Source organism: Pseudomonas sp. G.S.17 (genome assembly GCF_038096165.1).
Lineage (GTDB): Bacteria > Pseudomonadota > Gammaproteobacteria > Pseudomonadales > Pseudomonadaceae > Aquipseudomonas.
The window spans coordinates 2564964-3024125 of record NZ_CP151076.1 but is presented as its reverse complement, the minus strand read 5'-3'; the positions used below and the strand labels follow the sequence as shown (position 1 = coordinate 3024125).

Below are 459162 nucleotides of genomic sequence, written 5' to 3'. Positions count from 1 at the left end.
CACTCGGCCGGTTTGCCCAGCACATCCTCTGGCACGGTGAACAAACCGACTGGCTGCCACATCAACTCGACAGGCTGGTACCCGAACAGCGGCGCATCGAGCAGCTCGCGAATGATCCGGTCCAGATCCAGGTCGGTGAGCCAGTCACGGATGAAACGGTCGACCTTGGTCGGCGCATTGGCACGTTTCAGGTCGCGCTCCAAGGCCAGCACAGCAGACTTACGTCGACGGACGTTACCGCCGACCAGGGCGGCGCTACGCAGGTCGCGATACACGGTGATGTCTTTGCCCTGGGCCTTGAGGATCGGGTCAGGGTTCGGCAGGTTGACGCCGCCCATGCTGCCCGCATCGATGCGACCGCGTGTGGCGATGTGATTGGTGAGACTGGACGACCGCTTCGCTTCGGAGAAGCGTACAAACTCGGTGGGGCTGACCCACACACCTTGGTTTTTCATGCGTACCCCTGGGTAATTTTCCGGCCCTGACGGGGGCTGCGAGATTTGACGCTCACCGGCCCGGAGGTCACTTCAAGCGTGGCGAAGTTGGCGAGCGAACCAGCACCTGCAAAGTCGCCGTGGCGGTACAAGTCAGGGTCTTTAAGGTCTTGCGAGCGGGCTTTGACGATCATAGGAATGCCGTCCACGGTTTCGATGGAGCGTATGTCCTGGTGCAGTGAGTCGTCCTTGGGCATCGTTATCGTGGCGTCTTCGAACAGCTGCACGAATTTCGGCATCCATGCGCCGTACCAGGCCCGACTGATCTTCACCTGGTGAATTCGGTTACGGCCAAATTCATCAGCGGTATCTTCGGCGAGGGTTTCGCCACTGCCGGTGGCATCCAGTGCGGCACCCACGAACTGGGGAAGACGCCGCAAAATGTAGAACAGGATCTGCTGCTGCTGGCGGGTCGGCACCTTGTGCATCTCGACTACGAAAGGCACGTCGCGGTGGCGTGCGTGATCTACCGACATTGGGCAGATGATCGAAAAGTCACGGTGGCGGGCATAGTCCATGCCCAGAAAATGGCGCAGCGAGCCATTCAGCGTTGTGATCAAAGGAGCCAGATAGCGCTCAATCCAGTCGTCAACGTAGGCTTCGCGACGATAAACAGGCTGCAGCGTGAAGTCGTCATCGAGCGCCAGCCGCAGCACGGTGCGGTCAGGACGCATGGCTTCCTCGATCCAGACACCAGGGATACAGACGCCATTGCCATCACGCGGGATCGCGTCAAGCTCCTCACGCATTTGCGCCTTGCGCGGCCCATAGGCATTGCGGATCTTCTTGTACCAGGCCTCTTTGCCTTCCGGCGTTGGCGCTTCACCCGTCATGAAGCACACGCGCTCATACAACCCATTGGCGACCGCATCGTCGAACGTTGCTCGATAGACCTTGGCGGTGTCGCCATAGCGGTTGTCGCGGATGTCGCTGGCCATCTGGTTGAAGGGGTTTGATTTGCCGTTGTGGGTGCTGATGATGACGATGCAGCCGCCCCAGATCAGCAAGGCGGTTGCGGCATCGAGCACGGCGGAAACGTCCCGGTGAAAGGCCGCTTCGTCGATGATCACCTTGCCTTGTAAGCCACGCAGGCTGGCTGGGTTACTGGACAAAGCGACGATCTTGAAGCCAGAGGCGAAGCGAATCCGGTAGGCGTTGATCTGCCGCGTGCTGCCGCTGATGTCCTGATCTTCGAAGAGAAACTCCTCGATCGCACTGACCCCGGACGCCTGAGCCTCGGCCATCACCCGGCTGAACTTGGCGCAATAGCCAATGAACTCAAGCCCCTTTTCCTTGGTGTCGCCGATGTAAAAGCCATCCATGCCCCCGGCGCTTTTCTGCGACGCGGCGGTGATGACCGTGTCGAGGGCTTCGGCGAAGGTGATGCCGGTGCGGCGGCCTTTCTCGCACAGCTTGATCTGCGCCCGGATACCCAGCCACTCGGCTTGGTGAGCCATCAGAACACCGTCACCCAGCGGGTCGTACCCTTCGGGAATGAGCCGAACGCTTTCTGGCAGCTCGTCCCATTCGATGACGCGCAAAGTGCTGGAGGACGGCTTGATTACTGAGGCGCTCATCGAACCCCCAGAAACTTCTGACGCCAGAACAGTGCCTGCTCTTCGGTCATGCCCTTGGCCTTGACCGTGTTGTCCAGCTCGGCGGCTTGCTCCTGGAGGATCCGCTCACGAGTTGCTTTCTCGATGGTCTGGCGCTCCTTGACGCTCATAGTCCGCGCTTCCATGGTGGCCTTGGCGGCACGCGCCAGGGCCGTCACTTCGGCGATGGTCACGTCATCCTTCTCATGCGCGCCCATGGCCGCCTGATAGGTCAGCGTCGAGATCGCCTCGACCAGCAGCACGCCGGTCTTGTCCGAAGCGTCCTCACCAAAGGCGCCCACAAACGCCTCCGCCATTTCGCGCTGCTGGCGCGCCTTCTGCGTCAGCTCCTCGAACCCCTGCCTGAAACGTCCCAGGGCGCTCCGGCTCGGGGCTTTTTCATTGGGAAAGCGGGCCCGAATATCATCGAGCATGTCATCCAGGGTGAGGCGGTCTTCGCGCAGCAGCTTCTGGATGTAGCTCTTGACCATTGGCTGCAGGCGATCGATTGAGGACTTGCCAGCCATGGGTCAGGCCCCCGGCCGTTTGATGCCTGGAACGCGGGCACGCCCTGCAGCAATGTCCTGGCCGCGCTCAGTCAGGGTTGCCACGACCACCGGACCCACATCGGAAAGCGTCAGTGCTCCCTGTTCGGCCAACCAGTGCAGCTCGGTCTTGACCTGGTCACGACTGAGCGTGTGACCGTAGTCGTCCAGGGCCATGGTCAAGACGGAGCTGTTAGCCCGATAGGCCGTCATTTCGACCAGCAGGCGCAGTACTACCAGACGGATGTCATGGCGAAGAAACTCGGAATAGGCTGTCATTTTTTATCTCGCAGCAGGTAATCGTTAATCCGGTCCAGCGATCGGGACAAAGGGGCCAGAGCATCCTTGACCCCCGTCAGTTCGGATCGCATGGCTTTCATGTCGCCGAGTAGATCGGTCACTGCCGAATGGTCTGGCAAGTGCCGAACGTGCTCCTCAAGAGCGATGATGCGGGTGCGCAAGACCATCATTTCCTGAGCACTGGCGGCCTGGCGGTTGGTGAACCAGGTGTAAACCCCCAGCACGGCCATAACGACCCACTGAACGGTCTTGAGGCTGAAGCTGGCTTCGTCAAAGTTCATCACATGCCTCACTCAACAGTTGCAGGGTGCAAACGCATTCAGCGCAATGCTCGGTGCCAGGCTCTGCCTGACGCCGATCCTCCGGGATCGCATCGCCGCATTCCTCGCAACGATACCCGGAGCTGCCCGATCGGTGCTGCAGCGCATTGCGCCGGACGTGCTGTATCGCCTCAGCTTCGTCGGTGTCATCCGTGACAGGTTCTACAAAATCCATGCAGGGTCAGTCCTTTTGCAGGTCGAGCAGCGAGTTGAGTTGAGCCAGGTTGTCTCGGGCCCAGCGCCCGTAGTCCTGGGCATGAGCAAGAATGTCTGCAGGGGTAACGCCACTTTCCAATAGTTCGGCGTCAGTGCTGGGGGCGGCGCTGGCCGCTTTTGCAGAAGCACTGGTAGCGGTAGTCGAACTGGCGGCGGGCACACCAAGGGCGGCGTTGTAGTCGCGCAGCCAGCCAGCAGTGAAAACGCAATGAGGGATAGGCTGAGGAGCCGCCGCCACTGATGTTTTGTATTGAGTGGTGACATGGGGAATTCGCTCCTGCAGCTGCTTAACGTCGTCGGCGTGCATGCCGAATTGCTGGAATAGTGATTCCTCGGCAGCCTGGGCGCGGGTGACCTGGCGCAGCAGATCGCTCTGGGTTTGAGTTGCGGCCTGCAAGGCGGCTTCCGCATGCTTGGCTTCCAGCTGACTGAACCTGGCAGCGCCTTCGGCTTCCGCTTTCTTGTAGCCGTCCGTCCATTTCGATTGGCCGTACAGGTACACGAGCACCACGACGGCAATGACCAGGACAATCTGCCAACGCGTCAGTAACCATTTCAAAGCGGCTTCAAGGGCGACCATGGCCGTCTCCCTGCCAGAACCGAGCCTTTCGTGCGCGGCGCTTGGCACTCGCTGTGCCGGTTTTGGCGAGACGGTATTGAGGGAGCGGTGAGTGGTGTCCCCAAGGCCCCGGCGCGGCAATACCAGGTGAGGCAAATGGCCTTCCGGCACTGGCAAGCGGGCAGACCTCTCGGCAAGGGGCAGGAATGACGAGCGCGACGCATGACCGTGCCAGCTCGACACACGACCGCGCCAGTACCCCTAAAGCGACTCCCATCAAGAGTATGCGCATTAAGCGAACTCCTGATCTGGGCCTTGCTTGACCAGGCGCACGACGAAAAGCAGCAAAGCCAGGAGGCTGTTGGCAGTCGCGTATGCATCGGGCGAAAGCTGGGCCTGCCACATGGGCAACAGCGTTACCTGGGCGAAGCCGAAGAAGGCGATCAGCACCCCCAGCTGGACGCTGTACAGGCGATAGCAGCGCTTCCACTCAGGGATGAGTTTCATGCTGGAGCACCCGCCTGCCGACCGTGCTGCGCGCCCCGAACAATCCCCGCTAGCTGCAGGCCATCGGAGATGATTGGGTAGCCATACCACAGCCCCTCAGGTAACGGACCTGGGCCATTTTCATGACGGATGATCGCCACAACCAGGTCGCGCATCGTTTCGAAGTTGTACACATCGACGACGGCATCGTCGGGGCCGATCCCCAGCACGCGGGAAACGGTGGCCACATAGGCCTTGGTATCGTTTTCGTTAGGCGGAGCCCAGCGTTCGATGATCTCGCGAACAGTGTCGATCTGACTGCCGTCACCAGCGCGCCGCTTGTCCTGGTACGTGATAAGAACGCGGGCGAGCGCCCGAATACCCCAGCGCGGGCCATTAAATTGGACGAATGCGGTGTCAGTTTGAACTTCGGCTTGACCCTGCCAGCGGACGCCACGGGCGTGGCGGATGTTGCCGGGATTGAAGTTGCGGATACCACGGGGGTTTTCGGGTCGCATACACGTCTCCTGCCGGGCACCCGTCGTGATTGCGGATGCCAGAAATACACACGCCGCCATAATCGGCGGCGTGGGTCAGGAGTGCTTTTAATCGCGTTTAAAGAGATGACTGCAGGCGGAAGCTCGACTTGATTACTTAACAATGCCCGTGGCGCGGTAAAGTCCCCGAGCGCCAGCTACCGCATCCGAATGGGTGCTCCCAGCGATACGATTCACAGCATACAAAGACATCAACTCAGTGCAATCCTGCTTGTCCTTTACCCCCAAAAGCGCTGCGTTAACCCCTTCGATGATATCCGTCGCCTCCGCGTATTGATCCTTCTCGCGAATCTTTTTGGTGATGAACCATGCGACATTGGCAAGCTTCTCCTCATTCTCGAAATCGCATACGGTCAGCCCTCTTATGAGTGCGGCCTGCGTACGCCTTACCTCTGGCGAGCTGTCCTTTAGGGATCTATCTAGGCTCAATTCCGTTAGTTTTTCCGCGATGTTTGGCTGCGCATTCGCTGCCATCGACACAAAAGAAGCCAAAACCAAAACTAATACTTTCACAGGAGCTCCCACGGGTTATGAAAACCAGAATCTGCTTACGATGATGCCAGACATGAACAGCCAGAAGGCATTTGCTTTATAGGTGATAAGGAACTCACGAAGCGGGAGCCGAGATGTAATTGCCGAGTCTGGTTGGATTACGCTTTTGTCCGCAGGGAGCGGGCGCAACTGAAAACCCTGGATAAATTCCAGAACCCGCTGGAGGTCGGCTCGCTGGAAGTTGTTGAGATGGGTGCGCCCGAAGGCCAGATCACAAAAGTTGTTCAGTTCGGCTTTGGCGTCCTTCTCGGTTGCCGCACGAAGAATTTTGCCGACCAGCCTACGTTTGTTCTCCTCATCCACCAACATATCCAGGCGCGCCTGTAGCACGGCGCGAGCGTCCTGAAATTGGCTGGCGGTAATCTCGTCGATTTGCTTCACGCTCAGCTCTGCAAAAACGCGACGCCAGATATCCTTCGAGTCAGCTCCCAACTCAACGCATTTCAACCCAAGCTCGTAAAGACCTTGCTTCTGGGCTGGCACCAATCCACGCGACTCCAACTTACCGGCAACACTGATCTGGATGCCGTAGTTGTTTATATCGCCCTCGGTGTACTGGCCGATACCTTCATGGAACTCCCTCCTCACAGCTACTTCTTCCTTCTGCTGCTGCCGCCCACATTCAAGGTCAGTCCGGTCTGATCAACAGAGCCTTCGATGTACTGGCCCACTTCTTTGAACTTGCGCCCCGGCGCCTGCGGGGATGTCCCACCAAGTAAAACGCGCAGTGCTGCGTCCCTGAGCGCTGACGGGCTCTCACGGTAACGGGCTAACAGCAATGCCTCTTCAGCCGTCAATGGGGAAGCCCAGGGTTCCGGACTGATATCACCCAGGAGCACCCAGCTTGGCGATGTTCCGAATTGCGTGTGAAGCGTCATGAGCGATGACCCGTCAGGCAAGGCGTCGTTTGCCTCCCATCTAGTAATTGTCTTTCGATTCACTCCTAAGCGGTCAGCAAAAGCTCCAATTTTCATCTCGCCGCGTACGTGAGCGATGCGGCTGCCAACGCTATCAGACATAAAAGTCCCTTGACTCTGAGACGTTAATGTCTCAATAATCGCCACACACCAATCAGTGTCGCACTAACGACTAACTGATTAGCAATCTAAGCGCCCATAGGAACCCGCCCATGAACGTCCCTTATCCGCCGCCTAAAAAGAAACCCTACACCGCCGATCGGGTCCGAGAGCTTTTCAGTGCAGCAGGCGTATCCATTTCAAGCTGGGCCGAGGCAAACGGCTATACCCGGCACCAGGTGTACTGCGTAATCGGTGGCCAATACAAAGGCAATCGCGGCAAATGTCACGAAGTCGCCTTGAAGCTGGGCATGAAGCTTTCTGTCGAACAACTCGCGGCAATTGCAGCATGAACGGCACCTTACCCTACGAGTTCGGTTTCGACATGCACCGGTCCGTCACTGGTCGCGGTTACGTTTTCCCGTCTTCACGTACCGAAAGTCAGCAAGCAATTGATCAGCCACTTCCTCAAGCGTCTGCACAACCGTTGCTCGATTCGGCACCTCAAGACGAAGCCGCTCACCAGCAATCCGAAGATCTGCCTGTAGCTTTTGCTCATCAAGCAAGCCGTTACGTTGAAGCGTTCCGGCCAGAATCATCACGCTGCGGGCAATGCCCTCAATGCGGCCAGCCAATTCATCAAATTCCTGCGTGGTCATTGTCATGACTCCGTTTGTCAATTTACCCCTAAACATTGCATCCAGTGCAAGCACTTTGCATAGGCGCAAACACGGACTTTGTTTGGAAGAGCTGTTTTTGGAGGCGTTCCAATGAGCAAGCGTCGCTGGAAATTGATTCGTCCGACCTCTTTGCGCAACGCCATGGAGCTATGCAAGGAGTACGCAAGGGAAGTGCACAACAAGGGCATGCAACGTATCTCCGACGAGATGGGCGTTACTGATCACTGGACGGTTTACAAGTGGCTGCAAACGGCGCGCATGCCAGCCTGCATGATCCGCCCCTATGAACAGGCTTGCGGCTGCGACTACATCACCCGCTGGATCGCTGCCAGCGCTGGTCGCCTCACTATCGAAATCCCGTCGGGCCGCAAATGCGCAGCCGAAGACATGCAGGCTCTGCAAGAGCTGCTGAACACTGCAGCCGGAAAGCTGATGGCGTTCTACGCCAAAAACAGCGAAGCCGACGAGACCCTCTCGGCTATTCAGTCGGCAATGGAATCGCTTGCTTGGCACCGGGGCAACGTAAGCCAGAGCAGCAACCCACAGCTCGACTTTGGAGAGCAGCCATGAGCGCAACCATCTCAGCGTCAGCGCGTGTCTTGCGCGTACTGAAAGCCTTGAAAGGCCATACCGTCACAGGGCTTAGCAATACGGAGCTCGCAAAGCTGACTGGCGACAGCCCGAGCAATATTACTCGCGCCATGCAAACCCTTATTGAAGAAGGGCTCGCGATGAAGCTTGACAACGGACGGTTTGCACACTCGGTTGGAATGCTGCAGATCGCCCAGGCCCACGCCGAGCACATGGTGCGACTGCAAGGCCGGATGCAAGAAATTAACCAGCGCATTGCTGCTGGCTCGACAAACTAAGGGGAACACCATGGCGCGTACAAAACTGGAAGTCACACCCGAAATCGAACTTCCCGCACTGGACGGCGAAACGCTAACCGCGAATCAGAATTTGATGTCGACCCTACTGTCCTCGCACAGCGATGAGCGTGACTTGGTAAATCAGATGCTAGGCCAAATTCAGATGAGCCGGGCAATCTCGAAATTTACCGACGTCGTGAGTTTGCAAAAGCTCAAGAGCATCAAGGAAAGCAAGATGTACCGGGCTCTTTCGGGCCAAAAGGGTTACGACAGCGAAGGCAACGAAATTGCCGACGTCGGCACTTTCGATGGTTTTTGTCGAGCGCTGGGAACCAGCGCCAGCAAGGTGGATGAGGACCTGAGAAACCTGGGCGTTTTTGGTGAAGAAGCCCTCCAACAACTGACTCAAATTGGAGCTGGGTACAGAGAGCTGCGCCAATACCGCCGCCTGCCGGAAGACCAGCAGGCCGCCCTGATCGAGGTCGCGAAAACCGGTGACAAGGACGCGTTTATTGATCTTGCCGAAGAAATCATCGCCAAGCACGCCAGGGAAAAAGAAGCACTGACCCTGCGCCTCGACGAAGTGAACGCGGACTACGACGCCCAGGGCGAAGTTATGGCGGCGAAAACCATGGAACTGGATAAAACCAAGATCGAGCTGGAGAAAGTCCGGGGCCACATTCAGAAGCTGGCCCCGAACGAAGTCACCGAGATGATTCGGCAGGAAGCGGGCAGACAAGCCTTTGCCGTCGAATCCAGCATCCTTGGCGAGCTACGTGAAGCCCTCACAGAGCTTTCGAAGCATGCCGAAGAAACCGGCGAAGACCAGCGCACATTCCAGGCTGGCTTAATACAGAACCTTGAGCTGACCCTTGCCGCCGTCCGTAGCGAGTTTTATTTGACCGACGCCCTGGTTAGTACGCCCGTCTGGCTAAACACGGCCGAGGCTTAATCCATGACGCCGGTACAAACCCAGCTCTTGGCTCGGATTGCCCAACAGGCAGCCAACGCCCCGCATGGCCAGCGCACTGCCATCTACAAGGCAGGCGCAGTCGAGCTGGGCGTATCGATCCAGACCTTACAGCGCAAGTTGAAGGACACCTCCATGACCAAGCCACGTAAACGCCGAAGCGATTCAGGCTGCAGCGCGCTGCCTCTGAACGAAGCGCAACTGATCTCGGCGGTTCTTCTGGAGTCGATCCGGGCCAACAACAAGCAGTTGTCGACGGTTGAGCGTGCGGTTGAACGCCTGCGCAGCAACAACATGATCATCGCAGGGCGTCTGGACGAAAAAACAGGTGTATTCACAGCCCTTTCAACCGGAGCAATCACTCGCGCTTTGCGGGCTTACACTTTGCACCCGGAACAGCTGCTGCATGACGCGCCCTCGGTATCGCTCGCGAGCAAGCATCCCAACCATGTCTGGCAGGTTGATGCGTCCATCTCTACCCAATATTACTTGGCAGATGACGGCGCACGAGCGATGAACCCTGCCGAGTTCTACGATGGCAAACCCGCCAACCTGAAGAAGATTGAGCGCCAGCGCCTTTGGCGCTATGTCATCACCGACCACACCAGCGGCACGCTTTACCTGGAATATGTGCTGGGTGCCGAATCCTCGGAAAACCTTTGCAACGTCCTGATCAACGCCATGCAAAAGCGGCATGAGTCAGATCCGTTCCATGGTGTGCCGTGGATGCTGATGACCGACCCAGGTGCAGCGATGACGAGTGGCATTTTTCGCAACCTGTGCCGCGCCATGTCTATCGAGCTGATCATCAACCAGGTAGGCAATGCCCGCGCCAAAGGCCAGGTTGAACAGGCACACAACTTGGTGGAGCGGGAATTCGAAAGCGCCTTGAAATTCCAAGCGGCCACCAGCCTGGAACAGATCAACGATTGGGCTGGGCAGTGGATGCGCTTTTACAACGCAACCTCAATCCACACCCGAACCAAACGCACTCGCTACGGCGTTTGGCAGCTGATCAAAGCTGACCACCTGCGCCTGGCGCCGAGTGTTGCGGTCTGCCGTGAGCTGGCGGTCAGCACGCCTGAAGAGCGCAAGGTCACGACCCTGATGCGCATCTCCTTCCGAGGTGCTCAGTTCGATGTGAGCAAAGTTCCAGGCGTCATGGTCGGCGAGAAATTGCTGGTGACCCGTAACTGCTGGAGAGACAAGGACGCGGCGTTGGTATTGCAGATCGGCGAAGACGGGCGCGAGCACTACCACGTGGTCGAGCGTCTCGACGTGGATCAGTTCGGCTTCTCCGAAGGATCTGCAACTATCGGCGAAAGCTTCAAAAGCCATGCCCAGACGCCAGCCCAGCTCTCTCGCAAAGTATTGGAGCAGCTCGCCACAGGCACAACCAACGAGGAGGACGCCAAGGCAGCACGCAAGGCCAAGACCCTACCGTTTGGCGGCATGATCGACCCGCACAAGCACATCACCGACACCGTTCTTCCTGCCTACATGCCGCGCCGTGGCACTTCGTTGAGCGTTAACGTGCCCACGGTTGACCATGCGCCACTCACGCACGTGGAGGCAGCCAAGCTTCTTCGCGTCCGATTGGGTTCTACGTGGTCAGGGGAAACCTTCTCCTGGCTGCAGAAACGATTCCCTGAAGGCGTGCCGCCTGAACAGCTCGATGCCATTGAGGCTGAGCTGAACCGTCCAGCAGAGGTGATACGCCAGCCGCTCAGCCTGGTGCGCTCTGCAGCTGGAGGCGAATGATGTTGAAGCTAAAGCAAGTGCTGAAAGGGCTGGGGCGACCTCAGTCCGCTCTGGCCGAGTCGCTGAAGCTCAGTGCGGCCACCATCGCCCAACTGATTAACCATGGTCAATGGCCTCGCAGCTTGGACAGTGCCGACTTACAGGGACGCATTCGAGCGTTCCTGGTCGAGTCAGGGGCCAACGATTCCGACATCGCCGATGCGTTTGAAAAAGTGGACCTGCCGTGCGTCAACACGGCAGGTCCGGCCCTAAATGAAGAGCCGTCCGGGGAGGACGAACCCATGCTACTACCAAAACAAACACTCAAGGCATCGACCCGCAAGGTATTTGGACTGTTTCGCGACCCCTTTGACGAGCTGCAGAGCGCCAAAGACATGTGGGTCAGCCCTGATATTCGCTACGTCCGCGAGGCCATGTACCAGGTCGCTCGGCACGGCGGCTTCCTGGCCATTGAGGGCGAATCAGGCGCAGGCAAAAGCACGTTGCGCCGTGATCTGATTAACCGCATTCAGGAAAACAACGACCTGGTAATCATCATCGAACCGTATGTGCTCGCGTCCGAAGACAATGACACCAAGGGTAAATCGCTAAAGAGCACTCACATCGCTGAGTCAATGATGGCTGCGGTCGCGCCACTGGAAAGAGCGAAAAGCAGCCCTGAGGCACGCTTTGCCCAGCTACACCGCGTCCTGAAAGAATCCCACGCCGCTGGTTATCGGCACTGCTTGGTCATCGAGGAGGCGCACAGCCTGCCGATCCCGACGCTCAAGCATCTCAAGCGCATCCTGGAGCTGGAGATCGGTTTTACCAAACTGGTCAGCATCATCATGATCGGCCAGCCGGAACTGGGGGTAAAACTGAGCGAGCGCAACGCTGACGTGCGTGAAGTTGTGCAGCGCTGCGAGCGTGTGACGCTACCCCCGATAGAAGGCAGCCGTCTCGACGAGTTCTTGTGGTTTCGTTTCGAGCGTGCAGGTAAAGACTTGCGCGAAATCATCGACGAAAGCGGCATCCAGGCCGTTGCTGCTCGACTGTCACAGACAGGGCGACGCGGTGGCCGTGATGAGTCTGTCTCGCTCCTGTACCCGCTGGCCATCGGCAACTTGGTAATTGCCGCGATGAACCTTGCGGCCGAGCTGGGCGTGCCCGTGGTTAACGCCGACATCGTGAAGGGGGTCTGACATGACTCATCTTTCCTTGGTGCCAGCCCGGCCTAAGCCACGACTGAGCCTGTTGGCTCCCGAGTTTCAGCCACTGCTTTCGACATTCAATGACCTGACCCGCGATATCCGCAACGCTGGTGTCGCGATCCAGGCGCTTCGATTTCTCGACAACCGCATCGTGGTATCGAGTGACGATATCGACGTCATTGCACGTCGCTTTGCGCACGAAATTCGCAGCCAAAGCAGCAAGACGCAGGGTGGCGAAACGCGCCACTCGGTCAAGATTCGCGGAATCTGCGTCACATGGTTTTCCCTGGTGAAGGAGCAAGACCAGTGAGTGCTAACTATCAAACGTTCGTGGTGAAAAACCCGAAATCTGTCGAACTGCAAACCCCGATCCATGGTGGTCAAGTTGTTGCCTGGGCTGATGGGCACGCATTGACCGCCCTGGGCGCGCTCGAAGACTTCGTTCGCAGCCTGTCCTATGGCGACATCGAAAACCCCGAACAGGCCGCTATTGAGCTGATGGAGCGCATGAAATGGGCGTAAGCACTCGGCAAGTCACCGACCAATATCTCCTGCTGCAGGGGCGTCAGTTCGCGCTCGACCTTGTTGAGTCTTTTGGACAGCAACTTTATAGCGCCAAGGGCATTGCAGACGCGGTTAAGCGGCTTTCTGCCGCAACGGAAAACAAACCAGAGAGCTACGCCCTGGGCATCAACAACATCGTCGACGTGCTCAAAAACGCGAGCAACGACTTGCCCGAATCGTCAGCTGGAGAAGCCCGTGAAGAGTGAATCCTTGGGAAACGCCATTACCGCGATGCGCGCGGCGGTTCAGTCCGACACCCCGACTATGTTCTGGCGTGAGGCGATGGATCATGTCGTCGTGCTTCTCGAAAATATTCAAAAATCGCCGAGCATCTCGGCGCACTTAGATCCGGCAAACGGTTGCGAGAACTGCGCTATGGATCTGGCTACATGCGATTGCGTAGAACCCAAGCCCGTACGATGGACGATTAGCCCAAGCCGCGACTGCGCCACCAACAGTAAGGATGAAGATAATGAATGACTCCCCAAACCTTTCAGTGCCTGCGGGCTTTTGGCAGGACGCCCAAGGCCGTATGGTTCCCGAAAGTCTGATCAAGCCTATCGATATAGAGCGTGATCGCCTGGTTCGTCAGTTGGTGGGCTCCGCCAATAAACTCAGCGGCGAGCTGGCCAACCTCAAAGCCGCCGCGTTCGGAGATATCGAGGCTTTTATCGAACTGAGCGCCGAGCAGTACGGCATTACACTTGGTGGAAAGAAGGGCAATGTCACCCTTTATAGCTTCGATGGCCGCTTCAAAATTCAACGGTCGGTGCAGGAATCGATCGCTTTTGACGAAAGACTGCAGGCGGCACGCGCCCTGATCGACGAATGTCTGCGTGACTGGACGCAGGGAGCGCGCCCAGAGGTGGCCACACTCGCCAACGACGCATTCCGCACCGACTCCCAGGGCGAAATCCGCACCGCCCGCGTGCTTGCGCTGCGCCGCTTGGATATCAAGGACGAACGCTGGCAGCGAGCAATGCAGGCGATCGGCGAAGCGTGCCAGGTGGTCGGCTCCAAGTCCTATATCCGCGTGTATGAGCGGATCGGCGAGTCCGACCAGTATCGTGCCATCAGCCTTGATATTGCGGGGGTGTGACATGGAAGAGAACCGCATTCTCGACAAGATCAAAAAGTGTTTGGAGATGGCCAAGTCCAAAACCAGCAACCCTCATGAGGCTGAGACTGCCCTGCGCCAAGCACGCCTGCTGATGGAGAAATACAACCTGGAGCAAGGTGATGTCCTTGCCAGCATGGCGTGCGAGGTTTCAATACTCGCAGGCTCTGAAGGTCCACCGCCTGCATGGCGAGTTCGACTTGTGCAGGTCGCCACGCTGGCCTTCGGCACCAAGGTGATCGTTACCACCGGCAGGTTCAGAGCCGCACGTTTTCTCCTGATCGGCTGCTCAGCAGCACCAGAATTGACCGGTTACGCCTATCAAGTGCTGGCCCGCCAGCTGCAAAAGGCGCGACGTGAGTACCTAGATACTCAGAAGCGCTGCAAACGATCCACGAAAGTGGCTCGCGGCGATGCATTTGCGAACGCCTGGATCGATGCGGTACTGATAAAAATCGATGCTTTTGCCGGTGTTGAGGACAATATCGCTGAGGCAATCGAGGCGTTTGTGAAGAAAAACCACCCAGGGCTGGAGAGCTTCGAAGTCAAGCGTCGAAAACTCAAGTCACGCGATGAGGTTGCCGCAGATGCTGGCTATCAAGCCGGTCAGTCTGCCCAGTTGCACCAGGCGGTGAATCACCAGCCTCGTGCCCGCTTGACTGCAGGAGTCTGAGATGCGCGTTCAATGCCCTTGCTGCGGCGAACAGTTTCCACTGGAAGCCGGGTTTCTCGATGACGAGGGTAAGCGTCTGGCTGCTCAGTTTGCCGATATCGAGCCGCGCCTGGGTCGAGCGATACTTGGCTACTTGCGTTTGTTCAGTCCGGCCAAGCGTGGGCTGCGCACCACTCGGGCCATCAAGCTGGTTGAGGAGCTGATGACCGCCATCAACGCTGGGACGGTTACTCGCGATGCCAGGACCGCCGAGGCGAAACCGGCCAGTCCGGCTATGTGGACGGCTGGGATTGATCAAATGCTTGCCCAGCGGGAGCGGCTTAGCTTGCCGCTGGACAATCACCATTACTTGCGGGCCGTGGTGTTCGGCATTGCCAATGATCCTGCGCTTGCCGCCAAGGTGCATCAGTCGGAACCCAAGAAGGTCAGATCCCGCATGACCGCGCAGCAGCTACACCAGGAGCAAATTGGCAGGATCAACAGTGACGTGTTGCTGGGGATCCTGAGTAAAGAGGACGGTGAGGGCCGCATCGCAGCATTACTGGGAGCAGAAGCATGAAGACGGACGAACGCTTGAAGCTGATCAAGCTTATCCACGTGGCGCGACGTGAGCTGGGCATGGATCGCGACACATACGGCCTCATGCTCAAAAGCATGAAGGGATTGGGCGGTGCGACATCCACGGCCGATCTGAGCGTTCCAAACCTTAGGTTGGTTTTGGAACAGCTCAAATTGAAAGGCTTCAAGGTTCGTCCAAACAAAAAACCAGCGCGCACCTTGGCAGCTGACCCGCAAGCACAAAAGATCCGGTCGCTTTGGCTGGAGCTACACGAGATGGGTGTTGTTCGAGACCCGTCTGAAGCCGCATTGGCAAAGTATGTGATGACCATGGCCAAGGTGCAGGCGCTGCAATGGCTGACAGTCCCGCAGGCGAGCCATGTAATTGAAACCTTGAAACAGTGGATGGGGAGAGTCCAGCAATGAGCACGATCCGAGGTAGTGACCTTTTGAGCGAGACAGTCGCGCCGATTGCGAAGGTAATCCAGCAGACGCTGGGGGTTAACGCGGAATTGGCAGAAGCAACGAGCATTGAGATTACGATGCTCTTCGCTCACCTTTGGGGCGGCCAGGTGGTCTATGTCCCCAAAGGCGTTTGCATCCAGGCGTCGAAGCTGCATCAGAAGATCTTCGATGACTGGACTGGTCGAAATCACCATGAAGTGGCAACAAAGCACGGTGTGTCGGTCCAGCATGTTTACGCAGTAGTGAAACGGATGCGCCTGGCAATTATTGCCCGAGACCAGCACGATCTATTCGCGCCGCCAGAAGAGGAAGAGCTGCCCTAGATAGTAGGATTTACACCCCGGCCAGCACCATCTGGCCGGGCTCCCCAGAATTGCACCTCGCGCAACGTTATTGCAGTACCCATCCCACTCGCAACCACTATCCCTCGCTTTATCCCGCAATTATCTTAGTTTCCCCTGTGGATTTATCTCAGTCCTAAACAGCGTGGGTGCTGATCAAGGTGCCGGACTACCCTGGCCAATCCTCCTCACAGCGCATGGCGTTGCGTCAGGTCTTTTTCGCACCCGGCGTGCGCTCGGTGCTGGGGGTCGTCTTCACCTGGATGCTGGCTCACAACATTCTTTATACCTACGTCGCTCCCTTTGTTTCCCAAGCTGGGTTGGCGAATGACGTTGATTTGGTATTGCTGGCATTTGGTGTTGCGGCGCTGGTGGGCATCTGGATAACGGGGCGGCTGGTTGATTGTCATCTGCGCAAGACAGTGTTAGCCAGTCTCGCAACCTTCGCAGCGGTTTCGGTTTTCTTTGGCTTGTTTTCAGGTTCCGCCTCGGCCATTTACGTCGGGGTTTTTATCTGGGGACTGACTTTCGGTGGTGCCGCGACGCTTTTGCAAACCGCGCTCGCCGACTCAGCCGGGGAGGGCGCTGACGTAGCGCTTTCGATGAATGTCGTTGTCTGGAACAGCGCTATCGCAGGCGGTGGCCTACTGGGTGGTGTTTTGCTCGGCCTGTGGGGGGTAGGTTCTTTTCCTTGGGTCTTATTATTGCTGCTACTGCTAAGTCTGATCATTGCGTCGCGAGCGCGAGTCCATGGCTTCGCAAAAGGTGATAGGCAGTCCAGTCAAATGGTCGCCGGTCATTGTTAATGCCCTCGCTGCAACGTGATTTCCGTGCGCGATTATTACGCACACGCATCGATCAAACATTGCAAAATCAAATAAACCAAGAGATGCAGAAGATCGTTTCAAGTACGCTGCCTCAAGCGCTTGTAAAGTCGACCCTGGAGCTTTGGAACGCACAGCAGCGGGATGGGTTAAACCCGTCAGTCGAGGCCAGTGCCAAAGAACGGGAAGCGGTAACTGAAAATATAGGCCTCAGGCAACAGTCGCTCAGTTCTTGAGCTTTGAAGGACGATCTTCATTCATTATTCGAGCCACTGCCCCTGAGGCTTCAAGCTGCTCGAATGAGCGCCGGACCTGGTCGACCATTTCGTCCGATGTGCCTCGACTGAACGCCATGTATATCCTGGCGGGCTGCTCGTCGATCGAATAGATTGCCTCCAGCGAGTCAAATTCTACCTGCGCGGCTTCACTGACCAGACGTGCTGCGGGCTCTGACATCGGGAGTAGCTGGACTTGCTGATTGAGCAGTTTTTGAAAGTTATCGCGATTATCGTTTGACACAACCAGGCGAGTGAACCCTTGCAGCTCCAGGAAAGTCTGCTTGGTATCGTTACGCACCACGCCGACAGTGTAGCGTTTGGCATCTTCAAGGCTGTTCAACGTAATACCGGTGCGCCCACGTAATTTGTAAAATTTGATCGTAACCCTGTGGATCTCGCCCACCCACTTGAACAACTCTTCGCGGATCGCGGTACGCGTCAAGGGATAGATCAGGACGTTAGGCTCATGCAAAGCCTTTTCGTAGGCCCGTGCCCATGGGTATAGCGTGAGGCTATAGTCAGTCAGCGCGGCGCCTCGCAAGGTTTCTTCGACAATGCGAGTACCCGGACCGACGATCTTGCCGTCACGAGGGTACGCGTACATAGAGTCTTCGGTCACCACTTCAATCCCCTCAGCGTGGGACTGCAGGCTGACTAGAGCGAGGAACACGCATGAGCAGAACGTCAGACGAGAATGCATACAGACCTCATGGCCACACTGGTTTATAAGACGACGCGATTGCGTCCTTGAGATTTGGCCCGGTACAGCGCTTGATCGGCGCGTTGCAGCAATTGGTCGAAATGGTCCATGGTCTGGGGTTCCAGCTCGGCGACTCCGATACTCAACGTCACAAAGGGAGACACTGCCGAGCCGCTATGTGGCAATTCTCGCGCAGCCAGGCTCGTGCGCAGTAGTTGCGCAGCGTTGTAGGCCTGTTTGGCATCAATGTTAGGCAAAACCACGACGAATTCCTCGCCGCCTATTCGGGCGGCCAGTTCGCCAGAGCGTCCGAAGACGCTCCTCAGGGTCGCAGCGACCTGTTTCAAGCACTCGTCACCCAGCATATGGCCGTAGGTGTCGTTGTAAGACTTGAAGAAATCGACGTCGCACATGAGCACCGCCAGCGGTGTTTTGTGACGCATGGCGCGGCGAAACTCCACTTCCTTCAGTTCGTCGAAATAGCGACGGTTGGCCAGCCCCGTCAGCGGGTCGTGACGTGACAGGGCTTCGAGAGACTGATTGGCGGCCTTCAATTGCGCGGTACGCGCTTCAACCAGTTCGGCCAAATGATCGCGGCTGGCGGCAATGGCCAGTTCATCTGAATGTTGGCGCTCCAGGTGGGCGCGAAGATTGTCCTGAAGCTCATTCACTTGGGATTCGAGCAGGCCCAGCTCGTCCTGGCGCCCCACCGAGCGTTGCAACTTGAGGTGATTCCCGAGCGTTTGTGGCACGAGCCCACCCAGATGCCGCGCGATGTGTACGACGTGTACGGTCACCAATCGATTGAACATGGTCATGACTAATCCAGCCAGCAACAACGACTGGATCACTTGCGTAATAACGATGCTCCGCGCTTCGCCCCAAAGACGCGCCCAAAGCAAATCAGCATCGCCTTCGATAGTCAGTTCGCCGACAATTTCGTGTGCTCCCGCATAGGGCTGGGCAACGAGCTGGCGATGCAGCATTGGCGCCTTGTCCGACGTGGCGTCGGTATAGCGATTGAGTTCGATGACTTCAGGCAATTGCCCGGGGCGCAGGATGCTCAGCACCACGCGCCCGACCGGCGCGGCGCTGGCGACGCTGGCGAGTTGCTTGTTCAGCGATTCGCGGTCCATTTCCCAAATGGCATGGGACAGGGTGTTTTGGAACACTTGATCGATCAGGACGAGTTCCGAATTCATCTCCTTGAGATTACTTTTCCACGCCATCCAGGTGCGCAAGGAGACCATGGCCACGGTAAAGATCAGACAAAATAAAAGCGTCGCCAGTACCAGGCGACGTCCTAGCGAGCTGAACCTGTTGCCCTGAGGTTCTTGAGCTGGACGCTCGAGATTACCCTCCATGTCATAACCACTTGCGCATGATGGCGTCGTAAACGCCATTGCGACGGATGGTCTCCAGGCCTGAACGAAATTTTTCAACCGTCTGGGCTGGCGTGCCCCGGCTGAACGCCATGCTCAAGCCTTCCTGACTGGTGAGCTCTGGAAGCGGCAGGGAGCGGATCAACACCTTTTCAGGGTCTTCACCATTCTGGCGGGTCAGGTACAGCGCGTTGAGTTCGTTGGAAATCCAAAGTTCGACGTGATCGACCTTGAGCTTGCGGTAGTTGTGTTCGTACTTGTTACTCGACTGCAGTTGCGCACCGATACGAAAACCTTTTGAAATCAGATATTGCTCCCCCACATCCTGATTGACCGTGGCGATTTGATGACCGCGGGCATCGTCTAGCGAGTTAAGTTTTATCGGCCGCTCGGCCAATGAGAATATGTACCACTGAGTCGGCGCAATCGCCCCTACCCATTGAAAAAGCTCTTCTCGCTCAGGCGTGCGGGCAATTGAATAAATCAAGACATTGCTTTCATTAAGCGCCAGCTCGTATGCACGCGCCCAGGGCATAGGTTGGATCGAAGCTTCGATGCCAATTTCCTTGAGTACAGCCTGAACCACTTCGGTGCTCATGCCAGTCAACTGGCCATTCTGCGTCATGTTGTAGGGTGGCAACTCTTCCGTGATGATCCGCAAAGCGGGCTCTGCGACGGCGCTCGGCGCAAACTCGCTGGCTGCCAGAAGCATCAGGGCGCTAAACATCAGTAGGCGGTTGAGCGGCGAAGCCATAGACGTTTACCCTGGTTTACTCATAGAGGCGGACGAGGCCTGGAGCCGCCGACTTACTATTTATCGGCTGAGCTAGCGCGCGCTTGAGTCGCCTATGGAAACCGGAATCACATCGCTCTGGTTAGCTGGGTTGGGGCGCCGGGTTATTACTGACATTACGCCCCAGCACAAGCACCGTCACAAAACCGCAGCTCACCAGGGCCGTGGCTAAACTCAACAGCACCGAGCTTCCCAGTTGATCGACGATCTGCCCACCGAAGAACGAGCCCAACGCAATAATCACCTGGAACAAGGCGACGAACAGTGGCATGCCGCGTTCGACATCCTTGGGCGCGACGACAAACATCCAGATGCTGGCGCAGGCCGGGAAGGCACCGAAGGCGAAGCCCCAGAGCGCGATCAGCATCGCTGCGCCGGTCATGCCGGTGGCGAAATAGGGGAACAGGGCGGTGCTGGTGCCGATCATCAGTGCGACCAGCAACAGGGTGTGACGCACGCTGCGGTTGGCAGCGAAACCGGCGAAAATATTACCCATCACCCCGGCCAAGCCATACAACAGCAACAGTGAGCCAATAGTCGGCCCATCGAAGCCGGCACTTTGTTTGAAGAAGGGGGCTACATAGGTGTACGCGGCAAAGTGCGCCAGGCCAATCAGCAATACAGCGATCAATCCAACCCGAGATTGTGGATTGATAAACAAAGCCGGCAGGTCACTGATGCGAATGGCCTTGTCCGGGTTGAGGCGCGGTAGCAGGAAAATCTGCGCCAGTAGCACTGGTACACCCACCAGCGCGGTTACCAGAAAGGTCATGCGCCAGCCCATCAGACCACTCAGCCAGGTGCCGACGGGCACGCCCAGGACGGTGGCCAAGGTCACTCCGACCATGATGATCGAGGTGGCCTGCGCTACGCCCACTCCCTTGGGCGCCAGGCGACCGCTGAGGGCAATGGCCGTAGCCCAGAAACCGCCGATGCTGATGCCCAGTAGTACGCGGCCGAACAGCAGCAGGCTGAAGTCGGCGGCGTAGGCTACGACCGAATTGGCGATGATCATGATCAGCGTCAGGCCGATCAGCAGATAGCGACGGTCCATGGCGCCAATGCCCACAGACAGTAAGGGGGCGGCGAGGGCGGCTGCTATGCCGGGCAGGGTTACCATCAAACCGGCATGGCCTGCACTGATGCCGAGGTCGCTGGCGACGTCGTTGAGCACGCCCACCGGGAGAAACTCACTGGTAACCAAGGCGAAGGCTCCCACGGCGACCGAGAGAATCGCCAGCCATTGCTGTTTGACACTCTGCTGATTATGTTCGGGTAGACCTCGAGGGGCCTGGCTGGCGCTTGGCATAGTGCTGGGTTCCAGAGGGAAATGTCGCCTGAAGACAGGCGTGGGGGCGGGGAGCAACGGGAGGCGAGTATATGAGTCAGTGCTGGCAACCAGACAGGCAGGCAATTCGATAGTAAACATCAGCGCAATCGATGAGACGCCCTTAGGGCAGCCCCCGCTTTTGACCGGAAGCGGCCATCGGCCCCAAGGTAATCGACGCCGACAGAGAGAAATCAATAAGACGGTAGTGATCGCCTTGACGGGCAAGTCAGAAGTAGAAATTTACTTGCGACAAGCAAGCGATGGTAAGCTCCGGCCATGAAAACGACATGTAAAGCAGACATCCGGTCCCATTGCGCAGTGAACTACGGCGTGGAGATCTTCGGCGACCGGTGGTCGCTGCTGATCATTCGCGACATCATTTTTGTGGGTAAAAAGACGTATGGCGAGTTCCGGAAGTCGGAAGAGGGCATCGCGACCAATGTCCTGGCCTCCCGCCTTGTCTTTCTTGAGCAGCAAGGAATTCTCTCGAGGGCGCCCAGCCCCGACGACGGGCGCAAGGATTTCTATACGCTGACCGCGAAGGGTCTGGATCTCATTCCCATCGTGCTTACCATCGTCCTCTGGAGCGCGAAGCACGATTCGGAGTCGTACGTGCGGCGCCGCGAGGCGTTTGTTGCCCGATTAAGTCAAAACCCCATGCAGGTCAGCGAAGAAGTGAAGGCGCTGGTTCGCAATGGCGGATGTATCTTTCCTGAGATCCGGGAATGAGCAGGACGGCAAACGCGACCGAATGATGCACACATCACGTTTTGGTCCGTCAACGGCTGTTCGGACCCCAGACGAAGCGATAGACGGAAGCAGGGCTGGCCGGCCGACATTGGCCGTTGTCGGCGTCGACGCCAACAATGAACCAGTCAGCCCGGGAAGTCTGGCCCAGCGGGTAGGCCTTGTCCTGGATAAAGCATTTGCTCAGTTGCGCACCAGGTACCAGCGCATAGGCGCTTGGGTGCGCTTGCAACCAGCCGGCGGCCTGTTCAATCGATAGCGTGTGGGCGAAACCGAAATGCACCAGAGGCTGGCGTGCATAAAGCCAGTGACCTTCGCGCCAGTTGACCAGCACCAGGTCGGCGCCATGGGTCAGTTCGGCGGCTTGTTCCATCAGGCGCTGATGAGGATTGTCGCCCTCCATGATGGGCTCGATGAACCCGCGAGCGAACCAGAGGCTGAACCAGGCCGCAGTTACGCCGAGAAAAACTCGCCGGGCCCAGGCGCGGTCGGCGAACCAGTGCCGCAATAGCCAGGGCACCAACGGCGCTGCGACCAGTACCAGACCGGGCAGCGCCGGGTAGATGTAAATCTTGCGCTTACCGCTGGAGAGACTGAAGAACAGCAGCACCAGCAATACCCAGCCAAGCAGAACCAGCACCCGGCCGTCGCGCTTGGACAGCTGTCGGCGCCAGGCCGGGATCAGCCAGGGCAGCGCCAGCACCAGCGGTAACCAATATTGCGGGATGACCTTGACGACGAAGTACCAGAATGGCTCGCGGTGGTCCCAGGCGCTGGCATAGCGATTGGCGGTCTGATGCAGGAGTATCTCGCGAAGATAGGCAAAACCTTCCGGCCCGCCGTCGCGCAACACCGAGATGACCATCGGCGCCAGCCAGAGGCAACAGGCCAGCAGCACGACCAGCAGGCCAAGCGCCCAGCGAGCAGCCTGTCCGGGCATTGCCACCACGCCATGCCAGCCCTTGCGCACGGCATAAGCATAGGGGATCAGCATCAGCGCCGGCACGAAACCCACACCTTTGCTGATAATGCCCAGGCCCATGGCTGCGCAACCCAGGTAGAACCAGCGCCAGGCCGGCCCTAGCAACAAGTGGCGAACCAGTCCATAGAAACCCAGCGCGATCCACAGGCACAGGAAACTGTCGATCTGGCCGGTGCGCAGAATGCTGTAGGTCTGATAAGTGGCCAGGAACAGCAAGGCCGCGTAGCGTCCGGTGCGTCGGTTCCATAGACGATTGCCCAGGTCGTAGAGCACCGCGGTGGTGGTAGCGGCCGACAGCAAGCCCGGCAGGTACAGAGCGATTTCCGGTCGGCCGGTCAACCACGTAAAGAACGCTACGGTCCACATGAACAGTGGCGGTTTGTCGGCGTAAATTTCTGCCGCCCGGTGTGGCACGAACCAGGAACCGCTCTGCAGCATTTCCAGTGCGACGCCCAGAAAGCGTTCCTCATCCACATTCTGTGCCTGGCGCAGACCGAGTCCGGCACCGATCAGCAGCACGGCAAACACGACCAGCAGCCATCCTTCGAGGCGCAGCGAAAGGGTAGGTCGCACCGTCATGATTCCTTGAGTGACTTGGCTTGTCGGTTGATTAGCTGAAGGTTGCGCAGGTACACCACCAGGCCGAAGGATTGGCCCGCGATGAATACCGGGTCCTGGCGATAGATGGCGTAGACCAGTAACAGGGAACTGCCCAGCATGCTCAGATACCAAAAGCCTACCGGGATGACGCTGCGCTTTTTGAATTCGCTGTACAGCCATTGCAGGACGAAGCGGCCGGTGAACACTGCCTGCCCGACAAAACCGAGGATCAGCCAGAGGGTTGCGCTATCGAGTCTCATGGGTTCAGCTCCTGAGGCTGGCTGTTCAGCCGGGTGCGGCGGATTAGCCACCAGACGCCGAACAGGTCGAGAATGCCGACCAGCGCACGGTCCAGATTGCCGTAATTGGACACCCCGGCCTGGCGATGACGATGATTGACCGGATGGATCAGCATGCGGCCGTTGTGGCGCTGGATCAGTGCCGGAATAAACCGGTGCATATGATCGAAATACGGCAGGCGCAGGAAAGCCTCACGCTCGATCAGTTTGAGGCCGCAACCTGTATCGGGCGTGGAATCCTTGAGCAGGCGGCTGCGCAGACCGTTGGCGAATCGCGAGGCCCAGCGTTTGCTGGCGGTGTCGCGACGGTTCACCCGGTGCCCGGCCACCAACTGGATGGCATCGGCGCGTCCTTCCCGAGCACGCACCAGCTGCAACATGCCGGGAATGTCTGCGGGATCGTTTTGCCCGTCGCCATCGAGGGTCGCCAGCCAAGTGCCCCGGGCAACCTGAGCAGCGCTGTAGATCGAGGTGCTTTGCCCCAGCGAGCGCTCGTTTCGCAGAACCCGCAGTTCCGGAAAGCCGCTGTCCATCAGCGCACGCAGCACCCGCAAGGTGTCGTCGGTGCTGCCGTCGTCAATCACCAGCACTTCATAGCGTTCCCCGGACAACGCGCTGCGGACCTCCGCCAACAAAGTCGGCAGGTTGTCGGCTTCGTTCTTGGCGGGAATCACTACGGAAAGATAAATCGGCACAGTCATTGGTGTCCCTGTTGTGAAGATGGCAGGCAGACCTGGACCTGATAGTGCTCGCAGTACCAGGTGACAAAGGCACGGACGCCGGCGTCGAGCGACACCTGCGGTTGAAAGTCGATCCATCGCGCCAGGGCGGAGACATCGGCCCAGGTTTTCAGCGCATCGCCAGCCTGCATCGGCAGCTTGCGACGTTCTGCGCGCACACCCAGCGCCGTTTCCAGGCTATCGACGAACTCCAGCAACGTGACCGGCTGACCCCGGCCGATGTTGAAAAGTTGATGAGGCGGGATGCTGTCGACAGCGACGGGAGGGCGCAGACGCAGGCGCAGAATGCTTTCGACGATGTCATCGATGTAGGTGAAATCCCGCGCCATCTGCCCATGGTTGTAGAGCTCGATAGGCTCCCCAGTGAGCATCGCTTGGGTAAATTTGAACAGGGCCATGTCCGGGCGACCCCACGGGCCGTACACCGTAAAAAAGCGCAAGCCGCTGGTCGGCAGGCCGAACAGGTGCGAGTAGCTGTACGCGGTCAGTTCGTTGGAACGTTTACTGGCGGCATACAGTGACAGCGGGCGGTCGACGGCATCCTCGATCTGAAAGGGCATGCGCTGGTTGGCGCCGTAGACCGAGCTGCTCGAGGCGTAGATCAGATGCGCCGGGCGATGCTGCCGACAGGCTTCGAGCACATTGACGAAGCCGACCAGATTCGACTGGACGTAGGCGCCTGGATCCTCCAGCGAATACCGCACACCGGCCTGGGCCGCCAGGTGTATGACCTGTTGGAAGCCGTGACGCTCGAACAGCGCCGACAGACCGGCAAAGTCGGTGATGTCCAGACGTTGAAAAGTAAATCCCGGCAGGCACTGCAGCCTGGCCAGACGGGCTTGCTTGAGCTCCACGCTGTAGTAGGCGTTGAGGTTGTCGATGCCGACCACTTCAACGCCTTGCTCGCACAGTTGCCGGGCGACGTGGAATCCGATAAAACCGGCGGCGCCGGTCACCAGTACCGTCACGGCCGGGCCGCCTGCCCACGACCAATGCCGTAGTACGTCAGTCCGGCGTCACGCACCTGTGTCGGGTCGAAAAGGTTGCGGCCGTCGAATACCACTCGGTCACGCAGCTGTTTACCGAGTCGATCCAGATCCAGCACCCGGTAATCCTGCCATTCGGTAATCACCACCAGCGCATCCGCACCCTCCAGTGCGTCTTCCTTGCATGGCGCCAGATTCAGGTCGTTGCGCGAGCCATATTGCCGCTGGATGGCCTGCATGGCTTGAGGGTCATGGGCCTGGACCTGCGCGTCGGCGGCCCACAGCGCTTCGAGCAAGGCAAGGCTGGAAGCCTCGCGGATATCGTCGGTATTGGGCTTGAAGGCGAGCCCCCAGACAGCGAAGACCTTGCCCTTTAACGCGCCTTGATAATGCGCGTGGATTTTCTCGAATAGACGGTGTTTCTGGCGGCGGTTGACCTGCTCCACGGCGCCGAGCAGAGGAGCTTCCATGCCATGCTCCTCGGCGGTCCTGAGCAGGGCGTGCAGATCCTTGGGGAAACACGAGCCGCCGAAGCCGCATCCAGGGTAGATAAAGTCATAACCAATGCGCGGGTCGGCGCCGATGCCCAGCCGCACCTGTTCGATATCGGCGTCCAGTCGTTCCGCCAGGTTGGCCATCTCATTGATGAAGGAGATCTTGGTCGCCAGCAGGCAGTTGGCCGCGTATTTGGTCAACTCGGCGCTCCGGGCATCCATGACCACGAACTTCTCGCGGTTACGGCTGAAGGGCTGGTAAAGCTCGCGCAAGCGTTCCAGCGCCGCCGGGCTGGCACCGCCGACGATGATGCGGTCCGGGCGCAGGCAGTCGTTGACGGCCGAACCTTCCTTGAGGAATTCCGGGTTGCTGATCACTTCGAAGCCTTCATCGCGTCGCGGGCTCGCAGCGATTTCGAGACGCAGGCGGTCGACGGTGCCCACCGGCGAAGTGGATTTATTGACGATGATTCGCGCACCTTCGGCATGCCTGAGCAGCGAACGCAGCACGGTGAGCACCTGACTCAGGTCAGCGTGGCCGTCGGCTTGCAGGGGCGTGCCGACCGCGATGAATACCAGTTCAGCAAAGCGACTGCCTTCGGCTTCGTCGGTGGTGAAGTACAGCCGTTTGCTGTCCAGTCCGTTGCGCAGCAATTGCGCCAGGCCAGGCTCGAAAATAGGACAGATACCATGGCGCAGGGCGTCAATACGCTCCCGATTGACATCCACGCAGCAAACCGTGTGGCCCACTTCGGCCAGGCAGGCGGCTTGGGTGAGGCCTACATAACCGGTTCCGAACACTGTCACTTTCATCTGTCCGCTTTCCTCTGATCCACAGAACTTTCGGCGTGCCTGGCGGGTGTATGACCAAGCGCTGCAAGATGAATGTCACAAAGGTGTGAAGGAACGATGACGCCTTGAGCTCATTGAGCGCTGTTCGATATGCGGGGGGATAAATCGATGCCGATTGCGGGGGCTTCAGGGACGCGGACAGCTATCTAATCGCGCAGCAGGATAAAGCGCGCACTGTAATATCACTTTAATATCAGTGTGTCAGGATACGAGCTTTAGTCAGCCACGATGACGTAAGCATGCAGGCAGAACAGTTCACATTCATGCGACCAACGCTGCCCAGGGATCATCGCTGTGCAGATGATTTGTGCAACGAGGTGCCCGGCATCGACTCGGACAGCACTAACATCAAGGTCATGGATCTCTTCACCGCGCATCGCGAGATGGTGTGCCTGGCCGTGGTCGAGGGCGAGCGACCCATCGGGCTGATCAATCGAAATATCTTCATGTCGCAGATGAGCAAGCCATTTCATCGCGAGCTGTATGACCGCAAGAGCTGCATTGCGTTTATGGACAAAGAGCCCCTGGTGGTCGATTCCAGGATGAGTATCGAAGAGCTGACCTTCAAGACGGTCGAGTTTGGCGAAAAAGCCCTCGCCGACGGTTTCATCGTGACGCGTGAAGGCCGGTTCGCAGGTCTGGGCAATGGTTTGCAATTGATGGCGGTGGTGGCCGCCATGCAAGCGGAAAAGAATCGTCAGATGATGCAGAGCATCGAGTACGCAAGCGTCATTCAACGCGCGATGCTCAGAGCTTCCCGCGATGCATTGGCCTCGACGCTGGATGACGCTGCGCTGTTGTGGGAACCACGCGATGTAGTGGGCGGCGACTTCTATCATTTTTGTGCGTATCCCGAGGGTTGGTTCGGGGCAATAGCCGATTGCACGGGGCATGGCGTGCCGGGCGCCTTCATGACCTTGATTGCGTCTTCATCGCTTACCCAGGCGTTGGGGCAACTCGGGCCTCGCAACCCCGCGGCGCTTTTGTCGGCCGTGAACCGTGGCGTGAAGGGACTTCTAGGGCAGGTCGATGGACTGGACGGCACACCAGAATCAGATGATGGACTGGATGCGGCGTTTTTCTGGTTCGATAACGCCACGCAGGTGCTGAGTTTCGCAGGGGCGCGAATGTCGCTGCACGTATTGCATCCGGACTCGGAACAGCTTCAGACCCTGGTCGGCCAGCGGATGGGGGTCGGCTACGTCGATAGCGATTACGACTTCGAGTGGGTTCCCGCTGCCATGGCTATGTTGCCTGGCAGCATGATCTTCATCGCCACCGACGGGCTTACCGATCAAATCGGCGGCCCTAAAGGCATTGCATTCGGCAAGCGCAAGGCGTTCGACACCATTCTTGAACATCGTGCCCAACCTTCGGCAGCCATCTGTGATGCTATAAAAAATACGCTGCTTAACTGGCAGGGCGAGCAAACCCGTCGGGATGACTTGACCCTATTCTGTGCCCGCCTCAGGAATAACAATGCTTAATTCATCTACCGCTCAGCAGGACGGCTCATTCTTCGAATTGGCCAGCCGGCAAAACGTGATTTTCTATCACAAGGGCTACTTTTCACACCACGTCATTTCCGCAATGGCTGAGGTTGTGAAACTTCAGTTGGAGATTTCTGGTGTCAGCGGGCCAACGAGACGCAAGTTGTTTTCGTCGTTCGTCGAGCTCTCGCAGAATATTATTCATTATTCCTCCGACGCTCTTGGCGCAACTCATTCCGAGAACTCAGTGCTTCGCCAGGGTGCCGTTTGCATCAGTACCGACGGCGAGCGGCATCTGATGCTTTGCGCCAACCCCATTGCGACGACAGATGTCGAGCGCCTGCGAGAAAAGCTGGAGCCGCTGCGCAGCATGTCACTTGAAGAAATCAAGGCCGCTTACAAGGTAACGTTGCGTTCCGAGACGCCGGCAGACAGCAAGGGCGCCGGGCTGGGCTTCCTGACCATGGCCCGCGACGCAAGCGCACCTTTGGAGTTTGGCTTTCACCCGAGGGAGGACGATCCCGACACCACGTTGTTCTGCCTCAAAGCGATTATTTGAAATGAGTGGCCTATCTAGCATGGATAATTTCTACATCGAAGCAACCGCAACTTCGCCGGAAATCGATTTTCGCTTTGATCAGGATCTTCTTTCGATGAAGGGCGAGTCATATCCGGAAAATGCCGCTGCTTTTTATGCGCCTGTTGTGCAGCAACTACGTGCTTTTCTGCTGGAGCGAGCCAGCGCAACCATCACCGTGAATATCGCACTGGCCTATTTCAATAGTTCCAGCACCAAAATCCTCTTCAATATTTTCGATGCTCTGGATCAATCTGCCCAGGCTGGAAACCGCATCGAGGTGAACTGGTATCACGACGAAGAAGACGAAACGATTTTTGAATTCGGCGAGGAATTGAAGGCTGACTTCACGGCGGTCACGTTCAACGACCATCCAATCACCACTTGATGAGGATGACGGTCATGTCAGCTTCAGTCACACCCATTTGCGCTTCGATTGACGCGGTTCCGGACCTTTTTAAAAACGAGACGGACGCCCTCGAACATGCCCGCTCGGTCCTGGCCGTGACGGATGCCGAGGCATCAACCTACAAGCGATCGCTGGCTGATCTGGCTTCTCATTACGAACGACTGATGCGCGAAATGCGCCGGTTGATCGGCAGAAGCGACCGCGCCGAGCGAGAAATGAATTTGCTCAATACGCAGTTGCAGACGCTGGCGGGCCAACTTGAATACCGGGCCACTCACGACGCCCTGACCGGAATACTGAATCGCGGGGCGATCATCGATCTGGCTGTCCAGGCGCTGCAGAAAAACGGCGCTGTGCTGGTGGTGCTGGACATCGATCACTTCAAGCAAGTGAATGACGAGTTTGGTCATCCGGCCGGCGATGCGGTCATCCAGGGGATTGTCGGCTGCCTGCGCGAGGTGGTCGCAGACATTGGAAAGATAGGTCGCGTGGGGGGCGAGGAGTTCACCGTCTTGATTACCGGCGAAGACCTGGAGCGTGGACTGGAACTGGCAGAAGCCATGCGTGACGCGATTGCCAACCATGTATTTGCCGATCCGGTAAACCGCCAGATCACCGCGAGTTTTGGCGTCAGCGCGAGCACCTCCGGGACGACCTTTGATACCGCTTACGGCGCGGCTGACGCTGCGCTTTATCGCGCCAAGCGTGGGGGGCGAAATCGGGTGGAGCAAGCTGAAAAGTTGTGATGTTGAGGTAAGCGAATCACGCTGGCTTCTACCAAGTCGTCTGGCGAAGCTGTGTCTGCCGGCCTATTCAATCAAGCGCTCAGCTTTTTCCCTGGCACCGCAGCCAGCAGTTCTTGGGTATAGGCCGCTTGAGGGTTTTTGAACACATCGTCGGTCGTCCCTTGTTCAACCACCTGACCGTTACGCAGCACCAACACGTGATGCGCGACGTTGGCCACCACCGCCAGATCATGCGATACGAGCAGGTAGGCCAATCCCTGTTCGGCCTGCAATTCGGCCAGCAGGTCGAGAATATGTGCTTGAACCGAGACGTCCAAAGCCGACACTGGCTCATCCAGAGGCGTAACGGCAGAAACGCAAGCCAGGGAACGTGTGCTCATGGGCAATCATCAGTCAGGAGTGAGGGCTGACGCGGGAATGTCCCGGCAGGTTTACTAAGACCGTAATCTTATGACCAAGAGCTGTAAAAGGCTTTTTTGATCTAAGCTACTTAGGTGTTTGTTGAATGAAGAGATTGGATAAATATGCGCCACGATGAATTTGTTGCTGCTTTGCAGGGCAGCTGAGGGCCAGATTCTCGTCCAACCCTCCATACCTGGCGATCCGGTCAGGTTTTAGTTTGGCCTACCTGGCTCAGTCACTGAGCGTAATCGTTTGCGGCGGCTTCACGGTGGTCCTGCGTCCCAGTATCACGGTGCCTACCACGCCAGCAGCAAATAGCCAGGTGATAGGTTCTATGTGCTCGCCGAACCACAGCGCCGAGAAGGCAATGGTGAAGAAAATCTGCAGCAGTTGCACCTGACCGACCCTGGCGATCCCGCCCATGGCCAACCCGGCGTACCAGGCGAAGAAACCGATGAATTGCGAGAACAGGGTGACGTATCCGAACGCCCACAATGTTGGTGCACTGATTGGCCCCTGATGCTGGAAAGCCAAGTACAACACAGGGCCCAGCAGCACCGGGAATGCCAGCACCAATGCCCAGCAGATTACTTGCCAGCCACCCATCTCCCGCGCCAGTCTTCCTCCTTCGGCATAACCCAGGCCACCGAGGGCAATGGCTGCCAGCATCAGCAAGTCGCCGCTGCTGATGCTGCCGGCACCCTGAATCAACGCGTAGGTCAGCACCAGCGCGCTACCCAGCGCGGCGCAGGCCCAGAATGCTTTGGACGGACGCTCATGGGACAACCAGGCGGCGTACATGGCCACGATCAGCGGCTGCAGGCCGTTAACCAGTGCGCCGTGGGATGAGGGCAGCGTTTGCATCGCCCATGCCGAGAGAACAGGGAAACCGACGATGACCCCAAGGATGACAAAGAGCAGACCTTTGAACTGCTTCAAGGTCGGCCATTGTTCACGCCTCAACAGCAACAGCGCTGCCGCCGGAATCGCGGCCACCAGCGCGCGGCCGAGGCCGTTAAGCAGAGGGTGAATTTCCTCGACCACGATGCGGGTCATGGGCAGGGTCAGGCTGAAAATTATAACGCCAAGCAGGCCGAGGGCCATGCCAGTGTTATCACGGGAGGTCATAAAGGGCTCGTTGGTCAGGTAATTCGGACGCCCATTTAGCCACAGCGCGCGAGGCGCGCAGCGTTACAGAGACAGGCAGAGTGAGCCGTACACTTTGAGATAGGTCAGGTTGGCGGCGAATGGCTTGTTTGAGATTACGGCTGTTCTTGCCAGCTCGATCAGCGGCTCAATGACGATCGGCAATTTGCACAGCAATGTCATGTGTCCAGGAACAATGTCGAGGAAGCGCCTTGGAAAGGTGTTTGATCATATCCCCCCCGGGGGGATAGAGTGCCAGCCTGAATCATTCAGACCTGAGGCTCAAACCATGAGTGAGCACGACCACCCCCATGGCCACACGCATTTGTCTCATGAGGCCGTTATAAAGCGCCTGAAGCGGGCCGACGGTCATTTGCGCGGCATCATCGCCATGATTGAAGAAGGCCGCGAGTGTGTGGATATCGCCCAGCAGCTTCACGCGGTAGAGAAAGCGGTATGCCAAGCCAAACGCACGTTGATTCAGGATCACATCGATCACTGCCTTGAAGACACCGTAGGTTCACTCGCAAAAGGCGAGCGGGCACCGCTGGAAGCCTTCAAGCAAATCACTAAATACCTGTAGGTCTTGCATGCCGAACTTTGTCGAATTGTTGCAGCAAGGTGGTTCGCACGCCTGGCTGTATTTCCCCAGTGCCATCTTGCTGGGAGCGTTGCACGGGCTTGAGCCGGGGCACTCCAAAACCATGATGGCGGCATTCATTGTGGCCATCCGGGGTTCCGTCAAGCAGGCAGTGCTGCTGGGGCTCGCAGCCACGCTGTCGCATACCGCCGTCGTCTGGTTGGTGGCCATTGGTGGGATGTATCTAGGCCAGGGTCTGGATGCTGAAACCACAGAGCCTTACTTCCAGCTCGCATCTTCTGCTCTGATCATTGCCATTGCACTATGGATGCTGTGGCGCACATGGCGTGGTGAGCAGCTGTATAAGTTCGAAGAGGCAAACGGTGCTAATGATAACCACCATGGCCATGACGAAACACACCGCATTGACACGGGGCACGGGCGCGTCGAATTGTCGATTTTCGAACAGGGCGTACCTCCTCACTGGCGCTTGAAGGCTCTGTCTGGACACGGCTGGAGCGCGGACGAAGTCGTGGTCCATACCGCTCGACCGGACGGTGTGACGCAACAATTCAGGTTCGTGCAGCAGGACGGTTTTCTCCAGTCGCCAGATACGATACCGGAACCGCATGAGTTCAGCGCCCGGCTCAGCCTGAGGCACGCAAGCCACTGCCACGACTACGACCTGAACTTCAAAGAACACGATCATAACCATAACCACGGCGATCTGGACGGATTAAGCCTGACCGCTGAGGGTTACCAGGACGCCCATGAAAAGGCCCATGCCAACGATATTCGCAAGCGCTTCACCAATCGTGAGGTGAGCAACGGTCAGATCCTGATGTTTGGCCTCACCGGGGGGCTGATCCCTTGCCCGGCAGCGATCACCGTGCTGCTGCTCTGCTTGCAAGTGAAGCAGACCACACTGGGGGCTGTGATGGTGCTTTGCTTCAGCCTCGGCCTCGCGATTACCTTGGTCACCGTTGGCGCTGTCGCCGCCATCGGCGCTCGAAAAGCTTCAAATCGTTTCCCCTGGCTCAATGCCGCCGCTCGACGGGCACCTTACCTCTCCAGCGTGTTGATCATCTGCGTAGGCGTGTATGTGGGCATCAACGGCTGGATCGGCCTGCACTCGTGAGATGACTCGGTGTTCAAGGTAATCCACTATCTGGGCCTTTTTGTAGTTCCGATTGAGGAAGTCAATGAACACCCGCTACTTGGGTGCCCGATGGCCACATGAGATGGGTTAACTAACAACCCATGGTGGCTGATGTAAACCACCAATCGCTCAGCTCAGATCCAGGCGTTTAAGTCGAGACGCCAACGTCGTGGGCTTTATGCCCAGCAGCTCTGCGGCGCCTTCCTTACCAAAAAGTTTGCCCTTGGTTGCGGCCAGCGCAGCCTGCAGGTTGCTTCGTTCAAGCTCGCGAATCTGCGCGTCGGTCATGATGGTCTGGCGGTCAATAGCCTGGGAGTTGCTGTTCTGCGTGGCCGACTCATCCGGCAGGTCCAGGTTCAGGTCCGCACCAATCGAAGTGATCAACGCGCGCTCGATCACGTTTTGCAGTTCGCGGATATTCCCCGGCCATGAATAGCGTTGCAGCTGCTCGATGTCGCTGTTGCGCAGGCGGCGCCCAGGCATGTTCAGACGCTTGCCGGTCTGTTTGAGGAAATGTGCGGCCAGCGGCGCAATATCGATCGGTCGCTCGCGTAGCGCAGGCGACTGGATAGGAAAAACATTGAGCCGGAAATACAGGTCTTCGCGAAAGTTTTTCGCGACGATTTCCTGACGCAGATCCCTGTTGGTTGCGGCAATGATCCGCACATCGACTTTACGGGTACGTTCTTCACCGACCCGTTCGAACTGGCCTTCCTGCAGCACACGCAGCAGTTTGCTTTGCAGCTCCAGCGGGATTTCACCGATTTCGTCGAGAAACAATGTGCCGCCATCGGCCAGTTCGAAGCGGCCAACGCGATCCCGTACCGCGCCAGTAAACGCGCCGCGAATGTGCCCGAAGAATTCGCTTTCGAACAGTTCGGCGGGAATCGCTGCACAGTTGACTCGTATCAGCGGGCTGGCATTGCGGCGGCTGGCCTGGTGGATCGCGCGGGCAATCAGTTCCTTGCCGGTACCCGACTCGCCGTTGATCAGCACGCTGGCATCGGTGGGCGCGACCACGTCGATCTGCTTGATGATTTTCTTGATCGGCTCGCTCTGGCCGACGATCTCGCGGAAGTTGTGCTCGATGTGGATCTCTTCCTGCAAATAGGCGTTTTGTTCTTCGAGCCGATCCTTGAGCACCTTGAGTTCTTCCAGGGCGTTTTGTAGCTGGATTTCGGTGCTGCGCCGCTCGGTGATATCGCGAAACACCACCACCGCGCCGACGATTCGGCCCTCGGAAATCACTGGAGTACTGGTGAATTCCACCGGAAACGAACTGCCGTCGCGCCGCCAGAACACTTCCTGGCGTCCCTCATGCACCACACCGTCGCGCACGGCTTTATAAATCGGACATTCTTCGACCGGGTAATGGCTGCCGTCGGCGTGAGTATGATGGTGGATGCGATGGATGTTCTTGCCGATCATGTCCTGCGGTTCCCAACCCAGCATGCGCGCGCCGGCCGGGTTGACGAAGGTGGCCAGGCCTTCGCTGTCAATGCTGTAGATGCCGTCGCCCACCGAACTGAGCAGCAACTGGTTATCGCGCTCGCTTTCCTGGAACAGGTTGAGAATGTTGCGCCACTCGATCAGCCCGCCGCGCATGGTGCGCTCGGTATGGGCCTGGTCGCGCTGGTACTTCTCATGACTCAACTCGCGCAGCACCAGGATCAGTTGCTGTTCACCCTTGATTTGCAGGGTTGTAGCGGAAATTTCCAGCTCGATGCGTTCGCCGCTCTTGCAGTTGCAGCTCAGCTCTTCGGTCCAGCCGCGACCTTTATCCATCACCGCCTGGGTGAATACGATCAGGTCGGCTAGCTGATGGCCGAACAGCTTGCTCACTGGCAGTTCCAGTAATTCCTGACGCGGGTAGCCGAGCAACTTGCAGGCGGCGATGTTCAGGTCGCCCAGGCGATCGGAGAACGGGTTAAGCAGCGCGATGGCTTCGGCGCAATGTTCGAACACCATGTGCCGCGACGAATACGCCAGATCGGCCCAACCGCTGAGAGAGTCTGTTTCAGTCATGGCTACGAGATCTCGTGATTTGTCGCTACGAATATTCGTGTTTCTACGGGAATCCGTGCTTCGCCGATAGCATCAGAAGCGGGATTAAAAACCGGATCAGATGAGTAATCCAAGCAGAATCAACAGGTTACCCACGCATAAACCCCGGTTTTATTTTCTGGCACGGCGTTCGCTCTATCTCTTGCAACCCGGCAGCCAACACCGGCTGACGTTCAAGCACGCAGAAACTGGAGAGCGACACTATGCCAACCGTGGACATCCCCCATTACAAAGACGGCGACTTCCTGGTCAATTACGAAGAGAAAGTCTTCGAGGACGTCAAAGCCGAGCCCGGCGAAAAAGTCCTGATCACCTTCCACACTATTGCATTCGAGGGTTCCATCGGCCTGGTCAACATGCTTCAGGCCAAGCGCCTGCTGCGCAAAGGCTTCGAAACCAAGATTCTGCTGTACGGACCGGGTGTGCAGCTGGGCGTGCAACGCGGCTTCCCGACCCTGGGCGCCGAAGCGTTTCCCGGTCATCTGGCGGTGAACAAGCAGCTCATCCAGTTCATGGAGGAGGGCGGCGAGGTCTACGCCTGCCGCTTCGCGTTGCAGGCGCTGTACGGCCAGACCGAAAAAGCCCTGATCGAAGGGATCCGCCCTATCAACCCGCTGGACGTGATGGACCTGCGTCTGCTGATGCGCCGTGAAGGCGCGATGATCATCGATACCTGGACTGCTTGAGTCACCGACACCCTGTAGGCGCGAGCTTGCTCGCGATGGCGGCGCGCCTGAAACACCGCGTCCCCGGCATCGCAGGCAAGCCAGCTCCCACAGACCCGCATCGATCTTCCGAGCACTACTGACCTCAGGACCCATCATGGCCATCATTCGCGCAGCCGCCGTACAGATCAGCCCGGTGCTTTACAGCCGCGAAGGCACCGTGGACAAGGTCTGCCAACAGATCATCGCCCTCGGCCGACAAGGCGTGCAGTTCGCCGTGTTTCCGGAAACGGTGGTGCCTTATTACCCGTATTTTTCATTTGTGCAGCCCGCATTTGCCATGGGCGCACAACACCTCAAATTGCTTGATCAATCCGTTACCGTGCCGTCCGCCGCCACGCTGGCAATTGGTGAAGCGTGCAAGCAAGCGGCAATGGTCGTCTCCATCGGCGTCAATGAACGCGATGGCGGCACGATCTACAACGCGCAATTACTGTTCGATGCCGACGGCAGCTTGATTCAGCATCGTCGCAAAATTACCCCGACTTACCACGAGCGCATGGTCTGGGGGCGGGGCGATGGTTCGGGCCTGCGCGCCATCGATAGCGCGGTCGGACGCATCGGTTCCCTGGCGTGCTGGGAGCATTACAACCCGCTGGCCCGCTACGCCTTGATGGCGGACGGCGAGCAGATTCATGCCGCGATGTTTCCCGGCTCACTGGTGGGCGACGTCTTTGCCGAGCAGATCGAAGTTACCATCCGCCATCACGCTTTGGAGTCCGGCTGTTTTGTGGTGAATGCCACCGCGTGGCTGGATGCCGATCAACAGGGCCAGATTATGCAGGACACCGGTTGCGGTCTCGGGCCGATCTCGGGCGGTTGCTTCACCGCGATCGTGTCGCCTGAGGGCAAGTTGCTCGGCGAGCCGCTGCGTTCCGGGGAGGGCGTGGTGATCGCCGACCTCGATCTGGCGTTGATCGACAAGCGCAAACGGATGATGGATTCCGTCGGGCATTACAGCCGCCCGGAACTGCTCAGCCTGCTGATTGACCGCACGCCGACGGCTCATGTGCATGAACGCGGCGCGCACTTTACGGCGCTGGCCACCGAGGAGTTCGATCATGCAAACCAATGAATTGCTGGCCGAGTTGCAATGTCATGGCGTGCGTTGGCCCGCCGCGCAAAACGGCTTGTCCCGGCAAGGCGGCGCGGGGCCCTCGGACCACAAGGCGCTGAGTTTTGGCAGCCGGACCATGATGGTGCCGATCCTCAATCAGGCTTCGCAGGATTCACCTTATCGAGCGCAACCCAGCGCCGATGGCAGCCAGGCGCTGATCTTTCGCGAAGGCTTGCAGGTGGGGCAGGTGCAGATGCCCGGCGTGCCGAAGTTCTACGGGTTGAGCACTGCCGATGGCATTCCTTACTGGAAAATCGCCACGCTGCACAGCAGCGATGTACTCGCGACAACGGTGTTGCAGCACTGCATTCGTTTCAATGATCGCGGCAGTTCCTGCCAGTTTTGCGCCATCGGCCAATCGTTGGCGGCGGGCAAGACTATCGCCCGTAAACGTCCGCAGCAACTGGCGGAAGTAGCAAAAGCAGCAGTGGAACTTGATGGCGTCAAGCACATGGTGATGACCACCGGCACGCCGCAAACCCCGGACCGTGGCGCGGCGATCTTGTGTGAGTCCGCAGCGGCTGTGACGGCTGCGGTCGCTCTGCCAATTCAGGCGCAATGCGAGCCGCCGGACGATGACCGCTGGTTTCAGCGCCTGGCCGACAGCGGCGTGGTGTCGCTGGGCATGCACCTGGAAGCCGTCACCGAGCAAGTGCGCCAACGCATCATGCCGGGCAAGGCCGAAGTGCCCCTGAGTCGCTATTTCGAGGCCTTCAGCGCGGCGGTCGAAGTGTTCGGTCGCGGCCAGGTCAGCACCTACATTCTCGCCGGACTGGGTGACAGCGAAGCCGCCATCAGCGAGATGAGTGAGCGTTTATGCGCGTTGGGCGTGTACCCATTTGTGGTGCCCTTCGTGCCCATCGACGGCACACCATTGGCTCATCACCCAAAACCCGACAGCGCAATGATGGCCCGTTTGTATCCGCAGATCGGTGCGAGCCTGCGTCGGCACGGTTTGCACTCGGATCAGATCAACGCCGGTTGCGCCAAATGCGGCGCGTGCTCGGCCCTGAAAAGCTACGAATAAGCCGGAGAACTCCCATGCCGAATCTTGCCTTTGCCTTGGTCGACAGCACGTTCGAACCGTTCCGTGCGGGTGAATTGCTGGTCAAGCCCGCCAGCGAACACTGGGAGAAACAGGCCTATTTCGCCCTGCGGCGCGCGGTGTTCTCCGATGAGCAACAACTGCTGGTGCAAGACAAGGACAGCCATGATTTCCAAGCGATTGCTATCGTTGCCCTGGCCGGCAACTGCGGGATTGCCGATCAGGTAGTCGGCGCAGTGCGCATCTATCAACCGGAGCCGGGCCTTTGGTTCGGCGGGCGTTTGTGTGTGGCCCCGGCGTATCGGCGGCACAGCATGATTGGCCGGGCGCTGGTCAACGAAGCGGTGTCGCGGGCCAAAGACCTGGGTTGCGAAGTGTTTCGCGCCACGGTGCAGGCGCAGAACGAAAGCTATTTCCATGGCCTGCATTGGCAAACCCTCGAACACCTTGAATTACTCGGCCAACCACATTGCCTGATGCTGGCGGATCTGCCGAGCTACCCATTGATGCCGCGCCAGGTGTCGTTGCGTGCGCTGAAGGTGGCTCGCCATGAATGATCTGACTGCGCTGCTCGACACCTTGCGCAACACCCCGGCGATGCGTTCGAAACAGGCGATCCAGCAACCGGCCGCCGTTATCGGCAGCACACAACAAGCACTGACCCGCGAGCAGCTTTACGCCTTGCCCGGCGATGATACGGCGGCGATTGCCTGTGGCGATCATTTTCAGCTGCTGGCCATCGAAGGCATGTTGCCGGCGTTCGTCGAGTCGGCGCCGTGGTTTGCCGGGTGGTCAGCGGTTATGGCCAACGTCAGCGATATCACCGCCATGGGCGGTCGTGCGACGGCGGTGGTCAACGCGTATTGGCATCACGACAACTCAGCTGCACACGAACTGCTGGCAGGTATTCGTGCGGCCTGTGAAGCCTATGGCTTGTTGCTGGCCGGTGGGCACACCAGCCTCGCGACCGGTAACCCGACAGCTCTGGCGGTAGCGATTACCGGCACTGCACAAACCTTGTTGTCGACCTTGCATGTCGCGCCCGGTCAGGTGATCGCCATGGCGGTGGACCTTGAAGGCGCATGGCATGGCGACAGCGCCTATTGGAAAGCCTTTGAAGGTGTATCGGCCGAACGCCTGCGCAGCAAGCTCGACGTACTGCCGCGCCTGGCCGAAGCCCGATTGCTGCGGGCGGCCAAGGACATCAGCAACGCCGGCGTGCTTGGCAGTCTATTGATGCTGCTGGAAACCACTGGCTGCGGTGCGACCATCGACTTGGCGGCGATGCCATGTCCGCCGGATGTCGACCTCGCGCGCTGGCTCCAGGTGTTCCCCAGCTACGGCTTTTTGATGACGCTGGATAAGTGTGACTGGGCGCTCGTGCAGGCCGCATTTGCCTTCGAAGGCGTGCGTTGTGAGCGCATCGGCGAGGTGGATGCCAGCGGCGCGTTGAACGTCCAGCTCTGCGACCAGTGCGGCGAATTCTGGGACCTGCATCAGCAGGCGTTTACCGGCTTCAGCTACCCCCATCTTGATTTGACCCCTTTAAACCTTGATCAACAGGAGCACTGACATGCCCGCCGTCAATTTCAAAATTCGCTGGCCCAATGGCAAGGAAGCGACCGATTATTCACCTTCGACGGTGATTTATCAATACCTGGAGGAGGGCGCCAGCTACCCGCTGACGGACTTTCTGCAACGCGTTGAAAGCGCGTTGAACAACGCCTCGGAACGGGTCAAGGAGGTCAAGGGATTCTATTGCATCTCCGCCATGGACACCTTGAGTTCGCTCAAGGGGCAGGCCAGCTATCTGGTCGAGCCGGACGTTGCTGCCGGACAGGTAGAAATTCTCAGCATGCGAACCGAAGGCGCCGGGCAGGTGATCGGTGCGGGCTGGAGTTCATTCTGAGTGCCTGATTTTTCTTTAACGTTTTTGACCTCGATGACCGGAGCTGCGTATGACTAGCCACCTCACTTCAATCAAACCATCACACCACAGCGTGATCGTCGTCGGCGGCGGCCAGGCCGGGTTATCCGCCAGCTATTACCTGCAACAGCACGGGATTGATCATCTGGTGTTGGAGAAACACAGCGTGACCCACACCTGGCGTAATCAGCGCTGGGACGCCTTCAGTCTGGTAACCCCCAACTGGCAGTGCGCGTTGCCGGGCTACAGCTACACCGATGAATTCAAGGGCACCGACCCGCACGGCTTCATGAAGAAGGACGAGATCAACCAATACCTGGCCGGCTTCGTTCAGTCAGTCAATGCGCCAGTTCGGGAAGGCGTCGCCGTGCAACGGGTAATCCCTCGCGCAGCAGGTGGTTTCGAGGTGCACACCTCGCAAGGCGAGTTCAGCGCCGATCAGGTGATTGTCGCGTCGGGCGGTTATCACACGCCGATCATCCCGCGTCTGGCGGAACGTTTGCCAGCGGGTGTTCACCAGTTTCATTCCGAGCAATACCGCAATCCGCAGGCGTTGCCCGCGGGCAATGTACTGGTCGTCGGCTCCGGCCAATCGGGTGCGCAAATCGCTGAAGATTTGCACCTGGCCGGGCGCAAGGTCTATCTGGCCGTGGGTGATGCGCCGCGTTGTGCACGCTTCTACCGTGGCAAGGACGTGGTCGATTGGCTCGCTGAAATGGGTTACTACGAGATTGGCGTCGACACGCATCCGCTGCGTGAAGGCGTGCGCGACAACACCAATCACTACGTCACCGGGCGCGACGGTGGGCGCGACATTGATCTGCGCAATTTCGCTGGTGAAGGCATGGAGTTGGTCGGTCGCCTTGAGGGGTTGCAAGGCACGCGGCTTCAGTTCGCCAACAATCTGGCCGAGAGCCTGGACAGCGCCGATGCGGTCTACAACCGGATCAACGGCTCGATCGACAAGTACATCGAGCAGCACTCGATTGATGTTCCGCCCGGTGAGCGTTATCAGCCAACCTGGGTGCCAGAGCAGGTGCGCAGCGAACTGGACCTGATTGACGAGGGAATCACCAGCATCATCTGGTGCATCGGCTTCAGCCCGGACTTTACCTGGGTCGAGGCGCCAGTTTTCAACGGTCGCGGCCATCCCGGGCACCAACGCGGAATTACCTCGCAGGCAGGCTTGTACTTTCTTGGATTGCCATGGCTGTACACCTGGGGCTCGGGGCGTTTTTCGGGAGTGGCACAAGATGCGCGGTATCTGGTGGAGCATCTCGGTGCTTTGCATCACCAGAGTCCGGCTATCCATTCAAGGCGAGTGCTCAATTAATCCTGATCTGGCCCCGGTATATCGCGAAAAACACTAACCCCGGGCTTCTGTTGCTTCTATCGTTGAATCCAAAGCCAAGCAATGGAGATGGCGAGTGCCTGAGGAATTGAGCGTTACTGGCTCCTGAACATATCCAACTGATGACTGGTCGCTTTTGGCAAGACTGGCCGAATACGACGGTGCCTTCGGGAGCCTGTGCTTGTTCTTCAGTATTGCCGCTGACATCGGAGCTGCCCATGAAGCCTATCGCCGTTGCTGCCTCTCTGTGCCTGGTCATGGTCCTTGGGGCCTGTGCACCGTATGCGCCGTACCGAACCCAAAACACTTTGTGCGAAACAAATAAGGCAGATTGCTCGAACGCAATTCTGCAATGGCACGCCGGCACGAGCACCTCTCCAGGCGACTATTTTCTTGGCTTCGTCGAGTTCAACGATCAGGGCGATCTATGGCAGCGTCAGGGGATGGAGGCCGTAATCAATCACCTGAATACTGAGGCCGCTGCCAAGGACTTACTGATAGTGGTTTTCGTCCATGGCTGGCACCACTCGGCAGAGGAGGGCGATGGCAATATCAACACGTTCCGTACCGTGCTGGCTAGCGTAGCTATGGCAGAGGCGGCCTCTGGGCGACCTGCCCGGGAGGTCGCTGGCGTTTATGTCGGCTGGCGTGGTGATTCTCTGGCGCTAGGTCCGATTAACAACGTGACATTCTGGGATCGCAAGAATACTGCTGAGAAGGTGGGCCACGGGGAAGTCACTGAACTGCTCAGCCGAATAGAGCTAATCAAGCGTACCCAGGACAGCAAGGCCCGCGATGCTGCATTCGAAGCCAAGAGTCAGAGCAGCGCCGGGAGCACCCAGTCAACTGATGAAAACCGCTGCGGAAAAGTTATCGCCGCAGGACAGGACGTAACCAGTCAAACCAAACTGGTTGTCATCGGCCACAGCTTTGGCGGGCTGGTGGTGCAGTCATCCATTGGGCAGATCCTCGAGGATCGTGCCATACGCACCAAAGGGGGTGACTACGGCTGTCAGCTTGACGTGGAGGGCTTCGGCAACCTGGTGGTGCTGATAAATCCGGCGTTCGAAGCCCAGCGCTACTCAGGCTTGCACGATATCGCTTCCCACCGCACCTGGTTCCCCGCGCAGCAGTTGCCAGTAGAAGTGATACTCACCTCCAAGGCGGACGATGCCACCGGAGTATTGTTCCCCTTGGGCCGACGCTTTAACACGGTGTTCGAGAGAGATGGTTGGGACGAGAAGAACCTCACAACGGTCGGGCATTACCAGCCCTACATCACCCATGAGTTATACAAGGCAGCGCCTGGCAAACCCGATACACAACCACTCGTGAAAGCCTGGGCAGCTGGTGGGCAACCGAGTACACGGTTAACGATTGCCGGCCTGACTCTAGAACGCACCCAGTTGGGAGATCGAAATCCCTATATGAACGTGAGCGTGAGCGGTGACTTGATCAAGGACCACAACGATATCGGCGAGCCGCAAATCATTGAATTCCTCAAGCAGATGATTCTGCTATCGGCTCTTCCTGAAAATGACCGGCATTTCATAGAGACCAAAAGGCAATGATAGGGTCGCCAAAGGTGAAATCGGCCGGGCAATTGGGGGCAATTGCCCGGTCAAGCGGCTAATCAATCAAGCCACTTCGGCGGGGGTTTTCTGCTTCTAAAATTGCGCAAGCTTTATCATCCCGCTTTCTCTATGGTCGGTGTAGTAGGGGACTTCAATCCTGGATAAATCAAATTCGCCATCCTCCTTCATGGGGATTTTAAATTTGGATATTCCTTTGTGAGCCTGAACCTCCGCATTGTCTTTGTACGGATCGCGCAGATCAGCCTGGTACTCGATTGTCAGTATCAGATAGTGTCCGCCTTGGGTCAGGAAGCCCCCGGTGCTGTGGGAAATGGTGAATTCGGTCTCAAACTCCACGCCCAGTGTCGACCAAGTCTGGAAGATATACATTTCTCCCTCATTGGAATCCTGAAGGGGGTTCCCATTGCGATTTCGTCTTTGAGCGGTACCTTTCCAACGACCATTGATGTTAGGCAGGGAAATCCCCAATAACAGGCGAGCCTGGTCATTTTTCCAGAGATCGAGCTCAACCCTCCTGACCAGAAACAGATAAATCACAACGGCCGCCGGAGCCGATAAAGCTATCGATGCACCCCAATACTCGGTGATCCAGGCGAATATCGAAGCAATGGTGCCTACTATCACGCTCGCCCCGGCAGCCAGCTTGTAAAGCACCTGAGTACGCTCTGTGGAGTTGAGCAAATCATTAACGGAGTAGGTGTGTAGCGACATGTCTGCGTCCTCGTTGTCGTCTTGCGCCTAAGGCGCATGGGATTTGCTAGACGACAGAAGTGCTCTGAAGTAAATTTTACCCTAAAATTCCGCTGAACACTTTCCATCCAAATCAATTATCTACAACCCATAAACTAGAACCAGTCTCAGGTTTGGCGAAGCATTTAGTTCACTAGAACGTGAAGTAATTCTAATCTAAGGCATACAGTTGAAGTAATAATGCTTTAAGGCATGCAGCGGAGATGAAGTTTTATGCACGGTATTGGCGCACAACTGCCCAAGATCGAGAATCAGAGCCCTTGCTGGGCGAAGCCGCGCTATGTACGTCAGTGCACAAATCCAGCGGCGCTGACGCATCCGATAGCTACACCAACAGTGGCAGTTGGTCGGTATTTTCGGAGCCTGCTCTCAGATGCTGGGAGCGCAGACATATTCGTAAGGCAGGTTATTCGGTCAAACAAATCTCTTTTCTCGAATACCAGAAAATGCAGCTTCAAAAGTCTCGCTCTACCGCAGGCAATAAGGAATAAGTGCAGGCCAGCCCCACCCGGTATCAGTAATTGGAACCATAGAAATTTCTAGTTAATCGCTCCAGGAACAGAAGAGTAGAGGGCCGTATAGGCGGCTGCTGGTCGGAATAGGCCGACTGCCTCACATTTTGGTTTTGCTTAAGAGATAAAGTTGTTCGACACCAATGTACCTATACTGGGTGTCGCAAAATAATTACCCGGTAGTCGAGTGGGCGTAGATCCCCAAGGGGGGGGGCAGAGGGTACCGTCCGTCTGATTATTGAGAATAAGCTGCCATGCACCTCCTGTGCTAGCCGGCGAGCGTGGGCGTCAAGAAATAAGAACTTCTAAATGGGTCTAATCAGATTCTGAGGACGCCGAAGCAAGATTTATTTATCACGAGCGGTCGTACTAACGTAAGGGGCCGGGGAACACGCCTTCCGAGCCCGAGCAATAAGGGCGATTGTGTCCGCGTATTTTAAGCGGACGCAATTACCCTTAATGCCAGGATCGTCATGCGCCAACGTAAGTCATACCCGAAATCCTTCAAGACCCAAGTCGTTCAAGAGTGCGAGCAGCCCGGTGTTTCCGTGGCAGCTATTGCGATGAGTCACGGGATTAATGCCAATGTCGTTCGCCGGTGGATACCGCTTTACCGTGATCGGCAGGCAGTCGCGCTGCCAGCTTTCATTCCTTTGAAAGTCGCGCCGGTTGAACCAAAACATAAGACCGAAGCGTCAGCGATCATTGAGCTGGCGCTTGGCGAGCAATCGCTCATCGTGAAATGGCCAACTTCCGACCCTGACGGATGCGCCCGCTTTGTCCGAGGGCTTGTTCTTTGATCCGCATCGATGCCATCTGGCTCGCCACCGAGCCGATGGACATGCGCGCCGGTACCGAGACGGCATTGGCCAGGGTGATCTCGGTGTTCGGTGCGGCGAAGCCGCACTGTGCTTATCTGTTCGCCAACCGCCGCGCCAATCGCATGAAAGTGCTGGTGCATGACGGCTTCGGAATATGGCTGGCGGCGCGCCGGTTGAACCAAGGCAAGTTCCACTGGCCAGGTATTCGCCAAGGCTCTGAACTGGAGTTGGCTCCCGAGCAACTTCAGGCTTTAGTACTGGGCCTGCCATGGCAACGCGTAGGCTCCGGCGGCTCGATCACACTGCTTTAACGGCTGCCATTAGCCTATCGGTCTATCGCCGCGAACTGCTTGCTCTGGCAAAATCGGCGCCATGACTTCGCTCCCCAATCTCGACCACCTTACCCCTGAACAACTGCGCGCTTTGGCGGCGCAGTTGATACAGCGTGTCGAGACGCTCGACCATCAAGTCGACACACTGGGTAAGACGGTTGAGACGATGGGCAAGAAGATCAACCGCGATCAAACGGTTATCGAGAAGCTCACCCACGAGATCGCACAACTCAAGCGTTTGAAGTTTGCCAAGCGTAGCGAGCAGATGAATCCTGAACAGGCCAGCTTGCTCGATGACCTGATCGATACCGATATCGCGGCGATTGAAGCAGAGCTTCAAGCCTTGCAAACAGTGCTGGCTCCGACCGAGAAAAAGCAAAAGCCCAAACGCACTGCTTTGCCGGCAGAGTTTCCACGCACGCTAATCCATCACGAGCCGGACAACACTCACTGCCCATGTGGCTGCGCACTCAAGCGTATCGGTGAGGACGTCAGCGAAAAGCTGGACTACACGCCCGGCGTATTTACCGTTGAACGCCATGTCCGTGGCAAATGGGTCTGTGATAACTGCGAAACGCTGATTCAGGCACCGGTTCCTGCACAGATTATTGATAAGGGCATCCCAACCGCCGGGCTGTTGGCCCACGTCATGATCGCCAAGTTTGCCGACCACCTGCCGCTTTACCGTCAGGAATCGATCTTCGGTCGTGCCGGCTTGGCGATTCCACGTTCAACTTTGGCTCAATGGGTGGGTGTGACTGGGGTGCAGCTGCAACCTCTGGTCGATGCACTGCGCGACGTAGTGCTAGGGCAACAGGTTGTTCATGCCGATGAAACACCGGTGCAAATGCTCATGCCGGGAACGAAGAAGACTCACCGCTCCTATGTTTGGGCCTACGCCACCAGCCAGTTCTGCGAAACAGCAGCTGTTGTTTATGACTTCAGCCCCAGCCGCGCTGGTGAACATGCTCGCAACTTCCTGCAAGACTGGAAGGGTAAACTGGTCTGTGATGATTTTGGCGGCTACAAGGCCAGCTTCGCACTCGGCGTGACCGAGATCGGTTGCATGGCCCATGCGCGGCGCAAGTTCTTCGAACTGCACGCGACCAACAAGAGCACGCTCGCCGAACAGGCCCTGCGCTACATCCAGTTGCTTTACGAAATCGAGAGTGAAGTGCGCGACCTGGAGCCGGATTTACGGCGCCGAATACGGCAAGAAAAAGCCGTACCGGTGATGGATAGGCTGCATGCCTGGATGATGGCCCAGCGCGATCTCGTGCCTGAAGGCTCAGCCATCAGCAGAGCACTGGATTACAGCCTGAAACGCTGGGCAGCGTTGTCGCGCTACCTCGATGACGGGGCCGTACCCATTGACAATAATTGGTGCGAGAACCAAATCCGACCGTGGGCGTTGGGTCGCAAAAACTGGCTCTTTGCAGGTTCGCTGCGCAGCGGCAAACGGGCGGCGGCGATTATGAGTTTGATCCAGTCTGCGCGGCTCAATGGCCATGATCCGTACGCATATCTGAAGGATGTCCTTACGCGCCTACCAACGCAGCGAGCGAGTGAAATTGATCAGTTGCTGCCGCATAGGTGGCAGCCGGCCTAATCACGCAAGGCGTGATGCCCGGACGCATACGTACTAACGCTCTTTCTAGCCAAGAAGCGCCACATCCAAGGCTTTTGTCAGGATTGGTTGCAGGTAAAGCTGCGTTCTCAATATTGTGACGTATACAGCACAAAAAAAACTACGTATACATACGAAAATAAGACCGTATAAAAACATAGAAGCGTATAGATACGTCTGATCTAGCGGATAGCCCCCTCTCAAAACCCCTTGAAGTTACAGCTATCATGTGCGATAGATGAGAGAAAGCGGTATTGATATAGGTGCTTTCCATGCCATCACTTAAAGGTAAAATGAGGGGGCGATTAGCAGCTGCACACGGGCAGCGAACTAATACCACAAATAACCTTTGGCTTTGCTATAGCGTCAAACTTAATCGAGATTTATCACTGGCTAGCAATAATGAGTTGCTCTATTGGCTGGCTGATCTGGAGTCTAATAGAAATGTAAAATCGTTCAGGTTTGGCTATAATATTAAAATTCAAGTAAATGACCCTAAGGAAAATTTCAAGTCGATTGACGCCATCCAGGTTATTTTCGATACGGGGTATGAGGAAATACACCATATAACCTCGAAGGCTGGACATGTAGATGCTTTCTCTGCGAAATTTAGCCTTGAAGACGGCAGCGTCCGAAAAATAACATATCGAGCGATCACCGAAGACTACCTTGTCACTCGGGCAAAATATTCAGCAAGATTGCTCAGACTTCTGCCCTTTGTAGCCCAGATGCGCTACAAGAAATGGCCGTCCGAGGAAGAAATTGTCTTAAATACGCTCAAGATACTTAAAAGTGGTGATATTCAGGAAATAATCGCCAGTACTTCCATGAGTGATGAAATGATAGTGGTCGGAATTGTTGCTAAGTTTATTTTTCAAGGGGTCATTAAGCAAACAAACTTAAGTATGTTTGATTTTGGGCGCTCAACATGGTGGTCGCTAAGTGAAAGCTAGACGATCTCGTCGAGAAATTATCACCGCAATGGAAGCCACTCGGCCCTGGAGTGACGTCCATACGAGTCTGATGAGTGAATCAGATAGGGAAATTTTTGAAGCGAGAAAATTAGCGGTTGATATGTATGTTGATGGTGCGCCGCTGGATGATATCTTTAAAAAAACCACCATCCCATCTTCGGATCTGCGCCGCTTCACGAAGCGTTGCATGTCAGTATGTTCGAACGGAATGGTGGCGGGTTATACCGCTCTGATCCCACGTTTCAGGATAGCTACCTACGAGAGAGTAGCTCCCATGAAAAATCCTGGCGAATCGGGTCGTGGAGGCTATGCAGGTGCTCTCAGGGCACTCTTTAGGCAATACCCTAATCTAGAGCAGTATTTGATAGACAAAGTAATACCTAGGAAATCAAAGAAAGCGCCAAAAGAAATAAATATGAAAGCCAAGGCCTTATTCTCGCATTTTCATGATTTTTTAGAAGCAGAAGGACATTCTAAGAATGAGTGGCCACTGAATATGGAATATCAGGGCTATCGAACTGTGGCAAATTTTCTGAAGGCGATTAAGCTCCGATATTTTGACGCCTTCACGATGATATCAGGAAGTACCGAGGCGATTGCGCAATTGGCAGTAGGACGTGGCATTGACTCTTTTCTAAAACTAGATGGCTTTCTAGACGTTTTTGAAATTGATTCGCATAAAATTGATGCCCATTTCGTCGTGGGGATGAGAAATAGTGCGGGTTTTTTGACATATGTGCCAATTAAGAGAATCAACTTGATCGCGATTGTTGAAAAGGCAACCTCTGCCGCATGGTGGATGAAGGTGGTATACAGCCCAGAGGTTAACTCTCAAGATATTGTTGATATCGTTACAGAGTCCTTGAGGAGTGTGCTACCGAAACCACGCACTAACAATTTAAATCTAACCCTTCCCGACAGAGCCGGCTACCCCACCGAGAAATTCCAAGCTTTGGTAGGCTCTTTGCCTAGCTGTATATTTTTTGACAATGCGTTAGCGCATCAAGCGAGCGTTGTCTCATCCGAACTTAGGAAGCTGCTCGGGGTTTCATTATGCTATGGTGCGCCGGCAAAATTTGAACGCAGGCCCAATGTTGAGCGTGCGTTCAGAGAAGTGGCTGCTGCTATGACGCGGATGCCCAATCGCGCCAGTTCAAAACCTGGCGAGGGTGCGGCGGGTATCAAGGCTGCAGCTGTGTACCGGATCGAAGCAGACGAAGTTGAGGAATTGTTGTATCACCATCACGCAGTGGCGAACGGCCTACCTTCTGAAGGCAAAGGAGGGTTGAGTCCATTAGATATGATTGGCCAGTATCTGGGGCGCGATAATGGTAGCTACATCCCTCGAAGCCCTATTGCAACAGTCCTCCCATCAATAGCATTCAAAAAGACGGTTGCACGAGTGAAGGTCGTCGGCTATCCGAGCAGGGGGGTTAGGGGGTACATTCAAATCGATCGGGTTAGGTATAAAAGTGAACTCCTTTCGCATTCAGCCTGGCTCATAGGTGAAACTCTAACCGTCGAAATCGATGAGAGCGATATGAGATCTGTTGAAGCATTTCTGCAAGATGGATCACCACTTGGGACATTGACCGCCACGGGTGGGTGGGAAAAGACCAAACACACTCGTCGCACCAGAAAGGCTATCAATAAACTGGTACGAGCTCGTCTCCTTATCTTGGCACACTCAGACGATCCTGTCGTAGCATTCCTGGAGTATCAGGCGAAAAAAGCGCAGTCACTCCATGCGTCCCAAGAAGAAATTATAGAAACGCCTAAAGACCGAATGAATGCAGGGGCTGCCTCCGCCTATAAAAAGGCACTGCATGAGTCGGGTGAGCCACACCCTCCCTCGAAGCCGGCACTGGCAGGCCCTAAAAAGTCTAGCGCGCAGCCACTTCCAGATCCAACAAAGTAAGCGTCCGCCGAAGTCACCTTGCACGACTTAGGCAGATACCCACCGATGCGGCAGCAGTTGCTCAATCTCACTCGCTCGCTGCGTCGGCAACCGCGCCAGCACATCTTTAAGATAGGCATATGGATCGTGCCCATTCATGCGCGCCGATTGGATCAAGCTCATGATCGCCGCCGCCCGCTTGCCGCTGCGAAGCGACCCGGCAAACAACCAGTTGGAACGCCCAAGTGCCCACGGCCGAATCTGGTTTTCGACTGCGTTGTTGTCTATGGGTACAGACCCATCTTCCAGGTAGCGCGTCAGCGCTACCCAGCGTTTAAGGCTGTAATCCAGGGCTTTGGCTGTTGCTGAGCCGTTAGGCACAAGATCGCGCTGGGTCAACATCCAGTCGTGCAGTGCTTTCGCCAATGGTGCTGCTTTTTCTTGCCGGATTCGCCAACGATCCTCGTCACTCATGTCTCGCGCTTGGCGTTCTACCTCGTACAAGCCGCCAATCGAGTGCAGCGCCTGCTCTGCCAACTGGCTTTTATTGGCCACGTGCAGATCGAAAAACTTACGGCGGGCGTGGGCCATGCAGCCGATTTCGGTCATGCCCTTCTCGAAGCCTGCTTTGTAGCCAGCAAAGTCATCGCACACCAGCTTGCCGTTCCACGTGCCGAGGAAGTTACGCGCATGCTCACCGGCCCGGCTCGGGCTGAAGTCATAAACCACAGCTTTAATTGCCGAGAACGGTGTGGTGCAGTAAGCCCAGACATAAGCACGGTGAGTTTTCTTCTGTCCGGGCGCAAGCATTTGCACCGGCGTCTCGTCGGCATGCACGACTCGCTGTGCCAAGACAGCTTCTCGCAAGGCATCAACCAACGGTTGAAGCTGCACACCGGTCTGCCCAACCCATTGCGCCAGTGTCGAGCGCGGGATCGCTAGACCGGCGCGCCCGAAAATTTTCTCCTGCCGATACAGCGGCAAGTGGTCAGCAAACTTTGCCACCATCACGTGAGCCAGCAGGCCTGCGGTTGGGATGCCCTTGTCGATCACCTGGGCCGGTACCGGCGCCTGGATCAGTGTTTCGCACTGACGGCAGGCCCACTTTCCACGCACGTGTTGTTCGACGGTGAACACGCCTGGCGTGTAATCGAGCTTCTCGCTGACGTCCTCGCCGATGCGCTGGAGCTGGCAACCGCAGGAGCACTGAGTGTTTTCTGGCTCATGATGAATGACGGTGCGTGGAAACTGTGGCGGCAACGGCGCGCGCTTCGGCTTTTGGCGCGCCTCTGCTGGAACTGGAGCCGGAAGCAGTGCCGTCAGCTCGGCGTCGATAGCCTCAAGATCGATGTTAAGCAGATCGTCGAGCAAGCTGCCTTGCTCAGGACTGATCTGCTCGCTGCGCTTGGCAAACCGGTGCCGCTTGAGGAGTGCGATCTCGTGGGTCAACTGCTCGATGATGGTGTCATCGCGGTGGCTCTTTCTGCCCATGGTGTCGACCTTCGACAGCAACTGCGCAGCGAGAGCGCGCAGCTGGTCGGGGGTCATTTGGTCGAGGTTGGGCAAGGAAGTCATGCCGTGGATTTTACTAAAGCAGACCGCCTGCGGCAGCAGGCTCAGACGTTAATACAGCCTTTTTAAAGGATCGTTATTGCAGCGCCAGCGCCAACGCGCTGCCAAGGCAGACCAAGTACTAGGGCCTGAAGTTGCTCGGCATCCAGTTCCAGCTCGCTACCTTGTCGAATGCCTGGCCAGTGGAATTTACCTTGGTTCAACCGGCGTGCCGCCAGCCAGACACCAATCCCGTCGTGCACCAGTACTTTCATTCGGTTGGCCCGTCGATTGGCAAAGATATAAGCGCAGTGCGGCTTCGCCGCACCGAACACCGTGATAACTCTGGCCAAGGCGGTCTCGGTGCCGGCGCGCATATCCATGGGCTCGGTGGCGAGCCAGATGGCGTCGATGCGGATCATTGAGTGAGACCACGGATAAAACGGGCGCACCCGTCGGGATCGGCCAGTGGCCACTTCACGATGAGGTTTTGATGGCCGAACGGAACGTCGATACTGACGGACATTTGCAGATCGGCCTGTGGTGGGGATGGTAGTTTTATCGGAACAAAAGCGGGCAACGTTGCCGCCTCACAATCACGATAAAGAGGTATCCATTTGCGAACCAGATTGGCGTTGATGCCGTGGCGCAGCGCTACGCTGGCCATCGACATGCCAGGTTGCAGGCATTCCTGGACGATCTGAGCTTTAAAGGGCTTGGGGTAAGAAGTTCTCTGGCGCATGGCAATCCTGATGATAAGGGCGATGGTGTCCACGTATTTTTAAGTGGAGAACATCGCCCTTATTACAGGGATCGGGTAGGTGACTTCGCCGGACGGTTACCCAACAAAGTCTTACGACTCGGTTGTTCCAGAAACAGCGCTAAATATCAGGAATTTATTTAAGTAGATGGAGGGCGTCCAGTGCTTGATTTTGATCCCAAAATAACACCCATGCGCGATCAGCTACTGGAGGGTCATCCTATTGTGCTCCGAAGCTATTTTGTCTTAACTCCAACGATTGAGTGGGCTTACAAACAGGTTCGCGAGCAAGTTTGGTTGAGCATGCCTAGCGTCTATTTTCAGTCAGTACCCCGGATGGGGAAAACTCAATGCGCAACCGCGACGGTGGAAATCTTGCGTAAAGATTTCCCCAATAGATATGTCAAATTTGTCACTGCTGATATTGCCCGCGAAGACAGTATCATTCAGTCTATGGTTAAAGCAATTGGTTTGGTAGTTAAGCCTAGGACTAAATTGAGCGGCATTCGAGATGCCGTGATTGATCACATCATCTGCGAGCTTGCGAGTCTTGGAAGTACTCATTTCATACTGGTGCTTGATGAGATGCAGGCTCTAGATTACAGAGACTATCAGCATCTGCAAGTCCTACAAAATATTCTGAGTACGCGAGGCTTAAAGCTCACAACAGTTGGCTTTGCACAAACTGAAATCGAAGCTGTTCGGAACTCGCTGCATGCCGGAAAGCATATGGCGATACTGGCAAGATTTTTAGGTCGAAAAATCGACTTTGTTGGCTGCGGAAGTGTTGAGTGGCTTAGTTCTATTTTAGCGTATTTCGACGAGGGATCTGCTTATCCGTATGGCAGCAAATGCAGTTTTACTGAATTTTTTTTGCCCAATGCATTTCATGCAGGCTTCAGGCTGATGTCAGTGGCAGATGAAATCTATAAGCATTCCATGAATTGCGTGGTAGCAGCGGGTGCACAGACAATACCCACTGAGCATATCTTCCTGACAATGTCATACCTACTCGTCGGCGCAAGGCTGAAGGACGTGGACGGTTTTAAATTTGATGAAAAAGATATTAAAAGTGCAATCGCGAGTTCTGAAATGAGTCAATTCGCTGCGCTGATGGGTGCAAAGCCGCCAAGTGGCCTAGATCATGAATAATCGCCAAATTTTATCATTTATAAGACGCTTGGCACCTTTCGAATCTATTTGGCTTATATTGATTAAGGTGATGCTTATAAATAAGGTAAGCGGACGCCAGGTGATCGATTTAATTAAAAATCCTGAAATGGGAGATTCTCGTAATTTTAGTTGGTGGGCAAAAGGCGCTATAGACCAAGGAAAGCTGGAAGATACGCTTGGTTTCCAGCGTGGCGCTTTGGATGACAGTTTTCTTGGGTTGATCCCTAGAAACCATCTTCATTATACGGGGCCTCAAATATTGCATTGTCCTAGCTGTATCAAGATTGGTTACCACTCTTCTGTATTTTGCCTTATGAAAATCGAATCCTGTCCATGGCACGGAGATAAACTGGTCGGCTGTTCCAAGTGCTACGAATTATTGAGTAGCCTTCATCTTCCTTCGCAATATGCTCGAAGCTTTCCGTCAGACCCCGCTCATTTTTGTGAACACATATTACTGCTCGCTGGGCGGCTTGTTGCCCCCGATCTTTCAGCACCTATATACCAAAAGATGTGGTCTTGGCATCGTGAATTTATGAGATGGTTGGCTGCTTCGGCGGAATTGGTTGGGGACGATATATTCCGCTGGACTGAATCACGACAAGTGCAAAACAATCTTGATGACATGATATTGCAGTATCTGGAGAATAAAACTGCTATCCCAATGCCATTTAAAGCTCATCTGAGCTTCCCTGTTACGAGGCTCAGTCTTGAATACTCATATGAGCGAGAAGGAGGAGTTTTAGGTTACTGGGGTGCAGATCGGAGGAGTGACAGATTATACGACATGCAGTGCATGGGTGTCGTATCTATATCAAAAACCGATCAAATTCGCTGCGTAAAATCACTTAGGAGGTATATTTGGAAGACCTATGTGTCGAAACATAAAAAATGTTATCGTTCTTTCATCGAACTCACCCTCCATCAGCGTATGAACTTGCAGTTTGAGAGAAGTTGCTGCGCCTCGTTGGCTTATGTCTGTTGGCTGATGAATGCGCTATCAACCAGAAATATGGCGATGGCGACCGGACAAGACAGATGTACATATTGGGCGTCTGGAAGTCGTGACCATTGCCCGCTGGCAACATTCAAAAACATTCTTAACGATCAATTGGTCGGGTTTTATAGCGTTTGGGGTGCTCTTTTGATAGGTGCGGAGCGCACCTGTGAGACCGTTGTGAAATTCCACAATCTACCCTTGGATCAAACTCTTAACTCGAATTTTTCTCATACGTATAAAGATATCCCATGGACTTGTTCGGCTTTAGATTCCGGAGAGTATGGTGCTTACTTTGTATCTGCTTCTCATTTAGAAGCTTTGACGATCCGGCGATGTGAGTGCAAATCCGGCACTTCGGAATATATTCCACAAAATCTCGTGGATGACGTAGCTGAACGATTCTACCCTGAGCCCGGTTTGGTTTTGAAATTTCTTAGTCCACAAAATTTTAAAATTAACAGAAACTACATTTATTTGTGAGTTATTAAACCCCACATGCTTGGTGAATGTTTCCTCTGAGCTTGAGGCACCATTCCCGCGGGGATTATCATCGCAACCGCCACTTAAGATGTGGGTATAGTGGCTATCAGCTAGCTGGGCTGGCCGCGCCAATATCGGCTGACAGTCATCTTGTTCACACCCAGATTCTGAGACGTCTGCGCCTGACTCAAGCCCTGGACTTTGCACTCCTGAATCGAGGCCTTCAGATCGCGATCAATCACCCGGCCGGCTGGCCTGCTACGTAGCCCACCGTCATCCAATTCTGCCCGCGCTGCCGCGAGTGTGCCGGTGGCATCCAATTCGCGCATCTGTTCTGCAAATCTCTCTACGATCGCATCAACAGTTATGCCTTCCTGGATCAGGGTGGCCGCGCCGACTAGCAATAGGGTAGACGCCCCGTAGGCCTCCGACAAGTCCTGCAGCTTGTCCAATGTCGGGCTCGACTTGCCGTGCTCAAGCTGACTCAGGTACTGACGATTGCTCCCTTCGGGAATTGACTCCTGGGTCAACCCTTTGTGAGCTCGCAGCGCGCGAAGGATCGCGGCTAAAGGTACCTTCATCGACACAGGCATTCCTCAAAACCGAGGATGTAGCCATGTTGTGCCGTAACACTCTACCGTATATAGTAGTCGCACGGTTACGGCGCAAGCGCGTGGTTCGACCCACCACTGCGTGGGTTCAGGCAGGCGGGTGAGGGCAGCGACTCAGGGCGACATCTCTCTACCAGATATCAATTTAGCCCTAAACCGTCGATTGTGATTTTTATCCTCTAGCCCTAGGCGAGTTGCAGAACCCAGGTCAGCAGTGGTTACGTCCGGGTGTTGGCAATCAGCTACAGAGGCGGCCTGGGAACTGGATGAAGAGCTCAAAGGGCGAAGTCGATAGCGGTGGTTTCCGAAACCGGTGTGCAGCGAACAGAGCTGCGTCGTGTGCCGAGAAGCCTGGATCTAAGCGAGGAACCACCAGTGAGCAACACAGCATCGCCAGACCCTTCGGCATTCATGATCAAAACCTTCGGGTCGACGATAAGAGACCTCAGCTTCAACAGGCTACCTATGGTGATTCAAAAGGCGAAAGCGGCGATACCAGATCTAGACGTGGTGGGGTTTCTTTTATGCGCGCTGTATCGACCTCCGCGGATGACCGGGTTGATCTTCTGTAACCGCATAAGCCTTTTGCCTCCGGGTCTGCCAGCTCACATGCCGCCAGTTGTAAGGCGGTTTCACCGCAACGGTTACCTGGTGGTGGAAGCGGTCACGGGCGGCTTGTTCGTGGTTGCCCACCATTACTTCGAAAACGGTGCTATCAGGCCGTTTTTCGAAGTGCATTGAACACTGGACATCACGCCGTGACAGATCGAGCAAATTGCCATGCCTACAGACCATGAGCCCTTGAACAGCTTGCGGACTGCAGGGGAGGTCAAGCCAACCTCAATTCCCGCAAGCGTTGAGCGCGCCATGGGTATGCGGTTTGAATTTCCGGCCACCGCTTACATGTGCTGCGCGAGGGTAGATCACGAAATCAATTGCCTGGTAGGTGTGGTTTACCAAGAGCAACGTGGGCGTTTTCGAGATGGGGCGACCGTTCGGACGTCGTCGCTACGTGGTAGGTTCGAGAGCGACGGGTACCACGTATTCGAAACGTGCAATGGCAGCTTCTACGTTGTTTGCGAGTGGGCACCGGACGGGTTGAGCCCACGATTTTCTGGCGTACGCCACTAGGCACTCGGCATACGGATGCCCACAGGTTATGCCGTGACAGGCCCTTGGATGATCAAACTCATTCGAAAACAACAAACCTCATAACGGTGCCCGCTAGGTGGTCAAACAGGATTGCATACTCTCACCGTGCAACCTGTAAAGCACCTTGAACGCAGCCAAATTCCATAGTGATCCAACGATGAAGCTACGAATTTATTCAGACCTGCATAACGAATTTCATCGCTTCGAGCCGCCGACCCTTGATCCGGACGTCGACTTGGTCATCCTCGCAGGGGACATCGACAAGAAGGCTCGTGGAGTGAAGTGGGCAAATGACACGTTCCAGTGCAAGGTCGCTTACATAAGCGGCAACCACGAGTACTACGACGGCCATATCGATAGAACGCTGCGCAAGATGCGGGATGCTGCAGCAAGCCACGTGCATGTCTTGGAGAATGAGTCCCTTATCATCAATGGCACCCGCATCCTAGGTACCGCAGCATGGACCGATTTTTCCTCAACTGGCGACCAGATCGCCGCCGCCTCTATGGCTAGAGCATCCATGAACGACTTCAGATACATCAGAGCAGATGCCGGATATAGACGCCTGCGACCCGATGACCTGATTGCCCGCAACCACACAGCTAAAGCTTGGCTGAACCAACAGCTTGCCCAAGATTTTGAAGGCAAAACGATCGTCATCACTCACCACGCGCCATCACCTGTAGTTGTAGGAACGAAGCATGACGGGCATCTGAATGCGGCTTACACCAACGACTGGCCCAGACTCATCGAGAAAGCGGATTTGTGGGTCTTTGGCCATACCCATCAAGCTGTGGATATAGAGCTTGGCGGCTGCAGAGTGGTCTCCAATCCCCGGGGTTATCCCAACGAGCAGACGGGCTTCGACCCGTTTTTTGAGATTTCGATTTGATGATCAATTTTTCCCATAAGCGTGTCGCGGAAGAGGAAGCCGTCAAGCGTCAGAACCAGGAGGCTCCTGGTGCAGTCATCCGAGCTCAAGCCATGGATTGGGGTGTGGCCATTGATGCATACCTATACGATGCGGCAAGGGTAGGGCAGCGATATGCAGCGATCGTGTATGGGGATAAATCCGGGGCTAGTCTCGACGGCATGACAGTTGCCACCCCGCCGCTGGAGCTTGTGAAAGCCCAGTCGGGATTTCAGCTGATGCGTACTCCCAACGGGGAGCATCACTTTCTGATCGTGAGTGAGCTGGGCGCTGAAGGACATGCTGATGACATCCAGCATTGAGGTTCCTAGCGAACTTGTTCAAGCTGCATCGCTGAGTTTCAAATCCAGGATCGGTGGGTTTCTATGGCGGGCGTTCCCTCTTGGGGCGTGCCTGGCTGGTGAGATCCATGGGGATTTGAGCGAGCGTTTCTTGGAGGGTGGTCTGATCCAGACCTCAGCAATCATGCAACTGACCAGGGAGCATGGGTATTTGCTTGCCCATACGTTTACGGGCAGCTGCTATGTGCTCATCCAGCCGGCCGGCGCCGTGGAACAGAATTTTGGACACCTCTATACGCACGAGGTACCACAGGGATTGGAGGAATGATGTATCTACTACAAATAGCGGAAGCCATGGCTCTCGACGGCGAGCTGCTGTCTGGGGCGTCCGAAGCGGAAGCCGAGCTCATCCAATCACGTGTCGCAGAAACGGGTAAAGCATACTGTGCTGCGGTTGCTTGGGTCGTTATTGATGTACTCGATGTGGATGCCGAGCCATTGGCTGCCTTAGGACGTTTACCGATTGTCTTGTTTAGCCATAGCGTGCTGCTTCACAGCACCGGAGATTATGAGAACGGCGAGCGCATCAAGACCGGCTATGCGACCAGCTACGATGGCCGGGGCATCTTTGAAACCACCGACACGATCTTTGTGCTCCTGGGCCAGGGCTTTAGAAAGCGTGTCTCGATCGAGCTCCTGAACGCAGTCCCGTCAAGATCCTGGGCCCCTTAAGTCCAATGCCACACCAGCTTCCAGAGTCAATGACAGAATCGGCGCAGACCGTGCATTCAGGCTCTTGGATGAGCGCTGAGACCGGCATTACGCACACAAAATAGTCCTCGTGAGGTCGATATGAATAGGGATGTTCTGGGGGCGATAAATAAGCTTTGGGAGCTCGGGCAAGTCGGGTCTGCCGGCCTCTGGAAGGAGCATGCCTTCGTCGAACTGCGAAATGCGTGTGCGGCCGAATATCAGCAGGGAAAAGTGACGTTCGGGCTGACATTTGCCTTAGATCACGCGCTGAAGTCTTTGGGGCTGCCTTGTCTGTCGGCGTCACTTTCGCAAGTCAAGCCGCTTGATCCAACCCAAGTCGCGAACAGGCTCGAAGCCGCTTTCAGCCAGAAGACGATACGGCGTAGATACCTGTGCCCACTTGACCTGGCCGAACAAATTCCGCCGATGAAATTCGGCAATGCCAGAGTCTCGATGTTTACTGCAGTAGAGCTTAGCGTGCTCTTCGATAGGCCACGACTCGCCAGGTACTATCCCACTCTTGATCCGGAGTTCGACGGGTTCTCTCAATTCAACTGGCTCGTGGTTGAAGAGGAGGTAGTGACGGACAAGGGGGCTGGTGACCGCGCTGTTCCTGCCTTCTCGATGATGATGAATAGAGACTTGGGTGAGATTGATCCTCATAAAAGCCGCTTTCCATTGGCCGTTGAGACAGCGCTCTTCTTTCTGCTGCTTGCGCCGTGGGAGGAATGGGCGACGATGCCCGAGGTCGATTGGCGAGGTTTTCGGATCCCTTGGATTTATCAGCTAGACGATGACTTATTTGTCACGCCATCAATCCCTCGTGGCTCAGACAGCCTGTCTTGGGAACCGTATGTTTACCAGGATCAATGGGGAGAGTCTGAGGAGATTGATAGACCGGTAGAGCTGAGGCTTACTGATGCCGCCAACGAATTCCTAGCGGGCCTTGGAGTTCCCCACTGGCAAGCCTTCCAGACTGCCCTGGTCTCTGAGCTGTTCGAAACTCCGATCATGCATTTTCTGGTTCGAGGATTTCTTTCGGATGGCATCGACGAGTTCATGGCCCACTTGACTACCGTCGAAGCGGCCCTGGGTTTGCAAGATGACCATGATTTCAACAGTCGTCGCAATTTCCCGAAAATAAGTGCCACCAAGAGAGTCGCTAGGCGCTTAGCCGCGGCGCTGAATGATGCCGGTGCTGCTGACGTGTATGACGAGCTTTTCAACGTTAGGAGCGCTTTCATTCATGGCCGTGGGGGCATGAAAAAAATACCCACTGCGCAGCGCGTTCAGGCGCGAACGATTGCATCGAAAGCCTGTGCAGCCTTGGTTGATTTGGCGAGTCAGTCGAGGTTGTCCCGCGACGAAATCCTCGACAATTTATTGGAAAAAGGGGTGAGGCTCGTCGGTACTCAACAGCAGCCCAAGCGCTCCCAGTGACATCGCCCCAGCATGGTGAGAGGTTACGCAGGGTGAGAATCAAACTTGCCGGCCTCGCGTCAAACGTATGGAGCCTACGATCAGGCAATCAACTCCTGCTATGAGTGATCGCTCGGGGCTTAAAGCCGAACAACTAAACACAAGCCTTTCCAAATGAGCGAATTCTGGTTCAACAAGCTACCCGAAGCCATTGCACTTGCACTATCAGCTGTCGACCCTGAAGGAATTGCAGGGTGCCTGCTGTGTGCCCTGGAACGACGGGGTAGGGTGACGGGCTTGCTGTTTTGCGATCAAAGCGGACGCTCTCGGGATGGATCCCAGATTCAGACCGGAGTCATGGAAGACCGGGCCTGGGTTGAGGGGTACGAGCTCGTCATTGCAACTGACGGTGTCTATGTGGTTGCGCATCGTTTGCACGAGAACGGAGCGACCGATCCCGTCGCACGCCGCCACTGACCTAGGTATGGAACGCCCCGGCCTGCCGCGGCTCCTCACCTCATTCACCTTGGCGATACGGACGTTATGAGTCCTAAGCCCTGTGGCAAATCGGCTATAACAGCGGTCAGCAACGCTAGTAAACTCTACCGAACTGAATAGAGATTCCTCTGAGATATTGCATGAACACAGATCTAACTGAAGTAGAAATGCGCAGAGCGCTTTTTGGCGACGCCGAGCCCTCACCAAAAGTGGCTGCATCACCAGAACAGGAGTCGGCTCCTGAGGTCGTGTTTGTGAAGCCAGCGCCGCCTGTGGCAAAGAAGAAGATAGCGAAGGCTTTCACACCTAGGCTGCAGGTAACTCTGCGCGTTGGCAATGAGTTTGAAGGCAAGATGTTTGAGCTGATCCACGAAGCCGACACGCTCAGCAAGCTTTTGGCAGAGCAAGACGCAGTGAAGGCGGCCAGGAAGAAATACCGGTATGTCGAGGTGCTGTCGGTCAAGTCTATGTGAGGGGGCGGCCCTTCAGCGCTGGATGGAACTCAATTTGGGCCATGACAAACTATCGATAATCTGATTTCGCACCTCCGTACGAATCATCTTTTCCACGTACATTGCGGACTTAAGGCTTTCGAAGAGGGCTAGAAAGGCCTGCTCAATGGATATCCTGCACCAGGTACGTTGAGCTAACCCATGCCGCTGTGGCCGCAAATTATTAGTAGTTTGCTTCGATATTGCTCACCACAGTTACACGGCGTTTGCATGCTTACCGTCTGGAGAGGCGGTTAAACACATCCTGGTAAATCTGGCCGTCAGCAAGGGAGAAGAGCAGCATCTCAACCTCATGGATGTGATGCGGATTGCCCCAAAGCTCAATGCTTACGTTGCGCACGAGCGAGACGTAACGCGGATAAGCAGCACGCTCTGAGATGAAGTGCTTCTTTCTCAAATCCTTCGGGTCGGTGCTCTCGCCAGAAAGCAGGCGCTCACCCAGGATCAGCGTGGTCACATCAAGCATCTTCAGGCGGGTGTTCCGGCCCTCAGGCATTGGGAAAATAGGATGTTCAGCACCCATCAGATAGTTGATAGCATTGAGGGAGTATGCAACTCGTGCATCGTAGATGCAGGCCCAGTCTGGGCACACGATCGATGCCCATTTTGACCAGCTGCTTATCTGCTGGAAGCGTGGCTGGAAGCCCGCGGGTATCTCGGCGATTCCCTTCAAAGACGAAAAAAGCCCTAGCGTTTCATCGACCTTCGAGAACCGAGTGATACCACCCCATACTTTGATGAAGTAGGTGGCCACGCGCCCGTCTTCAACGTTACAGGTGCTGGAGTTGACCAAGGCGCGAAGCCCTGCTTTCAGCTCCAGGGTTCGATCAAACGCGTTTTCGCCTTCGAACGCAATTCCGAACTGGGCGCCGGCGAAGCTTTGATCAAACGTCCAGTTGTAAAGTGCCGGTAGATCATCTTTCTTGTCCTTAAGATATCGAGCAACGTAGCTGTCCATTTGCGTCCTTACACATAAAGAATCCATGATATCAAAACGAAATCACTGCAAGGCGGCTGTTTGTAAGCTGTCTACCTTAGGGCGGTCATTTGCTGTCTTCAGTCCTGGGAACTCGACATGTCACAAACGTTTGCCTGCCGCAGGCACAGGAGTAAAAACATTATTAAAGCCGATTCCCAGAGCCGCACGCCTCTCGCTGCACATCACTGCACGGCAGGTGGACGTTCTGCGAAGCATGCAGTAAATTCATTAGGAGCTCAGAGAGGCCATAATCTTGACCCAGGCACGCGAGCGACGGCATAGGCAAGAATGCAGAGATCTGTAAACCCAAAACATCGCTTGTTAACCACTGCGGTTAACAGATCAAAATTTAGGTTTACACCGACTGAGCAAGAGGGCGCTCCACCAACCTGGTCGCAGACTGGAATCCAGTTGGTCAATCGCTCTATAGAGCATCGACGATGTCAGCAAAAACCTGGGTCAGACTCGGCCAAGGTTGCTCAAATGCGACTTTATTTATACAGGTGTGACAATGTGCCCGCCGCCCTTAAAAAATTTTAAGCGGGACGCGGCTCTATATTTACAGACAAAGAAAAAGCATGGGCCATCGGCGCCCTCTGCGGCGAGCTATGCCGGGGTAAAACCCTGCCGAACCTAAAGCGCCTTCAGGCTTTTGCGTGTCTCCCAACGGGATAGCCATCGGGCCGGATAGCCATGAGAATTTTTCGTCCTCCGTCATCTGCGCTACCAGGTTGACCGCTCGCTCATGAGCCCTTTGGATATGCAACTGCTCTTTGCTACTCACGTCATTCCCCAGCAGTGGATTTAATGTTCTGAGCGGCGTCTAGCTCGCGGGTTCCCGGATATGTCCGGCCCCCGGATGAGATGTCGATGCCAAAAGCAATTCCGTCCGAGCCTGGCGCAGAGCGGCTTTAACGTCGGTTTTGGCGCATGTATGGGCTGTATTGCTCAAGCCCTAGCTGGGGATCCGGTCGTAGCTGATGTGCCGATTGCACAGACCATCGGTAAGCGATTCGTCGAGATGGCGCTACATCCTCCGTATTTCCACGCCTTCTTTGGTGCTGACCTTGAAATGCTTCGGGGCCGCATTCCTGGTGACGTTGCCCAGGTGGCTCGACTGTTGGCCATTGAGTTTTGTTGAGCCGCTGGGGCACTCCGGTAATCACTAGAAATGGGTAAGGGATATTACTAGGACGAGGTAACCCAGACCGTGAACGCGGCAATCCAGACGGTGCAGCGACTAGATTACCAGCTCGTTTCAAGCGCCTAGTCGATCACGCAGCTCAATTAATGAGTGGATGAACAGGGATGATTCGCTGTGACTGCCTTAGTGCGCAACTGTCTGGCCAAGTCATCTGCCTGCCTCAACCTTCTACCCGCGCTTGGCAGTAGTCGCCAAGCGCGGTGGTCAGGATCTGAGACGGGTGGTCTTAATCACCGCAGTGGTCACAGGTTTTGTCACAGTCGCGATGCCCAATCCATCGCCGAAGAGTTGTTGCAACGTGTCGCCGTTCATTGTCCCTGCATCAAGCTGCCGAATTGCCTCTGCCATTACCGCGCATTTAGCCAGAATTAGGTAGCCCATCGACCTATCAGCCATTCCATGCTTCGTGGAGCTGTCTTCAACGATCGCCAGCTTCAAAGCATTGACTACAGGAGTCGGTAACTCAAGCCCCTCCTCAACCACCATATTGATCCCTCGGTTCAGCAGGTTCAAAATCCGCTGCCCTTGCTCATCAACAATCGTTCGAACGTGGTGAAGACGTTCGGCGGTGTTCATTTCTTGCGCCGCCAAAAACCTCGGAAGTAGGTCTTCGACAAAGCGAGCCATGTGTATATCGCGGTGCTCACGTAAGATTTCAGATGCAGGATTGGGTCTTTCCTGGTTGATCATTTGCTGCAGGTATTTTCGGCCTTCCTCAGGTGTTGGTAGGGTCAACAGTGAGCCACCAGAGATTTCCAGCACATCTTTATTGGGCCCAGCGCTCTGCGCCAATGGATCTATCAAAACAGTAATACGCTTTTCGGCTCCTTGAGGCAGTACGCCCAGATTGACGGCAAGGCAAAGGTGTTTGAAAAGCGTGATGAGGGCAGTGGCTTGTCCGGTTGCTCCCGAGACCTCAATCACGACGGAATGAACGTGTGGGAACGAGGCATCGCCCACCACCGAGACGCGTGATGGATCTACCCACCAAACTCGCTCGCCGATCAACTCTTCGCCGAGGACAGATTTTTTGATTGAGGACAGCGCACGATGGCGCGACACATCGGGAAAGTAATGCGAGAGGAGAGTGAGAGCCACATAGGCCAGCGCACATCGGAACTCATCGGAACCGAACTCTAACCGCTGGCTGATCGCTGTCGGGAAATATTCAGTCCGAGACTCACCCGTGACGGCAGATAGGAATTCAAAACCATTCTTCTTCTGCTCCGTGATCCACCGATCTCGCTGAGAAATGGAGGCAAATGCCAGGACGGCTTCCTTCCCCAAAATCGCTGGTGTATGGCTCAAAGGAGGCGGTGGAGCGACCTCGATGTTGTCATTTAGCGCTTGGAACCGCTGCCCGTTTAGCTGAGTTATCTGATGGGGCTGAGGTGCGTCATGGTGATCGGATCGAACCCCGAGCGTGGCGTTGAAATAGCTCAGCGCTTTCATCAACTCCTTTACGTGGTGGCCGAGACCTTTATTGTGGTCGTCGCAGTAAATCCCTTTGTTCTTCCTACGCCCCCCGAATGCGGCAGGGAACACATGCTCCCGCGATCCCGCCGGGTTACCACACATGATGCAGTCCAGTGCCATACCTACCCGTCTCCCAAGTCACTTACAGCGAAACTACACGACTTCCACCGAGGAATCGATCTGCGTAATGCGGATCTGGGCCTGTGCGCGATAGCCTGTTGTTGATCATCAACATGCGATGACGCGCAAGGCGCCACGCAGCAATGTCGAAGGTTGCTTATTGCTGAAGTGATTGCGCAACATGACATTCGGCGGCAAGACGGGGCCGGTGTGATCATGCCGTTAGCAGCTGCACTACGATTGTGCCCGGGCTCGGGCTGAGCTGCTCAAGACCTATCCGGCCGCACCTAGCAAGAGTATGAGATTCGCTTCAACAGAGACGCATTGGCTGCAAGGTGTGGGAAAGCCAAAGCGCTCCTTTTCTCGGGCCACCTCGGACAACTGTCCAAAAATCGGCATATTGATACTAGTTGGCGACAATTTGCTATTCGACCCCCTTGAAAAATCGACGCTGAGACGGAGTAGTTCTTATTAGGAAGAAAAAAATTTTGAGGAGCTTATCGTTTTGTGTTCAAAGCAAAAGCGGTTAGTCCCCAGTCAGTTTCGCAGGCAAGTTGGTGGACGCTGAGTGCTTTTGAAGCTCTTGATCTGTAGTGCATCCAGGCCGAACGGTGACGGTAAGGCTGCACACTGTTAAGACCCGCAGGGGCTGAGGGGGTCGGCTTTAGGCAGCAAAGCTGCCTACTTTTTCTTTGGCTTCAAATCACACATCGTTTTTTTCAAAAATTGAGGCCCTGGTGTAATCAGCGCCGAGCAGTAGGGTGGCAGGCTCTTTATGAGCACGCTTACGCCCCGAGGGGAGAGGCATCGCGAATGGATAATGGAGCACATGCGGTTGAGACTGCGGTATGGAAAAAGGCGTTTGACCAATACACGACCGCAGCGCTTCGCTCCATCATCCGGGATGCGTGCCAGACACGTCCGAGAGAGCGGGGTGATCCCGGGCGTCTTCACGCTTCAGAGGTCACAGCGCCTGCCGTGGCTATGGTTTGGTCTGTTATGACAGATCTAGGCTTGGTGAGCCCGCTGCCCAGCAATCTGCCCATTTATATTCCAATTCGCTCTACCTTGCGGGCCCACATCACGCGAGAGCTGCAGAAGATGCTAGTGCGGGACGGAAATGCGGATGGCCCCATTGTAGATCAGTTATTCAGTAGCGATTTGGGGCTGTAGTACGGTGGGTACCGAAACACGTCGATGGCAACGTCTGCCTCTGGTGTGTGCTGAATTGTTGCTGAGCCATCGGTAGTATGCCGGCTCGTTCGTCGACTCTTAACGCGATCGCTGTCCGCAGGCGATCCTAAATGCAAGCGCCTCCCTGCGGCGGCACTGCCACGCGGCATCGTGAGCTATCAATCAACTATCGAGTCATGGAGTTAGGCATGCCAAAACACCCAGAGGTACGGAAGCCGCTCGCGGTCACAGTGTGCAACCCCTACATCCCGCCAAACGAGTACCGCGAGGAAATGGCTAAAGCTTTGGAATGCATCGGCAGGCATCTCACCAAGTCAGAGTTCGAAGCACTCGTACTGAAGAAGCTGCGTGTCGAAGACCCAGCCCCTAGCGAAAAGCAATATTTGCAAGCAGCTGTCGAGCTCACTGTTTGCGCACACTACGCACGATTCTTCCCTGAAGGGTTCGTCTACGAGGACAAGGTCGTGCCGCCTCGCGATGTAGACTGCTCGTTCAAAAGTGAAGGTTACAAATTCAACGTCGAAGTGAAGTGCGCTGATTTCACCTTGAAAGAGGATATCGACGGGGGAGGCGCATTCATCATGAGGGCAGTGGGTAGGATGCCAGGCTACAACGAGGCCGCTGCTGAGCTACAGGAAACCTTCGCTAAGGGGGGCAATGAGCTTGTGAAAGGTCTCCATATGGACAACAAGCTCAAAGCGTATCTGATAGATGCTCATGGCAAATTCCCAGACGCTACCCGGCAGGGGGAATACAACGTGCTGGTTGTCGGCTGCGACGATGCGGGTGACATCATGCAGTGGGAAGGTTACCTAACCGGAGTTCAAGGACTGTTTACTGAGCAATCCTATGCCCCAGCGGAGGAGTATTCCAATGTCGATATGGTCGTCCTGACCAACCTTTATCACCGCCATAAATCGGTAGAGCAGAAAGACAAACTCAGTAGCCATTGGTGGTTCGGCGAATCGTTTTCCCTGCTGTATCAAAACCCAAAATCTACGAAGCCCCAAGCAATGGCACATGCGTTTGCTAAAACCCTGAGGTACTTCAACGACGAGGTCGCCCAACACCGGCTGGAAGGCGACGCCCCTGACTGGATCAAGGAACGATTGGCTATCCAGCATTATGTTGGCGACGTCTTAATGGTCACCGGCCAATATCTGTTTCAGCCAGGCCAGAAAAGAAAGCTGCCTCCACAGGGCGAGGGAACCTCAACTGAAGACTAACGCCCTGGTTTCTGAAAATTAGCAGAGGGCCGACCAAGATCACGCCCATCGCAGCGCTCGTTTAGCCTCAAGCTTGTCATTAGTACTAAATGATCGAAATCTCGTGTTCGTGCAGCCACCCTGCTTTGACGATACTGGTCAGCGCGCCCTCGGGGTCAGCTGTGTAGAAGACAATTGCTAAACTTTCCTGCGCGCGACTGCAAGTCACGTATAGCAGTCTGCGCGTCCGAGTCAGCGCATTGTCCTCACCAGCCGCCTCTTTCTGGATGTCGCCAGGGGAGGGTGGCACTACACCGAGAGCTTTCTCGTAATGCCATAAAAAGCCTGCTGCTTCCTTGTCGTCAATGATGACCATAACTCTGGGAAATTCGAGACCCTTCACCCCCTGATGCGTCCCGTAAGGCGATAGCTCACTGCAATACTTGGCGTAGCCGGTGAGCTGCGAGAAAGAGGCTCCAATCAGCAGTCTATAGGCATGGACTTCAAGCGCTTCCCGATCGCCGGTGTCAGGAAAGTCTTCGTCTGTCGCCCCCATCTCGAATGCAACACGAAGGCGATCTGAGAGATCTAGAAGATGCGTATGCGCAAGTACCCGTACGACGTCGCTTATCAAGGGATCTGCATCGGCGAACAGCTCAAGTAAACCTTCGGTACCTCTACCGGCTTGCGCTATCGTCAACGCCTGGTCGGGAGCCGCTGCCAACCGCTCCCGGGCCAACAGTGGTGAGCGAAGCCTTACTGTCTCCATCAGTTTGAAGCTGTCTATCTGCGCCGCATCAAGTATTGGCATCACACCTTCAAGGAACACTCGCAATACCGGAAGTGTGCCATCGAGTAAGCCGGTTCTCAGGTGGTCGACCTGATAAAGAGGAACGAAAACGCCGTCGAATCCCATCCGTCGGCTCGCCATCTTGTGTTCCAGGATCAGCGTTTTCCTTCCCTCCATACCTGAATTCCAGACGCTATCTCCGGTGACATCGGCCATGCGCCTGGCGACCTCACTCTCGATTTGAAAGGTCGACATTGGCTGGCTTCGAACGCAATACATGCGCACTGTCCCCAAAGGCGCATCGTGACGCGGCGACTGCTGATGCGTGTCGGCCTGGGCCCTGATTGCGTTGATCAGTTCCACCACCCGTACCGGACACCGCCTGTTCAAGACCTTCTCGGGTTTGGCCCAGTCTTCAGGCACGGCGCAAGCAAGGCTTTGCATACCGTGTCCATAGATGCTCTGCATGGTGTCGCCTAGCAGGCCTAGGCAAAAACGATCGGATGCCTCAGCCTGAACCACCAAGAAAGCTTCCATCAGTCGGGCCATGGTGTCTTGGCTCTCATCGATGAGCAGAACCGGGTGTTTGTCCACCAAAACATCGAGTAGCGGGCGCCGCTGGATAAAGTCCGCGGCCAAGCCAATCACGTCTGAATGGTTGAGCGCCTGATGGCCACGGTTTTCACCCGTTGGGCTATAGGTAAAATCAAAAACGTGATCAATGTTTTCTAGCCGCTTAAGCTTTCTATCCCGGTCTGCTTTGTTAGCTCGGTAGGTCTTGTTTTCACCCCGGGCTTTAGCCAGTTTGCCCTCCAAATCGGCAATATCATTGGCCAGTTTGACCTTGATCCAGGCTCGAATGTCGTCGTTGAATCCCCTGATCATCTCCCACGCAAAGGAATGGATAGTGGATACCCAAACCAGCGGATCGTGTTCCAGTCGGCGCATCACCTCTTCAGCGGCTGCGTTGGTGTAGGTGATGACAGCGATCTGTCTACCTTCGACCCGCAAGCGCTCCGATGCCCGTTCTTTAAAGTTTCGAACCGCCTCAACAAGCGAGTAGGTTTTGCCCGAACCTGCACCCGCGTAAAGGAAAAAGCTGGTGGGATTATCAAGATCCAAGCATCGCTGGATCACCTGGTCAGCATCTGGCAGCACACTCATACAATCTCCTCCCCAGGGGAGGCCGTAACAATCACCAATTCTGACTGTTTCTTGCGCAGCTTCCATTCAAGCCATACCAAGCCTTCACGTATGTAGTTTGGTACTGTCAGCATAGGAAAGGTAGTCGCCCCCAGTACCTCCAAAGCAAACTCTGCCTTGTTGCCATCTCGAAGCGCCTCGAAAAAGCTCTCACTGAGCTCCTCAGGGGTCGTGGCCGATTGGAGTGCCCGGGCAAACTGACCGACAAGCCCACGACCGGAGCGTGATGCAAAGTAAGCTGCATTGGCCAGTACCAAGCTGTCTTCGAACGTGTTCGCCAGCACCTCAACCGGTAGAGACCCCGTCTGAGCAAGAGCGACCAAGATGGGAGTCTGGTAGGCGATTCGAATAGCAAAAAGCTCATCGAGCTCCTGGCATTTCAGCTCGTCGGCCATTTCGAGAAGGTCATCCACTTTTGCAGAAGCGGCCTTCATCCTAAGCCAGTGCTTGAGAGTTGGGTTGTTGGTCGAGAGGTCGGCGCCTCGGCGAACCGGTTTCGCCGCTTTGGCCTTGCCAGCATCCAGGTCAGTTATGACCAATGTGACGATTCCAAGTGCGTCCACGAGAGGCCGAAGTCGGTGAGCGTGACTCCCTCCAATATCCAGGATGCTGATGTAGCATTGATCGAGAAACTTGAAGTGAGTGCGCAAAAACTGTGGCAACAGCATTCGCTCAGCAGCGCCCTCAACCAAAATCACTGCGTCGGCAAAGAACAGTTCTGCATGCTGAGCCCGGAGATAACGAGTGACGAATTTTTGAGTGTAGGAACCCTCGCCAAACACTGTCGATAGGTTTGAAACGGTCGAAACAGGTACCTGTACGCCGTCCATACCCGCTGGCAGGCGACGGAAATAGCGAAGGTGATCGTACTCTACCTCATGGGTGATATGACTTGAGTGCGTGCTCACTAGCAGCTGAGTCCCCAGATTGGGATAGCGCTTGATCAGCTCATCCTCACAGAGCACTTGGTAGGCGTGTCGGACGAAAACTTGCTGGACTTGAATATGGAGATGGGCCTCGGGCTCTTCAATCAGAACAAGGTGAATTGGCTCAATCCCAGTGGTGGTCTGTTCTTCAGGATTGCGATGCTTGTTGAGCCAGTCGTCCCGGAAACTCATCAACCGAAATATCATCCAGATGAGATTCTGGTAACCCAGGCCGTTAGATGTCTCTGGAAGCCGTAGCACAGATGCCGTGGGAGTCGCGCTTTTGGAGTCAATTTCGAAAAGAACGGCGGCTTCGTGGTTCAGTCCATCTGTAGCGGCGAGTTTGGCCTGGAGGGTAATGGTGGGGTCGCTGCGCCCGGGATACCCGAGCGTTTGGACTTGTAAAAGTGCCGGCCCAAAGCTTGTACTCAGCCGGGTATTGAAGACAGACTGAGCGATTTCGATGGCTCGCAGCGCCTCCAAATCAGACACTTCTGGAGAATCACCTGGGTCGAGATGTTTTTCGTAATAACTGCGCAGCTGCTCGGACAGCTTTTTGCCTCCCGATGATTTCGAGTCGTTTTGCCCTTCATCCCCGTGATCCCCAAACCCCCGCTGAGCATTGATTTCATGGATCTTGATCAACCCATCCAAAGGGCTCTTTTCAAGGGGAATCGCGGATGTTGATAGCTTCTGAGGCGAAGCCCTACGCATCATGCCATGTGGGGTATGCAGCCTTCCTGGATCAAGGCGGTAGGAGCGTATCTTAAATACCTTGCTGAGGCGGCGACTGAGGTAGTCGGTTAAATTCTGCGGCCATAGGCTCAAGCCCATTCGCCGTTTTCTTTGGTCGTCGCTGTCATCGTCGCTTTTCTGAGCATTGCTGTCGTTTGCAGCGTTAGCCTTTGAGTCGGCTGCCAAGAAGGTCAGCAGTTCTAAAACACGCTCGCGCTGCTTCCGATAATCCGCGAACAGCTCGGCTATGTCATCAGGCTCGAGGCGGAACCTCATACCAACCAAGCCCCCATCCCAGTCAAAGTTCGGGATCAAATCTCTTACGTAATGGTACTCACCAGATTCTGCGCTGATCCATACGTCCAGGTGAGGAAGCCAATCATCCCAGTCATTCGCTGTCGGCAAGGGCTCGGCAGGGCCAGCAACCTCCCATGAACGGCCAATGTCGTCTATGCGGTCGAAGTGACAGAGCGTGAGATCCTGAAGCCGTATTCCTGAGGACTTGCCGCTCAGAAATTTGCGCAACGCGAGCATCGCAGATGATTTCCCGCTGTTATTGGCGCCCACGAGAAGGGTGGTCTCAGCTGACAAGTCTATTCGTACGGAGTGAAGCTTACGAAAATTAGCTATTTCCAGATGTTTGATCTGCATGCGTCGTCCTTGAGCCCTGGGGAGGTGAAATCTTAACGCTGGCGAATGTAACTGAAAGCCTCAACGCTGAGCAGAGGCCGTTTGCACTTAAGCGATTAAGCTTCGTTCAGTAGCGCTCCATTAGGCCTTGAGCGTTGCTCAACACGGGAAACATAGGCCCTCCGAAATGCGCGCATAACGCCAAAGGAGCGCGTGCTTCAAAAACACCGCAAAAATGCAGACATTGAGGCTGGTTCAATATAGGTGATAATGCAAGTCACTCCGTCTAACGGAACCAACGCTGTACATCGTGATGGAGCAGGATGATGAAGGATCAGGGCACACTTCGCTCCCAAGGTGATTTTGCGAACAAACGCACGGTGGAGTACGCGACCGTCCTGGTTGACCTGCCACATGGATTGCTCCCGACGAACCTGCAAAACCCTCACTATGAGGACGACGACCTCGTCGCCGGCTTGTATGTATCTCCAGCGGGTCGGCTGACCTATACCGTGCTTTACCTCAATGACCTGCGGCTGGCGCAACACTTTGCGGCCCACATCGATCATATTTTTTTGGGCCGCCAGTATGCTGGCAAGTACGCTTTGAGAGTCGAGACGGCAACAACCACTCAGACCGTCACCGCGACCAAGTTGAGGGTGAAACACTCCGCCGCAGTCCGGCTGATGCTGTCAGACAAAGGCTTTGTTGTGTAGCCGCGCATCCATCCATTACGCTTAGCCATAGTGGCAGCCCGCCAGCAATACGTTGATGAAGGAACACAACGCATGTCTGAACCCTACCAGCCGATGCCGGCAGTGCTTGATCGGCAAATTGAAAACGAAGCTCAGGATGCTTTTGGGCACAGGCATTTTGCCCAAGCGCTACAGAGCTTGGTGGAAGCCGAACACCACAAACCACCCTTTAGCATTGGCCTGCTCGGGGGCTGGGGTACGGGCAAAAGCTCTATCAAAGAGCTATATACCCGCGGACTTGCTGATGGTGCGTCTGATGGGTCAGGGAAGGTGCCGCGTCGGGATCGCATCAAAAGTATTACCTTCAACGCGTGGCGATTTGGCGGAAAAGATCAGGACATCAAGCGTGCGCTTCTGCGTCACGTATTTATGGAGCTTGGGGGAGACGAGCAGGCACTCCACGACAAGCTCTTTCGAAATGTCACGCGGGTCGAAACCCAATGGAAGGGGTGGAAGGAATACACAGTGCAACTGTGGCGAGCATGGTCACTGCCATTGCCTGCGTTCATTGGCGCAATGTTGCTGCTGTTTGGCCTGGTATGGGCCGGACTTGCCATCCTTCCGTGGAACAATCCCATTGTCCAATCGACGTTCATTTTGGCAATCAGTGGTGCCTACAGCTATCTGTTGAAGAATTTGAAACCTTCGAAAGTCGATAGCTACCGATCTGTCACCAAGGTTTCGCTGCCCAGCGCAAGCGCCGAGCAGTACGAAGAGATGCTGCTTGAGCAACTCAAAGTATTCAAGGGCCCTGCAGCGGGCATCTTCTCCAAACCCGATCCCTGTGAGCGCCTGGTGATTTTCGTAGACGACCTAGATCGACTTTCGGCCGAAGAAATGGTGCTGGGCCTCGACGCAGTTCGTGCATTCATGGAAATCCCCTCAGAGAAGCTTCCAACGGATCTTGGCCTCGTCTTCGTGATCTCGTGTGACGAAGCTAAGGTAGCCGATGCCCTGGCTCGCGGCCGCGGCAATCCTGAGCAGCCCGGTACTGTCTTCACTCACATGGACGCTCGAAGGTACCTCGACCGCATTTTCCAATTCCGCTTGGAAATTCCGCCTGCACCCAGGGGAGATATGAGGCAGTTCGCTTTGAAGCATCTGTCGTCGTTTACGGACATTGTGAAAGATCTGAACGCGCGAGGTGCAAGTCCAGAACAAGTGATTGACCGGATGATTCACGTGAACGTTATCGATCCGCGTAATGCACTTCAGGTCGTTAACGCATTTGCTCAGTCATGGTGGCTCGCAAAGCGAAGAGAATATGAAGGAAGCTCGAGTGAACGGCCTGGTGGCCTTCATGAAGGTGCGGTGACCAGTCATCCAATCTCGCTTGGCGCGCTGAGCGCTGCCCGCGTGAGTTTTCCTGATTTCTACCGCGACCTTCAGGACGATCCTTTACTGCTTGGCCGCCTGACGGAGCTTCTGGTGCATGACGGTGAACTCTCGAATCAGCCTGTTGAGACGCGGGCCCTGTTGGCCAAACGCTACGTCATCGAAGACAAGGACGGAAAGACTACGATACGAGAGGGCTGTCGAGACTTGCGTCAGTTCTTATCTAGCCTGGTAGGGTTGCGCTGGCCAGATTCACTGCAAAGCTTGCTATTGCTGTCCGAGGATCCAATCAGTCGCAAATTCGGCGCGGGCACCAGCACTCTCTACAACCTGCTTGTGTCTGGTGATACCCGAGGGCTGATTGAGCAGCTGTCTACTCGCACCGACAAAATCGCGCTAAGCGAGGATCAGGCACTGCTACTTCATGAACTGATTAGTGATCTGCACCTGGAGACGGTGTCGCGGCGGCACAACGCAATGCGCGTCATAGCGAACTTGCTTGATCATCTCCCACCACGCACGGTGCGTCTGATGCTCGGCAAACTCTGTAATGAGTTGACCGTATCCTTGGATCTTCGGTCAATGGTTGGACTCGAGAAAATCGGCAGCGTTGTGCTGCTCGCTAATGCGCAGGAGCAACGGCAGATAGCGGCTGAGTTGGTTGACGATCTCCTGACCACGCAGCATCAAATTGAATTCCGATTAGAAACCATGCAGACCCCAAGCTTGGACGAAGCAAAGGCCATGGTGCTCAAGGCTTGTAAAGTTGTCCTCAACGTTCGGGCGCTGCATGGGTTGCCCACCGCACAAGAACGCAAGCTTATTGAATGGCTGAAGGTGAGGGACATAAGCATAGGAAAAGCCTCCTTTCATTTCGATTTCAACATACTTGAACAGTGGGTAGGCAAGCATGAGGAGATGTTGCTCACGATGCTAGGGACTGACTACAGCTCGCTTGTAGCAGATGAAGCTGAAGCGGGCAGGTCGCAGGCGCTCGAGCTGCCGACCGTGGCAGGCAGGGTTGATCGATTGTTTGCGAGTCTCGCTGCGAAAGGGGAGGAAAGTCGCGCAGATCTATGGAGGCTTATCGATCGCTATCTGAAGCTTCCAGCGCTTGAATTGCAGTCCTGCGCGCTTACCGCATTGGAACAATCTCATCAATTAGCTGGCGCCCAGCCGCTGTCCGCATGCTTGGTCACCATCGTGCGAAACCTCATCGAACACCCCAACCCCGCAGTCAACTTCGAGCGTGGGTTCCGCTGGGTTCTATCGACGGCGTCTGCCCGTTTTGAAGAACTTTCGAAAGAAGCCAAGTCCAGCCTTGCTGACCTGGGTGAGAATTTATCCGGCGGAGAATCCTACCAGGGGGATGCCGTTGCTCTCTTCGAACAGATCATTCAGCGTGAACTTGGCATGTTGGCGCAGGTGAGCGCGAATTGGGTTGAAGATTTTGCTGAAGGCTTGCCTCTTGAATGCTGCGCATCGCTGCTGAAAGCTTATGCGGATTTGCCGGAAGACGTGCAGAGCAACGTTATCGCGTATTTTGACACAGGATTTACAGCCACAACGCTGCCCGAGCGCTTCGGAAAACTTTACGCCATCGCCGCAACGAACATTCCAAGCAAATCCTGGGATTCGGGCCTATTGCACGACCATCTAGATCGGTCGTTGAGCAGGCTTCCCTCAAGAGTTTCTAGGCCTGTGGAGGATCTGGACGACTTGCTGGTTGGGCTGTCAAAAGTCTATCTCCGTGGTTCCCCTGCGACGATTGCAACCTGTTTGCGAGATACCTTTTCGAGCGCCTCCAGCTATCCGGCTCAACATGAACGACTTCATCAGTATTTCGCCGGAACTTGGCCGTCTACCGATGTGGTGCAGCCCGGTTACGCGCCGGACACCATATTCTCTGACGCAATCAATGTGGGCCGACGAAGCCCGAAAGAAGCAGGGCGCGGGCTGCTTAGCTCTCTTGATTCAATGATCGAGTCAGGGATCGTCGGTCTGGAACGCGACACGGAGCTGATGGAGTTGGCATGTCTGATCTGGCAAGCGCACCCAGTGGAAGCGCAGGAGTTCCTCACTCGCGATTCCAGAAGACTCACACCCGGCCAAATCGCCCAGCTACCTGGCGCCATAGACTGGGAGTCCTTGGAAGAAATAAGTTGGCTCAGGGGCGCTTGGGGAAAAACTGTCTCAGAGCTCGATACATCGGAACGAACCGCGACGACGTTGCTAGTGCTAGCGCTGGGCCCGGTCGGTAGCGCCCAATTACCAGACCAAGCTCTATCCTTATGGATAAATTGCCTCGGTAACGGCGGTTATCAAGGGTTGGTACAAGCTTTGATGTCTACCGAAGCCAGTGATGACGGCCGTCGTCGCCTATGGCGCCAAGTGGCCTCGCTGAACCCAGCCCCAACGCCAACTGAGCTGATAGACCTGAGCATTCGGGTTTTACCAATGGCAGCAGCACCTGAGACTGCTGCAGCTGTGAATAACGACCTGGAGTCCATCTGCAATCGTTTGGGCGACCAAGAAAGTCGGCTAGGCACCGCAAAGCTCCTGCTGGCGACGATCCCCAGCTGCTCATCAGTCACGATCAAAACCAATCTCGCTCGGCTTGCCTTTGGTCTTGGCACTCATGCCGCCTTGACGGCGGTTGATGAGTCAAAGCTGAGCGATGATGATGTACAGGTCATTGCGGATGCTTTCGGTAAAGGACGGGAACTGACCAAGCTCAAATCGCGTTTTGAGAAGGTACCTCGCTAACCGCAAGATATCACCGCAGTTTGGAGGCTCTTCCGATGCAAATGACGGCAGGAATACTAGCGCAATACCTCGAAGCAACTGCCAAGGTCGCCCAGGGTCATGCCGCTTCGCCGCCACAGCTTATGCAGTTGGTGGATGAAATGGATGCTTTTTTTCATCGAGAATTTTTCACGCAGCCTTTTGAAATGGATCCTGTGGGAGCCTTGCTCGCGATGAATGCATATACGTCCCTCATCGGTGCAGTACGCGAAGCCCTATCGGGTCATGTGGCGTTGGTCTTCCCTGTCGCCCGCGCTGCACTAGAATCAGCCTGCTACGCGCTGCTAGTGAGCGAACATGAGGTCAACGCAGATGTATGGCTCAATCGTAATCGCAGCGTCAGTGACCTCAAGGCCTGTAGGAAGCTGTTCACCGTTGAAAACACGATCAGGATCCTAAAACCTATTCAGCCTGAGATGGCTGAGTACGTCAGGGGCCTGTATGAGGCCTCGATTGATTACGGAGCCCATCCGAACCCATTGGGGATAATGAGTCATTTCGGGCCAACTGGGCCGCAAGGAGATGATGAGTTCGGCTTCTCACTTACTGGAGTGCAAGGCTGTAATAGCTGGCATGTCAACCGCGAGCTACTGGTATGCGTCGAAACCGGGCAGGCCGTTGCGTTCCTGATTGCGGCCGCTATCCCTGGTCATCCTTTGCTGAACGAACGCCTACAAGATTTCGATGACTGGATGGCGTCTAAAAACCAAATGGCCGAGTCGCTCAGTGGCGCTCCATTTGAGCACACAGGGCCCGTGTATTCCTCTATACGCCCACCACGCCCTTAAGGCCGCTGCAGCGCGTCGGTCAGCTAGATTCCTTCAGCAAGGCAGGGCCTGCTCGAGCAGCCAAGCCGCCGAATGACACGCTGGCATCCACATACCGCAACGCCGACTTCATATCTTTCCAGCCCACATAGCTCATCAGCCCTTTTATATCCCACCCGTGGGCCGACGCCCAGGTCGCAAAACCCCGGCGCATCGAGTGGGTGCTATAGAGCTCTTCAGGCAGTCCAGCCTCCCTGAAAACACGCCGCAGCATCGGAATCAAACTGTGGGGTTGGATGGCCTTCTCGGCAAGATTTTCCCTGCGATCCAGACGCCGAAATACAGGCCCCTTGGAGATGCCGGCAACCGTGACCCAGTTGATATAGGCCTCGACGGGACAGAGCACTTTTAAAGCCGGGGTTTGGAAGGTCGTCCCTTCGTGCAGGCGATCGCCCTTGGTGTAGGGCAAGAAGAAGGTGATGCCTTCACCGCTAAAGGCTTTTGTATTTTCCACTGTGAGCCTAGCCAACTCATCTCCGCGGAACCCCCGCCAGAATCCGATTAGCAACATGGCAATCGAGTGGCGGTGGCGCAGCAGGGTCTTGTAGTCGCCCCGGTCGAGCGCAGCGGCCGCCTCAGATTCCAGCCATTCAACCGTCTGCTCGACATGTCTGATCAGAAGCGGGGCGGCTTGCTTCACTTGAGCGGGATGCACGACGCGGATGCCCTTGATCATCTGGCGCACGTTGGGCGTCTTGGTTGGATCTGGGAATCCCTGGGTGATATGCCACTGCGCCAGCGCGGCCAAGCGTTGCTTGAGCGTACTGATTGCGTACTTGTCAGCGTACTCGGCCAGGTAGCCGGTCGTAGGAAGGTAACCAGGGGCAACGACGTTTATTAAGTGGCCCCGGCGTTCTATCAGACCGCAGAACTCAACGAGCACTACCTATCGAAGCAGATCGCCAACAACTCGTTCGGATTCCGCCCTGGTGATGTCGGCCTCCTGCCTGATGAAGATCCGCACTGTGTCGTGTTCAACAACCGTCTTAAGGCGTACCGGTGCTCCGATGATCCATCGCCGGTCAACGCTCTGATGCTGGTGGGGGCTGTCCTGGGTGCGCCCCAGCGTCAGCGTGCCACTCGGGATCTGGATAAAAACGGAATCCGCGAACTAGGGTATACATTCGTTGATGTGCTTCGCCAGAGCAGAAGTCGACGCTCACTCGTTGGGCACAAGTCGGTGGATCCGGACGCTGTCGCACGCGCGATCGATGGACAGCCCACGCTGAGGACGCTTGCATTCATCTCACGCACCGTCTTCGACGCTGAACTTCTTGTTGTGAGGTAGCAATCGCTGATCGTCAGGGCTGCCAGTATGTCTCGGCGGTGCGGTTGAACGCGCGTTAAGACTGCCCAGCACGAGGCATTGATCAACCATACAGCCACGCTGGCTGAAACATCTAGGGTATGCTTCGGGTACCTTGACCGCTTGGGTGGCCATCTGAAGTAACGGATTAGGGCAGATGTGTTTTGATCGCATTGGGTGATGTGGCCAAGAGAGGTTTCGTTCACCTCGCTTCCACGGCCCACGCCCTCAATGCCTTGAGGTATCTCAGGAGAGCAGGATGTCCACGTCGGTCTCAGCGTGGCCCAGCGATCATGAGCTTGTGTTGCATCCCAGGCGCTCCGTGTTCGCGGCCACGCAAACAAAACGTGCCATTTTTTACTGTTTGACAAGGAAAAATTCATGAGTAAGCCGTTCAAAGACCGAATCCATGCCATGAATCAGATGTACAAGCTGCCGATCCACAGTGTTCCAACCCTGCTGGCCGATCCGGCTGACAAGCTCAAGAAGTTCAAAGCGACGCTGATGGATGAAGTGCATGAGATCGATGAGATCGTTGAAAAGATCGAGAATGGCGACACCGAAATCGATGTGAAGGTTGCTATTGCCGACCTGCTCGGCGATGTGATCGTTTATTGCAGGTCTGAGGCGCTGAAGTACGGCTTACCACTCGAGGACGTGCTGGACATCATCATGGACAGTAACGAGAGCAAGCTCGGCGCGGACGGCAAGCCCATCTACGATGAAAATGGCAAGTTTCTCAAAGGGCCTAACTACTGGAAGCCTGAGCCCAAGATCAAGAGCTTGCTCCTGGGCCTTCAGGGCAAGGCAGACGCTTGATTGGAGACGTAGGCTTGAAACCCATCACTCTTGGAAAGACGCGTACGCTCAAGGACATTGAGGCGGCCATTCGCAAGATCAGCGAGCGCTCAGGAGAGCGATTCCTGATCCAGGCCGACATGCTGAGTGCTCGTCGAGGCGCCATGCACGACGCCGCACGCCTGCAACTCATCGTCACATTGGCCAGGCAGCAGTTGCAGAACGACTACCTCGACTTTGACCCTCAAGTCGATGTTAAAGCGTTGCTGAACAATCTTGGCAATTGCTCGCCGGGCATCGCCGCCGTACGTCTTTCCAAGGGTGTTCGCCTAGGCGAGCAGACATTCAGTCGCAGAGCTGTCTTTCAAGAGTCCGTACAGCGGATGCAGGCGATGAATGCAGGGCGGTACGAGGACGTCGTCAGCGGGAGGGTAGTCGATCTGATTTGCGTCGCAGGTTCGAAAGTTCAACACCTGCGACCGCTCTTCCATGGAACAGGTCACGTAAAGCCTCCATTCGAGATGGCTGATGAGATGCGCCGTCTCATCGATTTCGTCAACAAGCAGACAGCTCGCGTCAGCGTTCCGGGATCATTGATCGATAGCTTGGGCCTCTTTTGCAGTGAGCTGATATCCAATACCCAGCAACATGCAGTCTCCGACCATCTTGGTGCCCCGTATTTTGCCCACGTAGAAGGTATTATGGTCGGGTGGAGGCGGTTGGAAGACGATATATTTGCTGAGGATTTCGACGGTAGTGAGGATTTGAGGCGCTACTGGGAGCGTGAGTCGTCGACCACTGACAACAATAAGACTAGCCTGCGGGCGTTGCACATAAGTATCTTCGACTCGGGCCCCGGCTTCGCCTCCAGGATGAGCGGCAAGGCAGTGCAAGACATGTCGCTGGGCGAAGAGAGAGAGCATTTGATCACGTGCTTACATCGACGCAAATCCAGCAAGCCACAGGATGCAGCGGGGGTGGGCCTTCCTGACATTTTGACCGAGCTTCGCAAAGTTGGTGGCCTGATTCGCATCCGCTCCGGTCGGCTTTGCATCTACAACCAATTCGAAGAAAACGATCAGCAGCGTCATCTTCTCGACTTCAGGGATTGGGATGACACTGAGCTCGCGCCCGTTGCAGGAGCGGTTGTCACCATCATGATTCCATTGAGGGGCGTGTAATGGAGCGTTTTTATCAATGGATGTCCGATATCAGCAACCCGGGTGGCAGCCACCAGGCCTTGGTCATCTGCTATAACGATTCACAGCTATCAGTGCAGCACGTGTTCTCGGACATCGAGATGGCGCTCAAGGCCCAGCGGAGCCTGCCCGATTGCGTATACATTCTGGGCACCTCTGACCAGTTATCAGTGTTCAACCAAGGTTGGGCGGATGATCAAGGTCGTCTGGCTAACCTCTTAAGCCGTGGCGTAAAGAATCCCCGTGTCTGTGTCCATGAGTACGTATTCTTGGAATGGAACGGCGAAGGCTTCAATACAAATGTTCTCGGCGGGGGCGCGCCAATCTATCCTCACGATCCGAGCTTGGTGTTGAAGCATGGGTTAAAGACGTTGATCGAAAAGAACAATGTCATCCATTCAGCACCGTCTTCGCACTCCTTCAAACATCCTTCGGGAACGCTTAACAACGTTTTCATCCAGACCAGGGAACTGGCAAGTGACGAGGCTGAAGTCTGCGTCGTGGGTTACGCGATAGCGCTGACGTACGGCGCCAGGATGCGCCGAGCGGACAAAGTGTTCATCGACACCATGGGAATCTATGCATTCGTAAAGAATGCACTAGACCGCCTTGGCAAGAAAGCAGAGGTCATGAGTTTCCATTCCTATGAGCGACTCAAGACGATGTTTCCTCCTGCACGAGACTACTTCTGTGTCGTGTCAGCCTCCACATCCGGCGGGATGGCCAAGCAAATGGGCGAGCAATCTTTTAGGGAAGATTGCGTTGCCACGCTGATTGATCGTACATCTGATGATCGGTACGGTGGCGTCCTGGTCGCGTTGGATGACATTGATTTTCCGTTGCCGCTCAAGGTAGAAGAAGGTTGCACGCTAATTGAGATCATTGGGGAAAACTTCTCCGCAAAATCAAAGCCCCCAAAATCGATCACGATCGGCCTGAAGCATGGCCCGAAGACGCTCGGCAAATTCCACAAGTATTTCGGCATGGGTGGAATTATCGGGTTCAACAGGTCGGCTCAGCCCAACAAACTGCTGACACTTGACCCTTCTGCGCTGCTAGAAGACGTCCAGTTCAGGCGCTGGTTAACCTCCGAAATTGACTGGTCTCTCTCTATGGCGACGAATCTCATCGTGCACGCCGACGATCCAGGCTCGAAGAGACTTGGTGAGATCACTCATGAGCTGCTCAGTCAGAAGTGGGGGGAAGCCAAAACCATCCATTGTGTCCCGTATACTCAGCTTGACGAGGTAGATTTCAGTGCAGTCTCCGGGGTGCTTGTTGCCACCGTCGTGGCCCGCGACGGCGGAATCCTTAGGGAGATTAGTCGCGATTTGCGGGCATACATGGACGCGACCGTTCCTAGGCGTTTTCTTGCGCCAATAGGCATTCCGCAGAGTGCGAGTGCCTGGACGCTTCTCAAGAGCTTCTTGATGAAGAACCCCACTGGGCGGGATTACGGCTTCTCAAATTGGCTGTGTTTGCCTATTGGTGACGATGGTAAGGAGAACGCCTGGAATCGCTTGGTCAAGATAGGCTCTGCCGGGCAGGTCGATGATGACGGTTTCGGAGCCAACGTCGAGGAAGATATCCGCCATGCCTCGATTGATATGGCCACTGAGCTCGTGGAACAGCACAAGCATGGCTTCCTACCGAAACATAATGGGGAAGCCCTTGCCTTGTCCGATGGATTCCTGTTCTTTGATCCTTCGAGCAACGTAGGTCAGGACTGTCCAAACGTGCCTCAGAGTACGGTGTTCTTCACGATCGCGGCGGTGCTGCAATACGCTCGCGAACATGACGAGCACGAACTAAGGCTGCAGCCGACGGGGTATGAATCCGTGGTCTTGTCGCCAGAATGCTTCCTCCGGTTCAATGACAACATCCTCCAAGCTTCATTCTTGCGGGCCTGCTTGCCATCAGAGCTTGATTATTCGGCGAGTCCCGAGCTGAGCAAGTTGATGAAGGAGTTCCTCGCCAAGGTCTTTGCCCGGTGGGAAAGAACCTATGGCGATGCTGCTCTCGAATTTGCTGCGGCGCTTGCTACAGGTACGCTGCAGCTCACGCCGGAGGACACGCGAGCTCTGCTGAGTGAAGGCCTTGAGATTCGCAGAGGGGAACCATCCAGTCTCCTGGGGCTGCTCCTTCTCACTCAACGTGCACAGTTCCCAGTATCCTGAGGTGGTCAAGAGCAATCAAGAACACGCCCACGGCTAATGGAGTAGGCGGTAAATTTTTGAATGGCGCTGCGTGCTGCAGCGTAGTTCGACATATAGACCGCCGATATCGATTCGATTAAAACCACAAGGCTTTTGTCAGCGCGCAGGGGTCTTGGAAGTATTTAAGGATAAGCCCACCCGAGTTGTTTAAGCGCCCGATTGAAATTGGAAAATAAATAGTATGAAAGATGAAATACACCGTTCCGCCAAACAGGCCTTGAAAGGCGGAGTTATGGACGCTGAAGTATATGATGGGGATATGATTGAAGCATTTGCTTCATGGAGCAAACCTAGCGTTGAGCGTATTCTTGATATTTCGATCGGAAAACTGATCGCTCTCAGCCCTCAAACAAAATTTTATCCTCCTGGTTCTAGCTGGCGTGATGCAGCACAGGGATTGCACTGTGATGGGTGGGATAAATCTCGGGATAAAATCGTAAGCTATTTCACGTCTGACTTGTTAGATACGTCGTTCCCGGCCATGGGATCGTCTTCAGAGCTAAGAATTGGGTTCGTGGGTGGCGCTGTATATTGCCGACTGGGTAACCACCGTGCAGCTGCAGCTAAGGCGTGGCTTGCAGGCAACCATGGTGAATCCGCAGTTTTTAAAAAAGCAAGATCATATTATTGCGATATAGTCCCCAAGCTGAAAGAACTGATGCAAATGTGTGTCGAGAAAGGGTATGGTTTAAAATACTCTCATGCCCCAGACAATCACTTCAAACTCCCGATCCAGTTTAGCTATAATCTCGTCATGGTCGAAAGGGGGGCTTCTAATTTTGACCTTTATGATTTAAACAGTCTGTATGATTCGCTAGAACCTATAGAGACCGGCAGCCTATTTTCCCGACTGCTTAAGTTAGACACTAGATCAAAATGCGCCCGCCGGCAATTTCAAGAAGTCCCAATCGGCCTCATCAAAATAATGCTTGATGACAGTGAGGCCATTGAGTTGTTTGGGGTGGAAAAGTAGCAAGCATGGATGAAACTGCTGCGTTGGGGCGCACACGCATGTGCGCTTGCCCGACATTGGCTCGGAACGTCTATTAATCAATAGGGAGGGAGCTTGCCAGGGTGGGTGAGTTTTCAATCGCATTACCCGGCAGTCGATATCGAACGATGCCTGGCTGATCTGCGCGTACCGTCGACAATATTCCAGTCGGATCACTGCCTCCTCTGTAGTCGCTTGTGTGCGTCAGAGCTAAACGATCTTCAAGCGGGCGACGGCATCCGTTGCAGCCAGTCCTCCGAAAGAGACTGCAGGGTCAACATACCTAAGAGCTGACTTCATATCCTTCCACCCCACGTAGCTCATCAGTCCCTTGATGTCCCAGCCGCTGGCCGACGCCCAGGTCGCAAAGCCGCGGCGCAGCGAGTGACTGCTATACAGCTCTGCCGGTAAGCCGGCGTCTTTCAAGATACGACGCAAGACTGGGATGAGGCTATGGGCCTGCAGGCCTTTGCCCGATAGATTGCCCCAGCGATCGATCCTCTGGAACACCGGCCCCGTTGCAATACCGGCTACCGTCACCCAGTTGATGTAGGCCTCCACCGGACAGAGCTTGGCCAGTGCCGGCGTATGAAAGATCGAACCTTCATGCTGGCGGTCACCCTTCGTGTAGGGCAAGAAGAATGTGATCCCTTCACCACTGGCGGCTTGGGTATTCTCAACCGTGAGCCTAGCCAGCTCATCGCCCCGAAAGCCACGCCAGAAACCTATCAACATTATCGCCACGGAGCGACGGTGGCGAACCAGTGATTTGTAGTCACCGCGCTCAAGCGCAGACGCTGCCTCGCCCTCGAGCCAGGTGACTGCCTGTTCCAGATGGGTGAGCAATAGGGGGGCGGCTTGTTTCACTTGGGCAGGGTGCACGACTCGGATGCCCTTGATCATCTGGCGGACGTCAGGCGTTTTAGTGGGGTCTGGGAAACCCTGGGTGACATGCCACTGCGCAAGGGCTGCCAGGCGCTGCTTCAGTGTATTGATCGACAGTTTGTCAGCGTATTCCGCCAAGTATCGGACGACCCCTACGCCGGTCGTGGGGAGGTACCCACCCCACACCACCTCAAAGTGTTCAATCGCCGCACGGTAGCTTTTCCGGGTGTTTTCCCGAGTGCCGGCGTTTAGATAGCGATCAGCCTTTTCCACCTTTTGCCCTCAAATCTGAAGCTTTGACGCCTGTGTAGGCCGTTGCAGCGCTGTCCAGGCGTTGGAAATCATCAAGAAGCTATAAACTTCTATTATAGCTTTTTAAAAACCGGGTTTAAAAACTTCTTATAATCATATAGTGTGATACGTAAGTACATAACACGTACCACACCACGAAATCGTAGGAGTCCTAATGGCGCGCGGCGGCATAAACAAGGCGGTAGTGCAGAAAGCGAGGCATGCCTTGCTCGCAAAGGGTATGCATCCGAGCATTGACGCCGTGCGCGTCGAGCTAGGTAACACGGGCTCGAAAACCACTATTTCCCGGTACCTGAAAGAGATCGAGTCCTTCGATCCGCGCCCACCGTCCTCCCGCGAGCGCATGGGAGAGGAGCTTTCGGCAATGGTTGGAAGTCTTCTAGATCGGCTGATGGAGGAGGGTGACGAGTCCATCGAGCAGGCTCGATCAGCTTTCGATTTGCAGCGGGTGGGGCTTGAGGCACAGATTGCCAGTCTGCAATCTGAGCTGACCTCCGCACGTCGGCAACTGGATGCTCAGCAAGCCGCCATCGAGGTTCAAACCGCTGACCTTCAGACCACGCAGTCTTCGCTTCAGGCTGAGCTGACCCGCAACGCCGGGATCAGCCAGCGCTGTACTGATCTTGAAGCGTTGGTCGGTGACAAGGATAGACAGATCCAGTCCCTCGAAGAGAAGCATGTTCATGCACGTGGCGCCCTGGAGCATTACCGGGAGTCGGTTAAGGAGCAGCGCGATCAAGATCAACGCCGACATGAAGCTCAGCTGCACGAATCTCAGGTCGAGCAACGAAAGCTTCGCGAGTCGCTGACCATCAAACAGGATGAGTCAACCAGACTCAACCGCGATAATGAACGTCTCCTCGGCGAATCTCGCCAACAGGCTAGGACGCTTCAGGCTCAGGTTGATCAGGTGCAGACCCTTACTGCACAGGTGCATGCCTTGGCGCTGGCCGAGGCCAGGACAGGGGCGATCATCGAGCACCACCAAACCAAAGCCAGTGAGCTCAATGACGAACTCAAGGCCCTGCACATATCGATGGCGCAGGGTGCCTCCCGCGAATCAGAGTTGGCTAAGCTTGTTACAGACTTGAAGGTTCAGCTTGAGTTCGCCGAAACGGCCCGTCAGGCCCTAGAGAATTCGTCACTCACAGTCGATCAGTCTGTCTCAGAAATTCGGAGTGCGCCGGTGCCGAAGGGCGCACAAACGAAGCGGAAGAGGTGATGGCGATGAGACCAGACACCAGCACTAAGCGGGAAGTTCTAGCGAAAAAATTTGACCATCAACGAGCGCACCAAAGGATCAACCAGCTAGTCGCTACCAGCCGGCTGGCCATGGTGCTGTCCCGAACAGTAAAGGATCGCCACGAAACGCTAGCATCTTCTGACTCGGGTCGTGGCTGAGTTACCCACGCCCCCAAACAAATGCGCCTGGATCATATGCGCGACGCCTGTCTTCTGAATTCCCCCAGGCTTGCCACCCACTCACGCGAGATCGCGTGAAGCGTTTCGGCAAGGTCACGACAACACTCAGGCGTGAAAAATGGCGGCAGTCCCTCCTGTCTGCTGATGTACTCAAGGATATTGCCATGGCAAAGGGTGTGTCTGATCCTCACGAGCTCGACATGGCTCTGTCGGGTAGCCAGCCTAGCTTCGAAGTCCTGCTCTCCTGGGAAGACCAAACAATCAATGTTAATCCCACAGGTTCTCGCCAGGCGGAGCAGTGAGTTGCTGAGGGTAGAAATACCTCCAAGGTTCTGGACGTTGATGGGGTCTTGCACCTGTGACAACGTGTTGCGTAGTGAGGCTTCCACTCCCGTCAGAAAACCGGTGCAAGCTGGCAGGTATAGTCCATGCCTGAGAGCGTCGTACGCCTGGATGAAGAGCCAATGACTTTCCGCGCCAAGTGAGTGTTCAATCCAATAATTTCGCTCATCGAAATCGGCCCTCCGCTCGCGCAGAAAACTATCCAGTTTTTGCGCGTCATCTGGAAATTCATGATTGTCATTCATACTACCAACCTCGCGTCCTCTAACCCCATCAGCTCTGAAACAGAGCAAATAATCCGCTGCGTGAACCACAACCCCAGTGCGTCAGAGGGTTTCAGGTTTTGAAATCCATTGCAGAACTTCGTCGACACCTGCGCGATTAGCTTGAGCACGCAGAGTCTTGCCAATCGAAAACGGCGCTTCGTCTCGACAACGCTCTGCAAACCGCACGAAATTCTTGTCCGCCGAGATGATGATGTCGGCGTCAACAAGGTGCGCGGCTAGACGCGCGTCCCCCGGCGTACCGGTGGTGACCTTATGCCAGGCTTGAAGAAACTCGAACGCGCCTCGAAGCCATTGCCGCGGAACCGCTGCCGCATCGAGCTCATGCAGCCAAAGCCTGTTCATCGAGTCGGGGGATGAAAGCATCGCCAGCACATCGATCTCGCTATCGAGCCACTCCCGAACGGCGCTTTCATAAACCTGGAGCTCGGTTATGAACATGTGCAAGCTGGGTACCCGCCAATACTGTACGGGATCTCCAGACCAGCCTGGCGTACCCGCTTCGGGGATATGTCCGACCTTCTGCAGGTGCTCTTCGCTGCCGGGTTTGATCTTCTTCATTCGCTCCCTGATTGCGTATGATTGCTCCACAGCAAGACGTTCTTCTTCGTCTCGTCGTACGCTTTCGTTAGTCGCAGGTGTCTCTATCTCTCGGCGTGCACGATCCCAGAAACCTCCTGTACGCCTTACCCAGTCATACCTGACACGATTGAATTCAGTCATATTCGGTTCGGCGATGACCCATTCGGGGCGAAGCCTTATGATCTCCGACTTGACCTCGGCGCATTCGCTGAATATTTCGGGCATCAGCCGCTTCCAGTCCTTTCTGGTCACCAGTTGGATGACCTTGCGACGAGCCTCTAGAACCGGCAGTCGCTGAACTTCATCCACTACAGCTGGGGAAATGACGATCTCAACGCCTGTGTCCCGGGCGCGCATAGCCAATTCGCTCCCGGCCCCCTCATTTGCGATGTAGCTCCAGATGTTCGTATCCAAAAAAAATCGCATCAGCTTGCCCCGATCGGAAATTGGTAATAGTACTGCGTCGTTGAAACTATAAGACTCCGGCTCTGTACACGGCGTGCAGAGCTGCTGCCGGCCCTAGTGGCCTTAAGCGTCTGACTTAATTGCTTGGAAACGCCTAAGATGATTGATGCGCGTGGTATAGCTCTTGCTGATCATCTCGCGATTCATCGCCCGGCATCCGCCTAGAATGCAAGGCATTCTTCACCGAACTTCACATTGATACGACCAAGCATGCGCATTAGCTCGTCCGATCTAGCTGGTTGCGAGGGGGTAAACAGGACTTCTGTAAACTCGCCACGCTGGCGCAGATCCATCAGCGAAATCTCTGGTTAAAACCGCTACCCGCCATATCTCGACGACGGCAGGACGTGCTGGATTCCATCCCACGTCACTTCTACAAGGGGGGGTGTACCTCCGACATATGCTGGCGATCTGGCCAAATTCGACCAGTTCTAGACCCCGCGGTGCTTCTAGGGCCAATGTTCCCGGCAAATAGGGCCGCGCATACTTTCCGACGGCCCCGGAATCTCTGCCCTGCGCTCTGGGAGTTTTAACGGGATGCTCGCCTGTCCAATCAGCCATGCGGATCGCAGACGTGCCTACACAGGCGACCAGAAAAACGGCAGGCAGGTGAGGTTGAGTGGTGAGTACATTTGTACTCCACCGCATAACCCGCTACAAGCTGAGCTGATCAAACCCGCGTATCTACGGGCATTTCAGGTTCCACAGAAGGCTTAACGCATCGCATACACCGATTGGATACGTGCTGGACAAATTGGGCTGTGATGGTACGGTCACTTGCTGGCCATAAATCAACGTTTCCGGCAGGTAAGGCCTACGACTCGAATAGGTAATGTCATGATCTCAGCCGTTGTTTTCGACGCCTTCGGTACCCTGGTCAACCTCCAAAGTAAGCGCCATCCGTTCAGGCAACTGCTCAAAGAGGGTGCTGTCAGCGGCCGCAGGGCCAGCCCGGACGATGTGCGGGTGCTGATGAGTAACCCATGGTCGCTGGAGGATGCTGCGGATCAACTGGGGATCAGCACATCGCCCGCTCGCCTGCAAGAGTTGCAGGACGACCTAGATCGCGAAGTGGCATCGATCGTACCGTTCGAGGATGGCATCGAGGCGGTGGCTTTGCTGCGCGCAGAAGGCGTGCGAGTGGGCATATGCTCCAACCTTTGCGAACCTTATGGGGCTGCGGTGCTGCAGGCATTTCCTGATCTCGATGGATACGCCTTTAGCTATGAGGTCGGCGCAATAAAGCCGCATGCGATGATTTACCAGTCCATCTGCACCTCGCTGGCGGTATCGCCCGGTGAGCTGTTCGGCGTTCAAAAGGAGCAGATTGCAATGGTGGGCGACTCTTTGAAGTGCGACAGGGATGGGCCCAGGGCGGTGGGGATGCTGGGGTTTCACTTGGATCGATCGGGCAGGGGAGCGATACGGGATCTGGTGCAGTTTGCCAAACTTGTGATTGAAGCAAGACACACCTCAATGCTACAACACGGATAAGCTCCATCCGCGTATTGTTGGAGCATCCTCCATCGATCACTTGGCGAGCCCGTACGCCACTGATTATCCGCGGCCCAGAAAGTCTGCGCTGTTGCACATTCAATCCTCGGCGTTTTGGTCTTACCCGGCAGGCTTGCTAGCCCATGCCCCGAACATCACATCTCCAATGTAGATGCCATGTGACTGAACGCGCTCATCGTCCAAACGTTGCTGCAGTGTTTCGATGCCAATCTCATCCGTGGTCGCCACACCCAGTGCGATGATACGCGGCAAGCAGGCTCGCACGATGTGGCCAAGGCTATAAGGGGAATCGGGTGTCTGTACAAGACATTCTGCACGCACACTACCAACACACAGGCCAGCCCTGGTGAAAATACCGTGGAGATTGAAGCCGATGTGTAGGTCAGCGCCTTCGCACGCGATCATCTCCTTCAACCAGCCCTGGGCCTTTCTATGCAGAGCGAACGCGTCGATGCTGGCTGGGGCCATCGTCGTATCGTGCTCTTGGAAAACCATCGACCCGCTTGGGCGAAGATGCGCCGCAAGCGAGGTAACGGTTGCAACCGTATCTGCTTGATACATCAGCACGCGTCGACCGACGATAGCGTCAAACATGCCAATTGAATTGGGAAGATCGAGCAGGTTGCTCTGAATAAAAACGGGCAACGGTAGAGAACCTTCGGCGCGACGGTTGCGTGCTGCAGTGAGAGCCTCATCATCGTGATCGACGCCTATGACCTCTCCGGACTCTCCAACAAGGCTGCGTACCAGGAAGGACACGTCTCCCGATCCGCAACCGACGTCCAAGACGCGCATCCCATCCTTTATGCCTGCATCAATGAGCAGCTGAGTTGTGAAATCACGTGCAACAATCGTCATGTAGTTTGCTCCAAAAATTCAGCCTAGGGCGCACGGTATCTATGTTGCGCACCAAATCGTCGTCTATGGCTTGGGATTGCTCTGCTAGTGGCGGCCAGGGCAGAAGGGGCAGCGTGCTGTTAAGGCATCAGGTGCTGCTGGACGTCCGTGAAGTCTTACAGAGCGCGAAGAAGTTTCTCCAATTGAGCATGCTCCCAAGTGCTGAGCAGCTCGACAGGATCAGTACCAAATTGCTGTGACGAGTCGAAGAGATACGCACGGCGGTCTGGGCAATAGCAGCTATCGCAGTAGTCGAGCGAGTCGCAATCGTTGTAGAACGTGATGACCCAGCCATCGACCTCAACGGTCATCATCCCGCAGTACATGTCAGTCCATGACTTCGTACCCAGGCGGCGCATAGTGCGAACACCTAAGGAGATGTCGCGGAGCACCTGATAGGCCTCGCGGGCGGTTAGCGACTTTGCTGACAAACGAAAAGTGCCTGTGTGAACCAATGTGCTCGTATGGTATATGAAACTTCCTACGGGGGGCGTGTCGGCCTGCCGGGGATTTGATAGCCTGAGTCTCTATTTGGAGATCTCGAATGAGAGTCAACGCACAATCAAAACTGGCTGCCCGCTATGGCGCGCCTGACGTGTCGCCGCTGAAGCCCTGGAGCGACACGATCGATCAGTTACTCGACCATCGCAGCGTTCGTGCTTTCACTGATCAGCAACTGCCCGACGGCACCATCGAGACCTTGATCGCCGCGGCGCAATCTGCGTCGACCTCGTCAAACCTGCAGGTCTGGAGCGTTGTCGCTGTTCAGAATAGCGATAGGAAAGCGCGTCTCTCAGCACTGGCGGGCAACCAAGCCTACATTCGGCAGGCGCCTCTGTTCTTTGTCTGGCTTGCCGACCTTTCGAGGGTGGCTCGAGTAGCAAAGCAGCAAGAGGTGGAGCTGGAAGCAGTGCCTTATCTTGAGAGCCTGTTGCTCGGCACCATAGATGCGGCTTTGGCGGCTCAGAACGCCGTGGTTGCTCTGGAATCTCTGGGACTTGGCAGCGTGTACATCGGCGCAATCCGAAACGACATTGAAGGCGTGGCCAAGGAGCTTGGCCTTCCGCCGCAGGTCTATCCAGTTTTCGGCCTATGCGTCGGTTATCCGTCTGCCGAACGACCAGCACAGGTCAAGCCAAGGTTACCGCAAGGAGCAGTGCTTCACCACGAGACCTACTCGACAGCAGCCGATGTGGATGCAGTGGCTGAATACGATGAGCGCCTGGGGGCGTTTTACCGGCGTGAGGGCATGAAGGCTTCCGGGTGGTCGGAGCAGGTGGTCAATCGGCTTCGCAGTGTCTCGAACCTGCACGGGCGGGAAGAGCTCGTCGAGGAGCTGAAGCGGATGGGGTTCGGGCTGCGCTGATCCGCCTAGGTCGTGCTTTCGGAAGTGCATGGCTCGCTGTAGAGAATGTGATTATTGCAGGTGCTTGAGCGCACAGGAGGCTAGGGCCGCCGCAGCCCGTTTGCGTGCGGCGGCTCCTTCGAGTTTTAGGCGGGCAAGTGGTCAGGGGCTCTCGGGTTTGAAAATCAACTGGGGCCGGGCAGGGTTGCCGACAAAAGCACATATGTTGAACTCAGCAGGATCGTCGTAGGCACCAGCGCTAGAAACCCATTGCGTGGCTTCCTCATCAAAACCCGGGCTACAGAAATCGGTGTCGGGCCAGTAGTTGTGCAGATCGCTGTAATCCAGCTGTTTAGCGATGGCTCGCTCAGCGGCCCCGATGACGCACCAGGCGTGCGAGCATACGGGTTTTCCAGTTCGGCGCCGTGAGAATGTGAACCGGGTCATAGGGGTCGAAACCCAAGGCTGCAACTTCGCCATCAAAACCAAAGATCGTGCTGATTGAGCGACCTGGATCTGATTCATCTTCCGCGAGCGCATCTACCCAACACAGTAAATAGCCGAGCGCCTGAAATCTGCTGAGCTTGCGGCTTTCTTTCCTCTCAATCGCATGATCTGCGACTTCATAGTCGGCTTTTCTGGACGATTCGGTGCGGAAGGAGAATGTTGTCTGGGCCATCGTATGCATCCCTCTTATTATTATTGTTTTGTTGCTTTTATTCTTATCAGTATAGGAATGGAGCGAGGTCTGTTACTAGTTCTAAATAAGTTAAACGTTATATCTAGGCGATGCTTTTTAGATTGGTGAGTTTGTATATCTTGAACGCTGCCATTGGCAATAGCAAACGATACGTGCTAGATATCAATCCAGTCGAATAGTATATTGGATCAATCGGTTCACCCCCTTGACCCTTCAGGTCATCTTGAGCCTGAAACTTCTGAGGTACCCTATTGAAACCCGCAACCGCAACATTCGGGGACGCATCTGCATCGTTCATCGAAAAAGGGACAGCTGAGTTTATGCGCACGGCTTTGGCGCTGTTTGCCGGCGGATTCGCAACCTTCGCACTGCTCTACTGTGTGCAACCCCTGATGCCGATCTTGTCCCACGATTTTTCACTAAACGCTGCCCAGGCGAGTCTTTCACTTTCAATCTCCACGGGGCTCATGGCGATCGGCATGCTGGTCACCGGCCCGATTTCCGATGCGGTCGGGCGCAAGCCAGTGATGGTCGCTGCGCTTTTTAGCGCGGCCTTATGCACGCTGCTCAGCGCCGTTGTGCCTACCTGGACAGAAATTTTGATTATGAGAGCGCTGGTCGGGTTGTCGCTATCGGGACTGGCGGCGGTAGGGATGACCTACCTCGGCGAGGAGATCCATCCCAAGCACACTGGTCTGGCGATGGGTTTGTACATCGCGGGGAACGCCGTAGGCGGAATGAGCGGCCGACTCATCAGTGGCGTATTGGTCGATTTCACCACTTGGCGCGTAGCCGTGCTGATCATCGGCGGCATAGCGCTAACCTCAGCCGTCCTATTCGCCAAGTTCTTACCTGCATCGCGTAATTTCCGCCCGATCCGCCTGAACCCTAAAGCATTGATCGATGGATTTTCTGTACATTTCAAGGATGCAGGGCTGCCATGGTTGTTTCTCGAAGCGTTCCTGTTGATGGGATGCTTCGTGACAATGTTCAACTACATTGGCTATCGGCTGTTGGCCGAGCCCTACCACATGAGCCAAGCGTTGGTAGGTTTGCTCTCCGCCGCTTACTTGGCCGGCATCTACAGCTCCGCCAAGGTCGGATCCCTGGCTGATAAATACGGCCGACGCTCAATGTTCATGGTATCGATTCTGGTCATGGCCGCGGGGTTAGGGCTGACCATGGCGACGCCGGTGGTCTTGATTTTACCAGGGATGGTTGTATTCACATTTGGCTTCTTCGGGGCTCATTCAGTTGCAAGCAGCTGGATCGGTCGACGCACCGTGCGCGCGAAAGGGCAGGCCTCGTCTCTGTACCTCTTTTCCTACTACGTCGGGTCGAGCGTCGTAGGTAGTCTTGGTGGCTTTGCTTACCATGCAAGCGGTTGGAATGGGGTGGGCGCGTTCATGGGGGCATTTCTTCTCGCCGCGCTGCTCGTCGCATTCAAGTTGAAGAAGCTAGCAACCACCGCGACCGACTTGGGTTGATCAGTCCTATCCTCTGACGCATCCTGATGGCTCTTATTAGAGGACACGCTTGGGTCATGCCTGGGCTCATGGAGCAATTAAAATGACGGTGTTGGCCTGGGTATCTGGTAGTCACGCCTTTGCGTAGGCCACCCTGCTGGTAAGGCGATTTGGACATTCGGCCTGCGTACGCAATACAGTATTTATTCTGTGGACTCAGTGCAGGTCACAGTCATTACCAAATGAAGCTGATAGCGGCGTCAAAAAGTGCGGTGCGGTTGTTTTGGTATGACGTGTCCGTCAACGGCTCACCGGTATGTCTTGGCTTGGACACGGTGTATCGTATCGCGACTATTCGGGCGCCCTTTAAGCTGCGCGTCGTGCTAAGCGCCGGAGGGATCAAGCAGCGCCACAGGCCCGATTGGAAGACAACTAACGAGAAGGGATGCTCATGTATCTGCGTGCTTTAGACGTTAATGGTTTCAAGTGTTTTGGCAAGCCTTTTACCATCGAGTTCCACGACGGTCTCAACGTTCTCGTTGGGGAAAACGGAGCGGGCAAAACCGGCGTGATCAGCGCAATACGCCAGCTTTTCAATGACTCCGAGTCGGGTAAGCGGATCATCAGTGAGCGCGATTTCTATAAAGGCTTTGGGGTTGGAGCCGTCCCCGCGGAATCGATCTGGATTCAAGCCACGTTTTCCGATTTGGACAAAGACGATGTCATTGCCTTCGAAGATTGGTGTGGAAATCACGACGAAGCAAAACTGACTTTCACCGCGCTTAATCAGGAGGCGCGCGGCCGGTTCAGACACCACACATACGGTGGCCATGAATACACCAAGGCCTTAGACACGGAAACGCTCGACTACATTCATTGCGTTTACCTACCGCCGCTACGTGACGCCGAGACCAAACTTCGTGAGGGGCGCCAGTCTCGCCTAGCTCGCCTGTTGAAAGCCCTATGCCGCAAAGATCTTGAAACCGCGAGAAAAGCCGGCGAGCTGCACCCGCTGGAGCAATACGTGGGCGACTTCAACCGTGAGCTCTCCGAAAGCGACAAGTTTGCTATCAAATTGGCCAATCAGAGAATCGGTGAAAATCTGAAGGCAGCTCTGGGGATGCACCTTTCCCAGGGCACAATGATCCAGTTTTCAGAGGTCAGCTTCTCCCGAATCGTGGAAGGCCTGCGGCTCTTGTATTTCCCTAATCTCTCCCAGGCTGACGCTACCCAGTTTCGGTCGTTGGAGGAAAATAGCCTGGGGTACAACAACCTTCTGTACATCGCATCGATCCTGGCAGAGCTCATCCTTGAAGCAGAGGAAGATCGAGGTGAAGAAACCTATCTGCGGTTGTTACTGATTGAGGAGCCGGAGGCTCACCTTCATCCCCAACTCCAGTTACGGCTGCTTCGCCACCTCAAGACAGTTGCCGAAGCACGCGGGATACAGGTGATCATCACCACGCATTCAACGGTGATTTCTGCTGCTGTGTCGGTCGATCACATCATTCATATCTCCAATGACGACAAGCCCGTAGCAGTACCTCTCAGGAACACGGGGCTTCCCGACCAGAGCCGGCGCTTTGTTGATCGCTGGCTGGATGTCACGAAGTCAAATCTGTTGTTTTCCAAGGGCGCAATCTTGGTCGAGGGCATCGCAGAAGCCATCGTGGTGCCGGAGCTGGCTCGGATTGTCCTGCGGCCCTACGGCAAAGGGAGAGACTGCCTGGATGATTATGGCGTGTCGGTGATAAACCTCGGAGGTATTTACTTCAAACACTTCATGCAGCTGTTCTGTGACGTCAATGGCGAGCAGCCGGGGGCTGATATGCCAGTCAGGTGCGCCGGTCTAACCGACAACGATCCACCGAAGTCTTTGAAGTCTATTGACGATGGGAAAGGCGGAACCAAAGCAATACCTTTTTTACCCCACGCTGATGAGCATCCTGTTGGTAACAACCCAGCATTATCGCTGCAAGGCCCCATTAACCGATCGCAGTTCGGTCGACTGTTCGCAGGCATGTACAAGACATTCGAATACGACATCGCGATGGAGGGCGACAATCTCAGGACGATGATGACGGTTGCGGCTGGACTCTGGCCAGTACCGGACGGTTCGGTAGTGAAGGGGCTGGAAAAGAACGCGAAACTGGATTTCGCCGCCATGACATCTGCCGAAAGAGCCGATTACGCGGGAGCCTTACTTGATCGGCTCGATTCGGATGAGATCGGCAAAGGGCTCTATGCCCAGTCGTTTGCGGACGCGCTAGAGGTCTTGGAAACTGACTTCGTGGTGCCAGAGTACATCCGGCTGGCGATTCTTTGGGCCTGCGGCCTGGAAGAAAGACCAGCATGATGGTTCGAGCCGCCGCAGAAGTCCTACGCAGGGCCGGCCCATGATGAAGTTCACCCAAGAGCAGTTGGACTACCTCGCCTCACCGCTTGACCAGCATGTTTACCTCAAGGCCTGCCCGGGCAGCGGAAAGACAGAGGTGGTTGCCGCTATGGTGGCCAGAATCGTTCAGGGATGGTCTCGCTCACCCTCAGGCATTGCAGTGCTGACCTTCTCCAACAGCGCGACGGACGAACTCAGAAACAGGATTCATAAGTACTTGGGGGAGCCGATCGGTATGCCCCATATGATCGCTACGTTCGACAGCTTCGTTCTGAACCGGCTGGTGGCGAGCATCGCCAGTGAGATCACTGGATATACGGGCAAGGAGGGTGACTTTCGCATTCGTATTCTAGACAAGACAGCGGACATCTATCGCACGCGAAAGAGTATTTGCGACCGCTGGATCTCCGCGTGCAAATACGACTATGACCTTGGAGCCGCCAGATTCGTATTTTCAACCGGCGAACGCAGCCTCGATAACCAGTTGAATGCTGCAGCCATTGATCAGGAAACCTTCAAAGATCTCATCGCCACCAAAAAACGGCTGTGGAAGGGAGGGTTCGCCACCTTTGGCGACATCGACATGCTCGCCCTGAAGGCATTCAAGGATAAGAAATTCGACGCCTACTATTCACGGATCGCGCGCCGATTTCCTTTGGTCATCGTGGACGAATGCCAGGATCTCTCGGCCGAGCAGCTGCGAATCGTCGAACATCTCACAGAGTTCGGCATCAAGTTCCACTTCATCGGCGATCTGAACCAGTCAATCTATGGCTTTCGCAGGTCGAACCCCGATAAGGTCACCGAGCTAATGGGCAAGCTCAAGTTCGAACCCTATGAGCTTAAGACGAATTGGCGGAGCGGACAGGACATAGTCGATCTATGCACCAAAATCCTCGGCGGCGAACGGATCAGCGGCAACCCAGATATTGCGTCCGAACAACCGCGGATTCTCGAATACAAGGCCTGCCCCTCTGAGCTTTTGCCTACGATCCGCGCCATGACACAGGCGTACACCAACGTGGTACTGGTGGCGCGCGGTCATACCACCCTGCAGCGCTTACGTAATGGTGAGACCTTTGAAGGCATCGAGCTGCTGGCAGTCGCGTGCATCGGCGCCAGTACAGGCAACCTCAAGGACATCAAGGATAGCCTGAGGACGTTTGCAAAGTGGCTGGCGAACAAACTTGAGCTGGAGGTCACCAAGGTCGGCCCGTATTGCCCGATTGTCATGGAGTCCAGGCTTGCCTGGCGGAAGTTCATCCATGAGAGTCTGAAGTTCATGGTCGCCAATGGTGCTGGAAACTCCGATCAGACCTGGTCGGCCTGGGTGCGCACCGCGAAGCTGGCGATCCGACAACTCCCGGATCAGCCCTTTGTACCTATGGAGCTGCGGGATGTGCTGGACGGCCTGAGAGGCTTGAATCTTGTGGCTCGCAAAGGGCAGGGTGGCAAGCCCGTAACCGTGCGAGTAGTAAGCCAAGAGATGTTGGAAGGGCTACCAGACACATTGCGCTACGAAACGATTCACCAAGTGAAGGGCGAAACTCATGATGTCACTGTGGTGGTTTCTTCCCAACAGCCCGGAGTGCATCAGTCTCATTGGCAAGACTGGCTGCGGGATCGCGGATCAGAAGCAGCGCGGTTTGCCTATGTAGCGAGTTCCAGGCCACAGCACATGTTGATTTGGGCAGTGAAAAAGCTCAAAGCCGAGGATCGACCTGTGCTGGCGCAGTTGGGGTTCGAGGTGCCGTAACCAGCTTTGGAACGCCCTGTCTGATCTAGCGCCTCTCCAAGCCAAGGTTCAGCAGGAAGAAATAGGGCTACTCGCTCACAGAGGCGCGATCCACTCCGAAAGGGTAGCCGATGGTGACTTGGCCTTGCGCCGGCGTATAGACAAGCGTCTTTTGAACAGACAAGGAGCCCGTAATGAGCCAGCTCGTGTGTACCCATTGTCTCACCGAAGCCTATTTGCGCGATCAGGCCGCGGATAATGATGTCAGTGAATGCGACTACTGTGACCGAGAGCTTCCAGTCATGGACATGGACGAACTCGTGGATATGTGTGAGACGGCAATCCACGCTTGCTTTCGTCCAATCCCGCAACCGAGCTCAGTAATACACCACGGTTATCCTCCCGTCGGTGAAAGTCTGTATTTCGTCCTGGAGCGTATGCTGGGTGCTGGTCAGAGCCTGCTGTCTGATGTTCATGATCGGTTGATTGAAGCCTGGAGCGGCCTGGACGATGACGACGATCCCTATTTTATTGAAGAGACTGAGGCGTCGTCAGAGCTGACGGTTGGCTGGCGGAAAATGGAGCACAGCCTGCAATTTGAATCTCGGCTGGCGAACCCTTTAGTGGGGTCGATCCTGTCCATGGTTTTCGATGGCATTGAAGATTTGCGTTCAAAGGACGATCGATCAGCCATTGTCATCGCCGGCGTTGACCAACCGATCTCATCATTCCAGCGGGGGCGGGTGTTCCAAGACGAAGACACAATGGCAGCAGCGCTGAAGCACCCTGAAAAGCATCTGGGGCCCCTACCCAGGGGTAAGGGCTCCCCGGGGCGAATGAATGCCAAAGGCATCTCGGTTTTTTACGGTGCAACAGACGACCATACCGCAATTGCGGAGGTTCGCCCTCCCGTAGGTAGCACGGTGGTGACCGCACGGTTCGACGTTATCAGGCCTCTGCGACTTCTCAACCTGAACGACCTGAACGCGATGCGTCCGCATCGTGACCTGAGCTACTTCAATCCCGTTCGCAGGAGCCTTGCCGAACGCTGCGCCTTCCTCAAAGCCTTACAAAGCCAACTGACCATGCCGGTCATGCCTGACTCAGCGGAAAGCGGTTATCTAATCACGCAGGCGATTGCCGATTTTCTGGCTACACACCAAGGTCTCAACCTCGACGGGATCTTGTTCCCGTCTGCACAGGTGCCGAAGGATGCCTCACCGGGCCAGAACGTGATTCTTTTTCACAAGGCAAGCGGGGTTGAAAGGTTGGAGGACACACAGGAGGCGGAGTACGTGAGCCTGTGGGAGTCGGATGAGGATCGGTGGGTGTACTACCCTGAATTCTGGGAAGCCGGGCCGAAAAGCAGAGATGAACGCTCCCAATATGTGCCACTCGTACCGCATCCCGAGCCAAGCCTGCGTCTAGCCAGAGATTGCATCGTGATTCACCAGATCCAGGGTGTTCGATTTAGCAGCGCGGTTGATCCCGTTCGCTATGTTCCTTGGTCGAACGACAGGAAATTTACAGGATTCAGGTAGACCCTCTTCCATGCAAAGGTTCTCAGCTGCCCGGCACTTCCCGCATGAGAAGCACTTAAGCTACCGTTCATCGGCAAACCCCACATCTAGGGATTTTGGCATACTGACATCACTACATATTGGGTTAATTTATGTCTGAGAGCCTAAATCTGGTGTTTTGCCATGAACGAATCCTATATCGAGAAAGCAGCGACTGATCTGCTCATGCAAATCTACCGAGATCGCCGCTACCTCTGGCCAGATCAAGATACCCAGCCAATGATGATGCGCAGCCCTCAAATCGCTGCTTTGGTCTGTGGCTATGATTACCATGTCTATCCCACGCTGGGGGATACCAAGTTCAACCGGCATAACACCGGTACCCGAATCGCGGGCTTGATTGATCGTCAGGCTAACAAGATTGCCGTTGCGACCGAGTTTGGTGACAAAGTCCAGCTCTTCACTGGCGCCCATGAAATAGGCCATCTCGTACTGCACGAAGACACCGTCATGCATCGCGACCGCGCGTTCGACGGCGGCCCATTGCAAGCGCCTCGGCCTCTCGCTGAGAGGCAAGCCGACCGCTTCGCAGCGTGCTTCCTGATGCCTCAAAAGCTGTTGAGAGAACGGTTCGAATTCATGTTCTGCTGCAAAGGACAATTGCGCTTCAGCGACGTGATCGCCTTTCACCTCGACCCTAATCACCCGGATCGCCTGCTCTATGCCTCAAAGGACTCAGATGAGCGCGAGCTAGCGCTGGCGCGGTGCACCCAATTCAACAATCGGAACCTGGTGTCATTGGCCCAGCAGTTCGGGGTTTCGGATTCAGCCATGGCTATTCGAATCAAAGAGCTAGACTTGGTGCGCTGGCCCTAAAGCGGCCTATTGCAAACACCTAAGCTCGGATGAAGCTGTGTGGGGGGTTATTTGTGAAGGTTTTTATCAGCTCCGTTGTACGTGGCTTCGAGGCATATCGAGCCTCTGCCCGAAAAGCCGTAGGGCTGCTCCAGCATCAGTCCATCATGTGCGAGGATTTCGGTGCTCGACCCGACTCGTCAGAAGTCGCATGCATGACCGAGGTCGACCAGGCTGACGTGGTCATTGTGATTCTGGGGGCCGATTTTGGCTTCAAAACTCCAAGCGGGGAGTCGGTGACCCAGCAGGAATTTCGTCGTGCGAGGGCAGGTGGGAAGAGGGTGCTTGCCTTCCTTCAGGACGTTCCGGTCGAGGGGCCGCAGGAAGCGTTCAGATGGGAGGTATCGGACTATGTCGATGGGCTGTTCCGGGCGACCTTTTGCAACGAACACGAGCTGTCAGACGCTATCGTTCAGGCGCTGCATCAGCTCAACGTGACGCGTGCCGCGATTTCAGAGCACGAGTTTGTTGAGCGCCTTCAGCAGCACCAAGGTCATGGCCAGAGGCACTGGAATAATTGGAGTCGCGATACCCGCATCGAGATAGCCTTCCTGCCTCAGCCAGAACTTTCCGGTACTCTGCGCCAGGTGCACTCCGAACACGAAACGTTCTTCCTCAAGCTCTGCCAGGCGGGCTTGAGCTCAGTGAAGGACGGGTACAAGGATTTCGATCAGGGCGATTTAACCGGCATAGATGCGGGCACTGTGGCATGGCGTCACCATGATTCCGGAATGGCCTGGTTCACGGCTGCCCTCACAGCCCCCACATCCAACCATGACCCTTTTGCCGGCCATTACATTTCTCCTAGCCGAGTGCGAAAACTGGCCGAGGCTGCATTCGGATTGATCACGCATGGCCGAGGAGGGTGGTTCCAGCTTTCCCTGACTGACATCTCCTACAAGCTTTTCCAAGAGCCGCCGACCGTCGTATCGAGCAGTCTCTCGATGCCGCATCGACAAGAGGAACACATTGTTGAACGGCAGCTGCTCATCCCAGCGTCACAAGCGGCCTATAACCGCTGGCTTGATGAAGTGTTTTTCAGGATGGGACGCAAGCTTACTGGGTAACCGCTGGGTGTACTCTTGGGCACCTGTGCCAGCTGCAACTTAATACTATTGTGCGAACTGAAGGGGATCCCTAGCGGGTTGTCCGAAAAAGCTGCCAAATTTGAATTCAATATGACCAGGCTGAAGCGTGGACAAGCTGGGAAATCTTGCTTGGACTTGGGCTTCCCAGTCGAGCTCACAGAAGCGCTTGTCGGGCCAAAAATTATGCAGATCTTCAGCGACCAGCGTCTTTGCAAGTTCTCGTTCAGTCGAGTCAATTAGACACCAGGCCACAAACAGCCTTTCATCCCAATTCGCAGAGCATAAGAGGTGCACGGGTGCAAAATACCCAAGGGAGAGCTGATCGATTTCGCGATCAAAACAAAACATCCCATTTATCTGATTCAAGATTGATCCTTTGGCCGTTAGGTCGACCGCATTGAAAAACCAACCAATCGCCTGGAACTTGCTAAGCTTTAGGGACTTCTTCTGCGTAGCGGAGAGTTTACCCCTGCCAAACCAGTGCCTGGCTCGCCTCTGAGGGGATGTGAGTTCTGTTTTAGTCACTTTGACTTCCTCGTTTTGTCTTATTTGTTACATGTTGCGTGTGGAGCGATAGCTGGCGCAAGAAACGCTAGGAACGCTTTGTCTTCGAATGCCCCTGTAGTGAAAACTGTCGTGCTTCAAGACCTGTCGACGCTGAAAGCGAAGATGACTACGGGGCGCTGGGTCATGCTGGTGACTTCAGCCTTTCTGCCCGGTTCGGACTCCGAGAGATCGTATTTGCTGCTTGGCCAATGCTGGAGGGCCACTACTTGGTTTAACCGTGGAATTTAGCGAAAGCAGAGATCGATATCGGCTCGCTCCAGCTGGACTCGATGATCAAACTTAACAAAAGCAACGCGCTGGCACTCACCCAGAAAATCCAGATGTGGTTAGGTCTAAGCTTGGAGACGATTGAACGCAAACCGGAAGCGGTGTCTCAAATCGCCCGTGTATCTACGCGGGCCAACCAAGCCGGCGAGCGGTTTGCTGATTCGCTGATGCCCGTGCTGCGACATCTGGTTCGCAACGCAAGCCTCACGCCGGAGCATCGTTCTGAATGCTGACGCAATGTCTACCCGGGATGAAGTGGCCGGACGTCTCAGCGGCGCTGGCGTTACTCGACGATGAGGACTTCAAAACCGTGAGCGCCAAGGTCAAGAAGATCAAGGTAAGAAACACCGAGGCTAACCGGAGGTTGGTCAGCGCGATGAAAGCTGAGGGCTACCTCGCAACACTGACGCCAGAGGACGACGTAATCACCGCGACTACAAGGCCCTCATCCATGGCATCTGAGGACGGATGGATCGCGTGAGCGTTTTACATCGCGCCCAATATGGGTGTTTTTGGGCCTATCCACGCTCTGATGGCCTAGACAAGTAAGCGGAGCGCGAAGGCGTGAGGATGAAAGCCCGGAGGGTCAAGACGACCGCGTCGCGGGAGGCTTGATTCACGGCAGCCGTGCTCGAAGAGCCACGCTCACCGCCGGCGTGGTCGGCCTAGGAGATGACGGGTGAGGGCGCTTGTCGTGTGCCTTGGTGGCTATGACCTGCTGATTGAGCGACGCAAAAGGATCTCTAGTATGAGGGCCCTGAAGTTAGCTACTCATGAAATATTTGATATATCCGGCGCTTGGTGCCGCATCGAATGGTCTCTCTAATCACTCGATCAATCCTACGGCTCTGGGATGATGCATACTCAGCCTTCCAGGCTAAGGGAGCAGCGCGTGAAAGACGGCAGTGATGAGTCTTCCCAAACGAAGAAGCAGCGACGAGGACGGGCGAAGAGCTTGCCAGTGCCTAGTATCCGAAAGGGGGTTGTGAATCGAGCTTTTTACGTCGAGCTATCAGTGCCGTCCTCCACGGCCGGCGAGCATCCTACGACCAGCTCATCGGGCGCTGGTTCGCATGTGCTCGCGAGGATTTTTGCAGACCGAATCGAGACTTGGCCAACAGTCATCAACCCCGGCTTCTTCTCAGAATATACGCGGCAGAGGAAGCCTTACCCTCACATTGTATATCGGCTTCCAAAACCCTTTGCTGGGCCACTGCCAACCGATCCTAGCTCGGCGGTGTCTCACATCGAACGCGTATTCGACTCCGGGATTTTCAATTCCTGTGCCCTGGGGCTGGGGTTCAAGCCATCCTTCAACGCGGTACTCCACGCGTTTCAGATCGACAAGAGTGTCGACACCATTGAAATACATTACGAGGGCGACCTGTTCAGGCGCGAGAACGTAGTGTGCGTTTCGGAAGCCACCCTCAATGATCTCAGAAAGGCGTTCAACATCGGCGATGCCTTTTGGAATCGTCAAAAAGAGGGGTCACGCGGCTCATACATTTACGAAGAAATTGTAGAAAAACTAGCTCCTGATCTAAAACATTCTGATGACCGTGGGGGTCATTATTTCAGCAGGTTTAGTGAAGCCGAGCGAGATTATCTAGCAACACTGCAGGCATACATTCGGTACTTGCCTCTGGGGATGCCTGAAGACTTCAAGGCAATGCGGGAATCGATGGATCGGGGCGAGCTATACCGCATGATCCACCATTATCAAATACTGCTCGCGCAAAACCTCAGCGCAGCCGAGTGGCAATCGTTCCTCAGCCATAACATCGATTTGGTAGTCAAATGCTTGCAGCATCCGGAGTGCAGCGTGCTGGAACCGCCGCTAGGTGCTCAACCCAAATCCGCTATAGGGAACCCAATCATTTACGGGCATGAAGCGTTGGTGCTGACTGTGAGATCGCCTTATGCGACGCTCATGATACGTGACAGCTTAGGTGGTATTGGTGGTTCTGACCTAGAAGGTTCTGGGGAGCAGCCAGGAAAGTGGATACCTCATCCCGAGTTGGCATCTGCGATAGAGGAAGGTCGAAAGCTGCGGCCTGATATTAAAGGACAGATCCAAAAACCGCGGTGCGTCGTCGTTGCTGGGCTCATGCCGGCCAACGTGGATGAAGCCGCTGCCTACATAAGTTACCGAGAAGCGGCTAGGAAATACAAAGGGATCCAATTGGTAGACTTCGGCACACTGCTGAACGGGTTTCGCTTGCTTGCCTCGGCAAAAGAGACTTGAGGGATCTTTGTCAGGAGAGCGCGTCGGGTCGAAGATCTCGCCCAATTTCCGAACGGAAGTACTAATCTGATAATCCCGAAGGGAAGAAAAGTTGATGCTAAGGCATGCGGTTTTGAAGAGAAATGAATGCTACAGCATACGATTTGAAGGAAGTTTGGCGCTACGGCATGTGATTTTGAAGGAATGCTGATGCTAAAGCATGAGTTTTTGAAGTAAAAGTCAGGTCTGGGCATACATGTACCTTGAGCCCTCAAGCGGGGATCGGAAGCATCAGCCCTGGACTTTACTTTTGCCAGTATGGTCGGCTGTATAGTTGCGTAAACGTGTAAACCAACTAGATTTTAAGCTTTCTCCCATCCAGATGGATAGGTCTGCGAGGTTTGGAAGTAAATGCAACTCAAAGCGTACAGAAAGGGAAATGCTTTCGGAGATTTGAAGGAAACGGTGTTTAAGGCGTACATCGTCCAGATTCGGCGGCCGGGAGGAAATCTAGGGTTATTGTTACTTCAGAGCACTACAGAAGTCAACGGTATCCGCGATGGCGCGTTGGCTCGTTTAGCAGCACCAAGAGCTTAGTTACCAGCGCAGGGATCGTACAGGGTCTCCAGGCAGGGTTACCAAGGAGTGAATATATGATTTAACATAATATACATTATGCGTACCCTTAGGAATATCAATGACTTACGTTTTCTATAATAACCAAATGATCTAGCTCGACTAAACGGTTATTTAGTTCAGTTATATGGGTCAGTTGCCTGTCGAAGCCGTCAGCGTTCGAGGTGTCCGGCTCGAATCAGCAACCACGGTAAATGATGCGCCCTGATGCGTGGCTCTGTTCGCCGTATCTGATGGCTGCGGAGCTTGGGAAGCAACAAAACGAGGCTGGCCAACGACGGCGGCTCGCTCTGCACCGAGCCGCTCACCGCCGCCGTTGGCAGTTGAAGAACCAGAACAAAGAACGACGCGACTACCGCCAGGAAACGTCAGCTCGGCCACACACGGGCCGCGGGAAATGATGCCATAGCCGGAGGCAATCATTTCACGGGACGTATGCATAAACGATCGATCATCTTTGCTCAGCTGGAACGCAAATAATGTGCCCTGGGATTCAGTACTGATACTGCCTTTAATAGCGATGTTGAAAGCTGCAAACGGATCAGAAGTCACGCTAGGAGGCGGCAAATTCTGCTGATCAGGTACGCTATCAGGAGCCACGTGAACAACTTTGACAGGACTTTGAGGCAAAGTATCTTGAGCAACCGGAGTACTGGTTTTAGCGCCTTGTATAGAGAGCGGATTGTGAAACGGATTACCACCATTGCGCCAGAACACAAACCCAACAATAAGAACCAGTACTCCGAGGAGCATAAAAACGCGCGGAGACGTGAGGGCGTTTTTGCCAGCCATAGTGTCTCGGTGGGCTCCGGTAGCTGTTGAGTCATAAAGTTTAAACACCTGTTCATTAATTTTGCGCAGTTGAACGATATTTGTGCCATCAGTAGGCGCTCTGTTCTCCTGAGCGCTGTGCATGGACTCTTTATAGTCCTTGCCAACAAGCTTCTTCATGTACTTGCCTAGCAGAGCCAGATTTGAATGCTGATAAGCCGCTTCGGAAGTATGACGAATATCAGTATGTAAGTACTTGATATTGGGCATCGTCAAAATGATGTCCCAGTTGAAATGCCGGTGCATGGTCCACGCAGAAAGCCAATCGGTAGGCTTGTCCAAGGCCTTCGCCTTGTCAGGACCACCGGGGAAATCGAAGCGCTCGACGTATTTATCCGACCATTTGCTGGGAAAAATAACCTGCGCTTCATCGAATATCAGAAAGGCGTTTCGCGGAGCCCATTGAAACCAAGTTCTAATGCGCTCCATTCCCTCTGTGGATTCGTGGCTAATAAACTCAACATCAAAAGAGTCAGGAAGATCATCAAACAAAGCTTCGAAACGCTCACGGGACATCCCTCGAACATTGGTAATAATCAGTCGACCTTCTTTTGCAGCAGGGACAGCATCGTCCCAAACAGCACCGGAAGTCTTATAAGACCCATTAGGGCCATGATGAATTTTAATCGCCATAATCAACTGACTCCGGGAATAAATTTCATAGCCCAACGTGTGGGGATGGCAGAAAATATAAGAGTTAAACCCTGAGGGATTTTAAAGAAAGCCAACATGGATTGAATGTTGCCGGGAATCGATGCCCATGCAGATTTAACCAATTCAGTAACACCGCTCTCCTGCAATATTTCCTGAACAACCTCGTAACCCACATCCAGCATAAGTATCTTAAATTGCAAAAAGGAGTAAATCAGCGCCTTTGTAAGAATGACAAGAAGATCTTTAACAAAGGTATAAATACCGCTGTCCATGAAGTCCCAAGCCGCTTGGAAGAAATCAGTAACACTACCCATCCACGAAATAACAAAGTCCATATCAACCTCAGGCGAACACGATCATTAAGGAGACCATCGCACAGAGTGCAAAGATGGCCGACGCAATCCAAGACAAGGAACCGGCATACTTATCAAGGCAGAAGTCAATAGAGTGACCCAGCACAGTAACAGCAGGCGGACAATACAACTGCCCTCCTCCTCCTAATGTTATGTCTCCTACAGGACTGAAGGCTTCTTTCAATTTTGCGAGTGAGTCCTTAAGTTCAGTTTTGGAGTCAGCAATTTTTTGATCCCATTCATCACCCTGGCCATCGAAGGAACCATTTTCAGGATCGGTTAAACCAGCACCGTCGCCAGAGCCGTCTTCTTCACCGTCACCCGAGCCATTACCAGAACCGGAACCGCTGCCGGGCTGAATACCAGTGCCCGAACTTCCACAGGTACCCGTACATTTGGTATCAGTAGACGTGGTTTGACCAGCGCCATTGGTTTTAGTAGTAGTTGTGGTTGAAGAAGACGTAGTTGAACACTTGTTAATACCAGTACAGGTGGTTTTGGTAGCATTGTCCGTCTTGACACTGGTTTTACTACCGTCAGTGTTAGTAGTGGTTTTAACATTGGTATCTATCTTAATGCCATTACTTGAAGGCTGAGAAAATACACAAGTCCGAACGCCATTGACCGTACCGCAACTTTGTTTTCCATCTTTCTGAGTCTCAGTTTCAGAAGTACAGGAAACAGAATCACCAGAGCCAGAGTAAACACACGGCTTATCAGTAACAGAAGTTTCTTCTTTCACCGGCGTACAAACACCGCCGTCACAAGCCGCGTCTTTAGCATCGATTACGTTCGTTTGATTGTTGACGTTACCAGTAAGCTTTCCAATCACATTGCATAAAACGTTGCCTTTGACATCGGAAACACAGTCGCTACTTGAGACAACAGAAACCTCACAACTCGTACCGCTCTGAGCAAAGCTAGGTGGGGCCGAAGGAACACCACCGTCCCAAGTGCCTGCAATTTGATAGGCCGTGCCAGAACCGCCTTGGCTAGCCATATATTTGCAAGTTGGCTCTTCGCTGGATTCGCTGAAGAGAACGCATTTTCCCTGCTTTCCATCGAAAATCATCGGGTCGCCCGGACCTTTAGAGCCGGTTTGATCGGCACATTTCTCACCGTCCTTAGCCGTACTCAAACACTGTCCGGTTGTAGGACTTAAAGCGCTACCAGCAGGACAGCTGGTGCCATAGCGAAAGATCGTAGCGCTAGAATTAGATTTAGAACCGTTCTTCTGAAGAAACGAAAAGCTACAACTTGCCCTAGTAGGCTGGGAAGTACCTACAAACGCAGCAATACTAGTAATTGAGTAATCAGAAGAGCCCGGGTAACCATCGGGGATATAACCAAGGCAAGCAGCTGTAGCGTCGGCATACTTGGTTGCCCCACTAGACGTGTAATAAAAATCGACAGCGAACGCAAAAGAGAAAAACGCTGGCAATAAAATAAGGACAGAAAGTAAAAAAGCGCGCATAAAAAACCCCCGCAGAAACCGGGGGCTGAAGTTAGAGATATTCAGCGCACCGGATACCTGAAACCAGTGCGCTGGCCATGATGATGCCAGCCAGCGCGGACCAGATCACCTGGAATCAGACTTTACGAACGAGTGCGATGATCACACCGACGACGCAGAGCGCAGCCACACAGGCGACAACAGCAGCACCGACTGTTTCACCGCTGGACTGAGCTTCAGCAATGGAAGCGGTGGCACCGTCCGCAATTCCTGCAGCAAAACTGGTGCCGGCAGCAACAAAAGAACCAATACCAGCAATGCCAGCGGCAAACGGACGAAAAGTAGGAAGGGACTGGAACTTAGCGAGTACTTGTTTCATGTCAAACACCTCTGCGCATTTTGCGCAACTGAGAAATAATAATACCGACCGTAAAACCAACGACGAATAACATTATCGTTCCCATAAAGAACTGCATAAATGTATCGCCATCAAAACCACCTGTGATAACAAGTTCCAATTGAGCTTGCTGGTCAGGCGTAACAACATAAGTTTCCGTCCAAGCCTGAGACGAACACGAAATAACACCCTCGGCTGAGGTTGAAAATTGAGTGCAAGTTAAAACAGACTGAGACGGCACTTATTCAGCCTCCTACAGCTTTTGTAGGAGCGGACTGAACTGGGCGCTGCTCAGCAACGCGAAGAGGAATACCAGCAAGCTGGTAGCTCAACTCTTTATATTTTTCGTTGTAATTTACAGTAACAGGCGCATAAACCTCAGAACCTTGAAGTTCGCGATACGAATTCTGAAGACCATTTTTAGCAGCCTCACCGAAAACGCCGAGTTCAAAAAGGGTCGTTTCGATGAAGCCGTTACGGTTGATAGATTGGGCCTGAATAGCCACAAGATGCCAAGGCTTTTCAGGTGTGCCCTTTGCAGCAACACCAATGACGTGACCTTTAAGAATAAGCATTATGAGTTCCTTCCAGTTGGGTGAAATGCCCAGCCGGGCACAATTACATCAGGACGACGCCTGAAAGTTAGTAGTTTACGTTTTGCATGTTGGTTCCTGACTTGCTCAGATGACTGAGCCTGTAGAAACAAACGCATAAGCGAATTAGCGAGAGCGTTAGGGTCAGAACGCCCAGAGTCATAATCAGCAATCTCATTCTCCACTGAGTAACGAAGCATTTGATATTGAATACGATCCATCAAACACCCCAGACATAAAAAACCAAAGACGAAGCCGAAAGACAAATAATGAAAATAACAAACAAATCAATTAACGTGGATGCGAACCGCATAAAGCCAGCCATCAGTAACCCATCCATTCAGCGACTGAAGGCGTACCAGCATCATTGGATACATGAAAATACTGCTGGTCTGGTTTAACGCCCTGCTCTTTCCTGAGCTTTACAGCAGCTAAGGTTTCTTCTACCTGAGCGCGAAGAACAGACGTATCTACAGGACGCATACGTGAACGCAGTTCGACTTGACGACGCTGAGCAGCAGAAAGGCTGAGGCCTTGAAAGCTAACTGTTTTCATGCGGCCACCAATTGCAAGTGACGAGGAACAACAGCGGAACGGTAAAACGTTGGCAACTGAGTTTCAAATGTACGGACGATTTCACGTACGTTACGAATAAATACTGCACCATGACGAGTACCGTCATAAGGAAGCTTGATATCAATACCAATAGCGCGAAGTCGAGCCCGATGGGTTTTTACAGACGACTTGTCAAAATTGAATGAATGATTATGCATCCACAGATGAACATAACCCGCTGTTGTCATGGCTGCTTTAGTATTGTCACAAATACCTTCAGCTATAAGCTGTTCAGCAACGCTGAATGTGTCAAAACTATTGACCTGTAAACGTTCGCCAGTCATGAGAAACCCCCTGTGGAGTTTTACCAATTCGTCTTCTTGAAATAGGCCCCAGAAATTAAGACCTTCACGTTTTAAAAATTCACTTCTGCATTTCATCTCTGATCGAACCATGCCAACAGAAACGCACCAGTCGCGAAGCTGGCGAACATATTTGTATTCATCTGAGTCCTCACCGTAGGTCCGCTTCATCTGCGGAAGAAGGTGAGCATTAAGTTCAGCAGCTTTGTTGTAGTTGCCCGGATAAACCAACCGACCGGCCTTCTCTCCACCTTTCGGAGTCCAAACGCAGGTGTTGCCGTCCGGATACAGGTAAGCAATGGAGTTCCGATAACGCTGGCTGGAAATACCACGCAGAAATGCGCGTTCGTTGCCCTGCCCTACGTAAAAATTCGAAGTCAGATCGAGACGAAGAAAGACAGCTCCATCAGCGACAACACCACCGTCCTGCAAGCGCTGAATATCGCGACAGCGAGTCATCGGCGGTAGGTCATACTCAGCGAGAACAGAGTTGACAACACGCATGCAATCATCGAGCGATTGCAAGCCAAAAACGTTGTCCAGCCGGTTAATTCTGGAGGGGTTGCCGTCGACAGTGATCCGACGACCTGAAACCTGAATTCGAAAGCTTGTGCAGTAGCTACCCTCAGCCAAAAAAGGAGGTGCAGTCTGGCTTAAAAGCTGTTCGGTCTCAGCGTCGTGACGGCGAATGATAATGTCCGCGACCTTGGGCAGATCGTACGGGTAATCCTGAAACGCCTTAACCCAATCGTAAAACATCAGAATTCCTGTCAAGACCCACATCCGAGACGCAAAGGTATAGGATATGGGTCGAACCAGTCAACCCTAATATGGTCTGTTTAGGTTCCAAATCCGATCTATGGTTTTTTATACAGGAAATAGCATCTGTGGACGATAACGCACCTCAGAGCAGCGAAATGATGAATATTGGCGAAAATCTCAGCAAAGCCAGAGAGGACAAGGGCTTGACTCAGGCGCAAGTGGCTGTAAGTGCAGGGATTCCGATATCAACATATAAAAAATATGAGAGCGGATCACAACCGCCACCTGGGGACCGGATCGGAGCCCTTGCGAGAGCCTTAGGGATTTCAGCAGATCAGCTGGTCATGGACGAATCGGAAAGGCATGTATCGGAAGAACTGAGGGCTCTATTTCAGCGATTCGACATGCTGCCGGATGAGATGAAATCCATGGCAAGGATAGTTTTAAGAGGGGTTTTACAGAGCTTCGAACAAGAGACTCTGAAGTAGGAAAAGTATGGGATTCCATACCAAAGTGGGGGTGTTACAGCACCCCCACCCGCTCGACTCAAAATCGCAGGAGGCGGAATGCTGGAAACATGGGTGTTTTTGATGATGATCGAGGGAAAGCCTGAAATGGCCTTCCCAGCGGCCACAGAAGCAAAGTGCAGCAGCACCATGACAAAGCTTTTGATGGTGCAGCGGCTACACGGTGTAAAGGCATCAGGGGCTTGCTACGTAAGGGCAACGGCCATTGACGACACCGAAAGACGGTTGATCGGCGTACCAATCCAAGGTGCTAGAAAATTGGACCTGCCGGGACCTGACGGGCGATAGAGCTGGACGTCACGGGACCGCATAAGGCCAATGACGGCCCGGGATTGGAAAAGCAGAGGATCAGGGCGCGAAGTGCCATCACGGCGCTTGAAGATGATTTGAACGCGACAGAAACCCTCAGTGATCAGTTGATCGCTGGGGGTTTTTTGTTGGGCGGGAGAACGGCCGGCGTTGCCGGGTATCGGCGCGGAGGTTGATTAGCCTGACTGCGGATCTGCGAAGCGCCTAATGCCCTGCGGGCAGGTCGAGGTATGGCAGCAACTGGTACCAGAACTTCGCCCTGGGCAACATTGCTGCAGGAAGAAAAGGTACCGGTTAGATCTTGAGGCGAGCTTGCGAAGTCTTCTCGACGACCAGCAACGCGGCAGCACGAGCACCTTCAAGTACAGAATTGGCGTCATCCAGTTCGTTCTGCAGAGACTCAACGTGATACTCAAGATCGACAATACGACCTCGCAACAACTGAAACTGGAAAGCCGCGTGAGCATAGGCCTTTGAAGCTGTATTCGTGCTGGTCTGGCGTTTCAGCGTTTCAACGAAATCATCATCGGCATCGAGGATTTTTACGAGCATTTGGTACCACTCCCGTTAACCAGGTGAAGTACCTGGGCGAGACAATGGTACCAAAGCTGATAGATAGAGCAAGCTTTTAGTACCATAATCGTCGCCGGAAATCGCACCAGGTCGTATGAAATGGTACCGGCACGCATAATGGACGTTATGGGTAAATCGGGCACCGGGCGCGGGGCGATTTTCCCGATGCCCGACTCTGCCCATTCGGGCGGTGAATACCATAACGTCACAGAAATTATGCGTACCCTTAGGAATATCAATGACTTACGTTTTCTATAATAACCAAATGATCTAGCTCGACTAAACGGTTATTTAGTTCAGTTATATGGGTCAGTTGCCTGTCGAAGCCGTCAGCGTTCGAGGTGTCCGGCTCGAATCAGCAACCACGGTAAATGATGCGCCCTGATGCGTGGCTCTGTTCGCCGTATCTGATGGCTGCGGAGCTTGGGAAGCAACAAAACGAGGCTGGCCAACGACGGCGGCTCGCTCTGCACCGAGCCGCTCACCGCCGCCGTTGGCAGTTGAAGAACCAGAACAAAGAACGACGCGACTACCGCCAGGAAACGTCAGCTCGGCCACACACGGGCCGCGGGAAATGATGCCATAGCCGGAGGCAATCATTTCACGGGACGTATGCATAAACGATCGATCATCTTTGCTCAGCTGGAACGCAAATAATGTGCCCTGGGATTCAGTACTGATACTGCCTTTAATAGCGATGTTGAAAGCTGCAAACGGATCAGAAGTCACGCTAGGAGGCGGCAAATTCTGCTGATCAGGTACGCTATCAGGAGCCACGTGAACAACTTTGACAGGACTTTGAGGCAAAGTATCTTGAGCAACCGGAGTACTGGTTTTAGCGCCTTGTATAGAGAGCGGATTGTGAAACGGATTACCACCATTGCGCCAGAACACAAACCCAACAATAAGAACCAGTACTCCGAGGAGCATAAAAACGCGCGGAGACGTGAGGGCGTTTTTGCCAGCCATAGTGTCTCGGTGGGCTCCGGTAGCTGTTGAGTCATAAAGTTTAAACACCTGTTCATTAATTTTGCGCAGTTGAACGATATTTGTGCCATCAGTAGGCGCTCTGTTCTCCTGAGCGCTGTGCATGGACTCTTTATAGTCCTTGCCAACAAGCTTCTTCATGTACTTGCCTAGCAGAGCCAGATTTGAATGCTGATAAGCCGCTTCGGAAGTATGACGAATATCAGTATGTAAGTACTTGATATTGGGCATCGTCAAAATGATGTCCCAGTTGAAATGCCGGTGCATGGTCCACGCAGAAAGCCAATCGGTAGGCTTGTCCAAGGCCTTCGCCTTGTCAGGACCACCGGGGAAATCGAAGCGCTCGACGTATTTATCCGACCATTTGCTGGGAAAAATAACCTGCGCTTCATCGAATATCAGAAAGGCGTTTCGCGGAGCCCATTGAAACCAAGTTCTAATGCGCTCCATTCCCTCTGTGGATTCGTGGCTAATAAACTCAACATCAAAAGAGTCAGGAAGATCATCAAACAAAGCTTCGAAACGCTCACGGGACATCCCTCGAACATTGGTAATAATCAGTCGACCTTCTTTTGCAGCAGGGACAGCATCGTCCCAAACAGCACCGGAAGTCTTATAAGACCCATTAGGGCCATGATGAATTTTAATCGCCATAATCAACTGACTCCGGGAATAAATTTCATAGCCCAACGTGTGGGGATGGCAGAAAATATAAGAGTTAAACCCTGAGGGATTTTAAAGAAAGCCAACATGGATTGAATGTTGCCGGGAATCGATGCCCATGCAGATTTAACCAATTCAGTAACACCGCTCTCCTGCAATATTTCCTGAACAACCTCGTAACCCACATCCAGCATAAGTATCTTAAATTGCAAAAAGGAGTAAATCAGCGCCTTTGTAAGAATGACAAGAAGATCTTTAACAAAGGTATAAATACCGCTGTCCATGAAGTCCCAAGCCGCTTGGAAGAAATCAGTAACACTACCCATCCACGAAATAACAAAGTCCATATCAACCTCAGGCGAACACGATCATTAAGGAGACCATCGCACAGAGTGCAAAGATGGCCGACGCAATCCAAGACAAGGAACCGGCATACTTATCAAGGCAGAAGTCAATAGAGTGACCCAGCACAGTAACAGCAGGCGGACAATACAACTGCCCTCCTCCTCCTAATGTTATGTCTCCTACAGGACTGAAGGCTTCTTTCAATTTTGCGAGTGAGTCCTTAAGTTCAGTTTTGGAGTCAGCAATTTTTTGATCCCATTCATCACCCTGGCCATCGAAGGAACCATTTTCAGGATCGGTTAAACCAGCACCGTCGCCAGAGCCGTCTTCTTCACCGTCACCCGAGCCATTACCAGAACCGGAACCGCTGCCGGGCTGAATACCAGTGCCCGAACTTCCACAGGTACCCGTACATTTGGTATCAGTAGACGTGGTTTGACCAGCGCCATTGGTTTTAGTAGTAGTTGTGGTTGAAGAAGACGTAGTTGAACACTTGTTAATACCAGTACAGGTGGTTTTGGTAGCATTGTCCGTCTTGACACTGGTTTTACTACCGTCAGTGTTAGTAGTGGTTTTAACATTGGTATCTATCTTAATGCCATTACTTGAAGGCTGAGAAAATACACAAGTCCGAACGCCATTGACCGTACCGCAACTTTGTTTTCCATCTTTCTGAGTCTCAGTTTCAGAAGTACAGGAAACAGAATCACCAGAGCCAGAGTAAACACACGGCTTATCAGTAACAGAAGTTTCTTCTTTCACCGGCGTACAAACACCGCCGTCACAAGCCGCGTCTTTAGCATCGATTACGTTCGTTTGATTGTTGACGTTACCAGTAAGCTTTCCAATCACATTGCATAAAACGTTGCCTTTGACATCGGAAACACAGTCGCTACTTGAGACAACAGAAACCTCACAACTCGTACCGCTCTGAGCAAAGCTAGGTGGGGCCGAAGGAACACCACCGTCCCAAGTGCCTGCAATTTGATAGGCCGTGCCAGAACCGCCTTGGCTAGCCATATATTTGCAAGTTGGCTCTTCGCTGGATTCGCTGAAGAGAACGCATTTTCCCTGCTTTCCATCGAAAATCATCGGGTCGCCCGGACCTTTAGAGCCGGTTTGATCGGCACATTTCTCACCGTCCTTAGCCGTACTCAAACACTGTCCGGTTGTAGGACTTAAAGCGCTACCAGCAGGACAGCTGGTGCCATAGCGAAAGATCGTAGCGCTAGAATTAGATTTAGAACCGTTCTTCTGAAGAAACGAAAAGCTACAACTTGCCCTAGTAGGCTGGGAAGTACCTACAAACGCAGCAATACTAGTAATTGAGTAATCAGAAGAGCCCGGGTAACCATCGGGGATATAACCAAGGCAAGCAGCTGTAGCGTCGGCATACTTGGTTGCCCCACTAGACGTGTAATAAAAATCGACAGCGAACGCAAAAGAGAAAAACGCTGGCAATAAAATAAGGACAGAAAGTAAAAAAGCGCGCATAAAAAACCCCCGCAGAAACCGGGGGCTGAAGTTAGAGATATTCAGCGCACCGGATACCTGAAACCAGTGCGCTGGCCATGATGATGCCAGCCAGCGCGGACCAGATCACCTGGAATCAGACTTTACGAACGAGTGCGATGATCACACCGACGACGCAGAGCGCAGCCACACAGGCGACAACAGCAGCACCGACTGTTTCACCGCTGGACTGAGCTTCAGCAATGGAAGCGGTGGCACCGTCCGCAATTCCTGCAGCAAAACTGGTGCCGGCAGCAACAAAAGAACCAATACCAGCAATGCCAGCGGCAAACGGACGAAAAGTAGGAAGGGACTGGAACTTAGCGAGTACTTGTTTCATGTCAAACACCTCTGCGCATTTTGCGCAACTGAGAAATAATAATACCGACCGTAAAACCAACGACGAATAACATTATCGTTCCCATAAAGAACTGCATAAATGTATCGCCATCAAAACCACCTGTGATAACAAGTTCCAATTGAGCTTGCTGGTCAGGCGTAACAACATAAGTTTCCGTCCAAGCCTGAGACGAACACGAAATAACACCCTCGGCTGAGGTTGAAAATTGAGTGCAAGTTAAAACAGACTGAGACGGCACTTATTCAGCCTCCTACAGCTTTTGTAGGAGCGGACTGAACTGGGCGCTGCTCAGCAACGCGAAGAGGAATACCAGCAAGCTGGTAGCTCAACTCTTTATATTTTTCGTTGTAATTTACAGTAACAGGCGCATAAACCTCAGAACCTTGAAGTTCGCGATACGAATTCTGAAGACCATTTTTAGCAGCCTCACCGAAAACGCCGAGTTCAAAAAGGGTCGTTTCGATGAAGCCGTTACGGTTGATAGATTGGGCCTGAATAGCCACAAGATGCCAAGGCTTTTCAGGTGTGCCCTTTGCAGCAACACCAATGACGTGACCTTTAAGAATAAGCATTATGAGTTCCTTCCAGTTGGGTGAAATGCCCAGCCGGGCACAATTACATCAGGACGACGCCTGAAAGTTAGTAGTTTACGTTTTGCATGTTGGTTCCTGACTTGCTCAGATGACTGAGCCTGTAGAAACAAACGCATAAGCGAATTAGCGAGAGCGTTAGGGTCAGAACGCCCAGAGTCATAATCAGCAATCTCATTCTCCACTGAGTAACGAAGCATTTGATATTGAATACGATCCATCAAACACCCCAGACATAAAAAACCAAAGACGAAGCCGAAAGACAAATAATGAAAATAACAAACAAATCAATTAACGTGGATGCGAACCGCATAAAGCCAGCCATCAGTAACCCATCCATTCAGCGACTGAAGGCGTACCAGCATCATTGGATACATGAAAATACTGCTGGTCTGGTTTAACGCCCTGCTCTTTCCTGAGCTTTACAGCAGCTAAGGTTTCTTCTACCTGAGCGCGAAGAACAGACGTATCTACAGGACGCATACGTGAACGCAGTTCGACTTGACGACGCTGAGCAGCAGAAAGGCTGAGGCCTTGAAAGCTAACTGTTTTCATGCGGCCACCAATTGCAAGTGACGAGGAACAACAGCGGAACGGTAAAACGTTGGCAACTGAGTTTCAAATGTACGGACGATTTCACGTACGTTACGAATAAATACTGCACCATGACGAGTACCGTCATAAGGAAGCTTGATATCAATACCAATAGCGCGAAGTCGAGCCCGATGGGTTTTTACAGACGACTTGTCAAAATTGAATGAATGATTATGCATCCACAGATGAACATAACCCGCTGTTGTCATGGCTGCTTTAGTATTGTCACAAATACCTTCAGCTATAAGCTGTTCAGCAACGCTGAATGTGTCAAAACTATTGACCTGTAAACGTTCGCCAGTCATGAGAAACCCCCTGTGGAGTTTTACCAATTCGTCTTCTTGAAATAGGCCCCAGAAATTAAGACCTTCACGTTTTAAAAATTCACTTCTGCATTTCATCTCTGATCGAACCATGCCAACAGAAACGCACCAGTCGCGAAGCTGGCGAACATATTTGTATTCATCTGAGTCCTCACCGTAGGTCCGCTTCATCTGCGGAAGAAGGTGAGCATTAAGTTCAGCAGCTTTGTTGTAGTTGCCCGGATAAACCAACCGACCGGCCTTCTCTCCACCTTTCGGAGTCCAAACGCAGGTGTTGCCGTCCGGATACAGGTAAGCAATGGAGTTCCGATAACGCTGGCTGGAAATACCACGCAGAAATGCGCGTTCGTTGCCCTGCCCTACGTAAAAATTCGAAGTCAGATCGAGACGAAGAAAGACAGCTCCATCAGCGACAACACCACCGTCCTGCAAGCGCTGAATATCGCGACAGCGAGTCATCGGCGGTAGGTCATACTCAGCGAGAACAGAGTTGACAACACGCATGCAATCATCGAGCGATTGCAAGCCAAAAACGTTGTCCAGCCGGTTAATTCTGGAGGGGTTGCCGTCGACAGTGATCCGACGACCTGAAACCTGAATTCGAAAGCTTGTGCAGTAGCTACCCTCAGCCAAAAAAGGAGGTGCAGTCTGGCTTAAAAGCTGTTCGGTCTCAGCGTCGTGACGGCGAATGATAATGTCCGCGACCTTGGGCAGATCGTACGGGTAATCCTGAAACGCCTTAACCCAATCGTAAAACATCAGAATTCCTGTCAAGACCCACATCCGAGACGCAAAGGTATAGGATATGGGTCGAACCAGTCAACCCTAATATGGTCTGTTTAGGTTCCAAATCCGATCTATGGTTTTTTATACAGGAAATAGCATCTGTGGACGATAACGCACCTCAGAGCAGCGAAATGATGAATATTGGCGAAAATCTCAGCAAAGCCAGAGAGGACAAGGGCTTGACTCAGGCGCAAGTGGCTGTAAGTGCAGGGATTCCGATATCAACATATAAAAAATATGAGAGCGGATCACAACCGCCACCTGGGGACCGGATCGGAGCCCTTGCGAGAGCCTTAGGGATTTCAGCAGATCAGCTGGTCATGGACGAATCGGAAAGGCATGTATCGGAAGAACTGAGGGCTCTATTTCAGCGATTCGACATGCTGCCGGATGAGATGAAATCCATGGCAAGGATAGTTTTAAGAGGGGTTTTACAGAGCTTCGAACAAGAGACTCTGAAGTAGGAAAAGTATGGGATTCCATACCAAAGTGGGGGTGTTACAGCACCCCCACCCGCTCGACTCAAAATCGCAGGAGGCGGAATGCTGGAAACATGGGTGTTTTTGATGATGATCGAGGGAAAGCCTGAAATGGCCTTCCCAGCGGCCACAGAAGCAAAGTGCAGCAGCACCATGACAAAGCTTTTGATGGTGCAGCGGCTACACGGTGTAAAGGCATCAGGGGCTTGCTACGTAAGGGCAACGGCCATTGACGACACCGAAAGACGGTTGATCGGCGTACCAATCCAAGGTGCTAGAAAATTGGACCTGCCGGGACCTGACGGGCGATAGAGCTGGACGTCACGGGACCGCATAAGGCCAATGACGGCCCGGGATTGGAAAAGCAGAGGATCAGGGCGCGAAGTGCCATCACGGCGCTTGAAGATGATTTGAACGCGACAGAAACCCTCAGTGATCAGTTGATCGCTGGGGGTTTTTTGTTGGGCGGGAGAACGGCCGGCGTTGCCGGGTATCGGCGCGGAGGTTGATTAGCCTGACTGCGGATCTGCGAAGCGCCTAATGCCCTGCGGGCAGGTCGAGGTATGGCAGCAACTGGTACCAGAACTTCGCCCTGGGCAACATTGCTGCAGGAAGAAAAGGTACCGGTTAGATCTTGAGGCGAGCTTGCGAAGTCTTCTCGACGACCAGCAACGCGGCAGCACGAGCACCTTCAAGTACAGAATTGGCGTCATCCAGTTCGTTCTGCAGAGACTCAACGTGATACTCAAGATCGACAATACGACCTCGCAACAACTGAAACTGGAAAGCCGCGTGAGCATAGGCCTTTGAAGCTGTATTCGTGCTGGTCTGGCGTTTCAGCGTTTCAACGAAATCATCATCGGCATCGAGGATTTTTACGAGCATTTGGTACCACTCCCGTTAACCAGGTGAAGTACCTGGGCGAGACAATGGTACCAAAGCTGATAGATAGAGCAAGCTTTTAGTACCATAATCGTCGCCGGAAATCGCACCAGGTCGTATGAAATGGTACCGGCACGCATAATGGACGTTATGGGTAAATCGGGCACCGGGCGCGGGGCGATTTTCCCGATGCCCGACTCTGCCCATTCGGGCGGTGAATACCATAACGTCACAGAAATTATGCGTACCCTTGGATTTACCTCGGGGGTGGTGATACGCTCCTTTTCATAACCAAATTACCTAACTCGACTAAACGGTTATTTAGTTTAGTTATATGGGTCAGTTGCCTGTCGAAGCCGTCAGCTGTGACCGCCCTCAAATTGTGAGAGCGAAATGCAGGAATCAATGAGAGCAGCAAAGTCAGGGCTTTGCGCTACTTTTACGTAATTTCCACTGTGAGCCGCACTGGTTTGGTGCTTGATCGTGGTGGAACGTCAGCCCAAGACGAGAGCCTGAGCCCGTTCAGGTGATCTAAGGAACGTAGCGTTGCGGTGCAAAATCGCTGTTCATTCGTGGATGAGAGAATCCCCGGCCAGCATCAAACGCCACCGTACGCTCATTTCTGGTTGTCAGCCCAAGAGAACCAAGCCCTCCCGCCTTTTTGTTCAACCATCGATGCGACTTTCCATACAAACCTTCAACGATCAATGACACATTCTCGAACTCTAACTCTACGAGGCGCCTACCTCATATAGCCCGACAAGCCCAAAAATCAAGGGCGATTCGAACTCAGCAATAACATGCTAAATGCACTGTCCTTAAATTGTGAGAGCTCCCGCTTTCTTCAATATCAGTAATTAACGAGAGAACCATTGACGCGCTGCTTGTAATCGCTGGCGTTGCGGCTGTTTATTCCGAATAAAACGAGAGTTCCTCATAGCAACATCGATTATAAATGAGAGTTTCGTGCAGATATTATGGTTTTCTACATACGATAAAAATCAAGCTAAGCCCCGTAGCATGGTGCCTCCAGCGATTCTACCCATGCTACCTGAGGGGTTCACAAAAAAATGATATATCCTCCGACTAGGAACTCGCTGTCAATATATTGATTAATCGTTACTTGCTACAGCCCAGTCTAAAAAAGAGTCAGAGAAACATCTGGGAAGTGCTTGACAGGTCGACCGCTTTCAATAAAGCTTCTTCGAAGCTTTAGCTATGTCAGACCCTCTCTTAAAAAAATGAAAGACTTTGACCTGACGAAGTACCCATTACTCTTTATAGAAGGGAAGCTTCGAAATGACTCCAGCACCGATGACAGCCGATGACAAATGGAAAGAGCAAAACCCAAAACCCAAAATACCAAACGCGAAGAGCCTAACGCCAGGAGAAAAACCAATGCGGCGAGCCTCAATAAAGAGAACGTCAGACATAAAGAGAACGTCAGAACGGCCCAGGCGTATAGGCCTACAGCCCCAGCACTTCCGATAATTCCCATTCTCGGAAGTCTTAAAATCATCAAATTTGGGCTGATCGAATTCATCTCCGGGTAGATCTTTCATGGCAATCCAACCGCAACCGTTGTTCGATACCTACCCTAATTTTCTCGCGCTCAATTTCAACGGGCTCAGCGCCGAGAATCCTTTGGTCGTCGAGTACCTGGCGGGTTTTCATCCTGGTCTAAATGCACTCGAAGGTTACCAGGCGGTGCGAAGCTTTCTTAAGTCGTATGCCGGCAACGAAACGACCTTCAATTCCTACCGGACAAATATCGAGCGGCTGCTGCTGTGGAGCCTGATCGTCCGTCGGCGGCCACTTTTGGAGCTACAGCGTGTTGACGCCGAAGCCTACATGGAATTTTGCCTCAATCCACCTTCGGGATGGATCGGCCCGGTTGTTCGAGGACGATTCATGGCATCGGCCCAGACTGCCGAGTCGATCTCCAGCCAAAAAGTCAATCCGAACTGGCGACCGTTCTGTACCTCAACACCTAAGCGCCAACGCAAGATCGCCGATGAAACCGGGGTTGAACCACCCGAGCCAAAATTCGCCATGTCGCAAGCTACCGTGGCCTCCACGTTTTCTGTGTGCAGCAGCTTCTTTGAATTCGCGATTGTCGAGGGAATGAATGCGCTCAATCCGTTTCGGGCTATCAGGCAAAAATCATCCTATCGCCAACGCCTGGCGACAGACTCTACCAACCGAGCCCTGACACCACTGCAATGGGATTATGTCCTAGAGACGGCTGAGGCGATGGCCGTCGAGGAGCCAGAGCGTCATGAGCGCACGCTATTCATCACAGCTACCCTGTTCTCTATGTATTTGCGGATATCCGATTTGGTCGGACGTTCAAACTGGAAGCCCTGCATGGGGGATTTTCGCCAGGATGGTCATGGAAATTGGTGGCTTCACGTTGTGGGCAAGGGCAACAAATCAGCCAAAATAGGCGTTCGGGATGATTACCTCAGCTACCTTGTTCGATACCGCGGGTACCTGAATCTGCCCCCACTCCCCTCACCTGGCGAAACCACCCCGCTCCTTGCCTCCTTTCAAGGCCGGCCGGGCCTGTCCGATCGCTATGTCCGAGCCCTGATGCAGCAGGTATTCGACCGCGCGCTGGCAAGGATGATTGACGAGCAGTGGGATGATATCGACGTAGACAACCTGCGATTGGCCTCTGCGCACTGGCTGCGCCATACCTCGGCCACTTTCGATGCACCACTGCGGGAGGCAAAGGATCTGCAAACAGACATGCGTCACAGCAGCCTCGCCACAACACAGGACGTCTACTACAACACCCACGATGAGAAGCGCGCCTATTCATTAAAGCGGCTGGGCATGAAAGACCGTGGCTGAGGTACAGCCTGGCAAACCCTTTCGGAAATTCGCAGGTGAAGCATGACTGTTCTGCCGATTCCTCTTTTTGAGGCGCATGAGCGCTTCAAGAAACTAAATCTACAAGCGCTGGACGTCGAGCTGTCCGATATCCGTGCTTTTTTGGCGACTCATAACGATGGGACGGGCGCGATCCAAAGCTATCTAGCAGTGCGCCTGTTTTTGTCGAGATACGTCAAATTAGCGTCGTATCAGGCCCAGCGAAACAACATTGAGAAGCTTTTGAGCTGGTCGATTTGTATCGCTCGCAAACCGCTCACCGCGCTATGCCCAGACGACCTTGAGGAGTTTTTCGAGTTCTGCAGCAGTCCGCCCCAAGCGTGGATCAGCTTGAGGCCAGAAAAACGTTTTATGAAGGCAAATGACCGAAAACGTCATTCTCAGACGACCTATGTCATCAACAGCCACTGGCGCCCTTTCGTCTCCAACCTCGCGGTGCAAAATCTGTCGACTGATGGCTTACCCGAGTGCGAATCCAAAGGACACCAATACGCTGCGGTCTCAGTTAGCTTGCTGGCCATGACATGCCGGTCATTCTTTTTGTTTTTAGCGACAGAGGATTTGATCCGCGAGAACCCGATGCGCGAAATCAACCGGAGCGAGCGGTATGTTAGGCCGCGTGATGATTACAAGCGCCAGACCGTGTTCTCTGCTTCTGAGTGGGGTTATCTCAACCGAGCACTCGATCGATTGGTCACTCAGGATCGCAGCCATGAGCGCACGCGGTTCATCGTCATGTCCATCTATCACTTGCACCTGCGGGCCAGTGATTTCGCCAGCTGCAGCCGCACACTTAAAATGAGCGACTTCTTCTCTGACGTCGATGGTGCAGCTTGGCTCCCTCTAGGCGCGTCACGCGATGAACGGCAAATAATCAGCGTGGACGATGAGTATCTAAGCATTCACTTACCGCGCTACCGGCGTTATCTGGGGGAGGACTCACAGCCACTCTCCCGTGACCCTACACCATTGTTCGCTAGTCATCGCGGGCGCGCAGGTCTTGCCGCCAGGTATGTAAATGTGCTGTTTCAGGAGGTTCTTGATGTGGCAGCAAGCATCATGGTGGAGGACGGGCGGCCCGAAGACCAGGTAAGTAGGCTTGTAGCCGGATCCATAAAGTGGCTCCGCCATACCTCTGCCACCCTGAAAGCCGCCTCAATGACTGCCCTGCATCTCAACAGGGATCTGCGTATTGCGGATGTCGGAGCGACCGAAGAAAGATACTACAAAGGCCGGATAATCAGCTATCTGCATCCAGCAAGCGCATCTGATCACACCGCTTCCCCTTACACCAAGCAACAAGATCGACAAGCGATCGAATCAACAAAACAAATAGGTATGAGAGTCGTGTATGACAAACTCGTCAACAGGAATCAAGGCATATGATGAACGTCTCGCCAATCCCTTTTTTTGAAACGCAGTCCAGGTTCAACAAACTGAATCTGGACACCCTTGAGAACGAACAATCACAGGTACGTGCTTTTTTGTTGGCTCAGGATGCTGCAACAGATGCTCGCAAGTCCTACAAAGTGGTGCGGCTCTTTTTGTCCAACTTTCGTAACAACGGTTCTTATAACGTTTATCGTACCCAGATTGAGAAGTTGCTCAGTTGGTCAATCTACATCGCAGCGAAGCCCATTAACCTGCTTGACGCCAATGATGTCTATGAGTTCTTTGAGTTCTGTAATGATCCACCCACACATTGGGTTAGCGCCTACTCTCATCAACGGTTCACTCGCACCAATGGCCGCAAGCGTGGCTCTATAACTGCCTATATCATCAATTCTGATTGGCGTCCGTTCGTCGCGGCCTCTGCAGATGATTGCTCATCATCGGGAGATACCGCCCCCCTAGCTGATCTGCGCGTCCACAATAAAACGTCACTCCCACAACTGGCCTCGGTTTGCCGTTCATTTTTTTTGTTCCTTGGTGGCGAAGACTTGATGTCCATCAACCCTATGCAAGAAATTGACCGAAGTGGGCAGTATGTCCAGACTCCGGCAGCTGATGGCCCCCTAGGTGTATTTTCTCCAAGTGAGTGGCTCTACATCACAAAAGCCATGGACGATTTGATCGCCAAGGACAGCTCGCATGAGCGCACGCGCTTCGTCGTGATGTCTGCCTTTCACCTGCTTCTCAAACCTGGAGACTTTGACAAGTACAGTGGGACATTAAGGATGTCAGATTTTTTCTATGATGATGATGATCGCATGTATCTCAACTTGGGCGTCGGCGGTAAAGGTTTAATTACAGTTCAGGTTCCGGAGGATTACCGAACAATTCATCTGGCGCGCTATCGCCGTCATGTTGGCACTCATTTGATTCCTCTAGCTCGCGATTCGACCCCTCTTTTTTCTACTAACGCTGGTCGGCCAGGCTTGAGTCGCAGACATGTAAATCTCCTGTTCCAGATGGTTCTCGCAGAAGCAGCTGTTGCTATGGCAGACGACGGGTGCTCTGAAGAAGATATTCAAAAGATTAAATTCGGATCCATAAAATGGGTGCGACAGACGTCAATCAATGTGGGCACAAATCATACGCCGCTCCAAATCTCTAGCAGATCGGCGTAGCAAACCCCGGGTGATTCAGGATTGTTACGACATTGGCTTACTATGATCATGCCTCCCATTTCCGAGCCCACCTTCTTGAGGAAGGCACCAATTGGGCTTCCTCTGCCCTGACAGCACGACGCGTCCCAGAGCAGATATCCGATAATAATCGCTGCCCTTCTGGCTGATGGGGCCCTTTCTCAAAAGGATACTTAGCATCCGGATAAGCCACCGTCGAAACCCCATCATCAAGGGCCACGCCGTTTCTGGGCACCGTGATCTCAGCATAGGTTTCGCATAAATTTTGCGGTTGCCATTGGCGGTTGCAAGACTACATAAAGCACGCCTCCGACCTATGGTGTGCGCCCGGCGGCGGTATGGGCCGAACAACGATTGCCGTCCGAAGGCAAGGTTAGCTGGCGTATACAGAGCCTTGCTGAGGGATTCTTCATCCGTTCACCCCTTCTTGGACGAACGTGGCCTCTCGCTCTCCGTCCGCTAGCCTTGCTCTTTCAGGTCTCGCAACGGAAAACGCCACCGCTTGGGTTACCTCAGTCCGGATTCGGATCCGAAATAGCTATAGTCCGCGAAAACTAAGGTAACCGTTAGTTTTCAGGGATGACTCCGGTCACTGGCGCCCCACACAGATACCTGTAAACCAACTTTTTGCACAGTAAACCACTGCGGTTAACAGCATCGAAAATTGGTTTACAACCTCTTTTCTATCCTTCAGAGGCAGGGAACAGCGCGCGTTGGGTGAGCAGCAGCAACCCCAATAGGCTGGAGGCCTTGTCCTTACGGTTTTCGATAGCCTCCTCGAGCAGTGCCCGGGCGTCTTCCTGCGTGAGCTTTAGCGTACCGGTAGCCAGTGCAGCGGCAAACTCCAGGGCGGCATCGCCGTAAGTCCGCTCCCAGCGGGCAAATACCTTGGCGATGAACTCCTTCATCAGCTTGCTCAGCTCCGGGCTTGCTGAGTAGTCAAGCTCTGAAGGGAGACACGCCCGGAGGAATGACGCCTGTAGGACGTTGTCGTTAAACCGAAGGAAGCACTCCGGTGATAACACCACGGACTCATACCCCGTCGGCTGCAGCCGCAGATCATGATCTTCGTGTTCCCGAGCGAACTGCAGGACTGCAGCAATCGTAAAGAACACCGTACTTTGCGGTACGTTCGGACAGTCCTGGCCCACATTGCTTGAGGCGTCGAAGAACAGAAAGCCATCGGATAAGGCGAGCGCGCTGCCGTCATGTTTTGGCAGGAAGCTGTGCTTGTGCGCCATAACCAGCTCAGCGGCCTCATCAAGAGCCTGATGACGAACCTTGTCCGCGACTGCGGGCATGAAGCCGACGTCATCGACCTGCCCGGCAGAGGCAACCTTGGTCAACCGACTCCAGGCGTTCTCTTTCCCGTCATCTCCGATAGGCAGGCACAGCCAGTTAGAGAGGCCATACTCCCGGGGCGTGGGGTTCTTCATCAAGAAAGTTTTGAGAAGTGTCCAGGCTCTCGCGCTCTGTGGAATCCCGATCGGTGCAAGGAACCTGCGCGGCACGGTCGCTTCCATGTAGGCCCGAAGATCACGACTAATCTCTCTCAGGATGCCGCCATCGCGCGCAACCACTGTCGCGACCAGCACCCCGGAGACGGTTTTGAAATCGACTTGATCAAGCTCGCTGTAAGGCACGCATCGGATTGACTTGGTCGCGCCCCATTTCTCGCTGAGCATCTCATGGGCCACCTCGCCGAGTTTCTTCGACCCGTCATCGTCGGCGTAGACGATCAGGTTTGTCGCCATGGAGACCGACCAGTCGATTTCAGCGGCAAGCCATTTTCTGAAGGCAGCGTCCGCCAGTAACAGATCAGGATTGAGCGTCAACAGCTTGCGAGGCTTGCTAGACTTGTTGAATCCATCAATTCCTCCCATACCGAAGTACTTGTGGAATTTGGCCAGCCGCTTCGGGTCATGCTTCAAGGATATCGTGATCGACTTGGGTGGCTTGGATTTCGCCGAGAAGTTCTCCCCTATGATCTCAATCAGCGTGTAGCCTTCCTCCGCCTTGACCGGCAGTGGGTAGTCAATGTCATCCAGGGCGACCAGCACACCCCCGTATCGGTCATCCGCCGTGCGATCGATCAGTGTGGCAACGCACTCCTCTGCGAAGCCCTGCTCACCCATCTGCTTGGCCATACCGCCAGATGTGGAGGCTGATACCACGCAGAAATACTCACCAGCCGGCGGGTAGATGGTCTTGAGCCGCTCGTAGGAGTGGAAGCTCATGACTTCGGCCTTGCTGTCCAAGCGAGCGAGCGCATTTTTCACGAATGCGTAGATGCCCATGGTGTCAATGTACACCTTGTCAGCCTGGCGCAGCCTGGCAACGTACTCGAGTGCAATCGCATACCCCACCACACACACCTCGGCCTCATCGCTCGCCAGTTCCCTGGTTTGGATGAACACATTGTTGAGCGTGCCGGAGGGGTGCTTGAAGGAATGCGCGGACGGCGCTGAATGAATGACGTTGTTCTTCTCGATCAGCGTGCTCAAGCCATCCCTCAAGAGAGCGCTCGGATCATGACGGTAGACAAGCTCATTGCCGCCCAGCACATGAGGGATGAAGCTCGCACCATTCCACTCCAGGAACACGTATTCATGGACACAGACACGCGAGTTTTTCTCGCCACGCTTCAGGAGGTTGGCCAGGCGGTCTTGGTCGTCAGCCCAACCGCTCTTGAACACAGATAACTGATCAGACGTCCCCAGGATGTAGACGCAGTCAGGTAGATGCCGTTGGGCCTTCAGCGCTGCCTCGATATCAGTGAAGACATGCTGAACCGATAGCTCGGAATTGTTGTAGCAGACGACCAACGCTTCATGACTGCCATAGGAGTCGCTTACAGCAGACATCCATTGATAGAAACGCTCCATTACATGCCCCTCAATGGAATCATGATGGTGACAACAGCCCCTGCAACGGGCGCCAAGTCGGTGGTGTCCCAATCTCTGAAATCGTCAGGGTGACGGTGCTGATCGTTCTCTTCGAACTGGTTGTAGATGCACAGCCGACCGGAGCGGATCCGGATCAACCCGCCCACCTTGCGAAGCTCGTTCAGGATGGCCGGTAGGCCGATGCCCGCAGCGTCCAGAGTCTTGCTGGACTGGCGTGGCTGCAGGCATTTGAGCAGGTAGTCTCGCTCTTCCTGGAGCGACATCTCATGCACCGCTCTGCCGCTAAACCTGGAGGCAAATCCGGGGCCTGAGTCGAAGAAGCTGATGTGCAATGCGCGCAGGCTGGTCTTGTTGTTTTCGGTGGTGGACGACTCTCGCTGCCAGTAACGGCGCAAGTCCTCACTACCGTCAAAATCTTCAGCAAAAATCTCGTCCTCCAGTCGCTTCCATCCGACCATGACGCCTTCAACATGGGCGACATACGCATGGCCCAAGTGGTCTGAAGTCGCGTGTTCCTGGGTGTTGGATACAAGCTCAGAGCAGAGCAGGCCTAAGCTTTCGAGGAGAGAATCCGGGACACTGGTGCGCCCGCTCTGCTTGTTGACGAAGTCAATGAGTCTGCGCATCTCAGTGGTCATTTCGGACGCAGGCTTCACCTTGTCTTCCGCGCTAAAAAGCGGTCGCAGGTGCTGAACCTTAGATCCTGCAACACAGATCAGATCGACGACTCGGCCGTTGACGACGTCCTCGTACCTGCCGGCGTCCATGGCCTGCATTCGTTCGACCGACTCCTGAAAGACCTCTCGGCGATTGAATGTCTGCTCGCCCAGCCGGACACCCTTGGAAAGGCGCAAGGCCGCAATACCTGGCGAACAGTTAGCGAGGTTGCGCAGCAACGTTTTAGCATCGGCCTGCGGATTAAAATCCAGGTAATCGCTCTGCAACTGCTGCCGGGCCAGAGTAACGATCAGTTGCAGGCGTGCGGCATCATGCATGGCGCCATGCCGCGCACTGAGCATGTCTGCCTGAATGAGAAACCTCTCACCCTGGCTGTCGCTGATCTTGCGAATGGCTGCTTCGATGTCTTTGAGCGTACGCGTCTTGCCAAGGTTGATAGGTTTCAAGCCTGTGTCTCCAATCAAACGTCCGCTTTATCCTCAGCTCTAAGAAGCAAGGTTTTAATCTTAGGCTCTGGCTTCCAGTAATTCGGGCCTTTGAGGAACTTCCCGTTCTCGTCGTAGATAGGCTTTCCATCTGCTCCCAGTTTGCTTTCGTTGCTGTCCATGATGACGTTCAGGACGTCCTCCAATGGCAACCCGTATTTCAGGGCCTCAGACCGGCAGTAAACCATCACATCGCCCAGCAGGTCGGCAATGGCAACCTTGATATCGATCTCGGCTTCACCTTTCTCGATCTTCTCGACGATTTCATCGATCTCATGAAGTTCAGCCATTAGTGTGACCTTGAACTTCCTGAGCTTGTCCGCAGGATCGGCCAGAAGCGTGGGAACGCTGTTTATCGGCAGCTTATACATCTGATTCATGGCATGAATGCGGTCTTTGAAAGGCTTACTCATGAATGTTTCCTTCTCGATAAGTCAAAAGTGGTGAGTCCGCTTTGCATGATGCAAGACGCAAAAAATCATTGGGGAAGCTTAAGCGCCGCGACGACTGGACATGGTGGGTTTGACAGGCGCGTGGCTGCCTGGCTGGCATTGAGGCCGCGAGGTAACGCTGGGGGGCTGGCGTCTGGGCAATCCATGTGCGATTGAAAAACTCATTGTCTATCACTACTCCATTAGCCCAGGACGCCAGTCAAGAAATCAAGGTACCAGAAGCATACTGGAGAGCTCGAACAGCGGCGAGCCTTAAACAAACAGCGTGCGCGTGCGTCCAAATACATCAAAATCCAGCGTTGCCAGTTAAAAAACCATCGAGCGACATTTACGGAAACCTAGCGGTTACCCTCCTCCGTAATCGAGAACGGCCGGCCTATCGATCGCGTGGCGGATCCAGTCTAACCGTTGGTCTATACCCTTGATGAGCGCCAAGCCCTGGGCCACGAAAGCATTGCGGGTAAAAGGGGCCTGCTCAAGGTTACTCAGGCGACAAACCCATGCTCTAAGCGCATGATGAGCTCAATCACCGTATCAGTCTCCAGCCTGGTTGCGACCATGCTGGCAGGAGCTTTGCCATCAAACGCTTTGTGTGGGTGAGACATCAAGCGCATCGCCGCATCAAGATCGCCGCTGTACAAGCTCTTAGCTGCTTCGAGCACTTCTAGGTAACGTTCGTGTTGATCAGGGGACAAAGTGCTCATGTGAAAGCAGGCTCCGCTTTGGCTATGCCTCACGCCGGGCATGTGGCTGCGTCGAGCCGTGATTATGGTCGATTGCTGGGCGAGCGTCTGCTGACATTTGCGACGCGCCATCGCTGATGTGCATGTAGCGAAAAAGCGCGCTAAAAGCACGAGGCCTTACACGACCAAACTCGGTGAATCTGGGATCGTTGGCCCCATCTACTCCGTCCGTTCGGTGGTAAGTCGGTACATTCGCTATCGATCTGACAACATCCTGGAGTTTCGCCGCCTCAACATCGCTGGCCAGGACGTAGCGTACGACAGCATTTTCAAATGCGTTTGGGAGCAGGATCTGAACGACCTCCCCGACCACCCCGTCATCTACTATGGCTGGGCGTACATTGACCGCACCAGAAAAGACGATGCGTACCGGATCAAGTTCAAGAAATGCTTGGTGCGCGGAACCGAAAGCCTAACAACCTCAAGCTCGTCTCGGATGCGCTCGTCGACCGCTACAGGTCAAGAACCTCATGGCAACCAGGCTTTCAAAGGCCTCTCAGGAGCCTAAACCGACCGCATTCGTGTTCCTGTACGGACAGCCCACAGTAAGTACATCGAATGGGACAAGCTAGACCAATTTCGAGCTGAAGAACTTGGACATGATTGACGTCAATTACGACTGTCCATTGCCTTCCAAATACGACAGGTAGCCTGCGACTCCTGCGCAGCCCCCAAAGCACACGACGGTTGCTAGGTCGGGGCTGCTATCTGCTAGGCCAGCCCACGCTTGGGAACGCTATTAGATCCAGCAGTGGGATGTTGAGGTCAAGGCGCCAGCGGTACCTACGATGTACTTTCAAAATCGCCCGGAGGCGGCCCGGGTGGGGGGGCGACGGGACGAGCCTGCCTACCAGACTTCGTCCAGATCGGAGTCGTCGTCTGCAAACAGGTCTTGGGAGCCAGCTGGCCGCGCGCCCGTCTCTGGCTCATCCTCATCGCCCTGGTCGGTGGAATCAAAGTACTCTTCATCCATGTCATCGAAGTCAAAGTCGTCTTCGATGGCATCGTCGGAGTCGAAATCGATGTCGTTGGGGGCGGATTGCTTAAGCTGGAAGATGGGCGGAAGCTCAGCCTTTTCGCTATAAAAGCCCAGGCCAGCCTCCAGCATCTTTGCGAAGCATTCTTCACCCTGGATGAATTCAAGAATCATTTTTTTGAGCTTTCGCCGTTGGCTTGAATACTACGCTGCACTAATTCCGAAACATGAAGCAGGCCTTCTTGACCGGCGTGACATGATGAGCCTGCTTTGGCCGACCATTTTTGCGTTCGGTGCGAGTGTTACCTTGAGAATGATCCATTGTGCTCTACCGATCGTTGCACTGGAAAAAATCTTGATGGGCGCAGCCCCGTTCGGTTGCCTCGTGAAAGCGTTGTGTACTTGGGGTGCAAAGGACTACGCAAAGATCTGCGAGTACCGTGCAGCCACGAACGACATGGATCTCGACAATTGCAGAAACCTTCCCGATGGGTGGCTGAACGGCCCAGGCGTTCCGAATCTAGATAGGGCGGACGAGATATTGCGAGCGCTGGGCCTGGGCCTGGGCTTGGAGTTCAGCCCAAAACTGTGGATTTTGGCAGCAAGGCTGCTGGGAAGGACGCCTAAGGAGTCTCGCGAGGCAATCGCGAATTTCCTGACGACGCCCCAACATGCGAAAGCGCGGAAACGTTCTGCGCGAAATTTTCGCCGCTGCGCAACGCTTCGGGTGCCCGATCACGGAGCCAGAACGACAGCTTGACATCACATAGCCGCGAGGCTGTTGATCCAATTGGCGTTTAGCCACCGGCCCGTACAACAGCTCCAGCAGACGCGCAATTTCCCGCCAGTAACGGTACTTATCGGCGGAAAACTCAATAGATACTCCCTTTCCAGCTCTGAGCTCTCGCGAGCGCCGGAAGGATTTTCACTCAGGCTGGGGACGCATTCGATTACTTCGCCGTTCCAGTAGCAATTGTACGCGCCGGAGCGGCCGCGATTGGTACTGCACTCAGAATACGTTTGAGCTCGATACCCAGTGCCTCCCCTTCTGACTCAGTCCCGATTTGCCAAGCTCCGACCCCATAGTCCGCATGATAGGTCGGGCTGACAAGCGACATTACTTTGTCTGCCCGAGGTATCAGCAGCAATGAAACGTCAGGCTTGATGCCCTTCCACCGGAGACTGTCGTGATAAATGTGCGCTGACTCCATCGCATCCAGGACGCTGGCGCGGGCGCTGCGATACTTTGCGTCGAAAACTACGAAGCGCTTCGCCGAATGCGAGTCCAACGTCACGACGATATCCGGATATCTCTCTCGCGATAAACTTTGGAAACCGCGATGCGCAGGCTGATCAATCGCTGGGCATCGGACTTGGTAACACACCTCAACTGTCACATCAGCCGCTTTTCCCCGCCATACGATTTCTCTAAAGCCCAACGATCGATATTCACGACTCCAGACGAGTTCAGGAAGCTGACGTTGCAGCTGTGAGACTACCGTCACAAAGCACCACCGCTCGTAGATCTCCCATGTTGGACTAATCCACAGCGTCTCATCAGGATCCTTTCCCAACCACCCTGAACGCAACGCGTACCAACCAAACCGATAAGCTCGCGCATATGCAGGGTGAGCAGAGATCGCATTCAATCCTGCAGCCGATAGACGTCTGGCAGTCACGATACAGAAAGGTCTCGCGCGTTGAAGCCATTCAAGCTTGCGAGCAAGCGACTCGGTGAACGCAATTCGACGTACGAGCCTTGGCGTTAACGCTGATCGGGTTTCGCTGACCATCTCAGTTGCAGCGGCATGTTGAAGTCCCCTCACCACCTGCCGGCAACGTCTAAGAACATCGAAGAGAACAAGTCCAACGGCCTGATTCGCCGGGTTGTCCTCTTCCTCGTAAGATCTGCTGACCTCAAAGCGTACAGTGTTCAGGGCCGGACGCTGAGTACTAGCAGGATGCAACAGTGCCTGCCCCGTCGGCCCTCTGAGTGCCCTATGGACGGATGCGGAGTCCAACCGCTTGACCGTGTGGGCACTCACCGAGGTGCGGTCGCTCTTCAAGGTTGTTAACGGCCGCTGAGATATCTGTTTGAGCGCGCGGTGAAGCCGATCCCCATAGCGTCTCAGCCTCGCATACTGCAGATGCGGGTTGGTTAGTGCTCCATCATGGCCAATTCCAAACTGAGCCTCTTCTGTGCCCAGAACCAGAGCCGGGTCGAAATCCAGAATCGCCTCAACCATGGCAGCGAATGCCTGGCCTCCGAGCTTATTATCAGCTGCTGAAACGTCCAGCCGGTAAATGGCGGCAGTCCGCCCCTGGTCATCCAGAAGCTCTGCCGCGACCTCTCCTGCATAAAAGCCTGGCGACCATAACCACGCACACACGCCGTTTTGGTCGACCGTCTCGATCAAGACGTCATCAATGTATAAGGAAAACCCTTCAAGCGCGGTAAAACGATAAGCCTTCTTCTCCATGAAACCTGGGTTCAACTGACCTGGGTGCACGTCAAATCGAGCATCGCCCTGCTCTACCTGCAAGATGATCGACATGGTCTACCGCCAGAATCTAGTCGAGCCGGAGTGAGCCAGGTCGTCGGCCATTTCTTTAACCTTGCGCAGCGACATACCCAACCCCGCATCTTTGAGCGTGGCATGTAGCAAAGTGAACACCTGCTGAAGTCGAGGGCTGTCTTCACCGCGCAACTTGGGGAGTATCTTCGAATAAATGGCATGGTCGAGTGCACGTGAGAACTCGATGACACCACCCGCCTGCGTTTGCTGCAGATAGCCAATCACGTCGTTGAGCGTGCGCCACCCGAAATGCAGTCGAGCTGGACGAAGCACATCCATGAGTGAGGACATGAGATTTCTGACTATTGAAATCTGTTCATCCTCAAGCGAGCTCTTCTGCCAGCCAGGAAATGCTTTGACCTCAATGTCCCAAAACTCGATCACAGACGCTCGATCAAGCACCTTGTCGCTCAACCCATGAGTGGTCTCATCCATGTTCACGGTGCCGATGATCACGAGGTTGCTCGGATACGGAATGCCTGGAGGAACACCATCGATCTCGTCGACTTGACCGTGAAAGACGATCGTTTCACCGGTTTCCATCGCTGAAAGTAGAGGCGCCAGATATTGTTCCGGATGAGAGAGGTTCATTTCATCAAGAACCAGTGTGTAGGGCTTCGTCGGGTTGGCGCTTGCCTGCAGGAGAAAATCCAGAACGCCAGTACGCACATACGCGTCTGACTCCAGCGGATTAACGTAGCCCAGCAGACTCGTGTAGTCGTGCCAGCCTGGCTGGACAGGCACGATCAGCAACCCTTCACTTGGCTCGGGATCGTCCTGCCATAGACTCAGCGCATAGTTACGGGCAAGTTGCGTCTTTCCCGCGCCGCTCAAGCCTGTCAGCACCGCGAAATGACGCCTCGGGTGCCCCCACAATCCAGCATCAAGCTGTCCGATCAACTCCTCTGGAAAGCGAAACTCTTGATCAAAGCGGTCAATCACGGCGCGTAGCTTCGGCCGCTCAATTTCGATATCGAGCTGGACTGGGGCTACTTGAGCTAAGGACGGGCTGAGACCTGGAATGCTCGCAAGACCCTTAGGCTCCCAGTGAATGCGATTAACCCACTGCTTACCCCTTTCGGTAAGGCTGAGCACTTTCTCGGAGATCGTGACCAGATCAAGGTACCTGAACCAACCAATAATCGCTGATGGGGCGAAATCAGTCGTCCATCCTGGGTTTGCCTTTCTGAGTGTGAGGATGGCGTCACGGTTAGATAACGGTGTGTCACGCAATGCCGCTAGCAAATAGTCAAACCCCAAGATGCGGGTGATCATCCAGTCAATGATCTCATCTGGATCACCCGACTCCAGGAATGCCTCCCCGCGGGGTGTCAACTGCATGTTGCTTGCGTTGGCACGCAGCACGCCCCATTCGGCAATCAGAGCGTTCAGCTGAGTGTTGCAAGTCGACGTTTTTGATTGAGGGTTGATCGATTGCAAGTGTTGGATGAAGTCTTCACGAGTGCATCCATCTGTTGCAAAGTCGATCATGCTTTGAATGGTGGCTGGGCCTCCGCCAATCGCCAGCAAACCGCGCCTCCTTCTCTCAGGGGGCAAGGGCTTGAGTACTTCGTCACCTGTCTCCAGGTCGGATATTTCGGTGGCTTCGCCTTCTGGGTTCTGAACATAGTTGACGAACAGCAGCCAAGGCAGCGTCAAGCGTGAGACCCCCTCCCTTGAATAGACGTCTACCACCTCACCCAGCACGTCATCTAACCGGTTCAATACGAGTCGGTGCAGATGACGCCTCTGACCGCTCAGTGGAATCCCCAAGGCATGAGCCAGCTCGCGCAGTTTTCGATGATGCGCTATCGACGTAAATGCACCCGGACAAAGCAATGCGAAAACTCTGTACATCTTCAGTCGAGGGTTTCTTTTGGTCAGCCCAGCAACTGCGGACGCAATCTGAGCCCAAGCGTCGGCGATGAGCATTTCACTCTCAGAAGGATCGCTCGTCTGCGCGAACTTTTGCTTCAGATGCCAGAGGCTCTCTGCGATGGCCGAATTTTCGGCGACCGCAGAAATGTTGATGCGCCCCATGCCGGTTGCCGAAACAGCCTCGGTGTCCCAGAGCGCCAGTTGGAAGTCCTTGCTTAAGAACTCTTCATGAGACACATCCCTGACACGCACCAACCACTGCTGGAATTCGGTGATCCAGCTTTGATTACCCGCCAAGGACATTACCTGCTCCTGAAGACTAATACATGCAGCCTTCAGCTGTTCGTCATCCTTAAGATCCAGCAAGTCCATTCTCCACCAACGATATTTAGATGGCGAGATAATGTCACTGCTGCGGGCTGGAAGCCAGATCCCATCTTTGCCGTAGCGGGAGGTAAGCGAGAGCATTTCACTATCCCTCACCCTGCATGCCCTAGTCGTAGGCTGACGCACCGGCTTGATGGGTTAGCCATTATCCTGAAGCTAGACAATCCACCGTCGATTTGCCGACAAATTGCCACTAGACATCATCCCTCAACCTCCGTAGCGTTCTGGCCGCATAGGGTTGCAAGACATTCATTATTCAAGGAACGTGTGATGGGCGAATGGTCAAAGAAGCTGGGCGAGCGTGGTGAACACATCACGGAGTCGCTGCTCAACCTGATTGGTTGGAAGGCAGCACTCAAGGGACACGAGTTCGACTGTGTGAAACCTGTCCTCCACAGCACGACCGGCAACCCCAGAAAAACCCATGGTGCCGATTTTGTCTTCAGCTGCCTATCCCCATTGGAGGACGGCGTCCTCAAGCACCTCGTTATTTCTTCGAAATTTACATCCGGCCCCTACCCAACTTCTCCTGGCCCATTATTCAAAGACAATTTCACCGACCTTGCAACGACAGTCGAGTGCTTCAATCGCTCACCGTTGAAAAAGTCGATCAACTCGGGCTATACAGGCGCGAGCGGTCAGTCGCTCGCTGGCATCCTTTGCTGGTTCAGTGCGGCATCGGACGCAGAGGAGGATGTGGTCAGTCAAGTAGCGGGGTCGCGAAACCTCGACAGCTTCAACTACGGCACCATCTACGTCATTGATAATTACCGAGCTAGCTTTCTGTTCGACACCATTACGTACGCGAGAAATCGATTCGGTGCAGAAAATGTTCGTTTCCTCTACCCCTCTACTGGGAAAAACGTAAGCCCCATCGAGAGGATCACAAACGGGACGATACTGCCTCCCGAATACCTCAACAGTGGCTTGATCCCCTTCTTCATCCAAGAGCATGAAAGGAAATCACTGCTAATCTGCTGTCAGGATCCTTTCAGCCTCGAAGCGGTAAAACGCATGATTGGCTTCTCGATGGAAATCGCCATGGAATTTCCTCACAAGGTGGCCCTCGCGTTCCCTGACTACAACTACGTAGATCATGAGGAAATTGCAGACATTGCGAGGCTGTCAATTGCGAACAAGGAGTTCGCTTCAATCGTCGAATTCGAATCCTACCAAGCAGATTTCAGGGGGTGATGCAGTGAGTAATCAAAATATTGACTCTATCCTTCCCCAAGGTGAAGCGCTGCGTACCTACCTTGCTCAGCCTTACATCAGTGCCGGCGACATCAAACACGTTCTGAAGAGCCGAGGCGTCTTCATCAACAGCTCAGAGAAAGAGCATTCCATCCCTGCTCTTACACTGTCTTTGGTACGTCCGAGCGAGTTTTCCAAGCTTCAGCTTGCCTACACGACCAAGGAAGACAACCCCAAGATCACCACCCAGACGATCAAGTGGCAAGGTGATGATGCCTTGTTGGACGCGATCCCTGACGTCATGGATGTCAACAAGCTGCTGGATCTTGAGTTCGTAAACTTCAAGGTCTTGGGAACGCCAGAATTCTACCCAGTCAACAGAGACCTCGACACGATCCGGATGGACTACCTGCTAGAGCGAACTGACCGCTCCAAGAGCTGGGCTGACTCGCGCAAAAATTTTAAAGGGTCCATCGAGATCAAGAAAAACAAGGCTCAGGACGAGCTCATCCTGATCTTCACGCACACTGCACCGGAAACAAAGACGACAAACAAGGCGATGTCGAAGCATCTGATTTCACATTTCAAGTCGGTCAAGCAGATCAGTGAGAGTGAGCAGGCGACCTCGATTCGTTTCTGCGATTTCACCAACCAGAACAGGTTCAATTACCTGTTAGGGCTCACGCAACACAGCAAATTGGTCGCACTGTCCTTTAAGGAGGTTGTCGATATCGGGATCTCGCCCGACCCAGACATCCTACTCCCGGCAGCCTTGGACTGGATGAAGGAAAAAATTCGAAACCTGGACTTGAAGGGCTTTAGCCTTGAGCACTCAGACTTTCTCTCAGAAGTGTCTTACCGCCCTAGCCTGTTCCTGCACAGGATCGATGCCAAATTCCGATTCAGCACCTCGGGTCTCGATGGTGATTGCGTGATCTCGCTGGGCTTCCCAGAATTTTCTGCGGGCCAGAAGAAAGACAGTGAGATTGAATTGAGGATTAAGCAGATTAGCTTCGATAACACGGGCAGGTCTATCGACAAGAATGATGCCAAGGAAACGATACTGAAGGAGTTGGAATCCGAGAAGATTGAGACTTTCAAGACCCTGTCGATTCCTGCCGGCGTTGCCGTGGCGTCTTAGTCTTGGTCTGTAAGGCTACGATGAGCTGGCTGAGGGGAGGCGCCCGCCGAGCGCTCCCTCCAACTCCAGCATTAAGGGCAAGTGTGTCCCTATTTTTTGTGGACGCGATCACCGTATCCTGAATCGGCAAAACCACGCTTCTCGGTACTCCTCTGTCGTCACCGATCAAGGTGTGGAAGTGTAGGGAGAGGCTGCGTTGCTGTCTCACATCGTCCAGCACTGTAGCTTCACGGTCGCGGAAATCCAGTCACCCTCTCTCACTTGGGAGATCTCCCTCGCCTGCGTCGGCAAGGTCAGCTCTCATTTGCGGCCAAGGCGTGGCTTGAGCTAGCGCGGAGCCTGCTGGAGGCGTCTGGCCCGATGTCGGAAAGGTGGCAGGCCTTGCGCGCGTCCAGCAGTGAAGAAGCGCGCAAGGTTCAACACTATCGCGAACCTCCACGAAGAGCAGTTCGCTGCAGCTTTCTCACCTGCTCATCGGCAACTTCAATGGCGTTACCCTGAAAGGCCAACCAATTGGAGCTATTCTGGGACGCAAAATCCAGACGCTTTCGGTTCCACTCGTCAATCTGATTTTTGACCGTAGCTACGTGCTCAACCACCAGTTGAATTTGCGCATCCCACTTGGTGGATCCCACCCGCTTATGACAGGCCACCACATCGCGGCATACAGCATCCAGTCGAGTGAACCAGTGATGGAACATGAATACTTCGTTAGGGCCATCAGTCAAGACCTTCGCGGCTTGTAGAGCATCCAATGCGGCGGTTATGAAGAATGCGATGCGTGACTCAATCGATCGCTCTCCTGGGCTGAGGTCACGCAGGGATTGCAGGGCTGCCTCGGCCCCAGAAAGAGCCTCCGACATTTCATCCAAATCAGAACGATCTAGAGGTCGACTGTTGAAGTTTATGCAGCGCAATGCATGCGCGAGCCCTGTTTTTAATGCGGGAAATCGCTCACGTCCCAGTGAAAAATCGTGCTGTGAGCCGTCGCCAGTCGTCACCTTCTCCATCTGGCAAGGCGCGCCGTAGACATACCGCTCATTTTCTTGCAAAAAACTCATAGCCAGTGAGTGGTCATTACACAGGGCGCGGGATCGCTCCCACTGATCAGTGATCCCAGGCTGCATCGCTTTGCTCATCAAAACCAAGCCATTGTATAGGTCGGCAAATTTCTCGACTGCCTCGGCGTAGACCTCATCAAAATTGACCAGCTTCGGCTTCTGCTTGATCTCGAACGGGACAGCCCCGGTATCTGCGATGTACTCAATCACGCTGGCGAAGTACCCACTCACGGACGAACCGTGAGCCTTGAGTACCTTTTCAGCTTTTTCTTTATCCTCGTCAGCAACACGAGCATTAATTTGGGCCATAAGGCCTCCTGTTACGTCGTTGGGTTTCTATCGAGCCCATCGTGACCCGACTCAAAAAGTAAAGCATACAGCTTTATGGTAAAGCAAATAACTTTACATAAGTTAACACCCTTACCGCTCCATGCTTAACTGCCTATATTCCAAGCACATGGATACCTAGGGCATGATCCAGTCACACCCGTGGCTCATTTCTAAAGTTGATTCACGCGATTAGATGTTGGGGTAACGATTACCCACCAGACGCCAGAATTCGTTCAAGCTGCGGCGCCCGCCATCGCGCTGGAATGTGGCTATCACGTACCGAGAGTTGATCGTGGTGACCACCCAAAACCTCCCCTCCTTTGCCGTAGCTAGGATGTCGGAGGTTTGGATGAAGTGGCCATCCGCGTATCGCCCGTTCGGCCCCTTCTTGGTATGCCCGAACACAACGCCAACCGCGCTGTGCCTACTGATGTGGACATTTACAAGAATCGACGTGACCTCTTCTTCGAAGCCCTGCCCGACCGCTCGAGCAATCCGAAGCAGGTCGAAATCGGAGGAGCGTTTGATGTAGAAATCGACTTCCACTTCGCTGTTCTCTGTCATTGTTAATGCCCCCCAAGCCATGCAGCTGAAGTGGAAGTCGAGGCACGACTGCGATACAGCTCTTTCAGCCCAGTCAGGGACTCGACTTTAATGCCTGGCTCATGCGTGTCGATGTAAACCTCACCTCCCTCAACCTCCAGGATCGAGACCAGCACTTCATCCATGCTGAAGCCCATGGTGAGAGACGTCAGCCTCTCCATCCGTCCCAAGCTGGGTGATAGTCCTCCTCAGCTATGCGTGCCAGTGCCTCATCCACCCAAAGCCGACGCACCTCGCTACTCTCTTGAAAGAACCGTAACTTCGCACTCAGACGCTCGACCGCAAGCATCGCTGGATGGTCAGCCTCGTCAGATCTATCCGTGCAAGCTGGGCGATATCTAACTAGCTCCAAGCTCTTTAGCACTCGCAAACTACTCAGAGACCAGACGTGATCCTCGCTTTCAATATCCCGATGATTGACGCAGAAAAGGCAACCCGCAGCGTTGATACAATCGGGATCAGGGGCATTAGTCGGAGCATCCACGACCGATTCTGGTATCGGCGCCACACAAGTACCTGGAGCAGGTGAGCAAACGACGAGATCTGCTTGCCGGTGAAATCGAGTGATTTCAATCATCGCAATTTGCGGATTGGGCTCGGCGTACACACGAATCAAAGTTTCAGCGGTATGCTGTGCGATTTCCGCCACCAGTTCGGGGCGTTGCGACTCACGTAACAGCCAATTAATACGCGCACCCCGGAGCTTACGAGGTCGAACGAATCGAACACTGGAATCGGTGCAGACGCGCGCAATAGCTGTGAACTGAGGAGCTTCTAAAACGAGACGTCCCCCAGGGCGGACGAGAGGGAAAAGAAGTCCCTCTAGATCGTCAGGAAACCACGTGTTACGCCACTCAATGTAGCGTTCGAACCACTGCTTGTAGCTTGAGAAAACGTCAAACAGCACTTCACCCTGACGGCGATTTTTGTAAGACCTCACTTGGTAACCATCAAAATGACTCGTGTAATGGTATTGGTCGATCCGAAGCTGATGCGCCTGCGACAAATTCATGCCGGTTTGTGCGATGAACATGAGCAGCTCGGCTTCGATTCGCAGATTCACTGCCGGGTATCGAGTATCGATTGAAACGTCAGCGCTCCGAAGTTCGCGGTTTCTAAGGATGGCCGCAATCTGGAATTTGGTTTGAGGTCGAATCCGTCGTGACGCTTCCTTCTCTGTATCGCGCAGGCCGCACCAGATAGGTAGCGTCGAACCCGACCGCAACTCCACGTGGATGGGAAGTGGCCCCGCCACAGCTTCATAGGTAAGGGACGTACAGACGTCGGCAATGAACTGCCCGAATGAAAAGCTCTCTTCTAAACTTTGCTTATCAGCGCGCCCATTACTGGCCTTTCCGTTGCCTCTAGGCTTGCGGATTCGGGTGCTGTACAGAAGCGTCGAGCTTCGGCCTAGAACTCGGTCGAGCATCGTCGCAGTTAAACTTGCCGCGTCGTATAACGATCCGGCAGTTAGATATCCTTCCACGCGATGACGCTTTAGAAGATGTTCAGCCCACCCCAAGTATTCCTCCGCAACCGTATCAACGCTCAACGGACGCTCGCACTGATCCACCCACTGAAAAAACTTCCTCAACGCACCAATCTTGTTATTTGCCGAAAAGCGGCTCCTCCCGCCGACAAGGTCGTCGGTCAAACAGTCATGGAGCCCCTTCACAAGCTCTACCCGCTCCAGCAAAGGATCACCCAAAGCACCTGATGTGATTTCACTGCGTACAGTCTTCACTTTTGCCTTAGCACCACCGCTGTATAAAAGTGGTGCCAGATCCCAGGGCGTCTCATTTTTCGCGTACTCAAGCATTGGAAACGTTAGGTCAGAAAACGTCAGATTATTCATTGCTTGCTCCCTGCATCGAAGCAATCCCTGTAAACGCAGTCATGAAGCTGTTCGCAATGGCTTGCTTGGCGGGTGCGGCTTGAACAAATTTGATGTATTTGAAGGTGGTGGCCTCCGAATTTCGACCGTGAAGCAATGCATTGCTGACCATCGCAATCACTATCGCCACATCAGTGCAATTTGCTAAAGCGAGCCTAGCTAGCTCAGTTCCAAAGGTGCACCGGGATTGGTGGAAGCGAAACTTCCTGAGCACTTTGATGCCAGACGCGATGCCTAATTTTCTAAGCGATGACATCTCAACGTTTACGGCCGAAGACTGATCACTGTTGCGACGTCCGAAAGGGTTTCCGAAACGTGTCAAGAACACTAGGTTTTGATGCTCGCCAGCAGCAGATGCCTCGCGAGTCAATCTGCGAAGACCCTTGGCGTACTCCAAGACTTCTGAGCACAACGCTTCGGGAATCCATACCTGGGCAGTTACTCCAAATTTGGTATGCACGGGCGGGGACGCACCTGGCCCTACCGAGATCCGAAGCAGACCTTTAGCAGACGGATCAGGCAGGGCTCGCTCCAACGTATCGATACGAAGGTCACAGATCGTTCCCAGTCGCATACCCGTAAAGAAACCTAGAGCCAACATCAGATAAAGCTCGGGGGAGGCGCTATGTTTTGCGAAATCAAGTATGACGTCTCGATCAACCGCAGACACGGGAAGTAGCCCACCTTCCAAAGTGACCCCAATGCGTTTTCGATTTGGAATACCCAGATCGGTGGTGGTGCCAGCTAGCGTTCGCTCGAAGCCGACCTGGTCAAAGTATTTGATGAAATAGCGCTTGTCTTTCCACAGCGGCAATAGCGAGTTTAGAAGGCCACGTCTCCTAACCCACCGGTAGAAACCGATGCAGTTACGCATGTACTCGGAAGCCGTGGCAGGGCTGATATGACCGGTATCACGAGCCTTGATAAGCGCCCCACGGTACTGAACAAGACAGCGATCAGCCTTTCGAGACGGGAACTCAAACCACTGAAGCCTGCGACTCTCCAAAAATTTCGCGTAGTTCAAAAGCCCGTTCAGGTTGCTAGAAACGGTCTTAAGGATTGCCTCAGCATTGGTGACTCTCTCCATAGCCCAGAGGTTCGCCTCTCTCCAGGGCAAGCCGTCCTCCCAGAAGATTTGTGGTAGCCCTTCGATTACTACGCGGGAGCTATTCGACGAGTAGGTAACCAAGCGGTCTTTGACAGAAAGGTCATGCGGACTGAAATGAATATGTTCAACGGTAGCCAAGGGATATCTCTGTAAGAGCAAGCGTAAATATCCATGGGCGCCCTATCTAGCTTTGGGCGTCCACAGTATGCAACTTATTCTTATCAATGCTGTAAATCTCGACGGCGGGCACCATGGATTCGATGACGGTCATCACCCGCTCGCTTATGTCACCGTACAGCGCGTAGTTGCTGCTGAAGGCGACGACGCCGTTCTGCCGCAGCAGGTCCTTGATCTGGAAATACGGCGCGCCCATCTTCACGAACGGTTTGGCGTCGTAGCTGCGGGCAATGACGCAGCCATCGTTATTGCTCAGTACCACGATGGGCGTCTTGGTCAGGTCCGGGCGGAAGACTCGCTCACAGCTGGCGTAGAAGCTGTTGCAATCGATCAGGGCGAAGACTGGCTCATGCTTTGTCATGATCACGCACGCTGAACTTCACCACTCCCCAGATCACCAGCTCATCGCCTTCCATTACATGCCGAGGCGGATATTTGCTGTTCTCCGACTGCAGGATGATGACCTCATCGCGCATGTGCAGACGCTTGCAGACCGGCTCGGAGTTGAGCGCGGCAATGACGATATCGCCATGCTCGGCATACAGACTGCGATCTACAATCACCAGATCACCACTGTAAATCCCCGCCCCCTGCATGCTGTCGCCTTCGATCTTGACCAGGTACACATGCGGCGCGCGGATGTCGAACAGCTCATCCAGCGAGATGTGCTTTTCGATGTGATCGGCCGCCGGCGACGGGAAGCCAACCGGTACCTGGAACGAGAACAACGGGAGCTTTTCGCCCCCTGCCGACAAAGGGCCAAGGATGGTGACACTCATGATGCGAGCCTTGTAATGGTTAGCTGTATGTATATACAGTTAACGCTGAAGACTGCTTGCGGTCAATCTCAGGTGTAGGAAATTTCGACGGGTGACAGCATGTGTGGACACCTGAGCTGGCCCGGGAGTGGATGGCCGCGACGATAAATTCCAGGCGCGCTGAGGAGATCGCCATGGAATGCGCAGGCCGGTTGGATTTTGAGTGGTTTCCGGTAGACCGGGCGGTTGGTAATGTGCGGAATCAAGGTCCACAACTGATTTTGCGGACTCAGTAGAGCCTTTTCCGGCTCATGTGAAAATAGAACGTTGCCGTGGATTATTGGCATGGTTGGCGAAATCGAAATGGGCTACATCATTTACCCTCAACCCAGTTCGATTGCCCATCACTTGGTAATGTCGACAATTATATCAATCGCCCGACCAATCAATCTAATCGTCTCAACCTCCGAAAACCTGCTAACTGATTGTTTCAATTGAAACTCTTCTTGTACGGCCTCTACCAGCGTGAGCATGTCGAGCGAATCCAAGCCCAATTCCTCGAATGTAGTTGTATCTGAAATACGGCTTATATCAACTAAAAACTCTCTGTCGAGAACATCTTTAAATCTTGTCGCGACGCTTGCCCGGTCCATGGCACACCTCATGATTGTTAATCGAACGACGCCGCAATGCTCTTACCATTAACGATTTCCCACAACTGTCAGAAGTAACAGGTTTTACGCCGAAACCGCTTCCTCCCGACGACCGGTACGTACCCAATTTTCGCCAACTATCCGGTCAATTTGCCCCGATCAGTTTCCGACAAATCCACTCCGCGACCTGCGTAACAACGGCGTTTCCGGCAGCGAAAGCCTCTGTAAGGTTGGCCGCATCCAGTCCGAGCCAAAGCCCATCATCTTCAGACGCTCGCTGCCGCTCAACCATCTGATCCCATCCGTGTGGGTGAGCGACGAAAGTTGTGCAGCCCATAGTGATCCGTGAGGGGGTGTTGTCTGCCAAGGACCACCCAGCGAGGTTGAGTTTCTTTGAGGATGCGTATGACTTCCCAGAAAAGGCCGCTGCGTTCACCGCGTAATCCGCGCTTGTCGGCGTTGCTTGGTCGGCCTCCTGCAGATTGATGCCATGCCAAGGAAGCACGCCGGTGATGAATTCAACGAGCTACAGTTTTGCATTCGACCTGACTAGTCATTTGCACCGGCATTAACCAACATGATCGTGGCACTGATCCGCAAAGGACGACCCTAGGCGATATCAGAACGCAGGCAACTTTAAAGTCTGCTTTGGTACGTAATTCAACCAGCGAATGGTTAGTCAGCAGTCCTAGGTTTATATGGGGCGGGATCTCACTTCAGATCCATACACCAGGCGTGCTCTAAAACGATTCTGCCCTCAAGATCGAAAACCGAGTCTCTGGATTGCCGGATGAAGAAGTCCTGAATGGGCTTAAGATACTTCTCGGTCCCGTAAACGACACCGACCAGGTAGCCGCCAGATTATTGATGCCCACTGGCAAGCGCTGGCTGTAGCCATTGCCGAATTGCGAGCTGAGTACGTTGGGTTGGGTGTCGCCGCTGGAGCGGACTCGGGGCGACCAAGGGAACACTTCGGTCATACGCCCCTACTCTGTTTGAAATGTCTCGTCTGAACACTTTCCGTGTTAATTACACTTAAAGTGTAAATTCCCACTTGATTACGCACACCCCTTACCTCAAAGTAAGGAAAATTCATTAAGAGGGTTAAAAAATGGCCACAGCTACTGTAACCTCCAAGGGCCAGATCACTATCCCCGCACAAGTTCGGGCATCGCTCGGTCTCGATACCGGAGACCGGATTGAGTTCGTCGATCTGGGACAAGGTAAATTTGCCATCATGGCGGCCACGCATTCGGTCAAAGATCTCAAGGGATTGATCCGCAAGCCGGCCAAGCCCGTAAGCATCGAAGACATGAATCAAGCAATCGCAGAGCAGGGATCAAGAGCTGAATGATAGGTTTAGATACCAACGTTTTAGTCCGTTACGTCGCTCAGGATGATGCGAAGCAGTCAGCCAAAGCATCCGAGTCGATTGAGTCGCTGACGGTTTCTTCTCCGGGCTTCATCACAATGGTGACGGTCGTGGAGTTGGTATGGGTACTGCAAAGCCCCCGATATGAATCCAGTAAAGCCGAGATCATCGTCGTGCTGGAAATGCTGCTGCGCACACGTGAGCTAAAGCTGGAAAATGCCGAGACAGTCTGGCAAGCATTGCGAAAGTTCACTGACTCTAATGCCGATTTCGCCGACTGCCTGATTGAACGCTCCGCTCACGCTGCGGGTTGCGACCACACGGTGACTTTCGATATCAAAGCAGCCAAGACAGCAGGCATGCAGCGTCTTATTTGAAGTTCCAGCGCTGCACGCTACACCCGCCGATTACTCGGATCCAGCAACCCGTTCTGCCCTTTTTCGCTGACGATCACCCCACGCGCGATCTTCGGCATTTCCGCGCGGACGGTGGCCAGCAGCGCCTGCCCCATCGCTTCGTAGCCTTGGGCAGAGTCAACCGTGCCACCGCTGCCATCGCCATTGACTATGATGTTGATCTGCGGCGCGGACCCGGTTTGATTGGCGGCCTCGGGGGCTTGGCTGAGGAACTGTTTGAGGTCACGGTTAGTGCGCCCATCGACGACCCTTTCACCTTTCTGCAGTAGCCAAGTGCCCTCCTTCGATACCTGCGGCAGATAATCCCCAAAAAAGCCAACCGCACGCAACGCGATAACCATGCAGAGCTACGTCAGCTGCGGGTCGTGTTCGATGAGGCGCCTATCGACTCAATCGCGCCATCAATGATTGCCCAATATCGCGACAGCCGATCAGCTAAGACCAGAGCTAATAGGGAGATCGCCCTGCTCTCCCATGTGTTCAACACGGCGCGCGAATGGGGGCTGACCAACAAGGAAAATCCGTGCCTGGGAGTGCGCAAAAACAAAGAAAAGCCACGCCACTATTACGCCAACGATGAAGTATGGGGTGCGGTCTACCAGAAAGCGCCCCAAGAGCTGAAAGACGCCATGGACTTGGCTTACCTGACCGGACAGCGTCCTGCCGACGTTTTAGCTATGCGGCGTGACGACATTGCTGGCGATTACCTATTGGTGAGTCAGGGCAAAACAGGCAAGCGGCTACGGATCCATCTGAATAATGGTGTCGAACGAGGCAGCCTGGGCCAATTGCTCGATCAGATCAGATCATGCAGCGCAATGCGAAACATCCGTCTCCCTATTTCATCGTCAATCGATACGGCTTGCGGTTGTCCTGGGAGATGTTGCGCAACCGATGGGCGGAAACACGGCAGAACGCGGCGGATGAAGCGTTGGTATCAGGAGCCCGTGAATTGGCAACGCGCATTCTGCAATTCCAGTTCAGGGATATCCGTCCAAAGGCCGCATCGGAGATCATCGATGTCGGCGACGCAAGCCGCCTGCTGGGGCACTCAAAGGAGGGTATAACCGAGCGGGTTTATCGCCGCGTTGGCGCCATCGCAAGCCCCACGAAATAGGAAAGTTTTGGTACGCATGCCCAAAAGTTTTGGTACGTTCCCTTTTCCAAACCCCAAAAAAAACCCCGAAGACGTGAGTCTTCGGGGTTTTTAATAGTGGAGGCCGAGGTCGGAATCGAACCGGCGTAAGCGGATTTGCAATCCGCGGCATAACCATTTTGCTACTCGGCCTCAAACATCAAATGCTTAACAAGCATTCAATGCATATAAACTTGTCCGGAAACCATAACCAGCTATTGGCTTCCAACCCTTTGAAATCTATAGGGTTTTTCGTATTCCCGAATCAGGAATGGACGCAATTTTGTACTTGTTCGGCGGGCATGTCAAGGAATGCCATGAAAAAAATACAAGTCAGCCGTAAATGATCAAGTTGGTCAGGAATAACCGGCAATCGACCTGCTGTATCGATTGCCGGTTTCAGGTTACTTGCTTTCTGGCAAGGCGTAAGCCATGCGCGCTGGACCCGCAGCTTACCCATCAGATCGATAAAGCCGTGGCCGGTGACTCGTTTGAAAAAACCGTGAGAATCCAGGCTCGCTCATGCTCAACCGATCGGCGATAACCGAAAGTCTGATGTCGCCAGTCAATTCGTTTTGCAGATAGTCGAACGCCTTTTGGATGCGCTCATCAAAGTGTTGAGCAACTGGAAGAACAGCACCAGGCGTTGCAAACCCTGCGCGGGCCCGATGAAGGATTTGCCCAAACCTACAACGTTGATGGGGGCAACTGGATGAGCTGACAGCGCCGAAAGCTTAACGGAGCAGATCAAAGCCTCGAATCGGCACAGTCACCGAACGAGGCTTTGAGAAGAATGGCGTGCGACTCAGCCCGCTGCAACCACGGTGATTTCCACCAGCAAATCCGGAGCCGCCAGACGCGACTCAACGGTTGCCCGAGCAGGCGCATGGCCTTGCGGTGCCCAGGCGTCCCAGACTTCGTTCATTCCGGCAAAGTTGGCCTCGATGTCCGACAGCCAGACCTGCGCGCTGAGAATACGAGTTTTATCCAGCCCTGCCTTGGCGAGAAAGTTGTCGATCTTCTCCAGCACCTGCGCGGTCTGGCCTTTGATGTCCAGGGTGCGGTCGGTGGCGGTCTGGCCGCCGAGAAAGGTGAAGCCGTTGCATTGAACGACGCGGCTCATGCGCTGATTGGTTTCGATACGTGTAATTTCCAGCATGTGAACTCCTCAATGTTGCGGGATGGTTGAAGCGGATTGCAGAGGCATCAGCGGCGTTATTGCCGCTGCTTTGTCAAAACGGTCGATGGCGAAAGCATCGAGATTGATGTCGGAGTGTTCGCCCATAATCTGCTGGGCCAGACGCCTGCCGGTGCCGGGGCCCATCTGAAAGCCACTGCCGCAGAAGCCGAAGGAATAACTCAGGTTGCTGACCCTGCGACTGGCGCCAATCACCGGCAAGTCATCGGCCGTGAACGCTTCGACACCCGCCCAGACACGATTGACGCCCAGGTGTTTGAGGTGCGGAAACAGATCGGTGACCGTGCGCGCGCTGGTGCCGAGCCGGGTCATATCGACTTCGCCGTGACGCGCCGCAAAATCCAGCCCGCCAATCAGTTTGCCGCCGATGACCACCGTGCCGTTGGCGAATTGCTTGAATGACAGCGACCTGCCCGTTGCCCCCAAGACCGGCGCGCAGAACGGCGCGACCCGGTGGGTGACCATCAACATCAGGCCTTCTGGATGCACCGGCACCGCTTCGCCCACCTGGGCCGCCAACTCCCCCGCCCAGGCACCGGCGGTGACCACCAGATGCTCGGCGCTGAATACAGCCTTCGCGGTGGTGACTTTCCACTGGCTGCCAGTCTGCTCGATACGTAGCGCGGCACAGTTTTCATGCACTTGAACGCCAAGTTTCTCTGCCGCCAGCCGAAAGGCCGTCACGGTCTTGTAAGGCACCGCATAACCGTCGTCTTTTACCCAGATGCCGCCGACGATGTGGCGGGCCACGGTGGGAATAATGTCGAACACCTGCTGCTGGTCGACCAGCACTTCATGGCTGAACCCCAAACCCTGCAAGTGCTCGACACGCTGCCTGCATTCCTCCAGCTCAGCCGGGTTTTCCGCCAGTTTCAACTGGCCGCTGGGCACGAAGCCGCCATCGTCGCCCAGCACATGCTTCAGTTCATGCCAAAGATCCCGGGACGAAAGCGCCAAAGGGATTTCAGGCGTATGTCGGCCTAACGTGCGCACGCCGCCAGCGTTAACCCCGGAAGCGTGACGGCCACAATATTCAGCCTCCAGAACCGTCACCTTGACGCCCCGTTGAGCCAGATGAAATGCGGTGCTCAGCCCGTGAATGCCGCCGCCGATGACCAATACGTCGCCCTGACGACGGCTTGACTCACTCACCGGCCAGCTCCCCCAAAGTGATGGGCTTGATCGGTGGGCGAATCCGGTAGTAACCGACTTCCGCAGCCGACACGCCGCGCGCCTTGGCAATGACTTCGGTAACGGTCAGACCGCACATCCGGCCCTGACACGGGCCCATGCCGCAGCGTCCAAAGGATTTGGCCTGATTCGGCCCGGCGCAGCCCAAAGCAACGAAGCCGCGCAGATCACCAGCGGTAACCTCTTCGCAGCGACAGACCATAACGTCGTCCGCCGGGATGCGGTTTTGTTCTTTCGGTTGATACAGAGCGTCCAGAAATGGCCGGATTCTGAGATTGCTCTCAAGCTTGGCGCGCAGCGGTGCAGCCTGTTGATCACGTTGCGCCGTGCTGATGGTGGCCAGCTGCGCAGCAATCCCGAGCGCCGCCAGTTGCCCTTGCACAGCGGCGGCTTGAGCGCCCCCGATCCCCGCGCCGTCTCCGGCGACATAAACGCCCGGCACATCCAGCTCGCCCCAGGCGTCGACCACCGGACTGAAACACAATTGGTCGCTGTCCCATCCATGCCCGGCGCGCAGCGACTGGCTGAATTGAATGTTGGGCACTACGCCTTGATGCAGCAGCACACAACGGCTGGCGATGCGTACGGATTTTCCGGCAGCGGTGAACGTCAGCGCCGTCGCGGCCTCCTCGCCCTCAACCGCCAGTTGTTCAGCACCCGTGTAATGAGCGATGCCCGCCACGCGCAGGCAGCGCATCAAATCCAGCCCTTTGCGCAGATACGGCCAGGCGCGCAACGCGGCAAACAGATGACGCCGTGCGCGCCAGTAATCATCCGGCCGGGTGGTATCAACCAGCGCCTTGATCGGCACACCGGCGCGCAGGTATTGCCAGCCGAGCAGGTACAACAGCGGCCCGCAGCCCGCCAGCACCACCGGTTCGCTGGGCGCCAGACCCGAGCTTTTCAACAGGATCTGCGCCGCGCCAGCGCTCATCACTCCCGGCAGCGTCCAGCCCGGAATCGGAAACGGCCGTTCCATGGCGCCCGTGGCGAGCAACACGGCCTTCGCGTTCAGCGTGTGCAGGCGACCGTCGCGCAAGTAACTGACCTGTTGATCCCGGGTAACCTGCCACACCGCCGCGCCCTTCTCATAGCGCACCGTCGATGATGCCAACGCCTGGGCCAGTTGATTGCCGTGGGCGTAATCCGGGCCAAGCATGTCCCGGCGCGACAACGGCGCCAGGGTGATGCCGCGATAAATTTGCCCACCCGGACTGCCCTGCTCGTCCAGCAACACCACGCCCAGCCCCAACCCTGCTAGTGCCACGGCGCCGCTCATGCCTGCCGCGCCGGCCCCAATCACTACCACATCAACGGTTTCGAGGTTCATGACTGTACCTCCATGAGGCCAACATTCGTCGCCTGGAAAATCAGGTCGCGGGCGCCTTCCTGCGAGCGAATACGCATGCCTTCAGCGACCTCGATCAGGCAACTTTGCCGATTGGGCACGCCGTCGATATCCAGCAGGCACTCAAAACACACGCCCATCATGCAATACGGCGCACGCGGTGCTTCGCTCACCGGCGTCGCACGGAAACGATTGATGCCGGACATCAGCAACGCCGCCGCGACACTGGTGCCAGCGGGTACGGTCAAGGGTTGTTCGTTGAACGTCAGGTTCACCGTGCGCGTCGCCCTGACTTCGCTTATGACGGGTTGAAACAGCGGATCAGTGCGCATGGGAAAACACCTTGTCGGTTAGAAAACGCTCGCCGGTAAACACCGCCAGCTCGTCGGGCTGCGCGCCGCCCTTGATCCACGGCGCAATGCGCAACGCGTGGGCGGCGGCCAGGGTCACGCCGCTGTGGCACGTGACCACGAACGCGCCGGGGTGCGCGGCGGATTGCTGATAGATGGGAAAACCGTCCGGGCTCATGACCCGCAACGCGCCCCAGGCGCGAATCAGGCGCACGTCACGCAGCAGTGGAAACGTCGACACCCCGCGTCTGGCGATAGCAGCCAGCACCTCAGTGGAGGTGCCGTCATCGAAACCGACCTCCTCCATCGAATCGCCTAGCTGCACCGTGCCTTCGTCGGTCTGGCGCACGTTGATGGTCGGGTAATCGAGAAATGGCCGCACGCGTTCGCTGATCAGTACCTGACCGCGATTCGGCGCAACCGGCGCGTGCAGGCCGACTTGCTTCGCCAACCCCGGATTGCCGAGGCCGGCAGCCAATACGATGCGCGGCGCGATAAAGCGCCGTTGTCCTGCCGTGACGCGGAACTCGCCAGGCGCGCAATCAATGCGCTCGACCTGCACGCCACCATGCAACCGCGCGCCTTTGGCCTGAGCCGAGGTGTGCAAGGCGCGCAGCAATTTCAACGGATTGACGTGCCCGTCCTGAGGCGTGTAGCTGGCACCAATCACCGCCGGACCAATCAACGGCAAGCGCGCCTTGAGCTCAGCGGCATCCAGCATTTGATAAGGATAATCACCCAGCGCGTCCTGCAGGGTTTGCAACCGCGACTGCCGTTCCAGCAATTCTTCGTCGCTGAAACACATGTGAAATCCACCCGGTTGCCGCAGTTGCACATCGACGCCGCTGTCTTCCAGCAGCACTTGCGCCAGGGCCGGCCAGCGCGTCGCCGATGAGCGGGTCCAGCGCGCGTAGTCCGGCAAGTCGTGGCCTTTGCCTTGCACCCAGACCAGACCGAAATTGCCGCGTGATGCGCGAAACGCGTCGTCGCCCTGGTCCAGCACGACCGTGTCCACACCACTGCGTGCCAGCCCGTAAGCCACCGCCGTACCGACCAGGCCGCCGCCGATCACGATCACGTCGGACTGCGTGACGCTATTGAGGTCCTGACTCATTTGCCCTCTCCAATCAACACCCGATCCAGACCCACCATGCGATCGAGCACCAGCATCAACAGCAGGGTGCCGACGATCAGCACCGTGGAGACGGCGGTGATCAGTGGATCAATGGTCTGGGAAATCTGGTTGTACATTGCCACCGGCAAGGTCGTGGTGCCCGGCGTGGCGACGAATACAGTCATGGTCAACTCGTCGAAACTCTGGATGAACGCCAGCATCCAGCCGCCGATCACACCGGTGCGGATACGTGGCAGCACCACCCGGTAGAACGCGGTCCAGCGACTGGCGCCCAGCGACAACGCCGCCTGTTCGATATCGCGCTCAAGGCCGATGGTCGACGCCAGCGTCAGGCGCAGTGCATACGGCAGGACCACGATCACGTGGGTCAAGGTCAACGCCCAGAACGATCCGCCAATCTGCGCCAGCGAGAAAAAGCGCAGAAACGCGATCCCCAGCACCACCGACGGAATCATCAGCGGCGACAGCAAAAAGCCGGTCAACGCGCCGCGTCCGGGAAATTCGTATCGACTGATTGCCAATGCCGCAGGAATCGCCAGCAACGCCGCAATGGTCGCCGAGGCCAGGCCCAGCTTGATCGACAGCGTGAAGGCGTCGAGCATTTCCTGGTTTTCCAGCAACGCCCGAAACCAGCGCAACGACAGACCGTCAGTGGGCAGCGACAAATAGCCCTTGCTGGTAAATGCCATCGCCATGACCACCAGCAAGGGGGCGACGATGAAGGCGACGAAACACACGTGATAAAGCTGCGAGAAAAATCCGTTCTTGTGCATGGCGGCCTACTCGAAGACTTGCTTGAAGCGGCGCTCGGCCAGCTTGCTGCAACCCAGAATGATGATCAGATTCGCCACCAGCAAAAGCATTGCGATGGCAGCGCCGAGGGGCCAGTTGAGGGTGCCGAGAAACTCGTCATAGGCCGCCGTTGCGACCACTTTCAGGCGCCGACCACCGATGATCGCCGGGGTGGCGAAGGCCGATGCGGCCAGGGCGAAGACGATGATTGAACCGGACAGAATGCCCGGCATGATCTGCGGCAGGATGATCCGCCGGAACACGGTCAACCGTGAGGCACCCAGTGACAATCCGGCCCACTCCACTTGCAGGTCCAGACGCTGCAAGGTCGCCCACACCGCGATCACCATGAACGGCACCAGTACGTGCGTCAGGGCAATGATCACGCCGACCTGGGTGAACAACATCTTTATCGGCTGATCGGTAATGCCCAGCGCCTGCAAGGCGTCGTTGATCAGGCCGTTGTTGCCCAGCAGGATTGCCCAGCCCAACGTGCGCACCACGACCGAAATCAACAGCGGGCCGAGCACCACCAGCAGAAACAACGAACGCCAGCGCGGCGCCATGCGCGCAATGATGATGGTTTCCGGCACACCGAGCAGCACGCAGAACACCGTAACCGCCAGCGCCATGCCGCCAGTGCGCAGGAATATCTCGTGGAAATAGCCGTCCTTGAACACCTCGATGTAGTTGCCCAGGCTGTAGCCCGAAACTACGCTTCCGGTGTCGCTGAACAGATTCAGCGACAGCACCGCCGTCAGCAAGAGCGGCACCAGCAAGAGTGCGATAAACACCAGCAATGCCGGACCGCTGAGCAACCACGGGGCAAAACCGACGTGTTCGGCATCATACCTGGCCATGGGCGACCTCCCGATCCAGCAGACGCAGGTCGTCATCGGACCAGTCCAGGCCGACCTCGTAGCCTTCATCGGGCGGCGGGATGCCGAGATTGGGCTGGGTCATGTGCACCAGCCCAAGATGGCTATCCACCGCGATCAGCCACAGATTGCCCAAAAACACCCTCAGGCGAACACGCCCCGTCAAACGACCGTTCCCCACTGCGGTCAGGCGGATTTTCTCCGGACGAATGTAGACATTGACGTCGTTGCCCAGCGAACGATCTTCGTGTGGCACATGCAGCAGCGTGTCCCGGACCTGTACCTCGCAGCACCGCTCGTTACGCAGCTGCACCGCACCCGCGAAGGCGTTGGTCTTGCCGAGAAACGCCGATGCGAACGGCGAATGGGGACGCTCATAGGCTTCGAACGGCGTGTCGATCTGCACAATGCGGCCTTTCTGCATGACTGCGATGCGGTCGCTCATGGTCATGGCTTCGACCTGATCGTGGGTCACCAGAATCGTGGTGATGCCCAGATCGCGCTGAATCGCCCGTAGTTCGATGTGCATCTCTTCGCGCAGCTTGGCGTCAAGGTTGGACATGGGTTCGTCGAGCAACAACAGGTTGGGACGGATCGCCAGGGCACGGGCAATCGCCACCCGTTGCCGTTGTCCGCCGGATAAGGCTTTGGGGTACCGCTCGCCGAGGCCGCCAAGGCGCACCAGATCCAGCGCCTCATTGACCCGCTTGCTGCGTTCGCTTTTGGATACGCCACGCATCTCCAGGCCAAAGCTGATGTTTTGCGCCACCGTCATGTGCGGAAACAGCGCATAGCTTTGAAAGACGATGCCCAGCCCGCGCTGCTCAGGTCGCACATGAGTGATGTCGCGGCCATCCAGAACGATGCGCCCTTCGGTGGGCTGCACGAAGCCGGCAATGGATTGCAGCGTGGTGGTCTTGCCGCAGCCGGACGGGCCGAGCAAGGCGATGAATTCGCCGTGCCGGACTTCCAGGTTCAAACCATCAATGGCCCTGAAATTGCCGTAGGTCTTGACGATACCTTCGAGTGTGAGAAATGCCATGGGGCTTGCCACGCAGGCATGAGCCTGCGTCTCCAGAAAGGTTTCGGGAAAGTCGCAACCGTGAAGGCTAGCGCTCGACGGTACGATTCCAGCGCGTCGTCCACTCGCTGCGCTGCGGGTTGATCGTGTCCCAATCGACCTTGATCAACGCATTGACCTTCTCTTGCCCATACGGCATGCGGGCGGCAATTTCGGGCGCAAGCGTGACGGTCTGATTGACCGGCGCGAAACCGTTTTCCCTGGCCTGGATCGTCTGCACTTCAGGCGACAACACGTACTGGATGAACGCCTGGGACAGTTCGGGCTGCGCATTGGGTGTCACGCCGCAGGCGGCGACCTGCAAGGCGATGCCACCTTCCTTCGGGTAAATAAACTTCAGCGGGAAACCGGTGCTCTGCAACGCCACGGCACGACCGCTGCCATACACGGCCATGACCACGTCGCCGTTCTGCATCATGCCGTCCATTTCACCCGGCGCTGAGACCCAAGCCAGGACGTTGGGGCCTATCTCGTCCTTGAGCGCCTTGAAGCCGGGGTCGATATTTTTCTCGCCACCGCCACGCAGCCGGGCCATTTCCACCAGGGTGTGCAAACCATAGGTATTGGTCACCGGTGGCATGCCGAGCAATTGCTTGTAGCGCGGGTCGGTCAGGTTTTCCCAGGAATCCGGCGGGGTCCAGCCGCGCTTCTTGAACGCATCCTCGTTGTAACCAATGCCGGTGGCGACCACGCCGATACCGGTGGCTTCCGGGCTCAGACGCGCCAGGGGATAAAGGTCTTTGTAAACCGGCGCATCGCTGAGTTTCCCGCACAGGCCCATCTGCAATGCCTGATACATCGGCCCGTCGTCCATCATCGCGACGTTGATCTGCTGCCGACCTTTCTGCGCTTGCAGCTTGGCCAGGGTTTCCGTGGAGTTGCCGGCGACGTAGATGACTTTGACGTCGTGCTGTTTTTCAAAGGCGGGAATGACTTTGGTCTTGTACATCTGCTCCGTAGAGCCGCCGACACCTGCGACGTACAGCGTCGTATCAGCGAAAGCGGCGCTGCTGCCAAACCCGATGAGGCTGACAGCGACGGCGATGGAAAGACGGTTCAAGCGAAACGGCTGTGCTGCTGGGGATGCGTTAAGGCTATTCACAGACTATCTCCGAAGTGCGTGGGGCAGATCGAACAATGCGTCAGTTGCTTCGGCCAAGACCGAAGTCATGCATGCAGGCTGCATGCTCCCGGAGATCCATCCCGGGTGGCGCATCTTCATGTGCGCTATGGGGTTGCTGGTTTTGAGTATTGCGACAGCCCATTCATATGGTCAAATACGGATATACGGGTTAGTTATTCATATTTGATATGGTAGGTCGCCATGAACCTCAGGCAGATAGAAGCGTTCCGCAGTGTGATGCGGCTGGGCTCGATGACCGCGGCAGCGGAGGTCTTGTACACCTCGCAGCCCAATGTCAGCCGGTTGATTTCCCAGCTGGAATTGAGCACCGGGCTGACGCTGTTCAAGCGTGCCGGCGTGCGTTTGATTCCGACTCAGGAGGGCCAGGCGTTCTTTCAGGAGGTGGAGCGCGCGTTCGTCGGCCTGGACAGCCTCAAGCTTTCGGCGAAGAACATTCGCAACCTCGGCACCGGCCGCTTGCGGGTCGCGGCCGTGCCGTCGAACGGCTTGAGCGTGATTCCCCGAGTACTCAAGACCTTCACTGACTCGAGGCCCGAGCTCACCGTATCCCTGCACGTCAATTCGTCACCGACTGTGGAGCAATGGGTCAAATCCCAGTATTGCGACATCGGCATCGTCGTCCATCCCGGCGATGTCAGCAGTCACCAGATCGAGTTGCTGACTGAAATCCCCGCGGTTTGCGTATTGCCCAGTGCTCATCGCCTGGCGCAACGTGCTGAAATCACCTTTACCGATCTCGAAGGCGAGGCATTTGTCTCGTTGTGCCATGGCGACGGCACACGGTCATTGGTGGACGGGTTATTCGAGCAGGCAGGTGTCGAGCGGATCATGGCGGTGGAGGCGCAATACAGCGCAATCAACTGCGAAATGGTGGCGTTGGGCATGGGCATTACACTCGCCCATCCACTGGTGGCCAGGGCTTACCTGCACCGCGATGTGGTGGTCCTACCGTTCAGACCGGACATCCTCTTCCCCACCTACGTCATCTGGCCCATTGCGCAGGCGAGAACCAGGCTGGCCGAAGAGTTTGTCGAAACGTTGAAAGCGTTTTACCGGGATGCGTTCGAGGGGCTCACTAGCGCGTAATCCCTCGCGTTCAAGCCATGCGCAGAACAGCACAACCGCGTCATCCGCCGCTTTGCCGAGCGGAACGTAGGTGCAATAGCTGCGTGACGGCAGACGCGGGTTGGCGAACGGCATGACCAGCCGGCCAGCGGCGAGATCAGCGGAGATCAGCGCCGTCGGCCCCATCGCGACGCCCAGCCCGTCGATAGCCGCCTGCAAGGTCAGATAGAAATGATCGAATACCACTGCGGCACTCGGTCGGAGCGTAGAGATGTGCGCGCTCGCCAGCCAGTCTGGCCAAAGCCTTGGCAGGCTCGACGTATGCAGCAACGTGTGCTGACGTAGATCGTCGGGCACGCGAAGCGGCAGCCGCTGCAGAAGCGCCAGGCTACACACCGGCAGCCGTTCTTCGTACAGGAAAGGTCGCGTCGAGTAGCCATAAAGCGTGTCCGGACCGCCGCGAATAATCACGTCATAGGGGTCTTTCAGGCTCTCCACCAGTTTGTTCGACGTTTCGACGTTGACGTCCACGCCGGGATGCTCGGCGCGGAATTTCTCCAGGCGCGGTACCAGCCAACGCAAGGTAAACGTCGCGGACGCGTTCACCGACAGCGTTCGCGAGGTCGTCTCGGCGAAGCCAAACTCCAGCGTTGCCTGGGACAGCTGCTCGAACAGCGGCCCGATTTTGCCAAGGTATGTCCGGGCTGCAGAAGTCAGCACCACGCGGCGATTGTGTCGCTCGAACAGCGACGCACCGAGCCACTCCTCTAGCAAGCGCACGCTTTGGCTCACCGCGCCGTGGGTCACATGCAACTCCGCCGCGGCTTCCTTGAAGCTGCCCAGGCGGCCAGCGGCTTCGAAAGCCTTCAATGCGTTGAGAGGAGGTAATTTCCGATTCATTCGAGATAGTTCTACTCACGTGAACGGGTAATTTATCTGGTTTGTCAGCCAACTCCAAGATAGATATTTTGCTGATCACAGCACTCTCATCCCCTTCCCCGATATGGAAAAACACCATGCTCAGTTATACCGGCGGCCTCGTCCTGCTCGCGGCAATTCTCCACGCAGGCTGGAACGCGATGCTGCATGGCAACCGCGACCGCTACCTTTCCATGACCTGGATGAGCATCGCCATTGCGCTGGTTTCGACTGTGGCCGCAGTGTTCCTGCCGTTGCCGGCCGAGGCGGCATGGCCTTATATCGTTGCCTCGGGATTGGTGCACATCATCTACAACATGAGCCTGGTGCGGTCGTATCAGCGCTGCGATCTGGCAGTGGCTTACCCCATTGCACGCGGCTCGTCGCCCTTGCTCGTCACACTGGGCGCGGCGCTCTTCGCCCAGGAAGCAATCAGCCCGTTGCATGCCCTCGGGATTGCGCTGATATCCGGCGGCATCCTCACACTCGCGCTCCAGGACCGTCACGTGTCGCGCGCGGATGCACTGGCTGCGCTGACCACCGGCGTGATGATCGCGCTGTATACAGTGATCGACGGCATCGGCGTGCGGTTATCTGACGGTCAGGCGCTGGCGTATACCGTGTGGATGTTCATGTTCTATTGGCTGATGCCAGTTCTGTTCGTCGCGATGCGAGGCTGCGCCGCACTATTGAATCCGCTTCGAGCGACGCCGGCTGCCGTTGGCTCGTCGCTCATGGGCGGGCTGGTGTCACTCGCCGCTTACGGCATCGTCATCTGGGCGTTGCAGTTGGGCGCAATGGGTGCGGTATCGGCGTTGCGTGAGACCAGCGTGGTCTTCGCGGCGCTGATCGGACGTGTATTTCTGCGCGAAGCGGTCAGCGGAAAACGCTGGATCGTGTGCCTGGTCGTTGCTGCTGGGGCGGTTATCCTGGGGCTTTGAGTATCAAAACCTGGATTGCCCTTGGATTCGCCGCCCTTTTTATCCCAGCGCTTCCAGTTCAGCCAGCAGGTCAGGCGCGATGACCAATGCACTGGCGGAGATATTTTCGCGAAGGTGGGCCACCGAGGAAGTCCCGGGAATCAACAGAATATTGGGAGCACGTTGCAGCAGCCACGCCAGCGCTACACAGAGCGGTGACGCCTGCATACGCGCTGCCACGCTGGAGAGCACGTGCGACTGCAGTGGTGTGAAACCGCCTAATGGAAAGAACGGCACATAAGCAATGCCCTGCTGACCCAGCTCAGCGATGAGCGTTTCGTCGTCCCGGTGAGAAAGGTTGTAGTGATTCTGCACGCAGACGATGTCGGCGATCCCCTGCGCCTGCTTGATCTGCGTTGCCGTGACATTGCTGACGCCCAGGTGGCGAATAAGCCCCTGGCGTTGTAATTCGGCCAGCGCGGTAAACGACTCCTCGATGGACCCTTCGGCAGGCGCCTGCACGTTACCCATTGCCCGAAGATTCACCACATCCAGTACGTCCACGCCGAGATTGCGCAGGTTGTCATGCACCGCCTGAGTCAATTGGGCGGGGCTCTGTGCCGGATTCCACGAGCCATCGGCGCCGCGCAGTGCGCCGACCTTGGTCACGATCACCAGGTTTTGAGGGTAAGGGTGCAGCGCTTCGCGGATCAGTTGGTTGGTGACGTGCGGCCCGTAAAAATCGGCGGTATCGATGTGGTTGACGCCCGCCGCCAGCGCTTCACGCAGTACGGCAATGGCTGCTTTCGGGTCTTTCGGCGGACCAAAAACATGAGGTCCGGCCAACTGCATCGCACCGTAGCCCATGCGATTGACCGACCGGTCGCCCAACTGGAAGGAACCTGCTCTGGCAACATCGCTCATTTTTTCCACCTCAATCAATGTTTGTGGGACGCACTATAGGCATTGACCACTTCATTGGTAATGGGGTGCAATCGGCACGGGTTGTACGGCTGAGAGAACAATGGAAACCAACATTCAAGACCTGCTGGCTTTTGTCGCCGTGGTCAACGCCAAAGGGTTTCGCGAAGGGGCCAGATCGAGCGGCAAATCCGCCTCGAGTTTGAGCGATGCAGTACGCCGGCTGGAGGCCAGGCTGGGCGTACGTTTGCTCAACCGGACCACCCGCAGCGTGGCACCCACCGAGGCTGGCGCCAGATTGATGGAGCGCATCGTGCCCGCATTAGGTGAGGTCGAGTCAGCTCTGGATGTAGTCAACGACTTTCGCGATCGCCCATCGGGCACGCTGAAGCTGAACGTACCTGCCAGCGTCGCAAGACTGGTGCTGCCATCGATCATTACCCCGTTCCTACAGACTTATCCTGACATCCGCCTGGAAGTGACGATCGAAGAAAGCTTCGTCGACATGCTCGCGGCCGGTTGTGATGCGGGCATTCGTTACGATGAACGCCTTGAGCAGGACATGATTGCGGTCCCCATCGGCCCGCGCTTTCAACGTTTCGCAACGGCGGCATCCCCGGCGTACCTCAACGCCAGAGGTCGACCGCAGCACCCACGGGATCTGCTGAATCACGCCTGCCTGCGGGGCAAATTCCCCAGTGGCGCGATGCCGCTGTGGGAGTACGAACGTCAGGGCGAAGTCATCAGCGTAGACCCGACCGGACCTTTGATTGTCAGGGTGGGAGGCGCCGTGGACCTGACCGTTCAGGCGGCAATTGACGGGCTGGGCATTGTCTACCTGTTCGAGGGCTGGCTTGCGCCCCATCTGGACAGCGGCGCGCTGGAACCGGTGCTGGAATCCTGGTGGCAAAACTTTACCGGACCGTTTCTCTATTACCCTGGACGCCGCTATCTACCCTCCCCGTTGCGCGCATTTATAGACTTCATCAATGCGGGCCGATCACTCGACAAACATGCGTAGTCGATAATGCCCACCAAGGGCAATCAGGCTTCGCCCGGTTGCTCCATCGCACTTGATTGTCCGGATGCCGGGAACCCGTATCACCGCGTGCTGTCAGGCACGGTTTGTCGTGTATAGTCCGTGTCAGGTCTGAATTATTTCCTACGGGTGATCAGGATCAACAAGCGTCTCAAACCGTAACCGCGTCGATACCCGCAAGCCTTCAGTAGTGAAACAAAGCAGGGAGCACGCCATGCCGATCCAGCGGCCCGATACACTGAGGTCGGCCGTCAGCATAGCCACTTCCGCAAATCCCGTTTCCGGTAGTCCGAACAGCCTGTTTCGGCGCAGCTTCGACCAGATCAAAGAAGCCTACATTCTATTCCCGCTGCTAGCCGCCCTCCTGTTGCTGGCCGTCTGGACAGCCACTCTGTACCTGATCAAGGTTGAACATGTTCGCGCCCAGCAGAGCATTGCTGCGGCGAGCCTGGAAATCGGCGCTACCTATGAAGCGCAAATGTTGCGCGCCATCCACGAGATTGACCAAACCCTCAAGCTGGTCAAATACACCGTTGAAGCTGAAGGTGAGCCCAATCCGCTTCCTCGACTCAAAGAGCGCGCTCTGTTGCCGCCGCCCCTGGTGTTTGACGTCAGTGTGGTCAACCCGGACGGCGGGCTCGTGGCGAGTACGCGGGTCCACGAGTGGGACTATATCGCTGACCCGGATGAACAGCAGACATTGCGGCACAGCGATTCACTGTCAATCAGTCGCCCCTGGAAAAGTCCTGTCACCGGAGAATGGCGATTGCGCTTCAGCCGTCGGCTCGACGCAGCGGGTGGCGTGTTCTCCGGGATTGCGATGGTCGAGGTCGATGCGGCGTATTTCGTCAGCAGCTACGACGCCTCGAAACTGGGCGATCACGGCCTGCTCGGTTTGCTGGGTATCGACGGCATCTTCCGCGTCAGGCGCGCCGGGGAGGAGGTAGCGGCCGGCGATGCGGTCGATTACGCGACGGTGGTGATGCCGGACACCGAAAACACCAAGGCTGTGCTTTCTGACAACGGCTGGGACGGAGTGCGGCGCTACACCAGCGCCCGCCAGCTGTACGACTTTCCGCTGGCGGTGATTGTCGGTTTGTCCGAGGAGGAACAACTGACGGTGGTGACCCAGCAAGCGCACACCTATATATGGCGCGCTGCGGGCGGCAGTCTGGTGCTGGTGTTATTGCTGGGGCTGCTCGCCCGGATGAGCTGGCAACTGGGGCAAAGCCGTTTGCGCGCCGCCGAAACCCAGGCACAACTCGCCGCCGCAGCACGCCAGGCCGGTATGGCGGAAATTGCCACCAACGTGCTGCATAACGTGGGCAACGTTCTTAACAGCGTGAATATCTCCGCTGAACTGGTCACCCAGAAGCTGCGCACCAGCAAGGCCCTGGGACTCGGCAAGGCAGTGCAACTGATGAACCAGCATGCCGAAGACCTGGGTGACTTCATCTCCCACGACGCGAAAGGCAAGCTTCTGCCCGGCTACCTGAACCAACTGGTGGATGCGTTGGCGATCGAACAGCAAAGCATGACCGCCGAACTCGAACAGTTGAGCAAAAGCATTGACCACATCAAAGAGATCGTCGCCGCCCAGCAATCTTATGCTGGCGCATCCAGTATCGCCGAGACCGTACAGATAAATGAGCTGATAGAAGATGCCCTGCGCATGAACGCCGAAATACTCACCGCGCGCCAGATAAGGGTGGTGCGGAATTTCGCAGAAACACCCTCGCTTCAGCTGGACAAACATCGCGTGCTGCTGATCCTGGTCAACCTGATAAAAAATGCCAGCAGCGCAATGGATCACCGGCCGCTGCCATGCCCGCAGATCACGCTGCATAGCGAACTGCAGCAAGGGCATACCTTGATTATCAGCGTCATCGACAATGGCGAAGGCATTGCGCCAGAAAATCTGACGCGGATTTTTGCCCATGGGTTCACCACGCGCCAGGACGGCCATGGTTTTGGTTTGCACAGCTGCGTTCTGGCGGCCATGGAGATGGGCGGCTCGCTGGAAGCACATAGCGACGGGCCGGGAACGGGCGCGACCTTTACGCTCAAACTGGCGATTAAAGCCTCCGAACAATAGTGCGCAGTTTATGAGCCGACGTTAAAAGGAATAAACGAATGGCAGCAGCCCCCATGACACCTCATTAGTCAACGCCGACGCTTGCGGCTTTTGGAACCGTGCCTGAACCACACGTTGTTTTTTTCTGATGAGGTAGCAGTGATCCTATGGACTCCAGACTCAATTTAGTGGCCTTGGTGGCGACGCTGTATGCCTGCGCGGCCAGTGCCGACAGCCAGGAAACCTCAATGTTTTCACTGAGCAGTTTTGGCACCGTGGGGGTAGTCCATTCCAGCGAGAAAAAAGCCGACTTCACCTCCAGTGTCTTCAAACCCAATGGTGCAGGTCGCACACGCAGCTGGAGCGCCAACGTCGACAGCCTGATTGGTGCTCAGGTGCTCGCCAATTTCACACCGCAGCTCTCTGCCGTGGTGCAGGTCATCTCGGAGCAGCGTTACGACAATAGCTATCGGCCCTTCGTCGAATGGGCCAACATCAAGTATCAATTCACGCCGGATTTCAGCGCACGCATCGGGCGCACCGTGTTGCCGACTTTTTTGCTCTCCGACACCCGTAAAGTGGGCTACACCCTGCCCTGGGTGCGTCCGCCGATGGAGGTTTACTCGCTGATGCCAGTCACCAACAGCGACGGTCTGGACCTGAGTTACAGATTTCACGTCGGCGAGTTCACCAATACCGTGCGGGGTAACTACGGCCAGAGCGATAACCGAGAGGCAGACAGCGCCGGCAAGGCGTTGGCGCGAGATTTGTGGGAAATCACCAATACGACCGAATACGAAGCCCTCACCACTCGCATCACCTACCTGAAAGCCGATCTGACCGTGGAGTCATTCAATTCATTCTTCGATGCTTTCAGGGACTTCGATGCAGAAGGCAACGCCATCGCGGCTCGCTACGATCCCAATAACTCAGTATTCGAATTTTTCGGGATAGGTGCCAGCTATGATCCGGGCAAGTGGTTCGTGATGAGCGAATGGGGTCATTTCGACAGCCATTCGGCGATCGGTGCGAGAAGCGCCTGGTATGTCAGCGGCGGGTACCGGCTTGACGCGTTCACACCCTATGTCACTTACGCGCGAGAAAAGTCGGAGTCCGCGACCTCTACCACGGGCTTGACGGCGGCTGGTCTGCCACCGGACCTAGCCGGGACCGCCGTCGGCCTCAACAGCTCCCTCAACGGCATCCTGGGTACCAACGAAGGTCAGCAAACGCTTTCACTTGGGATGCGCTGGGATTTCGCGAAAAATATGGACGCCAAATTGCAATACGACTACACGCGGCTAAAAGGCAACGCTACCGGTCCGTTGATCAACCCCCAACCGGACTTTGAGTCAGGGGGCTCGTTCAGCGTGATCAGCCTGGCTGTCGATTTCGTATTCTGATGGAGCAGGCCATGGGGTTTGTGAAATTCATCGGATTCGCTGTAGCGGGGTTCGTCATGTGCGTGACCTGCGCGATCGTCAGGGCCGATGTGGTGGTGGTCGTCGCCACCTCCAGCCCTGTGAAAGTACTGGCGCGTAATCAAGTGGCGGATATCTTCCTGGGCAAGACCAGTCGTTTCCCCGACGGTGGGCAGGCGGTACCGATTGATCAGAGCGAAGATTCGCCGATCCGCGATGAGTTCTACTCGAAGTTCACGGGCAAGTCCGCGCCCCAGCTCAAGGCGCACTGGTCGAAAATTATCTTTACCGGCAGAGGCCAGCCTCCGCTGGCGCTTTCAAGCAGCGCAGAGGTCAAGAAACGTATTGCCGAAAATCCGGACAGCATTGGCTATATCGAGGCGCGTGATGTGGACGGCAGCGTCCGGGCACTACCGCCCTCCCCGCAATGAGGGTTCATCGTTCACCTGCTGATACTCGCGTGGGGTACAGCCGAATTCACGACGGAACACCGTGTGCAGGTATTGCGCCGATTTGAAGCCGCAATTCTGGGCGATATCGGCAATCGCCGAATCAGTGTTTTCCAGTCCGCTGGCGGCCGCTGCCAGTTTGAAGCGCAGGATCTCGTCGTGCACGCTGCAGCCGCGCACCTTGCGAAAGTGCGACTCCAGCGATGAGCGCGACACGCCGACGTACCCCGCCACCTGCGCGGTCTTGATGCCCTGACAGGCATACTGGCGGATGAAGAGCAGCGCCTGCATGACATAGGGATTACCCAGCGGTTGATGCAGACTTGAGGTCTGCACATTGATCGCGTCAGGCGGAATCAGCACCTGCGTGCCCGTGGACGGCATGCCGTGCAGCATCTGATGGAGCAGGCGCGCGGCGGTCCGGCCCATGGTTTCGGTGCCTTGAATCACTGAACTCAGCGGCACCCTCGTCAGGCTGCGGGTCAGTGGGTCGTTATCGATGCCGATCAACGCCACCTGCTCCGGCACCGCGATACCGGCAGTCAGGCAGGCCTGCAGCAGTTGCCGGGCGCGGGCGTCACTCACGGCGATGATGCCGATGGGCTTGGGCAGGCTTTGCAGCCAGGCAATCTGCTGTTCGACCGCGCTGTCCCAGAGCGGTGCGCTGGTGCCCATGCCGCGATAGACCTCGACGTGCAAGCCATCGCGCTGCAGCAGTCGGCGAAAGGCTTTTTCCCGCTCCTGCGCCCAGCGATTGGCTTGTGCTTCAGGCAGGCTGAAGCAGGCAAAACGCGTCAAGCCCGCCTGGATCAGGTGCTCGTATGCCAACTTCATCAGCGCATAATTGTCGGTGGCGACGTAGGGAATCCCTTTCGGATAGGCGCGCTCATCCTGATAAGACCCGCCGACCGCCACGACTGGCAACTTGATCCCGGCCAGCGCCTCGCCGATCAGCGGGTCGTCGAAGTCGGCAATGATCCCATCGCCCTGCCAGCGCTCGATGCCTTTCAACCGACAGAGAAAATCCTCCTCAAGGAACAAGTCCCAGGACGCGCGGGTGCTGCTCAGGTAGTTGCCGATGCCGCTGATGATGCCGCGGTCGTAGATCTTGCTGCCGTTGAACAACAGCGCAATGCGGTGAACGGGAGGTACGGTTTTCATTGTTTTTACCTGGGCCGATCAACACAGACTAGGCGCGCAAACGACGAATCTCAATACGCAAAATCGAACGGCGCATTGGTGATTTTCATAATCAGCAGCCCGAGGGCCGGCGTTAGTATCGGGACACCGCCAAGAACAATAAGGAAATCGCCCATGCCGTACTTCCCCGCTGTCGACAAGATCCGCTACGAAGGCCCCGCCAGCGACTCGCCCCTGGCCTTCCGCCATTACGACGCCAACAAGTTTGTCCTCGGCAAACCCATGCGCGAGCACCTGCGCATGGCTGCCTGCTACTGGCACTCCTTCGTCTGGCCGGGTGCTGACATGTTCGGTGTCGGCGCCTTCAAGCGCCCGTGGCAACACGCCGGGGAACCGATAGAGCTGGCCATCGGCAAGGCCGACGCGGCTTTCGAGTTCTTCTCCAAACTGGGCATCGACTACTACAGCTTCCACGACACCGATGTCGCACCCGAAGGCAGCTCGCTGAAAGAGTACCGCAACCACTTCTCCCAGATGATCGACCAGCTGGAGCGCCATCAGGAACAAACCGGGATCAAGCTGCTGTGGGGCACCGCCAACTGCTTCAGCAATCCGCGCTATGCCGCCGGTGCCGCCAGCAACCCGGACCCGGAAGTGTTCGCCTGCGCCGCCGCCCAGGTATTCAGCGCCATGAACGCCACCCAGCGCCTCAAAGGTGCCAACTACGTGCTGTGGGGCGGTCGTGAAGGTTACGAAACCCTGCTCAATACCGATCTGAAACGTGAACGCGAACAACTGGGCCGCTTCATGCGCATGGTGGTCGAGCACAAGCACAAGATCGGTTTCAAAGGCGACCTGCTGATCGAACCCAAGCCGCAGGAGCCGACCAAGCACCAATACGACTACGACAGCGCCACGGTTTTCGGTTTCCTGCAGCAGTTCGGTCTGGAAAACGAGATCAAGGTCAACATCGAGGCCAACCACGCAACTCTGGCCGGGCACAGCTTCCATCACGAAATCGCCACGGCCGTCTCGCTGGGGATCTTCGGCAGCATCGACGCCAACCGTGGCGATCCGCAGAACGGCTGGGACACCGACCAGTTCCCCAACAGCGTCGAGGAGATGACCCTCGCCACCTACGAAATCCTCAAAGCCGGTGGCTTCACCAACGGCGGGTTCAACTTCGATTCCAAGGTCCGGCGCCAGAGCGTAGACGAGGTCGATCTGTTCTATGGCCATGTCGCCGCCATGGACGTCCTCGCCCTGGCGCTGAAACGCGCAGCGTCCATGGTTGAGAACGATCAGCTCCAGCAATTCAAAGATCAACGCTACGCCGGCTGGCAGCAGCCGTTTGGTCAGGCGGTGCTGGCGGGTGAGTTCAGCCTTGGATCACTGGCCGAACACGCCTTCGCCAACGAGCTGAATCCCCAGGCCGTCAGCGGTCGGCAGGAAATGCTCGAAGGTGTGGTCAACCGGTTTATCTACCCCTGACAGTAGACAAACCTTACAGCCGCCAGCCGTGAGTCCGCGGGCGGTTACATTCTCGCGACAAATCTGTGCTCGCGGCGGCCTGCGACTCTCTACAGTTCTACCGGCACCGTGTTCATCGTCAGGAAGTGTCTTCAAACAACAATAAAAGGACGCACCACAATGAAAAAAGTAAAACTCACGTTACTCGCTGGCGCCCTGGCCCTGCTTTCGCTTCCGGTCATGGCCGATCCTGCTCACCCGAAGATCGGTTTTTCCATCGATGACCTGCGTCTGGAGCGTTGGTCACGAGACCGTGATTACTTTGTCGCGGCGGCGGAGAAACTGGACGCCAAGGTCTTCGTCCAGTCAGCTGACGCCAACGAGCAGAAGCAGATTTCCCAGATCGAAAACCTCATCTCCCGTGGCGTCGATGTGATCGTCATCGTGCCGTTCAACGCCACGGTGCTCACCAATGCGGTTGCCGAAGCCAAGAAAGCCGGGATCAAGGTGGTGTCCTACGACCGACTGATCCTCAACGCCGATATCGACGCCTACATTTCCTTCGACAACGAAAAAGTTGGCGAAATGCAGGCCGCCGGGGTGCTGAAAGCCGCGCCCAAAGGCAACTACTTCCTGCTCGGCGGCGCTCCCACGGACAACAACGCCAAGGTCCTGCGCGAAGGGCAAATGAAAGTGCTGCAACCGGCCATCGACAAGGGTGATATCAAGATTGTCGGCCAGCAGTGGGTGAAGGAATGGAGCGCCACTGAAGCCTTGAGCATTGTTGAAAATGCCCTGACCCGGAACAACAACAAGATCGACGGCATCGTCGCCTCCAACGATGCCACCGCAGGCGGTGCCATTCAGGCTCTGGCCGCGCAGAAACTGGCGGGAAAGGTACCGATCTCAGGCCAGGACGCAGACCTTGCGGCAGTCAAGCGGGTGATCGATGGCACCCAGACAATGACCGTCTACAAACCGCTGAAACTGATCGCATCGGAAGCCGCCAAGCTCTCGGTGCAACTGGCACGTAACGAGAAACCCACCTACGGCTCGCAATACGACAATGGCAGCAAGAAAGTCGACACCATCCTGCTCACCCCGACCCCGTTGACCAAGGACAACATCGACCTGCTGGAAAAGGACGGGTTCTATACCAAGGCACAGATTGCCGGGCAGTGACCTGCGACTTTGGGGTTAATGCAGTCAGTCAGGCAAAAAAACGGTGTGAGCCCTTTTCAGGAGTCCTTGCGATGTCCGACTACCTGCTGCAAATGAACGGAATCGTCAAAACCTTTGGCGGTGTCAAAGCCCTGAATGGCATCGACATCAAGGTCAAGCCGGGAGAATGCGTCGGCCTGTGCGGCGAGAATGGCGCCGGCAAATCCACGCTGATGAAAGTCCTGTCGGCGGTCTACCCCTACGGCACCTGGGAGGGAGAAATTCTCTGGGACGGTCAACCGCTCAAGGCGCAATCCATCAGTGAAACCGAGGCCGCCGGGATCGTCATCATTCACCAGGAGCTGACCCTGGTACCTGATTTGTCAGTGGCTGAAAACATCTTCATGGGCCACGAACTGACGCTTCCCGGCGGGCGCATGAACTACCCGTCGATGATTCACCGGGCCGAAGCCCTGATGCGTGAACTCAAAGTGCCGGACATGAACGTGTCGCTGCCGGTTTCACAGTACGGCGGTGGCTACCAGCAACTGGTGGAGATCGCCAAGGCACTGAACAAGCAAGCGCGCCTGTTGATCCTCGATGAGCCCTCATCGGCCCTGACCCGCTCGGAAATCGAGGTGCTGCTGGACATCATTCGCGACCTCAAGGCCAAGGGCGTGGCGTGCGTTTATATCTCCCACAAACTCGATGAAGTAGCAGCCGTGTGCGACACCATTGCGGTCATCCGCGACGGCAAACACATCGCGACTACCGCCATGGCCGATATGGACATCCCGAAGATCATCACCCAGATGGTCGGACGGGAAATGAGCAATCTCTACCCCACCGAACCCCATGACATCGGCGAAGTGATATTCGAGGCGCGCCACGTCACCTGCTACGACGTCGACAACCCCAGACGCAAACGGGTTGACGACATTTCATTCGTGCTCAAGCGCGGGGAAATCCTCGGTATCGCCGGGCTGGTCGGTGCCGGTCGCACGGAGCTGGTGTCGGCGCTGTTCGGCGCTTACCCCGGGCGCTACGAAGGTGAAGTCTGGCTGGAAGGCCAACGGATCGACACGCGCACGCCCCTCAAGTCAATCCGTGCCGGGCTGGGCATGGTCCCTGAAGATCGCAAGCGCCAGGGCATCATTCCGGACCTGGGCGTCGGCCAGAACATCACCCTGGCCGTCCTGGACACCTACGCGAAAATGACCCGCATCGACGCCGAAGCCGAGCTGGGCAGCATTGACAAGGAAATTTCGCGCATGCACCTCAAGACCGCGAGTCCGTTCCTGCCGATCACCAGTCTCTCCGGCGGCAACCAGCAGAAAGCCGTGCTGGCGAAGATGCTCCTGACCAAACCCCGCGTGCTGATTCTCGACGAGCCCACTCGGGGCGTGGATGTCGGCGCCAAGTACGAGATCTACAAGCTGATGGGCGCGCTGGCGGCCGAAGGGGTGTCGATCATCATGGTGTCCTCGGAGCTCGCCGAAGTATTGGGGGTTTCCGACCGAGTGTTGGTGATCGGCGAAGGTCAGCTGCGTGGTGATTTCCTCAACCACGAACTCAGCCAGGAACAGGTGCTCGCCGCCGCGCTCAGCCATCCCGATGAACCTGGCAATAATGATCGGAAGTCCGCATAGATGAATCAGGTCAAACAACTTTTCAGCCGCTACAAAATGCTCGCGCTGGTGATTGCCGTGGCGGTCATCTGGCTGTTCTTCAGCTGGCAGACCGACGGCGGATTCCTGACCCCGCGCAACCTCTCCAACCTGCTGCGGCAAATGTCCATCACCGGGATTCTCGCCTGCGGCATGGTGCTGGTGATCATCAGCGGTGAAATCGATCTGTCGGTGGGCTCATTGCTTGGCCTGCTGGGTGGGCTGGCGGCGATTCTCGACGTGGTTTATGACATCCCGCTGCTGGCGAACCTGAGCCTGGTTGCCTTGTGCGGCCTGGTGATTGGTTTGGGTAATGGCTACATGACGGCCTATTTGCGTATCCCGTCGTTCATTGTCGGCCTGGGGGGCATGCTGGCCTTTCGCGGCATTCTCCTGGGGGTTACCGGCGGCACCACCATTGCGCCTGTGTCGCCGGAGCTGGTCTATATCGGCCAGGGTTATCTGCCGCACACGGTTGGGGCCGGGCTCGGCGTGCTGCTGTTCGCCTTGACGCTGTTCCTGACCTGGAAACAGCGCCGCAATCGTGCCCTTCATGGCCTGACGGCACACTCATTGGTGCGGGACGTGTTGCGCGTGGCGTTGATTGGCGTGGTGCTGGCGGGTTTCGTCTACACCCTCAACAGCTACGACGGTATCCCGGTTCCAGTGCTGCTTCTGCTGGTTCTGCTTGGCGTGTTCAGTTACGTGACCAGCCAGACGGTGTTCGGCCGCCGCGTCTACTCGGTGGGCAGCAACATGGAAGCCACGCGCCTGTCCGGCATCAACGTGCAGGCCGTAAAGCTGTGGATCTTCGGGATCATGGGCGTGATGTGCGCCCTCGCGGGGGTGGTCAACACCGCCCGCCTGGCCGCAGGCTCGCCCTCGGCCGGCAACATGGGCGAACTCGACGCCATCGCAGCCTGTTTCATCGGCGGCACCTCCATGCGCGGCGGCTCCGGCACCGTTTATGGCGCCCTCCTCGGCGCGCTGGTCATCACCAGCCTGGACAACGGCATGTCCATGCTCGACGTGGACAGCTATTGGCAAATGATCGTCAAAGGCAGCATTCTGGTGTTGGCCGTGTGGGTGGATGTGACCACCCGGGCCGGGCGCCGCTGAGCCGGACTGGATTCAGATAGAAGTGCACATCGCTATCCATGGCCTGAAGCAGCGGCTGCCCTTCACTCTGCGCAAAGGACACCAGCCTGAAAATATCGACATGAATGCGGCGATCAGGGCTGGCCTGCCGTCGCGGCGGCAGTCTGAGCGCCAAACATAGCCGCAAAGCGAGGCTTGTTGGCCGCGTAGTATTCGGCAACGACCTTATCTGAAGAGCTGTCACGCGCTGCGGCCATCAACTTCTCAAGATCAGCTTGAGGAATCTTGAAGTTGGCAAAGAACCGCGCGACGTCTGGGTGCTCGGCACTAAAGCCTTTGCGGGCAACTGCGTGGATTTGCTCGGCGCCACCGAAGACATGCTTCGGGTCATCCAGATAGCGCAGGGGCCACTTGGAGAACATCCAGTGCGGGCTCCACGCGTTGATCAACGACCATTTGTCACGTTTTAGATTACGATCCAGTTCGCTCAGCATTCCAGACTCTGAAGAGGCAACCATCTTATAGCCGTCGAGTTTGTATTCCTGAATGGCCTTTTCCGTAAGTTTGTATTGGCCGTTACCCACTTCGGAAGTCAGGATCTTGCCGCCCAGTTTCTCCCGCACCGCTGGCTTGTTGAGGTCTTCAATACTGGCAATCTCACTGACAGGAATAGAAGTGGGCACCGCCATGCCAATCCGGCCTTCATACAGCACACCGAGGTCTTCAAGTTTGTCGCGGTATTTGTCGTAGAACGCCTTGTGAGTACTCGGTAACCAGACCATCGGGATCAGGTCGATATTGCCGTTGGCCACCGCCTGAAACTGAATACCGATGTCCGCAAGAACCAGTTTGACGGGTTGCTTGAGGTGGTCTTCCAGAGCGGCATTTGCCAGCTTTACCGCGATTTCGGTGTCCGACCAGTTTACCCAGCCGATCCGGATAGGTGCCGGGTCGGCAGCATGAGCGACCAGACTGCATGAGGCCATAGTCAAGGCCGCAAACCAGCCAATAAGAGTATTACTGGATAACGTAATCATGGTGCATCTCCGCGTACTGTATGAATAGTTATTGGCAGGGCAGCAGATGAATCAAGTTATCTCATGAACGCAAAATGACATCGCGATCACAAGGGCATTCAGGTTAGAGCTGGATGAATTATTGTTAGGCGAAATCACTGTCCATTCCGGTAGTTCGGCCCTCCTTCGCCCATGGGCGCAATCTGGCGATACGTCGTTAACCAATCAATCGCGCGTTGATCCGCATCGCATCGATCACCCTCACCTCGCAACGCCTTTTGGCTCAAAAGAGCCAGATCAGCCCGTGTTTGCTGGATATTAATCCTGGATTTTGGCTCGCGCAAGCAAAATGTACATACGTGTCATACTCGTTGACACCGACGTACATTCGACGTACCATTATGTCAAAACCAAGCCTGATGTTCTGTTCCAGGAGCGCGCCACCATGTCCAGCGATCCCTTGCTGCAACCCTATAAAATCAAAAACCTGACGCTCAGAAATCGCATCATGACCACCTCCCATGAACCGGCTTATCCGGTCGACGGCATGCCCAAAGAGCTTTATCGGGCCTACCACGTCGAGCGTGCCAAGGCTGGCGTGGCGCTGACCATGACCGCCGGTTCCGCCGCGGTGTCGCGCGACAGCCCGCCGGTGTTCAACAACATCCTGGCTTACAAGGACGAAGTGGTCGGCTGGCTGAAGGACCTGACGGACGAGTGCCACGAGCACGGCGCGGCGGTGATGATTCAGCTGACCCACCTGGGTCGTCGCACTCGCTGGGACAAAGCCGACTGGCTGCCTGTGGTGTCGCCGTCGCACCGCCGCGAAGCGTCGCACCGGTCCTTCCCCAAGAAGATGGAAGAGTGGGATATCGACCGGATCATCAAGGATTACGTCGATGCCGCCGAGCGCATGAAAGTTGCGGGCCTCGACGGCCTTGAACTGCAGGCCTACGGGCATTTGATGGATCAGTTCTGGTCACCGTTGACCAACGACCTCGATGGCCCTTACGGCGGTTCCCTGGAAAATCGTTTACGTTTTACCTTCGATATCTTGCGCGGCATCCGCAAGCAATGCGGTGAGGATTTTCTGCTGGGGGTGCGTTACACCGGCGATGAGGACCTGGCCGGTGGCTTCGGCGCGCAGGAAGGCATCGCTATTTCGCACATGCTCAAGGACAGCGGCCTGGTTGATTTTCTCAACGTGGTGCGCGGGCACATCGACACCGATGCGGGGCTGACCGATGTGATTCCCATTCAGGGCATGCGTAACTCGCCGCACCTGGATTTCGCCGGTGAAATCCGCGCGGCGACAGGTTTCCCGACGTTTCACGCAGCCAAGATTTCCGACGTCGCTACAGCCCGGCATGCCATCGCCTCCGGCAAAATCGACATGGTAGGCATGACCCGCGCGCACATGACCGATCCGCACATCGTGCGCAAGATCATCGAAAAACGTGAAGAAGAGATCCGCCCTTGTGTCGGGGCAAACTATTGCCTGGATCGCATCTATCAAGGCGGCGCGGCGTATTGCATCCACAACGCCGCGACCGGCCGCGAAACCACCATGCCCCACGAAATCCCCAAAGCGCCTGCCAGACGCAAAGTGGTAGTGATTGGAACCGGCCCGGCGGGTCTGGAAGCAGCCCGCGTGGCCGGTGAGCGCGGTCACGACGTCACGGTGTTCGAAGCCGCTGACCTGCCTGGCGGACAGATTCGCCTGACCTCGCTCAGCGAGCGGCGCCGGGAGATGATCAGCATCATTGATTGGCGCATGGCGCAATGCGAACGTCTCGGGGTGAGATTCCACTTCAATACCTGGGCTGAAGCCGACACGGTGCTGGCTGAAGAGCCAGATGTCGTGATCGTCGCCACCGGCGGGATGCCGGACACCGATGTGCTGAAACAGGGCAATGAATGGGTGGTATCAACCTGGGACATCATTTCCGGTGACGTCAAACCCGGCAAGAACGTGCTGATCTTCGACGACGCTGGCGACCATGCGGCGCTGCAGGCTGCGGAAGTCATCGCCAACAGTGGCGCAACCCTGGAGATCGTCACACCGGATCGGTCCTTCGCACCGGAAGTGATGGCGATGAACCTGGTGCCTTACATGCGCAGCCTGCAAGACCTGGACGTGACGTTTACGGTGACCTATCGGGTCGAATCCGTGGAGAAACGGGACGGTAAGTTGTTAGCCAGTTTTGGCAGCGATTATGGCCAGGTCCACAAGCAGCGCGTGGTCGATCAGGTGGTAATCAACCACGGCACCCTTCCCCTGGACGATTTGTACTTCGATCTACGCGCCCTTTCGCGCAACGGCGGCGCCGTCGAGCAGCAGGATCTGATTGCCGGGAATATTCAGAATATCGTGACCAACCCCGAAGGCCGCTTCCAGCTGTTCCGGATCGGCGATGCGGTCGCGGCGCGCAACACCCATGCCGCCATCTACGATGCGTTGCGACTGGTGAAAGACATCTGACGGCATGCCCCTGACTTCAACCATCAGGGGCAATTCATTGACCGGAACGGATTGAGGCTTGGTTGATCAGGATTGAAGCCCTTTGCGGGCCACCGCAGCCCCTTCCTGCAATGCCCTGCCGATTAGCGCCGAAAAATGACCGTGAGTCATTGCTTGCAAAGCGGCGGCCGTCACGCCCCGGTAAGCCACCAAGGCATCAATGATTTCCTGAGGATCACGACTGGCCAGCAGCTGGCTGCTATTGACCACGACATTTTTCGCCGCCAGTTGCGCGATATCAGCGGGGATGCCGGCAGCGATTGCCTGGTTGCTCAGTGCCGTCAGCAACAAGGCGGGAAAGGCAGGCCCCGTGCCGGAGAGCGCTGAAAGGTAGTCAATAAAGCCCTCCTCCTGAACCTCGGCCGCAGTGCCGACGCATTCGAACAGGCGCTGCACGAGATTTTTCCCCAATGCGTCCATCGCCCCAAAACAATACCAGGGCGTAAAGGACTGCTCGATCTCTACCGCCGCATTGGGCATCGCCCGCACAACTGCTGAAGCGGATGTCTGCGCGGCAATGGTTTGCGCGGTAATTCCAGCCATCAAGGAGATGATTGTTTTGCCCGCCGCGTTGATGTGCAGGCTGGCGAAATGTTCAGGACGAACCGCAATGATCACCATGTCGCTGCGATCCACCAGCGCCTGATTATCGGTAACCAGGCTGGCGCCCTGCTGGGCCAACGGGTGGGTTCCCGATCGGTTTGAAACCACCAGCTTGCCGGCTGGAAACAATCCCTTTGCCAGCACAGCCTTGGCGATTGAGCCACCCAACCAGCCCGTGCCGCCAATGATGCCCAGCGTCTCATTGGTCATCGGCAGCTGACTCCTCGAAGGTGTCTGTCAAAGGCACGAAGCTTCCAGGTTCCTTTTCGGCATAACCGAACTTGCCGTAAAAACGATCCAGCTCACGCTGCTTGGGTACCTTCCCGGTGAAAATACTCACGTAATGGGGAATACGCTGGAAACGCACGGTAATCAGCTCATTGGTGTTCATGGAGATATAGCCGATTTGCGTCAGATAAATCGTGCGAGCCCGTGCGTCAGCACCCTGGCTGTCATAGCCGAAGCGCTTGAACATGCTCGCCAGGGCGTTTATTCGTTGCTCGTCTATGGTCGCGACTTCTGCGGCAACTTCATTTGATTGCAGCGCCCAGCTACGGACCGCAAATTCGAACTGCGAGTCGAATAACTGGGGATTGAGCCAGCATTCGAAGACATTCAGGATGGCTTCGGAAATGCTTTCCGCATAGCTTTCGCACTGCCGGATCAACCCACCGGTATTGGTATCGCGCCAGCGCGTGAGCAAGGCGGCCAATAGTTGCTCGCGATCCTCAAAAAACCAATAGAAGCTGGTGCGTGACAAACCGAGACGCTTGGCCAGCGGCATGACCCGAACCGCATCGATACCCGACTCCTTGAGCGCATCATAGGCGGCTTCAAGCCATCCCTCCGGCGACCCGCGCCACCCGCTATCCAGGGCCTTGCCACGGGTCTTCCCTAATTGGGACATCTGGGCAACCTTCTTCAAAAACGTGTAATTTAAATGTACTCCGATGCCCTTTGAATGTACACCTGAGTACATTTGATTGACTTTCACTTCCTTCGGCACTTTGAGAGCACGCATCATGAAAATCCAGCCGCTACCGCAGCGCTGAACGAAGAACCGGTCATCGAGCAAGCTCGCACCCTGGATCAGCAGGAGGGCCTGTTTACCGTCACGCTGTCCCGCTCAGGTAAGACCTTTAGCATGCCGGGCAACCAGACGGTACTCACGGCAGCCAAAAAGGCCGGTGCCATCGAGCCCTCTTCCTGCAGCCAAGGGGTATGTGGCACCTGCAAGACCACAGTCCTGCAAGGCACGGCGGAAATGAACCACAACGGCGGTATTCGCCAGCGTGAAATCGACAAAGGGCTGCGTCTGCTCTGCTGCAGCGAACCGACGTCAGACCTGGTCCTGGATTTATAAACGCGGCGCCCTACTAAAACAGCACCCGCCAATACATCAGAGACGAAACCGATCCACCGATTGCGAAAGTTTGCCCGCCAGGGTCGACAGGTCATCGGTAGTAGCCGCCGTCTGGCCAATGACCCGGCTGTTGTCTTCGGACATGTTGGCAATCATTTCCACTTGATGGGCGATTTCGTTACTCGCCAGGCTTTGCTCGCCGATGGTCCGGGTGATGTCATTGACCAGCTGAGTCGTCTTCAGAGTGGCATCGAGAATTTCGCGGATGGCGCGCTCGACGTCGGCGGTCACTGCCATGCCTTTGTCGACCTGGGCAACGCCCGTCTCCATGCTGGTGACAGCCTCGCGGGTGCTTTGCTGGATGCGTGAGACCATGCTGGCGATTTCCTGGGTCGAAGCACTGGTTCTTCCGGCCAGGTTGCGCACCTCGTCGGCAACCACAGCAAAACCACGGCCCTGCTCACCTGCGCGGGCGGCCTCGATGGCCGCATTGAGCGCGAGCAGGTTGGTCTGGTCCGCGATGCCCTTGATCACCTGAATGATGCTGAAAATACCCTCGGACTCCTTGTCCAGGGTGCGGATCACTTGTGCCGACTGCTGCGCGGAGCGCGCAATACTGTCCATGTCGTTGACCACCTGATGGATCACGCGACCGCCGTCCTTGGCCAATTCCTCAGCCTGATTGGCCATCTGCAGCGCGCGCCCGGCGTGTCGGGTGATTTCCTCGATGCTCGCGGTCATTTCGCTGGCCGCAGCGGCCATGGTGCTGGCCGCCACGCTTTGCTGTTGGCTGCTGCCGGTGACCTGATGGCAGCCGCTGCTTAATTGCTGGCTCATGCCACTCACGCCCTGGGCATTGCTGCGAACCACCTCGATCATGCCGCGCAGGTCACGCTGCATGGTCGCCAGACTGCGAATCAGCATGCTGGCTTCGTCCCGTTGCACAGGCTCGACGATAGTTTCGCTCAGGTTGCCATGGGCAATGCTGTCGGCAATCCGGCTGGCGGACTGCAACGGCCCCATGATGCTGCGAATCACCCAGCGTCCCTGGATCAACAGCAACAGCAGGCTGGCGAGCAGCACGCCGCCGAGGGTTATGTTGGCATTGCTGATGGTTTGCCGGGTACCTTCGCCCGTCAGCTGAGTGTCGGTTTCGATCAACTCGCTGAGGGCGGCCAACTCCTCTTCCAGTTGGCTGAAGGCTTTATTGAACGTACCCAGTTGCAGCTGAGCAGCATTCGGATCATCCAGGGCCAGTCCGACGATGCGCTCGCCGGCACTGATGTAGGTGTCGAGGCTTGGCCGCATTTTGCTCAAGGCGGTCTTGATAGTGTCGTTGACCGGCAGCTTGAGATTGTCACCGAGCATCTGACGAAAGTGTTCCGCGTGTTCAGCGATGGAGCTACGCACTTCATCCTTGGTGCTGGTGCTTTTCCCCAGCCCCACCAGGATCGCGGAGAACACGTCGCCGCGCAGCGCATCGTGCATCATGTCCGCTTCGAGATGATTACGCAGCGCGGTCATGCTGACTTCACTGTCATTCACTGCATCGCGCATCTGGAGGTTGCCCAGATAGCTGACCAGGCTGACGATCACGGCAGTGAGCAAGCTGGTGCCAATCAGCAAAAGCAGGCGTAATTTTATCGACATCCAGTGGTTTCCCTGTTGGCATGTGCGTCGTCAGCTGGGCAAACCAGCCACGGATTGCTGTACTCGAAAGGGTTATCGACTGTTGCAACTCGTTACTTGAGCGTATTCCCTGCCGTTAATATTTTTACGACCTGCGGTAAAGCCGCTCTGGCGACCGCAAGTGACACCGCAGCCTTGCAGCATCAAAAAAAGGCGGTTCAACCCCCAGTGCAAACCGTATTTGGCGATCTGGTCGTCAATAGATGCACTGGCTCAAATGTAGAGGCATGTGCCGCCATTCAAAAACGCCGGGTGCTGATCAACTCATCAAGCACCCGCGTGGGAACACGAAACTGCACCGACATGTGATCCTCGCCCGGCTCGATCTGGAAGTCGCTACGCAGCCCATACTGCGACAAATCCTGCAGCCGCTCTTGCAAGGCGCGGGCATCCTGGATGGCCTGGACAAGATCGCGCTCGCCCATCAATAGCGTCAGGCTGCTGTGGGTCAGGTTCAACTGTCCGGCATGCGCGCGTTGGCTGAAGGCACGCTCGGGCTCCAGCAGGTAGCGATCTTGCCACCAGAGGCTTGGGCTCACCGCTACCACATGCTGGAACAGTGTCGGCCGGGTGAACAGCGTATAAACACCGAACATGCCACCAAAGGAATGCCCCACCAGACTGCGCTGATCCTGATCGACCTTGAAATGCTCGGCCACTTTCGGCATCAGGCGCTGTTCAATGAAGTCGAGGAACAGATCCTGCCCACCTTGCGGCGGGTCGTTGCGCGCAGGCGGCGCAGGCGGTGACAGGTCAAACGCCCGCCGCACGAAATCCAGCGGCGTGTCGCTTGGGTATCCGATAGCCACCAGAATCGAACCACGCAGCCGTTTCTGCGCCCGTTTGGCTGCATGGAAGGCTGGAAAATAGGCGTTGCCGTCAAGCAGATATATCACCGGATAACCGCCGGTGTACGGCACATCGCCCTCAGGCAGGCTGATCATGATGCGATACTCGCGGCCCTCCGCGCTGTGCATCGTCCACTGTTCGGTACCGTCCAGGGTCACCGGTTCTGCGTGGGCGGCAGGGAAACCAAGCTGCAGCATGGCGCCCAACACCATCAATAACGTGCGAATCATCGTCTCTCTCCTTACCAGCGATAGCTCAGGCTGGTGACGACACTGCGCGCCTCACCCCGGTAGCAATAGCCTTCCTGGCAATTGATGTAGCGCTTGTCGGACAGGTTGCGACCATTCAGCGCCAGACGTACACCGTCCATAGCGCCACCGAAGTCGTAATGCACGCCAGCATCGATCAGGGTGTAGTCCTCGTTCTTCACGGTGTTGGCGGCATTGCCGTAGTTGCTGCCGGTGTAGCGCGCGCCGCCGGACAGCCCAAGGCCCATGGGCAGGCGGTAATTCAGCCAGAGCGAGGCCAGATGACGCGGCACATTCATCGGTGCCTTGCCTTCATTGCCGTCATTGCTGCGGGTGACTTCGGGATCGTTGAAGCTGTAGCTCGCCGTCATCCGCAGGCGATCACTCAGGTCGGAAACCGCCTCCAGTTCCAGGCCACGGGATACCTGCTCGCCCGTTTGTATGCTGTTGAGGGGATTGGCCAAATCACGAGTACGCACATTGGTTTGCGTCAGATGGTAGAGCGAGCCCGTCAGCATCGTGCTGGTGCCCGGCGGCTGGTACTTGAGGCCCACTTCGTACTGCTCGCCCTTGGTCGGCTTGTAGGGTTCGCCACTGGCGTCGGTCCCACTTTCGGGCCGGAACGACGTGGCATAGCTGACGTACGGCGCCAGGCCATTGTCGAACAGGTAAAGCACGCCAACCTGGCCGGTGGTCGCCGAATCATTCGTGTTGCTGTTATCGCCACTCAGGTTGTTCGAGCGACGCACCTTGACCCAGTCACGGCGCAGTCCGGCCGACAGGCGCCATTGGTTGAGTTCGATCTGATCCTGCATATACAGGCCGCTGCGATGCTCCAGCCCGTCCTCGTCAGCCAGGGAAGTCGTGGGCCGATCAACCGGCTGGTGATAGTTCGGCGCGTAACGATCGATGGAGGGTGCCTCGCCCATGGCATACAACAGCGACGTGTCGATCCACGCATAGTCCATGCCGGTGACCAGCGTGTGTTGCAGATTTCCGGTAGCGAAGCGACTCACTAAGCGGGTATCGGTAGACAGCGATGACATGTCTTCGTAGACACCAATGGCTGAGCGGTTGAGGGTATGGCCATCGCCGGCGTCGCTGGGCTGGAGGTACTGATTGGTGGTGTTCACCTGACCGTAACGCAGGTTCTGCTGCACGCTGAAGGTATCGTTGAACGCATGTTCGAACTCATAACCCAGCGTCCACTGACGTTGTTTGAGCTTGTCAAAGTACTCGTCACCCTGCCAGAAATTGGAGAGATGATCGCCGTCCTGATACAGCATCGGCGAAGCACCGGTCTCGCGTTCCTGATACTGCGCCAGCACGGTCAGGCGAGTGTCGGGGTCGATCTCCCAGCTCAGCGAAGGTGCCAGCAGGCGGGTATCGTTGTTCAACTGTTCGATATAGTTTTCTGCATCGCGGTACACGCCAACCGTACGGAACAGCACATCCCCCGCTTCATCCAGGCGCCCGCCCACATCGAACTGCGCCTGTTGGTGGTTGTAGTTGCCGGACTGCACCTGCACTTCGTTTTTCGCCAGCAGGCTCGGCCGCTTGCTCACCCGATTGACCATGCCGCCGGGGCTGATCTGCCCGTAGAGCACCGAGGCCGGCCCCTTGAGCACTTCAATGCGCTCCAGGTTGTAGGCCTCGGTGGAGTACAAGGACAACCAGCCACTGCCCGGCTGGCGCAGGCCATCGAGAAAGTCGGCGCCGATGGTGGTCTCGAAACCACGGACACTGATCATGTCGAAGCGCGGGTCCAGCCCCGAGCTGCCGACCCGCACACCCGCGCTGTAAGCCACGGCATCTTCGACCCGGTCGACCTGGCGATCAGCGATCTGCTCGGCCGTTACGACACTGATGCTCTGCGCGGTTTCCAGGATCGGCTTGTCGCTCTTGGTGGCGCTGCTGGCATTGCTGGCGAAATAGCCTGCCACTGGCGCGAACGCACTCTGAACCGATGCGGCATCGATGTTGGTGGGTTCAAGTTGATAGCTGGTGTCGGTCTTGCCGGGCAGCACCACATAGCCGGATGAGGTCTTTTGCGCGACCAGACCGCTACCGGCAAGCAGCTTCGCCAGGCCCTCGTCCAGCGATCCGCCGCCCGGCAGGCCTGGGCTGCTCATGCCGCGCACCGTCTCCGGAGAATAAGACAGGGTAATACCGGCCCGCTCGGCGAAGGTGCTGAGCGCCTGCTGCAACGACCCGGCAGGAATGCTCGGGGCCGCTGCCTGCCCGGTATTCGACGCTGCCGCCTGAACCGGCAGGCTCGCCGCGCCCCCGAGCAAGGCCAACGCCAGGCATACAGCCTTTGGCAGAGTGCGGGACGGGAACGGGGCAATGGCACGCAGAGGCAGTCTGGCAAAGAACATGACGGTATCCATTCAGGAAGTGATCATCCCTAACCGGACGAACCGCAAAAACCCGACAACTTATTTACACCAGCGGCATGATGCGCACCCACCAACGGGTACGCTCGACGATGTGCACCGGCAGCAGATGAGTGAGGTTGCGCAGCATGACCTCGGGTTCATCAAGGCGGAAAACGCCGGACAGGCGCAAGTCGGCCACCGTGTTATCGCAGCCCAACCAACCCTGACGATAACGGCCAGCCTCAGCCAGGAAGTCGACCAGGCGGATATCGTTGACCAGCAACAGACCCCGGGCCCAGGCGAAGGGATCGAGCGGCCCCTTGCCCAACACCGTCATCTGCGTTGCGTGAATGCCCAGCCCGTTACCCGCTTGCAGACGGCGCTGCCCGAATGAGGTGGAAATCAGCACCTCGCCGCGCTCGACGTGGACTTCACTGTAGCCATCACGCTCACGCAGCACTGCCCTCGCCTGCCGGCCCTCACACTCAGCGAAACGGCAGCGCACACGCCAGTCGGTACCGTCCACCAGCACCTCGCCAGTACGCAGCAGCCACTCGCGCCCCCGCACATCCACTGCACTGCCGGTATTGAGCGTCAGCTCAGCACCGCCCAACTCTACCCGGCGACGCTCGCCCGTGGTCGTGGCAAAGTCGCTGCGCCAGGCGGGCGGCGCTGTCGTGACCAGCAGCGTTGCACTGCCCGCAACCAAACCGAGGCCGAGCAACTTCAGTGTGCGTCGACGGCTTAGATCAGCCTCGGCCCGTCGCAACAGCGGAATGGTGCGTGCGGCATCAGGCAACTGGCTGGCCTGAAACAAGTCACCCATTTGCTGCAAGCGTTGCCATGCCAGCTCATGTCGGGCGTCGTGACGCCGCCAGTCGTGCAACTGCTTATGCAACTCGGCACTGCTGGGGTTGGCCCGCACGCGCATCTGCCACTCGATGGCCGTGCGGATGATGCCCTCCGGCAGGCGCTCGGCAGCCGCACTCACTGTGGCGCCTCAAAGCACACTCGATAGCAATGCATCAGGGCGCTCGCCACATGCCGCTCAACGGTACGACTGGAAACCCCCAGCGCCTGAGCTACCTGGGCATGGCTCAGGTCACCGAGCTGATACAACAGAAACGCTTCGCGTACCGCTGGCTTGAGACCGTCAAGCAGCCGCGCGATGCGCTCCAGGCATTGCAGCGCCTCATGACGGACCTCAGGTGATGGATGGCTGGCCTCGGGCAACTGCGCCAGCGCCTCAAGATAGGCTCGTTCCAATGCATCGCGCCGCCAATGGTCGATCACCAGACCTCGGGCGATACGTACCAACAGCGCACGCGGTGCACGAGCGCTGATCGGTTGACCGCGCACCAGCAAACGCAAAAAAGTGTCCTGGACCAGATCCGCCGCTTGCTGCGAGCACCCCAACGAGCGCCGCAACCAGCCCTGCAGCCAGCCGCGATGCGTGCCATACAAAATATCGAGAGAAACGATCGAATCCGTTTCATGGAGCGACATGGAACGCCTCAGACAGACAAACACGAAAAACGCCATGAATGGGCATGGCGGACGCGCGCACCTTAAACGCGAATTGTTCTTATTACAACCTTTTCTGGAGGGCCATTCGACTATTCACCCAGGCTTTGTGCTAAGGGCGACATCGTTGCGCAGGCGCTTTCTCGGTGAGACTCGCCTGCGCGCATCGTTCCAACATAGGTATCGCATCTGCAGAACAAAACACCCCGCAAGCGCTATGCACTTGCAGGGTGTTGTTTAACTAATTTAGAACTGTCGATGTTTCAGTCACATCAACTCTGCTTGTTATTGTTTGCCTTGCTTTTCTATCAGCCCGGCGAGCATTTCGTACTCTTCTGAAGACAGTTCGGTGAGCGGAGTACGCACCGGACCTGCGTCATGACCGACAATTCTTGCACCGGCCTTGACGATACTTACCGCGTAACCGGCCTTGCGGTTACGGATGTCCAGATAGGGCAGGAAGAAGTCGTCGATCATTTTGCCAACGGCAATATGATCTTCCCTGGCAATCGCATGATAAAAATCCATCGCCAGTCTGGGTACAAAGTTGAATACCGCCGAAGAGTAAACCGGAACGCCAAGCGCCTTGTAGGCCGCAGCGTAGACCTCAGCTGTCGGCAGACCACCCAGGTACGAAAGACGATCACCGAGGCGGCGACGGATCGAGACCATCAATTCAATATCGCCCAGACCATCCTTGTAGCCGATCAGGTTCGGACAGCGATCCGCCAATCGCTCCAGAAGCGGCGCGGTGAGACGACACACATTGCGGTTGTAGACAACGACACCGATCTTGACGGATTTGCACACGGCTTCAACATGCGCAGCCACCCCCTCCTGACTCGCCTCGGTCAAATAATGAGGGAGCAACAATAACCCTTTGGCTCCCAATCGCTCGGCTTCCTGCGCATATTGAATCGCCTGGCGTGTAGACCCGCCCACACCCGCCAGGATCGGCACACTGCTGGCGCAGGTATCGACAGCAGTCTTGATGACCGCGCTGTATTCGTCAGCTGCCAGGGAAAAGAACTCCCCGGTTCCACCCGCCGCAAAAAGCGCACTGGTGCCATACGGAGCCAACCACTCCAAACGTCGCGCATACCCGGAGGCATTGAATTCACCGTGGCTGTCGAAATCAGTCAGCGGGAACGAAAGAAGCCCCGAGGAAAGAACGGATTGAAGCTCAGATGGAGTCATCTTTTTATCACCTGTTTTATTGTCATTGGGAAAGCAATTGAAGTCATACGACATCATATAACAATAAATAAAACAACCCTGCCGTTATTTAAAAACGAATAATCGCAAATTTGAGCAGCCAGTTTCCTGCTACTGATTACTTTCCTTTATCTGACTAATAAGAATATTGACTCAGTAAATACCGCTATTGCGATTGACATAACTTCGCCAGAAAGAAAGACTCACCACAGGTCATACGACGACTTACAACTAATAATAAAGGTGATTTCACTTATGCTCCGTTTGCATTGTCCTGCATCGCGCTCCAACCGGCTCAGTGGCTCTCTCATTGCAAAATCTCGGTTGCGCAGCCCCCACACAATCACCGTGGTGCAAGCACCATGAAAGAACTCCTGAAACTCTATTTTCTAGTGCTGAAGGTGGTGATCATTGCGTGCCTGATTTGTATCACTGCGCTGATCTTCACCAACGTAGTGTTGCGCTACGGCTTCAATTCCGGCTTGTTCTTCACTGAAGAAATTTCCAGGCTGGCATTCGTCTGGCTCGTATTCGCCGGCTCCCAACTCATGCTTCATGAAAAAGGCCATATCGGCGTCGATATCCTGACCAGCCGTGTCTCGCCCCGAACAGCCAAACACTTATTGACGTTGACCTATCTGCTGATGCTGTTCACAACCTCGCTGTTTCTCCAGGGCAGCTGGAAGCAGACACTGATCAACCTGCATGTGGGTGCCCCTTCCACCGGAGTTTCCATGGGGTTGTTCTATGGCGCCGGGTTGGTGTTTTGCGTCTTGAGCACCATCCTGCTCTGCGCTCAATTGGTGAAACACCTGGCCACACCGGCTGGCGTGCCGCTGTCCTCAACCGCACACGGGGTGCTCAAATAATGGCCTTGGGCGTTTTTGTCGGCGTGCTGATGGCCGCCTTGCTCATAGGCGCGCCAATCGCCTATGCACTGATCCTCTGCGGCGTAGCCCTGATGTGGCTGCTCGGGTTGTTCGACGGCCAGATCATCGCGCAGAACATCATCAACTCGGCGGGCAGCTTTCCGTTGCTGGCCATTCCTCTGTTCATCATCGCCGGTGAGGTCATGAACAGCGGCGGCCTGTCCAAGCGCATCATCAACCTGGCCATTTCTCTGGTCGGCCATATGCGCGGCGGCCTTGGTTACGTCACCATCTTCGCCGGGGTACTGCTCTCCAGCCTGTCCGGGTCGGCACTGGCCGACGCGGCGTCGCTGACGGCGCTGTTGCTCCCGATGATGGTCATTGCAGGTTACAACCGCAATCGATCCGGCGGCCTGATCGCCTCGGTCTCGGTGCTCGGCTCGATCATCCCGCCCAGCATCGGCTTTGTCGTGCTGGGGGTCGCTTCCGGTTTGTCGATCACCAAACTGTTCCTGGCGGGGATCGCCCCAGGGCTGATGATCGCCACTGCGCTAGTCATCGCCTGGTGGCTGGTGTCACGCCGTGACAACGACGTCGAACTGAGTCCGAAGGCCTCTGGCAAGGAACGTCTCAAGGCCCTGGCCGACAGCACCTGGGCGCTATTGTTGCCAGTGATCATCGTGGCCGGCCTGCGCTTCGGCTTAGTGACACCTACCGAGGCGGGCGCAGTGGCGAGTGTCTATGCGCTGCTCGTGTCATCGCTGATCTACCGTGAACTAAGCCTGAAATCATTCAGCGAGCTGCTGATGCGCGCAGGAAAGACTACTGCGGCTGTCATGTTCCTGGTCGCCGCAGCCTCGATCCCGGCCTGGATGATTACCATCGCGGACATCCCGGGGCAGATCATCGAGCTCATTCAACCCTTCATGGACAACCCGAAACTGCTGATCGTGGTGTTAATGCTGTTGATTCTAGTGATCTCCATGGTGATGGACCTGACACCGACGATTTTGCTGCTGGCGCCGATCCTCGTCCCGGTAGTGACCGCTGCGAACATCGACCCGATCTACTTCGGCGTGCTGTTCATGATCAATTGCTCCATCGGCCTGATAACACCGCCCGTGGGCACGGTGCTCAACGTCGTCTGTGGAATCGGCAACATGCGCTACGAAGCGCTGCTCAAAGGCACCGTCCCGTTCCTGATCGCCGAAGTCATCGTTCTCTTCCTTCTGGTGATCTTCCCCGAGCTGGTGACTGTTCCGGCGCAATGGTTCGCCCACTAAAACAACTGACAAAAAAAGGAAAAACCATGAACAAGCAACTCACCGTTCTTGCTGCCCTATTGCTGGCCAGCAGTTTGAGCTTCGCCGCCGAATACAACGCGCGCACGATCAAGTTTGCCGCAACCAGCCCGAAGGGAACGCCGCCGGCAATCGGCATGGAGCTGTTTGCCAAAAAGGTCAACGAACGCAGCGGAGGCAAGATCAAGATACGAACCTTCCCCAATGGAGTGCTGGGTGGCGACGTACAGGTGCTCTCCTCATTGCAGGGTAACGTGGTGGAAATGATGACCTGGAACGCCGGCCTGATGCTCAATCATGTGACCGACTTCGGCATTCTCGACTTCCCCTTTATCTACAACGATATGGCCAAGGTCGACGCCATGCTGGATGGCGAAGTCGGCAAGATGCTGATCGACCAGTTACCGGCGAAAAACCTGGTCGGCCTGGCGTTCTGGGAGTTGGGCGTGCGCAACCTGACCAACAACGTCCGGCCAGTGCAGAAAATGGAAGACATCGCTGGCCTGAAGATTCGCGCGCAACAATCGCCCTTGTTCCTGGACGCCTGGACCGCACTCGGCGCGAATCCAACACCCCTGCCCTTCACCGAAGTTCACACCGCACTCGAGACCCACACGGTGGACGGCCAGGAAAACCCGGCGGCACTGATCCTCGCCTCAAGGTTCAATGAAGTTCAGAAATACCTGAGTCTGACTCAGCACAATTACAACCCGCAGATTGTTCTGATCAGCAAGCCCTTCTGGGACACATTGAATGTGGATGAGAAGGCGCTGCTCACGGAGGTCGCCATGGAAGTGCGCCTTGAGCAACGCGAAATTTCCCGCCAGGCCGACAGCACAACGATTGCCGAACTGCGCAGCTCCGGCATGCAAGTCAACGAGCTGGCTCCCGAAGAGATCGCGCGCATTCAGCAAAAGGTCCGTCCTGTGATCGAAAAATACGCCGCGCAGATCAATCCCGAACTGGTGAGCAAAGTCTACAAGGCCATGGATTACCAGCCGCAATAACGATGCCGGACATACGGCCGGCCCTGCGCTGGCCGCCCCACTCAGCGCACGCTTTTTAAACAATAGAGAGGAAGCAACACCATGAAAATTTCGGTCGCACAGATCCACCCGGTGGCTGGTAATCCGCTGCAAACCATCGACAAAGTTGCCCAACTGTCGCGTCAAGCCGCAGAAGAAGGATCGCGTCTGATCGCATTTGCCGAATGCCTGTTGACCGGAGGCTCCTTCGACAGCCGCGAAGAACTGGAAGAAGGTGCCATCAGTCTCAATGCACTTGACCCCTTGCTCGCGGCCACGGCGGAAACCGGTATCCACATTGTCGTCGGCTTCTATGAAAAATACGCCGATTCGATCTTCAATACAGCCGCACTGATCGGCCCCAAAGGGATCATAGGCCTGCATCGCAAGCGTCATCTGCCGTTCATGATCGGTGACCGCTTCACTGATCGCCCAGCAGAATGGACGCCGCCGGTATTCGACACTGAGATCGGCCGTATCGGCCTGGCCATCTGCTATGAAATCCGGTTCCCCGAAGTCATTCGCACCCTGGCACTGGAGGGCGCTGACATCGTGATCCTGCCAGCGGCCTGGCCCGAACAGGCGCGCCTGCTGCCGGACGTTTTCAGTACCGTGCGCGCGGCCGAAAACATCGTCTATTTCGTGGCCCCGAATCGTAACGACCTGGATGGCGGCATGCAGTTCATCGGCATGAGTCACATCATCGAACCTTCCGGCAGGACCTTGATCCGCGCAGGACAGGAAGATGGCGTCTTCAGCGTCGACATCGACCTGGACAAGGCGCGTAACAAGTCATTGATACGCGACCCGGGCGTGTTCGAGATACACCCCTTCCGCGACCGGCTGCCAGAGACCTATCGCCTCTGACGCAGCAGTCACCGATTACGCACTCTCAGGTACTTGCAATGCACAAGAAGCTCACCTCACTGAAAGATCGAATGGCTGAAGGCCCGACGTTCGGGATGAACATCTACAGTACGTCCTGCATGGCCATCGAAGTGGCTGGCAACTGGGGGCTGGATTTTGTCTTCGTTGATGCCGAACACACTGCGCTTGGCGTCGACAAAGACATGGAAAAATTGATTTTGGCGGCCAACCATGCCTCCATCCATAGCCTGGTACGCGTTCGCGGCACCCTCGAATGGGACATCCGTAAAGCCTTGGAAATGGGTGCTTCAGGGGTCATTGTTCCCCAAGTCCACAGCGCCATACAGATGCGGGAAATCATCCGCTACAGCAAATTCCCCCCATTCGGGCGGCGCGGCGGTGACAGTTCGGTTCGCTCCGCGAATTTTGCTGGCCCCGGATTTGACTGGGCCAGTTACACGCAAAAGGAAAACTCCCGTAGTGTCATCGTGCCTATGGCCGAAAGCTATGAGTTCTTCGACAACATCGATGAAATTCTCGACGTCGAAGGTATTGATGCGGTGCACTTCGGCCCGGCGGATTATTCGCTGTCGCGTCAGTTGCCGGTCGACTATCGCCTCGGCAATCCCGAAGTCCTGGCGCGGCTGGCATTGCTGATCGAGAAATGTCATGACCGCTCGATTCAAGTCATGGTGCCCTGCTTTCCCGCAGACACGGAGACTTCCCGCCGCCTTTTGGATATGGGCTGCGACATGTTACTGATGGGCAGTGATCTGTCATGGCTGAACCAGGCTGGACAACATATCTCGGCCATTCAGAAGACACTTCAGGGGTAAAGGAAATCCTTCAATAAGAACAGCGGATAAACAATTAAGGCCGAATCAATAAACTTGATTCGGCCTTAACAGTATCCCGGAAAGCGTTAGCTGACTAAAAAATTTTGACGCAACAGTGTCGCCTGAGTAAGTGCAACCAACTCATCGAGCTGAACATCAGGCCTTTCCGTTACATAAGACAAACAGAACCTGGCCGGTTCTATAGCGGGCTTGCAGGGCAACACCTTCAACAAATCAACAGCCAACATATCTCGAATTAACGGAACCGGAAGAATCCCGATAGCATATCCGGCAGAGATCATTTTCGCGATAAACGCCAGGGAATTACTGGAGTGAAAAGCCTCGGACACACTCCCCCCTTCTTTCAGCCACCGCTCAACGACTGAGTACAATGTCGAGGGCGCGGAATGCGTCACTATGGGATGGGCGCAAGCGTGTTTCGGTAGAAACTCCCCCCCTTCGATCTCCAGTTGTGCGGCGGCCACCCACTGAAAGGTCATCCATCCTAAAAAGATGTCCGTGACATCGTCTCGCGTAATCGGGTTGGTCAGAAGCGCCAGGTCAAGCTCGTGATCATTCAGCTTCTGATTAAGCACCGCCCCTACATCAATGGTGATTTCAAGGGTGATCTCTGGAAAATGCGTCTTGATCTCGGCAATGACCGCAGTCAACCCGACCATTGCCGAACATTCGTCAGCACCGACGCGCAATCTGCGATTCTGCTTCTGCTTGGCGGCAAACTGTTCAAGCTTCACGCTGTTGTTAAGCGCCAGCTCCGCATGCTGCAGAGCGATCAGGCCATCGGCGGTGATGATCATGCGCTGCTTGCTGCGGTCAAAAAGCTTCACACTCAGCAACGACTCCATCTCGCGAATTCGAGAGGAAATTGCCGGTTGTGTCAAATGAAGATGTCGAGAGGCCGCATGAACACCACCTAGTCGGGCAGTCCAATAGAAAGCCTCGATCTGCATCAGGGTAATTCTCATGATAAAAATCGTCCCGCCGTTGACTCGTTGTTTTTTATTATCGCATTAAAATCATGCTTGTTAGGATGGACGGACTGTATCAGACATTCATCAAAAACAAGTAAATTCCAGTATGTATATTATTGAAGAACTGCCACGACAGATCGACAGGGAGGAACTTTCGGTTCTCCTCGCAGCGGAGCCGGCAACGATCGGCCACTTCACCACTAGAGGTATTTTAAGTCCCCGGATAAAAGCACACTTCCAGGACATTAGAACCGTTGGAACCGCAGTCACAGTTAGAATGCCTGGGGCTGATGGGGGAATTCTGCATTACGCGATGGGCTGCGCAAGGCCAGGCGATTTCCTCATCGTGGATCGCTGCGGTGAGCGCGTCACGGCGGCCATGGGCGGAGCCATGGCTTACGCAGCCAGGCAGGCTGGAATCGCCGGGATTGTCATTGATGGCTTCGTCACCGATCTGGGTGAGTTGCGCCAGCATGGTGTTCCCATCTGGTCCTGGGGCGCCAGTGCCGTGACCACCCGGCTCAAGGGCAACGAAGGTGAGTTTTGTACGCCGGTCCAATGTGGAGGTGTGGTCGTTCATCCCGGCGATGCCGTGGTCGCCGATGAGAACGGCATCGTCATCATCAAGCCAGACCAGGTCCTCAGACTGGCCCGACGCGCAATCAAGTTTCAGGACAACGAAAAAATCACCTTGGCAAGATTGGCAAACGGCGAGAAATTCCCGGATGTCGTAGGTTCCAGATCGATCATCAACGCTGCAATCGGGGACCTCTGAACAGGCGAACACAGATCCGCTTTGCTGCCCCGTTTCTGCCATGTAGCTCCCTCAAAAAAACAAAAGGACTACCATGCAACCGTTCAAGATTCCGCCCCTGATCATTGCCCTGCTCAGCGGTCTTATCGGTCCCGCAGCCTTTGCGGACACCCCGGCAACCACCCACTTCAATGTCATTGGCGGTGGCAGCCACAATTACACGTTTCGCGCGGTGGAAAAGCCGTTCTGGAACACGACCCTGCCCGCGAGCTCTGGCGGGACCGTCACGGCTCGCCTCAGAGGGCTATCGGAAAGCGGCCTCAAAGGTCCGGAGATGGTGCGCCTGCTACGTCTTGGCGCGGTTGATGTCGGCATGGGGGTTTTCGCTTTTGTTGCCGGTGATGATCCGTTCTTCGAAGGGATTGATCTGCCCGGCCTGGCTGCCGATATCGAAACCTCACATCGGGTTTCGACTGCGTTCAAACCGGTATTGGCGCAACGCATGGCCGAACGACATGGCGTCAAGTTGCTGGCAACGGTGCCCTATACGGCGCAAGTGTTCTTCTGTCGCACCCCCGTCACCTCGATAGAGGACCTCAAGGGACGCAAGATTCGCGTTCGCGGACGCAATATGTCCGAGATGATCAAAGCGCTCGGCGGATCGCCCATGACCTTGCCTTTCGCCGAGGTCGTGACGGCCATGCAGACCGGGGTCATTGATTGTGCGGTGACAGGCATTGGCTCAGGCAACGCGGCCAGATGGTACGACGTCGCCAACCACATCTATAACCTGCCGGTGGACTGGTCGATTGGTTTCTACGCCATTGGCCTTAAGCGCTGGCAGTCATTGCCCGAACCTGTACAGCGCCTGCTGCAAGAACAGTCCGACGTACTCGAAGCCAGGTGGTGGGAAGAAACCGCCAAAGAAAATCACTCTGCATTGGCCTGCAATATCGGCGCGCCTGACTGCCAGATTCACCACCCCGCCAATATGCAGGTCAGCACACCGACAAACGCCGAGAAACAGGTGGTGCGGGACGCTGTTCTTAACATCGCCAACAACTGGGGCAAACGCTGCGGGGCGCAATGTGTCGAGCGCTGGAATGCCACGGCCGGCGTTGCCCTTGGCGTAAATCTGCAAAACCCTGACCCGCGCCCAATCCGTTGAGTACCTGTGAATCTGCGCGACAACAGTTGTTGCGCGTTCTGAACGCCCCGTTTGCGGAGAACCCCAGCCATGAAACACACTGATTTTTCTGGTATCAGGCTCGTAAACACCATCGCCAGGCTGAGCGCATGGCTCGGCGGCATTGCACTGATGGGCACCGCATTGATGATCGGCACCGACCTGATCCTGCGCAAGACCATCGGCCTGTCCATGGGTGGAGCCGACGAAATTGCCGGTTATGTCCTGGCCATTGTCAGCACCTGGGCGTTTCCCATCGCCCTGTTAAAGCGCTCCCATATCCGGGTGGACATTATCTACTCACGGCTGAAGCCCAAAACCAGAACATCGCTGGACCTGCTGGCCCTGAGCTGCATGGCGATGTTCGTCGGTACCTTGCTGTTCCACTCATGGGGTGTGCTGTGGGACTCCATTCAGTACCGCTCGGTTTCCACCACGCCGCTGCAAATTCCGCAGTGGGTGCCTCAATCAGTCTGGTTCGCAGGTTACGTGTTTTTTGCCCTGACCATTGTGGTACTGGCCTGCGCGAGCCTGTCGCATCTGCGTCAACAAAGATGGGCGTCGATCACTGCGCTGATCGGTATCAACTCCGTCGAGGAGGACATTCAAGAAGAAATCCACAGTCCCGCACCGGGGCGCAAAACTTCCCCATCGAATGGAGCGCACTAGATGCTGGCCTTTACCCTCTTCACCCTGCTCGCCTTGCTTGGCTTGAGCGTGGCCGCAGCGGTCAGCATCGGCCTGCTGGGCATTTCGTTGTCAGAACTGTTTTCGACTTTGCCACTGAGCAACGCCATGGGCGAAATCGCCTGGAGCACCAGCGCCGAATTCCTGCTGGTGGCGATTCCGCTTTATATACTCATGGGCGAATTACTGGTGTGTTCAGGTGTCGCAGGACGCATGTATGGCGCCGTCGCCAAATGGCTTTCGTGGCTGCCCGGCGGCTTGATGAACTCCAACATTGGCGCCTCGGCACTGTTTTCGGCAACCAGCGGCTCCAGCGTGGCGACCGCCGCGACGATCTCGACCATAGCCCTGCCGGAGCAGGAGCGAAAAGGCTATTCAGCGCCGCTGTTCCTCGGATCTATCGCCGCTGGCGGTACCCTTGGCATATTGATCCCCCCCTCGATCAACATGATTCTGTTCGCGCTGATCGCCAATCTGTCGGTGCCCAAACTCTATCTGGCAGCGACGATTCCGGGCATTCTGCTCAGCTTCATGTTTGTCGCAATGATCGTCCTGGCTTGCATTATCCGCCCCGAACTGGGGGGTAAAAAAGAGCACTCAACCTGGGCTGAACGACGGGACAGCATTCCCGACCTGCTTGCGCCGCTGGCCATCTTCGCCCTGGTGGTCGGAGCCATCTACAGCGGCTTCGCAACTGCCAGTGAGTCGGCGGCCCTGGGGGTCATTGCAGCGTTTTCACTGGGCCTGTGGCGACGCGCGTTTACCTGGAAAAATCTGGCGCAGGCCTTCGAATCCACTATGCGTACGACCGGAATGATCATATTCATTACCTTGTCGGCGTTCTTCCTCAATTTCGTGCTGTCTTCCATAGGGCTGACATCCACCCTGGTCAGTTTCGTGACGGACCTCGACATGTCCCCGATGGGAACGCTGCTGGCCATCATTGTGTTCTACATCATCCTCGGCTGCTTCATGGATACGCTGGCCATGCTGATCACCACGGCACCGCTGGTGGTGCCAGTCATTGTCGCCCTGGGTTTCGATCCACTGTGGTTTGGCGTGATACTTATCATTCTGTGCGAAATGGGACAAATCACGCCCCCATTCGGGATGAATCTATTCGTGGTGCAAAGTATTCGCAATAAAGGCAAGTTCCTGGATGTGGTCTACGGCGCCTTACCTTTCTGTTTTGTATTACTTATGTTGATCGCGCTCTTGATCATGTTTCCGCAGATCGCGCTTTGGCTCCCACAATTTGCTTGATTTTTTGCTTTCAGGAATCTCTATGCCTCGTTTCGCTGCCAATCTCAGCATGCTGTACCCGGAACACCCGTTTCTTGATCGTTTCGCCGCCGCTGCCGCCGATGGTTTTCAGGCCGTGGAGTACATGTCTCCTTATGACTACAGCGCCCGGCAATTGAAACAGCGGCTCGACGACAATGGTCTGGTCCAGGCGTTGTTCAACGCCCCGCCCGGCAATGTCGGGAAAGGAGAAAAAGGCATAGCATCCTTGCCGGGGCGCGAAGCTGAGTTTCGTATCGGGTTTGAGCAGGCCCTGGAATACGCCGCCGTACTGGGCAACGATCGCATCCATGTCATGGCCGGGCAGCTGTCGTCTGAAGCGGAGCGCGGCAGACACCATGCAACCTATCTGGAAAACCTTGACCATGCAGCGACACAAGCAGCCAAGGTTGGCGTGACTGTGCTGTTGGAACCGATCAATACCCGCGACATTCCGGGCTTTTTCCTCAACCATCAACATCAGGCCCAGGCCGTCTGCAGGGAACTCGGCAAGACCAACCTCAAGGTTCAGTTCGACATCTACCATTGCCAGATCGTCGAGGGTGACGTTGCGACCAGGCTGCGTCGTGATATCGACGGTATCGGTCATATCCAGATCGCGGGCGTACCGGACCGCCACGAACCGGACAGGCTCAATGAAGTGAATTATCCCTACCTGTTCGAGCTGATCGATCAGTTGGGCTACAGCGGCTGGATCGGTTGCGAATACCGGCCACGCGGCAACACTTCCGAAGGTTTGAAATGGCTGCGTGACTGGAAAGCCCGATCAATCCAGAGCGAAGCATAGCTTCCAGGTCGACGACCATGAAGCCGGGGAAAGTGTGGCAGTCAGTTGTCAGTCAAACAAGCCGCACAACCTCAGCAATCACACTGGCCAGCGCGCTCTGACCGAATGGTTTGGGCAACCTGGGCAGACTGACCGTGACATCAGACGAGAGTTCGGCAAATCCAGAAGACAGGATGATCGGGATATCAGGAAACCGCACGGCGATTATCTCGGCAAGTTCGAGCCCCGTCATATCGGGCATTGCCATGTCAGTGATGATTAAATCGAAATCCGCTGAGTGCTCCAGCGCTGCCAACGCCTCCAGCCCTTCAGAGGCAAGAACGACGCGATGCCCAAGGTCTTCGAGCATTGCCCCGGTACTCATCAATACCAACGGATCGTCGTCGACGAACAGCACTTTGAGGCTTCGACATTGTTCGGAATTTGCCTGTCCGGGAATACAACTCGATGCGTCTGCAGCCTGAGCCGCCGCGTCGACCGCTGCGATCGGCAGCCAAAGCTCGGCAGTCGTCCCCTGCCCGATCGAGCTTTTCAGTAAGAAGTGACCACCGGACTGAGCGGCCAGACCATGGACCATCGAGAGGCCGAGTCCCGTGCCCTTGCCTGCCCCTTTTGTCGTAAAGAAGGGCTCCATGGCGCGCTGCAAGGTTGCCTCATCCATCCCGGCGCCGTCGTCGACAACTGAAATACAGATAAACCTGTCATCGCTCAGTGCTGAGCCTGGAATTGAATCTTCCCGGGCAGATATCAGAACTTTTCCACGTCCCGCCATTGCATCACGACTGTTGATAATCAGGTTCATGAGTGCCATTTCCAGCTGGCTTATATCGACCAGCACAGACCGCAGGATCAGAGGGAATCTTGTGTCTACCTCGATACCTGCGCCGAGCATGCGCGACAGTAGATCGGCCATGTCCCGGATCAGGCTGACGACGTCTACGGGTTTAGGATCGAGTTCTTGCCGACGAGCGAAAGCCAGCATTCGCTGGGTGAGCGTTGCCCCACGTTGAGCGCCAGCGATTGCGTTATCCAACAGAGGAAACAGTGTCGATTCACCAGGGAGACGTTTTTTGGCCAGCTCCAGACTGCCAAGTATCACCGTCAGCAGGTTGTTGAAGTCATGGGCGATACCGCCCGTCAACTGGCCCAGAGACTCCATTTTCTGCGCTTGAAACAAAGCCTCCCGGGTCTCTTTCAGGGCAAGCTGTGCCTGGGCGCTTTCGGTAACATCTCGGGTGATTTTCGCGAAGCCGATCAGGACGCCTTGTTCATCTTTTATCGGATCGATAACCACATGGGCCATGAACCGTGAACCGTCCTTGCGCAAGCGCCATCCCTGCCCCTCATAGCGGCCTTCGGCGACTACCGTATCAAGGGCGCGCTGCGGGATGCCGTTCTGTGCATCTTCAGGTTGAAAGAAGATAGAGAAATGTCTGCCTATGACCTCTGCAGGTTCATACCCTTTGATGCGCTGTGCGCCCGCGTTCCAGGTGGTGATGATGCCGGAGCGATCCAGCATGTACAGGGCGTAATCGGTCACACCCTGCACGAGCAGGCTAAACTGCTGCTCACTGTGGCGCAGCGCTTCCTGGGCCGCTTTACGCTCGGTCAAATCCCGGGTGACCTTTGCAAAGCCGATGAGCGTGTCATCAGATGAGCGTATCGGATCGATGACGACCGACGCCCAAAGCTGCGTTCCATCCTTGCGCAGGCGCCAACCCTCACCTTCGAATCTGCCCACACGCGCGGCGATTTCCAGCGCCTTGGCGGGCAAGCCCGCCGCAAGGTCATCTGGCGTATAGAAAAGCGAGAAATGCTCCCCCAACACTTCACTTTGCTCGTATTGCTTGATCCGCCTGGCACCCGAGTTCCAGCTACGGATTATCCCGTTGAGATCGAGCATATAGATCGCGTAGTCGACGACAGCGTCTACCAGCAGTCGATAGCGGTCGTTCTCGGAAAATGTCTCAATGAGGGATTCGGAGGGATGCATGCTGATCTCGTGAGAACAGAGGATTACGGTCAGTCATTATGGCGAAATAGCGGCTCAAGGCGAGCAACCTTTGGCACATGTGCTGTATGGGCATGGTTTTCACGCCAGACATAGCGTTGACTCGATTCGTCATCCATTCACGACTGTATGCAAGAACGCTGTCTGCGATGGAGGTAGGAAGATGGATAAACCCGTGTGCGCAAGCGGGCAAAAGATGCACTTCAACATCTGCCAATGTTCAACTGGAACGCTCACAGCAAAGACGGGATTTTTGTACCTTGATGAAACACCATCTGCCAATCGTCGACGTCGTTAGCGCCTATGTACAGATAACTGAGCATGATCTCCTCCTGACCGGGCATGAGTGCAATCGGCAGGCCGGTCCCGGAACCGGCCAGGCGATGCCACACAGATCGAAGTACCGAGGATTCTAGACAGCGATTCCGGGGTGCGCTAAGCGTCATCCGTTGAGTACTGAAAAATCCGATCGCCTGCTAAAAACCAGCGGCGCGCACAGGCTGAAATGTATTTTGCAACGCCCCCGCAACCGGCAAAAATTGGGAGGCAAATCCGGTCGGCGGGAGTCGGGACGGACGCTTTTTGGCCGCCTATGTTGTGCTGAACGCGAAAGGCCAAAAAATCATCCGAATGGATGGTTTTTTTATGCTTTTTGAGTTCATTCGAGCCTTCATTTGCACTTGTCGGTCCGGCATTATCCCGTCCAGGAAAGGAGGGAGAATCATGACATTGGCAAACCGTTTACGCAGTGAGCGTGAAGCCCAGGGCCTGTCGCAGCGTGAGGTGGCGACGATGGGCAATATTCAGGCTAACGCTCAGGGGCATTACGAAAATGGGCAACGCTCACCACGTGCCGATTACCTGTCGCTGATCCATGCCGCCGGGTTTGATGTGCAGTACATCATTACCGGCGTGCGCAGGTCGGTGGGCAATACGATGCTGTCCGATCATGAGTACGTCGTCATCAAGAGCTTTCGCTTGATCGAACCCGATGATCGCGATGCCATCGAGCGGATCGTGACGTCATTGGCGGCGAGCGTGCGAAACGGGGCCGATGACCGTGCTTAGGTTCGGGCTGCTGCTCACTGTATTGGGCGGGTGCTGGCTGGCTGCGGTGGCGATGATCATGCTTGGCTGATTTCAACCAGCCTGTCGCCGCATCCCCCAGTCCGGCTCTACTGGAAGACTTCTCATGCGTAGTGTCCCCAGCGCCCGTTGATTTGGTCCAGCATGCCCATCAGCTTCTGCGGCACCTCTGTTTGCCGGTCGCATACTTCAGCGTATTTCATTGACGTACATGAAGTGTCCGGTACTTGCGCGCTGGTGGGTCATCATCACCGGCGTCGCCGCCTGATCGAAGGACACTGCATCAATGATCATCACCGCATGTGGCGCAGTGAGTTCCAGCAGGCGGCAATCCTCGTCATTAGCCAATCCTGCGGTCAGTTGCTCGCGAACTGCTGCCACTCTCAGACCGTATTGCTCCAACAGGAATCGATAAAGCAATTCCGGCAGTTCGTCCGGCCCAGGGAAGTCAGGCACCTTACTGGCAACGACGGTGAAAAATTCGTGCATCGCTGCTACGCCATCAATACTGCGTAAACGGTGCAGGCGATAAACCGGACTGCCCTCTTCGATCAGCAGCTTTTCAGCGTCCAGCGCAGTGGCTTTGCCGAGCTGATAGTCGAGTAAAGCAGTGCGCGACTTCAGCAGCGCCCCCTCTTTGTTGTGCAGACGAAAATACTGGAAGAAGTAGCGCAAGTTGTGCAGCGGTGCCCACCCGGTGACTACCGTGCCGGTCTTGCGGCGGCGCATCAGCATCCCCTCAGATACCAGTTCTGCCAACGCGCGGCGCACGGTTCCGACTGATACACCAAAATCACTCGCCAGTGCATTTTCACTGGGTATGACCGTTCCGCTGGTCCATTCCCCCAAAAGGATCGCCTCAGAGATATGCCGTTTGACCACCTCATACAGCGGCGCACTGTCGCGCGCGCTCAAGCGCGAGAAGCCACTTGGTGCGACTGGAGGGTTGCTATCTATCATCTCTTTTTCCTTGACGAGCGGTGCGCAGATACTTAACTATAAACTATATAGAAATACAGCGAGTGCAAAAAATGTCCACGAATGCAGCTCTGAAACAGGCACTCGAGTCGATCGAAGCGGATCATGATTCGCTGATCAATGATCTGCAACGAATGATCGCCATAGATACCTGTTTTCCTCCTGGTGCAGGGTACGGAGCCTTCGCCGACCTTATGGAGACACTGGTGGCGCCGCTGGGTCTCGATACCCGACGTGTCACCGTGCCAGAGAAGCTGTGGCAGACCCGCAGCGGCGAAGCCTTCGGAGAGCGCATCAACCTGATTGCCCGTCAGTCCGGTGATCAAGAGGTCTGTAGCCTGTATTTCCACGTCGATACCGTGCCACCGGGTGATGGCTGGACTCAGCCGCCCCTGCAATTGACCGAGGTCGACGGAAAATTGATCGGCCGCGGTACCGCCGACATGAAAGGCAGTGTTGCCGCCACCCTCGCCGCTCTGCGCGCGGCTCAACGTTTCAACCTGCCACTGCGCTACTGCCCGTCATTGTTGCTGTGCACTGACGAAGAAGGTGGCTTGTACCCTGGCATTCGTTATCTGGCCGAACAGCAATGTGTCGAGGGGCACATCCTCAGCTTCAACGGCGGCGCGGCACCGCGGATATGGGCGGGCTGCTTTGGCAGCGTCGATCTGAAAATCACCGTCAAGGGGCGCTCTTCGCATTCGGGGGAACCGGTGAATGCGATCAATGCCATCGAACAGAGCCTGCCGCTGCTTAATGCCCTGCACACCTTGAAACTTGCAGTGCAGCAGCGTGCCTGGCCAATGCCCCCGCCGCCTCATTACAACGGTGCGCCGCTGATTTCCCGCATGACCCTGGCCGCTGCCCATGGCGGCAGCAAGGGTTCGACCGTGCCGGCTCAGTTCGAGATCCTGATAAATCGGCGCTATGCGCCGCAGGAACCCTTCGAGCAGGTGCTGACCGAGCTGCAACACTGCATTCAAACCGCCATGGCTGGCACCGAGGCACTGTCCGTCGAATATGAAGTGATCGGCCATCTGGCTCCAGTCGCCGACCCCACCGGTCCACATTGGCCGCGATGGCAGGCGGCGCTGGGAGTTGGCTTCGGTTTCACTGCCGAGCAATTCCAGTATTACGGCTCGTCCAGCAGCTCGGACATGGGCTGGGTTCAGCAAGCAGGCATCCAGGAGATTCTGCTCGGTGGGCTGATCCGCCCGGAAAGTCGCATCCATGCCGCCGATGAATACACGACGCGTAGCGACCTGGTCGCCCTGGCGCAATCGATCCTGGCTTATCTGGCGGAAGATTTCACCCCACCGGACTGACTGTAAACACCGAAGACTGGCATCAAGACTGGTCATCGGCTTTTTTCTAGCTGCCCCATGCCCTCCATTGCTAGGTGAAGCACCTCATGAATACAGTTTTCAGGCTCAACCGCCGTCGTTTCCTGACGACCTCCGCTATTGTCACCGGCGCTGCGATGCTGCCGTTTTCCACCACCCTCTGGGCTGGCGTTGCAGCACGTAAGGGCGGCACTTTGCGGATCAGCGTCGACCAGGCGGTCGGCATGCTCAACCCGCTGCTGACACGGGTCAACCCTGAGTATCTGCTTAGCGAACTGCTCTACAATGGCCTGACCCGTCTGAGCCAGGACATGCAGGCCGAACCCGACCTGGCGCAATCCTGGAGCCATAACGAAAGCCTGACCGAGTGGACCTTCACGTTGCGCAGCAATCTGCGTTTCCACGATGGCAGCGCCTGCACCGCAAAGGACGTCGCGGCCAGCCTGCGAGCGATCCTCGACCCAAAAACTGCCTCACCCGCGCTGCGTAACATCGGCCCGATCCAAAGCGTCGAGGCGCTGGATGAACTGCGCGTCAAGCTGACCACCAACGCCCCGTATGCGGACCTGCCGGTGAGCCTGGCCTACCCGGCCGCGAAGATCGTCCCGGCCGCCATCCTACAAGGCGACATGACCCGCCTGTCCCGCGAAGCCGTGGGCACCGGACCGTTCAAGCTGGTGTCGTTCGAGCCGGAGCGCATGGTGGTGGTCGCTCGTAACGAAGACTTTTACGATGCGCAGCGCCCGCATCTGGATCGCGTCGAAATCCGCATCTATCCCGACCCGTCGTCGGAAAGCTCGGCATTGATGTCCGGCGACATCGACTTGATGCTCTCGGCTCAGGCCACTGAATTCAGCCGCCTGAGTGACGCCAGCGGAGTCAAAGGCCTGCGTGTGGCCTCCGGGCAATTCCTGAACATCAACATGGCCTGTGATCAGCCGCCGTTCAACGATGTGCGCGTACGCCAGGCCTTGTCCTTGTGTGTTGACCGCACAGCGCTCGTGGATTTCGTCGCGGAAGGCTTTGGTACGCCGGGCAATGACACTCCGCTAAATGCCGCCTACCGCTACCACACCGATATCGCGCTACGGCAGGCCAACATTGAGCAAGCGAAAAAGCTGTTGGCCGATGCGGGCTATCCCAAAGGGCTGGATATCACCCTGGTGGCCTCAGACAAACCGTCCACTCGCACACAATTGGGCATTGCCGTGCGTGAGATGGCCAAGCCTGCCGGTTTCAATATCAACGTCGCGACCATGGCCAACAGCACTTACCTGGATCAAGTCTGGAAGAAAGGCAACTTCTACGTGGGCTTCTACAACATGCAGCCTTCGGCCGACGCGGTGTTCTCGCTGCTCTACACCTCCAACGCCGCCTGGAACGAAACCCGCTGGAACAATGCCGAGTTCGACGCCGCTGTCGCCGCCGCCCGTGGCACCGATGACCCGGTCAAACGCATGGCGCTGTACGCAACTGCGCAAAAACTGATGAACGAGCAGGTGCCGTCGCTGATTCCGACCTTCTTCGACGTCCTGGCTGCGCAGCGAAATTACGTTCAAGGCTATCAACTGCATCCACGTGGCGCGGTATTCCGCCTGGATCAAGCGTGGCTGGACGACAGCGCTCCGAAGCGTGCGTGAACCGAGGATAAATCTGTGACTGCTGCTTATCTGACCAAGCGATTGCTGTTGGTCGTGTACACCCTGCTGATCGTTTCATTGCTGGTCTTTGCCATCACCCAGTTGCTCCCGGCGGATGCTGCAGTGACGCTGCTGGGCCAGAGTGCCACGCCCGAGGCCTTGGCTGCCCTGCGCGCCAAGCTTGGCCTCGACCAGCCCGCGTGGCTGCAATTCGGCCACTGGCTGATGGCGGTACTGCAAGGCGATCTGGGCGTGTCGATGCGCAATGGCCAGCCGGTACTCGGCTCGCTGGTTGATGCGCTGGGACGCTCATTGTTGCTGGCGAGCTGCTCGTTGTTGCTGATGCTGGCGGTGGCGATTCCCTTGGGAATCATCGCCGCTGTGCGCCGGGGTCGTCCCGTGGACCTGATCATCGGCGTGTTGTCGTATATCGGCGTGTCGTTGCCAGAGTTCGTCACCGCCACGCTGCTGATTCTGCTCTTTGCGGATGTCTGGCAGTTGCTGCCCGCAACCGGCTACGTGCCGCTGGGCGACAATTTTGGCGAAGGCATTCGCCACCTTATCCTGCCGACGTTGACCGTATCGATGATCATGGTCGCTCACGTCTCGCGGATGGTGCGCTCGGAAATGATCGACGTGCTGGAGACTGACTACATTCGAGCCGCACGCCTCAAAGGTCTGTCGCGGCGCCGGGTGTTGCTGCGCCATGCCTTGCGCAATGGCTTGCTGCCCACCATCACCATTGTCGCTCTGGACGTCGGCTACTTGCTGGGCGGCATCGTCGTGGTCGAGGAAATCTTCAACATCCCCGGCATTGGCCGCGAACTGCTGGTAGCCGTGGCGGCCCGCGACCTGCCAGCTATTCAGGGCGGTGTGCTGATCCTCGCCGCTACCTACTGCGTGGTCAACTTCATGGCTGACCTCACCTATGCCTATCTCGACCGGCGAATTCAATATGCGTGATATTTTCTACCGCTTACTGGGTACTCCCCAGGGCCTGCTGGGCAGTCTGATCCTGATACTGGCCGTGGTGCTGGTGTGCGCGGGACCGGCTCTGGCACCGTTCGACCCGGAAGCCATTTCGATTCTCGCGCGTTACAAGGCGCCGAACCTGGTGCACTGGCTGGGGACCGACCAACTGGGCCGAGACATCCTGAGCCGTCTACTGATCGGGGCTCGTGCGACGATCTCGCTGTCGGTACTGGCCACCGCGATGGCGATGCTCATCGGTGCTCTGCTCGGCACTGTCAGCGGCTACCTCGGAGGGCGCATCGACGAAGCACTGATGCGTACTCTTGATGCGGTGATGTCCATCCCCACCCTGCTTTTCGCCCTGCTGATTGTCAGCACTCTGGGCAGAAGCGATTTCAACGCGGTCCTGGCGATCACCATCGCTTTCGTTCCCGGCATGGCCCGCATCGCCCGTAGCGTCGCCCTCGCCGCCCGGCGTCAGGATTACGTCAATGCGGCCATCGCCCGTGGCGAATCGACGGCCTACATCGTGGTGTGCGAGATGCTGCCCAATATCGTCGCGCCAATCATCGTCGAAGCGACCATCCGCGTCGCCTTTGCCATCATGCTGTTCGCCACCCTCAGCTTCCTGGGGCTTGGCGCACAACCGCCACAGTCGGAGTGGGGCCTGATGGTCGCCGAAGCGCGACGCTATTTCTTTCAGGCGCCCTGGATGATGCTCATGCCTGGACTGGCCATTGCCATCGTTGCGATCGGCTTCAATCTGTTGGGCGATGGCTTGCGCGATGCCCTCAATCCAAAGGGGCAGCGCTCATGAATACAGTCTTGAAAGTGGCTGATTACAGCCTCGATTATCAATTGCCCAATGGCGCCCTGCACGTCCTGCAAAACATTGATTTCAGTGTCGCCGCCGGCGAAGTAGTCGGTCTGGTCGGCGAGTCCGGCTCGGGCAAGACCACCCTCGGTTGGGCAATCATGCGTTATCTGGCCGGCAACGCCCGGGAGATCGGCGGCAGCATCAGCCTGCAAGGCGAGAATCTGCTGCAAATGCCCCCGCGTCAGATAGAAAAACTGCGCGGTGGGCGTCTGGGGATGATCTTTCAAGACCCCAGTGCCTCTCTCAACCCGACACTGAGCCTCGGCGAGCAAGTCGTCGAAGTCCTCACCCGCCACCGGGATCTGGGGTATCGCGAGGCCTGGGCCTTGGGCGAGCAGTTACTGGCCGACGTTGACCTGAAAGATCCGGCCGCCATGATGAAGCGTTTCCCCCACGAAGCCTCCGGTGGTGAAAAACAGCGAGTGTTGATTGCTACTGCCTTCGCCTGTCGACCGCAGTGCCTGATTTTCGATGAGCCGACCACAGCTCTCGACGTGATCAGCTCGGCGCAGATCCTGCAGTTGTTCCGTCGTCTGCGCGAAGAAACGGGCGTTGCATCTTTATATATTTCCCATGATCTGGCGTTGGTATCGCGAGTCGCAGATCGGGTTTGCGTCCTCAATCAGGGCCGCATCGTCGAGCAGGCTCGCGGTGGACGTATTTTCAGCGCTCCAGGCGATCCCTACACGCAGCGTCTGGTGGCTGCGGTGCCTGCCGCCGACAAGCGTCTGCTGGATGAAAAAAGACCTGTCGGTCCCGCTCTTCTGCAAGTCAGCGATCTTAATGTGCGGTATGGACGCCCGGGCATGCTGGACAGCCTTCTGAGGCGTAAGTCTGTGCCGTCCATGGGCGCTCGCGACATGAACCTGAGCATGGCACGTGGTGAGATCCTCGGCATCATCGGCGAATCAGGTTCGGGGAAATCCACCCTGGCCAAGGCCCTCACTGGCTTGACGCCGTTTACCGGCGCGGTGTATTTCGACGGCACACCGATCTCCGGCCCTGCGCAAATGGATCGCGATTACCGGCGCAAGGTGCAGATCATCTTTCAGCACCCGGATGCGTCGCTCAATCCACGGCAGACGATTGGCCAGATTCTCTCTCGGCCATTGCGCCTGTATGGCCTGACGGAGGGCGAAACCGAAGCTGAGGCCATCGCACGTCTGCTCCGCGAAGTGCGCTTGCCCGAAGATTACGCCAGCCGTTACCCCCATGAACTTTCTGGTGGACAAAAGCAGCGCGTCGCCATCGCCCGGGCCTTTGCCGCGCGCCCGGAGCTGGTGATCTGCGACGAAATTACCGCAGCGCTGGACGTCTCGGTACAAGCCACGGTTATCGAACTGTTGCTGGAACTGCGGCGCCAGCATGGCACCGCTTACTTGTTCATCACCCATGACCTCAACCTGGTCCGGCAGATCGCCCATCGTATCGCCGTGATGTACCGAGGCGACCTGCTGGAAATCCTGCCTGCCGTGGACATGGCCGCTCAGGCCAGCCACCCCTATACCCGAGCACTGCTTGACGCAGTGCCGCAGCCTTTGAACGAATTGGAGCCCCTTGATGACGCCTGAAGTGCTACTCAACCGCATTGACGAGGCCTATTGCCTGGATTTTCTCGCGCGCATGGTGCAGCACAAAAGCTACAGCGCCACCCCCGAAGAACGGCAATTGGCCGAGTACATGGCGGGGCAAATGCGGGAGCTTGGTCTGGACGCTGAACTGATGCCGGTGCCAGGCGAACGACTGAATGCCATCGGCACCCTCAAGGGACAAGGTGGCGGCCACAGTCTGCTGTTCAACGGCCACCTGGACACCAACCCGGTGACCGAAGGCTGGACTGTAGATCCCTGGGCCGGAAAGATTGATGACGAGTTCATCTATGGTATCGGCGTATCCAACATGAAGGCCGGTGACGCCGCCTATTTCTGCGCGCTGAAAACCGTGATCGACGCTGGCATCAAGCTCAAGGGCGACGTCATCCTGACCTATGTGGTCGGCGAATTGCAGGGTGGCATCGGCACCATCGCCGCCATTGAACAAGGCGTGAAGGCAGACTACTTCATTAATTCCGAGCCCACTGACTTGCAGGCGGTCACCTTGCACGTCGGCTCATTGATGTTCGTCATCGAGCTGACTGGCGACACCCGTCATCTGTCCAAGCGCGAAGAGGCCGTGGACGTCATCACTGCCGCCGTGCAATTGATCCCGCAGATCAACGGCATCACTTTCAGCGGCGCACGCTCGCCGGAACATGCCAAAGTCAATCGTGGCCACATCGGTGTCGTCCGTGGCGCACTGGGACGTGAACTTGAAGAGTGGCGCCCGCCGCAAGTCGCAGACTTTTTGCGGCTGCGCGGCTCGGCGCGTTACACCCCCGGCCAAACCGTGGAGTCAGTACTGGCTGACCTGCAGCAACTGCTTGATCAGCTTTGCGAACAATTCCCCGGACTGCAGGCGACACTGATCAACGACAGCCACAACCAACCCCTGATGCCTCCGTTCGAGGTGTCCCATGATTCGCTGATCGTCCAGGCCATCAACAAGGCCTATCAGCAGGTTCGTGGCGAGCCTCAGCCTACCGGTATCATCACCCCGCCCGCTTTCTTCGGCACTGACGCTGCGCACTTTTACCAGCGCCTGGGCATGCAAGGCGTGGTCTGCGGCCCGGGCGGCAAGTTCAACACCATGCCGGACGAGCGCGTGCACAAACGCGATTACCTGGACATGGTGCGCGTCTACATTCTGGCCATTCTCAGCGTCTGCGAAGTTGCCGGAGAGTTCTGAATTCATAAATAAAAGGCAGGGATGCCAACAATAAAAACAGCACTTCAACTGCTTCATCATCTGCTGATTATTTCTTGATAAGGGTTCTCACCATGCGGTCAGCTTTCATGTTTGGCAGTGCAGCGCTGTGCGCGGCAATTTCAGGCGCAGCGTTCGGGGATGACATTCTCGGCAATCCGTTCTTCAAAGACAGCACCACTCAGGTTGTCGCGCGAAACTTCTACTTCAATCGCGATTTCCGTAATGCAGCGTCCAACGCGCAGAGCTATCGCGAAGAGTGGGCGCAGGGCTTCATCGGTACATTCACTTCGGGCTTCACCCCAGGAACGATTGGCTTTGGTGTTGATGCAATCGGCCTTTACGGCATGAAGCTCGACAGCAGTTCCGACCGGATCGGCAGCGGACTGTTGCCCAGCAGCGGTAACCACGTGGCAGGTGTAGACCAGGCTGCGGATGATTATTCACGGGCCGCAGGTGCGGTAAAAATCAAGATTTCAAAGACCGTGCTCAAATACGGTCAACAAACCCTCAACTTGCCTGTTTACTCCACCGGTGACAGTCGCCTGCTGCCAGAAACCACCGAAGGTTTCTATTTGAGCAGCAAGGAAATCGACAATCTGCGGGTGGATGTAGCGCACCTGACCTCCTTGAGTGTCTACAACCAGAGTGCCCACAACGCCGGGCGCATGACAAAAGCTGATGTACTGGGTGCCACCTACAACTTCACCCCCAACCTCACCGGCGCACTTTACGCTTCGGATGTCGAGGATCTGTGGAAGAAGAAGTACGCGGGCCTCAGCTGGGTCAAACCGATTGATGCCAGACAGACGTTCACTACCGATTTTCGCTTTTACAACCAGAAGAGTACGGGGGCGGAAAATGGCGGTGATATCGACAGCAACTCGTTCAGCATCAAGGGCGCTTACGCCTATGGCCCACATAAAGTAACCCTGGCCTATCAGGCCATCACCGGTAAAAATGGTTATGTGTTTTACACCGACGGTGGTAACACCGACTACATGGCCAACTACGTGCAGTATGCTGAATTCACCCGTGAAGACGAACGCTCGTGGCAAGCCCGCTACGACTTCAACTTCGCCGCGTTCGGCGTGCCTGGGCTGGACGTCTTCGCCCGCTACATCAAGGGCAACAACATCAGCCTGGCCAGTGGTGCCAGCAATCAAAACGAATGGGAGCGAGACCTCGAAGCCGCTTATGTGATCCAGAGCGGGCCGATGAAAAACCTCTCGTTCCGGGTGCGTCAAGCCACCTATCGCAACTCGTTCAGTGGCGACGTCGACGACGTCCGATTCATCACCCAGTACCCGATCAACCTCTGAACCAAGAAAAGCCGGCAGCTCTCATTGCCGGCGCTCCTGGCTTTGTGATCCGCACTATAGCGGTCGACACTGCCATTTAACGCCAGCAGGTCTTCATTGATGATCTATGGTGCTTGGTGCACATACCGTGCGGGTTAAAGCGGTAATGCGAGAGGACTCAGGTATTTCTCACGGAGCTTTTGCCGCTGCTTCGATAATTTGCGCGACTGGTTTCGGGTTGGAGACCATGACTACGTGCGACGCACCTTTGACCACGACGGTCTGCTTTGACTGTGCCCGCTCGGCCATGAACTGCATGGCTTGTGGAGGAATGTTCTTGTCTTTGTCGCCGAAGATCCACCACGAAGGGATAGTCTTCCATGCAGCGTCCGTAGCCGCTTCGTTCAGCGCTTGCTCAGTGACCGGGCGCTGAGTGGCTGCCATCAAACGGGCCTCAGCGATGGGCACGTCAGCTGCGAATTGCTCGGGAAACTTGTCTTGCTGGATATACAGATCCTTTCCACCACCCTCCAGCGCAACTGGAGTGCCAAGGGTCGGGCCAAGGGTTGCACCCGGGAATTTTCCCGTGAGCGCGACGGCGCTTTCACCTGCTTCAGGTGCAAAAGCAGCGACATATACCAGTGCTTTGACATTAGCTTGTTCATAGGCAGCTTCGCTGATGACCGGGCCGCCGTAGGAATGGCCCACTAGCACTACCGGACTCTTGATGCCTTTAAGTAGATTGGTAATGGATTGGGCATCGGTTTTAACGCTGCGCAACGGGTTGGCAGCGGCAATTACGGTGTAGCCGTCTTTCTCCAGAATCTTGATGACGCCATTCCAGCTGCTGGAGCCGGCAAAGGCACCGTGAACCAAAACGATAGTGGGTTTGACGGTCTCCGCGAATACCGAATGGGATGCAGAAACCAACGCAGTCAGCGCGAAGCCAGTGACTAACTTATTCAATTTCATTTCAGATTCCTTCCGAACGAGTGGGGGTGGATCTTCCGTTCTGTCCCGCGCTCTCGCTTTTCCTTTGAAACAGGTCGAGAGAGCAATAAACAGTTGAGTAGCATCACAATGTCACATGGCAAAGGTGAGTCACCTGCCCAGCCTGAATCAGAATGCCAAAGACAATTATTTGCGGCCAATTCCAGCTTAACGAGCATCGCATAATGCAAATTGTACGTACGTGCTACTACCTCGTAGCCCAACTCAACATCGACGAATCGAAATCTGAAATTAACCAATAGGTAATGAGTAAACGTGATAATTAACAGCGTTCCATTGATAAACGTGGCTCAACATCTGGCGCACTATGCAAGCGTCTGGTCCGACACTGGCACGATGTAGGGCGGTATGTTTGAGCTGCTTCACCGTCTCCGGCGTGATGGTCCACAAGTGCTTTGCTCGTGCTCAGCTGCGTGTGCAAAGTGCGCGGTCAGAATCTGTTTTCAGCAGCGCATCAATGGATGGGACAACGAGATCAGGCGCGCTATCGGGACCCACCACTGACTCGCCAGCAACTGTTGCTGTAGCCACACTTATTCAACATTCCGCTAATTAAACAACAGCCCGCTTGGTGTTTGTCTTGCCTGCGAGCCGCCAAACAGGCGGATAAGCGAAGTGGTACATCTCTTGCTCTATTGCTGGTCTCGTATTTCAGGATCGGTGATGCACGCCAAGCGGTTTATCACGGCATGCGTTGTATTCCAGAAATGCATTTTCCAACCTGAGCTTTCAAGCTTGAAGGATTTGTCATGGATGTTTTCTGGTTTCTTCCAACCCACGGCGACGGCCACTACCTTGGCACCAGCAAAGGCGCGCGACCGGTCACGTTGAATTACCTGAAACAGGTGGCCCAAGCCGCTGACGACCTCGGTTACCACGGCGTGTTGATTCCCACCGGGCGCTCCTGCGAAGACTCGTGGGTGATCGCTTCGGCACTGGTGCCGCTGACCGAACGCTTGAAATACCTGGTGGCGATCCGCCCGGGGATCATTTCCCCAACGGTATCGGCGCGTATGGCGGCGACCCTGGATCGCTTGTCGGGCGGTCGTCTGTTGATCAACGTCGTGACCGGCGGTGATCCGGACGAAAACCGTGGCGACGGCAGCTTCCTCGATCACAGCGAGCGCTACGAAGTCACTGACGAATTCCTGCAGATCTGGCGTCGGGTGCTGCAAGGCGAAGCCGTGGATTTCGAAGGCAAGCACCTGCGCGTGCAGAACGCCAAGGCGCTGTATCCGCCGATCCAGAAACCCTACCCGCCGTTGTACTTCGGCGGTTCTTCCGAGGCCGCCCACGATCTGGCCGCCGAGCAAGTGGACGTTTACTTGACCTGGGGCGAACCGCCGGCTGCGGTTGCGGAAAAACTGGCCGACGTGCGTGAACGCGCGGCACGCAAAGGTCGCACCCTGAAGTTCGGCATTCGCCTGCACGTGATCGTACGCGAGACCAGCGCCGAAGCCTGGCAAGCCGCCAGCAAACTGATCGAGCACATCAGCGACGAAATCATCGCCGCTGCGCAGAAGTCTTTCTCGCGCTTTGATTCCGAAGGCCAACGGCGCATGGCGGCCTTGCACGACGGACGTCGCGACAACCTGGAAATCGCCCCGAACCTGTGGGCCGGGGTCGGTCTGGTGCGTGGCGGTGCGGGCACGGCGTTGGTGGGCAACCCTCAGGAAGTGGCCGAGCGCATCAAGGAATACGCCGACTTGGGCATCGAGAGCTTCATTTTCTCGGGTTATCCCCATCTGGAAGAAGCCTATCGCTTCGCCGAACTGGTTTTCCCGTTGTTGCCGGAACCGTACCGCAGCCTGGCCGGACGCGGCATCACCAACCTGACTGGACCGTTCGGCGAAATGATCGCCAACGATCTGCCGCCACAGAAGTGAACCCGAGACACGCTCACCCGCCAGTGCTGACAAAGACTGCGATTGAACAATGACATCGCAGCCTGTGTGCCCATGCGCGCCGGCAGACCCCAGGCCTGACGTGAAGACCGACCGTCCGGCGCTGCAACTTTGAGGTTATCCATGACTGCAACACTGCAAAACACCCTGGTATCGCCCCTGGAAACTGCCCGGCAACTGGCGATCGAATTCGCCCGCACGGCGGTGGAACGTGATCACCAAGGCGGCACCCCCGTCGCCCAGCGTGATGCCTTGCGCCAAAGCGGTCTTTTGTCCTTGAGCATCCCGCGTCAATTTGGCGGTCAGGGTGCGACCTGGCGTGAAACGTTCGAAGTGGTGCGCGAATTCGCCAGAGTCGACAGCTCGTTGGCCCACGTTCTGGGGTTCCATCACCTGATGCTGGCCACGGTTCGCCTGTTCGGCAAACCCGAGCAGTGGCAACCGTGGTTCGAACTCACTGCACGAAAAAACTGGTTCTGGGGCAACGCGCTGAACCCACTTGATACCCGCACCGTGGTCAAGAACCTGGGCGGCTGGCGTGAGTTTTCCGGCAAGAAAAGCTTCTGCTCCGGCGCCAACATTTCAGAGATGCTTATTGCCTCGGCAGTAGACCCGCAAGCCGGCGGCAAGCTGCTGATCGCCGCGCTGCCCAGCGCACGCTCGGGAATTACCCTGCATAACGACTGGGAGAACATGGGCCAGCGTCAGACCGACAGCGGCAGCGCGACGTTTGAGCGGGTCCGGGTCGAGGAATCGGAACTGCTGCTCGATCCGGGTCCGTTGAGCACACCGTCTGCCTGTCTCAGGCCGCTGATCGCGCAACTGCACTTCGCCAATATCTTTCTGGGTATCGCCGAAGGCGCCTTTGAAGAAGCGCGCAAATACACTCTGGAAGAGAGCCGGCCATGGTTCAAATCCACCGCATCGAGGAGTAGCGAAGATCCATACGTGCTTAACCACTTCGGTGATTTCTGGGTAGGTCTTGAAAGCACCCGCGCCCTGTTCGAACGGGCTGTCGACAACCTGGACGCCGCCTGGGCCAAAGGTTCGCAACTGAGCGTGACTGAACGGGGCAAACTGGCAGTAGACATCGCCACGGTAAAGGTTGCAGCCAGCCGTAACGGCCTGGAAATCTGCAACAAGGTCTTCGAGGTCACCGGCGCGCGCTCCACCCATGCGTCCGTGGGTCTGGATCGCCACTGGCGCAATCTGCGCACCCAGAGCCTGCACGACTCGCTGGATTACAAACTCAATGAATTGGGCAATTGGGCATTGAATCAAGCTCTGCCCGAACCGACTTTCTATTCGTAGGGAAAACCGCCATGCAATTGCTTACCCTACCGCCCTCCCCGGCACTGGCGACCTCGATCCGTGCCACCGCGCAGGTATTCGAAGACCCGAAATCACGCGCCTTGCTGGCCCACCTGCAACAAATCGCGCCCAGCGAGGCCAGTGTGCTGATCATCGGCGAAACCGGCACTGGCAAGGAACTGGTGGCTCGCCATATCCACAATCTCAGTGCCCGTCAGAACCGGCCATTCATTGCGGTCAACTGCGGGGCTTTTTCCGAGTCGCTGGTGGAAGCCGAACTGTTTGGCCATGAAAAAGGCGCTTTCACCGGAGCCCTGAGCGCCAAGGCGGGCTGGTTTGAAGAAGCCAACGGCGGCACGCTGTTTCTTGATGAGATCGGCGATTTGCCGATGCCGATCCAGGTCAAGCTGCTGCGAGTACTCCAGGAACGCGAAGTGGTCCGCCTGGGGTCGAGAAAAAGCATTCCCATCGACGTGCGCGTGCTGGCAGCCACCAACGTGCAACTGGAGAAAGCCATTAATGCCGGCCACTTCCGCGAAGACCTGTTTTACCGTCTGGATGTGGTCAGCCTGGAACTGAGCCCCCTGCGCGAGCGTCCGGGAGATATTCTGCCGCTGACCCAGCACTTTATTCAGAGCTACAGCCAACGTTTGGGCTATGGCCAAATCCAGCTCACTGCAGACGCCGAACGACGCCTGAAAGCCTATGGCTGGCCGGGAAACATTCGCGAACTGGAGAACGTGATCCACCATACGCTGCTGATTTGCCGCGATGGCATCATTCAGGCCCAGGACCTGCGTATGTCCAACATGCGGATCGAACGTCATGACGACAATTCTGCCAGCGACAACTCGGCCCAGGCCCTGCTGGACCGGGCGTTTCAGAAGTTGTTCGAGGAGCAGGCCGGAGCCCTGCATGAACAGGTCGAAGACTCGTTGCTGCGCGCAGCCTATCGCTTCAGCCACTACAACCAGGTGCACACTGCCAATCTGCTGGGGTTGAGCCGCAACGTTACCCGTACACGACTGATCAAGATCGGCGAACTGGCGGTCAACAAACGGCGCCCTGCACAGCCCGTCCAGGGCGACCGGATGTTGCACCTGTCGATTTAACCTCGCGCTATCAACAGTTTGCCGCCCCCAGGTAGTAGTTCTGGATGTCCTCGCGTCCGGCCAACTCGGCCGCCGCGCCGGAGTCGACCACCCGACCGTTCTCCAGTACATAGGCAAACTGCGCGTAATCCAGAGCCAGGTTAATGTTCTGTTCAGCCACCAACAGGCTCAGCCCTTCGTCGCGATTGAGTCGGGCCAGAATGTCAAAGATCTCTTCGACCACCTGCGGCGCAAGACCCATGGACGGCTCATCGAGCAACAGCAGGCGCGGCTCGGACATCAATGCCCGGCCGATGGCTACCATTTGTTGCTCCCCGCCGGAGGTGTAGCCCGTCAAGCGCTTGCGCAGCAGACGCAACCGGGGAAAGTAGCCGTAGACTTTCTCCAGCCTGGACTTGAGTTCAGTGCGTGAAGGCCGCGACACGAACGCCCCGATCAGCAGATTCTGCTCGACGCTCAAGTGAGTGAAGCAGTGTCGCCCTTCCAACACTTGCGCCAGCCCCGCCCTGACCAGTGCGGCCGGGTCGGAGCGAGCGATGGATTGCCCAAGGTAGTGAATCTGGCCACTGACCACTTCACCCCGTTCGGCGCGAATCAGATTGGAGATCGCCTTGAGGGTGGTGCTTTTGCCCGCCCCGTTGGCGCCCAGCAGCGCGACCATCTGGCCTTGACGCACCTGCAGGCTGATCCCGCGCAGCGCGAGGATGGATTGCTCGTAAAACACCTCGACCTGCTCCACCGACAGAATGGTTTCGGCGGACAGGCTGGCGTGCGGGATCTGGCTCATCAGGACTTATTACTCCTTACTGCAATCGCGAGGGGTGATGCCTTTTTCCTTGGCATACTGCGCGGCGGAGGCTTCGATGATCGGCCGCAACAAGGCGCGGTCAGCCTGCACCCAGTCACTGATCAGGTTCCAGCGCTGCCCATCCCATTGCTGAAAACGCACCGCACCGCCACCTTCATGGTCGGCGCAGGACAGTTTCAAGGGTTGAACCAGCCCCTTGGCGCCCAACGCTTGCAGGCGAGCGTCGTCCAGATTCAGGTGTTCGAAGCCCCAGCGCACCTGCTCGCCGGTGAGCGGCTTGTCACCGAATCGGGCTTGCGCAATACGCAACGCCTCGACATTGAGAATGCCGTTCACAACGCCGAGGTTGTAGTAAACGGTGCCGAACCGCTTGGCATCGGCCAGATTGCCCTGGCCCTTGTCGAGCACGGATTTCTTGATGCCTTCCAGCACTGGGAAATTCGTACCGGACGGGTGGGTCGTGATGGAAATGAAGCCTTTGGCGGCGCCGCCGGCAGGGATCACGTCTTCTTCGGAGTTACTCCAGATATTGCCGATGATGTGATCTGCGGGGAAACCTACCTTCTGTGCTGACTTGAGAGCCACCGGATTCATAACGCCCCAGCCACGCAGAATCACCCAGTCTGGTTTGAGACGACGGATGTTCAGCCATTGCGATTGCTGTTCGTTGCCGGGATGCGGCACTTCCAGGGCGGTCAATTCAAACCCGTAGTTTTTTGCCAGGGTTTCCAGCACACCGTTGGTTTCCTTGCCGTATGGCGAGCCGTGGTAAAGCACGGCGATTTTCTTGCCTTTGAGGGATGCCACGCCACCTTCGCGCTGACCGATGTAATTGACGATGGCCGAGACTTCCGAATACGGGTTCAACTGCAACGGGAAAACATACGGAAATACGCTGCCGTCAGTGGAGTCGGTGCGCCCGTGATTGATGGTGATCAACGGCAGCTTGTCGGCGGTCGAGCGCTCCAGGGTCGCGTAGGCAATTCCCACCGACAGCGGATTGGTGGCTGCGGCCGGAGCGCCATTGGGGCCACCTTTGAGGCGTTCGTAGCATTCAACGCCCTTCTCGACCACGTACTCGGTTTCGCATTCCGACCAGGTCAACTTGACCCCGTTTACCCCGCCGTTGTCGTTGATGTACTGCATGTAATCGATAAAGCCACCGAAAAAACCGGTGCCGCCTGCGGCGTAAGGTCCGACCCGATAACTCTGCAAGGGAAAGTATTGCTCGTTGGCCGCTTGCGCCGTTGCCGCCAGTCCAGAGCCCAGAAGGGCCAGACCAAGTGCCAGGCGTTGCAGGTTTTTTCGGTGGTTCATAGGCAGATTCCTTTAAGAGTGCACGTGGCGTTTTTTGTGGGAAATAGGTCGATCAATAACGCAGCGGCCAGACTCGCGCGCGCTGCCGAAAGCGCTGCCAGAGGCGCGCCAGCCCTTCAGGTTCCTTGATCAGAAACGCGATGATCAAAGCCCCGAAGAGCATCTTCTGAATATTTTCCAGCTGCCCGGAATCGACCAGGCCGACCGGCAGCAAAGCGCTGAGATTGCCCAGCAGGATGGGAAACAACACGATGAACGCCGCGCCGAGGAAGTTGCCGGCCACACTTCCCAGCCCGCCGATAATGATGATGAACAGCACCTGGAACGAACGGCTCAAGTCAAAGCCGTGCGGCTCGACAGTGCCCAGATAGGCGAATGCCCACAGCGAACCGGCGATGCCCAGATAAAAGCCGCTGATGGCGAAGGCCAGCAACTTCGCCTTGAACAGGCGGATGCCGATGACCGCAGCAGCAGTATCCATGTCGCGCACCGCCATCCAGTTGCGGCCCAATTCACTGCGCACCAGATTTTTGCCGAGCCAGAACAACAGCACCACCAGGCTCAGGGTCAGCAGGTAACGCCCTGCGGGAGAGCTGAAATTCAGCCCGGCAATGATCAGCGGTGGCGAGGTGATGACCCCTGACGCATTGTCATTGGTGAACCAGCTGAATTTGGTCAGCACCCACTCCACCACGAACTGCGCAGCCAGGGTCGATACCAGTAGATAGAACCCCTTGATGCGCAGACTGGGCAAACCAAACAGCAGAGCTACCGCCGCCGCGACCACACCGCCCAGGGCGAAACCGAGCAGCAGTGGCATCCCCGGTATCCGCAATTGCAGGTTGTAGGCGGCAAAGGCACCGACGGCCATGAACGCTGCCGACCCCAGGGACAATTGGCCTGCGTAACCGGTCAACAGGTTCAGGCCCAGACCGGCCAGCGACAGCACCAAAAACGGAATCAGAATTGCGCTGAACCAGTAGTCGTTGCCCAGCAACGGCACGCCGATGAAAGCAAAGGCCAACAAGGCCAATAGCCCGATCCGGTCCTGACGCAAGCGAAAGATGCGGCGCTCTGCTGCATAACGGGTGGCGAGCTGTCCAGCTTCTCGATAAAGCATTGGAGTAATCCTTACTGAAAGTCAGACACGTTCGATCGCCCGCTCGCCAAACAGGCCAGCAGGACGAACCAGCAAAAACAGCAACGCCAGCACATAGGGCACCCAGTTTTCGATGCCGCTGCCGATGACTGGGCCGAGATAGATCTCGGCGAGTTTTTCGGCGGCGCCGATGATCAAGCCACCGGCAATCGCCCCGCCAATCGAGGAAAATCCGCCAATGATCAATACCGGCAGCGCTTTGAGCACCACCAGCGACAGGGAGAATTGCACCCCCAGTCGTGCGCCCCAGAGCAGCCCGGCGACCAGCCCGACAAAACCGGCCACGGCCCAGACCACCGCCCAGATCCGCGGCAGCCGGATACCAACCGCGAGGGAAGCCAGCGGGTCATCGGCCACCGCGCGCAAGGAAAGGCCGATGCGTGTGCGGTTGAACAACAGAGACAGGGCTATCACCAGCGTGGCAGCAGTCCCGGCGGCGAACAGATCGAATTGCGACAGCAGCATGCCGCGAATCTCCAGCGGCTCATCGGGAATGCCCAGCTCCAGGCCGTGAACCTGCGCGCCCCAGAGCGCCTGGGCCAGACCTTCGATCATGTACGACAGGCCGAGGGTGGCCATGAACAGGATGATCGGCGGACGATTGACCAATGGCCGCAGCACCACTTTTTCGATCAGCAAGGCCAGCGCCACCATCGTGGCGAGGGTCGCCAGGAATGCCCACCAGAATGGCAGGCCGCGTTCCAGCAGGCTGACAAAGGTCAACGCGGCGAACAGCACCATGGCGCCCTGAGCAAAATTGAACACACCCGAAGCCTTGAAGATCAGCACGAAACCGATGGCCACCAAGGAGTACATGACCCCGGCCAGCAGGCCGCCGATCAGCACTTCGAAGAAAAATTCCATGGCTTATTGGCTCCTGGCCGATTGCGAGCGGCGCGTGCCGAGGTAGGCGGCAATCACGTCCGGATTGCTGCGTACCTGCTCCGGGGTGCCATCGCCGATTTTGCGGCCGTAATCCAGCACCACCACATGATCGGATAGACCCATCACTACGCCGATGTCATGCTCGATCAGCACCACCGTGGTACCCAACTCGCGGTTGATGTCGCGGATGAACTGGCTCATTTCGCGTTTTTCTTCGGCGTTCATGCCGGCCATTGGCTCGTCCAGCAACAGCAAGCGAGGCTCGGCGGCCAATGCACGAGCCAACTCCACCCGTTTTTGCAAACCGTAGGAGAGCTTGCCCACCAGGGCATGGCGCCACGGATGAATACGCAGGAACTCGATGATCCGTTCGGCATACCAGCGTTGCTCGTCATCTTCAGCCGGGGCACGACCGACGCGCAGCATTTGCTCCAGCCAAGTGCTGCGACGTTTGAGATTGCGTCCGGTCAAGACGTTGTCCAGCACGCTCATGCCCTTGAACAAGGCGATGTTCTGGAAGGTACGAGCGATGCCCTCCTCGGCCGCCTGGTGCGGACGCATGCGGCGCCGGGTCTGGCCGGCATAACTGATCGATCCGCTTTGTGCCTGGTAGACACCGTTGATTACGTTGAGCAAGGAACTCTTGCCCGCGCCATTGGGCCCGATCAGGGCACAGATTTCTCCTGCGGCGACCGAAAAACTGATCGAAGTAATGGCCTTGACGCCCTTGAAGGACAGCGAGATGTCGTCCAGGGCGAGTAATGTCGATGGGGCAACTGCATTCATCAAGAAAGGCTCATCAGGCAGGTTGGGGAGATACGGATGCCGGCAAATCGACCGACGCATTGGCATTCGCGACCGCGCTCAGCGAGCGCGGCTGAATACCCAGCGCACTGAAAAATGCAGTGCTTTGCGGGGTCAGCGGCTCGCCCACCAGTAATGGTTTGCTCAGGCGACTCATGCCCAGCACATCCAGTAGCGGGCGACGAATCAGCCAAAACCCCAACCAGCGTCGCACGACACCAGGCGCCGGATTCATGGCCCAGCGATAAAGCCCGTGACTGAGGCTGCCCGGCAGCGGTCGGCGCTCCCGTGCCCATAGCTCAAGCCGCGCATAGGACTCGCGGGTGCCCAGCACCAGCGTCGGACCCAACTCCCGACGGTCGTTATCCCGGGTGCTCAATCCTTCGGGAAAATTCAGGCAGAAACCTGCCACCAGCCAGGGCGCCAACAGATAACGGGCCTGACCACTGGCGGCAAATACCCTGGAGGCCAGCGCCTGCTCGTGATTATCCAAGCCCTGAACGTCGATCAGTTGTCGCGCGCCAAGGAGCAAATCCCTGTGGCTGAGCTCTTGGCGCAACAAGCCATTGAGAGAGGGAAATATGAACGCATTGGTGGTGGCATTTACGGCAGGACGAGGGGGTTCGGCGTGCACACCGTCCAGCAGTGCGGCGTAGGCGACCTCGCCTTTGTCCGGCGCGGCGCTCAACCCACGCTTGTCGAGAAAGATCAAAACTCCCGGCGGCGCGCTGCGCAATTGCCCAACCGCCTCCAGACCTTCGGCGACAGCGAAGTCGGGTGCCAGTGCCGCGAGCAAATCCCGGTTATCCACGGCGGGATCCAGCAGACTGACGCTGCCGCCCAACCAATGCGCCGCCAGCGCCAGCAACAGGGCTTCAGCCCTGGCCTCGCTGATGATCAGCAGATCATGGCTGGCGCCAAATCCTTTCTGATGCAGGGCGCCAGCCAAGCGGCTGACTTCTACGGCCAGCTCGCTCCAGCTGCGGGTCTGCCAGATGCCGAGTTGTTTGTAACGCAGGGCAATCTGCGCGCCACGGGTCTGGGACTGCTGTAACAAGGCCTGAGGCAATGACTGGGACATGTGGCGCTTCCGTTGAGAAAGAATCCATGGAGTTCATGGAGCTATAGCAGCGTCCCTAGCAGCGTCCGTGCCAGCTCATAAATACGTTGTTTATCAACGACCTGACGACTGTTCAGGCAGCGCATGGCCGTATCTGGCCAGCACAGCATGTTGAACATCTGTTGCCCCGCCAACAGCTGCCGTACATCTCAAAATCCACGGCAGCCGGCAGCATCAGGCGGAAACGCTTGCACCCTGTTCCTGCCTGGCAGCTTCCAGTTGGCGAACCAGCGGCAGCACGCGCTCGCCGAAGTAAGCAACTTCCTCCTGGAAATGCAGGAACGCCGACAGCACCAAATCCACACCCACTGACTTCAGTTCCACGATGCGCTCGGCAATCTGCTGCGGCGTACCGATCAGGTTGGTCTTGAAGCCATCGTTGTATTGCACCAGGTCCTGAAAGGTCGATTTAGCCCAGTTACCCTCGCCTTCGGGGCTGGCCTTGCCGGCCTGTTTGGCGGCATCACCAAAAGCATTGACCGCTTCCGGGTCGGCCTTGTCGATAATCTCGGCCAACACCGCACGCGCCTCTTCTTCGGTGTCCCGCGCAATGATGAAAGCATTGACGCCGACCTTCACCGAATGCCCGTTTAGCGCCGCCTTGGCACGAATGTCATCGACCTGAGCCTTGATGCCCTCCACGGTATTACCATTGGTGAAATACCAGTCGGACACCCGCGCCGCCATATCCCGCGCGGCCCGTGAACTGCCGCCCTGGAAGATTTCCGGATGGGGCTGCTGGATAGGCTTGGGCTTGAGGTTGTAATCATGGAAGCGATAGAAATCACCCTTGAAGGTGAAGTTGTCAGTGGTCCAGATGCCCTTGAGGGCGCGAATGAATTCCTCGGAGCGGCGATAGCGCTCGTCGTGCTCCAGCCAGTGCTCGCCGATGGCAGTGAACTCACCCTTGAACCAACCACTGACGATGTTCACCGCCACCCGACCGGCCGTGAGCTGATCGATGGTCGCCAGTTGCTTGGCGGCCAGCGCAGGATTCCATGGCCCTGGCAAAATCGCTGCAATGACCTTGAGCTTTTCAGTGGCAGCCAGCAGCGCATGGCTGAAAGCGACTGACTCATGCTGGAACTCGGCACCGTAACCTGCAGTGAAACGGATCTGGGTCAGGGCGTACTCGAAACCGGATTGCTCGGCAATCTGCGCCAGTTTGCGGTTGTAATCGATGGTCCAGCTGGTGCGCTGTTCGATTTTGCTGACGACCAGGCCGCCGCTGACATTGGGTACCCAGTAGGCAAATTTGATGGGCTGCTGACTCATGGAGAAACTCCTCGGTTGGAAAGCCCCGAACGTCATTGCATCCGGGATCGATTATCTTCACCGGAGCAGCAAACGTGCCATCGCCATAAGTCCAGCCAGATCAAGCACTTGCGGACACCTCACAAAACGTTGCGCTGTACTGTTTGCTGACAAGCTGTTGAGAAACTGTCTGCCAGGCAACAGATGCATTTCGGGCTGCCAGCAAAAATCCATTTAAATCAATACGTTGTATTCAGGCACAAAGCGTGCAGTGCTCCAGCTACTCAATCCGGTGGTCTGACCGCCGATCACATTGCACTCAGGAGCACTGCATGACTCAGCCCACAGCCGCAAACCCACTGTCCCTTGGAACCGATTACGAAACCCTGGCCAACCGCTTCCGGCCGATTTTTCGTGAGATAAGCGCGGGTAACGTGGAGCGCGAGAAATCTCGCACCCTGCCCTACGAGCCGATTGCCTGGCTCAAGAAAGCCGGTTTCGGCGCCGTTCGCGTGCCCACCGAATATGGCGGCGCAGGCGCTTCAGTGGGTCAACTGTTCCAACTGTTGATCGAGCTGGCTGAAGCCGACTCGAACATTCCACAAGCCCTGCGCGCGCACTTTGCATTTGTCGAAGATCGTCTCAACGCGCCACCCGGCGCCGATCGTGACACGTGGTTCGCACGGTTCGTCGCGGGTGATCTGGTGGGCAATGGCTGGACTGAAGTCGGCGCAGTGAAAATCGGCGACGTGATTACCAAGGTCAGCGCCGAGGGCAACGGATTTGTGCTCAATGGCGCCAAGTTCTACAGCACCGGCAGTATCTTCGCTGACTGGATTGACGTGTACGCACAACGGGCCGACAACGGCGCCGATGTGATCGCTGTCGTCCAGGCACGTGACCCCGGGGTGCGCCACAGCGACGACTGGGATGGTTTTGGCCAGCGCACGACCGGCAGCGGCACTTCGGTCTATGAAAACGTGCCGGTGAATGCCGAGCATGTCATCCCGTTCGAACAGCGTTTCAAATACCAGACGGCGTTCTATCAATTGGTCTTGCTGGCGGTGCTGGCGGGCATTGGCCGCGCCATCGAACGCGACATTGCCCAGGAAGTTCGCGACCGCAAACGCGTGTTCAGCCATGGCAATGGCAGCAGCGTGAGCAACGATGCGCAGGTCCAGCAAGTGGTCGGGCAAATTTCGGCGCAGGTCTATGCTGCCGAAGCCGCGACAATCCGTTCCGCCGAACCGCTGCAACGTGCCTACGTGGCTCGTTTCGGCAACGATGCGCAGGTTGAAAAGGACGCCAATATTGCTGCGGAAATCGAAACGGCCAAGGCTCAGGTGATTATTTCGGAATTGGTCTTGCGCGCCGCATCGGATCTGTTCAATGCCTTGGGCGCTTCGGGTGTCAGCGTCAACAAGGCGCTGGATCGCCACTGGCGCAATGCGCGCACGGCGGCTTCGCACAACCCGTCGATCTATAAAGCGCGGATTGTCGGCGACTGGCGCATCAATGGCACCGAACCGCCGTACGTCTGGCAGATTGGCAACGGCGCAGGAAAGCCCTGATCGAGCAGGTTCTGAGCAAGGCGCCGCAAGTCTTGCGAATGAATGCGCACGATTTCGAAATCGTGCGTGATCTTGTGCGGATTTTATCCGAGAAGGCGTCGGCTCAGTCAGCGAGATAGTCGGAGCAGGTCTCAACGGCCTCGCCGCTGTGCGGCTGCAGTCTCTATTCTCAAACGTCATGACCCTGGATTTTCCTGCGTGGTAATCTCATCACTTTTTCAGATTGGCGTTGATCTTGCCTCGATGATCGCCATAACCAGGAAACGTCATGTCCAGAATGTCTCACTCAGCTTTGCGTCGTAACTTCCGAGATCTGCTTGCTTCGAAACTGTGCTTTGAAACAGCCTCCGTTTTCGATCCGATGTCCGCTCGCATCGCAGCAGATCTTGGCTTCGAAGTCGGCATTCTGGGTGGTTCTGTTGCATCACTGCAGGTCTTGGCCGCACCCGATTTCGCGCTTATCACGTTGAGCGAATTCGTCGAACAGGCAACCCGAATAGGTCGCGTCGCGCAACTCCCCTTCATCGCGGATGCCGATCATGGCTACGGTAATGCCCTCAACGTTATGCGAACAGTTCAAGAGCTTGAGCGCGCAGGCGTTGCCGCACTTACCATTGAAGATACTTTGTTGCCTGCGCAATTTGGCCGTAAATCGACAGATCTGATCTCCATCGACGAAGGCATCGGTAAAGTCAAAGCTGCCCTGGAGGCGCGCGTTGACCCTGAACTTTCGATCATCGCGCGAACGAACGCGGCCGTGCTGCCCGTCGCAGATGTTGCTGAACGGACTCAAGCCTATGAGAAAGCTGGCGCCGACGGCATCTGTATTGTCGGAATCAAAGACTTCGAGCACCTTGAGCAAATTTCGGAAAAGCTGACTGTGCCTTTGATGCTGGTGACCTATGGCAATCCAAAGCTCAACGACAGCCAGCGTCTGGCGAACCTGGGTGTGCGCGTTGTCGTTGCGGGCCATGCGGCCTACTTTGCAGCGATCAAGGCCACTTACGACAGCCTCCGTGCTCAACGCCACATGACGCAAAGCACCTCGAACTTGAGTGCCACAGAACTGACCCACACCTACACCCAGCCAGAAAGCTATGTGGCGTGGGCCAAAGAGTTCATGAACGTCAAAGAGTGACCGTCAGTTTCCGCCCTCAAGCGGAAATAGAGGTGGATGTGTTCTGTTGGCTGATTGCCAGTTTCTTGTTTGGTAAACGCATTCAGCAGCAGATCTTCGACGTCGGCTTACCGCGCTATCGTTGGGACTCACAAAATCGACTCGGTTCAGAAAATGGCGGCGTGCAGTCACCGCGGGTTTCGTTGGCGAAAGCGCCTACCAGAGCTCAACAACCAGGCCCACTCAGCGCAGGATCGAGATTGCTGACGGCAGTCGATATCCTGACCCTTTGACCACGAACCTCAGGAAATAGGCAGCCGATAAGATTGTCGGCTGGCACCGGGCGCCTGGCCCGTGATGCGTTTGAAAGCGCGGCTGAACGCAGCTTGAGAGGTGTAACCGAGGTTCTGCGCCACGGTTTCGATGGGGAGCCTCTCTTGGTTCAGCCACTGACTGGCGAGGCGCATCCTCAATTCGGTGGCATAGCGCAGTGGCGGCGTTCCGATTGTTGCCTGGAAGCGTTCCGCAAAGACCGAGCGCGAGGAATTGCACTCCTCTGCCAACTCCGACACTGTCCAATTGCGGCCCGGGTGGCGATGGAGCGCCAGAATGGCGCGGGCCAGCCTGGGGTCACGCAGCGCTGCGACCAAGCCCGATGCATAGTCACAACCACATTCAACCCAACCCCGTACGATCATCGCCGCGACCACATCGGCAAGACGCGCAAGAATCCCGGCGAAGCCGATGCGCCCGGAGCAGATTTCTCCTTTCATGGCGGCGAGTATCGGCATCAGCCCCGGGTAACGATCGCTCATCGCATCGACCGTCATCAGGCCCGGCATCAGCGGCCCCAGCCCTTGCATTCCACCAAGATCGAACTGCATACAGCCGTAAAAAAGAATGGCGCTGGGAATGGCGCTGGTTGTAGGGCACAGGTTGACGGCACTGACCGTGTCACCCAGGGGAACCGATTCGAAAAGGCTGATGTCCTGGGTTGGCGCGTCGGAACTGGACAGCAGCTGATGCGCCGCGCCCTGCGGCAGAAACACTGCATTCCCTGCGGACAATTCATGCAACACACCATCCTCTGTGCGCAGCACAGCAGAACCGATGGCGAGATAGTGAAAGTAGGCATGTCCAGGCCGGGCATTCAAGCTGATGCCGAACGCTGGACCGGTCTGGATACGCCGGTACTGGACGCCACGCAGGCGCATGCCGGTCAGCAATTCGCTGATGAGATCGGAAGATAGGGCGAAATGATCTGACATGTTAAATCCGGAGTTTTGATCAAAAGTTACAGACGATTCATCATAGATCATCCTGATTTTGATGCCTAGACTTGGGCTCGCGTCAATTTCAGGAAGGTATTTGTAATGACTAGCAGCGTGTGTGACACCGGAACCAATGCTCAAGCTGGAGCTGTTGGAGATGTAGAACCGAAAGTACCCGCGTGGATGGCGGTATTCTCACTGGCCATGGGCGTGTTCGGATTGTTGACGGCCGAGTACCTTCCGGCCAGTCTGCTTACCCCGATGGCCACCGATCTGGCGGTATCCGAAGCGATCGCGGGACAAGCGGTGACGGTAACCGCCGTCGTGGCATTGTTTGCTGGATTGCTGGTGCCAGGCTTCACGCGATCGCTTGACCGGCGTACTGTGCTTTTAGGTTTTTCAGTACTGATGATTGCTTCCAACCTGTTGGTTGCCTTGTCATCCAGCATCTGGGTGCTAATGGTGATGCGCGTTCTGCTCGGGGTGGCACTCGGTGGTTTTTGGTGCATGGCCGCGGCCGTCGCCATGCGTTTAGTCCCGGCCTCCTTGCTTCCCCGCGCGCTGTCGATCATTTTCAGCGGCATTGCAGTAGGAACGGTCGTCGCGGTCCCACTCGGTAGTTACCTGGGCGGATTGTACGGCTGGCGCTCCGCTTTCCTCGCAGCTGCGGCAGTGGGCTGCCTTACCCTGCTCTTCCAGTGGTTCACACTGCCGAAGATGGCACCGCGCAGTCCGGCACGACTTAGAACTGTGCTGGACGTGCTGATGCGGCCGGGCATTGCTATCGGCATGTTTGGCTGTGTACTTGCACACACCGGCCATTTCGCTCTGTTCACCTACATCCGACCATTTTTGGAGAGCACTACTGGCGTTGGTACCGATGGCCTCGCGCTCATGTTGCTGGGGTTCGGGGTGGCCAACTTTGTCGGCACAATGCTTACCGGGTGGCTGATTGCGCGGAGTCTTAGCGTGACACTGGCGCTTATGCCTGCGCTGGTGGGGCTGGCAGCGCTGGCTCTGGTGTTTTTGCCTGCCTCAGTACCGGGGCAAGCGCTGTTGGTTGCGTTTTGGGGGTTGGCGTTCGGGGGCGTGCCAGTGGCGTGGTCCAACTGGGTCGCACGTTCAGTGCCTGACCAGGCGGAAAGCGCGGGCGGGATGGTGGTGGCATCGGTGCAATCTTCTATCGCAGCCGGTGCCGCTGCGGGAGGAGCAATGTTTAGCTTGAGCGGCATCGCTGGCGTCTTTATCGCCGGCGGGATCGTGATGCTGCTGTCAGCACTGCTGATTGCATGGCGCGTCAGAATCCAACCGTCCCCACTCGGCGAAACCAGAGGCCCGGCGCTGCATCTCTAAGGCACCCATATCAGGACGCCTTACTTTTCCGTATCCCAACCGACAACGTGCCGACACCGCCGAGCAATGACCTGCCGGTTGGCCGAATACAGCTCGCAAGTTACCGCAGCCGCACCCGTCAGAGTGTCGCCGAACTGCGCCGGCCCGGTGTTCATCGCTTATTCTGCGGAGCATCAAGAGGGATATCGAGGGTGAAGGTCGCGCCCTGTCCCGACCCGTTGCTGTGCACGGTCAAGCTGCCACCCATTTCCTGCGCGGCGAGCGCGCAGCTGTGCAGGCCGAAACCGTGACCGTCTTTGCGAGTAGTGAAGCCATGCGAAAAGATACTCGCCATGTGCTCTGGCGCAATCCCATTGCCGTTGTCGGCCACCGTAATACGCAGTACTGATCCGTCAGCGAGGAAGGCGCCGAACGTGATGCACGGGCTGCGATCGACCACGCCGTCCAACGCCTGCCTGGCGTTGCTGATCAGGTTCACCAGAATCAGCAGCACCCGGTGCCGGTCCAGCGACAGCAGGGGCAAGTCGGCAATTTCCCTGACCACCGTCACCTCCTGGCGGGCCAGTGATCCGGCACTCATGCGTAAGGCATCATCGATTAACTCTGGGACCGGCACTGTTTCGACGACACTGACGGTAACGGCATAGGACTGCTGGGCAGCGACGATGGTTTTGATGTGGTCAATGCCCTTGGTGAGTCGCTCGAGTTCTTCAATGATGCCCTGTTGCTCTGCCGTCACCACCTCCGTCAGCTTGAGCAAGTAGCCGGGCAGCATCTTTCCTCTATGGTCTGTGGTGAGAAAGTCGCTCAGGTCATTGACGTGTTCGTTCATCAGCTGAACCACCTTGCCCAGCCCCTGGGCTTTGGAAGTGCGCATCTGGTTGCTGACCAGTTCTGCCGATACGTTCACGCTGTTGAGGACGTTGCCGACGTTATGAAGCACAGTCGTGGCGATTTCGGCCATGCCCGCCTGACGGGATTTTGCATGCAGTTCGGTTTGCACCTGGCTCATGCGTATCGCCGCGCGTACGCGAGCCTTGAGCTCCAGCGGCGAGAAGGGTTTGGCGATATAGTCATCGGCGCCACTCTCCAGCCCGGAGACGCAGGCCTCGCTGCCGCCGCGGGCGGTCAGCAGGATCACGGGTAAATGGGCAAAACCGGCGCTGGCTTTGATTCTGGCTGTCAGGCCAAAGCCGTCGAGCTCCGGCATCATCACATCCGAGACGACAACATCGATTGGTCGACGCTGCAGCAGTGCCCAGGCCTGCTCTCCATCAGCGGCGGTGGCGACGATGTAGTCGTCGTGCAAAAGTTCGCTGAGGTAGCCAAGCATTTCCGGGCTGTCGTCTACCACCAGCACCCTGGACTGCAAGGCGCGTTCCGGATGCTGGTGCTGCCCGTCGTCTGCGCCTTCCGTCGAAGCTCGGTCGTTGCTACTGCCGTGGCGGCCGTCGTCGAAACGCAGGTGGCGCTGCTCGGTCGTGCTCGGTGACAATCGCTCGTGCATATTGCTGGCTTCGGTCGGCAAGGTGTTTTGCTCAGCCCCCAGCGGAAATCGAACAAAGAAGCACGACCCCCGTCCGGGCTCGCTGTTGACGCCGACTTCGCCGCCCATCAGTTCGACCAGATCCTTGACCAGGGCGAGACCGATGCCTGTGCCGCTGTAGTGGCGCGTGGCGGAATTGTCGATCTGGGAAAAACGCTGGAACAGCAGCGGCAGTTTGTCTGGCGCAATGCCAATCCCCGAGTCTTGCACCGCGAGTTCAAATCGCTCGCCATCAAGGGGAGTTACTGCCAGGTGCACGGTGCCGCCAGCGGGCGTGAACTTGATGGCATTGCTCACCAGGTTGAGAAGAATTTTCTCGAAATGTCGGGGGTCCAGGAAAACCGTGCCGAGCGCGGGATCGATGCTGCAGGTTAAAGTGCAGCCTTTGCCCTTGGCCACCATGGCGGCATCCTCGGCCAGCACACCAACCGCCTGGTTCAAGTCAATTGGCGCCGGACACAGCTCAAACTTACCCGCTTCGGCCTTGGAGAAATCGAGGATGTCGTTCACCCGGTTCATCAAGCGTAGCGCGTTGCGTTGGGCGCGGTCGATTTGCACTCGCCAGTCCGCCGGCGGGATGGTCGCCGCCGAGAGCTGTTCCAGGGGGGCGAGAATGAGCGTCAGAGGAGTGCGCAGTTCGTGGCTGACCGTGGCAACGAAATCGCTCTTTGCCTGGTTGGCCGTCTCGGCCTGGTTGCGCGCCTGAATGAGTTCGACGGCCTGCGCCTCCAGCACCTCGGTCTGCTGGTGCAGCGTGTCGGTCCGTTCGGCGACCATTCTTTCCAAAGAGGCCTGGACTTGCTGTCGTTCGGCTTCGGCCTCGGCCTCCAGCACCCGGATGCGCAGGGCATTCTCCTGGAACACCCGTACCGCGCGGGTCATGATCCCAATCTCGTCGCCGCGTCCGGCGCTGGCGATCTCGGCGTTCAGGTCGCCGGCCGCAAGCCGGCGCATGACCGAGGCCAGGGCCACGATGGGCTGCGCGATAAACCGCGATGTGCTCCAGGCGATGGCGCCGGCTAGCAGGATGGCGACGGCACCCGCGACCACCGTTGCAAGCATGCCGCGATCATTGTGGACCAAGGCGTCGGAGCGCGCTTCGCCAGCGAAGCGCGCAACCAACAGGCCGGCGCTCCGTGCCTCGTTGCGAACCTGGTCGCGCGCGCCGCTCAAGGAGTTGCTCGCCTGATGGAATCTGGCGAATGCTGCCCGGTAGCCGGCAATCTGATCGTTGACAGTCAAGGGCGTAGCGTTGGCTTGCTGCCCCACGGTCGAAGGGAGAACACGAGAGAGACGGGTGAGCTCGTCCAGGATGTTGCCGACAGAACCTGCGACCTCGGCCGACGGCGACAGGCGGAACGACAAGGTCTGTGCCTCCAGAGTGGCAACGCGCTCGGCGAAACGCTTGGACAACGCGGCTGCATTGTTCAGCAAACCGGTTGCTGCCTGAATGTCATTTGCGTCACGGGCAACGTGCTCGTCCACTTCATCCAGCATCGCATCGAGGCGCTCGGCCACATCCCCGACGGCGGCGAGATGCCGCAAAGCCTCACTTTCCCGGTGTTTGGACGGCTCGCCAAGGTGCTCGACCGCCAGGCTGGCAGCAGCGACCGCCGTCGCCAACAGATCCAGGATCGCTCCTTCCTGCGGCGTCCCCATCACCTCACGCAATTGCTCGACCACGGGCGGGAGAGCCGCGCAGGCGTTCCGCGCTGCAGTGGCGGCCGCCCCATCGCCGGTCACCAGTGTCTTGGCCACATTGGCGGTGATGATCCGTTCGCTGTTGTGGAGGATATCCAGGATGCGATGGGCGTTTTCGATGTTGCTCACCCGCGCCTTGTGATCAGCGGCGCGGGAACCCAGGTCCTTCAGCCCATCGGCGATGCCCTGTTCGACGAGGATCGTCGCCTCTCGCATCCGGCCGTAGTGGGCTGTCATGTTCTCCGTTTCGCCATCCATGGTCAGGGTCGCCGCCCGCAAGGCGGCGATAGCTGCGGCGAGCCTCTCCAGACTGCCTTTGAGCGATTCTGCCTCAGCCACCGGAATGGCACTGAGGCCGGCGATGGCCGTCGCCACCATGCCTTCGGCCTGGAACAGGCTTTCCTGGTCGCGGGTGGCGATAAAATTTTCCACCCGCCCGGTGGCCCCGTTGACCGACGCCAGAATTTCCGCGGAATGGCTGGCGGAATCCACTGCACGGACCATGCCTCGCAGGCCGTAGAGGTTCACTAGCGATACCGCCAGCATCAGGAACACCAGTGCGGCGACCGCCAGGCCAGTTTTGACGGCAATGGGCCTGTCCCTGACGGGTTTGAATGTCAACATGGCGCCTCGCATCCCCGCCCGCCGCTACTGCTTCATAACCTCCGGCAAAGGCGCCGGCGGCACCGTGTTGTTGATGGCCGCGTCGATCATCGCCGCAACGGAAGCCTGGCTGTAGAAAGGATTGGCGGCTCCGCCCACGGGCATCGTGGCGAGCCAGGCGTCCAGGTCTTTCGCATCGATGCGTACCAGCGGCACCTCGACGAACTTAGGCACTTGCTTGCCCGCCAGAATCTGCTGGGCCACCCAGAAACCCACCTGGGAGACGCTCGGGGAGGCGGAGACCGAGACGGTCTCGTAGCCATTGGCATCGCGTTCCTGTTTCCACAGGGCGAGTTCGTCCTGACGGTTCCCCATCACGATGATCGGCAAAGGGCGTCCCGCCGCCTTGAACGCCATGGCCGCGCCATAACCGTCGCCCCCCTGAGTAGCGACGGCATCAATGCTGGGCAGCGACGGCAGCGCCAGCGCCACCTCCTTGCGTGCGACGGAAGCCGTCCAGTTCCCGTAAACGGTTCTGGCGAACCTCAGGCCCGGATAGTCGCTGGCGGCCTTGCGAATGCCGTCGCTGATGTTTTTATCGGTGGCATCGCCAGCAATGCCGCGGATCTCCAGCAGCGTTCCGTTCCCCTTGAGGCGCTCGGCGACGTAATCCATTTCCACGCGGCCCATGGCGGACCAATTGTAGTCCACGGTATAGGCGCAGCTTTCGGTGACCAGGCTGGCCATGACGACCACCACGATGCCAGCGTTGCAGGCATCGCGGATCACCCCGTTGAGGGCTGTGTCGGACGCGGCCAGGATGACGATGGCGTTGACGCCCTTGACGATCATGTCCTGGATATGGGCCGCCTGTTCCGATGCCGAGTTATTCGCGCTGACCACCGGGGCCTCCCGGATCAAGCCATCCTTTTGCGCCTGGACCGCAATCTCCTGCCAGTTGCGCACCATCACCTTGCGGAAATCGCTGCCCGCGTAGGAGTTGCTGAAAGCAATGCTATGACTTGCGGTGGGGTCGACGGCAATGCCGCCATCGGCAGCCTGGGCTGGATTGGCAGCAACCATCGCCAGCCCGGTCACGCAGCCGGCGAAGCGCCACAAGATTTTGTGGGTCGGTTTAGTGTTCATGCTGTTCTCCATCGTGCTTGGGATTGACTAACAGTAATCCACCTGCACCTGCCAACAGCCTGGATCGACTGCTAGGCCTGGTTGGCGCAGTCGACTTGCAGATTGGAGATCGTCGACCCTGTGAGGTTTGGCGCATGCATTGGGCATCTCCCTGTATGGCGCGAGCGAGGGCTGTTGCGCATTGCCTTTGAAAAAGCCTGAAGTCCACCGACCTACTGTCTTGCCAGCATAGGGTTGCTGGCAACGACTCGGCCGAAAATTGAAACCAGAACATTGCCTGCAGTGGCACTGAGCATAGTATCAAAGTGCCCTCTTCGCGCGAAGCCATGGGGGATTTCAGTCAACTGTCCTAAATAATTCGCTAAGGATCTCCGGTCATTCGCAGGCATGCTGGGTTGATGTGTTTCTGGTCAAGCCCGGATGCAATTCCCGGTTGACCTGCAGAAACGCTATCGGCCCAAAAATCCTCAAGGGCGAGGTCATGGACGAGGTCACTGATTGTTTCTCAACGTCGTCTTGCATACTCGCATCACGCGTGGTGCGGCGAGTCGAGCCGGCCACCATTTTCCCGGGCGTGCTTGATGTCTCTCGAGGGTGGGGATCCGAAACGTCGGGTATATTCGCGGCTGAACTGGGCCACGCTTTCATAGCCTACCCGCAGCGCGGCGGTGTTCACGTCTACCCTATCGATCAACATCAAGCTGCGCGCGGCTTGCAGGCGTAACGATTTTTGATATTGAACGGGGCTGGTGCCAGTCAGCTTGCGAAAGTTGTGATGCAGAGTAGAACTGGCCATACCTGATCGCTCGGCGAGCTCGGCCACGTGCAGCGGCTTGTCGTAGTGAAATTTCAACCACTCAATGGCTCTCACGATGCCCCTGTCTCGGTAGCCATCGCGAGTGACGCTGCGCAACAAAGGCCCCGCTTCACTGAGCAGTAGCCTGACGCATATCTCCCGCATGATAAGGCCCGACATCAAGCTTGCTTCAAGCGGCCGCTCGATCAGCGCAGAGAGTCGAGCGAACGCATCGAGCATCTCAACCGTCGCCACACCGGATACGAAGCCCCGCAGCTCAGTAGCCAGTTCCTGCTTTAGCGGTTCCAGGGTCAGGATCACCTCATTGAGCATGGAAAAATCGAGCTTCAACACGACTGATAAATAAGGGGTTTGCTTGTTAGCCGCGGTAACGCGAGCCAGTGTCGGTATATCGACCGACGTGACGAAAAACGCGCCTTGCGCGAACCCACAGACTTCCTCGCCGAACGTAATCTCCTTCGCGCCCTGCAGAATGATGGCCACGCAAGGCTCATAGATGCAGTACGCGGGCGTGCCCAGCTCGGCTAATCGATAAAACGTCAAGCCTGGAATCGACGTCGTGCAAACCTCGTTCAACCCAATCTGCAGAGTGACTTTTTCGACAAGCCGTCTGAGTGCCTGGAGGCGCTCGTTGGGCTGAACGGGCTCGCGCACGCTAAGGGATTGCATATGGCTGAAACCGAACTGCGAGAGGGAAGCGCTCGTCATCACATGCATCCTGTTAACGGAATATTCGAGTCTGCTGAGAATGTGTGTCTCGCACAAGCGTATCGGCAGGATTGTGCACAAAATACGGCGAATCAGGGTCACTTGGCTAAGCCTGGTTGCTCTAATTTGTAGTACGAATACTGGCTTCGATGAGCCCGTGAAACCTGAGTCGCGAGAGGAAAGTGGGATGGACAGACGAAATTTTCTTGCCTATTCGGCGGCTGGTGCTGTTGCGGCCGCCTGGCTGCCAGCATCGAGTGTCGCACGTTCGGCAGCGGACGCCCCAGCGTCCTCTTCGCTGACAGAGCGCGGGAGCGTGATGCGCACTGAGGGTCGGCTAGTGCGCGCAGACCTGCCCCTCAATTTGCCCTCGCATACCATGAGATACATGACGCCTCAACGCTTTGGTATGGGCGGGACGCAGATCGGCAATATCTTTGCTCCGATCAGCGACGAGCAGGCGGCTATGGTTCTGCAGGCTGCGTGGGGATCAGGTGTAAGGCTTTACGACACGTCGCCGTTCTACGGATTTGGCTTGAGTGAATATCGTCTAGGCCGCTTTCTGCGGGGCAAGGATCCAGATGACTATGTGGTCTCCACCAAGGTGGGCCGGGTATTGACTGCCGCTGGGGGCCCGCGCGCGGACCATGCCATCTGGAAGTCACCAGCGCCCTTCAATTACCGGTATGACTACACCGCCGCAGGCGCGCGTCGTTCCGTGGAAGACAGCTTGCAGCGACTGGGGCTACCGCGTATCGATATCGCTTTTATCCATGACATCTCGCCAGATAACACCGAACTGGAAGGCGGATGGGAAGCGGCGTATCGAATTGCGCGCACCGGGGCAATGGTTGAGTTTGAAAAGATGCGTGATGAGGGACTCATCAAGGCATGGGGCTTCGGAGTCAATACGCCGAATGCCGTGGTTCACGCATTGAGCAGTGATGACCCGACCCCCGACGTCGTGTTGCTTGCCTGCCAATATTCCCTCCTTGACCACGGCGATGCGCTGCGCAGCACGTTTCCGGCGTTAAGAAGAAAAGGTACCAGCGTCATGGTTGGAACACCGCTCAATGATGGATTTCTGGGAGGTCGCAGCCGATATAACTTCAGCCTGGATCTACCTGCCGGTGCGGTAGAAAAGCGCGGGCAAATCATGGCGATTGCCAGCCGGTATGGCATCGACATCCATACTGCCGCCTTGCAGTTCGCAGCGGCACATCCGCAAGTGTCCGCGATCATTTCGGGGGCACGTTCGACAGGGCAGATAGTTTCCAATGTACAAGCTATGAAAGTTGGCATTCCGGCAGGGTTCTGGGAGGAGCTAAAGAGTCAGAATTTGATTGATGCTCAAGCACCAGTTCCTTCCTGAGTAGTGTCCACGGCCGTGCTGGCTGCTGATGTGAAGCTGTCGTCGCCAAGCTCACTTATCCGGTGGCTGGTTTCAAACTTATCATCCTGTTAGCAGCAATGACGCAGATAGCCGCCTACTTTATTAGAATCTTGCCGGAGCAAGCTTTAACTTCCTTTCAAGGCAATCACTTGTATCCATAACGTTGAGAATACAAGGACATTATTCTCCAGCAAACAAACTGCGCACGCGTTCAAATAAGAACGCTAGCCTGAGATTGTAATAAATGAAAACACGAACGTCTCTCATGATTGTCGGCGGCTTACTTGCGCTCTCCAGCAGCAGTCACTTACTGGCGGACACACTTACGCTCAGCGTTCCATTGCCTGATCCACTTCCACAGCTGAAGGTTCTGACACTCCTTGTAGGTTTACATTTGCTCGGCATGTGCTTTGGTCTAGGTGGAGCGACGATGCTAGACCTATGGATTTTGCGTTGGATGCGCAAGGGCAGCCTCCCGGTTGAAATCGGACGCATCTTTCACTTCATCAGCGAGGCCGTCACTATCGGACTATGCCTCCTTTGGCTTTCTGGCCTTGGTTTTCTTGCCCTTTACGCGATGGAGTCGCCGGAAAAGTTTGAAAACCCTAAACTCTGGGCGAAGGTAATTGTGGTGATTGTCCTGACCATCAACGGAATAATCATCCACGCGTTTGTGTTGCCTGAAGCATTACGCGACTTGAGTCGCCCCCTACTCTTCGGAGTTTCCCGCAGAAGAGCTGCGTTATTTCTCGCATCGGGTGCAATTTCGGGCGTGTCCTGGTATACAGCTTTTGCCTTCGGCCTTTTTCGTGAATTAAATAACAGCGTCACATTAACTCTATTGGTGATCATGTGGCTTACACTGATAGTAGCCGCATCTATCGGAGCAATTCTACTCTGGTTAAACTCTGCGGCGGCGGCAAGAAAAACGCCTTCATCCAGCCCTCCAACTTAACAAACAATGACCCACCTGGATATTAACTGCCCGAACGAAACCGCTCATCCCACTTGACGGCCTTAATGGCCGTTTTTTTCTGGAGAAATGATCTTTGTCCCGTCATTGCGGGAGAGGACGCGTCCTCAATGAGGCGATTTGAGACTGAAACAGGTGTAAACCTATTTCAGGACTAGCCACTTCAGGCCAATGCTACGCGCTATTTTTCTTCAGGCTTTCGGGGCTGCCTGCGCACAAACCATCCATCACCAGATTCATCAACCTGGCGAGACGCGAGCGCCATTCGCTCTGGGCATCCATTTGCCATATTCCGGCGATGGCTAGAAAAAAGTCATCGTTAGTAACCCCGCTACGAATCGTTCCGGCCTTTTCATTTGCCCTCAAAAGTGACATCGACTGATAGGCGCCTTTTTTAAGCCCGGCAATAGCTTGATTGTCGTTTGTAGGCGAGGGTGTTATTGAAATGAAAATCGGAATTATCGGCGCAGGCAACATTGGGGCGACACTTGCCCGTAAGCTCGCTGCGTGCGGCCATGAAATCAAACTGGCCAACTCGAAAAGGTCCTCAGAGTATTCAGAACCTTGCCAATGAGATCGGTGTACAGGCGGTGACCAAAGAAGGCGCTGTGTCGGAGGTAGACGTTGTGATCCTCTCGATCCCCTTCGCAAACTACCCGGATCTCAAGCAGGCCTTGAGAAATATTCCGGAGAAAACCGTCGTCATTGACACCTCCAATTACTATCCGGGCCGCGACGGGGCAATCAAAGAAGTTGACGACGGTAAACCTGAGAGCGTTTGGGTAAGCGAGCAGATCGGCCGCCCGCTCATCAAGGCATGGAATGCCGTCCTCGCAACGACTCTTGCCGACCATGGCCAACCAGTCGGGTCTTCCTCACGCATAGCCATACCTGTGGCTGGCGGTGACATCAATGCTGAGGCAATCGTGCAGGATCTTGTAGAGGATACCGGCTTTACCGCGCTTGCCGCAGGAAGCCTCGAAAACTCATGGCGTCAGCAACCAGGCACACCGGCCTACTGCACCGAACTGAAATTGCCAGAGTTGAAATCCGCATTGTGTGCGGCAGACAAAATAAGGGCGCCTCAAAATCGGGACGCACTTCTGGGCATATTCATGGCTCCAGATGGCAATTTTACACACGAGGACATTGTTGCCATGAATCGGGAGATGACAGCCTGACCTGTTGACGCCGATGCCGAATTGAACCACCTGCCGACGCTAGACCGACCCACCTCCCAATCAGCACAAACCCTGGACAGGCAACGGATTGTGAGGAATCAGACTGGGTCAGTGACATCTCGGCAACTGGGTAAATTCGATATCAGCGCCAACAGCTGGATCTCAGTGGTTCCCGCCGGAACGAAAAAAGGACCCGAAGGTCCTGATTTCAATCGCTTACAGAATTCAGTGGAACTCTGCAGCGCAATATTTGGAGCGGGAAACGAGACTCGAACTCGCGACCCCGACCTTGGCAAGGTCGTGCTCTACCAACTGAGCTATTCCCGCATCTTGGTGACGGGGCCATTCTATAGATTCAAATAGCCGCGTCAACCCTTTGATTCAAAACTTATTTTTTTTCTGTGGTGGTTTTCAGATGAGGCCAAGCCGCTCTCATGTATTGCACCATCGACCACAACGTCAGACCGGCTGCCAGTAACAGCAGAACGTAGCCCACGATCACCCAAAAGGTAAATGCCGGTGGATTGGCCAGGAGGATGACCAGCGCCACCATTTGCGCGGCGGTTTTCCATTTACCCAGGTTGGAGACCGCAACCTGCGCTCTCGCCCCCAGTTCGGCCATCCATTCGCGCAGCGCAGAGATCACGATCTCGCGACCGATAATCACCGCAGCAGGCAGCGTCAGCCACAGATTGGCGTGTGCCTGAACCAGCAACACCAGCGCAACCGCGACCATCAATTTATCGGCAACGGGGTCTAGAAACGCACCAAACGGGGTGCTTTGCTCAAGACGCCGGGCCAGATATCCATCGAGCCAATCCGTTGCCGCCGCAAATGCGAAGACGGAACTGGCCGCCATGTAGCTCCAGTAGTAAGGCATGTAAAACAACAAGATGAAGATTGGAATCAGGAGGACACGTAGAACGGTGATCAGATTAGGAATATTCATCGGCACAACTGGCTACGAGGTGAGCGAGCATTCTACTCGCTGTGTAGGTTTGCATAAATCGACTCTGCGAGCTTTTTACTGATTCCGGGCGCTTTGGCTATTTCTTCGATGCTTGCGCGTGACAATTCCTGTAACCCTCCGAAGTGTTTGAGCAGGTCCCGACGACGCGTAGGCCCAACCCCGGCGACGCCTTCAAGCGTCGACGTACGCCGGGTTTTACCACGTCGCGCGCGGTGTCCGGTGATCGCAAAACGGTGGGCTTCATCCCGAATCTGCTGAATCAGATGCAATGCGGGCGAATCCCCCGGCAAGGTGAACTCGTGCGCGGCGTCGTTGAGGTACAGGGTTTCAAAACCGGCTTTGCGTGTTGCACCTTTGGCCACGCCCAGAAGAATCAGGTCAGGAACCGCCAATTCGTTGAGCACGTCCCGCGCCATGGACAGCTGGCCTTTGCCGCCGTCGACCAGCAGGATGTCAGGCAACTTGCCCTCGCCGTCCTTGAGTCTGCTGAAGCGTCGGGTCAGCGCCTGATGCATGGCGGCATAATCGTCGCCAGCGGTGATCCCTTCAATGTTGTAGCGTCGATAATCTGACTTGATCGGCCCTTCAGGACCAAATACCACGCACGATGCGACGGTTGCCTCGCCACTTGAATGGCTGATGTCGTAGCACTCAAGGCGCAGCGGCGGCTCGTCGAGCTTCAACACCTTCGCCAATGCGTCGAAGCGGGCCGCGACATGCTGGCGGTTGGCAAGCCGTGCCGACAAGGCCTGTTCTGCGTTGGTAACAGCCATCTGCTGCCAGCGCGCGCGCGTACCGCGAACACGATGGCTGATGATCAGTTCGCGACCACGAGACTCTTCGATCGCATCAATCAGTGTCGGGAAATCATCGTGAAGCACATTGACGATGACTTCGCCGGGAAGCTCGCGATCCACACCGCCCAGGAAATATTGCGAAAGGAACGCAGACATGACCTCGCCCACCTCCTCCTCGATACCCACTTGAGGAAAGAAATTCTTGCTGCCCAGAACACGTCCACCGCGCACGCTGATCAGATGCACACAGGCGCCGCCGGGATTGACGAAAGCAGCCACTACATCCACATCGCCAGTGCCGCCGTCCATGCTTTGCTGATCCTGCACACGCCGCAGCAACGCTATCTGATCGCGCAATTCAGCTGCCCGCTCAAAGTCCAGGCTCATGGCGGCCTTTTCCATCAAGGCGTTCAGCTCGTCGGTCAGCGTGTTACTGCGACCTTCGAGAAACATCACCGAGTGACGAACATCCTCGGCGTAGACCTGCGGCTCAACAAGACCGACACATGGCCCCTTGCAGCGCTTGATCTGGTATTGCAGGCAGGGCCGTGTGCGGTTCTTGTAGAAACTGTCTTCGCACTGGCGGACCAGAAACGTCTTCTGCATCAAGCTCAGGCTTTCGCGAACGGCCCCTGCGCTGGGGTACGGACCGAAATAGCGGCCTTTGGGTTTTTTCGCGCCCCGGTGAATGCTCAGGCGGGGAAAGTCGCCGTCCGACAAGTACACGTAGGGATAGGATTTGTCATCGCGCAGCAGGATGTTGTAGGGCGGTCGCCACTCTTTGATGAGTGTCTGCTCAAGCAGCAACGCTTCGGTTTCATTGGCGGTAATCGTTGTCTCGATCTGGGCGATACGAGCAACGAGCGCGCTGGTCTTGGGTGCATGGCCGGTTTTGCGGAAATAACTGGCGAGGCGGTTTTTAAGATTCTTGGCCTTGCCCACATAAAGCAGACGTGCCTCGGCATCGAACATGCGATACACGCCAGGACGGCCGCTGCAGGTAGAAAGAAAAGCACTGGGATCGAACGGTTGATTCATTTCAGGCGCTGGCATCGACCATGCCGTGACGTACTGCCAATAAAGCCAACTCAACATCGCTGCTGATCGAAAGCTTCTCAAAGATACGGTAACGGTAGGTATTAACGGTTTTGGGTGACAGACACAGTTTGTCGGAGATCACCTGGACTTTCTGACAGCCCACGATCATCAAGGCAATCTGTATTTCACGCTCGGAGAGCAAATCGAACGGAGAATTGTTCACTTGCGGCTGGAATGACTTGATCGCCAACTGCTGGGCTATCTGCGGGCTGATATAGCGCTGGCCGGCAAATACCAGACGAATGGCCTGGACCATTTCGGCCAGTCCGGCGCCTTTGGTCATGTAACCGGCGGCACCGGCTTGCAGCAAACGCGTAGGGAATGGATCGTCCTCACAAACGGTCACTGCGACGACTTTTATTTCCGGATGGCTGCGCAGCATTTTGCGAGTTGCCTCAAGACCGCCGATGCCAGGCATCTTGACGTCCATCAGAACCACATCGGGTTTGAGCTCACGCGCCTTCTTCAGCGACTCCTCTCCGGAGTCAGCCTGACCGACGACCTCCAGACCATCTATATCGGCCAGCATGCGTGTGATGCCTGTCCGAACAAGATCATGGTCATCGACAACTAGCACCTTAATCAAGCAGACACCTCGCGAAACGGTCATGACGAATGCTCGTCACCATAGCAAAAACAGGGAGTCAGACCTAGCTTAAAGCGAGGTCTGACTCATATAGAGGTGGTAACAGCAGATATAGCTTTTTGCTACTTATACGGTTGAACGACTTGATTCCCCTGCTTCACCCCGTAATCACGGGGAAAGGCTCAATTGCCGTCGCGATTTCCGGGCTTGCCATGAATTGCATAGGAAGCCGACAGCTCGGCCATGGTCGTGGTCAGACGTCGAATGGCATCCTGATCTTCCTTGAGTAGTGATCTGTAACTCCCTAATACCTTCTCCTCGGCATTGCTCAAATTATCGACAGGGATGGGTGTCGGCGTGCCAGTCAGGACGTAAAGCACATCAACGCCTTTGGCCGCGACTGCTGCGAGGTAATCCGCCTTGGGAGCGCGATCGCCGCTTTCGTATTTGCCTTGAGCGTTCGCTTCGACACCACCGATTTCTCCGAAGGCACGCTGAGAAAGCCCCAGTCGTTCTCTTTCTTTTCTAAGTCGGTAACCAATTCCACTCATTTGAATGCATAATCCTGTTGACCCCATCCTTACGAATGGTAGAATCTAGATAAATTAAACTGATTTGAACGGTTTTGAACTATGCCCGGAATACGTACCGCTGCACAAGCCAAGGCCTGGCTAGAGCAACAAGGTAAATCTGTTCAAGAGTTTGCGCGCGAGAACAGCATCGACCCTGCGACCACCTACCAAGTGCTGGCGGGACGCAAGAAAGGCCGACGTGGGGAAGCCCACAAAGTCGCGGTATTGCTCGGCATGAAGATCGGCAGTATCCCCACGGCTGTCGAGGCGCAGCCTCAGCAAATGGCTGACTGACTGCAAATTGTCATACGGTCATGCGGCGGCGATGCCTGGAAGTCCGGAGCTATTGAATAGATAGCGCTTCTGGACGCGATTGGATTTTCTGATTGAATCCACACCGCAGGCTGCAGTAAGCTCGCAGCACCTTAACGGAGATGCTCCATGTCCCAGCCAACCTCATCGATGCACCACTCTGCCAGCGTAGATCGCTCGGCCGTGTGCTTCATCGCGTGCAGCGGCTTGAACGGCATTGATCTCCCGAACAGCTTTTATTTTGGGTATTGGTATAGCCACTGGCGCGCCTGATACCTACCTGGCGCCCACACTAACGGGGACGCCAACCAGAGAAATCTCCACCCCCGGTCGGCTACCCGATCGGGGGTTTTGTTTTTTCAGGCCCTGAATTTTTTTCCCTGAACATTGAATCCATCGAGGAATACGACATGACTTACAGCACTTATTACCGTTACGACAGCCGCTTCGCCTGGCGATTTAGCAACCTCCGTTCGGGACAGCCAGCCGCCTCCGATCGGTCACTTACGGGTGGCAGCCAGTTGCACACAGCCAATACGGCAAATTGTCGAACACATCAGTAGGACCTGAGCGGGAGCGCCCGCCAGTCCAGGAAGCCCTAATATGAATTCTTCTGTCTCAGTCAAATCATCCGACCTGTCGCCCAGCAATCTCACGGTACTCGACAGCGTCCCGGCGCCCCAACGCCTGCCCAGCCCCCTGCAGCTCAAGTCCCAAATACCGCTGGATCTTGCCCTGACGGAACAAGTCGCCGCCCATCGTCGGGCGATACGCGCGATTCTCAATGGCGATGATTCGCGCCTGCTGGTGATCGTTGGCCCCTGCTCGATTCACGACCCGCACTCAGCCCTGGAATACGCGCAGCGCCTGGCCGATCTGGCCGCGCAAGTCAGCGACCAGATGCTGCTGGTGATGCGTGCCTACGTGGAAAAACCGCGCACGACAGTCGGCTGGAAAGGCCTGGCCTACGACCCGCAGCTGGATGGCAGTGATGATATGGCGGGTGGCTTGACGCTTTCACGGCACTTGATGCGGGAAATGTTGGGCCTGGGACTGCCCATTGCGACCGAAATCCTGCAACCCATGGCCGCTGGCTACTTCGACGATTTGCTCGGCTGGGCGGCAATCGGCGCGCGCACCACCGAATCGCAGCTTCATCGGGAAATGGCCAGCGGCCTGCCAATGCCTGTCGGCTTCAAGAACGGAACTGATGGCGGCATTGCAGTCGCCAGCGATGCCATGCGTTCGGCGGCTCACCCGCACCGCCATTTCGGCATGGACCGCCAGGGTCATCCGGCGATTATCGAAACCCAAGGTAATCGCGACACACATATCGTCCTGCGCGGCGGCCATGGCGGACCGAACTACGACAGTCAAAGCGTCGCTCAAATACGCGGCAGCCTCGAAAAACATGCGCTCAGCGCCCGCATCATGGTGGATTGCAGCCACGCCAACAGTGGCAAGGATCCGCTGCGCCAGCCTCACGTCTTCCGCGACGTGCTGGCTCAACGCCTCCAAGGCGACACATCGCTGGTCGGCATGATGCTGGAAAGCCATTTGTTCGAGGGTTGCCAGCCGTTGAGCGAATTCCTGCGTTACGGTGTCTCGGTTACCGATGGCTGCCTGGGCTGGAACGACACCGAACAGCTGTTGCGAGACGCCGTGGACAAGCTGCGTTACAGATAATCAGGTACAAATCGCAGCCCTGATCTGACGGCTGGTTCTGGCGCGGCTCACAGTGACGCGGCCGCGCACGACGGGGCTTTTTCGGCAAGTCGGGCATATCAACCGGGCGCCGATGGTCACGTGTCCCGTGACGTCTCTGGAACTTTTAGCAGGAAAAGCGTCCCTTAATCCGGTAGGCTTTCACTTTTTTTAACAGGAGCAATTCCCCATGGCCAAAGCCACTGCCCGCCACATCCTTGTTTCCGATGAAGCAAAATGCAACGCACTCAAGGCGGAAATCGAAAGCGGCGCTGATTTTGCCGAAGTAGCAAAAGCCAACTCGAGCTGCCCTTCGAGCCGTCAAGGCGGCGATCTGGGTTCGTTCGGTCCTGGCCAGATGGTCAAGGAATTCGACACCGTCGTTTTCAGTGCTCCAGTGAACGTCGTACAAGGTCCGGTCAAGACCCAGTTCGGCTATCACTTGCTGGAAGTCACCAGCCGCCAGGACTGATCCTCCTGTTGTGCGATGATTGAAAAACGGCTCGCCCCAAGCGGGCCGTTTTTATTTAAGCCGATCATTGCCGATCCATTGTTTCCTCTGGCCAGCCAATACCTCCTACCCCTACCCCGCAACACGGCAAGCAAATTGCTAACAGTGCTATCAATTGCTCAATGTTGGCCGATTACTCGTTTGTGTTACTGCTCCCGGCGGTGCCATCGTGTTGCCGCTGCCACTGACGCATCATCTGGTTACAAAGGTGCTCGGTATCCGGTACCTTGAGCGCAGCGGTATTTACCTGTAGATACCTGTGCTGCGTCGGACAACGTGTAAGACATTTCGTCGATCATGACCCTTAACCCTGATGTCCGCCTGCGGAGGTCAGTCCAGGATTCGAGTAATGCGTTTTGTTTTTTCATCGCTGATCGTTGTAACGCTGACCTTGCTGTCCGGCCTTCAAATTTCGTCCGCCGCTTCCCTGCACGCGCTGACCGTCTACGGTGAAGCGCCCCGCTATCCTGCTGATTTCAAACACTTCGACTATGTGAATCCAGACGCGCCAAAAGGGGGCAGCATGCGCCGCTCGGCGCAGGAAATCGGTCAGTTCGATCACCTGATGCCCTATCTCGACAAAGGCACCGGCGTTTCGCAACTCAACGGCATGGTGTACTCACCCCTGGCCGTGAAGTCCCTCGACGAACCCAACACCGTGTACGGCCTGGTAGCGCAAAAAATGGAGCGCGGCGACGACGGCCTGTCCTTGAGGTTCATCCTGAACCCCAAGGCCCGCTTCGCCGATGGCACGCCAATCACCGCCGAAGATGTGCGCTATACCTACGATTTGCTGATGACCCAGGGCAGCCTGTCATACCGCACGGAATTTGAGGACGTAAAGGCCGTTGAGGTGGAATCGCCGACCCAGATCCGCTTCGATTTCAAAAGTGCCGAGAACCGCAGCCTGCCTCTGGACCTGGCGTCGCTGCCGGTTTTCCCTGAGCACTGGTGGAAAAACCGCGACTTCGCGGGCGGCGGCGGCTTTGAAATCCCCCTCGGCAGCGGGCCTTACAAAGTCGCCAAGGTTGATCCGGGCCGCAGCATCACCTTTGCCCGAGACCCGGACTGGTGGGGCAACGATCTGCCGGTCAACAAGGGCTTCTACAACTTTGATTCGTTCAGCGTGGAGTATTTCGGCGACACCGACGTAGCGCGGCAGGTGCTCAAAGGCGGCGCCTACGATTACAACCGCGAATACTCCGCTACTGCTTACTCGATTCTGTACGACAGCCCGGCGCTGGATGAGGGGCGCCTGCAGAAAGCGCACCTGGCCAAAGGTGCGGTGCAGAGTTCCCAGGGCTTCGTGTTCAATCTGGATCGCCCCATGTTTCAGGACCGTCGCGTGCGTCAGGCGCTGGCCATGCTCTGGGACTTCGAATGGACCAACCGGCAGATGATGCGCAACATGTACATCCGCCAGAACAGCTACTTTTCCAACTCGCCCCTGGCCGCGACGCAATTGCCCAGCGAATCCGAGCTGAAGATTCTTGAACCGCTGCGCGGCAAGATTCCTCCAGAGGTGTTCAGTGAGGTGTTCCGCACCCCGAAAACCGATGGCACGGGTTTTATCCGTGACAAACAGCTGCAGGCCCTGGCGCTACTGGAGGAAGCTGGCTGGATGCCCAAGGGCGACCAATTGGTCAATGCCAAGGGCGAGCCGCTCAGCTTCACCTTCCTCAACGGTCAGGCCGGTTTCGAAAAAATCCTGTTGCCCTACAAGCGTAACCTGGCGCAGATCGGCGTCACTTTCGAGATTCGCCGCATCGATGCCGCCCAATACCTGAACCGGGTCATGGCCCGGGATTACGACATGATTGTCACCGGCTATTCCGTGTCCTCGTCTCCCGGCATGGAGCTGTACAACAACTTCGGCTCCAAGGGCGCCCGCGATCCCGGCTCCAGCAACTATATGGTCTTGCAGGACCCGGCCATCGACAGCTTGATCGAAGGCGTGGTCAAGGCTGACAACAAAGCGACGATGGTCAATTACGCACATTGCCTGGATCGCGTCCTGCAATGGGGTTATTACTGGATTCCCAATTATTATCCGCCGGGCGCATCGACCCTTTGGTGGAACCGCTTTGGCATTCCGAAAGTTCAGGCCAGCAACGCTGAAGCCATCGACACCTGGTGGGAAATCAGCCCGACCCCGCTGACCAACGAGCAATTCGCGGCAAAACGCGGTGTTTCAGCCATTGCCTCGGAGATGAAGTGAATGCTCGGCTATTTATTGCGACGCCTGCTGCTGATCATTCCAACCTTGCTGTGCATTCTGCTGGTCAATTTTTTCATTGTTCAGGCCGCCCCGGGTGGACCGGTTGAACAAGCCATCGCCCGCCTGCAAGGCATTGGCGGCGCAAACGCCAGTGTCGGCAGTGCACCTGCCGAGTCGATCAACGCCAATCAATCCCAATCCCGTGCCTCGCGGGGCCTTGACCCAAAGCTGATCAAGGAAATCGAACGCCAGTACGGTTTCGACAAGCCATTGCATGAACGCATGTGGCTGATGCTCAAGAGCTATGCCCAGCTGGATTTCGGCAACAGTTTTTTCCGTGGCGCTAAAGTGACTGACCTGATTCTGCAAAAGATGCCGGTTTCGATTTCCCTGGGGTTATGGGCAACGCTGCTGACGTATCTAATTTCCATCCCACTGGGCATTCGCAAGGCCGTCAAACACGGCAGCCAGTTCGACATCTGGAGCAGCACGGCAATCATCATTGGCTACGCCATGCCGGCGTTTCTGTTCGCGATGCTGTTGGTGGTGGTCTTCGCTGGCGGAACGTCGCTTAACTGGTTTCCGGTGCGCGGGCTGGTGTCGGAAAACTTTGCTGAAATGAGCACCGTGGGCAAGATCGCCGACTATTTCTGGCATTTGGTTCTGCCCGTGTCATCGCTGGTAATCGGTGGATTCGCCACCCTGACGATTCTGACCAAAAACTCATTTCTCAACGAGATCACCCGCCAATACGTAGTGACCGCCCGCGCCAAGGGGCTCAGCGAACGCCGAGTGTTATATGGCCACGTGTTTCGCAATGCAATGTTATTGGTGGTTGCCGGTATTCCTCAGGCTTTCATCAGTGTGTTTTTCGCCGGTTCGCTGCTGATCGAGGTGATTTTCTCCCTCGATGGCCTCGGGCGCATGAGTTACGAAGCCGCCGTGTCACGGGATTATCCCGTGGTCTTCGGCTCGCTGTTCATCTTCACGTTGTTTGGCCTGCTGATAAAACTGGTCGGAGACATCTGTTACACCGTGGTCGATCCGCGAATCGACTTCAGCGCGAGGAATGTCTGATGAACAGACTTTCTCCGCTGGCCCAGCGTCGTCTGGACCGTTTTCGCAATAATCGTCGCGGCTGGTGGTCGCTGTGGCTGTTTTGCGGGTTGTTCCTGCTGAGTCTGGGAGGCGAAATCATCGCCAACGACAAACCGTTGCTGCTCAGCTATCAGCACAGCCTGTATTTTCCGGCCTTCAAGCGCTACACCGAACAGGAATTCGGCGGCCAACTGCCTTTCCAGCCTGATTACCGCAGCGATTACGTGCGTGAGCTGATCAAAAAAGGCGATGGCTGGATGGTCTTTCCGCCGATTCCATTCAGCGATGACACACCCAATTATGATTTGAACCGCCCTGCCCCGAGCCCGCCCAGCGAAACCAACTGGCTGGGCACGGACGATCAGGCTCGGGATGTACTGGCGCGGGTGATCTTCGGGGCGCGGGTGTCGATTCTGTTTGCCTTGGCACTGACGATAATCAGCGCGCTGATCGGCATCGCCGCCGGTGCCTTGCAAGGTTTTTACGGCGGTTGGGTGGATCTGATCGGGCAGCGCTTACTGGAGGTCTGGTCCGGCTTGCCGGTGCTGTATCTGTTGATCATTCTCTCGGGTTTTGTCGAACCCAATTTCTGGTGGCTGCTGGGCATCATGGCGTTGTTTTCGTGGCTGGCCCTGGTGGATGTGGTGCGCGCCGAGTTCCTGCGCGGGCGCAACCTGGAATATGTCAAAGCCGCACGGGCGCTGGGCCTGGACGACCGCAAGGTGATTCTGCGGCACATTCTGCCCAATGCCATGAATGCGACGCTGAGCTACTTGCCGTTCATTCTGACCGGGGCGATTTCGACCTTGACCGCTCTGGACTTTCTCGGCTTCGGCATGCCCGCCGGCAGCGCTTCCCTGGGCGAGCTGATCGCCCAGGGCAAACAGAACCTGCAAGCGCCATGGTTGGGCCTGACCGCCTTCTTTACCCTGGCGCTGATCCTCTCGCTGTTGGTTTTCATTGGCGAGGCGCTGCGTGATGCCTTCGACCCGAGGTCTTGAAATGACGGACAACCTGATCGAAATCCGCGACCTCAGCGTCGCGTTCAACGGCCAGACCGTGGTCAAGAACCTGTGTCTGGATGTCCGCGCCGGTGAATGCCTGGCGTTGGTGGGCGAGTCGGGATCGGGCAAGTCGGTAACGGCGCACTCCATCCTGCAATTGCTGCCCACCAGCGGCACGGTCAGCACCGGCAGTATTCTTTATCGCGGCCAGCAACTGCTCGGCGCTGACAGTAAAACCCTGCGCCAATTGCGTGGTAATCAGATCGCGATGATCTTTCAGGAGCCGATGACCTCGCTGAACCCGCTGCATACGGTGTCCAAGCAGATCGGCGAGACCTTGTTGCTGCACAAAGGCTTGAGTGGTCGCGCAGCGCAAAAACGTATCCTCGAATTGCTTGAACTGGTGGGCATCCAGCATCCGCAAAAGCGCCTCAAGGCTTATCCTCACGAACTCTCCGGCGGGCAGCGGCAACGGGTGATGATCGCCATGGCGTTGGCCTGCGAACCGGAGCTGTTGATCGCCGACGAACCGACCACCGCGCTGGATGTAACGGTGCAGCGCAAAATCCTGCTGTTGCTCAAGGAACTGCAGCAGCGCCTGAACATGTCGCTGCTATTGATCAGCCATGACCTGAACCTCGTGCATAGCGTGGCTCAGCGGGTTTGCGTGATGCGCGCCGGGGAAATCGTCGAGCAGTCCAATTGCCAAACGCTGTTCAAGGCGCCGCAACATCCTTACAGCAAGCTGTTGCTCGATGCCGAACCCGCTGGCGAACCGCTGCCACGCGATAGCCGTGAAAAAGTCCTGCAAGTCGACAATCTGCGCGTGTGGTTTTCCCTGGGCGGCGGCATCCTGCGTCGCCACAAGGAATACCTCAAGGCGGTGGATGACATCAGCCTGAGCATCGAACGCGGTAAAACCCTCGGAATCGTTGGTGAATCCGGCTCGGGAAAATCGACACTTGGTCAGGCAATCCTGCGCTTGCTGGAATCGCGTGGCAGTATTCGTTTTCAAGGTCAGGCACTGGAGGGCCTCACTCAGAAGCAGATGCGCCCTTGGCGCAAACAGATGCAGGTAGTGTTTCAGGACCCTTACGGCAGTCTCAGCCCGCGCATGTCGGTGGCACAGATCATCAGCGAAGGTCTTGAAGTCCATAGCGAGCTTGACCCGCTGCAGTGTGAAGTCGAGGTGATTCGGGTACTGGAAGAGGTGGGGATCGATCCGCAAAGCCGTCATCGCTACCCTCACGAGTTTTCCGGAGGGCAGCGGCAGCGTATCGCCATCGCCCGCGCCCTGGTGCTCAAGCCCGCTTTGATTCTGCTGGACGAGCCAACTTCGGCGCTGGACCGAACGGTACAAAAACAAGTTGTGGCGTTGTTGCGCCAATTACAGGAAAAACACGGACTGACTTACCTGTTTATCAGTCATGACCTTGCAGTGGTCAGGGCACTCGCCCATGACCTGATTGTGGTCAAGGACGGCAAAGTGGTCGAACGTGGCGCTAGCCATGATGTGTTCGATGCGCCTCAGCACCCCTACACCAGGGAATTGCTGGCAGCGGCGCATCCGGGTTTCAATTAAAAACGGGCATTCTGTGCGGCCAGACGCCGGATACAAACAACGGAACACCCCATGAAAGACAGCGACAGCCTCCACGATTATCGGCGGGTACGACAACTGGCGATCCGTTCGCTGTTTGAAATCATCGAGCAATCCAGCGAAGGCACTGTGATCGTCGACAAGGACGCGCGCATTGTCTGGATCAACGAACGCTACGCGCGGCGTTTCGGCCTGGAAGACCCAAGCGCGGCGCTGGGCCAGCCCTGTGAAAAGGTGATCCCCGGCAGTCTGTTGCGACAGGTCGCGACCAACGGCCGCCCAATCCTGCTGGACATGATGGACACCGCCAAAGACCCCCTGGTGGTCATGCGCCTGCCCATCCATGACGTATCGGGCGACCTGATCGGCGCCATCGGTTTCGCCTTGTTCGATGAGTTGCACGCCCTGACGCCGCTGCTCAAGCGCTACCTGAGCATGCAGGAAGAACTGGCCTCCACTCGCTCACTGCTGCGGGCGCGTCAGGCCAAATACAGTTTCGCCCATTTCATCGGCACCAGTGCGGCCAGCCTGGAGGTCAAGCGTCGCGCCCGACGTAGCGCCGGGGCCGACTCGCCAGTGTTGCTGCTCGGCGAGACCGGCACTGGCAAAGAGTTGCTTGCCCATGCGATTCACAGCGCGTCGCCTCGGGCGCATAAAGCTTTTGTCAGCATCAACAGCGCGGCTATCCCGGAAACCTTGCTGGAGGCCGAGTTCTTCGGCACCGCGCCGGGGGCCTTCACCGGCGCGGATCGCAAAGGCCGACCGGGCAAGCTGCAGATTGCCCAAGGCGGCACGTTGTTTCTCGATGAAATCGGCGACATGCCGCTCGCCCTGCAAAGCAAGCTGCTCAGGGTATTGCAGGAAAAGGAATACGAGCCGGTGGGATCCAATGACGTCATTCAGAGCGATATTCGCCTGATTGCCGCCACTTCGATTGACCTCGAAGCAGCCATCAAGCGTGGCGAGTTTCGCGCCGATCTGTATTACCGCTTGAGCGTCCTGCCAATTCGGGTTCCGCCCCTGCGGGAACGGCTGGACGATTTGCCATCCCTCAGCGAGGCGATTCTTGAGGAGTTGCACAGCCAGCACGAACTGGACAGCGGCGCGCTGACCTTGCTCGCGCAGCACGCATGGCCAGGAAATATCCGGGAACTGCGCAATGTGCTGGAACGCGCCGCGCTCCTTAGCGATGAGCTGGTGCTCAATGCCCGGGATATTCGCGCGGCAATTGGTCAGCTGATTCCCTTGCGCCCTTGCTTCAGCGCGGTAGAGCCGTCGGTTTTCGAGACGTTCAGCCAGGCGCGGCAGCGGTTTGATCGACAATTGATCGAACAAGCCTTGATGAACTGTTCGGGCAGCGTGGTTGAAGCTGCCAGCCAGTTGGGTCTGGGCCGGTCCACGCTATACAAGAAGATGGCCGCGTTAGGGATTGCCGAGTCTCAATAAGGAGACTGGATCTACTTATTGAGACTGCTGCCGAACCCAGCCCTCATGCCCTATTCGCGGCCATTCAAGTTGGCCATCGCAGAATCTTGCTCATTATTTGTCTCGCTATAGAGACCTGAATAGTCGACGCTGCGTGCACCATCATAAATTATTGTTATAAAACAATAACTTAGCAATATGGCATGAAACCCGCTATACCCATTACGCGGCCATCGCCGCTGCCGAAAACAATAACAATATGCCGACCGGATTCAGCGATCCATGCAGAGCGCCCTCGGCAGCCTCTGAGTTCGTTGTAGTCCCAGGCCAGGAGACACTCAATGAGTGTGATCATTGCCTTGGCAGCCCTCGCGCTGTTGATGCTCGCTGCGTACCGTGGTTATAGCGTTATCCTCTTCGCCCCCATCGCCGCCATGGCTGCGGTATTACTCACTGACCCTTCTGCCGTAGCCCCAGCGTTTACCGGGGTGTTCATGGACAAGATGGTCGGCTTCGTCAAGTTGTACTTCCCTGTGTTCCTGTTAGGCGCCGTGTTCGGCAAGCTCATCGAGCTGTCCGGTTTTTCCCGGGCCATCGTTGCCGCTGCCATCGGCGTTCTCGGTACTCGGCAAGCGATGCTGGTGATCGTGCTGGTCTGCGCATTGCTCACCTACGGCGGCGTTTCGCTGTTCGTGGTGGTGTTCGCGGTCTACCCGTTTGCCGCCGAGATGTTTCGCCAAAGCGATATTCCTAAACGCCTGATACCGGCGACCATCGCGCTCGGGGCGTTTTCCTTCACCATGGACGCCCTGCCCGGCACGCCGCAGATCCAGAACATCATCCCCACGACCTTTTTCAACACCACCGCCTGGGCGGCACCGTGGCTGGGTTTGATCGGCACGATTTTCGTGTTTTGCGCCGGCATGCTTTATCTGCAGCGTCAGCGCAACAAGGCGCAAAAGGCCGGTGAAGGTTACGGCACTGAACTGCGCAACGAGCCGGAAACCGCCGAAGACATCAAGCTGCCGCATCCGCTGATTGCCCTGTCGCCACTGCTTCTGGTGGGTCTGGCGAACCTGTTGTTCACCTGGTGGATTCCCCAGCTGTATGGCAAAACCCACACCTTGGCGCTGCCGGGTATGGCTACGCCGATCCAGACCGATATCGCCAAACTGACCGCGATCTGGGCCGTGGAAGCCGCGCTGCTGATGGGCATCCTGATGGTGCTGGTGTGTGGCTTCGCCGCGATACGCAGCCGTCTGGCCGAAGGCAGCAAAAGCGCAGTCAGTGGCGCGTTGCTTGCTGCCATGAACACCGCATCGGAATACGGCTTCGGCGCGGTCATCGCCTCGTTGCCAGGCTTTCTGGTGCTGGCGGACTGGCTGAAAAGCATTCCCAACCCGCTGGTTAACGAAGCAATCACCGTCACCTTGCTCGCAGGCATAACCGGGTCGGCTTCGGGTGGCATGAGCATCGCGCTGGCGGCCATGTCCGAGAGTTTCATCAGCGCCGCCCACGCCGCCAATATTCCGCTGGAAGTGCTGCACCGCGTGGCGTCGATGGCCAGTGGCGGCATGGACACCCTGCCGCACAACGGCGCGGTGATCACCTTGCTGGCGGTTACCGGCCTCACGCACCGCGAAGCGTATCGGGATATTTTCAGCATCACCATTATCAAGACCCTGGCCGTGTTCGTCGTCATCGGCACGTTCTACGCCACGGGCATCGTTTGAGGTACACACCATGAGTCTGCAAGGCAAAACGGCACTGGTCACCGGTTCCACCAGCGGCATTGGCCTGGGTATCGCCATGTGCCTGGCCAAGGCTGGGGCGAACCTGATCCTCAACGGCTTCGGCGATGTCACTGCGGTGATCGCCGAGGTCGAACAATTCGGCGGCAAGGTGGGTCATCATCCGGCCGACGTCAGCAAACCCGAACAGATTGCGGACATGGTTGCCTACGCGCAACGTGAGTTCGGCGGCGTCGACATTCTGGTCAACAATGCCGGGATACAACACGTCGATTCAGTGGAGGATTTCCCGATTGAACGCTGGGACTCGATCATCGCGATCAACTTGTCCTCAGTGTTTCACAGCACACGGCTGTGCCTGCCAGGCATGCGCGACAAAGACTGGGGGCGCATCGTCAATATCGCGTCGGTGCATGGGCTGGTCGGCTCCACTGGCAAAGCCGCCTACGTCGCCGCCAAGCATGGCGTTATCGGCCTGACCAAAGTCGTGGGCCTGGAAACCGCGACCAGCAACGTGACCTGCAACGCCATCTGTCCTGGCTGGGTGCTGACCCCGCTGGTGCAACAGCAAATTGATGATCGCGCTGCGGCCAGCGGCGACGCGCAGCAGGCCAGGCACGATCTGCTGGCCGAAAAACAACCGTCGCTGGAGTTCGTTACACCGTCACAGCTCGGTGAGCTGGTGCTGTTCCTGTGCAGCGACGCCGCCGTTCAGGTGCGCGGCGCGGCATGGAATGTCGACGGTGGCTGGCTGGCGCGCTGAGTCAGATGCCCGGCTTGCCTTCCTCACGCTCATCCACCAATCCCCAATCCGCTACTTTGACGCTGGCTGCCGGCGTCGGTGGCGGCGGTGGCGTGGTCAGCTGACCGGTAACGCCACCTTCCCCATGCAGCTTGAGGCGCAGACGCACGTTATTCAGTGAGTCGGCGTGCTTGAGCGCCTCTTCTTCGCTGATGACCCCCTCAATCGCCAACTCGTAAAGCGCGGTATCAAAGGTCTGCATGCCCAGGCCGCCGGATTTTTCCATGATGCCTTTGAGTTCGTTGAGCTCATTGCGCTGGATCAGGTCGCGAATGGTTGGCGTGCCCATCATCACCTCCACCGCCGCGCGGCGTTTGCCGTCGGTGGTCCTGACCAATCGCTGGGAAACGAAGGCCTTGAGGTTGTTGCCCAGATCGTGCAGCAACTGATTGCGACGCTCTTCCGGGAAAAAGTTGATGATGCGGTCCAGCGCCTGGTTGGCGTTGTTGGCGTGCAGCGTTGAAATCGCCAGATGGCCGGTATCGGCGAATGCCAGGGCATGCTCCATGGTTTCCCGGTCGCGGATCTCACCGATCAGAATCACGTCCGGCGCCTGGCGCAGCGTGTTTTTCAAGGCCGAATGGAAACTGCGCGTGTCGACGCCCACTTCGCGCTGATTGATGATCGATTTTTTGTGGCGATGAATGAACTCCACCGGGTCTTCAATGGTGATGATGTGGCCGCTGGCGTGGCGATTGCGGTAATCGATCAGCGCCGCCAATGACGTGGACTTGCCCGAGCCCGTGCCGCCGACAAACAGCACCAGCCCGTGCTTCTCCATGATCACATCGAGCAGCACCGGCGGCAGAAACAGATCCTCGAAGCGCGGGATATCCAGCTTGATGTTGCGCGCCACGATGGAAACTTCGTTGCGCTGCATGAAAATGTTGATCCGGAACCGGCCGATGCCAGCCATGGAAACCGCGAGGTTCATCTCCAGCTCACGATGGAATTCCAGCTTTTGCTCAGCATCCATGATGCCTTGTGCAACAGCGGCAATTTCACCCGGCTTCAGGGTTTCAGTGCCCAACGGCTTGAGGACGCCGTTGAACTTGGCGCATGGCGGCGCACCGGTAGAAAGATAAAGGTCCGATCCATCCTGGCTGGCCAGAATCTTCAACAACGCCGGAAAATCCATAATCAGCACCGCACGAAATTAGGTAAATGAGGATGGGTCACTTGCATGCGACGCTTGCCCCGAACAACAGTTCATCGATAGCAGGCGTGTAGCTTGGCCGCAGAAGGCTACCGGACGCAATCACTGATGCGCCAGGTTTTGAAAAACCGCGTCGCCTGATGTGTGATAATGACCGCCGTTTTTTCTTCAGGCGTCCGTCACATGAAAGCCCAAGCCCGTCACATTCTGGTGAAGACTGCCGAAGAGGCCGAGCAACTCAAGGTGCGTATCGCCAAGGGTGAAGCCTTCGACGTACTGGCAAAAAAGCACTCGACCTGCCCGTCCGGCAAGCGCGGCGGCGATCTGGGTGAAGTCAGACCTGGCCAAATGGTTGGAGCCATCGACCAGGTCATTTTCAAAAAGCCGTTGCGCGTGGTGCATGGCCCGATCAAAAGCAAGTTCGGCTATCACCTGGTCCAGGTCTTTTATCGGGATTGAGCGGATCAGAGACTCGGCATGACACTCGCCGGAATCAACGCACCAGGATACTGAATCACCAGACTGGCCAAGTGATGCCCGGCATTGGCCGCTTCCACCGGACTCGCGCCCCGCAGGCGCATCGACAGATAACCTGCACTGAATGAATCCCCCGCCGCCGTGGTGTCCACCACCAGGTTTACCGGACGAGCAGCCACTTCGAAGCGTTCGCCGCCAGACTCCACCAGACAACTCTGCGCACCGCGCTTGACCACCACTTCACTGATGCCCAGTTCGCGATAAACCGTCAGCAGCTCTTCGCTGTCGGCATAACCGTACAGCGCCTGCTCGTCGTCCTCGGTCAACAGGGCCAGATCGACGCAGGCCATGCAAGCGCGATACGCCTCACGAGCCTGCTCGACACTTTCCCACAAGCGCGGTCGATAGTTGTTGTCGAACACCACCCGAACGCCCTGCGCCCGGACTTGCGCAAGCCTGGACAGCAACCGCTTGCGACCACGCTCGCCGAGCACCGCCAGGGTTATGCCGCTGAGGTACACCACGTCGTAGTTTTGCAGCTCGTTGAGAATGGTGTCGGACTCGGGTGTGTTGAAACAATCACGCACCGCCGCTTCATTTCGCCAGTACAGGAAGCGCCGCTCGCCATTGGCATCGGTCTGGATGCAATACAAGCCCGGCAAACGCCCCGGCAGGCGCTGCACCTGGCTCAAGCCAATGCCTTCCTGCTCCCAGACGCGGCACATGGCGTCGCTGAAGCTGTCGTCGCCCAGCGCGGTGACGTAGTCCACCTGAGCGGTGCGCCCCAACAAGCGGGCGATATACACCGCCGTATTCAGCGTATCGCCGCCAAAACTCTGCTGCAGGCTGCCGTTAGCGTGCTGTTGCAACTCGATCATGCACTCGCCGATCAGGGCGATGCGCGGATGACTGTGGCTGAGCAGTTCGCTCATGTTCAGGTTCTCCAGGTCATCAAAAGCAGGTATCGAACGTTTCGATGACTTGCAGTTGTTCATCGACCAGGCAACCGCTGCGCCATTTATCGAAGGTCAGGCACGGGTGTGAGGTGCCGAAGGAAATGATGTCGCCCACCTTCAAGTCGCAACCGGGCGCGATGGTCATGAACGCGTGCTGGTCCATGACCGCCGTGACCTTGCAGGCGCTGACATCATCGCCGTTGGCGGGCAGTTCGCCGGCCTTGTAGCGCTTGATCGGATTGGGCAGACCGGCGTCAAAAGCCACATCACGCTTGCCCATCGCGACCACGGCAAAACCCGGTTCAGGCAGCGATTGCACATGCGCCCAGACTTCCAGGGCCGGACGCAACCCTTCAGTCAGTTCGCTGCGCCGGTCGAGCACGCAACACTGGGCGTCTTTATAGATACCGTGGTCATGCACCACGTAACTGCCGGGGCGCAGCACGCCGAGAAACCGTTCGCGCACCTGACGTGCGTCGAACGCTTCGGCGATCAAGTCGTACCAAGCCGAGCCGGATGCCGTAACAATCGGCCGATCCAGGGCAAAAGCGCCTTTGTCCTGCAACTCCACGGCCAGTCGTACCAGCGACGCGGCAAAGGCGCGGATGTCATTGACCGCCTTGTCGCCATGGATCACACCTTCGTAACCCTCGATGCCGGTCAACGCCAAGGACGGTTGCGCCGCGATGGCATCGGCGAGGTCCAGAACCTCCTGTTCCGTTCGACAGCCGCAGCGGCCGCCCGGCACGCCGTATTCGATCATCACGTTCAGGCGCAGGCCCCGGGAGGCGAAAAACTCGCCCAGCGCGGCGACGTTGTCCGGATGATCGACCATGCAGTGAAAATCGAACATCGAGTCGCCAAGCAAGTCAGCGATCAGCGCCATGTTCGGCGTGCCGACCAGTTGATTGGCCATCAGCACCCGCCGCACGCCATGGGCATACGCAGCATGGGTCTGCACGGCAGTGGCAAGCGTCATGCCCCATGCGCCCTCTTCCAGCTGACGCCGGAACAAAGCCGGAACCATGCTGGTTTTGCCATGGGGCGCCAGTTCCGCGCCGCTGTTGCTGACGAACGCCTGCATCCAGCGAATGTTGTGGTCCAGCGCCTCGCGGTGGATGACCAGCGCGGGAAGGCTGACGTCGCGAACCAGATGATCACCCGGCGCGGCGGCGCCCTTTTCTACCACTGCAATGCCCATGAGAATTCTCCAGGGTTTTTATTCGTTGATTCGACGAGCGAGGCCATTGGCACTGGCGATCAGCACTCGACGATAGTCGTTGTAATTGTTTTTCGCGTCGGCCCGAGGCGCGACGATACACAGCGTGGCAATGCACACACCCTTGTCGTCTTTTACCGGTGCCGCAAAGCAATGAGTGAAGGTGTCGGCCACGCTGTCGAAGGAAAAGAAACCCTCCTGCCCGGCCTGGCGAATCTCGGCCAGAAACCTGTCCATGGGCAGGCGCTCACCGTCCGGCAGGATGAAATCCTCCGGATCGATCAAGTCGGCAATTTCCTGATCGCTCAGATGACACAGCAAAAGGCGCCCCGAGGCGGTCCACGGAATCGGCGCGTTTTCGCCAATGTCCGAAGAAATCCGGAAATGCCGTTCACCCTCTTTCATCAGCGCCACGGTGTACTTGCGGCCGTTGAGCAGACACATCTGCGCCGTTTCCCGGGTCTGGCTGACGATGTCAGTCAGACAGCTTTCCGCTTCCCGGGTGAAATCGAAATGCCGCAGGTGCGCCTGGCCAAGGAAGTACAACTGCCGCCCCAGATAAACATGCCCCTCCTTGCCGACAGCTTCGAGAATCCGTCGCTCAAGCAATGAGCCGACCAGTTCATACACCGTCGATTTCGGGCTGCCGATACCGCTGGCGATTTCATTGGGGCGCAGCGGCGTGCCCTTTTCCTTGAGGAAATCGAGAATATCGAACGCCCGGTCCAGACCGCGGGCCCTGCGTTTGATCGTATCTTCACTCATGTTTGGCTCGTCCGTGGCGCACTCAAGCGCGGTAAAAGGTGAAGCAGTCTCAAGCTACGAGCTTCAAGCTGCAAGGATCGCAACGTCCGCCTGCAACTTGCCGCGTCACTTTTTCTTGTAAGCAATGCAATCGATCTCGACCTTGCAATCGACCATCATGTTGGCCTGCACACAGGCGCGGGCCGGGGCGTGTTCGGGGGTGAAGTATTCGCCGAAGACTTTATTGAAACTCCAGAAGTCGCGGGGATCTTCCAGCCAAACACCAACGCGGACCACATCTTCGAGGCCGTAACCGGCTTCAGTGAGAATGGCGACCAGGTTGTCCATGGTCTTGCGGGTCTGTTCGACAATGCCGCCGACGATAATCTCGCCATTTTCAGCCGGCACCTGGCCGGACACATGCAACCAGCCATCGGCCTCGACGGCACGGGCAAAAGGACGCGGTTGACCGCCACCGGCGACGCTGCCTGCGCCGTAACGAGTAATGCTCATGATGTTTCTCCTCTACAGACGTGGTTAACACTCAAAAACGGATGTTCTTCAAAAATTCGCCCAGGCGCGCCGACTTTGGCTGCTCGAACAACTGTTTGGGTGGACCTTGCTCCTCGATGCGCCCCTGATTCATGAACACGATCTGGTCCGACACCTCATAAGCAAAGCGCATTTCATGGGTCACCAGCAGCATGGTCATGCCGTCTTCCGCCAGGCCCTTGATGACACTGAGCACTTCGCCAACGAGTTCCGGGTCCAATGCCGACGTCACTTCATCGAACAGCATCAGGCTGGGATTCATCGCGATGGCGCGGGCAATCGCCACGCGCTGCTGCTGGCCGCCGGAAAGCTGCCCCGGAAAGTGATTGCGCCGCTCCAGCAGGCCGACGCGATCCAGCCATTTCTCGGCCAGCGCCACAGCCTGATCCTTGGGCAGCTTCTTGACCTTGAGCAAGCCCAGCGTCACGTTCTGCAACGCGCTCAGGTGCGGGAAAAGATTGAACTGCTGGAAAGCCATGCCGGTCATGGCCCGATGGCTGGCGATGACTTTTTCCGGGTGCCGCACGCGCTTGCCATCGATATCGCTGTAACCGATGTCCTGGCCTTCAAGGCGAATATGTCCGCCCTGAAACTCTTCGAGCAGATTGACGCAACGCAGCAGCGTGGTTTTACCCGAGCCGCTGGAGCCGATCAGCGTCACCACGTTGCCCTTTTGCATGCGCAGATCCACGCCTTTGAGCACTTCCACGGCGCCGTAGGATTTATGCAGCCCTTCGATGCTCAGCAATGCTGGCTCGGTAATCACGGTTTGAGACTGTGTCATGGCAAGGCCACCCGTTTTTCGATTTGCCGCCCAAGAAGCTCGATGGCGTAGTTGATGACGAAGAAGAGAAAACCAGCGAACAGATAGAACTCCAGGGTCATGAAGGTCCGGGCGATCACCTGCTGGGTACTGAGCAACAGCTCAGCCACGCCGATCACCGAAAGGAGCGTCGATGCCTTGACGATCTCGGTGGACGAGTTCACCCAGGTGGGCAAGATCTGCCGTAACGCTTGAGGCAAAAGCACGTAGATCAAGGACTGGGGAAATGTCAGGCCGATGGCTTTGCCGGCTTCCAGTTGCCCGCGCGCAATGGCTTGCAACGCGCCGCGAACGATTTCCGCAACGTGGGAACCGCAGAACAGCGTCAGGCCCAAGGCACCGGCCTGGAACGCCGTGATCGGCCAGCCCAGTGCGGGGGCCATGTAAAACACCGCCAGGACCAGAACGAAGACTGGCGTGCCACGAATCAGGTCGACATAGATCCGAAACGGCAGGCGCGCCCAGACATTGCCGTAAGTCAGGATCAACCCGGCGAACACGCCGATAAGGGTGCCCCAGACGATGGCCAGCGCCGAACATTGCACGCTGGTCAAGAAGCCGGCCCACAAGGTTTCCCGGGCAATCCACAGCTCATGCAGCCAGGAAGGTTGTTCGTACATAAGTCAGGCCTCCTAGCGGCGAATTGCCAAGCGTTGTTCGAGGTAGCGCAGCAGCATCGCGATCACATAACAGGCCACCACATACAGCCCGGTGGTCACCAGCCAGGTTTCAATGACCCGATAACTCTCGACATTGATCTTGCGCGCGTAATACGTCAGTTCCGGCACCGCGATGGCGGCCGCCAGCGACGTGTCCTTGAACAGCGAAATGAAGTTGTTGGACAAGGCCGGCAACACATTGCGCAGCATGACCGGCACTACGATGTAGGCCTTGACCTGCCATTCCCCGAGTCCGATCGCCAGCCCGGCTTCGCGCTGGCCCTTGTGAATGCTCAACAGCCCGGCGCGGAACACTTCGGTCAGGTAAGCCCCGGCATACAGCGACAGGGTCACGATGAACGACGCAAGCTTGTCCAGGCGGATACCCAGGCCCGGCAGCGCGAAATAGATCAACAGGATCAGCACCAGAATCGGCGTGTTGCGGATCACCGTTACATACACCGAAGCGACAACGCGCAGCGCGCGATGCCGAGACAGCAGCGCAAACGCCGTCATCAGGCCGATGACGCAGCCGATGGCAATGGAAATCAGGGCCAGTTCCAACCCCAATCCCAGCCCCGCCAGCAAGTTGGGGAAGTCACGCCAGACCGCGGCAAAATTCAATTGATAATTCATGGTCAGCAATACCTGGAACGGGACGACTGCCTTGTCATCCTGCCCCGTCAGTCAGGTTCTGATTACTTGTATTCCATCGGAAAGCCAATCGACGGCGTTGGCAGATCTACCCCGAACCACTGCTTGAACGACGCCGCATACGTCGGGAACTCAACGCCAGTCATGGCTTCATGCAGGGCGGTATTGACGAAGTTCAGCCAATCCTGATCGCCACGTTTGACGGCGCAGGCATAGGTTTGCGGGCTCCAGGCAAAAGCCGGCGAGCGGTAACGGCCAGGGTTTTGCACCATCAGGTATTTCACCGAGGACTGATCGGTGGCGGCGGCATCGGCGCGCCCGGAATTGATCGCCTGGTACATCAAATCAACGCTGTCGTATTGATCGACCTTGGCTTGGGGCAATGCCTGATGCACCAGTTCTTCGGCATATACGTTTTGCAGGACGGCGACGATGACGCCTGTTCCGGCCGCTTTCAGGTCGTCAATTTCCTTGTACTTGCTGTTGGCCGGCAGCAGCAACGCCACACCTTCGCGGTAATACGGCAAGGTGAAGGCCACTTGTTGGGCGCGACTGGCGGTGACCGTGATGAACTGGCAGCTGATATCAACCTTGTCGGTCAACAGGTTGGGAATTCGCGCGTCCGAGGACTGCACAACGAACTCGACTTTGCTCGGGTCATTGAACAAGCCTTTGGCAATGATGCGGCCGATGTCGATATCAAAACCCTGCAACTTGCCGTCCGCGCCCTGAAAGTGCCAAGGCGCATTGGTGCTGCCCGTGCCCACTACCAGCTTGCCGCGCTGCAACACGCTGTCCAGTTTGCTGGCATCCGCTGCTTGCGCCGCGCCGACCAGCACGGCCATCGTCGCAACGACACATGCACACGTTTTTAAAGAGAAAAGTCCGCTACCCATGACAAGAACTCCACCGAAGAATGAGTTTGTTCCGCTATAGCGGAACAGAGTATGCAACAACGGAATGGACAGCAGGAAGTGTGCCACGGCTGACGATGAAAAAACATGGGTAGAGAAATTCCATCGGGATCATAGAGATAGCTTCGTGGACAAGCGCGGCGATGCGGCTACCATGCACGACTGATTTGCTACTGTTGGCAACGTCCCGGGTAGCAAGGCCTCAATCGAGTGCGCGCTGCGCCACAACCGCGCACGCAATTGGCTACCCGATCCTTGCTCCCGGTTTCCGCGATTTGCCTCTTTTGGAGCCTGCATGACTCAAACCGAACATCCACACCAGATTGCCCTGACTCGATTCCTCGCGGCTCATCCGCACCTTCAGGATGAACTCGAACACCTCAATCCTCTTGCCGCTCAGGCGGCGGGCGTCACCAAGGAGCAATATCGTGAAGAACGCCTGCACGAAGCCTTCGAGGAAGAGGCCCAGCGCCTGGGTTTCTTCGCCTGGGAATTGACCTTGCAACTCACCGCCGAGTCGCCTGAAGAATTCGAGAGTCAGCGTCGCGAGGTTCACAAGGAAGTTGCCGAAATGGCCGGCATGGAATGGTCGCAATACTGCGAACTGCACGGGATTGAGCCCTGAAGCGATGCAAGGCGTATGACCGTTCGTCGCAGATCAGGGCACGATGGGGAGGGTAAGATTGACCAATATCAGGTAACGCTCATAACCAGGAGACGTACCCATGATGAAGTCAAAGATGACTAGCCTTGTTCTGACCGGCCTGCTTTCCATCTCTTGCATGTCCGCATTCGCGGCGTCAGGCGAGTCGAATACCGGGCCAGCCAAACCTGAAACCGGTGGCGCTACCCAAAGCGGTTCAGCCATGCCGCCCGGCACCAATCCAAGCGCACCAACCGGCAGCAAAGATGCTGATGCCTATGGCCGCGGCACGGGGACCGGCGCAGGTAAATCCGTTGATGGCGGTGACACTGGCAGCGGCGTTGGCAAGACCGGCGGCCCGAACAAGAATGGCCCCAATGGCACCGGTGGTGGTGCGTCAGGTTCTGACGACAACTGACAGCCTTGCAACGAAAAATGGCCCGGGATTATCCCGGGCCATTTTTTTTGTACGTTGGATGCTGCGTCTTACAGGCAAGTCGCCAAGGCAGCCCCGCGTCGGTCAGCCGGCATGGTGTCTGGTGCGGCGTAGAAGTTGAGGACGGTCTTGCCGCTCTGCGGTTTCACATCGACAAAGTATTCGGCACCGGTTGTGTAGACGGTGAAGCCGTCAGCAGTGGAGCGCATGAACGCTTCAGGGTCCGGACCCACCATGGCGGCGTCCTGCCAGGCATATTCCACACATTGCGCAACAACGTTCGCCGCCTTCTGCGTGGTGTAAACCTTGTAAGGCCCGCCAGCGCGGGCCTGATTTGACGGTGAGGTACAGCCAACCAGCAGCACCGCCGCAACAGCCCCAATCAACAGCTTCATGACAATCCTTGAAGGCGAAAAAATCCGATTCTACACGTTCGCCGTCAGTGCATCGCCTGTCCGGCGAGCCTTGAACACGCTATCAGGCTTCAGCCAGTTGCTCTTCGTACTCTTTTACATACTGACCGGCCAACAATTCCTTCTGCTTTTCGTCCAGAAGCTTGCCCGCCATCTGAAAGAATTTCTGCTCTTCTTCCTTCAAATGGTGATGCACTTTCTCGGACAGTTTCTTGGCCGTGGCGAGCCAGCTCGGGCTGGACATCTCCGTTTCGTCCAGTTCTTCCATGAGCTCATCCATCGCATGATGCTCGGAAATCGCATGGCGACTCAGATCGACGCCATTGTCATGGGCCATCAGCGGGATATAAAAGAAGCGCTCTTCGGCGGTTTCATGCGCCTGCAGCTCAGCCTTGAGTTGTTTGTACGCATCCACACGTTCCTGATTGTCGCCACTGGTACGTACCAGATTTTCGGCATAACCGCGCTGGCGATCATGACTTTCACGCAAGGCTTCAAAAATATTCAACGGCGCTACTCCAGACTGGCTTCCCAAGGGTGGAAGCGATATGCACTAGACATCCACGCAAGATCAGCGTTCCACCCTCCGCCGCCACGAATCAGTAAACGCCAGGCGGAATTCCGTCTTTGTTGAAGTCCTTGAGCCGTTCTTTCTCCTCAGGTGTCGAGTGCGCCGGAGTGTTCTGTTTGGGCGCTTCTTTCGGAGATTCCTTGGGCGCTTCTTTCTTTTGCTCGCTCATCAGCGGATCCTCTTTTAATGGCAGGTATTCATGAGGCCGCAACGACTGGGTTCAGTTCCTTGCTATTGAATTGAACGTGGGGAACGAACGACAAGGATGTGCAAGTAATGATCGAGGCAATAGCTGAAGTCCTGGCACGTGTAGTGTGCTACCCCGTTGGCTGGCTTTTCATACGTCTGGTTACGTTGGGGAAATTCCCGTCCAAATGGGAATGGTTCGACGAAACGGTTGCTGCGCAATGGACACTCGGGATTGGCTGCGCGGTGCTGGTGGTCACGATGATGGTTGCGTTGCATCAGTTTGTGCTGTGAGTTCGCCGGTCCAGGCAAGAGGCTTTTGTCACAAGCTTGTGGCCGCGGATATTCTGATACGCCTGGCTGTTGAAAAATGGCCGGAACGCTATATACTCCGGCTTAACGCATAACGTTAAGCATTAACAATGATCCAAAGTTTTCGTTGTTCTCATTCCGAAACGCTTTTCACCACAGGCAAGACACGAAGGTGGAGCGCTATAAAAAACGTCGCTGAACGAAAACTTGTGATGCTCGATGCGGCAGTTGGACTGCAAGACCTGAAATCACCACCCGGCAATAGATTGGAAGAGCTTGATGGTGACCGAGAAGGACAGCACAGTATCCGCATCAATGCTCAGTTTCGTATCTGCTTCATATGGGGCAAAACGGACCGGAAAACGTTGAAATAGTTGACTATCACTGAGGTGAACCATGCATACGAACGGCATGCGGCCGATACATCCGGGAGAGATACTCAAAGAGGAATTCCTGGATCCTCTGGGAGTTACGCCAGCGGCACTGGCCCGAGCACTCCATGTCTCTGCCCCAACGGTTAATGACATTGTTCGCGAGCGGAGGAATGTGAGCGCAGACGTTGCTTTGCGTCTGGCACAAGCGCTGGGCACCACTGCGCAGTTTTGGCTGAACCTCCAGGCTTCCTATGATCTGCGCAAGGCAGAAATCGAAAGCGGTGAAGAGATCATCCGAGACGTACATCTACTGGAGTGCTGTGCCTGATCAACGCCTAAGCCCGGCTACACGCGACCAGTTATCCGACAGCAATCGGCCTGACGTACAGACCGCCATACAACTGCCACCCAGTCTGTGCGACAATGCGCGCCAAATTCGGCATGAATCCCGCATTCATTTGCAGCAATCCGACGCACGTGTCGCAGATTGCTGAATAGATATGGCCCAAAGAAAGGCCTCAGACTCGGGTCAAACGCCCTGAGCAAAGACGGAAACGGGTATCAAATCGGTATCGGCTGCATTCAGCCAACTCCAAGTCATTGAAGGTAAGGTAATTGATCTCCACAGCAAACATCACGATGCAGTTCGGCGCGAAGCCTTTGTTCGAGAACGTCTCGGTCAAGTTTGGTGCCGGTAACCGTTATGGCCTGATCGGCGCCAACGGCTGCGGTAAATCCACCTTCATGAAGATCCTCGGCGATGATCTGGAGCCTTCGGGTGGGCAGGTGATGCTGGAGCCGAACGTGCGTCTGGGTAAGTTGCGCCAGGACCAGTTCGCTTACGAAGAGTTTTCCGTGCTCGACACCGTGATCATGGGTCACGAAGAGCTGTGGAAGGTCAAGGCCGAGCGTGATCGCATCTATTCGCTGCCGGAAATGACCGAAGACGACGGCATGGCCGTTGCCGAGCTGGAAACCGAGTTCGCGGAAATGGACGGTTACACCGCCGAATCCCGTGCCGGTGAGCTGCTGTTGGGCTTGGGTATCGGCATCGAGCAGCACAGCGGGCCGATGAGCGAAGTATCGCCGGGCTGGAAACTGCGAGTGTTGCTGGCTCAAGCGTTGTTCTCCGATCCTGAAGTGCTGTTGCTCGATGAACCGACCAACCACTTGGACATCAACACGATTCGCTGGCTGGAAAACATCCTTACCCAGCGCAACAGCCTGATGATCATCATCTCTCACGATAGGCACTTCCTGAACAGTGTCTGCACGCACATGGCCGACCTGGATTACGGCGAGCTGCGTCTGTTCCCGGGCAACTACGACGAGTACATGACCGTGGCGACTCAGTCCCGCGAGCAGTTGCTGTCGGACAACGCCAAGAAGAAAGCGCAGATCAACGAACTGCAAGCGTTCGTCAGCCGCTTCTCGGCCAACGCCTCGAAATCCAAGCAGGCCAGTTCCCGCGCCAAGCAGATCGACAAGATTCACCTGGCCGAGGTCAAGCCTTCAAGCCGTGTCAGCCCGTTCATTCGTTTCGAGCAGACCAAAAAGCTGCACCGTCAGGCGGTCATCGTCGAGCGTATGGCTAAAGGCTTTGACGGCAAAGCGCTGTTCAAGGACTTCAGCTTTACCGTTGAAGCCGGCGAGCGTGTCGCGATCATCGGCCCGAACGGTATCGGTAAAACTACCCTGCTGCGCACGCTGGTCAACGAGCTGTCGCCGGACGCCGGTACGGTCAAATGGACCGATGCGGCCGAGCTGGGCTACTACGCTCAGGATCACGCTTCCGACTTCGAAGATGAATCCAACCTGTTCGACTGGATGGGTCGCTGGACTCAAGGCGGCGAGCAAGTCGTTCGCGGTACCCTGGGCCGCATGCTGTTCTCCAACGACGACATCCTGAAATCGGTCAAAGTGATTTCCGGTGGTGAGCAAGGTCGCATGCTGTTCGGCAAGCTGATCCTGCAAAAACCGAACGTGCTGATCATGGACGAACCGACCAACCACTTGGACATGGAATCCATCGAAGCGCTGAACCTGGCGCTGGAAAACTATCCGGGCACGCTGATTTTCGTCAGCCACGACCGTGAGTTCGTTTCCTCGCTGGCAACCCGCATTATCGAGCTGAGCCCAAGCGGCGTGGTCGACTTCAGCGGCACCTACGACGACTACCTGCGCAGCCAAGGCGTCGTGCTCTGATTTGATTTGATTTGATCTGATCAGAACGCTGACAAACAAAAGCCCCGTCCTGTGTGACGGGGCTTTTGCGTTCAGGCGCGGAGCTTATTCAGCGGATTGTTGCAGGACCTCGATCCACAAGGCGCCCTTGCCTGATGGCGCTTCGCTGACACGCTTCAATGCACCATCGCTGCCCACTGCATAAGCACCGACCGTGGCGGATTTCTCGCCAGTCACGAGCAGCCATTTGCCATTGGGTGAGAACGCGATGTTGCGCGGTTGCTTCTCCTCGACCGGGTAGTTATCGAGAAAGGTCAGCGCGCCAGTGCTGGCATCGACCGAAAATGCCGAGACCGAGCTGGTGGTACGTTCGGTCATCAGCAGCAGTTTGCCATCGGGAGACATACGCAGGTCTGCAGCCCAGATGCGTGGCGTCGGGTCGTCCTTCAAGTCATTGTTGCTGGCGTCGCGCACTTCCCCGTGGACCAGATTCAGGCGCGGCGGAATGCCATTTACCGAAGAAATCTGCGTCAACGCCCCACTCTGCGCGTCGATGGAGAACGCGGTGACCGTACCGCTCATTTCCCCAACAACGTAAACGAACTTGCCGTCTGCCGAGAACGCCAGATGTCTTGGGCCGGTCTTGGTCGGAACGCTGACATAGCCGTCGCCAATCGGCGTCAGTGTGCCGGCCTTGTCATCCAGGCGAAACTGCAAGACGTGGTCCGAACCCAGATTGCCCGCGTAGGCAAAGCGGTTGCTCGGGTCGGTACGTACCGAGTGCGCGTGGGGACCGGTCTTGATGGTCTGAATCGTGTCGCTGGGCTGATGATCCTTGTCGATGGCCTGCACGCTGAGCAGATCCCCGCCATAAGAGGCGCCCAACAGCAACTTCCCGGATCGGTCCGTCGACAGATAAGCCAGGCTTTCGGCCAACGGACCTTTGGAAATCTGGCTCAGATGCCCGGTCTTGGGATCGATACTGAAACCCACGACCTGATACGGTTTGACCCGCAGCGCAGCAAACAGCACTTTGCCATCCGGCGTGAGCGCCATGGGATTGACCTGACTTCCAGCCTGGGTCTGCTCGATCAAGTTGAGTGCACCGGTTTTTTCATCAAGACCGTATTGGGAAATGAAGCCGTCGCCGGGGCTGGAAATGTAGGCGAACGTCGCGCCGTGGGCCTGAAAACTAAGACCGCATGCCACCGCAGCAGCCAGAAGAAGGGGTTTACTCACGAGAGATCCTTTATTTTTATGTTTGTGGTCAGTCATCCTATGACTGCTTAGGAGCATCGGCAATATTTGTTTACAAATAAATAAACTACATCGTTAGCGTGCTTTCTTTTCCCGGAATCTAGAGCCATGATGTGCCACTCCCTAACGCTTGCCAGCGAACGAGCCCATGTCCTCCGCCTTCACGCCACCACCTCCAGTTGAAGTCAGTTCCATGACGATCACCTTGCAGATCGTCGCCATCGTGCTCTACACCTTTATCGCGTTCCTGTGCATCGGTTTGCCGATTGCTGTGATGCCCAGCTACGTGCACGACCAGTTGGGATTCAGCGCAGTCATCGCAGGTCTGACGATTGGTTCGCAATATTTGGCCACCCTGCTCAGCCGTCCACTGGCCGGCAGGGTCTGCGACACCATCGGCACCAAACTGGCGATTGTTTACGGCATGTCCGGAATTGCCATCAGCGGCGTGCTGACCTCGGTTGCGACGTTGCTGGAAAGCGCGCCGGTGGTGAGCCTGACGGTACTGATCATTGCGCGGCTGTTCATCGGCGTCTCCCAAGGCCTGATCGGCGTCGGCAGCATCAGTTGGTGTATTGGCAAGGTCGGGCCGGACCATACAGCCCGGGCGATTTCCTGGAACGGCATCGCTTCCTACGGGGCTATCGCCATCGGCGCGCCATTGGGTTATGTGATGACGCGCGATGTCGGCTTCTTCAGTATCGGCCTTGCCTTGACGGCGATGGCGATAGTGGCCTTGGTAATCATCCGCAAAAAACCCTCAATTCCCGTGATCAAGGGCGAACGCCTGCCGTTCTGGTCGGTGTTTGGACGCATCGCGCCGTATGGAGTCAGCCTGACGCTGGCGTCAATCGGCTATGGCACGATGACCACCTTCATCACGCTGTTCTATGTCAGCCGCGGATGGGAAGGCGCTGCTTATTGCCTGAGCGTCTTCGGGATTTGTTTCATTCTTGCCCGCTTGCTGTTCATCGGCACAATCAACCGTCTTGGCGGCTTCACCTCGGCCATCGTCTGCATGGGCGTTGAAACCCTGGGGTTGGTCCTGTTGTGGCTTTCCCCCAACACTGGTTTTGCCCTGGCAGGCGCCGGTTTGACTGGCCTTGGATTGTCTCTGGTTTACCCGGCGTTGGGCGTCGAAGCAATCAAGCAAGTGCCGATCTCCAGTCGCAGTGCCGGCTTGAGCGCCTACGCGGTGTTCTTCGATCTAGCCCTGGCGATTGCCGGACCGGTGATGGGCGCTATCGCTTTGGGAATGGGCTACGCCTCAATCTTTTTCTTCGCATCGCTGCTGTCGATTGGCGGCTTGATGCTTACTGTGATGCTGTCGCGCCGCCCGAGGATTTGAGGAAAAATCGGGGCCAAAAAAGATGAACTGCCAGCGTACGCATCAGTCCCATTTAGACATTTGCCGTACTTAGGAGCGTTCGTGTGCCCCCTGATCCTGCTGGTATAAAGGGTAATGCAGTGGACATGAGCAACAGCCCGGACGTCCACAAGCTGCGTGTCCTGACCGTCAATACCCACAAGGGATTCACCGCGTTCAATCGACGCTTCATTCTCCCGGAACTGCGCGAAGCCGTGCGCAGTACCGGCGCCGATCTGGTGTTCCTGCAAGAAGTGCTGGGTAGCCACGATGGTCACGCGTCACGCCATCATGACTGGCCCGTCACTTCCCACTACGAATTTCTGGCTGACAGCATGTGGAGCGATTTTGCCTACGGCCGCAATGCAGTTTATCCCGACGGTCATCACGGTAATGCCCTGCTCTCCAAGTACCCGATTCTGAGCCATCGCAACCTCGACATTTCCATCACAGGTCCCGAACGCCGTGGCCTGCTGCACTGCGTATTGCAGGTGCCGGGGAACGATGAAGTGCACGCGATCTGCGTGCATCTGAGCCTGCTGGAAAGTCATCGGCAATTGCAGCTGGACCTGCTGTGCAAACTGCTGGATTCGTTGCCCAGCCATGCACCGGTAATTATCGCCGGGGATTTCAACGATTGGCAGTTGCGGGGCAATGCCACGTTGGCGCGTTGTGATTATCTGCACGAAGCCTTCGAGCGCCATCACGGCTTGTTGGCCAAGACTTATCCCGCACGCTTCCCACTGTTGCGTCTGGATCGCGTGTATCTGCGCAATGCCAGCAGCCACTCACCAAAGATCCTCGGCAACCGGCCTTGGACACATCTGTCGGATCATCTGCCGCTCGCGGTAGAAGTTCACCTCTGAAGCACTGCAAAATCCGTGGCCCTGCGCCAACCATCCGTCGGTCATTTACTTGACGGGCAGGTGGATCACTTCTCTACTAAAGATGCAACTACCTATTACACATGGAAAAACGCAATGTCGCTGGTCTGACATGTCGTGCGTTTTAGCGTGGCCCGCAGGCACGATCTGACCGCCTCCCTGACTACGCTACTCAGGGAGAGACATCATGAACCACCCCCGTGGCAAATCTTGCCCATGGCGTTTGGCCGTCCTGCCCGTCGCAATCTTTGGCATGTGGTGCAATCCGGCGCGAGCGGCCTGTGATCTGACTACCACCCTCGCCCAACCCGTGCAGACGTGTGACAGCGGCAGCAGTGGCGCGCTAACCAAACCTTCCGGCAACAACACTTTGATTTTCCCTGCGGGCGGCACCGGCGCAGTTACCGGCAACGTCACCTTCGGCCCCGGCAACGATCACGTGCAGATGGATTCCGGCAAAATCACCGGCAACGTCATCCAGGGCGATGGTCTGGACAGCTTTGCGATGACTGCGGGCGCGATCTCGCTGGATGTCAGCCAGGGTTCGGGGCGCGATGATTTCGTCATGTCCGGTGGCACCCTGCGCTCGCTTGCACAGGGCGACGGGCTGGACACCTTCCTCATGACTGGCGGCACTATCAGTAATGCCTTCGAGGATGGGGATAGCGCGAAGATGACTGGCGGCACAATCGGCCGCGTCGACATGAAACTGGATGACAATCTTTTCGACATGTCCGGTGGCGCCATCATCGGCAATCTGGTCACCGGTTTTGGTAAGGACACCATCATCATTTCCGGCGGCACTGTCGGCGGCAACGTCAGTGTCAGCGGTGGCGACGACAGCGTTTCCATCAGTGGTGGCGAGGTACGTGGAGAGATACGCGCCAGCTTCGGCAACGACACGTTCAATTGGCGCGACGGCGGTCTGATCCGCGGTGCTGTTTTGATGGCCGACGGAAATGACACCGCAACCCTGACCCATCTCACGGAAACCTTCCTCGGTTCGAACCCCCTGCTAGACGGCGGAGCGGGCACCGACACCTTGACCTTCGACGCATCGACGACCGCTGTTCCCGGTCGCTATGCCAACTGGGAAACGGTCAACCTCAACAATGGCTCGCGTATGGACCTGGCCGGAGAAATGGTCCTCGGCGACGCAACCAGCGGCACTGGCATGTTCAATATCGACGGCACCAGTACCGTCACGTCTGCCGCCGGAACCTTGCGCCCCTTTACCGCCGGGCAACTGGCAACCCTGAACAACGCCGGAACCCTGGACATGACCACCGGCAGCAGCCAGGCAACCGACACCCTGACCGTGCGCGGCAACTACATCGGCAACAGCGGCAAGTTGTTGCTGCAATCGGTATTGGGCGACGACTCTTCAGCCAGCGACAAGCTGGTCGTGGCTCAGGGCGCGATCAGCGGGACTACGCAGATCAATGTCACCAATCTGGGTGGGCTGGGCGCTGTGACTCAGCAGAACGGCATTCAACTCGTGCAGGCCAGCGAGGGCGCAACCAGCACTAACAGTGCGTTCGCTCTGAGCAACTCATTGTCCGTCGGGGCGTATGAATATTATCTGTTCAAAGGCGGCGCGACAGCCGGTTCGGAAAACAGCTGGTTCCTGCGCTCGACCGTCTTGTCTCCACCCATCGCGGTGGCCACTACGCCTGTGCCACCTGTGGAACCTACCGTTCCGACTACCCCCGTAACACCCACCGAACCAACAACGCCACCGACTACGCCAGTCACGCCAACTGAACCAACAACGCCACCGACTACGCCTGTCACGCCCACCGAACCAACAACACCACCCACCACGCCCGTCACACCGACTACGCCCACCACACCTACCACGCCCGTGCCCGTGCAGCCGGCCGCGACTGTCCCGGTTGCCGCCATCGGCACCCCGCCGCTGCCGGCGCCAGTCCGGGGCGCGGCACCGATTACGCTGTATCGCATGGAAGTGCCCAATTACGCGGTAGCGACGCCAGCTGCCGCCATGTTGACGCAAATGTCGCTCGGGACTTTTCATGATCGCCAGGGCGAACAGAGCCTGCTCAGTGAATCCGGTTTCGTACCGGCGGGCTGGGCACGGGCGTTCGGCAATGACTTCAAGCGCAGTTGGTCCGGCACAGTGGATCCGAGCCTGGATGCATCACTCAAGGGTTATCAGGTCGGCCATGACCTGTACGCCTCGGAGACTGCCAGCGGCGGTTCCCAACGCACGGGCTTCTTCGTCGGCCACAGTCGCCTGGAAGGTCATGTCGACGGCTTTGCCGGTGGCTTCAGAGATAACCGCACTGGCAAACTCAAAATCGAGGGTGACAGCGTGGGCGTGTACTGGACACTGGTCGACCCGAAAGGCTGGTACGTCGATGCGGTGGCAATGGGCACGCGGCTCGATGGATACGCTCGCTCGGATCGGGCCGTGAGAATCGACACCAAAGGCCGCGCACTGAGTTTTTCCCTGGAGGCCGGTTATCCGATTCCGGTTTCAACCCACTGGGTCGTCGAACCCCAGGTGCAAGTGATCAACCAACACATCAACCTGGACAGCCAGAATGACGGGATTTCCCACATCTCGTTTGATTCCCAGGCCTACAGCACCGGCCGCGTCGGCGCGCGTCTGAAAGGTCGGTACATGGTCAGCGGCATGCCCGTTGAACCCTATGTGCGCAGCAATCTCTGGCACACCTTTGGCGGTTCGGACACGGTGACCTTTGATCACGTGGACAGGATCAAGACCCAGCACAAATCCACCACGGCAGACGTAGGAATCGGTCTGGTGGCCAAGGTATCCAAGGAAGTGAGTCTGTATGTCAGCGCCGATTACAGCGGCAACGTTGACGATGACAATCTGGAAGGCTTGATGGGCAATCTGGGGGTGAGAATCAGTTGGTAATGCGCGGGTAAAACCACAACGCGGCGCTCACCGGGAGCGCCGCGCTGCCTGTCGATTACTCAGCGTAAGGCTTGAGGATCAACACTGCCAGCGGAGGCAGGTTCAGTTCCAGCGAAGCCGGCATGCCATGGCTTTTGCTGTCTTGCGTCTGCACTGCGCCGCCATTGCCGAAGTTGGAACCGGCATAGGTTTGCGCGTCACTGTTGAGCAGCTCGCTCCACTTGCCGGCGAACGGTACGCCGACGCGATAGTTCACGCGCGGCACAGGCGTCAGGTTGGCGACCACCAGCAGCGGCTCGCCTTCCTTGCTCCAGCGCAACCAGGCGAAAACACTGTTGGCGGCATCGTCGCCGATCAACCACTGGAAGCCCATCGGCTCGGTATCGCGTTCGTGCAGCGCTTTCTCGTCGCGATAGATCCGGTTCAGATCGCTGACCAGCGTTTTCACGCCGATGTGCTCTGCGTATTGCAACAGATACCAGTCCAGCTGTTCGTCGTGGTTCCATTCGCGCCATTGGCCGAATTCGCAGCCCATGAACAGCAATTTCTTGCCAGGATGGGTCCACATGAACGTCAGATAAGCGCGCAGGTTGGCGAATTTCTGCCAGCGGTCGCCAGGCATTTTGTCGATCAGCGAATGCTTGCCGTGCACCACTTCATCGTGGGAAATCGGCAGGATGAATTTTTCCGACCAGGCATACATCAGCCCGAAGCTCAGCTCGCTATGGTGATGGGCGCGATGAATCGGATCCTGCTGCATGTAATGCAGGGTGTCGTGCATCCAGCCCATGTTCCATTTATAGGCAAAGCCCAAGCCACCCTGTTGCGTGGTCTGACTCACGCCCGGCCAGGCCGTGGACTCCTCGGCAATCACCAATGCGCCGGGCACTTCCAGATTGACCACGTCATTGAGGTGACGCAGGAAATCGATGGCTTCCAGATTTTCGCGGCCGCCAAAACGATTAGGCACCCACTCCCCGGCTTTACGCGAATAATCGCGATACAGCATCGATGCCACCGCGTCCACGCGCAGGCCGTCGACGTGGAAATGCTTGAGCCAGTGCAGCCCCGAGGCCAGCATGAAACCATGCACTTCGGTACGGCCCAGGTTGTAGATCAGCGTGTCCCAGTCCTGGTGAAAGCCTTCCTGGGGGTTGGCATATTCGTACAGCGCGGTGCCATCGAACTGCGCCAGGCCGTGGGTATCGGTCGGGAAATGCGCCGGCACCCAGTCAAGAATTACGCCAATTTCCGCCTCGTGACAGGCGTTGACGAAGGCGGCGAAGTCTTCCGGCGAGCCGTAGCGCGCAGTCGGGGCAAATTGCGCCAACAGTTGATAGCCCCACGAGCCGCCAAACGGGTGTTCCATGATCGGCATCAGCTCGATATGGGTGAAGCCCAATTCCTTGATATACGGGATCAGCCGCTCGCCCAGCTCATGCCAGTTGTATTGGCGCCACTCGCCTTCTTCGTTCTGCTCCTTCTGCCACGAACCCGCGTGCAGCTCGTAGATCGACAACGGCGCGTTAGCCGCATGACGCTCTGCACGGGAGGCCAGCCAGGCGTCATCTTTCCAGTCGAATTGCAAAGGCGCGGCGACTTTCGAGGCCGTATCCGGCGGCATGGTGGTCGCCAAAGCCATAGGATCGGCTTTTAGCGGCAGGATGCCATCGGCACCCAGAATCTCGTACTTGTAGACTTCGCCTGGCTTAAGGCGCGGCACAAACACTTCCCAAACGCCGGTCGGGTGACGCAAGCGCATGGTGTGACGACGGCCGTCCCAATTGTTGAAACCGCCGACCACCGAGACACGCCGCGCATTGGGCGCCCAGACCGAAAAGCGCACGCCATCAATGCCGTCGACATTCTTGACCTGCGCACCCAGGCAGCTGCTCAGGTCGCGATGGTTGCCTTCGGCAAACAGGTAAAGGTCCATTTCGCCCAGCAACGGGCCGAAGCTGTACGGGTCTTCGGTGATCTGCTCACCGCCGGCCCAGTTGATTTTCAGCAAGTACGGCTGAGCTTCGGTGAAATGCCCGACGAAAAACCCCGGCACTTCGCTCATTTGCAGTGGACCCAGCTCACGTTCGCCATCACGGGCCAACACGCTGACGCTCAAGGCATCCGGCAGGTAAGCCCGAATGAACTGGCCGTTGGCGCCATCGCCATGGGGGCCGAGTACAGAGAATGGGTCACGGTGTTCAGCACGGATCAACGCATCCATGTCCGCGGCTGCGGGCATCAACTGCGGAGCCGCGCCGGTTTTATCAGGCGCATTCATTGAGACTCTCCATCAGACAGGTTCAGCAGCCCAAGCAAGCCTTGCAACGGCACCGACAACCAGGTCGGGCGGTTTTCAGCTTCGTAGACCACTTCATAAGCAGTTTTTTCAAGGGTGAACAGCTCAAGTGCGGCACTTTCACCCTTGGCATCTTTCCAGGCATGCGCCAGTTTCGTGGTGGTCGAGCGATAGCCTTCGATGAACGCTTCACGGGCCTGGCTCAAATACGCCTCGGCGACACGACGGCGCGCGGCGCCAGCCTCCGGTGAGGTATCGACACTTTGCGCACTGCGCACGGCCATGGCCGCGGCATAATCAAAGGAACGCAGCACGCCGCTCACGTCTTTGTACGGGCTGTGCTTGGCGCGTCGTTCGTGCATCGGACGAGCAGGCTCGCCTTCGAAATCGATCAGATAGGCATCGCCCTTGACCACCAGGATCTGCCCAAGGTGCAAGTCGCCATGCACCCGGATACGCAAGCCGCCCACCGAACGCTTGGCCAGGGCCTGCACGTGGTTGAGGATTTGCTTGCGCTTGCCCAGCAGGTCGGTCACCAGTTTCTGATCAGCCGCCTCAAGGTGCGACTTCTGCTGCTCCAGGTACTGCAAGGCGCGCTCGATCTGCGCAGCGACGCTTTTACCCGAAGCCAGGCTTTCCTTGACCGTCGTCACTTCGGCAGTAAAGTCGGCATTGTCGGTTTTGGCCGCCAGCACCTGATGCATTTCGCCGAGGCGTTGCCCAAGGTTGCGGGAAAAATCAGCCAGCTCCAGCAAGGCGTTGTAATGCTGTTCCTGTCCGGAAACACCGTGCGCCATTTCATCGCGCACCGCACGTTCCAGATTGTTCTGCGTCCATTCCCACGCGTCGCCTTGATTGCTCAGATAACCCTGAGCGATCATCAGCAGGTTAGGTTCGCCATCATTGCCAACCCGCACCACCGAACCCAGCAACGGCGAAATGTGTTTGTAGCCCGCATTGGTCAGGTAAGCACCCATCTCCAGTTCCGGGTGAACCCCTGCCGTGACCTTACGGATCATTTTCAGCACCAGACCGCCGCCCACGACGACCGAACTATTGGACTGCTCGGCAGACAGGTAACGCACTTCCGATTCGCTGTTCAGCCCAAGCGGTTCTAGCAACGCGGTGCGCTCAAAGCGCAACTCACCTTCGCTGCTGTGCAGCACGGTTTCAGCCTGCATGCCTTGAATGACCGCACGGATGAAGGTTTCCAGGGTAAAGGCATCGGTGATCAAGCCGACCTGGCGTCCACGACGAACACGGGCCAGCGCCAGTTGCTGAGGCAATGCGCTGCTGATGTCATCCTCGGCCAACAAGCCGAACGGCAACTGATAGCGGCCTTGATGATCGCCTGCGGTGACTTCGATTTCGCTGAGCAGAACCGGGTGCGATGCATCGCCAAAACGCACTGCATAGGCGATGTGAACCTTGTCGATCGCCTTGTCCTTGGCCGCAAACCAGCGACGTTTAGGCAAGTAGACGGCCAGCGAGTTGTTTTCCATCGTGCTGCGCAACGGTTCGTCGAGCAGCTCTTCGAGTCGTTTTTTCAGAACCATGGTCGGAAAGTCCGGGATGCTCTGCGCGGGCTCTACGTGCCAGCTTGGCATCTGGTTCTCCGATGCCAACAAAAACCAGTAAAAACCATAGGGCGGCAAAGTCAGTAGATAGTTGAGCTGGCCAATAGGCGGAAACGCACTGCCACCCAACATCTCGACCGGCACCGTGCCTGCATAATTGGACAACTCCAACTCTGCGGCTTGCGACGCACTGGAAACGTTAGCCACGCACAGGATGATTTCGGTTTTACCATCCGGTCCGGTGTATTCGCGGATGTACGCCAGAATCCGCCGATTACTCGGCGACAGCATTTTCAAGGTGCCGCGACCAAAGGCCTTTTGCTGCTTGCGCACAGCCAGCATGCGCCGATTCCAGTTCAGAAGGGAATGCTTGTCATTGTTCTGGGTTTCGACGTTGACCGACAGGTAACCGTACAACGGGTCCATGATCGGCGGCAGCACCAGGCTTGCCGGATCGGCCCGCGAGAAGCCGCCGTTGCGGTCGATGGACCACTGCATCGGCGTGCGTACACCGTCGCGATCGCCCAGATAAATGTTGTCACCCATGCCGATTTCATCGCCGTAATACAAGGTCGGCGTGCCAGGCATCGACAACAGCATGCTGTTGAGCAATTCGACGCGGCGACGGTCGCGCTCGACCAGCGGCGCCAGACGCCGACGAATACCCAGGTTGATCCGTGCGCGGCGGTCAGCGGCGTAGTAATTCCACAGGTAATCGCGCTCACGATCAGTGACCATTTCCAGGGTCAGTTCATCGTGGTTGCGCAGGAAGATCGCCCACTGACAGTTGGCCGGGATTTCCGGGGTCTGACGCAGGATATCGGTAATCGGAAAGCGGTCTTCCTGAGCCAGCGCCATGTACATGCGCGGCATCAGCGGGAAGTGGAAGGCCATATGGCATTCATCGCCATCCTTGCCTTTGGTATCGCCAAAATACAGCTGGGTGTCTTCGGGCCATTGATTGGCCTCGGCCAGCAACATCCGGTCCGGGTAATTGGCGTCGATTTCGGCGCGGATCTTTTTCAGTACCGTGTGCGTTTCAGGCAGGTTTTCGTTATTGGTGCCGTCACGTTCGATCAGGTACGGAATTGCATCAAGACGCAGGCCATCAATGCCCATGTCCAGCCAATAGCGCATGACTTCCAGCACCGCTTCCATGACCGCCGGATTGTCGAAGTTCAGGTCTGGCTGGTGGGAATAGAAACGGTGCCAGAAATACTGCCCCGCCACCGGATCCCAGGTCCAGTTGGACTTCTCGGTATCAAGAAAGATGATGCGCGTGCCGTCGTACTTCTGGTCGCTGTCGGACCACACGTAAAAGTCCCGCGCCTTGGAGCCCGGCTTGGCGGCACGGGCCTTCTGGAACCACGGATGCTGGTCGGAAGTGTGGTTGATGACCAACTCAGTGATCACGCGCAACCCACGCTTGTGGGCCTCGGCGATAAACTTTTTGGCGTCGGCCATGGTGCCGTAATCGCTGTGCACACCCCGATAATCGGCAATGTCGTAGCCATCGTCGCGGCGCGGCGACGGATAGAACGGCAACAGCCAGATGGTGTTGACCCCAAGCTCGGCAATGTAATCAAGCTTGGCGATCAGGCCGGGAAAGTCACCAATCCCGTCGTCGTTCGAATCGAAAAAAGACTTCACGTGAACCTGGTAGATCACTGCGTCCTTGTACCAGAGCGGGTCATTGATAAACGCCGCGCTCTTGGGCTTCTTCGCCATAAATGTGTCCCTGCTGCTTAATTCGTGGACTGGATACGCCAGATGCCGAAAGGCTGGTAGGCCGGGTCAAGACGCGTGAACTGGGTTTTGCCGTACCAGGTCCAGCGATGCCCGGTCATCAAATCTTCGCCGGAGGTCGCGGCATCGTCGGGCAGGCCCATTTCCCACAGCGGCAGCTCAAATTGCCCTTCTTGAACATTGAACGGATCCAGGTTGATGGCAACCAGAATGAAATTGCTGCCATCGGCGCTGCGCTTGCCGAAGTACAAAATATTGTCGTTCCAGACGTTATAAATCTTCAGGCCCAAATGGGTCTGCAACGCCGAATTCTGGCGCCGGATACGATTCAATTGAGCGATTTCAGGAATGATATTGCCCGCAGCCGTGAAGTCTCGCGGACGCAGCTGGTATTTCTCCGAATCCAGATACTCTTCCTTGCCCGGAACCGGCGCGGCTTCGCACAGCTCGAAACCGGAATACATGCCCCACAAGCCGGAGCCCATGGTCGCCAGCGCCGCCCTGATCAGAAAGCCGGCACGTCCCGATTGCTGCAGGAACGGCGGGTTGATGTCCGGCGTATTGACGAAGAAGTTTGGACGATAGCATTCGCGCCACGGCGACTCGTTGAGCTCGGTCAGGTACTCGGTCAATTCAGCCTTGGTGTTTCGCCAGGTGAAATAGGTGTAGCTCTGGGAATAACCAACTTTGCCCAGACGGGCCATCATGCCCGGCTTGGTGAACGCTTCGGCGACGAACATGACTTCCGGATACTGACTGCGAATATCGGCAATCATCCATTGCCAGAAAGGCAGCGGCTTGGTGTGCGGATTGTCCACACGGAAGATCTTCACCCCTTCCTTGACCCAGCCCAGAACCACGTCGCGCAGCTCCAGCCACAGGCCGGGAATCGCGTCAGGCGCATAGAAATCGACGTTGACGATGTCCTGATATTTTTTCGGCGGATTTTCCGCATAACGGATCGTGCCGTCCGGACGCCAGGTGAACCAGCCCGGATGTTGCTTGAGCCATGGGTGATCCTGGGAACACTGGATCGCGAAATCCAGCGCGATTTCCAGGCCATGTTCGGCAGCAGCGGCAACCAGATTGCGGAAATCTTCACGAGTACCCAGCTGTGGGTGAATGGCGTCGTGACCACCCTCCTCGCTACCAATTGCGTACGGGCTGCCCGGATCATCCGGACCTGCGGTCAACGAGTTGTTCGGACCTTTACGGTGCGCGCGACCAATCGGGTGGATTGGCGGGAAGTACAGCACGTCAAAGCCCATGTCGCGGATGGTCGGCAACCGCGAGTGAACATCGTCGAACGTGCCATGACGCTCGGGATTGTCGGTGATCGAGCGCGGAAACAGTTCGTACCAACTGGCGAACTGTGCCAGCTCACGCTCCACATCCAGCGGAAACTCGACGCTGCGACTCAGGAATGTCTGGTTATCCGCCTGGTTCATCAGCGCTGCGGTTTCACTGTGCAGCAGCAACGCGACCTTTTCCTCGGCTTCGGCCTTTTCCAGCTCGCCCAGTGCAGCATGAAGCTGCTGTTGCAGCTCGCCCTTGGAGCGTTCAGCAGCGTGTTCCAACTGAATTTTGCCTTCAATCAACTCAAGTTCGATGGAAACGCCTGCGCTGAATTTCTTCTCCAGCTCATAGCGATAGCTGGCGAACTGGTCGATCCACGCTTCCAGGCGAAACACGTAGCGGTTGACGGAGGTCGGGGTGAACTCACCGACCCAGCTGTCATTGACCAGCTCGCGCATCGGCGCGGTGTGCCAATGCTCTTCGTCGGCGGCGCGCCAACGAATCTTGACCGCCAGTTTATCGTGCCCGTCAGCGAATACCTTGCTGGTGACCGGGACTGGCTGACCAACGATTGCCTTGGCGGCAAACAGCCCGCCGTCGATCACCGGCGTCGTGCTTTCGATCACGATGCGCGGCAATTGCAAGGCTTGGGTCAAGGTAATCGGTCGAGCCGGGTGTTGGGTATCGGTGGCCAGGGAATCGGGGCCAAATGGCTGATCGGCAGTCACATTCATCGAGCATCACTCCTCACGCCCCAGGGACGCTCCTGTGCGAATCCATGCAATAGAGGTTGCGGACAGCCCGAAACGGGCTGCTGGACAAAAATTTGGCAACCGGAGCAATTCATACTGGCTCGTGTGATCCGGTCGCCTAGTTTCCGAGCGGTGCGGCGGGTTAAAAGTTCAAAGAGCTTTCAAGCGGACCGAGCACTGGCGCTTGTCAGCGTAGACACAACTGGAGACGAACGTGGAGTCATCGGCAACAGCACGTTGTCGAAACTCTCGAGCCTGACAAGACCGCCTGCTCGGCCGGTCCTGCACGCCACACTCCACAGCGCATCCCACAGGAAGGTGAAGCCAATGAGCATTCCGATCCCGCCAGAAACGCCCGATCCGATGATTGATGATCCTGCACTGCCGGTACCCAAGCCCGATGAAGATCCGCCGCCCACCATGCCGCCGGTAATCCCGACGCCCGTGGGCGACCCGCCAGCAGAAGAGCCGCCGGCGATTCTGGGCGACGATTTTGCGGAATAAAAAAACGACAACCTGACGGCATCTGACCGATGAGGACCTCGTGGGACCGGATTTATCCGGGAAGCGGCTGGCTCATTCGCGGCATTTCGTCGTCAGTGCGAGTCCAATACTCGAATCTTACTCCAATCGACATCGACCTTAGCCCGGAGTGCTGGCATACCGCTCAGAACGTTGCCCTCGGCAAATGGTCGTAAATCTAGTAGGCCTCATTTGAAAGGAGTTCACCATGCCACTGGAATTTGATGACACCAACGAAAGTTGTACCGCAACAATCGAAACAGATAAGTACACCAGCAAAGTGGTCGACATAGCCATCACCACCAACGACGCGACCCACATGTCGGAAGCCGAGATCGGCGGTATCAAGGTACCCATCACCGAAAAGGAAGCCGATGCGCTGACCGTCCGAAATGCCAGGGATTTACGCCACCACACGGTGGATCGCGACACTGAAAACCCACTGACAGTCAATTGATCCAGCACAGCTTGGCAGTCGGCGGATTGACTCAGATCACGCTGACTGTCGCTTAGCTTCCATTACCGCAAACATTACTCAAAACACCATCTGATATGGTTTTTTATCGTAGAGCTGCATCTGTTTTAGTTACAGAGCGGCGCCCATAGTCTCGTCACCTGATTAGCGGTAGATGAGCACCTGGCATGAGCGAGAGAATCCCCGTACAGATCATTGAGCCCGGCCAACCGGTTCGTACCGGGCCCCGGCCAACATCCGGCAGCCTGATCCACACCCGCAGCTTTACCGGCCTGTTCCGCTCCCTGCGCCTGAGTGGCACGGGGCTGCTTTTCCTGCTGTTCTTCGGCACGGTCTGGCTGCAATGGGGTAATCGCCAGGCGGTCTTGTGGGATCTGGCCGAGAGCAAGTTTCATATCTTCGGCGCCACCTTCTGGCCGCAGGATTTCATCCTGCTGTCGGCGTTGCTGATCATTTGTGCATTCGGCCTGTTTGCGATCACGGTGTTTGCCGGGCGGGTCTGGTGTGGTTACACCTGTCCACAGAGTTCCTGGACGTGGATCTTCATGTGGTGCGAAAAACTGACCGAGGGCGAACGTCACCAGCGGATCAAGCTTGAGGCCGCACCCTGGAGTATCGACAAGCTGCTGCGCCGCTCGGCCAAACACACGTTATGGCTGCTGATCAGCGTGCTGACCGGTCTGACCTTCGTCGGCTATTTCACGCCGATCCGCCCGCTGGCCGAAGAGTTGCTGACCCTGGAGATGGGCGGCGTCAGCCTGTTCTGGGTGGTGTTTTTTGCGGCGGCCACCTATATCAATGCCGGCTGGCTGCGTGAAGCGGTGTGTCTGCATATGTGTCCGTACGCACGCTTCCAGAGCGTGATGTTCGACCAGGACACCTTGACCGTTGCCTATGACGCGACGCGCGGCGAACAGCGTGGACCGCGCAAGCGCGAAGCCGATCCGGCGACATTGGGGCTGGGCGACTGCATCGACTGTCAGGTCTGCGTTCAGGTCTGTCCTACTGGCATCGATATCCGCGACGGCCTGCAAATGGAGTGCATCGGCTGCGCCGCGTGCATCGACGCCTGCGATTCGATCATGGACAAAATGGGCTACGAACGCGGCCTGGTGCGTTACGCCTCCGAACGAGTGCTGCAAGGCGGCACCACTCGACTGTTGCGCCCGCGTCTGCTGGGTTACTGCGCGGTGCTGCTGCTGATGATCGGCGCCCTGGTGCTGGCGTTGGTTGAACGGCCCATGGTGTCCCTGGACGTCAGCAAGGATCGCGGCCTGTTTCGGGAAAACAGCCAAGGCCAGATCGAGAATATCTACAGCCTGAAAATCATCAACAAGACCCAGCAAACCCAGCAATACCGGCTGACCCTCGCTGACAGTCCGGGCTTCGAACTGCATGGCAGGACCGACCTGAGCCTGGCCGCCGGGGAAATCATCGACTTGCCGGTGTCGGTGGCCATGCTGGCTGAACGACCCAGCAGCAGCTCCCAGACCATTGCCTTCGAGGTGATCGATCAGGATCAGCCTGAAATCCGCAGCCGGGCGGCCAGTCGCTTCGTTGCACCTCTGAACCGTTGATCGAGTAGCGTATGCTTTGCACGCCTTCCAGCCCGCGAGACACCATGAAGCGTTACGAGAAGTACGCCGACGATATTGCCGAGTTGATTCGCAGCGGCGTCCTCGGGCCCGGTGCGCGGGTGCCGTCAGTGCGTTATGCCAGCCAAGCCCATGGCATCAGCCCCTCGACGGTGTTCCAGGCCTATTACCTGCTGGAGCGCCGTGGCCTGATTCGCGCCCGGCCGCGCTCGGGTTATTTCGTCAACCCCAGCGTTCTCGTGCAGCCGGCGCAGACGCCCAGGGAGCCGCAGGTCAGTGAGTCCACGGAGGTGGATGTCAGCGAACTGGTGTTCTCGGTACTGGATTCCATCAAGGACCCGAACACCGTACCGTTCGGCTCGGCGTTCCCCAGCCCGCTGCTGTTTCCGCTGCAACGCCTGTCCCGCTCCCTGGCCAGTGCCAGTCGGGATATGGACCCACGCATGGTCGTCACCGACATGTCGCCGGGGCATCCGCAATTGCGTCGGCAAATCGCCCTTCGTTACATGACTAGCGGCCTGATGCTGCCCATGGAAGAGCTGCTGATCACCAACGGCGCGCTGGAAGCGCTGAATCTGTGTCTGCAAGCCGTCACCGAGCCGGGCGATCTGGTGGCAATCGAAGCGCCAGCGTTCTACGCCTGCCTGCAAGTGCTGGAACGCTTGAAGCTCAAGGCAGTGGAGATTCCGGTGCACACCCATGATGGCATCGACCTGGGCATTCTGGCGCAAACTCTTGAACGCTATCCGGTCAAGGCCGTCTGGTGCATGACCAGTTTCCAGAATCCCAGCGGCGCCTTGATGCCGGAGGCGCGCAAACGCGAACTGGTCGAGCTGCTGCGTGAACATCAAGTGCCGCTGATTGAAGACGACGTGTACGCCGAGCTGTATTACGGGCCGCATGCGCCGAAACCGGCCAAGGCGTTTGATACCGACGGGCTTGTGATGCATTGCGGATCGTTCGCCAAGAGCCTCGCCCCCGGCTACAGAATCGGCTGGGTGGCGGCGGGACGCTATGCGCAGAAAATCGAAAGGCTCAAATTGATGACATCGCTGTGCGCTTCGATGCCGGCGCAGGCGGCGATTGCCGATTATCTCGAACACGGCGGCTACGACCGTCATCTGCGCAAGCTGCGTTACGCCCTGGAAGATCAGCAACGCGCCATGCTCGCAGCCATCGGCCGCTATTTCCCCGCGCAAACCCGGGTCAGCCAGCCGGTTGGCGGTTATTTTCTCTGGCTGGAGTTGCCCGATTCAGTAGATTCGCTGCAAGTTTTCAAGGTTGCGCTGGCCCAAGGCATCAGCATCGCACCCGGACCGATATTTTCGCCGACCCAACGCTTCGCGAACTGCATCCGCCTGAACTATGGCAGCCCCTGGAACGATGCGGCGGAAAAAGCCATGGAAACCCTGGGCCGGATCGTCCGTTCGATGCTCGGCAACTGATTCTTATCGTCCACCCGCCAGATCAATGAAGGTTCCGGTGGCATACGAGGCTTTTTCCGACAGCAGCCAGACAATCGCCTCGGCGACCTCTTCAGCGGCACCGCCACGGCCCATGGGGATACCCGGTTCCAGCTTGCTGACCCGAAACGGATCGCCGCTCAGGGCGTGAAAATCGGTGAAGATATAACCCGGCCGGACGGCATTGACACGAATCCCCTCACCCGCTACTTCCTTGGACAAACCGGTGGTGAAGGTGTCCAGTGCGCCCTTGGACGCCGCGTAATCTACGTACTCACCTGCTGATCCCAGACGAGACGCCGCCGAAGAGACATTGACGATGCTGCCGCCTTTGCCGCCATGGCGCGGCGACATGCGCAGCAAGGCATGTTTGCTGCACAGCATTGGCCCGACCACGTTGCTCATCATCATTTTCAGCAAGCGAAACTCGGACATCTCTTCGACGCGAGACGCATGGGCAACGGTTGCGGCATTGTTGACCAGATGCGTGACGCGCCCCAGATCAGCATCGATACGACTGAACAGACGGATGATTTCGTCTTCATTGCTGACATCGGCCTGAATCGTGATTGCCTGCGCGCCCAACTCCCGGACCTGGCCGCAGACCCGTTCGGCAGCCGTGTGATCGGACAGGTAGTTGATGCAGATTTGGTAACCCTGAGCGGCGGCAAGCAAGGCTGTGGCGGCTCCGATACCCCGTGAACCTCCAGTGATGAGCAGAATTTTGTCCATTATCTTCTCGTGACGTGTTCCAGGAACCGATTGTGAGTGCCTGCTGCCCCGACAAACCCGGCAGGGAGGCGGCAAACCATGATCCTGCCAGCGATCAACGATAAACGCCACTACCAACAACGCACTTACTTCTCAGTTTGGACCGTCTGAAACTTGCGCGCCTCGGCGGCGTGGATATCAGCGATGAATTGCGCAGCGGGCAGCGGATGTCCCAGCAAAAAGCCTTGCAAGGAATCGCAGCCCAGCCGGGTCAGGAAGTTCTGCTGCTGATCGGTCTCGACGCCTTCCGCCACGATACGCAGGTTCAGCGCCTGACCAAGGGCGACAATGGCCGAGACGATGGCCGCGTCATCGCTGTCATGCTCCAGGTCGCGGACAAAACCACGGTCGATTTTAAGCTCGTTGGCAGGCAGCCGCTTGAGGTACATCAGGCTTGAGTAGCCGGTACCAAAATCGTCGATGGACAAGTCGACGCCCATGTCCGACAGCTGCTGCAACACCGTCATACTGACGTCGGCGTCGTTCATGGCGGTAGTTTCAGTGATTTCCAGGGTCAGGCTGTTAGCGGGTAGTTGATGACGGTGCAAGGCCTGAGCAACGATATCCACCAGATTGGCATGGCAGAACTGCAGCGCAGACAGGTTGACCGCCACGCGCCAATGGCTGTAGCCCATCTCAAACCACACGCGCATCTGCCGACAGGCTTCATTCAGCACCCATTCGCCAATGGGAATGATCAAGCCGGTCTTTTCCGCGAGACTGATGAATTTGTCCGGCAACAGAATGCCCTTTTGCGGATGCACCCAGCGCAACAACGCTTCGGCACCAATTGGCAGGCCACTGATGGCGTCGAATTTCGGCTGGTAATACAGGCAAAAATCATTCTGTTTGAGGCCAGAGCGTAAATCCTGCAACAAATCAAGCTGAATGCGCGCATTGGAGTTCATGGTGGCATCGAAGAATGTATAGCCGTTCTTGCCCGTAGCCTTGGCGTGGTACATCGCCGCATCGGCGTTCATCAGCAATTCCTGCTGCGTGTTGCCACTTCCCGGATAGAGGGCGATCCCGATGCTGACCGAAATCTGCAAGGCTTGCTCCGCGACTCGAAACGGCTGAGCAATGACATTCACTTGGCGCGCCGCGATCCTGGGCGCGTCTTCAACGTCATTCAGTTCGACCAGCAGCACAAACTCATCGCCACCAATTCGCGCCAGCGTGTCGTGGCGATGCAGATTGGACCGCAGACGCAAACCCACTTCACGCAACAACTGGTCGCCCACATGATGGCCGAATGCATCGTTGACCGGCTTGAAGCCGTCTAGATCCATGAACATCAGCGCAAAATGCCCGCCGTTGGCGTCCACCTTGCGCATCGCCAATTCAATTTTGTCGGCCAACAATACGCGATTGGGCAATCCGGTCAGGGTATCGTGCAGCGCCAGGTGCGTCAGTTCGCGATTGGCTTCGGTTAGCGACTGGGACAACGCCGCCGTGCGCGCTTCCAGATGCGCATCCAGAACCAGCACCACCAGCGTGATGGTAAGCACCGCCAGGACTGTGACCAGCACCAACGAGTCCAGGCCATCCGCGCGGATTCCCGTGGCCAGTGCGCCGCAGACACTGGCGTCGACAAAGCCTGCCGCCGCCATGGCGATGTAATGCATACCGACGATAGCCCCGCCCATCACCACTGCCGCGCCAAAGCGCACGCAGCGCACATAAGTCACCTGTTGACGCAAACGCAATGCCATCCAGAGCGCTACGGCGGATGCCGCTACGGCGACCAGCAGCGACATCAGCACCGTTTCCACGTCATAACTGATGCCCGGTTGCATGCGTAGCGCCGCCATGCCGGTGTAATGCATTGCACTGATTCCGGCGCCCATGAACAACGCCCCGAGCCCCAACAACAGCCGAGGCAAAGCAGGCTGACTCACCAGCCAGAGGGCGAAACCGGAAGAGACAATCGCGATTAGCAGCGACAGCAGGGTGATCGGCAAGTCGAACGCCAGATCAATGGGCAGATCGAAGGCCAGCATGCCGATGAAATGCATGGCCCAGATGCCGACACCCATGGAAAACGCGCCACCGCCGATCCACGCCAACAACGCAGGACCTTTGGACGTCGCGATGCGCCCGGCAAGATCCAGCGCCGTGTAGGACGCCAGGATGGCAACAAAGATTGAAACCAGAACTAACGAAGGCGTGTATTGACCAATCAACATAAGCGGCTCGCGGCGTAGAACAACGAGCTAATCCATGCCCAGTCAGAGCCGCGGGATTCTACGCATTTTCCGCCAAATGTCGCGGTCCGTCGTCGCAAATATGGCGCATAGCCATTAATTATTTCGAGCGTATCGGGTATCGCCCCTAAAATTCCGCAAAGCCCCGGAATACAAGGCCTCCAAGGGCCATCCTTCGGACCGGCTCTGACGCCAATGACCCGTCAGTCACGCAGTTTCAAACCGCGTTCGGACTCCCAGCCGCCACCCAGTGCCGCGATCAACTGCACGCTGGCAATCAGGCGACTTTGCAGCAAGGTCAGCACGCTGCGTTCGTTGCTAAGCGCGGTGGTCTGCACATTGACCACATCCAGATAACCGATCAGCCCGGCCTTGTACTGATTGCTGGTCAGGCGCAACGAATCACGGGCCGCCGCCAGGGCTTCGGCGCGCACGCCCGCCTCTTCCTCGTAGACCTTGAGCTGCACCAGGTAGTTTTCCACTTCCTGGAAGCCGTTCAGCACCGTTTGCCGATACTGCGCCACGGTCTGGTCGTAGACTGCCTCGGTGCGCTCAACTTCAGCCGAGCGTTGCCCGCCGTCGAACAGCGTCATGGCCAACTGCGGGCCAACGGACCAGAAGCGGTTCGGCAAACTGATCCAGTTGGCGAAGGTGCTGCTGCTGTAGCCGCCGCTCAGGCTCAGGGTCAGATCTGGGTAATAAGCCGCCTTGGCGATGCCGATATTGGCGTTGGCGGCCATGACCGAACGCTCGGCCGCCGCGATGTCCGGTCGCCGTTCAAGCAACTGTGAAGGCAAGCCGACAGGAATCGCTGGCAGCGCCGGAATCGAAGTGCTCGCGGCCAGATTGAAGTCCGCTGGGGCCTGGCCCATCAGCACGGCGATGGCGTTTTCGAACTGGGCGCGCTGCCACATCAGATCGATCAAATCGGCTTGTGTGCTTTTAAGCTGGGTTTGCGCCTGCGCTACCGCATCGCGTCCGGAAATGCCGGCGCGGTATTGGTTCTGGGTCAAGGTCAGGGAACGCTGATAAGCGTCGACCGTGGCTTCAAGCAGACGCTTCTGCTCATCGATGACGCGCAATTGCAGGTAATTCTGCACCAGCTCCGATTGCAGGCTCAGCTGCATGGCCGCCAGATCGCCAAGGCTCGCCTGGGCGCTGGCCGTGTCGGCTTCCAGCCCGCGACGCAGCTTGCCCCAGATGTCGGCTTCCCAACTGACGCCCAACTGCGCATTGTAGGTATCGCGAATGCCGCTGCTGGAACTGCTCAGGCTCGAACTGCTGCTGCCGGTGCCCTGGCTGGAGCGGTTTTTGCTGGTGGTCAGGTCGAGGGTCGGAAAGAACGCGCCTCGGGAGCTGCGGACCAACGCCTTGGCCTGACGGTATTGCGCTTCGTACTGGGCGACGGTCTGGTTGGAACTGTTGAGTTTTTCCACCAGCCCGTTGAGCTGCGCATCGCCATACAACTCCCACCAAGCGCCACGGGCCAGCGAATCACTCGGCGTGGCCTGACGCCAGCCCTGTGCCGCCTTGAACTGCGCCGGAGCCGCCATTTCGGGCTTGTGATAATCCGGGCCGACCGCGCAGGCACTCAGGAGCAGAACGCACAGCCCCAGGCCCAGACCACGCGCGGCATTGCGCGCGGGCCATTGTTTGACGGCTTTGATTTTCTGGCGTTCGGTCATAGCGGAGTTTCCAAAGCTGCATCGGTACGCACGCCGCGCCACTTGTTGAAGCGGTGGCGCAGACGGTCGAGATAGAGGTAAACCACCGGGGTGGTGTAAAGGGTCAGGATCTGGCTGACGACCAGCCCGCCAATAATCGTCAAGCCCAGCGGCCGGCGCATTTCCGCACCTTCAGCACTGCTCAGCAATAACGGCAGCGCACCGAGAATGGCCGCCAGCGTCGTCATCAGAATCGGCCGCAGCCGTTGCAGGCAGGCACTGCGGATCGACTCCAGCGGCGTCATCCCGCCGTGACGTTCCAGTTGCAGCGCCAGGTCGATCATCAGAATCGCATTCTTCTTCACCACACCGATCAGCAGAAATAACCCGAGCAGGGAAATCAGACTGAACTGCCCGCCCAGCACATAAATACTGAGCAACGCGCCGACACCTGCCGACGGCAGCGTGGAGAGAATCGTCAATGGGTGGATGTAGCTTTCATAGAGAATACCCAGCACCAGATAAACCGCGAGCAACGCGCCGAGAATCATCCACGGCTGGCTCTTCTGGGTCGCGGCGAACGCATCGGCGGTACCGGCCATTTTCGCGATCACATCAGACGGCAACCCAACTGCCGCCACTGCACGTTCGATTGCCACGGTGGCCTTATCGAGACTGACACCTTCGGCCAGGTCGAACGAAACACTGTCCGAAGCGAACTGCCCTTCATGGGACACCCGGTCGTTTTCGAGGCTGCGTTCATAGTAGGCAATGCTCGATAACGGCACGCGCTGGCCATCGGCGGTAATCACCTGGACCTGCTCCAGTGTGACCGGGTCCTGGGCGTATTTCGGATTGACCTCCATCACCACCTGATACTGGTTCAGGCTGTCGTAGATCGTCGACACCTGGCGCTGGCTGTAAGCGTTATTGAGCACCGCAGTGACCATGTTCATGTCGATGCCCAGCCGCTTGGCGGTGTCGCGATCGACCTGCAACGTGACCTGTTGCGCGCCACGCCCTTCCCGGGCGTCGATGGCCGTCAGTTCCGGCAAGGACTTGAGCGCGGCGACGACTTTCGGATACCACTCGCGCAAACTGCCGAGATCTCCGCTTTGCAGGATGTATTGATATTGCGAGGTAGTTTGCTCGCGGCCGCCACCCAGCTGTAAATCCTGGTCAGGCATCAGGAACACCCTGCCGCCCGGCACCTTGGGCATTTCCTTGCGCAGGCGCTCGACCACCTGTTCTGCGGATATCTTGCGTTCCTTGATGTTCTTCAGGCGCACGATCATGAAGGCGTTGTTGGTGCCGTTGTTGCCGCCGATGAAGCCGGCTACGGTATCCACTGCCGGGTCGGCCATCACCGCGCGACGAAATATCTCCATCTTGGGCTGCATGACGGAGAACGACAGACCATCGTCGCCCCGCACAAAACCGATCAGCTGCCCGGTATCCTGGGTCGGCAGGAAGGTCTTGGGCACCACCACATACAGCGCAATGTTCACCCCGATGGTGATCAGCAGGCTGAGCAGCGTCAGCCGCCGATGGCGCAATACCCAGCCCAGGCTACGGTCATAGCCGTCGACCATCCGGTCGTTGACGCGCCGGCTCCAGCGCTGCAAGGCGTTTTCTTCGCCCGGTACATGCGGCTTGAGCCAGCGGGCGCAAAGCATTGGCGTCAGGGTCAGGGAAACCACCAGCGAAACGATGATCGACACTGACAGCGTGATGGAGAACTCGCGGAACAGGCTTTCCACCAGCCCGCCCATGAACAGGATCGAGATGAAGACCGCGACCAGCGACACGTTCATCGACAGCAAGGTGAAGCCCACCTCTTTGGCGCCCAGATAAGCCGCCTGCATCGGCGCAACACCCTTGTCGATGTGCCGGGAAATGTTCTCCAGCACGACGATGGCGTCATCCACCACCAGACCCGTGGCGAGAATCAGCGCCATCAGCGACAGGTTATTCAGGGAAAAACCGCACAGGTACATGATCGCAAAGGTGCCAACCAGCGAAACCGGAACCGCCAGTGTCGGAATCAGCGATGCGCGGAAATTGCCGAGGAACAGGAACACCACCAGAATCACCAGCACCACGGCGATCAGCAGGGTCATTTCTGCTTCATGCAGCGTGGCCTTGATCACGGGCGAGCGGTCCAGGGCCACTTCAAGCTTGACGCTGGCGGGCATTACCGCTTCCAGCGCCGGCAGTTGCTCGCGGATCTGCGCCACCGTTTCGATGATATTCGCCCCGGCCTGGCGGTTGATCACCAGCAGCACCGCGGTCTTGTCGTTGAAATAACCAGCGTTGTAGCGGTCTTCCACGGCGTCGCTGACTTTGGCCACATCCTTGAGCCGCAACGCCGCACCATCCTGATAACGAATGATCAGCGGTTCGTAATCCTTGGCCTTTTCCAGCTGGTCATTGGCCTGGACTTGCCAGTGGCTCTCGGCGGTTTCCACCGAACCTTTGGGCCGCCGCACGTTGGCGCCGGTAATGGTCGAGCGCACTTCGTCGAGGGAAACGCCGTACTGGTTAAGCAGCTGCGGTTCAAGCTCGACGCGCACGGCGGGCAGCGAACTGCCGCCGATCTGCACCTCGCCGACGCCGGTGACCTGGGACAGGCTTTGCGACAGGATGGTCGACGCCAGGTCGTAGAGCTGGCCTTTTTTCAGCACATCGGAGGTCAGCGCCAGAACCATGATTGGCGCTTGGGACGGGTTGACCTTCTTGTAGGTCGGCATGCTGCGCATACCGCTGGGCAGCAGATTGCGCGACGCGTTGATTGCCGCCTGCACCTCGCGCGCCGCGCCGTTGATGTCGCGATCCAGATCGAATTGCAGGATCACCCGTGTCGAGCCCTGGCTCGAACGGCTGCTCATGGTATTGACCCCGGCGATGGTGCCCAGCGACCGCTCCAGTGGCGTGGCCACGCTGGACGCCATGATTTCCGGGCTGGCACCCGGCAAGCTGGCGGACACCACGATCACCGGGAAGTCCATGTTGGGCAGCGGCGCTACCGGCAGCAGGCCGAAGCTGACGCCGCCCAGCAACATGATCGCCAGACTCAGCAGTATGGTCGCCACCGGCCGGCGAATAAATGGGCCGGAAAGGTTCATGGGCGTAAGCTCCAGGCCTTCAACTTATCGCCAGGCTTCACACCGGCACCTCGACCTTCTCCGAACGACCGAAACGACGCCCCAATCGATCGAAGTAAAGGTAGATCACCGGCGTGGTGAACAGCGTCAGCACCTGGCTGAGCATCAAGCCGCCGACCATCACCAGACCCAGCGGCTGACGCAGTTCAGCGCCGGAACCCGTCGCCAGCATCAGCGGCACGGCGCCGAACAAGGCCGCCATGGTGGTCATCAGGATCGGCCGGAAGCGTAACAGCGCCGCTTCGTAGATCGCCGTTTCCGGATCCACGCCTCGGTTACGCTCGGCGTCGAGGGCGAAGTCGATCATCATGATCGCGTTTTTCTTGACGATCCCGATCAACAGAATGATGCCGATAATGGCGATCATGCCCAGATCATTACCGCTGATCAGTAACGCCAGCAGCGCGCCCACCGCTGCCGAAGGCAACGTGGAAAGAATGGTGATCGGATGGATGTAACTTTCGTACAGCACGCCCAGCACGATATACATCGTGACTACTGCGGCAAGGATCAGCAGCAACGTGCTGGACAACGAAGCCTGGAACGCCTGGGCGGCGCCCTGGAATTCAGTCTGCACGCCGGTCGGCATGCCGATGCCCTGCTGGGTTTGCTCGATGATCTCCACCGCAGCGCCCAATGCCACGCCGGGTGCCAGATTGAACGACATCATCACCGCCGGGAATTGCCCCAGGTGGGTAATAGCCAATTGCGCCTGACGCTGCTCGATACGCGCCAGACTCGACAGCTTGACCTGCACACCATCGGTGGTCTTGACGTGAATCTGTTCCAGCGCCTTCGGCCCCAGCTCACCCACCGAATCGGCCTGCAGCACCACCCGGTACTGGCTGGCCTGGGTATAAATCGTCGAGATCTGCCGCTGGCCGAACGCGTCGTACAACGCATCGGTGATATTGGCCACGGTCACGCCGACACGGCTGGCCGCATCGCGATCAATCAGCAGGTAAACCTGCAAACCCTTGTCCTGCAAGTCGCTGGCGACATCCGTCAGTTCGGTGCGTTTGCTCAGCGCGTCGACCAATTTGCCGCTCCACAGCGCAAGCATGTCAGCGTCCGGCGACGACATGCTGAACTGATACTGCGTCCGGCTGACGCGATCTTCGATAGTCAAATCCTGCACCGGCTGCATGAACAGACGAATCCCGGACAGCTTGTCCAGTTGCGGCTGCAAGCGCTGGATGATCTGCGTTGCGTCCAGATCCCGCTGGTTATGCGGCTTGAGGTTGATCAGGAAGCGCCCGCTGTTGAGCGTGGTGTTGTCGCCATCGACGCCGATATACGACGACAGACTGACCACGGCCGGGTCCTGAAGAATGATTTTTGCCAGGGATTGCTGACGCTCGCTCATGGCGGCGAACGAAACCGACTGCGGCGCTTCGGAAATACCCTGGATCACGCCGGTGTCCTGCACCGGGAAAAAGCCCTTGGGCACGATCATGTACAGGAACACCGTCAATGCCAGCGTTCCCACCGCGACCAGCAAGGTCAGCGGCTGGTGCTTGAGCACCCAGCGTAATTTGCGCCCGTAGGCCTCGATCAACCAGTCCAGCCAGGCACCGCTGGCCCGGTAGAAACGGCTTTGCTCTTCAGGTTTGGGCTCGCGCTTGAGCAAGCGCGCGCACATCATCGGCGTCAGGGTCAACGACACGACCAGAGAAATCAGGATCGCCACCGCCAGGGTGATGGCGAACTCGCGGAACAGCCGCCCGACCACATCCGCCATGAACAGCAGCGGAATCAGCACCGCAATCAACGAAATAGTCAGGGACACCAGGGTGAAGCCAATCTGCTTCGCGCCCTTGAGCGCCGCCTGCATGGGCGACTCGCCCTCCTCGATATGCCGGGAAATGTTCTCCAGCATGACAATCGCATCGTCGACCACAAAACCGGTGGCGATGGTCATGGCCATCAACGTCAGGTTGTTGACCGAGAAACCGGCCAGATACATCACGCCAAACGTGCCCACCAGTGACAGCGGCACGGCAATCGACGGAATGATCGTCGCGCTGAAACGGCGCAGGAACAGGAACGTCACCAACACCACCAGCACAATGGCGATCAACAGCTCATGCTGCACGTCGGTGACCGAAGCGCGAATGGTTTGCGTGCGGTCGGTCAGCACCACGACGTCCAGACCGGCTGGCAGGTTATCGGTGATGCTCGGCAACAAGGCCTTGATGCGATCCACCACTTCAATCACGTTGGCGCCCGGCTGGCGCTGGATATTGAGCAGCACCGCCTGGTTTTCATTGGCCCAGGCCGCAAGACGCTCGTTTTCCGCGCCGTCGACAATCTGCGCCACATCCTTCAAGCGCAACGGACCGCCGTCTTTGTACGCAAGGATCAGGTTGGCGTATTCCTCGGGCGACTTGAGCTGGTCGTTGGCGTCGAGCATCGACACCCGGGTCGGGCCATCGAAGTTACCTTTGGGCTGGTTGACGTTGGACGCGCCCACCAGCGTGCGCACGTCAGCCAGATTCAAGCCGGCTGCCGCCAGGGCATCCGGATTGACCTTGATGCGCACTGCCTGACGCTGACCGCCGGCAATGCTGACCATGCCAACCCCGCTGATCTGCGCGATCTTCTGCGCCATGCGCGTATCGACCAGATCGTTGAGCTTGGGCAACAGCATGGTTTTGGAAGTGATGGCCAACGTCAGCACTGGGGTATCGGCCGGGTTGACCTTGTTGTACACCGGCGGCGCGGGCAGATCGGTCGGCAGCAGATTGGTCGCGCCGTTGATCGCCGCCTGCACTTCCTGCTCGGCGACGTCCATGTTGATTTCAAGGCTGAAACGCAGGGTGATGACCGATGCGCCGCCAGAGCTGGTGGACGCCATCTGAGTCAGGCCCGGCATCTGCCCGAACTGACGTTCAAGCGGCGCAGTGACGGCGCTGGTCATCACTTGCGGACTCGCGCCGGGATACAGCGTCATAACGCGGATGGTCGGATAGTCCACCTGCGGCAAGGCCGAAACCGGCAGCAATTTGTAGGCAATCAAACCGGCCAGCACCAGAGCCAGCATACTGAGCGTGGTGGCTACCGGGCGCAGGATGAACAGCCGTGAGATGTTCATGCGTGGTCTTTTTCCGCCTTGTCGGCCGTAGCCGATTCGCCGGACTCCTTCGATGGCTTGCCTTGCAACTGCTGGCCTGGAGTGCTTGGCACGTCCTTGCTGTCATTGACGATTTCAACATCGCTGCCGTCGCGCAGGCGGTCAGTGCCTTCAAGCACGACCCGATCACCGGCGGCCAGGCCTTCACTGATTACAGTCGACTGCTCGTCGCTCGGGCCGGTCTTGAGGCCGCGCACCTTGACCTTCTTGTCACCGTCCATGACATAGACAAAGGTGCCATTGGTTCCGAACTGCACCGCTGCGGTCGGCACCAGCACGGCTTGCTTCAGGGTGTCGGCACGCAGGCGGACATTGACGAACTGATTGGGGAACAGCACTTCGTCCTGGTTCTCGAAACGTGCCTTGAATTTCAGGGTGCCGGTGGCGACATCAATCTGGTTGTCCAGACTGGCGAGCACGCCGTTGGCCTGCAGTTTCACATCGCCTCGGTCCCAGGCTTCCACCGGCAGCTTGTCGCCACTGCGATAACGCGTGATGACCGCCGACAGGTCCTTCTCCGGCAGAGTGAAGTTGACTGTGATCGGTTTGGTCTGGGTGATGATCACCAGCGCGGTGGTGTCATTGGCGGCCACAAGGTTGCCGACATCCAGTTGCTTGAGACCGGTGCGGCCGGCAATCGGCGCACGAATCCGGGTGAAGTCCAGATTGAGTTTGGCGTCGCCCACCGCTGCCTGATTGGTCTTGATCGTGCCCTGATACTGGTTCACCAGCGACTCGGCGGTGTCCAGCGTCTGCTTGGCGATACTGTCTTCGGCGTACAGCCCGCGATAGCGTTGCACATCAAGCTGGGCGTTTTTCAACAACGCCTGGTTGGTGGCCAGCGTACCCTCGGCCTGCTGCAAAGCGATCTGATAGCTGCGCGGATCAATCTCGGCCAGCAAATCGCCAACCTTGACCATCTGGCCTTCCTGGAAGTTGAGCTTGACCAGTTCCCCCGCGACCCGGCTGCGCACATTGATGGTGTTCATCGCCGTCACGGTGCCCAACGCTTTGTAGTAGATCGGGAAGTCCCCGAGTACCGCAGGCGCCACACGCACTGGAACAGGGCCGGTCGCGCCGCCAAAGCCAGGTCGCGCCGGGCCGCCCTTGGCCGCGCTGGCTGACCGGCTGGCGCCAGAACCTTTGCCAGCATCCTTATGGGCGGCAGAGGACGGCCAGAACCACCAGCACAGGCCGATGATAACCAACAGGACAAGCAGACTGATCAGCCAGCGGCGGGAACTACGGGAACCAGACAATTGCATGAATAATCAACCAATGCGGATGGGGCTTCTTCAGGAGTTGAACAATAAGCACAGACGGACGGTAAGCAAAGCGCCTTTACCGGCAATTTACGTTGGCGTTACTTCTGTTAAACATCTGAAGCATAAATAAAAACGGCCTGAGCAGGTTCAGGCCGTCGAAGTGTTGCCGGTTATTACTTCAATACGGAGAGCGCGGCGTCATAGTCAGGTTCCTGACCGATTTCCGGAACCAGTTCGCTGTGCAGCACTTTGTCGTTTTCATCAAGCACTACAACGGCGCGAGTGGTCAGGCCCTGCATCGGGCCATCGGCGATCTCGACACCATAATTCTTCATGAACCCGGTGCCACGCATGGTGGACAGGTTCTTGACGTTTTCCAGGCCTTCGGCGCCGCAGAACCGCGCCTGCGCGAATGGCAGATCAGCGGAGATGCACAACACCACGGCGTTGGTCAGGTCGTTGGCCTGGGCGTTGAATTTGCGCACAGACGTCGCGCAGGTCGGGGTATCGACACTTGGGAAGATGTTCAGCACTTTGCGCTTGCCGGCAAAGTCAGCCAGGGTCACGTCGGCCAGGTCACCGCCGACCAACGTGAATGCAGGGGCAGCGCTGCCAACTGCTGGCAGGTCACCGTTGATTTGGACAGGGTTGCCTCTACGAGTCACTTGAGCCATGAACTGAGTCCTTTTTCCAGGGTTTGGGAAGAGCCGGAAGTTAACCACGAAAGCGCCCGGCGACCTAGATCGGATGCGGCGGAATTTGCCTCAGCCATTGAGTTTTTCAAGCAGCTCCTTGCGCGCGCACAGCTCCACAAGCCAGTCGACAAACACCCTCACCCGGCGCGACATCTGCCGATGCGGCGGGTAAAGCGCGAGCAGCGCCATCGCTGGCGGCCGATAGCTCTTGAGCACTTCCAGCAAGGTCCCCCGACGTAACTGCTCGGCGATATGGTAATACGGCGTTTGCACCAGCCCGTAGCCCGCTTCGCACGCTGCCAGATAACCGTCGGCACTGTTGATCGACATTGCCTTGGGCAGACTGAAATCCTTCACCTGCCCATCGATCATGAACTCCAGGCCGTAACGCTTGTTGGAGCTGGCAGAGAAGTACTCGATGACCTTGTGGCGCGGCAAATCCGCCAGGGTGTGGGGCGTGCCGTATTGATCAAGATAGCGGCGGCTGGCGCAGGTCACCTGAACCATGCGGGTCAACGGCCGCGCCACCAGCGAATCATCCTGTGGCGGCCCGGCACGCAGCACGCAATCGACGCCTTCGCGAATCAAATCCACCGGGCGGTCACTCATGCCGATTTCCAGATCGATCATGGGATAACGCGCACTGAATTCCGGCAAAGCGGGGATCAAAATCATCCGCCCGAACCCCACTGGAATATCGATGCGCAATACACCCTTGGGGGCGATATTCGCTGAAGAAAATTCGGCTTCGACCTCATCCAGATCAGCCAGCAGACTGACACAGCGCTGATAGTAAGCCTGACCGTCCAGTGTCGGGCTGACTTGCCGGGTCGTACGCTGCAACAACTGCACGCCCAGATGCGCTTCCAGCTGTTTGATCAGGATGGTTACCGAGGCTCTTGGCATGTGCAGGCTGTCGGCGGCCTTGGCAAAGCCGCCAAGCTCGACAATGCGGGTAAACACGCGCATGGCATTGAGTCGATCCATTGTGAAAACCCTCGGCGCTGAATTATTTAGATTTTCTAAACAGTGAAAGCACTTTTAGCGGGTTTATCCAGATTTTGTCGAGGAGTAAAACTGTCGCCACTTTCAATGACAGGAGTTCATCAATGCAAACCCGTCAATTGGGCCGCAATGGTCCACGCGTTTCCGCCATCGGTCTTGGCTGCATGGGCATGACCGATTTTTACACCACCGGCAGTGACCGCAAGGAATCGATTGCAACCCTGCATCGTGCCTTGGAGCTTGGCGTCACGTTGCTCGATACCGCCGACATGTACGGTCCCCACACCAATGAAGAACTGCTCGGTGAAGCCTTGCAAGGCAAGCGCGACCAAGTGTTCCTGGCCAGCAAGTTCGGTTTTGTCCGCGACGCCAATGACCCTGCTGCACGCGGCCTGAATGGCAGCCCCGAATACATTCGCAGCGCCATCGACGGCACTTTGAAGCGACTTAAGATCGAAACCCTCGACCTTTACTATCAGCATCGGATCGACCCGCAAGTCCCGGTTGAAGAATCGGTGGGTGCCATGGCCGAGCTGGTCAAGGCTGGCAAAGTCCGTTATCTGGGCTTGAGCGAGGCGTCTGCAGAAACGCTGGAACGCGCGCACAAGGTCCATCCAATTACCGCGCTGCAAACCGAGTATTCGTTGTGGAGCCGCGATCCCGAGGAAAACGGCAGCCTCGAAGCCTGTCGCCGTCTGGGCATTGCCTTTGTACCTTACAGCCCGCTGGGTCGAGGCTTCCTGACCGGCACCTTGAAAAGCCCGGACGACTTTGCAGCGGATGACTACCGTCGCAGCGCACCGCGCTTTCAGGGTGAGAACTTCGCCAGGAATCTGCTACTAGTGGAAAAAGTACAGAAACTCGCCGCTGACAAGGGCGTGACTGCCGGGCAACTGGCGTTGGCCTGGGTTTTGGCGCAAGGCGACGACATCGTGCCGATTCCAGGAACCAAGCAGCGCAAATACCTGGAAGAGAACGTCGCGGCACTGAACATCACGCTCAGCGCCGGGGAATTGAAAGCGTTAAGGAATTTGTTTCCGGTTGAAGCGATTGCCGGGCAGCGTTACAGCGAGGCGTCGTTAAAGCTGGTGAATGGCTAAGGGATGGCAAAACCTCCGTAGGAGATTTCCTGTCGTCCAGACGCGGCGCTGTCGCGCAGCAAACTCCGGCACCCGTTGGAGCGAGGCTTGCCCGCGAAGAACGATGACGCGGTAGAGCTGGTTCACTGAGGCGTCTGATTCGCGGGCAAGCCTCGCTCCAACGGGATCTATACCGCTTTCCTCAAAAATCCCGCTTATAAAAGATATCCAGCGAACTGGCGATGCCGCTGGCGGCTTCCAGATACACCTTCTTGCTGAGCATGTAGCGCAACGCGATGGTATTGGCCGGTTCAAATACGCCAACGCCGTAGCGCAGACTCAGTTTCTCGGTGATCTTGCCGCTGGCGACAACGTTGGTCTTGTCGCCGCTGCCTTGAGTGTCCAGTTCGAAATCCTTGATCCCCAGATTGTTCGCCAGCTTGCCGGTTGTGGATTCGCTGCCGGCCAGCCCAAGGGCCAAAGCGGCCTGGGCCATCATGTTGCTGTCTTCGCCGGTGTTGTTCAGCGGTCTACCCAAAACCAGATAAGACAACGCCTGCTCCTGACTCATGGCCGGCTCGGAAAACACCGTGGTGGTGGGTTGCTCGGCACTGCCGGACAAACGAATGCCGGCAATCACGTCATCGGTCTGGCGAATCGCCTCGACATCCAGATAAGGCTGGTCAGCGGGCCCGGCAAACAGCAGGCGCGCCTTGCGAATCGTCAGTCGTTGCCCATAAGCACGATAACGGCCGTTTTTCAGGTTAAGTTCGCCGCGAGTATCCAGGTTGTCGCCGATGTGCACCTGACCGACCAGATCGGCGGTGAGGCCGAAACCGGTGAAGCTGAGTTTTTCCTGTCCTACCTGAACATCGACATCCATGGCAATCGCCATGGGTGGCGCGCCTTGTTCGGTCTGATGCCCGACAATCACGGTATCGCCCGACAATTTCACGGTCGAAGGCGGCAGCTCCCGCACAGTAATCACACCCTTGGGAATCAGGACTTTGCCGGAAACACCAAGCCGGTCGCCGTGCATGGATATTTTCAGATCAGGTGCGGCTTCCAGCGTCGCGTAAGGTTCGACGGTAATCGGCAGGCGCGAGCCCTTCAGGTTCAAGTCCACCAGCAGCGCTTGCCCCCAACTGACCTGACCGTCGAGACTGCCTTGACCTGCTTCACCGCTTTTCCAGCCGCCCTGGAGCTGAATGCTTTCCCCGGCGATCAGCGCCTTGATCTGTAGATCCTGGAGGCTGATGGGTAGCTCTGGCCCGGAAATCTCGCCCCCGCTCAACATCACATTGCCATTGACCTGAGGCGCCAGCAGCCCGCCAGACAGTCGGCCATTGCCATTAAGTCGTCCTGTGAGCTTTTGCACCATAGGCAGGAAAGGTCGGGCAATCGAAATATCCAGGCCGCTGAGGTTGAAATCACCCGTGAGTGTCTTGTTTTGAGCCAGCGGATCAATCTTGGCGTTGAGCAGCAGCGTGCCGAGTTTGCCGCCGCGAAAAGCCAGGCGACTGTCGATGAGCTTGGGCGTCAGCGTGCTGTTCAGCACCAGACTTTCGTAAGGGAATTCCAGCCATTGCTGTTTATCCCGCACCCGCAACGTCCCGCCGTTGGCGTTGATGGCGAACTGGCCATTGGGCCCCGCCGCTGGCACGTCGAGCTGAACATCGGCGTTGAGCGAACCTTTCCAGGCGAAATCCTTGGGCAACCATTGCGCCAGACTGTCGAGGGGGAAGTTCTTGAGGTGGTAGCGCAGGCGCGGTTCCGGCATCAGACGCTGGTCTTCGCCGCACAGACTGGCAGGCCCGGAAAGCCAGCAGTGCGCGCCAAAATTGATTTTGCCATCCGCCAGTCGTTCGAGCTTGGCGGGCTGTTGCAGACGCCAGTCCTGACCGCCGCTCTGAAGCGTGCCGCTGGCCAATCGACCACGCCAGTTACCCTTGTCCAGGTTGCCATCCAGCGCCAGGGCAAGTTTGAGCAACGGCCCCTGCAAGTCGATTTTCAACTGCTGACGCTTGATATCGCCCTGAGCACCCAGAACCAGAGCTCCCAATTGAGTGTCGCCCGCTTGAATGCCGCTGCCTTTTAGATCAATAACCGCACGCTGGGCGTTGTCGAGTTTGCCATTCAGGGTCAGGCTTCGCAGGCGATTGTCCTGAAACGCCAGTTGCGCGCCTTGCAGCGCCAGTATTGCTTGGGGCGCTTGCACTGTGCCCGCCAGATCCAGGCGACCCTTGACTTGGCCTTGCAGCCCCGGCCAAAGCTGACCAAGACGTGGCAGGTTCAGGTCCAGGTGGCCGAGCAGACGCTGCTGCAAACTGCCACTGCCCTGAATGCGGTTGTCGCCAAGGCGGATATCCAGAGCATTGACATTCCATTTGTCGCCGCTGCCGTCCGCCCTGGCTTGCAACACGGCTGGCTGACCACGCAAGCGGCCCTTGAGATCAAGATCAGCATTCAGACTCAATTTTTCGTTCTTGAACTGCCCCTTGCTGCGCAGTGGACCCGCCAGGGTTCCGGGCATCTGCGCCAACCAATAGGAAGGGTCAAGTGCACTCAGGTCCAATGCTGTATCCCAACCAATGCCGTCGGCAAACTGCAGATTCAAATGACCGCTGGCCTTGCCCTGCCCCGCAACCATTTCCAGCTGCGGCAGAAATACCTGGGTAAGGTCGCCGCTGAACGGGCTGCTCAAGCTGAACGCGCCGGCCGGACCGTCCAGATCGGAGCTGAAATTACCCAGATACTTGCCGTCGGTGTAGGACACTTCGCCGTTGAACTTACGCAGCGCCACCTGCGGCTCCGCCACTTCGGGATACAGTCGATGCCAAGGGAAATCCAGCCATGCGATTTTTGCGTCGGCGCGCAAGCCTTGCTCCCAATTCAGCTTGCCGGTCAGGTTAAGGCGTTGCTGCGGGTTGGCGCTCAGGTCCAGAGCATCGATATCGGCGCCTTTTGTATCGACTCTGCCCTTGATCGCAAGCGCAACCGGCCCTTGTTCAGCCGGTAGACTGGCAGTACCAGTCAGCTGATAACCGGCCTTGAGATCACCTTGGGCATCCAGCACCAGTTGATTGAGCTGCAAGGTGTCCGGCAGCGCCGCACTGGCCTTGAACGCGTCCGACGTGATCTTGAGTTGTGCTGGCAGATTTTCCAGAAGTGGCTGCAACTCGCCCGTCAGCCGGGCTTGCAGATAACCACTGCTGATCGCATTCAGTTTCAGGGTCTTGAGCAGATCACCCTGGATATTCAGATTGACCACCCAGGCCTTGTGATCCTGAGCAGGCAGTTTCAGCAGACCGCTGGCCGTAAGAGGCCAATCGCCGTCTGGCTTGAGCAAACCGGCCAGGTCCAGCACCAGATCGTCGCGTTGCAGATGCACGCTATCAATGCGCAGCCCTTCCTGGGTCCAGTGCGCGGCCAGTTGCAGGTCACGCAGCTGCTCGGTGCCATCCAGTTGCAGGCTGCCGATTCGCACGTCACCCAGGCGAATGGCCAGCGGCAACTTGAGATCCGGCAGATTAATCGGCCCGCCACTGCTTTCGTCACTGCCGGGGGCCAGTTGCAGACGGATTTGATCGGTCTGTAATTCGTCGATGCACAGCGTGAGTTTCAGCAGACAGCCCGGCGACCACGCGAATACCGGCGCATCCAGTTCAACTCGGGTGCCGGTTTGCTGCCAAAGCAGATAATCAGCACTCCAGCGCCCGCCCAACGTGCCGTTGAAGTTATCGACTTGCAGGCCCGGTACCTGCTGCAAGGTCCAGCGGCTGCCGGCCTGGGTTCCAAGCAATACCCCGAGCCCGGCAACAATCAGCATCACAACGATGACGACACTCAGGCCAACAATCTTCAGCGAGCGCTGCCAATTCAGACTCTTCACAGTTCCGGCCCCATGGAGAAATGCAGGCGAATGCCGCCGTCGTCATCCAGCGCGTGGGCCAGATCCAGACGCAGCGGACCGACCGGCGACACCCAGCGCACGCCAATGCCCACGCCTGTCTTGAGGCTCGGCAGGTTCAAGGTATTGAACGAATTGCCCTGGTCGACAAAGGTCGCCACGCGCCACTTCTCGGCTATTGAATATTGATACTCCACGCTGCCGGCCACCATGTAGCGCCCACCAATGCGATCGCCGTCGGAGTTCTCTGGCGACAGCGTCTGATAGTCATAGCCGCGCACGCTCTGATCGCCACCGGCGAAGAAACGCAGGGACGGCGGGATCGACTTATAGCCATTGGTGGCGTTGCCACCGAACTGCACCCGACCCAGCAGCCGATGACTCTGCCCCAAAGTCGTCAACCCTTTGAGCAGCACGTTGCCATGCAGCAGGTTTGAATCGGACATCAGCCCTTCCTTGGCCACCTGTGCATCAAACTGCAAGCGATAGCCGTTGTGCGGATCGATCCGGTTATCGCTGCGCAGAAAGGAATAGCTGATACCCGGCATCAGCAAAGTGCTGAGCCCGGAGTCGTCGCCAAGGCGGTATTCCTCGCGCTGCCATTTCAACGAAATCACGCGCTCCCAGCCGCTGGGCAACCTGCTGTGCCATTCCGGACCCACAGTCAGCAGTTTGCTCAACGAGTCAGTGCCGGCAATCTCCTCGTATTGATAGCCGCCGGCATAACGCAGCTTGTCGGTCAGCGGCGGATCAAGGGGAATGTCATACCACAGGCCGACGTTCTGGCGCGGTGCCGACAGCTCGGATTCGATGCCGTAGCTGTGCCCTTGCGGGTTGACCCAATGGCGCGTCCAGTTGGCCTTGCCACGCGGTCCGACGTCCGTGGAATAACCCAATCCCAGCCCCATGGTCCGAGGCTTGCGGGTGTCCAGCGCGACAGTCACCGGAATGCTCTGCCCGATGGCCGCGGTGGGGGCGGCGTCCACCCGGACACCTTCAAAATAGCCACTGGCTTGCATGGCCTGGTTCAGCTCGGCGATCAGCTCCGAATCGTAGGGCGTGCCTTCCTTGAACGGCACCATTCGCCTGAGCAGATCATCATCGAAGGGCGCATCGCCACTGAAACTGACGTTGCCCAGGTAGTAGCGCGGGCCGCTGTCATAAACCAGATCGATATCCGCCACACCCGCCGCCGGGTCAACCGACAGGCGTTGCTGGGTAAAGCGACCGGAGAAAAAACCATACCGTGAGGCCTGATTCAGAATCAGCCGCTTGGCATCTTCGTAATGACCATGATTGAGAACGGCACCGCTTTTCAGGGCGGCGCTCTTGGGAATGCGGAATGCCTTGAGGGCGGCTGCCGGGCCATCGACCCGCACCGTGACATTGCGCAGATGGATCGGCTCACCGGCTTGCACATTGATCACCAACTGCAATTCGCCGTTCCTGCCTTGGACCACTTCGCTGTCGATGCGCGCCTGATAATAGCCCAGCGCTTGCGAGGCTCGCTGCGCCTGCTCCTGGGCACCGATGCTGAAATGCTCAAGGCTCTCTTGATCGCGCTCACCCGGACTGCCCACATAGCCTTCGATATTGGCTTTGAGCTCAGAGTTGGCTGGTGTGATTCTCACATCGAGTTGCGCAGCAGCCAGGGCCACGGCGCTTGAGAAAACGAGAAATAAACCGCTGAATATTTTTACAAAAGGCTTCATAGGCGCGAATGCTAACACGTGCGACAGGCGCCACTAAAACCCACCGAAAGGTATGAATTTCATACCCTTACGCCATGGCTTTGAGTGAAACCTGCGGGTTTGGATGGAAAAACACGTGTTCCCGGATCGGTCCTACAGCCACTTCGCCGATTTCCTCGTAGCCCTGTCGCTTATAGAACTCAAGGTAGCGAGGATTCCCAGTATCAACGACGATTCCTTGTGAGTTTTCGTCCACCGCGCACCAATCGTGCAGCGCCTCCAATAACTGCTCGCCCAAGTGTTTGCCCTGGAACTCAGGATGGATGCCCAGTAACGGCAAGACGTGCACCGACTCGGAAGGCAGGCAAGCCAGCACCGCGTTGTAATACTCCAGATACCGCTTGGTGCAATTGAAACCGGTGCTCAAGACCATGCGCAAACGCCAGGCCCAGCTTTCAGTAATGCCCAATCGACGTTGCGGCGGTGCAATCAGTGCGGCGCCCACCAGCCGGTCTTCGACAAACAGCCCCAGCGCGGGCAGATCCTGCAGAAAATGCTGTTTGACCAGCTCGCGAACCGTCGCCCTCACCCGCTGATCAAACCCGGCCCGCTGTGAGTTGAACAGGTAGGCAAAACTGGGCTCGTGGCGGTACGCGTGATACAGCAGCGAGCGCGTTTCCCGCGAATAACCGCTGTCGAGCTGGCGAACTTCGGCCACGATGGCAGACGATTCAGGCATGAAAATTAACCTCATATTGACGCAGCTGCGCGAACGGCAGCGTTCTGGTACTACAAAGGCTTCGAGTCCCGGCCAGTGCCGAAAGTTGCGATAAACCTTTGCATGCGACCTTGAGCTTAGCAGTCGGCTTATATTGAGGTTGCTGTTGAGCTTGTGGCCGACAGCACACTGGCCGAGAACCTGCAGGTGGGCTAGCATCCCTTTTTGTTTTTGTCAGGACTGCCGTCACATGAAAATCGTCTCGTTCAATATCAACGGTCTGCGCGCCCGACCTCATCAGCTGGCGGCGCTGATTGAAAAGCATCAGCCCGACGTTATCGGTCTGCAGGAAACCAAAGTCTCGGACGAACAATTCCCTCAAGCCGACATTGAGGCGCTGGGTTATCACGTGCATTTTCACGGGCAAAAAGGCCATTACGGCGTCGCCCTGCTGTCGCGCAAGATGCCGCTGTCGCTGCACAAGGGTTTTGATACCGATGATGAAGAATCGCAAAAGCGCTTCATCTGGGGGACTTTCGCAGACAACGATGGCCTGCCGGTGACCATCATGAACGGCTATTTCCCACAAGGAGAAAGCCGTGATCACCCGACCAAATTCCCGGCCAAACAGCGTTTCTATAATGATCTGCAAGCCTTGCTGGAAACCCGCTTCAGCAACGACCAGCCGTTGGTGGTGATGGGCGACGTGAATATCTCGCCACAGGATAGCGACATTGGCATCGGCCCGGACAACGCCAAGCGCTGGCTGAAGACCGGCAAATGCAGTTTCCTTCCGGAAGAACGCGAGTGGATGGAACGCCTTAAAGCCTGGGGCCTGGTTGACAGCTTCCGCCATCTGTACCCCGAAGTGATCGATCAGTTCAGCTGGTTCGACTACCGCAGCCGTGGATTCGAGGACGAGCCCAAGCGCGGCCTGCGCATCGACCTGATCATGGCGTCCCATGGCTTGCAACCGAGAATCAAGGCCGCAGGTGTAGATTACGATTTGCGCGGCATGGAAAAACCGTCCGATCACGCGCCAATCTGGCTCGAACTGGTTTGATCTGATGGCAAAAACCCTGGCCAGCCACTGTCGCTGGCCAGGTCGCCGCGCAACAAAATCGCGATGTTACCGCTCCGTCACATTCCAGTAACTTATCTGACTTATTCTCCCGGCACTTTCCTCCTTCCATAAGGTGCCGCAGATGCTGCGCGCTGTGTTTTCCTTTCGAGTCAGCCACCTTGCGCCGCTCTTGCTGGCGGGCGTTTTTCTGACGCCCCTGAGCGTAGCGGCGGCGCTGCCGATTCCTGCTGATAACGCCCCGGCCTTGCGCATCCAGGGCTCCAACACCATTGGCGCGCAACTGGGTCCGGCGCTTGTCGAAGGTTTGCTGCGCAAGCAAGGCCTGCAGTCGGTGCATACCGAAGCTGCGGCGACGCCCAACGAAGTGCGGATATCTGCCACGACCGCTGAAGGCAAACCGGTTTTCATCGAAGTGGCCGCGCACGGTTCGGGTACGGGCTTCGCCGCGCTGAAAGCCAATCTGGCCGATATCGCCGCCTCGTCACGCCCCATCAAGAATCAGGAAGCACTCGACCTGGCAGGTTTCGGCGACCTGCGCAGCCACAAGGCCGAACAAGTCATCGCGATTGATGGCGTCGCGGTGATCCTGCATCCCGGCAATCCCTTGCGGGAATTGACCACCGAGCAGTTGGCGAAGGTGTTTGCCGGGCAAATCAGTAATTGGGAGGAACTGGGCGGCAGCGACGGCCCCATCCATTTGTACGCACGGGACGAGCAATCCGGGACCTACGAGACCTTCAAGGAGTTGGTGTTGCTCAAATACGGCAAAAGCCTTTCTCGCACCGCCAAACGCTACGAGTCCAGCGAACAGTTATCGGACCTGGTGAGTCAGGATCGTTTCGGCATCGGGTTTATCGGCCTGCCCTATGTGCGTCACGCCAAAGCCGTGGCGATTGCAGATGGCGAGGCCAAACCGATGTTGCCGACGGCAAGCCTGATCGCCACCGAAGACTATCCCCTATCGCGACGTCTGTATTTGTACCTGCCGCCCGACCTGCATCAACGCTGGGCCAACGCCCTGGTGCAGTTCGCGCAAAGCCCGGACGGACAGGCCATCGTCGCGCAAAACGGTTTCGTCGCGCAGACAGTGCAGGCAATCAAGGTCCAGGCCACGCCGGAAATGCCACGCGATTATCAGGTTTTGACCCGCGAAGCGCAGCGGCTTTCGGTGAACTTCCGTTTCGCCCAGGGCAGCGCGAAACTCGACAACAAGGCGCAGCTGGACCTGAAACGCGTCATTGACTACCTCAAGCGCAACGATAAGTTGAACCAGAGCGTCACGCTGGTGGGCTTTGGCGATGCCAAGACCGATCCTGAGCGCGCGACGCTGCTGTCAAAGCTGCGCGCCATGGCCGTGCGGCGGGAGTTGCTGAAGAGCGCGGTGATCCTGCGCGAAGTTCGCGGCTTCGGCGACGAAATGCCGGTGGCCGGCAATGATATGGACGAAGGCCGGATCAAGAATCGTCGGGTTGAGGTTTGGGTGAATTGACGCAGTTGCTGCGCCCAACCGCAGGACTGGATTTATCCAGATTCTGTTGGAGGCTTGCCCGCGAATGGGTCTGTCGGCCGACATCTCGCTGGCTGAATTGACGCCTTCGCGTCGGTGCAGTCGGCGAGAGAATCGGAGCCTGTCCCGGCCTCCTCGCGAATGAATTCGCTCCTACGCTTTCGAAATCAGCCCGATCTGTAGGACCGGATTTATCCGGGAGGGCGTCGGTGCAGTCGGAGCCTGTCCCGGCCTCCTCGCGAATGAATTCGTTCCTACAGTGTTTGCTCTTTGGCGTATGCCTGCGGCACATACTTACCGATTTCAAACTTGCCGATGGCCGCGCGATGGACTTCGTCCGGGCCGTCTGCCAGGCGCAGGGTGCGCTGCATGGCGTACATATAGGCCAGCGGGAAATCGTTGGAAACCCCGGCACCGCCGTGAATCTGAATAGCCCGATCAATCACCTTCAAGGCAACGTTGGGCGCCACCACTTTGATTTGGGCAATCTCGCTTTTCGCGACTTTGTTGCCGACGGTGTCCATCATGTACGCGGCCTTGAGCGTCAGCAGCCGCGCCATGTCGATTTCCATTCGAGAATCGGCGATCTTGTCGACATTTCCGCCCAAACGCGCCAGCGGACGCCCGAAAGCCACGCGACTGACCGCGCGTTTGCACATCAACTCCAGCGCGCGCTCGGCCATACCGATTGAACGCATGCAATGGTGAATACGCCCCGGCCCAAGGCGACCCTGGGCAATTTCAAAACCCCGGCCATCGCCCAGCAGCACGTTCTCATAAGGCACTCGCACGTTTTCAAACAGCACTTCGGCATGGCCATGGGGCGCGTCGTCGTAGCCAAAAACCGGCACCGGCCGCACGATTTTCACGCCGGGCGTATCGGTTGGCACCAGGATCATCGAATGCTGCTGATGACGTGGGCCATCGGGATCGCTCAGGCCCATGAAGATCAGAATCTTGCAGCGCGGATCGCAGGCGCCGGAGGTCCACCATTTGCGGCCGTTGATCACCCACTCATCGCCCTGCCGCTCAGCGCGGGCCGCCATATTGGTGGCGTCCGAAGACGCGACATCGGGTTCGGTCATGGCAAATGCCGAACGAATTTCCCCACGCAACAACGGTTCAAGCCACTGGGTTTTCTGCGCCTCGCTGGCGTATCGCACCAGCACTTCCATGTTGCCGGTGTCCGGCGCCGAGCAATTGAAGGGTTCCGGGCCTAATAGGGAACGGCCCATGATTTCAGCCAGCGGTGCGTATTCCAGGTTGGTCAGCCCCGCACCCAATTCTGATTCAGGCAAAAACAGGTTCCACAAACCTTCAGCCTTGGCCTTGGCCTTGAGCTCTTCCATGATCGCAGTGGGCTGCCAGCGGTCACCTTCGGCGACTTGACGCTCGAACACCGGTTCAGCGGGATAAACATAGGCATCCATGAACGCGGTGACGCGTTCGCGCAATTCCTGAACCTTCGATGAGTACGCAAAATCCATGGGTAGCTACCTTCTGATGAGGTTATCTGGTCATGAATCCGATGCTAGGCCAGCGACCAACATTTATCTAATCTATTCTCGGCGTGTATTAACATTCATAACCGATATATAGTCGAGCCAAGCAGCCAGCGAGCCGCGACCTAACAAAAACAGTAACGAGGCGCATCGAATGAACCTGAGCAAGGTCGATCTCAATCTATTCATCGTATTTGACGCGATCTATACCGAAGCCAATCTGACCCGCGCCGGGCAGATCGTCGGCATTACCCAACCAGCGGTTTCCAATGCCCTGGCCCGTCTTCGGGAAACCTTCAACGACCCGCTGTTTGTGCGCACTGCTCAGGGCATGGTGCCGACACCCATGGCCCAGAACATTATCGGCCCGGTACGTAACGCGCTGTCGCTGCTCAGGGTTTCGGTGCAGGAAAGTCGCATTTTCAACCCGCTGCAGGCCAACAAGAACTATCGCATCAGCATGACCGACCTGACCGAAGCGGTAACGCTGCCCGCCCTGTTCCAGCGGCTGCGGCGCCTGGCGCCTAATGTCACCATCGAAAGCTTCCTGTCCAAACGCCGGGAAACCACCAAGGAGCTGGCGGCCGGGCGTCTTGATTTTGCGGTTGACGCACCCTTGAACACAGATCCTCAAGTGCGACACGTCAAACTCATGGAAGACAAATATGTCTGCGCCATGCGCCGTGGCCATCCGCTGGCGGGTAAAGAGATGTTCAAGCTCGAAGACTATTTATCGCTGACGCATATCCATATTTCCAGCCGCCGCAGTGGCCTCGGTTATGTCGATCTGGCGCTTGGGAAGATGGGTATTCAGCGCAAGGTTGCCCTGCGCTCGCAGCATTACCTGATGGCGTCGCAAGTGCTGCAACAAACCGACATGGTCATGACGGTGCCCGAACGCTTTGCCCGGCGTCACGACCTCCATTACGTTGCACTGCCGGTCAATGACGTGCCGTCGGTAGAAACTCATCTCTATTGGCACGAAAGCACCGATCAGGACCCGGCCAATCGCTGGATGCGTGAGCAGATCATCGAACTGTGTCAAACCATCACGGCGAAGGAAAACACCTCGAAAGAACTTCATATTGGTCATGCGACTATCTGATTTATTTAATTTAAATTTCAAAACTTAGTGCTATTTAGAGATTGGACAGGTTCACCGGCCGGCTTGATCTCTTGACGTTAACGTTAACTGAGCCGTAGGTTAGCCCTACGTTTCCCGTCGAGCGTTCTTATGAGTAACCAGACCTATAGCATTTCCGACCTCGCCCGCGAGCTGGACATTACCACCCGGGCGATCCGCTTTTATGAAGAGCAAGGCATGCTGGCCCCGGAACGTCGGGGGCTGGAGCGCATCTATTCCGCTCGTGACAAGGTCACCCTGAAATTGATCCTGCGCGGTAAACGCATCGGCTTTTCCCTGGCTGAGTGCCGGGATCTCATCGGGCTCTACGATCCCAGTGGCGGCAACCGCAAGCAATTGCACACCATGCTGGAGAAAATCATCGAGCGTCGCAGTCAGCTTGAACAGCAGTTGCTGGACATCCAGCAAATGCAGCTGGAGCTGGATACCGCCGAGGAACGCTGCAAGCTTGCCTTGGGTAAAATTGATGAAAATCAGTTGATTACCGAATAAATCTCGAAAAAATCTAGCTGGAGACCGGTATGTCGCTGCCTAAAAAAGTACGCCTGGTAGAAGTCGGCCCACGCGACGGCCTGCAGAATGAAGCGCAGCCCATCAGCGTTGCGGACAAGGTTCGTCTGGTGGACGATCTGTCCGCGACAGGCCTGAGCTACATTGAAGTCGGCGCTTTTGTCTCGGCCAAATGGGTGCCGCAAATGGCCGGTTCCGCCGAGGTCTTTGCGCAAATCCAGCGCAACGATGCCATCACTTACGCAGCACTGGCGCCCAACTGGCGAGGCTTCGAAGATGCGCTGGCCGCTGGCGTGAAGGAAGTCGCAGTGTTCGCCGCAGCTTCAGAAGCGTTTTCCCAGCGCAACATCAACTGTTCCATCAGCGAGAGCCTTGAACGTTTCGCGCCGATCATGGAGGCTGCGCGCCTGCATGGCATCAAGGTCCGCGGTTATGTGTCCTGCGTCCTCGGCTGCCCTTATGAAGGCAAGGTGGCGCCGCAACAGGTTGCGGCAGTCGCCAACGAGCTGCTCGCCATGGGCTGCTACGAGATCTCCTTGGGCGACACCATCGGCACCGGCACACCGGGGGCTACCCGGGACTTGATCGATGTGGTCGCAGGGCAAATCCCCCGAGGCAAACTGGCCGGGCATTTTCACGATACCTACGGACAAGCGCTGGCCAATGTCTACGCGAGCCTGCTGGAAGGCATTGAGGTGTTCGACAGCTCAATTGCCGGGCTGGGCGGTTGTCCTTATGCCAAAGGTGCCAGCGGCAATGTCGCCACCGAGGATGTGCTGTACATGCTCAATGGCCTTGGCATCGACACCGGAGTAGACCTGGACAAACTGATCAGCGCAGGTCAGCGCATCTGTCAGGTGCTCGGGCGGGAAACCGGTTCGCGCGTGGCGAAGGCACGTCTGTCGGACTAGCATGCGACAACTTGTCACAGAGTGTTACCCTGCGCACCGCAACATCGGCGACGAAACGCCGCAAACGGGTAACACGGAAACAGTTTTCGATTAGTTCTCCGGCCTCATCTGCCATCGAATTCTGCGCAACCCCCGAATTTAAAGGACTTGGCAAAACTGGCACGGGTCCTGCTATATCTCACGTACAACAAGAATAAAATGTGCAGTAACCCAATAAAAACAATACGTAACGGCTCTGACATAACAAGAACAATACGGACAGAGACGCAGCTAACAGATTTTTTTGGAGTGGATTCGCTTTTCGAAGCTTCTGGATTTCAGAGCCTTCACAACCAGACAGAGAACAACAAAACTACCTTCAGGTAGCTCCAGAACTGGTTGAATCGATTGATAAAAGCAGCATCAGCGCTCAAAAAAATACGTTTGCTCTTGATCCCGCATGGGGATCGCTCAAAAAAAGCAGTCAAGGCCAGGTCGCCAAAAACAACAATAGGCCAGCCGAAAATAAAAAATGAGCATGCAAAAATAACTTGAAGGGGAGCTTAGGCTCCCCTTCGTGCTTTCTGGCTTTTGCACCTGTCATCCCCTTCCCGCCTCGCCCTCTATCCGATGCAGTCATTCCGCATTTGACACTCTTCAGTTGCAGGCTTACGTTAACGTAAAGGTCATAGCGACCCACCCAACAACAATAAAGGAACGCTACCCATGAGTTACCCAAGCCTGAATTTCGCCCTGGGCGAAACCATCGACATGCTGCGTGATCAGGTCCAGTCCTTCGTCGCAGCCGAAATCGCCCCGCGAGCGGCGCAAATCGATAAAGACAACCTGTTCCCGGCTGACTTGTGGCGCAAGTTTGGCGAAATGGGCCTGTTGGGCGTCACCGTCGACGAAGAATATGGCGGCGCGGGCCTGGGTTATCTGGCCCATGTGGTGGCGATGGAAGAAATCAGCCGTGGTTCGGCGTCGGTGGCCTTGTCCTATGGCGCGCACTCCAATCTGTGCGTCAACCAGATCAACCGCAACGGCAACCCGGCGCAGAAAGCCAGATACCTGCCCAAACTCATCAGCGGCGAGCACGTTGGCGCCCTGGCCATGAGCGAGCCAAATGCCGGTTCTGACGTGGTTTCCATGCGCCTGCGGGCCGACAAGCGGGGTGACCGGTTCGTGCTCAATGGCAGCAAGACCTGGATCACCAACGGCCCGGATGCCAACACCTATGTGATCTACGCCAAGACCAGCCCGGAAAAGGCTGCGCACGGCATCAGCGCGTTTATTGTCGAGCGCGACTGGAAGGGATTTTCCCGCAGCAACAAGTTCGACAAGCTCGGCATGCGCGGCTCGAACACCTGCGAGCTGTTTTTCGATGACGTCGAGGTGCCGGAAGAAAACCTGCTCGGCGCGCTGGACGGCGGGGTGAAAGTGCTGATGAGCGGCCTGGATTACGAGCGCGTGGTGCTTTCGGGTGGCCCGACCGGAATCATGCAGGCTTGCATGGACGTCGTGGTTCCGTACATCCATGACCGCAAGCAATTCGGCCAGAGTATCGGCGAATTCCAGCTGATTCAGGGCAAGGTGGCAGATATGTATACGCAACTGAACGCCAGTCGCGCTTATCTTTATGCCGTGGCCCAGGCCTGCGAGCGTGGCGAAACCACCCGCAAGGACGCCGCCGGGGTGATTCTGTACAGCGCCGAACGCGCGACGCAGATGGCCCTGGACACCATCCAGATTCTGGGCGGCAACGGCTACATCAATGAATTCCCGGCCGGGCGGCTGTTACGTGATGCCAAGTTGTATGAGATCGGCGCGGGCACCAGTGAAATTCGCCGAATGCTAATTGGGCGCGAATTGTTCAATGAGACGAAATAAGAGCAGTTGCAAGCGGCAAGACAAGATCCTGCCGCTCTGCGGACCACAGCATTCAGGGAGTAACTGATGGCCATTTTGCATAGCCAGATCAACACCCGCTCGCCGGTTTTTTCAGTTAATAGCGTCGCAATGCTGGAGCACGTCCACGGCTTGCGGCAGTTGCTGGAGAAAATCCAGCAAGGCGGCGGCGCCAAAGCTCAGGAACGCCACGCCTCGCGGGGCAAACTGCTGCCTCGGGAGCGTATCAATCGCCTGCTCGACAGCGGATCGCCATTTCTTGAAATCGGCCAGCTCGCCGCTTTCGAGGTTTATGACGAAGATGTCCCGGCAGCCGGGGTGATTGCAGGTATCGGCCGGATCGAAGGCGTCGAATGCATGATCATCGCCAACGATGCCACGGTAAAAGGCGGTTCGTACTACCCGCTCACGGTGAAGAAACACCTGCGCGCGCAGACCATCGCCCAGCAGAATCGCCTGCCGTGCATCTATCTGGTGGATTCGGGCGGCGCCAACCTGCCAAGGCAGGATGAAGTGTTCCCGGACCGCGAGCACTTCGGTCGGATATTTTTCAACCAGGCCAACATGAGTGCTCAGGGCATCCCGCAGATCGCCGTGGTCATGGGCTCCTGCACGGCGGGCGGCGCCTACGTGCCGGCCATGGCCGACGAAGCCATCATGGTTCGCCAGCAAGCGACGATTTTTCTCGCCGGTCCGCCGCTGGTCAAGGCGGCCACGGGCGAAGTGGTCAGCGCTGAAGACCTTGGCGGAGCCGACGTGCATTGCCGCACCTCCGGGGTGGCCGATCACTATGCCGAGAACGACGAGCATGCGCTGGAACTGGCGCGTCGCTGTGTCGCCAACCTCAACTGGCGCAAACAAGGGCAACTCGAAGCGATTGCTCCCATCGCCCCGCTGTACGCCAGCGAAGAGCTGTATGGGGTGATTCCTGCCGACGCCAAACAGCCTTTCGATGTGCGGGAAGTCATCGCCCGGTTGGTGGATGGTTCGCAGTTCGATGAGTTCAAGGCGCTGTTCGGCACGACATTGGTGTGTGGTTTCGCTCGCCTGCATGGCTACCCCATCGCGATTCTGGCCAACAACGGCATTTTGTTCGCCGAATCTGCACAAAAAGGCGCGCACTTCATCGAGCTGGCCTGTCAGCGCGGCATTCCCTTGCTGTTTCTGCAAAACATCACCGGTTTCATGGTGGGCCAGAAATACGAAGCCGGCGGCATCGCCAAGCATGGCGCCAAACTGGTGACCGCTGTGGCTTGCGCCAGGGTGCCGAAGTTCACGGTGATCATCGGCGGCAGCTTCGGTGCCGGGAATTACGGCATGTGCGGTCGCGCTTACGACCCGCGCTTTCTGTGGATGTGGCCCAACGCCCGCATCGGCGTCATGGGTGGCGAGCAAGCCGCTGGCGTGCTGGTACAGGTCAAGCGCGAACAGGCGCAACGTAGCGGCGAAACGTTCACAGCCGCCCAGGAAGCCGAGATCAAGCAGCCGATTCTCGATCAGTACGAGCATCAGGGGCATCCGTACTACTCAAGCGCTCGCTTGTGGGACGACGGCGTCATCGACCCGGCCCAGACCCGGGATGTTCTCGCCCTGGCGCTGTCCGCCGCGCTGAACGCCCCCATCGAGCCCACCACATTCGGCCTGTTCCGCATGTAAGCCGGTGCGCGCCCAAGGAATGACCATGACTGATTTTCATACTGTAGAAGTCCACCGTGACCCGCGCGGCTTCGCCACTTTGTGGCTGAACCGTCCGGAGAAAAACAATGCCTTCAATGCCCAGATGATTCGCGAGCTGATTCTCGCGCTGGATCAGGTGCAAGGCGACGCCAGCCTGCGTTTCCTGCTGATTCGCGGGCGCGGCAAACATTTCAGCGCCGGTGCCGATCTGGCCTGGATGCAGCAATCGGCGAATCTGGATTACAACACCAATCTGGACGACGCTCGGGAACTTGCCGAACTGATGTACAACCTGGCCAAGCTGAAAATCCCCGCCCTGGCAGTGGTGCAAGGCGCGGCATTCGGCGGTGCTTTAGGCTTGATCAGCTGCTGCGACATGGCCATTGGTGCCGAGGATGCACAGTTTTGCCTGTCGGAGGTACGTATCGGCCTCGCTCCGGCGGTGATCAGCCCATTCGTGGTGCAGGCCATCGGCGAACGTGCAACCCGACGTTATGCCTTGACCGCTGAGCGGTTCAGCGGCGCAAGAGCGCAGCAGATCGGCCTGCTTGCCGAGTGTTATCCCGCCAGCGAACTGGAACATTACGTCGAACAGTGGATCGACAATCTGCTGCTCAACAGCCCGCTGGCCATGCGCGCCAGCAAGGACTTGCTGCGGGAAGTCGGCAATGGCGAGCTGAGCCCCGGGCTGCGCCGCTATTGCGAGAACGCTATCGCCCGAATCCGCATCAGCGCCGAGGGCCAGGAAGGTCTGCGCGCGTTTCTGGAAAAGCGTACGCCCGGCTGGCAGGCCGCCGTGGCCGACAACCACAAGGAGCCACGTTCATGAGCGTCCCGAAACTGACTACGTTGCTCGTTGCCAATCGGGGCGAAATCGCCTGCCGGATCATGCGCTCGGCGAAAAAAATGGGCTTGACCACCGTCGCCGTACACAGCGCAGTGGATCGCGATGCACGGCACAGTCGCGAAGCCGATATCTGTGTCGATCTGGGCGGCAGTAAAGCCGCCGACAGTTACCTGCTGATCGACAAGCTGATCGATGCGGCCAGATCCAGCGGCGCCCAGGCCATTCATCCGGGCTACGGCTTTTTATCTGAAAACGCCGATTTCGCCCGAGCCATTGAAGCGGTAGGGCTGATTTTCCTCGGCCCACCCGCCTCGGCCATTGATGCCATGGGCAGCAAGGCTGCGGCCAAGGCCCTGATGGAAGACGCAGGCGTGCCGCTGGTGCCGGGTTATCACGGCCAGGCACAGGATGTTGCAACCTTTCTCGACGCGGCCCAGCGCATCGGTTATCCGGTCTTGCTCAAGGCGACAGCGGGCGGTGGTGGGAAAGGCATGAAGGTCGTCGAACGGCCCGGGGAAATGGCTGAAGCCCTGGCCTCCGGGCAACGCGAAGCTCTGGCGTCCTTCGGCGACTCACGCATGCTGGTGGAGAAATACCTGCTCAAACCGCGTCATGTGGAAATACAGGTGTTCGCTGATCGGCAGGGGCACTGCATTTATCTGCATGATCGCGACTGCTCGATTCAACGGCGTCATCAGAAGGTCGTCGAAGAGGCACCGGCACCGGGCCTCAGCACGCAACTGCGCCAGACCATGGGCGAAGCGGCTGTCCGCGCAGCGCAAACTATTGGTTACGTCGGCGCGGGGACGGTGGAGTTCCTGCTCGATTCCCGGGGCGAATTCTTCTTCATGGAGATGAACACGCGCCTGCAAGTCGAACATCCGGTCACCGAGCTTATTACCGGCGTGGATCTGGTCGAATGGCAGATTCGGATCGCCCAGGGCGAGGCCCTGCCCGTTTCTCAGGAACAAGTGCTGCGTAACGGCCATGCGATTGAGGTTCGCCTCTACGCTGAAGACCCTGATCACGACTTCCTGCCCTCGACCGGGACGCTGCAATTGTATCGGGAGTGTTCACTGGGCCATGGCAAACGGGTCGACAGCGGCGTCAGCGAAAGCGACAGCGTTTCGCCATTCTACGATCCGATGCTTGCCAAGTTGATTGCCTGGGGGGAAACCCGCGAAGAGGCACGCCTGCGACTGCTGTCCATGCTCGATGAGTTCGTGGTTGGCGGGGTCAAGACCAATTTGCCCTTCCTGCGGCGCATCGTTGGCCATCCGGCTTTTGCCACAACGGAACTGGATACCGATTTCATCCCGCGCTATCAGGCACAGCTGCTGCCCACGCCTGCCGAATTGTCCGCTGAGTTCTGGCAGGCCGCTGCCGAGGCGTTCAGCCAGAGCACGACGGCTCGCATTAATCGGGATGACGCTCATTCGCCGTGGGCCGCCAATAACGGGCTGCGTCTGGGGCTACCCAGTGAAATTGACCTGCACCTGAGCTGCAATGGCCAGCAGCATGTCATCAAGTTGCGCAACGCCGATACATTGCTCGCGCGGCGGACTGGCGAACAGCTGCAAGTCGTCACGGATGGAATAACCCGCAAGCATCTGGCCTTGCGACGCGGCGACACGCTGTATCTGCAATGGCAGGGCGAAGTGCACGCCATCAAGCGCCTGGACCCGATTGCCGAGGCCGAATCCAGCCATGGCCCGCAAGGTGGCCTGACCGCGCCCATGAACGGCAGCATCGTTCGGGTGTTGGTAGAAGTGGGTGAGCGAGTTGAAGCCGGCACTCAATTGGTGGTGCTGGAGGCCATGAAAATGGAACACAGCATCCGCGCCGCCCATGCTGGTGTGGTTACGGCGCTGTATTGCAATGAAGGCGAGATGGTCAGCGAGGGGACGGTGCTGGTGGAGCTGGAAGCCGGTAGCGTTTGAACATTCACAGGAGGCTGTGACCCGTAGGACCGGCTTCAGCCGGGAGAACGCTCTCCCGGCTGAAGCCGGTCCTACGGTATCCAATCAAGCAGCCACTTCATACAACTTCGGCAACTCCACTTCACCGCTGATCAAGCTCTGGCGCATGCGCGCAGCTTGCAGGGCTGCGGCTTTCATGGCGCTTTCCTTGATGTGACCGTAACCGCGGATTTTCTCCGGCAGTCGCGCCAGGCTCAATGCAGTGTGGCGATTGGATGCCGATAGATGCTGGAGGATCAGCTCGATGTCGCTGACGTAAGACTCGATCAGCTCCCGCTCCTGGCGGCGTTCCAGGCTGCGACCGAATGGGTCGATGGCCGTGCCACGCAGGAATTTGAACTTCGCCAGAACATCGAAGGCCTTGAGCATCCACGGTCCGAAACTGCGTTTACGCGGCTGCCCGGTCAGCTTGTCGCGTTTGGCCAGCCATGACGGCGCAAGGTGGAATTCCAGGCGATAGTCACCTTCAAACTGGGCCTGCAATTGGCGAGTGAAATCGCCGTTGCTGTATAGCCGCGCCACTTCATATTCGTCCTTGTAGGCCAACAGCTTGAAGTAGTTGAACGCCACAGCTTCGGTCAATGCCAGTTGCTGGCCCGGAAATAGTCGCGCCTCGCTTTCCTGAACCTTGCTCACCAGCCGCATGTAGCGCTTGGCGTAGGCGTCGTTCTGGTAGGCCGTCAGGCTTGCGACATTGGCCTGCACCCGTTGATCAAAGCTCAGCAATTGCGGTTCTTCCGGAATCTGACCGATTGGGTTGGCCGCAGCCTGTACGGCTGGCAGATCATGAGCCGCGCGACGGCCCCAGAGAAAAGCCTGTTGGTTGAGATTGACCGACACGCCATTGAGTTCGATGGCTTTCTCGATAGCCGCCGAACTCAGCGGGATCAAACCCAACTGGAAGGCATACCCGAGCATGAACAGGTTACTGGCAATGGTGTCGCCCAAGAGCTTGGTCGCCAGATCCGTCGCTTCAACAAAGTGGGTATGTTGCACGCCCACTGCGTCGCGAATGGTCTGTTTCATCGCTTCGGCCGGAAATTCGGCGTCCGGATTGCGGGTGAACTCGGCAGTCGGGGTTTGCTGGCTGTTGACCACGGCATGGGAAAAGGTCGAGTTGAGCTTGGCAATCGCATCCGGACCGGACGCCACCAGCAAGTCACAGCCCAGCAACAGATGCGCTTCGCCTGCGGCAATGCGCACCGCAAACAGGTCTTCCTGACGCGCCGCGATGCGGATATGGCTGACCACCGGACCGAACTTCTGCGCCAGACCGGCCTGGTCCAGCACGCTGCAGCCCTTGCCTTCCAGGTTGGCGGCGAAGCCCAGCATGGCGCCAACCGTGGTCACGCCAGTACCGCCGACACCCGACAGCAGAATGTTGTGCGGCTTGGCCAGGCTTGGCAGTTGCGGGTCTGGCAGTTGGGCGAAGGCTTGCACCTGAGTCGGCAGGCTTGGCTTGCGCAATGCGCCGCCATGAACGGTGACAAAGCTCGGGCAGAAACCTTCGACGCAGCTGAAATCCTTGTTACAGGCGTTCTGATCGATTTCCCGCTTGCGGCCCTGCGCCGTTTCCTTGGGCAGCACAGACAGACAACCGGACTTGACCCCGCAATCGCCGCAGCCTTCGCACACGGCTGGGTTGATCAACGCACGTTTTTCCAGATCCTTCATGGTGCCGCGTTTGCGCCGACGACGCTTCTCGGTGGCACAGGTCTGGTCATAGATGATCACCGAAACGCCTTTGAACTCACGCAGCTCGCGTTGCACGCTGTCCAGATCGCGTCGGTGGTGAAAAGTGGTGATCGGCGCGAAACCGTCGCGGCTCGGGTATTTGTCCGGCTCATCGGAAACCAGTGCGATGCGCAGCACGCCTTCGTTGAAGACCTGACGGCTGAGCTGATCGACCCGCAAAATCCCATCAATCGGCTGCCCGCCCGTCATTGCCACGGCATCGTTGTAGAGAATTTTGTAAGTGATGTTGACCCCGGCCGCGACCGCCGCACGCACGGCCAGATGCCCGGAGTGGAAGTAAGTACCGTCGCCCAGGTTCTGGAACACGTGGGGCGTTTCAGTGAACGGTGCCTGGCCGATCCAGGTCACGCCCTCGCCGCCCATCTGGGTGAAGGTTTCGGTGGCCCGATCCATCCAGATGGTCATGTAGTGGCAACCAATGCCGGCCAGGGCGCGACTGCCTTCAGGCACGCGCGTTGAGGTGTTGTGCGGGCAGCCTGAGCAAAAATGGGGGGTGCGCTGAGTATTGAACAGCGGTGCTTGCAGCGCTTGTTCCTTCTCCGCGAGAAATTGCAGGCGCGCCTCGATTTGCGGGCTGCTGTAGAAAGGCGCCAGACGCTTGGCAATGACCCGGGCAATCATCGCCGGAGTCAGCTCACTGAGATTCGGCAGCAGCGACCGGCCTTGCTCGTCGAACTCGCCAACCACCACTGGACGGCGGTCCACTGGCCAGTTGTAGAGCTGGCCGGTGAGTTGGTCTTCGATGACGCTGCGTTTCTCTTCAACGACCAGAATTTCTTCCAGCCCTTCGGCGAAATCATGCACCGACACCGGCTCCAGCGGCCAGCTCATGCCGACCTTGAGCACCCGAATGCCGACCTGCGCGCACAAATCCTGATCGATGCCCAGTTCTTCCAGCGCTTGCCGCACATCCAGATAAGACTTGCCGGTGGTGACGATGCCCAGCCGAGGCTGAGGCGAATCGATAACCACTTGATTGAGTTTATTGGCACGAGCGAAGGCCCGGGCGGCGTAGATTTTGTAGGTGTTGAGGCGTGCTTCCTGAGCCAGCGGCGGATCAGGCCAACGAATGTGCAAGCCGCCTTGGGGAATTTCGAAGTCTTCGGGAATTTGCGTGACGACGCGCAGCGGATCGACTTCGACGACGGCCGAAGAGTCGACGTTTTCGGCGATGGTTTTCATCGCCACCCAACATCCGCTGTAGCGCGACAGCTCCCAGCCGATGATGCCGTAATCGAGAATTTCCTGAACATTGCTTGGGTTGAGCACTGGAATCATCGCGGCGATGAACGCATGTTCGCTCTGGTGGGCGATGGTTGACGATTTGCAGCCATGATCGTCGCCCGCCAGCACCAATACACCACCGTTGTTAGCGACACCTGCGGAGTTGGCGTGCTTGAACACATCGCCGCAACGATCAACGCCTGGACCTTTGCCGTACCAGAGGGCAAACACACCGTCGTATTTGCCTTCGGGGAACAGATTGACCTGCTGACTGCCCCAAACGGCCGTCGCCGCCAACTCTTCGTTGACGCCGGGCTGGAAATGGATGGCGTTCTGTTTCAGGTAATCCTTGGCATCCCAAAGGCTTTTGTCGAGGTTGCCCAATGGCGAACCGCGATAGCCCGAGATGAACCCGGCGGTATTGAGGCCACGCGCCTCATCGCGCTGCTTCTGCAGCATCGGCAGGCGGGTCAATGCCTGAGTGCCGGTCAAATACAGATTGCCGGTCGCGAGCCGGTACTTATCGTCCAGACGAAGATCAGCCAAAGACATTCAGGTGCTCCTTTTATTTTTATGAGCATTTCAGGCTGTAGTACCGAGCAGGTTCGACTCAGCGGTCACAAGCAAAATACTGCCTGTAGCAACCGGGCTTTTTCTTTCTAATTTGGCGAAAATCTGCTGATATTCGACATATTCCTTTCGGTAAAAATAAAAAACAGGGTCAATTCATGCAGATTAAATTAAGCCCCATCGACCGCAAGATCCTGCGCCTGCTGCAACACGATGCCGACCTCTCCGCTGCGGAGATCGCCGAACGCGTCGAGCTTTCCCAATCGCCCTGCTGGCGGCGGATCAACCGGCTGCAGGAAGAAGGCGTTATCGAACGCAAAGTCGCCCTGCTCAACCCGAAAAAGCTCGGCCTGACCATGACGGTTTTCGTCAGCGTGAAGTTATCGGGGCATGGTCGGCGTTATCTGACCGAATTCGAAGAAGCGATCACCGGCTACCCGGAGGTGCTGGAATGCTATGCGATGGCGGGGACTATGGATTTCTTGCTGAAGGTCGTGGCCCAGGACATTTCCAGCTATGAACGCTTCTTGCGCGATCACCTGCTGCAACAGCCCCACGTACAGGAAGCGCACTCCAACATCGCCATGAGCGAGGTGAAGCGCACCACTGAATTGCCACTGGATTGAGGCTCTGCGGCCTCGTCACCGATTGCTTTTCTGCATGGGCGCAAGAAAAACATTTGACTTGCAAATGATAATGATTATTATTGCATCAACTGGTCGCGAGATCAGCTGGATAACTCAGGAGTCTTAGGTCGGCTCCTGGATTATCTCCTCATCAGGCTAATCACGGTTTTTGACCCGGATTTTTTCCGGGTCTTTTTTTTGGTTTTTTCGTTGCTTCAGGCTAATGAAGACGTGTCATTCTGCGATTGCGCGGATCATAGCAAAAAGAATATTGAACGAGACTGCGAAGTTGGCTTTCTCAGCCTTTGGCAGCCAGATAAATAGTAAATGATGAGACATCTCCGTTGAGATAGGTTCTCATCATTGAGTGATCTCATCAGCGAGGCGATCGATCATGAGTACCCGGCTCTCGTCTTTTACCGCCTTTCCGGCTCACCAGCCGGACGCACCGCTCAGCCGGCAAGCGCTAGAACTGCGCATCGGCCTGCAGAAATTGTCGCGCCGCGCGCAGCAGATTTTTCTCATGAGTCGGCTGGATAACCTGCCCTACGCGAACATCGCCAGCTTTCTGGATACCGACCTGGACGCTGTCGAGCGCGCCATGGTCCGAGTCCTGCAACAAAGCCGCCCCCATGTGGCCGCGTCCATCGCGCCGGTTGCCGAAAACGTCAACGAAGCGGCCAGCCGTTGGTATGTGCATTTGCAAAGCCCGCAGGCCACCGCCAGTCAGCGCATTGAATTTCGTCACTGGCTTGATGCGGATCTGGATCACCTGTGCGCCTTCGAGGCGACCGAACGACTGTGGCGTCAGTTATTGGCTCCGGCTACTGCCATGGGCGCCAGCGGCTGGCATCGTCGCAAGCGCCGCGCCTATCTGGGATGGTGGTTGCTCTCGGCGTTCGTGGGCGGGCTGCTGGTGACCGCCGAGGCGTTCTACTGAGTCACTCATGGCCGATTGACTGAAGTTAACGTCGCCGTGGTCCGCGGTGTTCCGTGTAAAGTAGCTGTCACATTTGGCACTGACGTACAGGAACCCACCGTGACCACTCTCAGCATCAGCGCGGACTTCGACAGCGGCAATATCGAAGTAATAGACGCGAGCAGCCCTGCACATATTCAGCTGGCAATGCGTCCAGACACCAAAAGCCCGCATTTCCAGTGGTTTCACTTCAAGGCTGAAGGCCTGCACGTCGGCGAGCCCCACCATTTCAGTCTCAACAATGCCAGCCAGTCCAGTTACAACCGGGCGTGGACCGGCTACAACGCGGTTGCGTCCTACGACCACCAGGACTGGTTCCGCGTGCCCTCGACGTTCGACGGCAAGGCGCTGAATTTCACCCTCACGCCGACCCACTCCGAGGTGTATTTCGCCTACTTTGAACCTTACAGCCGTGAGCGCCATGACTGGCTGATCAAGCACGCGCTGGAAAATGCTGGCACGGAACTGCTGGCCACCGGTAAAAGCGTTGAAGGTCGCGACATTCCGCTGCTGCGCAAAGGCAACGGAGCCCCGGGCAAGCGCAATATCTGGATCATCGCCCAGCAGCATCCTGGCGAACACATGGCCGAGTGGTTCATGGAAGGCTTGATCGAGCGCCTTGTGGAGCAGAATGATCCGCAACTGACGCAATTGCTGGATGCCGCCGATTTGTACCTGGTGCCGCACATGAATCCCGACGGCTCCTTCCGTGGACATTTGCGCACCAATGCCAATGGCAAGGACCTCAATCGCTGCTGGCAGGATTCCACCGAAGACACCAGCCCCGAGGTGTTTTTCGTCAAGCAGCAGATGGAAAAGTATGGCGTGGACATGTTCCTTGACGTACATGGCGATGAGGAAATCCCCTACGTCTTCACTGCTGCCTGTGAAGGCAATCCCGGCTATACGCCCAAACAGGCTGAGCTGGAAGAACACTTCCGCCGCCGCTTGAGCGAAATCACCCGGGATTTCCAGACCCGTTACGGCTATCCCCGCGCGCAACCCGGCCAGGCCAACATGAACCTGGCCTGCAACAGCATCGGCGAGCGCTTCAAGTGCCTGTCATTGACCCTCGAGATGCCGTTCAAGGACAACGACAACGCCCCCGACCTGGTAACGGGCTGGTCAGGCAAACGTTCCAAGCAACTGGCCAAGGATGTTTTGACCACGCTCGCGGAAATGGTCCCGGTGTTGCGCTGACAGCACTGAATTCTGGAGCGAACTGTGCAGACTGTGTGAAAACGTCACGAGCGAAGGCAAGACAAGGCAAAAACAGGCGGAAAAGCGGAGTCTAGGTGTTCTAAATGAGCATTTTCCGCCTGTTTTTAACGCAGTATTGCCGAGCGCAGTAGTTTTCACACAGTCTGCGTGGGAGCGAGCTTGCTCGCGAATAGGCACGACGCCTCGCCAACAAGTTGGCTCCTACAGGGCAGGTTCGTTACTCGGTGCCCGTACCCCGCAACATACTGCCCAGCACTGCATCACGGCGGATCCAGCCGTGAAACAGTGCGGCGGCGACATGCAGCAAGATCGTCAGAAACAGCAGATAAGCCAGGTACGTATGCGCCTGGCGCAGAAACGCAAAGGTATGCGGGTTGGCCGCCACGATTGACGGCAGTCGCAACGAATTGCCCAACATCACCGGATCTCCGGCGGCAGAAATCATTGACCAGCCAATCAATGGCATCGCCAGCATCAGCGCATAGAGCAGATAGTGCGACAGCTTGGCGGACAACGCCTGCCATGTCGGCAGATCGGCCGGCAACGGCGGCGTTTGCGTAGAGAAACGCACGATCAGGCGCAGGATCACCAGCACCAGAATCGCAATCCCCAACGGCTTGTGAAGGTTGAGCAACCATTCATGGCGTTGCGATACCGAAGCCACCATGCCAGCGCCGATAAACAGCATGGCGATGATCATCAGCGCCATCAACCAATGCAGCAGTCGCGCCAGCGGGGCGAAATGTCGGGTAGGTGCGCTCATGATTTTTTCTCCGCAACGGGCGCCGCTTTCGGCAATTGATCAACTTCGCCGGTACGCCGCTGATAAGAAGATGCGTAGGCCGCCGAGCGGGCCGCCAGCAACGGGTCGCCAGAACCCGCGATACCGGCAGGCAGGATCAACGGATCAAAGTTGATATCGCGGCAATCACCGTCTGCTTGGGGTTGCGTGCTGTCGATGACCAGCGTCCCGGCATTGATGGCGCGACGTTCGGCAGGCCATTGCTTGCTGGCGTCGTCAATCGGGTCGTTTGGTTCGGCCAGGGTGATCATCAGGTTCCAGCGCAGCGGACCACGGGCGAGCCGGTCGGCTAGATCCGGCTCCAGGTAGTCCTTGGCATCCGGCGCGGGGCTGTCCGCAGTATCCTGATTGACCGGCACCATGTTCCAGCGCACGGCCTGGCGCTTGCCCTCTGCGTTGATGAGATAGAACGCATTGACGCTGTTATAGGTTTCGGTGGCGTAGCTGGCGGAAGGTTTGGCAGTCTTGACCCAGGTGAGGAATGGCACAGCCTCAGGATGCTTGGCGAAAAACGCCGCAGGCTTGGCCGGATAAGGTTTACCGGTTGCCGGATCAGGCGCCTGGGCTTGCATCAATTCATAAAAAGCCTGCGGCGTGCCGACCGGGAAAACCGGCATGGCATTCATCCCGGTCCGCCATTGCTGGCCGTTGGCCTGGGTGAAACGCAGCGCCATACTGCGCAACGGCGCGGCACTGTCCGGCGAGTAGGGATTGCCGGTCGGCAAGGCAAAGCGGCCTTCGACCGGGGTGCGCGTCGCGGAAAATACCTGTGCGCTGGAATACTGCGCGGCGCTGCCGTTGCTTTCAAAGTAACCTGCGACACACACGCCCTTGGGGTGGTTGCGCCTGAATCCGGGATGCACGCCGTTGTTGTGCTCAAGCCCATCGACCAGACGTGCCGGGGTCAGACGCTGTGGATCCAGATAGCCGCCGACGTAAGCCAGCGCGGTGGCCGCCGCCAACACGATAACGCCGATACCAGCCAGCCGCAGCAGTGTGCTGCCAAGGCTCAGGGGCGGTTTTTGCTGTTCAGGCGGCGGGAAGCGCTCGACCATGGGGGATCTCCTGGGCCGTTGGCCTGTAGGTAAGTGGACGGTAAGACGCACCCTGTCAGGGTTTATTCCCTGCTCCGAAATTAATTGTATAAATGGAGGAATAAACGCTGTGGAGCGTCGTCTCTCTGATCACACGCTTACCTGATCATAGTTACAGACCGGAAACCCGCCGCCCATGAACGAGCTTGATGAACAGTTACGGGAGTTGATCCCGCGCATGCGCAGATTTGCCCAGTCGCTGACCCGCAACCCCAGCACTGCCGACGACCTGGTGCAGGCCAGCCTGGAAAAAGCCTTGTCGGCCTGGGGTAACAAGCGGCCGGAAGGCGATTTGCGCGCCTGGCTGTTTTCCATCCTTTACCGGCAGTTTCTGGACGCCCATCGCCGCTCCCGGCGCTATAGCCGAATGCTTGAGCTGTTTACCGGCGGTGGCGACGATCATTACCAGCCCAGCGTCGAGCGCACCGTGGTGGCGCAGTCCACCCTGGGTGCATTCGAGCGCCTGAACACCGAACAGCGCGCGTTGCTGCTCTGGATTTCAGTGGAAGGCTTGAGTTACAAGGAGGTCGCCGAAATTCTCGATGTACCTGTTGGCACCGTCATGTCCCGCCTGTCGCGCGCTCGCCAGGCGCTACGCCAAATCAGTGATGGCGAAATCCTGTCCCCTGCCCTGCGGATATTAAAATGATTACTTTGCCCCCCAGCGAACACGTATTGAATGCTTACGTCGACCGTCAGCTCAGCGATGCCGACCGGGCGACACTGGAAACCTGGCTCGCCGCGCATCCCGACGTCGCCTTGCAGGTAAAGCAATGGCAGGAAGATGCGCAACAGTTGCGTGCGGCCTTGAGCGGCCAACTGCAACGCCAGGCCAATCCCGAACTGGACCCAACGTTCATTCGCCAGCGCATGCGCCGCAACAGCTATCGGCATTACGCCACGGCGGCGGTATTGCTGGTGGCAGTGAGCGTCGGCGGCCTGAGCGGCTGGCACGCCCGGGAACTGACCCTGAGCAGCGCTACCCTGCCCATGGCCGATGCGGTGCAGGCTTACCGGATGTTCGCCGTCAACGAGAACATGGCCAGTGACTGGAGCGCCGAAAAACCCAACGATGCCCAAGGCTGGCTGGACCGCAACTTTGCCCGGGCCGAGCGCCTGCCGAATATGGAAGCGGCCGGTTTCAGGCCGGTCAGCGGGCGCATGACCAGCACCGAGCAAGGCGCGGCGGCCATGGTCGTGTACAAAGATCGCGAAGGCCGCACCCTGAGTTTCTACATCCGTCCGCCCGGTGCGCAGCATCATCTGCTACCGCGTGGCAGCCGCCTGGATGGCGATCTGCAGGCTGACTACTGGTCCAGCGGCAGTTACAACTACGCGGTGGTTGGCGCCGCCAAAGACGAAGCGACCCAGCGTGCCCGGAAGGCTTTGCCTGAAGCGATTTGATGGGTGGTTGCGAATTTGTAGGACCGGCTTTAGCCGGGAGAACGCTCTCCCGGCTAAAGCCGGTCCTACGCAATGACGCGGTGATTCAGCAACAAACCGATCAAGCCATCGCCCGCCGGCCATTGCTGCGCTGCACCAGCAACCCCAGCAATGCCGTCAGCGCCAGCGCAATCACCACCGCACCATAGACGTTGGTGGTAGCGATCAGACCGAAGCTGTGCGCTGAAAACCCTGCGGCGAGCGCTGGCACACAGAACGCCAGGTAACTGAGTACGTAGAACGCCGACATCAAACCCGCCCTCTCGTGGGCATGGGCCAGCGGCAGCAGCAAGCGCAAGGCGGCGAGAAAACTTGAGCCGAAACCTATGCCGGCGATCACCGTCCCGACGAAAAACAGCCATAGCCAACCCGCATTCACTGCCGCCAGGATGACGGCGACGCCCAGGGTCAGGAAGCTTGCGCCGATCCATAAGCCAAGCGTCGGCGGGCGCAAACGCAGAGTGAGGATCGCCAATGCGCCGCTCAAGGTTAGCGACGCCACAGCTAACCCGCCGTTGATTGCCGAGGTTGAACCCGTCGCCGCCGCCAACAGCGAAGGAGTCAATGACAGGTAGAAACCGCCCAGCGACCAGGCGGCGATATCCACCGGCAACACCAGCCATAAAGTACGCCGCGCCTGGAGCGGGACATGCAGCGAAGGCTTGAGGGACTTCCACACCCCCGGCTGGCGGCTGACCGTCTCCGGCATGCGCCACAGATAAATGGCCTGCGACACAAACGCGGCCAGCAACAGGTAATACGCCAACAGCAGCGGCAGAGGCGCCAGCTCTACCAGCAAGCCAGTGCCCAACGCGCCGATGGCCATGCCGAACATTGGTGCGATACTGTTGATCAACGGACCCTGCTTTTGATCGCTGTCCAGCAATGCTGCGCCCAGAGCACTTGCGGCCATGCCAGTGGCCAGGCCTTGAAGCATGCGCGCCAGGACCAGCCAGATCACATCCGTGGCTATGATAAACAACAGCATCGAGACGATTTCCAGCAGCAAGGCGCTGAAAATGACCGGCCGCCGGCCCAGATAATCCGACAACGAACCGACAATCAGCAAGGCAACCAACAGCGTCAACGCGTAAACCGCGAAGATCAGCGTCAACATCGCCGCCGAGAAGCCCCAGGCCTGCTGGTACAGATGGTACAGCGGAGTCGGCGCGCTGGAGGCGGCGAAAAAGCACAGCGTGGTAAACGCCAGAAAGCCCAGGTGATTGCGACCCCGTTCGTGCATATCCGGTTTCTGGAAAGGAAGGGACATGGGTACACTCTCCACTCAAGCAAATCATTAAAGCTAATATTTAGCGTTTCCGAGTGTGCTAGCTGTCGCCGCTTAAAGCAAATACTTTGTGTTAAGGTCTGCCACATGGCTATTAAAGAAGGAATACGCCCCGGCGGCCGCAGCGCCCGGGTGCAAGAGTCGATTCACGGCGCAGTGCGCGATCTGCTACGCGAACATGAGCGCGGCGACCTAAGCGTGCCTCTGATTGCGACGCGCGCTGGCGTTACCCCATCGACCATCTATCGTCGCTGGGGCGACCTGACCACGCTGCTGGCCGATGCCGCGGTGGAACGCCTGCGCCCGGACCCACCCATCGATTGCGGCAACCTGCGCGACGATCTGCGGACCTGGACCGAGATGTACCTGGACGACGTAGACTCCGCTCCTGGCCGGGAAATGATGCGCGACGTCGTAGCCAGCAACGGCGCCAACTGTTCCGGCAAATGCATGGCGATTACCCGCGACCAGCTGCAGATCATCATTGATCGCGCAGTGGCCCGTGGTGAAACATCGCCCAGTGCCGAGGACCTGATCGACCGCGTGGTAGCGCCGACGGTCTACCGGATTCTGTACGCCGAAGCCGCGCCATCCCTCGCGCGCGTTCATCAATGGGTCGACGGCTGCCTGGCAGACGCCAACGCTCAAGTGGAGCGCGTCTGATCCATGCACAGCCTCGAAGACCTGCGCGCTGGCCAACTGGCCGGCATCAAACGACTGGACCTGTCCTGTGGCCTGACCGAGTTCCCGAGGGAAATCTTTGCGCTGGCCGACTCGCTGGAAGTCCTCAATCTCAGCGGCAATGCCTTGCAGCACTTGCCTGATGACCTGCATCGCCTGAAGCGTCTGCGCGTGTTGTTCGGCTCGGACAACCTGTTTACCGAGCTGCCTGAATGCATCGGCCAGTGTCGTGAACTGCAGATCGTCGGTTTCAAGGCCAACCAGATCCAGCATGTCCCGGCTCAGGCGCTGCCGCCGCAGTTGCGCTGGCTGATCCTGACCGACAACCGGATTCAGTACCTGCCCGAAGCGCTGGGCGATTGTCCGGCACTGCAAAAGCTGATGCTCGCTGGCAATCAGTTGCAGTTGCTGCCCGCCAGCCTGGCCCGTTGCGAACGCCTTGAGCTGATCCGGATTGCCGCCAATCAGCTTACGGAATTGCCCGCATGGCTGCTGGAACTGCCTTCACTGGCCTGGCTGGCTTACGCTGGCAATCCGCTATGTACCGAACACGAACAACCTGATGTGCGGCAGATTCCCTGGCCGGAGCTGCATGTTCAACAGCAACTGGGCGAAGGCGCCTCGGGCATCATTCAGCAGGCGCGCTGGCAAAGCCCGGAACAGCCTGACAAGGCCGTCGCACTCAAGCTTTATAAAGGCAGCGTGACTTCCGATGGCTCGCCGCTCAATGAAATGGCAGCGTGTATTGCTGCCGGCAATCACCCCAACCTGATTGGCATCGAAGGCCAGATCCTTGACCATCCCCAGGCTCAGGCAGGTTTGGTGATGCAATTGATTGCGCCGAGCTTTGCCAATCTGGCAGGACCTCCGAGCCTGGATTCCTGCACCCGGGACATCTATGCAGCCGATCTGCGCCTGTCCTTGCCTGTGGTTTTGCGTATAGCCCAAGGCATCGCGTCGGTTACCGCCCATTTGCACGCGTGCGGCATGACTCACGGCGATCTGTACGGACACAACATTCTGTGGGAACCCGACGGCACCTGCCTGCTGGGGGATTTCGGCGCAGCGTCGTTTCATCCGTCCTCTGCTTCGGGGCAAGCGCTGGAGCGCATTGAAACACGGGCGTTCGGGATTTTACTGGGGGAGTTGCTGGAGCGCTGTGACGCCGAAGGGTCGCAGATGACAGCGTTGCGTCAGGTGCAGGCTCAGTGTGTGCAACCGGAGATTGGCGCGAGGCCAATGCTGCAGGAGGTTTATGACTTTCTACAGACCCGCGAAATCTGAAACTGGATAAGATCTCTGTGGGAGCGAGCTTGCTCGCGAAGCGGCCAGTACAGTCCAGGTTTCCCTGCAACATAGAATCTCCCACAATTCGCACCCACAAGGACGGCGCTGAATTCGTTGGAGCGAGGCTTGCCCGCGAATCGGGCGCCTCGGTGGACCAGATGCACCGCGTTATCGTTCTTCGCGGGCAAGCCTCGCTCCAACAGGCTCTCTGTTTACCGCTGCTTACCCCGCCAACCCTACATAAACGTTCTGCACATCATCGTTGTTGTCGATGGCTTCCAGGAAGGCTTCGACTTCGGCCATTTGCTCGTCGGTCAGGCCGTCCACAGTGCTTTTCGGGCGGTAGCCCAATTGCGCGGACTGCACGCTAAACCCGAATTCAGGCAGCTTTTTGCAGACTGCGTCCATGTCGGTTGGCTCGGTGAGGAACAGCGTCGCGCCCTCTTCACCCGGCTCGCAATCCTGCGCGCCCGCTTCGATGGCGGCTTCATCAGCATCGGCATCCGGGCTGGCAGGTACGGCTTCAATCATGCCCTGATAGTTGAAATCCCAGGACACCGAACCTGCGGCGCCAAGCTGGCCCTTGCGGAACAGCACGCGAATTTCCGAAACGGTGCGGTTGATGTTGTCGGTCAGACACTCGACGATCACCGGGACGCGGTGCGGCGCAAAACCTTCGTAGGTCAGGCGTTCAAACGTGACGTTCTCGCCGAGCAGACCGGCGCCTTTCTTGATTGCGCGCTCCAGCGTTTCACGGGGCATCGAGGCTTTTTTCGCCTGCTCGACCACCAGACGCAAACGCGGGTTCATATCCGGATCAGCGCCGGCGCGTGCAGCAATCATGATTTCCTTGGACAGCTTGCCGAAAATACGACCCTTGGCATTGGATGCTGCTTCTTTATGCTTGACCTTCCACTGTGCGCCCATGCTTGCTCTCTTGATCCGATTGCGCCCTGCCCATCACAGCCGCCGTCGCTACAAAACACCGACGATGGCTGGGGCAAAGCGCTGAAAAATTGGCTAACCGAATGAAATGCGTCGTGACTGATGAACGACGCCCGGCGCATTTTATACGCGATGGCGCCAGATGAAACCCCTACTGTCGCGCCATTGATCGCAGTCAAGCCGTCGATGCCGGTGAAACACCGTGAAGCCAATCACCGATATTACCCTTTAGCTTGTAGTCCCTTTCCGAAAAAAGCCTAAGCGATGCCCATTGACCTTGGCATTTCGTACCCTCTGCACCCTGAATTTCAAGCTGGGAGCGCTGTGGATGTTCGAAGACAAGCAAATGCCGATAACGCTGAGCCTCGCCGGCAGCCCGATGGACCTGCGTGTCCTCAGCTTCACCGGCCACGACGCCCTGAACGAGCCGTATCGCTTTGACGTCGATCTGATCAGCAACAACCCGCATCTGGATATGACAAGTCTTGCAGGCAGCGCCGCCTGGCTGGCCTTTGGGGTCGAGCATGCGGGGGTTCATGGCCTGATCGACAGCGCCAGGCAACTCTATGCCGGAACCTGCCTGAGCCTGTACCGAATGACCCTGGCGCCCAGTCTGCTCAAGCTGCAACAAAACCGTCAGCGCCGCGTATTCACGGGCTTAAGCGTCCCGCAGCTGATCATCCAGTTATTGGACAACCATGGCCTGGACCAGGAGAGTTACCGTTTCGAGCAACCAGTGGGCGTGTATCCGCCTCGGGACTGGTGTGTGCAATACGACGAAACCGATTTGCATCTGCTGCAAAGGCTCTGCGAAGAGGAAGGCATTCATTTTCGGTTTGAGCACAGCCCGACCGGGCACCAGCTTATATTTGCCGACGATCCGGCCAGCTTTCCGGAGCGCCAGAGCGCCGTACGCTTGCAGCGCGATGAAACCACCCACAACCAGCCGACCATTGGCTACCTGAGCGAACGCCTGACCATCCACGCCGATGCTGGCGCCCATGACCCGGTATCGCGCCGCTGCAGGGGCACCGACGCCAGATTGCTGGCGACTGCGCAATCAGCTGCGCAAGGCGCAACCAACCAGCCTTTCGACACGGGAACCGACGCGCCAAGACCCGGCGACGAGGAAGCCCACCATCGACAGACCAGCGCTCGTACGCTGGAGCGCCTGCGTTGCGAGCGACGTCATATCCGTGGCTGGAGCAGCGATTGCGCACTGACCAGTGGCCAGATCATTCAGGTTCTGGATCACCCCGTCCCGTTGTTCAACGATCAATGGCTGCTGATCAACCTCCGCCATTGGGCAAAACAGCCAGAGGTCCTGGAGGGTTGCGACCCTCATGATATGGCCGCAATCCTGGGCGCGGCCGTCGCTGCAGCGGACGAGGGACAGGCGCCGTGGATCGATCAACTGTCGAGGCTGCCTGAGCTTGAGACATTCGATCATGGCTACCGCAACGGCTTTGGCGTGCTGCCTTGGGCAATGACATTTCGCCCTTCCTGCACCCACCGAAAACCTGGCATACGCGGTGATCAGCAGGTGACGTTGATGGCTGACGCGGCCGGGTTCGTCAGAACCGGTGATGCGTGGCGCGTCCCGATACGTTACGACTGGCAGATTGCGCCATCCTCAGCGGATGAACACGCCTGCTGGGTTCTGGCAGACCTGCCCGATCTCGCCGAGGTGTCGGTCAGCGAGCTGGCCGCTGGCGACCGGCTGCTGGTGCGGCATTTCGACAGTGATCCAGACAAGCCGGTCATCTGCGGCGTGCTGGCACACAGAACTGCAGTTCGAGTGGCCGAAAGCCCGGAAACAGCAATCCTGTTGAACGGAATAAATCTCGAAGAAACGCCCGTTAACCTTCATCTGAATGCCATGGACGATCTCTTGTTCGAAGCGCGGCAAGACCTGCGTCTAAGCACTTCGAAGGCGACGTTCGAGCTGAGCAGCGCAGGAATCACGATCACTGGCCCGCACACGCTCACCCTGCAACCCTGCACTTTGCCGAAAGTGGCGTCCGTCAAAGCGCCAGACACGCTGCGCTGGGAAGACGATTTGCGTTTGACCGAACATCCCGGCCTGCAAGGCGCGCCGCTGGCAAACCGAATCTGGTACATCGTGTTCATGTCGATCCCAGGCCTGGCCCACTTACCGCGACTCGAACCCCGGCATTTTCTCTATGAGGGCAGAACCGACGAGCGAGGCTATCTCGGGCTGACCTGCGCCCAGATGCGCGAGCTTTCCGCGCGCTACTGCAGAAGCCCGAAGCACCTTTGCCTGGTGCATCCCGACTGCTGCATGACGCTGCAGGATTACTTTGCGCAGAACTGGAGCGAGCAACGGCTACGCGCGTTCATGGAACAGGACTGACGAACCCTCATCTGCGGCGCTAGCGTCCGTTGAAATGGGGCTCACGTTTCTCGATAAAGGCCGCCATGCCTTCCTTTTGATCTTCGGTCGCGAATGCCGCGTGGAACACCCGACGCTCGAAACGGATGCCTTCGGCGAGGCTCACTTCGAAGGCCCGATTGACGCTTTCCTTGACCATCATCGCTATCGGCAAGGATTTTTCGGCGATTGACCTCGCCACTTTGAGAGCCTCGTCCAATAACTGCTCGGCAGGCACGATGCGCGCCACAAGCCCGGCTCGCTCGGCCTCCTCGGCATCGATCAGGCGTCCGGTCAGACACATTTCCATGGCTTTGGCCTTGCCGATCGCACGGGTCAGGCGCTGGGTGCCGCCCATGCCTGGCAATACGCCCAGTTTGATTTCCGGCTGACCGAAACGCGCGTTATCTGCGGCCAGAATGAAGTCGCACATCAACGCCAGCTCACAACCCCCACCCAAGGCAAAGCCCGCCACTGCGGCAATCATCGGCGTGCGCCGGTTCGCGACCCGGTCGCTTTGGGCGAACAAATCGTCGAGGTAGATTTGCGGATAGACCAGATCAGCCATTTCCTTGATGTCTGCGCCTGCGGCAAACGCTTTGGCGGAGCCAGTCAGCACGATGCAGCCAATGTTGCGGTCACTGTCGAGCGCATCCAGCGCGTGGTTCAATTCATTGATCAGCTGCGCATTGAGGGCGTTCAGCGCGCTGGGCCGGTTCAAGGTAATCAAACCGACCTGTCCTTGAATCTCGATTAGAATCGTTTCATAGGCCATTGATTTATATCCTCTTTTATTAAAATCAAACTAATCACATAAATAACTTGAGATATATCACGCAAGTCAATGATTTAAATGAATTTATAGGACCTCAATCGCCATTGCCGTTGCCTCGCCGCCACCGATGCAAATTGCCGCCACGCCGCGCTTCAAGCCCTTTTGTTTGAGGGCGTTGATCAGGGTGACCAGAATGCGAGCGCCAGACGCGCCGATGGGGTGGCCCAGCGCACAAGCGCCGCCGTGCACATTGACCTTTTCATGCGGCAACTCCAGCTGGCTCATGGCAACCAGCGTGACCACCGAAAAGGCTTCGTTGATCTCGAAAAGGTCGACGTCGCCCAACGACCATCCGGTACGGCTGAGCAATGCCTTGATGGCGCCGATCGGCGCGGTGGTGAACAGCCCCGGCTCGTCGGCAAACGCCGCGTGGCCATGGATCACGGCCAACGGCTGCAAGCCGCGACGTTGCGCCTCGGAGCGGCGCATCAACAGCAATGCCGCTGCGCCGTCGGAGATCGAACTGGAGTTGGCGGCCGTTACGCTGCCGCCTGGGCGAAACGCTGGTTTAAGCGTTGGAATCTTGTCCGGACGGGCTTTGGGCGGCTGTTCGTCCTGGGTGATTTGCCGTTGTTCCTTGCCTGCCGTCACCTGCAGCGGGACGATTTCCGCGTTGAAATAGCCGTTCTCGGCAGCCGCCTGAGCGCGAGTCAATGAGGCGATAGCAAAGGAGTCCTGGGCTTCACGGCTGATGCCGTTCGCCTCGGCGCAGTCTTCGGCAAAAGTGCCCATCAGCCGACCGCGCTCATAGGCATCTTCCAGCCCGTCGTAAAACATGTGATCAAGCACCTGGCCATGACCCATGCGATAACCGCTGCGGGCGCGATCCAGCAAATACGGCGCGTTGGACATGCTTTCCATGCCGCCGGCAACGATGACCTCGGCGCTGCCGGCCAACAGCATGTCATGGCCGAGAATCGCGGCCTGCATGCCGGAGCCGCACATTTTGTTCAAGGTGGTGCACAAGGTCGAAGTCGGCAGGCCGGCGCCCAACGCGGCTTGTCGCGCAGGTGCCTGACCGATCCCGGCCGACAGCACACAACCGAACAGCACCTGCTGGACATCGGCCGAGGCCAGTCCGGCGCGTTCGACGGCCGCACGAATGGCCACAGCACCCAGTTGCGGAGCCGTCATGCTTTTCAGATCACCCTGAAAGCCGCCCATGGGCGTGCGGACCGCGCTGACGATCACCACCGGATCATCACGAGTTGCGGGATTATCAATAGACATGATCAAACTCCTGAGTCTGATTGATCATTTGGCGGCCATGCGCAGCGCGCCATCCAGACGGATAACCTCGCCGTTGAGCATGGGGTTTTCGATGATGTGCCGCACCAGCGCCGCGTATTCGGCCGGTTTGCCCAGCCGTGGCGGGAATGGCACGCCCGCAGCGAGGGAATCGCGCACTTGCGCGGTCATGCCGGCCATCATCGGCGTTTCGAAAATGCCGGGGGCAATGGTCATGACCCGAATGCCGAAGCGCGCCAGTTCTCGGGCAGCTGGCAGGGTCATGCTGACGATTGCGCCCTTGGACGCCGCGTAGGCTGCCTGACCGATCTGGCCGTCATAGGCCGCCACCGATGCAGTATTGATGATCACGCCGCGCTCACCGCCCTCGTTCGCCGCGCTTTCGGCAATGACCGCCGAAGCCAGGCGCAGCAGATTGAAGCTGCCGATCAGATTGACGTCGATGACCCGCCGGAAGCTCTCCAGGTCATGCACGCCTTCCTTGCCGAGGATTTTTTGCGCACCGACAATTCCGGCGCAGTTGACCAGCCCGTGCACTTCACCGAACGCCGCCACCGCCGCAGCCACGGCTGCCTGGGCCGAATCTTCCCGACTGACATCAGTCACCACCGCGTGGGCGCGCGCACCGAGTTTGTCACGTTGCGCAGCCAGCGCCTCGGCATTGAGGTCCACCAACATCACCCGCGCGCCCGCCTCGATCAGCATCTGCGCGGTTGCCGCGCCCAGCCCGGATGCGCCGCCGCTGACGATGAATGCCTTGTCTTGAATGTCCATGCAACCTCGCTATTTCGATTTTATTCTTGGAATAAGCGAGATAGTCGCGCTGTCAGCGGGCGCAGGCAATGGTCAAAGCGTTCAGTCTGGATGACTGGTTTGGTCAATGCCGATCTGGGCTTCAGAGCCGAGCATCACGCTGCGGTAGTGACCAGGATTGGACCCGGTCCATTTGCGGAAGGCCTTGTAGAACGAGCTGGTGTCGGCAAACCCCAGGCGCGCGGCGATGGAGGCAAAGCTCAACGCCTCTTCGGCCAGCCAGTGAATGGCCAGTTCTTTGCGTACGCTGTCCTTGAGACCTTGATAGCTGTGGCCTTCGTCAGCAAGACGACGACGCAGGGTCGAGGCGGACATGCTCAGGTTTCTCGCCAGCGCGTCAGTGTCCGGCCATTGCTCGGCGGGCAGCTCGTGCAGCTCATGGCGAATCCGGATAGCCAGGCTTTGCGGGTCGCGATATTTGACCAGAATGTTGGCCGGCGCCCCGGCGAGGAACCGCTGCAGCTCGGTGGCCGAGCGCTTGATCGGCAAGTCCAGGCAATCGGCGGCAAAGATCATTCGCGAACAAGGCCGCTCGAAACGCAGGTTCTCACCGAACATTACCTTGTAGTCGTCGATGAAGGCCGGCGCCGCACAGCGCAATTCGATGGCTAGGATAGGAATACGCCGCCCACTCAGCCAGCAGGCCACACCGTGCACGATCATCCAGTAGGTGAAGTAGCTGAATGCCCTGCCCTGCGCGGTGTCGCCTTCATCAAGGACGATTTCTGCCACGCTGTGCTGGCGGATCAAACGGGCGCCGAACCGCTCCAGCATCAAGGACAGGAAACTCAAGCCCGACTCAAGCCCGACGGCGACGGTGGGCTGGGCCATGGACGAGCGACACAGGAATTCCAGGCTGCCCTGGCGCAGACGTCTGGCGTCCATGCCGAAAAACTCATCGTCACAGGCCTGCGCCAGTGCTCGCCATAACGCTGCATAGGCTGCGGCCGGGACTCGTGAACCTGAGCTGGCCAACAGATCCGCGGCAATACCGACCCTGTCCAGCAAGCGCGACCGAGCCTGGGCGCTCAGGCTGCATTCCAGCAATGCCTCGCGCACCAACTCAATGGCAATGGTGTCTTTTTCAATCACGACAGGCGCGGATGCATGAGCAGTTTTGAGGTTATCCATCCAGGGATCGCCAGGCTACGATCTGCGCAGCATACTGCCCATGCCCGAGGAAAACGAATCTCTATGGGCAATTGCGGTCTGACGGGATAACGCAACGTCGCTTGTTTTTGTCACCCTTGGAGCCATCCCCATGCCCTTACGCCCCTTTCGTACCTTGCTGGTCAGTCTTTTACTGCTGGGTGTCTCGGCCTGCGCACTGTTTCCCAACCGCGACCCGCTCAATATCAACGTGGTGGGTATCGAGCCTTTGCCTGGTCAAGGCCTTGAAGTGCGCATGGCGGTCAAGCTGCGCCTGCAGAACCCCAACGAAACGGCTATCGAGTACAACGGCGTCGCGCTCGATCTGGACGTCAACGGCAAGCTGCTGGCGTCAGGAGTCAGCGATCAGCAAGGCACTATCGGGCGTTTCTCCGAGGCCGTGCTGGTGGTTCCAGTCAGCGTTTCCGCCTTCGCCGCATTGCGCCAGGCGGTGGGCCTGACGCAAACCCAGAGCCTGGATAACCTGCCGTATACGCTGCGGGGCAAACTGGCTGGCGGCGTGTTTGGCACCATGCGCTTCAGTGACAGCGGCACACTCAACCTGCCGCATGCAGATGACGGCAGCTGGTAATCCGTAAGGCGACGCAGAAATTCGGACTTATTTGCTGGTAGCTACCAGGCGATTCACTTCACTGCGAACCATGTTGGCGTATTCCGGCGGGCTCATGGTGTCCAGCTCCGAACGCACCCACTCAGACCATTTGCCCTTGCGCTTGGAGCGTTCACCGAACAGACGAGCGGCGTCGCCTTTGGCCTTGCCCAGGTTGCTTTGCCACAAATCGAACAGACGGGATTTTTCATCTTCGAGTGCAGCGCGCTCAGGCAAAGGCCGGTTGGCCAGATTGAAACTCATAACGGTCACCTGTGACTAAAAACCGGCTGCATCTTACACCCGTCACGGATAAGTTCTGGGCAAATTCGACGAGCGAATTGCGATGCGTCATACAAACCGCTGCAACTTTTCCGTAGGCTTAAGACTCCATTGCTCACTGTTGTCATCAATTGGAAGGAAATCATCATGGCTCGTAAAACTGCTGCCCAAAACACTGCAGAGCAAATCAAGGATCAGGCCTTCAGCGAACTTCAGGCGCTGATCGAAGAATCCGACAAATTGCTCAAGGACAGCGCAGCGCTGGTTGGTGAAGACGCAGAAACCCTGCGCGCGCAGCTGAGCCTGAAGCTCAAGCAAGCACTGGACTCGGTGTCCAACGTGCGTGAACGCACCAAGCCGGTGGTTGAAGCGACCGAGACCTACATCGGTGGCCATCCATGGCAGACGGTCGCGATCTCCGCAGGTTTCGGCCTGGTGGTGGGTCTGTTGCTGGGTCGTCGCGACTGATTGACCGGTGTTCGATCCGCGTTGGCGAACACTGAATCTGCGCAAATCCGTAGGAGCGAATTCATTCGCGAGGCGATGTTCCTGGTAACAAAGGATCACCGCCTCGCCAACACGTTGGCTCCTGCAACAATCGATCAGGTGTGCAGCGGTACCAACGCCTGCAATTGCTTGGCGAAGTAATCCGCAGTAAACGGCTGGGCATCCGACTCCTTCACGCCGATCCGCTTTTTCTCAAGCCACTGAGTACCCTGCGCCGGGTCCTGACAACTCAGTGTCACCACTTCCTGGGCATGCACGCTCAAACCTGTAGCAGCCACCGACACCAGACCTTTGGCTCCCATGGCATCCGGAATGAATGCAACCTGGCGTCCAGCGATGGTCAGTGTCATGCGTTGCGTACGGAACGGGGAGTTTTCGTCGGGATAACCTTTGCTTTGCGCCAGATGTGGCTCGTATTCCACGCTGATCTGGCCGCTGTCGATCAAAGGTTTCAGCCACGCTTCGATCTGCTGGTACAGCGCGACGATACTGGCCTCCCATTGCGCAAGGCCGGTATGGAACTGCTGATGCTTTTGTTCTTCATTGCGTTGATTGGCGCTCAGCAACTCGCCCAACCGTTGAATTTCGTCCATAAAAGCGTTTCCCGGATTCACGCGTCGATTGATTCGAGCGCGTAAACCGAGGGTGGCACAGCAGCGGTTGAGTGTCGCGGTTCATTTGTCGCAGATCGGGCGGGAACCGATCACTGGAGGCGCTTGATCACCACCGGATCAGCAAACCGGTGAGCCTTGGTGATTTTGGCTTGCAACAGAGCCAGCTGTTCCTGCGCTTCCTGCTCGGTTTTGAAAGGGCCGAGCAGCATTTGCTGCTTACCGTCGATGGTCGCCAGAAACGGCGCGTAGCTGCGCTCGAGCAGCCAGGCGCTGGTATCGCTCACGGCCTCCCTGGTGTTCATCTGGATGTTCCATTGCACCGAAGTGCCTGGGGCGGTTTGCTCGGCCTGAGCCGCCTGAACCTTGGGTGGCGGTGGCGGGGTTTTGCCGACATCACAGCCGCTCAGGGCCAGAGCTGCGATCATTATTGCCATCTTGCGCACGTCTGCTTGCTCCTCGTCTGAAGTGGCGGGAGTTTATCACCCCGTCACCGGCAGCGAGGCGTCAAAAGGCCAGAATGGCCGTGCAGTCAACAGATGAGTGTATCAATAAGATTCTGTCCGACGACGACACCCGCATGGCGCGCCTCATCGACGGACTCGTAGCCCAGCCGACAGATCACGGTCGGCATCGGTGTCTGACACGCCATCGTGACCGTGACGTGAATGATGAATTCAGCGACTTCCTTGACGCCCAAAGGGCAAACAACCAGAACTTCGATCACCTGCCCACGATAAACGTTGGAAAACGTCTTGTGAGGCATATCCATTTAAATAGCTCTTTTAATGGAGTGAACTTTTTTGACATGTAAAACACCTGTTGGTTGTTTATATCCTCGCCGAACCGGCCAACGGTCGGAACATCAGCAGACCTGACGTTGCCAAACTGGTTTATCCAATCCGGGCAGGGGTTTGCGCATGTGCACTCGACATTCCATCCATTGCTTCATTCCGCCATACATCCTGGAACACATGGCTCAGTCACCGCACGAGCGCGTCAGAGCGCTGGCGATCACCAATCTGGCCAGCGGCGCAGCGTTCGTCGCGTTCCGCATGTCAGCGCAGGCGATGCCGACCCTGCTTGCGCAAAAATCCCCCGATGGCACGAAAAACCGGCTGATCTATGACGCCAAGGGCACCAATTCCCTGCCCGGCACCCTGGCCCGCGCCGAAAACCAGAAGGCCACCGGCGATGCCGCGGTTGACGAAGCCTACGATGGCTCTGGCGACGTCTACGATTTCTATGAGCAGCTGTTTCAGCGCAATTCCCTGGACGGCAACGGCATGACACTGGTTTCCACCGCACACGTTGCGGAGGTGGATTTCCAGGGCGAGTTCGTGCCGATGAATAACGCCTTCTGGAATGGCCAGCAAATGGCCTATGGCGACGGCGACGGCATCGTTTTCAAACGTTTCACCGGCAGCCTCGAAGTCATCGGCCACGAGTTGACCCACGGCGTGCAATCGTTCACCAGCAACCTGACGTATCAGGGGCAATCAGGCGCGCTGAACGAGCATTTCGCCGATGTGTTCGGCATGCTGATCCGGCAATGGAAAGAAGGCACCGCCGTTGAAGATGCGAGCTGGGTGGTCGGCAAGGAGTTACTGGCGCCTGCGCCCACCCGTCGTGGCATTCGCGACATGGAAAAACCCGGCACCGCCTATGCCAACGATCCGGAACTGGGCGATGATCCGCAGCCAGCCACCATGGCCGGGCTGTATACCGGGCCAAAGGATAACGGCGGCGTGCACATCAACTCGGGGATTCCCAATCGGGCCTTTGTCTTGACGGCCAAGGCGCTGGGGGGTAATGCGTGGGAAGTGGCAGGCAGGATCTGGTACGAAACCATGCTGCAATTGCACAGCTCAAGCCAGTTTGACGATTGCGCGCGGATCACGGTGCAAGTCGCTGGCAACAAACGCTACGGTGCTGCCGCGAAAAAAGCGGTCAAGGCGGCGTGGAAGAAGGTCGGGATTACCGTGTGACCTGCCCTGCCCAACCGAACATTTATGGGAGCGCGATGATGAAAGTCTGTTTCGTCCAGTCAGGTGGCATTGTCGGAGCCATCAAAAGCTGCGAAGTGAACACCTCCAGCCTTGAGCAACCCGAGGCCGACCAACTCCGGCAACTGGTCCGGGACAGCGGTCTGAACCAGTCCTGTAGCTTCGTTTCGGATCAAGCCCGGGATATGAAGCAGTACGAAATCACCATCGAAGACGAGTCCACCCCTATCTGCATCATCTTCGACGACCAGAACGTTCCGGCTTCAGCCCGCACTTTGCTCAGTTTCCTGATGCAGCGGGCCAAGCCGGGCGGGCTTTAAGTGAGATCCGACCGCTGAATGACCGGGTCCGGCACCACGACCGAAGTTGATGCCTTGCCTCTTTTCATGGCTTCGATTTCCCGCATGGCCTTGGCCTGATCGAAGGATCCATCCCACTTGGCGATGGCGATGGTGCCGATCCCGTTGCCGATCAGGTTGGTCACGGCCCTGGCTTCGTTGAGGAAGCGGTCAACGCCCAGCAGCAATACCAGACCGATCAGCGGGATGTCGTGGATGACCGTCAAAGTCGCCGCCAGCGTCACGAAACCCGCACCCGCAACCCCCGCCGAACCTTTCGACGTCAGCAGCAACACGCCTAGTACCACCATCTGATCCCACAGGGTCAGCGGAGTATTGGTCGCTTGTGCGACGAAAATTGCCGCCATGGTCAGATAAATACAGGTGCCGTCGGAGTTGAACGTGTAACCGGTGGGCAACACCATGCCGACCACGGATTTCTCGCAGCCGAGCTTCTCCAGTTTGACCATCAGCCGCGGCAGCACCGCTTCGGTGGAACAGGTGCCCAATGTGACGAGGATTTCATCCTTGAAATAGCGCAGGAACTGCATCAGCGGCAAGCCTGACCAACGCGCGACGCTGCCCAGCACCACGACCACGAAGAGCAGCGTTGTCACATACAGCGCCACCAAAAGCTGACCCAAGGACAGCAATGTGCCGATCCCGTATTTACCGATGGTAAATGCCATGCCCGCGCCCGCACCCAACGGCGCCAGACGCATGACCATCGCCACGATCCGGAACAGGCTTTGCAGCAGCATGTCGATGATATTGACCAGCGGCTTGGCCGGCGCGCCGATCTGCACCAACGCAACGCCCATTAACACCGAGACCAGGATCACTTGCAGCATGGCGCCTTTGGCGAACGCATCGAACAGCGTGGTCGGAATGATATTCAGGAAAAACTCGACAATCCCGCCCTGCGCCGCCGCAGCCTGGGTGTAGGTATTGATCGCGGTGCCATTAATGGTGTTGACGTCGATATTCATGCCCACGCCGGGCTTGAGAATGTTCACCACCACCAGGCCAATCACCAGCGCCAGGGTCGACAACACTTCAAAGTAGATCAGCGCCTTCGCACCGATGCGCCCCACTTCCTTGACGCTGCCCATCTTGGCGATGCCCACCACCACGGTGCCGAAAATAATGGGCGCCAGGAGCATTTTGATCAGCTTGATGAAGCCGTCGGCCAAGGGCTGCAACCGGGCGCCGATATCCGGAAGGAAAAAGCCGATCGCGCCACCGATGACGATGCCGATCAGCACTTGTACATACAGTTGGCTGTACCAACGTGTCGAAACCTGTTCCATGAAGTGCCTCACTTTTGTTGTTGTATGAGGGAGGAGCTTTTGAAAACGTTGTTGCTAACCGACCAACCCCGTGGGAGCGAGGCTTGCCCGCGAATCGTAGTTCCACTCGACGCGTTTATCGCTTGAGCAGAGGTCTTCGCGGGCAAGCCTCGCGCCTATAGAAATTGCGTCTAATCAGTTGGATAGATGGGTTACCCCGAGATCACGCCCGCTCGCCCAGCTCGCGCATCACGGCATACAGAGCGGACTTGGCTTCAAAGCCCACACCCGGAATGTCCGGCAGTCCGACATAGCTGTTCTCGACCTTGATGCCGTCGGCGAACCCGCCGAAAGGCTGGAAGACGTCCGGGTAGGATTCATTACCGCCCAGATGCAGGCCGGCGGCGATGTTGAGGGACATCTGGTGCCCGCCGTGAGGGACGACCCGACGCGATGACCAACCCAGTTCGGTCATGACGTCCAGCGTGCGCAGGTATTCCACCAGGCCGTAGGAAAGCGCGCAGTCAAATTGCAGGAAATCACGGTCAGGACGCATGCCACCATGGCGCAGCAAATTGCGTGCGTCCTGATGGGAGAACAGGTTTTCACCAGTCGCCATCGGCAGGTCGTAGTGATTGGCCAGCTCGGCTTGCAGCGCGTAGTCCAGCGGATCGCCCGCTTCTTCGTACCAGAACAGGTTGTAAGGCTTGATCGCCTCGGCATAGGCAATCGAGGTCTTCAGGTCAAAGCGGCCGTTGGCGTCCACCGCCAGGCGCTGACCATCGCCGACCACTTCCAGCACCGCCTCGATGCGACGCAGGTCTTCGTCCAGTGGCACAGCGCCGATTTTCATCTTCACCACGTCATAGCCGCGATCCAGATAGCTCTGCATTTCGGCCTTGAGCTTGGTCTGGTCCTTGCCGGGATAGTAATAACCGCCCGCCGCGTAGACCCAGACCTTGTCATCGGCCACGCCGTTGCGATAGCGGTCAGCAAGCAAGCGATACAGCGGCTTGCCTTCGATTTTCGCCACGGCGTCCCAGACAGCCATGTCGATGGTGCCCACCGCCACCGAACGCTCACCGTGACCGCCTGGCTTTTCGTTGGTCATCAGGGCTTTCCAGATGGCGAACGGATCGAGGTTGTCATGTTCCTTGTCGATCAGGGTTTCCGGATCGGCTTCCAGCACACGGGCCAGGAAGCGGTCGCGCATCAAGGCGCCCTGGCCGTAGCGACCGTTGGAGTTGAAGCCGTAACCGATCACCGGCTTGCCATCGCGAATGACGTCAGTGATGACGGCTACGACCGAGCAGGTCATTTTCGAAAAATCGATGTAGGCGTTGGCAATAGGCGATGCGATGGAAACGGTCTTCTCGCGAATGTCGACGATGCGCATGGGGCGACTCCTGTTTGCGGCTGTATTGTTATGTGTTTGCCCGGCCACTCTAGAACTGGACGATTCGACGCGGCCAATGCTAAAAGCTGGGCACCTCATGCACGAACGGCATCACTACTGATGGAATTGGTCTGGCTGGAAGATTTCAGCGCGCTGGCGGAGAGCGGTAACTTTTCCCGCGCCGCCGAGTTGCGCCATGTCACACAACCGGCGTTCAGTCGGCGCATTCGCTCGCTGGAAAACTGGGTAGGCGTCGACCTGTTCGTACGCACGACCCATGGCGCGACGCTCACCGATGCGGGCAAGCACATGCTGGTTAGCGCGCAGGAAATGACCCGGCGCCTGCATCAGATGCGCCAGGACACCCGCGAAGTCGCCGGCAAACAGGAGCGCACCCTGCACTTCGCGGCCACGCACTCGCTGTCGTTCACTTTTTTCCCGGCCTGGGTGCGCGCCGCCGAGCGCGGTGGGCCTATCGAGGCAGTCCGGCTGCTGTCGGACAGCATGACTGTCTGCGAACAGATGCTGCTGCAAGGCCAGGTGCAGTTTTTACTGTGCCATCACTTTCCTGATGCTCCGCCGCGCTTCGCCGTAGGTCAGTTCCAGTCCAAAGTGGTCGGCAGTGATGTGTTGCTGCCGTTGCAGGCGACCGAGGCTGATTCGGCTCAAACCGGCAGCTCGTTGCCACACCTGGCGTACACGTCCGAATCCGGTCTGGGGCGAATCGTCGCGGCGCGGCTGCTCGGCGAAACCCGGCCGCCGCAACTGGACACGATCTTCAGCTCACACCTTGCGGCTGTGCTGCTGTCGATGGCACTGGAAGGCAAAGGCTTCGCCTGGCTGCCACGCACGCTGGCCGATGCCGAAGTCAGCGCTGGCAAGCTGCAACGGGCTCTCGATGAACAGTGGGACATTCCCGTGCAGATCCGTCTGTTTCGTCCCATCGCCCGCTTGAGTGACTTCGCCGAGGAGTTTTGGGCGAAGTTGTAGGATCTTGGGTCATCAAATGAAAAAGGCCTCGCCAGCACATGACTGACGAAGCCTGGCGACTCAGATTACTGATCAGCGGCTGGCAAAGTACATGGTGACTTCGAAGCCGATGCGCAGATCGGTGAATGCAGGTTTGGTCCACATAGACGAATCTCCAGAGTTGCGCCGGAATAGCCCGGCAAGCCAGTTATACACGTCGCAACCCAGGCTGCAAGCTGGCGGTCTGAGGCTCTGGCACGGCCTTTGCGACAGCCGTTTCGCACTTGGCGCTACACCTGTTGCAGCCTTGGCTAACTCGTCGCAGGCCGGATTATTTACCAACAGCCCGTCAGGCGCAGGGCAGACGCTTTCGCCCTCTCGCCTGTGCGACGGTACAACTATTGCTCTGTTTTCAAGTCCATGGAAAAGACAAAAATATTTTTTGTAACCAGCGGTATTTGTTACAAAAGACTAGAGTCTGAATGACTGAGCAATCAGCCGCAGCCTGTTCTGCTCCAGAACGACAACAATAATCATGCGTTTCGCGCAACGTCTGGCGGAGCCGCATTCGGAGTCTTCATGTCCCTGCAACCGAGCCTGCCCCGCCCCGCCGACCTGAGCGCGTTCATAGGAGATTATTTTCCTGATCGCAACCTGCCCGCCGACGGCCTGATCGTCCAGTCCTGGTATCGCAGCGTCATCGAGCACGGTTTGCAACCTGCGGGGCGCGCGACCAAAGTCATGCTCAGCGCAGCGGAAATTCATCGGCATCAGGCCTTCAATCAGGATTACCTGTCCATCGCCGGCCAGGGCGTCAGCGGGCTGGCCGAGCGGATCGGCAAGGCTGGCTTCGCCGTGCTGCTCAGCGACGAACACGGGATTACCCTGGACTCGCGAGTCCCGCCGGAGGCCAGCGCCTACGCGGAATCCGGCCTGGTGATCGGAGCACGCTGGGATGAAGCGCTGGTGGGCACCAACGGCATCGGCACCGGCATCGCCGCGCGCACGCCTTTGATCATTCACCGCGATGAGCACTTCCTGCGTGCCAACGACCGCTTGAGCTGCTCGGTATCACCGATCTTCGATTCGCTGGGCAATCTGCGCGGCTGTCTCAATGCTTCGTGCCTGAACAGCGGCGGCCCCAAGCAGGCGCAATACCTGACCCTGCAACTGGTCATCATGTACGCCCGGCTGATCGAGAATGCGTACTTCAGGCACAGCCATCGCAATACCTTGAGCCTGATGATCAAACCCTGCGAAGCGTTCAGCGATCTGGCCAATGAGCAATTGCTGGCGCTTGACGAACAAGGTCGGGTGATCGGCGCCAATCGCGCCGCATTTGTCGAATACGAATCCACACACAGCGGGCCGCTGTTGGGCCGCTCCCTCAAAGACTTGCTGCCGGTGCACAGCGTCGAAGAGCTGTTGCGCCTGTGCAACGGCGGCGCCAACGGGGTGCGGCTCAATACCGGCAAAGGCCAGCTGGAGGTCGGGCTACGTATGCCAGTTCAGGTGCGCGCTCCGGCCAAACGCGAAACCCCGGCCAGCACGCCCGTCGTGCAGCATCCGCCGACGCTGGAGCGCCTCAGCGGCGATGATCCAGATTTGCAGCAAAGCGTCGCCCGGTTGTACAAGCTGCTGGATAAAGACCTGCCCATTTTGATCAACGGTGAAACCGGCACCGGCAAGGAAGCCTTCGCCAGGGCGATTCACCATGCGAGCTCGCGCCGCTCCGGGCCTTTTGTTGCGCTGAACTGCGCCGCGATCCCGGAAACCCTCATCGAAAGTGAACTGTTCGGCTATCGCAGCGGCAGCTTTACCGGGGCCAGCAAGAAAGGCATGAAGGGCAAGCTGGAACTGGCCAATGGCGGCACGCTGTTTCTCGACGAGATCGGCGACATGCCCGCGCACCTGCAAACCCGCTTGCTGCGGGTTCTGGCCGAGCGCGAGATTTCACCACTGGGCGCCGACGCACCGATTGCGCTGGATATTCAGGTGGTGTCGGCCACGCACCAGGATTTGTCGGCGATGATCGACAACAAAGTGTTCAGGGAAGACCTGTTCTATCGGCTCAGCGGCATGACCTTGCGCTTGCCGGCCCTGCGCGAGCGGCGTGACATCGACCGCCTGATCGACGACGTGCTGACTGACCTCGCGGGCGGCGAAGCCTGCAGGATCGATGCCCAGGCGAGAGACCTGCTGCGCCGGTTCCCTTGGCCCGGCAACATCCGCCAACTGATCAATGTATTGCGCTATGCCCTCGCATTGGCTGACGACGGATATATCGACAGCGCTTGCCTGCCGGTGGAAGTGACGCAGCCACGCAGTGTTGAAGCCGCGACCCGGCCAGCGCTGCCGCTGAGCCAGGGTCTGGCAAGTCAGGTCGCCGGTGATGAAGGCCAGCGTCTGATGGAAGCCTTCAAACGGCACCAATGGAACATCACCGCCGTGGCCGAAGAACTCGCCGTGGCCCGCTCGACGCTATACCGCAAGATGAAGAAACACGGGATCGTGCAGCCTAATTTTCTGGTGTGATTGTGGGAGCGAGCTTGCTCGCGAAGAGGCCGGCAAACTCGCCACCGGTTCGTGGTCCGGAATACCGCCTTCGCGAGCAAGCTCGCTCCCACCAGATCAAATCTGCAAATAAACCACATGCGTATGGGTGAATTCATACACCCCATGCTTGCCGTCCGCGCCGCCGATGCCGGATTTGCGCACTCCGGCGTGGAAGCCTTGCATCGCTTCAAAGTTCTCCCGATTGATGTAGGTCTCACCGAAATCCAGCTCGTTGCAGGCGCGCATCGCCGAGCTGAGGTCTTTGGTGTAGATCGATGAGGTCAGGCCGAACTCGCAGTCGTTGGCCAGGGCAATGCCTTCGTCCAGATCGTCGATGATCTGGATCGGCAGCACAGGTCCGAAGATCTCGTGGCGCATGATCTCCATCGCTTGTTGGCAACCGGCCAGCACTGTTGGCTGATAGTGAAAGCCCTGCCCATTGCGGTCAGCGATTGAGCCACCAGTGATGACCTGCGCACCATCGCCCACGGCGGTTTTGACCATCTGCGCGACCTTGTCCAGACCTGCCTGATTGATCAGCGGCCCCATGTCCAGATTATCTTCGACCAATGGATCGCCATAGCGCGTCGCCGCCATCGCAGCACTGACCTGGTCGATAAACTGGTCGGCGACTTTGCGCTGCACGTAAACCCGCTCGGCGCAGTTGCAGACTTGCCCGGTGTTGATCACCCGGGAAGCGGTAATCGCTTTCACCGCCAGGCCCAGGTCCGCGTCAGCCAGGACAATGGCTGGCGCCTTGCCGCCCAGTTCCAGATTGAGCTTGGTGATATTGCCCGCCGCAGCCGCCATGATCCGCGAGCCGGTAGCGACACTGCCGGTGAAATTGACCATGTCCACTCCGGCGTGGCTGCTCAGAGCGCTGCCGACTGTGGCGCCTTTGCCGGAGACAATGTTCACCACGCCCTTGGGCAGATCGGTTTCAGCGAGCAAGCGGGCGAATTCGAAGCAATTGATCGGCGTTTCTTCGCTGGGTTTGATGACGATGGTGTTGCCGGTAATCAGCGCCGGGGCCAACTTGCGAGCAATGAGGAAGAACGGGAAATTCCACGGCAGAATCCCGGCGATCACGCCCAACGGTTTGCGAAACACGAAGATGTTCTCGCCCGGCCGGTCGCTGGTGAGGATTTCCCCTTCGAGGCGACGGCCCCATTCGGCCATGTAATCCAGATAGTCGGCGGTGAAATTGACTTCCACCAAAGCCAGCCCGAGCACCTTGCCCTGCTCGGCCGTGATGATCCGCGCCAGACGTTCGGCGTTGTCGCGGACCTTGCTGGCGATGCGATGCAGATAGCCCGCGCGTTCATTGGCCGGCTTGCGCGCCCAGCCTTTTTGCGCAGCGCGCGCGGCGGCGATGGCGCGCTCGACCTCCGACAGGCTGGTCTCGGGCACCGAACCCAGCAACTGGCCGTTGGCCGGGTTGAATACCTCTATGAGGTTATCGCCGGCGGCAAAAGCCCCGTCGATGTAGCTTTGGTAGATGGGCAGTGATTGGGACATGTGTGCATTCTCCGTTAAGCAAAAGCGGGATCCGTGGGAGCCGAGCTTGCTCGCGAAAGCAGTATTCGACCTTCGCAAATGCGCCGGATGTACTTGCCTCTTCGCGAGCAAACTCGCTCCCACAAAATATTTTCAGTTCCGCACGGCTTACTTCGCCGCCGTCTTCGCCGACTTCATATCGTTGAGCAGGTCATGGGAGCGTTTGATGACGTATTGATGCACCAGCTCCACTTCGTCCGGCTTGAGTTCTTCGGCGAACGACGGCATGCCGTCCTGAACGCGACCGCCATAGACGATACCGAGGAACATCTGGTGGTTTTCCTTGCTCAGCATGCGCAAGTCCGGCAACACGCCGCCGCTGATGGCGTTGATGCCGTGGCAGGTATCGCAATGGCCGTTGAACAGCGCGCGGCCTTTGTCGACCTGTTCGGTGGTGCCGGTGAACGCCGGTGGATCGACCTTGCGGTCGGCGTATTTGTATTTCAGATCCGGCAGTTTCGCCGTGCCACCCAGCTTGTAGGTCAATACTTGAGCGTTGGGCTTGACCCCGGCGCGCAACGACAAGGCCCCGGCGAAGGTGGAAAACGCCCCGCCCCAACCGGCCATGAACGTCACGTATTGCTCGCCATCGACTTCATAGGTAACGGGACCGGCCATCACCCCGGTATTGGCCGGTTGTTCCCACAAGGTTTTGCCTTTGTCGGCCGAATAGGCCACCACTCGCCCATCGGCAGTGCCTTCAAATAACAGGTTGCCAGCGGTGCTCAACGTGCCGCCGTTGAAGATCGTCGAGTACGGCACTTCCCAGCGTGCTTCCTGCTTGATCGGGTCCCAGGCAATCAGCTTGCCGGTCCAGGTGTCGGCGAGTTTGCGCAGGCCTTCGGGATCTTCCGGCATCATTCCGGTGTTGACCTGCAACTGGTACATGCTCTTGAATTTCTTGCGCGGCGGCACGCCATCCACGTCCTGGTACAACGCCGACATGATGTGCGCCGGGATGTACACCAGACCGGTCTGCGGGTTGTAGGACATCGGCTGCCAGTCGTGAGCACCCCAGAACGCCGGTTGGACCAGCAGGGCTTTTTTCTCCGGGTCACGCCAATAGACGGCGGCTTTCTCGTCAACGATGGGGCGCCCGGTCTTCATGTCCACGCCGGTGGCCCAGTTGATCGGCACGATGTTCTTGGCCGAAAGCAGCTCGCCGGTCTTGCGGTCGATGACATAGAAAAAGCCGTTTTTCGGCGACTGCATCAAGACCTGGCGCATCTTGCCGTCGATTTCCATGTCCGCGAGCATGATGTGCGCGGTGGCCGTGAAGTCCCAGGCATCGCCGGGGGTGGTCTGGTAGTGCCAGACGTATTCGCCGGTGTCCGGATTGATCGCGACGATGGACGACAGGAATAGGTTATCGCCCTTGCCTTCCGAACGCAGGCGCGGGTTCCACGATGAAGCGTTGCCGACGCCGAAGTACAGCAGATTGAGTTTCGGGTCATAGGACATCGAGTCCCAGACCGTTCCGCCGCCACCCTGCTCGACGAACTTGTCGCCAAACCAGGTCTTGGCGGCCATGGCCATGGCTTTGTTTTCCGGCGGCAGCTTCGGGTCGCCCGGCACCGTGAAGAAGCGCCAGTCCTGCTTGCCAGTGTTGGCGTCATAAGCCGTGATGTAGCCGCGTACGCCATATTCAGCGCCGCCGTTGCCGATGATCACCTTGCCGTTGATGATGCGCGGCGCACCGGTAATAGTGATGCTGCGATTGGGATCGGTGCGGGTGTCCACGGACCAGACGCGCTGGCCGGTCTTGGCGTCGATGGCTTCCAGGCGTCCATCCAGCACACCGACGAAGACTTTGCCGCCCCAGACGGCGACGCCACGATTGACGGCATCGCAACAAGCTTCACCGGCACGGCTGCGGTCCGATTGTGGATCGTATTTCCACAACAAATTGCCGTTGCGCGCATCCAGCGCATAGACCATGGAGAACGGCCCAGTGGTGTACATCACGCCATCCACAACAATGGGCGTGGCTTCAACGCCCCGGTCGATGTCCAGTTTGTAGCTCCAGGCCAGACCGAGCTTGCCGACGTTGCCATCGTTGATTTTGTTCAGCGGGCTGAAACGCTGTTCATCGTAGGTACGACCGTGGCTCATCCAGTTGCCGGGTTCCTGGTCGGCGGCGCTGATCCGCGCACCATCGACCTGCGCGGCCCCGGCGGCGAACGCGCCGTTGGCGCAGGAAAGCGCCAGGGCGACGGCAGCAACGAGAGACGCAAGCGGTCCGGGACGAGGTTGTTGGCCAAATCGATTCATGAGGCTCTCCGTTCTTATTAGAACCGGGATCGATCGTCCCGGCTGGAGAGCAACAGAGCAAGGCGTGTGCCATGCAGCTAAATGTCTTTTATTTCAATGACTTGATTGCAATACGAAGTTAATCTGTCGCGCTCGCGCCGCTACACCTGTAGCGCTGCGGACGACAATCAGCGCGGGCCTGCGTCATTTGTCGCGACAGGCAGTGAATAATGGCCAGTGATAATGGCATCGTGACATGTGAACGTCGGTCGCGCGTCGGGGTCAATGCAATAACGCCCACCGACCGCAGCCCGTCTTGATTTAATTCGGCTGATTTAATTCGGCTGATTCGGTGCCGACAAGGTATCTTCCAACCCCGCGTTTGATTAATTTTCCACCCAGTCACCATTACCCAGATGAGCCCACTTTGCCTGATACGAAACAGCCCTCGGACCTGATCATTTGCGAGCATTGCGACTCGCTGTATGAATCACATCCGCTTGCCCATGGCGAAACCGCTCTGTGCCTGCGCTGCGGCGCGGTGCTGGGCCGTGGTCATCGTCTTACCATCGAACAATTGCTGGCCCTGACCATCGGCGCGGCGGTGTTGTTTGCCTTCGCCAATTACTTTCCGGTGATCAGCATCAGCATGCAGGGCCTGAGCAATCAAGTAACCCTCTGGCAATCGGTGGAGGCGCTGGCTCAGGGCCGCATCACGCTGATTGCCCTGGTGGCCGGACTGGCAATCATCTTCGCCCCGCTGCTGCAGATCAGCCTGCTGTTCTGGGTCCTGGTGCATGCGCACAAGGGCGTGATCGCGCCGGGTTTCAAGACCTGCATGCGCGCCCTGGAGCACCTGCGGCCATGGAGCATGCTGGAAGTGTGTCTGCTGGGGATTCTGGTGGCCATCGTCAAGCTGTCGGGGATGCTCGATGTGCATCCGGGGCTTGGCCTGTGGGCGATGGCAATGTTGATGGTCCTGATTATTCTGATCGCCGGCAAAGACATTCGCCGCCTATGGAAAGAGCTGGGAGTCGAGCCTTCATGAACGGGATTCCCTATGCCAGCGAACACAATGTGTGCCTGTGCCATATCTGCGGTTATGTCTGCCCGGCCGATACCCACGTGTGTCCACGCTGTGACTCGGCGGTACATGCGCGCAAGCCCAACAGCCTGACGCGGACCTGGGCTTTCTTGATCGCCGGGCTGATTTTCTATATACCCGCCAACCTGCTGCCGGTGATGTACACCACCTTGTTTGGCAACAGCAGCCAGAACACCATCATGAGCGGTGTGATCGAATTTTTCGAAAGCGGCTCGTGGGACATTGCCCTGCTGATTTTCATCGCCAGCGTAGTGGTGCCGTGCATCAAGTTCGTGGTGCTGGGCTTGCTGCTCGTCACCTGTCAGCGCCGCAGTACCTGGGCCATGCAGGAGCGGTCGCGGCTCTATCGTTTTATCGAGTTGATCGGCTACTGGTCGATGCTTGATGTATTGGTCGTTGCCCTGGTGGCGGCGCTTGTGCAGTTCCGAGAGCTCAGCACCATCGAGCCGCGCATCGGTATTCTGTTTTTTGGTCTGGTTGTGGTGATGACGATGTTCGCCGCCATGAGTTTCGATCCCCGGCTTATCTGGGACGCAGAGGTTGAAGATGTCTGACAATGCCCTACCCCCTTCCCCCTCCGCGCCGGTTCGGCCCGAGGTCAAACGACGCCGGATGCGTGTTTCGCTGGTCTGGCTGGTGCCGATCGTTGCCGGCTTGATCGGCTTGTCCATGGCGCTGCATGACTGGATGAACGTCGGCCCGAAAATCACCGTCAGCTTTCTCACCGCTGAAGGCCTCGAAGCCAAGAAAACCCAGGTCAAGTACAAGAACGTGGTCATTGGCATCGTCAGCGACATCACCCTCAGCGATGACCGCATCCACATCTTGGCCACCATCGAACTCAACAGCAGCGCCGGCCCGTTCACTCGGGAAGACAGCCAGTATTGGGTTGTGCGTCCGCGAATCGGTGCCCACGGCGTTTCCGGCGTCGATACCCTGCTGTCCGGCGCGTTCATCGGCGCCGATGCGGGCAGTTCGGACAAGACCAAGAATGACTTCCTCGGCCTCGAAACGCCGCCGCCGGTAACCTTCGGTGAGAAAGGCAAGCGCTTCAAGCTGCACACAGACGACCTCGGTTCGCTGGACATTGGTTCGCCTATTTATTACCGACGCATCCAGGTTGGCCAGGTGGTTTCCTATGACCTGTCAAAGGACGGCAAAGGCGTCGATATCGAGATTTTCATCAATACGCCCAATGACCAGTACGTCAGCACCGACACGCGCTTCTGGAATGCCAGTGGCGTCGACGTCACCCTGGGCGCTGCCGGGCTGAAGATTGCCACCCAGTCGCTGACCTCGATCATCGCCGGTGGCATTGCCTTTCGTGAACCGAACTGGAGTCCGGACGCGAAACCGGCGGAGGAAAACGCCGAATTCAGGATTTTCGACGATCAGGTCGCGGCGCTGGCGCCTCCCGATGGCGAGCCGCGCTATATCCGCATGCGTTTTAATCAATCGCTGCGCGGACTGGTGGTCAACGCACCGGTGGATTTTCTTGGGGTGAACGTCGGTCGCGTGGTTTCCGTGGACCTGGATTACGATCCACAGACGCAAACTTTCCCTGGCATCGTCGGTGCGGTGATCTATCCCAAGCGACTGGGCGCGGCGCAAGCCAAGCTGGAGAAAATGGGCGGTGCGGGTGACGAAGACGAGCAATCGGCGCGCATCCTTGGCGGCTTCGTGTCCCGGGGATTGCGGGCGCAGGCGCGCACCGGCAACTTGCTGACCGGTCAGCTCTACATTGCGATGGACTTCGAACCCAAGGCTCCCAAAGTGGTGTTCGATCCAAAAGTCCGCCCGCTGGAAATCCCCACCATCCCGGGCAGCTTCGACAAGTTGCAGGAACAGCTGCAGGCCTTTGTCGACAAGCTGAGCAAACTGCCGATCGACGAGCTGGCGAACAATCTCAACGGCAGCCTGAGCGAATTGCAGAAAACCCTGAAGCAGGTCAACGGCACGCTCCTGCCGGAAATGCGCGGCACCCTGCAACAGGCGCAAAAAACCCTGCATACCGCCAACGACAGCCTGGGTGAAGATTCCCCGGCTCGTGTGCAGCTCGGCCAGGCCATGGATGAAGTGCAGCGCACCGCGCGTTCGGTTCGCGTGCTGACCGACTTCCTCAGCCGTCATCCGGAAGCCTTGATACGTGGCCGCACTGGCGACGCCGCGCCAGGCTCGTACAAAGCCCCCGCCTCTTCCCGTGCAATTGATCTGGAGCCACAGCAATGACCCTGCGCCTGAAGTTCTTCGTGTTGGCCGCGTTGCTGGGGACCAGTGCTTGCACGTCCACGGTGACCCATTACTACACGCTGATTGCACCGGCCACGACCACGGCACAAAAACCGGTTGCAGTCGCACCTTTCCAGTTCGAGATGCTGCCGGTGCTGATGCCGGTGCAGGTGGATCAACCGCCGCTGGTGATTCGCCAGGGTGATGGCAGCCTGGCCATTCTCGACGCGGAACGCTGGGGCTCGCCTCTGGGTGATGAGTTTCATGACGCCCTGACCGGTCAACTGGAGCGGCGCTTTGGCAGCCGAGACATGGCAGGCTTGCCGAAGGACAGCGGCCAGACGGTGCTGTCATTGCGCACCGACGTGCGCCGCTTCGAGTCGGTGCCGGGCAGCTACGCAATGATCGACGTGGTGTGGAGCCTGGGCTTGCGCAATGCCGGTACCAAGGCACAAAACCTGACGTGCAGCAGCGTGATTCGCGAGCCTGCCGGTCTGGGCATGGAAAATCTGGTGCTCGCTCACCAGCGTGCGGTTTCCCGTCTGGCCGACACCATTGCCAGGACCGCTGGAAACTGGGCGCAAGATCAGCGTTCCCGCTGCCTGTGACGCGCTGACTCAATCCCCCGGGCCGGGCCCATTGGAGCGAGGCTGGCCCGCGAACACAATATCAGTCGATACATCTGTCACCGGAAATGCCCATTCGCGGGCATGCCTCGCTCCAACTGGGCCGGAAACCATCCGAATGACCTCAGTCGAATATTTCCTACGTTGTCGTACCAACTAGCGATCCACTTGAGTGGATTTTAGGCGTATCGTTCAAATCGGTTCAAACCGGGCCGACCAGCGAAGCGTGCGGAAAATCAGCGTCGCGGGGCTGAGCGCGACTTCGTTACAATGTCTTTGCGCTCAATGAACAAGGCCTTTTATCGCTTCACCGGGTCAACCTGGGAAGCTACCGTCTTAAAGGAAATATCCAAATGCCTGGGATTGGTCAGCGGCTTAAACAGGAACGTTTGAAACTCAAGCTCTCGCAAAGTGCGCTAGGTGCGATCGGCGGCGTGGAAACCAATGCGCAAGGCAACTACGAAAACGGAGTACGTTCACCCAGGGCGGACTATCTGTCGCGTATAGCTCAGGCGGGTGTCGACGTGGCTTATGTGGTGACCGGCTTGAGACTGTCGGCGCTGTCCGACAACGACGAATCACCCGTAACGCCCCTGCACCAGGGCGTAACTGAAAGGCTGCCTGCCGAAGATCCGCTGGCGACTGTGGTGGAACGCCTGCAGGGCAGCCTGCACGACATCTCTGACCACCTTTATCAGATGACTCGCCTGGCTGACGCGAGGATTGAGCCCGGCAAGTCCGACACCTTGCAAACCCAGATCGACACGATCAAAGGCGATGCGGAAGCCATTGCTCTGGCCACCATCCGCTTGATCTTTGTTACTTCCCGCTTGAACTGACCAGCTTTCAACCGGAGTCACTCTAACGCCGACACTGTTAGTTATAAGTTTAAAACCAACCGGTCTATCCGCACGGCTGGCGGCGCTTGCGTACTGCCGGGCGAAAGCAGCTATGTTCATAACTTCCGGCAGCAGGATTTCCATCGTTGCAGGTGTTGCAGACTGTTCAGATGTTGCATAGCTACCTGGTTTTCTCGGCATGGCATATCCGTCTGCCAAACCTGCATTGAGAAGACAGGGAGCCCGATCATGAGTGAGCCACTCGATCTACACGCATTGAAAAACCGCCAGATGACGGCATGGGCCAGCGGCGATTACGCCGTGATCGGCACAACGTTGCAACTGGTCGGCGAACTGCTGGCCGAAGCCTGCGACCTTCGTTACGACGAACGCGTCCTCGACGTTGCGGCCGGCAATGGTAACGCCACCCTCGCCGCAGCGCGCCGTGGTTGCGTTGTGACCTCCACCGATTACGTCAGCGGCCTGCTCGAACGCGGCCGCGAGCGCAGTCGTGCCGAGCATTTCGACGTAAGCTTCCTGGAAGCCGACGCTGAAGCCCTGCCCTTTGAAGACGCATCCTTCGACGCGGTGTTATCCACCTTCGGCGTGATGTTCACCCCCGACCAGCCGCGAGCCGCCGCTGAATTGGCCCGGGTGTGCCGCTCCGGCGGACGCATCGGCCTGGCCAACTGGACACCGGAAGGCTTCGTCGGGCAAATGTTCAAGACCCTGGGCAAGCACCTGCCACCGCCAGCCGGTGTCAAACCGCCTTCTCTGTGGGGTGTGGAAGACCACTTGAAGCAACTGTTTGGCGATAACGCGGCGGGGATGAATGTGACGCGCCGCGAGTTCAACTTTCGTTACCGCTCGCCTGCGCATTTCATTGAAGTCTTCCGCACCTGGTACGGCCCGGTTCACAAGGCGTTTGCCGCACTCCCGCCCGAAGGCGCGGTGGCATTGGACCGCGAGCTTACCGAGTTGCTGACACGCCTGAACCGCGCCGGTGAGTCTTCTTTGGTGGTGCCCAGCGAATACCTGGAAGTGGTGGTTAGCCGGCGGTGAATAACAACGATGCTGGCTGAAGGCACGTAGGACCGGATTTATCCGGGAGGGCGCCGGTCTGATTGGCCAATATTTGCCTGACGCAACGCGGTGTCAGGGCTGACGCCTTCGCGAATAAATTCGCTCCTACGCAGACTGTGTGAAAACGTCACGAGCGAAGACAAGACAAGGCAAAAACAGGCGAAAAAGCGGAGTCTAGGTGTTCTAAATGAGCATTTTTCGCCTGTTTTTAACGCAGTATTGTCGAGCGCAGTAATTTTCACACAGTCTGTACGATTTAAACCAAACGCCGAACCCTACATCGCAGCACTCACCATCGCGCGAAGCAGCACCGCGCAACCGGCAGCCAGGTCTTCGGGGGTGGCGTTTTCGATTTCGTTATGGCTGATGCCGCCCTCGCACGGCACAAAAATCATCCCGGCAGGCCCCAGTTCGGCGATGAAAATCGCATCATGGCCAGCGCCACTGACGATGTCCATATGGCTCAGGCCCAACTGCTGCGCGCCGTCCCGCACCGCATCGACGCAGCGGCTGGCGAAATCCAGCGGCGGAAAGTCAGCCGTTGGCGTCAGTTCATAAGTCAGGCCATTGGCCGCGCACGCCTGTTCGATTGCCTGCTGTAATTCGTCGACCATGGCCTGCAATTTGTCGCTGTGCAGATGCCGGAAATCGATGGTCATCTTCACCTCGCCGGGGATCACGTTGCGCGAGCCCGGATGAAGGTTCAGACAACCGACCGTCCCGCAGGCATGCGGCTGGCTGGCATTGGCAATGCGGTTGACGGCAGTCACGACGTGCGCGGCGCCGACCAGCGCGTCCTTGCGCAATGACATGGGCGTCGGACCGGCGTGGGCCTCGACGCCGCTGAGCGTCAGGTCAAACCATTTCTGGCCAAGGCAACCCATGACCACGCCAATGGTCTTGTGCTGATCTTCCAGAATCGGGCCTTGCTCGATGTGTGCTTCGAAGTACGCGCCCACCGGATGACCCAGCACCGCGCGGCTACCGGCGTAGCCAATGCGTTGCAATTCCTCGCCCACGACCAGACCGTGCTCGTCCTGTTTGGCCAGGGTTTCGGCCAGGTCGAGCTTCCCGGCGAACACCCCGGAACCCATCATGCACGGAGGAAAACGCGAGCCTTCTTCATTGGTCCACACCACCACTTCGATGGGCGCTGTAGTTTGCAGACCCAGGTCGTTCAAGGTGCGGATGACTTCCAGTCCGGCCATGACGCCAAAACAGCCGTCAAACTTGCCACCGGTGGGTTGCGTGTCGATGTGACTGCCGGTCATGACCGGTGCCCTTTGCGAATCGCTGCCCGGCCGGCGAGCGAAAATATTGCCGATTGCATCGACGGTCACTGTGCAGCCTGCCTCTTGGCACCACTTCACGAAAAGATCACGGGCCTGGCGATCCAGATCGGTCAGGGCAAGGCGACAGACACCGCCTTTGACCGTCGCACCCAACTGCGCGAGGTCCATCAGTGATTGCCAGAGACGCTGGCTGTTGATCAGCGGCGCGTTAGTGGTGAAAAGATCGGGACTGATTTGGGTGTTCATGATGTCTCCAGTCAGCAAAAAACAGGACGAAAATCGTGTTCAGGCCAGGCTTTGCCCGGCAATCTTCACTGCCAGTTTGACCAGGCTCAAGTCGCTGCCCCTTGGTCCCATCAGCGAGATACCCAGCGGCACCCCATCCTTGTTTGCCAGCGGCATGCTCAACTGCGGTGTGCGGCACAGCACGGAAATGGCCAGCAGGTGATGCGAAATCTGCCGCGTCTGCTCGATCTCTTCGTCTTTGGCGCTGAGCAGCGGCGCGATATCCGGCACCGTCGGCATGACCAGCACGCGATCACCCAGCAGAGTTTTCCAGCTTGCCGCAAAGCGGTCACGCAGCGCGCAGGCGTCGTTATATTGCGCGTCAGTGACGGCCTTCGACCAGGCGAAACGCGCCGCTACATCCGGGCCAAGGCACAAGCCGTTTTGTTCGATGAACTCGCCCTGCGCCAGCCACGCTTCGCGGCCCTGAATGTAGCGAAATGCCCAATAGGCATCGGTGAGCGACGGCAGCTCGCCTTGCAGCTTTTCCAGTGCTCCGCAAGCAGCTTCGATCTGCGCCAAGGCCGGCGCCAACGCGTCGAGGGAAGCGTCCGGCAACATCCCGAACAACGCTTCGCTTATCAGCAGTTGCGGCTGATCCGGCAAAGGCGTGGAATCCTCGCCCAGCAGACACTCGCCCACCAGACCAAAAACCTTGGCGTCGCGGGTGAAATAACCGGCGGTGTCCATGCTTTCGCACAGCGCCTGGGTATTTTCCAGAGAGATGCGACCATGACTCGGCCGCAGGCCGAACAACCCGCAATAACTGGCGGGTGTGCGCACCGAACCGCCGGTGTCGCTGCCCATGGCGAAGTCGCACAAACCGTTGGAAACCGCCGACGCCGATCCTGAAGATGAGCCACCAGGAATGCGGTCGTGGGCCGCACCATTACGTGGCGTGCCGTAATGCGCGTTCTTGCCGCTCATGGAGAACGCCATCTCGTTGGTGTGCGCCTTGCCGATCAACTCGGCGCCCGCATCCAGCAAGCGTTGAATGGTCGGCGCGGTGGTGGTTTTGATTCCCGACATCGCCAATACGTGTGGGTTGCCGCCGCCCGTTGGGTAACCGGCGACGTCGAACAGGTCCTTGGCGACGAAGGTTAATCCGGCCAATGGGCCGCTGGGCGCACGGGGCACTTCGACGGCCGGGTATGGCATCAAGGCAAACGCAGAATCAGTCATGACAGGGACTCGCAAAGAGGTTGAACGGGGACCTGACTCCAGTGATGGCAGCTCACTGAGTGGTCGGAAATGACGTCTTCGATGGCAGGCACGACGCGGCGGCACAGGTCGCTGGCCCGCGGGCAACGGGCCGCGAATGCACAACCGTCCGGCAGGTTGGCCAGGTCCGGCGGCGCACCGGGGATACTGATCAAGCGCTCGCCCTTGCGCAGGCCATCTTTGGGCCGCGTGCCCAGCAGCACTTGCGTATACGGGTGCTGCGGGTTGTCCAGCAGCTCGGCCAAAGGTGCCTGCTCGACAATCCGTCCGCCATACATGACGGCGACCCGATCGGCGACTTCCACGGCCGCACCAATGTCGTGGGTGACGAAGATGATCGACAGACCCAGCGCCTGCTGCAACTCGCGCAACAGGATCAGAATCTGGATCTGCACGGTCGCATCCAGCGCAGTGGTCGGTTCGTCGGCGAGCAGGATTTGCGGCTGACAGGCCAGCGCCAGGGCGATCATTGCCCGCTGGCGCATGCCGCCGGACATCTCGTGCGGGTATGCATCCAGACGCTGTTCCGGGCTGGGAATGCGTACCCTGCGCAAGGCTTCCAACGCCGCCGCACGGGCGTCGGCCCTGGACATCGGCCGATGGCGACGCAGCGCTTCGACGATCTGCTGGCCGATGGTGTAGACCGGGTCCAGGGCCAATAGCGGCTCCTGGAAAATCATCGCCGCCACCGGCCCGCGCAGCGCCTGCAACTGGCTGCGCGACAACGCCATGAGGTTTTGCCCGGCGATCTCGATCTGGCCTTCGATGCTCGTGGAGCGCTCGGAATGCAGGCGCATCAAGGCACGCAGGGTCACGCTTTTACCGGAACCGGATTCGCCGATCAGCGCCAGCACTTCGCCCCGCGCTACCGACAGGCTGACACCGTTGACCGCCGACAAGGTTTGCCCGCCGCGCTTGAAACGGACCTTTAGGTCGCGCACGGCAACCATGGGTTCTTCGCTCATGCCAGCGCTCCTGTGTAGATCAACTCCGCCGATGGACTCTGGCTGTGCCCTGCCCCCGGTTGCACCATCAGGCACGCTGCGAAATGGTCGCTGCCGGTCATGGTCAGTTGCGGCGCGGTTTGTCCGCAGACGGTTTCCGCATGGGGACAGCGCGTGTGAAATCGACAGCCGGATGGCGGATCAATGGGACTCGGTGGATCGCCCGAGAGCGGCGAAACCAGCGTGCGTCTGGCCGGGTCCATGGATGGCATCGAAGTCAGCAGCGCCTGGGTGTACGGATGCTGCGCTTCGCAAAACAGCGCTTCGGCAGGCCCGACCTCGACGATTTCGCCCAGGTACATGACCATGATCCGGTCGGACAGATAGCGCACCACGTGCAAATCGTGGCTGATGAACACGTACGTCAGTTGCAGGCTGTCCTTGAGGTCGAGCAACAGGTTCAACACCTGGGCTTCCACGGATTTGTCCAGCGCCGACACCGCTTCGTCGAGAATCACCAGACGCGGGTCCACTGCCAGGGCGCGGGCGATGTTGACCCGCTGGCGCTGCCCGCCGGACAGTTCGTGGGCATAGCGTCCGGCGAAACGCGTTGGCTCCAGGCCGACGCGACCCAGCAAGTCACGCGCCCGTTGCAAGGATTCGCGCTGGCTGACGCCATGCACCGAAGGCCCGAACGCCACGGACTGCTCCATAGTCAGGCGCGGATTCAGTGACGAATAGCTGTCCTGAAACACCATCTGCACCTGCCGCCGATAATCACGCAACGGCAACTGGTGCCCGCCCACGCTCATGGCATCGAACACCAGTTCGCCGCTGTCATGTTCGATCAGCTGCATCAACAATCGGGCCGTGGTGGATTTGCCACAGCCCGACTCGCCGACCACGCCAAGGGTCTCGCCCTTGTGCACCACGAAATCGATGCCGTCGACGGCGCGAACCACGCTACGTTTGCCCAGGCCGCCTTTGACCGGGAAGTGTTTGACCAGTTTTTCCACTTTCAGCAGTGGCTGCGCTGGACCGCCAATATCGCGCTTGGTCATAGTCAACTCCGAATCGCCATGGCCGCCCGCAAGCGGTCGGCAAGCACGTTGAAAGAGATCGAGGTGATGAAAATCATTGCTCCCGGCAACGCGGATACCAGCGGCTGGGTGTAGATGGCGGTGCGCAGGGTGTTGAGCATCAGGCCCCATTCCGGCTCCGGCGGGGTAACGCCCAACCCGAGAAACGACAGGCCCGAGGCAAGGATCATCGACACCGAGATCAAGCCGGTGGTGAAAACAAAGATCGGCCCCAGCACGTTGCCCAGCACCTGAGTGCGAATGATGGTGAACGAGCCTGCACCAGACGCCCGCGCCGCTTCGATGTAGTCGCGATTGCGCACCTGGGTGGTGACGCTTTCGGCAATCCGCGCCACTTGCGGCACGAACACCAGGGTCAGCGAGATCAGTGCGTTGTTCACCCCGGCGCCCAAGGCTCCGGAAAACGCGATGGCCAGCAGCACCGAAGGGAACGCATAAAATACGTCCACGGTGCGCATGATCAGGCTGTTCAGCCAGCCGCCAAAATAACCGGCGATCACACCAATGGCGCCACCAATGAAGAACGCGAAAATCACCGGCGTGATGCCCATGAACAACGACAGGCGCGCACCCAGCATCAAGCGCGACAGCAAGTCACGGCCCAGCTCGTCAGTGCCCAGCGGGAAACCTTCGGTACCGATCGGCTTGAGGCGTTTGAACATCGACGTGGTGAACGGATCCCCCGGCACGATCCACGGGCCGAACACCGCGAGGACCAGCAAGGCAAGGATAACGGCTGCCACCACCAGGGCGACCGGGTCGCGACGCACCCGACCGAACACTTCACTCCAGTAACCCGGCGAGCTTTCAACCGGGGTGATGACCGGCGCGGCCGGTCGCAGAATCGACAGGTTCATGCTCAGCCCCTTTTGATACGTGGATCAAGCAGCGTCTGCAGGATATCCACCAACAGATTCAGCGTGACGAAGAACAAGGCCAGCACCCAGATCGTGCCCTGCAACAAAGGCAGGTCACGCTGGAAAATCGCCGAGTTGAGCAGCAGGCCGGTGCCAGGCCAGGCGAACACGGTTTCCACCAGAATCGAACCGCCCATCAGGTAGCCGATCTGCAATCCCATCACCGCCATGGCGGTCGGCGCGGCATTCTTGACCACATGCAGGAACAAACCCCATTCACCCAGGCCCTTGGCGCGCAGACCAATGATGAATTCCTGGGACAGGGTTTCCGCCACCTGCGCCCGCACGGTGCGGGCAATGATTCCGGTTGGGATGACCGACAAGGTAATCGCCGGGAGGATCATGAATTGAAAGTGCGCCCAGTCCCACGCCCAGGCCGACTGGCCCATGGGTCCGCCACCGGTAGCCGGCAGCCAGCCCAATTGCGAAGAGAAGACGATGACCATCAGCATGCCCAACCAGTAATGCGGCACGCTGACGCCGATGGCGGAAATCGCCGAGGCGATCTTGTCCAGCCAGCTGTCCTGAAAGTAGCCGCCGACGAAGCCGAACAGGCTGCCGAGGACAAAACCGAACAAGGTCGCCAGTACCGCCAGACGCAATGAATAACTCACTGCATTGAGCACTTCACTGGTCACCGAGCGGCCGCTGGCAATCGACATCCCGAGGTCGCCATGCACCGCATGCCAGACCCACAGGCCAAATTGCACTGGCAACGGTTTGTCGAAGCCATAAGCCTGAACCAGTTGTTCGCGCAGCGCTTCGGAAGCATCCGGGGGCATTACCGACACCAGCGGATCACCGGGCGCCATATGCACCAGCATGAAACACACCAGCGCTACGCCCAACAGAATCGGAGTCGCCAGCAGTACGCGGCGCAAGATATAGGCAAGCATAGGTTTCCTCACTTGGATCAATCACGGAAACGACGTCAACCGCGCGGACTCCGTAGGACCGGCTTCGTCTCCCGGCTAAAGCCGGTCCTACGGATAGGGTATTGCAGCGCTTCTCAGTCCTGCTTGGAGACCAGCGACAAGTCGATGAACCAGCTTTGCGGCTGGACCACGCCGGTGACTTTCGGCGAAATGGCCCGTGGACCCACGTCGTGGGCGACAAACAGGAACGGCACTTCATCGACAATCGCCGCATGCAGCTTGCCGGAAGCTTCGTCCAGCGCCTTCGGATCGAAGGAGTTGCGCACCGTGGTGATCAACTTCTCGACCTGTGGCGAGGCGAAGAATCCCCAGTTGTTGGAAACCGGCGGGAAAGCCTTTTCACTGGAGAAACGCACCATGCCGAAGTACGGGTCCATGACCGCCGCGCTGACGTTGATCGCATTGGCGCCTTGGGCTGCCGGGTCTTTGGCACCCAGACGCCAGCCGCTGAACAGGGTGTTCCATTCGGTGACGGCGATGTCCACGTCGAAATAGCAGCCCTTGAGGCTCTGCTGGATGTATTCGTTCATCGGCAGCGGCTGCATTTGCCCGGAGCCGGAGGCCGACGTCAGGACCTTCACCTTGACCGGGTGATCCTTGCTGAAACCGGCATCAGCCATGAGTTTCTGCGCAGCGGCCTGGTCATACTTGATCTTGAAATCCGGATTGCCGTACCACGGCGAATCTTTCTCGTAGATGCCGGTGGCTTCCTGCATGAAACCGCCCAGATACGCCTTCAGCTCGCTGCGATCCAGACACAGGTTCGCCGCCTGACGCACGCGCTTGTCGAGCCACGGCGAACCCGGCGCGAATGAGAACTGCCATGGCCACAAGTGCGGCTGGCCGTTGGCGTAGATCTTGAATTTCTTGCTCTTGATCTGCTCGATGGCGTCCGGCGCGGGCGCTTCGATCCAGTCCACCTGACCGGACAACAGCGCCGCCGTACGTGCGTTGGCTTCAGGCAGTGGAATCAGCACCACATGGTCGACCTTGGGAATGCGCTTGGGGTCCCAGTAGCCGGGATTCTTGTCCAGCACCAGTTCCTGGCGCGGCACCATGCGGTCCATCTTGAACGGTCCGGTACCCACGGAATGGCTGGCGAATGCCGTCCAGGCCAGCTTCGAGCGTTCCGCCGGATCGGTCGTGGCTGCGGGAACGGCGGCGAAATCTTTCTGCCAGGCCGTTGGCGAGGCCATGAACAGGTTGGTCAGGTTATATGGCAGGACGGCATCGGGTTCGCTGGTGGTCAGTTCGACGGTCAGGTCATCGATTTTCTGCGCGCTGCGCAGGGTCGGCATGCGCGACACCGTCATGCCGATCTGGCCCGGCGCATATTGCGCGGCCTGTTTGTCGAGGACTTTATTGACGTTCCACACCACGGAATCTGCGTTGAACGCCGAGCCGTCATGAAACTTGACGCCGGGACGCAGCTTGAAAATCCACTTGGTGTGATCGTCCGGCTTGACTGCCCATTCAGTGGCCAGCCCTGGAATCAATGTGCTGGGCTTCTCACCTTGCGACAGGTCCCACTCCACCAGGGAATCGAACATGGTGATCCCGGTGAATCGGTTGCCCTCATAACCTTGATCTGGCTGCCCGTGAGTCAGCGGAATATCTGCAGCGGTCATGGCGATGCGCAAAGTACTTTCGGCCATGGCGGCCAATGGCGACAAAGCACCAACGGCGATCGAACAGGCCAGGGCCAGCCGGGTAAAACTACGTGCGCGGGGTTCTGAAGCATGCGTCATGGCGAGTTTCCCATCAGTCAGGTAAGGAGAGCTGACAGGCTCAACGCAATGCTCATACCAACTTTTTAATTGTCCGTAGCGCAACCCGTTCGACAATCATAAAACTGCATATTTTTCAATAATCTATGGCGATTTATAAACACTGTGAAATTTTTACCCAAACGTTTGGGTAGTGTTGCGCAACGGTTCGTGCAATCTTTTGGTACGCAACGCTCCATCGTGGCGCAACGGCCTGCTTACCGGTCCTGGATCGGTTGAGTCTGTGCAGCGACCCGACTTGATGCGAGCATGGCACCCTGCTCATCTGCACTTTCAGGCGTACCCCATGAACAGACGTCCGGCTACGCTTCGCGGTATCGCCCAGCAACTCAATATCCATGTTTCAACCGTCTCGCGAGTCTTGAACGGCACGCTGGATCACGCCGGTCGCGCGGCCTCCAAAGACACCATCGAGCGTATTCGCGCGCTGGCGGCCAGCCTGGATTACCAGCCCAACACCCATGCCAGGACTCTGAAAACCCGTAATAGCCGTGAGATTGGCGTGCTGGTGCCGAGGCTGTCCGATATTGTGCTGGCAACGGTTTATGAAGGCATCGACGAAGCCGCCAGCGCCATGGGCTATACCTCATTCGTCGCCAATACCCTGGACCTGCCCGAACGTCAGCGCGAACGGGCCGAGCGAGCGCTGGCGCGCAATGTTGCCGGGCTGATCATCAGCGACGTGCACTGCACGAATGAAGCGGGATTTCTTGAGGAACTGGAAGAACGCCAGGTGCCGTTCGTATTGGTCAGCCGACGCCGGGGCCAACACTGTTCGATCACTTCCGACGACGAAATGGGCGGTCGACTGGTTGCCGAGCATTTATTCGCCCAAGGGCATACGCGTGTCGCGGTGATTGCCGGCGAGCCGCACAGCAGCAACGCAATGGAACGCACCGCCAGCTTTGTCGAGTATTACCGGGAGCAAGGTATCGAAATTGCTGCTGAACGGATCATCCCCGGCCATTTCGATACGCAGACCGGTTTCAGCACCGGCGAAATCCTGCTCGCTCATCCGCAGCCGCCCACGGCGATTTTCGCCGTCAACGACTTCCTCGCCATCGGCTTGTTCGGTGCCCTGCGCAATCGCAGGCTGGTGGCCGGGCGTGACATCGCCGTGGTCGGCTACAACGACACGCCGCTGGCTGCCCACCTGCAACTGACCAGCATCAGCACCAGCATGCATGCCCAAGGCGTGCAAGCCGTGCAAACCCTGCTCAAACGCCTGGCAGGGGAACCGGTGCAATCCCATCGTTTCCCGGCGCTGCTGAAGGTACGGGCCAGCAGTCTTTGCCGGCCGTAATCCAGACTAGAAACCCACCGTCGCCGACACTAGCCAGGTGCGCGGTGTAGACAAGGTCAAGCCGGCCGCTGCATCCGACGACGTAGCGGCAGAAACCCAGTAAGTCTTGTCCAGCACGTTTTCGACTGCGGCGCGCAGGGTGATCGGATTGCTGCCCAATTTGAAGGCGTAACGCCCGCCCAGATCGTAGCGCTGCCAGGCGTCGATTTTCTGCTCGTTGGCTTGATCCAGGTATTGTGAGCCGGTGTGGATGGCCCGCGCGGTCAAGGTCAAGCCCGGCAACCGGTTGATGTCGTATTCGAGCCCCATATTGGCATTGAGGATCGGCGAACCGGTGCCGCGCTTGCCGTCGTACTGGCCCAAAGCGGTTTTGGTCTGCTCGCTGTCGAGCACCATCACCCCGCCCAGCAGACGCACGTCGCTGGCGAGTTCGCCAAACAGGTTCAACTCGACGCCCTGATTACGCAGTTCGCCATCGGGCTTGAAGTTGCCGCTGGCGTCGGTGATATAGCTTGGTTGTTCGATGCGGAACACGCTCAAGGTCGTGGCGAAGCCGCCCATGTCGAGTTTGACGCCGACTTCGGTCTGTTTCGATTTGTACGGCGCAAACACTTCATCGCGGTTGGTCGCCGTGGTCGGCGCGGTTTCGCCCTGGCTCAGGCCTTCGATGTAATTGGCGTACAGGGAAATGTTGTCGGTGGCCTTGATCACCAGACCCGCCGCTGGCGACGTGGCTTGCTCGTCATATTGCTGACCGAGCACGCCATTGGCATAGGCGTCGACCTCGACCCGTTGCAGCCGCGCGCCGAGGGTCAACAGCACCCGATCATCGAAGAAGCTCAAGGTATCGGCCAGCGCCGCACTGGAGAACACATCTTCGGTGTGAGTCGAGGTGTCGAAGCGATTGGGCACGCCCGGATATGGCTGCAACACCGGGTTGTAGAGGTTGCTGACGCGGGTCAGGTAACGCTCGCCGCTGTTATCGAATTCCATGTCGAAGCGGTTCAGGCTCAGGTTGACGGTATGGCCAATCGGCCCGGTATTGAACCAGCTGCGCGCGCCGACGGTAAAGGTCTTGACCTCTTCGTCGCGCTGAAACGAGCGAGGGGTCATGTTGAAATTACCGTTGCTGTTGGTGACCTGCACCGCGTGACGCAGGAAGTCGTACTCGCCACTGCGCGCGCCGGCTGCGGCATAGACCATCAATGAATCGCTGACGTCATACTCGCCACGCACCGCGCCGAAGGTGTCCTTGGAATCGGCGTAAGTCCAGGGCTGGGCAAAGTTGTGATGGATGTCTTCGGCCTTGGGCATTTTTATCCCGGCGGCGACTTCCACTCGTTCGATAGGTGCATCGCCGTGGCGCTCGGAACGACCGAAATCAAGGGACAAACGCACCCGCTCTTTCTTGAAATCCAGGCCGATCACCGCTGCTTCGCGCTCCACCGACTGATGATCCCACTCGGTTTCGCCGGACTGACGCACGCCATTGAAGCGCACGCCGTATTCCTGTTCATCGCCAAAACGTCGACCAATGTCCATGCTGCCGCCGAACTGGCCCGCAGACGCATAGCTGCCGGTAAATTCGGTGAGTGGATCCTTGCCTGCGCGCTTGGGCTCGATATTGATCCCGCCACCCACGCTGCCACGGGGCGCGATGCCGCCGAGCAGTGCGCCGGGGCCTTTGAGGATATCAATGCGTTCGACCATCTCCATGTCGATGGAATACGTCGGCAGCACGCCGTACAGACCGCCGAACGACACGTCGCTGTTGTACAGGCTCAAACCGCGAATGGAGAACTGCTCAAAACGACCACCGGCCGGATTGGTGGTACGCACCGAAGGATCGTTGGCGACAACATCGCCGAGGGTGCGAGCCTGTTGATTCTTCACCGTCGTGCTGGTGTAGGACGTCAGGTTGAACGGCGTTTCCATGAAGTCATGATCGCCGAGCATGCCCTGATTGCCGCGTCGCGTGACTTGCCCGCCGGAGTACACATCGCCCTGTTGATCAAAGCGGCTGCCGTCGATGGAGGTTTGCGGCAACACCATCGAGCCATTTTCACTGGTCGGTGCCGCAATCAACGTATAGGACTGATCGGCGACCGGCTGCAATTGCAGGCCAGTGCCTTGCAGCAAACGGGCAAAACCTTCCTGGGGTGCATAGTCGCCCGTCAGCCCGGCGGTGTTGCGACCGGCGACCAAGGCCGGATCAACCGACAGACTGACACCGGCCTGCGCAGCAAAACGGGTCAATGCCGAGCTCAGGCTTCCGGCGGGGATCTGATAGTTGTGTCTGGCGCCCTCTTCGGCCCATGCCGGCGCGACCAGCACCGAACCCGCACCCAGCCCGACCAGAACGCTGGCGTGGCAACTCATTTGAAGCAAAGGACGCATGCCCAGATGGGTCAGGCGCAGACGTCGAAGAAAAACTGCGGGCATCGGAACACTCTCTTATTTCGTTCACTTGAGAGCAATGACAGGCGAGGTCAAAAAAAGGGACACGGCTCAGGCAGAAATTTTGCGGGGCGTCAGCGTGACCCAATACCGGGTTCGCGTCCGCACCTGTACCGGCAGGCTGGCTGCCAGTAGAAACAGGATCTTGTCGGTATCGTCGAGGCGGAAGGTACCGGTGACTTTCAAGGCATCCAGCGCCGGTTCCCAGCGCAGGACGCCAGGCCGATACCGACTCAGTTCGGCAAGGAACAGCCCCAGGGGTTGGTTTTCGACGCTGAGCACCCCTTCGCGCCAGCCCGGTTGTCGGGTGTCGAAGCTGTGCAACGGCGCCACGGAGGATGCGTTCATGGTGGTTTGCTGGCCGCCGTGCAGCCGCACGCTCATCCCGTTTTGCGGGAACAGATCGACACTGCCGCGCCAGACGGAAACCCTACAGCCCTGCCCGTCCAGCCGCACGCAAAGCTCGGCGTCATTGGTCAGAATGCGTCCTGCGGGGGTGTCGATGGCGATGGCGGCCGTGTTCGCTGCCATGTTCAAGGCCAGCTCACCTTCGATCAGGGCCAGGCTGCGGGTGGCAACGTCGATATTCACCGCGCTGGCTGTATCCAGTTGCAACAGGCTGCCATCGGGCAGACGCAACTCCTTGCGCTCGCCTGCGACCGTACGCAAATCAGCGCGCCAGGCCGCCACGGGGGCATGCTGGCTAAGCAGCCAACCGCCAGGCAGCAACGCGGCGACGATCAAGGTTCGCTTGAGAACGGTACGACGGCCCAGCGCCGGGCGGTCGAGGCTGGCCAGTGCCAGTTCGCCGGGCAGTGCGGAAAATCTGCCGCGCAGGCCCTGGGCTTTTTGCCAGGTCTGTTCGTGACTGGGGCATTGCTCGCGCCAGCGTTGCAGCTGCGCGCAGTCTTCGTCACTGGCGGCGCCGGATTCCAGCAGCACCAGCCAGTACGCCGCATCCTCGGCCACCCGGCGCGACGGCGCGGAACTGCTCACAGCTCGGCCATCAGGCAATGGGTGTAAGCCTGGGCCATGTAGCGTTTTACGGTGCGCTCGGACACCTGCAGCCGCTGCGCGATCTGCGCGTAACCCAAGCCTTCCAGTTGCGCCCATAAAAATGCCCGGCGCACCGCCAGCGGCAACGCGTCGAGCAATTCATCCAGGGCTTGCAGGGTTTCCAGCAGAATCCAGCGTTGTTCGGGGGACGGAATGACAGTCTCGGGCAAAGTCGCCAAGGCCTGAAGATAAGCCTGTTCAAGGCTGCGACGCTGATAATGATTGACCAGCAAACGCTTGCCGACCGTCAGTAGATACGCGCGAGGTTCACGCAGTTGGGTCAGCGGTTCGCTGTGTTGGCTGGCCAGAACCCGGACAAAGGTATCCTGGCTCAGGTCGGCGGCATCCCACGCATTGCCCAGCCGCGCACGCAGCCAGTTTTCCAGCCAGCTGCGGTGTTCACGGTAGAAATTTTCCAGAGTGGCCTCTGACGGCCCTGCTGTTTGCCTCATGCTTAACGGCCCACTGCGCATGTCACTAATTAAAATGAGAATCATTCTAATTAGTTAGCGTGGACTCGCCAATCTTTTAATTTCCGTAGGAGATTTCATATTTTTGGGGCCCCCAAAAAAATCCCGTTGGATCACGTGACTTGATGTGGGAGTTTACGAGCAGCGCGAGGCAGCGATGGCGGTCTGCCTGACACACCACCTCGCGGCCATCGTAACCTTCGAACGTTCCTACAGGATCGCGAGTCAGCGGTCCGTAGGAGCGGATTTATCCGCGAGGAGGCAGGTACATTTGAGGTAGTTTCTGTACTGGGAATGCCGCCCTCCCGGCTGAAGCCGGTCCTACACGATAGCCTTACCGACGCTTCATCCGGTCAATGATCACCGCCAGCAGCAGGATCGAACCACGAATCACGTATTGATAGAAGGTGTCGATGTTCTTCAGGTTCATGGCGTTTTCAATGATCGCCAGAATCAGCACCCCGGCGATCACATGGCGAATCATGCCGATGCCGCCGCTCAGCGAAACCCCGCCCAGCACGCAGGCCGAAATCACCGTCAGTTCGAAGCCCTGGCCGATCATCGGTTGCCCGGAGGTCATCCGCGAAGCCAGGACCACGCCGGCCAATGCGCCGATCAGGCCATGCACGGCGAAGATGATGATCTTGGTGCGATCCACATGCACACCCGCCAGCAACGCAGCTTCCTGGTTACCGCCGATGGCCAGGGTGTTACGGCCGTACGTCGTGTAGTTGAGCAACCAGCCAAAGAAGGCGAAGCAGGCAATGGTGATCAGGATCGGCACCGGCACGCCGTACAGCTGGCCGTTGCCGAACACGAAGAAGTCTTCGTTCATCACTCCGACGGCCTTGCCGTTGGAGAAGATATACGCAAGGCCGCGGACGATCTGCATGGTCGCCAACGTCGCGATCAGCGCGTTGATGCGCAGCTTGGCAATCACGATGCCATTGATCAGCCCCACGACAAGGCCCATGGCCAAGGCGGCCGAAATCCCCAGGAACAGGCTGTCCGTGTCGCGCATGACAATCCCGGCGATGACCCCGGAGCAGGCCAATACCGAGCCCACCGACAAATCGAAATGTCCGGAAGCCAGGCAGAACAGCATGGTGCAGGCGGCGATGCCCACCGTGGAAATCGCCAGGCCCAGACCGCGCATGTTCAGCGGTGACATGAAGTTATCGATCAGCAGCGCGCAGAGCACGAAGATGCCCACAGCGGCCATCAACATTGCCCAGTCGTCGATTAAACGACGCACATTGAGACCCTGGCGTGGAGCCGTCAGGCTGGTTTCGGTAGACATACGCACCTCTTTTTTATTTTTCACGGTGTATTGGCCAGGTTCAGACGCGGGTTCGCGGCAGTGCCAGTTGCAGCAGTCGTGCTTCATTGGCCTCGTCGCGGGTAAGCTCGCCAGTGATGGCGCCCTCGCTCATGACCAGGATCCGGTCGGCAATGCCCATGACCTCCATCAGATCGCTGGACACGACAATGACCGCAATGCCATCGGCGGCAAGGTTATGGATGATCTGATAGATCTCGGATTTCGCGCCGATGTCGATGCCGCGCGTCGGCTCATCCAGCAGCAGCACCTTCATGGGCATCGACAGCCAGCGCCCGAGAATCGCCTTCTGCTGATTGCCGCCGGATAGGAACAGCATTTGCTGATCGGCCGAGGGCGTCTTGACGTTCATTGACTTGATCTGCGCCTTGGCGTTATCGCGCTCCCATCGCCCCTGAATCAGGCAACCCAGGCTGACGTGACGCGGCCGCGCGCCGATATTGATATTTTCCTGCACGCTGGACAGCGGCACGATGCCCTCTTTCTTGCGATCCTCCGGGCACAGCAGTATCCCGGCGGCGATGGCGTCACGCGGGGACTTGAATTCCAGCGCCTTGCCTTCAATCTGCAGAACGCCTGCCTTGCTGCGTGTCAGGCCGGAAAGCATGCGGAACAGTTCGGTACGGCCAGCGCCCACCAGGCCGAAAAAGCCCAGCACTTCGCCCTTCTCCACGGCGAAACTGACTGGTTCCTGCAACCCTGGCCCCATCAGTCCGGTCACCCGCAGACTTGGCCCCTGATGCTGGCGCGGGCGATAGTTGTAGATATCCTGAATGTCGCGACCGACCATGCAAGTCACCAGCCGATCATGATCCAGGTCGGCCATGTCCTCGAAGGTGCGTACGAAGCGACCATCCTTGAACACCGTCACTGCATCGCAGACCCGGAAGATCTCTTCCATACGGTGCGACACGTAAAGAATGACCCGACCTTCGTCGCGCAACTTGATGATGATCGCCATCAATCGATCGATTTCCCGGGCCGATAGACTGCTGGTGGGTTCATCGAAGGCGATGACATGGGCGTTACGGGACATAGCCTTGGCGATTTCCACCAACTGGCGCTGACCGAGGGACAAATCGCCCAGGCGAGTGTTCGGGTCGATTTCGTCGGCCAGACCTTTAAGCAGTTCCCGGGCGCGGCGCACCATGGCCCGCCGATTGACCATGCCCCAGCGGTTGGGCATGTGGCCGAGTAACAGGTTCTCGGCGACGGACATTTCCGGCACCAGTTGCAGTTCCTGGTGAATCACCGCGACACCGGCGGCAATGCTGTCAGCCGTGGACTTGAAGACCTGTTCCTGCCCGCCAATGGACAAGCTGCCACTGTTGGGCTGGTATGAGCCGCCAAGAATCTTCAACAGCGTGGATTTGCCCGCGCCGTTTTCGCCCATCAAGGCATGCACGCTGCCCGGACGTGCTTCAAAGTTGATGTCCGACAGCGCACGCACACCGGGAAAGGTCTTGCCGATCCCGTTGAAACGCAGACTGCCAGCGGATGGTTGCTGTTCAGTGGCCAGTTGTTGCATGGAAACCTCCTCCTCGCTCCATGGGTCAATGGAGCGAGGACTTGCAGATGGAGGCCTGAAATTTCAGGCCAGCGACGTGGTGTGCGCGTTACTTCCAGAGACCGATTTTGGTCAGCACTTCCTGAAAGTTGGCACGGGTGATCAATGTCACGTCTTCCATCGCGGTGTATTTAGGCGGTTCCTTGCCATCCTTGACCCACTCATACATCTGCAAAGCGGTGTTGTAGCCTTCCTTGTCCGGGCTTGGCAGCATCGAACCGAAGAAGCCACTTTCCTTCTTCTTCAATTCGTCGATGGCGTCGGTACCATTGATACCAATCCCGATGAGGTTTGTCGGCTTGAATGCAGAGCTTGCTGCGCGAACACCGCCCAGGACTGTGTTGTCGTTCATGCCGCCAACGATCAGGTTTTTAGCCGAGGAAGGAAGTTTAGGCAGTGCCGAGCCGGTTGAGTCCATGCTGCCGGGCACGTCGAGGGTTTTCTGCGGCGCGTAGATAATGTGGTCTTCTGGCAGGCCGGCTTCCTCCAGCGCTTTAACAGAACCGTCAGTACGCTTTTTACCGGTATCCAGTTCGTTGTAGGTGTTGATGATCGCGTAGGTCTCTTTCCAGTCCCAGTTGCGATTCTTCGCTTCAGCGGCCATGGCGGCGCCCTGTTGCTGACCCACTTCGAAAGCGGCCATGCCCAGATACGGCACGTCTTCCATGAACTTACCCTTGGCATCGACGAAGCGATCATCAACGGCCATGACTTTCATGCCATTGGCCTTGGCCTTGGCGACAATGGCCGGGCCCAGCGAAACATCTGGCGGGCAGATGACGAAGCCCTTGGCGCCGTTGGCGGCAAGGCTGTCGATAGCGGCGAGAGTCTTTTCACCGTCTGGCACGGCGATTTTTATGACCTCGAAACCATGATCCTTCCCGGCTTTCTCGGCAAAAGCCCATTCCGTCTGGAACCAGGGTTCTTCAGCCTGCTTGACCAGAAAGCCGATCTTGATCTTATCGGCAGCGGAGGAAATGCCGCTCATGCCCAGAACGGCAGTGGCGACGGCAACACAGCACAGGGAGCGAATCCCGTGGCGACTCAACATAGCTAACTCCTTATTTTTATTGAATAGCTACAGCGTCCAGCGGTGAGGTTGTCGGGACACCGCAAGGACGTCAAAACAACAGAAACCAGTCATATCATATTATGAATGCCGACTATGTAACCTAGTGTCACGGCATCCCGGGGACAGCGAATTCATCCTGCAAAACGGTGACAAGCCATGCCCTGCACACCCACATCTGCCATCAATAACGCGCCGTCGAACTGACCGCTGGCATCGGCGGGCGCGGCGCTGGTGACATACAGCGTAGAAAGATCCGGGCCGCCGAATACGCAGCTGGTGGGATGGCTGACCGGCAATTCCACCAACCGGTCGACGCTGCCGTCCGGGGCGAAGCGGATCAGGCAATGGCCGTCCCAGCGTGCGTTCCAGATATACCCTTCGGCGTCCATGGCTGAACCGTCCGGCGTGCCGCGAGCATGCTCGGTCGCCCAGACGTCACGCGAACCCAGGCGGCCATCAGCGCGAATCGGATAACGATAGATCACCCCATCCAGGCTGTCGGCGCTGTACACCTCGTCGCCCGCGGCGTTCCACAACAGCGTGTTGACGATGCCTTGCCCGGCGAGCAACGGCGTGACGCTCGCGTCATGATCGATGCGGAACAGACCGCCCGAACGGCGCTTCAACGGCAAGTCGCCGCCTTCTTCATCCAGATTGTTTTGCATGCTGCCCAGCCATAGACGGCCCTGCGCGTCGCAGCGGGCTTCATTGGCGCGGTTGCCGCTGACCGGATCGGCGACACACAGCAGGCGCAAGCGCGGCTCATCGGCGGGGGAATCAAGATCCAGGCGGTACACGCCGCTGGCCAGAGTTACCAAGGCATCGCCAGCATGGGTGGGGATGAATGCAGATACCGCTTCGGGCATCCGCCATTTACGAAAGTGGCCATCAACCAGGCGGCAGGCCAGCCGCGCCGCGATATCCACCCAATACAACGCCAGTGTTTCGTGATCCCAGAACGGTCCTTCGGCCAGCATGAAACGGTGCTCGGTTACGGGCTGCCAGTGCATAAAATCACCTTTGTTATTATTTTTTTCGGTTAATCGGTACTGCGTTTACTCCGCGGTTTGCGCGGCGGTCTGACTGGCGAAAAACCCGGCAATCACCACTGCTGCCTGCTCGATCAGGGTCATGCACGCCCAGACCCCGCGCGCTGCATCCCGTGTCGCAATCGCATCGGCCAGTTCCTTGTGCAGCGGCAGCGTCTTGCCCAATTCACCCGGCACTGCCGAGGTCACTTCGAACGACACCGCCAGCAATGCACCCAGCGCCGGCAACATCTGCTCGATGAACTGGTTGTGACTGGCCGCCAGCACCGCCTCATGAAAACGCCGATCCGCCAGGTTGTAATCGCCCTTGTCCGCCACGGATATCGCCAGGGCCTCGTATGCCGCCTGGATCTGCGCAATCTGTTCCGGAGTCGCCCTGTCACAAGCCCAGCGCACCGCCATCGGCTCGATGGTGCGGCGCAGGTCGAGCAGATCCATCACAAACCCTTGCGACAAACCCTTGCGTGCCAGCCAACCCACAACCTGCGGATCGAACAGATTCCAGCTCCGCATCGGCATGACCCGCGTGCCGACCTTGGGCCCCACTTCCAGCAACCCTTTGGCGACCAGCGTCTTGATCGCCTCACGAATCACCGTTCGACTGACGCCCAATTCCTCGGCCAATACCGCTTCAACCTTCAACACCTGCCCCGGCGCTACATTGCCCGCCGCGATCCAGGTTCCCAACCGATCCACCGTCGACGCGTGGAAATTACTGCTCATGATGCGTACGCCTCGCTATGCGGTTTTTCCGCAGATCGAGGCTAATCATCACATGATTGAGCGTCAAGTCAGCTCAACGGCCCAGCAATCGACCTTTACAGACGCTGATGAGAACCAATAATCCCGTGCAGCTACTAAATAGTATTACGATTAAATTTTCAAGCACGCTTTTATCGTCTATAAATCCACTTATCGCTAAAATCACCAATGAATAGTCTTACCAATCAAATGAGGTTTAGGTACTTCCCCACTGCAGCCCGAACCGTCGGTACTGCGCAAAACAACAAAAAAAGGTAGAACAACCCATGAAACCCTCTTCTCTGCTCAGCAGCTTTGGACTGTCCCTGATGATCGCAACCCTGACGGCCAACGCGGCCGGGCTTTCCAGTGCACACAGCGCCTTTGGTGCGACCAGCGATGGCACCGCCGTCGAGAAGTACACCTTGCGCAACAGCCATGGCATCGAAGCCAACGTCATTACCTATGGCGCGACGCTGCAATCGCTGCTGGTGCCGGACAAGAACGGCAAGGTCGACGATGTGGTGCTGGGTTTCGATGATGTGCAGGGCTATCAGAACAACGGCACGGTGTATTTCGGCGCGACCATCGGTCGTTTTGGCAACCGCCTTGCGGGCGGCCAGTTCAGCCTGGACGGCAAGACCTATCAGGTTCCGCAAAACGACAAGACCAACGCCCTGCACGGCGGTCCTCAAGGGTTTGACAAGCGGGTCTGGAAAGCCGAGCCGAGCAACGGCAATGGCTGGGTTGGCGTGAAACTGACTTACCTGTCGGCCGATGGCGAAATGGGTTTTCCCGGCGCACTGAACACCGAAGTCACCTACAGCCTGAACGAGAAAAACGAGCTGCGCGTTCAGTACCGCGCCACCACCGACAAACCTACGGTGCTGAACCTGACCAACCACAGTTACTTCAACCTGGCTGGCGCCGGCAACGGCGATGTGCTCAAGCAGGTCGCGACCCTGCACGCCTCGCATTACACGCCGGTAAATGAAAAGTTGATTCCCACCGGTGAGCTGCCCGCTGTCAGCGGTACGCCCATGGACTTTCTCAAGCCCACGGCAATCGGCAAGAACATCAAAGCCGATCATCAGCAGTTGAAATACGCCGAACCCAAGCAAGGCGGCTTCGATTTCAACTGGGTGCTGGACACCAAAGGCGACGTGAGCAAACTCGCCGCAGAGGTCAGCGACCCGCAATCCGGACGGCGCTTGCAGTTGTTCACCAGCGAGCCCGGCGTGCAGCTTTACACCGGCAACTTCCTTGATGGCAGCATCCACGGCAAGGCTGGCAAGGTCTATCCGCACTGGGGCGCGTTCACCCTGGAAACCCAGCACTATCCGGACGCGCCGAACCAGCCGAAATTTCCAAGCACGCGCCTGGATCCAGGCAAGACCTACACCCAGACCACGGTGTTCAAGTTCATCGGGAAGTAACCCTATCTGTTGGAGCGAGCGGGCGGCGTTCCGACTTGCCCGCGAAGGCGATTTTGCTGACGAATCCCGTTTGGCTGACACAACGCCTTCGCGGGCAAGCCCTACTCCAACGGGACTGAATTGGATTCACTGCCCCCTCATCGCCGCCGTCAGCTTGTCGACGTTGTAGCGAAACATCTGCGCATAGCTGGCGGCCGGGCCGTCGGCGGGCGACAGGGATTCGACGTACAGCTCGCCGCCGGGCTGGGCGCCGCTGGCGTCGGCGATCTGTTTGACCAGACGCGGGTCACCGGAATTTTCAAAGAAGTACGCACTGACATGCTCGGCCTTGATCTGGCGGATCAACTTGCCGACATCCGCGGCCGAGGCTTCAGATTCAGTGGAAAAGCCCAGTGGCGACAGGAAGGTCACGCCATAAGCATCGCCGAAATAACCAAAGGCGTCATGAGAGGTCAGCACCTTGCGCCTGGCCGCTGGAATCGCCTGGACTTGCGCCCTCGCGTAGCTGTCCAGTTCCTGCAACTGCGCCATGTAACGCTCGCCGTTAGCCTGATAAACGCTGGCTCCTTCGGGATCGGCCTTCTTCAAGGCAGCAACGATATTGCGCACGTAGATCACGCCATTGGCGGCGCTGTTCCAGGCGTGAGGGTCGGTGATGCGCTTGCCGTCTTCTTCCATGCTGCGGGTCTTGATGCCATCCGATAGCACCACCGGCTGGCCCTTGTAGCCCGAGGCCCTGATCAAACGGTCGAGCCAGCCTTCCAGATGCAAACCACTGACGAACGCGACATCGGCCTTTTTCAACGCCTGGGCATCGGCCGGGGTCGGCTCGTAGACATGAGGATCGCCGTTCGGCCCGATCAGCGACGTGACATGCACCCGATCACCGCCGACGTTATGCACCATGTCGGCAATCACCGTGAACGAAGCCACCGCTTCAACAGGTTTGGCCTGGGCCAGCAGACTAAACGCAGACAGCGCAAACGCTGCCATTGAGCTCAACAGCATCGAATTCTTCATCACATTTCTTTCCGTTTTATGAGGCGTTTCAGTGAGCGAGATGGGGTTTGGGGAACAGTTGTCGCAGGATGCCGGTGCGACCGAACAACAGGGAAAAGCCGTAGAAAGCGCTGGCGGTCAGGACAATCGCCGGGCCCGACGCGACGCCCAGATGGTAGGAAATGATCAAGCCGATCAAACCCGAGAGCGTCGCGACCAACGTCGAAATCAATACCAGCGCACTCAGTGAGGTGGCCCAGAAACGCGCCGCCGTGGCTGGCAGCATCATCATGCCGACCGCCATCAGCGTGCCCAACGCCTGAAAGCCCGCCACCAGATTGAGCACCACCAGCAGCAGAAACAGCACGTGATACAGCGAGCCGCGCCCGCCCACCGCACGCAGAAAACCCGGATCGAAACACTCCAGCACCAAGGGCCGATAGATCAGCGCCAACAGGATCACGGTGAAAGAAGCGATGCCGCCAACCATATAAATCGCGTCGGCGTCGATGGCGAGGATGGTGCCGAACAGCACATGCAGCAGGTCGACATTGGAGCCGTGCAGCGAGACGATCATCACCCCGGCCGCCAATGACGTGAGGTAGAAACTGGCGAAGCTGGCGTCCTCACGCAGGCTGGTCAGCCGACTGACCAGCCCGGACAGCAGCGCGACGGCCAGACCGGCGATCAACCCGCCAATGCCCATGGCGGGCAACGACAAACCGAAAAACAGGAAGCCCAGCGCCGCGCCCGGTAGCACCGCATGACTCATGGCGTCGCCCACCAGACTCATGCGCCGCAGCATCAGCAACACGCCCACCGGGCCGGAACCGATACCCAATGCCAGGCAGGCGACCAAGGCCCGGCGCATGAAGCCGAATTCGACGAAGGGCTCGACCAGCAGCGAATACAGGATCATGCCCGGCGCTCCTGCTGGTCTTCAGCTTCCAGCGCGCACAACTCGGCATCGGCACTCCAGAACTCGGCCATATTGCGCGCCTTGCGCAGGTTCACGACGCTCAAAACATCAGCAGTGGCGCCCCAGGCAATCGCTTCCCGAGCCATCAATAAGGTTTGCGGAAAATGCTGACGAACCTGGTCGATGTCGTGCAGCACGGCAATCACCGTACGGCCCTGGCCATGCCAGACGCGCACCAGCTCCAGCAGATCCCGCGTAGTACGGGCGTCGATGGCGTTGAACGGCTCGTCGAGCAAAATCACCGACGCATCCTGCAACAGCAATCGGGCGAACAGCACCCGCTGGAATTGCCCGGCCGACAGCGAACCAATGCTGCGCCCTTCAAAACCGTCCAGCCCTACGGCCTGCAATGACGCCTGGGTGCGGCGGGCCAGATCCCGGCTCAAGCCACGAAACGGGCCGATGCTGTGCCAGGCGCCCATGGCCACGGTATCGGCCACGCTCAAGGGGAAGCTGCGATCAATCTCGGCAGCCTGGGGCAGATAGCCCAGGGTTTTCGCCGCCAGATGGCCGCGATCCACGTGGCCCGCAGCGGGTTTCATGGTGCCGGCGATGGCTTTGATCAAGGTGGACTTGCCAGCGCCGTTGGGGCCGACAATGGCCGTCAGGCTGCCGGCCTCGAAGCGTCCGCTGATGTGATGCACGGCGGGACGGCGTTCGTAAGCGACGGTCAGGTCGTTCAAGGCAATGGCGGCGCTCATGGGATGGCCACCGCCCAAACGATGGCCAGCCAAAGCAGCACCAGCATTGCCAGCGCCAGCACTGTCCGCTTCCAGGCGGATTGAGCCAGCACTGAACCGGTGATGGAGGGAACGCGGGGAGCTTTCATGAGCGAGTAACCTGCAACGATTTGTTACAGCATTACATAGCTCGAATTCCAAGTGTTATGAAATAACATTTAGCCGTGCCGTCACGCTTTTATAGCGGCGAAACCTCGGTTCAGGTCCTCTTGCAACGCGGCCACGTCTTCCAGCCCGATGTGCAGACGCAGCACTGGATTCAGGGCCTTGTCGGCCACATTGTTGCGATCACTGACATCCGCCACGGTGATCAGGCTTTCGTAACCACCCCATGAAGCGCCCAGGCCAAACAGCTCCAGGGCGCCAATGAAACGCTCCAGTTGCCCAGGGTTTGCGTCCGCCAGCTCAAAGGACAACAAGCCGTTGCTGCCGCTGAAATCGCGTTTGAACAGCGCGTGATCCGGGTGATCGTTCAAGGCCGGATGGAACACGCGTTTGACCTGCGGCTGGGCTTGCAGCCAATGGGCGATTTCCAGCGCCTGGCGCTCATGCACTTCCATGCGCGCCGCCAAGGTACGGGCGCCGCGCAGCACCAGATACGCATCGTCCGGGCTGACGGTATTGCCGAAACTGTCGCTCATGCGCGCCAACGCAGGCCAGACCGCTTGCGTGGTGCAGACGCTGCCCATGACCACATCGCTATGGCCGCACACATACTTGGTCAGGGCCATGATCGATATGTCCGCGCCAAGGGTCAGCGGTCGATACAGATAGCCCGAGCCCCAGGTGTTATCAACGGCGAGCAGAATGCCTCGCGGTTTGCACAACGCGGCAATTGCTGGCAGATCGCACAGTTCATACAGCAGCGAACCCGGCACTTCGGCGTAGACCATTCTGGTATTGCCGCGCAGCTGCCCTTCGATGCCCCGCCCATCCGCCGCGAAATACTCCACCTCGATACCGAATGGTTGCAGAAAATCCGTGGCCAGGCGGCGAACCGGGCCGTACACCGCATCGGTAAGCAGCACATGATCGCCGGGCCGCAGGTACGCCAGGAATGTCTGCGCCACGGCGGCCAATCCGGTGGCGAACAGCTTGCTGCGATGACCGCCTTCCAGTTCGCTGACCAGATCCTCCAGGGCGAACGCGGTGGGGTTGCCACGCGCGCCGTAGCTCAACACGCGCTCACTATCCCGGCGTTTACGTGCGTCGCGCATTTGCCCAAGGCTGTCGAACAGCACCGTGCTCAAGCGCGTGACCGGCACATTCACCCCGCGCCCGCCGCTGCCCTTTTCAGTACGCGCCGCGTGAATCAGCCGGGTACGCACCAAAGGAGCTGCCGACGAGCGCTCAGGCTTTTTTGCATTGAGCGGCTTGAGGCTGGCGATTTCCGCGTCAGTCATCTGTGCCAACAGGCCGATTTCCCAGGCCAGATATTGCCGCGCCGCATCCTTGTTGCCCGAGTGGCGGTCATGGGTAAAGAACAGAAAATCGATGCAGTGTTCATCAGAGAGCGCGGCGGCATCTTCTATCACCGCCAGACCCGCGTTCTGCCAGGCCTGCAACCCACCGTCCAACAGCCGCACATAAGCACGTTGAGCGTCAGGCAGTTCCAGCGCAGCCAGCTGGGCCACTTCCGGGCTGTCGGCGACCAATACCAGCGGCCGTTGCTCGTCAGCAACTGCGGCGGCGAGCAACGAACGAATCGACCAGCGCGAGCCTTGAATATGGCCCTTGCGAAAGCTCATGCTCGGGCGCAGATCGATCAGTGCCACGGCGGAATCTTTCAAAGCATCGCTCAGCTCTTGTGCGCTAATAGTCGGCAACGATGGCCCGGCAACCAGCGGCGCTGCATCCAGGGCAAAGCCCGAATCAATTCCGCCTTCCAGCACATAAGCATCGTGGCCCAACTGGCGCAGCCAACTGGCAACAATCGGCGCGCGAATTCCGTCGCTGTCCACCAGCACCAGGCGCGCATGGCGCACGCCGACATACAAATCAGTGGACTGAATCAACTGCCCGCCAGGCGTATGTTGCGCACCGCGCAGCGTGCCAGCGGCGAATTCCTCGGCGGTGCGCACGTCACACAGAAACAGACTGCGCTGCGCATCGGCAGCCCAGGTTGCTGCCGTCTCGGCACTCACCGTGCTGACGCCAGCGCGCCGAGCCAACGCCTGGGCGGCGTCGCGCTGTTTCGCCAGAGCGAGCGGCGATACCGCGTCCGGATAGCGACGGCTGCTGCCGTGCTCCAGTTGCAAGTCAGCGAGAAACCAGCCTTGGGTGCCGTTTTCCAGGGCATACACCGGGTTTTTCACGCCCAGATCAATCAAGGTCTGCGCGCCGATGATGCTGCGGGTGCGACCGGCGCAGTTGACCACGATGGGCGTGGTTTCGTCCTGCAACAACTCAGGCAAGCGGTAACCGAGTTCACCGTTGGGGCAGCAGATCGAGCCCGGAATGGTCATCTTGCGGTATTCATCGAACGGGCGACCGTCCAGCAACAGCAGCGGCTCGCCGCGCGCCTGCCACTGCGCCAGTTCGCCCGCGCTGATGTGCGGCGTGTGGCTCGCCTCTTCCACCAGTTCACCAAAGGCCTTGGACGGCACATGCACCCCGGCGAACAACTGCAAGCCGGCGGCCTGCCAACCTTCGGCGCCGCCTTGCAGAATGTGCACCTGCGCGTAGCCCAACGCTTCAAGCCGCGCCGCAGCCCGCGCTGCCAACTCAGTGCCGTCCTGATCGTAGATGACCAGACGCACGACAGGATTGGGCGCCAGACGCGGCACTTCCAGTTCCAGTCGGCTGTACGGCAGGTTTTGCCCGTGAAACAGATGCGCCTCGCCGTACTGACCATGCTCACGCACGTCGAACAGGGCGATCTCCTGTCCATCGAACAGCCATTGCTGAAGTTGCGCCGGGGTGATGATTTGGCTCATGGGGTTCTCTGATTTGTTTTGAATACAGCTTCTGTACAGACTGTGTGGGAGCGAGCTTGCTCGCGAAGGGGCCAATACAGCCGACGTGTTTCGAGCCCGAAAATCGCCTTCGCGAGCAAGCTCGCTCCCACAAATCGTGGCCTGAATTACTGCAAGACCAACGACCGCTCGGCCGCCGCCACTTCCCTGCCCTTGGCATACGCGCGCTGCACGGCCGGACGGGCCTTGATACGTTCGCGCCAGGCGTCGATATGTGGATAGCGAGCCAGATCCTGGCCCTGACGCAGCGGCTGAATCCACGGAAAAATCGCCATGTCGGCAATGGAGTATTCCCCCGCCACAAACGGCACCTCGCCAAGACGTTTTTCCAGCACGCCATACAGACGCGTCGCTTCGGCATTGAGCAGGTCCAGGGCAAACGGAATCGGCTCGGGGGCCTTTTCCTTGAATAGCTGCAACTGGCTCAGATACGGCGTGGATGGCGACTTTCAGGCCGTTACCGGTGGGCCAGTAATACAGGTCGATCATGCGTAGGCCTTGATCGACGGGGCCATTTGCGAGGCATTGTAATTGAGCACGCGGCCTTCTTCGTTGACACCATAACGGCCATTCAACGACTCCAGCGGGCGACCGTACAAATGGAAGTGCAGCGTCGGTGTTTCGCCTTCGACGAGGATGCCGTGCAGGTCATCACCGAGGAAACCGATCGGCGTACCCGGCTGAACCAAGACTTCCTTGTCCAGCACCAGTTTGGCGTACTGCGGGTCGCTGCCGTCATCGCTGCGCGCCCACACGTAGTTGATTTCCTGGCCCTGCACGGCAACGATCACCGCCCAGGTTTCGTGATTGTGCGGCAGGGTTTTCTTGCCCGGCAGCAGCGAGTTCATGTACAGCGTCGGCGTCTCGCCATCATCGTTCAGGCGGTAGCGAAAGGCGGTGTCGCCCTCGCCCGGCACCGGCGACGGGAACGCGTCGAAATTGAACAGATCGTGACGCGCGGCCAGCCCTTCGAGCAGGCCGATGATTTCTTGCAGCGCAGCACGGTCCACGCCGCGCTGGTTGATGATGCGAACTTGATCGAGAAGCGTCTCGATGGCTTGGGCACGGGTTTCGGTGGTCATGAAAAATACTCCTGGGAGGTCATTGCAGTCGGTTTTTTATAAAACTGCACGCAGGTAACGCCTGCTTCGCAGGTCTTCTGGTCATTCAAACGGACAAGCTGTAACGGCTGATATTGCTCAACAAAAACGGATCGCCCTTGGGCACCGGACGCCGCCCGGCATCGCCCAAGGCATGGCGCAGGAATTCGTGGGTACGCTCGCTGGTCGGGTGTTGAAAGATCTGCTCGGCGCTGCCGTGCTCGACAATCAGACCGTTTTCGGTGAAATACACCACATCGCTGATTTCCTCGGCAAAACGCATTTCATGGGTGACCAGCACGCAGGTCATGCCCTCTTCGGTCAGCTCGCGAATCACCGTCAGCACTTCACCCACGGTTTCCGGGTCCAGTGCCGAGGTCACCTCATCGAACAGGATCAGTTGCGGGCGCATGGCCAGGGCGCGGGCGATTGCCACGCGTTGCTGCTGACCGCCGGACAGTTGTCCCGGATACGCGTCGGCCTTTTGCTCCATGCGAACCTTGGCCAGCAAGGCGCGAGCTTCCTGTTCGGCGTCGGCGCGATTGCGACCCAGTACCTTGCGCGGCGCGATCACCAGGTTTTCCAGCACCGACAAATGCGGGAACAGGTTGTATTGCTGAAACACGAAACCCACGCGTTTACGCAGTTCGATGCGCTGCGCCTCGTTGGCCAGCTTGTCCACTTCGGTGTCACCCACGCGAATCGTGCCGCGCTGGGTTGGCAGCAGGCCGGTGATGCAGCGCAGGATCGTCGATTTGCCCGAGCCGGACGGGCCGATGATCGACACTGCCTGGCCGCGCTGCACGTCAAGGTCGATGCCTTTGAGCACATGATTGCTGCCGAACGACAGATGCAGGTCACGCAGGCTGACCAAAGGCTGCGAAGCGGTTTCAATAGAAGGCATAACGGCGCTCCAGGCGTTGGGTCAGTCGGGAAATCGGGTAGCAATAAGCAAAGAACAACGCCAGCAAACTGAAGTAGATCAGCACGGTAAAACCGGTCTGGTTGACGGTATTGCTGGCGATCTGCGCGGTGTCGATCACGTCATGCACGCCCACCAGCGAGGCCAGCGCCGTGCCCATGGTGATCACCGCGTACAGGTTCATCCACGGCGGCAACATGCGTTTGAAGCACTGCGGCAGGATGATCGAGGTGAAAATCTGCCAGCGCGTAAAGGCCAGGGAGCGGGCCGCTTCCCATTGCGTGCTGGGGATCGAGGCGATAGCGCCACGGAAGATTTCCGCGACGTTGGCACTGGCGGGCAGCGCCAGGCCGATGGTCACTTTCACCCAATCCGGGAACGATACGTACGAACTGCCAATGTGAATCTCGAACGGGAACACATAGGTCGTGAAGTAGATCAGTACCAGCCACGGCGCATTGCGGAAGATCTGCACCCAGATCCGCGCCGGCAAACGCATCAGCCAGGTCGGCGACAGCGCCAGCGCACCGATCAGCAGCCCCATCACCGAGCCCAGGCCGATAGCCACCAGGCTGATCAAAATATTCTGCCCGAAGCCTTTCGCCAGCGCCGGGGACCATTGCACCAAGGCTAGAAACACCGGGCTGTGCGGTGCGGCGACTATTAGCCAGGCCAATGCGGCCAACAGCACCGCCAGCTTGCACATATGGCGACGCGGCCAGGCCAGAGGCGCAACGGCAGATGAATCAATGGCCATAGCCGGGCATCCTCAGGCGCGCTTCAAGGGCGCGACCTACACAATTGACGACAAAGCTCAGCAAGCCGAAGAACGACAGGATCAGGATCATCAGTTCCAGGACGTTATCGCTCTGGGTCCAGATCATGATCGCCGCGTAAGTGATATCGCCCACGGCAATGGCCGAGGCAACAGCGGTCATTTTCACCAGGTCGATCAGGTTGTTGATCAGCGATGGCAGCGCAAAGCGCAGCGCCAGCGGCAGCTGCACATTCCACAACAACTGGCGACTGCTGAACGCCAGGGAGCTGGCGGCTTCCAGCGTCACGGTCGGCACCGCTTCGATGCCGGCGCGCAAGGCTTCAGCATGAAACGCGCCTTTGTGCAGGGAAATCACAATCACCACCCAGGCAAACGGCGTCAGCGGATTGGCCGCGCCTACCGCCTGGGTCAACAGCATATTCAGAACCAGAAACGCGCAGTACAGCTGCACCAGCGTCGGCGTGTTGCGGGTGATTTCGATGAATACCCGCGCCGGAGTCGCCAGATAACCTTTGCCCGAGGTCAGCATCGCTGCCAGCGCGACACCAACCAGCAAACTGCCAACAATGGTGAAGGCGCACAGCAGGATACTGGTCAGCGCACCGTCCACCATGGAGCCACGTTGATAGGCATCCAGCAGGAAGCTGTAGTTGAGGCCAAAGCCTGCGGTCCAGTGAACGAACAGTTCCAGCCACTGACTCATTGCGGCGCCTCGATCAACAGCCGCTCACAAGCAACGGCGATACGTCGACCCGCTTCGGCAACGCTGCTGGTGGCAGTGGCAATCGACAGGCGGAACCACGGCGACAGGCCATACGCGCTGCCCGCGACACCGGCGACGCCGGACTCCAGCAGCCAGTCCACCACGTCAGCGTCGCTGTCCAGGCGCACGCCGTCCGGGCGATAACGACCGAGCAAACCGGCGCAACGCACAAACACGAAGAAGCCGCCTTGTGGTTCCAGCACTTGCAAGCCATTCACGGCGCTCAATGCCGAGACCAGCAAATCCCGGCGCTGGTGATACGCGGCAACCTGCTCGGGAAGAAATCCCAGCCCGCCCTCAAACGCCGCCAACGCCGCCGCCTGCCCCACCGAAGACGCGCCGGAGGTGGACTGCGATTGCACCACGGTCATCGCGGTGGTCAGTTCTTTTGACCCGGCGCCGAAACCGATGCGCCAGCCGGTCATGGCGTAGGTCTTCGACACACCGCCCACCAACAGGCAGCGGGATTGCAGATCCGGCGCGACGTTAAGCAGGTTCAGCGCCGAGTGATCATCGAAACGGATGTGCTCGTACAATTCGTCGAGCAACACCAGCACTTGCGGATGACGGCGCAGCACCTCGGCCAGCGCCAGCAGTTCTGCCTCGCTGTACACCGCGCCGCTTGGGTTGCCGGGACCATTCAGAATCAGCCAGCGGGTGCGCTCGGTGATGTGTTGTTCCAGCTGAGTCGGCGTCAGTTTGCAGCCCTGCTCCAGACCGCACTCGACGAACACTGGCTCGCCACCACTGAATCGCACGCTGTCCGGGAACGACGGCCAGTAGGGAACCGGCACCAGCACTTCATCGCCATCATCCAGGGTTGCGGCAAAGGCGTTGTAAATGATCTGTTTCGCGCCGTTGGCAATCACGATGGACGGCAGCGGGTAATCCAGACGGTTCTCGCGCTTGAGCTTGCTTTGCACAGCTTCGCGCAAGGCCCGCACGCCCGGTGTTGGGGTGTATTTGGTGTCGCCAGCGGCAATGGCTGCGTAAGCGGCTTGCTTGATGTGTTCCGGGGTATCGAAATCCGGCTCGCCGGTGGTCAGGTCGAGAGTGTCGACGCCCGCCTCACGCAGTGCCGTGACGCGGGATTTGGCCGCCGCATTGGCCGACAGCGTGACGCGCTGCACGCGTTTTGACAGACGCACGCTCATAGAGATTCTCCGTCGTCGTCCAGGGCAAATACCTTGCCCGGATTGAGCAGATTCTGCGGATCCAGAGCGCGCTTGATGCGCCGCATCAGATCCAGTTCCACCGGGCTTTTGTAACGGGGCAACATCGCCAGCTTGCGTTGGCCGATGCCGTGTTCGGCGCTGATGGAGCCGCCGTGAGCATGGGCGCTGTCGTGGACCAGCTCGCTCAACGCCACATAGTTCTGCATGTGCGCTTCGACGCTGGAGTCCAGCGGATGCGCCACGTTGTAGTGCAGATTGCCGTCACCCAGATGGCCGAACGTGAAATTGCGCACGCCGGGGAAGTGCTCTTGCAGCAACGCATCGGTGTGGGCAACGAAGTCGACGATCCGGGAAATTGGCACTGAAATATCGTGCTTCATGTTGCGACCGGCACGTTGCTGCGCGTCGCTCATGTTCTCGCGCAGCAGCCAGAGCGCCTCGCTCTGGGCCAGACTTTCGGCAATCAAGGCGTCCGCCAGCAAACCCGACTCGAATGCTTCGCCGAGCACCTCTTCGAAGGTTTGTCGCGCATGGGCTTCGCTGTGATTGTCCGAGAGTTCCAGCAGCGCGAACCAGGGCTGCGGCGCATCCAGGAATGGCTGCGGCCCGTCGGGAAACTGTTCACGCAGCAACGCCAGGCAGTCAGCGGTCAACAATTCGAACGCAGTCAGGCTCGCGCCAAATCCGGCCCGGGCGTGGGACAGCAAATCCACCGCCTGCGCCAGGGAATCGAACGCCAGCAAGGCCGTGGCTTGCGCCTTGGGCAGCGGAAACAGCTTGAGGGTTGCCGCCGTGATAATGCCCAGCGTGCCTTCGCTGCCAATGTACAGATCGCGCAGGTCGTAACCGGTATTGTCCTTGCGCAAACCGCGCAGGCCATCCCAGATTTCGCCTTCGGCAGTGACCACTTCCAGGCCGAGGGTCAACTCCCGCGTGTTGCCGTAACGCAGCACCGCAGTGCCGCCGGCGTTGGTGCCGAGGTTGCCGCCAATGGTGCAACTGCCCTCCGCGCCCAGGCTCAACGGAAACAGCCGCCCGGCGTCACGCGCCACGTCCTGCAGGTTTTGCAGGATGCAGCCCGCTTCGACAGTCAGCGTGTCGTTGTCGGTATCAACCGCGCGCACGCGATTCAAGCGATCCAGCAACAACAACACCGAAGTGCCGCTGCCGTCCGGCGTTGCCGCGCCCATCAAACCGGTGTTGCCGCCCTGCACCACAATCGGCGCCCCATGGGCGACGCACAAGCGCACCACGGCGGCGACTTCTTCGGTGTTGGCCGGATGCACGGCCGCGATGACCCGACCAACATACGTGCCTTGTTTGTCGGTCAAGAACGGGCTGGCCTGCTCACTGTCCTGCACGTGGTTGGCGCCCAACAGCTGTTGCAAGGCCTGGAACAGGGCTGCACTCATGGCGTTACGGCCAGAGGCGCAGCGCTTTTGTACTTCTCGTGCAGCTCACGCAAGGCCTGGGACGGGGCCATGCCGGTACGCTGACCGACGTCGATCAACCAGCCGCTGCGATGCCAGTCGCGAATGATCGCGTCGAGTCTGGCCTGCACGTCGTGTTCGCCCTTGCGTACCCAGATCACTGAATTGGACGGGATCAGGTCGCTCGGCAGCGGCGTTTCGTAGCCGGACCAATCGGCATCGTCGAGCAACGCGTGCATGGTCGGGCTGACGTGCACCGCCGCTACGCAGCCATTGCCGCGCAACGACAACAGCGACTCGGACTGGCTGCGGAATGCCTTGATCTCGGCGCCGTAGGTTTCCTGCAACGGCTTGATGAAGTTGCTGCCCTGGGACACGCACACCGGCTTGCCTTTGAGGTCTGCCCACTGGGTGATGCCGGCGCCTTTGCGGATCAATGCGGCGCCGCCGACTTCTTCATAAGGTGTCGGCGCGTAATCGAGAATCTGCGCGCGCTCGTCGGTGTACTGCATGTTGGCGATCAGCAGATCAACCTTGCCCTGTTGCAGGAACTGCACGCGATTGGGCGCCAGTACCGAAACAGTTTCCAGTTCGACGCCCAGTTGCTTGGCAATGCCTTTGGCCAGCTCGACGTTGTAGCCCAGATGCTCCCCGGTTTTCGGGTCGATGGTGCCGAACGGCGGACCGCTGAGAATCACGCCGATGCTGACTTTATGACGCTGCTGGATCTTGTCCAGGGTTGCATCGGCGTGGGCCAGGCCAGCGCAAAGCACCAGCCCCAGAGCGGTCAGGGTGTTGCGGGCGAAGAATGTGTTCATGGAGATTCCTTGACTGGAGAGACCTGTAGGCGCGTGGCTTGCGTCTACAGACCTCAGCCTTTGAATTTGTCGTGCAACTCCACCAACGCTGGCGAGGCAGGCGCTATGTGATGGCGTTTTTCCGCTTCAATCAGGAAGCCGCTGCGGTGCCAATCCTTGACGATAGCATCGAGTTTGGCCTGGGTATCGGTTTCGCCCAGACGCGTCCAGATCACCGACGGCGCGGGGTTGAGTTCCGGGGAAATCGCGCGGTAATCCTTCCATTCGGCGTTGTCAGCCAACAGCGGATTGATCAGCGTGGCGTCGTGAACAGCGGCGATGCAGTTGTTGCCGCGCAGCGCCAGCAAGGATTCCGACGAGCTTTTGAATGCCTTGAGTTCAGCACCGAACTCAGTCAGCGGCTTGACGTAGCTGCTGCCCTGAGACGTGCAGACCGGTTGGCCCTTAAGATCCTGCCAAGTAGTGATCTTGCTGTCTTTCAATACGGCGGCAGTACCGCCGACTCGATAGAAAGGCGTTGGCACCGAGCCGAGAATCTGCCCGCGCTCAGCCGTCCATTCCATGTTGGCGATCAACAGATCGACCTTGCCCTGCTGCAAGAACTGCACGCGGTTGGCGGGCAGCACCGGCACCAGTTCGACTTCGGCATTCAGCCGGCGGCCCAGATCCTCGGCCAGATCGACGTTCAAGCCTTTGGGCTTCTGATTGGCGGGGTCGATGGAGCCAAACGGGCCACCTGACAACAACACGCCGACCACCAGACGGTGACGCTCCTGGATTTTGTCCAGGGTTGCATCGGCCTGAACCAAACCGCTGAATGCCAGCGAGAACAGAATACCCAGCACGGCGGGCATTGATTTTGAAGCTGGCAAACGACTGTTCGGCATGGAATTCCCCTGGCTGATGATCGGCGTACCCCGATCTGATGTGTGGGCATCCTAGGTACAGCCAGCGACGAACGGAAATTCAAATATCAAATATGGTTATAACTTTCAGTATTCATAACGCAGCATGCATGGCAAAAACCCAATGTTCATTGGCCTTAACCTCAGTACTCAATAAACGCTTTTCACATTCATATAAAAATACGTAATGTATTAAGCCTCGACGCTGATATGAATCCACTGAAAAAACATGTCTGATACCGACGTTACCGCAACCCTCGATCTGGATTTACTCCGCACGTTCATCGCCGTGGTCGATCACCACAGCTTCGCCGAGGCCGGCGCGCAGCTGGCGCGGACTCAATCGTCAGTCACCCAGCACATGCAGCGCCTTGAACAACAAGTGGGCGTGAGTCTTTTTCAGAAACAGGGCAGGCAAAAGCATCTGACTGAACCGGGCCGCCAACTGTTGCGGCACGCGCGGCTGATGCTCTCGCTGAACGATGAGGCGCTTAATTCCCTGCGGGAAAGCAGCTTGAGCGGCGTGCTGCGCATCGGTTCGCCCCACGATATCGCCGACACCATCCTGCCGCCGATCCTTAGCCATATCGCCCGTTCGGCACCGCGCCTGCGCCTGGAAATCGACGTCGGGCGCAGCCCGTTCCTGATGGATGATCTGCATCGGGGCAAAGTCGATATGGTGATTTCCACTCGGGAAGATCCGACCCTTGAAGGCTTTGCGCTGCGCACTTCGCCGGTCTGGTGGATCTGCTCGGCGCAATATATTCATGTGCCCGACGAGCCGCTGCCGCTGATTCTCGTCGACGAACCGAGCATCTATCGACGCTACGCGCTGGAGGCGCTGGAGCGCGCCAATATTGCCTGGCGCCAGGCGTATCTGGCCTCGAACCTGATCGGGATCAAGGCCGCCACCCGCGCAGGGCTGGGTGTGACGGCGCGGAGCATGGAAATGCTCGGGCCGGACATGCGCGTATTGGGGGAAAACGACGGCCTGCCGCGTCTCCCCGATGTGACCTACCACTTGTGGATCAGGCCCAATACCGTCAACCCGCTGGCCCGCAAAGCCTACGATCTGATCCGCGCGAGCCAGGGTTTGTAGCGCTTGATTCGACACTGATCAACGCGGCAGATGCAGGGTCGCCGGATCGATCACTTTGGCCAGTCGTACCACCGTGACTCCAGGCCCAAGGTGGCGCAACGAAGGCTGGACCAGCACGCAGTTGTCGTACGGCGTGACGATGTCGCGCTCGCCATCACGGGCGATCACCGTACCGGCGCGCTCGATCAATTCCAGCCCGCGAAAATCCTCGCTGAACGTGAAATCCATGCTGCTGGCGACCACCGGCTCAGTCACCTGCAAGAAGCGCTGGGCAACCGGTTTGTCTGCCGAAAGGAAAGCTGCGACGTCGCCTTCTTCAACAACCTTGGTGGTGATCAGAAAGCGCGCCGCTATATCCAATGCAACGCGCTCGCTGCGCCTGGAGAAGTGCTGGCCGGTTTCGATCAACAAAGCGTTTTTCTTGCTCGCGGCATCATCGAAGCCCTGGTAATCGCGCATACGTTTGCCGTTGGGATGCCCGGCATCAACGATCACTGTTTCCGGCACGCCCAGCGCGGCGGCGAATTCCAGCCCTTTGCTGCGTGCGCCGCTCATCATCACCGGCGCGGCTTCCTCGTGCATCGAGTGAATATCGAGCAGCAAGTCAACGCTGTCGATAATCGGCCGCAGCGCCCGCGCCCGGTTCAGCTCGACGGAGGATTCTGCACCGTCGAGCCGGCCAGGCAGCCAGACCCGATTCATGTCCTCATCGATATAACGGGTCGCGTCGATGTCCTGTGGATTGAAGCGGTTGTAGGCTTCGACGTTGCCGAACGCCAGAGTCAAACGGCCTTTGCGTGGGCGAATGCCAGCGCGCAACAGCGCATCGACGGTGATTGCGCCGCTGACTTCGTTGCCGTGGGTCAGGGCCATGATCATCACGTGGGGGCCGGGCTCGTCGCTGGCAAAACTCTGCACGTAATCAACGCCATCAGTGCCTGTCTTCCATTGGCTGATATCCGGGAACTCGACCTCCATGGGGTACGGTTGCAGCGTTGCGCGAACTTGTTCAAGGGTCTTCATTGCAATCTCCGACAGCCAAAAGCGTGTATCCGCCAACCCCGTTGAGCTGGCATGGAATGATCTTGTTAGGGGTGGGTTGAATATCAGTGCTGGACGGTGCCGCGCATACGGCGGCCCAGAGCCACGACGGCGACCACGCTGATCAGCGCGGTGCCCATGACGTAGAAGCTAGGCGCCAGCTTGCTGCCGGTGGCTTCGATCATCCAGGTCACGATCAGCGGAGCGAAACCGCCGAACAAGGTGACGGAAAAGTTGTAACTCAGGGCCAGCCCCGTGCCGCGAATGCTGGTCGGGAAAATATCCGCCAGCATGGCCGGAATCGGTCCCAGACACGCCGCAATCAACACCCCGACGATGGCCTGGACCAGCAACAACGTGGTTACGGTGGGATAGGTATTGAGCAGGACGAACATCGGGTACGACGACAGGCCGGTGATCAACAGCGCAATGCTCAGCACCCGGAATCGGCCATGGGTATCGGACAGCGTGCCAAACACTGGCGCCATGAACATCAGGGTCACGCCGGTCACCAGGGCGCCCATGTATGAGGAGGTCGCAGCGATGTGCAGCTGTTTGAGGGCGTAGGTCGGCATGTACAGCTTGTGCACGTAGTTGAACGCCGTGGCACCGGCAACGACACCGATGGCCAGCAGCAGGCTGACATGGCCTTTGATCAGCACATCGCGCAGCGGAGTTCTTTTTGGCGAATCGGCGGCTGCGGCGACTTTCTGGAAGTCCGGGGTTTCGTCGATCTGGCTGCGGATGTAGAAACCCACCGGGCCAATCAGCAAACCGATACCGAACGCGACTCTCCAGCCCCAGTCGTTGAGCTGCACGTCGGTCAACACATAACTCAGCAGCGCACTGACGCCAGCGGCCAGAACCGTTGCCAGCCCTTGAGTCGACAACTGCCAGCTGGCGAAGAAGCCCCGGCGCTTGGCATCGGCGTGCTCGACCATAAAGGCCGTCGCCGCGCCGAATTCGCCACCTGTGGAGAAACCTTGCAACATCCGCGCAACGATGATGATCAACGGCGCGGCGACCCCAATCTGCTGGTACGACGGCGTAAAGGTGATCATCGCCGTGCCGATCATCATGATCAGGATCGACATCGTCAGCGAAGCCTTGCGCCCTGCCCGGTCCGCATAGGAACCCAGCACCATCGCGCCCAGCGGACGCATGAGGAAGGAAATACCGAACGAACCGACGCTGAGCAACAGCGACGTGGTTTCGTTATCGGAGGGGAAGAACAGCTTGCCGATGACCACCGCGAAGTAGCCGTAGATCAGCAGGTCATAGAATTCGAGTGCGTTACCAATACTGGCCGCGACAATTTCCTTCCACGGACCTCGCTTTGGCCTGACGATTGAAGCATGCGTTGCAGTGGTTTGAAGTGTCATGAATGAGCCCCGGCTTCTCAGAGGCAAGTGCTCTTGTCGAATGGTCAGGGCGACAATGCACTTGCGATATTTTTATCAGCGGGAGTGTTCGAACAGCTGAAGATGCCTGATTCGTTCACCCTGGGACTAACTTGAATCAACACCTATGCCGGAACAATTGCTGTTTGGGCACATCCTTGAGCCCAATTGGCACGCCGGGCACCGCTGCTGGCTTTCAGCGGCCGCGACGTCACGCAGTTTTTTTCATTTGCCCTCTATCGGTGCATCTTCTGCCAGCCCGCGCCAGATCCTCATCACCTGCTCGGCCTGGTTTGAACGGCGTCGATGCAGGGAAATATCGAATCCGATGGTCAACTCCGGCCCGCCGGCGACCACCAACTCCCCCTCCTGCAACGCGGCCCTGACCACCATGCGCGGCAGCCAGGCCAGACCGTTGCCACGCTTGGCCATCTGCAGGATCGACTCATAGGAATCGGCTTGATAGGTCATGCGCAACGCCAGCCGCTGGGGCAAGCTGGCCAGGTGCTGGGCAAGAACACCGCGCAATGCCAGGGTCGGCGAAAAAGCCAGCCAGGGAACACTCGAAGCGCCGCCATCCGGCGTGATCTGAAAACGCGGTTGGCCGTTGGCATCAGGTGCACTGACCGGGATCATCTCTTCACGGGCCAGAACCAGCGAATCGAACCGTTCGGGATCGATCAGAATCTGGGTCAACGGGCTGGAAAAAATCAGCAGTAAATCCACGTCCCCCGCCGACACTCGACCGATGGCTTCCTGCGAACCGCTGGTGACCAGGGACACCGGGAACGAGCCAAAACGCTGATTGAGCGTCTCGTACCAGTCCGGGAAAAAGTTGCTGGCCAGGGTTCGTCCGGTGGCAATTCGCAGCGGCTCATCACGATTGAGCCCGACACTCTGAAATTGCGCGCGGGCCGCCGTCAGCAGGCCCAGGGATTGGCTGGCAGCCTCGAGAAACAACAGCCCGGCGGGCGTCAGCGACAGCGGTTGTTTACGTTCGATCAAGGGCACACCGAACCAATCCTCCAGCGCCTTGATGCGACGGCCGAAGGCCGGGTGCGTCACGCAACGAATTTCCGCCGCCCGGGACAGACTCCGCGTGCGCGCCAGCTCGATGAAGTCTTCCAGCCATTCCAGTTGCATGGATGATTCCTGTTAAAGATCCGCGGACGGCCGCTGAATCGGGCGTCAGTCCGCGCACATTACCTGCGAATGGCGGCGCAGCGAAGCGCCGTGGGCGTGCGTCGCCTTTCCGACCAGCGTCACGCCGCAGGCGATCCATTCCTTGAAGACGATGCGCCGAGCGATTACTGTATATCCGAACAGTAACGGAGTTTTCCATGCAGCTGATCGACAAGCTCAGCATCCTCGCTGACGCCGCCAAATACGATGCGTCCTGCGCCAGCAGCGGCGCGCCCAAGCGCAGCTCCGAGGGCAAGGCCGGACTGGGTTCCAGCAATGGCATGGGCATCTGTCACAGCTATACGCCGGACGGCCGCTGCGTTTCGTTGCTGAAAATCCTGCTGACCAATTTCTGCCTGTATGACTGCCAATACTGCGTCAACCGCCGCTCAAGCGATGTGCCCCGCGCACGTTTCAGCCCTGCGGAAGTGGTCACCCTGACCCTGGATTTCTACCGGCGCAACTGCGTCAGCGGGCTGTTTCTGAGTTCGGGCATCATTCGCTCGGCGGACTACACCATGGAACAGCTGATCGAAGTCGCCCGGCTGTTGCGCGAAGAGCATCATTTCCGGGGATACATCCATCTCAAGACCATTCCGGACGCTGATCCGCTGCTGATTGAACAGGCCGGCCGCTATGCTGATCGTTTGAGCGTCAATATCGAGTTGCCGACGGACCTGGGCCTCAAGACCCTCGCCCCGGAAAAAGACGTGGCGTCCATCAAGCAAGCCATGAAGACCATTTACACCGGGCAGCAAACCATCCTCAACGAACCGCGTGCGCCGCGTTTCGTGCCGGCCGGACAAAGCACGCAAATGATCGTGGGCGCCGATGACACCGACGACAGCACTATCCTGCACAGCGCCGAATCCCTTTACGGCGACTTTGGCTTGCGGCGCGTCTATTACTCGGCGTTCAGCCCCATCCCCAACAGCCCGAAAAGCGTACCGCTGGCCGCCCCGCCCTTGATGCGTGAGCATCGGTTGTATCAGGCGGACTTCCTGCTGCGCGGCTACGGCTTCAAGGTCAACGAACTGTTCAAGGGGCCGGGGCATCTGGCGCTGGATATCGACCCGAAACTGGCCTGGGCGCTGGCCAATCGAGACGTTTTCCCGCTGGACCTGAATCGCGCCGAAGCCTCACTGATCGCGCGTATTCCGGGGATCGGCATTCGCACCACCAAGCGACTGGTCGAGCTACGTTTGCAGAGGCGGATTCGTTACGAAGACCTGACTCGCCTGCGTTGCGTGCTGGCCAAGGCCAAGCCATTCATCATCACCAGTGATTACCACCCGCCTCAGGCTGAAACCACCAGCGAAATGCTGCATCTGCAACTGCGCGACAAACCGCAACCACAGCAGCTGGGGTTATGGGGATGATCAGCCTGGATTGCGGCAATCTTTTCGAGACCTGGCGGCAGCAAGCACGCTGGCTGCTCAGCCACGAAATCGACCCCAGCAAGGTGAGCTGGTCGTCAGACGTGGCGAAAGACCTGTTTGCCACGGACGAGCATCATCCGCAGCAAGCCGGTCCGTTTCAGGCGCGCATACCCTTGGCGCTGATCGAACTACTGGCCAACGCCGCGTGTTATCGAGGCGAACAACGCTGGAGCCTGTTGTATGAGGTGTTGTGGCGAATCAGCCATGGCGATCGAACAGCGATGCTGGCCGGCGACAAGCTGGGCAGTGAACTGCATCGACGAATCAAACAGGTCAGCCGCGAAGCTCATCATCTGCATGCGTTTTTGCGCTTTGTAGAGTTGCCGCCGTTGGAATTGCCTCTGGAATTGTCGCCGCAGGAGCGATCACGCCTGGAAGCGCTTCGTCCCCAATACGTCGCCTGGCATGAGCCGGCCCACGACATCCTGCACAGCGCCAGCCAGCACTTCATTGGCCGCATGGGGTTGCATCGCTGGATGATTGCCACTCCGGCGGACGGGGTTTACTTCGATGGCAAGCAGCTGACCCATGAACGGGTTTGCCCACCCGCATGGCAGGAACTGGCGCGCAATCCCGAAGATCCTCAGGGCGAACTCTGGCTGACTTACTACCGCAACATCTTCAATCCAGCGCGGCTCAATCCCAAGGTCATGCAAGGACACCTTCCCGCCCGCTTCTGGAAAAACCTACCGGAAGGGCCTTTGATACCCGCCTTGATCAGCGAGGCCAGAACCGGTAAACAACGCGACGGTCAGGCCAGCCAGATTGCGGCAAAGCCTGGCAAACGCATAGCCCGCGGCCCTGATACTGCCAGGGCCGCTGACGCCATTGAGACTTCACAGGTTACTGGTTGATATTGAACTGGTCAGAATAGCTGCCACTCACAAAGCTGGAAGCAACCCGATCAGAACCAATGCCACCGCGAGGCGAATAGGCTAGACGTGCTGCACCCACGTGGTCTGCGCCATCCGCCGCAAGTCGCCCGGCACCGACGTTATCCGAACCATCCGCAGCGACACGGGCTGCACCCACATGATCCGCACCATCCGCCGCAACACGTCCAGCGCCGACGTTATCCGAACCATCTGCCGCAACACGCCCGGCGCCGACGTTATCCGAACCATCCGCCGCCACGCGCCCGGCGCCGACGTTATCCGAACCGTCCGCCGCAACACGAGCGGCACCCACATGATCCGAACCATCCGCCGCAACACGAGCGGCCCCCACATGATCCGAACCGTCCGCAGCAACACGCCCGGCACCGACGTTATCTGAACCGTCCGCAGCGACTCGGGCTGCACCAACGTGGTCGGAGCCGCCTTCCGCTACGCGGGCCGCACCGACATGATCCGCACCATCCGCTGCGACGGGCTGCGCGTCCTCAGCCGATACGTTAGACACGGCAAACGGCATCACAACCGATGCCATTGCCGCAAACACAACGCCTGAAAAAAACCTACGTTTCATGATTCTTCTCCACCACTTGATATGAAAAGGGAATCGACTTCTCTCAGCTAAAGCGCTCGACCGGAGTTCGACTTATTGTTTCTTTCTCTAGGCATTTCGCACAGCGCACCAAACCGGCGCACTGGGAGTTCAATAAAACAGTTAATGCTGCGGGCAACTTGAAATTATAGTTCAACCGCCGATTTTTATTAGGCTGGTCGAACTGTTTTCGCATCGCTATTTGAATGACAGTTCACCCCTTGATAAGTTTTATTTACTGCGCAGTTCCGTTACATGCAGACACTGTTCCAATGCCGACCGCGTCTATGCCACGATAGCGATCAGCGATTGCCTATTCCTGTCAAAGCACTGCAAGAGTGCACGGTTCCTGTTGAGCGCCCTCGATGAGGCACTTGATATCCAGACTATGCAGCGCACTGTGAAATTCTTCAATTATCCATAGGTATGTGTTCCTAACTGACATGTATATATTTCAAGCGCCAGTGCAACACTATCGAGTACTTCATCAGCTCGCTTGCATTGGCGTCGACGGACCACCCCATTGGCGACGTTGATACGCACTAGCAAGCCAGGGAGTCTGGATTATCCAGAAATACTCAATTTTTCAGAAGCTTACTCGCGATAACTGACTAAGCAGAAAACTAAAGACCCTGTCCATCTGCTAAGCTGCTGCGCACAAGGCACGCCTTAGAGCTCTTCAGTCAGAAGGCTTCAGCACCAAGAGAATCCCAAATGGAAGGCATTGGCATCCGGCTAAAATCGGAAAGAAAGAGATTGGATCTTTCCCAGCAGGAGCTAGGAGCCATCGGCGGTATTGAAGCCAATGCCCAGGGACTCTACGAACGAGGCAAACGGTTCCCGAACGCGGGCTACCTGGGCGCGGTCGCCCAGGCCGGCGTCGATGTGCTGTTCGTGATTACCGGCACCCGTAAAGTCCTGGCGCTGGACGCCATCACCGCCGGGGACACCAAGCTGCTCCGGGAGCTGGACGGTTTGCCCGAAGAGGTGCAAGAGGACATCAAACGATTGATCAGCACGCTGTTCATGGCCGATGCCCACGCCTGATTGATGACAACGGCCATCAGTCGCTGTCGCGGCTATTAGCCCGCCGCTTACAGTTCCAGCGTTCCGTCAATGCAGGTCACTGCCTCGCCACCGATCCAGATGTCGTCGCCAACCCGTTCAACATGAACCCGGCCCTGTCGCCCCATGGCAGTTCCCTGGCTGACGACATAGGTATCCGGCGCCAGTCCGGCGCTCAGCAGCCATTGCGCGATTCCCGCGTTGAGACTGCCGGTAACCGGATCTTCCGGCATGCCGTCCCCGGCGATGAATGCGCGGACCTCGAACTGCGCGTCGTCACCATCACGCTGAGGTTCCCAGGGTGCAAAAACGCCGATAGCCAGACCCGCCAGCTGGGCGTAATCAGGTTGCAGCGCCTGCACGGTGGCACGATCCGGCAGGCGCAGCGCCAGCCAACCGGCACCGTTATCGACCCAGCGCGCTTCAAGTATCGCCCCTTCACTCAATCCCATGCCTGAACGGATGCGCTCAAGCAACGTAGCTTCAACCGCTTCCGAACGCAGCAGCGGTGGAGCCGTGAAGCCCAGTTGTGTGCCTTGTCGGCGAATGCGAACCAGGCCGATGCCGCATTCCTGAATGATTTCTTCACCCTTGGGCTGCCCGCCGCTTTCAAGCCAGGCGTGGCAACTGCCCAATGTCGGATGCCCGGCGAAGGGCAGTTCCTGCGTAGTGGTGAAAATCCGCACCCGATAGTCCGCACGCGAATCGACAGGCTCAAGCACAAAGGTGGTTTCGCTCAGGTTGGTCCAGCGGGCGAACGCAGCCATTCGCGCCTCACTCAGCTCATCGGCGCGCAGCACCACAGCCAGCGGGTTGCCGAGCAACGTGTGCTTGCTGAACACATCAATTTGTTTGAAATGGAAACGGCTCATGCAGACGCACCTTGTGCAAACGAAAGAGCCGGAGATTGGCATGCGGACCGGGCAAAGGCCAACCCCTCAGCGGCCAAGCGGGCGCCATAAATGCAGGGTTTCGTTCGCTATCGGCGATAACCCTCGATTAGTATTCCCCTCAACCTGTGCCACTTGCCCGCCCAACGGGTCTTGTATTGCCCAGGCCATCGGAGGCTTCAAATGCTCGACAATCCGTCCCTTTCCCCTGTGGATGCGCTGCGCACGCTCCTGGCTGAAAAGCGCTTCATGGTCTTGACCGGCGCCGGCATCAGCACGCCTTCGGGAATTCCTGATTATCGGGACAGCGACGGCGTACGCCGGGGCAAGGCACCGATGATGTTTACCGAGTTCCTTGCCCTGCCGGATTCGCGTCGTCGCTACTGGGCGCGGGCCATGCTCGGTTGGCCACGAATCCGCAAGGCGCAGCCCAATCCCGCGCATTTCTCTCTGGCGGCCATGCAGCGCGCCGGACACATCGCCGGGCTGATCACCCAGAATGTCGATACGCTGCACGATCAAGCCGGCAGCCACGACGTGATCGAGTTGCATGGCAGCCTGCATCGAGTGTTATGCCTGGACTGCGGCGAGCGCTTTGAGCGTGCGGCGATTCAGTTACTCATGGAAGCCGACAACCATTATCTGCTCGGAGTCGACGCAATCCAGGCACCTGACGGCGATACCTTGCTGGACGCGGCTTTCGAGGCGAATTTTCAGGTCCCCAATTGCCCTCGCTGCGACGGTGACCGGCTCAAGCCGGATGTGGTGTTCTTTGGCGAAAACGTCGCTGCGCCCACTGCGGCCAAGGCGATGGCCAGTGTCGAGCAAGCAGATGGTCTCCTGGTGATTGGTTCGTCATTGATGGCTTATTCCGCATTTCGTCTGTGCAAGGCGATCAATGCTCAGGGCAAACCGCTGGTGGCGATCAATTTTGGCAAAACCCGGGCCGATGAACTGCTGGACCTGAAGATCGAGATGTCCTGTGATGTGTTGCTGCCCGAACTGGCGGCAAGTCTGCTTTCGACTTAAGTCCACTGGACACACATTAGTTACAGTGCGCCGATCCGATCAAACATGCTGAACGCCATCCTATTGTTACGCTTTTGGTAAAGACTGTTTGCACAATGATGGCTACCTCCGCGCAGCTTTTACTTCTACCATGCGCGGCATGACAAATTGACCTGCAAGATTAACCGACTGCTTACAGCAGAGAGTTAATAAAATGTGGGCGCGCAACTTACAACTTTCTCTGTTTTTGAATTAGCCATCAGGAAAATCAAATGAATATCAGAGTCGCGCTCATCGCGATCGCATTCACAGGTGCGAGCGCTCATGCGTTGGCCATGGAAGGCAGCAATGTGGCCAATCCACAGAGCACGCCGGTCGAAGACTATGCCTACGGCGATCACCCGGATATCGCTAAAATTCTCGAAACTTCGGAAGTACCGAATGTATGCGGCCCGGTCTCGGTCGAGATGGCCTATGAAGATTCCAGCGGCCAACGGCACATCATGCGTTACCAGATTGTTGGTAACGGCTGCTCCAACGGCTGACTATTATTGATTAAGTTACTTCGGGCGAGCCGTTAACTTTCCACTCGCCCGCCTACCTATTACTTCGGTCAAAACAAGCCAAGTTGCCCGCCGATTAAAGTGCTGAATTCATTGTTCACAAAAGGCAGGATTGCATCGGCAATCGGTTGCAATTGCCGGGTGACGTAATGGTCGTAGTCGATGGGCGAATGCTGGGTTTCCAGCGGTTCCGGACCGGCCACGGTGATGACGTAACTGATCCAGCCGCCGTTCTGATACTGGCGCGGGCGGTGGTGCAAATCATTGAACTCGTCGGCCAGACGTGCCGCCCGCACATGGGGCGGAACGTTGCGTTCATAGTCCTCGAGGCGCCGCCGCAAGCGTTTGCGGTAGACCAGCAGGTCGTCAAACTCCCCCGCCAGCGTGCTGCGCACGTAGTCACGCACATAATCCTGATACGGCTGGCGATTGAAGATGCGCAGATACAAGGCTTGCTGGAACTGCCGCGCCAGCGGCGACCAGTCGGTGCGTACCGTTTCCAGTCCTTTATAGACCATCTCGTCCGAGCCATCGGCACGCCTGACCAGCCCGGCGTAGCGCTTTTTGCTGCCCTCCTCCGCGCCACGAATAGTCGGCATCAGGAACCGCTTGAAGTGGGTCTCGAATTGCAATTCCAGAGCGCTTTCCAGGCCCAATTCCTCTTGCAAGTGCTCGTGCCACCATTGATTGACCTGACGCACCAGCGTCTGGCCGATCTGCGCCGCGTCCGCTTCGCTGTGGGGGCTTTTCAGCCAGACGAAGGTGGAATCCGTGTCGCCATAGATCACGGTGTAGCCCTGAGCTTCGATCAGCTCGCGAGTTCGGCGCATGATCTCGTGGCCGCGCAAGGTAATCGACGACGCCAGCCGGGTGTCGAAGAAACGGCAGCCGCTTGAGCCGAGCACGCCATAGAACGCATTCATGATGATTTTCAGTGCCTGGGACAACGGCAGATTGTGTTCGCGCTTGGCGGTTTCCCGGCCTTGCCAGACCCGCTCGACGATGGCGGGCAAACAATGCCGCGTGCGCGAAAACCTTGCCCCGCGAAAGCCCGGCACGGAATGCTCATCGTCTGGGTGGCGCATGCCTTCTATCAATCCGACCGGATCAATCAGGAAGGTGCGGATGATCGATGGATAAAGGCTTTTGTAATCCAGAACCAGCACCGACTCGTACAAGCCCGGCTGCGAATCCATGACAAAGCCGCCCGGACTTGCCTCGGGCATGCGCTCGCCCAGATTCGGCGCGACGAAGCCCTGGCGGTGCATCAGCGGGATGTACAGGTGGCAGAATGCAGCGACCGATCCGCCGCTGCGGTCCGCAGGCAGACCCGTCACCGACGCCCGCTCCAGCAAAAACGTCAGCAACTGGGTCTTGGCAAAGATACGCGTGACCAGTTCGCAGTCCTTGAGGTTGTAACGCGCCAACGCAGGCTTGTCCTCGGCGAACATGCGATTGATTTCGTCCATGCGCTGGTAAGGCGTGCTGATCGCCTTGCCTTCGCCGAGCAACGTCTGGGCCACGTTTTCCAGGCTGAACGACGGAAAACTCCAGGTCGCGGAGCGCAGTGCTTCGATGCCATCGATGATCAAGCGCCCGCTGGCATCGGCAAAAAAATGATTATTGCGCGAGCCATGTTCGCGCCAACCCATGGCTTCACCGCCGCGTCCGAGCCGCAATGGCACTTGAAGACGCTGGGCGTGCTCATGCAGCACTCGCAAATCGAACTGCACCACGTTCCAGCCGATGATGGCGTCGGGGTCATGGCGTTCCAGCCACTGATTGAGCCTTTCCAGCAGCAGCTTGCGGGTGTCGCAGTATTCAAGCTGGAAATCCACAAGGCTGTCGTCGCCGTTCGGCGGCTCGAGCATGTACACCTGTCGCTCGCCGCAGCCCTCAAGCGCGATGGAATACAACTCGCCCTTTTCCGTGGTCTCGATATCCAGGGAGACCAGGCGCAAGTTGGGTCGGTAATCCGGGGCGGGCTTGATCTGCGCATCGCACAACGTGCCGCTGGCATCCGCCACGCCGCTGAACTGCACACCGGCGGTGATGAATCGCTCCATCATGTAGCGTTCCGGCGGCCGGATGTCCGCTTCGTAGACATCCACGCCACCCTTGCGCAGGGACTTCTCGAGGTTCATCAGTTGCCGATGCTGCTGGCAGTAGAGGCCAAGCACGGGGCGATGGCGGAAATCACAGAGGCCCAACGGGCGAAGTTCGACGTCGCGTTCGCTGCGCAACACGGCTTCGGCACGCTCGCGATGTTCGGCGGGAATGAAGGCCACTGAAGGTTGATAAGGCAGGCGGATATGCCGAGGACCGTCATCGGTCGCCAGCCAGAACTCGACTTCGGTGCCGGCTGGCGTGTCACGCCAATGCCGGCTCAGGATAAAACCCTGTTGAACATCCACCACCGCAAACCTCAAAAGCCATTCAGGGCGTGATTCTACTTGGCTGCCCGGAAAAAAGATCACCGGTCAGCTCCAGACGCGAAAACGCTGCTATTCCTTACTTTGAAGCAGTCGCTTGAGCACACGACCACGTGGCTTGAGCAGACGCGCGTCGGCCATCACGGCGCCAGCCGGTTGCGCTCAACACTCAGGTGCCGACCTTCTCAGGAGGTGCCTTATGCTGTTTATCGTTAATTGGTCCATCCAGTCGCAAAACCGTAACCGCGCCATCGAGCGCTTCCTCAAGACCGGTGCCGTGGCGCCCGCAGGCGTGACCATGCTCGGTCGCTGGCATGCCGTGGGCGGCATGACGGGTTTTGGTATTGCAGAGACCGACGACATCGCCCTGATCCAGAAATGGGTTTTGCAATGGAGTGATCTGCTGACCATGGAAGTGCATCCAGCGCTGACCGACGAGCAGGCGGCGCCACTGCTGGCAGCTGCGCTCAGAGAGTAACCATCGAAAACGCCGCTGCCACCCACGGGTGCCTTATCCGGCATCCACGGGCAGCGGTGATTACAGAGGAGGACAGACCATGGATGAGGCAAAACTCGGTGAATTCATGGGTAAGCTGGTCTACGACATGGGCGCAGCGGCAATCGTTGCCAACATGATTCTTGGTGAAGAACTCGGGCTGTATCAGGCCATGGCCGATAGCGCGTTCGTGACCCCGGAAGCGCTGGCCAGCAAGACTGGCTGCAATGCGCGCCTGGTTCGCGAATGGCTCAGTGCCCAGGCAGCGTCCGGCTACGTGGAGCATCGTGACGGCCAGTTCCGCCTGCCCGAAGAGCAGGCGCTGGTGCTCGGAACCGAAGACTCGCCGGTGTACATGACCGGTGGTGCGGCGGTGGTCGCGGCGCTGTTTCATGACAAGGACAAAATGGTTGCCGCCATGCGCGGTGATGGCGCACTGCCTTGGGGCGACCATCATCCCTGCATGTTCAGCGGTACGGAGCGGTTTTTCAGGCCGGGCTACCGCGCGCATCTGGTGGCCGACTGGCTGCCGGCGCTGGACGGTGTTGTCGAGAAACTCCAGGCGGGCGGCAAGGTCGCCGACATCGGCTGCGGCCACGGAGCTTCCACGGTGATCATGGCTCAGGCGTTTCCGGCCTCGACGTTTATCGGTTTCGACTACCACGCGCCGTCCATTGATACCGCAACGCAACGTGCCGAACAGGCGGGCGTCGGCGACCGGGCCCGCTTCCAGCAAGGCTCTGCCAAGGACTTCCCCGGTAACGACTACGATCTGATCTGCTACTTCGATTGCCTGCATGACATGGGCGACCCGGTCGGTGCCGCCCGGCATGCTTATGAGACATTGCGTGACGATGGCACAGTGCTGCTCGTAGAACCGTTTGCCCAGGATCATCTGGATGAAAACCTGACGCCGGTGGGACGGCTGTATTACGCCGCGTCGACCTTCATCTGCACGCCGAACTCGCTTTCACAGGAGGTAGGACTTGGTCTCGGCGCCCAGGCTGGCGAGGGGCGATTGCGCGATGTGCTGACCCAGGCGGGATTCACTCGCTTTCGCCGTGCCGCTGAAACCCCGTTCAACCTGATTATCGAAGCCCGCAAGTAGGTCTCAGGCCGTGCACAAGGCGCCGAACATTCGGCGCCTTGTGCTGGCTCAGGCAAATGGCCGCTACTGCGCGATCACGATATAGTCGAGCCCATTCGTTTCCTCAACCGCAGCGCAGGATGCCCGATGTCAGCAGACGCCCGTTTCAGACAAACAGCCGAAGAGTTGGGTTACAGCTTCGACGGAGAAATCAAGATCGGCGGCAATTACGTCCCGATCGTTCGCCATCAGAACGAGCTGTACATCAGCGGCCAGATTCCCCGAGTCGGTGACACAATTGTGGTGACCGGCCGCGCTGGCGCCGATATCAGCCTCGCCCAAGCGCAACTGGCGGCGAAAATCTGCGCCATGCGCGCCTTGGCCCTGCTGCGGCGCAGCCTGGGCTCGCTGGATGAGGTCAAACGTCTGCTGCGCATGAATCTGTACGTGCAATGCGCCGAGAATTTTACCCAGCAAAGCGAAGTCGCCGATGGCGCGTCCGAGGTTCTGTTTTTCGTGCTGGGTGACGCGGGGGCTCACACGCGCAGCTCGATTGGCGTTTACCAGTTGCCGAAAAATGCCACGGTAGAACTCGACCTGATCGCGGCGATTTAATCAGGCAACAACTGCGGCGAGTGCCTGAAATCGCCAGATTGCCGGGTTGGTGCCGGCGGTCTTGGTGAACATGTGGGAAAAATGCGCCTGATCAAAAAAGCCGCATTCGGCACTGATTTGCGTCAGGGTCAGGCTGGAATGCTGGATCAGTTGCTGCGCCTGAGCAATCCGCTGATGGCGAATCCAGTCCTGGGGCGACAGGCCGGTGCTGCGCTTGAACGCCCGGGAAAAGTGGCTGCGCGACAGGGAACATGACTGTGCAAGCTGCGGCACGGAAATTTTCCTGCTCAAGTCAGCCTGGATCTGCTGCTTGACCAGGTCCAGTCGCCACGGAGCCAGGCCGCCGGTGACTGCCGAAGCGCCGGGTTGCGCTGCGTCCAAGTGTTCGTTTTCCATGAGTGTTACCCCTGCGAAGATATCCCTGAATATCTTCGCAGCCACCACCGGGTAAACAAGACGCCTGAAAGGAGCGTAACGGCCAATGCGGTGCGTAATAGAGCCACCGGGATCAAACGCGGACTGTTGGAGCGAGGCGTGCCCGCGAACCGGAAATCCAGTCGCCACATTTATCGCCTGAGTGGATGCCTTCGCGAACAAGTTCGCTCCCACACAGACTGCACAGGGGCCGCGGTATTGCGGTGAGACCGGGTTTTAGCCTCGCTCCAACGACAACAGTGGTGCACTAACCAAATTGCTGACGATACTGAGTCGGCGTCAGCCCCAGCCGTTCGCTGAACAAGTGGCTCATATGCCGCACGCTGCCAAAACCGCTGCGGTGGGCGATGGTCTTCAAAGGCAGCGCCGTGGTTTCCAGCAGGCTGCGGGCCTTGTCGATCCGGGCGTTCTGAATGAACTCCATGGGCGTCATCTTCACTTCCCGAACGAACACCCGGGAAAAGTGCCGCGCGCTCATCGCGGACATTGCTGCCATGCGCTCGATGGAGAACTCTTCTTCCAGGTGTTCGAGCAGGTAATTCTGCATGCGAGTAATCGGCGAATCCTGGCTCGCCACTGCGGCCACCAGCGGGCTGAACTGCGCCTGCCCGCCTTGGCGGGTCATCACCACCAGCAGCACTTTGGCCACGTCCAGAGCGACTTTCTTGCCATGGTCCTGGGAAACAATCGCCAATGCCAGGTCGATTCCGGCGGTGACGCCCCCTGACGTGATCAAACGGCGATCCCTGATATAGATTTCGTCGGTCGTCACCTGTGCCGCAGGGAAACCACTGATCAGTCTTTCCGTGTAATGCCAGTGCGTGGTCACGCGATGGCCGTCCAGCAAGCCGGCATGACCCAATATGAACGCGCCGGTGCAGATCGAGCCATACAACCCGGACCGTTGCGCAGCCTCGCTCAGCCAGGCAAACAGGTCGGGATTTCTATCGTTATAAGCGCCGGGACCACCTGGTACGAGCAGCAGGTCGTAGCTTTTCGATGCCGCATCGATGGATATATCGGGCTGCACCGAAACGCCATTAGAGGCGCGAATGGCTGACGACCGGGTACCGATGGTAGTGAGCTGGTAATGGTTATCGACGTGCAGATAACGGTTGGCGATGGAGAACACCTCGATTGGCCCGGCCATATCAAGGAGCAGGAAGTCGGGGAACAGGACAATTGCAACGGTTTTCATAGGCACTTGATTTAGGCACTTGATCGCTTGAAACGGAGTTCGAACGGGATCGGTAAACTCCGATCCCCACTCAGAATGATGGATTTATTCCCATCACCCAAGCCCGAAGCATCGTTTTAGCTACAGACGGCACATTCCTGCCCGATCACCCAGCCCATGTTTGGCGCAATCAGTCTTCCAGCGCCTTGGCCGGAGCGCCTTTCGCCGTCTTGCCTGCTTTCTCTGCCTTGCCCGGTTTGGCTTCGGGTGCCGGGGCCGAAACCGCAGGCGCCGCAAAGTTTTTTTCCTCAGCGGGAAGCTCATCGATGGTGGTGAATATTTCCTTGGGACCCACAGGCCCAAGTTTGTCGATTTTCTTCTCGCCGTCCTTGCCGACCAGAATCACCTTGGTACCGGTGCTAGCGCCAAGCTTGAGTTCGCGAATCAACGCCATGGTGGTCTGCGCATCCAGATTCTTCCCGTCGCGCTGGCCGATCGTATTGACCACCGTATACAGAACCATGTTGCGCTCGGCGAAAGCTTTTTGATTCTCCGGCTCGCCCAGGGCTTTTTTCAGGCTGACCAACGTCGGGTCCACAGTACTTGGGGCGATGATGATCAGTGGCCGGGTACGACCGCGCTCCTGCCCCAAAGGGGTGTCGTTGTCGGCACCTGCTTTTTCAGCAGCGAACAAGGGACCCGCACAGGCGAGCAACGTGGCGATGGTCAGTGACCGGATAAACATAACTGGCTCCTTTGAAATCCACGCGCTGAGACTAAACGCTGAACTTTTGACGCATATTCCGAGGTTTTGTTCTAAACGGTATAGCTCAATCCCGGCCCGGCCAGACCCTTTTGCCCTGCTCATCGATAATTACCTGTCCATCTTCCTTGCTGAAAGCGCCCTGCTGCGGTTGCGGCAGGATATCCAGCACCACTTCGGACGGCCGGCAGAGCCGCACCCCCAAAAGCGTGACCACGATGGGCCGATTGATCAGGATGGGGTGCTGCAGCATGGCATCGATCAGCTGTTCGTCGTCAAGGTCAGGATTGCCAAGCCCCAGTGTTTCGTAGGGTGTGCCCTTGATACGAATCACGTCGCGCACGGCGACTCCCATCGCCGCAATCAAACCTTGCAGAGTTTGCCGTGACGGTGGGGTATTCAGATATTCAATGACTTGCGGTTCGACACCGCTGTTACGAATCAGCGCCAGCGTATTGCGCGACGTGGCGCACTGCGGGTTGTGATAAATCGTGATATCGCTCATGAAATGCCTCGTCTCCATCGCGCGCGCGAGCTGAATCGCGCCACGCATTGCCAACTAGATAGAAGATTGATTGACGCGCCGGGAAAGCTCTTCGGCGGATTCCTTGCGTTCAGAATAGCGATCCACCAGGAATTCCTGACGCTCGCGCAAAATCCAGGTGAACTTCACCAACTCCTCCATGACATCCACCAATCGATCATAAAACGACGAAGGTTTCATTCGACCCTGCTCGTCGAATTCCAGGAAAGCCTTGGGCACCGACGACTGGTTGGGGATCGTGAACATACGCATCCAGCGGCCCAACACCCGCAGCTGATTGACCACATTGAAAGACTGCGAACCGCCGCAGACCTGCATCACGGCAAGGGTCTTGCCTTGCGTGGGCCGGACCGCGCCCATGGCCAGCGGGACCCAATCGATTTGCGCCTTGAACACCGCACTCATGGCGCCGTGCCGCTCGGGTGAACACCAGACCTGCCCCTCGGACCAGACCATCAGTTCGCGCAATTGCTGAACCTTTGGATGGCTGTCCGGCGCGTCATCGGGCATGGGTAGCCCCGACGGATCGAATACCTTGGTCTCGGCCCCGAAATGCTCCAGCAAACGCGCGGCCTCTTCGACCATCAGGCGGCTGAAGGAGCGCTCCCGATTCGATCCATACAACAGCAGAATGCGTGGCTTGTGGCGCCACTGCGCTTTATCACTCTGTTCAACCAACGATGGATCGCTGATCAATGCTGAATCGAGATTGGGCAGTAAATCGTCCATACGTCCTCCTGTTTAGAAACCAAGCCTGATAGCCAGCGCCGCCAGCGTCGCGGCCAGCACTGGAACGGTAATCACCACACCGACCCGAAAGTAATAACCCCAAGTGATACGGATATTCTTGCGGGCCAGTACGTGCAGCCATAACAACGTGGCCAGGCTACCAATTGGGGTTATTTTCGGGCCCAGGTCGCAGCCGATTACATTGGCGTAAACCATGGCCTGGCGAATGACATCCGTGGAATCAGTGGCCTGGATCGACAGCGCGCCAATCAGCACGGTGGGCATATTGTTCATGATCGAAGACAGGATAGCGGTCAGGAAACCGGTGCCGAACGCGGCTCCCCAGACACCGTGCCCGGCAAACACATTCAAGATCCGAGTGACGTAATCACTCAACCCGGCATTGCTGAGGCCGTAAACCACCAGGTACATGCCCAGAGAAAAAATCACCACCTGCCAGGGCGCTTCTCTGAGCACTTTGCCGGTGGCGATGGCATGGCCCCGGGCGGCAATCACATAGAGCAACAAGGCGCAGCTCGCCGCCACAGCACTGATGGGCACGCCCAACGGGTCACCCACGAAAAAGCCTGCAAGCAGCAGGAGCAGAACCCACCAGCCCGCCACGAACGTCGCGCGATCGACAATGGCCTCTTGAGGCTGCTTGAGTTGCGACACGTCGTAGGTTGCGGGGATTTCCTTGCGAAAGAACCACAGCAGCATCAGCAACGTGGCGGCGATGCTGACCAGATCCACAGGCAGCATGACCGATGCGTACTCGCCGAACTCCAGATGGAAATAGTCAGCCGAAACGATATTCACCAGATTCGACACCACCAACGGCAGGCTGGCCGTGTCCGCAATAAACCCCGCGGCCATGACAAACGCCAGGGTGGCGGCAGGCGAAAAGCGCAGCGCCGTGAGCATGGCAATGACGATGGGCGTCAGGATCAGTGCGGCCCCGTCATTGGCAAACAACGCCGACACAGCGGCACCCAGGACAATGATGAAAGCAAACAAGCGCCGCCCTCGCCCTTTGCCCCAACGCGCCACGTGCAACGCCGCCCACTCGAAAAAGCCCGCTTCATCGAGCAACAGACTGATGACGATGACCGCTATAAAGGTTGCCGTTGCATTCCAGACGATGTTCCACACCACCGGAATATCGCCGAGCCCGACCACGCCGGTGGCAAGGGCAACCAGTGCGCCGGCTGCGGCGCTCCAGCCCACGCCGAGACCTTTGGGTTGCCAGATGACAAAGATGATCGTCGCCAGAAAAATCAGTGATGCCGTCAGCATGGAATGTGCTCAATGCGCGTCGCGGGAATTGATGAACAGGGCCTCAACGACCGTGGCCCGATGACAGGCGATCATATTTGATAATTCATATATACGGAAATACAGATGTAGTCACCACGAGGAAGATCAGCAATCTTCATGGCGACTTTTCAAAGCAACGCTGCTCAGGCGCCATGAGTTCATAGACAAAATCGTATATTTGCCAAAGTACATCCTTTAAAGTTCGGCCATTGATTGATACCGAGACTGCGATGGCCGATCACCTGACCCCCACCACTGTTTTCAAATGCCTGGCGGATGAAAACCGTATCCGCATGATGCTGCTGATCACCGGCGAGCAGGAACTCTGCGTGTGCGAACTGACCTGCGCGCTGAACCAGAGCCAACCCAAGGTTTCCCGCAATCTTGCCGTGCTTCGCGAGTGCGGGCTGCTGGCGGATCGCCGCCAGGGTCAGTGGGTGTATTACCGCTTGCATCCGAACCTTCCGGACTGGGTAAGCGAGGTGTTGCGCACGACGCTCAATGCCAATAAACACTGGCTGACGCCGGACTCCGGACGCCTCTGCGCCATGGGTAATCGTCCGGAGCGCGCGGCTGCCTGCTGCTGATCAACGCACTGTGCTGCGGCAACGTCCCACAACTTTTATCTGTATATCCATACAGATAAAGGTTGCCCAAAACCTCATCACTGCGCATGCTGTACACCTTCGAGAAGCGTGAAAACGACGGTGTTTATGCGGCTGTTCCTGTGTGAAAAACCTTCCCAAGCCAAAGACATTGCTGCGGTACTCGGTGCGAGCCGGCGTGGCGATGGTTGCTGGGTGGGGCCAAACGCGACAGTCACCTGGTGCATCGGTCATCTTCTGGAAACCGCTCCGCCGGATGCCTACGACGCCCGCTACAAACGCTGGGTACTCGAAGACCTGCCGATCATTCCGGAAAAATGGAAAATGCTGGTCAAGCCGCGCACTGCCAGTCAATTCAAGGCAGTCAAACGCTTGCTGGGGGAAGCCTCGGAGCTGGTCATCGCCACTGACGCCGACCGGGAAGGCGAGATGATCGCCCGGGAACTGGTCGACCACTGCCGTTATCGCGGGCCGATCCAGCGCTTGTGGCTGTCGGCACTGGACGACGCGTCGATTCGCAAGGCATTGGCCGCTCTCAAGCCCGGCGCCGAAACCTTCAGCCTGTATCACTCGGCGCTTGGACGGTCGCGGGCTGACTGGCTGATCGGCATGAACATGAGTCGCCTGTTCACCCTCCTCGGCCGCCAGTCAGGTTATCAAGGCGTATTGCCAGTAGGCCGGGTGCAAACGCCTACCCTGCGGCTGGTGGTGGATCGCGACCGAAGCATTGCCGACTTCGTCCCGGTCGCCTTCTGGGCCATTGACGTCCAGCTGGAGCATCAAGGCCAGACCTTCACCGCGCAATGGCGCGCGGATCCCGACGTTTGCGATGATCAGGACCGCTGCCTGAACCAGTCGATTGCGCAACAGGCCGCCGCCAGCATGAGCGAGGCGACCAGCGCGCGCCTGATCAAGCTGCGAACCGAACGAGTACGCGAAGCAGCACCCCTGCCCTTCGACCTCGGCACCCTGCAGGAAATCTGCTCGAAAAAACTCGGCCTTGGTGCACAGGAAACCCTGGACATCGCCCAGGCCCTGTATGAAACCCACAAGGTCATCACCTATCCACGCAGCGATTGCGGTTTCCTGCCCCTGAGCCAGCACAGCGAAGCGCCGGCGATCCTCGCTGCATTGGGCCGCGCTGATCCAGCGTTGAGCGACTTGCTCCCGCATCTGGACCCGAGTCGGCGCTCACGGGCGTGGAACGACGCCAAGGTCAGCGCTCACCACGGCATCATTCCCACTGCGGCAGTCCGGGATCTCGGGCGTCTGGTGGGCAAGCAGCGGGCGGTCTACACCTTGATTCGGGCGCGCTATCTGGCACAGTTTCTACCCAACCACGAATACGATCGCACCCAGGCCGACTTTGATTGCGCCGGGCAAGCACTGCGCGCGGTGGGCAAACAGATTGTCGAACCTGGCTGGAAGCGCGCCTTGCCCGAAGCACTTGCCCCCGCCAAGGGCCGCGAAGCCCCCGCTCCGCAACCACTGCCAGCATTGACCCAGGGCTGCGACTGCGCGGTTGCCAAGGTCAACCTCAAGGATTTGTGGACGCAGCCGCCCAAGCCGTTCACCGAAGGCGATCTGATCAAGGCGATGAAAAACGTCGCCCGGCTGGTTGAAGATCCGCTGCTCAAGCAAAAGCTCAAGGACACCACCGGCATTGGCACTGAAGCGACCCGCGCCGGGATCATCCAGGGTTTGCTCGACCGTGGTTATCTGGTCAAGCACGGCAAGGCGCTGGCCGCTACTGCCGCCGCCTTCGGCCTGATCGATGCGGTGCCGCGCGCCATCGCCGACCCCGGCACCACGGCCATTTGGGAGCAGGCGCTGGACATGGTGCAAAGCGGCGAGATGAGTCTGGAAGAGTTCGTCGCCAAACAGAGCGCCTGGATGAGCAAGCAGGTGACCCGCTGCCTGGGCCTGCGCCTGACCATCAGCGGATCCGCGAGTCCCGCCGCAGGCGCGACACCCTGGAAGAACAAGCGCAAGACCGGGAAACGTAAAGCATCGACGCCGACGACGGGTAAGAAACGGCGCGTTGCCGGGGCTGCCAGCAAGACATGAATCAGGAGTAGGATGCGAGTATGTTCAATCACTTGCATGGAGTTGACGTTCACTTGAATCGCCAGTTCAATGGCTGGCCCTGACTGTTACAAGCCCCTCATGTGCGGCATCTCCAAAGGACGAGGAGAACGATTTTCCTGGCCTCGTTTGCCAGACTTCAGCGTGGTGATGGCCCTGGCCCCCCGATGATCTGACGACGAAGCCTGTTGCCCGCCCGGCTTTCGGCGAAACACGCGACCGCGCCGGGCACTCATTATCAGATACCGCTGGGTCGAAAAGCCTCAGCGGTGTCCTTTCAAGGAATACAGAATGCCCCAAAGACAAGTCATCAACGCCTCGGTCAGCCCCAAAGGCAGCCTGGAAACGCTTTCCCAGCGCGAAGTCCAGCAACTCAGCGCCGCCGGCTCCGGCAGCATCTACACCCTGTTCCGCCAGTGCGCCCTGGCTATCCTCAACACCGGCGCCCATGTCGATAACGCCAAGACCATTCTTGAGGCGTACGAAAACTTCGAGGTGCGCATCCATCAGCAGGATCGCGGCGTGCGCCTGGAACTGCTCAACGCCCCGGCCGATGCGTTCGTGGATGGCGAGATGATCGCCAGCACCCGGGAAATGCTCTTCAGTGCCCTGCGCGATATCGTCTACACCGAAAGCGAACTGGACAGCCAGCGCATCGACCTGGAAAGCTCGCAAGGCATCACCGATTACGTGTTCCATCTGCTGCGCAACGCCCGCACCCTGCGCCCAGGCCTGGAGCCGAAGATGGTGGTGTGCTGGGGCGGTCACTCGATCAACACCGAAGAATACAAATACACCAAGAAAGTCGGGCACGAACTGGGCCTGCGCAGCCTGGACATCTGCACGGGTTGCGGTCCCGGTGTAATGAAAGGTCCGATGAAGGGCGCGACCATCGCCCACGCCAAGCAACGCATCACTGGCGGCCGTTACCTGGGCCTGACCGAACCGGGAATCATCGCCGCCGAAGCGCCGAATCCGATCGTCAACGAACTGGTGATCCTGCCGGATATCGAGAAGCGTCTTGAAGCGTTTGTGCGCGTCGGCCACGGCATCATCATTTTCCCGGGTGGCGCGGGCACGGCAGAAGAGTTCCTGTATCTGCTCGGCATCCTCATGCACCCGGACAACGTCGATGTGCCGTTCCCGGTCATCCTGACCGGCCCGAAAAGCGCCGCGCCTTATCTGCAACAACTGCACGCTTTCGTCGGCGCGACCCTGGGCGAAGCGGCACAAGCCCATTACCAGATCATCATCGACGATCCGACCGAGGTTGCCCGGGAAATGACTCTGGGCCTCAGGGCGGTCAAGCAGTTCCGTCGCGAGCGCAACGATGCGTTCCACTTCAACTGGCTGCTGAAAATCGACGCCGGTTTCCAGCGTCCGTTTGATCCAACCCATGAAAACATGGCCAGCCTGCAACTGAGCCGCGATCTTGCGCCCCACACGCTGGCGGCGAATCTGCGCCGAGCGTTCTCCGGGATCGTCGCCGGTAACGTGAAAGACAAGGGCATCCGCCTGATCGAACAGCATGGGCCGTACGAAATCCATGGCGATGCAGCGATCATGCAACCGCTGGACCGCCTGCTGAATGCCTTTGTCGAGCAACACCGGATGAAGCTACCCGGCGGCGCGGCCTATGTACCCTGCTATCGCGTGGTGACCTGACCGCATCCATTCGCTGCGCCGGACATCAGTTCGGCGCGAGCGTCTGGCATACGCCCCGGACAATGGCGTCCACCTCCTGAGCATCCACCGTCAAAGGTGGTAACAAACGGATTGTCTTGCCCCGCGTCACATTGAGCAGCAAGCCATGATCCCTCGCGGCAATCAGCGCCAGGTCGGGCAGCGCCCGCGTCAGTTCGATACCGACCATCAAGCCTTTGCCTCGAATCGCCAGCACATCAGGGTGATCACTCAACGCTGCACGCAAACCGGCCAGTAGGCGTTCGCCTTGCACTCGCGCGTTGTCCACCAGTGCCTGATCCTCAAGAATATCCACCACGGTACACCCGACGCGGCAAGCCAGCGGATTGCCACCAAAAGTGCTGCCATGACTGCCTGGGGTAAACAACTGCGCAGCCTTGCCCCGAGCCAGACACGCGCCGATGGGAATGCCGTTGCCGAGGCCTTTGGCGAGGGTCATGACATCCGGAACAATGCCTTCGTGCTGGAAAGCGAACCATTGGCCAGTCCGGCCCATGCCGGTCTGGATTTCGTCGAGCATCAGCAACCAGCCGCGCCGCGTGCAACGATCCCGCAGGGCTTTGAGATAACCCGGTGGCGGCAACTGCACGCCGCTTTCGCCCTGGATCGGCTCGACAAGCATTGCCGTGATGCGATGCCCGTAAGTTGTGCAGGCCTCGTCCAGAGCTTGCAGATCACCAAACGGCACCTTGAGAAAATCCCCCGGCAGCGAGTTGAAACCCAGGCGTACCGCAGGTCCGTCGCTGGCGGATAACGTCCCCAATGTGCGTCCATGGAAAGCATTCTCCATGACCAACACCAAGGGTTTTTCGATGCCTTTGTGCCAGGCGTAAAGCCGCGCCAGCTTCAGTGCGGTTTCGTTCGCCTCGGCGCCGGAATTGTTGAAGAACGCCCGCTCCATGCCGGCAAGCCCGGTCAGCTTCAGCGCCAGACGTTCCTGCCAGTCGATGCTGTAAAGATTGGAGGTGTGCAACAACAGCCCGGCTTGTTCGCTGATCGCCGCCACCAGACGCGGATGGGAGTGGCCTACGTTGGTCACCGCTACACCCGCGACCGCATCCAGGTATTCGCGCCCGGTTTCGTCCCACAAACGCGTGCCCAGGCCTTTGACGAAACTCAGGGCCAGCGGTTTATAAGTGGTCATCAGGCAGGCGGCGGTCATGGCATAAAGCTCCAGTCGGTGGATAATTCCAGTATCGTTAGCCACCTCAGCTGGATAAACCGCTAAATCCTCCATTCATTTTAAAGTCAGGCTTGATAATGGACTTATTCCAGGCAATGTCGGTGTACGTGAAAGTGGTCGAGACCGGCAGCATGACCGCAGCCGCATTTGAGTGCGGCTTGTCGACAACCATGGTGGGCAATCACTTGCGGGCGCTCGAGCAGCGGCTCGGGGTCGGCCTGCTCAACCGCACAACACGACGTCAGCGTCTGACCGAGTTCGGCGAGTCCTATTACCAGCGTTGCCTGGAAGTGCTCGGGTTGGTCGCCGCTTCCGAGCATCTGGCGGAACAGGCCCAGGCAGTGCCCAAGGGCACCTTGCGGATCACCGCGCCGTTCACGTTTGGCAACGAGCGACTGGCACCAGCCTTGACTGAGTTCTCCCGACGCTTCCCGCAGATCAGGCTGGACGTGGTGTTCAGCAACGAGCGAATGGACTTGATCGGCCATGGCTTCGATGCCGCCATCCGCCTTGGCACGCCAGAGAATTCAAGCCTGATTGCCCGCCCGCTTGAGGACTACATGTTGACGATCTGTGCTTCGCCGGACTATCTGCAACGTCGCGGCACGCCGACCGAGCCCATGGACCTGCAACATCACGACTGCCTGGCCTTTGCTTATCCGGCAGGCGACGACTGGAGTTCCGTGGAAAAACACTGGCGCCTGAGCGGGCCGGAAGGTGAAGTGCTGGTGCCTGTGAGCGGACCGATCACCATGAATACGTCGTCAGGTCTGCACAAGGCGGCACGCGCCGGTGCCGGGATCGCAATGATGCCCGACGCGCTGATCGAAGAAGACTTGCAGAGCGGCCGGCTGGTTGCGCTGCTACCGCAGTACCAGCTCCCCTGTCGGCCGATGCATTTGATGTACGCGCAAGATCGCTACCGATCGCCGAAATTGCGCTGTTTTGTGGATTTCGCGATGGAACTGTGGAGCAGGCCTGCGTCTGCCGAAAGAGCGTGACCTGAGCCACGATCCAGCGGCCGTTAGCGCGCCGCATCACCCCAGCGATATTCATGAGTGATGTCATCGAGCTGAGACTTGAGTTCCGCCTCCAGCACGAAATCCGCCGCCGCCAGCGTGTCGTCCAGTTGCTCAGGACGGCTGGCGCCAATGATCGCCGAAGTCACCAGCGGATTGGCCAGCACCCAGGCCACGGAGGTCGTGGTCATCGGCTTGCCAGCGTCGGTAATGACTTCCTTGAGTTTTGCGATGCTCTGGAATTCCCGCTCGTGCCAGTAGCGCTGCTGATACATCTCGCCAGCCTTGCCGACTGTTGCCGTGAATCGACCTTCGGAAGGTGCCTTGTCATGGGCGTGCTTGCCGGTGAGCAAGCCGCCAGCCAAGGGATTGTAAGGAATCACGGCCAGACGTTCTTCGCCAGCCAGTGGCAACAGCTCGCGTTCGATCTGGCGGAACAGCAGGTTGTAGCGCGGCTGGACGGACACGAAGCGGGTCAGCTTGAGGAAGTCGGCGCGACCCAGCATGCGCGCCAGCCGATAGGCGAGAAAGTTCGAGACGCCGATGTAACGCGCCTTGCCGTGGCGGACGATGATATCCAGTGCTTCGAGGGTTTCTTCGAGCGGTGTGCTTGGATCGTCCGAATGCAGCTGGTAAAGATCGACATAGTCGGTGTTCAGGCGCTTGAGCGACGCTTCAATGGCGCTGAGCAAGTGCTTGCGTGAAGCCCCGCGCTGCCAGGCCTGCTCGCCCATTATTCCGCACGCCTTGGTGGCCAGAATGTAATCGTCGCGCTTGCCCTTGAGCCAACTGCCGACGATTTCTTCGGTACGGCCAACAGTGTCAAGTTTTGCGCCCAGTGGATACACGTCGGCGGTGTCGATGAAATTGACCCCGGCCTCGGCGGCCCGGTCGATGATCTGGTGCGAGACCTGTGCATCGGTTTGCAGCCCAAACGTCATGGTACCTAGACACAGCCGGGAAACACTGAGGCCAGTGTTACCAAATTGTCGGTATTGCATGGTGTTTCTCCTCGGATTGGAAAGACAACAACTGACTGACTCACCTCGGCCCGGAGCAGTATCGCTTGGTCACTGTTGCACCGGGGCCAATAGCTGACTGAAGCAAATCCACGCTTGCTGTGCGTCCGGATGTGGACCTTCGATCACGCAAATTGATCGCACAGCTTTTTTTATGGCTATGTGCCATCATCTTGTTCTTGAATGTCCCGACTTCGACCTGACAGGTCATAAGGAGCCTGCATGCCAATGACCGATGATGACCACTATTCCAGACGATCTGACGACCGGTCCGGCTCTGGGGCTCAAGTCTGGATCGGCGGAGCAGATAACTCATTGTTCGCATTATTTCGAATGTGTGACTGTTCAAGGATTGAACCATGATGCCCGGCCAAACCGCTCGCTCATCCCAAAAAGTCCATGTGCCCTTCCTCTGGCTGCCGTTGCTTCCCGCCGTTGCTGCGGCAATCGTCACGCTAACGCTTGAAGGCCCAACCCGTCAAAGCCTGGGCTTCGGTGCTGCGATACTGGTTGTTGGTTTCGCTGCCAGCTGGTGGAGCACTCGCTCACAACGCGTGCGAATCAATGAAGCTATCGCCACTGCCGTTGCCTTGCATGAGCAGCAGGCCAGTGAAAACCCTTCGCTGAAATCCGCGGCACAACTCAACGAAGTCTTTCTCGGTGCAATGCCCATCTGGGCCAAGCAGGTAGAAAGCTCACGTCAGCAGACCGAAACCGCAATCGTCTCGCTGGCCACCCGCTTCACCAGTATTTCTTCGCGGTTGCAGGACACGGTTCAGGCGTCACAGCAGGCTGCGGGTGAACTGTCCGGACATAGCGCCGGTGGCGCACAGCACGCGCTGGCCCAGAGTGACGGCGAGTTGGTGCAAGTCATCGATTCTCTGAAGGCGACGCAAACCAGTCGCGATGAAACCCTGACTCAAGTGCGCAATCTGACCGCCTACACCGGTGAGCTCAGAACCATGGCTGCCGACGTCGCGGCAATCGCAGCGCAAACCAACCTGCTCGCGCTCAATGCGGCCATCGAAGCCGCTCGTGCCGGAGAAGCCGGACGCGGGTTTGCCGTGGTCGCTGACGCAGTGCGCAGCCTGTCGAGCAAGTCCAGCGAAACCGGGCAACAGATGTCCGCAAAAGTCGACATCATCAACAATGCCATCACCCAACTGGTGCAAGCGGCCTCGAGCGGCGCAGACCAGGACAGCAACTCGGTCGCGACCTCCGAAAGCAGCATCCAGCAGGTGCTGGAGCGCTTCAAGACCGTCACCCAACGCCTTGCCGAATCCGCCGAAATGCTGCAACAGGAAAGCTTCGGCATTCGGGACGAACTCACCGACGTATTGGTCAGTCTGCAATTTCAGGATCGGGTCAGCCAGATCCTGACTCACGTGCGCGACAACATAGATTCGCTGCACGCGCATCTGCAGCAGGTCAGTCAATCGCCTGAACAGACCGCCTCCCTCAATGCTCGCGATTGGCTGGCACGAATGGAGGCCACCTACGCCACTGACGAACAGCGTCATACCCACCGTGGCGGCACTGGCGCACAGCAGAATTCACAGGAAATTACCTTCTTCTAAGGAGAGCCTCATGGCTAAAAGTGTATTGGTTGTCGATGACTCCAGCAGTGTTCGGCAGGTGGTCGGCATTGCCTTGAAAAGTGCGGGATATGACGTGATCGAAGCCAGTGACGGCAAGGATGCGCTGGGCAAGCTCAATGGCCAGAAAGTGCACCTGATCATCAGCGATGTGAACATGCCCAACATGGATGGCATCACCTTCGTCAAGGAGGTCAAGAAGCTGGCCAACTACAAGTTCACGCCGATCATCATGCTGACCACCGAATCCCAGGAATCGAAAAAGCTGGAAGGCCAGGCCGCCGGTGCCAGAGCCTGGGTGGTCAAGCCGTTCCAGCCCGCGCAGATGCTGGCGGCAGTTTCCAAGCTGATCCTGCCCTGACAACGGAGGCTGCCATGCCACTCCTGTGCGAGACATCCAATGACACGGCGCGCGTGCACATCGACGGTGAATTGACGATCTACACCGCCGCAGAACTTGCCGCACAACTGCTGCCACGCCTGGGAGGAACCCCGCGCATGGAAATCGATTTGTCGCAGGTTACCGAAATCGATGGCGCAGGCCTGCAGCTACTAATGCTCGCCAGCCGCGAAGCCTCCAGAGCCGGTACCGATCTGACCCTGACGGGCCGCAGCAAGGCAGTCATGGAAACGCTTGAACTGTGCAACCTGGCCGAAGCTATCTAACGATTTGTCGGTTTGCATCCTGCAACACACGTCAAAGGAAATGAGCGTGAGCATTAACCTTGATCAGGCACAACAAACCTTCATCCTCGAAGCTCGCGAGCTGTTGCAGGCGATGGAAGGGTCGCTGCTGCAACTGGAAAACGAGCCCGACGACGATGACGCCATCGGCGCTGTATTTCGCGCTGCCCACACTATCAAGGGTTCTGCGGGACTGTTCGGGCTAGACGCGATTGTCAGCTTCACCCACATCGTCGAAGACGTTCTGGACCGTTTGCGCGAAGGCAGCATTACCGTGGATGCCGCACTTATTGCGGTGCTCCTCAAGTCCGGCGACCACATGCTGGAACTGATCGAGGTCGTCGCCAGCCAGGGCGCGCAATTGCAGGCCCCGGCGCTGGCCCGGGAATCTGCGCTGCGCCAGGCCCTGCAAAACTATCAGGCGCCCGGCGCGGCCCAGGACACATCGCCCGCCAAAGAACCTGCCGTTGAAAGTGGCGCAGGACTGCCTGCCAGCGCAACGCTCTGGCACATCAGCCTGCGTTTTGGCGTTGACGTTTTCCGCAACGGTATGGATCCGCTGTCGTTTCTGCGCTACCTCAACACCCTCGGCGAAACCGTCGAAATCGTCACGCTGTCCGACGGCATGCCTGCTCTGGAAGCCTGGGACGCGGAGTCCTGCTACCTGGGCTTCGACATCGAGTTCCGTTCTGCCGCGACTCATGCAGAGATCAACGAAGTGTTCGATTTCGTGCGCGACGACTGCCAGATCGAAATTGTTGCCGCGCACGACGAAGGCGCGGACACGTCTCCAGACACCCAGCTAGCGGTTCAGCGACAGGACGACTCTGTTCAAGGCACAGCGTTGATGGCGACGGGTGAACTCATGGCAGACCAGCGGGCGGTGCCACGTCTGCCTGCGCAGATTGCCTCCGACAAAAGTGCCACCCCCGTTGAAAACAAAACAAAGGACGGCCGTTACGTACGGGTCAACGCCGACAAACTGGACGAGCTGATCAACCTGGTGGGCGAACTGGTGATCGCCAGTGCCGGCGCCAGCCTGCTGGCACGCACCTGCAACAATGATCCGCTGCAGGAATCGACGTCGACGGTGTCGGGCCTGGTCGAGGAAATCCTCGACGGTGCCTTGCGCCTGCGCATGATCCCCATCGGCGATACGTTCAACCGTTTTCGTCGGGTGGTCCGCGACGTCAGCCAGGAACTCGGCAAGGACATCGACCTGATCATCAGCGGTGCGGAAACCGAACTGGACAAGACCGTTGTCGAGAAAATCGGCGATCCGTTGATGCACCTGTTGCGCAACGCCATGGACCACGGCATTGAAACCGCGCAAGCGCGCCTGGCGGCCGGCAAGCCGAGCAAAGGTCATTTGCATCTCAATGCCTATCACGACTCGGGCAGCATCGTCCTTGAAATCGCCGATGACGGCGCCGGGTTGAACCGCGAGCGCATTCTCGAAAAAGCCCTGGAGCGCGGCCTGATCGCCATTGGCGCAAGCCTGACCGATCAGGAAATCTACAACCTTATTTTCGAGCCCGGCTTTTCCACCGCTGCGGCCGTGACCAATCTCTCCGGACGCGGCGTCGGCATGGATGTGGTCAAGCGCAATATCACCCTGCTGCGCGGCACTGTGGACCTGGACAGCAAGCCTGGCCAAGGCACCGTGGTGCGCATTCGCCTGCCACTGACGCTGGCGATCATCAACGGTTTTCTGGTCAGCATCGGCCAGTCCACGTACGTCATCCCGCTGGACATGGTTCAGGAATGCATCGAACTCAACGAAGCGGATCGACAGATCAGCCGTGAGCAGGGCTATCTGGATCTGCGCGGCGAAGTGCTGCCGCTGGTTTACCTGCGCGACCATTTCAACCACGAAGGCCCCGCTGCCCGTCGGCAAAACGTGGTGGTGGTGCGCTATGCCGAACACAAGGCTGGCTTGGTAGTCGACGATCTGCTCGGTGAATTCCAGACCGTCATCAAACCGCTGGGCAAGCTGTTTGGCGCCCTGCGCGGCATCAGCGGCTCGACCATTCTCGGCAGTGGCGCCGTGGCATTGATTCTTGATGTACCGGCGCTGCTCGCACAAATCGTTCAGCTGGAACCTCGTTACACCTCAACTCATGCCGCAACGCTCACCACACTGCAAGCCAATGGCCGTTGACGCTTACGCAATTACATGGAGTACCACCCAATGAAATGGTTTTACGATCTCAGAATCGCGACTAAATTGATCGCTTCATTTCTCACGGTTCTGGCGCTGACCGCAGTCATGGGCGTGTTCTCGATCTTCCAGCTAAGCAACGTGAATGAGGCCTCGACGGAGATTCGCGAAAACTGGATGCCGGCCATGCGTGCCGCATCCGGGATGCGTTTTTATGCGGCGAACTACCGCATCAAGGAAAACCGCTACATCGCTGCTGATGCAGCTCAGGAGAAAGCCACCGTCGAACAGGAAGCCGTCGAGGTCAGGAAACAGTTTGAAACCCGCCTGGCGACCTACGAGAAACTGATTTCCAGCCCTCAAGAGCGACAACTGTACGACACCGCCGTCAGCGACTGGACAGCCTACCTTGCGGTCAGCAAAAACCTGCTTGCCCTTTCCCAGCAGGGCCTGGACAGCGAAGCCCGCACCTTGATCAGAGGCGAATCCAAACGCAACTTTGACCAAGTGACCTACGCACTGCAAAAAATGGTCGAACTCAACGATGCAGGAGCCGAAGGGGCCAGCACCCGAGGCACCCAGCTGTACCTGAACGCGCGAATTTCCATTGTCGCTGCCCTGATCGTCGCGTTGCTGGTGGGGTTGGGACTCGCCCTGTTCATCTCGCGCATCATTTCCCGCCCGCTCAAACAAGCGGCTGCCGTCGCCGAGCAACTGGCCGAGGGCAACCTCAACGCACGCATCGACGTCAATTCCAGGGACGAAACCGGCATGGTGTTGCTGGCCATGCAGAACATGGTCGGCAAGCTCGCGCACATCATCGGTGAAGTACGTAATGCCGCCGACAACCTGGCCAGCGCTTCGGAAGAAGTCAGCGCCACTGCGCAATCGATGAGCCAGGCCACCAGCGAACAAGCCGCCAGCGTCGAGGAAACCAGTGCGTCCATCGAGCAGATGAGTGCCAGCATCAATCAGAACACTGAGAACGCCAAGGTTACCGACGGCATGGCGAGCAAGGCCGCCAAGGAAGCCACCGACGGCGGCGAATCGGTGCAGCAGACCGTCGTGGCCATGAAGAAGATTGCCCAACGCATCAGCATCATTGACGACATTGCGTATCAGACCAACCTGCTGGCACTCAATGCTGCGATTGAAGCGGCACGCGCCGGTGAGCATGGCAAAGGCTTCGCGGTGGTGGCGGCGGAAGTGCGAAAACTGGCCGAACGCAGCCAGGTGGCCGCTCAGGAAATCGGCGAACTGTCTTCCAGCAGCGTCGACATGGCCGAGAAAGCCGGCAAATTGCTCGGTGAAATGGTTCCGTCAATCAACAAGACATCAGATCTTGTCCAGGAAATAAGTGCCGCTTCGGAAGAACAGGCGTCGGGCGTAGCGCAAATCAACACGGCCATGACCCAGTTGAACCAGGTCACGCAGCAGAACGCTTCGAGCAGCGAAGAACTGGCCGCCACTGCTGAGGAAATGAGCAGTCAGGCCGAGCAGCTGCAACAGGCAATGAGCTTCTTCACCCTGGACACGCCGCCCAAGTCGGCCAGCCAGTCATCAAGACTCGACAAAACGCCTGGAAACTCCAGCCGCAAACCGCTGCGCCAACCTGTGCAAGCGCCGACGAAAGCATTCGCCTACAACATGGCAAGCGCGCCGGACGAGTCCGAATTTACCCGATTCTGATCGTTGGCTATCACAGGTTCGCTTAAAGGAGTAAGGCATGGGCGCCATAGCCACAACACGTCAAGTCGCACCCCCCGTCGAGGAGGAGGCGCAATACCTGACCTTCATGCTCGGCGCGGAGATGTTCGCCATCGGCATTCTGGGCATCAAGGAAATCATCGAATACGGCAATCTGACTGTAGTGCCGATGATGCCTGCCTTCGTGCGCGGGGTGATCAACCTGCGCGGCGCCGTCGTCCCGGTGGTGGATCTGTCGGCACGCTTTGGCCGGCCTGACTCGGACATTACCCGCCGCAGTTGCGTGGTCATCATCGAAGCCAGCGCCGAGGATGGCCAGCCGCAGGACATCGGACTGCTGGTCGATACGGTGTCTGCGGTACTGGAAATACCCGCGTCGCAAATCGAGCCGCCGCCGAGCTTCGGCGCGCGGATTCGCGCTGACTTCATCAGCGGCATGGCCAAGGTAGACGGCAAGTTCGTCATCGTCCTGGAAGTCAGTCGAGTGTTGTCGATCGATGAAATGTCGCGACTTGCCGAGACTGAACACGCGCCGTCAACCGAAGCCGACGCGCGTTAAATAATCACTAGCGAGCAAGGAATGCCCCGTGAGTGCATCAGCGTTGAACGATACCGAATTCAACCAGTTCCAGTCCTGGTTGTATCAGGCTGCCGGCATCAATCTGTCATCGGCGAAAAAAGCGCTGGTGGCCGGCCGCCTGTTCAAACGTCTCAGGCATTACGAGCTGGACAGCTACGGCGACTACTTCAAGCTGATCATGAGCGGCCAGCGCGCCGATGAACTGCAGGTTGCGCTGGACCTGCTGACCACCAATGAAACCTATTTCTTTCGCGAGCCCAAGCATTTCGACTTCCTGCGCCAGCATGTGCTGCCCAATGCCGCGCCGGGCAAGACGTTCCGCTTGTGGAGCGCCGCCAGCTCGTCGGGGGAAGAACCCTACAGTCTGGCCATGACCCTCGCCGAAGGCTTGGGCACTACGCCGTGGGAAGTGATCGGCTCGGATATCAGCACTCAGGTCCTGGCCAAGGCGCGAGCCGGTCATTACCCAATGGAACGCGCCGGGACCCTGCCCCAACCATTGCTGGTCAAATACTGCCTCAAGGGCACCGGCCGCCAACACGGGACGTTCCTGATTGATCGAGCCCTGCGCAACCGGGTCAATTTTTTGCAGGTGAACCTCAACGAAACGCTGCCAGAACTGGGCGAATTTGACGTCATCTTCCTGCGCAACGTGATGATCTACTTCGATCAACCGACCAAGGCCCGCGTCGTCGCCCGGCTGATCCCCAGACTCAAGCCGGGGGGGTATTTCATCGTCAGCCACTCGGAAAGCCTGAACGGTGTCTCGGATGCTCTCAAGTTGGTGGCACCCTCCATTTATCGCAAGCCATGAAGATAGCCGCCGAAGAATTTTTTCTGGCCCCAGGCGAATTTCATTTCGAAACACGTCCGGTCCAGTTGCGCACCCTCCTCGGCTCTTGTGTAGCCGTAACCCTGTGGCATCCGGTGCGCAAAATCGGCGCCATGTGTCACTTCATGCTGCCCAGTCGCGTGCGTAAGTCCGCGACGCTGAGCGGCAAGTACGGTGATGAAGCCATCGAGTTGTTCATCCATCAGGCATTGGCGCACGACACCGCTGCCGAGGATTACCAGCTGAAACTGTTCGGGGGCGGCGAGATGTTTCCGCAGCTGCGCAAGGGAGTGCATTTCAACGATGTCGCGCGGATGAATATAAGCGCCGCGCTGAAGTTGGCTGACCAGTATCACCTCGACCTGATCGCTCACGACATGGGCAGTACCGGGCACAGAAACATCATTTTCGATATCGGCACCGGCCATGTGTGGGTCAGTCACAAACCAATCAGGACAAGTACGAACAATGGGCACGAAAAAAATAAATGTACTGTTGGTTGACGACTCGGCAGTGGTTCGTCAGGTCTTGCTGGCAATTCTCAGTGACACCCCGGACATCCATGTCATGGGCGCGGCCTCCGATCCTATTTTTGCCATGGACAAGCTGGCCCGGGAATGGCCGGATGTCATCGTTCTGGATGTGGAAATGCCGCGCATGGATGGCATTACCTTCCTGAAGAAAATCATGAGCGAGCGCCCAACCCCAGTGGTGATCTGCTCGTCATTGACGCAGAAAGGCGCTGAAACCACCTTGCAGGCCCTGGCGGCGGGCGCGGTGGAAATCATCACCAAGCCCACCAGCGGGCTGAAGAACTTTCTCCTCGAGTCGGCGGCCGAACTGGTTTCGGCGATCAGGGCCGCAGCCCAGGTCAATGTCAGGAATCTGGGCAAGCGGCCAGCGGCTGTGCAGCTGACCCCAGCCACCCGGCTGTCGGCTGATGCCATCCTGCCAGCAGCCAGCGGACAAGCCATGGCCCAGACGACCGAACGTATCGTCGCCATGGGCACGTCCACCGGCGGTACACAGGCGCTGGAAGCGGTGTTGACCGCACTGCCAAGGGTGTGTCCGGGCATCGTCATCGTCCAGCACATGCCGGAAAAATTCACCGCATCCTTTGCCGCGCGACTCAATGGCTTGAGTCAGATAGAAGTGCGCGAGGCGAAAAACAATGACCGCATTCTTCCGGGTCTCGCGCTGATCGCCCCCGGCGGCAAGCACATGATGGTGACCCGCAGCGGCGCGTTCTATCACGTCCAGGTGATCGACGGGCCGCTGGTCAATCGGCATCGCCCCTCGGTGGATGTGCTGTTTCGCTCGGTGGCGAAGTTCGCTGGCCGCAACGCAACCGGCATCATCATGACCGGCATGGGCGACGACGGTGCAAGAGGACTCAAGGAAATACTCGACGCCGGTGGCGCAACGGTCGCTCAGGACGAGGCCACCTGTGTAGTTTTCGGCATGCCCAAGGAAGCGATCAAGCTCAATGCCGCCCAGCGGATCCTGCCACTGCAGGAAATTCACCAGGCAATTTTGCGCAAATAGACGCATGGTTCGCTTCGTCGTGACGCCAAAAGGCGTTATTAGTGGCGTGAAAGCCGCTTTGGTGCTTGCTCAACCGGTATCTGTCTACGATTCTGTAGAGAACAACGTCAGGGCAGCCATCGCTGACCCGGTCACCACCGGAGCATCTGCATGAAAACAGTCGCACAACTTCTGAAACTCAAGGTTTTGCACAATCAACAAGTGCATACCATTGCGCCCGACCAGATGGTGCTCGACGCGCTCAGGCTGATGGCCGAGAAGAATATTGGCGCGTTGCCGGTGGTCGAGAACGGCGCGCTGGTCGGCGTGGTCAGCGAACGCGACTACGCGCGCAAGATGGTACTCAAGGGACGCTCCTCTATCGGCACGCCGGTCAGCGCGATCATGAGCACCAAAGTGATTACCGTGGATTCCCTGCAAACCGTCGAGACCTGCATGGGCATCATGACCGACAACCACCTGCGCCATTTGCCGGTAGTGGAAGAAGGCCAGCTGCTGGGCCTGCTGTCCATCGGCGACCTGGTCAAGGAAGCCATCGCCGAACAGGCCGACCTGATCCAGCAACTGGAGCAGTACATTCGCGGCGCGTGAAGAAACCCGGGATCCGTAGGAGTCAGGAGCGGCCGCGCTGGACCCCGACCGCACGCGCGACTAACCTGTGCGGCACTTTTGCCCTCTGAGACCGCCATGACGATCAACCTGGATACCGTATTCGAGCGCCACGACACCGACAGCAAGAAGTGGAGTCAGTACCCGGCCGATGTCCTGCCGATGTGGGTTGCGGACATGGATTTCCCGGTAGCGGCACCGATCATCCAGGCCCTGCACACGCGCATCGAGCATCCGCTGCTCGGCTACGGGGTCGCGCAAGACGCGTTACGCCAAGCCGTTGTTGCCCATCTTTGGCACGCCTATGCCTGGCGTGTGCAACCTGAAGAACTGATCTTCCTGCCGGGTGTCGAGCCGGGCTTCAACATGGCGCTGCATGCGCTGGTCCCAGAGGGCGCGGGCGTGGTGCTGCAAACGCCGAATTACGCCCCGCTGGCCAAGGCGCCCGATCACTGGCAGCAGCCCCGCATCGAATTGCCGTTCAAGGCCAATGTCGAGGGCGAGTATGAAACCGACATCGCGGCACTGGACAAAGCCCTGCAAAACGCTGGCGCGCTGCTCCTGAGCAATCCACACAACCCGCTGGGCAAAGTGTTCAGTGGCGAGGAGCTGCACCTGATCGGCGATGCCTGCGTGCGCAACGACGCGCTGATCATCTCCGATGAAATCCACGCTGACATCCTGTTCGATGGCCGCCGGCACATCCCCATTGCATCCCTCAGCCCGCAGATCGCCAAGCGCACGGTCACGCTGATGTCGGCCAGCAAGGCGTACAACATCGCCGGATTGAAGACCGCATTTGCGGTGGTTCAGGACGAGCAGCTGCGCAAACGCTTCACCCACGGCCGGCTCGGCATGGTGGACAGCGTGAACGTGCTGGGCATGGAAGCGACCCGCGCTGCGTACAGCGAAGGTGGCGACTGGCTAAAAGCCGTATTGGCTTATCTTCAAGACAACCGTGATTTCCTCGCCGAGGCCGTCAGGACCCGCCTGCCCGGTGTGGTCATGCACCTGCCGCAAAGCACCTATCTGGCCTGGCTGGATTGCTCGGCACTGGAGCTGGAAAATCCGCAACAGTTCTTTCTCGAACACGGCAAGATCGCGTTGAGTGCAGGCGCCGAGTTCGGCGACGATTGCCAGCAATTCGTACGTTTGAATTTCGGTTGCCCGCGCTCGCTGCTCGAAGAGGGACTGGCGCGAATGGAACGCAGCCTGCGCAATCGCTGAAGCAAACCCGTTTCCAGCAGACAGACAAAAGCCCGGCTAGCCGGGCTTTTTGGTTTGGATCCGTTAGATAACTCGCAATCAATAACGCTGATATTGCGAACCGAACTCTTTGCGGTTTTCGGCTACCAGGACCTTGCTGTCCAGTTTCAGGTAAGCACGATCAAAGGTTTTGTTGCCCGCAGCGGCGGCGTGTACATCAGCGATCTGGGTGGAAGCCTGGGCAACCAGAGGTTGTGTAACAGAAGTAGCCGATTGTGGGCTGGCGAAGGCTGCAGTGGCAGTCAGGACCGAAAAGGCAAAGCTCAGGGCGATGGTGCGTTTCATGATGTGTGACTCCAGTAGTTGGTTTGGTAAGTAGTCATCAGGTGAATCGTTGCGTTGGAGCCAAATCTAATGGCAGCCGCCCCTGATGAAAAACCACCGTGACGCATACTGATTATCAATCTGGCTGATCCCTTGCCGACCGCGCAACACTGCGCTGCCAACAAGGGCGAGCCAGAGCGGTTACTCGGTTTTGCGCAACGCAACCCTCGTCACCCGACGCTCTTCGACCCCGACCACGGTCATGTTCCAGCCTTGCCAATCGAGCTTGTCACCGGTGCGCGGCAGGCGATCCAGCAGGCTCATCACCAGCCCGGCAACCGTTTGGTAATCCTCGGTGGCCTTGGCCTGAAAACCGGTTCGTTCACGCACATGGTTAAGGTTCAGCGCGCCGGAAACCACAAAACCGCCTTCTTCGGCAACGATGTCCGGACCTTCGATCTCGCTGGCGTCCGGCAGTTGACCGGCGATGGATTCGAGAATATCGGTCATGGTCAGCAGACCAATGAAATCGCCGAATTCATTGACCACGAACGCAATGTGCGTCGACTCCTTGCGCATCTGCTCCAGGGCGTTGAGGATCGTGAAACTGTCCAGCAGATTGATCGCCTTGCGCGCCAGGTTTTCCAGATTCGGCTGGTTGCCGACCAGCAATTCCTTGAGCAGCTCCTTCTTGTGGACGAAGCCCAACGGTTCATCAATGCGCCCTTCGCGAATCAACGGCAGGCGCGAATACGAGGAATGCATCAACTTCAGATTGATCTTGTCGGCATCGTCCGCCAGATCGATGTGATCGACCTCGGCACGCGGGGTCATCACGGTGCGAATCGGCCGCTCGGCCAGTTGCAGTACGCCGCTGATCATCACCCGCTCGCGGCGGTCAAACACGGCTGCCGTCTGTTCACCTTCAAGCATGTCGGCGATTTCCTCGCCCACCTCGTCCGCATCCAGCTTACGACCGCCCAGCAAACGCATGACGGCATGGGCCGTGCGTTCGCGCATCGGCCGCACGCCATGCAACGAACGTTTACGGCGCATTCGCGCGACCTGGTTGAACACCTCGATGAGGATCGAGAAGCCAATCGCCGCATACAGATAGCCTTTGGGGATATGGAAACCCAGGCCTTCGGCGGTCAGGCTGAAACCAATCATCATCAAAAAGCCCAGACACAGCATGATCACGGTCGGGTGTGCATTGACGAAACGCGTCAGCGGCTTGCTGGCGATGATCATCAAGCCGATGGAAATCATCACGGCGATCATCATCACCGCCAGATGCTCGACCATGCCCACGGCGGTAATCACCGCATCCAGGGAGAACACTGCATCGAGCACGACAATTTGCGCGACGATGGGCCAGAACTTCGCGTACGTGGAGTTACTGGTGCGCTCGCTGACATGCCCTTCGAGGCGTTCATGCAATTCCATGGTCGCCTTGAACAGCAGGAACACGCCACCGAACAGCATGATCAGGTCACGCCCGGAAAAGCTGTGCTCAAACACTTCGAACAGCGGTTGGGTCAGCGTCACCATCCAGGAAATACTGGCCAGCAGGCCCAAGCGCATGATCAGCGCCAGAGACAGGCCAATGACTCGCGCCTTGTCCCGTTGTTCGGGCGGCAGTTTGTCAGCGAGGATCGCGATAAACACCAGGTTATCGATGCCCAGCACCAGTTCCAGCACGATCAGCGTCAGCAGGCCAAGCCATGCCGTAGGATCAACTATCCATTCCATGGGTTATTGGCTCACTTGCAGGCAAAGGTCGGATGATCGCGCACGTCCATGACATTCAATCGCTTGGGACGATATGAAAAAAGTCAGCCGGGACGAGGGACGGAACAGGATGTTCGCAAGAGGTGATTCGCGCACCGGGGCGCAATTCGAAGTTAGGCGTAAGTTGCCAAAAGCAGAGCGACTGGGAGGCTCCTGAACGGTATTCATACAATCCTGAAATTGATTACGGGCCGTGATCCTACAACGAGCCGGGATTTTTCTTACTTAGGAAAGTATTACAAAACATTGACATCAATACGCCTGCATCGCCGATTCAGACCCGACACAGCACAATCAGCAAGGTGAACGCCCCGGCGCTCATCGCACCGGGGCCACACTTTTTACAGGCCTTTCAAAAAACTCGCTATCAAGCGATTGACCTGCTCGGCAGCTTCCATCTGCACCATGTGCCCCTGGGCCGGAAGGATTTCGACCTGCGCCGCCAACCCTTGCGCATGACTGGCCGGGATAATTGCATCGTCCGCGCCCCAGATCACCAGGCTCGGCTTGTGCTCCACTTGTGCACGTAGCCCGACAGCCTGTCGTGCATCCGGGAACAGCTGACCCACGAGCTGCCGCAAGGCACTATCAACGCCTTCAAGCCGCTTGAATTTGAGCATATCTTCAAGCATTTGCCGGTTGACCAGCCCTGGATCGCTGAACAACTTCACCAGCTGTGGCCTGAGAGCGTTGCGATTGTTGGCGTCGATGAAACCCTGCAAATACTCACCGTTGATCTCGCTGCCCAGGCCGGCACTGGCGATCAGGATCTGGCTCGCCACGCGCTGGGGCGCCAGTCGAGCGATGTTCAGCGCCACTGCGCCGCCCATGGAATGCCCGGCCAGATGCACCGTGTTGATATCCAGATGATCCAACAGCGCCAGCACGCTATGGCTCAACTCATCCAGATCGCCGGTGCGCAAGGTCTTGCCAGACTCGCCATGCCCGGGCAAGTCCAGGGCGATGACCCGCCGTTCGGTAGCCAGGGCCTGATGATTGAACAACCAGTTGTTCAGGTCGCCACCGAAACCATGGATCAGCACCAACGGCGTACCACCCTCGCCCAGATCGAAGTAGCGCAAAGTTCGACCCTCCAGCTCGATTTTCTGCGCCGCCGGGCCTGATGATTCAGCGGCATCGGTGGCGGGCACGAATTCGGCCTGGAAACGCTCGATGACTTCCTCGATCTGGGCATCGCTGACCTCACCGTCAACGATGATCGCCAAAAGAGCCCCGACCGAAAGGGTCTCATCCGGACGCGCCAATACCCGTTTGAGTACACCGGAGAACGGCGTTTCCACACTGCTGGAGATCTTGTCGGTTTCGACATCGAGCAACTCATCGCCCTTCTCGACCCGGTCACCTTCCTGCTTGAGCCAGGTGTCGACCCGGCCTTCGGTCATGGACAAACCCCACTTGGGCATGGTCAGGGTATGAATCTGGCTCATGCGGCACTCCTTTTCTCGCTGATCTTGCGTACTGCGGCTTCAATTTTTGCGGCGTTCGGGATGTACATGTCCTCCAGCGCATCGGAAAAAGGCACCGGGGTGTGGGGTGCGGTGACCATTTCGATGGGCGCCTTGAGGGAATCAAAGGCTTTTTGCGCAACCATGGCACTGATATCGGTGGCCATGGAACAGCGCGGATTGGCCTCATCGATCACCACCAGCCGGCCGGTCTTTTCCACGCTTTCGAGGATGCTGTCCTCGTCCATGGGGCTGGTGGTGCGCAAATCCAGCACTTCGCAATCGATGCCCTGGCGCGCCAGGTTGGCCGCGGCCTCCATGGCCAGATGCACCATGCGTCCATAGGTGACCAGGGTCACGTCACTGCCTTCGCGGAGGAAATTGGCCTCGCCGAACGGGATGGTGTAAAGCTCTTCGGGCACCTCACCCTGCATGCCGTAGAGCATCTTGTGCTCGCAGAAAATCACCGGATCGTTGTCGCGAATCGCCTGAATCAGCAACCCCTTGGCATCGTACGGCGATGACGGGCAGACCACTTTCAAACCGGGGATATGGGTCCACAGCGAAGTGAGCATCTGCGAATGTTGAGCGGCGGCACGCAAACCTGCGCCCACCATGGTGCGGATCACCAGCGGCGTGACGGCCTTGCCGCCGAACATGTAACGAAACTTGGCGGCTTGATTAAGGATCTGGTCAAGGCAACACCCGGCAAAGTCGACAAACATCAGTTCGCATACCGGACGCATGCCTTGGGTGGCCGCCCCCACGGCGGCACCGACGTAACCTATTTCGGACAGCGGCGCGTCAAGTACCCGACCGGGAAACTGCGCATACAACCCTTTGGTGACACCCAGCACGCCGCCCCAGGCATCCTGTTCGCCGGGTGCGCCCGCGCCGCCGGCCACGTCTTCGCCAATGATGAACACGCTGGGATCGCGACGCATTTCCTGGGCCAGGGCTTCGTTGATTGCCTGCTGATAAGTGATTTTTCGAGCCATGATGGTTGTCCTTTTGTTGTTGTTTTCAGGTGCGTGGAGGCACGGTCAAAAGCGGGTCACGGATAACTCACGTAGACATCACTTAGCAGATCAGCCAGTTGAGGTTTTGGATCGGATTTGGCCAGACGCACCGCGTCTTCGATCAATTGCTCGATCTCCTGATCGATCACCGTCAGCTGTGCCCTTTCCAGCCAGCCGTTCTCGATGCAGCGCTGACTGAACTGCTCAAGACAATCATGGGTTTCGCGCAGATTCTTGACTTCGTCCGGTCCGCGATAGGTCTGGGCATCGCCTTCGAAATGGCCGTAGTAACGGGTCAGCTTCACTTCCACCAGGGAAGGCCCTTGCCCGGCCCTCGCGCGTTCGATGGCAGCACCCGCTGCGGCGTGTACCGCGAAGAAATCAAACCCATCGACCGTGACACCGGGCATCCCGAAGCCGATGGCGCGGTCGGCGATGTCCTTGCAGGCTACCGACCAGTTGGACGCCGTGGCTTCGGCATAACCATTGTTCTCCGCAACGAAAATGCACGGCAGGTTCATGATCGAGGCCAGGTTCATCGCCTCGAACACCGCGCCTTCGTTGGAACCGCCATCACCGAAGAACGCCACCGCAACACCTTGCGTCCCCTTGAGCTTGGCAGCCAAGGCGGCGCCTGCGGCCAGGGGCGCGCCAGCTCCGACGATACCGTTGGCCCCGAGCATGCCTTTCTCCAGATCGGCAATGTGCATCGAGCCACCCTTGCCGCCACAGACACCGGTTTTCTTGCCGTAGATTTCCGCCATCATCCCGTACACATCCACGCCTTTGGCGATGCAATGGCCATGACCACGATGATTGGAGGCGATGCAGTCATCGTCGCTGAGATGGGCCATGACCCCGGCCGCGCTGGCCTCTTCGCCGGCATACAAATGCACGAAACCGGGAATCTCGCCGGTGGCGAACTCTACGTGCAGACGCTCTTCGAAATCCCGGATGGTGCGCATCACTTTGTAGGCGTGCAGCAGCTGATCGGTGGACAGGTGGGTGGACATATTGTTGTTCTCCAGGTTGTCTCGACACTCGGACGCCGGATGATTCCAGCGCCATGAGCGGAGCAAACACGGGGCCAACACGTGACATTTGCGTCTCAAGGCCCGTGCCAGAGCGATCCAGCCGCGTTGCAAAGCAACGATTGGCCGATCAGGATGAGACGCTGCATCTCGGCGTATCCTCATAATCGCTGCCACCGTGAGACGCTGCGTCTCAGCGATGGGCGGCAGAGTTCCCGACTTGTCGCAGCCAGGGGTTGAGCGCCTAATAGCCGCTATAACAACAATGATCGAGAACCGGAGGCCCTATGCTCGCCGCGAACTCCAGAGCCCATGTCGACTGCGTCAGTCGCATGGTCAAAAACGCAGGCCGCCTTCCCCAAGTGCCGGTGCCACCGTTGATTTTTGATTCCTGGCGGCGCTCCCTGGAGCAACACCATCTTGACCCCGGCTCGCTTCAGGGCCCACGCATCCTCTCCACTACCCTGCTCAAGGAATGTCGCGAACGGGCTGATCTGTTCTTGCGGGTGGCCAGCGAAGAAGTCGCGCAGCTGCATGCCCGCGTGCGACATGCCGATTATTGTGTGCTGCTCACCGATGCCCTGGGCCAGACCATTGACCATCGGGTAGATCCCGGGATTCGCAGTGATTGCCGCAAAGCCGGTCTGTATCTGGGCACCTGCTGGTCGGAAGCGGAAGAAGGCACCTGCGGCGTGGCCACGGTACTGACCAGCAAGGCGCCGGTGACCGTGCATAAAAGCGACCACTTCCGCGCGGCCTTCATCGGCCTGACCTGCTCGGCCGCACCGGTTTTCGATCCGCAGGGTGAACTGCTCGGCGTTGTGGATGCGTCCGCCGTGCAATCCCCCGATGACCGCCGCAGCCAGCATCTGATCCGGCAAATGGTCGCGCTGAGTGCACGGTCCATCGAGAACGCGTTCTTCATGCACAGCGCCCAGGGTCATTGGGTCCTGCAAGCGCACAGTACCCAGGGTTATGTCGACAGCCAGCCGGACCTGCTATTGGCCTGGGATCGTGACGGCCGCCTGCACGGCATCAACAGCAAGGCGCGTCAGGCCCTGCGGCTGCGCTTTGGTCGGTTACCGGAGCACATCAGTGAGGTATTCGATCTCGACGCGTTGCGCCATGCCGTCGATGAGGCGCCTCAAGTGCTGAACTGGCAGGCAGGCGCGGAAGCCCTTCAGGTTCGCGTCAGTGCGCCACGCATCAGACCCAGAACCCGGACATTGACGTGCGAGGCCGATGATCACAACCGGCCGGACCCGCGCATGGTGGATAACCTGCGTCTGGCGGTGCGCGTCAAGGATCGTGACTTGCCCATCCTGATTCAGGGCGAAACCGGCACCGGCAAGGATGTCTTCGCCCGCCAGGTTCACGATCACAGCGCGCGTAAAAGCGGGCCGTTCATTGCCCTGAACTGCGCAGCGATTCCCGAAAGCCTGATCGAGAGCGAATTGTTCGGCTATACCCCAGGCGCATTTACCGGTGCGTCCAGCAAGGGCATGAAGGGATTGTTGCTGCAAGCCGACGGCGGCACGCTGTTCCTCGATGAAATCGGTGACATGCCGCTGGCCTTGCAAACCCGATTGCTGCGCGTGCTGGCTGAAGGTGAGGTCGCACCGCTTGGCGCATCGCGTCGACAGCGCGTGGACATTCAGGTGATCTGCGCAACACACCGCGATCTCAGCGCCATGGTGCGCAGCGCGCAATTTCGCGAAGACCTGTATTTCCGTCTCGGTGGTGCGCGCTTCCAGCTGCCACCGCTGCGTGAGCGCAGCGACCGTCTGGCTTTGATCAACCAGTTGCTCGCCGAGGAAAACCTGCATGCCAGCCTACCCGTTGGCTTGAGCGCGGCGACTCTGGAACGGCTGCTCAGCCATGGCTGGCCGGGCAATATCCGCCAGCTGCGTCACGTGCTGCGCTACGCGTGCGCCGTATGCGACGGGGCGACGATCCAGGTCAGCGACTTGCCGCCGGAGCTGCGCGATGAAACATCCCCGACTGCTCATACCGCGCAGCAAGCGATCAGCCCGCAGCGGCAGCTGTTGCTGGACGCATTGATTCGTCACCGCTGGCAACCACGGGAAACCGCCCAGGCGCTGGGCATCTCCCGGGCTACGCTGTACCGCCGCGTGAATCAACATGGGATCGAGATGCCGCGTATGCAGCATCGCAATCAGTCAGTCGAGGTTCGCAGCCTCTAGCGATACACCATGCCGCCATCGATCAGCGGTGCCTGGCCGGTCATGTAGTCCGCATCGGGACTGGCCAGGTAGGACACGAAACCCGCCACATCATCCGGGGTTTCTGCACGCCCCAAGGCAATGCCTTCCACGTACTTCTTGTAGGTGGCGCCGACTTCGGCACCGGTGATGTCGGCCATGCGCTGGTCAATCTCGACCCACATATCAGTGCCCACCACGCCGGGGCAATAGGCGTTGACGGTGATGCCATCGCTCGCCAGCTCCTTCGCGGCCGCCTGGGTCAAGGCCCGGACCGCGAACTTGGTCGCGGAGTACACACCCAGCAGCGCAAAGGCTTCATGGCCTGCGATAGAACAGGCGTTGATAATCTTGCCGCGCTGTCCGAGGGACTTGAACTTCTTGCCCGCTGCCTGGATTCCCCAGAGCACGCCCTGCACATTGATCCGAAGAATCCGGTCGACTTGCTCGGGTGTCACTTCCAGCAGAGATTCGACCTGAGCCACGCCCGCGTTGTTGACGATGATGTCGAAGCCGCCAAGCGTGCTGTACGTATGTTCAACGGCGGCAACGACTTGATCCAGCTGTGAAACGTCAGCGACGAACACCGTGGCTTTACGTCCCAACTCGGCGATTTCTGCAGCAACCTGATTGATCTTGCTCGCATTGATATCAATCAGCGCGACATCGGCGCCATCGCGAGCAAGACGCAAGGCGATGGCCCTGCCAATGCCCTGGCCAGCACCTGTTACCAGCGCGACTTTTCCGTCGATACTCATAGCGGTCCCCTCTTTTTATGGAATAGAACACTTTGTATGAGAGATCTTCCGGAGCGCGTCGAGCGACGCTGCAATCAACCAGTTCGATGAGACGCAACGTCTCAGCCGTGCCCGGCAATGTCTCAAGAACCGCCGCCATGGGTTAATTGATTTGAACTTACGGGCGTGGCGCGTGCCGACTCTATAAGCGTCGGGCAAACCGCCGGGCGATTCTGGAGACCTCATCAATGCCAGATGCACAGGGAAAAATCCGTTACGCAGTCGTAGCCGGAGGCTGGATTTCGCAAGGAGCCTTCATGCCTGGCGTCGATCAGACCGACAACTCGGTGATGACCGCGCTGGTTACCGGCGACCCGGTCAAGGCTGATGAACTGGCCGAACTCTATGATCTGAAAAGCTATCACTACGACGAATTTGACACCCTGCTCAAGTCAGGTGAAATCGACGCCATCTATCTGGCGACACCCAATTTCCGCCACCGCGAATTTGCCGTTCCTGCGCTGGAAGCCGGAATCCACGTCCTTCTGGAAAAGCCCATGGCCACCAGCGAGGAAGACTGCCTGGCGATCACCGAAGCCGCCAAGCGCTCGGGCGCCAAGCTGATGATTGCCTATCGTCTTCATTTCGAGCCAGGCACGGTCGAGATGATCAGCCGCGTCCGCGCCGGGGAAATCGGCGAACCGCGCCTGTTTACCTCGACCTTCGCGCAGACCACCAAGCCCTCGAATCATCGTATGCAAAGCGGCTTCTGGGCCGGACCCGCAGCAGACATGGGCCCCTACCCGATCAATGCCGTGCGTAATCTGTTCGACGCCGAACCGCTGGAAGTCCACGCCGTGGCGATTCATACGCCGGGTCGGGAAATCAATACACCAGACACAGTGTCGGTAACCTTGCGTTTCCCGGAAGAACGCTTGGCGCAGTTCACCGTCAGCTACAGTCTGCCCGGCACCCAGCGCTTTCAGTTGATCGGCACCGAAGGTGAATTCGAGGCTTCGCCATGCTTCGGTTTTGGTGAAGGCGTGGCGATCAGCTATCGCTCCATCATCAATGGCAAGACTCAGGAACATGATCATCCGGTGGTGGATCAGTTTGGCGGGGAAACCCAGTATTTCTCGGACTGCATCCTGCAGGATCGCGAGCCCGAACCCGATGGTGACGAAGGCTGGCGCGACGTGCGGGTACTGGCGGCAATCGAGCGTTGCCTGGAAACCGGTCAGCCGCAAAAACTCGACCCGTTGCCGAACCGGCCAGGCATCAGCGTAGAACAGGCCCGCCGCCTGCCATTGGCCAAGGTGCCGAAGTACATCAATACCGATGAGCCAAATGAGTGAAGAACTGAAACAATGAAACCTGTAGGACCGGATTCATCCGGGAGGACGTCGGTGCAGTCAGCGAGATAGTCTGAGCCTGTCCCGGCCTCTTCGCGAATGAATTCGCTCCCACAGGGGGAATGCGGTCATCCCGTGGGACCGGATTCATCCGGGAAGGCATCGGCACAGACAACACATCTGCAGCGCCTGGCAGATTTTCGCGAATGAATTCCCACAATGTCAGCAGAGCCGCTCCCGCGCGACAAAATGCCACACGCTTACAAGGCACCAGTTGTCTGATGACTGCCAGTCAGCCCTAGGCGCGAAAAATGATTTGTTCTAAAATGTTTCCATACCGGCAAGCGGATGCGGAAACGAACATCAACGACAGAAATTGTCAGCGAATTCGAATCCCGGCGACTTGACCAGAATCATAAAAAGAAAGCCCGTCCTAGACGGGCTTTTTTCGTTTCCGGCATTCGACAACCCACGTTGTGAGGCCTGAAGCACAGATTCCGAACCTGGCGCAGCGTCGCGCCAGGCTCCAGTTTTTTTCAACCTTGAGGCTAATCCCCATGCTGCGTCTTGTAGTAGTTCACCTGTTCCAATGGTTCAAACGTCTGGCTTCCAGCGCGGTTTCGCGTAATGGCGACGACAATTACTCACAGAACTTCTCGTCCCGTGATGAGAGCGACGGCGGCCGCTGGACCTTCGTTTCGATCTTCATCGTCTTCACCTTGAGCCTCTACACGCTGGCTGGCCTGGGTTACTACGCCAAGGTCAACGTCTGGGACGGTTTCACCGAACAACAGAAAGAGAACATCGCCCAGGCCATGATCGTCAGCAGCCAGAACCTCTGACGCTGGCGCTCAACCCCGGCCCACGAACGGCATGTTGGTGGCCATGACTGTCATGTTCAGCACGTTGGTAGACAGCGGTAAACCCGCCATGTAACGCACGGCATCCGCCACGTGTTTGACATCCATCATCGGTTCCACTGCAGTTTGCCCGTTGGCCTGGCGGACACCGGTGGTCATGCGTGCCGACAACTCGGTCAAGGCATTGCCGATGTCGATCTGGCTGCAGGCGATATTGAACTCGCGTCCATCCAGCGCCAGGGTTTTGGTCAGCCCGGACACCGCGTGTTTGCTGGCGGTATAAGGCGAGCTGAACGGGCGCGGCGTGTGGGCAGAGATCGAGCCGTTGTTGATGATCCGGCCACCCTGCGGCGTCTGCCTGCGCATCAGGCCGAATGCCGCTCGCGCACACAGGTAAACCCCCGTCACGTTGGTGTTGATCACATTCAGCCACTGCTCGACTGCCAGCTCGTCCACCGGTATCGCCTGGGCACCGACCCCGGCATTGTTGAAGACCACGTCCAGTCGGCCATACACGGCTTCGATTCTGTTGAACAAGCCATCGACGCTCGATGGATCACGGACGTCGGTCGACACCGCAATGGCGCTGCCGCCCGCCTCGATAGCAACGGCAACCAGTTCATCCAGCGGCTCCTGTCGCCGTCCGGCCAATACCAGGCTGAAGCCATCTTCCAGCAACCCCAACGCCACTGCGCGACCGATGCCGCTTCCCGCGCCGGTAATCAGCGCAACCCTTAACGTGGTGCTCACAGTCATTTTGTTTTCCTTTATCTGAATGAACAGGCGGCTCGTCAAAATCGTTACGAAGATTGACAGCAGGCATGACCGATATCAATCAACGTCAATAGTGCGCGCACCAAGGGGCGGATAGAGTCGACGCATGTTCACTTACCAAGAGGTTCACATGTCTCGCGCCATCCGCTTCCATCACTTCGGTTCAGCCGACGTGCTCAAGTGCGAGGAAGTTATTCAACGGCCACCCGCAGAGAACGAAGTGTTGATCCGGGTTCAGGCAATCGGCGTGAGCTGGGACGACGTGATGCGCCGCCAGGGCCTGGGCCTGTGCGAAACCCGCTTGCCCGCAGGTTTGGGCAGCGAAATGGCCGGTATTGTCGAAGCCGTCGGCGCACGGGTCGACGACCTGCGCGTCGGTGATCGCGTTGCCAGCTTCCAGGCCAGCGATATCAATGACTACCCGGTTTACGGTAATACGATCCTGCTGCCACGTGCAGCGCTGACCCGTTACCCCGAGCATCTGTCGCCGAAACAGGCCAGTGTCCACTACACGCCGTTCCTGCTGGCCTGGTTTGCCTTCCACGAACTGGCACGCGTCCAGCCGGGTCAGACCGTGCTGGTCACCGAAGCGGCCTTGAGCCCGAATATCGCGTTCGTGCAGCTGGGCAAGGCGCTGGGACTCAAAGTCATTGCGTCGACCAAAGACGCCGAGGACAAGCAATACCTGCTGGACCGAGGCGCGGCTCATGTCATCGTCACCGACGAACAGGATCTGGGCATGCGCATCCACAAGCTGACCGATGGCCAGGGTGTGCATGCCATATTTGACGGCGTGGGCGGGCCGCAGATGGCGCTGCTCGGGGATGTGCTGGCGCCACGGGGCAGCCTGGTGCTGTTCGGCCTGCGCGGCGGTAACCGCACGCCGTTCCCGGCCATCGAAGCCTTCAAGAAAAACATGCGCTTCTTCGTCCATTGCCTGTGCAACTTCACCGGCAAGCCCGAATTCGAGATTGCGCAGAACGCCGAGGCCTTGAACCTGGCGCTGGAGGCGATCAACACGCTGACGGTCGAACAGGGTCTGGTTGCGGATATCGACCGGGTGTTTCGCCTCGAACAGGCGGCCAAGGCTCACCACTATCTGGAGCAGACAACAGAGAATGGTCGCGTCGTGTTGAGCGTCGAATGACCTTCGCTGCGTCGAAAGTGATTGCAGGCGGCAGGATTTCCTGAGAAAAAAGCCGCCTCCTTTTCAGGTTTCCAGAGCGCTGTCATGAACAATGAATTGCTGATTACGGATATACGCGAGGGTGACGGCAAAGAAGTAGTCAAGGGCGCCTTGATCACCACCCAGTACAACGGCTTACTTGAAGACGGTACAACGTTCGACTCTTCTTATGACCGAGGCAAACCCTTCCAGTGCGTGATCGGCACCGGGCGGGTAATCAAAGGTTGGGACATCGGTTTAATGGGCATGAAGGTCGGCGGCGTGCGCAAATTATTTGTTCCGGCACACCTGGCTTACGGTGATCGCCAAATGGGCGCACATATCAAACCCGGCTCGAATCTGCTGTTTGAGATCGAACTGCTGGAAGTCTTGACCCGGGACGATTGAGCGACAAACGCTTGCAGCGCGCGTCAGGCCCCGGCTCAGTATTCAGATTGCTTGTTCCCGCAGAAGAAGCCATGCTTTCGCGGCTTAGATCGCCAGTATTTATAAAAGGAATAGGGTATGGCCCTGAACAAATCCACCCAAGAGCTCAAGCGCCATCTGAAAGGCACGGCAGCCAATCTTGAAAGCACGGCCAATGAGATTCTCAAGCTCGCCGAACAGATGTCTGAAGTTGACGTCACTGCCGTTCTGCAACTGGTCAACCGACTGTACGGCGACGCCGATCAGCTCAAAGCTTACGCAGATGAAGTAAAGGCCAAGCGCATCGTGCGTAACAAGGCGCTGTAATCCAGCTCACCGTTTGAATTAGAACGGCTCGCTCCCGATTTGCCGATCAACGCAGAGAACTGCCGATGCTCCCCACACCCACCAAGCGTACCGTCAAGCCTACCCACTTGCACATGCAGAAGTGGCGCGGACGCGTAGGGCTTTCGCTGGCGGCCAGTCTTTCGGTCCTCGCGGGGATGACCGACGCAATCGGATTCATGGCCACCGGCGACTTCGTCTCGTTCATGAGCGGCAACACCACGCGGCTAGCGGTGGCCATCAGCGATGCTGACATCGGTACCTCGGCCCGATTGCTGCTGGCAATCGCGACCTTCGTGCTGGGTAACGCCCTGGGCATCATCGTTGCCCGGCTTGGAGGCCGCCGCGCCCTGCCCCTGCTGCTGTGCATCGGCATGCTGTTATGCGCCGCAGCCGCCTGGCCGCTGGATTCGCAGATTCTGACCGTGGTATTCGCCATTCTGGCGATGGGCATGCTCAATGCTGCCGTGGAACAAGTGAACGGCCTACCGGTGGGACTGACCTACGTGACCGGCGCGCTGTCGCGCTTTGGTCGCGGCTTCGGCCGCTGGATGCTCGGTGAACGCCGCGATGGCTGGCGCGTGCAGCTAGTGCCATGGACCGGCATGTTCATCGGTGCCGTGATCGGCGCGGCACTTGAACATCGCCTGGGCGTCAATGCGTTGCTGGTCAGCGGGTCGATGGCGGCGCTTCTCGGGCTGATGTCCCTGAAAATTCCCCACCGCTGGCAGCGCCGCTACATGCCACGTTAAACCAGACTCATTTCCCGGCCGGCAGCACGTGGGGCGCGTCAATCCGTTCCTTGAGCCGATGAGCGAACGCCACGGCGTCCTCCATGCTGCGGAACGTCACTTCATAGTCATTGATCACTACCAGCCAATCGCTGCCAAATGCGGCTTTTTCGATCTGCATTGTCATGCTGAAGTCCTCTTGATTTGCACGGTTTGATCGGCGATCCGCAACTTGCGCAACAGATCGCGTTTTTTGCTGCGGTGGGCCTGCATACGTAACAGCAGGTCGTCCAGTGTTCCAATGGCGTCGAGAATGTGCGGCCCTTTATTGAGCATCACGCACTCGGCGCGCACGCCCATTGCGGCGTCAGTGATTTCCGCACGAGTCGCGGCGCCGGTCTTGGCCAGGGTTTCGAGCACCTGAGTAGCCCAGATCACCGGCACATGCGCGGCCTCGCAGATGCAGAGGATTTCTTCCTGCAGTTCGGCAGTGCGTTCAAAACCGTTTTCAACCGCGAGATCGCCACGCGCAATCATCACGCCCAGGCGTGGACTGTGCATCCCGGCCATCAACAGCGCGGCGAGGTTTTCAAAGCCCTGGCGGGTTTCGATTTTCAACACCACGCCCAGATGCTCGGCATTGAGCCGACGCAAGTGAGTAAGCAGTGATTTAACGTCATCCGGGCTGTTGACGAAGGACATTTCAACCACGTCCGCATGCTTGCCGGCGAATTCCAGCGCGGCAATATCGTCCTGGGACAAGGCATCAAGCTTGAGTTCGCTCTCCGGCAAGTTGATGCCCTTGTCGCTCTTGAGCCTGACGCCGTCGGGCGCGTGGGTGATCCGCACATACAGAGCCTGATCGTCGACGGACTGAATCTTGCCGCCAATCTTGCCGTCGTCGAACCAGATGACCTCACCGGGGCGAACATCCCGGAAGACACTCGGCAAGGTGCAGCCAATGCTGGCGGGCATCAGCACTTTGCCCTCGGTGTCACGGACGGCGGGATGGCCGCTGTCCAGATCCGAGGTCAGCATCAGGACATCGCCCTCATGCAGGACGATGCTTTGCTCCTGCACCGGAACGCCGATTATCCGCGCCGATTTCTTGCGTCCCCTGGACTTTTTCAGGCTCAGCGCCATGCCGGGGATCATATAGGCGGTTTTGCGCAGCTCGACCCAGCAACCCTCCTCGGCCACCTCAACCACTTGCAGGCTGCGCCGGGAATCCCGGGCGTCGTTGAAGACCAGCTCATCGTCTACCACCAGCTGCGTCAGCCATTTGCCGGGCAAACGCAAGGCGAACTCCGAGTCGGGGTGCGGATCGTCGCTGGTACTCAGCCAAACCCTGGCTGGGGTAATCGTGCGTCCGAACAGATCCTTGGTGGGACGGATGCGCAGGACGGCGGGGCCAGGCAGGATTTGCCCGGTACGCAGCTTGGGGCCGGCCAGATCCATCATGACCTGACAGCTTTTCCCGGATTTTTCGGCAGCGCTGCGGGCATTCTCGATCATGGCCAGCCAGGTTGCCTGATCATCATGGGCGCAATTGATCCGCTGGCAGTCCATGCCAGCCTCCAGCAGGTCGCGCACCAGATGTGGGTCAGTCGCGGCTTCGCTGGGCATGGTCACCATGATCCGCACCCCGCGCTCCGGCCCTTGGCCACCGAACAAGACATCGGCATGCGCCGTAAGCAAATGCTCACCGATCTCGCCCAGCACCGTGCCGCTTTCCCCCGCTGACGCCGAGCCAGATGTCAGGCGTTGCAGCACTTCAATGACGCGATCCACCGATGCCAGTGCATTGGCTTCACAACGACCAAGGGAGGAAAGCCCCAATTCGGCCAGTTGATGCTGCAAAGGACGGATGTCGTGGCGACGCAACGCCAGATAACTCAGCAGGTTACGCGCACTTTCGATGTAGCTGGGATGCAGGTGCATGGTTTCGATGGGCGCGCGAGCGGCGGCCTCCATCTTGACCCGCAGAAATGACAGGCGCCTCAGGGCAGCCTGGATCTTGCGGTCGTCCAACACATTGAAATCAGGTTCTATGACTGTCATGGCAAGCACTCGAAACGCATGAGAAAGCCAGGCAAAGGCAGACCAGACCATCGCAGCCTGCCAGTTGACTGCTGGCCGACACAACGTGACGGAGAGCTTCACGGTAAAGCATGAATGTGACCGGGTTCTTACCAAGGTGAATCAATACACGAAGGGGACATTTGCCCGGACCGATGGCTATCCCGCTCAAGGGATGAAGTGGCCGCCTGTAATCAAATAGCCACCAAAGCGTGGTTTAACTAGGCGCAAATTACTGCCCTCAATCTGAGTTCGGAGTCTGCGCATGCCCTTTATTTTGAACATAGCTTCGGAAATAGCTTCGAAAGCCCTATCGAAAACCCTCTCCAAAACACTGCTAACGATCTGCCTGGGGTTGAGCCTCAGTCTCGGAGTCGGCAACAGCGTAGAGGCCGCCGACGAGATTGTCGGCGCAGGGTCAACTTTCGTATTTCCGGTGCTCTCCAAATGGGCGGACGAGTACAACCGCAAGACCGGTGTGCGGGTCAACTATCAGTCCATCGGCTCCGGCGCGGGAATCGCTCAGGTCAAGGCCGCCAACGTTGACTTCGGTGCCAGTGACATGCCGCTGGCATCCGACGAACTTGCCAGCCTGGGCATGCTCCAGTTTCCGCTGGTGACCGGCGGAATCGTTCCGGTCATGAACCTGGCGTCCATCGCGCCCGGCTCACTGAAGTTCACCGGCGCCGTGCTCGCCGATATTTTCATGGGCAAGATCAGCCAATGGAACGATCCGGCCATCGCCGCACTGAACCCGACCGCCACATTGCCGAAAAAACCGATCACCGTGGTGTACCGTTCGGACAACTCCGGCACCAGTTATAACTGGGTGAACTACCTGTCCAGAGTCAGCCCGCAATGGAAAGCCAGCGTCGGCAATGGCGCTTCAGTGAAATGGCCGGTCGGCCTGGGTGCCAAGGGCAGCGAAGGCGTCGCCAGCTATGTGAAACAGATGCCCTACTCCATCGGCTATATCGAATATGCCTACAGCAGGCAGCAGAAACTCAATTACGGCCTGGTGCAAAACAAGGCCGGCAATTACGTCGCGCCTAATCTGGGCAGTTTTCAGGCCGCGGCGGCGGCAGCTGACTGGTCCCACGCCCAGGATTTCAACCTGCTGATGGTCGATGCCGAAGGCGAGAACGCATACCCGATCACCGCCACAACCTTTATCGTCATGCCCAAACAGGCGGCGAACGCGAGCCGTCACGCGGCGGCGCAGGACTTCTTCAAATGGGCACTCAAGGAAGGCCAGCCACAAGCTAGCGAACTGGATTTCGCGCCGCTGCCTGAGTCGCTGGTCAAGCAGATCGAAGCCTACTGGACGGCCAATCAGCCAAAACCGTAAGCGCGCAGCTCTTTGGCTCGGACCGTTCAGGCAACCGAGCCGATGCAAACCGGGCAGCCGGGTTATGATGCGCCATCATTCTAATGCCCGGAACTCGCTCAATGCCCAGTCTGTCCACGACCTCCCCAACCCGCGGCTGGTCGTTCTGGTGGAAACCGTTGTTGTTTCTGGCCGTCGCGATCATCGGGCTGTACTACGTCAAGTGGTCGCCCTACTATCTGAAATCCTTTGTCGCGGCCGATAGTCACAGCATTGGCGCATCGATCATCAACGATCAACTGACTTCGCCGGTTGCTGCTGCGCTGGCCTACTCCAAGGTGTATTTCCTGGCGATCTGGAAAGCCGCCGTGCTGGCGGTCATCCTCGGTTCGCTGCTGCAGGTGCTGATCCCTCGGGACTGGCTGCTGCGCCTGTTTGGTCGCGCGGGGCTGGGCTCAACCCTGCGCGGCGGGCTGTTCGGCCTGCCGGGCATGATGTGCAGCTGTTGCGCCGCGCCGGTCGCCGCCGGTATGCGCCGTCAGCAGGTATCGGTGGGTGCGGCCCTGGCATTCTGGATCGCCAACCCCGTGCTCAACCCGGCAACGCTGGTGTTCATGGGCTTTGTGCTGGGCTGGGAGTTCACGGCCTTGCGTCTGGTGGCGGGACTGATTCTGGTGGTGGGCGTTGCGATGATCGCCCAGCGTATCTCGCGGCCTGAAGCGGTTCCCGAGCAAGCGATGCAAGCCGCTGTCAGCGCCAACGAAGTCGATCAGCACAGCTTTTTCAGTCGCTGGGGCCGCACGCTGTGGCAGTTGTTCTGGAGCACCATCCCGATTTACGTGCTGGCAGTGTTGATCCTGGGCGCGGCGCGGGTCTGGCTGTTCCCGCACATTGATGCGTCCATCGGCAACAGTTTCGTCTGGCTGGTGATCCTGGCGTTCGTCGGCACGTTGTTCGTGATTCCCACGGCGGCGGAAATCCCGATCGTGCAGACCATGCTGACCCTGGGCCTGGGCACCGGTCCGGCAGTGGCACTGCTGATGACCTTGCCCAGCGTGAGCCTGCCGTCCTTGCTGATGCTGCGTAAATCCTTCGACACCCACGTGCTGGTGACTGTGGCGGCGCTGACCATGCTGGTGGGCGTAGTCAGCGGCTTGCTGGCAATGTTCCTGTTGTAAGTCGTAACTGCCTGAGGTTCAGGCAGCCCGATCGCGGCGCTCTTGCAGGTACTGCAAGACCGCGCCGTGATCGCCGGCAAACTCGATGCGCGGCCCCTTGCTGTCGCGCTGATAGGCATACATGGGGTCGTAGTATTCGCCAAGCAGCCCGGCGATCCAGCCACGATGCTCCTCCACCGCGCCGGATTTTTCCTGCTCGATCAAGGCGCTGTCCATGATCGCCGCCAAACGCTGATAACGCTCACCGCCCAGACGTTTGACGATACTCGCCATACTTTCGCGCAAGCGCGCAGCAAACACGCTGAAACCTTGCTCAACGCCATGCACCTGAATGTACTCGGCACACAGGTCTATGACGTAATCGGTGAGAATCCGCTCGACGCGCAGTTCGAAACTCTCTTCCAGCCACACCAGCGGATAGTGCTGCATGCCGCGAAACAGCCCGAGCGGAATGGCGCGACTGCCCACCACACGGCCTTCGTCTTCCAGCACGAACTGGCTCACCCCCGCCACACGCTTCTTGAGGATATCGACGGCCAAGGCGTTCTCGAAACTGATCTGCGCCGGCTGCGGCGTCGCGTGTTTGCCGAAACTCGAACCGCGATGATTGGCATGGCCTTCAAGGTCCAGCGCATTGTCCAGCTGCGTCAGGACCTGAGTTTTACCCGATCCCGTCAAACCGCCAATCAGGACGAAATCGCACTCGGCCACGGCTGCATCGGTCGTTTCAATCAGGTAGGTACGCAGCGCCTTGTAGCCGCCAATGACGCGTGGATACTCGATCCCGGCTTCGTTTTTCAGCCATTGCTGGGTGAGCTGCGAACGCAGGCCACCCCGAAAGCAATACAGAAAGCCTTGCGGGTGCGAGCGGGCAAACTCGCTCCAGGCGTCAATACGCTCCTGTTTGGTCTGGCCAGACACCAGCCGATGGCCCAGCTCGATAGCTGCCTGCTGGCCCTTTTGTTTGTAGCAAGTGCCTACCTGTTCACGCTCAAGGTCGTTCATCAGCGGCAGATTGATGCTCTGCGCAAAGGCACCTTTTTCGAATTCGACCGGGGCGCGCACATCCATGAGCGGGGCATCGGTTAGAAACAGTTCGCGGAAGTCGGTGCTGTTGTCGCGCATCAGAACACCTCGACCGCGTGACTCTGTCGAGCGACGAACTCGCCGATCACCGCCAGATCCAGCCCCAGTTCCCCGGCCAGCGCGAGAAACGCCGCCTGCGCCTGAGGCTCAACCGCGACCAACAGGCCGCCACTGGTTTGCGGGTCGCACAAGAGCATCTTCTGCACTTCGCTCAAGGCAGTGATGCGCTCGCCGTAGCTGTCGAAGTTGCGCAGCGTGCCGCCGGGTACGCAGCCTTGTTCGAGGTAGAAATCGACGCTGGCCAGACGCGGTACAGCGGCGAAATCCAGGCGTGCAGTCAATTGACTGCCATCCGCCATCTCCACCAGATGTCCGAGCAGGCCGAAACCGGTGACGTCCGTCATGGCGGTGACGCCTTCAAGCTTGCCGAAACGACTGCCGGGCTTGTTGAGGGTGCACATCAAGTCCCGCGCCACGCCCTGATCTTCAGCGCGCAACAGGCCTTTTTTCTCGGCGGTGGTGAGGATGCCGATGCCCAAGGGTTTGGTCAGGTACAGCTTGCAGCCTTCGGTCGCGGTGTCGTTCCGCTTCATGTAGCGCTTTTCGACCAGCCCGGTGACTGCCAGGCCGAAGATCGGCTCCGGCGCGTCTATCGAATGCCCGCCCGCCAATGGAATACCGGCCGCGTCGCACACAGCGCGACCGCCACGGATCACCTCCCGGGCAATTTCCGGGGCCAGCAGATTGACTGGCCAGCCAAGAATGGCGATGGCCATCAGCGGATCGCCGCCCATGGCGTAAATATCGCTGATCGCGTTGGTAGCTGCGATACGGCCGAAATCGAAAGGGTCATCGACGATAGGCATGAAAAAGTCGGTGGTGGACACCACGCCGCGCTCTTCATCAATGGCATAGACCGCCGCATCGTCCCGTGAGGTGTTGCCGACCCACAGTTTGGGGTCCAGGTTTTGCGCGCCGCTGCCCGCCAGAATCACTTCCAGCACCTGCGGGGAGATCTTGCAGCCACAACCTGCGCCATGGCTGTACTGGGTCAGACGAATCGGCTCGCTCATACATGCACCTCGTGATATCTAGCCCGCAATCCTAACAGAGCCCATCGATCAAACGGACGTGGCCGACGAATCTGTGGCCAACCGGAACATCGCCTCGCGAACAAGTTCGCTCCTGCCTGGTCACGTTCAATCCACCCTCACCCGACCGCTGAACGCCGCAATCCTGGCACCGGTGTCGAGAAAATAGATTGGACGCTAACGATTTACAGCCCTAACCTTGCCGGCTTGTTCGCGTTGCACAGGCAAGGTCTGGATGTCATCCGTACTCAATGTATTACTGCCGATTTTCGCCCTGATACTGGTGGGTTTCGTTTGTCGTCGCACCAACCGCCTGGGGCCGAACGCGGCTTCTGAGATCAACCGAATGGTGGTTTGGTTGTGCCTGCCTGCGCTGCTGTTCAGCGTGACAGCCACTGCCACCTGGGAGCAGATCTGGCATCCCGGATTCGTCCTCGCGTTCATCATCAGCACGCTGGCGGTGTTCGCGTTTACCTTGCTGCTGCGCTGGCGCAAGTCCGCCAATCTGGTGGACGCGAGCATCGACGCGCTAGGTGCCTCGTATGCCAACACCGGTTATATCGGCATTCCACTGTGCGTGATGGTGCTGGGCCAAGGCGGTCTGGAACCGGCGCTGATTGCCTCGCTGCTGGTGGTCTGCGTGTTATTCGCTTTGGCGCTGGTCTGCATCGAGATCGGCCTGCAAACCGAGCGCAAACCCCATCGCATAGCCCTGAAAGTATTCCTGGCGCTGGCAAAAAACCCATTGGTGGTCTCGCCGTTGCTCGGCGCGCTCTGGGCCTGGCATGGCGCTCCGCTGCCGGGCGCGCTGGAAAAATTCCTCAGTTTGCTCGGCGCCGCCACCACGCCCTGCGCGTTGATTTCCCTGGGGCTGTTCCTCGCGGAAAAACAACAAGGCCCACGTCACGGCACGTCGCAGCTGGTGTTGATCAAACTTGTGGCCCACCCTTTACTGACTTGGGTTTTGGTGTTCCATGTGTTCGACGTGCCCCGGCTTTGGGCCAATGCCGCCCTGCTGCTCAGCGCCCTGCCTACCGGCACCGGGCCATTCATGCTCGCCGAATACTACAAACGCGAGGCCTCGCTGGTGTCGAGCACGATTCTGGTGTCGACCCTCGGTTCGCTGATCACCCTTTCGGTGTGCCTGTATATCATTGGCACCTGATGCCCGCGCGCCCTCCAGCCAGAACGTTTAACATGCGCGCCTTTCCATCTTGATCGCCGCCATGAACTCCGAAGCACTCGCCACCCTCAAGCAACATCTGCTCCACGCCCTCGACACCGCGCCAGACGAGACACGGCGCCTGTTTCACGGGCGCGGGCGAATGTGGCCGGGGCTGGAGCAGCTAACCGCCGACTGGCTGCAAGGCGTGCTGCTGGTGTCGCTGTTCCGTGAGCCAGAACCCACGGAGCTGCAAGCGCTGACCGTACTGCTTGAAGAGCTGACCCACAGCGCGCAATGGCAGCGCAGCCAGGCACATACGCTGCTGCTGCAACACCGCTATCTGCCGGAAAGTCCGACTCAGTGGCTGTTGGGCGAAAAGGTCGAGGAATGGCTGATCAGCGAAAACGGCCTGCGTTTCAAGGTCGATCTGGGCAAGAAACAAAACTGCGGGTTGTTCCTGGACATGCGTTATGGCCGGGACTGGGTTCGCGCCCAGGCCCAAGGCAAGCGCGTGCTGAACCTGTTTGCCTATACCTGTGGCTTCTCGGTGGCGGCCATTGCCGGCGGTGCCGAGCATGTGGTCAATCTGGACATGGCCAAGGCAGCCTTGAGTCGCGGACGCGAAAATCATCGACTCAACGAGCATGATTTAAGCCGGGTGAGTTTTCTGGGCCACGAGTTGTTCAAATCCTGGGGCAAGGTCAAGCGGGCCGGGCCGTATGACTTGATCATCATTGATCCACCCTCCTTCCAGCGCGGCAGCTTTCTGCTGGACAAGGATTATCAAAAAGTCCTGCGGCGCATGCCGGAACTTCTGGTGCCCAACGGACAAGTGCTGGCCTGCATGAACGATCCAAGCCTGGGGTCTGATTTCCTTGTTCACCACACCGCCATCGAGGCGCCGGGGCTGCGCTTCGAACAACGCCTGGAAAACCCGCCCGAATTTCCCGACGCACACGTTGAGGGCGGGTTAAAAGCACTGGTTTTCAAGAACCCGGAACTTAATGACACTGATTGACATTCAATTAACAACGCATTGATAACAGTTTCCCAATGAATTAATACTTAGCAAGCTTAACAACTCAGTTTACAGTCGGGCTAAAGTTTCATCACCGACAGTCGATGACTCTGAAAAGCGTGACTTCATTTATTGCCGCTGTGTCGTATTAACAGGAAAGTGCGGGCATCGATAGAAGTGTTGTCTGCCAGCATATTTTTCACATATCACCGCCTAAGCTAATACCCAGTCGCCAACCGAACATGAATATTGCACCTGCCGCCCAAGGAGTTTAACCATGATAATAAGAACCATCAGGCTCACCACCAGGGCATTAATCAGGGCGGTTGCAGGAGCTGAGTGCAACACAGTTATTGAATTGAAGACGGGGCTGGATGATGCATACCCATGACCTCGGTAATCACTTCAATCGGGCATTTAAAACCGAATCGCTTACGAGGGCGAATATTCATTTGATAAGAAATGGCATCCAACTCTTCCTGAGTGTGTCTCGACAGATCCGTACCCTTGGGCAGGTACTGGCGAATCAGGCCGTTGATGTTCTCATTACTGCCGCGCTGCCAAGGGCTATGCGGGTCACAAAAGTAAATTGCCACACCGGTTTTTTGCGTGATCTCAGCGTGTTTAGCCATTTCCCGGCCTTGGTCATAGGTCATGCTTTTACGCACCGCCAACGGCATGCTGTTCAGCGCCGCGCTAAACCCCTCCACCGCCGAAGTGGCGGTGGCATCGCGCATTTTTACCAGGATCAAATACCCGCTGGTCCGTTCGACGAGGGTGCCAACGGCCGACCCATTGTCCTTGCCTTTGATCAAATCGCCTTCCCAGTGGCCGGGCATCTGCCGGTCTTCGATTTCCGGTGGACGCACGTGGATGCTGACCATTTCGGGGAGCTGCCCACGCCGGTCAACACCGCCGGAGCGAGGTCTTCGCGTACTTTTCCCTTGGCGAAGGCACTGAATCAACTCCTTGCGCAATTGCCCTACAGGCAGCGCATAGATGGC

The 459162-nt window shown here is 57.6% G+C and carries 420 protein-coding genes, 2 tRNA genes and 12 pseudogenes (2 of these 434 running past the window's edge); 212 read left to right on the top strand and 222 right to left on the bottom strand.

The features are described 5' to 3' along the window. The 12 genes from AABC73_RS14050 to AABC73_RS13995 form a co-directional block, all read right to left on the bottom strand. Positions 1-455, bottom strand: the beginning of a protein-coding gene (locus AABC73_RS14050) for a DUF935 family protein (protein ID WP_341521535.1). It extends 1045 nt beyond the left edge of the window; only the first 455 of its 1500 coding nucleotides appear in the window; it begins with the start codon at positions 453-455; its stop codon lies beyond the left edge, outside the window. After that, entirely contained in the window at positions 452-2071 is a 1620-nt protein-coding gene (locus AABC73_RS14045) for a hypothetical protein (RefSeq protein ID WP_341521534.1), read from the bottom strand. Before AABC73_RS14045 ends, AABC73_RS14050 begins: the two co-directional genes overlap by 4 nt. Next, positions 2068-2616 (bottom strand): phage protein Gp27 family protein, encoded by a 549-nt coding sequence (locus tag AABC73_RS14040; RefSeq protein WP_083359081.1) that lies wholly within the window; start codon positions 2614-2616, stop codon positions 2068-2070. Before AABC73_RS14040 ends, AABC73_RS14045 begins: the two co-directional genes overlap by 4 nt. A 3-nt stretch (positions 2617-2619) precedes the next feature. Next, the gene (locus AABC73_RS14035; protein WP_083359080.1) at positions 2620-2913 is read right to left on the bottom strand and encodes a hypothetical protein; all 294 of its coding nucleotides are present in this window, start codon (positions 2911-2913) and stop codon (positions 2620-2622) included. After that, positions 2910-3215: a DUF2730 domain-containing protein gene (locus AABC73_RS14030; protein WP_083359079.1), complete on the bottom strand. Its 306-nt coding sequence runs from the start codon at positions 3213-3215 to the stop codon at positions 2910-2912. The genes AABC73_RS14035 and AABC73_RS14030 overlap by 4 nt, the downstream gene beginning before the upstream one ends. After that, positions 3205-3429 (bottom strand): TraR/DksA C4-type zinc finger protein, encoded by a 225-nt coding sequence (locus AABC73_RS14025; RefSeq protein ID WP_083359078.1) that lies wholly within the window; start codon positions 3427-3429, stop codon positions 3205-3207. The genes AABC73_RS14030 and AABC73_RS14025 overlap by 11 nt, the downstream gene beginning before the upstream one ends. A 6-nt stretch (positions 3430-3435) precedes the next feature. Then, positions 3436-4050, bottom strand: a complete 615-nt coding sequence (locus AABC73_RS14020; RefSeq protein WP_341524093.1) for a lysis protein — start codon at positions 4048-4050, stop codon at positions 3436-3438. Between the two features lie 270 nt (positions 4051-4320). After that, positions 4321-4536 (bottom strand): hypothetical protein, encoded by a 216-nt coding sequence (locus tag AABC73_RS14015; protein WP_341524092.1) that lies wholly within the window; start codon positions 4534-4536, stop codon positions 4321-4323. Further along, positions 4533-5033 (bottom strand): structural protein, encoded by a 501-nt coding sequence (locus AABC73_RS14010; RefSeq protein ID WP_341524091.1) that lies wholly within the window; start codon positions 5031-5033, stop codon positions 4533-4535. Before AABC73_RS14010 ends, AABC73_RS14015 begins: the two co-directional genes overlap by 4 nt. A 132-nt stretch (positions 5034-5165) precedes the next feature. Further along, the gene (locus tag AABC73_RS14005; RefSeq protein WP_341524090.1) at positions 5166-5585 is read right to left on the bottom strand and encodes a hypothetical protein; all 420 of its coding nucleotides are present in this window, start codon (positions 5583-5585) and stop codon (positions 5166-5168) included. Positions 5586-5600: 15 nt separating this feature from the next. Continuing rightward, the gene (locus AABC73_RS14000) at positions 5601-6212 is read right to left on the bottom strand and encodes a hypothetical protein (protein WP_341524089.1); all 612 of its coding nucleotides are present in this window, start codon (positions 6210-6212) and stop codon (positions 5601-5603) included. Between the two features lie 2 nt (positions 6213-6214). Further along, positions 6215-6643 (bottom strand): helix-turn-helix domain-containing protein, encoded by a 429-nt coding sequence (locus AABC73_RS13995; protein ID WP_341524088.1) that lies wholly within the window; start codon positions 6641-6643, stop codon positions 6215-6217. A gap of 110 nt (positions 6644-6753) precedes the next feature. On the opposite strand from AABC73_RS13995, the gene AABC73_RS13990 reads away from it, so the two are divergent. Further along, complete coding sequence (locus AABC73_RS13990) at positions 6754-6993, top strand: DNA-binding protein (protein WP_341524087.1); 240 nt, start codon at positions 6754-6756, stop codon at positions 6991-6993. Between the two features lie 45 nt (positions 6994-7038). Here the strand turns inward: AABC73_RS13990 and AABC73_RS13985 are convergent, their stop codons facing one another. Further along, positions 7039-7299, bottom strand: coding sequence for a hypothetical protein (locus AABC73_RS13985; RefSeq protein WP_083359071.1), 261 nt, complete (start codon positions 7297-7299; stop codon positions 7039-7041). A 111-nt stretch (positions 7300-7410) separates the two neighbouring features. Here AABC73_RS13985 and AABC73_RS13980 point away from each other — a divergent pair, with 111 nt between their 5' ends. The 16 genes and pseudogenes from AABC73_RS13980 (at position 7411) to AABC73_RS13905 (ending at position 16888) form a co-directional block, all read left to right on the top strand. After that, on the top strand, positions 7411-7890 hold the full coding sequence (locus AABC73_RS13980; RefSeq protein WP_083359070.1) for a hypothetical protein: 480 nt from the start codon (positions 7411-7413) through the stop codon (positions 7888-7890). Beyond that, positions 7887-8189 (top strand): helix-turn-helix domain-containing protein, encoded by a 303-nt coding sequence (locus tag AABC73_RS13975; RefSeq protein ID WP_341524086.1) that lies wholly within the window; start codon positions 7887-7889, stop codon positions 8187-8189. Before AABC73_RS13980 ends, AABC73_RS13975 begins: the two co-directional genes overlap by 4 nt. A 10-nt stretch (positions 8190-8199) precedes the next feature. Continuing rightward, a complete protein-coding gene (locus AABC73_RS13970; protein ID WP_341524085.1) occupies positions 8200-9141 on the top strand; it encodes a hypothetical protein in 942 nt (313 codons plus the stop codon). Between the two features lie 3 nt (positions 9142-9144). Further along, entirely contained in the window at positions 9145-10920 is a 1776-nt protein-coding gene (locus tag AABC73_RS13965) for an integrase (RefSeq protein ID WP_341524084.1), read from the top strand. Next, on the top strand, positions 10920-12101 hold the full coding sequence (locus AABC73_RS13960; protein WP_341524083.1) for an AAA family ATPase: 1182 nt from the start codon (positions 10920-10922) through the stop codon (positions 12099-12101). Before AABC73_RS13965 ends, AABC73_RS13960 begins: the two co-directional genes overlap by 1 nt. A 1-nt stretch (position 12102) precedes the next feature. Then, the gene (locus AABC73_RS13955; protein ID WP_341524082.1) at positions 12103-12420 is read left to right on the top strand and encodes a hypothetical protein; all 318 of its coding nucleotides are present in this window, start codon (positions 12103-12105) and stop codon (positions 12418-12420) included. Further along, positions 12417-12632, top strand: coding sequence for a hypothetical protein (locus AABC73_RS13950; RefSeq protein ID WP_341524081.1), 216 nt, complete (start codon positions 12417-12419; stop codon positions 12630-12632). Before AABC73_RS13955 ends, AABC73_RS13950 begins: the two co-directional genes overlap by 4 nt. Continuing rightward, on the top strand, positions 12623-12880 hold the full coding sequence (locus tag AABC73_RS13945; RefSeq protein ID WP_341524080.1) for a hypothetical protein: 258 nt from the start codon (positions 12623-12625) through the stop codon (positions 12878-12880). The genes AABC73_RS13950 and AABC73_RS13945 overlap by 10 nt, the downstream gene beginning before the upstream one ends. Then, on the top strand, positions 12870-13154 hold the full coding sequence (locus AABC73_RS13940; RefSeq protein ID WP_341524078.1) for a hypothetical protein: 285 nt from the start codon (positions 12870-12872) through the stop codon (positions 13152-13154). Before AABC73_RS13945 ends, AABC73_RS13940 begins: the two co-directional genes overlap by 11 nt. Beyond that, positions 13147-13773 (top strand): DUF3164 family protein, encoded by a 627-nt coding sequence (locus AABC73_RS13935; protein ID WP_341524077.1) that lies wholly within the window; start codon positions 13147-13149, stop codon positions 13771-13773. The genes AABC73_RS13940 and AABC73_RS13935 overlap by 8 nt, the downstream gene beginning before the upstream one ends. Position 13774: 1 nt before the next feature. Continuing rightward, on the top strand, positions 13775-14464 hold the full coding sequence (locus AABC73_RS13930) for a DUF2786 domain-containing protein (RefSeq protein WP_341524076.1): 690 nt from the start codon (positions 13775-13777) through the stop codon (positions 14462-14464). 1 nt (position 14465) lies between these two features. Further along, a complete protein-coding gene (locus AABC73_RS13925; RefSeq protein ID WP_341524075.1) occupies positions 14466-15023 on the top strand; it encodes a hypothetical protein in 558 nt (185 codons plus the stop codon). Further along, the gene (locus AABC73_RS13920; RefSeq protein ID WP_083359057.1) at positions 15020-15448 is read left to right on the top strand and encodes a regulatory protein GemA; all 429 of its coding nucleotides are present in this window, start codon (positions 15020-15022) and stop codon (positions 15446-15448) included. The genes AABC73_RS13925 and AABC73_RS13920 overlap by 4 nt, the downstream gene beginning before the upstream one ends. Then, on the top strand, positions 15445-15810 hold the full coding sequence (locus AABC73_RS13915; protein WP_341524074.1) for a Mor transcription activator family protein: 366 nt from the start codon (positions 15445-15447) through the stop codon (positions 15808-15810). The genes AABC73_RS13920 and AABC73_RS13915 overlap by 4 nt, the downstream gene beginning before the upstream one ends. Before the next feature lie 164 nt (positions 15811-15974). Further along, positions 15975-16634 (top strand): annotated as a pseudogene (locus AABC73_RS13910) (MFS transporter); the annotation flags it as partial. Further along, a complete protein-coding gene (locus tag AABC73_RS13905; RefSeq protein WP_341524073.1) occupies positions 16634-16888 on the top strand; it encodes a hypothetical protein in 255 nt (84 codons plus the stop codon). The pseudogene AABC73_RS13910 and the gene AABC73_RS13905, both read left to right, overlap by 1 nt. Here the strand turns inward: AABC73_RS13905 and AABC73_RS13900 are convergent. From AABC73_RS13900 to AABC73_RS13885, 4 genes are all read right to left on the bottom strand, one after another. Next, positions 16878-17630, bottom strand: coding sequence for an ABC transporter substrate-binding protein (locus AABC73_RS13900; RefSeq protein ID WP_341524072.1), 753 nt, complete (start codon positions 17628-17630; stop codon positions 16878-16880). The genes AABC73_RS13905 and AABC73_RS13900 overlap by 11 nt on opposite strands. Positions 17631-17653: 23 nt before the next feature. Further along, a complete protein-coding gene (locus AABC73_RS13895; protein WP_341524071.1) occupies positions 17654-18994 on the bottom strand; it encodes a diguanylate cyclase in 1341 nt (446 codons plus the stop codon). Position 18995: 1 nt separating this feature from the next. Further along, the gene (locus tag AABC73_RS13890; protein WP_341524070.1) at positions 18996-19766 is read right to left on the bottom strand and encodes a transporter substrate-binding domain-containing protein; all 771 of its coding nucleotides are present in this window, start codon (positions 19764-19766) and stop codon (positions 18996-18998) included. A 121-nt stretch (positions 19767-19887) separates the two neighbouring features. Beyond that, positions 19888-21114, bottom strand: a complete 1227-nt coding sequence (locus tag AABC73_RS13885; RefSeq protein WP_341524069.1) for an MFS transporter — start codon at positions 21112-21114, stop codon at positions 19888-19890. A gap of 297 nt (positions 21115-21411) precedes the next feature. Between AABC73_RS13885 and AABC73_RS13880 the strand changes: the two genes are divergently transcribed. Next, a complete protein-coding gene (locus AABC73_RS13880) occupies positions 21412-21864 on the top strand; it encodes a helix-turn-helix domain-containing protein (RefSeq protein ID WP_341524068.1) in 453 nt (150 codons plus the stop codon). Positions 21865-21913: 49 nt separating this feature from the next. On the opposite strand, the gene AABC73_RS13875 is transcribed toward AABC73_RS13880, so the two are convergent. From AABC73_RS13875 to AABC73_RS13855, 5 genes are read right to left on the bottom strand one after another with little or no spacing between them, the layout of a single operon-like run. Further along, the gene (locus AABC73_RS13875) at positions 21914-23443 is read right to left on the bottom strand and encodes a glycosyltransferase family 39 protein (protein WP_341524067.1); all 1530 of its coding nucleotides are present in this window, start codon (positions 23441-23443) and stop codon (positions 21914-21916) included. After that, positions 23440-23724, bottom strand: coding sequence for a lipid-A-disaccharide synthase N-terminal domain-containing protein (locus tag AABC73_RS13870; RefSeq protein ID WP_341524066.1), 285 nt, complete (start codon positions 23722-23724; stop codon positions 23440-23442). The genes AABC73_RS13875 and AABC73_RS13870 overlap by 4 nt, the downstream gene beginning before the upstream one ends. Then, the gene (locus AABC73_RS13865) at positions 23721-24464 is read right to left on the bottom strand and encodes a glycosyltransferase family 2 protein (RefSeq protein WP_341524065.1); all 744 of its coding nucleotides are present in this window, start codon (positions 24462-24464) and stop codon (positions 23721-23723) included. Before AABC73_RS13865 ends, AABC73_RS13870 begins: the two co-directional genes overlap by 4 nt. Beyond that, positions 24461-25471: an SDR family NAD(P)-dependent oxidoreductase gene (locus tag AABC73_RS13860; protein WP_341524064.1), complete on the bottom strand. Its 1011-nt coding sequence runs from the start codon at positions 25469-25471 to the stop codon at positions 24461-24463. The genes AABC73_RS13865 and AABC73_RS13860 overlap by 4 nt, the downstream gene beginning before the upstream one ends. Further along, positions 25468-26796 (bottom strand): UDP-glucose/GDP-mannose dehydrogenase family protein, encoded by a 1329-nt coding sequence (locus AABC73_RS13855; protein ID WP_341524063.1) that lies wholly within the window; start codon positions 26794-26796, stop codon positions 25468-25470. Before AABC73_RS13855 ends, AABC73_RS13860 begins: the two co-directional genes overlap by 4 nt. A 302-nt stretch (positions 26797-27098) precedes the next feature. Here AABC73_RS13855 and AABC73_RS13850 point away from each other — a divergent pair, with 302 nt between their 5' ends. Genes AABC73_RS13850 through AABC73_RS13835 form a run of 4 tightly spaced genes read left to right on the top strand, consistent with a single transcriptional unit; the run spans position 27099 to position 30057 of the window. Then, positions 27099-28322 carry a SpoIIE family protein phosphatase gene (locus AABC73_RS13850; protein ID WP_341524242.1) on the top strand — a complete coding sequence of 408 codons (1224 nt, stop codon included), beginning with the start codon at positions 27099-27101 and terminating at the stop codon, positions 28320-28322. Continuing rightward, a complete protein-coding gene (locus AABC73_RS13845) occupies positions 28315-28884 on the top strand; it encodes a SiaB family protein kinase (RefSeq protein ID WP_341524061.1) in 570 nt (189 codons plus the stop codon). Before AABC73_RS13850 ends, AABC73_RS13845 begins: the two co-directional genes overlap by 8 nt. A 19-nt stretch (positions 28885-28903) precedes the next feature. Then, a complete protein-coding gene (locus tag AABC73_RS13840) occupies positions 28904-29290 on the top strand; it encodes a DUF1987 domain-containing protein (RefSeq protein WP_341524060.1) in 387 nt (128 codons plus the stop codon). Positions 29291-29304: 14 nt separating this feature from the next. Next, positions 29305-30057 (top strand): GGDEF domain-containing protein, encoded by a 753-nt coding sequence (locus tag AABC73_RS13835; RefSeq protein ID WP_341524059.1) that lies wholly within the window; start codon positions 29305-29307, stop codon positions 30055-30057. Positions 30058-30128: 71 nt separating this feature from the next. On the opposite strand, the pseudogene AABC73_RS13830 reads toward AABC73_RS13835, so the two are convergent. Next, positions 30129-30395, bottom strand: a pseudogene (locus AABC73_RS13830) (ABC transporter ATP-binding protein); the annotation flags it as partial. A 295-nt stretch (positions 30396-30690) separates the two neighbouring features. Further along, positions 30691-31587, bottom strand: coding sequence for a DMT family transporter (locus AABC73_RS13825; protein ID WP_341524058.1), 897 nt, complete (start codon positions 31585-31587; stop codon positions 30691-30693). A gap of 307 nt (positions 31588-31894) precedes the next feature. On the opposite strand from AABC73_RS13825, the gene AABC73_RS13820 reads away from it, so the two are divergent. Beyond that, positions 31895-32188, top strand: coding sequence for a metal-sensing transcriptional repressor (locus AABC73_RS13820; RefSeq protein ID WP_341524057.1), 294 nt, complete (start codon positions 31895-31897; stop codon positions 32186-32188). A 7-nt stretch (positions 32189-32195) separates the two neighbouring features. After that, positions 32196-33323 carry a nickel/cobalt efflux protein RcnA gene (locus tag AABC73_RS13815; RefSeq protein WP_341524056.1) on the top strand — a complete coding sequence of 376 codons (1128 nt, stop codon included), beginning with the start codon at positions 32196-32198 and terminating at the stop codon, positions 33321-33323. Positions 33324-33473: 150 nt separating this feature from the next. On the opposite strand, the gene AABC73_RS13810 is transcribed toward AABC73_RS13815, so the two are convergent. Next, positions 33474-35369, bottom strand: a complete 1896-nt coding sequence (locus AABC73_RS13810) for a sigma 54-interacting transcriptional regulator (RefSeq protein ID WP_341524055.1) — start codon at positions 35367-35369, stop codon at positions 33474-33476. Positions 35370-35611: 242 nt separating this feature from the next. Between AABC73_RS13810 and AABC73_RS13805 the strand changes: the two genes are divergently transcribed. The 8 genes from AABC73_RS13805 (at position 35612) to AABC73_RS13770 (ending at position 43144) form a co-directional block, all read left to right on the top strand. Then, complete coding sequence (locus AABC73_RS13805) at positions 35612-36094, top strand: MSMEG_0572/Sll0783 family nitrogen starvation response protein (RefSeq protein ID WP_025859346.1); 483 nt, start codon at positions 35612-35614, stop codon at positions 36092-36094. Positions 36095-36230: 136 nt separating this feature from the next. Further along, complete coding sequence (locus AABC73_RS13800; protein ID WP_341524054.1) at positions 36231-37208, top strand: Nit6803 family nitrilase; 978 nt, start codon at positions 36231-36233, stop codon at positions 37206-37208. Beyond that, positions 37195-38277, top strand: a complete 1083-nt coding sequence (locus tag AABC73_RS13795; RefSeq protein ID WP_341524053.1) for an MSMEG_0568 family radical SAM protein — start codon at positions 37195-37197, stop codon at positions 38275-38277. Before AABC73_RS13800 ends, AABC73_RS13795 begins: the two co-directional genes overlap by 14 nt. Positions 38278-38291: 14 nt before the next feature. Next, positions 38292-38852: an MSMEG_0567/Sll0786 family nitrogen starvation N-acetyltransferase gene (locus tag AABC73_RS13790; protein ID WP_341524052.1), complete on the top strand. Its 561-nt coding sequence runs from the start codon at positions 38292-38294 to the stop codon at positions 38850-38852. Next, complete coding sequence (locus tag AABC73_RS13785) at positions 38845-39867, top strand: sll0787 family AIR synthase-like protein (RefSeq protein WP_341524051.1); 1023 nt, start codon at positions 38845-38847, stop codon at positions 39865-39867. The genes AABC73_RS13790 and AABC73_RS13785 overlap by 8 nt, the downstream gene beginning before the upstream one ends. Before the next feature lies 1 nt (position 39868). Then, a complete protein-coding gene (locus AABC73_RS13780) occupies positions 39869-40204 on the top strand; it encodes an MSMEG_0570 family nitrogen starvation response protein (RefSeq protein WP_341524050.1) in 336 nt (111 codons plus the stop codon). A 49-nt stretch (positions 40205-40253) separates the two neighbouring features. Then, on the top strand, positions 40254-41555 hold the full coding sequence (locus AABC73_RS13775; protein ID WP_341524049.1) for an MSMEG_0569 family flavin-dependent oxidoreductase: 1302 nt from the start codon (positions 40254-40256) through the stop codon (positions 41553-41555). 236 nt (positions 41556-41791) lie between these two features. Next, positions 41792-43144 carry a hypothetical protein gene (locus tag AABC73_RS13770; protein ID WP_341524048.1) on the top strand — a complete coding sequence of 451 codons (1353 nt, stop codon included), beginning with the start codon at positions 41792-41794 and terminating at the stop codon, positions 43142-43144. A gap of 96 nt (positions 43145-43240) precedes the next feature. On the opposite strand, the gene AABC73_RS13765 is transcribed toward AABC73_RS13770, so the two are convergent. Further along, a complete protein-coding gene (locus AABC73_RS13765; RefSeq protein WP_341524047.1) occupies positions 43241-43879 on the bottom strand; it encodes a hypothetical protein in 639 nt (212 codons plus the stop codon). A gap of 1024 nt (positions 43880-44903) precedes the next feature. On the opposite strand from AABC73_RS13765, the gene AABC73_RS13760 reads away from it, so the two are divergent. From AABC73_RS13760 to AABC73_RS13740, 5 genes are all read left to right on the top strand, one after another. Continuing rightward, positions 44904-45230: a transposase gene (locus tag AABC73_RS13760; RefSeq protein WP_230000022.1), complete on the top strand. Its 327-nt coding sequence runs from the start codon at positions 44904-44906 to the stop codon at positions 45228-45230. Beyond that, positions 45227-45562: an IS66 family insertion sequence element accessory protein TnpB gene (tnpB, locus tag AABC73_RS13755; protein ID WP_230000024.1), complete on the top strand. Its 336-nt coding sequence runs from the start codon at positions 45227-45229 to the stop codon at positions 45560-45562. Before AABC73_RS13760 ends, tnpB (AABC73_RS13755) begins: the two co-directional genes overlap by 4 nt. Positions 45563-45623: 61 nt before the next feature. After that, entirely contained in the window at positions 45624-47192 is a 1569-nt protein-coding gene (locus AABC73_RS13750; protein ID WP_341521454.1) for an IS66 family transposase, read from the top strand. Between the two features lie 290 nt (positions 47193-47482). Continuing rightward, positions 47483-48163, top strand: a complete 681-nt coding sequence (locus AABC73_RS13745; RefSeq protein WP_341524046.1) for a hypothetical protein — start codon at positions 47483-47485, stop codon at positions 48161-48163. Positions 48164-48233: 70 nt separating this feature from the next. Next, positions 48234-50102 carry a hypothetical protein gene (locus AABC73_RS13740; RefSeq protein ID WP_341524045.1) on the top strand — a complete coding sequence of 623 codons (1869 nt, stop codon included), beginning with the start codon at positions 48234-48236 and terminating at the stop codon, positions 50100-50102. A 27-nt stretch (positions 50103-50129) separates the two neighbouring features. Here the strand turns inward: AABC73_RS13740 and AABC73_RS13735 are convergent, their stop codons facing one another. The 3 genes from AABC73_RS13735 to AABC73_RS13725 form a co-directional block, all read right to left on the bottom strand. Further along, positions 50130-51656: an IS66 family transposase gene (locus AABC73_RS13735; RefSeq protein WP_341521919.1), complete on the bottom strand. Its 1527-nt coding sequence runs from the start codon at positions 51654-51656 to the stop codon at positions 50130-50132. Between the two features lie 62 nt (positions 51657-51718). After that, positions 51719-52054 carry an IS66 family insertion sequence element accessory protein TnpB gene (gene tnpB / locus AABC73_RS13730; protein WP_341521920.1) on the bottom strand — a complete coding sequence of 112 codons (336 nt, stop codon included), beginning with the start codon at positions 52052-52054 and terminating at the stop codon, positions 51719-51721. Then, positions 52051-52407: a transposase gene (locus AABC73_RS13725; RefSeq protein WP_341521921.1), complete on the bottom strand. Its 357-nt coding sequence runs from the start codon at positions 52405-52407 to the stop codon at positions 52051-52053. Before AABC73_RS13725 ends, tnpB (AABC73_RS13730) begins: the two co-directional genes overlap by 4 nt. Before the next feature lie 147 nt (positions 52408-52554). On the opposite strand from AABC73_RS13725, the gene AABC73_RS13720 reads away from it, so the two are divergent. After that, positions 52555-53544, top strand: coding sequence for a hypothetical protein (locus tag AABC73_RS13720; protein WP_341524044.1), 990 nt, complete (start codon positions 52555-52557; stop codon positions 53542-53544). Then, a complete protein-coding gene (locus AABC73_RS13715; RefSeq protein WP_341524043.1) occupies positions 53537-55045 on the top strand; it encodes a hypothetical protein in 1509 nt (502 codons plus the stop codon). Before AABC73_RS13720 ends, AABC73_RS13715 begins: the two co-directional genes overlap by 8 nt. A 110-nt stretch (positions 55046-55155) precedes the next feature. On the opposite strand, the gene AABC73_RS13710 is transcribed toward AABC73_RS13715, so the two are convergent. Further along, a complete protein-coding gene (locus AABC73_RS13710; protein ID WP_341524042.1) occupies positions 55156-55626 on the bottom strand; it encodes a helix-turn-helix domain-containing protein in 471 nt (156 codons plus the stop codon). Between the two features lie 405 nt (positions 55627-56031). Here AABC73_RS13710 and AABC73_RS13705 point away from each other — a divergent pair, with 405 nt between their 5' ends. The 7 genes from AABC73_RS13705 to AABC73_RS13675 all read left to right on the top strand — a co-directional run bounded on the left by AABC73_RS13705 (position 56032) and on the right by AABC73_RS13675 (position 61163). After that, positions 56032-56397, top strand: a complete 366-nt coding sequence (locus AABC73_RS13705; protein WP_341524041.1) for a hypothetical protein — start codon at positions 56032-56034, stop codon at positions 56395-56397. Between the two features lie 568 nt (positions 56398-56965). Continuing rightward, a complete protein-coding gene (locus AABC73_RS13700; protein ID WP_341524040.1) occupies positions 56966-57700 on the top strand; it encodes a metallophosphoesterase in 735 nt (244 codons plus the stop codon). Beyond that, positions 57700-58041 (top strand): hypothetical protein, encoded by a 342-nt coding sequence (locus AABC73_RS13695; protein WP_341524039.1) that lies wholly within the window; start codon positions 57700-57702, stop codon positions 58039-58041. The genes AABC73_RS13700 and AABC73_RS13695 overlap by 1 nt, the downstream gene beginning before the upstream one ends. Then, entirely contained in the window at positions 58025-58348 is a 324-nt protein-coding gene (locus AABC73_RS13690) for a hypothetical protein (RefSeq protein ID WP_341524038.1), read from the top strand. Before AABC73_RS13695 ends, AABC73_RS13690 begins: the two co-directional genes overlap by 17 nt. Further along, positions 58345-58752 carry a hypothetical protein gene (locus tag AABC73_RS13685; RefSeq protein ID WP_341524037.1) on the top strand — a complete coding sequence of 136 codons (408 nt, stop codon included), beginning with the start codon at positions 58345-58347 and terminating at the stop codon, positions 58750-58752. The genes AABC73_RS13690 and AABC73_RS13685 overlap by 4 nt, the downstream gene beginning before the upstream one ends. 120 nt (positions 58753-58872) lie before the next feature. Then, entirely contained in the window at positions 58873-60213 is a 1341-nt protein-coding gene (locus tag AABC73_RS13680; RefSeq protein ID WP_341524036.1) for a hypothetical protein, read from the top strand. A gap of 617 nt (positions 60214-60830) precedes the next feature. After that, complete coding sequence (locus tag AABC73_RS13675) at positions 60831-61163, top strand: hypothetical protein (protein WP_341524035.1); 333 nt, start codon at positions 60831-60833, stop codon at positions 61161-61163. 253 nt (positions 61164-61416) lie between these two features. On the opposite strand, the gene AABC73_RS13670 is transcribed toward AABC73_RS13675, so the two are convergent. Together AABC73_RS13670 and AABC73_RS13665 are read right to left on the bottom strand one after the other, a co-directional pair. Continuing rightward, positions 61417-62160 (bottom strand): hypothetical protein, encoded by a 744-nt coding sequence (locus tag AABC73_RS13670; protein ID WP_341524034.1) that lies wholly within the window; start codon positions 62158-62160, stop codon positions 61417-61419. Positions 62161-63589: 1429 nt separating this feature from the next. Further along, positions 63590-64837 (bottom strand): hypothetical protein, encoded by a 1248-nt coding sequence (locus AABC73_RS13665; RefSeq protein WP_341524033.1) that lies wholly within the window; start codon positions 64835-64837, stop codon positions 63590-63592. A 1526-nt stretch (positions 64838-66363) separates the two neighbouring features. On the opposite strand from AABC73_RS13665, the gene AABC73_RS13660 reads away from it, so the two are divergent. Beyond that, positions 66364-67401, top strand: coding sequence for a hypothetical protein (locus AABC73_RS13660; RefSeq protein WP_341524032.1), 1038 nt, complete (start codon positions 66364-66366; stop codon positions 67399-67401). A gap of 85 nt (positions 67402-67486) precedes the next feature. On the opposite strand, the gene AABC73_RS13655 is transcribed toward AABC73_RS13660, so the two are convergent. Together AABC73_RS13655 and AABC73_RS13650 are read right to left on the bottom strand one after the other, a co-directional pair. Beyond that, positions 67487-69334 carry a UvrD-helicase domain-containing protein gene (locus tag AABC73_RS13655; RefSeq protein ID WP_341524031.1) on the bottom strand — a complete coding sequence of 616 codons (1848 nt, stop codon included), beginning with the start codon at positions 69332-69334 and terminating at the stop codon, positions 67487-67489. Continuing rightward, the gene (locus AABC73_RS13650; RefSeq protein WP_341524030.1) at positions 69331-71685 is read right to left on the bottom strand and encodes an AAA family ATPase; all 2355 of its coding nucleotides are present in this window, start codon (positions 71683-71685) and stop codon (positions 69331-69333) included. The genes AABC73_RS13655 and AABC73_RS13650 overlap by 4 nt, the downstream gene beginning before the upstream one ends. Before the next feature lie 305 nt (positions 71686-71990). Between AABC73_RS13650 and AABC73_RS13645 the strand changes: the two genes are divergently transcribed. The 3 genes from AABC73_RS13645 to AABC73_RS13635 all read left to right on the top strand — a co-directional run bounded on the left by AABC73_RS13645 (position 71991) and on the right by AABC73_RS13635 (position 77347). Next, a complete protein-coding gene (locus AABC73_RS13645; RefSeq protein ID WP_341524029.1) occupies positions 71991-72380 on the top strand; it encodes a hypothetical protein in 390 nt (129 codons plus the stop codon). Positions 72381-72452: 72 nt separating this feature from the next. After that, positions 72453-76520, top strand: coding sequence for a P-loop NTPase fold protein (locus tag AABC73_RS13640; protein ID WP_341524028.1), 4068 nt, complete (start codon positions 72453-72455; stop codon positions 76518-76520). Positions 76521-76555: 35 nt separating this feature from the next. Then, positions 76556-77347 carry a hypothetical protein gene (locus tag AABC73_RS13635; protein WP_341524027.1) on the top strand — a complete coding sequence of 264 codons (792 nt, stop codon included), beginning with the start codon at positions 76556-76558 and terminating at the stop codon, positions 77345-77347. A gap of 19 nt (positions 77348-77366) precedes the next feature. Here AABC73_RS13635 and AABC73_RS13630 read toward each other — a convergent pair whose 3' ends face one another. Continuing rightward, complete coding sequence (locus AABC73_RS13630; protein WP_341524026.1) at positions 77367-78134, bottom strand: tyrosine-type recombinase/integrase; 768 nt, start codon at positions 78132-78134, stop codon at positions 77367-77369. Between the two features lie 93 nt (positions 78135-78227). Between AABC73_RS13630 and AABC73_RS13625 the strand changes: the two genes are divergently transcribed. The 5 genes from AABC73_RS13625 (at position 78228) to AABC73_RS13605 (ending at position 83878) form a co-directional block, all read left to right on the top strand. Continuing rightward, positions 78228-78674, top strand: a complete 447-nt coding sequence (locus AABC73_RS13625) for a hypothetical protein (protein WP_341524025.1) — start codon at positions 78228-78230, stop codon at positions 78672-78674. Between the two features lie 399 nt (positions 78675-79073). Continuing rightward, positions 79074-79511: a pyrophosphatase gene (locus AABC73_RS13620; RefSeq protein WP_341524024.1), complete on the top strand. Its 438-nt coding sequence runs from the start codon at positions 79074-79076 to the stop codon at positions 79509-79511. A gap of 14 nt (positions 79512-79525) precedes the next feature. Next, on the top strand, positions 79526-80671 hold the full coding sequence (locus tag AABC73_RS13615; RefSeq protein WP_341524023.1) for a hypothetical protein: 1146 nt from the start codon (positions 79526-79528) through the stop codon (positions 80669-80671). Beyond that, positions 80671-82866 carry a hypothetical protein gene (locus AABC73_RS13610; RefSeq protein ID WP_341524022.1) on the top strand — a complete coding sequence of 732 codons (2196 nt, stop codon included), beginning with the start codon at positions 80671-80673 and terminating at the stop codon, positions 82864-82866. Before AABC73_RS13615 ends, AABC73_RS13610 begins: the two co-directional genes overlap by 1 nt. A 220-nt stretch (positions 82867-83086) precedes the next feature. Continuing rightward, a complete protein-coding gene (locus AABC73_RS13605; RefSeq protein ID WP_341524021.1) occupies positions 83087-83878 on the top strand; it encodes a hypothetical protein in 792 nt (263 codons plus the stop codon). 228 nt (positions 83879-84106) lie between these two features. On the opposite strand, the gene AABC73_RS13600 is transcribed toward AABC73_RS13605, so the two are convergent. Further along, positions 84107-85054 carry a tyrosine-type recombinase/integrase gene (locus AABC73_RS13600; RefSeq protein WP_341524020.1) on the bottom strand — a complete coding sequence of 316 codons (948 nt, stop codon included), beginning with the start codon at positions 85052-85054 and terminating at the stop codon, positions 84107-84109. A gap of 193 nt (positions 85055-85247) precedes the next feature. Here AABC73_RS13600 and AABC73_RS13595 point away from each other — a divergent pair, with 193 nt between their 5' ends. Continuing rightward, complete coding sequence (locus AABC73_RS13595) at positions 85248-86315, top strand: DNA-binding protein (RefSeq protein ID WP_341524019.1); 1068 nt, start codon at positions 85248-85250, stop codon at positions 86313-86315. A gap of 211 nt (positions 86316-86526) precedes the next feature. Here the strand turns inward: AABC73_RS13595 and AABC73_RS13590 are convergent, their stop codons facing one another. Together AABC73_RS13590 and AABC73_RS13585 are read right to left on the bottom strand one after the other, a co-directional pair. Continuing rightward, complete coding sequence (locus AABC73_RS13590) at positions 86527-87102, bottom strand: hypothetical protein (RefSeq protein WP_341524018.1); 576 nt, start codon at positions 87100-87102, stop codon at positions 86527-86529. Positions 87103-87183: 81 nt separating this feature from the next. After that, the gene (locus AABC73_RS13585) at positions 87184-88149 is read right to left on the bottom strand and encodes a PIN domain-containing protein (protein WP_341524017.1); all 966 of its coding nucleotides are present in this window, start codon (positions 88147-88149) and stop codon (positions 87184-87186) included. 876 nt (positions 88150-89025) lie between these two features. Between AABC73_RS13585 and AABC73_RS13580 the strand changes: the two genes are divergently transcribed. Next, entirely contained in the window at positions 89026-89682 is a 657-nt protein-coding gene (locus AABC73_RS13580) for an HAD family hydrolase (RefSeq protein ID WP_341524016.1), read from the top strand. 120 nt (positions 89683-89802) lie between these two features. Here AABC73_RS13580 and AABC73_RS13575 read toward each other — a convergent pair whose 3' ends face one another. Beyond that, the gene (locus AABC73_RS13575) at positions 89803-90561 is read right to left on the bottom strand and encodes a methyltransferase domain-containing protein (RefSeq protein ID WP_341524015.1); all 759 of its coding nucleotides are present in this window, start codon (positions 90559-90561) and stop codon (positions 89803-89805) included. A gap of 155 nt (positions 90562-90716) precedes the next feature. After that, on the bottom strand, positions 90717-91031 hold the full coding sequence (locus tag AABC73_RS13570; protein ID WP_341524014.1) for a hypothetical protein: 315 nt from the start codon (positions 91029-91031) through the stop codon (positions 90717-90719). Between the two features lie 113 nt (positions 91032-91144). Between AABC73_RS13570 and AABC73_RS13565 the strand changes: the two genes are divergently transcribed. Continuing rightward, entirely contained in the window at positions 91145-91966 is an 822-nt protein-coding gene (locus AABC73_RS13565; protein WP_341524013.1) for an NADPH-dependent oxidoreductase, read from the top strand. Positions 91967-92312: 346 nt separating this feature from the next. Here the strand turns inward: AABC73_RS13565 and AABC73_RS13560 are convergent, their stop codons facing one another. After that, positions 92313-92624 carry a hypothetical protein gene (locus AABC73_RS13560; protein ID WP_341524012.1) on the bottom strand — a complete coding sequence of 104 codons (312 nt, stop codon included), beginning with the start codon at positions 92622-92624 and terminating at the stop codon, positions 92313-92315. Positions 92625-92965: 341 nt separating this feature from the next. Between AABC73_RS13560 and AABC73_RS13555 the strand changes: the two genes are divergently transcribed. From AABC73_RS13555 to AABC73_RS13530, 6 genes are all read left to right on the top strand, one after another. Next, positions 92966-94132 (top strand): MFS transporter, encoded by a 1167-nt coding sequence (locus tag AABC73_RS13555; RefSeq protein WP_341524241.1) that lies wholly within the window; start codon positions 92966-92968, stop codon positions 94130-94132. Positions 94133-94562: 430 nt separating this feature from the next. Next, entirely contained in the window at positions 94563-96467 is a 1905-nt protein-coding gene (locus tag AABC73_RS13550) for an AAA family ATPase (RefSeq protein ID WP_341524240.1), read from the top strand. A 43-nt stretch (positions 96468-96510) separates the two neighbouring features. Further along, complete coding sequence (locus AABC73_RS13545) at positions 96511-98262, top strand: ATP-dependent helicase (protein ID WP_341524239.1); 1752 nt, start codon at positions 96511-96513, stop codon at positions 98260-98262. A 173-nt stretch (positions 98263-98435) separates the two neighbouring features. Continuing rightward, complete coding sequence (locus tag AABC73_RS13540) at positions 98436-99782, top strand: RES family NAD+ phosphorylase (RefSeq protein ID WP_341524011.1); 1347 nt, start codon at positions 98436-98438, stop codon at positions 99780-99782. A 162-nt stretch (positions 99783-99944) separates the two neighbouring features. Beyond that, positions 99945-100637 (top strand): ImmA/IrrE family metallo-endopeptidase, encoded by a 693-nt coding sequence (locus AABC73_RS13535; RefSeq protein WP_024690638.1) that lies wholly within the window; start codon positions 99945-99947, stop codon positions 100635-100637. A gap of 29 nt (positions 100638-100666) precedes the next feature. Then, complete coding sequence (locus AABC73_RS13530) at positions 100667-101743, top strand: DUF4062 domain-containing protein (protein WP_341524010.1); 1077 nt, start codon at positions 100667-100669, stop codon at positions 101741-101743. Positions 101744-101788: 45 nt separating this feature from the next. Here the strand turns inward: AABC73_RS13530 and AABC73_RS13525 are convergent, their stop codons facing one another. Beyond that, positions 101789-102289 carry a hypothetical protein gene (locus tag AABC73_RS13525; RefSeq protein WP_341524009.1) on the bottom strand — a complete coding sequence of 167 codons (501 nt, stop codon included), beginning with the start codon at positions 102287-102289 and terminating at the stop codon, positions 101789-101791. Positions 102290-102600: 311 nt separating this feature from the next. On the opposite strand from AABC73_RS13525, the gene AABC73_RS13520 reads away from it, so the two are divergent. The 3 genes from AABC73_RS13520 to AABC73_RS13510 all read left to right on the top strand — a co-directional run bounded on the left by AABC73_RS13520 (position 102601) and on the right by AABC73_RS13510 (position 104843). After that, positions 102601-102831, top strand: a complete 231-nt coding sequence (locus AABC73_RS13520) for a hypothetical protein (RefSeq protein WP_341524008.1) — start codon at positions 102601-102603, stop codon at positions 102829-102831. Beyond that, positions 102825-103079 (top strand): hypothetical protein, encoded by a 255-nt coding sequence (locus AABC73_RS13515; protein ID WP_341524006.1) that lies wholly within the window; start codon positions 102825-102827, stop codon positions 103077-103079. Before AABC73_RS13520 ends, AABC73_RS13515 begins: the two co-directional genes overlap by 7 nt. 411 nt (positions 103080-103490) lie before the next feature. Next, positions 103491-104843, top strand: coding sequence for a hypothetical protein (locus AABC73_RS13510; RefSeq protein WP_341524005.1), 1353 nt, complete (start codon positions 103491-103493; stop codon positions 104841-104843). Between the two features lie 747 nt (positions 104844-105590). Here the strand turns inward: AABC73_RS13510 and AABC73_RS13505 are convergent. The 8 genes from AABC73_RS13505 to AABC73_RS13470 all read right to left on the bottom strand — a co-directional run bounded on the left by AABC73_RS13505 (position 105591) and on the right by AABC73_RS13470 (position 111415). Then, positions 105591-106922: a zonular occludens toxin domain-containing protein gene (locus AABC73_RS13505; RefSeq protein WP_341524004.1), complete on the bottom strand. Its 1332-nt coding sequence runs from the start codon at positions 106920-106922 to the stop codon at positions 105591-105593. A gap of 2 nt (positions 106923-106924) precedes the next feature. Beyond that, complete coding sequence (locus tag AABC73_RS13500; RefSeq protein WP_341524003.1) at positions 106925-107278, bottom strand: DUF2523 family protein; 354 nt, start codon at positions 107276-107278, stop codon at positions 106925-106927. A gap of 7 nt (positions 107279-107285) precedes the next feature. Further along, positions 107286-108770 (bottom strand): hypothetical protein, encoded by a 1485-nt coding sequence (locus AABC73_RS13495; protein WP_341524002.1) that lies wholly within the window; start codon positions 108768-108770, stop codon positions 107286-107288. Between the two features lie 115 nt (positions 108771-108885). Continuing rightward, on the bottom strand, positions 108886-109128 hold the full coding sequence (locus tag AABC73_RS13490) for a hypothetical protein (RefSeq protein ID WP_341524001.1): 243 nt from the start codon (positions 109126-109128) through the stop codon (positions 108886-108888). Between the two features lies 1 nt (position 109129). Continuing rightward, positions 109130-109387 carry a hypothetical protein gene (locus AABC73_RS13485; RefSeq protein WP_341524000.1) on the bottom strand — a complete coding sequence of 86 codons (258 nt, stop codon included), beginning with the start codon at positions 109385-109387 and terminating at the stop codon, positions 109130-109132. A gap of 4 nt (positions 109388-109391) precedes the next feature. Further along, complete coding sequence (locus AABC73_RS13480) at positions 109392-109721, bottom strand: hypothetical protein (protein ID WP_341523999.1); 330 nt, start codon at positions 109719-109721, stop codon at positions 109392-109394. Between the two features lie 342 nt (positions 109722-110063). Continuing rightward, positions 110064-110294: a hypothetical protein gene (locus AABC73_RS13475; protein ID WP_341523998.1), complete on the bottom strand. Its 231-nt coding sequence runs from the start codon at positions 110292-110294 to the stop codon at positions 110064-110066. After that, a complete protein-coding gene (locus AABC73_RS13470; RefSeq protein WP_341523997.1) occupies positions 110291-111415 on the bottom strand; it encodes a phage/plasmid replication protein in 1125 nt (374 codons plus the stop codon). The genes AABC73_RS13475 and AABC73_RS13470 overlap by 4 nt, the downstream gene beginning before the upstream one ends. A gap of 128 nt (positions 111416-111543) precedes the next feature. Between AABC73_RS13470 and AABC73_RS13465 the strand changes: the two genes are divergently transcribed. Together AABC73_RS13465 and AABC73_RS13460 are read left to right on the top strand one after the other, a co-directional pair. Next, the gene (locus tag AABC73_RS13465; protein WP_341523996.1) at positions 111544-111906 is read left to right on the top strand and encodes a helix-turn-helix transcriptional regulator; all 363 of its coding nucleotides are present in this window, start codon (positions 111544-111546) and stop codon (positions 111904-111906) included. A 78-nt stretch (positions 111907-111984) separates the two neighbouring features. Beyond that, positions 111985-112233, top strand: a complete 249-nt coding sequence (locus AABC73_RS13460; RefSeq protein ID WP_341523995.1) for a hypothetical protein — start codon at positions 111985-111987, stop codon at positions 112231-112233. A 315-nt stretch (positions 112234-112548) separates the two neighbouring features. On the opposite strand, the gene AABC73_RS13455 is transcribed toward AABC73_RS13460, so the two are convergent. The 9 genes from AABC73_RS13455 to AABC73_RS13415 form a co-directional block, all read right to left on the bottom strand. Continuing rightward, positions 112549-112806 (bottom strand): hypothetical protein, encoded by a 258-nt coding sequence (locus AABC73_RS13455; RefSeq protein WP_341523994.1) that lies wholly within the window; start codon positions 112804-112806, stop codon positions 112549-112551. 330 nt (positions 112807-113136) lie between these two features. Next, a complete protein-coding gene (locus tag AABC73_RS13450) occupies positions 113137-114468 on the bottom strand; it encodes a zonular occludens toxin domain-containing protein (protein ID WP_341524004.1) in 1332 nt (443 codons plus the stop codon). A 2-nt stretch (positions 114469-114470) separates the two neighbouring features. After that, positions 114471-114824, bottom strand: a complete 354-nt coding sequence (locus AABC73_RS13445; protein ID WP_341524003.1) for a DUF2523 family protein — start codon at positions 114822-114824, stop codon at positions 114471-114473. Between the two features lie 7 nt (positions 114825-114831). Beyond that, positions 114832-116316 (bottom strand): hypothetical protein, encoded by a 1485-nt coding sequence (locus tag AABC73_RS13440; RefSeq protein ID WP_341524002.1) that lies wholly within the window; start codon positions 116314-116316, stop codon positions 114832-114834. Positions 116317-116431: 115 nt separating this feature from the next. Next, the gene (locus tag AABC73_RS13435; protein ID WP_341524001.1) at positions 116432-116674 is read right to left on the bottom strand and encodes a hypothetical protein; all 243 of its coding nucleotides are present in this window, start codon (positions 116672-116674) and stop codon (positions 116432-116434) included. A 1-nt stretch (position 116675) separates the two neighbouring features. After that, positions 116676-116933, bottom strand: a complete 258-nt coding sequence (locus AABC73_RS13430; protein ID WP_341524000.1) for a hypothetical protein — start codon at positions 116931-116933, stop codon at positions 116676-116678. A gap of 4 nt (positions 116934-116937) precedes the next feature. Then, complete coding sequence (locus AABC73_RS13425; RefSeq protein ID WP_341523999.1) at positions 116938-117267, bottom strand: hypothetical protein; 330 nt, start codon at positions 117265-117267, stop codon at positions 116938-116940. A gap of 342 nt (positions 117268-117609) precedes the next feature. Then, complete coding sequence (locus tag AABC73_RS13420; protein ID WP_341523998.1) at positions 117610-117840, bottom strand: hypothetical protein; 231 nt, start codon at positions 117838-117840, stop codon at positions 117610-117612. Continuing rightward, complete coding sequence (locus tag AABC73_RS13415; protein ID WP_341523997.1) at positions 117837-118961, bottom strand: phage/plasmid replication protein; 1125 nt, start codon at positions 118959-118961, stop codon at positions 117837-117839. Before AABC73_RS13415 ends, AABC73_RS13420 begins: the two co-directional genes overlap by 4 nt. Positions 118962-119089: 128 nt before the next feature. Here AABC73_RS13415 and AABC73_RS13410 point away from each other — a divergent pair, with 128 nt between their 5' ends. After that, on the top strand, positions 119090-119452 hold the full coding sequence (locus AABC73_RS13410) for a helix-turn-helix transcriptional regulator (protein WP_341523996.1): 363 nt from the start codon (positions 119090-119092) through the stop codon (positions 119450-119452). A gap of 78 nt (positions 119453-119530) precedes the next feature. Beyond that, a complete protein-coding gene (locus AABC73_RS13405; RefSeq protein ID WP_341523995.1) occupies positions 119531-119779 on the top strand; it encodes a hypothetical protein in 249 nt (82 codons plus the stop codon). A gap of 315 nt (positions 119780-120094) precedes the next feature. Here AABC73_RS13405 and AABC73_RS13400 read toward each other — a convergent pair whose 3' ends face one another. Further along, a complete protein-coding gene (locus AABC73_RS13400; RefSeq protein ID WP_341523994.1) occupies positions 120095-120352 on the bottom strand; it encodes a hypothetical protein in 258 nt (85 codons plus the stop codon). A gap of 1268 nt (positions 120353-121620) precedes the next feature. After that, positions 121621-121911 carry a hypothetical protein gene (locus tag AABC73_RS13395; RefSeq protein ID WP_341523993.1) on the bottom strand — a complete coding sequence of 97 codons (291 nt, stop codon included), beginning with the start codon at positions 121909-121911 and terminating at the stop codon, positions 121621-121623. Here AABC73_RS13395 and AABC73_RS13390 point away from each other — a divergent pair. Genes AABC73_RS13390 through AABC73_RS13380 form a run of 3 tightly spaced genes read left to right on the top strand, consistent with a single transcriptional unit; the run spans position 121910 to position 125814 of the window. Then, on the top strand, positions 121910-123205 hold the full coding sequence (locus AABC73_RS13390) for a site-specific integrase (protein WP_341523992.1): 1296 nt from the start codon (positions 121910-121912) through the stop codon (positions 123203-123205). The two genes, AABC73_RS13395 and AABC73_RS13390, sit on opposite strands and share 2 nt — an antisense overlap. 42 nt (positions 123206-123247) lie before the next feature. Further along, complete coding sequence (locus AABC73_RS13385; RefSeq protein WP_341523991.1) at positions 123248-124630, top strand: hypothetical protein; 1383 nt, start codon at positions 123248-123250, stop codon at positions 124628-124630. Continuing rightward, positions 124627-125814 (top strand): hypothetical protein, encoded by a 1188-nt coding sequence (locus tag AABC73_RS13380; protein ID WP_341523990.1) that lies wholly within the window; start codon positions 124627-124629, stop codon positions 125812-125814. The genes AABC73_RS13385 and AABC73_RS13380 overlap by 4 nt, the downstream gene beginning before the upstream one ends. A gap of 701 nt (positions 125815-126515) precedes the next feature. On the opposite strand, the gene AABC73_RS13375 is transcribed toward AABC73_RS13380, so the two are convergent. The 4 genes from AABC73_RS13375 to AABC73_RS13360 form a co-directional block, all read right to left on the bottom strand. Further along, the gene (locus tag AABC73_RS13375) at positions 126516-128717 is read right to left on the bottom strand and encodes a hypothetical protein (RefSeq protein WP_341523989.1); all 2202 of its coding nucleotides are present in this window, start codon (positions 128715-128717) and stop codon (positions 126516-126518) included. Beyond that, positions 128717-129880 (bottom strand): hypothetical protein, encoded by a 1164-nt coding sequence (locus tag AABC73_RS13370; RefSeq protein ID WP_341523987.1) that lies wholly within the window; start codon positions 129878-129880, stop codon positions 128717-128719. The genes AABC73_RS13375 and AABC73_RS13370 overlap by 1 nt, the downstream gene beginning before the upstream one ends. Further along, on the bottom strand, positions 129877-130314 hold the full coding sequence (locus AABC73_RS13365) for a pyrophosphatase (RefSeq protein ID WP_341523986.1): 438 nt from the start codon (positions 130312-130314) through the stop codon (positions 129877-129879). The genes AABC73_RS13370 and AABC73_RS13365 overlap by 4 nt, the downstream gene beginning before the upstream one ends. Positions 130315-130838: 524 nt before the next feature. After that, positions 130839-131057, bottom strand: coding sequence for an MbcA/ParS/Xre antitoxin family protein (locus AABC73_RS13360; protein ID WP_055002584.1), 219 nt, complete (start codon positions 131055-131057; stop codon positions 130839-130841). A 118-nt stretch (positions 131058-131175) separates the two neighbouring features. Here AABC73_RS13360 and AABC73_RS13355 point away from each other — a divergent pair, with 118 nt between their 5' ends. Next, a complete protein-coding gene (locus AABC73_RS13355) occupies positions 131176-131604 on the top strand; it encodes a hypothetical protein (RefSeq protein WP_341524237.1) in 429 nt (142 codons plus the stop codon). A gap of 339 nt (positions 131605-131943) precedes the next feature. On the opposite strand, the gene AABC73_RS13350 is transcribed toward AABC73_RS13355, so the two are convergent. After that, positions 131944-132246, bottom strand: a complete 303-nt coding sequence (locus AABC73_RS13350; RefSeq protein ID WP_341523985.1) for a hypothetical protein — start codon at positions 132244-132246, stop codon at positions 131944-131946. Positions 132247-132250: 4 nt separating this feature from the next. On the opposite strand from AABC73_RS13350, the gene AABC73_RS13345 reads away from it, so the two are divergent. After that, positions 132251-132832, top strand: coding sequence for a hypothetical protein (locus AABC73_RS13345; protein WP_341523984.1), 582 nt, complete (start codon positions 132251-132253; stop codon positions 132830-132832). Between the two features lie 190 nt (positions 132833-133022). Here AABC73_RS13345 and AABC73_RS13340 read toward each other — a convergent pair whose 3' ends face one another. Both AABC73_RS13340 and AABC73_RS13335 read right to left on the bottom strand, forming a co-directional pair. Beyond that, the gene (locus tag AABC73_RS13340; protein ID WP_341523983.1) at positions 133023-134627 is read right to left on the bottom strand and encodes a nuclease domain-containing protein; all 1605 of its coding nucleotides are present in this window, start codon (positions 134625-134627) and stop codon (positions 133023-133025) included. A 3-nt stretch (positions 134628-134630) separates the two neighbouring features. Then, positions 134631-136994, bottom strand: a complete 2364-nt coding sequence (locus AABC73_RS13335; protein WP_341523982.1) for a hypothetical protein — start codon at positions 136992-136994, stop codon at positions 134631-134633. A gap of 189 nt (positions 136995-137183) precedes the next feature. On the opposite strand from AABC73_RS13335, the gene AABC73_RS13330 reads away from it, so the two are divergent. Continuing rightward, on the top strand, positions 137184-138107 hold the full coding sequence (locus tag AABC73_RS13330) for a hypothetical protein (RefSeq protein ID WP_341523981.1): 924 nt from the start codon (positions 137184-137186) through the stop codon (positions 138105-138107). A gap of 4 nt (positions 138108-138111) precedes the next feature. Next, positions 138112-139248, top strand: coding sequence for a hypothetical protein (locus AABC73_RS13325; protein WP_341523980.1), 1137 nt, complete (start codon positions 138112-138114; stop codon positions 139246-139248). Between the two features lie 422 nt (positions 139249-139670). Here the strand turns inward: AABC73_RS13325 and AABC73_RS13320 are convergent, their stop codons facing one another. The 7 genes and pseudogenes from AABC73_RS13320 to AABC73_RS13290 form a co-directional block, all read right to left on the bottom strand. Further along, positions 139671-140618: a type II toxin-antitoxin system RelB/DinJ family antitoxin gene (locus AABC73_RS13320; RefSeq protein ID WP_341523979.1), complete on the bottom strand. Its 948-nt coding sequence runs from the start codon at positions 140616-140618 to the stop codon at positions 139671-139673. Positions 140619-140828: 210 nt separating this feature from the next. After that, entirely contained in the window at positions 140829-141203 is a 375-nt protein-coding gene (locus tag AABC73_RS13315; RefSeq protein ID WP_341523978.1) for a hypothetical protein, read from the bottom strand. 161 nt (positions 141204-141364) lie between these two features. Beyond that, positions 141365-143097, bottom strand: a pseudogene (locus tag AABC73_RS13310) (hypothetical protein); the annotation flags it as partial. After that, on the bottom strand, positions 143090-144403 hold the full coding sequence (locus AABC73_RS13305) for a site-specific integrase (RefSeq protein WP_341523977.1): 1314 nt from the start codon (positions 144401-144403) through the stop codon (positions 143090-143092). The gene AABC73_RS13305 and the pseudogene AABC73_RS13310, both read right to left, overlap by 8 nt. A 58-nt stretch (positions 144404-144461) precedes the next feature. Further along, a pseudogene (locus AABC73_RS13300) lies at positions 144462-144782 on the bottom strand (DNA polymerase V subunit UmuC); the annotation flags it as partial. After that, positions 144769-145200 carry a translesion error-prone DNA polymerase V autoproteolytic subunit gene (gene umuD / locus AABC73_RS13295; protein WP_341523976.1) on the bottom strand — a complete coding sequence of 144 codons (432 nt, stop codon included), beginning with the start codon at positions 145198-145200 and terminating at the stop codon, positions 144769-144771. The gene umuD and the pseudogene AABC73_RS13300, both read right to left, overlap by 14 nt. Positions 145201-145583: 383 nt before the next feature. Next, entirely contained in the window at positions 145584-145832 is a 249-nt protein-coding gene (locus AABC73_RS13290) for an acyl carrier protein (RefSeq protein WP_341523975.1), read from the bottom strand. A 1111-nt stretch (positions 145833-146943) separates the two neighbouring features. Here AABC73_RS13290 and AABC73_RS13285 point away from each other — a divergent pair. Both AABC73_RS13285 and AABC73_RS13280 read left to right on the top strand, forming a co-directional pair. Next, positions 146944-147186: an AbrB/MazE/SpoVT family DNA-binding domain-containing protein gene (locus AABC73_RS13285; RefSeq protein WP_341523974.1), complete on the top strand. Its 243-nt coding sequence runs from the start codon at positions 146944-146946 to the stop codon at positions 147184-147186. Continuing rightward, positions 147183-147581: a type II toxin-antitoxin system VapC family toxin gene (locus AABC73_RS13280; RefSeq protein ID WP_341523973.1), complete on the top strand. Its 399-nt coding sequence runs from the start codon at positions 147183-147185 to the stop codon at positions 147579-147581. Before AABC73_RS13285 ends, AABC73_RS13280 begins: the two co-directional genes overlap by 4 nt. A gap of 17 nt (positions 147582-147598) precedes the next feature. Here AABC73_RS13280 and AABC73_RS13275 read toward each other — a convergent pair whose 3' ends face one another. Continuing rightward, positions 147599-147961: a hypothetical protein gene (locus AABC73_RS13275; RefSeq protein ID WP_341523972.1), complete on the bottom strand. Its 363-nt coding sequence runs from the start codon at positions 147959-147961 to the stop codon at positions 147599-147601. Here AABC73_RS13275 and AABC73_RS13270 point away from each other — a divergent pair. After that, a pseudogene (locus AABC73_RS13270) lies at positions 147905-148737 on the top strand (tyrosine-type recombinase/integrase); the annotation flags it as partial. The gene AABC73_RS13275 and the pseudogene AABC73_RS13270 sit on opposite strands and share 57 nt — an antisense overlap. A 97-nt stretch (positions 148738-148834) precedes the next feature. On the opposite strand, the gene AABC73_RS13265 reads toward AABC73_RS13270, so the two are convergent. From AABC73_RS13265 to AABC73_RS13215, 11 genes and pseudogenes are all read right to left on the bottom strand, one after another. Next, positions 148835-148908 (bottom strand) — tRNA-Cys (locus AABC73_RS13265). A 280-nt stretch (positions 148909-149188) separates the two neighbouring features. Further along, positions 149189-149425 (bottom strand): annotated as a pseudogene (locus tag AABC73_RS13260) (AraC family transcriptional regulator); the annotation flags it as partial. Between the two features lie 135 nt (positions 149426-149560). Beyond that, a complete protein-coding gene (locus AABC73_RS13255; RefSeq protein WP_020294015.1) occupies positions 149561-149914 on the bottom strand; it encodes a RidA family protein in 354 nt (117 codons plus the stop codon). Positions 149915-149923: 9 nt separating this feature from the next. Further along, a complete protein-coding gene (locus tag AABC73_RS13250; protein WP_341523971.1) occupies positions 149924-151105 on the bottom strand; it encodes an FAD-binding oxidoreductase in 1182 nt (393 codons plus the stop codon). Beyond that, on the bottom strand, positions 151098-152474 hold the full coding sequence (locus AABC73_RS13245; RefSeq protein WP_341523970.1) for an NAD(P)/FAD-dependent oxidoreductase: 1377 nt from the start codon (positions 152472-152474) through the stop codon (positions 151098-151100). Before AABC73_RS13245 ends, AABC73_RS13250 begins: the two co-directional genes overlap by 8 nt. Further along, positions 152471-152824 carry a (2Fe-2S)-binding protein gene (locus AABC73_RS13240; protein WP_341523969.1) on the bottom strand — a complete coding sequence of 118 codons (354 nt, stop codon included), beginning with the start codon at positions 152822-152824 and terminating at the stop codon, positions 152471-152473. The genes AABC73_RS13245 and AABC73_RS13240 overlap by 4 nt, the downstream gene beginning before the upstream one ends. Further along, the gene (locus tag AABC73_RS13235) at positions 152814-153956 is read right to left on the bottom strand and encodes an FAD-dependent oxidoreductase (RefSeq protein WP_341523968.1); all 1143 of its coding nucleotides are present in this window, start codon (positions 153954-153956) and stop codon (positions 152814-152816) included. Before AABC73_RS13235 ends, AABC73_RS13240 begins: the two co-directional genes overlap by 11 nt. Next, the gene (locus AABC73_RS13230) at positions 153953-154750 is read right to left on the bottom strand and encodes an ABC transporter permease (protein WP_341523967.1); all 798 of its coding nucleotides are present in this window, start codon (positions 154748-154750) and stop codon (positions 153953-153955) included. The genes AABC73_RS13235 and AABC73_RS13230 overlap by 4 nt, the downstream gene beginning before the upstream one ends. Positions 154751-154756: 6 nt before the next feature. After that, positions 154757-155629 (bottom strand): ABC transporter permease, encoded by an 873-nt coding sequence (locus AABC73_RS13225; RefSeq protein ID WP_341523966.1) that lies wholly within the window; start codon positions 155627-155629, stop codon positions 154757-154759. Beyond that, a complete protein-coding gene (locus AABC73_RS13220) occupies positions 155616-156689 on the bottom strand; it encodes an ABC transporter ATP-binding protein (protein WP_341523965.1) in 1074 nt (357 codons plus the stop codon). Before AABC73_RS13220 ends, AABC73_RS13225 begins: the two co-directional genes overlap by 14 nt. Before the next feature lie 67 nt (positions 156690-156756). Beyond that, on the bottom strand, positions 156757-157830 hold the full coding sequence (locus tag AABC73_RS13215; RefSeq protein WP_341523964.1) for an ABC transporter substrate-binding protein: 1074 nt from the start codon (positions 157828-157830) through the stop codon (positions 156757-156759). A gap of 222 nt (positions 157831-158052) precedes the next feature. On the opposite strand from AABC73_RS13215, the gene AABC73_RS13210 reads away from it, so the two are divergent. Beyond that, entirely contained in the window at positions 158053-158958 is a 906-nt protein-coding gene (locus AABC73_RS13210; RefSeq protein ID WP_341523963.1) for a LysR substrate-binding domain-containing protein, read from the top strand. Positions 158959-158970: 12 nt separating this feature from the next. On the opposite strand, the pseudogene gcvA reads toward AABC73_RS13210, so the two are convergent. Further along, positions 158971-159837: pseudogene (gene gcvA, locus AABC73_RS13205) on the bottom strand (transcriptional regulator GcvA); the annotation flags it as partial. A 116-nt stretch (positions 159838-159953) separates the two neighbouring features. Here gcvA and AABC73_RS13200 point away from each other — a divergent pair. Beyond that, a complete protein-coding gene (locus AABC73_RS13200) occupies positions 159954-160796 on the top strand; it encodes an EamA family transporter (RefSeq protein WP_341523962.1) in 843 nt (280 codons plus the stop codon). 39 nt (positions 160797-160835) lie between these two features. Here AABC73_RS13200 and AABC73_RS13195 read toward each other — a convergent pair whose 3' ends face one another. After that, positions 160836-161699, bottom strand: a complete 864-nt coding sequence (locus AABC73_RS13195) for an aldo/keto reductase family oxidoreductase (RefSeq protein WP_341523961.1) — start codon at positions 161697-161699, stop codon at positions 160836-160838. Between the two features lie 100 nt (positions 161700-161799). On the opposite strand from AABC73_RS13195, the gene AABC73_RS13190 reads away from it, so the two are divergent. The 4 genes from AABC73_RS13190 (at position 161800) to AABC73_RS13175 (ending at position 166661) form a co-directional block, all read left to right on the top strand. Then, the gene (locus AABC73_RS13190) at positions 161800-162717 is read left to right on the top strand and encodes a LysR substrate-binding domain-containing protein (protein WP_341523960.1); all 918 of its coding nucleotides are present in this window, start codon (positions 161800-161802) and stop codon (positions 162715-162717) included. A 232-nt stretch (positions 162718-162949) separates the two neighbouring features. Beyond that, complete coding sequence (locus AABC73_RS13185; protein WP_341523959.1) at positions 162950-164830, top strand: ATP-binding protein; 1881 nt, start codon at positions 162950-162952, stop codon at positions 164828-164830. Between the two features lie 146 nt (positions 164831-164976). After that, on the top strand, positions 164977-166212 hold the full coding sequence (locus tag AABC73_RS13180) for a porin (RefSeq protein WP_341523958.1): 1236 nt from the start codon (positions 164977-164979) through the stop codon (positions 166210-166212). A gap of 11 nt (positions 166213-166223) precedes the next feature. After that, positions 166224-166661, top strand: a complete 438-nt coding sequence (locus AABC73_RS13175) for a phosphate ABC transporter substrate-binding protein (RefSeq protein WP_341523957.1) — start codon at positions 166224-166226, stop codon at positions 166659-166661. Here AABC73_RS13175 and AABC73_RS13170 read toward each other — a convergent pair. Beyond that, on the bottom strand, positions 166641-167840 hold the full coding sequence (locus AABC73_RS13170; protein ID WP_341523956.1) for a XylR family transcriptional regulator: 1200 nt from the start codon (positions 167838-167840) through the stop codon (positions 166641-166643). The two genes, AABC73_RS13175 and AABC73_RS13170, sit on opposite strands and share 21 nt — an antisense overlap. A 153-nt stretch (positions 167841-167993) precedes the next feature. Here AABC73_RS13170 and xylA point away from each other — a divergent pair, with 153 nt between their 5' ends. From xylA to AABC73_RS13150, 4 genes are all read left to right on the top strand, one after another. Then, positions 167994-169310: a xylose isomerase gene (gene xylA / locus AABC73_RS13165; RefSeq protein WP_341523955.1), complete on the top strand. Its 1317-nt coding sequence runs from the start codon at positions 167994-167996 to the stop codon at positions 169308-169310. 159 nt (positions 169311-169469) lie between these two features. Continuing rightward, positions 169470-170471, top strand: a complete 1002-nt coding sequence (xylF, locus tag AABC73_RS13160; protein WP_341523954.1) for a D-xylose ABC transporter substrate-binding protein — start codon at positions 169470-169472, stop codon at positions 170469-170471. A gap of 71 nt (positions 170472-170542) precedes the next feature. Continuing rightward, complete coding sequence (gene xylG / locus AABC73_RS13155; RefSeq protein WP_341523953.1) at positions 170543-172099, top strand: D-xylose ABC transporter ATP-binding protein; 1557 nt, start codon at positions 170543-170545, stop codon at positions 172097-172099. Next, entirely contained in the window at positions 172100-173236 is a 1137-nt protein-coding gene (locus AABC73_RS13150) for a sugar ABC transporter permease (protein WP_341523952.1), read from the top strand. It abuts the gene before it with no gap. 113 nt (positions 173237-173349) lie between these two features. On the opposite strand, the gene AABC73_RS13145 is transcribed toward AABC73_RS13150, so the two are convergent. Next, positions 173350-174252: a glycine betaine ABC transporter substrate-binding protein gene (locus AABC73_RS13145; RefSeq protein WP_341523951.1), complete on the bottom strand. Its 903-nt coding sequence runs from the start codon at positions 174250-174252 to the stop codon at positions 173350-173352. A gap of 424 nt (positions 174253-174676) precedes the next feature. On the opposite strand from AABC73_RS13145, the gene AABC73_RS13140 reads away from it, so the two are divergent. Then, positions 174677-176713 (top strand): NADH:flavin oxidoreductase, encoded by a 2037-nt coding sequence (locus AABC73_RS13140; RefSeq protein WP_341523950.1) that lies wholly within the window; start codon positions 174677-174679, stop codon positions 176711-176713. A gap of 66 nt (positions 176714-176779) precedes the next feature. Here the strand turns inward: AABC73_RS13140 and AABC73_RS13135 are convergent, their stop codons facing one another. Together AABC73_RS13135 and AABC73_RS13130 are read right to left on the bottom strand one after the other, a co-directional pair. After that, the gene (locus AABC73_RS13135; protein ID WP_341523949.1) at positions 176780-177565 is read right to left on the bottom strand and encodes a pyrroline-5-carboxylate reductase dimerization domain-containing protein; all 786 of its coding nucleotides are present in this window, start codon (positions 177563-177565) and stop codon (positions 176780-176782) included. Next, positions 177555-178262 carry a TetR/AcrR family transcriptional regulator gene (locus tag AABC73_RS13130; protein ID WP_341524236.1) on the bottom strand — a complete coding sequence of 236 codons (708 nt, stop codon included), beginning with the start codon at positions 178260-178262 and terminating at the stop codon, positions 177555-177557. Before AABC73_RS13130 ends, AABC73_RS13135 begins: the two co-directional genes overlap by 11 nt. A 135-nt stretch (positions 178263-178397) precedes the next feature. On the opposite strand from AABC73_RS13130, the pseudogene AABC73_RS13125 reads away from it, so the two are divergent. Next, positions 178398-178718, top strand: a pseudogene (locus AABC73_RS13125) (2Fe-2S iron-sulfur cluster binding domain-containing protein); the annotation flags it as partial. 36 nt (positions 178719-178754) lie between these two features. On the opposite strand, the gene AABC73_RS13120 reads toward AABC73_RS13125, so the two are convergent. From AABC73_RS13120 to kdgD, 6 genes are all read right to left on the bottom strand, one after another. Further along, the gene (locus AABC73_RS13120; protein ID WP_341523948.1) at positions 178755-180368 is read right to left on the bottom strand and encodes a methyl-accepting chemotaxis protein; all 1614 of its coding nucleotides are present in this window, start codon (positions 180366-180368) and stop codon (positions 178755-178757) included. Between the two features lie 278 nt (positions 180369-180646). Further along, positions 180647-181486, bottom strand: a complete 840-nt coding sequence (locus AABC73_RS13115; protein WP_341523947.1) for an alpha/beta hydrolase-fold protein — start codon at positions 181484-181486, stop codon at positions 180647-180649. Positions 181487-181497: 11 nt separating this feature from the next. Further along, positions 181498-183882, bottom strand: a complete 2385-nt coding sequence (locus AABC73_RS13110) for a TonB-dependent siderophore receptor (RefSeq protein ID WP_341523946.1) — start codon at positions 183880-183882, stop codon at positions 181498-181500. A 64-nt stretch (positions 183883-183946) separates the two neighbouring features. Then, positions 183947-184873 (bottom strand): DUF4880 domain-containing protein, encoded by a 927-nt coding sequence (locus AABC73_RS13105; RefSeq protein ID WP_341523945.1) that lies wholly within the window; start codon positions 184871-184873, stop codon positions 183947-183949. Then, positions 184870-185388: a sigma-70 family RNA polymerase sigma factor gene (locus AABC73_RS13100; protein ID WP_341523944.1), complete on the bottom strand. Its 519-nt coding sequence runs from the start codon at positions 185386-185388 to the stop codon at positions 184870-184872. Before AABC73_RS13100 ends, AABC73_RS13105 begins: the two co-directional genes overlap by 4 nt. A gap of 303 nt (positions 185389-185691) precedes the next feature. Beyond that, the gene (gene kdgD / locus AABC73_RS13095) at positions 185692-186603 is read right to left on the bottom strand and encodes a 5-dehydro-4-deoxyglucarate dehydratase (RefSeq protein WP_341524234.1); all 912 of its coding nucleotides are present in this window, start codon (positions 186601-186603) and stop codon (positions 185692-185694) included. 380 nt (positions 186604-186983) lie between these two features. On the opposite strand from kdgD, the gene AABC73_RS13090 reads away from it, so the two are divergent. The 5 genes from AABC73_RS13090 (at position 186984) to AABC73_RS13070 (ending at position 191519) form a co-directional block, all read left to right on the top strand. Then, positions 186984-187490, top strand: coding sequence for a TRAP transporter small permease (locus AABC73_RS13090; protein ID WP_341523943.1), 507 nt, complete (start codon positions 186984-186986; stop codon positions 187488-187490). Then, positions 187490-188773 (top strand): TRAP transporter large permease subunit, encoded by a 1284-nt coding sequence (locus tag AABC73_RS13085; protein WP_341523942.1) that lies wholly within the window; start codon positions 187490-187492, stop codon positions 188771-188773. Before AABC73_RS13090 ends, AABC73_RS13085 begins: the two co-directional genes overlap by 1 nt. Before the next feature lie 26 nt (positions 188774-188799). Continuing rightward, the gene (locus tag AABC73_RS13080; protein WP_065835862.1) at positions 188800-189798 is read left to right on the top strand and encodes a TRAP transporter substrate-binding protein; all 999 of its coding nucleotides are present in this window, start codon (positions 188800-188802) and stop codon (positions 189796-189798) included. An 81-nt stretch (positions 189799-189879) separates the two neighbouring features. Then, positions 189880-190683: a carbon-nitrogen hydrolase family protein gene (locus tag AABC73_RS13075; protein WP_341523941.1), complete on the top strand. Its 804-nt coding sequence runs from the start codon at positions 189880-189882 to the stop codon at positions 190681-190683. A gap of 38 nt (positions 190684-190721) precedes the next feature. After that, a complete protein-coding gene (locus tag AABC73_RS13070) occupies positions 190722-191519 on the top strand; it encodes an aldolase/citrate lyase family protein (RefSeq protein ID WP_341523940.1) in 798 nt (265 codons plus the stop codon). Between the two features lie 86 nt (positions 191520-191605). Here the strand turns inward: AABC73_RS13070 and AABC73_RS13065 are convergent, their stop codons facing one another. After that, positions 191606-192505 (bottom strand): LysR family transcriptional regulator, encoded by a 900-nt coding sequence (locus AABC73_RS13065; RefSeq protein ID WP_341523939.1) that lies wholly within the window; start codon positions 192503-192505, stop codon positions 191606-191608. Between the two features lie 112 nt (positions 192506-192617). On the opposite strand from AABC73_RS13065, the gene AABC73_RS13060 reads away from it, so the two are divergent. From AABC73_RS13060 to otnI, 5 genes are all read left to right on the top strand, one after another. Further along, the gene (locus tag AABC73_RS13060) at positions 192618-193286 is read left to right on the top strand and encodes an RraA family protein (protein WP_341523938.1); all 669 of its coding nucleotides are present in this window, start codon (positions 192618-192620) and stop codon (positions 193284-193286) included. Positions 193287-193359: 73 nt separating this feature from the next. Next, a complete protein-coding gene (locus tag AABC73_RS13055) occupies positions 193360-194433 on the top strand; it encodes a TRAP transporter substrate-binding protein (RefSeq protein WP_341523937.1) in 1074 nt (357 codons plus the stop codon). 69 nt (positions 194434-194502) lie between these two features. Then, on the top strand, positions 194503-195120 hold the full coding sequence (locus AABC73_RS13050) for a TRAP transporter small permease (RefSeq protein ID WP_341523936.1): 618 nt from the start codon (positions 194503-194505) through the stop codon (positions 195118-195120). Continuing rightward, positions 195121-196401: a TRAP transporter large permease gene (locus AABC73_RS13045; RefSeq protein ID WP_341523935.1), complete on the top strand. Its 1281-nt coding sequence runs from the start codon at positions 195121-195123 to the stop codon at positions 196399-196401. Between the two features lie 22 nt (positions 196402-196423). Beyond that, on the top strand, positions 196424-197227 hold the full coding sequence (gene otnI, locus AABC73_RS13040; protein ID WP_341523934.1) for a 2-oxo-tetronate isomerase: 804 nt from the start codon (positions 196424-196426) through the stop codon (positions 197225-197227). A gap of 52 nt (positions 197228-197279) precedes the next feature. Here otnI and AABC73_RS13035 read toward each other — a convergent pair whose 3' ends face one another. Then, positions 197280-199220 carry a PAS domain S-box protein gene (locus AABC73_RS13035; protein WP_341523933.1) on the bottom strand — a complete coding sequence of 647 codons (1941 nt, stop codon included), beginning with the start codon at positions 199218-199220 and terminating at the stop codon, positions 197280-197282. A gap of 118 nt (positions 199221-199338) precedes the next feature. Next, positions 199339-199452, bottom strand: a pseudogene (locus AABC73_RS13030) (alpha/beta hydrolase); the annotation flags it as partial. Between the two features lie 509 nt (positions 199453-199961). On the opposite strand from AABC73_RS13030, the gene AABC73_RS13025 reads away from it, so the two are divergent. Continuing rightward, positions 199962-200306, top strand: a complete 345-nt coding sequence (locus AABC73_RS13025) for a helix-turn-helix transcriptional regulator (RefSeq protein WP_341523932.1) — start codon at positions 199962-199964, stop codon at positions 200304-200306. A 207-nt stretch (positions 200307-200513) separates the two neighbouring features. Here AABC73_RS13025 and AABC73_RS13020 read toward each other — a convergent pair whose 3' ends face one another. After that, complete coding sequence (locus AABC73_RS13020; protein WP_341523931.1) at positions 200514-201284, bottom strand: GntR family transcriptional regulator; 771 nt, start codon at positions 201282-201284, stop codon at positions 200514-200516. 71 nt (positions 201285-201355) lie between these two features. On the opposite strand from AABC73_RS13020, the gene AABC73_RS13015 reads away from it, so the two are divergent. The 7 genes from AABC73_RS13015 (at position 201356) to AABC73_RS12985 (ending at position 210258) form a co-directional block, all read left to right on the top strand. Beyond that, positions 201356-202627: a M20 family metallopeptidase gene (locus AABC73_RS13015; protein WP_341523930.1), complete on the top strand. Its 1272-nt coding sequence runs from the start codon at positions 201356-201358 to the stop codon at positions 202625-202627. Positions 202628-202713: 86 nt separating this feature from the next. Beyond that, positions 202714-204285, top strand: a complete 1572-nt coding sequence (locus AABC73_RS13010) for an ABC transporter substrate-binding protein (protein ID WP_341523929.1) — start codon at positions 202714-202716, stop codon at positions 204283-204285. Between the two features lie 15 nt (positions 204286-204300). Next, entirely contained in the window at positions 204301-205248 is a 948-nt protein-coding gene (locus AABC73_RS13005) for an ABC transporter permease (RefSeq protein WP_341523928.1), read from the top strand. After that, complete coding sequence (locus tag AABC73_RS13000; protein ID WP_341523927.1) at positions 205241-206074, top strand: ABC transporter permease; 834 nt, start codon at positions 205241-205243, stop codon at positions 206072-206074. Before AABC73_RS13005 ends, AABC73_RS13000 begins: the two co-directional genes overlap by 8 nt. After that, positions 206071-207705: an ABC transporter ATP-binding protein gene (locus tag AABC73_RS12995; RefSeq protein ID WP_341523926.1), complete on the top strand. Its 1635-nt coding sequence runs from the start codon at positions 206071-206073 to the stop codon at positions 207703-207705. Before AABC73_RS13000 ends, AABC73_RS12995 begins: the two co-directional genes overlap by 4 nt. Then, positions 207695-208918 carry a M20/M25/M40 family metallo-hydrolase gene (locus tag AABC73_RS12990; RefSeq protein ID WP_341523925.1) on the top strand — a complete coding sequence of 408 codons (1224 nt, stop codon included), beginning with the start codon at positions 207695-207697 and terminating at the stop codon, positions 208916-208918. The genes AABC73_RS12995 and AABC73_RS12990 overlap by 11 nt, the downstream gene beginning before the upstream one ends. Before the next feature lie 92 nt (positions 208919-209010). Next, positions 209011-210258 carry an OprD family porin gene (locus tag AABC73_RS12985; RefSeq protein WP_341523924.1) on the top strand — a complete coding sequence of 416 codons (1248 nt, stop codon included), beginning with the start codon at positions 209011-209013 and terminating at the stop codon, positions 210256-210258. 168 nt (positions 210259-210426) lie between these two features. On the opposite strand, the gene AABC73_RS12980 is transcribed toward AABC73_RS12985, so the two are convergent. Beyond that, entirely contained in the window at positions 210427-211203 is a 777-nt protein-coding gene (locus AABC73_RS12980) for an alpha/beta hydrolase (protein WP_341524233.1), read from the bottom strand. 794 nt (positions 211204-211997) lie between these two features. Here AABC73_RS12980 and ssuD point away from each other — a divergent pair. The 3 genes from ssuD (at position 211998) to AABC73_RS12965 (ending at position 215575) form a co-directional block, all read left to right on the top strand. Next, complete coding sequence (gene ssuD, locus AABC73_RS12975; RefSeq protein ID WP_341523923.1) at positions 211998-213134, top strand: FMNH2-dependent alkanesulfonate monooxygenase; 1137 nt, start codon at positions 211998-212000, stop codon at positions 213132-213134. 141 nt (positions 213135-213275) lie between these two features. Continuing rightward, entirely contained in the window at positions 213276-214463 is a 1188-nt protein-coding gene (locus AABC73_RS12970) for an acyl-CoA dehydrogenase family protein (protein WP_341523922.1), read from the top strand. Between the two features lie 11 nt (positions 214464-214474). Continuing rightward, positions 214475-215575: a sigma-54 dependent transcriptional regulator gene (locus AABC73_RS12965; RefSeq protein ID WP_341523921.1), complete on the top strand. Its 1101-nt coding sequence runs from the start codon at positions 214475-214477 to the stop codon at positions 215573-215575. 10 nt (positions 215576-215585) lie between these two features. On the opposite strand, the gene AABC73_RS12960 is transcribed toward AABC73_RS12965, so the two are convergent. From AABC73_RS12960 to sfnG, 7 genes are all read right to left on the bottom strand, one after another. After that, positions 215586-216365, bottom strand: a complete 780-nt coding sequence (locus tag AABC73_RS12960) for an ABC transporter ATP-binding protein (protein WP_341524232.1) — start codon at positions 216363-216365, stop codon at positions 215586-215588. A gap of 6 nt (positions 216366-216371) precedes the next feature. Further along, positions 216372-217700, bottom strand: coding sequence for an ABC transporter substrate-binding protein (locus AABC73_RS12955; RefSeq protein WP_341523920.1), 1329 nt, complete (start codon positions 217698-217700; stop codon positions 216372-216374). Positions 217701-217752: 52 nt separating this feature from the next. Then, the gene (locus tag AABC73_RS12950; RefSeq protein WP_341523919.1) at positions 217753-218820 is read right to left on the bottom strand and encodes a branched-chain amino acid ABC transporter permease; all 1068 of its coding nucleotides are present in this window, start codon (positions 218818-218820) and stop codon (positions 217753-217755) included. 21 nt (positions 218821-218841) lie between these two features. After that, entirely contained in the window at positions 218842-219723 is an 882-nt protein-coding gene (locus AABC73_RS12945) for a branched-chain amino acid ABC transporter permease (RefSeq protein WP_341523918.1), read from the bottom strand. 3 nt (positions 219724-219726) lie between these two features. Next, positions 219727-220530: an ABC transporter ATP-binding protein gene (locus AABC73_RS12940; protein WP_341523917.1), complete on the bottom strand. Its 804-nt coding sequence runs from the start codon at positions 220528-220530 to the stop codon at positions 219727-219729. Positions 220531-220543: 13 nt separating this feature from the next. Then, complete coding sequence (locus AABC73_RS12935; protein WP_341523916.1) at positions 220544-221629, bottom strand: acyl-CoA synthetase; 1086 nt, start codon at positions 221627-221629, stop codon at positions 220544-220546. A 213-nt stretch (positions 221630-221842) separates the two neighbouring features. Further along, on the bottom strand, positions 221843-222943 hold the full coding sequence (gene sfnG / locus AABC73_RS12930; protein ID WP_341523915.1) for a dimethylsulfone monooxygenase SfnG: 1101 nt from the start codon (positions 222941-222943) through the stop codon (positions 221843-221845). 311 nt (positions 222944-223254) lie between these two features. On the opposite strand from sfnG, the gene AABC73_RS12925 reads away from it, so the two are divergent. The 3 genes from AABC73_RS12925 (at position 223255) to AABC73_RS12915 (ending at position 225903) form a co-directional block, all read left to right on the top strand. Further along, a complete protein-coding gene (locus tag AABC73_RS12925) occupies positions 223255-224493 on the top strand; it encodes an acyl-CoA dehydrogenase family protein (protein WP_341523914.1) in 1239 nt (412 codons plus the stop codon). 268 nt (positions 224494-224761) lie between these two features. Further along, the gene (locus tag AABC73_RS12920; protein ID WP_341523913.1) at positions 224762-225631 is read left to right on the top strand and encodes an oxaloacetate decarboxylase; all 870 of its coding nucleotides are present in this window, start codon (positions 224762-224764) and stop codon (positions 225629-225631) included. After that, positions 225628-225903: a hypothetical protein gene (locus AABC73_RS12915; protein ID WP_341523912.1), complete on the top strand. Its 276-nt coding sequence runs from the start codon at positions 225628-225630 to the stop codon at positions 225901-225903. The genes AABC73_RS12920 and AABC73_RS12915 overlap by 4 nt, the downstream gene beginning before the upstream one ends. A gap of 9 nt (positions 225904-225912) precedes the next feature. Here the strand turns inward: AABC73_RS12915 and AABC73_RS12910 are convergent, their stop codons facing one another. Beyond that, positions 225913-226878 (bottom strand): AraC family transcriptional regulator, encoded by a 966-nt coding sequence (locus AABC73_RS12910; RefSeq protein WP_341523910.1) that lies wholly within the window; start codon positions 226876-226878, stop codon positions 225913-225915. A gap of 105 nt (positions 226879-226983) precedes the next feature. On the opposite strand from AABC73_RS12910, the gene AABC73_RS12905 reads away from it, so the two are divergent. Continuing rightward, on the top strand, positions 226984-228234 hold the full coding sequence (locus tag AABC73_RS12905) for an MFS transporter (RefSeq protein WP_341523909.1): 1251 nt from the start codon (positions 226984-226986) through the stop codon (positions 228232-228234). 151 nt (positions 228235-228385) lie between these two features. On the opposite strand, the gene AABC73_RS12900 is transcribed toward AABC73_RS12905, so the two are convergent. From AABC73_RS12900 to AABC73_RS12890, 3 genes are all read right to left on the bottom strand, one after another. Continuing rightward, positions 228386-232105, bottom strand: a complete 3720-nt coding sequence (locus AABC73_RS12900; protein WP_341523908.1) for an ATP-binding protein — start codon at positions 232103-232105, stop codon at positions 228386-228388. 24 nt (positions 232106-232129) lie between these two features. Then, positions 232130-233230 (bottom strand): ABC transporter substrate-binding protein, encoded by a 1101-nt coding sequence (locus AABC73_RS12895; RefSeq protein WP_341523907.1) that lies wholly within the window; start codon positions 233228-233230, stop codon positions 232130-232132. A 529-nt stretch (positions 233231-233759) separates the two neighbouring features. Then, positions 233760-234755: an AraC family transcriptional regulator gene (locus tag AABC73_RS12890; protein WP_341523906.1), complete on the bottom strand. Its 996-nt coding sequence runs from the start codon at positions 234753-234755 to the stop codon at positions 233760-233762. 388 nt (positions 234756-235143) lie between these two features. On the opposite strand from AABC73_RS12890, the gene AABC73_RS12885 reads away from it, so the two are divergent. Further along, positions 235144-236127, top strand: coding sequence for an aldo/keto reductase (locus AABC73_RS12885; RefSeq protein WP_341523905.1), 984 nt, complete (start codon positions 235144-235146; stop codon positions 236125-236127). A gap of 265 nt (positions 236128-236392) precedes the next feature. Beyond that, positions 236393-237103, top strand: coding sequence for a hypothetical protein (locus tag AABC73_RS12880; RefSeq protein WP_341523904.1), 711 nt, complete (start codon positions 236393-236395; stop codon positions 237101-237103). A gap of 192 nt (positions 237104-237295) precedes the next feature. Here AABC73_RS12880 and AABC73_RS12875 read toward each other — a convergent pair. Continuing rightward, positions 237296-237490: pseudogene (locus tag AABC73_RS12875) on the bottom strand (TetR/AcrR family transcriptional regulator); the annotation flags it as partial. 76 nt (positions 237491-237566) lie between these two features. On the opposite strand from AABC73_RS12875, the pseudogene AABC73_RS12870 reads away from it, so the two are divergent. Further along, positions 237567-238302 (top strand): annotated as a pseudogene (locus AABC73_RS12870) (NAD(P)-binding domain-containing protein). A 251-nt stretch (positions 238303-238553) separates the two neighbouring features. On the opposite strand, the gene AABC73_RS12865 reads toward AABC73_RS12870, so the two are convergent. From AABC73_RS12865 to AABC73_RS12845, 5 genes are all read right to left on the bottom strand, one after another. Beyond that, positions 238554-238629, bottom strand: a tRNA-Gly gene (locus AABC73_RS12865). 61 nt (positions 238630-238690) lie between these two features. Then, complete coding sequence (gene pgsA, locus AABC73_RS12860; RefSeq protein ID WP_341524231.1) at positions 238691-239251, bottom strand: CDP-diacylglycerol--glycerol-3-phosphate 3-phosphatidyltransferase; 561 nt, start codon at positions 239249-239251, stop codon at positions 238691-238693. Between the two features lie 32 nt (positions 239252-239283). Next, positions 239284-241107, bottom strand: coding sequence for an excinuclease ABC subunit UvrC (gene uvrC, locus AABC73_RS12855; protein ID WP_341524230.1), 1824 nt, complete (start codon positions 241105-241107; stop codon positions 239284-239286). Between the two features lies 1 nt (position 241108). Further along, on the bottom strand, positions 241109-241753 hold the full coding sequence (gene uvrY, locus AABC73_RS12850) for a UvrY/SirA/GacA family response regulator transcription factor (protein ID WP_341523903.1): 645 nt from the start codon (positions 241751-241753) through the stop codon (positions 241109-241111). 182 nt (positions 241754-241935) lie between these two features. Further along, positions 241936-242304 (bottom strand): helix-turn-helix domain-containing protein, encoded by a 369-nt coding sequence (locus AABC73_RS12845; RefSeq protein WP_020290068.1) that lies wholly within the window; start codon positions 242302-242304, stop codon positions 241936-241938. An 81-nt stretch (positions 242305-242385) separates the two neighbouring features. On the opposite strand from AABC73_RS12845, the gene AABC73_RS12840 reads away from it, so the two are divergent. The 10 genes from AABC73_RS12840 to AABC73_RS12795 all read left to right on the top strand — a co-directional run bounded on the left by AABC73_RS12840 (position 242386) and on the right by AABC73_RS12795 (position 254711). Beyond that, positions 242386-242619, top strand: a complete 234-nt coding sequence (locus tag AABC73_RS12840) for a DNA-binding protein (protein WP_065836543.1) — start codon at positions 242386-242388, stop codon at positions 242617-242619. 621 nt (positions 242620-243240) lie between these two features. Beyond that, complete coding sequence (locus tag AABC73_RS12835) at positions 243241-244323, top strand: 3-deoxy-7-phosphoheptulonate synthase (RefSeq protein WP_341523902.1); 1083 nt, start codon at positions 243241-243243, stop codon at positions 244321-244323. Positions 244324-244531: 208 nt separating this feature from the next. Continuing rightward, positions 244532-244813 (top strand): peptidylprolyl isomerase, encoded by a 282-nt coding sequence (locus AABC73_RS12830; protein WP_341523901.1) that lies wholly within the window; start codon positions 244532-244534, stop codon positions 244811-244813. A gap of 388 nt (positions 244814-245201) precedes the next feature. Next, complete coding sequence (locus AABC73_RS12825; RefSeq protein WP_341523900.1) at positions 245202-247070, top strand: extracellular solute-binding protein; 1869 nt, start codon at positions 245202-245204, stop codon at positions 247068-247070. Continuing rightward, entirely contained in the window at positions 247071-248147 is a 1077-nt protein-coding gene (locus AABC73_RS12820) for a microcin C ABC transporter permease YejB (RefSeq protein ID WP_341523899.1), read from the top strand. Then, positions 248147-249169 (top strand): ABC transporter permease, encoded by a 1023-nt coding sequence (locus AABC73_RS12815; RefSeq protein WP_341523898.1) that lies wholly within the window; start codon positions 248147-248149, stop codon positions 249167-249169. Before AABC73_RS12820 ends, AABC73_RS12815 begins: the two co-directional genes overlap by 1 nt. Position 249170: 1 nt before the next feature. Further along, complete coding sequence (locus AABC73_RS12810) at positions 249171-250754, top strand: ABC transporter ATP-binding protein (protein ID WP_341524229.1); 1584 nt, start codon at positions 249171-249173, stop codon at positions 250752-250754. A gap of 51 nt (positions 250755-250805) precedes the next feature. Continuing rightward, positions 250806-252218, top strand: a complete 1413-nt coding sequence (locus AABC73_RS12805; protein ID WP_341523896.1) for a sigma 54-interacting transcriptional regulator — start codon at positions 250806-250808, stop codon at positions 252216-252218. Between the two features lie 320 nt (positions 252219-252538). Then, positions 252539-253930 (top strand): GntP family permease, encoded by a 1392-nt coding sequence (locus AABC73_RS12800; RefSeq protein ID WP_341523895.1) that lies wholly within the window; start codon positions 252539-252541, stop codon positions 253928-253930. Positions 253931-253940: 10 nt separating this feature from the next. Beyond that, complete coding sequence (locus AABC73_RS12795) at positions 253941-254711, top strand: 3-hydroxybutyrate dehydrogenase (RefSeq protein ID WP_341523894.1); 771 nt, start codon at positions 253941-253943, stop codon at positions 254709-254711. 1 nt (position 254712) lies between these two features. Here the strand turns inward: AABC73_RS12795 and AABC73_RS12790 are convergent, their stop codons facing one another. Further along, on the bottom strand, positions 254713-255888 hold the full coding sequence (locus tag AABC73_RS12790) for a PilT/PilU family type 4a pilus ATPase (RefSeq protein WP_341523893.1): 1176 nt from the start codon (positions 255886-255888) through the stop codon (positions 254713-254715). 201 nt (positions 255889-256089) lie between these two features. Here AABC73_RS12790 and AABC73_RS12785 point away from each other — a divergent pair, with 201 nt between their 5' ends. Next, positions 256090-256365 carry a peptidylprolyl isomerase gene (locus tag AABC73_RS12785; protein WP_020290056.1) on the top strand — a complete coding sequence of 92 codons (276 nt, stop codon included), beginning with the start codon at positions 256090-256092 and terminating at the stop codon, positions 256363-256365. A 5-nt stretch (positions 256366-256370) separates the two neighbouring features. Here AABC73_RS12785 and AABC73_RS12780 read toward each other — a convergent pair whose 3' ends face one another. The 8 genes from AABC73_RS12780 to AABC73_RS12745 form a co-directional block, all read right to left on the bottom strand. Beyond that, entirely contained in the window at positions 256371-257315 is a 945-nt protein-coding gene (locus AABC73_RS12780) for a sugar kinase (protein WP_341523892.1), read from the bottom strand. Positions 257316-257334: 19 nt separating this feature from the next. Beyond that, positions 257335-258540 carry an amino acid deaminase gene (locus AABC73_RS12775; RefSeq protein ID WP_341523891.1) on the bottom strand — a complete coding sequence of 402 codons (1206 nt, stop codon included), beginning with the start codon at positions 258538-258540 and terminating at the stop codon, positions 257335-257337. Between the two features lie 18 nt (positions 258541-258558). Then, a complete protein-coding gene (locus AABC73_RS12770) occupies positions 258559-259323 on the bottom strand; it encodes an IclR family transcriptional regulator (protein WP_065836529.1) in 765 nt (254 codons plus the stop codon). 105 nt (positions 259324-259428) lie between these two features. Next, a complete protein-coding gene (locus AABC73_RS12765; protein ID WP_020290052.1) occupies positions 259429-259815 on the bottom strand; it encodes a RidA family protein in 387 nt (128 codons plus the stop codon). A 31-nt stretch (positions 259816-259846) separates the two neighbouring features. Then, positions 259847-260638 (bottom strand): amino acid ABC transporter ATP-binding protein, encoded by a 792-nt coding sequence (locus AABC73_RS12760; protein WP_341523890.1) that lies wholly within the window; start codon positions 260636-260638, stop codon positions 259847-259849. Next, a complete protein-coding gene (locus AABC73_RS12755; RefSeq protein ID WP_341523889.1) occupies positions 260635-261297 on the bottom strand; it encodes an amino acid ABC transporter permease in 663 nt (220 codons plus the stop codon). The genes AABC73_RS12760 and AABC73_RS12755 overlap by 4 nt, the downstream gene beginning before the upstream one ends. A gap of 12 nt (positions 261298-261309) precedes the next feature. Beyond that, on the bottom strand, positions 261310-261972 hold the full coding sequence (locus AABC73_RS12750; protein WP_341523888.1) for an amino acid ABC transporter permease: 663 nt from the start codon (positions 261970-261972) through the stop codon (positions 261310-261312). A gap of 62 nt (positions 261973-262034) precedes the next feature. Beyond that, positions 262035-262835 (bottom strand): transporter substrate-binding domain-containing protein, encoded by an 801-nt coding sequence (locus AABC73_RS12745; RefSeq protein ID WP_341523887.1) that lies wholly within the window; start codon positions 262833-262835, stop codon positions 262035-262037. Between the two features lie 364 nt (positions 262836-263199). On the opposite strand from AABC73_RS12745, the gene AABC73_RS12740 reads away from it, so the two are divergent. Together AABC73_RS12740 and AABC73_RS12735 are read left to right on the top strand one after the other, a co-directional pair. Further along, positions 263200-263529 carry a DUF6388 family protein gene (locus AABC73_RS12740; RefSeq protein WP_341523886.1) on the top strand — a complete coding sequence of 110 codons (330 nt, stop codon included), beginning with the start codon at positions 263200-263202 and terminating at the stop codon, positions 263527-263529. A 100-nt stretch (positions 263530-263629) separates the two neighbouring features. Then, positions 263630-263965 carry a hypothetical protein gene (locus AABC73_RS12735; RefSeq protein WP_341523885.1) on the top strand — a complete coding sequence of 112 codons (336 nt, stop codon included), beginning with the start codon at positions 263630-263632 and terminating at the stop codon, positions 263963-263965. 68 nt (positions 263966-264033) lie between these two features. Here AABC73_RS12735 and AABC73_RS12730 read toward each other — a convergent pair whose 3' ends face one another. The 3 genes from AABC73_RS12730 to AABC73_RS12720 all read right to left on the bottom strand — a co-directional run bounded on the left by AABC73_RS12730 (position 264034) and on the right by AABC73_RS12720 (position 265136). After that, a complete protein-coding gene (locus AABC73_RS12730) occupies positions 264034-264378 on the bottom strand; it encodes a 2-oxoacid ferredoxin oxidoreductase (RefSeq protein ID WP_341523884.1) in 345 nt (114 codons plus the stop codon). Positions 264379-264460: 82 nt separating this feature from the next. Beyond that, positions 264461-264904 carry a hemerythrin domain-containing protein gene (locus AABC73_RS12725; RefSeq protein ID WP_341523883.1) on the bottom strand — a complete coding sequence of 148 codons (444 nt, stop codon included), beginning with the start codon at positions 264902-264904 and terminating at the stop codon, positions 264461-264463. Between the two features lie 91 nt (positions 264905-264995). After that, positions 264996-265136, bottom strand: a complete 141-nt coding sequence (locus tag AABC73_RS12720) for a hypothetical protein (protein ID WP_341523882.1) — start codon at positions 265134-265136, stop codon at positions 264996-264998. Between the two features lie 107 nt (positions 265137-265243). Here AABC73_RS12720 and AABC73_RS12715 point away from each other — a divergent pair, with 107 nt between their 5' ends. The 4 genes and pseudogenes from AABC73_RS12715 (at position 265244) to AABC73_RS12700 (ending at position 268044) form a co-directional block, all read left to right on the top strand. Then, complete coding sequence (locus tag AABC73_RS12715; protein ID WP_341523881.1) at positions 265244-265447, top strand: hypothetical protein; 204 nt, start codon at positions 265244-265246, stop codon at positions 265445-265447. Positions 265448-265575: 128 nt separating this feature from the next. Next, a pseudogene (locus tag AABC73_RS12710) lies at positions 265576-265853 on the top strand (type II toxin-antitoxin system RelE/ParE family toxin). A gap of 8 nt (positions 265854-265861) precedes the next feature. Continuing rightward, positions 265862-266167: a HigA family addiction module antitoxin gene (locus tag AABC73_RS12705; RefSeq protein WP_341523880.1), complete on the top strand. Its 306-nt coding sequence runs from the start codon at positions 265862-265864 to the stop codon at positions 266165-266167. 287 nt (positions 266168-266454) lie between these two features. Further along, the gene (locus AABC73_RS12700; RefSeq protein WP_341523879.1) at positions 266455-268044 is read left to right on the top strand and encodes an ABC-F family ATPase; all 1590 of its coding nucleotides are present in this window, start codon (positions 266455-266457) and stop codon (positions 268042-268044) included. 84 nt (positions 268045-268128) lie between these two features. Here AABC73_RS12700 and AABC73_RS12695 read toward each other — a convergent pair whose 3' ends face one another. Continuing rightward, a complete protein-coding gene (locus AABC73_RS12695; RefSeq protein WP_341523878.1) occupies positions 268129-269298 on the bottom strand; it encodes a lactonase family protein in 1170 nt (389 codons plus the stop codon). 130 nt (positions 269299-269428) lie between these two features. Between AABC73_RS12695 and AABC73_RS12690 the strand changes: the two genes are divergently transcribed. From AABC73_RS12690 to AABC73_RS12680, 3 genes are all read left to right on the top strand, one after another. Beyond that, the gene (locus AABC73_RS12690; RefSeq protein WP_341523877.1) at positions 269429-270628 is read left to right on the top strand and encodes an MFS transporter; all 1200 of its coding nucleotides are present in this window, start codon (positions 269429-269431) and stop codon (positions 270626-270628) included. A 125-nt stretch (positions 270629-270753) separates the two neighbouring features. After that, positions 270754-271512, top strand: coding sequence for an endonuclease/exonuclease/phosphatase family protein (locus tag AABC73_RS12685; RefSeq protein WP_341523876.1), 759 nt, complete (start codon positions 270754-270756; stop codon positions 271510-271512). A gap of 205 nt (positions 271513-271717) precedes the next feature. Further along, complete coding sequence (locus tag AABC73_RS12680; protein WP_341523875.1) at positions 271718-274438, top strand: autotransporter outer membrane beta-barrel domain-containing protein; 2721 nt, start codon at positions 271718-271720, stop codon at positions 274436-274438. A 55-nt stretch (positions 274439-274493) separates the two neighbouring features. On the opposite strand, the gene glgB is transcribed toward AABC73_RS12680, so the two are convergent. The 3 genes from glgB to AABC73_RS12665 are packed head-to-tail and all read right to left on the bottom strand — an operon-like array spanning position 274494 to position 282090. Continuing rightward, the gene (glgB, locus tag AABC73_RS12675) at positions 274494-276719 is read right to left on the bottom strand and encodes a 1,4-alpha-glucan branching protein GlgB (protein WP_341523874.1); all 2226 of its coding nucleotides are present in this window, start codon (positions 276717-276719) and stop codon (positions 274494-274496) included. Further along, positions 276716-280042 (bottom strand): maltose alpha-D-glucosyltransferase, encoded by a 3327-nt coding sequence (treS, locus tag AABC73_RS12670; RefSeq protein WP_341523873.1) that lies wholly within the window; start codon positions 280040-280042, stop codon positions 276716-276718. Before treS ends, glgB begins: the two co-directional genes overlap by 4 nt. A 17-nt stretch (positions 280043-280059) precedes the next feature. Further along, positions 280060-282090, bottom strand: a complete 2031-nt coding sequence (locus AABC73_RS12665; RefSeq protein WP_341523872.1) for an alpha-1,4-glucan--maltose-1-phosphate maltosyltransferase — start codon at positions 282088-282090, stop codon at positions 280060-280062. 345 nt (positions 282091-282435) lie between these two features. Here AABC73_RS12665 and AABC73_RS12660 point away from each other — a divergent pair, with 345 nt between their 5' ends. The 4 genes from AABC73_RS12660 to mapR all read left to right on the top strand — a co-directional run bounded on the left by AABC73_RS12660 (position 282436) and on the right by mapR (position 286145). Further along, entirely contained in the window at positions 282436-282612 is a 177-nt protein-coding gene (locus AABC73_RS12660) for a hypothetical protein (protein WP_341523871.1), read from the top strand. 226 nt (positions 282613-282838) lie between these two features. Then, complete coding sequence (locus AABC73_RS12655) at positions 282839-283087, top strand: DUF3203 family protein (RefSeq protein WP_341523870.1); 249 nt, start codon at positions 282839-282841, stop codon at positions 283085-283087. Between the two features lie 185 nt (positions 283088-283272). After that, a complete protein-coding gene (ccoG, locus tag AABC73_RS12650; RefSeq protein ID WP_341523869.1) occupies positions 283273-284682 on the top strand; it encodes a cytochrome c oxidase accessory protein CcoG in 1410 nt (469 codons plus the stop codon). 44 nt (positions 284683-284726) lie between these two features. Beyond that, positions 284727-286145, top strand: a complete 1419-nt coding sequence (gene mapR, locus AABC73_RS12645) for a GntR family transcriptional regulator MpaR (protein WP_341523868.1) — start codon at positions 284727-284729, stop codon at positions 286143-286145. 3 nt (positions 286146-286148) lie between these two features. Here mapR and AABC73_RS12640 read toward each other — a convergent pair whose 3' ends face one another. The 8 genes from AABC73_RS12640 to AABC73_RS12605 form a co-directional block, all read right to left on the bottom strand. Further along, a complete protein-coding gene (locus AABC73_RS12640) occupies positions 286149-286895 on the bottom strand; it encodes an SDR family oxidoreductase (RefSeq protein WP_341523867.1) in 747 nt (248 codons plus the stop codon). Between the two features lie 125 nt (positions 286896-287020). Continuing rightward, entirely contained in the window at positions 287021-289120 is a 2100-nt protein-coding gene (locus tag AABC73_RS12635; RefSeq protein WP_341523866.1) for an EAL domain-containing protein, read from the bottom strand. A gap of 221 nt (positions 289121-289341) precedes the next feature. Further along, positions 289342-290823 carry an efflux transporter outer membrane subunit gene (locus AABC73_RS12630; RefSeq protein ID WP_341523865.1) on the bottom strand — a complete coding sequence of 494 codons (1482 nt, stop codon included), beginning with the start codon at positions 290821-290823 and terminating at the stop codon, positions 289342-289344. Next, positions 290820-293927, bottom strand: a complete 3108-nt coding sequence (locus tag AABC73_RS12625) for an efflux RND transporter permease subunit (protein WP_341523864.1) — start codon at positions 293925-293927, stop codon at positions 290820-290822. Before AABC73_RS12625 ends, AABC73_RS12630 begins: the two co-directional genes overlap by 4 nt. A gap of 37 nt (positions 293928-293964) precedes the next feature. Continuing rightward, positions 293965-297060: an MdtB/MuxB family multidrug efflux RND transporter permease subunit gene (locus AABC73_RS12620; RefSeq protein WP_341523863.1), complete on the bottom strand. Its 3096-nt coding sequence runs from the start codon at positions 297058-297060 to the stop codon at positions 293965-293967. Next, positions 297057-298364, bottom strand: coding sequence for an MdtA/MuxA family multidrug efflux RND transporter periplasmic adaptor subunit (locus tag AABC73_RS12615; RefSeq protein ID WP_341523862.1), 1308 nt, complete (start codon positions 298362-298364; stop codon positions 297057-297059). Before AABC73_RS12615 ends, AABC73_RS12620 begins: the two co-directional genes overlap by 4 nt. 173 nt (positions 298365-298537) lie before the next feature. After that, on the bottom strand, positions 298538-299038 hold the full coding sequence (tpx, locus tag AABC73_RS12610; RefSeq protein WP_341523861.1) for a thiol peroxidase: 501 nt from the start codon (positions 299036-299038) through the stop codon (positions 298538-298540). A 90-nt stretch (positions 299039-299128) separates the two neighbouring features. Continuing rightward, positions 299129-300046, bottom strand: a complete 918-nt coding sequence (locus tag AABC73_RS12605; protein ID WP_341523860.1) for a LysR family transcriptional regulator — start codon at positions 300044-300046, stop codon at positions 299129-299131. Positions 300047-300168: 122 nt separating this feature from the next. Here AABC73_RS12605 and AABC73_RS12600 point away from each other — a divergent pair, with 122 nt between their 5' ends. Next, positions 300169-301164 carry an aldo/keto reductase gene (locus tag AABC73_RS12600; protein ID WP_341523859.1) on the top strand — a complete coding sequence of 332 codons (996 nt, stop codon included), beginning with the start codon at positions 300169-300171 and terminating at the stop codon, positions 301162-301164. 181 nt (positions 301165-301345) lie between these two features. On the opposite strand, the gene AABC73_RS12595 is transcribed toward AABC73_RS12600, so the two are convergent. The 3 genes from AABC73_RS12595 to AABC73_RS12585 form a co-directional block, all read right to left on the bottom strand. Then, positions 301346-305026, bottom strand: a complete 3681-nt coding sequence (locus AABC73_RS12595) for a translocation/assembly module TamB domain-containing protein (protein ID WP_341524228.1) — start codon at positions 305024-305026, stop codon at positions 301346-301348. Positions 305027-305031: 5 nt separating this feature from the next. Beyond that, the gene (locus AABC73_RS12590) at positions 305032-306765 is read right to left on the bottom strand and encodes an autotransporter assembly complex family protein (protein ID WP_341523858.1); all 1734 of its coding nucleotides are present in this window, start codon (positions 306763-306765) and stop codon (positions 305032-305034) included. A gap of 67 nt (positions 306766-306832) precedes the next feature. Then, entirely contained in the window at positions 306833-307483 is a 651-nt protein-coding gene (locus AABC73_RS12585) for a GNAT family N-acetyltransferase (RefSeq protein ID WP_341523857.1), read from the bottom strand. Between the two features lie 229 nt (positions 307484-307712). On the opposite strand from AABC73_RS12585, the gene xthA reads away from it, so the two are divergent. Both xthA and AABC73_RS12575 read left to right on the top strand, forming a co-directional pair. After that, on the top strand, positions 307713-308525 hold the full coding sequence (xthA, locus tag AABC73_RS12580) for an exodeoxyribonuclease III (RefSeq protein ID WP_020290013.1): 813 nt from the start codon (positions 307713-307715) through the stop codon (positions 308523-308525). Positions 308526-308667: 142 nt separating this feature from the next. Next, on the top strand, positions 308668-310035 hold the full coding sequence (locus tag AABC73_RS12575) for a phosphate ABC transporter substrate-binding/OmpA family protein (RefSeq protein WP_341523856.1): 1368 nt from the start codon (positions 308668-308670) through the stop codon (positions 310033-310035). A gap of 272 nt (positions 310036-310307) precedes the next feature. Here AABC73_RS12575 and AABC73_RS12570 read toward each other — a convergent pair whose 3' ends face one another. Beyond that, entirely contained in the window at positions 310308-311540 is a 1233-nt protein-coding gene (locus AABC73_RS12570) for an acyl-CoA dehydrogenase (RefSeq protein WP_341523855.1), read from the bottom strand. A gap of 169 nt (positions 311541-311709) precedes the next feature. On the opposite strand from AABC73_RS12570, the gene AABC73_RS12565 reads away from it, so the two are divergent. The 7 genes from AABC73_RS12565 (at position 311710) to AABC73_RS12535 (ending at position 320471) form a co-directional block, all read left to right on the top strand. Next, positions 311710-312660, top strand: a complete 951-nt coding sequence (locus AABC73_RS12565) for a LysR family transcriptional regulator (RefSeq protein ID WP_341523854.1) — start codon at positions 311710-311712, stop codon at positions 312658-312660. Positions 312661-312789: 129 nt separating this feature from the next. Continuing rightward, positions 312790-313191, top strand: coding sequence for a MerR family DNA-binding transcriptional regulator (locus tag AABC73_RS12560; RefSeq protein WP_331149486.1), 402 nt, complete (start codon positions 312790-312792; stop codon positions 313189-313191). Between the two features lie 29 nt (positions 313192-313220). Next, positions 313221-314120, top strand: a complete 900-nt coding sequence (locus AABC73_RS12555) for a hydroxymethylglutaryl-CoA lyase (protein ID WP_341523853.1) — start codon at positions 313221-313223, stop codon at positions 314118-314120. 705 nt (positions 314121-314825) lie between these two features. After that, the gene (locus tag AABC73_RS12550; RefSeq protein WP_331149488.1) at positions 314826-315989 is read left to right on the top strand and encodes an isovaleryl-CoA dehydrogenase; all 1164 of its coding nucleotides are present in this window, start codon (positions 314826-314828) and stop codon (positions 315987-315989) included. 66 nt (positions 315990-316055) lie between these two features. Then, positions 316056-317663, top strand: coding sequence for a carboxyl transferase domain-containing protein (locus tag AABC73_RS12545; RefSeq protein ID WP_341523852.1), 1608 nt, complete (start codon positions 316056-316058; stop codon positions 317661-317663). A 19-nt stretch (positions 317664-317682) separates the two neighbouring features. Beyond that, positions 317683-318513, top strand: a complete 831-nt coding sequence (locus AABC73_RS12540; protein WP_331149490.1) for a gamma-carboxygeranoyl-CoA hydratase — start codon at positions 317683-317685, stop codon at positions 318511-318513. Next, positions 318510-320471: an acetyl/propionyl/methylcrotonyl-CoA carboxylase subunit alpha gene (locus AABC73_RS12535; protein WP_341523851.1), complete on the top strand. Its 1962-nt coding sequence runs from the start codon at positions 318510-318512 to the stop codon at positions 320469-320471. The genes AABC73_RS12540 and AABC73_RS12535 overlap by 4 nt, the downstream gene beginning before the upstream one ends. 84 nt (positions 320472-320555) lie before the next feature. Here the strand turns inward: AABC73_RS12535 and AABC73_RS12530 are convergent, their stop codons facing one another. Beyond that, complete coding sequence (locus AABC73_RS12530) at positions 320556-324041, bottom strand: indolepyruvate ferredoxin oxidoreductase family protein (protein ID WP_341523850.1); 3486 nt, start codon at positions 324039-324041, stop codon at positions 320556-320558. 176 nt (positions 324042-324217) lie between these two features. Between AABC73_RS12530 and AABC73_RS12525 the strand changes: the two genes are divergently transcribed. The 3 genes from AABC73_RS12525 (at position 324218) to AABC73_RS12515 (ending at position 326864) form a co-directional block, all read left to right on the top strand. Further along, positions 324218-324685 carry an Lrp/AsnC family transcriptional regulator gene (locus AABC73_RS12525; protein ID WP_341523849.1) on the top strand — a complete coding sequence of 156 codons (468 nt, stop codon included), beginning with the start codon at positions 324218-324220 and terminating at the stop codon, positions 324683-324685. A gap of 394 nt (positions 324686-325079) precedes the next feature. Next, the gene (locus AABC73_RS12520; protein WP_341523848.1) at positions 325080-325625 is read left to right on the top strand and encodes a DUF4880 domain-containing protein; all 546 of its coding nucleotides are present in this window, start codon (positions 325080-325082) and stop codon (positions 325623-325625) included. A gap of 99 nt (positions 325626-325724) precedes the next feature. Beyond that, positions 325725-326864, top strand: a complete 1140-nt coding sequence (locus tag AABC73_RS12515; RefSeq protein ID WP_341523847.1) for a M14-type cytosolic carboxypeptidase — start codon at positions 325725-325727, stop codon at positions 326862-326864. 238 nt (positions 326865-327102) lie between these two features. On the opposite strand, the gene AABC73_RS12510 is transcribed toward AABC73_RS12515, so the two are convergent. Together AABC73_RS12510 and AABC73_RS12505 are read right to left on the bottom strand one after the other, a co-directional pair. Beyond that, positions 327103-327648 carry a cytochrome b gene (locus tag AABC73_RS12510; protein WP_341523846.1) on the bottom strand — a complete coding sequence of 182 codons (546 nt, stop codon included), beginning with the start codon at positions 327646-327648 and terminating at the stop codon, positions 327103-327105. Further along, entirely contained in the window at positions 327645-328742 is a 1098-nt protein-coding gene (locus tag AABC73_RS12505; RefSeq protein WP_341523845.1) for a catalase family peroxidase, read from the bottom strand. The genes AABC73_RS12510 and AABC73_RS12505 overlap by 4 nt, the downstream gene beginning before the upstream one ends. Positions 328743-328917: 175 nt before the next feature. Between AABC73_RS12505 and AABC73_RS12500 the strand changes: the two genes are divergently transcribed. Beyond that, positions 328918-329430: a sigma-70 family RNA polymerase sigma factor gene (locus AABC73_RS12500; RefSeq protein WP_331149498.1), complete on the top strand. Its 513-nt coding sequence runs from the start codon at positions 328918-328920 to the stop codon at positions 329428-329430. After that, positions 329427-330185 (top strand): anti-sigma factor, encoded by a 759-nt coding sequence (locus AABC73_RS12495; protein WP_341523844.1) that lies wholly within the window; start codon positions 329427-329429, stop codon positions 330183-330185. Before AABC73_RS12500 ends, AABC73_RS12495 begins: the two co-directional genes overlap by 4 nt. A gap of 100 nt (positions 330186-330285) precedes the next feature. Here AABC73_RS12495 and AABC73_RS12490 read toward each other — a convergent pair whose 3' ends face one another. Continuing rightward, entirely contained in the window at positions 330286-331494 is a 1209-nt protein-coding gene (locus tag AABC73_RS12490) for an MFS transporter (RefSeq protein ID WP_341523843.1), read from the bottom strand. A gap of 105 nt (positions 331495-331599) precedes the next feature. Between AABC73_RS12490 and AABC73_RS12485 the strand changes: the two genes are divergently transcribed. Both AABC73_RS12485 and AABC73_RS12480 read left to right on the top strand, forming a co-directional pair. Further along, a complete protein-coding gene (locus AABC73_RS12485) occupies positions 331600-332175 on the top strand; it encodes a TetR/AcrR family transcriptional regulator C-terminal ligand-binding domain-containing protein (protein WP_341523842.1) in 576 nt (191 codons plus the stop codon). Between the two features lie 3 nt (positions 332176-332178). Continuing rightward, a complete protein-coding gene (locus AABC73_RS12480) occupies positions 332179-333477 on the top strand; it encodes a leucine-rich repeat-containing protein kinase family protein (protein ID WP_341523841.1) in 1299 nt (432 codons plus the stop codon). 225 nt (positions 333478-333702) lie between these two features. Here AABC73_RS12480 and AABC73_RS12475 read toward each other — a convergent pair whose 3' ends face one another. Further along, positions 333703-334407, bottom strand: a complete 705-nt coding sequence (locus AABC73_RS12475) for a YebC/PmpR family DNA-binding transcriptional regulator (RefSeq protein ID WP_341523840.1) — start codon at positions 334405-334407, stop codon at positions 333703-333705. A gap of 295 nt (positions 334408-334702) precedes the next feature. Here AABC73_RS12475 and tssI point away from each other — a divergent pair, with 295 nt between their 5' ends. Beyond that, entirely contained in the window at positions 334703-336799 is a 2097-nt protein-coding gene (tssI, locus tag AABC73_RS12470; protein WP_341523839.1) for a type VI secretion system tip protein TssI/VgrG, read from the top strand. A 19-nt stretch (positions 336800-336818) separates the two neighbouring features. On the opposite strand, the gene AABC73_RS12465 is transcribed toward tssI, so the two are convergent. The 4 genes from AABC73_RS12465 to AABC73_RS12450 form a co-directional block, all read right to left on the bottom strand. Then, positions 336819-337592: an enoyl-CoA hydratase gene (locus AABC73_RS12465; protein WP_341523838.1), complete on the bottom strand. Its 774-nt coding sequence runs from the start codon at positions 337590-337592 to the stop codon at positions 336819-336821. Between the two features lie 84 nt (positions 337593-337676). After that, on the bottom strand, positions 337677-338882 hold the full coding sequence (locus AABC73_RS12460; RefSeq protein WP_341523837.1) for an acetyl-CoA C-acyltransferase: 1206 nt from the start codon (positions 338880-338882) through the stop codon (positions 337677-337679). A gap of 24 nt (positions 338883-338906) precedes the next feature. Continuing rightward, positions 338907-339674: an SDR family NAD(P)-dependent oxidoreductase gene (locus AABC73_RS12455; RefSeq protein WP_341523836.1), complete on the bottom strand. Its 768-nt coding sequence runs from the start codon at positions 339672-339674 to the stop codon at positions 338907-338909. Positions 339675-339755: 81 nt separating this feature from the next. Then, positions 339756-340805: an AraC family transcriptional regulator gene (locus tag AABC73_RS12450; RefSeq protein ID WP_341524227.1), complete on the bottom strand. Its 1050-nt coding sequence runs from the start codon at positions 340803-340805 to the stop codon at positions 339756-339758. Between the two features lie 169 nt (positions 340806-340974). On the opposite strand from AABC73_RS12450, the gene AABC73_RS12445 reads away from it, so the two are divergent. Then, a complete protein-coding gene (locus AABC73_RS12445) occupies positions 340975-341454 on the top strand; it encodes an LEA type 2 family protein (RefSeq protein WP_341523835.1) in 480 nt (159 codons plus the stop codon). Positions 341455-341481: 27 nt separating this feature from the next. On the opposite strand, the gene AABC73_RS12440 is transcribed toward AABC73_RS12445, so the two are convergent. Then, positions 341482-341736: a hypothetical protein gene (locus AABC73_RS12440; RefSeq protein ID WP_065836465.1), complete on the bottom strand. Its 255-nt coding sequence runs from the start codon at positions 341734-341736 to the stop codon at positions 341482-341484. Positions 341737-341901: 165 nt separating this feature from the next. Between AABC73_RS12440 and AABC73_RS12435 the strand changes: the two genes are divergently transcribed. Beyond that, positions 341902-342222: a DUF883 family protein gene (locus AABC73_RS12435; protein ID WP_020289984.1), complete on the top strand. Its 321-nt coding sequence runs from the start codon at positions 341902-341904 to the stop codon at positions 342220-342222. A 134-nt stretch (positions 342223-342356) separates the two neighbouring features. Here the strand turns inward: AABC73_RS12435 and AABC73_RS12430 are convergent, their stop codons facing one another. The 3 genes from AABC73_RS12430 to AABC73_RS12420 form a co-directional block, all read right to left on the bottom strand. Next, positions 342357-342854 carry a hypothetical protein gene (locus AABC73_RS12430; RefSeq protein ID WP_341523834.1) on the bottom strand — a complete coding sequence of 166 codons (498 nt, stop codon included), beginning with the start codon at positions 342852-342854 and terminating at the stop codon, positions 342357-342359. A 110-nt stretch (positions 342855-342964) separates the two neighbouring features. Next, positions 342965-343318 carry a hypothetical protein gene (locus tag AABC73_RS12425; protein WP_341523833.1) on the bottom strand — a complete coding sequence of 118 codons (354 nt, stop codon included), beginning with the start codon at positions 343316-343318 and terminating at the stop codon, positions 342965-342967. Between the two features lie 86 nt (positions 343319-343404). Next, complete coding sequence (locus AABC73_RS12420) at positions 343405-343644, bottom strand: hypothetical protein (RefSeq protein WP_341523832.1); 240 nt, start codon at positions 343642-343644, stop codon at positions 343405-343407. Positions 343645-343792: 148 nt separating this feature from the next. On the opposite strand from AABC73_RS12420, the gene AABC73_RS12415 reads away from it, so the two are divergent. Beyond that, the gene (locus AABC73_RS12415; protein ID WP_341523831.1) at positions 343793-344860 is read left to right on the top strand and encodes a M4 family metallopeptidase; all 1068 of its coding nucleotides are present in this window, start codon (positions 343793-343795) and stop codon (positions 344858-344860) included. Between the two features lie 38 nt (positions 344861-344898). Further along, positions 344899-345198 (top strand): protealysin inhibitor emfourin, encoded by a 300-nt coding sequence (locus AABC73_RS12410; protein ID WP_341524226.1) that lies wholly within the window; start codon positions 344899-344901, stop codon positions 345196-345198. Here the strand turns inward: AABC73_RS12410 and dctA are convergent. Both dctA and AABC73_RS12400 read right to left on the bottom strand, forming a co-directional pair. Then, on the bottom strand, positions 345195-346526 hold the full coding sequence (dctA, locus tag AABC73_RS12405; RefSeq protein WP_341523830.1) for a C4-dicarboxylate transporter DctA: 1332 nt from the start codon (positions 346524-346526) through the stop codon (positions 345195-345197). The two genes, AABC73_RS12410 and dctA, sit on opposite strands and share 4 nt — an antisense overlap. A gap of 202 nt (positions 346527-346728) precedes the next feature. After that, positions 346729-347901 carry a mandelate racemase/muconate lactonizing enzyme family protein gene (locus AABC73_RS12400; RefSeq protein ID WP_020289977.1) on the bottom strand — a complete coding sequence of 391 codons (1173 nt, stop codon included), beginning with the start codon at positions 347899-347901 and terminating at the stop codon, positions 346729-346731. Positions 347902-348021: 120 nt separating this feature from the next. On the opposite strand from AABC73_RS12400, the gene AABC73_RS12395 reads away from it, so the two are divergent. Continuing rightward, on the top strand, positions 348022-348891 hold the full coding sequence (locus AABC73_RS12395; RefSeq protein WP_341523829.1) for a LysR family transcriptional regulator: 870 nt from the start codon (positions 348022-348024) through the stop codon (positions 348889-348891). A 72-nt stretch (positions 348892-348963) separates the two neighbouring features. Here the strand turns inward: AABC73_RS12395 and pqqA are convergent, their stop codons facing one another. Then, the gene (gene pqqA, locus AABC73_RS12390) at positions 348964-349035 is read right to left on the bottom strand and encodes a pyrroloquinoline quinone precursor peptide PqqA (protein WP_010209364.1); all 72 of its coding nucleotides are present in this window, start codon (positions 349033-349035) and stop codon (positions 348964-348966) included. A 414-nt stretch (positions 349036-349449) separates the two neighbouring features. Between pqqA and AABC73_RS12385 the strand changes: the two genes are divergently transcribed. Beyond that, the gene (locus AABC73_RS12385; protein WP_341523828.1) at positions 349450-351405 is read left to right on the top strand and encodes a sigma-54-dependent Fis family transcriptional regulator; all 1956 of its coding nucleotides are present in this window, start codon (positions 349450-349452) and stop codon (positions 351403-351405) included. 96 nt (positions 351406-351501) lie between these two features. On the opposite strand, the gene aldA is transcribed toward AABC73_RS12385, so the two are convergent. Beyond that, a complete protein-coding gene (aldA, locus tag AABC73_RS12380) occupies positions 351502-352944 on the bottom strand; it encodes an aldehyde dehydrogenase (RefSeq protein ID WP_341523827.1) in 1443 nt (480 codons plus the stop codon). Positions 352945-353091: 147 nt separating this feature from the next. Next, positions 353092-355254: a PQQ-dependent dehydrogenase, methanol/ethanol family gene (locus tag AABC73_RS12375; RefSeq protein WP_341523826.1), complete on the bottom strand. Its 2163-nt coding sequence runs from the start codon at positions 355252-355254 to the stop codon at positions 353092-353094. A gap of 406 nt (positions 355255-355660) precedes the next feature. Here AABC73_RS12375 and AABC73_RS12370 point away from each other — a divergent pair, with 406 nt between their 5' ends. The 6 genes from AABC73_RS12370 (at position 355661) to AABC73_RS12345 (ending at position 361094) form a co-directional block, all read left to right on the top strand. Beyond that, a complete protein-coding gene (locus tag AABC73_RS12370) occupies positions 355661-356281 on the top strand; it encodes a paraquat-inducible protein A (protein ID WP_341523825.1) in 621 nt (206 codons plus the stop codon). Further along, positions 356278-356892, top strand: coding sequence for a paraquat-inducible protein A (locus AABC73_RS12365; protein ID WP_341523824.1), 615 nt, complete (start codon positions 356278-356280; stop codon positions 356890-356892). Before AABC73_RS12370 ends, AABC73_RS12365 begins: the two co-directional genes overlap by 4 nt. Continuing rightward, the gene (locus AABC73_RS12360) at positions 356885-358567 is read left to right on the top strand and encodes an MlaD family protein (protein ID WP_341523823.1); all 1683 of its coding nucleotides are present in this window, start codon (positions 356885-356887) and stop codon (positions 358565-358567) included. Before AABC73_RS12365 ends, AABC73_RS12360 begins: the two co-directional genes overlap by 8 nt. After that, positions 358564-359175: a PqiC family protein gene (locus tag AABC73_RS12355; protein ID WP_341523822.1), complete on the top strand. Its 612-nt coding sequence runs from the start codon at positions 358564-358566 to the stop codon at positions 359173-359175. The genes AABC73_RS12360 and AABC73_RS12355 overlap by 4 nt, the downstream gene beginning before the upstream one ends. A 371-nt stretch (positions 359176-359546) precedes the next feature. Beyond that, positions 359547-360032 (top strand): helix-turn-helix transcriptional regulator, encoded by a 486-nt coding sequence (locus tag AABC73_RS12350; protein ID WP_341523821.1) that lies wholly within the window; start codon positions 359547-359549, stop codon positions 360030-360032. Positions 360033-360281: 249 nt separating this feature from the next. Continuing rightward, positions 360282-361094 carry a class I SAM-dependent methyltransferase gene (locus AABC73_RS12345; protein ID WP_341523820.1) on the top strand — a complete coding sequence of 271 codons (813 nt, stop codon included), beginning with the start codon at positions 360282-360284 and terminating at the stop codon, positions 361092-361094. Positions 361095-361390: 296 nt separating this feature from the next. Here the strand turns inward: AABC73_RS12345 and AABC73_RS12340 are convergent, their stop codons facing one another. The 7 genes from AABC73_RS12340 to AABC73_RS12310 all read right to left on the bottom strand — a co-directional run bounded on the left by AABC73_RS12340 (position 361391) and on the right by AABC73_RS12310 (position 369557). Beyond that, a complete protein-coding gene (locus AABC73_RS12340; RefSeq protein WP_341523819.1) occupies positions 361391-362653 on the bottom strand; it encodes a Zn-dependent hydrolase in 1263 nt (420 codons plus the stop codon). Positions 362654-362692: 39 nt separating this feature from the next. Continuing rightward, positions 362693-363874 (bottom strand): amidase, encoded by a 1182-nt coding sequence (locus AABC73_RS12335; RefSeq protein WP_341523818.1) that lies wholly within the window; start codon positions 363872-363874, stop codon positions 362693-362695. Continuing rightward, positions 363871-364878: an ABC transporter ATP-binding protein gene (locus tag AABC73_RS12330; protein ID WP_341523817.1), complete on the bottom strand. Its 1008-nt coding sequence runs from the start codon at positions 364876-364878 to the stop codon at positions 363871-363873. Before AABC73_RS12330 ends, AABC73_RS12335 begins: the two co-directional genes overlap by 4 nt. Beyond that, positions 364875-365918, bottom strand: a complete 1044-nt coding sequence (locus AABC73_RS12325) for an ABC transporter ATP-binding protein (protein WP_341523816.1) — start codon at positions 365916-365918, stop codon at positions 364875-364877. The genes AABC73_RS12330 and AABC73_RS12325 overlap by 4 nt, the downstream gene beginning before the upstream one ends. Before the next feature lie 2 nt (positions 365919-365920). Further along, positions 365921-366814 (bottom strand): ABC transporter permease, encoded by an 894-nt coding sequence (locus AABC73_RS12320; RefSeq protein ID WP_341523815.1) that lies wholly within the window; start codon positions 366812-366814, stop codon positions 365921-365923. Between the two features lie 2 nt (positions 366815-366816). Next, on the bottom strand, positions 366817-367770 hold the full coding sequence (locus tag AABC73_RS12315) for an ABC transporter permease (protein WP_331151227.1): 954 nt from the start codon (positions 367768-367770) through the stop codon (positions 366817-366819). Between the two features lie 113 nt (positions 367771-367883). Continuing rightward, positions 367884-369557, bottom strand: coding sequence for an ABC transporter substrate-binding protein (locus AABC73_RS12310; RefSeq protein ID WP_341523814.1), 1674 nt, complete (start codon positions 369555-369557; stop codon positions 367884-367886). 325 nt (positions 369558-369882) lie between these two features. On the opposite strand from AABC73_RS12310, the gene AABC73_RS12305 reads away from it, so the two are divergent. After that, a complete protein-coding gene (locus AABC73_RS12305; protein ID WP_341523813.1) occupies positions 369883-370899 on the top strand; it encodes a substrate-binding domain-containing protein in 1017 nt (338 codons plus the stop codon). Between the two features lie 6 nt (positions 370900-370905). Here the strand turns inward: AABC73_RS12305 and AABC73_RS12300 are convergent, their stop codons facing one another. From AABC73_RS12300 to AABC73_RS12265, 8 genes are all read right to left on the bottom strand, one after another. Continuing rightward, positions 370906-373341 (bottom strand): TonB-dependent receptor, encoded by a 2436-nt coding sequence (locus tag AABC73_RS12300; RefSeq protein WP_341523812.1) that lies wholly within the window; start codon positions 373339-373341, stop codon positions 370906-370908. A 66-nt stretch (positions 373342-373407) separates the two neighbouring features. Then, positions 373408-374352, bottom strand: a complete 945-nt coding sequence (locus AABC73_RS12295) for a FecR domain-containing protein (protein ID WP_341523811.1) — start codon at positions 374350-374352, stop codon at positions 373408-373410. Beyond that, a complete protein-coding gene (locus AABC73_RS12290) occupies positions 374349-374864 on the bottom strand; it encodes a sigma-70 family RNA polymerase sigma factor (RefSeq protein WP_341523810.1) in 516 nt (171 codons plus the stop codon). The genes AABC73_RS12295 and AABC73_RS12290 overlap by 4 nt, the downstream gene beginning before the upstream one ends. A 352-nt stretch (positions 374865-375216) precedes the next feature. Next, on the bottom strand, positions 375217-376182 hold the full coding sequence (gene araH, locus AABC73_RS12285) for an L-arabinose ABC transporter permease AraH (RefSeq protein ID WP_065836435.1): 966 nt from the start codon (positions 376180-376182) through the stop codon (positions 375217-375219). A gap of 40 nt (positions 376183-376222) precedes the next feature. Further along, positions 376223-377749, bottom strand: a complete 1527-nt coding sequence (gene araG, locus AABC73_RS12280) for an L-arabinose ABC transporter ATP-binding protein AraG (RefSeq protein ID WP_341523809.1) — start codon at positions 377747-377749, stop codon at positions 376223-376225. A gap of 88 nt (positions 377750-377837) precedes the next feature. Further along, positions 377838-378839 carry a substrate-binding domain-containing protein gene (locus AABC73_RS12275; RefSeq protein WP_341523808.1) on the bottom strand — a complete coding sequence of 334 codons (1002 nt, stop codon included), beginning with the start codon at positions 378837-378839 and terminating at the stop codon, positions 377838-377840. Between the two features lie 152 nt (positions 378840-378991). Continuing rightward, positions 378992-379870, bottom strand: a complete 879-nt coding sequence (locus AABC73_RS12270) for an SMP-30/gluconolactonase/LRE family protein (protein WP_341523807.1) — start codon at positions 379868-379870, stop codon at positions 378992-378994. A 45-nt stretch (positions 379871-379915) separates the two neighbouring features. Continuing rightward, the gene (locus tag AABC73_RS12265) at positions 379916-380632 is read right to left on the bottom strand and encodes a FadR/GntR family transcriptional regulator (RefSeq protein ID WP_341523806.1); all 717 of its coding nucleotides are present in this window, start codon (positions 380630-380632) and stop codon (positions 379916-379918) included. Positions 380633-380937: 305 nt separating this feature from the next. Between AABC73_RS12265 and AABC73_RS12260 the strand changes: the two genes are divergently transcribed. After that, a complete protein-coding gene (locus tag AABC73_RS12260) occupies positions 380938-382086 on the top strand; it encodes an aldose epimerase family protein (RefSeq protein WP_341523805.1) in 1149 nt (382 codons plus the stop codon). A gap of 126 nt (positions 382087-382212) precedes the next feature. Here AABC73_RS12260 and AABC73_RS12255 read toward each other — a convergent pair whose 3' ends face one another. The 14 genes from AABC73_RS12255 to AABC73_RS12190 all read right to left on the bottom strand — a co-directional run bounded on the left by AABC73_RS12255 (position 382213) and on the right by AABC73_RS12190 (position 395652). Continuing rightward, positions 382213-383106 carry a metal ABC transporter substrate-binding protein gene (locus AABC73_RS12255; RefSeq protein WP_341523804.1) on the bottom strand — a complete coding sequence of 298 codons (894 nt, stop codon included), beginning with the start codon at positions 383104-383106 and terminating at the stop codon, positions 382213-382215. Positions 383107-383134: 28 nt separating this feature from the next. After that, a complete protein-coding gene (locus AABC73_RS12250; protein ID WP_341523803.1) occupies positions 383135-384004 on the bottom strand; it encodes a metal ABC transporter permease in 870 nt (289 codons plus the stop codon). Then, positions 384001-384765 (bottom strand): metal ABC transporter ATP-binding protein, encoded by a 765-nt coding sequence (locus tag AABC73_RS12245; protein ID WP_341523802.1) that lies wholly within the window; start codon positions 384763-384765, stop codon positions 384001-384003. The genes AABC73_RS12250 and AABC73_RS12245 overlap by 4 nt, the downstream gene beginning before the upstream one ends. Further along, on the bottom strand, positions 384762-384893 hold the full coding sequence (locus AABC73_RS12240; protein WP_276205006.1) for a hypothetical protein: 132 nt from the start codon (positions 384891-384893) through the stop codon (positions 384762-384764). The genes AABC73_RS12245 and AABC73_RS12240 overlap by 4 nt, the downstream gene beginning before the upstream one ends. 81 nt (positions 384894-384974) lie before the next feature. Next, positions 384975-387740, bottom strand: a complete 2766-nt coding sequence (gene metC, locus AABC73_RS12235; RefSeq protein ID WP_341523801.1) for a cystathionine beta-lyase — start codon at positions 387738-387740, stop codon at positions 384975-384977. A 146-nt stretch (positions 387741-387886) separates the two neighbouring features. Next, on the bottom strand, positions 387887-388198 hold the full coding sequence (locus AABC73_RS12230) for a glutathione S-transferase family protein (RefSeq protein ID WP_341523800.1): 312 nt from the start codon (positions 388196-388198) through the stop codon (positions 387887-387889). A gap of 66 nt (positions 388199-388264) precedes the next feature. Next, positions 388265-388861, bottom strand: a complete 597-nt coding sequence (locus tag AABC73_RS12225) for a cysteine dioxygenase (RefSeq protein ID WP_341523799.1) — start codon at positions 388859-388861, stop codon at positions 388265-388267. Between the two features lie 85 nt (positions 388862-388946). After that, positions 388947-389783, bottom strand: coding sequence for an amino acid ABC transporter ATP-binding protein (locus AABC73_RS12220; RefSeq protein ID WP_341523798.1), 837 nt, complete (start codon positions 389781-389783; stop codon positions 388947-388949). Continuing rightward, entirely contained in the window at positions 389770-390558 is a 789-nt protein-coding gene (locus AABC73_RS12215) for an amino acid ABC transporter permease (protein WP_341523797.1), read from the bottom strand. The genes AABC73_RS12220 and AABC73_RS12215 overlap by 14 nt, the downstream gene beginning before the upstream one ends. Beyond that, on the bottom strand, positions 390548-391282 hold the full coding sequence (locus tag AABC73_RS12210) for an amino acid ABC transporter permease (RefSeq protein WP_341523796.1): 735 nt from the start codon (positions 391280-391282) through the stop codon (positions 390548-390550). The genes AABC73_RS12215 and AABC73_RS12210 overlap by 11 nt, the downstream gene beginning before the upstream one ends. Next, complete coding sequence (locus AABC73_RS12205; RefSeq protein ID WP_341523795.1) at positions 391279-392496, bottom strand: aminotransferase class I/II-fold pyridoxal phosphate-dependent enzyme; 1218 nt, start codon at positions 392494-392496, stop codon at positions 391279-391281. Before AABC73_RS12205 ends, AABC73_RS12210 begins: the two co-directional genes overlap by 4 nt. Then, positions 392493-393929 carry an FAD-binding oxidoreductase gene (locus AABC73_RS12200; protein WP_341523794.1) on the bottom strand — a complete coding sequence of 479 codons (1437 nt, stop codon included), beginning with the start codon at positions 393927-393929 and terminating at the stop codon, positions 392493-392495. The genes AABC73_RS12205 and AABC73_RS12200 overlap by 4 nt, the downstream gene beginning before the upstream one ends. Next, positions 393926-394765, bottom strand: a complete 840-nt coding sequence (locus AABC73_RS12195; protein ID WP_341523793.1) for a transporter substrate-binding domain-containing protein — start codon at positions 394763-394765, stop codon at positions 393926-393928. Before AABC73_RS12195 ends, AABC73_RS12200 begins: the two co-directional genes overlap by 4 nt. 53 nt (positions 394766-394818) lie before the next feature. Continuing rightward, positions 394819-395652, bottom strand: coding sequence for a transporter substrate-binding domain-containing protein (locus AABC73_RS12190; RefSeq protein ID WP_341523792.1), 834 nt, complete (start codon positions 395650-395652; stop codon positions 394819-394821). Positions 395653-395899: 247 nt separating this feature from the next. On the opposite strand from AABC73_RS12190, the gene AABC73_RS12185 reads away from it, so the two are divergent. Continuing rightward, entirely contained in the window at positions 395900-396769 is an 870-nt protein-coding gene (locus AABC73_RS12185) for a LysR substrate-binding domain-containing protein (RefSeq protein WP_341523791.1), read from the top strand. An 18-nt stretch (positions 396770-396787) separates the two neighbouring features. On the opposite strand, the gene AABC73_RS12180 is transcribed toward AABC73_RS12185, so the two are convergent. The 3 genes from AABC73_RS12180 to AABC73_RS12170 all read right to left on the bottom strand — a co-directional run bounded on the left by AABC73_RS12180 (position 396788) and on the right by AABC73_RS12170 (position 400353). Next, positions 396788-397792, bottom strand: a complete 1005-nt coding sequence (locus AABC73_RS12180; protein WP_341523790.1) for a succinylglutamate desuccinylase/aspartoacylase family protein — start codon at positions 397790-397792, stop codon at positions 396788-396790. Positions 397793-397875: 83 nt separating this feature from the next. Beyond that, positions 397876-399192: an MFS transporter gene (locus AABC73_RS12175; RefSeq protein WP_341523789.1), complete on the bottom strand. Its 1317-nt coding sequence runs from the start codon at positions 399190-399192 to the stop codon at positions 397876-397878. Between the two features lie 243 nt (positions 399193-399435). After that, entirely contained in the window at positions 399436-400353 is a 918-nt protein-coding gene (locus AABC73_RS12170) for a LysR family transcriptional regulator (protein WP_341523788.1), read from the bottom strand. Positions 400354-400550: 197 nt separating this feature from the next. On the opposite strand from AABC73_RS12170, the gene AABC73_RS12165 reads away from it, so the two are divergent. Then, entirely contained in the window at positions 400551-401771 is a 1221-nt protein-coding gene (locus tag AABC73_RS12165; protein ID WP_341523787.1) for a putative DNA modification/repair radical SAM protein, read from the top strand. Further along, entirely contained in the window at positions 401768-402685 is a 918-nt protein-coding gene (locus AABC73_RS12160; RefSeq protein ID WP_341523786.1) for a TIGR03915 family putative DNA repair protein, read from the top strand. The genes AABC73_RS12165 and AABC73_RS12160 overlap by 4 nt, the downstream gene beginning before the upstream one ends. Here the strand turns inward: AABC73_RS12160 and AABC73_RS12155 are convergent. Beyond that, positions 402675-403298 (bottom strand): phage infection protein, encoded by a 624-nt coding sequence (locus tag AABC73_RS12155; protein WP_341523785.1) that lies wholly within the window; start codon positions 403296-403298, stop codon positions 402675-402677. The genes AABC73_RS12160 and AABC73_RS12155 overlap by 11 nt on opposite strands. 774 nt (positions 403299-404072) lie before the next feature. Between AABC73_RS12155 and AABC73_RS12150 the strand changes: the two genes are divergently transcribed. Further along, positions 404073-404363, top strand: coding sequence for a transcriptional regulator (locus AABC73_RS12150; protein ID WP_331150445.1), 291 nt, complete (start codon positions 404073-404075; stop codon positions 404361-404363). Positions 404364-404410: 47 nt separating this feature from the next. On the opposite strand, the gene AABC73_RS12145 is transcribed toward AABC73_RS12150, so the two are convergent. Continuing rightward, the gene (locus AABC73_RS12145; RefSeq protein ID WP_341523784.1) at positions 404411-405253 is read right to left on the bottom strand and encodes a PhzF family phenazine biosynthesis protein; all 843 of its coding nucleotides are present in this window, start codon (positions 405251-405253) and stop codon (positions 404411-404413) included. Between the two features lie 201 nt (positions 405254-405454). Here AABC73_RS12145 and AABC73_RS12140 point away from each other — a divergent pair, with 201 nt between their 5' ends. Together AABC73_RS12140 and AABC73_RS12135 are read left to right on the top strand one after the other, a co-directional pair. Next, on the top strand, positions 405455-406300 hold the full coding sequence (locus AABC73_RS12140) for an NAD-dependent protein deacetylase (protein ID WP_341523783.1): 846 nt from the start codon (positions 405455-405457) through the stop codon (positions 406298-406300). Between the two features lie 251 nt (positions 406301-406551). After that, positions 406552-406824 carry a DUF2790 domain-containing protein gene (locus AABC73_RS12135; RefSeq protein ID WP_341523782.1) on the top strand — a complete coding sequence of 91 codons (273 nt, stop codon included), beginning with the start codon at positions 406552-406554 and terminating at the stop codon, positions 406822-406824. A gap of 68 nt (positions 406825-406892) precedes the next feature. On the opposite strand, the gene AABC73_RS12130 is transcribed toward AABC73_RS12135, so the two are convergent. After that, positions 406893-409256, bottom strand: a complete 2364-nt coding sequence (locus AABC73_RS12130) for a DNA polymerase II (protein ID WP_341523781.1) — start codon at positions 409254-409256, stop codon at positions 406893-406895. Between the two features lie 217 nt (positions 409257-409473). On the opposite strand from AABC73_RS12130, the gene AABC73_RS12125 reads away from it, so the two are divergent. From AABC73_RS12125 to AABC73_RS12115, 3 genes are all read left to right on the top strand, one after another. Continuing rightward, the gene (locus tag AABC73_RS12125; protein WP_341523780.1) at positions 409474-409752 is read left to right on the top strand and encodes a DUF3303 family protein; all 279 of its coding nucleotides are present in this window, start codon (positions 409474-409476) and stop codon (positions 409750-409752) included. 79 nt (positions 409753-409831) lie between these two features. Then, on the top strand, positions 409832-410878 hold the full coding sequence (locus AABC73_RS12120) for a class I SAM-dependent methyltransferase (RefSeq protein ID WP_331150439.1): 1047 nt from the start codon (positions 409832-409834) through the stop codon (positions 410876-410878). A gap of 126 nt (positions 410879-411004) precedes the next feature. Further along, positions 411005-411472, top strand: a complete 468-nt coding sequence (locus AABC73_RS12115; protein ID WP_341523779.1) for a RidA family protein — start codon at positions 411005-411007, stop codon at positions 411470-411472. Here the strand turns inward: AABC73_RS12115 and AABC73_RS12110 are convergent, their stop codons facing one another. The 6 genes from AABC73_RS12110 to AABC73_RS12085 form a co-directional block, all read right to left on the bottom strand. Beyond that, positions 411473-411868, bottom strand: coding sequence for an AraC family transcriptional regulator (locus AABC73_RS12110; RefSeq protein ID WP_341523778.1), 396 nt, complete (start codon positions 411866-411868; stop codon positions 411473-411475). A 286-nt stretch (positions 411869-412154) separates the two neighbouring features. After that, on the bottom strand, positions 412155-413105 hold the full coding sequence (locus tag AABC73_RS12105) for a GlxA family transcriptional regulator (protein ID WP_341523777.1): 951 nt from the start codon (positions 413103-413105) through the stop codon (positions 412155-412157). A gap of 169 nt (positions 413106-413274) precedes the next feature. Further along, complete coding sequence (locus AABC73_RS12100) at positions 413275-413829, bottom strand: DUF4174 domain-containing protein (protein ID WP_341523776.1); 555 nt, start codon at positions 413827-413829, stop codon at positions 413275-413277. Positions 413830-413914: 85 nt separating this feature from the next. Then, a complete protein-coding gene (arsC, locus tag AABC73_RS12095) occupies positions 413915-414352 on the bottom strand; it encodes an arsenate reductase (glutaredoxin) (protein ID WP_341523775.1) in 438 nt (145 codons plus the stop codon). 54 nt (positions 414353-414406) lie between these two features. Then, positions 414407-415120, bottom strand: coding sequence for an arsenical resistance protein ArsH (gene arsH / locus AABC73_RS12090; protein WP_341523774.1), 714 nt, complete (start codon positions 415118-415120; stop codon positions 414407-414409). A gap of 12 nt (positions 415121-415132) precedes the next feature. Continuing rightward, positions 415133-416416, bottom strand: coding sequence for an arsenic transporter (locus tag AABC73_RS12085; RefSeq protein ID WP_341523773.1), 1284 nt, complete (start codon positions 416414-416416; stop codon positions 415133-415135). 251 nt (positions 416417-416667) lie between these two features. Here AABC73_RS12085 and AABC73_RS12080 point away from each other — a divergent pair, with 251 nt between their 5' ends. From AABC73_RS12080 to ppnN, 3 genes are all read left to right on the top strand, one after another. Then, positions 416668-417024: a metalloregulator ArsR/SmtB family transcription factor gene (locus tag AABC73_RS12080; RefSeq protein ID WP_341523772.1), complete on the top strand. Its 357-nt coding sequence runs from the start codon at positions 416668-416670 to the stop codon at positions 417022-417024. Positions 417025-417150: 126 nt separating this feature from the next. After that, complete coding sequence (locus tag AABC73_RS12075) at positions 417151-419109, top strand: DNA topoisomerase III (RefSeq protein ID WP_341523770.1); 1959 nt, start codon at positions 417151-417153, stop codon at positions 419107-419109. Positions 419110-419418: 309 nt separating this feature from the next. Next, on the top strand, positions 419419-420792 hold the full coding sequence (ppnN, locus tag AABC73_RS12070; RefSeq protein ID WP_331150429.1) for a nucleotide 5'-monophosphate nucleosidase PpnN: 1374 nt from the start codon (positions 419419-419421) through the stop codon (positions 420790-420792). Positions 420793-420817: 25 nt separating this feature from the next. On the opposite strand, the gene AABC73_RS12065 is transcribed toward ppnN, so the two are convergent. Beyond that, entirely contained in the window at positions 420818-421993 is a 1176-nt protein-coding gene (locus AABC73_RS12065) for an aspartate aminotransferase family protein (protein WP_341523769.1), read from the bottom strand. Positions 421994-422091: 98 nt separating this feature from the next. Between AABC73_RS12065 and AABC73_RS12060 the strand changes: the two genes are divergently transcribed. After that, positions 422092-423015, top strand: a complete 924-nt coding sequence (locus AABC73_RS12060) for a LysR family transcriptional regulator (RefSeq protein ID WP_341523768.1) — start codon at positions 422092-422094, stop codon at positions 423013-423015. A 23-nt stretch (positions 423016-423038) separates the two neighbouring features. Here the strand turns inward: AABC73_RS12060 and AABC73_RS12055 are convergent, their stop codons facing one another. Beyond that, positions 423039-424034, bottom strand: coding sequence for an aldo/keto reductase (locus AABC73_RS12055; protein WP_341523767.1), 996 nt, complete (start codon positions 424032-424034; stop codon positions 423039-423041). Positions 424035-424411: 377 nt separating this feature from the next. Between AABC73_RS12055 and AABC73_RS12050 the strand changes: the two genes are divergently transcribed. The 11 genes from AABC73_RS12050 to AABC73_RS12000 all read left to right on the top strand — a co-directional run bounded on the left by AABC73_RS12050 (position 424412) and on the right by AABC73_RS12000 (position 434992). Continuing rightward, on the top strand, positions 424412-425629 hold the full coding sequence (locus tag AABC73_RS12050; RefSeq protein ID WP_341523766.1) for a methyl-accepting chemotaxis protein: 1218 nt from the start codon (positions 424412-424414) through the stop codon (positions 425627-425629). 10 nt (positions 425630-425639) lie between these two features. Beyond that, a complete protein-coding gene (locus AABC73_RS12045) occupies positions 425640-426008 on the top strand; it encodes a response regulator (protein WP_065836390.1) in 369 nt (122 codons plus the stop codon). A 14-nt stretch (positions 426009-426022) separates the two neighbouring features. Continuing rightward, on the top strand, positions 426023-426313 hold the full coding sequence (locus tag AABC73_RS12040; RefSeq protein WP_341523765.1) for an STAS domain-containing protein: 291 nt from the start codon (positions 426023-426025) through the stop codon (positions 426311-426313). Between the two features lie 46 nt (positions 426314-426359). Beyond that, entirely contained in the window at positions 426360-428492 is a 2133-nt protein-coding gene (locus AABC73_RS12035; RefSeq protein ID WP_341523764.1) for a chemotaxis protein CheA, read from the top strand. A gap of 30 nt (positions 428493-428522) precedes the next feature. Then, entirely contained in the window at positions 428523-430181 is a 1659-nt protein-coding gene (locus tag AABC73_RS12030) for a methyl-accepting chemotaxis protein (RefSeq protein ID WP_341523763.1), read from the top strand. A 37-nt stretch (positions 430182-430218) separates the two neighbouring features. Continuing rightward, positions 430219-430758, top strand: coding sequence for a chemotaxis protein CheW (locus tag AABC73_RS12025; protein WP_341523762.1), 540 nt, complete (start codon positions 430219-430221; stop codon positions 430756-430758). 28 nt (positions 430759-430786) lie between these two features. Beyond that, entirely contained in the window at positions 430787-431593 is an 807-nt protein-coding gene (locus tag AABC73_RS12020) for a CheR family methyltransferase (protein ID WP_341523761.1), read from the top strand. Next, positions 431590-432114 carry a chemoreceptor glutamine deamidase CheD gene (gene cheD, locus AABC73_RS12015; RefSeq protein ID WP_341523760.1) on the top strand — a complete coding sequence of 175 codons (525 nt, stop codon included), beginning with the start codon at positions 431590-431592 and terminating at the stop codon, positions 432112-432114. The genes AABC73_RS12020 and cheD overlap by 4 nt, the downstream gene beginning before the upstream one ends. After that, the gene (locus AABC73_RS12010; protein WP_341523759.1) at positions 432080-433156 is read left to right on the top strand and encodes a chemotaxis response regulator protein-glutamate methylesterase; all 1077 of its coding nucleotides are present in this window, start codon (positions 432080-432082) and stop codon (positions 433154-433156) included. The genes cheD and AABC73_RS12010 overlap by 35 nt, the downstream gene beginning before the upstream one ends. Positions 433157-433306: 150 nt before the next feature. Continuing rightward, on the top strand, positions 433307-433747 hold the full coding sequence (locus AABC73_RS12005; protein ID WP_331150417.1) for a CBS domain-containing protein: 441 nt from the start codon (positions 433307-433309) through the stop codon (positions 433745-433747). A 96-nt stretch (positions 433748-433843) separates the two neighbouring features. Continuing rightward, positions 433844-434992, top strand: coding sequence for a MalY/PatB family protein (locus tag AABC73_RS12000; protein WP_341523758.1), 1149 nt, complete (start codon positions 433844-433846; stop codon positions 434990-434992). Positions 434993-435070: 78 nt separating this feature from the next. Here AABC73_RS12000 and AABC73_RS11995 read toward each other — a convergent pair whose 3' ends face one another. From AABC73_RS11995 to AABC73_RS11975, 5 genes are all read right to left on the bottom strand, one after another. Further along, positions 435071-435316, bottom strand: coding sequence for a hypothetical protein (locus AABC73_RS11995; RefSeq protein ID WP_341523757.1), 246 nt, complete (start codon positions 435314-435316; stop codon positions 435071-435073). Positions 435317-435496: 180 nt separating this feature from the next. After that, positions 435497-437047 (bottom strand): TerC family protein, encoded by a 1551-nt coding sequence (locus tag AABC73_RS11990; protein WP_341523756.1) that lies wholly within the window; start codon positions 437045-437047, stop codon positions 435497-435499. A gap of 380 nt (positions 437048-437427) precedes the next feature. Further along, positions 437428-438534: an acetoin dehydrogenase dihydrolipoyllysine-residue acetyltransferase subunit gene (locus AABC73_RS11985; RefSeq protein WP_341523755.1), complete on the bottom strand. Its 1107-nt coding sequence runs from the start codon at positions 438532-438534 to the stop codon at positions 437428-437430. After that, positions 438531-439550 (bottom strand): alpha-ketoacid dehydrogenase subunit beta, encoded by a 1020-nt coding sequence (locus AABC73_RS11980; protein WP_341523754.1) that lies wholly within the window; start codon positions 439548-439550, stop codon positions 438531-438533. The genes AABC73_RS11985 and AABC73_RS11980 overlap by 4 nt, the downstream gene beginning before the upstream one ends. 56 nt (positions 439551-439606) lie before the next feature. Then, positions 439607-440584 carry a thiamine pyrophosphate-dependent dehydrogenase E1 component subunit alpha gene (locus AABC73_RS11975; protein ID WP_331150411.1) on the bottom strand — a complete coding sequence of 326 codons (978 nt, stop codon included), beginning with the start codon at positions 440582-440584 and terminating at the stop codon, positions 439607-439609. Between the two features lie 305 nt (positions 440585-440889). Here AABC73_RS11975 and AABC73_RS11970 point away from each other — a divergent pair, with 305 nt between their 5' ends. Continuing rightward, entirely contained in the window at positions 440890-442806 is a 1917-nt protein-coding gene (locus tag AABC73_RS11970; RefSeq protein WP_341523753.1) for a sigma-54-dependent Fis family transcriptional regulator, read from the top strand. Here the strand turns inward: AABC73_RS11970 and AABC73_RS11965 are convergent. Further along, complete coding sequence (locus AABC73_RS11965; protein ID WP_341523752.1) at positions 442803-443582, bottom strand: acetoin reductase; 780 nt, start codon at positions 443580-443582, stop codon at positions 442803-442805. The two genes, AABC73_RS11970 and AABC73_RS11965, sit on opposite strands and share 4 nt — an antisense overlap. A 227-nt stretch (positions 443583-443809) precedes the next feature. On the opposite strand from AABC73_RS11965, the gene AABC73_RS11960 reads away from it, so the two are divergent. After that, complete coding sequence (locus AABC73_RS11960) at positions 443810-444916, top strand: Gfo/Idh/MocA family oxidoreductase (RefSeq protein WP_341523751.1); 1107 nt, start codon at positions 443810-443812, stop codon at positions 444914-444916. A 554-nt stretch (positions 444917-445470) separates the two neighbouring features. After that, positions 445471-445755, top strand: coding sequence for a hypothetical protein (locus tag AABC73_RS11955; RefSeq protein WP_065832565.1), 285 nt, complete (start codon positions 445471-445473; stop codon positions 445753-445755). Positions 445756-445764: 9 nt separating this feature from the next. Here the strand turns inward: AABC73_RS11955 and AABC73_RS11950 are convergent, their stop codons facing one another. After that, entirely contained in the window at positions 445765-446523 is a 759-nt protein-coding gene (locus AABC73_RS11950) for an SDR family oxidoreductase (RefSeq protein ID WP_341524223.1), read from the bottom strand. A 154-nt stretch (positions 446524-446677) separates the two neighbouring features. Between AABC73_RS11950 and AABC73_RS11945 the strand changes: the two genes are divergently transcribed. The 4 genes from AABC73_RS11945 (at position 446678) to AABC73_RS11930 (ending at position 449235) form a co-directional block, all read left to right on the top strand. After that, the gene (locus AABC73_RS11945) at positions 446678-447694 is read left to right on the top strand and encodes a zinc-dependent alcohol dehydrogenase family protein (RefSeq protein ID WP_341523750.1); all 1017 of its coding nucleotides are present in this window, start codon (positions 446678-446680) and stop codon (positions 447692-447694) included. Between the two features lie 84 nt (positions 447695-447778). Next, on the top strand, positions 447779-448120 hold the full coding sequence (locus tag AABC73_RS11940; RefSeq protein WP_065832563.1) for an FKBP-type peptidyl-prolyl cis-trans isomerase: 342 nt from the start codon (positions 447779-447781) through the stop codon (positions 448118-448120). Between the two features lie 117 nt (positions 448121-448237). Then, entirely contained in the window at positions 448238-448465 is a 228-nt protein-coding gene (locus AABC73_RS11935) for a hypothetical protein (RefSeq protein ID WP_020289889.1), read from the top strand. A gap of 65 nt (positions 448466-448530) precedes the next feature. After that, positions 448531-449235, top strand: a complete 705-nt coding sequence (locus tag AABC73_RS11930; protein ID WP_341523749.1) for a YoaK family protein — start codon at positions 448531-448533, stop codon at positions 449233-449235. Between the two features lie 7 nt (positions 449236-449242). On the opposite strand, the gene AABC73_RS11925 is transcribed toward AABC73_RS11930, so the two are convergent. Together AABC73_RS11925 and AABC73_RS11920 are read right to left on the bottom strand one after the other, a co-directional pair. Next, positions 449243-449401 (bottom strand): hypothetical protein, encoded by a 159-nt coding sequence (locus AABC73_RS11925; RefSeq protein WP_020289887.1) that lies wholly within the window; start codon positions 449399-449401, stop codon positions 449243-449245. Beyond that, positions 449398-451275, bottom strand: a complete 1878-nt coding sequence (locus tag AABC73_RS11920) for a pyruvate kinase (protein ID WP_341523748.1) — start codon at positions 451273-451275, stop codon at positions 449398-449400. The genes AABC73_RS11925 and AABC73_RS11920 overlap by 4 nt, the downstream gene beginning before the upstream one ends. 283 nt (positions 451276-451558) lie before the next feature. On the opposite strand from AABC73_RS11920, the gene pstS reads away from it, so the two are divergent. Together pstS and AABC73_RS11910 are read left to right on the top strand one after the other, a co-directional pair. Continuing rightward, positions 451559-452641, top strand: a complete 1083-nt coding sequence (pstS, locus tag AABC73_RS11915; RefSeq protein WP_341523747.1) for a phosphate ABC transporter substrate-binding protein PstS — start codon at positions 451559-451561, stop codon at positions 452639-452641. 101 nt (positions 452642-452742) lie between these two features. Further along, the gene (locus tag AABC73_RS11910; RefSeq protein ID WP_341523746.1) at positions 452743-453798 is read left to right on the top strand and encodes a permease; all 1056 of its coding nucleotides are present in this window, start codon (positions 452743-452745) and stop codon (positions 453796-453798) included. A gap of 18 nt (positions 453799-453816) precedes the next feature. Here AABC73_RS11910 and mnmH read toward each other — a convergent pair whose 3' ends face one another. Together mnmH and selD are read right to left on the bottom strand one after the other, a co-directional pair. After that, complete coding sequence (gene mnmH / locus AABC73_RS11905; RefSeq protein WP_341523745.1) at positions 453817-454923, bottom strand: tRNA 2-selenouridine(34) synthase MnmH; 1107 nt, start codon at positions 454921-454923, stop codon at positions 453817-453819. After that, positions 454923-455957: a selenide, water dikinase SelD gene (gene selD, locus AABC73_RS11900; protein WP_341523744.1), complete on the bottom strand. Its 1035-nt coding sequence runs from the start codon at positions 455955-455957 to the stop codon at positions 454923-454925. Before selD ends, mnmH begins: the two co-directional genes overlap by 1 nt. Positions 455958-456210: 253 nt before the next feature. Here selD and AABC73_RS11895 point away from each other — a divergent pair, with 253 nt between their 5' ends. Beyond that, a complete protein-coding gene (locus AABC73_RS11895; protein WP_331150398.1) occupies positions 456211-457140 on the top strand; it encodes an AEC family transporter in 930 nt (309 codons plus the stop codon). 61 nt (positions 457141-457201) lie between these two features. Beyond that, entirely contained in the window at positions 457202-458158 is a 957-nt protein-coding gene (locus AABC73_RS11890; protein ID WP_341523743.1) for a class I SAM-dependent methyltransferase, read from the top strand. A 350-nt stretch (positions 458159-458508) separates the two neighbouring features. On the opposite strand, the gene AABC73_RS11885 is transcribed toward AABC73_RS11890, so the two are convergent. Further along, positions 458509-459162, bottom strand: the 3' portion of a protein-coding gene (locus AABC73_RS11885) for an IS30 family transposase (protein WP_341522017.1). 360 nt of this gene lie beyond the right edge of the window; 654 of the gene's 1014 nt are visible here — the last part of the coding sequence; its start codon lies beyond the right edge, outside the window — the gene reads right to left on this strand; the stop codon is at positions 458509-458511.

Bases quoted from the DNA above. Each gene is read 5' to 3' on its own strand.
- AABC73_RS13385 (WP_341523991.1), top strand. From the start codon at position 123,248: ATGACTGTTCTGCCGATTCCTCTTTTTGAGGCGCATGAGCGCTTCAAG.
- AABC73_RS12415 (WP_341523831.1), top strand. From the start codon at position 343,793: ATGTGCACTCGACATTCCATCCATTGCTTCATTCCGCCATACATCCTG.
- AABC73_RS13775 (WP_341524049.1), top strand. From the start codon at position 40,254: ATGACTAGCCACCTCACTTCAATCAAACCATCACACCACAGCGTGATC.
- AABC73_RS12050 (WP_341523766.1), top strand. From the start codon at position 424,412: ATGATGCCCGGCCAAACCGCTCGCTCATCCCAAAAAGTCCATGTGCCC.
- AABC73_RS13580 (WP_341524016.1), top strand. From the start codon at position 89,026: ATGATCTCAGCCGTTGTTTTCGACGCCTTCGGTACCCTGGTCAACCTC.
- AABC73_RS13015 (WP_341523930.1), top strand. From the start codon at position 201,356: ATGTCCACGAATGCAGCTCTGAAACAGGCACTCGAGTCGATCGAAGCG.
- AABC73_RS12315 (WP_331151227.1), bottom strand. From the start codon at position 367,770: ATGCTTGCCTATATCTTGCGCCGCGTACTGCTGGCGACTCCGATTCTG.
- AABC73_RS12275 (WP_341523808.1), bottom strand. From the start codon at position 378,839: ATGTTGAGTCGCCACGGGATTCGCTCCCTGTGCTGTGTTGCCGTCGCC.
- AABC73_RS12265 (WP_341523806.1), bottom strand. From the start codon at position 380,632: ATGAGCAGTAATTTCCACGCGTCGACGGTGGATCGGTTGGGAACCTGG.
- AABC73_RS13680 (WP_341524036.1), top strand. From the start codon at position 58,873: ATGAATAGGGATGTTCTGGGGGCGATAAATAAGCTTTGGGAGCTCGGG.
- AABC73_RS13655 (WP_341524031.1), bottom strand. From the start codon at position 69,334: ATGAGTGTGCTGCCAGATGCTGACCAGGTGATCCAGCGATGCTTGGAT.
- AABC73_RS13585 (WP_341524017.1), bottom strand. From the start codon at position 88,149: ATGCGATTTTTTTTGGATACGAACATCTGGAGCTACATCGCAAATGAG.
- AABC73_RS13075 (WP_341523941.1), top strand. From the start codon at position 189,880: ATGAAAATTTCGGTCGCACAGATCCACCCGGTGGCTGGTAATCCGCTG.
- AABC73_RS12200 (WP_341523794.1), bottom strand. From the start codon at position 393,929: ATGAGTGCAGCCCTGTTCCAGGCCTTGCAACAGCTGTTGGGCGCCAAC.
- xylG (WP_341523953.1), top strand. From the start codon at position 170,543: ATGTCCGACTACCTGCTGCAAATGAACGGAATCGTCAAAACCTTTGGC.
- AABC73_RS13055 (WP_341523937.1), top strand. From the start codon at position 193,360: ATGCAACCGTTCAAGATTCCGCCCCTGATCATTGCCCTGCTCAGCGGT.
- AABC73_RS12080 (WP_341523772.1), top strand. From the start codon at position 416,668: ATGGCCGATCACCTGACCCCCACCACTGTTTTCAAATGCCTGGCGGAT.
- AABC73_RS13935 (WP_341524077.1), top strand. From the start codon at position 13,147: ATGAATGACTCCCCAAACCTTTCAGTGCCTGCGGGCTTTTGGCAGGAC.
- AABC73_RS13515 (WP_341524006.1), top strand. From the start codon at position 102,825: ATGCTGACGCAATGTCTACCCGGGATGAAGTGGCCGGACGTCTCAGCG.
- AABC73_RS13455 (WP_341523994.1), bottom strand. From the start codon at position 112,806: ATGCTCGTAAAAATCCTCGATGCCGATGATGATTTCGTTGAAACGCTG.
- AABC73_RS12160 (WP_341523786.1), top strand. From the start codon at position 401,768: ATGATCAGCCTGGATTGCGGCAATCTTTTCGAGACCTGGCGGCAGCAA.
- AABC73_RS12465 (WP_341523838.1), bottom strand. From the start codon at position 337,592: ATGGCCTATGAAACGATTCTAATCGAGATTCAAGGACAGGTCGGTTTG.
- AABC73_RS14010 (WP_341524091.1), bottom strand. From the start codon at position 5,033: ATGCGACCCGAAAACCCCCGTGGTATCCGCAACTTCAATCCCGGCAAC.
- AABC73_RS13865 (WP_341524065.1), bottom strand. From the start codon at position 24,464: ATGACTGTGCCGATTTATCTTTCCGTAGTGATTCCCGCCAAGAACGAA.
- ssuD (WP_341523923.1), top strand. From the start codon at position 211,998: ATGGATGTTTTCTGGTTTCTTCCAACCCACGGCGACGGCCACTACCTT.
- AABC73_RS12075 (WP_341523770.1), top strand. From the start codon at position 417,151: ATGCGGCTGTTCCTGTGTGAAAAACCTTCCCAAGCCAAAGACATTGCT.
- AABC73_RS12730 (WP_341523884.1), bottom strand. From the start codon at position 264,378: ATGAAGCTGTTGATTGGGGCTGTTGCGGCGGTGCTGCTGGTTGGCTGT.
- AABC73_RS13390 (WP_341523992.1), top strand. From the start codon at position 121,910: ATGGCAATCCAACCGCAACCGTTGTTCGATACCTACCCTAATTTTCTC.
- AABC73_RS12000 (WP_341523758.1), top strand. From the start codon at position 433,844: ATGACGATCAACCTGGATACCGTATTCGAGCGCCACGACACCGACAGC.
- AABC73_RS13880 (WP_341524068.1), top strand. From the start codon at position 21,412: ATGAAAACGACATGTAAAGCAGACATCCGGTCCCATTGCGCAGTGAAC.
- xylA (WP_341523955.1), top strand. From the start codon at position 167,994: ATGCCGTACTTCCCCGCTGTCGACAAGATCCGCTACGAAGGCCCCGCC.
- AABC73_RS12560 (WP_331149486.1), top strand. From the start codon at position 312,790: ATGAGTAACCAGACCTATAGCATTTCCGACCTCGCCCGCGAGCTGGAC.
- AABC73_RS12475 (WP_341523840.1), bottom strand. From the start codon at position 334,407: ATGGGCGCACAGTGGAAGGTCAAGCATAAAGAAGCAGCATCCAATGCC.
- AABC73_RS12635 (WP_341523866.1), bottom strand. From the start codon at position 289,120: ATGTTGATTGGTCAATACACGCCTTCGTTAGTTCTGGTTTCAATCTTT.
- AABC73_RS12410 (WP_341524226.1), top strand. From the start codon at position 344,899: ATGAAAGTCTGTTTCGTCCAGTCAGGTGGCATTGTCGGAGCCATCAAA.
- AABC73_RS13445 (WP_341524003.1), bottom strand. From the start codon at position 114,824: ATGGACTTTGTTATTTCGTGGATGGGTAGTGTTACTGATTTCTTCCAA.
- AABC73_RS12940 (WP_341523917.1), bottom strand. From the start codon at position 220,530: ATGAATGCAGTTGCCCCATCGACATTACTCGCCCTGGACGACATCTCG.
- AABC73_RS12240 (WP_276205006.1), bottom strand. From the start codon at position 384,893: ATGAAAGCTCCCCGCGTTCCCTCCATCACCGGTTCAGTGCTGGCTCAA.
- AABC73_RS12110 (WP_341523778.1), bottom strand. From the start codon at position 411,868: ATGGAAAACGAACACTTGGACGCAGCGCAACCCGGCGCTTCGGCAGTC.
- AABC73_RS12620 (WP_341523863.1), bottom strand. From the start codon at position 297,060: ATGAACATCTCACGGCTGTTCATCCTGCGCCCGGTAGCCACCACGCTC.
- tnpB (WP_341521920.1), bottom strand. From the start codon at position 52,054: ATGATCCGCATCGACGCCATCTGGCTCGCCACCGAGCCCATGGATATG.
- AABC73_RS12825 (WP_341523900.1), top strand. From the start codon at position 245,202: ATGCGTTTTGTTTTTTCATCGCTGATCGTTGTAACGCTGACCTTGCTG.
- AABC73_RS13280 (WP_341523973.1), top strand. From the start codon at position 147,183: ATGATAGGTTTAGATACCAACGTTTTAGTCCGTTACGTCGCTCAGGAT.
- AABC73_RS11910 (WP_341523746.1), top strand. From the start codon at position 452,743: ATGCCCAGTCTGTCCACGACCTCCCCAACCCGCGGCTGGTCGTTCTGG.
- AABC73_RS12225 (WP_341523799.1), bottom strand. From the start codon at position 388,861: ATGACCACCGAAACCCGTGCCCAAGCCATCGAGACGCTTCTCGATCAA.
- AABC73_RS11930 (WP_341523749.1), top strand. From the start codon at position 448,531: ATGCTCCCCACACCCACCAAGCGTACCGTCAAGCCTACCCACTTGCAC.
- AABC73_RS12320 (WP_341523815.1), bottom strand. From the start codon at position 366,814: ATGAACCTGTCGATTCTGCGACCGGCCGCGCCGGTCATCACCCCGGTT.
- AABC73_RS13885 (WP_341524069.1), bottom strand. From the start codon at position 21,114: ATGCCAAGCGCCAGCCAGGCCCCTCGAGGTCTACCCGAACATAATCAG.
- AABC73_RS12920 (WP_341523913.1), top strand. From the start codon at position 224,762: ATGTCCAGAATGTCTCACTCAGCTTTGCGTCGTAACTTCCGAGATCTG.
- otnI (WP_341523934.1), top strand. From the start codon at position 196,424: ATGCCTCGTTTCGCTGCCAATCTCAGCATGCTGTACCCGGAACACCCG.
- AABC73_RS13255 (WP_020294015.1), bottom strand. From the start codon at position 149,914: ATGCTGGAAATTACACGTATCGAAACCAATCAGCGCATGAGCCGCGTC.
- AABC73_RS11970 (WP_341523753.1), top strand. From the start codon at position 440,890: ATGCTCGCCGCGAACTCCAGAGCCCATGTCGACTGCGTCAGTCGCATG.
- AABC73_RS13045 (WP_341523935.1), top strand. From the start codon at position 195,121: ATGCTGGCCTTTACCCTCTTCACCCTGCTCGCCTTGCTTGGCTTGAGC.
- AABC73_RS13090 (WP_341523943.1), top strand. From the start codon at position 186,984: ATGAAAGAACTCCTGAAACTCTATTTTCTAGTGCTGAAGGTGGTGATC.
- AABC73_RS12495 (WP_341523844.1), top strand. From the start codon at position 329,427: ATGATTACTTTGCCCCCCAGCGAACACGTATTGAATGCTTACGTCGAC.
- AABC73_RS12600 (WP_341523859.1), top strand. From the start codon at position 300,169: ATGCAAACCCGTCAATTGGGCCGCAATGGTCCACGCGTTTCCGCCATC.
- AABC73_RS12840 (WP_065836543.1), top strand. From the start codon at position 242,386: ATGCCCGGAATACGTACCGCTGCACAAGCCAAGGCCTGGCTAGAGCAA.
- AABC73_RS12260 (WP_341523805.1), top strand. From the start codon at position 380,938: ATGAAACCCTCTTCTCTGCTCAGCAGCTTTGGACTGTCCCTGATGATC.
- kdgD (WP_341524234.1), bottom strand. From the start codon at position 186,603: ATGACTCCATCTGAGCTTCAATCCGTTCTTTCCTCGGGGCTTCTTTCG.
- AABC73_RS12955 (WP_341523920.1), bottom strand. From the start codon at position 217,700: ATGAACCACCGAAAAAACCTGCAACGCCTGGCACTTGGTCTGGCCCTT.
- AABC73_RS12305 (WP_341523813.1), top strand. From the start codon at position 369,883: ATGAACAGACGTCCGGCTACGCTTCGCGGTATCGCCCAGCAACTCAAT.
- AABC73_RS13470 (WP_341523997.1), bottom strand. From the start codon at position 111,415: ATGTTTTACGATTGGGTTAAGGCGTTTCAGGATTACCCGTACGATCTG.
- AABC73_RS12880 (WP_341523904.1), top strand. From the start codon at position 236,393: ATGAAAACACGAACGTCTCTCATGATTGTCGGCGGCTTACTTGCGCTC.
- AABC73_RS13640 (WP_341524028.1), top strand. From the start codon at position 72,453: ATGTCTGAACCCTACCAGCCGATGCCGGCAGTGCTTGATCGGCAAATT.
- AABC73_RS12585 (WP_341523857.1), bottom strand. From the start codon at position 307,483: ATGCCTGAATCGTCTGCCATCGTGGCCGAAGTTCGCCAGCTCGACAGC.
- AABC73_RS13745 (WP_341524046.1), top strand. From the start codon at position 47,483: ATGCCATCACTTAAAGGTAAAATGAGGGGGCGATTAGCAGCTGCACAC.
- AABC73_RS13505 (WP_341524004.1), bottom strand. From the start codon at position 106,922: ATGGCGATTAAAATTCATCATGGCCCTAATGGGTCTTATAAGACTTCC.
- AABC73_RS12570 (WP_341523855.1), bottom strand. From the start codon at position 311,540: ATGGATTTTGCGTACTCATCGAAGGTTCAGGAATTGCGCGAACGCGTC.
- AABC73_RS13080 (WP_065835862.1), top strand. From the start codon at position 188,800: ATGAACAAGCAACTCACCGTTCTTGCTGCCCTATTGCTGGCCAGCAGT.
- AABC73_RS13150 (WP_341523952.1), top strand. From the start codon at position 172,100: ATGAATCAGGTCAAACAACTTTTCAGCCGCTACAAAATGCTCGCGCTG.
- AABC73_RS12255 (WP_341523804.1), bottom strand. From the start codon at position 383,106: ATGAAGAATTCGATGCTGTTGAGCTCAATGGCAGCGTTTGCGCTGTCT.
- AABC73_RS12445 (WP_341523835.1), top strand. From the start codon at position 340,975: ATGCCCTTACGCCCCTTTCGTACCTTGCTGGTCAGTCTTTTACTGCTG.
- AABC73_RS13560 (WP_341524012.1), bottom strand. From the start codon at position 92,624: ATGGCCCAGACAACATTCTCCTTCCGCACCGAATCGTCCAGAAAAGCC.
- AABC73_RS13395 (WP_341523993.1), bottom strand. From the start codon at position 121,911: ATGAAAGATCTACCCGGAGATGAATTCGATCAGCCCAAATTTGATGAT.
- AABC73_RS13785 (WP_341524051.1), top strand. From the start codon at position 38,845: ATGAATGATCTGACTGCGCTGCTCGACACCTTGCGCAACACCCCGGCG.
- AABC73_RS13670 (WP_341524034.1), bottom strand. From the start codon at position 62,160: ATGGACAGCTACGTTGCTCGATATCTTAAGGACAAGAAAGATGATCTA.
- AABC73_RS12520 (WP_341523848.1), top strand. From the start codon at position 325,080: ATGAGTACCCGGCTCTCGTCTTTTACCGCCTTTCCGGCTCACCAGCCG.
- AABC73_RS13180 (WP_341523958.1), top strand. From the start codon at position 164,977: ATGGACTCCAGACTCAATTTAGTGGCCTTGGTGGCGACGCTGTATGCC.
- AABC73_RS12775 (WP_341523891.1), bottom strand. From the start codon at position 258,540: ATGGGCATTGCAGTGGTAGAAAAGGGCGCCGCCGCGCCGGGTGATCAT.
- AABC73_RS13815 (WP_341524056.1), top strand. From the start codon at position 32,196: ATGCCGAACTTTGTCGAATTGTTGCAGCAAGGTGGTTCGCACGCCTGG.
- AABC73_RS12365 (WP_341523824.1), top strand. From the start codon at position 356,278: ATGAACGGGATTCCCTATGCCAGCGAACACAATGTGTGCCTGTGCCAT.
- selD (WP_341523744.1), bottom strand. From the start codon at position 455,957: ATGAGCGAGCCGATTCGTCTGACCCAGTACAGCCATGGCGCAGGTTGT.
- AABC73_RS12660 (WP_341523871.1), top strand. From the start codon at position 282,436: ATGAGCATTCCGATCCCGCCAGAAACGCCCGATCCGATGATTGATGAT.
- AABC73_RS12535 (WP_341523851.1), top strand. From the start codon at position 318,510: ATGAGCGTCCCGAAACTGACTACGTTGCTCGTTGCCAATCGGGGCGAA.
- AABC73_RS12505 (WP_341523845.1), bottom strand. From the start codon at position 328,742: ATGGTCGAGCGCTTCCCGCCGCCTGAACAGCAAAAACCGCCCCTGAGC.
- xthA (WP_020290013.1), top strand. From the start codon at position 307,713: ATGAAAATCGTCTCGTTCAATATCAACGGTCTGCGCGCCCGACCTCAT.
- AABC73_RS13790 (WP_341524052.1), top strand. From the start codon at position 38,292: ATGCCGAATCTTGCCTTTGCCTTGGTCGACAGCACGTTCGAACCGTTC.
- AABC73_RS11920 (WP_341523748.1), bottom strand. From the start codon at position 451,275: ATGACAGTCATAGAACCTGATTTCAATGTGTTGGACGACCGCAAGATC.
- AABC73_RS13955 (WP_341524082.1), top strand. From the start codon at position 12,103: ATGACTCATCTTTCCTTGGTGCCAGCCCGGCCTAAGCCACGACTGAGC.
- treS (WP_341523873.1), bottom strand. From the start codon at position 280,042: ATGGCGAAGAAGCCCAAGAGCGCGGCGTTTATCAATGACCCGCTCTGG.
- AABC73_RS12800 (WP_341523895.1), top strand. From the start codon at position 252,539: ATGAGTGTGATCATTGCCTTGGCAGCCCTCGCGCTGTTGATGCTCGCT.
- AABC73_RS13665 (WP_341524033.1), bottom strand. From the start codon at position 64,837: ATGAAAGCGCTGAGCTATTTCAACGCCACGCTCGGGGTTCGATCCGAT.
- AABC73_RS12300 (WP_341523812.1), bottom strand. From the start codon at position 373,341: ATGCCCGCAGTTTTTCTTCGACGTCTGCGCCTGACCCATCTGGGCATG.
- AABC73_RS13970 (WP_341524085.1), top strand. From the start codon at position 8,200: ATGGCGCGTACAAAACTGGAAGTCACACCCGAAATCGAACTTCCCGCA.
- AABC73_RS13810 (WP_341524055.1), bottom strand. From the start codon at position 35,369: ATGACTGAAACAGACTCTCTCAGCGGTTGGGCCGATCTGGCGTATTCG.
- AABC73_RS13895 (WP_341524071.1), bottom strand. From the start codon at position 18,994: ATGGAGGGTAATCTCGAGCGTCCAGCTCAAGAACCTCAGGGCAACAGG.
- AABC73_RS13100 (WP_341523944.1), bottom strand. From the start codon at position 185,388: ATGTCGCTCCATGAAACGGATTCGATCGTTTCTCTCGATATTTTGTAT.
- AABC73_RS13690 (WP_341524038.1), top strand. From the start codon at position 58,025: ATGACATCCAGCATTGAGGTTCCTAGCGAACTTGTTCAAGCTGCATCG.
- AABC73_RS13660 (WP_341524032.1), top strand. From the start codon at position 66,364: ATGCCAAAACACCCAGAGGTACGGAAGCCGCTCGCGGTCACAGTGTGC.
- AABC73_RS12435 (WP_020289984.1), top strand. From the start codon at position 341,902: ATGGCTCGTAAAACTGCTGCCCAAAACACTGCAGAGCAAATCAAGGAT.
- AABC73_RS12355 (WP_341523822.1), top strand. From the start codon at position 358,564: ATGACCCTGCGCCTGAAGTTCTTCGTGTTGGCCGCGTTGCTGGGGACC.
- AABC73_RS13960 (WP_341524083.1), top strand. From the start codon at position 10,920: ATGTTGAAGCTAAAGCAAGTGCTGAAAGGGCTGGGGCGACCTCAGTCC.
- AABC73_RS12630 (WP_341523865.1), bottom strand. From the start codon at position 290,823: ATGACCGAACGCCAGAAAATCAAAGCCGTCAAACAATGGCCCGCGCGC.
- AABC73_RS12790 (WP_341523893.1), bottom strand. From the start codon at position 255,888: ATGGATTTTCCGGCGTTGTTGAAGATTCTGGCCAGCCAGGATGGATCG.
- AABC73_RS14020 (WP_341524093.1), bottom strand. From the start codon at position 4,050: ATGGTCGCCCTTGAAGCCGCTTTGAAATGGTTACTGACGCGTTGGCAG.
- AABC73_RS13780 (WP_341524050.1), top strand. From the start codon at position 39,869: ATGCCCGCCGTCAATTTCAAAATTCGCTGGCCCAATGGCAAGGAAGCG.
- AABC73_RS13170 (WP_341523956.1), bottom strand. From the start codon at position 167,840: ATGAAAACCGTACCTCCCGTTCACCGCATTGCGCTGTTGTTCAACGGC.
- AABC73_RS11965 (WP_341523752.1), bottom strand. From the start codon at position 443,582: ATGAGTATCGACGGAAAAGTCGCGCTGGTAACAGGTGCTGGCCAGGGC.
- AABC73_RS13990 (WP_341524087.1), top strand. From the start codon at position 6,754: ATGAACGTCCCTTATCCGCCGCCTAAAAAGAAACCCTACACCGCCGAT.
- AABC73_RS13145 (WP_341523951.1), bottom strand. From the start codon at position 174,252: ATGATTACGTTATCCAGTAATACTCTTATTGGCTGGTTTGCGGCCTTG.
- AABC73_RS13710 (WP_341524042.1), bottom strand. From the start codon at position 55,626: ATGAAGGTACCTTTAGCCGCGATCCTTCGCGCGCTGCGAGCTCACAAA.
- AABC73_RS13200 (WP_341523962.1), top strand. From the start codon at position 159,954: ATGCTCAGTTATACCGGCGGCCTCGTCCTGCTCGCGGCAATTCTCCAC.
- AABC73_RS13700 (WP_341524040.1), top strand. From the start codon at position 56,966: ATGAAGCTACGAATTTATTCAGACCTGCATAACGAATTTCATCGCTTC.
- AABC73_RS13340 (WP_341523983.1), bottom strand. From the start codon at position 134,627: ATGTCGATCATCTTGCAGGTAGAGCAGGGCGATGCTCGATTTGACGTG.
- AABC73_RS13620 (WP_341524024.1), top strand. From the start codon at position 79,074: ATGAGTAAGCCGTTCAAAGACCGAATCCATGCCATGAATCAGATGTAC.
- AABC73_RS13480 (WP_341523999.1), bottom strand. From the start codon at position 109,721: ATGCTTATTCTTAAAGGTCACGTCATTGGTGTTGCTGCAAAGGGCACA.
- metC (WP_341523801.1), bottom strand. From the start codon at position 387,740: ATGAGCCAAATCATCACCCCGGCGCAACTTCAGCAATGGCTGTTCGAT.
- AABC73_RS12245 (WP_341523802.1), bottom strand. From the start codon at position 384,765: ATGAGCGCCGCCATTGCCTTGAACGACCTGACCGTCGCTTACGAACGC.
- AABC73_RS13770 (WP_341524048.1), top strand. From the start codon at position 41,792: ATGAAGCCTATCGCCGTTGCTGCCTCTCTGTGCCTGGTCATGGTCCTT.
- AABC73_RS12480 (WP_341523841.1), top strand. From the start codon at position 332,179: ATGCACAGCCTCGAAGACCTGCGCGCTGGCCAACTGGCCGGCATCAAA.
- ppnN (WP_331150429.1), top strand. From the start codon at position 419,419: ATGCCCCAAAGACAAGTCATCAACGCCTCGGTCAGCCCCAAAGGCAGC.
- AABC73_RS13335 (WP_341523982.1), bottom strand. From the start codon at position 136,994: ATGCTCTCGCTTACCTCCCGCTACGGCAAAGATGGGATCTGGCTTCCA.
- AABC73_RS14015 (WP_341524092.1), bottom strand. From the start codon at position 4,536: ATGAAACTCATCCCTGAGTGGAAGCGCTGCTATCGCCTGTACAGCGTC.
- AABC73_RS11975 (WP_331150411.1), bottom strand. From the start codon at position 440,584: ATGTCCACCCACCTGTCCACCGATCAGCTGCTGCACGCCTACAAAGTG.
- AABC73_RS14030 (WP_083359079.1), bottom strand. From the start codon at position 3,215: ATGAACTTTGACGAAGCCAGCTTCAGCCTCAAGACCGTTCAGTGGGTC.
- AABC73_RS12145 (WP_341523784.1), bottom strand. From the start codon at position 405,253: ATGAGCCGTTTCCATTTCAAACAAATTGATGTGTTCAGCAAGCACACG.
- AABC73_RS11955 (WP_065832565.1), top strand. From the start codon at position 445,471: ATGCTGCGTCTTGTAGTAGTTCACCTGTTCCAATGGTTCAAACGTCTG.
- AABC73_RS13535 (WP_024690638.1), top strand. From the start codon at position 99,945: ATGAACGAATCCTATATCGAGAAAGCAGCGACTGATCTGCTCATGCAA.
- AABC73_RS12115 (WP_341523779.1), top strand. From the start codon at position 411,005: ATGTCAGCAGACGCCCGTTTCAGACAAACAGCCGAAGAGTTGGGTTAC.
- AABC73_RS13555 (WP_341524241.1), top strand. From the start codon at position 92,966: ATGCGCACGGCTTTGGCGCTGTTTGCCGGCGGATTCGCAACCTTCGCA.
- AABC73_RS13415 (WP_341523997.1), bottom strand. From the start codon at position 118,961: ATGTTTTACGATTGGGTTAAGGCGTTTCAGGATTACCCGTACGATCTG.
- AABC73_RS12330 (WP_341523817.1), bottom strand. From the start codon at position 364,878: ATGAGCGAAGAACCCATGGTTGCCGTGCGCGACCTAAAGGTCCGTTTC.
- AABC73_RS12905 (WP_341523909.1), top strand. From the start codon at position 226,984: ATGACTAGCAGCGTGTGTGACACCGGAACCAATGCTCAAGCTGGAGCT.
- AABC73_RS12310 (WP_341523814.1), bottom strand. From the start codon at position 369,557: ATGACGCATGCTTCAGAACCCCGCGCACGTAGTTTTACCCGGCTGGCC.
- AABC73_RS12540 (WP_331149490.1), top strand. From the start codon at position 317,683: ATGACCATGACTGATTTTCATACTGTAGAAGTCCACCGTGACCCGCGC.
- AABC73_RS13980 (WP_083359070.1), top strand. From the start codon at position 7,411: ATGAGCAAGCGTCGCTGGAAATTGATTCGTCCGACCTCTTTGCGCAAC.
- AABC73_RS13175 (WP_341523957.1), top strand. From the start codon at position 166,224: ATGGGGTTTGTGAAATTCATCGGATTCGCTGTAGCGGGGTTCGTCATG.
- AABC73_RS12625 (WP_341523864.1), bottom strand. From the start codon at position 293,927: ATGAACCTTTCCGGCCCATTTATTCGCCGGCCGGTGGCGACCATACTG.
- AABC73_RS13805 (WP_025859346.1), top strand. From the start codon at position 35,612: ATGCCAACCGTGGACATCCCCCATTACAAAGACGGCGACTTCCTGGTC.
- AABC73_RS12925 (WP_341523914.1), top strand. From the start codon at position 223,255: ATGACTCAGCCCACAGCCGCAAACCCACTGTCCCTTGGAACCGATTAC.
- AABC73_RS13645 (WP_341524029.1), top strand. From the start codon at position 71,991: ATGAAGGATCAGGGCACACTTCGCTCCCAAGGTGATTTTGCGAACAAA.
- mapR (WP_341523868.1), top strand. From the start codon at position 284,727: ATGAAGCGTTACGAGAAGTACGCCGACGATATTGCCGAGTTGATTCGC.
- AABC73_RS12705 (WP_341523880.1), top strand. From the start codon at position 265,862: ATGCATACGAACGGCATGCGGCCGATACATCCGGGAGAGATACTCAAA.
- AABC73_RS11960 (WP_341523751.1), top strand. From the start codon at position 443,810: ATGCCAGATGCACAGGGAAAAATCCGTTACGCAGTCGTAGCCGGAGGC.
- AABC73_RS13545 (WP_341524239.1), top strand. From the start codon at position 96,511: ATGAAGTTCACCCAAGAGCAGTTGGACTACCTCGCCTCACCGCTTGAC.
- AABC73_RS13740 (WP_341524045.1), top strand. From the start codon at position 48,234: ATGAGTGAATCAGATAGGGAAATTTTTGAAGCGAGAAAATTAGCGGTT.
- AABC73_RS12350 (WP_341523821.1), top strand. From the start codon at position 359,547: ATGCCTGGGATTGGTCAGCGGCTTAAACAGGAACGTTTGAAACTCAAG.
- aldA (WP_341523827.1), bottom strand. From the start codon at position 352,944: ATGTCCCAATCACTGCCCATCTACCAAAGCTACATCGACGGGGCTTTT.
- AABC73_RS13135 (WP_341523949.1), bottom strand. From the start codon at position 177,565: ATGACCAATGAGACGCTGGGCATCATTGGCGGCACGGGCTGGTTGGGT.
- AABC73_RS12055 (WP_341523767.1), bottom strand. From the start codon at position 424,034: ATGCAATACCGACAATTTGGTAACACTGGCCTCAGTGTTTCCCGGCTG.
- AABC73_RS13025 (WP_341523932.1), top strand. From the start codon at position 199,962: ATGACATTGGCAAACCGTTTACGCAGTGAGCGTGAAGCCCAGGGCCTG.
- AABC73_RS13965 (WP_341524084.1), top strand. From the start codon at position 9,145: ATGACGCCGGTACAAACCCAGCTCTTGGCTCGGATTGCCCAACAGGCA.
- AABC73_RS12745 (WP_341523887.1), bottom strand. From the start codon at position 262,835: ATGGCCGTGCTGGTCGGCGCGGCGCAAGCAGCGGATGCCAGCAAACTG.
- AABC73_RS13575 (WP_341524015.1), bottom strand. From the start codon at position 90,561: ATGACGATTGTTGCACGTGATTTCACAACTCAGCTGCTCATTGATGCA.
- AABC73_RS12575 (WP_341523856.1), top strand. From the start codon at position 308,668: ATGCTGCGCGCTGTGTTTTCCTTTCGAGTCAGCCACCTTGCGCCGCTC.
- AABC73_RS13540 (WP_341524011.1), top strand. From the start codon at position 98,436: ATGAGCCAGCTCGTGTGTACCCATTGTCTCACCGAAGCCTATTTGCGC.
- AABC73_RS13460 (WP_341523995.1), top strand. From the start codon at position 111,985: ATGCTGGAAACATGGGTGTTTTTGATGATGATCGAGGGAAAGCCTGAA.
- AABC73_RS13735 (WP_341521919.1), bottom strand. From the start codon at position 51,656: ATGACTTCCTTGCCCAACCTCGACCAAATGACCCCCGACCAGCTGCGC.
- AABC73_RS11980 (WP_341523754.1), bottom strand. From the start codon at position 439,550: ATGGCTCGAAAAATCACTTATCAGCAGGCAATCAACGAAGCCCTGGCC.
- AABC73_RS12950 (WP_341523919.1), bottom strand. From the start codon at position 218,820: ATGCTTTATCGAGAAGCTGGACAGCTCGCCACCCGTTATGCAGCAGAG.
- AABC73_RS12440 (WP_065836465.1), bottom strand. From the start codon at position 341,736: ATGAGTTTCAATCTGGCCAACCGGCCTTTGCCTGAGCGCGCTGCACTC.
- AABC73_RS13435 (WP_341524001.1), bottom strand. From the start codon at position 116,674: ATGAAACAAGTACTCGCTAAGTTCCAGTCCCTTCCTACTTTTCGTCCG.
- AABC73_RS12900 (WP_341523908.1), bottom strand. From the start codon at position 232,105: ATGTTGACATTCAAACCCGTCAGGGACAGGCCCATTGCCGTCAAAACT.
- AABC73_RS13400 (WP_341523994.1), bottom strand. From the start codon at position 120,352: ATGCTCGTAAAAATCCTCGATGCCGATGATGATTTCGTTGAAACGCTG.
- AABC73_RS12685 (WP_341523876.1), top strand. From the start codon at position 270,754: ATGAGCAACAGCCCGGACGTCCACAAGCTGCGTGTCCTGACCGTCAAT.
- AABC73_RS13850 (WP_341524242.1), top strand. From the start codon at position 27,099: ATGCGACCAACGCTGCCCAGGGATCATCGCTGTGCAGATGATTTGTGC.
- AABC73_RS12500 (WP_331149498.1), top strand. From the start codon at position 328,918: ATGAACGAGCTTGATGAACAGTTACGGGAGTTGATCCCGCGCATGCGC.
- AABC73_RS12545 (WP_341523852.1), top strand. From the start codon at position 316,056: ATGGCCATTTTGCATAGCCAGATCAACACCCGCTCGCCGGTTTTTTCA.
- AABC73_RS12010 (WP_341523759.1), top strand. From the start codon at position 432,080: ATGGGCACGAAAAAAATAAATGTACTGTTGGTTGACGACTCGGCAGTG.
- AABC73_RS12530 (WP_341523850.1), bottom strand. From the start codon at position 324,041: ATGTCTTTGGCTGATCTTCGTCTGGACGATAAGTACCGGCTCGCGACC.
- AABC73_RS13405 (WP_341523995.1), top strand. From the start codon at position 119,531: ATGCTGGAAACATGGGTGTTTTTGATGATGATCGAGGGAAAGCCTGAA.
- AABC73_RS13360 (WP_055002584.1), bottom strand. From the start codon at position 131,057: ATGAGCACTTTGTCCCCTGATCAACACGAACGTTACCTAGAAGTGCTC.
- AABC73_RS12835 (WP_341523902.1), top strand. From the start codon at position 243,241: ATGAATTCTTCTGTCTCAGTCAAATCATCCGACCTGTCGCCCAGCAAT.
- AABC73_RS12155 (WP_341523785.1), bottom strand. From the start codon at position 403,298: ATGAAACGTAGGTTTTTTTCAGGCGTTGTGTTTGCGGCAATGGCATCG.
- AABC73_RS12180 (WP_341523790.1), bottom strand. From the start codon at position 397,792: ATGAAGACCCTTGAACAAGTTCGCGCAACGCTGCAACCGTACCCCATG.
- AABC73_RS12945 (WP_341523918.1), bottom strand. From the start codon at position 219,723: ATGGAATTTTTCTTCGAAGTGCTGATCGGCGGCCTGCTGGCCGGGGTC.
- AABC73_RS13220 (WP_341523965.1), bottom strand. From the start codon at position 156,689: ATGGCATTTCTCACACTCGAAGGTATCGTCAAGACCTACGGCAATTTC.
- AABC73_RS12085 (WP_341523773.1), bottom strand. From the start codon at position 416,416: ATGCTGACGGCATCACTGATTTTTCTGGCGACGATCATCTTTGTCATC.
- AABC73_RS12485 (WP_341523842.1), top strand. From the start codon at position 331,600: ATGGCTATTAAAGAAGGAATACGCCCCGGCGGCCGCAGCGCCCGGGTG.
- AABC73_RS12565 (WP_341523854.1), top strand. From the start codon at position 311,710: ATGAACCTGAGCAAGGTCGATCTCAATCTATTCATCGTATTTGACGCG.
- AABC73_RS13920 (WP_083359057.1), top strand. From the start codon at position 15,020: ATGAAGACGGACGAACGCTTGAAGCTGATCAAGCTTATCCACGTGGCG.
- AABC73_RS13050 (WP_341523936.1), top strand. From the start codon at position 194,503: ATGAAACACACTGATTTTTCTGGTATCAGGCTCGTAAACACCATCGCC.
- AABC73_RS13825 (WP_341524058.1), bottom strand. From the start codon at position 31,587: ATGACCTCCCGTGATAACACTGGCATGGCCCTCGGCCTGCTTGGCGTT.
- AABC73_RS13500 (WP_341524003.1), bottom strand. From the start codon at position 107,278: ATGGACTTTGTTATTTCGTGGATGGGTAGTGTTACTGATTTCTTCCAA.
- AABC73_RS12695 (WP_341523878.1), bottom strand. From the start codon at position 269,298: ATGACTGACCACAAACATAAAAATAAAGGATCTCTCGTGAGTAAACCC.
- AABC73_RS12785 (WP_020290056.1), top strand. From the start codon at position 256,090: ATGAAAGCCCAAGCCCGTCACATTCTGGTGAAGACTGCCGAAGAGGCC.
- AABC73_RS12140 (WP_341523783.1), top strand. From the start codon at position 405,455: ATGCTCGACAATCCGTCCCTTTCCCCTGTGGATGCGCTGCGCACGCTC.
- AABC73_RS12890 (WP_341523906.1), bottom strand. From the start codon at position 234,755: ATGACGAGCGCTTCCCTCTCGCAGTTCGGTTTCAGCCATATGCAATCC.
- AABC73_RS13930 (WP_341524076.1), top strand. From the start codon at position 13,775: ATGGAAGAGAACCGCATTCTCGACAAGATCAAAAAGTGTTTGGAGATG.
- AABC73_RS12640 (WP_341523867.1), bottom strand. From the start codon at position 286,895: ATGGACAAAATTCTGCTCATCACTGGAGGTTCACGGGGTATCGGAGCC.
- AABC73_RS13275 (WP_341523972.1), bottom strand. From the start codon at position 147,961: ATGGTTATCGCGTTGCGTGCGGTTGGCTTTTTTGGGGATTATCTGCCG.
- AABC73_RS13845 (WP_341524061.1), top strand. From the start codon at position 28,315: ATGCTTAATTCATCTACCGCTCAGCAGGACGGCTCATTCTTCGAATTG.
- AABC73_RS11925 (WP_020289887.1), bottom strand. From the start codon at position 449,401: ATGACAATGCAGATCGAAAAAGCCGCATTTGGCAGCGATTGGCTGGTA.
- AABC73_RS12720 (WP_341523882.1), bottom strand. From the start codon at position 265,136: ATGAGCGAGCAAAAGAAAGAAGCGCCCAAGGAATCTCCGAAAGAAGCG.
- AABC73_RS12510 (WP_341523846.1), bottom strand. From the start codon at position 327,648: ATGAGCGCACCTACCCGACATTTCGCCCCGCTGGCGCGACTGCTGCAT.
- AABC73_RS13185 (WP_341523959.1), top strand. From the start codon at position 162,950: ATGCCGATCCAGCGGCCCGATACACTGAGGTCGGCCGTCAGCATAGCC.
- AABC73_RS14040 (WP_083359081.1), bottom strand. From the start codon at position 2,616: ATGGCTGGCAAGTCCTCAATCGATCGCCTGCAGCCAATGGTCAAGAGC.
- xylF (WP_341523954.1), top strand. From the start codon at position 169,470: ATGAAAAAAGTAAAACTCACGTTACTCGCTGGCGCCCTGGCCCTGCTT.
- pstS (WP_341523747.1), top strand. From the start codon at position 451,559: ATGCCCTTTATTTTGAACATAGCTTCGGAAATAGCTTCGAAAGCCCTA.
- AABC73_RS13550 (WP_341524240.1), top strand. From the start codon at position 94,563: ATGTATCTGCGTGCTTTAGACGTTAATGGTTTCAAGTGTTTTGGCAAG.
- AABC73_RS12340 (WP_341523819.1), bottom strand. From the start codon at position 362,653: ATGAACACCCAAATCAGTCCCGATCTTTTCACCACTAACGCGCCGCTG.
- AABC73_RS13420 (WP_341523998.1), bottom strand. From the start codon at position 117,840: ATGAAAACAGTTAGCTTTCAAGGCCTCAGCCTTTCTGCTGCTCAGCGT.
- AABC73_RS12965 (WP_341523921.1), top strand. From the start codon at position 214,475: ATGCAATTGCTTACCCTACCGCCCTCCCCGGCACTGGCGACCTCGATC.
- AABC73_RS13350 (WP_341523985.1), bottom strand. From the start codon at position 132,246: ATGATTCTTGAATTCATCCAGGGTGAAGAATGCTTCGCAAAGATGCTG.
- AABC73_RS12845 (WP_020290068.1), bottom strand. From the start codon at position 242,304: ATGAGTGGAATTGGTTACCGACTTAGAAAAGAAAGAGAACGACTGGGG.
- AABC73_RS12175 (WP_341523789.1), bottom strand. From the start codon at position 399,192: ATGACACTTCAAACCACTGCAACGCATGCTTCAATCGTCAGGCCAAAG.
- AABC73_RS13065 (WP_341523939.1), bottom strand. From the start codon at position 192,505: ATGAGAATTACCCTGATGCAGATCGAGGCTTTCTATTGGACTGCCCGA.
- AABC73_RS13315 (WP_341523978.1), bottom strand. From the start codon at position 141,203: ATGACAGAGAACAGCGAAGTGGAAGTCGATTTCTACATCAAACGCTCC.
- AABC73_RS13800 (WP_341524054.1), top strand. From the start codon at position 36,231: ATGGCCATCATTCGCGCAGCCGCCGTACAGATCAGCCCGGTGCTTTAC.
- AABC73_RS12690 (WP_341523877.1), top strand. From the start codon at position 269,429: ATGTCCTCCGCCTTCACGCCACCACCTCCAGTTGAAGTCAGTTCCATG.
- AABC73_RS13115 (WP_341523947.1), bottom strand. From the start codon at position 181,486: ATGATTCGCACGTTATTGATGGTGTTGGGCGCCATGCTGCAGCTTGGT.
- AABC73_RS12205 (WP_341523795.1), bottom strand. From the start codon at position 392,496: ATGAGCGTGCGTCTGTCAAAACGCGTGCAGCGCGTCACGCTGTCGGCC.
- AABC73_RS13915 (WP_341524074.1), top strand. From the start codon at position 15,445: ATGAGCACGATCCGAGGTAGTGACCTTTTGAGCGAGACAGTCGCGCCG.
- AABC73_RS12770 (WP_065836529.1), bottom strand. From the start codon at position 259,323: ATGAGTGAAGATACGATCAAACGCAGGGCCCGCGGTCTGGACCGGGCG.
- AABC73_RS13750 (WP_341521454.1), top strand. From the start codon at position 45,624: ATGACTTCGCTCCCCAATCTCGACCACCTTACCCCTGAACAACTGCGC.
- AABC73_RS12360 (WP_341523823.1), top strand. From the start codon at position 356,885: ATGTCTGACAATGCCCTACCCCCTTCCCCCTCCGCGCCGGTTCGGCCC.
- AABC73_RS13450 (WP_341524004.1), bottom strand. From the start codon at position 114,468: ATGGCGATTAAAATTCATCATGGCCCTAATGGGTCTTATAAGACTTCC.
- ccoG (WP_341523869.1), top strand. From the start codon at position 283,273: ATGAGCGAGAGAATCCCCGTACAGATCATTGAGCCCGGCCAACCGGTT.
- AABC73_RS13495 (WP_341524002.1), bottom strand. From the start codon at position 108,770: ATGCGCGCTTTTTTACTTTCTGTCCTTATTTTATTGCCAGCGTTTTTC.
- AABC73_RS13035 (WP_341523933.1), bottom strand. From the start codon at position 199,220: ATGCATCCCTCCGAATCCCTCATTGAGACATTTTCCGAGAACGACCGC.
- AABC73_RS12210 (WP_341523796.1), bottom strand. From the start codon at position 391,282: ATGAGTCAGTGGCTGGAACTGTTCGTTCACTGGACCGCAGGCTTTGGC.
- AABC73_RS12655 (WP_341523870.1), top strand. From the start codon at position 282,839: ATGCCACTGGAATTTGATGACACCAACGAAAGTTGTACCGCAACAATC.
- AABC73_RS12120 (WP_331150439.1), top strand. From the start codon at position 409,832: ATGGATGAGGCAAAACTCGGTGAATTCATGGGTAAGCTGGTCTACGAC.
- AABC73_RS12395 (WP_341523829.1), top strand. From the start codon at position 348,022: ATGGAATTGGTCTGGCTGGAAGATTTCAGCGCGCTGGCGGAGAGCGGT.
- AABC73_RS12400 (WP_020289977.1), bottom strand. From the start codon at position 347,901: ATGCGCATCGTCGACATTCGCGAGAAGACCGTTTCCATCGCATCGCCT.
- AABC73_RS11895 (WP_331150398.1), top strand. From the start codon at position 456,211: ATGTCATCCGTACTCAATGTATTACTGCCGATTTTCGCCCTGATACTG.
- AABC73_RS13285 (WP_341523974.1), top strand. From the start codon at position 146,944: ATGGCCACAGCTACTGTAACCTCCAAGGGCCAGATCACTATCCCCGCA.
- AABC73_RS13875 (WP_341524067.1), bottom strand. From the start codon at position 23,443: ATGACGGTGCGACCTACCCTTTCGCTGCGCCTCGAAGGATGGCTGCTG.
- AABC73_RS12190 (WP_341523792.1), bottom strand. From the start codon at position 395,652: ATGCCGAACAGTCGTTTGCCAGCTTCAAAATCAATGCCCGCCGTGCTG.
- uvrC (WP_341524230.1), bottom strand. From the start codon at position 241,107: ATGAATCAACCGTTCGATCCCAGTGCTTTTCTTTCTACCTGCAGCGGC.
- AABC73_RS13945 (WP_341524080.1), top strand. From the start codon at position 12,623: ATGGGCGTAAGCACTCGGCAAGTCACCGACCAATATCTCCTGCTGCAG.
- AABC73_RS13605 (WP_341524021.1), top strand. From the start codon at position 83,087: ATGAAAGATGAAATACACCGTTCCGCCAAACAGGCCTTGAAAGGCGGA.
- AABC73_RS12005 (WP_331150417.1), top strand. From the start codon at position 433,307: ATGAAAACAGTCGCACAACTTCTGAAACTCAAGGTTTTGCACAATCAA.
- AABC73_RS13795 (WP_341524053.1), top strand. From the start codon at position 37,195: ATGCAAACCAATGAATTGCTGGCCGAGTTGCAATGTCATGGCGTGCGT.
- AABC73_RS13530 (WP_341524010.1), top strand. From the start codon at position 100,667: ATGAAGCTGTGTGGGGGGTTATTTGTGAAGGTTTTTATCAGCTCCGTT.
- AABC73_RS12735 (WP_341523885.1), top strand. From the start codon at position 263,630: ATGATGAAGTCAAAGATGACTAGCCTTGTTCTGACCGGCCTGCTTTCC.
- AABC73_RS13520 (WP_341524008.1), top strand. From the start codon at position 102,601: ATGATCAAACTTAACAAAAGCAACGCGCTGGCACTCACCCAGAAAATC.
- AABC73_RS13890 (WP_341524070.1), bottom strand. From the start codon at position 19,766: ATGGCTTCGCCGCTCAACCGCCTACTGATGTTTAGCGCCCTGATGCTT.
- AABC73_RS13475 (WP_341523998.1), bottom strand. From the start codon at position 110,294: ATGAAAACAGTTAGCTTTCAAGGCCTCAGCCTTTCTGCTGCTCAGCGT.
- AABC73_RS13840 (WP_341524060.1), top strand. From the start codon at position 28,904: ATGGATAATTTCTACATCGAAGCAACCGCAACTTCGCCGGAAATCGAT.
- AABC73_RS12605 (WP_341523860.1), bottom strand. From the start codon at position 300,046: ATGGATCGACTCAATGCCATGCGCGTGTTTACCCGCATTGTCGAGCTT.
- tpx (WP_341523861.1), bottom strand. From the start codon at position 299,038: ATGGCTCAAGTGACTCGTAGAGGCAACCCTGTCCAAATCAACGGTGAC.
- AABC73_RS13245 (WP_341523970.1), bottom strand. From the start codon at position 152,474: ATGAACCTCGAAACCGTTGATGTGGTAGTGATTGGGGCCGGCGCGGCA.
- AABC73_RS12715 (WP_341523881.1), top strand. From the start codon at position 265,244: ATGATCGAGGCAATAGCTGAAGTCCTGGCACGTGTAGTGTGCTACCCC.
- AABC73_RS13440 (WP_341524002.1), bottom strand. From the start codon at position 116,316: ATGCGCGCTTTTTTACTTTCTGTCCTTATTTTATTGCCAGCGTTTTTC.
- AABC73_RS13320 (WP_341523979.1), bottom strand. From the start codon at position 140,618: ATGGCCCAAATTAATGCTCGTGTTGCTGACGAGGATAAAGAAAAAGCT.
- AABC73_RS13565 (WP_341524013.1), top strand. From the start codon at position 91,145: ATGAGAGTCAACGCACAATCAAAACTGGCTGCCCGCTATGGCGCGCCT.
- AABC73_RS13490 (WP_341524001.1), bottom strand. From the start codon at position 109,128: ATGAAACAAGTACTCGCTAAGTTCCAGTCCCTTCCTACTTTTCGTCCG.
- AABC73_RS13380 (WP_341523990.1), top strand. From the start codon at position 124,627: ATGATGAACGTCTCGCCAATCCCTTTTTTTGAAACGCAGTCCAGGTTC.
- AABC73_RS12385 (WP_341523828.1), top strand. From the start codon at position 349,450: ATGTCCCTGCAACCGAGCCTGCCCCGCCCCGCCGACCTGAGCGCGTTC.
- AABC73_RS13060 (WP_341523938.1), top strand. From the start codon at position 192,618: ATGTATATTATTGAAGAACTGCCACGACAGATCGACAGGGAGGAACTT.
- AABC73_RS12030 (WP_341523763.1), top strand. From the start codon at position 428,523: ATGAAATGGTTTTACGATCTCAGAATCGCGACTAAATTGATCGCTTCA.
- AABC73_RS12345 (WP_341523820.1), top strand. From the start codon at position 360,282: ATGAGTGAGCCACTCGATCTACACGCATTGAAAAACCGCCAGATGACG.
- AABC73_RS13590 (WP_341524018.1), bottom strand. From the start codon at position 87,102: ATGAATGACAATCATGAATTTCCAGATGACGCGCAAAAACTGGATAGT.
- AABC73_RS12490 (WP_341523843.1), bottom strand. From the start codon at position 331,494: ATGTCCCTTCCTTTCCAGAAACCGGATATGCACGAACGGGGTCGCAAT.
- AABC73_RS13870 (WP_341524066.1), bottom strand. From the start codon at position 23,724: ATGAGACTCGATAGCGCAACCCTCTGGCTGATCCTCGGTTTTGTCGGG.
- AABC73_RS12105 (WP_341523777.1), bottom strand. From the start codon at position 413,105: ATGAAAACCGTTGCAATTGTCCTGTTCCCCGACTTCCTGCTCCTTGAT.
- AABC73_RS13085 (WP_341523942.1), top strand. From the start codon at position 187,490: ATGGCCTTGGGCGTTTTTGTCGGCGTGCTGATGGCCGCCTTGCTCATA.
- AABC73_RS13685 (WP_341524037.1), top strand. From the start codon at position 58,345: ATGATGTATCTACTACAAATAGCGGAAGCCATGGCTCTCGACGGCGAG.
- AABC73_RS12060 (WP_341523768.1), top strand. From the start codon at position 422,092: ATGGACTTATTCCAGGCAATGTCGGTGTACGTGAAAGTGGTCGAGACC.
- AABC73_RS13120 (WP_341523948.1), bottom strand. From the start codon at position 180,368: ATGTCGATAAAATTACGCCTGCTTTTGCTGATTGGCACCAGCTTGCTC.
- AABC73_RS12985 (WP_341523924.1), top strand. From the start codon at position 209,011: ATGCGGTCAGCTTTCATGTTTGGCAGTGCAGCGCTGTGCGCGGCAATT.
- AABC73_RS13985 (WP_083359071.1), bottom strand. From the start codon at position 7,299: ATGACCACGCAGGAATTTGATGAATTGGCTGGCCGCATTGAGGGCATT.
- AABC73_RS12815 (WP_341523898.1), top strand. From the start codon at position 248,147: ATGAACAGACTTTCTCCGCTGGCCCAGCGTCGTCTGGACCGTTTTCGC.
- AABC73_RS11945 (WP_341523750.1), top strand. From the start codon at position 446,678: ATGTCTCGCGCCATCCGCTTCCATCACTTCGGTTCAGCCGACGTGCTC.
- arsC (WP_341523775.1), bottom strand. From the start codon at position 414,352: ATGAGCGATATCACGATTTATCACAACCCGCAGTGCGCCACGTCGCGC.
- AABC73_RS12040 (WP_341523765.1), top strand. From the start codon at position 426,023: ATGCCACTCCTGTGCGAGACATCCAATGACACGGCGCGCGTGCACATC.
- AABC73_RS13140 (WP_341523950.1), top strand. From the start codon at position 174,677: ATGTCCAGCGATCCCTTGCTGCAACCCTATAAAATCAAAAACCTGACG.
- AABC73_RS12755 (WP_341523889.1), bottom strand. From the start codon at position 261,297: ATGTACGAACAACCTTCCTGGCTGCATGAGCTGTGGATTGCCCGGGAA.
- AABC73_RS13925 (WP_341524075.1), top strand. From the start codon at position 14,466: ATGCGCGTTCAATGCCCTTGCTGCGGCGAACAGTTTCCACTGGAAGCC.
- AABC73_RS13835 (WP_341524059.1), top strand. From the start codon at position 29,305: ATGTCAGCTTCAGTCACACCCATTTGCGCTTCGATTGACGCGGTTCCG.
- AABC73_RS11890 (WP_341523743.1), top strand. From the start codon at position 457,202: ATGAACTCCGAAGCACTCGCCACCCTCAAGCAACATCTGCTCCACGCC.
- AABC73_RS12590 (WP_341523858.1), bottom strand. From the start codon at position 306,765: ATGAAGCCTTTTGTAAAAATATTCAGCGGTTTATTTCTCGTTTTCTCA.
- AABC73_RS12335 (WP_341523818.1), bottom strand. From the start codon at position 363,874: ATGACTGATTCTGCGTTTGCCTTGATGCCATACCCGGCCGTCGAAGTG.
- AABC73_RS13190 (WP_341523960.1), top strand. From the start codon at position 161,800: ATGGAAACCAACATTCAAGACCTGCTGGCTTTTGTCGCCGTGGTCAAC.
- AABC73_RS12970 (WP_341523922.1), top strand. From the start codon at position 213,276: ATGACTGCAACACTGCAAAACACCCTGGTATCGCCCCTGGAAACTGCC.
- AABC73_RS12270 (WP_341523807.1), bottom strand. From the start codon at position 379,870: ATGCACTGGCAGCCCGTAACCGAGCACCGTTTCATGCTGGCCGAAGGA.
- AABC73_RS12555 (WP_341523853.1), top strand. From the start codon at position 313,221: ATGTCGCTGCCTAAAAAAGTACGCCTGGTAGAAGTCGGCCCACGCGAC.
- AABC73_RS12795 (WP_341523894.1), top strand. From the start codon at position 253,941: ATGAGTCTGCAAGGCAAAACGGCACTGGTCACCGGTTCCACCAGCGGC.
- AABC73_RS12460 (WP_341523837.1), bottom strand. From the start codon at position 338,882: ATGTCTATTGATAATCCCGCAACTCGTGATGATCCGGTGGTGATCGTC.
- AABC73_RS11985 (WP_341523755.1), bottom strand. From the start codon at position 438,534: ATGAGCCAGATTCATACCCTGACCATGCCCAAGTGGGGTTTGTCCATG.
- AABC73_RS12680 (WP_341523875.1), top strand. From the start codon at position 271,718: ATGAACCACCCCCGTGGCAAATCTTGCCCATGGCGTTTGGCCGTCCTG.
- AABC73_RS12455 (WP_341523836.1), bottom strand. From the start codon at position 339,674: ATGGACATTCAAGACAAGGCATTCATCGTCAGCGGCGGCGCATCCGGG.
- AABC73_RS13650 (WP_341524030.1), bottom strand. From the start codon at position 71,685: ATGCAGATCAAACATCTGGAAATAGCTAATTTTCGTAAGCTTCACTCC.
- AABC73_RS13000 (WP_341523927.1), top strand. From the start codon at position 205,241: ATGCGTGATATTTTCTACCGCTTACTGGGTACTCCCCAGGGCCTGCTG.
- AABC73_RS13210 (WP_341523963.1), top strand. From the start codon at position 158,053: ATGAACCTCAGGCAGATAGAAGCGTTCCGCAGTGTGATGCGGCTGGGC.
- AABC73_RS13855 (WP_341524063.1), bottom strand. From the start codon at position 26,796: ATGAAAGTGACAGTGTTCGGAACCGGTTATGTAGGCCTCACCCAAGCC.
- AABC73_RS12250 (WP_341523803.1), bottom strand. From the start codon at position 384,004: ATGATCCTGTATTCGCTGCTGGTCGAGCCCTTCGTCGAATTCGGCTTC.
- sfnG (WP_341523915.1), bottom strand. From the start codon at position 222,943: ATGAGTCAGCAGCCCATCAAATTTGCCTACTGGGTACCCAATGTCAGC.
- AABC73_RS12165 (WP_341523787.1), top strand. From the start codon at position 400,551: ATGCAGCTGATCGACAAGCTCAGCATCCTCGCTGACGCCGCCAAATAC.
- AABC73_RS12135 (WP_341523782.1), top strand. From the start codon at position 406,552: ATGAATATCAGAGTCGCGCTCATCGCGATCGCATTCACAGGTGCGAGC.
- AABC73_RS12830 (WP_341523901.1), top strand. From the start codon at position 244,532: ATGGCCAAAGCCACTGCCCGCCACATCCTTGTTTCCGATGAAGCAAAA.
- AABC73_RS13595 (WP_341524019.1), top strand. From the start codon at position 85,248: ATGGCGCGCGGCGGCATAAACAAGGCGGTAGTGCAGAAAGCGAGGCAT.
- AABC73_RS12820 (WP_341523899.1), top strand. From the start codon at position 247,071: ATGCTCGGCTATTTATTGCGACGCCTGCTGCTGATCATTCCAACCTTG.
- AABC73_RS13010 (WP_341523929.1), top strand. From the start codon at position 202,714: ATGAATACAGTTTTCAGGCTCAACCGCCGTCGTTTCCTGACGACCTCC.
- AABC73_RS13765 (WP_341524047.1), bottom strand. From the start codon at position 43,879: ATGTCGCTACACACCTACTCCGTTAATGATTTGCTCAACTCCACAGAG.
- AABC73_RS11935 (WP_020289889.1), top strand. From the start codon at position 448,238: ATGGCCCTGAACAAATCCACCCAAGAGCTCAAGCGCCATCTGAAAGGC.
- AABC73_RS13020 (WP_341523931.1), bottom strand. From the start codon at position 201,284: ATGATAGATAGCAACCCTCCAGTCGCACCAAGTGGCTTCTCGCGCTTG.
- AABC73_RS12995 (WP_341523926.1), top strand. From the start codon at position 206,071: ATGAATACAGTCTTGAAAGTGGCTGATTACAGCCTCGATTATCAATTG.
- AABC73_RS12895 (WP_341523907.1), bottom strand. From the start codon at position 233,230: ATGAACACTAAACCGACCCACAAAATCTTGTGGCGCTTCGCCGGCTGC.
- AABC73_RS12550 (WP_331149488.1), top strand. From the start codon at position 314,826: ATGAGTTACCCAAGCCTGAATTTCGCCCTGGGCGAAACCATCGACATG.
- AABC73_RS13365 (WP_341523986.1), bottom strand. From the start codon at position 130,314: ATGAGTAAGCCTTTCAAAGACCGCATTCATGCCATGAATCAGATGTAT.
- AABC73_RS13760 (WP_230000022.1), top strand. From the start codon at position 44,904: ATGCGCCAACGTAAGTCATACCCGAAATCCTTCAAGACCCAAGTCGTT.
- AABC73_RS13290 (WP_341523975.1), bottom strand. From the start codon at position 145,832: ATGGACCGGGCAAGCGTCGCGACAAGATTTAAAGATGTTCTCGACAGA.
- AABC73_RS14025 (WP_083359078.1), bottom strand. From the start codon at position 3,429: ATGGATTTTGTAGAACCTGTCACGGATGACACCGACGAAGCTGAGGCG.
- AABC73_RS11995 (WP_341523757.1), bottom strand. From the start codon at position 435,316: ATGAAACGCACCATCGCCCTGAGCTTTGCCTTTTCGGTCCTGACTGCC.
- AABC73_RS13330 (WP_341523981.1), top strand. From the start codon at position 137,184: ATGGGCGAATGGTCAAAGAAGCTGGGCGAGCGTGGTGAACACATCACG.
- AABC73_RS12990 (WP_341523925.1), top strand. From the start codon at position 207,695: ATGACGCCTGAAGTGCTACTCAACCGCATTGACGAGGCCTATTGCCTG.
- AABC73_RS13635 (WP_341524027.1), top strand. From the start codon at position 76,556: ATGCAAATGACGGCAGGAATACTAGCGCAATACCTCGAAGCAACTGCC.
- dctA (WP_341523830.1), bottom strand. From the start codon at position 346,526: ATGGAACAGGTTTCGACACGTTGGTACAGCCAACTGTATGTACAAGTG.
- AABC73_RS12100 (WP_341523776.1), bottom strand. From the start codon at position 413,829: ATGTTTATCCGGTCACTGACCATCGCCACGTTGCTCGCCTGTGCGGGT.
- AABC73_RS13695 (WP_341524039.1), top strand. From the start codon at position 57,700: ATGATCAATTTTTCCCATAAGCGTGTCGCGGAAGAGGAAGCCGTCAAG.
- AABC73_RS12220 (WP_341523798.1), bottom strand. From the start codon at position 389,783: ATGCCTTCTATTGAAACCGCTTCGCAGCCTTTGGTCAGCCTGCGTGAC.
- AABC73_RS12810 (WP_341524229.1), top strand. From the start codon at position 249,171: ATGACGGACAACCTGATCGAAATCCGCGACCTCAGCGTCGCGTTCAAC.
- AABC73_RS13130 (WP_341524236.1), bottom strand. From the start codon at position 178,262: ATGTCCCAATTAGGGAAGACCCGTGGCAAGGCCCTGGATAGCGGGTGG.
- AABC73_RS12525 (WP_341523849.1), top strand. From the start codon at position 324,218: ATGCAGATTAAATTAAGCCCCATCGACCGCAAGATCCTGCGCCTGCTG.
- AABC73_RS13820 (WP_341524057.1), top strand. From the start codon at position 31,895: ATGAGTGAGCACGACCACCCCCATGGCCACACGCATTTGTCTCATGAG.
- umuD (WP_341523976.1), bottom strand. From the start codon at position 145,200: ATGAGTGTCACCATCCTTGGCCCTTTGTCGGCAGGGGGCGAAAAGCTC.
- AABC73_RS12065 (WP_341523769.1), bottom strand. From the start codon at position 421,993: ATGACCGCCGCCTGCCTGATGACCACTTATAAACCGCTGGCCCTGAGT.
- AABC73_RS12665 (WP_341523872.1), bottom strand. From the start codon at position 282,090: ATGAATGTGACTGCCGATCAGCCATTTGGCCCCGATTCCCTGGCCACC.
- AABC73_RS12170 (WP_341523788.1), bottom strand. From the start codon at position 400,353: ATGCAACTGGAATGGCTGGAAGACTTCATCGAGCTGGCGCGCACGCGG.
- AABC73_RS13375 (WP_341523989.1), bottom strand. From the start codon at position 128,717: ATGGAGCGTTTCTATCAATGGATGTCTGCTGTAAGCGACTCCTATGGC.
- AABC73_RS14045 (WP_341521534.1), bottom strand. From the start codon at position 2,071: ATGAGCGCCTCAGTAATCAAGCCGTCCTCCAGCACTTTGCGCGTCATC.
- pgsA (WP_341524231.1), bottom strand. From the start codon at position 239,251: ATGAATATTCCTAATCTGATCACCGTTCTACGTGTCCTCCTGATTCCA.
- AABC73_RS12375 (WP_341523826.1), bottom strand. From the start codon at position 355,254: ATGAATCGATTTGGCCAACAACCTCGTCCCGGACCGCTTGCGTCTCTC.
- AABC73_RS12420 (WP_341523832.1), bottom strand. From the start codon at position 343,644: ATGGATATGCCTCACAAGACGTTTTCCAACGTTTATCGTGGGCAGGTG.
- AABC73_RS13900 (WP_341524072.1), bottom strand. From the start codon at position 17,630: ATGCATTCTCGTCTGACGTTCTGCTCATGCGTGTTCCTCGCTCTAGTC.
- AABC73_RS13995 (WP_341524088.1), bottom strand. From the start codon at position 6,643: ATGTCTGATAGCGTTGGCAGCCGCATCGCTCACGTACGCGGCGAGATG.
- AABC73_RS12025 (WP_341523762.1), top strand. From the start codon at position 430,219: ATGGGCGCCATAGCCACAACACGTCAAGTCGCACCCCCCGTCGAGGAG.
- AABC73_RS12430 (WP_341523834.1), bottom strand. From the start codon at position 342,854: ATGGACGAAATTCAACGGTTGGGCGAGTTGCTGAGCGCCAATCAACGC.
- AABC73_RS12615 (WP_341523862.1), bottom strand. From the start codon at position 298,364: ATGCAATTGTCTGGTTCCCGTAGTTCCCGCCGCTGGCTGATCAGTCTG.
- AABC73_RS13715 (WP_341524043.1), top strand. From the start codon at position 53,537: ATGAATAATCGCCAAATTTTATCATTTATAAGACGCTTGGCACCTTTC.
- araH (WP_065836435.1), bottom strand. From the start codon at position 376,182: ATGTCTACCGAAACCAGCCTGACGGCTCCACGCCAGGGTCTCAATGTG.
- AABC73_RS12215 (WP_341523797.1), bottom strand. From the start codon at position 390,558: ATGGCCATTGATTCATCTGCCGTTGCGCCTCTGGCCTGGCCGCGTCGC.
- AABC73_RS12760 (WP_341523890.1), bottom strand. From the start codon at position 260,638: ATGACACAGTCTCAAACCGTGATTACCGAGCCAGCATTGCTGAGCATC.
- AABC73_RS12325 (WP_341523816.1), bottom strand. From the start codon at position 365,918: ATGACCAAGCGCGATATTGGCGGTCCAGCGCAGCCACTGCTGAAAGTG.
- AABC73_RS14035 (WP_083359080.1), bottom strand. From the start codon at position 2,913: ATGACAGCCTATTCCGAGTTTCTTCGCCATGACATCCGTCTGGTAGTA.
- AABC73_RS12290 (WP_341523810.1), bottom strand. From the start codon at position 374,864: ATGAGGCAAACAGCAGGGCCGTCAGAGGCCACTCTGGAAAATTTCTAC.
- AABC73_RS11940 (WP_065832563.1), top strand. From the start codon at position 447,779: ATGAACAATGAATTGCTGATTACGGATATACGCGAGGGTGACGGCAAA.
- AABC73_RS12185 (WP_341523791.1), top strand. From the start codon at position 395,900: ATGTCTGATACCGACGTTACCGCAACCCTCGATCTGGATTTACTCCGC.
- AABC73_RS13675 (WP_341524035.1), top strand. From the start codon at position 60,831: ATGAACACAGATCTAACTGAAGTAGAAATGCGCAGAGCGCTTTTTGGC.
- AABC73_RS13235 (WP_341523968.1), bottom strand. From the start codon at position 153,956: ATGAGTCAGGACCTCAATAGCGTCACGCAGTCCGACGTGATCGTGATC.
- AABC73_RS12935 (WP_341523916.1), bottom strand. From the start codon at position 221,629: ATGTCCCAGTCATTGCCTCAGGCCTTGTTACAGCAGTCCCAGACCCGT.
- glgB (WP_341523874.1), bottom strand. From the start codon at position 276,719: ATGAATGCGCCTGATAAAACCGGCGCGGCTCCGCAGTTGATGCCCGCA.
- AABC73_RS13070 (WP_341523940.1), top strand. From the start codon at position 190,722: ATGCACAAGAAGCTCACCTCACTGAAAGATCGAATGGCTGAAGGCCCG.
- AABC73_RS13225 (WP_341523966.1), bottom strand. From the start codon at position 155,629: ATGGCCAGGTATGATGCCGAACACGTCGGTTTTGCCCCGTGGTTGCTC.
- AABC73_RS12805 (WP_341523896.1), top strand. From the start codon at position 250,806: ATGAAAGACAGCGACAGCCTCCACGATTATCGGCGGGTACGACAACTG.
- AABC73_RS11990 (WP_341523756.1), bottom strand. From the start codon at position 437,047: ATGGAATGGATAGTTGATCCTACGGCATGGCTTGGCCTGCTGACGCTG.
- AABC73_RS12195 (WP_341523793.1), bottom strand. From the start codon at position 394,765: ATGAACACATTCTTCGCCCGCAACACCCTGACCGCTCTGGGGCTGGTG.
- AABC73_RS13975 (WP_341524086.1), top strand. From the start codon at position 7,887: ATGAGCGCAACCATCTCAGCGTCAGCGCGTGTCTTGCGCGTACTGAAA.
- AABC73_RS13110 (WP_341523946.1), bottom strand. From the start codon at position 183,882: ATGTTCTTTGCCAGACTGCCTCTGCGTGCCATTGCCCCGTTCCCGTCC.
- AABC73_RS12750 (WP_341523888.1), bottom strand. From the start codon at position 261,972: ATGAATTATCAATTGAATTTTGCCGCGGTCTGGCGTGACTTCCCCAAC.
- AABC73_RS13240 (WP_341523969.1), bottom strand. From the start codon at position 152,824: ATGCGCACTGATCCGCTGTTTCAACCCGTCATAAGCGAAGTCAGGGCG.
- AABC73_RS12740 (WP_341523886.1), top strand. From the start codon at position 263,200: ATGACTCAAACCGAACATCCACACCAGATTGCCCTGACTCGATTCCTC.
- AABC73_RS12885 (WP_341523905.1), top strand. From the start codon at position 235,144: ATGACGCCTCAACGCTTTGGTATGGGCGGGACGCAGATCGGCAATATC.
- AABC73_RS13905 (WP_341524073.1), top strand. From the start codon at position 16,634: ATGCCCTCGCTGCAACGTGATTTCCGTGCGCGATTATTACGCACACGC.
- AABC73_RS12910 (WP_341523910.1), bottom strand. From the start codon at position 226,878: ATGTCAGATCATTTCGCCCTATCTTCCGATCTCATCAGCGAATTGCTG.
- AABC73_RS12780 (WP_341523892.1), bottom strand. From the start codon at position 257,315: ATGAGCGAACTGCTCAGCCACAGTCATCCGCGCATCGCCCTGATCGGC.
- AABC73_RS13195 (WP_341523961.1), bottom strand. From the start codon at position 161,699: ATGAGCGATGTTGCCAGAGCAGGTTCCTTCCAGTTGGGCGACCGGTCG.
- AABC73_RS12125 (WP_341523780.1), top strand. From the start codon at position 409,474: ATGCTGTTTATCGTTAATTGGTCCATCCAGTCGCAAAACCGTAACCGC.
- AABC73_RS13425 (WP_341523999.1), bottom strand. From the start codon at position 117,267: ATGCTTATTCTTAAAGGTCACGTCATTGGTGTTGCTGCAAAGGGCACA.
- AABC73_RS12045 (WP_065836390.1), top strand. From the start codon at position 425,640: ATGGCTAAAAGTGTATTGGTTGTCGATGACTCCAGCAGTGTTCGGCAG.
- mnmH (WP_341523745.1), bottom strand. From the start codon at position 454,923: ATGCGCGACAACAGCACCGACTTCCGCGAACTGTTTCTAACCGATGCC.
- araG (WP_341523809.1), bottom strand. From the start codon at position 377,749: ATGCAACAACTGGCCACTGAACAGCAACCATCCGCTGGCAGTCTGCGT.
- AABC73_RS13610 (WP_341524022.1), top strand. From the start codon at position 80,671: ATGGAGCGTTTTTATCAATGGATGTCCGATATCAGCAACCCGGGTGGC.
- AABC73_RS12765 (WP_020290052.1), bottom strand. From the start codon at position 259,815: ATGAGCATTACTCGTTACGGCGCAGGCAGCGTCGCCGGTGGCGGTCAA.
- arsH (WP_341523774.1), bottom strand. From the start codon at position 415,120: ATGGACGATTTACTGCCCAATCTCGATTCAGCATTGATCAGCGATCCA.
- cheD (WP_341523760.1), top strand. From the start codon at position 431,590: ATGAAGATAGCCGCCGAAGAATTTTTTCTGGCCCCAGGCGAATTTCAT.
- AABC73_RS13230 (WP_341523967.1), bottom strand. From the start codon at position 154,750: ATGCACAAGAACGGATTTTTCTCGCAGCTTTATCACGTGTGTTTCGTC.